At 67.0% G+C, this 455043-nt stretch carries 420 protein-coding genes, 5 tRNA genes, 1 other RNA gene, 2 pseudogenes and 1 riboswitch (2 of these 429 only partly in view); of the genes and pseudogenes, 199 read left to right on the plus strand and 229 right to left on the minus strand.

Translation table 11 applies throughout. The features are described from left to right. Window positions 1-309: the 5' portion of a peroxide stress protein YaaA gene (yaaA, locus tag DCN14_RS26595; protein ID WP_096507598.1), read on the minus strand. 474 nt of this gene lie to the left of the window's left edge; the window shows 309 of its 783 coding nt (coding positions 1-309); its start codon is at window positions 307-309; its stop codon lies beyond the left edge, outside the window. 57 nt (window positions 310-366) lie between these two features. Between yaaA and DCN14_RS26600 the strand changes: the two genes are divergently transcribed. After that, on the plus strand, window positions 367-864 hold the full coding sequence (locus DCN14_RS26600; RefSeq protein ID WP_096507599.1) for a putative toxin-antitoxin system toxin component, PIN family: 498 nt from the start codon (window positions 367-369) through the stop codon (window positions 862-864). Window positions 865-896: 32 nt separating this feature from the next. Further along, window positions 897-2069, plus strand: coding sequence for a pyridoxal phosphate-dependent aminotransferase (locus DCN14_RS26605; protein ID WP_096507600.1), 1173 nt, complete (start codon window positions 897-899; stop codon window positions 2067-2069). Between the two features lie 38 nt (window positions 2070-2107). Here DCN14_RS26605 and DCN14_RS26610 read toward each other — a convergent pair whose 3' ends face one another. Further along, window positions 2108-2764, minus strand: coding sequence for a glutathione S-transferase (locus DCN14_RS26610; RefSeq protein ID WP_096507692.1), 657 nt, complete (start codon window positions 2762-2764; stop codon window positions 2108-2110). A gap of 210 nt (window positions 2765-2974) precedes the next feature. Between DCN14_RS26610 and DCN14_RS26615 the strand changes: the two genes are divergently transcribed. After that, complete coding sequence (locus tag DCN14_RS26615) at window positions 2975-3766, plus strand: enoyl-CoA hydratase (RefSeq protein ID WP_096507601.1); 792 nt, start codon at window positions 2975-2977, stop codon at window positions 3764-3766. A gap of 173 nt (window positions 3767-3939) precedes the next feature. After that, window positions 3940-4632: a glutathione binding-like protein gene (locus DCN14_RS26620; protein ID WP_096507602.1), complete on the plus strand. Its 693-nt coding sequence runs from the start codon at window positions 3940-3942 to the stop codon at window positions 4630-4632. Window positions 4633-4683: 51 nt separating this feature from the next. On the opposite strand, the gene DCN14_RS26625 is transcribed toward DCN14_RS26620, so the two are convergent. The 28 genes from DCN14_RS26625 to DCN14_RS26765 all read right to left on the minus strand — a co-directional run bounded on the left by DCN14_RS26625 (window position 4684) and on the right by DCN14_RS26765 (window position 31426). Further along, window positions 4684-5160, minus strand: coding sequence for a MaoC family dehydratase (locus tag DCN14_RS26625; RefSeq protein WP_096507603.1), 477 nt, complete (start codon window positions 5158-5160; stop codon window positions 4684-4686). Beyond that, a complete protein-coding gene (locus DCN14_RS26630) occupies window positions 5157-5618 on the minus strand; it encodes a MaoC family dehydratase (RefSeq protein ID WP_096507604.1) in 462 nt (153 codons plus the stop codon). Before DCN14_RS26630 ends, DCN14_RS26625 begins: the two co-directional genes overlap by 4 nt. A 34-nt stretch (window positions 5619-5652) precedes the next feature. Next, entirely contained in the window at window positions 5653-6786 is a 1134-nt protein-coding gene (locus DCN14_RS26635; RefSeq protein ID WP_096507605.1) for an acyl-CoA dehydrogenase, read from the minus strand. Window positions 6787-6852: 66 nt separating this feature from the next. Then, window positions 6853-8049 (minus strand): acyl-CoA dehydrogenase family protein, encoded by a 1197-nt coding sequence (locus DCN14_RS26640; RefSeq protein ID WP_096507606.1) that lies wholly within the window; start codon window positions 8047-8049, stop codon window positions 6853-6855. Window positions 8050-8103: 54 nt separating this feature from the next. Further along, on the minus strand, window positions 8104-8526 hold the full coding sequence (locus DCN14_RS26645) for a DUF1178 family protein (RefSeq protein WP_096507607.1): 423 nt from the start codon (window positions 8524-8526) through the stop codon (window positions 8104-8106). Between the two features lie 135 nt (window positions 8527-8661). Beyond that, on the minus strand, window positions 8662-9252 hold the full coding sequence (locus tag DCN14_RS26650) for an NUDIX hydrolase (protein WP_096507608.1): 591 nt from the start codon (window positions 9250-9252) through the stop codon (window positions 8662-8664). 43 nt (window positions 9253-9295) lie between these two features. Further along, entirely contained in the window at window positions 9296-9592 is a 297-nt protein-coding gene (locus DCN14_RS26655; protein ID WP_096507609.1) for a DUF2818 family protein, read from the minus strand. Beyond that, the gene (gene nuoN, locus DCN14_RS26660) at window positions 9592-11046 is read right to left on the minus strand and encodes an NADH-quinone oxidoreductase subunit NuoN (protein WP_172441934.1); all 1455 of its coding nucleotides are present in this window, start codon (window positions 11044-11046) and stop codon (window positions 9592-9594) included. The genes DCN14_RS26655 and nuoN overlap by 1 nt, the downstream gene beginning before the upstream one ends. A gap of 36 nt (window positions 11047-11082) precedes the next feature. Then, the gene (locus DCN14_RS26665; protein ID WP_096507611.1) at window positions 11083-12573 is read right to left on the minus strand and encodes an NADH-quinone oxidoreductase subunit M; all 1491 of its coding nucleotides are present in this window, start codon (window positions 12571-12573) and stop codon (window positions 11083-11085) included. A 16-nt stretch (window positions 12574-12589) separates the two neighbouring features. Then, on the minus strand, window positions 12590-14644 hold the full coding sequence (gene nuoL / locus DCN14_RS26670) for an NADH-quinone oxidoreductase subunit L (protein ID WP_096507612.1): 2055 nt from the start codon (window positions 14642-14644) through the stop codon (window positions 12590-12592). 17 nt (window positions 14645-14661) lie between these two features. Then, window positions 14662-14967 (minus strand): NADH-quinone oxidoreductase subunit NuoK, encoded by a 306-nt coding sequence (gene nuoK / locus DCN14_RS26675; RefSeq protein WP_084904490.1) that lies wholly within the window; start codon window positions 14965-14967, stop codon window positions 14662-14664. A gap of 19 nt (window positions 14968-14986) precedes the next feature. Then, window positions 14987-15637, minus strand: coding sequence for an NADH-quinone oxidoreductase subunit J (locus tag DCN14_RS26680; protein WP_096507613.1), 651 nt, complete (start codon window positions 15635-15637; stop codon window positions 14987-14989). Window positions 15638-15741: 104 nt separating this feature from the next. Next, window positions 15742-16230 (minus strand): NADH-quinone oxidoreductase subunit NuoI, encoded by a 489-nt coding sequence (nuoI, locus tag DCN14_RS26685; RefSeq protein ID WP_006398806.1) that lies wholly within the window; start codon window positions 16228-16230, stop codon window positions 15742-15744. Window positions 16231-16245: 15 nt separating this feature from the next. Beyond that, window positions 16246-17313, minus strand: coding sequence for an NADH-quinone oxidoreductase subunit NuoH (gene nuoH, locus DCN14_RS26690; RefSeq protein ID WP_096507614.1), 1068 nt, complete (start codon window positions 17311-17313; stop codon window positions 16246-16248). Next, entirely contained in the window at window positions 17314-19644 is a 2331-nt protein-coding gene (gene nuoG, locus DCN14_RS26695) for an NADH-quinone oxidoreductase subunit NuoG (protein ID WP_096507615.1), read from the minus strand. It lies immediately after the preceding gene. 85 nt (window positions 19645-19729) lie between these two features. Beyond that, window positions 19730-21040, minus strand: a complete 1311-nt coding sequence (gene nuoF, locus DCN14_RS26700; RefSeq protein WP_096507616.1) for an NADH-quinone oxidoreductase subunit NuoF — start codon at window positions 21038-21040, stop codon at window positions 19730-19732. Further along, complete coding sequence (gene nuoE, locus DCN14_RS26705; RefSeq protein ID WP_096507617.1) at window positions 21037-21522, minus strand: NADH-quinone oxidoreductase subunit NuoE; 486 nt, start codon at window positions 21520-21522, stop codon at window positions 21037-21039. The genes nuoF and nuoE overlap by 4 nt, the downstream gene beginning before the upstream one ends. A 168-nt stretch (window positions 21523-21690) precedes the next feature. Further along, the gene (locus tag DCN14_RS26710; RefSeq protein ID WP_096507618.1) at window positions 21691-22944 is read right to left on the minus strand and encodes an NADH-quinone oxidoreductase subunit D; all 1254 of its coding nucleotides are present in this window, start codon (window positions 22942-22944) and stop codon (window positions 21691-21693) included. A gap of 9 nt (window positions 22945-22953) precedes the next feature. Further along, window positions 22954-23556 carry an NADH-quinone oxidoreductase subunit C gene (locus DCN14_RS26715; RefSeq protein ID WP_096507619.1) on the minus strand — a complete coding sequence of 201 codons (603 nt, stop codon included), beginning with the start codon at window positions 23554-23556 and terminating at the stop codon, window positions 22954-22956. 22 nt (window positions 23557-23578) lie between these two features. After that, window positions 23579-24058, minus strand: a complete 480-nt coding sequence (locus DCN14_RS26720; protein ID WP_004186402.1) for an NADH-quinone oxidoreductase subunit B — start codon at window positions 24056-24058, stop codon at window positions 23579-23581. Window positions 24059-24120: 62 nt separating this feature from the next. Continuing rightward, window positions 24121-24480, minus strand: coding sequence for an NADH-quinone oxidoreductase subunit A (locus tag DCN14_RS26725; RefSeq protein ID WP_096507621.1), 360 nt, complete (start codon window positions 24478-24480; stop codon window positions 24121-24123). 155 nt (window positions 24481-24635) lie between these two features. Further along, window positions 24636-24720, minus strand: a tRNA-Leu gene (locus DCN14_RS26730). Window positions 24721-24831: 111 nt separating this feature from the next. After that, a complete protein-coding gene (gene secG, locus DCN14_RS26735) occupies window positions 24832-25209 on the minus strand; it encodes a preprotein translocase subunit SecG (RefSeq protein WP_096507622.1) in 378 nt (125 codons plus the stop codon). A gap of 72 nt (window positions 25210-25281) precedes the next feature. Next, the gene (tpiA, locus tag DCN14_RS26740) at window positions 25282-26037 is read right to left on the minus strand and encodes a triose-phosphate isomerase (protein ID WP_096507623.1); all 756 of its coding nucleotides are present in this window, start codon (window positions 26035-26037) and stop codon (window positions 25282-25284) included. 140 nt (window positions 26038-26177) lie between these two features. Next, window positions 26178-27197 (minus strand): NAD(P)H-quinone oxidoreductase, encoded by a 1020-nt coding sequence (locus DCN14_RS26745; protein ID WP_096507624.1) that lies wholly within the window; start codon window positions 27195-27197, stop codon window positions 26178-26180. 143 nt (window positions 27198-27340) lie between these two features. Then, a complete protein-coding gene (gene pnp, locus DCN14_RS26750) occupies window positions 27341-29488 on the minus strand; it encodes a polyribonucleotide nucleotidyltransferase (protein WP_096507625.1) in 2148 nt (715 codons plus the stop codon). A gap of 290 nt (window positions 29489-29778) precedes the next feature. After that, complete coding sequence (gene rpsO, locus DCN14_RS26760) at window positions 29779-30048, minus strand: 30S ribosomal protein S15 (RefSeq protein WP_006398792.1); 270 nt, start codon at window positions 30046-30048, stop codon at window positions 29779-29781. Between the two features lie 118 nt (window positions 30049-30166). Continuing rightward, window positions 30167-31426, minus strand: coding sequence for a branched-chain amino acid ABC transporter substrate-binding protein (locus DCN14_RS26765; protein ID WP_096507626.1), 1260 nt, complete (start codon window positions 31424-31426; stop codon window positions 30167-30169). Window positions 31427-31606: 180 nt separating this feature from the next. Between DCN14_RS26765 and DCN14_RS26770 the strand changes: the two genes are divergently transcribed. The 3 genes from DCN14_RS26770 (at window position 31607) to DCN14_RS26780 (ending at window position 34723) form a co-directional block, all read left to right on the plus strand. Continuing rightward, window positions 31607-32119 carry a hypothetical protein gene (locus DCN14_RS26770; RefSeq protein WP_096507627.1) on the plus strand — a complete coding sequence of 171 codons (513 nt, stop codon included), beginning with the start codon at window positions 31607-31609 and terminating at the stop codon, window positions 32117-32119. Window positions 32120-32491: 372 nt separating this feature from the next. Further along, window positions 32492-33133: a carbonic anhydrase gene (locus DCN14_RS26775; protein WP_096507628.1), complete on the plus strand. Its 642-nt coding sequence runs from the start codon at window positions 32492-32494 to the stop codon at window positions 33131-33133. A gap of 39 nt (window positions 33134-33172) precedes the next feature. Continuing rightward, on the plus strand, window positions 33173-34723 hold the full coding sequence (locus tag DCN14_RS26780; RefSeq protein ID WP_096507629.1) for a SulP family inorganic anion transporter: 1551 nt from the start codon (window positions 33173-33175) through the stop codon (window positions 34721-34723). Window positions 34724-34799: 76 nt separating this feature from the next. Here the strand turns inward: DCN14_RS26780 and DCN14_RS26785 are convergent, their stop codons facing one another. The 7 genes from DCN14_RS26785 to DCN14_RS26825 form a co-directional block, all read right to left on the minus strand. Continuing rightward, a complete protein-coding gene (locus tag DCN14_RS26785; RefSeq protein WP_096507630.1) occupies window positions 34800-36344 on the minus strand; it encodes a 2-isopropylmalate synthase in 1545 nt (514 codons plus the stop codon). 320 nt (window positions 36345-36664) lie between these two features. After that, entirely contained in the window at window positions 36665-37537 is an 873-nt protein-coding gene (gene pssA / locus DCN14_RS26795; RefSeq protein ID WP_096507631.1) for a CDP-diacylglycerol--serine O-phosphatidyltransferase, read from the minus strand. 14 nt (window positions 37538-37551) lie between these two features. Further along, window positions 37552-38196, minus strand: a complete 645-nt coding sequence (locus tag DCN14_RS26800) for a phosphatidylserine decarboxylase (protein ID WP_096507632.1) — start codon at window positions 38194-38196, stop codon at window positions 37552-37554. A 116-nt stretch (window positions 38197-38312) separates the two neighbouring features. After that, on the minus strand, window positions 38313-40025 hold the full coding sequence (gene ltrA, locus DCN14_RS26805) for a group II intron reverse transcriptase/maturase (RefSeq protein WP_096507633.1): 1713 nt from the start codon (window positions 40023-40025) through the stop codon (window positions 38313-38315). A gap of 1179 nt (window positions 40026-41204) precedes the next feature. Then, window positions 41205-42221, minus strand: a complete 1017-nt coding sequence (gene ilvC, locus DCN14_RS26815) for a ketol-acid reductoisomerase (protein WP_006491032.1) — start codon at window positions 42219-42221, stop codon at window positions 41205-41207. Between the two features lie 95 nt (window positions 42222-42316). Further along, window positions 42317-42808, minus strand: coding sequence for an acetolactate synthase small subunit (ilvN, locus tag DCN14_RS26820; protein WP_006750445.1), 492 nt, complete (start codon window positions 42806-42808; stop codon window positions 42317-42319). A gap of 110 nt (window positions 42809-42918) precedes the next feature. Beyond that, the gene (locus DCN14_RS26825) at window positions 42919-44682 is read right to left on the minus strand and encodes an acetolactate synthase 3 catalytic subunit (RefSeq protein WP_096507634.1); all 1764 of its coding nucleotides are present in this window, start codon (window positions 44680-44682) and stop codon (window positions 42919-42921) included. A 351-nt stretch (window positions 44683-45033) separates the two neighbouring features. Here DCN14_RS26825 and DCN14_RS26830 point away from each other — a divergent pair, with 351 nt between their 5' ends. The 11 genes from DCN14_RS26830 to DCN14_RS26880 all read left to right on the plus strand — a co-directional run bounded on the left by DCN14_RS26830 (window position 45034) and on the right by DCN14_RS26880 (window position 54558). Continuing rightward, window positions 45034-45597 carry an RNA polymerase sigma factor gene (locus DCN14_RS26830; protein WP_027784998.1) on the plus strand — a complete coding sequence of 188 codons (564 nt, stop codon included), beginning with the start codon at window positions 45034-45036 and terminating at the stop codon, window positions 45595-45597. Then, window positions 45594-46019 (plus strand): DUF3619 family protein, encoded by a 426-nt coding sequence (locus tag DCN14_RS26835; RefSeq protein WP_096507635.1) that lies wholly within the window; start codon window positions 45594-45596, stop codon window positions 46017-46019. The genes DCN14_RS26830 and DCN14_RS26835 overlap by 4 nt, the downstream gene beginning before the upstream one ends. A gap of 26 nt (window positions 46020-46045) precedes the next feature. Further along, the gene (locus tag DCN14_RS26840) at window positions 46046-46813 is read left to right on the plus strand and encodes a DUF3106 domain-containing protein (RefSeq protein ID WP_096507636.1); all 768 of its coding nucleotides are present in this window, start codon (window positions 46046-46048) and stop codon (window positions 46811-46813) included. Between the two features lie 6 nt (window positions 46814-46819). After that, window positions 46820-47329: an RDD family protein gene (locus DCN14_RS26845; RefSeq protein ID WP_096507637.1), complete on the plus strand. Its 510-nt coding sequence runs from the start codon at window positions 46820-46822 to the stop codon at window positions 47327-47329. Window positions 47330-47599: 270 nt separating this feature from the next. After that, window positions 47600-48538: a UDP-2,3-diacylglucosamine diphosphatase gene (locus DCN14_RS26850; RefSeq protein WP_096507638.1), complete on the plus strand. Its 939-nt coding sequence runs from the start codon at window positions 47600-47602 to the stop codon at window positions 48536-48538. A 28-nt stretch (window positions 48539-48566) separates the two neighbouring features. Next, window positions 48567-49601, plus strand: coding sequence for a glycosyltransferase family 1 protein (locus tag DCN14_RS26855; protein ID WP_096507639.1), 1035 nt, complete (start codon window positions 48567-48569; stop codon window positions 49599-49601). Then, on the plus strand, window positions 49598-50134 hold the full coding sequence (locus tag DCN14_RS26860) for a diacylglycerol kinase (protein ID WP_096507640.1): 537 nt from the start codon (window positions 49598-49600) through the stop codon (window positions 50132-50134). The genes DCN14_RS26855 and DCN14_RS26860 overlap by 4 nt, the downstream gene beginning before the upstream one ends. Before the next feature lie 181 nt (window positions 50135-50315). Beyond that, window positions 50316-51071, plus strand: a complete 756-nt coding sequence (locus DCN14_RS26865; RefSeq protein WP_096507641.1) for a TetR/AcrR family transcriptional regulator — start codon at window positions 50316-50318, stop codon at window positions 51069-51071. Next, entirely contained in the window at window positions 51068-51649 is a 582-nt protein-coding gene (locus DCN14_RS26870) for a TIGR00730 family Rossman fold protein (protein ID WP_096507642.1), read from the plus strand. Before DCN14_RS26865 ends, DCN14_RS26870 begins: the two co-directional genes overlap by 4 nt. A 16-nt stretch (window positions 51650-51665) precedes the next feature. After that, window positions 51666-52427, plus strand: coding sequence for an SDR family oxidoreductase (locus DCN14_RS26875; RefSeq protein ID WP_096507643.1), 762 nt, complete (start codon window positions 51666-51668; stop codon window positions 52425-52427). 232 nt (window positions 52428-52659) lie between these two features. Then, window positions 52660-54558 (plus strand): glycosyl transferase, encoded by a 1899-nt coding sequence (locus DCN14_RS26880; protein ID WP_096507644.1) that lies wholly within the window; start codon window positions 52660-52662, stop codon window positions 54556-54558. Window positions 54559-54664: 106 nt separating this feature from the next. On the opposite strand, the gene DCN14_RS26885 is transcribed toward DCN14_RS26880, so the two are convergent. The 14 genes from DCN14_RS26885 to DCN14_RS26950 form a co-directional block, all read right to left on the minus strand. After that, a complete protein-coding gene (locus tag DCN14_RS26885; protein WP_096507645.1) occupies window positions 54665-55282 on the minus strand; it encodes a DUF924 family protein in 618 nt (205 codons plus the stop codon). Then, window positions 55279-56010, minus strand: coding sequence for an alanyl-tRNA editing protein (locus DCN14_RS26890; protein ID WP_096507646.1), 732 nt, complete (start codon window positions 56008-56010; stop codon window positions 55279-55281). The genes DCN14_RS26885 and DCN14_RS26890 overlap by 4 nt, the downstream gene beginning before the upstream one ends. Before the next feature lie 103 nt (window positions 56011-56113). Beyond that, window positions 56114-56524, minus strand: a complete 411-nt coding sequence (locus DCN14_RS26895; protein WP_096507647.1) for a group II truncated hemoglobin — start codon at window positions 56522-56524, stop codon at window positions 56114-56116. Between the two features lie 42 nt (window positions 56525-56566). Beyond that, on the minus strand, window positions 56567-59074 hold the full coding sequence (locus DCN14_RS26900) for an FtsX-like permease family protein (RefSeq protein ID WP_096507693.1): 2508 nt from the start codon (window positions 59072-59074) through the stop codon (window positions 56567-56569). 107 nt (window positions 59075-59181) lie between these two features. Then, a complete protein-coding gene (locus tag DCN14_RS26905; protein ID WP_096507648.1) occupies window positions 59182-59799 on the minus strand; it encodes a DUF4126 domain-containing protein in 618 nt (205 codons plus the stop codon). Window positions 59800-60021: 222 nt separating this feature from the next. Next, window positions 60022-60342: a quaternary ammonium compound efflux SMR transporter SugE gene (gene sugE / locus DCN14_RS26910; protein WP_096507649.1), complete on the minus strand. Its 321-nt coding sequence runs from the start codon at window positions 60340-60342 to the stop codon at window positions 60022-60024. Between the two features lie 201 nt (window positions 60343-60543). After that, on the minus strand, window positions 60544-60828 hold the full coding sequence (locus tag DCN14_RS26915) for a DUF333 domain-containing protein (RefSeq protein WP_096507694.1): 285 nt from the start codon (window positions 60826-60828) through the stop codon (window positions 60544-60546). Window positions 60829-60968: 140 nt separating this feature from the next. Further along, window positions 60969-61667 (minus strand): two-component system response regulator KdpE, encoded by a 699-nt coding sequence (gene kdpE / locus DCN14_RS26920; protein ID WP_096507650.1) that lies wholly within the window; start codon window positions 61665-61667, stop codon window positions 60969-60971. Further along, on the minus strand, window positions 61660-64509 hold the full coding sequence (locus tag DCN14_RS26925; protein WP_096507651.1) for a sensor histidine kinase KdpD: 2850 nt from the start codon (window positions 64507-64509) through the stop codon (window positions 61660-61662). The genes kdpE and DCN14_RS26925 overlap by 8 nt, the downstream gene beginning before the upstream one ends. Window positions 64510-64651: 142 nt before the next feature. Then, on the minus strand, window positions 64652-65233 hold the full coding sequence (gene kdpC, locus DCN14_RS26930; protein WP_096507652.1) for a potassium-transporting ATPase subunit KdpC: 582 nt from the start codon (window positions 65231-65233) through the stop codon (window positions 64652-64654). 27 nt (window positions 65234-65260) lie between these two features. Next, entirely contained in the window at window positions 65261-67345 is a 2085-nt protein-coding gene (gene kdpB / locus DCN14_RS26935) for a potassium-transporting ATPase subunit KdpB (protein WP_096507653.1), read from the minus strand. Between the two features lie 55 nt (window positions 67346-67400). Continuing rightward, on the minus strand, window positions 67401-69206 hold the full coding sequence (gene kdpA / locus DCN14_RS26940; protein ID WP_096507654.1) for a potassium-transporting ATPase subunit KdpA: 1806 nt from the start codon (window positions 69204-69206) through the stop codon (window positions 67401-67403). Beyond that, window positions 69203-69295, minus strand: coding sequence for a K(+)-transporting ATPase subunit F (gene kdpF, locus DCN14_RS26945; protein WP_096507655.1), 93 nt, complete (start codon window positions 69293-69295; stop codon window positions 69203-69205). Before kdpF ends, kdpA begins: the two co-directional genes overlap by 4 nt. Before the next feature lie 327 nt (window positions 69296-69622). Further along, complete coding sequence (locus DCN14_RS26950; protein ID WP_096507656.1) at window positions 69623-70597, minus strand: quinone oxidoreductase; 975 nt, start codon at window positions 70595-70597, stop codon at window positions 69623-69625. 407 nt (window positions 70598-71004) lie between these two features. Between DCN14_RS26950 and DCN14_RS26955 the strand changes: the two genes are divergently transcribed. Next, window positions 71005-71358 (plus strand): Rap1a/Tai family immunity protein, encoded by a 354-nt coding sequence (locus DCN14_RS26955; protein ID WP_096507657.1) that lies wholly within the window; start codon window positions 71005-71007, stop codon window positions 71356-71358. A gap of 1633 nt (window positions 71359-72991) precedes the next feature. Here the strand turns inward: DCN14_RS26955 and DCN14_RS26960 are convergent. Together DCN14_RS26960 and DCN14_RS26965 are read right to left on the minus strand one after the other, a co-directional pair. After that, window positions 72992-73384 carry a methylglyoxal synthase gene (locus DCN14_RS26960; RefSeq protein ID WP_096507658.1) on the minus strand — a complete coding sequence of 131 codons (393 nt, stop codon included), beginning with the start codon at window positions 73382-73384 and terminating at the stop codon, window positions 72992-72994. Between the two features lie 55 nt (window positions 73385-73439). Further along, window positions 73440-74219: an SDR family oxidoreductase gene (locus tag DCN14_RS26965; RefSeq protein ID WP_096507659.1), complete on the minus strand. Its 780-nt coding sequence runs from the start codon at window positions 74217-74219 to the stop codon at window positions 73440-73442. Window positions 74220-74430: 211 nt separating this feature from the next. On the opposite strand from DCN14_RS26965, the gene upp reads away from it, so the two are divergent. The 13 genes from upp to DCN14_RS27030 all read left to right on the plus strand — a co-directional run bounded on the left by upp (window position 74431) and on the right by DCN14_RS27030 (window position 86200). After that, on the plus strand, window positions 74431-75081 hold the full coding sequence (upp, locus tag DCN14_RS26970; protein ID WP_011352740.1) for a uracil phosphoribosyltransferase: 651 nt from the start codon (window positions 74431-74433) through the stop codon (window positions 75079-75081). A 219-nt stretch (window positions 75082-75300) separates the two neighbouring features. Then, entirely contained in the window at window positions 75301-76029 is a 729-nt protein-coding gene (locus tag DCN14_RS26975; protein WP_096507660.1) for a YebC/PmpR family DNA-binding transcriptional regulator, read from the plus strand. Between the two features lie 105 nt (window positions 76030-76134). After that, window positions 76135-77415: a phosphoribosylamine--glycine ligase gene (purD, locus tag DCN14_RS26980; RefSeq protein WP_096507661.1), complete on the plus strand. Its 1281-nt coding sequence runs from the start codon at window positions 76135-76137 to the stop codon at window positions 77413-77415. 129 nt (window positions 77416-77544) lie between these two features. After that, window positions 77545-78465 carry an oxygen-dependent coproporphyrinogen oxidase gene (gene hemF, locus DCN14_RS26985; protein ID WP_096507662.1) on the plus strand — a complete coding sequence of 307 codons (921 nt, stop codon included), beginning with the start codon at window positions 77545-77547 and terminating at the stop codon, window positions 78463-78465. 41 nt (window positions 78466-78506) lie between these two features. Beyond that, window positions 78507-79220: a nicotinate-nucleotide adenylyltransferase gene (locus DCN14_RS26990; protein ID WP_096507663.1), complete on the plus strand. Its 714-nt coding sequence runs from the start codon at window positions 78507-78509 to the stop codon at window positions 79218-79220. 4 nt (window positions 79221-79224) lie between these two features. Next, complete coding sequence (gene rsfS / locus DCN14_RS26995; RefSeq protein ID WP_096507664.1) at window positions 79225-79671, plus strand: ribosome silencing factor; 447 nt, start codon at window positions 79225-79227, stop codon at window positions 79669-79671. A 17-nt stretch (window positions 79672-79688) separates the two neighbouring features. Further along, on the plus strand, window positions 79689-80159 hold the full coding sequence (rlmH, locus tag DCN14_RS27000) for a 23S rRNA (pseudouridine(1915)-N(3))-methyltransferase RlmH (protein WP_096507665.1): 471 nt from the start codon (window positions 79689-79691) through the stop codon (window positions 80157-80159). Window positions 80160-80210: 51 nt separating this feature from the next. Continuing rightward, the gene (locus DCN14_RS27005; RefSeq protein ID WP_096507666.1) at window positions 80211-80843 is read left to right on the plus strand and encodes a Maf family protein; all 633 of its coding nucleotides are present in this window, start codon (window positions 80211-80213) and stop codon (window positions 80841-80843) included. Window positions 80844-80851: 8 nt separating this feature from the next. Next, a complete protein-coding gene (rng, locus tag DCN14_RS27010; RefSeq protein ID WP_096507667.1) occupies window positions 80852-82321 on the plus strand; it encodes a ribonuclease G in 1470 nt (489 codons plus the stop codon). 453 nt (window positions 82322-82774) lie between these two features. Next, on the plus strand, window positions 82775-83110 hold the full coding sequence (locus DCN14_RS27015; RefSeq protein WP_096507668.1) for a 50S ribosome-binding protein YggL: 336 nt from the start codon (window positions 82775-82777) through the stop codon (window positions 83108-83110). Window positions 83111-83366: 256 nt separating this feature from the next. Next, window positions 83367-84329 carry a PRC-barrel domain-containing protein gene (locus DCN14_RS27020; RefSeq protein ID WP_096507669.1) on the plus strand — a complete coding sequence of 321 codons (963 nt, stop codon included), beginning with the start codon at window positions 83367-83369 and terminating at the stop codon, window positions 84327-84329. Continuing rightward, window positions 84326-85594, plus strand: coding sequence for an MFS transporter (locus tag DCN14_RS27025; RefSeq protein ID WP_096507670.1), 1269 nt, complete (start codon window positions 84326-84328; stop codon window positions 85592-85594). Before DCN14_RS27020 ends, DCN14_RS27025 begins: the two co-directional genes overlap by 4 nt. A 39-nt stretch (window positions 85595-85633) precedes the next feature. Continuing rightward, a complete protein-coding gene (locus tag DCN14_RS27030; protein WP_096507671.1) occupies window positions 85634-86200 on the plus strand; it encodes an FUSC family protein in 567 nt (188 codons plus the stop codon). Window positions 86201-86252: 52 nt separating this feature from the next. Here DCN14_RS27030 and DCN14_RS27035 read toward each other — a convergent pair whose 3' ends face one another. Beyond that, entirely contained in the window at window positions 86253-86642 is a 390-nt protein-coding gene (locus tag DCN14_RS27035) for an RcnB family protein (RefSeq protein ID WP_096507672.1), read from the minus strand. Window positions 86643-86725: 83 nt separating this feature from the next. Continuing rightward, window positions 86726-88477 (minus strand): lipid A export permease/ATP-binding protein MsbA, encoded by a 1752-nt coding sequence (gene msbA / locus DCN14_RS27040; RefSeq protein ID WP_239007767.1) that lies wholly within the window; start codon window positions 88475-88477, stop codon window positions 86726-86728. Window positions 88478-88703: 226 nt separating this feature from the next. On the opposite strand from msbA, the gene DCN14_RS27045 reads away from it, so the two are divergent. The 3 genes from DCN14_RS27045 to DCN14_RS27055 all read left to right on the plus strand — a co-directional run bounded on the left by DCN14_RS27045 (window position 88704) and on the right by DCN14_RS27055 (window position 91857). Continuing rightward, entirely contained in the window at window positions 88704-89456 is a 753-nt protein-coding gene (locus tag DCN14_RS27045; RefSeq protein ID WP_096507674.1) for a glycosyltransferase family 2 protein, read from the plus strand. Window positions 89457-89602: 146 nt separating this feature from the next. Next, entirely contained in the window at window positions 89603-90445 is an 843-nt protein-coding gene (locus DCN14_RS27050; protein ID WP_096507675.1) for a glycosyltransferase, read from the plus strand. A gap of 131 nt (window positions 90446-90576) precedes the next feature. Further along, complete coding sequence (locus tag DCN14_RS27055) at window positions 90577-91857, plus strand: O-antigen ligase family protein (RefSeq protein ID WP_096507676.1); 1281 nt, start codon at window positions 90577-90579, stop codon at window positions 91855-91857. Window positions 91858-92054: 197 nt separating this feature from the next. Here the strand turns inward: DCN14_RS27055 and DCN14_RS27060 are convergent, their stop codons facing one another. Together DCN14_RS27060 and dnaE are read right to left on the minus strand one after the other, a co-directional pair. Then, complete coding sequence (locus DCN14_RS27060) at window positions 92055-93233, minus strand: glycosyltransferase family 9 protein (RefSeq protein WP_096507677.1); 1179 nt, start codon at window positions 93231-93233, stop codon at window positions 92055-92057. 313 nt (window positions 93234-93546) lie between these two features. Next, a complete protein-coding gene (dnaE, locus tag DCN14_RS27065) occupies window positions 93547-97080 on the minus strand; it encodes a DNA polymerase III subunit alpha (protein ID WP_096507678.1) in 3534 nt (1177 codons plus the stop codon). Between the two features lie 222 nt (window positions 97081-97302). On the opposite strand from dnaE, the gene DCN14_RS27070 reads away from it, so the two are divergent. Continuing rightward, the gene (locus tag DCN14_RS27070; protein WP_096507679.1) at window positions 97303-98157 is read left to right on the plus strand and encodes a sulfurtransferase; all 855 of its coding nucleotides are present in this window, start codon (window positions 97303-97305) and stop codon (window positions 98155-98157) included. Between the two features lie 22 nt (window positions 98158-98179). After that, window positions 98180-99073 (plus strand): tRNA glutamyl-Q(34) synthetase GluQRS, encoded by an 894-nt coding sequence (gene gluQRS / locus DCN14_RS27075; protein WP_096507680.1) that lies wholly within the window; start codon window positions 98180-98182, stop codon window positions 99071-99073. Window positions 99074-99321: 248 nt separating this feature from the next. Here gluQRS and DCN14_RS27080 read toward each other — a convergent pair whose 3' ends face one another. The 4 genes from DCN14_RS27080 to purT form a co-directional block, all read right to left on the minus strand. Further along, on the minus strand, window positions 99322-100872 hold the full coding sequence (locus tag DCN14_RS27080; RefSeq protein ID WP_096507681.1) for a DEAD/DEAH box helicase: 1551 nt from the start codon (window positions 100870-100872) through the stop codon (window positions 99322-99324). 415 nt (window positions 100873-101287) lie between these two features. Further along, window positions 101288-101668, minus strand: coding sequence for an MliC family protein (locus tag DCN14_RS27090; RefSeq protein ID WP_096507682.1), 381 nt, complete (start codon window positions 101666-101668; stop codon window positions 101288-101290). 93 nt (window positions 101669-101761) lie between these two features. After that, on the minus strand, window positions 101762-101965 hold the full coding sequence (locus tag DCN14_RS27095) for a DUF6726 family protein (protein ID WP_096507683.1): 204 nt from the start codon (window positions 101963-101965) through the stop codon (window positions 101762-101764). Window positions 101966-101987: 22 nt separating this feature from the next. After that, on the minus strand, window positions 101988-103202 hold the full coding sequence (gene purT, locus DCN14_RS27100) for a formate-dependent phosphoribosylglycinamide formyltransferase (protein WP_096507684.1): 1215 nt from the start codon (window positions 103200-103202) through the stop codon (window positions 101988-101990). Window positions 103203-103418: 216 nt separating this feature from the next. Between purT and DCN14_RS27105 the strand changes: the two genes are divergently transcribed. Beyond that, complete coding sequence (locus DCN14_RS27105) at window positions 103419-103964, plus strand: META domain-containing protein (protein WP_096507685.1); 546 nt, start codon at window positions 103419-103421, stop codon at window positions 103962-103964. Between the two features lie 256 nt (window positions 103965-104220). Here DCN14_RS27105 and DCN14_RS39050 read toward each other — a convergent pair whose 3' ends face one another. Beyond that, the gene (locus DCN14_RS39050; protein ID WP_275896832.1) at window positions 104221-104835 is read right to left on the minus strand and encodes a hypothetical protein; all 615 of its coding nucleotides are present in this window, start codon (window positions 104833-104835) and stop codon (window positions 104221-104223) included. Window positions 104836-105493: 658 nt separating this feature from the next. On the opposite strand from DCN14_RS39050, the gene DCN14_RS27110 reads away from it, so the two are divergent. Next, window positions 105494-108949 carry a DNA translocase FtsK gene (locus tag DCN14_RS27110; protein ID WP_275896831.1) on the plus strand — a complete coding sequence of 1152 codons (3456 nt, stop codon included), beginning with the start codon at window positions 105494-105496 and terminating at the stop codon, window positions 108947-108949. Window positions 108950-109043: 94 nt separating this feature from the next. Here the strand turns inward: DCN14_RS27110 and DCN14_RS27115 are convergent, their stop codons facing one another. Beyond that, complete coding sequence (locus DCN14_RS27115) at window positions 109044-110291, minus strand: lactonase family protein (RefSeq protein ID WP_096507687.1); 1248 nt, start codon at window positions 110289-110291, stop codon at window positions 109044-109046. A gap of 165 nt (window positions 110292-110456) precedes the next feature. Here DCN14_RS27115 and DCN14_RS27125 point away from each other — a divergent pair, with 165 nt between their 5' ends. Beyond that, entirely contained in the window at window positions 110457-112286 is a 1830-nt protein-coding gene (locus DCN14_RS27125) for a glycoside hydrolase family 15 protein (RefSeq protein WP_096507688.1), read from the plus strand. Between the two features lie 211 nt (window positions 112287-112497). Beyond that, window positions 112498-113991 carry a polyhydroxyalkanoate depolymerase gene (gene phaZ, locus DCN14_RS27135; RefSeq protein ID WP_096507690.1) on the plus strand — a complete coding sequence of 498 codons (1494 nt, stop codon included), beginning with the start codon at window positions 112498-112500 and terminating at the stop codon, window positions 113989-113991. A gap of 89 nt (window positions 113992-114080) precedes the next feature. On the opposite strand, the gene DCN14_RS27140 is transcribed toward phaZ, so the two are convergent. Next, window positions 114081-114713 carry a TetR family transcriptional regulator gene (locus DCN14_RS27140; protein ID WP_096507691.1) on the minus strand — a complete coding sequence of 211 codons (633 nt, stop codon included), beginning with the start codon at window positions 114711-114713 and terminating at the stop codon, window positions 114081-114083. Window positions 114714-114869: 156 nt separating this feature from the next. Between DCN14_RS27140 and rsxB the strand changes: the two genes are divergently transcribed. Both rsxB and nth read left to right on the plus strand, forming a co-directional pair. After that, the gene (gene rsxB / locus DCN14_RS27145) at window positions 114870-115829 is read left to right on the plus strand and encodes an electron transport complex subunit RsxB (RefSeq protein ID WP_115531453.1); all 960 of its coding nucleotides are present in this window, start codon (window positions 114870-114872) and stop codon (window positions 115827-115829) included. Continuing rightward, window positions 115826-116470, plus strand: coding sequence for an endonuclease III (gene nth, locus DCN14_RS27150; RefSeq protein WP_096502058.1), 645 nt, complete (start codon window positions 115826-115828; stop codon window positions 116468-116470). The genes rsxB and nth overlap by 4 nt, the downstream gene beginning before the upstream one ends. A gap of 104 nt (window positions 116471-116574) precedes the next feature. On the opposite strand, the gene DCN14_RS27155 is transcribed toward nth, so the two are convergent. Next, window positions 116575-117504 carry a DMT family transporter gene (locus DCN14_RS27155; RefSeq protein ID WP_096502061.1) on the minus strand — a complete coding sequence of 310 codons (930 nt, stop codon included), beginning with the start codon at window positions 117502-117504 and terminating at the stop codon, window positions 116575-116577. Between the two features lie 175 nt (window positions 117505-117679). Here DCN14_RS27155 and DCN14_RS27160 point away from each other — a divergent pair, with 175 nt between their 5' ends. Continuing rightward, the gene (locus tag DCN14_RS27160; RefSeq protein ID WP_096502063.1) at window positions 117680-118114 is read left to right on the plus strand and encodes a DUF1841 family protein; all 435 of its coding nucleotides are present in this window, start codon (window positions 117680-117682) and stop codon (window positions 118112-118114) included. 96 nt (window positions 118115-118210) lie between these two features. On the opposite strand, the gene DCN14_RS27165 is transcribed toward DCN14_RS27160, so the two are convergent. Both DCN14_RS27165 and DCN14_RS27170 read right to left on the minus strand, forming a co-directional pair. After that, window positions 118211-118567 (minus strand): c-type cytochrome, encoded by a 357-nt coding sequence (locus tag DCN14_RS27165; RefSeq protein ID WP_096502065.1) that lies wholly within the window; start codon window positions 118565-118567, stop codon window positions 118211-118213. Between the two features lie 40 nt (window positions 118568-118607). Beyond that, complete coding sequence (locus DCN14_RS27170; protein ID WP_096502067.1) at window positions 118608-118967, minus strand: c-type cytochrome; 360 nt, start codon at window positions 118965-118967, stop codon at window positions 118608-118610. A 244-nt stretch (window positions 118968-119211) separates the two neighbouring features. Here DCN14_RS27170 and DCN14_RS27175 point away from each other — a divergent pair, with 244 nt between their 5' ends. From DCN14_RS27175 to DCN14_RS27195, 5 genes are all read left to right on the plus strand, one after another. Continuing rightward, window positions 119212-120054: a MoxR family ATPase gene (locus tag DCN14_RS27175; protein ID WP_096502069.1), complete on the plus strand. Its 843-nt coding sequence runs from the start codon at window positions 119212-119214 to the stop codon at window positions 120052-120054. A 21-nt stretch (window positions 120055-120075) separates the two neighbouring features. Beyond that, entirely contained in the window at window positions 120076-121251 is a 1176-nt protein-coding gene (locus tag DCN14_RS27180) for a VWA domain-containing protein (protein WP_096502071.1), read from the plus strand. A gap of 61 nt (window positions 121252-121312) precedes the next feature. Beyond that, window positions 121313-122524, plus strand: coding sequence for a benzoate/H(+) symporter BenE family transporter (locus tag DCN14_RS27185; RefSeq protein WP_096502073.1), 1212 nt, complete (start codon window positions 121313-121315; stop codon window positions 122522-122524). 168 nt (window positions 122525-122692) lie between these two features. Continuing rightward, window positions 122693-123646, plus strand: a complete 954-nt coding sequence (gene tal, locus DCN14_RS27190; protein ID WP_096502075.1) for a transaldolase — start codon at window positions 122693-122695, stop codon at window positions 123644-123646. A gap of 248 nt (window positions 123647-123894) precedes the next feature. Next, window positions 123895-124350 (plus strand): VOC family protein, encoded by a 456-nt coding sequence (locus DCN14_RS27195; RefSeq protein ID WP_096502077.1) that lies wholly within the window; start codon window positions 123895-123897, stop codon window positions 124348-124350. 77 nt (window positions 124351-124427) lie between these two features. On the opposite strand, the gene DCN14_RS27200 is transcribed toward DCN14_RS27195, so the two are convergent. From DCN14_RS27200 to DCN14_RS27210, 3 genes are all read right to left on the minus strand, one after another. After that, a complete protein-coding gene (locus DCN14_RS27200; protein WP_096502079.1) occupies window positions 124428-125978 on the minus strand; it encodes a sodium:solute symporter family protein in 1551 nt (516 codons plus the stop codon). Continuing rightward, window positions 125975-126217 (minus strand): DUF3311 domain-containing protein, encoded by a 243-nt coding sequence (locus tag DCN14_RS27205; protein ID WP_096502081.1) that lies wholly within the window; start codon window positions 126215-126217, stop codon window positions 125975-125977. The genes DCN14_RS27200 and DCN14_RS27205 overlap by 4 nt, the downstream gene beginning before the upstream one ends. A 198-nt stretch (window positions 126218-126415) precedes the next feature. Next, window positions 126416-127333 carry a spermidine synthase gene (locus tag DCN14_RS27210; protein WP_096502083.1) on the minus strand — a complete coding sequence of 306 codons (918 nt, stop codon included), beginning with the start codon at window positions 127331-127333 and terminating at the stop codon, window positions 126416-126418. Window positions 127334-127699: 366 nt separating this feature from the next. Here DCN14_RS27210 and DCN14_RS27215 point away from each other — a divergent pair, with 366 nt between their 5' ends. Both DCN14_RS27215 and DCN14_RS27220 read left to right on the plus strand, forming a co-directional pair. Beyond that, entirely contained in the window at window positions 127700-128746 is a 1047-nt protein-coding gene (locus DCN14_RS27215; RefSeq protein ID WP_096502085.1) for a hypothetical protein, read from the plus strand. Between the two features lie 226 nt (window positions 128747-128972). Continuing rightward, window positions 128973-129227: a hypothetical protein gene (locus DCN14_RS27220; RefSeq protein ID WP_096502490.1), complete on the plus strand. Its 255-nt coding sequence runs from the start codon at window positions 128973-128975 to the stop codon at window positions 129225-129227. 44 nt (window positions 129228-129271) lie between these two features. Here the strand turns inward: DCN14_RS27220 and DCN14_RS27225 are convergent, their stop codons facing one another. From DCN14_RS27225 to DCN14_RS27240, 4 genes are all read right to left on the minus strand, one after another. Then, window positions 129272-129748, minus strand: a complete 477-nt coding sequence (locus tag DCN14_RS27225; protein ID WP_096502087.1) for a DNA-deoxyinosine glycosylase — start codon at window positions 129746-129748, stop codon at window positions 129272-129274. Continuing rightward, the gene (locus tag DCN14_RS27230; protein WP_096502089.1) at window positions 129748-130344 is read right to left on the minus strand and encodes a chorismate lyase; all 597 of its coding nucleotides are present in this window, start codon (window positions 130342-130344) and stop codon (window positions 129748-129750) included. Before DCN14_RS27230 ends, DCN14_RS27225 begins: the two co-directional genes overlap by 1 nt. An 8-nt stretch (window positions 130345-130352) precedes the next feature. Beyond that, window positions 130353-132251: a molecular chaperone HtpG gene (gene htpG, locus DCN14_RS27235; RefSeq protein ID WP_096502091.1), complete on the minus strand. Its 1899-nt coding sequence runs from the start codon at window positions 132249-132251 to the stop codon at window positions 130353-130355. A gap of 156 nt (window positions 132252-132407) precedes the next feature. Next, window positions 132408-133868, minus strand: a complete 1461-nt coding sequence (locus DCN14_RS27240) for a PLP-dependent aminotransferase family protein (protein ID WP_096502093.1) — start codon at window positions 133866-133868, stop codon at window positions 132408-132410. Between the two features lie 229 nt (window positions 133869-134097). Between DCN14_RS27240 and DCN14_RS27245 the strand changes: the two genes are divergently transcribed. From DCN14_RS27245 to DCN14_RS27280, 7 genes are all read left to right on the plus strand, one after another. Next, the gene (locus DCN14_RS27245) at window positions 134098-134790 is read left to right on the plus strand and encodes a VOC family protein (protein ID WP_096502095.1); all 693 of its coding nucleotides are present in this window, start codon (window positions 134098-134100) and stop codon (window positions 134788-134790) included. 66 nt (window positions 134791-134856) lie between these two features. Continuing rightward, window positions 134857-135765: a DMT family transporter gene (locus tag DCN14_RS27250; protein WP_096502097.1), complete on the plus strand. Its 909-nt coding sequence runs from the start codon at window positions 134857-134859 to the stop codon at window positions 135763-135765. 152 nt (window positions 135766-135917) lie between these two features. Beyond that, on the plus strand, window positions 135918-137099 hold the full coding sequence (locus DCN14_RS27255) for a PLP-dependent aminotransferase family protein (protein WP_096502099.1): 1182 nt from the start codon (window positions 135918-135920) through the stop codon (window positions 137097-137099). Between the two features lie 46 nt (window positions 137100-137145). Further along, window positions 137146-137604, plus strand: a complete 459-nt coding sequence (locus DCN14_RS27260; RefSeq protein ID WP_096502101.1) for a RidA family protein — start codon at window positions 137146-137148, stop codon at window positions 137602-137604. 40 nt (window positions 137605-137644) lie between these two features. Continuing rightward, window positions 137645-138526, plus strand: a complete 882-nt coding sequence (locus DCN14_RS27265) for a PhzF family phenazine biosynthesis protein (protein ID WP_096502103.1) — start codon at window positions 137645-137647, stop codon at window positions 138524-138526. A gap of 219 nt (window positions 138527-138745) precedes the next feature. After that, window positions 138746-141085, plus strand: a complete 2340-nt coding sequence (locus DCN14_RS27275) for an EAL domain-containing protein (protein ID WP_096502105.1) — start codon at window positions 138746-138748, stop codon at window positions 141083-141085. 211 nt (window positions 141086-141296) lie between these two features. Further along, window positions 141297-142505 (plus strand): chromate transporter, encoded by a 1209-nt coding sequence (locus tag DCN14_RS27280; protein ID WP_096502492.1) that lies wholly within the window; start codon window positions 141297-141299, stop codon window positions 142503-142505. A 39-nt stretch (window positions 142506-142544) separates the two neighbouring features. Here DCN14_RS27280 and DCN14_RS27285 read toward each other — a convergent pair whose 3' ends face one another. Beyond that, window positions 142545-142991, minus strand: a complete 447-nt coding sequence (locus tag DCN14_RS27285) for a multidrug/biocide efflux PACE transporter (RefSeq protein WP_096502107.1) — start codon at window positions 142989-142991, stop codon at window positions 142545-142547. A gap of 112 nt (window positions 142992-143103) precedes the next feature. On the opposite strand from DCN14_RS27285, the gene DCN14_RS27290 reads away from it, so the two are divergent. Then, window positions 143104-143988, plus strand: coding sequence for a LysR family transcriptional regulator (locus DCN14_RS27290; RefSeq protein ID WP_096502109.1), 885 nt, complete (start codon window positions 143104-143106; stop codon window positions 143986-143988). A gap of 49 nt (window positions 143989-144037) precedes the next feature. On the opposite strand, the gene DCN14_RS27295 is transcribed toward DCN14_RS27290, so the two are convergent. The 5 genes from DCN14_RS27295 to DCN14_RS27315 all read right to left on the minus strand — a co-directional run bounded on the left by DCN14_RS27295 (window position 144038) and on the right by DCN14_RS27315 (window position 151969). Beyond that, window positions 144038-144496 carry a CopD family protein gene (locus tag DCN14_RS27295; RefSeq protein ID WP_096502111.1) on the minus strand — a complete coding sequence of 153 codons (459 nt, stop codon included), beginning with the start codon at window positions 144494-144496 and terminating at the stop codon, window positions 144038-144040. Window positions 144497-144741: 245 nt separating this feature from the next. Next, a complete protein-coding gene (gene parC, locus DCN14_RS27300; RefSeq protein WP_096502113.1) occupies window positions 144742-147063 on the minus strand; it encodes a DNA topoisomerase IV subunit A in 2322 nt (773 codons plus the stop codon). 69 nt (window positions 147064-147132) lie between these two features. Then, on the minus strand, window positions 147133-149115 hold the full coding sequence (locus DCN14_RS27305) for a DNA topoisomerase IV subunit B (RefSeq protein ID WP_096502115.1): 1983 nt from the start codon (window positions 149113-149115) through the stop codon (window positions 147133-147135). A 269-nt stretch (window positions 149116-149384) separates the two neighbouring features. Then, window positions 149385-151370 carry an ATP-binding cassette domain-containing protein gene (locus DCN14_RS27310; protein WP_172441886.1) on the minus strand — a complete coding sequence of 662 codons (1986 nt, stop codon included), beginning with the start codon at window positions 151368-151370 and terminating at the stop codon, window positions 149385-149387. Between the two features lie 194 nt (window positions 151371-151564). Then, window positions 151565-151969 carry a DUF4399 domain-containing protein gene (locus DCN14_RS27315; RefSeq protein ID WP_096502119.1) on the minus strand — a complete coding sequence of 135 codons (405 nt, stop codon included), beginning with the start codon at window positions 151967-151969 and terminating at the stop codon, window positions 151565-151567. A gap of 197 nt (window positions 151970-152166) precedes the next feature. Between DCN14_RS27315 and DCN14_RS27320 the strand changes: the two genes are divergently transcribed. The 3 genes from DCN14_RS27320 (at window position 152167) to DCN14_RS27335 (ending at window position 153007) form a co-directional block, all read left to right on the plus strand. Further along, on the plus strand, window positions 152167-152349 hold the full coding sequence (locus DCN14_RS27320; protein WP_006478164.1) for a rubredoxin: 183 nt from the start codon (window positions 152167-152169) through the stop codon (window positions 152347-152349). 148 nt (window positions 152350-152497) lie between these two features. Continuing rightward, window positions 152498-152572, plus strand: a tRNA-Arg gene (locus tag DCN14_RS27325). 358 nt (window positions 152573-152930) lie between these two features. After that, window positions 152931-153007, plus strand: a tRNA-Met gene (locus DCN14_RS27335). 242 nt (window positions 153008-153249) lie between these two features. Here the strand turns inward: DCN14_RS27335 and DCN14_RS27340 are convergent. Both DCN14_RS27340 and eco read right to left on the minus strand, forming a co-directional pair. Next, complete coding sequence (locus DCN14_RS27340) at window positions 153250-154368, minus strand: right-handed parallel beta-helix repeat-containing protein (RefSeq protein ID WP_096502121.1); 1119 nt, start codon at window positions 154366-154368, stop codon at window positions 153250-153252. Between the two features lie 554 nt (window positions 154369-154922). Continuing rightward, window positions 154923-155423 (minus strand): serine protease inhibitor ecotin, encoded by a 501-nt coding sequence (gene eco / locus DCN14_RS27345; protein WP_096502123.1) that lies wholly within the window; start codon window positions 155421-155423, stop codon window positions 154923-154925. 143 nt (window positions 155424-155566) lie between these two features. Between eco and DCN14_RS27350 the strand changes: the two genes are divergently transcribed. Continuing rightward, window positions 155567-155863: a hypothetical protein gene (locus tag DCN14_RS27350; protein ID WP_096502125.1), complete on the plus strand. Its 297-nt coding sequence runs from the start codon at window positions 155567-155569 to the stop codon at window positions 155861-155863. Between the two features lie 193 nt (window positions 155864-156056). On the opposite strand, the gene DCN14_RS27355 is transcribed toward DCN14_RS27350, so the two are convergent. Then, the gene (locus DCN14_RS27355) at window positions 156057-156458 is read right to left on the minus strand and encodes a hypothetical protein (protein WP_096502127.1); all 402 of its coding nucleotides are present in this window, start codon (window positions 156456-156458) and stop codon (window positions 156057-156059) included. 117 nt (window positions 156459-156575) lie between these two features. Between DCN14_RS27355 and DCN14_RS27360 the strand changes: the two genes are divergently transcribed. Together DCN14_RS27360 and DCN14_RS27365 are read left to right on the plus strand one after the other, a co-directional pair. Beyond that, window positions 156576-156956 (plus strand): DUF5594 family protein, encoded by a 381-nt coding sequence (locus DCN14_RS27360; RefSeq protein WP_096502129.1) that lies wholly within the window; start codon window positions 156576-156578, stop codon window positions 156954-156956. Between the two features lie 188 nt (window positions 156957-157144). After that, entirely contained in the window at window positions 157145-158512 is a 1368-nt protein-coding gene (locus DCN14_RS27365; protein WP_096502131.1) for an MFS transporter, read from the plus strand. A gap of 25 nt (window positions 158513-158537) precedes the next feature. Here DCN14_RS27365 and DCN14_RS27370 read toward each other — a convergent pair whose 3' ends face one another. The 3 genes from DCN14_RS27370 to DCN14_RS27380 form a co-directional block, all read right to left on the minus strand. Next, window positions 158538-159119: an AAA family ATPase gene (locus DCN14_RS27370; protein WP_096502133.1), complete on the minus strand. Its 582-nt coding sequence runs from the start codon at window positions 159117-159119 to the stop codon at window positions 158538-158540. Further along, the gene (otsA, locus tag DCN14_RS27375; RefSeq protein WP_096502135.1) at window positions 159112-160533 is read right to left on the minus strand and encodes an alpha,alpha-trehalose-phosphate synthase (UDP-forming); all 1422 of its coding nucleotides are present in this window, start codon (window positions 160531-160533) and stop codon (window positions 159112-159114) included. The genes DCN14_RS27370 and otsA overlap by 8 nt, the downstream gene beginning before the upstream one ends. A 153-nt stretch (window positions 160534-160686) precedes the next feature. Then, on the minus strand, window positions 160687-160884 hold the full coding sequence (locus DCN14_RS27380) for a hypothetical protein (protein ID WP_096502137.1): 198 nt from the start codon (window positions 160882-160884) through the stop codon (window positions 160687-160689). A gap of 288 nt (window positions 160885-161172) precedes the next feature. On the opposite strand from DCN14_RS27380, the gene DCN14_RS27385 reads away from it, so the two are divergent. Beyond that, window positions 161173-161724, plus strand: coding sequence for a hypothetical protein (locus tag DCN14_RS27385; protein ID WP_096502139.1), 552 nt, complete (start codon window positions 161173-161175; stop codon window positions 161722-161724). After that, entirely contained in the window at window positions 161721-162215 is a 495-nt protein-coding gene (locus DCN14_RS27390; RefSeq protein ID WP_096502141.1) for a hypothetical protein, read from the plus strand. Before DCN14_RS27385 ends, DCN14_RS27390 begins: the two co-directional genes overlap by 4 nt. A 67-nt stretch (window positions 162216-162282) precedes the next feature. On the opposite strand, the gene DCN14_RS27395 is transcribed toward DCN14_RS27390, so the two are convergent. Together DCN14_RS27395 and DCN14_RS27400 are read right to left on the minus strand one after the other, a co-directional pair. Further along, entirely contained in the window at window positions 162283-163620 is a 1338-nt protein-coding gene (locus DCN14_RS27395; RefSeq protein ID WP_096502143.1) for a nitrate/sulfonate/bicarbonate ABC transporter ATP-binding protein, read from the minus strand. A 22-nt stretch (window positions 163621-163642) separates the two neighbouring features. After that, window positions 163643-165400, minus strand: a complete 1758-nt coding sequence (locus tag DCN14_RS27400; protein ID WP_096502145.1) for an ABC transporter permease subunit — start codon at window positions 165398-165400, stop codon at window positions 163643-163645. A 492-nt stretch (window positions 165401-165892) separates the two neighbouring features. Between DCN14_RS27400 and DCN14_RS27405 the strand changes: the two genes are divergently transcribed. Further along, window positions 165893-166159 (plus strand): hypothetical protein, encoded by a 267-nt coding sequence (locus DCN14_RS27405; protein WP_011885680.1) that lies wholly within the window; start codon window positions 165893-165895, stop codon window positions 166157-166159. Window positions 166160-166199: 40 nt separating this feature from the next. Here the strand turns inward: DCN14_RS27405 and DCN14_RS27410 are convergent, their stop codons facing one another. Further along, complete coding sequence (locus tag DCN14_RS27410; protein ID WP_096502147.1) at window positions 166200-167516, minus strand: ATP-binding protein; 1317 nt, start codon at window positions 167514-167516, stop codon at window positions 166200-166202. Continuing rightward, window positions 167500-168225: a response regulator gene (locus DCN14_RS27415; protein ID WP_009693256.1), complete on the minus strand. Its 726-nt coding sequence runs from the start codon at window positions 168223-168225 to the stop codon at window positions 167500-167502. Before DCN14_RS27415 ends, DCN14_RS27410 begins: the two co-directional genes overlap by 17 nt. Before the next feature lie 226 nt (window positions 168226-168451). Between DCN14_RS27415 and DCN14_RS27420 the strand changes: the two genes are divergently transcribed. Next, window positions 168452-169000, plus strand: coding sequence for a periplasmic heavy metal sensor (locus tag DCN14_RS27420; RefSeq protein WP_096502149.1), 549 nt, complete (start codon window positions 168452-168454; stop codon window positions 168998-169000). Between the two features lie 70 nt (window positions 169001-169070). Here the strand turns inward: DCN14_RS27420 and DCN14_RS27425 are convergent, their stop codons facing one another. Next, window positions 169071-169769 carry a pirin family protein gene (locus DCN14_RS27425; RefSeq protein ID WP_096502151.1) on the minus strand — a complete coding sequence of 233 codons (699 nt, stop codon included), beginning with the start codon at window positions 169767-169769 and terminating at the stop codon, window positions 169071-169073. Window positions 169770-170135: 366 nt separating this feature from the next. Here DCN14_RS27425 and DCN14_RS27430 point away from each other — a divergent pair, with 366 nt between their 5' ends. From DCN14_RS27430 to DCN14_RS27445, 4 genes are all read left to right on the plus strand, one after another. Next, a complete protein-coding gene (locus DCN14_RS27430) occupies window positions 170136-170912 on the plus strand; it encodes an ABC transporter substrate-binding protein (protein ID WP_143331648.1) in 777 nt (258 codons plus the stop codon). Window positions 170913-171139: 227 nt separating this feature from the next. Beyond that, window positions 171140-171829, plus strand: coding sequence for a histidine ABC transporter permease HisQ (gene hisQ, locus DCN14_RS27435; RefSeq protein WP_096502155.1), 690 nt, complete (start codon window positions 171140-171142; stop codon window positions 171827-171829). Beyond that, window positions 171826-172539 (plus strand): ABC transporter permease, encoded by a 714-nt coding sequence (locus DCN14_RS27440; protein WP_096502157.1) that lies wholly within the window; start codon window positions 171826-171828, stop codon window positions 172537-172539. Before hisQ ends, DCN14_RS27440 begins: the two co-directional genes overlap by 4 nt. An 18-nt stretch (window positions 172540-172557) precedes the next feature. Continuing rightward, window positions 172558-173337, plus strand: coding sequence for an ABC transporter ATP-binding protein (locus tag DCN14_RS27445; RefSeq protein ID WP_096502159.1), 780 nt, complete (start codon window positions 172558-172560; stop codon window positions 173335-173337). Between the two features lie 52 nt (window positions 173338-173389). On the opposite strand, the gene DCN14_RS27450 is transcribed toward DCN14_RS27445, so the two are convergent. Continuing rightward, window positions 173390-173887: a GNAT family N-acetyltransferase gene (locus DCN14_RS27450; RefSeq protein ID WP_096502161.1), complete on the minus strand. Its 498-nt coding sequence runs from the start codon at window positions 173885-173887 to the stop codon at window positions 173390-173392. Between the two features lie 89 nt (window positions 173888-173976). Between DCN14_RS27450 and DCN14_RS27455 the strand changes: the two genes are divergently transcribed. Together DCN14_RS27455 and DCN14_RS27460 are read left to right on the plus strand one after the other, a co-directional pair. Continuing rightward, the gene (locus tag DCN14_RS27455; protein ID WP_240327352.1) at window positions 173977-174948 is read left to right on the plus strand and encodes a LysR family transcriptional regulator; all 972 of its coding nucleotides are present in this window, start codon (window positions 173977-173979) and stop codon (window positions 174946-174948) included. Between the two features lie 572 nt (window positions 174949-175520). After that, on the plus strand, window positions 175521-176606 hold the full coding sequence (locus tag DCN14_RS27460) for a porin (RefSeq protein ID WP_096502163.1): 1086 nt from the start codon (window positions 175521-175523) through the stop codon (window positions 176604-176606). A gap of 138 nt (window positions 176607-176744) precedes the next feature. Here the strand turns inward: DCN14_RS27460 and DCN14_RS27465 are convergent, their stop codons facing one another. Further along, complete coding sequence (locus tag DCN14_RS27465) at window positions 176745-177083, minus strand: P-II family nitrogen regulator (protein WP_006398637.1); 339 nt, start codon at window positions 177081-177083, stop codon at window positions 176745-176747. Between the two features lie 80 nt (window positions 177084-177163). Further along, complete coding sequence (locus DCN14_RS27470) at window positions 177164-178906, minus strand: NAD+ synthase (protein WP_096502496.1); 1743 nt, start codon at window positions 178904-178906, stop codon at window positions 177164-177166. A gap of 109 nt (window positions 178907-179015) precedes the next feature. On the opposite strand from DCN14_RS27470, the gene DCN14_RS27475 reads away from it, so the two are divergent. Together DCN14_RS27475 and DCN14_RS27480 are read left to right on the plus strand one after the other, a co-directional pair. Next, complete coding sequence (locus DCN14_RS27475) at window positions 179016-180194, plus strand: GNAT family N-acetyltransferase (protein ID WP_096502165.1); 1179 nt, start codon at window positions 179016-179018, stop codon at window positions 180192-180194. A 307-nt stretch (window positions 180195-180501) separates the two neighbouring features. After that, complete coding sequence (locus tag DCN14_RS27480; RefSeq protein ID WP_096502167.1) at window positions 180502-181329, plus strand: GIY-YIG nuclease family protein; 828 nt, start codon at window positions 180502-180504, stop codon at window positions 181327-181329. 56 nt (window positions 181330-181385) lie between these two features. Here DCN14_RS27480 and ppa read toward each other — a convergent pair whose 3' ends face one another. After that, window positions 181386-181913, minus strand: coding sequence for an inorganic diphosphatase (gene ppa / locus DCN14_RS27485; protein ID WP_006753432.1), 528 nt, complete (start codon window positions 181911-181913; stop codon window positions 181386-181388). 332 nt (window positions 181914-182245) lie between these two features. Here ppa and DCN14_RS27490 point away from each other — a divergent pair, with 332 nt between their 5' ends. The 3 genes from DCN14_RS27490 to DCN14_RS27500 all read left to right on the plus strand — a co-directional run bounded on the left by DCN14_RS27490 (window position 182246) and on the right by DCN14_RS27500 (window position 185938). Further along, a complete protein-coding gene (locus DCN14_RS27490) occupies window positions 182246-183685 on the plus strand; it encodes an aldehyde dehydrogenase family protein (RefSeq protein ID WP_096502169.1) in 1440 nt (479 codons plus the stop codon). Between the two features lie 55 nt (window positions 183686-183740). Next, window positions 183741-184499 (plus strand): SDR family oxidoreductase, encoded by a 759-nt coding sequence (locus DCN14_RS27495; protein WP_096502171.1) that lies wholly within the window; start codon window positions 183741-183743, stop codon window positions 184497-184499. Window positions 184500-184633: 134 nt separating this feature from the next. After that, window positions 184634-185938 carry an MFS transporter gene (locus DCN14_RS27500; RefSeq protein WP_096502173.1) on the plus strand — a complete coding sequence of 435 codons (1305 nt, stop codon included), beginning with the start codon at window positions 184634-184636 and terminating at the stop codon, window positions 185936-185938. Window positions 185939-186042: 104 nt separating this feature from the next. Here DCN14_RS27500 and DCN14_RS27505 read toward each other — a convergent pair whose 3' ends face one another. The 3 genes from DCN14_RS27505 to hemC are packed head-to-tail and all read right to left on the minus strand — an operon-like array spanning window position 186043 to window position 190204. Further along, entirely contained in the window at window positions 186043-187230 is a 1188-nt protein-coding gene (locus DCN14_RS27505; protein ID WP_096502175.1) for a heme biosynthesis protein HemY, read from the minus strand. Window positions 187231-187232: 2 nt separating this feature from the next. After that, a complete protein-coding gene (gene hemDX, locus DCN14_RS27510) occupies window positions 187233-189203 on the minus strand; it encodes a fused uroporphyrinogen-III synthase HemD/membrane protein HemX (protein ID WP_096502177.1) in 1971 nt (656 codons plus the stop codon). Then, window positions 189203-190204, minus strand: a complete 1002-nt coding sequence (gene hemC, locus DCN14_RS27515; RefSeq protein WP_096502179.1) for a hydroxymethylbilane synthase — start codon at window positions 190202-190204, stop codon at window positions 189203-189205. Before hemC ends, hemDX begins: the two co-directional genes overlap by 1 nt. 217 nt (window positions 190205-190421) lie before the next feature. Between hemC and ppc the strand changes: the two genes are divergently transcribed. After that, on the plus strand, window positions 190422-193427 hold the full coding sequence (ppc, locus tag DCN14_RS27520; protein WP_096502181.1) for a phosphoenolpyruvate carboxylase: 3006 nt from the start codon (window positions 190422-190424) through the stop codon (window positions 193425-193427). Between the two features lie 128 nt (window positions 193428-193555). Here the strand turns inward: ppc and DCN14_RS27525 are convergent, their stop codons facing one another. After that, on the minus strand, window positions 193556-194308 hold the full coding sequence (locus DCN14_RS27525) for a class I SAM-dependent methyltransferase (RefSeq protein WP_096502183.1): 753 nt from the start codon (window positions 194306-194308) through the stop codon (window positions 193556-193558). Between the two features lie 176 nt (window positions 194309-194484). Here DCN14_RS27525 and DCN14_RS27535 point away from each other — a divergent pair, with 176 nt between their 5' ends. The 3 genes from DCN14_RS27535 to DCN14_RS27545 all read left to right on the plus strand — a co-directional run bounded on the left by DCN14_RS27535 (window position 194485) and on the right by DCN14_RS27545 (window position 197588). Further along, complete coding sequence (locus DCN14_RS27535; protein WP_096502187.1) at window positions 194485-195294, plus strand: helix-turn-helix transcriptional regulator; 810 nt, start codon at window positions 194485-194487, stop codon at window positions 195292-195294. Window positions 195295-195400: 106 nt separating this feature from the next. Further along, the gene (gene argH / locus DCN14_RS27540; RefSeq protein WP_096502189.1) at window positions 195401-196810 is read left to right on the plus strand and encodes an argininosuccinate lyase; all 1410 of its coding nucleotides are present in this window, start codon (window positions 195401-195403) and stop codon (window positions 196808-196810) included. Window positions 196811-196904: 94 nt separating this feature from the next. Continuing rightward, window positions 196905-197588, plus strand: coding sequence for an HAD family phosphatase (locus DCN14_RS27545; protein WP_096502191.1), 684 nt, complete (start codon window positions 196905-196907; stop codon window positions 197586-197588). A gap of 89 nt (window positions 197589-197677) precedes the next feature. Here the strand turns inward: DCN14_RS27545 and DCN14_RS27550 are convergent, their stop codons facing one another. From DCN14_RS27550 to apbC, 5 genes are all read right to left on the minus strand, one after another. Next, window positions 197678-198475 carry a lysozyme inhibitor LprI family protein gene (locus DCN14_RS27550; protein WP_096502193.1) on the minus strand — a complete coding sequence of 266 codons (798 nt, stop codon included), beginning with the start codon at window positions 198473-198475 and terminating at the stop codon, window positions 197678-197680. Then, entirely contained in the window at window positions 198475-200754 is a 2280-nt protein-coding gene (locus DCN14_RS27555; RefSeq protein ID WP_096502195.1) for an arginine/lysine/ornithine decarboxylase, read from the minus strand. Before DCN14_RS27555 ends, DCN14_RS27550 begins: the two co-directional genes overlap by 1 nt. 81 nt (window positions 200755-200835) lie before the next feature. Continuing rightward, entirely contained in the window at window positions 200836-201405 is a 570-nt protein-coding gene (gene dcd / locus DCN14_RS27560) for a dCTP deaminase (RefSeq protein WP_006398615.1), read from the minus strand. A gap of 267 nt (window positions 201406-201672) precedes the next feature. Further along, window positions 201673-202209 carry a superoxide dismutase [Cu-Zn] gene (gene sodC, locus DCN14_RS27565; protein WP_096502197.1) on the minus strand — a complete coding sequence of 179 codons (537 nt, stop codon included), beginning with the start codon at window positions 202207-202209 and terminating at the stop codon, window positions 201673-201675. 133 nt (window positions 202210-202342) lie between these two features. Continuing rightward, a complete protein-coding gene (gene apbC, locus DCN14_RS27570; RefSeq protein ID WP_096502199.1) occupies window positions 202343-203434 on the minus strand; it encodes an iron-sulfur cluster carrier protein ApbC in 1092 nt (363 codons plus the stop codon). 352 nt (window positions 203435-203786) lie between these two features. Here apbC and DCN14_RS27575 point away from each other — a divergent pair, with 352 nt between their 5' ends. The 4 genes from DCN14_RS27575 to DCN14_RS27595 all read left to right on the plus strand — a co-directional run bounded on the left by DCN14_RS27575 (window position 203787) and on the right by DCN14_RS27595 (window position 209519). After that, window positions 203787-204434, plus strand: coding sequence for an OmpA family protein (locus DCN14_RS27575; protein ID WP_096502201.1), 648 nt, complete (start codon window positions 203787-203789; stop codon window positions 204432-204434). A gap of 380 nt (window positions 204435-204814) precedes the next feature. Next, window positions 204815-206977 (plus strand): methionine--tRNA ligase, encoded by a 2163-nt coding sequence (gene metG / locus DCN14_RS27585; RefSeq protein ID WP_096502203.1) that lies wholly within the window; start codon window positions 204815-204817, stop codon window positions 206975-206977. A gap of 210 nt (window positions 206978-207187) precedes the next feature. Then, the gene (locus DCN14_RS27590; RefSeq protein WP_240327355.1) at window positions 207188-208396 is read left to right on the plus strand and encodes a hypothetical protein; all 1209 of its coding nucleotides are present in this window, start codon (window positions 207188-207190) and stop codon (window positions 208394-208396) included. Next, window positions 208380-209519 carry a DNA methyltransferase gene (locus DCN14_RS27595; protein WP_115531455.1) on the plus strand — a complete coding sequence of 380 codons (1140 nt, stop codon included), beginning with the start codon at window positions 208380-208382 and terminating at the stop codon, window positions 209517-209519. Before DCN14_RS27590 ends, DCN14_RS27595 begins: the two co-directional genes overlap by 17 nt. A gap of 96 nt (window positions 209520-209615) precedes the next feature. Here the strand turns inward: DCN14_RS27595 and DCN14_RS27600 are convergent, their stop codons facing one another. Both DCN14_RS27600 and DCN14_RS27605 read right to left on the minus strand, forming a co-directional pair. Continuing rightward, the gene (locus DCN14_RS27600) at window positions 209616-213659 is read right to left on the minus strand and encodes a translocation/assembly module TamB domain-containing protein (RefSeq protein ID WP_096502207.1); all 4044 of its coding nucleotides are present in this window, start codon (window positions 213657-213659) and stop codon (window positions 209616-209618) included. A gap of 27 nt (window positions 213660-213686) precedes the next feature. Beyond that, a complete protein-coding gene (locus tag DCN14_RS27605) occupies window positions 213687-215492 on the minus strand; it encodes an autotransporter assembly complex family protein (RefSeq protein WP_096502209.1) in 1806 nt (601 codons plus the stop codon). Between the two features lie 245 nt (window positions 215493-215737). Between DCN14_RS27605 and DCN14_RS27610 the strand changes: the two genes are divergently transcribed. The 4 genes from DCN14_RS27610 to panD all read left to right on the plus strand — a co-directional run bounded on the left by DCN14_RS27610 (window position 215738) and on the right by panD (window position 218293). Next, complete coding sequence (locus tag DCN14_RS27610) at window positions 215738-215926, plus strand: DUF3460 family protein (RefSeq protein ID WP_044849219.1); 189 nt, start codon at window positions 215738-215740, stop codon at window positions 215924-215926. 4 nt (window positions 215927-215930) lie between these two features. Beyond that, complete coding sequence (locus tag DCN14_RS27615; protein ID WP_096502211.1) at window positions 215931-216803, plus strand: ScpA family protein; 873 nt, start codon at window positions 215931-215933, stop codon at window positions 216801-216803. Between the two features lie 222 nt (window positions 216804-217025). Then, window positions 217026-217865, plus strand: coding sequence for a pantoate--beta-alanine ligase (gene panC / locus DCN14_RS27620; protein WP_096502213.1), 840 nt, complete (start codon window positions 217026-217028; stop codon window positions 217863-217865). A 41-nt stretch (window positions 217866-217906) separates the two neighbouring features. Next, window positions 217907-218293, plus strand: coding sequence for an aspartate 1-decarboxylase (gene panD, locus DCN14_RS27625; RefSeq protein WP_096502215.1), 387 nt, complete (start codon window positions 217907-217909; stop codon window positions 218291-218293). Between the two features lie 122 nt (window positions 218294-218415). On the opposite strand, the gene DCN14_RS27630 is transcribed toward panD, so the two are convergent. From DCN14_RS27630 to DCN14_RS27640, 4 genes are all read right to left on the minus strand, one after another. Then, window positions 218416-219075, minus strand: coding sequence for a ParA family protein (locus DCN14_RS27630; protein WP_096502217.1), 660 nt, complete (start codon window positions 219073-219075; stop codon window positions 218416-218418). A 126-nt stretch (window positions 219076-219201) separates the two neighbouring features. Continuing rightward, the gene (locus DCN14_RS27635; RefSeq protein ID WP_096502219.1) at window positions 219202-219615 is read right to left on the minus strand and encodes a DoxX family protein; all 414 of its coding nucleotides are present in this window, start codon (window positions 219613-219615) and stop codon (window positions 219202-219204) included. A 163-nt stretch (window positions 219616-219778) separates the two neighbouring features. Next, window positions 219779-219919: a hypothetical protein gene (locus tag DCN14_RS38480; protein ID WP_172441887.1), complete on the minus strand. Its 141-nt coding sequence runs from the start codon at window positions 219917-219919 to the stop codon at window positions 219779-219781. A gap of 82 nt (window positions 219920-220001) precedes the next feature. Further along, entirely contained in the window at window positions 220002-221504 is a 1503-nt protein-coding gene (locus DCN14_RS27640) for a cobyric acid synthase (protein ID WP_096502221.1), read from the minus strand. A 61-nt stretch (window positions 221505-221565) separates the two neighbouring features. Between DCN14_RS27640 and cobU the strand changes: the two genes are divergently transcribed. The 4 genes from cobU to DCN14_RS27660 are packed head-to-tail and all read left to right on the plus strand — an operon-like array spanning window position 221566 to window position 224990. Next, window positions 221566-222126: a bifunctional adenosylcobinamide kinase/adenosylcobinamide-phosphate guanylyltransferase gene (cobU, locus tag DCN14_RS27645; protein ID WP_096502500.1), complete on the plus strand. Its 561-nt coding sequence runs from the start codon at window positions 221566-221568 to the stop codon at window positions 222124-222126. After that, window positions 222120-223064, plus strand: coding sequence for an adenosylcobinamide-phosphate synthase CbiB (gene cbiB / locus DCN14_RS27650; RefSeq protein WP_096502223.1), 945 nt, complete (start codon window positions 222120-222122; stop codon window positions 223062-223064). The genes cobU and cbiB overlap by 7 nt, the downstream gene beginning before the upstream one ends. Continuing rightward, on the plus strand, window positions 223057-224076 hold the full coding sequence (gene cobD / locus DCN14_RS27655) for a threonine-phosphate decarboxylase CobD (protein ID WP_096502225.1): 1020 nt from the start codon (window positions 223057-223059) through the stop codon (window positions 224074-224076). The genes cbiB and cobD overlap by 8 nt, the downstream gene beginning before the upstream one ends. Further along, entirely contained in the window at window positions 224073-224990 is a 918-nt protein-coding gene (locus DCN14_RS27660; RefSeq protein ID WP_096502227.1) for a cobalamin-binding protein, read from the plus strand. Before cobD ends, DCN14_RS27660 begins: the two co-directional genes overlap by 4 nt. A 75-nt stretch (window positions 224991-225065) precedes the next feature. Here the strand turns inward: DCN14_RS27660 and cobC are convergent, their stop codons facing one another. The 6 genes from cobC to DCN14_RS27690 are packed head-to-tail and all read right to left on the minus strand — an operon-like array spanning window position 225066 to window position 229981. Continuing rightward, window positions 225066-225650, minus strand: a complete 585-nt coding sequence (gene cobC / locus DCN14_RS27665; protein ID WP_096502229.1) for an alpha-ribazole phosphatase — start codon at window positions 225648-225650, stop codon at window positions 225066-225068. Beyond that, on the minus strand, window positions 225635-226411 hold the full coding sequence (locus tag DCN14_RS27670; RefSeq protein ID WP_096502231.1) for an adenosylcobinamide-GDP ribazoletransferase: 777 nt from the start codon (window positions 226409-226411) through the stop codon (window positions 225635-225637). Before DCN14_RS27670 ends, cobC begins: the two co-directional genes overlap by 16 nt. Further along, entirely contained in the window at window positions 226401-227456 is a 1056-nt protein-coding gene (cobT, locus tag DCN14_RS27675; protein ID WP_096502233.1) for a nicotinate-nucleotide--dimethylbenzimidazole phosphoribosyltransferase, read from the minus strand. The genes DCN14_RS27670 and cobT overlap by 11 nt, the downstream gene beginning before the upstream one ends. A 52-nt stretch (window positions 227457-227508) precedes the next feature. Beyond that, window positions 227509-228321: an ABC transporter ATP-binding protein gene (locus DCN14_RS27680; protein ID WP_096502235.1), complete on the minus strand. Its 813-nt coding sequence runs from the start codon at window positions 228319-228321 to the stop codon at window positions 227509-227511. Further along, window positions 228318-229316 carry an iron ABC transporter permease gene (locus DCN14_RS27685; protein ID WP_096502502.1) on the minus strand — a complete coding sequence of 333 codons (999 nt, stop codon included), beginning with the start codon at window positions 229314-229316 and terminating at the stop codon, window positions 228318-228320. Before DCN14_RS27685 ends, DCN14_RS27680 begins: the two co-directional genes overlap by 4 nt. Then, window positions 229313-229981 (minus strand): hypothetical protein, encoded by a 669-nt coding sequence (locus tag DCN14_RS27690; RefSeq protein WP_143331649.1) that lies wholly within the window; start codon window positions 229979-229981, stop codon window positions 229313-229315. Before DCN14_RS27690 ends, DCN14_RS27685 begins: the two co-directional genes overlap by 4 nt. A 7-nt stretch (window positions 229982-229988) precedes the next feature. Beyond that, a riboswitch (cobalamin riboswitch) is annotated at window positions 229989-230243 on the minus strand. Window positions 230244-230409: 166 nt separating this feature from the next. On the opposite strand from DCN14_RS27690, the gene DCN14_RS27695 reads away from it, so the two are divergent. The 5 genes from DCN14_RS27695 to DCN14_RS27715 all read left to right on the plus strand — a co-directional run bounded on the left by DCN14_RS27695 (window position 230410) and on the right by DCN14_RS27715 (window position 232785). After that, window positions 230410-230760, plus strand: coding sequence for an ATPase (locus DCN14_RS27695; protein ID WP_096502237.1), 351 nt, complete (start codon window positions 230410-230412; stop codon window positions 230758-230760). Then, the gene (locus tag DCN14_RS27700; RefSeq protein ID WP_096502239.1) at window positions 230757-231071 is read left to right on the plus strand and encodes a cell division protein ZapA; all 315 of its coding nucleotides are present in this window, start codon (window positions 230757-230759) and stop codon (window positions 231069-231071) included. Before DCN14_RS27695 ends, DCN14_RS27700 begins: the two co-directional genes overlap by 4 nt. Before the next feature lie 80 nt (window positions 231072-231151). After that, window positions 231152-231333, plus strand: a non-coding RNA gene (ssrS, locus tag DCN14_RS27705) — 6S RNA. A gap of 69 nt (window positions 231334-231402) precedes the next feature. Then, a complete protein-coding gene (locus DCN14_RS27710; protein WP_096502241.1) occupies window positions 231403-231864 on the plus strand; it encodes an EVE domain-containing protein in 462 nt (153 codons plus the stop codon). 180 nt (window positions 231865-232044) lie between these two features. Further along, window positions 232045-232785 carry an SIMPL domain-containing protein gene (locus DCN14_RS27715; protein WP_096502243.1) on the plus strand — a complete coding sequence of 247 codons (741 nt, stop codon included), beginning with the start codon at window positions 232045-232047 and terminating at the stop codon, window positions 232783-232785. A 99-nt stretch (window positions 232786-232884) separates the two neighbouring features. On the opposite strand, the gene lgt is transcribed toward DCN14_RS27715, so the two are convergent. Together lgt and DCN14_RS27725 are read right to left on the minus strand one after the other, a co-directional pair. Further along, window positions 232885-233775 (minus strand): prolipoprotein diacylglyceryl transferase, encoded by an 891-nt coding sequence (gene lgt / locus DCN14_RS27720; RefSeq protein WP_096502245.1) that lies wholly within the window; start codon window positions 233773-233775, stop codon window positions 232885-232887. A gap of 78 nt (window positions 233776-233853) precedes the next feature. After that, window positions 233854-234780 (minus strand): LysR substrate-binding domain-containing protein, encoded by a 927-nt coding sequence (locus DCN14_RS27725; protein WP_096502247.1) that lies wholly within the window; start codon window positions 234778-234780, stop codon window positions 233854-233856. 135 nt (window positions 234781-234915) lie between these two features. Between DCN14_RS27725 and ilvD the strand changes: the two genes are divergently transcribed. Both ilvD and DCN14_RS27735 read left to right on the plus strand, forming a co-directional pair. Next, on the plus strand, window positions 234916-236589 hold the full coding sequence (gene ilvD / locus DCN14_RS27730) for a dihydroxy-acid dehydratase (RefSeq protein ID WP_096502249.1): 1674 nt from the start codon (window positions 234916-234918) through the stop codon (window positions 236587-236589). Window positions 236590-236716: 127 nt separating this feature from the next. Beyond that, window positions 236717-237046, plus strand: a complete 330-nt coding sequence (locus DCN14_RS27735) for a c-type cytochrome (RefSeq protein ID WP_096502251.1) — start codon at window positions 236717-236719, stop codon at window positions 237044-237046. Between the two features lie 102 nt (window positions 237047-237148). Here DCN14_RS27735 and DCN14_RS27740 read toward each other — a convergent pair whose 3' ends face one another. From DCN14_RS27740 to DCN14_RS27750, 3 genes are read right to left on the minus strand one after another with little or no spacing between them, the layout of a single operon-like run. Next, window positions 237149-237907: a DUF2486 family protein gene (locus DCN14_RS27740; protein ID WP_096502253.1), complete on the minus strand. Its 759-nt coding sequence runs from the start codon at window positions 237905-237907 to the stop codon at window positions 237149-237151. 25 nt (window positions 237908-237932) lie between these two features. Beyond that, entirely contained in the window at window positions 237933-238349 is a 417-nt protein-coding gene (locus tag DCN14_RS27745; RefSeq protein WP_057926038.1) for a DNA polymerase III subunit chi, read from the minus strand. 34 nt (window positions 238350-238383) lie between these two features. Beyond that, window positions 238384-239895 carry a leucyl aminopeptidase gene (locus DCN14_RS27750; protein WP_096502255.1) on the minus strand — a complete coding sequence of 504 codons (1512 nt, stop codon included), beginning with the start codon at window positions 239893-239895 and terminating at the stop codon, window positions 238384-238386. Between the two features lie 122 nt (window positions 239896-240017). Here DCN14_RS27750 and lptF point away from each other — a divergent pair, with 122 nt between their 5' ends. The 3 genes from lptF to DCN14_RS27765 are packed head-to-tail and all read left to right on the plus strand — an operon-like array spanning window position 240018 to window position 242670. Continuing rightward, window positions 240018-241109 (plus strand): LPS export ABC transporter permease LptF, encoded by a 1092-nt coding sequence (gene lptF / locus DCN14_RS27755; RefSeq protein ID WP_096502257.1) that lies wholly within the window; start codon window positions 240018-240020, stop codon window positions 241107-241109. Between the two features lie 3 nt (window positions 241110-241112). After that, the gene (lptG, locus tag DCN14_RS27760) at window positions 241113-242261 is read left to right on the plus strand and encodes an LPS export ABC transporter permease LptG (protein WP_096502259.1); all 1149 of its coding nucleotides are present in this window, start codon (window positions 241113-241115) and stop codon (window positions 242259-242261) included. Window positions 242262-242286: 25 nt separating this feature from the next. Then, the gene (locus DCN14_RS27765; protein WP_096502261.1) at window positions 242287-242670 is read left to right on the plus strand and encodes a CbiX/SirB N-terminal domain-containing protein; all 384 of its coding nucleotides are present in this window, start codon (window positions 242287-242289) and stop codon (window positions 242668-242670) included. Window positions 242671-242790: 120 nt separating this feature from the next. On the opposite strand, the gene cobA is transcribed toward DCN14_RS27765, so the two are convergent. The 6 genes from cobA to DCN14_RS27795 all read right to left on the minus strand — a co-directional run bounded on the left by cobA (window position 242791) and on the right by DCN14_RS27795 (window position 249000). Continuing rightward, entirely contained in the window at window positions 242791-243540 is a 750-nt protein-coding gene (cobA, locus tag DCN14_RS27770) for a uroporphyrinogen-III C-methyltransferase (RefSeq protein WP_096502263.1), read from the minus strand. Between the two features lie 86 nt (window positions 243541-243626). Next, window positions 243627-244943 (minus strand): sulfate adenylyltransferase subunit 1, encoded by a 1317-nt coding sequence (locus DCN14_RS27775; RefSeq protein ID WP_096502265.1) that lies wholly within the window; start codon window positions 244941-244943, stop codon window positions 243627-243629. 22 nt (window positions 244944-244965) lie between these two features. Then, window positions 244966-245928 (minus strand): sulfate adenylyltransferase subunit CysD, encoded by a 963-nt coding sequence (gene cysD, locus DCN14_RS27780; protein ID WP_096502267.1) that lies wholly within the window; start codon window positions 245926-245928, stop codon window positions 244966-244968. A gap of 75 nt (window positions 245929-246003) precedes the next feature. Continuing rightward, complete coding sequence (locus tag DCN14_RS27785) at window positions 246004-246756, minus strand: phosphoadenylyl-sulfate reductase (RefSeq protein WP_096502269.1); 753 nt, start codon at window positions 246754-246756, stop codon at window positions 246004-246006. Then, window positions 246753-247295 (minus strand): DUF934 domain-containing protein, encoded by a 543-nt coding sequence (locus DCN14_RS27790; protein ID WP_096502271.1) that lies wholly within the window; start codon window positions 247293-247295, stop codon window positions 246753-246755. Before DCN14_RS27790 ends, DCN14_RS27785 begins: the two co-directional genes overlap by 4 nt. A gap of 25 nt (window positions 247296-247320) precedes the next feature. Beyond that, window positions 247321-249000 (minus strand): nitrite/sulfite reductase, encoded by a 1680-nt coding sequence (locus DCN14_RS27795; protein ID WP_096502273.1) that lies wholly within the window; start codon window positions 248998-249000, stop codon window positions 247321-247323. Window positions 249001-249217: 217 nt separating this feature from the next. On the opposite strand from DCN14_RS27795, the gene DCN14_RS27800 reads away from it, so the two are divergent. From DCN14_RS27800 to DCN14_RS27810, 3 genes are all read left to right on the plus strand, one after another. Further along, window positions 249218-250159 carry a CysB family HTH-type transcriptional regulator gene (locus DCN14_RS27800; protein WP_096502275.1) on the plus strand — a complete coding sequence of 314 codons (942 nt, stop codon included), beginning with the start codon at window positions 249218-249220 and terminating at the stop codon, window positions 250157-250159. A gap of 64 nt (window positions 250160-250223) precedes the next feature. Continuing rightward, entirely contained in the window at window positions 250224-251381 is a 1158-nt protein-coding gene (locus DCN14_RS27805; protein WP_096502277.1) for an ABC transporter substrate-binding protein, read from the plus strand. A gap of 93 nt (window positions 251382-251474) precedes the next feature. Further along, window positions 251475-251559 (plus strand) — tRNA-Leu (locus DCN14_RS27810). A 519-nt stretch (window positions 251560-252078) separates the two neighbouring features. Here DCN14_RS27810 and DCN14_RS27820 read toward each other — a convergent pair. From DCN14_RS27820 to DCN14_RS27825, 3 genes and pseudogenes are all read right to left on the minus strand, one after another. Continuing rightward, entirely contained in the window at window positions 252079-252447 is a 369-nt protein-coding gene (locus DCN14_RS27820; RefSeq protein ID WP_096502279.1) for a DUF1493 family protein, read from the minus strand. Between the two features lies 1 nt (window position 252448). Continuing rightward, a pseudogene (locus DCN14_RS39185) lies at window positions 252449-252881 on the minus strand (STM2901 family protein). 364 nt (window positions 252882-253245) lie between these two features. Then, the gene (locus DCN14_RS27825) at window positions 253246-254148 is read right to left on the minus strand and encodes a LysR family transcriptional regulator (RefSeq protein ID WP_096502281.1); all 903 of its coding nucleotides are present in this window, start codon (window positions 254146-254148) and stop codon (window positions 253246-253248) included. 117 nt (window positions 254149-254265) lie between these two features. Here DCN14_RS27825 and DCN14_RS27830 point away from each other — a divergent pair, with 117 nt between their 5' ends. Beyond that, window positions 254266-255003 (plus strand): SDR family oxidoreductase, encoded by a 738-nt coding sequence (locus tag DCN14_RS27830; protein WP_096502283.1) that lies wholly within the window; start codon window positions 254266-254268, stop codon window positions 255001-255003. A gap of 149 nt (window positions 255004-255152) precedes the next feature. On the opposite strand, the gene DCN14_RS27835 is transcribed toward DCN14_RS27830, so the two are convergent. Beyond that, window positions 255153-256043 (minus strand): alpha/beta hydrolase, encoded by an 891-nt coding sequence (locus tag DCN14_RS27835; RefSeq protein ID WP_096502285.1) that lies wholly within the window; start codon window positions 256041-256043, stop codon window positions 255153-255155. A 105-nt stretch (window positions 256044-256148) separates the two neighbouring features. Here DCN14_RS27835 and DCN14_RS27840 point away from each other — a divergent pair, with 105 nt between their 5' ends. Continuing rightward, a complete protein-coding gene (locus DCN14_RS27840; RefSeq protein ID WP_096502287.1) occupies window positions 256149-257045 on the plus strand; it encodes a LysR family transcriptional regulator in 897 nt (298 codons plus the stop codon). Window positions 257046-257090: 45 nt separating this feature from the next. Here the strand turns inward: DCN14_RS27840 and DCN14_RS27845 are convergent, their stop codons facing one another. From DCN14_RS27845 to copC, 4 genes are all read right to left on the minus strand, one after another. Continuing rightward, window positions 257091-258020, minus strand: a complete 930-nt coding sequence (locus DCN14_RS27845) for a LysR family transcriptional regulator (protein ID WP_096502289.1) — start codon at window positions 258018-258020, stop codon at window positions 257091-257093. Window positions 258021-258217: 197 nt separating this feature from the next. Further along, window positions 258218-258991: an SDR family oxidoreductase gene (locus DCN14_RS27850; RefSeq protein ID WP_096502291.1), complete on the minus strand. Its 774-nt coding sequence runs from the start codon at window positions 258989-258991 to the stop codon at window positions 258218-258220. A gap of 181 nt (window positions 258992-259172) precedes the next feature. After that, window positions 259173-259673, minus strand: a complete 501-nt coding sequence (locus tag DCN14_RS27855) for a DinB family protein (protein WP_096502293.1) — start codon at window positions 259671-259673, stop codon at window positions 259173-259175. Between the two features lie 65 nt (window positions 259674-259738). After that, window positions 259739-260113 (minus strand): copper homeostasis periplasmic binding protein CopC, encoded by a 375-nt coding sequence (copC, locus tag DCN14_RS27860; protein WP_096502295.1) that lies wholly within the window; start codon window positions 260111-260113, stop codon window positions 259739-259741. A 114-nt stretch (window positions 260114-260227) separates the two neighbouring features. Between copC and DCN14_RS27865 the strand changes: the two genes are divergently transcribed. Together DCN14_RS27865 and DCN14_RS27870 are read left to right on the plus strand one after the other, a co-directional pair. Next, window positions 260228-260944, plus strand: a complete 717-nt coding sequence (locus DCN14_RS27865) for a 16S rRNA pseudouridine(516) synthase (RefSeq protein WP_096502297.1) — start codon at window positions 260228-260230, stop codon at window positions 260942-260944. A 104-nt stretch (window positions 260945-261048) separates the two neighbouring features. Then, a complete protein-coding gene (locus tag DCN14_RS27870) occupies window positions 261049-261237 on the plus strand; it encodes a hypothetical protein (protein WP_096502299.1) in 189 nt (62 codons plus the stop codon). On the opposite strand, the gene DCN14_RS27875 is transcribed toward DCN14_RS27870, so the two are convergent. Continuing rightward, entirely contained in the window at window positions 261220-262257 is a 1038-nt protein-coding gene (locus DCN14_RS27875; protein WP_096502301.1) for an NAD-dependent epimerase/dehydratase family protein, read from the minus strand. The two genes, DCN14_RS27870 and DCN14_RS27875, sit on opposite strands and share 18 nt — an antisense overlap. Window positions 262258-262363: 106 nt before the next feature. On the opposite strand from DCN14_RS27875, the gene DCN14_RS27880 reads away from it, so the two are divergent. The 3 genes from DCN14_RS27880 to DCN14_RS27890 all read left to right on the plus strand — a co-directional run bounded on the left by DCN14_RS27880 (window position 262364) and on the right by DCN14_RS27890 (window position 265341). Further along, on the plus strand, window positions 262364-263395 hold the full coding sequence (locus DCN14_RS27880; RefSeq protein WP_096502303.1) for a CDP-6-deoxy-delta-3,4-glucoseen reductase: 1032 nt from the start codon (window positions 262364-262366) through the stop codon (window positions 263393-263395). A gap of 292 nt (window positions 263396-263687) precedes the next feature. Beyond that, the gene (locus DCN14_RS27885; protein WP_096502305.1) at window positions 263688-264872 is read left to right on the plus strand and encodes an acetylornithine transaminase; all 1185 of its coding nucleotides are present in this window, start codon (window positions 263688-263690) and stop codon (window positions 264870-264872) included. A 13-nt stretch (window positions 264873-264885) separates the two neighbouring features. Further along, the gene (locus DCN14_RS27890; RefSeq protein ID WP_096502307.1) at window positions 264886-265341 is read left to right on the plus strand and encodes a GNAT family acetyltransferase; all 456 of its coding nucleotides are present in this window, start codon (window positions 264886-264888) and stop codon (window positions 265339-265341) included. A gap of 15 nt (window positions 265342-265356) precedes the next feature. Here the strand turns inward: DCN14_RS27890 and DCN14_RS27895 are convergent, their stop codons facing one another. From DCN14_RS27895 to DCN14_RS27930, 8 genes are all read right to left on the minus strand, one after another. Then, complete coding sequence (locus tag DCN14_RS27895; RefSeq protein WP_096502309.1) at window positions 265357-266031, minus strand: DUF2278 family protein; 675 nt, start codon at window positions 266029-266031, stop codon at window positions 265357-265359. 258 nt (window positions 266032-266289) lie between these two features. Then, the gene (locus tag DCN14_RS27900) at window positions 266290-267006 is read right to left on the minus strand and encodes an ABC transporter ATP-binding protein (protein ID WP_096502311.1); all 717 of its coding nucleotides are present in this window, start codon (window positions 267004-267006) and stop codon (window positions 266290-266292) included. Next, entirely contained in the window at window positions 267006-267782 is a 777-nt protein-coding gene (locus tag DCN14_RS27905) for an ABC transporter ATP-binding protein (RefSeq protein ID WP_027785192.1), read from the minus strand. Before DCN14_RS27905 ends, DCN14_RS27900 begins: the two co-directional genes overlap by 1 nt. A gap of 23 nt (window positions 267783-267805) precedes the next feature. Next, window positions 267806-268975, minus strand: coding sequence for an ABC transporter ATP-binding protein (locus tag DCN14_RS27910; protein ID WP_096502313.1), 1170 nt, complete (start codon window positions 268973-268975; stop codon window positions 267806-267808). Window positions 268976-268994: 19 nt separating this feature from the next. Further along, complete coding sequence (locus DCN14_RS27915; protein WP_096502315.1) at window positions 268995-269945, minus strand: branched-chain amino acid ABC transporter permease; 951 nt, start codon at window positions 269943-269945, stop codon at window positions 268995-268997. Window positions 269946-270156: 211 nt separating this feature from the next. Further along, window positions 270157-270993 (minus strand): branched-chain amino acid ABC transporter, encoded by an 837-nt coding sequence (locus tag DCN14_RS27920; RefSeq protein WP_096502506.1) that lies wholly within the window; start codon window positions 270991-270993, stop codon window positions 270157-270159. A gap of 271 nt (window positions 270994-271264) precedes the next feature. Beyond that, window positions 271265-272245: a 4-hydroxy-3-methylbut-2-enyl diphosphate reductase gene (gene ispH, locus DCN14_RS27925; RefSeq protein ID WP_096502317.1), complete on the minus strand. Its 981-nt coding sequence runs from the start codon at window positions 272243-272245 to the stop codon at window positions 271265-271267. Window positions 272246-272247: 2 nt separating this feature from the next. Further along, window positions 272248-272703, minus strand: coding sequence for a peptidylprolyl isomerase (locus DCN14_RS27930; RefSeq protein WP_014896285.1), 456 nt, complete (start codon window positions 272701-272703; stop codon window positions 272248-272250). A 136-nt stretch (window positions 272704-272839) separates the two neighbouring features. Between DCN14_RS27930 and radC the strand changes: the two genes are divergently transcribed. The 4 genes from radC to nadB all read left to right on the plus strand — a co-directional run bounded on the left by radC (window position 272840) and on the right by nadB (window position 276020). Continuing rightward, the gene (radC, locus tag DCN14_RS27935) at window positions 272840-273616 is read left to right on the plus strand and encodes a DNA repair protein RadC (protein WP_096502319.1); all 777 of its coding nucleotides are present in this window, start codon (window positions 272840-272842) and stop codon (window positions 273614-273616) included. Window positions 273617-273854: 238 nt separating this feature from the next. Continuing rightward, window positions 273855-274088, plus strand: a complete 234-nt coding sequence (rpmB, locus tag DCN14_RS27940) for a 50S ribosomal protein L28 (protein ID WP_004186391.1) — start codon at window positions 273855-273857, stop codon at window positions 274086-274088. A gap of 17 nt (window positions 274089-274105) precedes the next feature. Further along, on the plus strand, window positions 274106-274273 hold the full coding sequence (rpmG, locus tag DCN14_RS27945; RefSeq protein WP_006478046.1) for a 50S ribosomal protein L33: 168 nt from the start codon (window positions 274106-274108) through the stop codon (window positions 274271-274273). A 160-nt stretch (window positions 274274-274433) separates the two neighbouring features. Next, complete coding sequence (gene nadB / locus DCN14_RS27950) at window positions 274434-276020, plus strand: L-aspartate oxidase (RefSeq protein ID WP_096502321.1); 1587 nt, start codon at window positions 274434-274436, stop codon at window positions 276018-276020. A 93-nt stretch (window positions 276021-276113) separates the two neighbouring features. Here nadB and nadC read toward each other — a convergent pair whose 3' ends face one another. From nadC to purN, 6 genes are all read right to left on the minus strand, one after another. After that, window positions 276114-276995 carry a carboxylating nicotinate-nucleotide diphosphorylase gene (gene nadC, locus DCN14_RS27955; protein WP_096502323.1) on the minus strand — a complete coding sequence of 294 codons (882 nt, stop codon included), beginning with the start codon at window positions 276993-276995 and terminating at the stop codon, window positions 276114-276116. A gap of 83 nt (window positions 276996-277078) precedes the next feature. After that, the gene (gene nadA / locus DCN14_RS27960; RefSeq protein WP_096502508.1) at window positions 277079-278215 is read right to left on the minus strand and encodes a quinolinate synthase NadA; all 1137 of its coding nucleotides are present in this window, start codon (window positions 278213-278215) and stop codon (window positions 277079-277081) included. Window positions 278216-278522: 307 nt separating this feature from the next. Beyond that, window positions 278523-279719 carry an acyl-CoA desaturase gene (locus tag DCN14_RS27965; RefSeq protein ID WP_096502325.1) on the minus strand — a complete coding sequence of 399 codons (1197 nt, stop codon included), beginning with the start codon at window positions 279717-279719 and terminating at the stop codon, window positions 278523-278525. A 232-nt stretch (window positions 279720-279951) separates the two neighbouring features. After that, complete coding sequence (locus DCN14_RS27970) at window positions 279952-281328, minus strand: mechanosensitive ion channel domain-containing protein (protein WP_096502327.1); 1377 nt, start codon at window positions 281326-281328, stop codon at window positions 279952-279954. Window positions 281329-281343: 15 nt separating this feature from the next. After that, a complete protein-coding gene (locus DCN14_RS27975) occupies window positions 281344-282606 on the minus strand; it encodes an RsmB/NOP family class I SAM-dependent RNA methyltransferase (protein WP_096502329.1) in 1263 nt (420 codons plus the stop codon). Continuing rightward, window positions 282603-283265: a phosphoribosylglycinamide formyltransferase gene (gene purN, locus DCN14_RS27980; protein ID WP_096502331.1), complete on the minus strand. Its 663-nt coding sequence runs from the start codon at window positions 283263-283265 to the stop codon at window positions 282603-282605. The genes DCN14_RS27975 and purN overlap by 4 nt, the downstream gene beginning before the upstream one ends. Window positions 283266-283387: 122 nt before the next feature. On the opposite strand from purN, the gene DCN14_RS27985 reads away from it, so the two are divergent. The 5 genes from DCN14_RS27985 to dut all read left to right on the plus strand — a co-directional run bounded on the left by DCN14_RS27985 (window position 283388) and on the right by dut (window position 289604). Further along, window positions 283388-284380 carry a bifunctional riboflavin kinase/FAD synthetase gene (locus tag DCN14_RS27985; protein ID WP_096502333.1) on the plus strand — a complete coding sequence of 331 codons (993 nt, stop codon included), beginning with the start codon at window positions 283388-283390 and terminating at the stop codon, window positions 284378-284380. A 101-nt stretch (window positions 284381-284481) separates the two neighbouring features. Further along, window positions 284482-287319 (plus strand): isoleucine--tRNA ligase, encoded by a 2838-nt coding sequence (gene ileS / locus DCN14_RS27990; RefSeq protein WP_096502335.1) that lies wholly within the window; start codon window positions 284482-284484, stop codon window positions 287317-287319. Between the two features lie 3 nt (window positions 287320-287322). Continuing rightward, the gene (lspA, locus tag DCN14_RS27995) at window positions 287323-287823 is read left to right on the plus strand and encodes a signal peptidase II (protein ID WP_096502337.1); all 501 of its coding nucleotides are present in this window, start codon (window positions 287323-287325) and stop codon (window positions 287821-287823) included. A gap of 67 nt (window positions 287824-287890) precedes the next feature. Further along, on the plus strand, window positions 287891-289102 hold the full coding sequence (gene coaBC, locus DCN14_RS28000) for a bifunctional phosphopantothenoylcysteine decarboxylase/phosphopantothenate--cysteine ligase CoaBC (protein WP_096502339.1): 1212 nt from the start codon (window positions 287891-287893) through the stop codon (window positions 289100-289102). A 55-nt stretch (window positions 289103-289157) separates the two neighbouring features. After that, window positions 289158-289604 (plus strand): dUTP diphosphatase, encoded by a 447-nt coding sequence (gene dut, locus DCN14_RS28005; protein ID WP_096502341.1) that lies wholly within the window; start codon window positions 289158-289160, stop codon window positions 289602-289604. Window positions 289605-289656: 52 nt separating this feature from the next. On the opposite strand, the gene DCN14_RS28010 is transcribed toward dut, so the two are convergent. From DCN14_RS28010 to clpS, 4 genes are all read right to left on the minus strand, one after another. Continuing rightward, window positions 289657-290427 carry a hypothetical protein gene (locus DCN14_RS28010; RefSeq protein ID WP_096502343.1) on the minus strand — a complete coding sequence of 257 codons (771 nt, stop codon included), beginning with the start codon at window positions 290425-290427 and terminating at the stop codon, window positions 289657-289659. A gap of 134 nt (window positions 290428-290561) precedes the next feature. Further along, a complete protein-coding gene (locus DCN14_RS28015) occupies window positions 290562-291941 on the minus strand; it encodes an amino acid permease (RefSeq protein WP_096502345.1) in 1380 nt (459 codons plus the stop codon). 103 nt (window positions 291942-292044) lie between these two features. Beyond that, window positions 292045-294345: an ATP-dependent Clp protease ATP-binding subunit ClpA gene (clpA, locus tag DCN14_RS28020; RefSeq protein WP_096502347.1), complete on the minus strand. Its 2301-nt coding sequence runs from the start codon at window positions 294343-294345 to the stop codon at window positions 292045-292047. Next, window positions 294342-294656, minus strand: coding sequence for an ATP-dependent Clp protease adapter ClpS (clpS, locus tag DCN14_RS28025; protein WP_006398529.1), 315 nt, complete (start codon window positions 294654-294656; stop codon window positions 294342-294344). The genes clpA and clpS overlap by 4 nt, the downstream gene beginning before the upstream one ends. A 548-nt stretch (window positions 294657-295204) precedes the next feature. Between clpS and DCN14_RS28035 the strand changes: the two genes are divergently transcribed. Further along, window positions 295205-295408: a cold-shock protein gene (locus DCN14_RS28035; protein WP_004196460.1), complete on the plus strand. Its 204-nt coding sequence runs from the start codon at window positions 295205-295207 to the stop codon at window positions 295406-295408. A 181-nt stretch (window positions 295409-295589) separates the two neighbouring features. On the opposite strand, the gene DCN14_RS28040 is transcribed toward DCN14_RS28035, so the two are convergent. Continuing rightward, on the minus strand, window positions 295590-297188 hold the full coding sequence (locus tag DCN14_RS28040; protein WP_096502349.1) for a multicopper oxidase family protein: 1599 nt from the start codon (window positions 297186-297188) through the stop codon (window positions 295590-295592). 665 nt (window positions 297189-297853) lie between these two features. Here DCN14_RS28040 and DCN14_RS28045 point away from each other — a divergent pair. Then, on the plus strand, window positions 297854-298078 hold the full coding sequence (locus DCN14_RS28045) for a hypothetical protein (RefSeq protein WP_043190017.1): 225 nt from the start codon (window positions 297854-297856) through the stop codon (window positions 298076-298078). A gap of 129 nt (window positions 298079-298207) precedes the next feature. On the opposite strand, the gene DCN14_RS28050 is transcribed toward DCN14_RS28045, so the two are convergent. Then, a complete protein-coding gene (locus DCN14_RS28050) occupies window positions 298208-300436 on the minus strand; it encodes an NADP-dependent isocitrate dehydrogenase (protein WP_096502351.1) in 2229 nt (742 codons plus the stop codon). A 280-nt stretch (window positions 300437-300716) separates the two neighbouring features. Beyond that, window positions 300717-301973, minus strand: a complete 1257-nt coding sequence (gene icd / locus DCN14_RS28055; protein WP_096502353.1) for an NADP-dependent isocitrate dehydrogenase — start codon at window positions 301971-301973, stop codon at window positions 300717-300719. 278 nt (window positions 301974-302251) lie between these two features. Here icd and DCN14_RS28060 point away from each other — a divergent pair, with 278 nt between their 5' ends. The 5 genes from DCN14_RS28060 to DCN14_RS28080 all read left to right on the plus strand — a co-directional run bounded on the left by DCN14_RS28060 (window position 302252) and on the right by DCN14_RS28080 (window position 307504). Continuing rightward, the gene (locus DCN14_RS28060) at window positions 302252-302830 is read left to right on the plus strand and encodes a pseudouridine synthase (protein ID WP_096502355.1); all 579 of its coding nucleotides are present in this window, start codon (window positions 302252-302254) and stop codon (window positions 302828-302830) included. A gap of 291 nt (window positions 302831-303121) precedes the next feature. Then, entirely contained in the window at window positions 303122-303337 is a 216-nt protein-coding gene (locus DCN14_RS28065; RefSeq protein ID WP_096502357.1) for a hypothetical protein, read from the plus strand. 159 nt (window positions 303338-303496) lie between these two features. Beyond that, window positions 303497-303997 carry a DUF192 domain-containing protein gene (locus tag DCN14_RS28070; protein WP_096502359.1) on the plus strand — a complete coding sequence of 167 codons (501 nt, stop codon included), beginning with the start codon at window positions 303497-303499 and terminating at the stop codon, window positions 303995-303997. Between the two features lie 219 nt (window positions 303998-304216). Beyond that, a complete protein-coding gene (gene fusA, locus DCN14_RS28075) occupies window positions 304217-306328 on the plus strand; it encodes an elongation factor G (RefSeq protein WP_096502361.1) in 2112 nt (703 codons plus the stop codon). 165 nt (window positions 306329-306493) lie between these two features. Beyond that, on the plus strand, window positions 306494-307504 hold the full coding sequence (locus tag DCN14_RS28080) for a HoxN/HupN/NixA family nickel/cobalt transporter (protein ID WP_096502363.1): 1011 nt from the start codon (window positions 306494-306496) through the stop codon (window positions 307502-307504). Between the two features lie 17 nt (window positions 307505-307521). On the opposite strand, the gene DCN14_RS28085 is transcribed toward DCN14_RS28080, so the two are convergent. Beyond that, window positions 307522-308367, minus strand: a complete 846-nt coding sequence (locus DCN14_RS28085) for an aldo/keto reductase (protein WP_096502365.1) — start codon at window positions 308365-308367, stop codon at window positions 307522-307524. A 411-nt stretch (window positions 308368-308778) separates the two neighbouring features. Here DCN14_RS28085 and DCN14_RS28090 point away from each other — a divergent pair, with 411 nt between their 5' ends. Further along, window positions 308779-309525, plus strand: coding sequence for a GntR family transcriptional regulator (locus tag DCN14_RS28090; protein ID WP_057926215.1), 747 nt, complete (start codon window positions 308779-308781; stop codon window positions 309523-309525). A gap of 30 nt (window positions 309526-309555) precedes the next feature. Here the strand turns inward: DCN14_RS28090 and DCN14_RS28095 are convergent, their stop codons facing one another. Next, on the minus strand, window positions 309556-310947 hold the full coding sequence (locus DCN14_RS28095) for a CoA transferase (RefSeq protein WP_096502367.1): 1392 nt from the start codon (window positions 310945-310947) through the stop codon (window positions 309556-309558). A 139-nt stretch (window positions 310948-311086) separates the two neighbouring features. Here DCN14_RS28095 and DCN14_RS28100 point away from each other — a divergent pair, with 139 nt between their 5' ends. Then, window positions 311087-312319 (plus strand): citrate/2-methylcitrate synthase, encoded by a 1233-nt coding sequence (locus DCN14_RS28100; RefSeq protein WP_096502369.1) that lies wholly within the window; start codon window positions 311087-311089, stop codon window positions 312317-312319. On the opposite strand, the gene DCN14_RS28105 is transcribed toward DCN14_RS28100, so the two are convergent. After that, window positions 312292-312615, minus strand: coding sequence for a DUF2917 domain-containing protein (locus DCN14_RS28105; RefSeq protein WP_096502371.1), 324 nt, complete (start codon window positions 312613-312615; stop codon window positions 312292-312294). The genes DCN14_RS28100 and DCN14_RS28105 overlap by 28 nt on opposite strands. Window positions 312616-312848: 233 nt before the next feature. On the opposite strand from DCN14_RS28105, the gene mdtD reads away from it, so the two are divergent. Together mdtD and DCN14_RS28115 are read left to right on the plus strand one after the other, a co-directional pair. Then, on the plus strand, window positions 312849-314288 hold the full coding sequence (gene mdtD / locus DCN14_RS28110) for a multidrug transporter subunit MdtD (RefSeq protein ID WP_096502373.1): 1440 nt from the start codon (window positions 312849-312851) through the stop codon (window positions 314286-314288). Between the two features lie 180 nt (window positions 314289-314468). Beyond that, window positions 314469-315743 carry an EAL domain-containing protein gene (locus DCN14_RS28115; protein WP_096502375.1) on the plus strand — a complete coding sequence of 425 codons (1275 nt, stop codon included), beginning with the start codon at window positions 314469-314471 and terminating at the stop codon, window positions 315741-315743. A gap of 15 nt (window positions 315744-315758) precedes the next feature. Here the strand turns inward: DCN14_RS28115 and DCN14_RS28120 are convergent, their stop codons facing one another. From DCN14_RS28120 to DCN14_RS28130, 3 genes are all read right to left on the minus strand, one after another. Then, window positions 315759-316382 carry a methyltransferase domain-containing protein gene (locus tag DCN14_RS28120; RefSeq protein ID WP_096502377.1) on the minus strand — a complete coding sequence of 208 codons (624 nt, stop codon included), beginning with the start codon at window positions 316380-316382 and terminating at the stop codon, window positions 315759-315761. A 111-nt stretch (window positions 316383-316493) separates the two neighbouring features. Beyond that, entirely contained in the window at window positions 316494-317549 is a 1056-nt protein-coding gene (locus DCN14_RS28125) for a 2-dehydropantoate 2-reductase (RefSeq protein WP_096502379.1), read from the minus strand. Further along, window positions 317542-318066 carry an Mpo1-like protein gene (locus DCN14_RS28130; protein ID WP_096502381.1) on the minus strand — a complete coding sequence of 175 codons (525 nt, stop codon included), beginning with the start codon at window positions 318064-318066 and terminating at the stop codon, window positions 317542-317544. Before DCN14_RS28130 ends, DCN14_RS28125 begins: the two co-directional genes overlap by 8 nt. A gap of 81 nt (window positions 318067-318147) precedes the next feature. Here DCN14_RS28130 and DCN14_RS28135 point away from each other — a divergent pair, with 81 nt between their 5' ends. Both DCN14_RS28135 and chrA read left to right on the plus strand, forming a co-directional pair. Further along, window positions 318148-318855, plus strand: coding sequence for a Crp/Fnr family transcriptional regulator (locus DCN14_RS28135; protein ID WP_096502383.1), 708 nt, complete (start codon window positions 318148-318150; stop codon window positions 318853-318855). Between the two features lie 101 nt (window positions 318856-318956). Beyond that, on the plus strand, window positions 318957-320168 hold the full coding sequence (chrA, locus tag DCN14_RS28140) for a chromate efflux transporter (protein ID WP_096502385.1): 1212 nt from the start codon (window positions 318957-318959) through the stop codon (window positions 320166-320168). Window positions 320169-320276: 108 nt separating this feature from the next. Here chrA and sodB read toward each other — a convergent pair whose 3' ends face one another. Further along, the gene (gene sodB, locus DCN14_RS28145) at window positions 320277-320855 is read right to left on the minus strand and encodes a superoxide dismutase [Fe] (protein ID WP_011352986.1); all 579 of its coding nucleotides are present in this window, start codon (window positions 320853-320855) and stop codon (window positions 320277-320279) included. Window positions 320856-321088: 233 nt separating this feature from the next. Further along, the gene (gene xseA, locus DCN14_RS28150; protein ID WP_096502387.1) at window positions 321089-322471 is read right to left on the minus strand and encodes an exodeoxyribonuclease VII large subunit; all 1383 of its coding nucleotides are present in this window, start codon (window positions 322469-322471) and stop codon (window positions 321089-321091) included. Between the two features lie 450 nt (window positions 322472-322921). On the opposite strand from xseA, the gene lpxK reads away from it, so the two are divergent. The 5 genes from lpxK to DCN14_RS28175 all read left to right on the plus strand — a co-directional run bounded on the left by lpxK (window position 322922) and on the right by DCN14_RS28175 (window position 326864). Continuing rightward, a complete protein-coding gene (lpxK, locus tag DCN14_RS28155; RefSeq protein ID WP_096502389.1) occupies window positions 322922-323950 on the plus strand; it encodes a tetraacyldisaccharide 4'-kinase in 1029 nt (342 codons plus the stop codon). Then, window positions 323931-324134: a Trm112 family protein gene (locus DCN14_RS28160; protein WP_006750935.1), complete on the plus strand. Its 204-nt coding sequence runs from the start codon at window positions 323931-323933 to the stop codon at window positions 324132-324134. Before lpxK ends, DCN14_RS28160 begins: the two co-directional genes overlap by 20 nt. 119 nt (window positions 324135-324253) lie before the next feature. Further along, window positions 324254-325045, plus strand: coding sequence for a 3-deoxy-manno-octulosonate cytidylyltransferase (gene kdsB / locus DCN14_RS28165; protein WP_096502391.1), 792 nt, complete (start codon window positions 324254-324256; stop codon window positions 325043-325045). Between the two features lie 204 nt (window positions 325046-325249). Continuing rightward, entirely contained in the window at window positions 325250-325912 is a 663-nt protein-coding gene (gene adk / locus DCN14_RS28170; RefSeq protein ID WP_096502393.1) for an adenylate kinase, read from the plus strand. Between the two features lie 193 nt (window positions 325913-326105). Further along, the gene (locus tag DCN14_RS28175) at window positions 326106-326864 is read left to right on the plus strand and encodes a 3-hydroxyacyl-CoA dehydrogenase (protein WP_096502395.1); all 759 of its coding nucleotides are present in this window, start codon (window positions 326106-326108) and stop codon (window positions 326862-326864) included. An 82-nt stretch (window positions 326865-326946) separates the two neighbouring features. Here DCN14_RS28175 and DCN14_RS28180 read toward each other — a convergent pair whose 3' ends face one another. Both DCN14_RS28180 and murJ read right to left on the minus strand, forming a co-directional pair. Continuing rightward, window positions 326947-327789: a SirB1 family protein gene (locus DCN14_RS28180; RefSeq protein WP_096502510.1), complete on the minus strand. Its 843-nt coding sequence runs from the start codon at window positions 327787-327789 to the stop codon at window positions 326947-326949. A gap of 8 nt (window positions 327790-327797) precedes the next feature. Beyond that, the gene (murJ, locus tag DCN14_RS28185; RefSeq protein WP_341772069.1) at window positions 327798-329417 is read right to left on the minus strand and encodes a murein biosynthesis integral membrane protein MurJ; all 1620 of its coding nucleotides are present in this window, start codon (window positions 329415-329417) and stop codon (window positions 327798-327800) included. Between the two features lie 233 nt (window positions 329418-329650). Here murJ and rpsT point away from each other — a divergent pair, with 233 nt between their 5' ends. Then, window positions 329651-329923, plus strand: a complete 273-nt coding sequence (gene rpsT, locus DCN14_RS28190) for a 30S ribosomal protein S20 (protein ID WP_006482211.1) — start codon at window positions 329651-329653, stop codon at window positions 329921-329923. A 153-nt stretch (window positions 329924-330076) separates the two neighbouring features. On the opposite strand, the gene DCN14_RS28195 is transcribed toward rpsT, so the two are convergent. Then, window positions 330077-330397 carry a DUF3579 domain-containing protein gene (locus DCN14_RS28195; protein ID WP_096502399.1) on the minus strand — a complete coding sequence of 107 codons (321 nt, stop codon included), beginning with the start codon at window positions 330395-330397 and terminating at the stop codon, window positions 330077-330079. A gap of 425 nt (window positions 330398-330822) precedes the next feature. Here DCN14_RS28195 and argF point away from each other — a divergent pair, with 425 nt between their 5' ends. Further along, on the plus strand, window positions 330823-331752 hold the full coding sequence (gene argF, locus DCN14_RS28205; protein ID WP_096502401.1) for an ornithine carbamoyltransferase: 930 nt from the start codon (window positions 330823-330825) through the stop codon (window positions 331750-331752). 118 nt (window positions 331753-331870) lie between these two features. On the opposite strand, the gene murB is transcribed toward argF, so the two are convergent. Beyond that, entirely contained in the window at window positions 331871-332920 is a 1050-nt protein-coding gene (gene murB, locus DCN14_RS28210) for a UDP-N-acetylmuramate dehydrogenase (RefSeq protein ID WP_096502403.1), read from the minus strand. A gap of 136 nt (window positions 332921-333056) precedes the next feature. Here murB and DCN14_RS28215 point away from each other — a divergent pair, with 136 nt between their 5' ends. Continuing rightward, window positions 333057-333542, plus strand: a complete 486-nt coding sequence (locus tag DCN14_RS28215; protein WP_057926110.1) for a YajQ family cyclic di-GMP-binding protein — start codon at window positions 333057-333059, stop codon at window positions 333540-333542. A 75-nt stretch (window positions 333543-333617) separates the two neighbouring features. Here DCN14_RS28215 and plsY read toward each other — a convergent pair whose 3' ends face one another. Both plsY and ybaK read right to left on the minus strand, forming a co-directional pair. Further along, window positions 333618-334259 (minus strand): glycerol-3-phosphate 1-O-acyltransferase PlsY, encoded by a 642-nt coding sequence (gene plsY / locus DCN14_RS28220; protein WP_096502405.1) that lies wholly within the window; start codon window positions 334257-334259, stop codon window positions 333618-333620. Between the two features lie 182 nt (window positions 334260-334441). Further along, a complete protein-coding gene (ybaK, locus tag DCN14_RS28225; RefSeq protein WP_096502407.1) occupies window positions 334442-334933 on the minus strand; it encodes a Cys-tRNA(Pro) deacylase in 492 nt (163 codons plus the stop codon). Window positions 334934-335198: 265 nt separating this feature from the next. On the opposite strand from ybaK, the gene DCN14_RS28230 reads away from it, so the two are divergent. Next, window positions 335199-336761 carry an AMP-binding protein gene (locus tag DCN14_RS28230; protein WP_096502409.1) on the plus strand — a complete coding sequence of 521 codons (1563 nt, stop codon included), beginning with the start codon at window positions 335199-335201 and terminating at the stop codon, window positions 336759-336761. A gap of 45 nt (window positions 336762-336806) precedes the next feature. Here the strand turns inward: DCN14_RS28230 and xerD are convergent, their stop codons facing one another. The 3 genes from xerD to queG form a co-directional block, all read right to left on the minus strand. Beyond that, window positions 336807-337763 carry a site-specific tyrosine recombinase XerD gene (gene xerD, locus DCN14_RS28235; RefSeq protein ID WP_096502411.1) on the minus strand — a complete coding sequence of 319 codons (957 nt, stop codon included), beginning with the start codon at window positions 337761-337763 and terminating at the stop codon, window positions 336807-336809. Then, a complete protein-coding gene (locus tag DCN14_RS28240; protein WP_096502413.1) occupies window positions 337760-338230 on the minus strand; it encodes a methylated-DNA--[protein]-cysteine S-methyltransferase in 471 nt (156 codons plus the stop codon). The genes xerD and DCN14_RS28240 overlap by 4 nt, the downstream gene beginning before the upstream one ends. 63 nt (window positions 338231-338293) lie before the next feature. Then, window positions 338294-339529 carry a tRNA epoxyqueuosine(34) reductase QueG gene (gene queG, locus DCN14_RS28245; RefSeq protein WP_096502415.1) on the minus strand — a complete coding sequence of 412 codons (1236 nt, stop codon included), beginning with the start codon at window positions 339527-339529 and terminating at the stop codon, window positions 338294-338296. A gap of 17 nt (window positions 339530-339546) precedes the next feature. Between queG and tsaE the strand changes: the two genes are divergently transcribed. After that, a complete protein-coding gene (tsaE, locus tag DCN14_RS28250; protein ID WP_096502417.1) occupies window positions 339547-340098 on the plus strand; it encodes a tRNA (adenosine(37)-N6)-threonylcarbamoyltransferase complex ATPase subunit type 1 TsaE in 552 nt (183 codons plus the stop codon). Further along, window positions 340080-341615, plus strand: a complete 1536-nt coding sequence (locus DCN14_RS28255) for an N-acetylmuramoyl-L-alanine amidase (protein ID WP_096502419.1) — start codon at window positions 340080-340082, stop codon at window positions 341613-341615. Before tsaE ends, DCN14_RS28255 begins: the two co-directional genes overlap by 19 nt. A gap of 45 nt (window positions 341616-341660) precedes the next feature. Here the strand turns inward: DCN14_RS28255 and DCN14_RS28260 are convergent, their stop codons facing one another. After that, entirely contained in the window at window positions 341661-342539 is an 879-nt protein-coding gene (locus DCN14_RS28260; protein WP_172441888.1) for an EamA family transporter, read from the minus strand. 248 nt (window positions 342540-342787) lie between these two features. Here DCN14_RS28260 and DCN14_RS28265 point away from each other — a divergent pair, with 248 nt between their 5' ends. Beyond that, the gene (locus tag DCN14_RS28265) at window positions 342788-343669 is read left to right on the plus strand and encodes a pirin family protein (RefSeq protein ID WP_096502423.1); all 882 of its coding nucleotides are present in this window, start codon (window positions 342788-342790) and stop codon (window positions 343667-343669) included. 52 nt (window positions 343670-343721) lie between these two features. Then, window positions 343722-344570: a thioredoxin gene (gene trxA / locus DCN14_RS28270; protein WP_096502425.1), complete on the plus strand. Its 849-nt coding sequence runs from the start codon at window positions 343722-343724 to the stop codon at window positions 344568-344570. 108 nt (window positions 344571-344678) lie between these two features. On the opposite strand, the gene tcdA is transcribed toward trxA, so the two are convergent. Then, window positions 344679-345536 (minus strand): tRNA cyclic N6-threonylcarbamoyladenosine(37) synthase TcdA, encoded by an 858-nt coding sequence (gene tcdA, locus DCN14_RS28275; protein WP_096502427.1) that lies wholly within the window; start codon window positions 345534-345536, stop codon window positions 344679-344681. A gap of 128 nt (window positions 345537-345664) precedes the next feature. Between tcdA and pdxH the strand changes: the two genes are divergently transcribed. The 3 genes from pdxH to DCN14_RS28290 all read left to right on the plus strand — a co-directional run bounded on the left by pdxH (window position 345665) and on the right by DCN14_RS28290 (window position 348999). Next, window positions 345665-346309 (plus strand): pyridoxamine 5'-phosphate oxidase, encoded by a 645-nt coding sequence (gene pdxH / locus DCN14_RS28280; protein ID WP_115531457.1) that lies wholly within the window; start codon window positions 345665-345667, stop codon window positions 346307-346309. A 126-nt stretch (window positions 346310-346435) separates the two neighbouring features. Beyond that, complete coding sequence (locus tag DCN14_RS28285; protein ID WP_096502431.1) at window positions 346436-347656, plus strand: cyclopropane-fatty-acyl-phospholipid synthase family protein; 1221 nt, start codon at window positions 346436-346438, stop codon at window positions 347654-347656. Between the two features lie 23 nt (window positions 347657-347679). Continuing rightward, complete coding sequence (locus tag DCN14_RS28290) at window positions 347680-348999, plus strand: DUF72 domain-containing protein (RefSeq protein WP_096502433.1); 1320 nt, start codon at window positions 347680-347682, stop codon at window positions 348997-348999. A 161-nt stretch (window positions 349000-349160) separates the two neighbouring features. Here the strand turns inward: DCN14_RS28290 and msrA are convergent, their stop codons facing one another. Further along, window positions 349161-349724, minus strand: a complete 564-nt coding sequence (gene msrA / locus DCN14_RS28295; RefSeq protein WP_096502435.1) for a peptide-methionine (S)-S-oxide reductase MsrA — start codon at window positions 349722-349724, stop codon at window positions 349161-349163. 528 nt (window positions 349725-350252) lie between these two features. On the opposite strand from msrA, the gene DCN14_RS28305 reads away from it, so the two are divergent. The 3 genes from DCN14_RS28305 (at window position 350253) to DCN14_RS28315 (ending at window position 353124) form a co-directional block, all read left to right on the plus strand. Further along, the gene (locus tag DCN14_RS28305) at window positions 350253-351659 is read left to right on the plus strand and encodes a selenium-binding protein SBP56-related protein (protein WP_096502437.1); all 1407 of its coding nucleotides are present in this window, start codon (window positions 350253-350255) and stop codon (window positions 351657-351659) included. Then, on the plus strand, window positions 351656-352330 hold the full coding sequence (locus tag DCN14_RS28310; protein WP_096502439.1) for a hypothetical protein: 675 nt from the start codon (window positions 351656-351658) through the stop codon (window positions 352328-352330). Before DCN14_RS28305 ends, DCN14_RS28310 begins: the two co-directional genes overlap by 4 nt. Before the next feature lie 284 nt (window positions 352331-352614). Continuing rightward, window positions 352615-353124 carry a flavin reductase family protein gene (locus DCN14_RS28315; protein WP_096502441.1) on the plus strand — a complete coding sequence of 170 codons (510 nt, stop codon included), beginning with the start codon at window positions 352615-352617 and terminating at the stop codon, window positions 353122-353124. Here the strand turns inward: DCN14_RS28315 and DCN14_RS28320 are convergent. Further along, window positions 353111-353611, minus strand: a complete 501-nt coding sequence (locus tag DCN14_RS28320) for an Lrp/AsnC family transcriptional regulator (RefSeq protein ID WP_006477992.1) — start codon at window positions 353609-353611, stop codon at window positions 353111-353113. The two genes, DCN14_RS28315 and DCN14_RS28320, sit on opposite strands and share 14 nt — an antisense overlap. Before the next feature lie 130 nt (window positions 353612-353741). On the opposite strand from DCN14_RS28320, the gene kynB reads away from it, so the two are divergent. From kynB to kynA, 3 genes are all read left to right on the plus strand, one after another. Continuing rightward, window positions 353742-354383, plus strand: a complete 642-nt coding sequence (gene kynB, locus DCN14_RS28325; protein ID WP_096502442.1) for an arylformamidase — start codon at window positions 353742-353744, stop codon at window positions 354381-354383. Window positions 354384-354411: 28 nt separating this feature from the next. Beyond that, entirely contained in the window at window positions 354412-355662 is a 1251-nt protein-coding gene (kynU, locus tag DCN14_RS28330; RefSeq protein ID WP_096502512.1) for a kynureninase, read from the plus strand. A gap of 79 nt (window positions 355663-355741) precedes the next feature. After that, window positions 355742-356683, plus strand: coding sequence for a tryptophan 2,3-dioxygenase (gene kynA / locus DCN14_RS28335; RefSeq protein ID WP_096502444.1), 942 nt, complete (start codon window positions 355742-355744; stop codon window positions 356681-356683). Between the two features lie 21 nt (window positions 356684-356704). Here the strand turns inward: kynA and DCN14_RS28340 are convergent, their stop codons facing one another. The 4 genes from DCN14_RS28340 to mdlC all read right to left on the minus strand — a co-directional run bounded on the left by DCN14_RS28340 (window position 356705) and on the right by mdlC (window position 362409). Then, on the minus strand, window positions 356705-358102 hold the full coding sequence (locus tag DCN14_RS28340) for an MFS transporter (protein ID WP_096502514.1): 1398 nt from the start codon (window positions 358100-358102) through the stop codon (window positions 356705-356707). A gap of 260 nt (window positions 358103-358362) precedes the next feature. Next, the gene (locus tag DCN14_RS28345) at window positions 358363-359307 is read right to left on the minus strand and encodes a 2-dehydropantoate 2-reductase (RefSeq protein WP_096502446.1); all 945 of its coding nucleotides are present in this window, start codon (window positions 359305-359307) and stop codon (window positions 358363-358365) included. 13 nt (window positions 359308-359320) lie between these two features. Further along, complete coding sequence (locus tag DCN14_RS28350; protein ID WP_096502448.1) at window positions 359321-360772, minus strand: aldehyde dehydrogenase; 1452 nt, start codon at window positions 360770-360772, stop codon at window positions 359321-359323. Window positions 360773-360801: 29 nt separating this feature from the next. Then, entirely contained in the window at window positions 360802-362409 is a 1608-nt protein-coding gene (mdlC, locus tag DCN14_RS28355) for a benzoylformate decarboxylase (protein WP_096502450.1), read from the minus strand. A gap of 99 nt (window positions 362410-362508) precedes the next feature. Between mdlC and DCN14_RS28360 the strand changes: the two genes are divergently transcribed. From DCN14_RS28360 to DCN14_RS28375, 4 genes are all read left to right on the plus strand, one after another. Next, the gene (locus DCN14_RS28360) at window positions 362509-363423 is read left to right on the plus strand and encodes a LysR family transcriptional regulator (RefSeq protein WP_096502452.1); all 915 of its coding nucleotides are present in this window, start codon (window positions 362509-362511) and stop codon (window positions 363421-363423) included. A gap of 201 nt (window positions 363424-363624) precedes the next feature. After that, entirely contained in the window at window positions 363625-365019 is a 1395-nt protein-coding gene (dalD, locus tag DCN14_RS28365) for a D-arabinitol 4-dehydrogenase (protein WP_096502454.1), read from the plus strand. A 122-nt stretch (window positions 365020-365141) separates the two neighbouring features. Beyond that, window positions 365142-366623 carry a xylulokinase gene (xylB, locus tag DCN14_RS28370; RefSeq protein ID WP_096502456.1) on the plus strand — a complete coding sequence of 494 codons (1482 nt, stop codon included), beginning with the start codon at window positions 365142-365144 and terminating at the stop codon, window positions 366621-366623. 56 nt (window positions 366624-366679) lie between these two features. After that, window positions 366680-367702, plus strand: coding sequence for a sugar-binding transcriptional regulator (locus DCN14_RS28375; protein WP_096502458.1), 1023 nt, complete (start codon window positions 366680-366682; stop codon window positions 367700-367702). A gap of 13 nt (window positions 367703-367715) precedes the next feature. Here DCN14_RS28375 and DCN14_RS28380 read toward each other — a convergent pair whose 3' ends face one another. Both DCN14_RS28380 and DCN14_RS38125 read right to left on the minus strand, forming a co-directional pair. Continuing rightward, entirely contained in the window at window positions 367716-368966 is a 1251-nt protein-coding gene (locus DCN14_RS28380) for an MFS transporter (RefSeq protein ID WP_096502460.1), read from the minus strand. Beyond that, window positions 368963-369115 (minus strand): hypothetical protein, encoded by a 153-nt coding sequence (locus tag DCN14_RS38125; RefSeq protein WP_162826249.1) that lies wholly within the window; start codon window positions 369113-369115, stop codon window positions 368963-368965. Before DCN14_RS38125 ends, DCN14_RS28380 begins: the two co-directional genes overlap by 4 nt. 113 nt (window positions 369116-369228) lie before the next feature. Here DCN14_RS38125 and DCN14_RS28385 point away from each other — a divergent pair, with 113 nt between their 5' ends. After that, window positions 369229-370113: a LysR family transcriptional regulator gene (locus DCN14_RS28385; protein WP_096502462.1), complete on the plus strand. Its 885-nt coding sequence runs from the start codon at window positions 369229-369231 to the stop codon at window positions 370111-370113. A gap of 13 nt (window positions 370114-370126) precedes the next feature. Here DCN14_RS28385 and ugpC read toward each other — a convergent pair whose 3' ends face one another. From ugpC to DCN14_RS28425, 8 genes are all read right to left on the minus strand, one after another. Beyond that, window positions 370127-371236, minus strand: coding sequence for a sn-glycerol-3-phosphate ABC transporter ATP-binding protein UgpC (gene ugpC, locus DCN14_RS28390; protein WP_096502464.1), 1110 nt, complete (start codon window positions 371234-371236; stop codon window positions 370127-370129). Between the two features lie 66 nt (window positions 371237-371302). After that, window positions 371303-372001 (minus strand): HAD family phosphatase, encoded by a 699-nt coding sequence (locus DCN14_RS28395; RefSeq protein WP_096502466.1) that lies wholly within the window; start codon window positions 371999-372001, stop codon window positions 371303-371305. Next, window positions 371998-372849: a carbohydrate ABC transporter permease gene (locus DCN14_RS28400; protein WP_096502468.1), complete on the minus strand. Its 852-nt coding sequence runs from the start codon at window positions 372847-372849 to the stop codon at window positions 371998-372000. The genes DCN14_RS28395 and DCN14_RS28400 overlap by 4 nt, the downstream gene beginning before the upstream one ends. After that, window positions 372846-373793, minus strand: coding sequence for a sugar ABC transporter permease (locus tag DCN14_RS28405; RefSeq protein WP_096502470.1), 948 nt, complete (start codon window positions 373791-373793; stop codon window positions 372846-372848). The genes DCN14_RS28400 and DCN14_RS28405 overlap by 4 nt, the downstream gene beginning before the upstream one ends. Before the next feature lie 102 nt (window positions 373794-373895). Then, window positions 373896-375221, minus strand: a complete 1326-nt coding sequence (locus DCN14_RS28410; RefSeq protein ID WP_096502472.1) for a sugar ABC transporter substrate-binding protein — start codon at window positions 375219-375221, stop codon at window positions 373896-373898. 71 nt (window positions 375222-375292) lie between these two features. Then, entirely contained in the window at window positions 375293-376651 is a 1359-nt protein-coding gene (locus tag DCN14_RS28415) for a D-tagatose-bisphosphate aldolase, class II, non-catalytic subunit (RefSeq protein WP_096502474.1), read from the minus strand. Next, on the minus strand, window positions 376639-377595 hold the full coding sequence (locus DCN14_RS28420; RefSeq protein ID WP_096502516.1) for a sugar kinase: 957 nt from the start codon (window positions 377593-377595) through the stop codon (window positions 376639-376641). The genes DCN14_RS28415 and DCN14_RS28420 overlap by 13 nt, the downstream gene beginning before the upstream one ends. 50 nt (window positions 377596-377645) lie before the next feature. Continuing rightward, on the minus strand, window positions 377646-378422 hold the full coding sequence (locus tag DCN14_RS28425) for an L-iditol 2-dehydrogenase (RefSeq protein WP_096502476.1): 777 nt from the start codon (window positions 378420-378422) through the stop codon (window positions 377646-377648). On the opposite strand from DCN14_RS28425, the gene DCN14_RS28430 reads away from it, so the two are divergent. The 5 genes from DCN14_RS28430 (at window position 378406) to DCN14_RS28450 (ending at window position 381856) form a co-directional block, all read left to right on the plus strand. Beyond that, the gene (locus DCN14_RS28430) at window positions 378406-378642 is read left to right on the plus strand and encodes a hypothetical protein (protein WP_143331651.1); all 237 of its coding nucleotides are present in this window, start codon (window positions 378406-378408) and stop codon (window positions 378640-378642) included. The genes DCN14_RS28425 and DCN14_RS28430 overlap by 17 nt on opposite strands. A gap of 109 nt (window positions 378643-378751) precedes the next feature. Then, complete coding sequence (locus DCN14_RS28435; RefSeq protein ID WP_096502480.1) at window positions 378752-379213, plus strand: Fur family transcriptional regulator; 462 nt, start codon at window positions 378752-378754, stop codon at window positions 379211-379213. 49 nt (window positions 379214-379262) lie between these two features. Further along, a complete protein-coding gene (locus tag DCN14_RS28440) occupies window positions 379263-380177 on the plus strand; it encodes a metal ABC transporter solute-binding protein (RefSeq protein WP_096502482.1) in 915 nt (304 codons plus the stop codon). 13 nt (window positions 380178-380190) lie between these two features. Next, on the plus strand, window positions 380191-381081 hold the full coding sequence (locus DCN14_RS28445; protein ID WP_096502484.1) for an ABC transporter ATP-binding protein: 891 nt from the start codon (window positions 380191-380193) through the stop codon (window positions 381079-381081). Continuing rightward, the gene (locus DCN14_RS28450; protein ID WP_096502518.1) at window positions 381074-381856 is read left to right on the plus strand and encodes a metal ABC transporter permease; all 783 of its coding nucleotides are present in this window, start codon (window positions 381074-381076) and stop codon (window positions 381854-381856) included. Before DCN14_RS28445 ends, DCN14_RS28450 begins: the two co-directional genes overlap by 8 nt. Window positions 381857-381947: 91 nt before the next feature. Here DCN14_RS28450 and fghA read toward each other — a convergent pair whose 3' ends face one another. Together fghA and DCN14_RS28465 are read right to left on the minus strand one after the other, a co-directional pair. Then, complete coding sequence (gene fghA / locus DCN14_RS28455; protein WP_096502486.1) at window positions 381948-382796, minus strand: S-formylglutathione hydrolase; 849 nt, start codon at window positions 382794-382796, stop codon at window positions 381948-381950. A gap of 312 nt (window positions 382797-383108) precedes the next feature. After that, a complete protein-coding gene (locus DCN14_RS28465) occupies window positions 383109-384560 on the minus strand; it encodes an FGGY family carbohydrate kinase (RefSeq protein ID WP_115531458.1) in 1452 nt (483 codons plus the stop codon). Window positions 384561-385008: 448 nt separating this feature from the next. Here DCN14_RS28465 and DCN14_RS28470 point away from each other — a divergent pair, with 448 nt between their 5' ends. Next, entirely contained in the window at window positions 385009-386385 is a 1377-nt protein-coding gene (locus DCN14_RS28470) for a nucleobase:cation symporter-2 family protein (RefSeq protein ID WP_162826251.1), read from the plus strand. Between the two features lie 360 nt (window positions 386386-386745). Here DCN14_RS28470 and DCN14_RS28475 read toward each other — a convergent pair whose 3' ends face one another. From DCN14_RS28475 to DCN14_RS28485, 3 genes are read right to left on the minus strand one after another with little or no spacing between them, the layout of a single operon-like run. After that, entirely contained in the window at window positions 386746-388269 is a 1524-nt protein-coding gene (locus DCN14_RS28475) for an efflux transporter outer membrane subunit (protein ID WP_096507208.1), read from the minus strand. Further along, a complete protein-coding gene (bpeB, locus tag DCN14_RS28480; RefSeq protein ID WP_096507207.1) occupies window positions 388269-391469 on the minus strand; it encodes an efflux RND transporter permease BpeB in 3201 nt (1066 codons plus the stop codon). Before bpeB ends, DCN14_RS28475 begins: the two co-directional genes overlap by 1 nt. Before the next feature lie 15 nt (window positions 391470-391484). Continuing rightward, entirely contained in the window at window positions 391485-392741 is a 1257-nt protein-coding gene (locus DCN14_RS28485; RefSeq protein ID WP_096507206.1) for an efflux RND transporter periplasmic adaptor subunit, read from the minus strand. Window positions 392742-393139: 398 nt separating this feature from the next. Between DCN14_RS28485 and DCN14_RS28490 the strand changes: the two genes are divergently transcribed. Next, window positions 393140-393781 (plus strand): TetR family transcriptional regulator, encoded by a 642-nt coding sequence (locus tag DCN14_RS28490; protein ID WP_096507205.1) that lies wholly within the window; start codon window positions 393140-393142, stop codon window positions 393779-393781. Window positions 393782-393902: 121 nt separating this feature from the next. Here the strand turns inward: DCN14_RS28490 and DCN14_RS28495 are convergent, their stop codons facing one another. Beyond that, complete coding sequence (locus DCN14_RS28495; protein ID WP_096507214.1) at window positions 393903-394556, minus strand: cysteine hydrolase family protein; 654 nt, start codon at window positions 394554-394556, stop codon at window positions 393903-393905. A 152-nt stretch (window positions 394557-394708) separates the two neighbouring features. On the opposite strand from DCN14_RS28495, the gene DCN14_RS28500 reads away from it, so the two are divergent. After that, window positions 394709-395710, plus strand: a complete 1002-nt coding sequence (locus DCN14_RS28500; protein WP_096507204.1) for a helix-turn-helix domain-containing protein — start codon at window positions 394709-394711, stop codon at window positions 395708-395710. Window positions 395711-395755: 45 nt separating this feature from the next. Here DCN14_RS28500 and DCN14_RS28505 read toward each other — a convergent pair whose 3' ends face one another. The 6 genes from DCN14_RS28505 to DCN14_RS28530 all read right to left on the minus strand — a co-directional run bounded on the left by DCN14_RS28505 (window position 395756) and on the right by DCN14_RS28530 (window position 401115). Then, window positions 395756-396466: an SRPBCC domain-containing protein gene (locus DCN14_RS28505; RefSeq protein ID WP_096507203.1), complete on the minus strand. Its 711-nt coding sequence runs from the start codon at window positions 396464-396466 to the stop codon at window positions 395756-395758. A 28-nt stretch (window positions 396467-396494) separates the two neighbouring features. After that, window positions 396495-396848, minus strand: coding sequence for a DUF427 domain-containing protein (locus DCN14_RS28510; RefSeq protein WP_096507202.1), 354 nt, complete (start codon window positions 396846-396848; stop codon window positions 396495-396497). A gap of 134 nt (window positions 396849-396982) precedes the next feature. Next, window positions 396983-397420 (minus strand): carboxypeptidase-like regulatory domain-containing protein, encoded by a 438-nt coding sequence (locus DCN14_RS28515; RefSeq protein WP_096507201.1) that lies wholly within the window; start codon window positions 397418-397420, stop codon window positions 396983-396985. A gap of 94 nt (window positions 397421-397514) precedes the next feature. Continuing rightward, window positions 397515-398999, minus strand: a complete 1485-nt coding sequence (locus DCN14_RS28520) for a DegQ family serine endoprotease (protein WP_096507200.1) — start codon at window positions 398997-398999, stop codon at window positions 397515-397517. A 112-nt stretch (window positions 399000-399111) separates the two neighbouring features. Beyond that, window positions 399112-400449, minus strand: coding sequence for an ATP-binding protein (locus DCN14_RS28525; RefSeq protein ID WP_096507199.1), 1338 nt, complete (start codon window positions 400447-400449; stop codon window positions 399112-399114). Between the two features lie 3 nt (window positions 400450-400452). After that, window positions 400453-401115, minus strand: coding sequence for a response regulator (locus DCN14_RS28530; RefSeq protein WP_041490448.1), 663 nt, complete (start codon window positions 401113-401115; stop codon window positions 400453-400455). 183 nt (window positions 401116-401298) lie between these two features. On the opposite strand from DCN14_RS28530, the gene dacB reads away from it, so the two are divergent. The 3 genes from dacB (at window position 401299) to DCN14_RS28545 (ending at window position 405316) form a co-directional block, all read left to right on the plus strand. Next, window positions 401299-402834, plus strand: a complete 1536-nt coding sequence (gene dacB / locus DCN14_RS28535) for a D-alanyl-D-alanine carboxypeptidase/D-alanyl-D-alanine-endopeptidase (protein WP_096507198.1) — start codon at window positions 401299-401301, stop codon at window positions 402832-402834. A gap of 344 nt (window positions 402835-403178) precedes the next feature. Then, entirely contained in the window at window positions 403179-404093 is a 915-nt protein-coding gene (locus DCN14_RS28540) for a sterol desaturase family protein (protein WP_096507197.1), read from the plus strand. A gap of 83 nt (window positions 404094-404176) precedes the next feature. Beyond that, window positions 404177-405316 carry an SGNH/GDSL hydrolase family protein gene (locus DCN14_RS28545; RefSeq protein WP_096507196.1) on the plus strand — a complete coding sequence of 380 codons (1140 nt, stop codon included), beginning with the start codon at window positions 404177-404179 and terminating at the stop codon, window positions 405314-405316. Window positions 405317-405406: 90 nt separating this feature from the next. Here DCN14_RS28545 and DCN14_RS28550 read toward each other — a convergent pair whose 3' ends face one another. The 6 genes from DCN14_RS28550 to pyk form a co-directional block, all read right to left on the minus strand. Next, window positions 405407-406435, minus strand: a complete 1029-nt coding sequence (locus tag DCN14_RS28550; protein ID WP_096507195.1) for an L-threonylcarbamoyladenylate synthase — start codon at window positions 406433-406435, stop codon at window positions 405407-405409. 11 nt (window positions 406436-406446) lie between these two features. Then, the gene (locus DCN14_RS28555; RefSeq protein ID WP_096507194.1) at window positions 406447-407640 is read right to left on the minus strand and encodes a 5-(carboxyamino)imidazole ribonucleotide synthase; all 1194 of its coding nucleotides are present in this window, start codon (window positions 407638-407640) and stop codon (window positions 406447-406449) included. 85 nt (window positions 407641-407725) lie between these two features. Then, on the minus strand, window positions 407726-408247 hold the full coding sequence (gene purE, locus DCN14_RS28560) for a 5-(carboxyamino)imidazole ribonucleotide mutase (protein WP_096507193.1): 522 nt from the start codon (window positions 408245-408247) through the stop codon (window positions 407726-407728). Between the two features lie 17 nt (window positions 408248-408264). Continuing rightward, window positions 408265-409155 carry a phosphoribosylaminoimidazolesuccinocarboxamide synthase gene (locus DCN14_RS28565; RefSeq protein ID WP_096507192.1) on the minus strand — a complete coding sequence of 297 codons (891 nt, stop codon included), beginning with the start codon at window positions 409153-409155 and terminating at the stop codon, window positions 408265-408267. 243 nt (window positions 409156-409398) lie between these two features. Further along, complete coding sequence (gene fba, locus DCN14_RS28570; RefSeq protein ID WP_096507191.1) at window positions 409399-410463, minus strand: class II fructose-bisphosphate aldolase; 1065 nt, start codon at window positions 410461-410463, stop codon at window positions 409399-409401. Window positions 410464-410764: 301 nt separating this feature from the next. Beyond that, a complete protein-coding gene (gene pyk, locus DCN14_RS28575; protein ID WP_096507190.1) occupies window positions 410765-412201 on the minus strand; it encodes a pyruvate kinase in 1437 nt (478 codons plus the stop codon). Between pyk and DCN14_RS39055 the strand changes: the two genes are divergently transcribed. Beyond that, window positions 412200-412328 (plus strand): hypothetical protein, encoded by a 129-nt coding sequence (locus tag DCN14_RS39055; RefSeq protein WP_257785637.1) that lies wholly within the window; start codon window positions 412200-412202, stop codon window positions 412326-412328. The genes pyk and DCN14_RS39055 overlap by 2 nt on opposite strands. 157 nt (window positions 412329-412485) lie before the next feature. On the opposite strand, the gene DCN14_RS28580 is transcribed toward DCN14_RS39055, so the two are convergent. The 3 genes from DCN14_RS28580 to DCN14_RS28590 all read right to left on the minus strand — a co-directional run bounded on the left by DCN14_RS28580 (window position 412486) and on the right by DCN14_RS28590 (window position 415039). Further along, window positions 412486-413682, minus strand: a complete 1197-nt coding sequence (locus DCN14_RS28580) for a phosphoglycerate kinase (protein ID WP_096507189.1) — start codon at window positions 413680-413682, stop codon at window positions 412486-412488. 281 nt (window positions 413683-413963) lie between these two features. Then, entirely contained in the window at window positions 413964-414287 is a 324-nt protein-coding gene (locus DCN14_RS28585) for an AzlD domain-containing protein (protein WP_096507188.1), read from the minus strand. Continuing rightward, window positions 414284-415039, minus strand: a complete 756-nt coding sequence (locus DCN14_RS28590; protein WP_096507187.1) for an AzlC family ABC transporter permease — start codon at window positions 415037-415039, stop codon at window positions 414284-414286. Before DCN14_RS28590 ends, DCN14_RS28585 begins: the two co-directional genes overlap by 4 nt. A gap of 206 nt (window positions 415040-415245) precedes the next feature. Between DCN14_RS28590 and DCN14_RS28595 the strand changes: the two genes are divergently transcribed. The 6 genes from DCN14_RS28595 to DCN14_RS28620 all read left to right on the plus strand — a co-directional run bounded on the left by DCN14_RS28595 (window position 415246) and on the right by DCN14_RS28620 (window position 419812). Continuing rightward, window positions 415246-416169, plus strand: a complete 924-nt coding sequence (locus DCN14_RS28595; protein ID WP_096507186.1) for a branched-chain amino acid transaminase — start codon at window positions 415246-415248, stop codon at window positions 416167-416169. Window positions 416170-416220: 51 nt separating this feature from the next. Then, on the plus strand, window positions 416221-416415 hold the full coding sequence (locus DCN14_RS28600) for a zinc-finger domain-containing protein (protein WP_006482499.1): 195 nt from the start codon (window positions 416221-416223) through the stop codon (window positions 416413-416415). A gap of 140 nt (window positions 416416-416555) precedes the next feature. Further along, entirely contained in the window at window positions 416556-417593 is a 1038-nt protein-coding gene (gene waaF, locus DCN14_RS28605) for a lipopolysaccharide heptosyltransferase II (RefSeq protein WP_096507185.1), read from the plus strand. A gap of 115 nt (window positions 417594-417708) precedes the next feature. Further along, complete coding sequence (locus tag DCN14_RS28610) at window positions 417709-418155, plus strand: nuclear transport factor 2 family protein (protein ID WP_096507184.1); 447 nt, start codon at window positions 417709-417711, stop codon at window positions 418153-418155. A gap of 33 nt (window positions 418156-418188) precedes the next feature. After that, window positions 418189-419226, plus strand: coding sequence for a hydrolase (locus DCN14_RS28615; RefSeq protein ID WP_096507183.1), 1038 nt, complete (start codon window positions 418189-418191; stop codon window positions 419224-419226). After that, entirely contained in the window at window positions 419219-419812 is a 594-nt protein-coding gene (locus tag DCN14_RS28620; RefSeq protein WP_096507182.1) for a DUF2946 family protein, read from the plus strand. Before DCN14_RS28615 ends, DCN14_RS28620 begins: the two co-directional genes overlap by 8 nt. A gap of 43 nt (window positions 419813-419855) precedes the next feature. Here the strand turns inward: DCN14_RS28620 and DCN14_RS28625 are convergent, their stop codons facing one another. Then, a complete protein-coding gene (locus tag DCN14_RS28625; protein WP_096507181.1) occupies window positions 419856-421550 on the minus strand; it encodes a M48 family metalloprotease in 1695 nt (564 codons plus the stop codon). 241 nt (window positions 421551-421791) lie between these two features. On the opposite strand from DCN14_RS28625, the gene moaC reads away from it, so the two are divergent. The 5 genes and pseudogenes from moaC to DCN14_RS38820 all read left to right on the plus strand — a co-directional run. After that, on the plus strand, window positions 421792-422280 hold the full coding sequence (gene moaC, locus DCN14_RS28630; protein WP_096507180.1) for a cyclic pyranopterin monophosphate synthase MoaC: 489 nt from the start codon (window positions 421792-421794) through the stop codon (window positions 422278-422280). 115 nt (window positions 422281-422395) lie between these two features. Beyond that, window positions 422396-425083: a type VI secretion system tip protein VgrG gene (locus tag DCN14_RS28635; protein ID WP_096507179.1), complete on the plus strand. Its 2688-nt coding sequence runs from the start codon at window positions 422396-422398 to the stop codon at window positions 425081-425083. Beyond that, on the plus strand, window positions 425076-426023 hold the full coding sequence (locus DCN14_RS28640) for a hypothetical protein (protein ID WP_096507178.1): 948 nt from the start codon (window positions 425076-425078) through the stop codon (window positions 426021-426023). Before DCN14_RS28635 ends, DCN14_RS28640 begins: the two co-directional genes overlap by 8 nt. 79 nt (window positions 426024-426102) lie before the next feature. Further along, window positions 426103-427269: a glycosyl hydrolase gene (locus DCN14_RS28645; RefSeq protein ID WP_096507177.1), complete on the plus strand. Its 1167-nt coding sequence runs from the start codon at window positions 426103-426105 to the stop codon at window positions 427267-427269. A 2-nt stretch (window positions 427270-427271) separates the two neighbouring features. Then, window positions 427272-427519 (plus strand): annotated as a pseudogene (locus DCN14_RS38820) (hypothetical protein); the annotation flags it as partial. A 52-nt stretch (window positions 427520-427571) separates the two neighbouring features. Here DCN14_RS38820 and DCN14_RS28655 read toward each other — a convergent pair. The 9 genes from DCN14_RS28655 to recA form a co-directional block, all read right to left on the minus strand. Beyond that, window positions 427572-427922: a TonB family protein gene (locus DCN14_RS28655; RefSeq protein ID WP_096507176.1), complete on the minus strand. Its 351-nt coding sequence runs from the start codon at window positions 427920-427922 to the stop codon at window positions 427572-427574. A 420-nt stretch (window positions 427923-428342) separates the two neighbouring features. Then, a complete protein-coding gene (locus DCN14_RS28665) occupies window positions 428343-430121 on the minus strand; it encodes a Wzy polymerase domain-containing protein (RefSeq protein ID WP_096507213.1) in 1779 nt (592 codons plus the stop codon). A 164-nt stretch (window positions 430122-430285) separates the two neighbouring features. Continuing rightward, a complete protein-coding gene (locus tag DCN14_RS28670; RefSeq protein WP_096507175.1) occupies window positions 430286-430882 on the minus strand; it encodes a pilin in 597 nt (198 codons plus the stop codon). A 97-nt stretch (window positions 430883-430979) separates the two neighbouring features. Then, a complete protein-coding gene (locus tag DCN14_RS28675) occupies window positions 430980-431684 on the minus strand; it encodes a TerC family protein (protein WP_096507174.1) in 705 nt (234 codons plus the stop codon). A 159-nt stretch (window positions 431685-431843) separates the two neighbouring features. Then, the gene (gene sucD, locus DCN14_RS28680; protein WP_006477916.1) at window positions 431844-432725 is read right to left on the minus strand and encodes a succinate--CoA ligase subunit alpha; all 882 of its coding nucleotides are present in this window, start codon (window positions 432723-432725) and stop codon (window positions 431844-431846) included. A gap of 69 nt (window positions 432726-432794) precedes the next feature. Further along, window positions 432795-433961 carry an ADP-forming succinate--CoA ligase subunit beta gene (gene sucC / locus DCN14_RS28685; protein ID WP_006491644.1) on the minus strand — a complete coding sequence of 389 codons (1167 nt, stop codon included), beginning with the start codon at window positions 433959-433961 and terminating at the stop codon, window positions 432795-432797. Window positions 433962-434029: 68 nt separating this feature from the next. Continuing rightward, on the minus strand, window positions 434030-434638 hold the full coding sequence (locus DCN14_RS28690) for a DUF2889 domain-containing protein (RefSeq protein ID WP_096507173.1): 609 nt from the start codon (window positions 434636-434638) through the stop codon (window positions 434030-434032). A 146-nt stretch (window positions 434639-434784) separates the two neighbouring features. Beyond that, window positions 434785-435642, minus strand: coding sequence for a recombination regulator RecX (recX, locus tag DCN14_RS28695; protein WP_096507172.1), 858 nt, complete (start codon window positions 435640-435642; stop codon window positions 434785-434787). Then, window positions 435642-436712, minus strand: coding sequence for a recombinase RecA (recA, locus tag DCN14_RS28700; RefSeq protein WP_096507171.1), 1071 nt, complete (start codon window positions 436710-436712; stop codon window positions 435642-435644). The genes recX and recA overlap by 1 nt, the downstream gene beginning before the upstream one ends. A 190-nt stretch (window positions 436713-436902) precedes the next feature. On the opposite strand from recA, the gene DCN14_RS28705 reads away from it, so the two are divergent. From DCN14_RS28705 to DCN14_RS28725, 5 genes are all read left to right on the plus strand, one after another. Continuing rightward, window positions 436903-437631 (plus strand): response regulator transcription factor, encoded by a 729-nt coding sequence (locus DCN14_RS28705; RefSeq protein ID WP_096507170.1) that lies wholly within the window; start codon window positions 436903-436905, stop codon window positions 437629-437631. Window positions 437632-437648: 17 nt separating this feature from the next. Continuing rightward, window positions 437649-439202 carry a sensor histidine kinase gene (locus DCN14_RS28710; protein WP_096507169.1) on the plus strand — a complete coding sequence of 518 codons (1554 nt, stop codon included), beginning with the start codon at window positions 437649-437651 and terminating at the stop codon, window positions 439200-439202. A gap of 231 nt (window positions 439203-439433) precedes the next feature. Continuing rightward, on the plus strand, window positions 439434-441092 hold the full coding sequence (locus tag DCN14_RS28715) for an MFS transporter (protein WP_096507168.1): 1659 nt from the start codon (window positions 439434-439436) through the stop codon (window positions 441090-441092). 124 nt (window positions 441093-441216) lie between these two features. Then, window positions 441217-441293, plus strand: a tRNA-Met gene (locus DCN14_RS28720). A gap of 77 nt (window positions 441294-441370) precedes the next feature. Further along, window positions 441371-442831 (plus strand): site-specific integrase, encoded by a 1461-nt coding sequence (locus DCN14_RS28725; protein WP_096507167.1) that lies wholly within the window; start codon window positions 441371-441373, stop codon window positions 442829-442831. A 30-nt stretch (window positions 442832-442861) separates the two neighbouring features. Here the strand turns inward: DCN14_RS28725 and DCN14_RS28730 are convergent, their stop codons facing one another. Beyond that, complete coding sequence (locus DCN14_RS28730; RefSeq protein WP_096507166.1) at window positions 442862-443119, minus strand: helix-turn-helix transcriptional regulator; 258 nt, start codon at window positions 443117-443119, stop codon at window positions 442862-442864. Between the two features lie 78 nt (window positions 443120-443197). On the opposite strand from DCN14_RS28730, the gene DCN14_RS28735 reads away from it, so the two are divergent. The 3 genes from DCN14_RS28735 to DCN14_RS28745 are packed head-to-tail and all read left to right on the plus strand — an operon-like array spanning window position 443198 to window position 444935. Beyond that, a complete protein-coding gene (locus DCN14_RS28735; RefSeq protein ID WP_143331707.1) occupies window positions 443198-444094 on the plus strand; it encodes a hypothetical protein in 897 nt (298 codons plus the stop codon). 9 nt (window positions 444095-444103) lie between these two features. Further along, entirely contained in the window at window positions 444104-444400 is a 297-nt protein-coding gene (locus DCN14_RS28740) for a hypothetical protein (RefSeq protein ID WP_096507164.1), read from the plus strand. 10 nt (window positions 444401-444410) lie between these two features. Next, window positions 444411-444935, plus strand: coding sequence for a hypothetical protein (locus tag DCN14_RS28745; RefSeq protein WP_143331706.1), 525 nt, complete (start codon window positions 444411-444413; stop codon window positions 444933-444935). 142 nt (window positions 444936-445077) lie between these two features. Here the strand turns inward: DCN14_RS28745 and DCN14_RS28750 are convergent, their stop codons facing one another. The 5 genes from DCN14_RS28750 to DCN14_RS28770 form a co-directional block, all read right to left on the minus strand. Beyond that, window positions 445078-445815, minus strand: coding sequence for a hypothetical protein (locus tag DCN14_RS28750; protein WP_143331705.1), 738 nt, complete (start codon window positions 445813-445815; stop codon window positions 445078-445080). A gap of 95 nt (window positions 445816-445910) precedes the next feature. Further along, on the minus strand, window positions 445911-447266 hold the full coding sequence (locus DCN14_RS28755) for a relaxase/mobilization nuclease domain-containing protein (RefSeq protein ID WP_096507161.1): 1356 nt from the start codon (window positions 447264-447266) through the stop codon (window positions 445911-445913). Next, window positions 447263-447667, minus strand: coding sequence for a plasmid mobilization relaxosome protein MobC (locus DCN14_RS28760; RefSeq protein ID WP_096507160.1), 405 nt, complete (start codon window positions 447665-447667; stop codon window positions 447263-447265). The genes DCN14_RS28755 and DCN14_RS28760 overlap by 4 nt, the downstream gene beginning before the upstream one ends. 260 nt (window positions 447668-447927) lie before the next feature. After that, window positions 447928-449829 (minus strand): endonuclease NucS domain-containing protein, encoded by a 1902-nt coding sequence (locus tag DCN14_RS28765; protein WP_162826252.1) that lies wholly within the window; start codon window positions 449827-449829, stop codon window positions 447928-447930. Window positions 449830-449896: 67 nt separating this feature from the next. Next, window positions 449897-450700, minus strand: a complete 804-nt coding sequence (locus DCN14_RS28770; protein ID WP_096507158.1) for a hypothetical protein — start codon at window positions 450698-450700, stop codon at window positions 449897-449899. 137 nt (window positions 450701-450837) lie between these two features. On the opposite strand from DCN14_RS28770, the gene DCN14_RS28775 reads away from it, so the two are divergent. The 3 genes from DCN14_RS28775 to DCN14_RS28785 all read left to right on the plus strand — a co-directional run. Beyond that, a complete protein-coding gene (locus tag DCN14_RS28775; RefSeq protein WP_096507157.1) occupies window positions 450838-452124 on the plus strand; it encodes an MT-A70 family methyltransferase in 1287 nt (428 codons plus the stop codon). A 347-nt stretch (window positions 452125-452471) separates the two neighbouring features. After that, window positions 452472-453629 carry an SIR2 family protein gene (locus DCN14_RS28780; protein ID WP_096507156.1) on the plus strand — a complete coding sequence of 386 codons (1158 nt, stop codon included), beginning with the start codon at window positions 452472-452474 and terminating at the stop codon, window positions 453627-453629. A gap of 2 nt (window positions 453630-453631) precedes the next feature. After that, window positions 453632-455043 carry the 5' portion of an ATP-binding protein gene (locus DCN14_RS28785; RefSeq protein ID WP_096507155.1) on the plus strand. Its footprint extends 355 nt past the window's final position, so the window shows 1412 of its 1767 coding nt (coding positions 1-1412); its start codon is at window positions 453632-453634; its stop codon lies off the right edge, out of view.

Below are 455043 nucleotides of genomic sequence, written 5' to 3' on the forward strand. Positions count from 1 at the left end.
ATAGTCGAGATCAGTGGCCGACAGCGATTTCGCGTCGAACCCTTCGTACACGTCGCCATTGAATGCGAGCACCGCCTGCTTCGCATTGGCCGGCGTGAAGACCGGCGACCAGTCCGCGTAGCGCTGGAAGTTCAGGCGTGCGAGCGGATCGGAAATATCCATCAGCGTCGCGATATCCTGCGGCGACAGCTTGCGCAGGCCGTCGATCAATTCCGACGCGTCGTCGACGAATGCAGGCTTCGTGTAAGACGGCACGTGCGCGGGCGTATCGTAGTCGAGGGATTTGGCTGGAGAGAGAACGATTATCATAGAGGCTCGCTGGCACGCCGTGCCTTGCGGTCAGACGAAAACCACCGATTGTAACGAATGACCCGCTCCCTCGCCCCACACGCCGCACATCGCGTCGTACTCGACTCGAACGTCTGGATCGACATACTCGTATTCGACGACCCTGCCACACGCCCGATCCGGGCGGCACTCGAACGCGGCACGCTGGCCGCCGTGATCGACGGCCGCTGCCTGAACGAGCTCGAACTCGTGCTCGACTATCCGCAGTTCCAGTCGCGCGCAATCGACAAGGCCGCGGCGCTCGCGACCGTCGCCCGCCTGACGAGCCTCGTGGAGCCGCCGCCCGTCGACGCCGACGCGCCGCCGCTGCCGAAATGCAAGGATCGCGACGATCAGAAGTTTCTCGAGCTTGCCCGCGCCGCACAGGCCGAATGGCTCGTGTCGAAGGATCGCGCGCTGCTCAAGCTCGCAAAGCGCACCGCGCGCGACTTCGGCTTCCGGATCGCGCAACCCGCCCCGTTTACCGAGGCCTGCGCGCTCGACGCCGCGTCGGCCAACACCACCACGCCGGCCTGACGCGCCTGGCGCCACCGATTGCGACCGTATCGATGAACGCTCCTTCCGACATGCCTACGACTCCCGTTTTCCCCTCGCGCCTGCCGAACGTCGGCACGACGATCTTCACGGTCATGAGCGCGCTCGCCGCCGAGAAAGGCGCCGTGAACCTCGGCCAGGGCTTCCCCGATTTCGACTGCGATCCGCGCATCGTCGACGCGGTCGCGACCGCGATGCGCAACGGCCACAACCAGTATCCGCCGATGGCAGGGGTCGCACCGTTGCGCGACGCGATCGCCGACAAGATCGCGCAGATGTACGGCCGGCGCTACGATCCGGCCACCGAGATCACGGTGACGGCCGGCGCGACGCAGGCGCTGCTGACGGCAATCCTGTGCGCCGTGCATCCGGGCGACGAAGTGATCGTCGTCGAACCGACCTACGACAGCTACCTGCCGTCGATCGAACTCGCGGGCGGCAAACCGGTATTCGTCACGCTCGAAGCGCCCGACTATGTGATCCCGTTCGATCGGCTCGCCGCCGCGATCACGCCGAAGACACGGATGATCATGATCAACACGCCGCACAACCCCACCGGCACCGTGTGGCGCGAGGCCGACATGCGCAAGCTCGAGGAGATCGTGCGCGGCACCAACGTACTGATCCTGTCGGACGAGGTCTACGAGCACATGGTCTACGACGGCGCACGGCACGAGAGCGTCGCGCGCTACCCGGAACTGGCCGCGCGCAGCTTCATCGTGTCGAGCTTCGGGAAGACCTATCACGTGACGGGCTGGAAGGTCGGCTATGTCGCGGCGCCTGCCGCACTGACCGCGGCGTTTCGCAAGGTCCATCAGTTCAACGTGTTCACGGTGAACACGCCGATGCAGATCGGGCTCGCCGACTATCTGCGCGACCCGGCGCCGTACCTGACGCTGCCCGACTTCTACCAGAAGAAGCGCGACTTCTTCCGCGCCGGCCTCGAGCGCACGCGCTTCAAGCTGCTGCCGTGCCCGGGCACGTACTTCCAGTGTGTCGACTATTCGGCGATCAGCGACCTGCCGGAAGCCGAGTTCTCGAAGTGGCTCACGTCGGAGATCGGCGTGGCCGCGATTCCGGTGTCGGCGTTCTATCACGCGCCGCACGAATCGGGCGTCGTGCGCTTCTGCTTCGCCAAGCAGGAAAGCACGCTCGCGGCCGCACTCGAACGGCTCGCGCGCCTGTAAGTCAGGCGCGGCGCTGCGCCGCGCCCGGGCCGCGCTTACTACGAACGCGCGGCGGTCATCGCCTCCATATACGCCTTGCGATCGGCCGCCACGCGCTGCGCGGCCGGCCGCTCGCCGACCATCTTCGCGTGCACCTTCCAGTCGATCCCCGCGTCGACCAGGAAATCGCGGCCGTATATCGCCTTCGTCGCCATCCCGATCACCGGCAGATGAATCGACGCGGCGATGTCGGCGAGGCTGAACGAATCGCCGAGCACGTAAGGCGAGAACTGCGCCATCCGCTTGAACGCATCGATCGCGCGCGGCAAGCGCTTCTCGACATGCGCCTTCATGCCGTCGCTGACCTTGCCGCCGAAAAACGCCTCCGTATAAACCTCGCGCGCGGTCCATTCGAGATACAGCTCGAGCGTCTCGACGAGCTCACGCACCTTTGCGGCGGCAAACGGGCTCGGCGGGAAAATGGCTTTCTCGGGATAACGCGCGGCCAGGTACTCGACGATCACCTGCGATTCGAACAGCGCGCCCTCTTCGGTCTTCACGAACGGAATCTTGCCGAGCGGCGAATCGACGAGCAGTGCCGGATCGCTAATCGGCAGACCGCATGTCACTTCCTCGAACGGGATGTCGTGCTCGAGCAGAACGAACTTCACCTTGTTGTAGTAGTTGGACAACGGAATACCGCACAGCTGTAGCATCGGAGTCTCCTTCGTTGCGAAGCGCGGCCGCTGCGATACCGGCCGCATCGGGATGCGTCGCGCTGAAAAGCACGTTCGTGCTAGTCTAAAGCAGTTTCGCGTCCGTCATGACAACATTGCATCCGCTGCAGCAACACCTTCATGTGCATGCGCCGGCACGCGCGCAATGCACGGCACCGCAGCCGCACCATCCGATGGAGACACACTCGCATGAGCGCTGAACTGCTGGCTTCGCGTCCGCCCGAGAGCGAATCGACGCTCGTCCTCACGCTGTCCAATCCCGGTGCGCGCAACGCGCTGCATCCCGACATGTACGCGGCCGGCGTCGAAGCGCTCGCTACCGCCGAGCGCGATCCCGCGATTCGCGCCGTCGTGCTCACGGGGGCCGATCGTTTCTTTTGCGCGGGCGGCAACCTGAACCGGCTGCTCGACAACCGTTCGAAGGATCCGTCCTACCAGGCCGACAGCATCGACCAGCTCGCTGCGTGGATCAGCGCGATCCGCGCATCGACGAAACCCGTGATCGCGGCGGTCGAAGGCGCGGCCGCCGGCGCGGGCTTCTCGCTCGCACTCGCTTGCGACTTGATCGTTGCCGCGCATGACGCGAAGTTCGTGATGTCGTATGCGCGCGTCGGCCTCACGCCCGATGGCGGCGGTTCGTGGTTCCTCGCCCGTGCGTTGCCGCGCGCGCTTGCCGCCGAAATCCTGTTCGAAGGCAAACCGGTCGCGGCCGAACGCCTGCATGCGCTCGGCGTCGTCAATCGCCTCGCCATACCCGGCGCGGCGCTGTCCGACGCGCTCGCGTGGGCCGACTCGCTCGCCGGCATCTCGCCGAACGCACTCACGCGTATCAAGTCGCTGCTCGACGATGCAACCGCGCAGCCGCTCGAAGCGCATCTCGGCACCGAGCGCGATCACTTCGTCGCATCGCTGCATCATGCGGACGCGTTCGAAGGCATCACCGCATTTCTCGAGAAGCGTCAGCCTCGCTACAAACGCTGATCCGGCGCGTCGACGCCGTTCGAACAGCGTCGACGCTGCCGCAACGGCACGCAGGCGCAGCCACGCAGCCGCACGTTCCCGCCGTCTGCAGCCCGCGTCGATCCATGCTCTAATGACCGCCTGTCGCGGCGCCCCGTCGGCGCCGTTTTCGCGCATGCCATGAAGGAGTTGAGATGATCGACGTCTACAGCTGGGCGACCCCGAACGGCCACAAGGTACACATCATGCTCGAGGAAACCGGCCTCGCGTATCGTGCACACCCGGTCGATATCGGCGCCGGCGACCAGTTCAAGCCCGAATTCCTGAAAATCAGCCCGAACAACAAGATCCCCGCGATCGTCGATCCGGACGGGCCCGGCGGCAAGCCGATCTCGCTGTTCGAATCGGGCGCGATCCTCGTCTACCTCGCGGAAAAAACCGGCAAGTTCCTGCCGACCGATCCGGCCGCGCGCTACGCGACACTCGAATGGCTGATGTTCCAGATGGGCGGCGTCGGCCCGATGCTCGGACAAGCGCACCACTTCCGCCTGTACGCGCCGGAGAAGATCGAATATGCGGTCAATCGCTACACGAACGAAGCGAAGCGCCTGTACAACGTCATGGAAAAACGCCTTGGCGAATCCGAATATCTCGCCGGCGACGCGTATACGATCGCGGACATCGCGACGTTCCCGTGGACGCGTTCATGGCAGAACCAGGGCATCGTGCTCGACGAACTGCCGAACGTGAAGCGTTGGCACGAGGCGATCGCCGCGCGACCGGCCGTGCAGCGCGGCGTCGAAGTGCTCGCATCGCTGCGCAAGGCATTGCAGGACGACAAGGCGCGCGAGGTGCTGTTCGGCGCAACGCAATACGCGAAGCACTGAACGAACATGCGCCGGACGACGCAGCGGCATCCGTGGATGCCGCTGCGTGCGTCAGAAGTAATGCAGCGTGATGAACTCCGCCGCACAAACGAGCAGCGGTGCGTCGGGGCGCTCTGCCTGCACCGACACCGACCACGTCACCTGTACGCCGCCCTGCGCGGCTTCCGAGGTTTCCTTCACCGCGAACAACGCGCGCACGCGTGTGCCGACCGGCACCGGCTTCAGAAACCGCACGCGATTCAGTCCGTAGTTCACGCCCATCTTCTGCTCGAAGCGCATCGCGTCGACCATCAGCGCCGGAATCAGCGACAGCGTCAGGAACCCGTGCGCGATCGGACCGCCGAACGGCGACTCCTTGCGTGCGCGCTCGGGATCGACGTGAATCCACTGGTGATCGCCCGTTGCGTCGGCGAAGCGATCCACGCGCGGCTGGTCGATCTCGACCCAGCCGCTCGCGAGCGGCTCCGCACCGACCCGCGCATGCAGCGCCTCGGGTGACGCGATCAACGGCAATGTCACGTCCGTCATGCGTTCGCCCCTTCCGGATGACGCAACCCGAAGATCACCTTGGTATGCACGGTGATCACGGTCTCGCCGTCGCCGTTGATGCCGACCCACTCCGTCGACACGATGCCGCGATCGGGCTTGCTCGCCGACACGCGTTTGTCGTGGATCTTCTGGTACATCGTGATCGTATCGCCCGCGCGCACGGGTTTGAGCCAGCGAATCGAGTCGATGCCGGGCGACCCCATGCTGGTCGAGTCCGGCCCCAGCTTCTTGATGAGCAGGCTCATGAACACCGAACACGTATGCCAGCCGCTCGCGACCAGTCCGCCGAACGGCGATGCCTTGCCGGCTTCCTCGTCGAGGTGGAACGGCTGCGGATCGTAGCGTTGCGCGAACGCCTTGATGTCGTCGGCCTCGAACGTGTAGCGGCCGATCTCCGTGTTGCTGCCTACCGCCAGATCTTCGTAACTGATACCCACTGTATATCTCCTGTGGCGCGCTCGCGCGTCGCCGTCATGCCGCGTCGGCTTGCGCGAAATCCGGCAGTGCCGCAATGCGCGCAAGGTGATGATCGGTGTCGCCCAGTGTCGTTTCGATGATCGACAGCCGCTTGAACAGATGCGCGGCGGCAACGTCGTTGGTCACGCCCATGCCGCCGTGCAATTGCACCGCCTGCTGGCCGACGAAGCGCGCGGCTGCGCCGACGCGTGCCTTCGCGGCCGAAACCGCCTTGCGGCGTGCATCGGCGTCGCCGGCCGCGTAACGCACCGCGGCCAGGTAAGTCAGCGAACGCGCCTGCTCCGCATGGATCAGCATGTCGACCATCCGGTGCTGCAGCGCCTGGAAACGCGCGATCGGTACGCCGAACTGCTCGCGCGTCTTCGTGTATTCGACCGTCGCCCGGTTCAGTTCGTCGAGCGCGCCGACCGCTTCCGCGCACAGCAGGAAGGTCGCATAGTCGGCGATCTGCTCGAGTGCGGCCGCATCGCGCGCACCGCCCGCGAGCAGCCGCGCCGGCGTTTCGTTCAGTTCGATGGTCGCGGCGCGCTGCCCGTCGATCGTCCGGTAGTCGATCGCCTGCGCGCCCGCTGCATCGCGCTCGACGACGAACAGACCGATGCCGCCGCCATCGACGCGCGCGGGCACGATCCACGCATGCGCCTGTGCACCATGCTGAACGACCGACTTGGTGCCGGTCAACCGGTACGTGCCGCCCTGTTCATGTGCATGCGTATCGAGTTCGTACAGATCGTAGCGCGCCCGCGGTTCGTGGAATGCGACCGCCAGCCGCTTCTGCCCCTGCGCGACGGCCTCCAGCAACGCGGCATCGTCGCCCGTGCCGGAACCCGCGACACGCAGCGCCTCGATGCCGACCGCCGTCGCCCAGTACGGCTCGACGACGAGTGCGCGGCCGAGCGCCTGCATCGCGACCAGCATGTCGACCGGACCGCCGCCGAATCCGCCTTGCGCGTCCGGCACCGGCAACGCGGTCAACCCGAGTTCCGCAAACGCGCTCCATTGCGTGTCCGACACGCCCGCGTCGCTGCGCACGATGGCCTGGCGCGCGTCGAACCCGTATTGCTCGCCGAGATAACGACGCAGCGCGTCGGCGAATTGCTGCTGCTCATCGGTAAAGCTGAAATCCATCGTTGTCTCCTGTTGGCCAGAGCGGCGCTTTGGCGCCCGACTCTCGCCCCATGCGTCGCGGCCGGCTCACAGCCCCAGAATCATCTGCGCGATGATGTTCTTCTGAATCTCGTTCGAACCGCCGTAGATCGAGGTCTTCCGATAGTTGAAGTAGTACGCGGCGAGCGGCGCCGCATCGTCGTCGCCCGCGATGCCGTGCTCACGCTCGCCTTCGAGGAACGGCACGTCGAACGGTGCGGCAAGTGGACCGATCGCCTCGAACATCAGTTCGGTGAGCGCCTGCTGCACTTCGGTACCCTTGATCTTCAGCATCGACGCCTCGGGGCCCGGCCCCTTGCCGCTCGTCTCGCGGCTCACGACGCGCAGCACCGTCACCTCGAGCGCCATCAGCTCGACTTCGAGCGCCGCGACCTTCGCGGCGAACACGGGGTCGGCAAGCAACGGCTTGCCGTTCTTGCGCTGGTTCGACGCCACGCGCTTCAGGAACACGAGCTCGCGCTTGGACGCGCCGACGCGCGCGATGCCGGTACGCTCGTGGCCCAGCAGGTACTTCGCGTAGGTCCAGCCGCGGTTTTCGTCGCCGACGAGGTTCTCGACGGGCACCTTCACGTCCTCGAAGAACACCTCGTTGACCTCGTGGTCCTCGTCGAGCGTGATGATCGGGCGCACCGTGATGCCGGGCGTCTTCATGTCGATCAGCAGGAACGAGATGCCCTCCTGCTTCTTCGCCGCCGGGTCGGTACGCACGAGGCAGAACATCATGTCGGCATACTGGCCGAGCGTCGTCCAGGTCTTCTGACCGTTGACGACGTAGTGGTCGCCGTGGCGCTCGGCACGCGTGCGCAGCGACGCGAGATCCGACCCGGAGCCCGGCTCCGAGTAGCCCTGGCACCACCAGTCGGTACCGTCGAGAATGCGCGGCAGGTAATGGCGCTTCTGCGCTTCGCTGCCGTATTTCATCAGCACCGGTGCGACCATCGACACGCCGAACGGCAGCACGGTCGGCGCGCCGATGCGCGCGCACTCCTCGTCCCAGATGTGCCGCTGCGTCGCGTTCCAGCCCGGGCCGCCGTATTCGGTCGGCCAGGCAGGCGCGGACCAGCCGCGCTGGCCGAGAATGCGGTGCCAGCTCGCGAAGTCCTCGCGGCCGAGTCGTTTGTGATCGAGTACTTTGGCGCGCAGTGCGTGAGGCAGATTCGCCTCGAGCCAGGCGCGGACGTCAACGCGGAATGCGTCGTCGGCGGGGGAATAATCCAGATCCATGCGCAGTGTCTCCTGGCCGCGGCCGTCCGGCCCGGCGAGGACACGCTGCGTACGTCATTGCAGCGGTTCTTTCAGCGCGGCAGGAATCGGCAACGGCATCACTTCGATGCCTTCTTCGGCGAGGGACTGCGCATCCTCCGGCGTCGTGACGCCACGAATGCTGCGCGCGGGCGCCTCGTTGTAATGGATGCGCCGCGCTTCCTCGGCGAAGCGCTCGCCCACGTTCTCGGTCTTCTCCAGCACCTCACGCAGCGCACGCATCGCCTGCGCCTGGAGCGCACGCGGATCGGCCGGCTTGGCCTGCGTCGCGCCAGACAGGTTCAGGCGCGGCGCCGACGGCATCCGGTTGATCTCGGTCGTCCCGCACACCGGGCATTCGACCAGCTTGCGGGACAACTGCGCTTCGAACTCATCGGCGGAAGCGAACCAGCCTTCGAACCGATGACCGTGCGGGCACTGTAAATCGAGGACCTTCATGCTGAATCAGGGCGTGTGACGAGTGTAGCGCAAAAAGCGCTTTTGTGAACGATCGTGCTAAACCAGGATCGCGCGGCCGGAGGCGGCCGCGTCATACGATTGTAACGCGGCGCCCTGCCCGCCGCTGACGTGCCGTCAGGGCTTCTGAACCGGGCCGAGCGGCCACGTGCCTGACAGCACCTTGTCGAGCCACATCGTGCCGATGATCGTCTTCACGTCGGTGATCTGGCCCGTGCGCACCCATTCCTGCAGGTCGGCCTGCGTCGCCGTGAAGGTTTCGAGAAACTCGCCTTCGTCGAGCTTGCGCTCGCCGGCGGTCAGCCCGCGTGCAAGGTACAGGTCGATGAATTCGGTCGAGTAGGAAATGATCGGGTGGATCCGGGCCAGGAACACGTATTCGCGCGCCGTGTAGCCGGTTTCTTCGCGCAGCTCTCGCACCGCGCAGGCGAGCGCACCTTCGTTCGGGTCGAGCTTGCCGGCCGGAAATTCGGCCATGACCTTGCCGATCGGATAGCGATACTGGCTTTCCATCAGCACGCGGCCGTCGTCGAACAACGGGATCACCATCACGGCGCCCGGGTGCTGGACGTATTCGCGCGTGGCTTGCTTGCCGTCCGGCAGGCGGACGGTATCGCGCTTGAGCTTGAGGAACGAGCCTTCGAAAATCGCCTCGCTCTCGACGCAGGTTTCGGTCAGTGCGGCATCGTGATTGGGTAGTTCGGCCATCGGGCTGCTCCGGGGAAGTGGGCACGCGACGGCCGAAGGCCGGTCAGCGTCGTTTGACTAGATACTGGAACGTGAAGCCGGGGAACGCGAACACGACGAACAGACTGAACGTGATCGCGTAGAACTGCCAGCCTTGTTCGAAGCGGTTGCCGGCGCGCGACTCGAGCCAGAAGCCGAGTGCGCCGACGATGAAATACAGCACGATCAGCTCGCCGATCCGAACCCACGCGCTCTTCTTCGCCGCACCGATCGGCACGACGGCGAAGACGCGTTGGTTCAGGAACGGCACGTTGGCGCATACGAACGCCAACAGCACAATGAACCAGCCGGCTGCCGACATTACAGCGGCAGCGTGTGACGAATTGCCTGCAGGCAGGCCGTCAGCAGCGGGCTCGGGATCAGGCCGAGCACGACAACCGCGAGACCGTTCACCACGAGCAGCGTGCGCTTGCAGAAGTCGCCGGTGATCGGAGCCGTGTCCTGCGGCGCATCGAAGTACATCAGCTTGACGATACGCAGGTAGTAGAACGCGCCGAACAGCGACGTGATCACGGCCAGCACGGCCAGCCACGTCAGACCCGCGTTGACGGTCGCCTCGAGCACGGCGAGCTTCGCGTAGAAGCCGACGGTCGGCGGAATGCCGGCCAGCGAGAACATCATGACCATCATCACGAACGCGAACACCGGGCTGCGCTTGTTGAGACCCTTGAAGTCGTCGATCGTTTCCGCCTCGAAATCGCGGCGCGCGAGCAGCATCACCACGCCGAACGAACCCAGCGTCGTGATCAGATAGACGATCGCGTAGAACATCGCCGAGCTGTACGCACCCGCCGGTGCGGCCGCGTCGCCCTTCACGATGCCGGCGAGCAGGCCGAGCAGCACGAAGCCCATGTTCGAGATCGCCGAGTACGCGAGCATCCGCTTGATGTTGCGCTGGACGATACCGGTGATGTTACCGACGATCAGCGACAGCGCGGCGAGAATCACGAGCGCGGTCTGCCAGTTCTGCGCGAGCGGCAGCAGGCCCATCACCAGGAAGCGCAGGCCCCACGCGAACGCGGCAACCTTCGGGCCGCCGCCGACGAACAGCGTCATCGCGGTCGGTGCGCCCTGGTAGACGTCCGGCACCCACATGTGGAACGGCACGGCGCCGAGCTTGAACGCGATACCGGCGACGATGAAGATCACGCCGAACATCAGCACGGCAGCGTCGGTGTTGCCGCCGACCGCCTTGTACACCTCGCCCAGCTCGAGCGAGCCGGTCGCGCCGTAGAGCATCGAGATGCCGTACAGCACGAAGCCCGACGCGAGCGCGCCCAGCACGTAGTACTTCATCGCGGCTTCGCTCGACTGCGTGGCATCGGGGCGCAGCGCGATGATCGCGTACAGCGACAGCGACATCAGTTCGAGGCCGAGGTACAGCGTCAGGAAGTTGTTGCCCGACACCATCACCAGCTGACCGAGCAGCGAGAACATGCCGAGCAGGAACACGTCGCCGCGGAACATGTCGCGGTCTTCGAGGTACTTGCGCGAATAGACGAGCGTGACCGCGAAGCCGATCGACACGACGGCCTTCATCATGCTCGCGAACGAGTCGACGACGACCATCCGCGAGAAGAAGTAGTACTGCTGCGGATCCAGCGCCTGCACGGCGAACCATACGCCTGCGACGACCGACGAAACCACCGCGATCAGATAGGTGAGGCGGCGGCCGGCGGCACCCGTAAAGGTGTCGTTCAGCCATGCGACGACGATGGCGACCATCACCAGCGCGTCAGGCAACAGGACATTCATAGGAGCATTCATGATTTTGATTTCCTCCGCTCGCGATTACTGCGCCAGCGGCAGCTTGGACTGCGCGACGTGGGAGAGGAGGTTTTCCACGGAAACGTGCATCACGTCGGTGAAAGGCTTCGGATACAGGCCCATCAACAGCGTGAACGCGGCAAGCACGGCCAGCATCAGGAACTCGCGACGGCCGATGTCCTTCAGCTTGGCAACGTGATCGTTCGCAACCGCGCCGAAGTACACGCGCTTGTACATCCACAGCGTGTAGGCGGCGCCGAGGATCAGCGTGAACGCTGCGCCGAACGCGATCCAGAAGTTGTACTGGACGGCTGCGAGAATCACCATGAACTCGCCGACGAAACCCGAGGTGCCCGGCAGGCCGCAGTTGGCCATCGAGAACAGCATCGCGAACGCCGCGAACTTCGGCATCACGTTCACGACGCCGCCGTAGTCGGCGATCTGGCGCGAGTGCAGGCGGTCGTACAGCACACCGATACACAGGAACATCGCACCCGACACGAAGCCGTGCGAGATCATCTGGATGATCGCGCCTTCGACGCCGAGCTGGTTGAAGATGAAGAAACCGAGCGTGACGAAGCCCATGTGCGCGATCGACGAATACGCGACCAGCTTCTTCATGTCGGCCTGCACCATCGCGACGAGGCCGATGTAGATCACCGCGATCAGCGACAGCGTGATCACGACCGGCGCCAGGAAGTGGCTTGCGTCAGGCGTGATCGGCAGCGAGAAACGCAGGAAACCGTACGCGCCGAGCTTCAGCATGATCGCTGCCAGCACGACCGAGCCGCCCGTCGGCGCTTCCACGTGCGCGTCCGGCAGCCAGGTGTGCACCGGCCACATCGGCACCTTCACCGCGAACGCGAGGAAGAACGCGATGAACAGCAGGATCTGCGGCGTCATCGCGATCTTCGCGTCCTGCCACGTCGCGAGGTCGAACGAATGCGTCTGCGTGTACAGGTAGATCAGCGCGACCAGCATCAGCAGCGAACCGGCCAGCGTGTACAGGAAGAACTTGAATGCCGCATACACGCGATTCGGACCGCCCCACACACCGATGATGATGTACATCGGGATCAGGGTCGCTTCGAAGAACACGTAGAACAGCAGGCCGTCGGCCGACGAGAACACGCCGATCATGATCCCCGAGAGGATCAGGAACGCCGCGAGGTACTGCGCGACGTTCTCGGTGATCACTTCCCACGCGGCGATCACGACGATTACCGTGATCAGCGCGGTCAGCACCACGAACCACATCGACAGGCCGTCGACCCCCAGGTGATACGAGATGTCGAAGCGTTCGATCCAGGTCGAATGCTCGACGAACTGCAGCGCTGCCGTGCTCGAGTCGAAGCCCGTGATCAGCGGAATCGTGACCGCGAGCCCGAGCAGCGAACCGATCAGCGCGACCCAGCGGGCCGTCCCCGGCTTTCTGTCGTTACCCACCACGAGCACGAGGAGGCCGAAAACGATCGGCAGCCAGATCGCGGTACTGAGAATCGGAAAAGCGTGCATTAAGTTGTCCCCCGTCTTATTTGCCGCCCAGCGTCACAAACAGGGTCAGGAGCCCCAGCATGCCGATGATCATGGCGAACGCGTAGTGATAGATGTAACCGGATTGCAGGAAGCGGATCACGCTGGCGAACCAGCCGATGAACCGGGCGCTGCCGTTCACGAGGCCGTCGATCACCACGACGTCCCCCTCCTTCCACAGGCCTCGGCCGAGCGCCACCGAACCACGGGCGAACACCACCTCGTTGATCTTGTCCATGTAGTACTTGTTGTCGAGCAGCGTGTAGATCGGACCGCACGCGCGGCGGATCGACGCCGGCAGTTCCGGACGCTTCAGGTACAGGAACCACGCGACAACCACGCCGGCGAGCGCCAGCCACACCGGCAGGCCCGACACCGAGTGCAGGCCCATGCCCACCCAGCCGTGGAACTCCTCGGCCATTTCGGCCAGTGCCGGATGGTTCGCGCCGATGAAGATCACCTTGTCGAACGCGACGCCGTGCTGGAAGAAGTCGCCGAACAGCATCGGGCCGACCGCGATCGCACCGATGATCACCGACGGGATCGCCAGCAGGACCAGCGGCACCCACACGACCCACGGGGTCTCGTGCGGCTCGTGCGCGTGTTCGTCATGACCGTGGCCATGGCCGTGATCGTCGTGACCGTGTGCGGCCGCCATGCCCATCGGCGATTCCGGATGCTTCGGCTTGCGGAAACGCTCTTCGCCGTGGAACACCAGGAAGTACATGCGGAACGAGTACAGCGCCGTGACGAACACGCTCGCGACCACCGCGAAGTATGCGAAGCCCGAACCCGGCAGGTTCGACAGCTTCACGGCGTCGATGATCGAGTCCTTCGAGTAGAAGCCCGCGAAGAACGGCGTACCGATCAGCGCCAGCGAACCGACGAGCGACGTGATCCACGTGATCGGCATGTACTTGCGCAGGCCGCCCATGTTGCGCATATCCTGGTCGTGGTGCATGCCGATGATCACCGAACCGGCGCCGAGGAACAGCAGCGCCTTGAAGAACGCGTGCGTCATCAGGTGGAACACGGCGACCGGGTAAGCGGACACGCCGAGCGCAACCGTCATGTAGCCGAGCTGCGACAGCGTCGAGTACGCGACGACACGCTTGATGTCGTTCTGAATGATGCCGAGGAAGCCCATGAACAGCGCCGTGATCGCGCCGATCACCGTGATGAACGACAGCGCGGCGTCCGACAGCTCGAACAGCGGCGACATGCGCGCCACCATGAAGATGCCGGCCGTCACCATCGTCGCCGCGTGAATCAGCGCGGAAATCGGGGTCGGGCCTTCCATCGAGTCAGGCAGCCACACGTGCAGCGGGAATTGTGCCGACTTGCCCATCGCGCCGATGAACAGGCAGATACAGGCGACGGTCAGCAGGCCCCAGTCGGTGCCCGGGAAGTGCAGGCTCGCGAGCTCCGCGCGCTTCGCGAACACTTCGCCGTAGTTCATCGAACCCGCGAACGCGAGCAGCAGGCCGATGCCCAGCAGGAAGCCGAAGTCGCCCACGCGGTTCACGAGGAACGCCTTCATGTTCGCGTAGATCGCGCTTTCACGCGTGAAGTAGAAGCCGATCAGCAGGTACGACACCAGACCCACCGCTTCCCAGCCGAAGAACAGCTGCAGGAAGTTGTTGCTCATCACGAGCATCAGCATCGAGAACGTGAACAGCGAGATGTACGAGAAGAAGCGCTGGTAGCCGTCTTCTTCCGACATGTAGCCGATCGTGTAGATGTGCACCATCAGCGAGACGAAGGTCACGACGACCATCATCATCGCGGTCAGCGAATCGACGAGGAAACCGATTTCAAGTTTCAGCGAGCCGACGTTCATCCATTGATAGATGGTCGCGTTGAAGCTCGCGCCCCCCATCACGTCGAGGAAGACTTTCGCCGACAGCAGAAACGCGATCAATACGCCGAGGATCGTGATCCGGTGTGCGCCCTTACGCCCTACAGCGTTCCCGAACAGCCCCGCAATCAGCGAGCCGGCCAGCGGAGCGAGCGGAATCGCCAGCAGCAGGTTTTCATTGAGTGTCGTTGACATAACAGCGTTACCTGAAATTAGCCCTTGAGCTGATCGAGATCCTCGACATTGATCGTGTCGAGCTTACGGAACAGGGTCACCAGAATCGCGAGACCGATCGCCGCTTCCGCTGCTGCGACGGTCAACACGAAGAACACGAAGATCTGGCCGTGTATATCGCCGAGGTAGTGAGAAAACGCGACGAAGTTGGTGTTCACCGCCAGCAGCATCAGTTCGATCGCCATCAGGATGATGATGATGTTGCGGCGGTTGAGAAAGATCCCGACGATCGCGATCGCAAAGAGGATCGCGCCGAGCACGAGGTAGTGAGCAAGAGTCAACATGGTTTTCTTTTTCCTCCGCTTAGCCGTTGGTGCTCGTACCGGCTTCGCTCTGCGCCGTTTCCGGCTGCGGCTTTTCCGCTTCCATCTTCACGAGGCGCACGCGGTCGGCGCGACGCACCTTGACCTGATCCGACACGCGCTGGCGCTTGCTGTCCTTGCCCTTGCGCTCGGTCAGCCCGATCGCGGCGATGATCGCGACCAGCAGCACGAGGCCGGCGATTTCGAACGCGAAGATGTAGTCGGTGTAGATCACCTTGCCGATCAGTCGCGTGTTCGACCAGTCGGCCATCGCGCCCGTCGCCATCGCATGCGCCGAGTGCGTGTCGCCGTAGCCGCGCCACAGGATCAGCGCGGTCTCGACCACGATGATCGCGCCGACCACCGTTGCCATCGGCACGAAGCGCTTGAAGTCGCGACGCAGGTAATCGACGTTGATGTCCAGCATCATCACGACGAACAGGAACAGCACCATCACCGCGCCCACGTACACCAGCACCAGCAGGATCGCAAGGAACTCCGCTTCCAGCAGCATCCAGATCGCGGCGGCGTTGAAGAACGCCAGCACAAGGAAAAGCGCAGACGCCACCGGGTTGCGCGAAGTGATCACCTTCAACCCTGATACCACCAGGAGCAGCGCGAAGATGTAGAACAGTACGGTCGTGAATTCCATGATTACCGGTTCATCGTTAGGCCATAGTCAGGCGCGGCTTGCGGGACGCCCGCACCCGTCGCGGCGGCTGGCCCGTTGATGCCGGGCCGGCACTGCAAACACAATCAACGATACGGCGCGTCGGCAGCCTTCGCCGCTGCGATGTCCTTCTCGTAACGATCGCCCACTGCGAGCAGCATTTCCTTCGTGAAATACAGGTCGCCGCGCTTTTCGCCGTGGTACTCGAGAATCTGCGTCTCGACGATCGAATCGACCGGGCAGCTCTCTTCGCAGAAACCGCAGAAGATGCACTTCGTCAGGTCGATGTCGTAGCGCGTCGTGCGGCGCGTATTGTCCGCGCGCGTTTCCGATTCGATCGTGATCGCCAGTGCGGGGCACACGGCCTCGCAGAGCTTGCACGCGATGCAGCGCTCTTCGCCGTTCTCGTAGCGGCGCAGTGCATGCAGCCCGCGGAAACGCGGCGAAATCGGGGTCTTCTCTTCCGGGAACTGCACGGTGAACTTGCGCCGGAACGTGTAACGGCCGGTCAGCGCGAGCCCCTTCAGCAGCTCCGTCAGGAAGAAGGTCTTAAAGAAGTGTTGGATTGCCGTCATGATTTCGTCCGATCTTTACTTCACCCAGATGTTGAGCGGCGACATCATCCAGAAGCCGACCACGACCACCCAGATCACCGTGACGGGCAGGAACACCTTCCAGCCCAGGCGCATGATCTGGTCGTAACGGTAGCGCGGGAACGTCGCGCGAACCCAGATGAACACCGACAGCAGCGCGAATACCTTCAGCACCAGCCAGAAGATGCCCGGAATGAACGACAGGAATTCGAACGGCGCATCCCAGCCGCCGAGGAACAGCGTCGCGGCCAGCGCCGAGATCACGATCATGTTGATGTACTCGGCGAGGAAGAACAGCGCGAACGCCATACCCGAGTAATCGATCATGTGACCCGCGACGATTTCCGACTCGCCTTCCACCACGTCGAACGGGTGACGGTTCGTTTCGGCGATGCCCGACACGAAGTAGACGACGAACGCCGGCAGCAGCGGCAGCCAGTTCCACGACAGGAAGTTCACGCCGTGGCCGGCGAAGAAGCCGTGCTGTTGCGAGCCGACGATTTCCGACAGGTTCAGGCTGCCTGCCGTCATCAGCACGAGCACCAGTGCGAAGCCCATCGAGATTTCGTACGAAACCATCTGGGCTGCTGCGCGCATCGCACCGAGGAACGCGTACTTCGAGTTCGACGCCCAGCCGGCGAGAATCACCGCGTACACGCCGATCGACGAGATCGCCATCGCATACAGCAGGCCGGCGTTCACGTTCGCGAGCACGGCTTCGGCCTGGAACGGGATCACTGCCCACACGGCAAACGCCGGCACGACGGTCATGATCGGCGCGACCAGGTAGAGCCAGCGGCTAGCGGCGCTCGGCTGAATGACTTCCTTCAGCAGCAGCTTCAGCACGTCGGCGATCGGCTGCAACAAGCCGCCGGGGCCGACGCGGTTCGGGCCGAGACGCACGTGCATCCAGCCAATCAGCTTGCGTTCCCACAGAATCAGGTACGCGACGCACAGCAGGATGACGACGGCGACGACGAGGATGCGCACGAGTGCCCACACCGTCGGCCACGCGAAGCCGAGAAGCTGGGCCCCGCCCGCGTTGATCGTATCGAACAAGCTCATTTACGCCTTCTCCACCACCAGTTCACCGAACAGGCTGCCGAGCGCTGCGCCGGCAGGCGTTGCCGCCGACACGCGAACGACCGTCTCCGCAAGATTCGCGTCGCGCACGGCCGGCAACTGCACCGCACGCTCGCCCTGGCGCACGCGCACCGCGTCGCCTTCCTTCAAGCCCAGCTTGTCGAACAGCGCGGCCGGCAGGGCTGCGACGTTCGCCGCCTTCGCGGCAGCCGTCAGGTGCAGCGCACCCGCGCGGCGCACGAGTGCGTCGGCATGATAGATCGGCACATCGGCGAGACGCTCGAAGCTGCCGTTCGCGGCATTCGCCGCAACGCGCACCGGCGCGACCGACGTCTTGTTCGACAGGCTGCCCGCGACGCCGGCATCGCCGAGCGCGGCAAGACGCACTTCTTCGGCGGTCTCGTATTCGAAGTTCGGCAGGCCGAGGAGACTGCCAAGCACGCGCAGCACCTTCCACGCCGGACGCGTGTCGCCGAGCGGGCGCACGACGCCGTTGAAGCTCTGCACCGAGCCTTCGGCGTTCACGTACGTACCGGCCGTTTCCGTGAACGGAGCGATCGGCAGCACGACGTCCGCGTAATCGAGGCCGTGCTTGAACGGCGACATCACGACGACCATTTCAGCCTGGTTCAGCGCGGCAAGCGCCTGCGCCGGATCGGCCGTGTCGAATTCCGGCTCGACGTTCAGCAGCACGTAGCCCTTGCGCGGCTGCGCGAACGCTTCGCGTGCGTTCAGGCCGCCTTCGCCCGGCAGTGCGCCGACGACGTGCGCGCCGACCGTGTTCGCCGCTTCCGTCAGGAAGCCGAACGTGGCGCCGGTGTTCTCGGCGATCCACTGTGCAACGGCATGCAGCTTCGCGAACTCCGGATGACGGACGACCACGTTGCCGAGCAGCACCGCGCGGCGCTCGCCGTTCGCGAGCGACTGTGCGACAGCCTGGGCGGCCGGCGATGCCGTGACGCCCGCGAGCGTGTCGGGCAGCGCGACGCCGCGCAGTTGCGCGACGGCCGCAGCGATGCCAGCGAGTTCGTCGAGCCATGCCGACGGCGCGGCGACGATGCGCTTCGCGGTACGGATCAGCGAGTCGTCGGCGGTCGCATGCAGGAAATGCAGCTGCGCGCCGTTCTTCGCGGCCTGACGCAGGCGTGCGGCGAACAGCGGATGGTCGCGGCGCAGGAACGACCCGACGATGAACGCGGCATCCACGTTCGACAGGTCGGCGATCGGCATGCCGAGCCACGGTGCGCCCTGGACCGGCGCCGAGAAATCCTGCTGACGCAGACGGAAGTCGACGTTCGGCGTCTTCAGTTCGTTGGCGAGCTGCTTCACGAGGAACAGCTCTTCGGCGGTGCTGTGCGCGCTTGCGAGCATCGCCAGCGCGTTCGCGCCGTGATCCGCGGCGATACCCTTCAGCCCCTTCGCGACGTATTCGAGCGCGGTCTGCCAGTCGGTTTCGATCCACTGGCCGCCCTGCTTCAGCATCGGCTTGGTCAGGCGCTCTTCGCTGTTCAGGCCTTCGTACGAGAAACGATCCTTGTCCGAGATCCAGCATTCGTTGATCGCTTCGTTCTCGAACGGCAGCACGCGCATCACGCGGTTGTTCTTCACCTGCACGACGAGGTTCGCGCCGACGGAATCGTGCGCGCTCACCGACTTGCGGCGCGACAGTTCCCACGTACGGGCGCTGTAGCGGAACGGCTTGCTGGTCAGCGCGCCGACCGGGCACAGGTCGATCATGTTGCCCGACAGTTCGGAATCGACCGTCTTGCCGACGAACGTCGTGATTTCCGAGTGCTCGCCGCGGCCCAGCATGCCGAGCTCCATCACGCCGGCGATTTCCTGGCCGAAGCGGACGCAGCGCGTGCAGTGGATGCAACGCGACATTTCTTCCATCGAGATCAGCGGGCCGACGTTCTTGTGGAACACCACGCGCTTTTCTTCCGAGTAGCGCGACGACGACTTGCCGTAGCCGACCGCCAGATCCTGCAGCTGGCATTCACCGCCCTGATCGCAGATCGGGCAGTCGAGCGGGTGGTTGATGAGGAGGAATTCCATCACCGCCTGCTGACCCTTCACGGCCTTCTCGGACTGCGTGCGGACGATCATGCCGGCCGACACGGGCGTCGCGCAGGCAGGCACGGCCTTCGGCATCTTCTCGACTTCGACAAGACACATCCGGCAGTTGGCCGCAACCGACAGTTTCTTGTGATAGCAGAAGTGAGGAATGTACGTATCAGCCTTGTGTGCAGCCTGGATCACCATGCTGCCTTCGGGCACCTCGACCTTCTTGCCGTCTATTTCAAGTTCAACCATGATGGTGAATGGTCCTTAACCTATTTTCGCCCGCTCGCGCCTTGGCCCGACCGTGCGCTCAAATTCCGCAACCCGGTGCTTCGCTTCAGGCCGCTGCCGCGTGTGCGTGACCGCCGACCATGCAATGCTTGTGCTCGACGTGGTATGCGAATTCGTCCCAGTAGTGCTTGAGCATCCCGCGCACCGGCATCGCCGCTGCGTCGCCGAGCGCGCAGATCGTGCGGCCCATGATGTTCTCCGCAACCGAATTCAGCAGGTCCAGATCTTCCTGGCGACCTTCGCCGTGCTCGATACGATTCACGACGCGATACAGCCAGCCGGTGCCTTCACGGCACGGCGTGCACTGGCCGCACGATTCCTCGTAGTAGAAGTACGACAGACGCAGCAGCGAACGCACCATGCAGCGCGTCTCGTCCATCACGATCACCGCGCCGGAACCGAGCATCGAGCCCGCCTTCGCGATCGAGTCGTAATCGAGATCGGTCTGCATCATCATCTCGCCCGGAATCACCGGCGCCGACGAGCCGCCCGGAATCACGGCCTTGATCTTGCGACCGCCGCGCATCCCGCCGGCGAGCTCCATCAGCGTCGCGAACGGCGTGCCGAGCGGCACTTCGTAGTTGCCCGGACGCTCGACGTCGCCCGAGACCGAGAAAATCTTCGTGCCGCCGTTGTTCGGCTTGCCGATCTCGAGGTAATTCTGCGGCCCGATGGACAGCAGGAACGGCACCGCGGCAAACGTCTCGGTGTTGTTGATCGTGGTCGGCTTGCCGTACACGCCGAAGCTCGCCGGGAACGGCGGCTTGAAGCGCGGCTGGCCCTTCTTGCCTTCGAGCGACTCGAGCAGTGCCGTTTCCTCGCCGCAGATGTACGCGCCGTAACCGTGGTGCGCGTGCAGCTGGAACGAGAATTCCGAGCCCATGATGTTGTCGCCGAGGAAGCCCGCGGCGCGCGCTTCCTCGAGCGCTGCCTCGAAGCGTCGATACACTTCGAAGATTTCGCCGTGGATGTAGTTGTAGCCGACGGTGATGCCCATCGCGTACGCGCCGATGGCCATGCCTTCGATCAGCGCATGCGGGTTCCAGCGCAGGATGTCGCGATCCTTGAACGTGCCCGGCTCGCCTTCGTCCGAGTTGCAGACGAGATACTTCTGCCCCGGGAACTGACGCGGCATGAAGCTCCACTTCAGGCCGGTCGGGAAGCCCGCACCGCCACGGCCACGCAGGCCCGACGCCTTCACGTCGGCAATCACCTGCTCGGGCGTGATCTTTTCTTCGAGAATGCGGCGCAGCTGCTTGTAGCCGCCGCGCGCAACGTAGTCTTCGAGGTGCCAGTTCTCGCCGTTCAGACCAGCGAGGATCAGCGGTTTGATGTGACGGTCGTGGAGGGACGTCATTTCGAAAGCTCCTCAAGCAGCTGGTCGATCTTCTCGCGGCTCATGAAGCTGCACATTCTGTGATTGTTCACCAGCAGCACCGGCGCATCGCCGCACGAGCCCATGCATTCGCCTTCCTTCAGCGTGAACTTGCCATCGGGCGTGGTCTCGCCGAAGTCGATGCCCAGCTTCTGTTTCAGGTAGTCGGCCGTCGCTTCGGCGCCACCGTGCGGGCCCAGCTGGCACGGGAGGTTCGTGCAGAGCGTGATCTTGTGCTTGCCGACCGGTTTGAGCTCGTACATCGTGTAGAACGTCGCGACTTCCTGCACCGCGACGGCCGGCATGCCGAGATAGTTCGCGACGAACTGCATCAGTTCGGGCGACAGCCAGCCGTGCTCTTCCTGAGCAACGGCCAACGCCGACATCACGGCGGACTGTTTCTGATCGGCGGGATACTTCGTCAACGCTCGATCGATTTCTTTCAGGCCTTCAGCTGAGATCATTTTCAGACACGACTCTTTCAATTCCTACCGAACGAACAACCTGCCGCACTGCGGTGCATGCACGGCAGACCTGGCGCTCACTGTTGACAGCTTGCGAAGCCGCGCCGGTTCAGCGCGCATCGCGTGTGACTGACTGCTCGCCGCCCGCTCGCGCAGGCGGCGCAACCATTAGCGATCGATTTCGCCGAACACGATGTCCTGCGTACCGATGATCGTGACGGCGTCGGCAATCATGTGACCGCGCGCCATTTCGTCGAGCGACGCGAGATGCGCGAAGCCCGGTGCGCGAATCTTGAGGCGATACGGCTTGTTGGCACCATCCGACACGAGGTAGATGCCGAATTCGCCCTTCGGATGCTCGACTGCCGCGTACGCTTCGCCTTCCGGCACGTGAAAACCTTCAGTGAAGAGCTTGAAGTGGTGAATCAAGTCTTCCATGTTGGTCTTCATGCCGACGCGCGACGGCGGCGCAATCTTGTGATTGTCGGTCATCACCGGGCCCGGATTCTTGCGGAGCCACTCAATACACTGTTTCGCGATACGGACAGACTGGCGCATTTCTTCGACGCGCACCAGATAGCGGTCGTAGCAATCGCCGTTCACGCCGACCGGCACATCGAAATCCATGCGATCGTACACTTCGTACGGCTGCTTCTTGCGCAGATCCCACGCGATACCCGAGCCGCGCAGCATCGGGCCGGTCATGCCCATCTGCAGCGCACGTTCCGGGCTGACGACGCCGATCCCGACCAGACGCTGTTTCCAGATCCGGTTGTCGGTCAGCAGCGTTTCGTATTCGTCGATGCACTTCGGGAAGCGCGTGAAGAAGTCGTCGATGAAGTCGAGCACCGAGCCGCTGCGCGCTTCGTTCATCTTCGCGAGCGCCTTCTCGTTGCGAATCTTCGACGCCTTGTATTGCGGCATTGCGTCAGGCAGGTCGCGATAGACGCCGCCCGGACGGTAGTACGCCGCGTGCATCCGTGCGCCGGACACCGCTTCGTACACGTCCATCAGGTCTTCGCGCTCGCGGAATGCGTACAGGAACACCGCCATCGCGCCGACGTCGAGTCCGTGAGCGCCGATCCACATCAGGTGGTTCAGCACGCGCGTGATCTCGTCGAACAGCACGCGGATGTACTGCGCGCGCTCCGGCACTTCGATGCCGAGCAGACGTTCGATCGCGAGCACGTAACCGTGCTCGTTGATCATCATCGACACGTAGTCGAGACGATCCATGTACGGCACGGACTGGATGAAGGTCTTGTTTTCCGCGAGCTTTTCAGTCGCGCGGTGCAGCAGGCCGATGTGCGGATCGGCGCGCTGGATGACTTCGCCGTCGAGCTCGAGCACCAGGCGCAGCACGCCGTGCGCCGCCGGGTGTTGCGGGCCGAAGTTGAGGGTGTAGTTCTTGATTTCTGCCATGACGCCCCCTTAATGTTTCAGACCGCCATAGCGATCCTCGCGGATCACGCGCGGCGTGATTTCGCGCGGCTCGATCGTCACCGGCTGGTAGACCACCCGCTTCTCTTCCGGGTCGTAACGCATTTCGACGTAGCCCGACACCGGGAAGTCCTTGCGGAACGGGTGACCGATGAAGCCGTAGTCGGTAAGGATGCGGCGCAGATCGGGGTGCCCTTCGAACACCAGGCCGTACAGGTCGAACGCTTCGCGCTCGTACCAGTTTGCGGAGGTCCAGATGTCGACGACCGATGCCACGATCGGCAGATCGTCGTCCGGCGCGAATACGCGAAGGCGCAGGCGCCAATTGTTCGTGACCGACAGCAGCTGCGACACGGCGGCAAAACGCGGGCCGTCGTAGGCGCCGTCGCCGTAGGTCTGGTAGTCCACGCCGCAGAGGTCGATCAGCTGCTCGAAACGGAGCTTCGGATCGTCGCGCAGCGTCTTTGCGACTTCGAGGTAATCACTCGCCTTCACGACGAGCGTCAGTTCACCGATCGCTTCGGTGAGGCTCACCACGCGCGCGCCGAGCGCGGCTTCGAGGTTTGCCTTGAGGGTCTCGATTTTGCTTGCCATATTGAGGGGACGCTCGGGGGCTTTATTGACGGGCGATGGTGCTGGTGCGGCGGATCTTCGCCTGAAGCTGGATCACGCCGTAGACGAGCGCCTCGGCAGTGGGCGGACAACCCGGCACGTAGACGTCGACCGGCACGATCCGGTCACAGCCGCGGACCACCGAGTACGAGTAGTGGTAGTAGCCGCCGCCATTCGCGCACGACCCCATCGAGATCACCCAGCGCGGCTCGGCCATCTGGTCATACACGCGGCGCAGTGCCGGCGCCATCTTGTTGCAGAGCGTGCCGGCAACGATCATCACGTCGGACTGACGCGGGCTCGGACGGAACACGACACCGAACCGGTCCAGGTCATAACGGGCCGCGCCCGCATGCATCATCTCGACGGCGCAACACGCGAGCCCGAACGTCATCGGCCACAGCGAGCCGGTACGCGTCCAGTTGATCAGCTTGTCAGCCGTCGTGGTGACAAACCCTTCCTTCAAGACCCCTTCGATACTCATTTGCTTTCCACTCCAGACGGGCGACCCAGCGTGGCCGCCCATGCAAACCGGCGATTAGCCCATCACTCCCAGTCGAGGCCGCCCTTCTTCCAGATGTAGGCAAAGCCCAACAGGAATTCGAGCAGGAAAATCATCATTGCGATGAAACCGGGCCAGCCGATGTCCCGCAGCGCAACGCCCCACGGAAACAGAAATGCGGTTTCGAGATCGAAGATGATGAACAGGATGGCGACGAGGTAGTACCGGACGTCGAATTTCATCCGGGCGTCTTCAAAGGCTTCGAAGCCGCACTCGTACGGTGCGTTCTTCTCGACGTCCGGCTTGTTGGGACCAAGAAGCTTGCCGATGCTGATCAGCGCTATACCTAAACCAGTGCCCACGAGGAGGAACAACAAGACGGGGTAATAGGCTGCGAGGTTCAAGGCAATCCTCTATCGGTTAGTTCTGAGCGTCCGGAGAATACCACTTCCGGAGAAAGGAATCATTTCGGAGTGCCTGCAATCACAAGACAATCGCAAGACACACCCCAGAAATGAAAAATGCCAGCCACTCGGAAGCGGCTGGCATTGAGTAACTTTGGTGCCGACGGCGAGACTCGAACTCGCACAGCTTTCGCCACTACCCCCTCAAGATAGCGTGTCTACCAATTTCACCACGTCGGCACTGCATGCAACTCGGGTCGTACTGCCTGTTTCCCGCGAATCGCTTCAAGAATTAAATTCTAACCTGACTTTCAAAATTGTTCAACGCACAACGGCAAATATTTCAGTTTTTTATTTCGGAACATCCTGGCCCGGCGCGCTCGCGGCCGAAGCCGTCGCGGCGGACGCGGCAACAGCCGGCGCCGACGCAGCAGGCGCCGATGCGGGTGCGGTCGCAACCCCGCCCAGCACGCCCGCCGACGGCGTCGACTTGTACGAGCCGAGATACGTCAGCGTGAGCGTCGCAACGAAGAAGACCGTCGCGAGCACGGCCGTCGTGCGCGACAGGAAGTTCGCCGAGCCGGTCGCACCGAACAGGCTGCCCGACGCGCCGCTGCCGAATGCGGCGCCCATGTCGGCGCCCTTGCCGTGCTGCAGCAGCACGAGACCAATCACACCGAGTGCAGACAGTACCTGCACGACAATAATCAGCGTCTTGAATAACAGCATCACACCCACCCGATTGGATCAGGCGACCGGACCGACCGGCCGCCATCATGGTTCAATTCGATCCCGAGCCGCTCAACGTGCAGCCCGGCAGATCGCCAGGAAATCTTCCGCCTTCAGCGACGCGCCGCCGATCAGGCCGCCGTCGATGTCCGGCTGCGCGAACAGCTCTTCCGCGTTGTCCGGCTTCACGCTGCCGCCGTACAGCACGGACACGTCCGCAGCGCCCTTCGTCGCGAGACGCGCACGCAGGAATGCGTGCACGTCCTGCGCCTGCGCCGACGTCGCGCTCTTGCCCGTGCCGATCGCCCAGACCGGCTCGTACGCGACGACGATGCGCGCCGCTTCGTCAGCCGTCAGCACGGCCAGCACGGCGTCGAGCTGCGCACCGACCACCTGCTCGGTCGCGCCCGCTTCGCGCTCGTCGAGCGTTTCGCCGACGCACACGACGGGCGTAAGGCCTGCCGCGAGCGCGCGCTGCGTCTTCGCTGCAACCGTCTCGTTGCGCTCGCCGTGATACGCGCGACGCTCCGAGTGACCGACGATCGCATACTGCGCGCCGAACTCCGCAACCATGGCGGCCGCCACTTCGCCCGTGAACGCGCCCTGCTCGTGCGCGGACACGTCCTGCGCGCCGAACGCGACACGGCCATCGCCGAGCTGCGCCTGAACCTGCGCGAGGTAAGGGAACGGCACGCACACGCCGATCGACGTTTCAGCCGCCACCGCGCCCGCACCCTGCACCACTTCGTTCAGCAATGCCTGGTTGCCGGCCAGTCGGCCATGCATCTTCCAGTTGCCGATCACTCGCTTCGTTCTTTGTTTCGACATCGTGTCTGTCTCGTCACTATCTTGTCATCAACGCGCCGGTAACCGGCCGTCAGGTTGGATCTGGCGAAGCAAACCCGCGATTTTACTGCGCGCGACTTGAACCGGTCAAACCGCGCATGTCAAGCCCGCTGCGCGGACCCTCACGCGTTCGCGCCCCAATCGAGCACGATCTTGCCGATGTGCTCGCCGCTTTCCATCAGCGCATGCGCCTGCGCGGCCTCGCCGGCCGGCAGCACACGGTAGATGACCGGCTTGATGCGCCCCTCGGCGATCAGCGGCCACACGCGCGCCTTCAACTGCGCAGCGATGCGCGCCTTGAACTCGACCGGACGCGGGCGCAGCGTCGAGCCCGTCACCGTCAGCCGGCGGCGCAGGATCTCGTTGAGGTTCACCTCGGCCTTCGCGCCGCCGAGCAGCGCAATCAGCACGAGCCGGCCGCCGTCCGCAAGCGCGGACAATTCGCGCGGCACATACGAGCCCGCCACCATGTCGAGGATCACGTCGACGCCGCGATCGTGCGTCAGCGACTTCACGACCCCGACGAAATCCTCGGTCTTGTAGTCGATCGCACGTTCGGCGCCGAGCGCCTCGCATGCGCGGCATTTGTCGGCATTGCCGGCCGTCGCGAACACGCGAAAACCGAGCGCGTGCGCAATCTGGATCGCCGTCACGCCGATCCCGCTCGAGCCGCCCTGCACAAGCAGCGTTTCCTGCCCGCCGCCCTCGCCCGCACCCAGTTGCGCGCGATCGAACACGTTGCTCCACACCGTGAAGAACGTTTCGGGCAACGATGCGGCTTCGATGTCGGTGAGCTCGTCGGGCACCGGCAGGCATTGCGGCAGCGGCGCCACCGCATACTCGGCATAGCCGCCGCCCGCGAGCAGCGCACAGACGCGATCGCCGAGCTTCAGGCCGAACGGATTCGACGCGACATCCGACAAGTCGCCGCCGACGATCTCGCCCGCCACTTCGAGCCCCGGCAGGTCCGACGCACCCGGCGGCGGCGCATACGCGCCCTTGCGCTGGAATACGTCCGGCCGGTTCACGCCGGAAGCCGTCACCTTGATCAGCACCTCGCCGCGCTTCGGTTCGGGGCGCGGACGCTCCGCGAGCTTCAGCACGTCGGGGGCGCCGAATTCGGTGATTTCGATGGCTTTCATGGTGGTCGCTCCAGGATCGGAATCGGGGGACGGGCCCGTGCGCGGCACGGACAGCTCGCCGGCGCTGCTGCGCCGCACAACGATGCTACAGAAAAAACGGCCGGCACGCTTTCGCACTGCCGGCCGTTTTCACGCCTGTCCGCTTACTGCTGCGGCGGCGTATCCGACTGCGACGCGGCAGCTGCTTCGTTCAGCAGCGCCTTGGCCGACAGACGCACACGACCCTTCTCGTCCGTCTGGATCACCTTGACCTTGACCTGTTGACCTTCCTTCAGGTAGTCGTTGATGTCCTTCACGCGCTCGTTGACGATTTCCGAGATGTGCAGCAGGCCGTCCTTGCCCGGCAGCAGGTTCACGATCGCACCGAAATCGAGCAGCTTGAGCACCGTGCCTTCGTACACCTGGCCGACTTCGATCTCGGCCGTGATTTGCTCGATGCGCTTCTTCGCTTCGGCCATGCCTTCGCTGTTCGTGCTCGCGATCGTCACGACACCGTCATCCGAGATGTCGATGGTCGTGCCGGTTTCTTCGGTCAGCGCGCGGATCACCGAACCGCCCTTGCCGATCACGTCGCGGATCTTTTCCGGGTTGATCTTGACCGTGATCATGCGCGGCGCGAATTCCGACAGCTGCGTGTTCGCACCCGCGACCGCCGACGTCATCTTGCCGAGGATGTGCATGCGGCCTTCCTTCGCCTGCGCGAGCGCGACCTGCATGATTTCCTTCGTGATGCCCTGGATCTTGATGTCCATCTGCAGTGCCGTCACGCCTTGTTCCGTGCCGGCCACCTTGAAGTCCATGTCGCCGAGGTGATCTTCGTCGCCAAGGATGTCGGTCAGCACCGCGAACTTGTTGCCTTCGAGGATCAGGCCCATCGCGATACCCGCGACGTGCGCCTTCATCGGCACGCCGGCGTCCATCAGCGCGAGGCAGCCGCCGCACACCGAGGCCATCGACGACGAACCGTTCGATTCGGTGATTTCCGACACGACGCGGATCGAGTAGCCGAATTCGTCGGCGCTCGGCAGGCACTTGACCAGCGCGCGCTTCGCGAGGCGGCCGTGGCCGATTTCGCGGCGCTTCGGCGAGCCGACGCGGCCCGTTTCGCCGGTCGCGAACGGGGGCATGTTGTAGTGGAGCATGAAGCGCTCGCGGTATTCGCCTTCGAGTGCGTCGATGATCTGCTCGTCACCCTTCGTGCCGAGCGTCGCGACGACGAGCGCCTGCGTTTCGCCACGCGTGAACAGCGCCGAACCGTGGGTGCGCGGCAGCACGCCGGTGCGGATCTCGATCGGACGCACGGTGCGCGTGTCGCGACCGTCGATACGCGGCTCGCCGTTCAGGATCTGCGAACGGACGATCTTCGCTTCGATGTCGAACAGGACGTTGCCGACGGTGGCCTTGTCGGCCGCGACCGTGCCGGCCGCCAGCGCGTCTTCCTCGAGCTTCGCCGAGGTCGCCGCGTAGACTTCCTTCAGCTTCGTCGAACGCGCCTGCTTGTCGCGCAGCTGGTAAGCCGCGAGCAGGTCGTTCTGCGCCAGTTCCGTCACGCGTGCGATCAGCGCCTCGTTCTTCGGCGCCGGCTGCCAGTCCCACTCGGGCTTGCCGCCTTCGCGCACGAGTTCGTGGATCGCGTCGATCGCCGTCTGCATCTGCTCGTGACCGAACACGACCGCGCCGAGCATCACGTCTTCCGGCAGTTGATCGGCTTCCGATTCAACCATCAGCACCGCGCGCTCCGTACCGGCGACGACGAGGTCGAGGCTCGATGCCTTGATCTGGTCACGCGTCGGGTTCAGCACGTAGGCGTTGTCGATGTAGGCGACGCGCGCGGCACCGACCGGGCCGTTGAACGGCAGGCCCGACACGGCGAGCGCAGCCGATGCACCGATCAGCGCGGGGATGTCCGCCGGGATTTCCGGGTTCACGGACAGCACGTGGATCACGACCTGCACTTCGTTGTAGAAGCCTTCCGGGAACAGCGGACGCAGCGGACGGTCGATCAGGCGCGACGTCAGCGTCTCGTGCTCCGACGGACGGCCTTCGCGACGGAAGAAGCCGCCCGGGATCTTGCCGGCCGAGTAGGTCTTTTCGAGGTAGTCGACGGTCAGCGGGAAGAAATCCTGACCCGGCTTCGCCGACTTCGCGCCGACGACGGTTGCCAGCACGACGGTATCTTCCACGTCGACGATCACGGCACCGCTCGCCTGACGGGCGACTTCACCGGTTTCGAGGCGCACCTTGTGCTGGCCCCACTGGAATTCCTTCACGACCTTGTTGAACATGGACATGGTTGCTCCTTTGAATTCATTCATTTCATTCGCCGCCCGGGCCATCCCGCGCGGCGGCGTCCCGACTGAATCACCAGAGCAAGGTGTGTTTTTTATGCCATTCCAGTGCGTCGCTCGAAGAGCAGCGCGCTGGAATGACACAAATCCCGACCCCGGCATCAGCCGTTCCGGCAGCCCGGCATCCACGTGCCGAACGACCTGCGGTGCGCGTGACGCTACGCACCGCGCAAAAACAAAATGCCTGCATCAGCGGACTGACACAGGCATCTTGCTGGCGGCAATCGCCTCGATTACTTACGCAGACCCAGCTTCTCGATCAGTGCGCGGTAACGGTCGGCATCCTTGCCCTTGAGGTAGTCGAGCAGCTTGCGGCGGCGGCTCACCATGCGCAGCAGGCCGCGGCGGCTGTGGTGGTCCTTCGCGTGGGTCTTGAAGTGACCCGTCAGTTCGACGATACGTGCGGTCAGCAGTGCGACCTGGACTTCGGGCGAACCCGTGTCGTTGGTACCGCGGGCGAACTGAGCAACGACTTCCGACTTCTTGATATCTGCAACAGACATGTGATTTCCTTTGTTTCCTACTTGCTAGCTAACAGGCGGACACGGAAGAATGGCCGTGCCGTGACTTACAACCGGCGGGCATTGTAGCACAACTGCACGCCGTTCCTACCGCCCCCTGTCACGGGCGCGTCATCGAACAGGTCGACGGCATCTGCGTGCGCTGCGCGGGCACCGCGAGAACCGTCCGGAAACCGTAGCCGGAGCCCTCGTTGTCGAAGCGCACGCCGGGCGTGCCGACCTTGTCCATTTCCATCACGTAAAGGGGCTGGGTCAGCTGGTGATCCTGCGCGCGCATGGCGGACGCATGGAAACCGTCGTCGAACGACAGCCCCTCCAGCGCGCGCGCCACCGCGACGGGGTCGACCGAGCCGGCCCGATTCATCGCGGCCGCGAGCATCTCGACCATCAGGCTCATGCGGCGCACCGGGTAGTCGTCCTGCGGCGCCGGGAAACGGGTCCGGAACGCGCGGTAGAACGCGCCAGACTTCGCGCCGCCCGCGTTCGGATGCCAGTCCGCGACGGCCACCACCCGCCCGACGCCCGCGTCGCCGAGCGCGGCCGGCGCGCCGAGGCTGTTGCCGTAGAACGTATAGAACTTTGCGTTGAGCCCCTGCTCGCGCGCGGCCTTCACGAGCAGCGTGAGATCGTTGCCCCAGTTGCCGGTCACGACCGCGTCCGCGCCGCTCGCGCGGATCTTCGCGATATACGGCGAGAAATCCTTGATCCGGCCGATCGGATGAAATTCGTCGCCGGCGATCGTCACGTCGGGACGCCGCTCGGCCAGCGCCTGCCGCGCCAGCGCGCTGACGTCGTGGCCGAAGCTGTAGTCCTGGTTCAGCAGATAAACCTTGTGCAACGTACGATCGCGCGCCATCACGTCGGCCAGCGCGGCCATCCGCATCCCCGCGTGCGCGTCGAAACGGAAATGCCAGAAGCTGCAATGCGCGCCGGTCAGCGCCGGATCGTCGGCCGAATAGTTGAGGAACAGCATCCGGCTGTCGGGATTGCGCGCGTTCAGCTTGTCGAGCGCCGCGACGAGTGCCGCCGCGACCGCCGAACTGTTGCCCTGCGCGACGAATCCGATGTGCCGGTCCGCGGCCACGCGCAACTGGACGAGCGCTTCTTCCGGGCTGCCCTTGCTGTCGAGCACGACCAGCTCCAGCGGATGCGCGCCATCGCGCAGCTTCACGCCACCCGCCGCGTTGACCTGTTCGACGCCGAAGCGCAGGTTGCGCTCGACGGCCGCGCCCGCGTTCGCGAACGGGCCGGACATGCCTTCGATCAGCGCGATCCGCACCGGCTCGCCCGTCGCGTACGCGGACGACGCCAGCATCCACCCCGCGCTCAACGCGAGCGCACACCGCTTCCACAGCTGCATCGGCTACCTGCCCTTCAATCCGGTCGAGAAGCGCGGATCATAGGCCGCCGGCCCCGTCGCCCGCAAGCATGGCGAGACACGACACGCCGGCGGCGATCCCGCACCGATTTTTTCGGCGCGATGCGCCGGCGCGCGCCGTCCGTGATACAACTGAACTGTCAGAGAGTTCTGGAGGATCCCATGCGCATTCGCATTCCCGTGCGCCTGCCGGTGCTGGTCGCCAGTGCGGCGGCGCTGCTCGCCGGTTGCGCGCAACCGTGGCAGCAATACCAGGCCGGTCAGGACGAGTCGGCGATCGTCGCACGCATGGGCCCGCCGCGCGAGATCTACGATCTGCCCGGCGGCGGCAAGCGCCTGATGTGGCCGACCCAGCCGATGGGCGAGACCACCGTCGCGGCCGACGTCGACGCAGCCCACAAGATCGTCAACGTGCGCCAGGTCCTGCAGCCGAGCGAGTTCTATCGCGCGGAAATCGGCAAATGGACGAAGACCGACGTGCTCGTCAATTTCGGCCGGCCGGTCGAGACTTCCTACTTCCCGCTGATGAAGCGCGAAGTGTGGACCTACCGGTATCTGGAAGACAACGTCTGGTACATGATGTACAGCTTCTACTTCGATCCGCAGGGCATCCTGCGCATCACGCAGAAAACACCGGACCCGCTGCACGACCCCGACCGCCGCAATCTGTTCTGAACGATTGCGCAATTTCCGCGCAATTTCCCGATGGCCATTCACGAATAAAAACGTGAATGGCCATTTCATTTTTCCGCCCTATTCGGTTGATCCGGAAAAGAGATCGGCAATCCTTTCCGATCGACTCGCTGTCGCGATGTCGTCGAGCGGAATCCCTTACCGGAAGGGAAACCGGCATGCGCAATGCATGTCATGCGTTGCATGAGTGCATGCGGCGCACCTCGACATTCCTATTTGAAACAATTTGTATCTGTGGCACCGAGTGCTAGGGCATACCCCTAATATCGGTCGAAAGAGACCTTTCAATTCCGAAAGGATTCGGCAGCGCCATTTCGAGTGTGCGTTGTCTATCCCAATTTAAAAGGATTCCTCATGAATCGCCCCAAGAGCATGCTGGTCGCCAACATCGCCTGGGCCCGCGAGACGCGCGAACACACGCCCGGCTTCTTCGACGCACTCGCGCGCGGCCAGAATCCGCGCGTGCTGTGGATCGGCTGCGCCGACAGCCGCGTGCCGGCCGAAACGATCACGCACTGCGCGCCGGGCGAACTGTTCGTCCATCGCAACATCGCGAACCTGTTCCATCCCGACGACGACAACGCCGCAAGCGTGCTCGAGTACGCGGTGCGCGCGCTCGAGGTCGATCACGTGATCGTGTGCGGCCACTACGGCTGCGGCGGCGTACGCGCATCGCTGCTGCCGCCGCCGACCGACCTGCCGCACGTCGCCCGCCGCATCGCGCCGCTCCGCGCGCTTGCGCGGCGCCATCGAGACACGCTCGGCGGGCTCGACGACGCGGCGGCGGCCGACCGCCTCGCGGAGCTGAACGTGCTCGAACAAGTGAAGCTGCTGCGTGCGTCGCCGATCGTGCAGGGCCGCCCCCGACCGCCCCTCGTGCACGGCTGGATCTTCTCCGTCGCCGACGGCCGCCTGACGGAGCTCGATTCCGGCTACACGGCGCCGCCGGTCGCAGCCGAACCACAGCACACCGCCACGGCCGTCGCATTCGGCTGACCCGCGCCCTACCCCAACGCCCATGAAAACGCCCTAACCATGAAACTGAACGAGCGCCTGTCCACTCTGCCGCGCGACATCGTCGCCGGCATCGTCGTTTTCCTCGTCGCGCTGCCGCTGTGTCTCGGCATCGCCAATGCATCCGGCGTCGAGCCGTTCGCCGGGCTGGTGTCCGGCATCGTCGGCGGAATCGTCGTCGCGCTGCTGAGCGGCTCGTCGCTGTCCGTGAGCGGGCCGGCGGCCGGCCTCGTCGTGATCGTCGTCGAAGGGATCGCACAACTCGGCAGCTTCTCCGCATTCCTGCTCGCGGTACTGCTGTCCGGCGTCCTCCAGTTCGGCTTCGGCATGCTGCGCGCCGGCCGCTTCGCCGCCTACGTGCCGTCGCCCGTCATCAAGGGCATGCTTGCCGCGATCGGCCTGTTGCTGATCGTGAAGCAGATTCCGTTCGCATTCGGTATCGGCGGCGCGGCCGCGCAATCGTTTGCGTCATGGCCGGGCCTGCCGACCGCATGGGCGGCCACGGTCATCGCGCTCGTGTCCGTCGCGCTGCTCGCCGCATGGGACACGCCGGCGCTCAAGCGCTTCGCATGGGCCCGCGCGGTTCCCGCGCCGCTTGCGGTCGTCTTGTTCGGCATCGGCGCGACGCTGCTGCTCGGCGCGATCGCGCCGTCGGTCGCGCCGGGCGCCGCGCATCGCGTGACGCTGCCCGAACTCGAATCGTTCGCGGCGCTCGCCGCATCGCTCAAGCACGCGGAGCTCGGCCCGAACTTCGGGCAGCTCGTGAACCCGGACGTGTGGCGCGTCGCGATCACGCTTGCGGTGGTCGCGAGCCTCGAGACGCTGCTGAGCCTGGAAGCGGTCGAGCAGATCGACCCGAAGCGCCGGCCGACCCAGCCGGATCGCGAGCTGAAGGCACAGGGCGTCGGCAACCTCGTCGCGGGTGCGGTCGGCGGGCTGCCGATCACGTCGGTGATCGTGCGCAGCTCGGTCAACGTGAATGCGGGGGCGCAAAGCCGGATGTCGGCGATCGTGCACGGGGTGCTGCTGCTTGCCAGCGTGTTCGCGCTCACCGGCCTGATCAACCTGATCCCGCTCGCGAGCCTCGCGGCGATCCTGATCCACACCGGCTTCAAGCTCGCGAAACCGGCGCTGTTCCGCTCGGTGCTGAAGCAGGGTCCGGCCGCGTTCGTGCCGTTCGCCGCGACGATTGCGGGCGTGCTCGCGGTCGACCTGCTGTTCGGCATCGCAGTCGGCCTCGCGTGCAGCGTGCTGGCGGTCGCGGTCGCGAACCTGAAGAGCCCCGTCACGCTCGCACAGCATGACGATCACTTCCTGCTGTCGTTCCGCAAGGACGTCTCGTTCGTCGGCAAGGTGCAGGTCAAGCATCACCTGCGACACATTCCGGACCGTGCGGCCGTGATCATCGACGCGACGCGCGCCGACTACATCGATCACGACGTGCTGGAGCTGATCGACGCATTCGTCGCCGATGCGCCGCGGCGCGCCATCACGGTCGAGTTCCGCCGCCGCAGCCCGGCGCCGCGCCCGGCCGCGCGCCGCCGGCTGTTCCGCGCGCCGGCCGCGGAATGAGCGGCACATGAAAAAACGCCCCGGGCGGCGCAAGGCCGCACGGGGCGTTTCAGGCGTTCGGCGCCCGACGCGCAGGTTATGAACGCTGCGGGTTGAGCTTGTCGTCCTTCGAGTGCAGCTTGTTCAGTGCGGCGATGTACGCCTTCGCGGAAGCCGCGACGATGTCCGGATCGGTGCCGACGCCGTTGACGATCCGGCCGCTCTTCGACAGCCGGACGGTCACTTCGCCCTGCGCCTGCGTGCCGGTCGTGATCGCGTTCACCGAGTACAGCAGCAGTTCGGAACCGCTGCCGACTTCGCTCTCGATCGCGTTCAGCGTCGCATCGACCGGACCGTTGCCGCGTGCCTCGCCGGTCACTTCCTTGCCCTCGACCGCGAACACGACCTTCGCGTGCGGCTGCTCGCCGGTTTCCGAACGCTGCGACAGCGACACGAACTTGAAGTGCTCCTGCTCCTGCGCCAGCGCCGACTCTTCGGAGACGATCGCGATGATGTCCTCGTCGAAGATCTCGGCCTTGCGGTCGGCAAGATCCTTGAAGCGCATGAATGCGGCGTTCAGTTCGGCTTCGCTGTCGAGCGACACGCCGAGCTCCTGCAGGCGCTGCTTGAATGCGTTGCGGCCCGACAGCTTGCCGAGCACGATCTTGTTCGCGGTCCAGCCCACGTCTTCCGCGCGCATGATCTCGTAGGTGTCGCGCGCCTTCAGCACGCCGTCCTGGTGGATGCCCGACGCGTGTGCGAATGCGTTCGCACCGACCACGGCCTTGTTCGGCTGCACGACGAAACCGGTGATCTGCGACACGAGCTTCGACGTCGGCACGATCTGCGTCGTGTCGATGCCGACGTCGAGGCCGAAGTAGTCCTTGCGCGTCTTCACGGCCATCACGATTTCTTCGAGCGACGTATTGCCCGCGCGCTCGCCGAGACCGTTGATCGTGCACTCGATCTGGCGTGCGCCGCCGATCTTCACGCCGGCGAGCGAGTTCGCCACCGCCATCCCGAGGTCGTTGTGGCAATGCACGGAGAAGATCGCCTTGTCCGAGTTCGGAATGCGTTCGCGCAGCGTCTTCACGAGGTTGCCGTAGAGTTCCGGCACGCCGTAGCCGACCGTGTCTGCAATGTTGATCGTCGTCGCGCCTTCGGCGATCACCGCTTCCAGCACGCGGCACAGGAAGTCGAGATCCGAGCGGCTGCCGTCTTCGGGCGAGAATTCGACGTTGTCGGTGAACTTGCGCGCGAAGCGCACCGCGAGGCGCGCCTGCTCGAACACCTGGTCGGGCGTCATCCGCAGCTTCTTCTCCATGTGCAGCGGCGACGTCGCGATGAACGTGTGGATCCGGGAACTGTTGGCCGGCTTCAGCGCGTCGGCCGCGCGCTGGATGTCCTTGTCGTTGGCGCGCGCCAGCGAACAGATCGTGCTGTCCTTCACGAGACCGGCGATCGTGTGGATCGCGTCGAAGTCGCCGTTCGAGCTGGCCGCGAAGCCTGCCTCGATCACGTCGACCTTCATCCGCTCGAGATGCTTCGCGATGCGGATTTTCTCTTCCTTCGTCATCGACGCACCGGGCGATTGTTCGCCGTCACGCAACGTCGTATCGAAAATGATCAGCTTGTCTGTCATGGGGGGCTCCAGGGCTCTTTATACGGAAATCAAACGTAATGAGATCGCGCCACCGCTGGCGACGCTCAACAACAGACGAGGCTTGACGGAGGGCGAGAACGGTCAGCGCGGCAGGCGCGCCAAAGCTAGCGCGCGTAGCGGCGCACCGGCTAGAAGGAGGGAGAGGCGGGAAGATGCAGTCATGCCGAAGACTATAGCGACATTCCGCCGGGTGCGCAATCGGACGACACCCGGGATGCCGCGCTGCGTCATTCGAAAAAGGGGCAAATGAAAACGGCGGCCTCGAAACCGGGGCCGCCGCTGCGGGAGCAGGTTGCGCGTCAGTGATCGCGCTGCGACGATCGCGCGGGGTTCGCGCGCCCTCGCACGGCCATGTAGGCCCAGAACACGTAGCCGGACAGCCCGTACAGCACGAACAGGCAGAACAGCATCAACGGCGGATCGGACGATACGAGCACGAACGCGACGACGACCAGCAGGATCGCCGCGAACGGCACGCGATGCCGCACGTCGAGCGCCTTGCCGCTGTAGAACGGCGCGTTCGACACCATCGTCACGCCCGCATAGATCGTCAGCACGAACGCGACCCACGGCAGCCAGCCGAGCTTCATCGGCACGCGGTTGTCGGTCGCGAGCCACACGAAGCCGGCGATCAGCGCGGCGGCGGCCGGGCTCGGCAGCCCCTGGAAGAAGCGCTTGTCGACGACGCCGATGTTCGTATTGAAGCGCGCGAGGCGCAGCGCGGCGCCCGAGCAGTAGACGAACGCGGCAAGCCAGCCCCAGCGGCCGAGATCCTTCAGCACCCACTCGTACATCACGAGCGCGGGCGCGACGCCGAACGACACCATGTCCGACAGGCTGTCGAACTGCTCGCCGAACGCGCTTTGCGTATGCGTCATCCGCGCGACGCGCCCGTCCATTCCGTCGAGCACCATCGCAACGAAGATCGCGATCGCGGCGATCTCGAAACGCACGTTCATCGCCTGCACAACCGCGAAGAAACCGCAGAACAGCGCGGCGGTCGTGAACGCGTTCGGCAGCAGGTAGATGCCGCGCGTCTTCAGGAACCGCTGGCGCGCGGCACGGCGGCTTTCGCTGGGCAGCGGATCGGGCGCCATCACCTTGTTGCGGCGGAACGGGCGCGGAGTCTGGTTGGCGCCGTTGCGCGGCCGGCGCGGTTTGAATGCGGCCATCGTGCGTCCGCCGCTTACTGTTCGAGCTCGGCGAGGATCGTCGACGATGCGTAGACCTTCTCGCCGATCGACACCTTCGCGCGGCTGCCGAGCGGCAGGTACACGTCGACGCGCGAGCCGAAGCGGATGAAACCGTAGCGCTGGCCGCGCGACAGCGGTTCGCCCGCGCGCACGTAGCAGAGGATCCGGCGGGCAACGAGGCCGGCGATCTGCACGGCGGTGACGGTCTTGCCGCTCGCCGTCTGGATCACGACCGCATTGCGTTCGTTCTCGGTCGACGCCTTGTCGATCGCCGCGTTCAGGAACGCGCCCGGGAAGTACTCGACCTTGGAGATCGCGCCATCGACCGGCGAACGCTGCGAATGGACGTTGAAGACATTCATGAACACGCTGATCTTCAGCGCTTCGCGATTCGCGTACGGGTCCTGCGTGGTCTCGACCGCGACGATGCGGCCGTCCGCCGGGCACAGCACCGCGTTCGGCTGCGCCGGGATCGGGCGCTGCGGATCGCGGAAGAACTGGACGACGAAGACGAGCAGCAGCCAGAACGGCCACGCGAAGCCGAAGCCCCCGACGGCGTGGATCAACAACGCGAGGACGGCTGCGATCGCGATGAACGGCCAGCCTTCGCGCGCGATGATCGGATGAGGATAGTTCATGGGTTCGTTCGGTGTTCGGTGAATTGGTAGGGTAGCCCCCTCTCCTTGCGGAGAAGGGGCCCCCTAGGAACCGTACGTGCGAGTTTCCCCGCATACGGCTCGAGCCTACATGTCGATCAAAGTCCGACCTGGGGTCGGACCGGCTTAGTTACCGCAATTTTACCGGCGTGCACCTGCCGGTGACAGTCGGGGTGAAGCAAAACCCGGTTGGAGAGAGCATCGGTGCCGCCATGCATCCGGTATTCCAGATGATGGTCATGCCATCCGGTCTCGTCCGACAGGGCACAGCCACAGTGCGCACACAACCCGCCCTGCGACATGTACAGGCTCGCCCATTGTTTTCGGTAGCGCATGGTGTCTCCCATTCGCTCCTGCCGCAATAGCTCGCCGTACTGCTCCCACTCCGGATCAAAGGGGTTGTAGCCACCCTTGATCTTCTTGTGCCGTTTGATTTCCGTACCACTGAGGTGGTACAGCTCATTCAGCCCCTGACTACCGTCTTCGCGAACCGCTCGGACAGCGAATACCCAGTGTCGAGTTCCAACCGTGTGGAAATATTTCTTTCTCACCCAGTCAGCCCTCTTCTTCGGGTGCCGCCTCCTCGCCCACCGCCAGAGCCTCTGAAAGACCAAAGACTCCATGCGGCTGTACGCCTGCTTTGCCACCACGGGGCGGTGATACTGTGCCCACCCTCGTAGCATCGGACTCAGCAATCGAATCAGGTCCGACTGCTTTGCCGCCTTGTTGCCGCCGATCGTTTCCGCAACCTTGCGATAGAACGTCTGCACGTTCTTCTTGCTCGGTTTGATGAGCAGCGTTCCCGAGTACTTCCGGAAATTCCACCCAAGGAAATCGAAGCCTTCGTCAATGTGCACGATGCGCGTCTTCTCCTCGGAAAGTTGCAGTCCTCGCTGCGCAAGGAATGCCTCAACCCAAGGCTTGACCTCGCTCGCCAGTATCTCTTGCGAGTCACCGGTGATCACGAAGTCGTCTGCGTACCGCACTGCATTCACTTTCAACTTCTTGGCCTTCGCGATCCCGAATCTCGCACGCAAGTGCTCGATCAGTTCACGCTCCAACCCGTTCAGCGTCACGTTGGCCAGCGTCGGGGAAATGATGCCTCCCTGTGGCGTACCGGCCTCAGTCGCCTGTAGCTGCCCCTTGTAAATCAGGCCAGCCTTCAACCACTTCCGGAGGATCTCCTTGTCCATCGGGACATGGTTCACCAGCCAGTCATGGTTGATGTAGTCGAAGCAGCCTTTGATGTCCGCCTCTAAGACCCATTGGGCCGAAGCCTTCTGAGACAGAGAGACAAACAACTGCGACATAGCGTCAGCCGTCGAGCGGTTGATCCGAAACCCATATGAGTTCGGGTCGCCCGTCGATTCCGACACCGGCTCAAGAGCCAGCAAGTACAGGGCTTGCATCGCCCTGTCCCGCATGGTCGGTATGCCCAGAGGGCGTAACTTCCCATTGGCCTTGGGGATAAAGACTCTCCGTAATGGCAGAGGCTTGTATCCGCGCCGCTTCAACTTGCCGACAGCTTCCCATCGGCTCTCAGGCGTGTCCCACAGTTCGCGATCGACTCCAGCCGTTCGCGCACCTTGGTTTTGCGTAACACGTCGTACCGCGTACAACTTCGCGGACAACGTGCGGGTCAGCATCCGTTGCAGGGCTTTCACCCTGCGCCAGTCACCTTCCCGCGTTGCCTTCGCAATTCGAATCTGCATCCCTCTCACGTTCCGTTCCACGCGACGCCAATCGACGTCGTGCCAGTGATCCGGCGCGTGGGAGAGCGCAGACCCACCCTCACGGGCAGATACTCTCATGCTGCTCTCCTGCTCAAAGAAGTGAATCCCTTCGCGGAAAGCAACACGCCCCTTGCGGGAGCGTTTTGCTCCCACAAGGGAAAAGAACAACACTGATGACTAAGAAGCCACCAGCAATCACAATTTCAGCTTGAGGGTTAGTCAGCCGTCTTGCGACGGTAGACCAGACGGAAGTCTGCCCGCTTTCGCGTGAGGTGATGTTTCAACCTCTATCCGGACCATTACAGCCCGGCGTTCGCTTTCTCCGTCCTCCCATACCCGCACTGCCAACAGCGTTCCTCACGGTTCGCCTGCCAGCGCTCACGCGTTGGCAGCAATACGGGCTTACCACGTTCCCGGCATGTCACACGACCGATTTAGGTTCTGCCTCTCCCCCGGCGGTCCAGCGACGACGTAACCCGAGCTTTGAACGGGTTATCCGACCGCACACCTTTTGGTTCATGCCTGACAGCAGCTTAGGCACTTCCACTACTTACGAGGTTTATCAGCAGTTCACTTACGTTAACCATGTCGGTCAGCCTAGCTCCTTGACCCCATCGCTGCTGGGAGTCTCCACGCACGTGTCTCGCGACTCATGCATGCCCGAAACTTCCGGAGGCTACATTGTCAGAAGAGCTTCACACCCCACCGTTACCAGTGACGCATGTCTTCCTAGGCTACTGCTGGTCGTACAGCAGGTTCCCTTCACTCACCCTTACTGCTGGTGAGGCCGAACAATGACACACCGAGCTATCGCTCGTATCGCGCAACGAATCCGTAGCCCGAGGGCGCGGGATTTGCATACCCCACTCCGCTTGGTCAGCGGAGATGAAGCCGCTGACTGGGCGGAACCTGACGGTAATCAGGTCAATGCAATGCGAAGTCCGGCGTAGTTCAGCACACCGGACATCGCCTATGGCGATACCCGGCATACCCATACCGGGTTCGTCTCGTTACCAGAAGTGCAAAGGCTGCCGGGCTTCATGAGGCCCACATTGCACTTTTCGCGGCTGGTAAGGCTCGTACTGACGCCTCCTTAACACCGCTAGTCGATGTCCCTTACGTTGGGACTGCCCGGACACGAGCGTGCGTGTCGCACCAAAGCCCGTAGGATAGCAAAAGCCGCCCGGGGCACTGCTGCCTTCGGGCGGCTTTTTGATACCGACCCTCCACTCGAAGGGCCGGAACAGCTCGCGATGCTTAGTTCTTCGTCTGGTCGACGAGCTTGTTCTTCGCGATCCACGGCATCATCGCGCGCAGCTTCGCACCGACCTGCTCGATCTGGTGCTCGGCCGTCAGGCGGCGGCGCGACTGCAGCGTCGGGGCACCCGCCTTGTTCTCGAGGATGAAGCTCTTGGCGTACTCGCCCGTCTGGATGTCGGTCAGGCACTGCTTCATCGCCTTCTTCGTCTCTTCCGTGACGATGCGCGGGCCCGTCACGTACTCGCCGTACTCGGCGTTGTTCGAGATCGAGTAGTTCATGTTCGCGATGCCGCCTTCGTAGATCAGGTCGACGATCAGCTTCAGCTCGTGCAGGCACTCGAAGTACGCCATTTCCGGCGCGTAGCCCGCTTCGACCAGCGTCTCGAAACCAGCCTTGATCAGCTCGACGGTACCGCCGCACAGCACGGCCTGCTCGCCGAACAGGTCGGTTTCGGTCTCTTCACGGAAGTTCGTTTCGATGATGCCGGCACGGCCGCCGCCGTTCGCTGCCGCGTACGACAGCGCGATGTCGCGTGCCGCGCCCGACTTGTTCTGCGCAACCGCGATCAGGTGCGGCACGCCGCCACCTTGCGAGTACGTGCCGCGCACGGTGTGGCCCGGAGCCTTCGGCGCGATCATGATCACGTCGAGGTCGGCGCGCGGGATCACCGCACCGTAGTGGACGTTGAAGCCGTGTGCGAATGCCAGCGCCGCGCCCTGCTTGATGTTCGCGTGCACTTCCTTCGCGTACACGTCGGCGATCTGCTCGTCCGGCAGCAGCATCATGACGACGTCTGCGCCCTTCACCGCTTCCGCGACTTCCTTGACCGACAGGCCTGCGTTCTCGGCCTTGCTCCACGACGCGCCGCCCTTGCGAAGGCCGACCGTCACGTTCACGCCGCTGTCCTTCAGGTTCAGTGCGTGTGCATGGCCTTGCGAGCCGTAGCCGATGATCGTGACTTGCTTGCCCTTGATGAGGGAGAGGTCAGCGTCTTTGTCGTAGAAAACGTTCATGATGGTTCCTTCGCTAATTCAAAAATTCAACAATTCGTTCGGATTGGGTACTGCGGGCCGGGACATGACGGCGCACCCGGCGTGCCTTTTCGGCATCACACCTTCAGGATGCGCTCGCCGCGTCCGATGCCGGAGCTGCCGGTACGCACGGTCTCCAGGATCGCGCTCGCGTCCAGCCCCTGGATGAATGCGTCGAGCTTGTCGCTCGCGCCCGTCAATTCGATCGTGTAGGTCTTTTCGGTCACGTCGATGATGCGGCCGCGGAAAATATCCGACATCCGCTTCATTTCTTCGCGCTCCTTGCCCACTGCACGTACCTTGATCAGCATCAGCTCGCGTTCGATGTGTGCACCGTCGGTCAGGTCCACCACTTTCACCACCTCGATCAGGCGGTTCAGATGCTTCGTGATCTGTTCGATCACGTCGTCCGAGCCAATGGAAACGATGGTGAGCCGCGACAGCGATTGGTCTTCGGTCGGCGCCACCGTCAAGGTTTCGATGTTGTAGCCGCGTGCGGAAAACAGACCGACCACGCGCGACAGCGCGCCCGGTTCGTTTTCCAGCAGGACGGAAATGATGTGTCTCATGTTCGCTTCTTCCAGAATGTGCCGTGTCGATTCACTCGCGCCGCGCGCCGCCCGATGCCGCACCGCCCTTCGTGAAGGCGGCCGCGCGGGGCCGGGCGCGCGTCGCGCCGTTACAGATCTTCCGATCCGAGCAGCATCTCGGTGATGCCCTTGCCGGCCTGTACCATCGGCCAGACGTTTTCGGTCGGATCGGTCTGGAAGTCGAGAAACACGGTGCGGTCCTTCAGGCGCAGCGCTTCCTTCAGCGCCGGCTCCACATCCGAAGTCTTTTCGATCCGCAAGCCGACATGGCCGTACGCTTCGGCGAGCTTCACGAAGTCAGGCAGCGCATCCATGTACGAATGCGAATAGCGCTTGCTGTATTCGATCTGCTGCCACTGGCGAACCATGCCGAGATAGCGGTTGTTCAGCGAAATGATCTTCACGGGCGTGTCGTACTGCAGGCAGGTCGACAGTTCCTGGATGCACATCTGGATCGAGCCTTCGCCCGTGATGCACAGCACGTCGTCGTCCGGGTGCGCCATCTTGACGCCCATCGCTGCCGGCAGGCCGAAGCCCATCGTGCCGAGGCCGCCGGAGTTGATCCAGCGACGCGGCTTGTTGAAACGGTAGAACTGCGCCGCCCACATCTGGTGCTGGCCGACGTCCGAGCACACGAACGCATTGCCGTCCGTCAGCTCCCACGCCTTCTCGACCACGTACTGCGGCTTGATGATCTCGCTGTTGCGGTCGAACTTCAGGCAGTCCTTCGAGCGCCAGCCTTCGATGTCCTTCCACCATTGCGCGAGCGCCTCGGTGTCGGGGCCATGCTCGGCCGTCTGCAGTTGTTCGATCAGTTCCTTCAGCACTTCCTTCACGTCGCCGACGATCGGGATGTCGACCTTCACGCGCTTCGAGATCGACGACGGGTCGATGTCGATGTGGATGATCTTGCGCGGACGCGACGCGAAGTGCGCCGGATCGCCGATCACGCGGTCGTCGAAGCGTGCGCCGATCGCGATCAGCACGTCACAGTGCTGCATCGCCATGTTCGCTTCGTAGGTGCCGTGCATGCCGAGCATGCCGAGGAATTTCTTGTCCGACGCGCGATAGCCGCCGAGGCCCATCAGCGTGTTCGTGACCGGGTAGCCGAGCAGGTCGGCGAACTGGTTCAGTTCGCGTGCCGCGTCGGCGAGGATGATGCCGCCGCCCGTGTAGATGTACGGACGCTGCGCCGACAGCAGCAGCGACACGGCCTTGCGGATCTGGCCCGAATGACCTTTCGTGACCGGGTTGTACGAACGCAGCGACACGTTCTTGATCGGCTCGTACTGGCACGGCGTCTTGGAGATGTCTTTCGGGATGTCGATCAGCACCGGGCCGGGACGGCCGGTACGGGCGATGTAGAACGCTTTCTTGACGGTTTCCGCGAGGTCGCGCACGTCCTTCACGAGGAAGTTGTGCTTCACGCACGGACGCGTGATGCCGACCGTATCGCATTCCTGGAATGCGTCCTGGCCGATCGCGGCAGTCGGCACCTGGCCGCTGATCACGACCATCGGAATCGAATCCATATAGGCCGTCGCGATGCCGGTCACCGCATTGGTGACACCGGGGCCGGACGTCACGAGACAGACGCCGACGTTGCCGGTTGAGCGCGCATACGCATCGGCTGCGTGCACGGCCGCCTGTTCGTGGCGCACCAGCACGTGCTGAATCTTGTCCTGCTTGTAAAGCTCGTCGTAGATGTAGAGTACCGAGCCGCCGGGGTAGCCCCAGATGAATTCGACGTTCTCGTCGGCCAGTGCCTTCATGAGCACGGTGCCGCCAATGGAGTCGCTATCGGGAGGGGAAAGGGGTTCCGACGTGGAGAATTCCGCGCTGGGCATGTTCATTTTGACCTTTCGAATTTTCGGCAAAAAATTGATCGGGTGCTCTCTGCCGGGCTTGTGGCTCGGGTTCAAGCGGCGCGTCCAGTTGAAGGGCGGGCTTCTTGGGCCAGCCTCAAATGAGACCATCACTTCATGTTGCGAATCGCTGACGATAGCGGGTCATGATGGGGCCGTCAAGCAAAATATCCCGCAGCGCATCATGCGCGCCGCCGCACGGCCCGCGGACGCGGCTCGCGCGCAACGTAGCGCGCCGCCACCGGTGCCCAGTCACGCGAAAATTTGTTAGCATCCGCGGGTTTTACGAAATTTTTCGACCTTTCACACGCCGCAGTCCGCAGCGCATACCTTTACGGAATGGCATCAGACAAGGAACTCGCCGACTTTCTGGCGGGCGTCGAAAGGCGCGCGTTCAAGCAGGCTGCGTACGCCGTGCGTGACGACGATGCGTCGCTCGACATCGTCCAGGACGCGATGATCAAGCTGGCGGAGAAGTACGGCGACCGGCCGGCGGCCGAACTGCCGCTGCTGTTCCAGCGGATCCTGCAGAACGCGATCCACGACTGGTTCCGCCGGCAGAAGGTCCGCAATACCTGGGTCACGCTCTTCTCGTCGCTGAACAACACCGACGACGACGACTTCGATCCACTGGAAACGCTCGAATCCGCGGACGACAATGCAGGTGTCGAGAGCAGCGAGCACCGCCTCGAACGCGAGCAGGTTCTGGCCCTGATCGACGAAGAAATCCAGAAACTTCCGACGCGTCAACGGGAAGCGTTCCTGATGCGTTATTGGGAAGATATGGATGTCGCCGAGACTGCCGCCGCAATGGGGTGCTCCGAAGGCAGCGTCAAGACGCACTGCTCGCGAGCCACCCACACCCTGGCGCAAGCGCTCAAGGCCAAAGGAATCACGCTATGAGCTCCGCTCCCGTAAATCGAGAACATGAATTCGCGCTGAAGGTTCGCCGCGCGCTGGACGAACGTGCCGCGGCGCTGCCTGCCGCGACCACCGACCGTCTGGCCGCCGCGCGCCGGGCCGCGCTCGCGCGCAAGAAGCCCGAAGCCGCGACCGCGCCGGTGTTCGTGCCCGCCTTCGCCGGCACGGCCGGCGCATACGGCACGACGCCCGCGAGCCGCCCGCCGGCGTCGTTCACACGCCGCCTGCTGCGCGCATGGCCGCTCGCGGTGCTGCTCGCGGGGCTCGTCGGCATCGCATACTGGGAAGACATGCAACGGACCGCGGAACTCGCCGACATCGACGCGGCGATGCTCAGCGACGACCTGCCGCTGAACGCGTACCTCGATCACGGGTTCAACGCGTATCTTTCGCACACACGCTAACAGACAATAACGAGGGGATCGCACGGGTGAGTCAGAAGCGCGGCCTGGCCGTATTTTTCGGATGCGTGATCGCGATCGCCGTTTCCTACGTCGCCACCTATTCGCGATTCAACCCGCCCCCCGCGACGGTTTCCGCTGCGGCCAGCAGTGCGCCCGCGCCAACCTCGGCCGCTGCCGGGCTGACCCCCGAACTCCCGCAACTGCCCCTGCCGCTGCCGGCCGCCAACGGCCCGCTGTCGTGGGCGCGCCTGACGCCCGCGCAGCATGCGGCGCTCGCGCCGTTCGCCGATCAATGGGACGGCTTCAGCGACGCCCGCAAGCGGAAATGGCTGAAGATCGCATCGCGTTTCGCGAAATTGACGCCTGATGCACAAAAGCGACTGCAGGACCGGATGTCCGAGTGGGTGCGGATGACGCCCGAGCAGCGCCGCGTCGCGCGCGAGAACTACCAGAGCGCGAAGGAACTGTCCGCGCAGGCGCGCGAGCGTGCATGGAAGGCCTATCAGCAACTGCCAGAAGAACAGAAGGAACGCCTCGCGGCGGCCGAGCGCCGCCGCCGGCCGAGCGTCGTCAGTGCGCCGCCGACCGTCGCCGACCGCGACGTGCGCCGCCTCGTCAATTCGCACGAGCATCCGGCCAGCAATCCGGCACCCGCACCGGCGCCCGCACCCGCGTCGGCCGGTGCAGGCGCGTCGCCCGCCGCCGCGTCGTCCACGTCGGGGACTGCCCCGGCGCCGGCCGCCGTCACGCCCGTGTCGCCCGCCGACGCGCCGTCGCTCTTCAAGGGTTCCTGAGCGGCCGTGGCGAACACCCCCGCGCCCCAAGCCACGGCCGTCGCCACGCCGTCCGTGCGGCGGCGCCTCGCGGCGCTGCTGTACGAAGCCGTGCTGCTGTTCGGCGTCGTGTTCTTCGCGGGGCTCGCGTTCAGTCTCGCGACGCAGCAGCGCAACGGCCTCGTTCACCACAATCTCCTCGCCGCGTGGATCGCGCTCGTCGTCGGCGCGTATTTCGTCTGGTTCTGGACCCACGGCGGCCAGACGCTGCCGATGAAGACGTGGCGGCTGCGGCTCGAGTCGTCGAGCGGCAGGCCGCTGAACGCCGTTCACGCGCTCGTTCGCTATGTGCTCGGCTGGCTGTGGTTCCTGCCGCCGCTCGCGCTGCACCCGCTGCTCGGCCTGTCGGTGCCCGTCACGCTCGCGCTCACCGCCGCATGGATCGCCGTGTGGGCCAGCGCGGCCCGTCTGCACGGCGATCGCCAGTTCCCGCACGACCGTATCGCCCGTACGCGCATCGTCGCCATTCCGCGCTGAGCGGCTCACGCACCGACGCATCGCGCGGCCCGCGCCGCCGCAGCCGCCTGCGCGCATCCATCAGACGAAAATCCGCGAAGACGCTTGCGCGGCCGCTGCGCGCGACTTATCCGTCGAAGAAAAATCCGTCGGTTCGGCAGGTTACGCAACGCCGCCGCACTCGCCGCTAAACATGCCGCAACGGCGGTAATAAGAACGTCTCGTGACTGTCACGGCACAGTCACGCCCGCATGGCGCAATGCCTGTACTGTCAACCGGCGCGAGTCATGCATGGGCCAGAAAACGTCCGCGACCTCCCTGTTCCGTCAACCGCTCGGCGCCCGCGCCGCCACCGCCTTCCTGTCCGGGGCGGCCACAACCGACGCGCTGTCGTCGGATGAGCCCCCTGCCGCGCATGCGTCGCAGCGCGACGACTCCGACTCGTCCACCCATCGCTACCGCACCATCTGGCTGTCCGACATCCATCTCGGCTCGAGCGGCTGCCAGGCGCCGTACCTGCTCGACTTCCTGCGCCACAACGATTCCGAATACCTGTACCTGGTCGGCGACATCATCGACGGCTGGCAACTGAAGAAGGGCTGGTACTGGCCGCAGGCGCACAACGACGTCGTGCAGAAGATCCTGCGCAAGGCGCGCAAGGGCACCCAGGTCGTCTACATCCCCGGCAATCACGACGAAGGCGCGCGTCAGTTCTGCGACCTCGCGTTCGGCGACATCCAGGTGCGCGGCGAGGCATTTCACACGACGCTCGCGGGAAAACGTTTGTGGATCGTGCACGGCGACCTGTTCGACGGCGTGATCCAGCACGCGAAATGGCTCGCGTACCTCGGCGACACGCTCTATACGCTGATCCTCGTGCTGAACCGCTGGTTCAACCGGATCCGCAGCCGCCTCGGGTTTCAGTACTGGTCGCTGTCGCAGTACCTGAAGCACCAGGTGAAGAACGCGGTCAACTTCATCTCGCAGTTCGAGACCGTGATGACCGACGAAGCACGCCGCCGCGGCTGCGACGGCGTCGTATGCGGACACATCCACAAGGCGGAGATCCGCGACATCGACGGCGTGCTGTACTGCAACGACGGCGACTGGGTCGAAAGCCTGTCCGCGCTCGTCGAAACGACTGAAGGCGAACTGAAGATCGTCTACTGGACGGCGATGCGCACCGCGCCGACCGCAGCCCCGTCGCGCAAGGCCAAGGCCACCGCCTGACACAACCACTTACAGGACACATGCCGCGATGAAGATCATGATCGTCACCGACGCGTGGGAACCGCAGGTCAACGGCGTCGTACGCACGCTGAAGAGCACGACGCACGAACTCACCGCGCTCGGCCATCGGGTCGAAATGCTGACGCCGCTGGAATTTCGCACGCTGCCCTGCCCGACCTATCCCGAGATCCGCCTGTCGATCCTGCCGTACCGCAAGCTGCGCGCGCGGATCGACGCGTTCGCGCCCGATGCGCTGCACATCGCGACCGAAGGCCCGCTCGGCCTCGCCGCGCGACGCTATGCGCGCGCCCGCAAGCTGCCGTATACGACCGCGTATCACACGCGCTTTCCGGAATACGTGCAGGCGCGCTTCGGCATCCCGCTGGCGGCGACCTACCGCTTCCTGCACTGGTTCCACGGGCCGTCGCTCGCGGTGATGGCGCCGACCCCGGTCGTAAAGCAGGACCTCGAGAAATTCGGCTTCACGAACGTCGTGCTGTGGACGCGCGGCGTCGACCTCGACATCTTCCGGCCGATGGAGTCGAAGGTGCTCAATACCGCACGACCGATCTTCCTGTACGTCGGACGCGTCGCGATCGAAAAGAACGTCGAGGCATTCCTGCGGCTGGACCTGCCCGGCTCGAAATGGGTCGCGGGCGAAGGCCCCGCGCTCGCGGAACTGAAGTCGCGCTACCCGGAAGCAAACTATCTCGGCGTCCTGTCGCAAGCCGAGCTCGCCAAGGTGTATGCTGCGGCCGACGTGTTCGTGTTTCCGAGTCGCACCGACACGTTCGGCCTCGTGCTGCTCGAGGCCCTCGCATGCGGCACGCCGGTTGCCGCGTACCCCGTGACGGGCCCGATCGACGTGCTCGGCGGGGGCGACGCCGGCGCGATGCACGAGGATCTGCAGGAAGCCTGCCTCGAAGCGCTGAAGATCGAACGCGAAACCGCGCGCGCATGGGCGGAACGCTTCTCGTGGCGTGCGGCGTCCGAGCAATTCGCGTCGCATCTGAAGCCGCTGCCGAAGACTGCGTACTCGCCCGCCGAAGGTGCCGCCGTTTGAAACGAGACCTGAACGACAAGACCCCGCCCCCTGCCACCGCGGCGCAACCGCATCGGCCGTTCGACGAAGAAGAGCCGCACGCCGACGCGGACGTGCATCCGCACGAGCCGCTCGGCCCCGACGATCGTCTGGCGCCGCTCGCACCGAACCCGTACAAGCGCCACCGCGGCATCACCCGTGCGTGGTACGCGCTCAAGCATTCGCTGAACGGTTTTCGCGTCGCGATCCGCGAGGAAAGCGCGTTTCGCCAGGAGCTGACGCTCGCCGCGGTGATGCTGCCGATCGGCGCGTTTTCTCCGGTCCCGGCCGCATCGCGCGCGCTGCTGATCGGCTCGGTGCTGCTCGTGCTGATCGTCGAGCTGCTGAACTCGAGCGTCGAGGCCGCGATCGACCGCATCTCGCTCGAGCGCCACGAGTTGTCGAAGCGCGCGAAGGACCTCGGCAGCGCGGCGGTCACAGTCGCGCTGTTCGCGTGCGTGACGACGTGGGGCTTCGTGCTCGGCCCGGTGGTCGCGCACTGGCTCGGCTTCTAGCGGACGCCTGCATGCGGCGGCGCACCATGCGCCGCACGCATTGCGATGACGAAATGCGCCCGATGTAAGGAAACCGCGGTTTATAATCGTCCGCTAGACTTAGAACAGCAACCCGCGCCGGACGAATCTCGCAGCATCGATTGCAGCGCCCGCCAGTCCGGCACACACAGGGCCGGACGACATGGAAGCGAAACCTCCCCGCCGCACGCGCGAACGGATTCTCGAGTTGTCGTTGAAACTCTTCAACGAGATCGGCGAGCCGAACGTCACGACCACGACGATCGCCGAGGAAATGGAAATCAGTCCAGGCAACCTGTACTACCATTTCCGCAACAAGGACGACATCATCAACAGCATCTTCGCGCAGTTCGAGCAGCAGATCGAACGGCGGCTGCGCTTTCCCGAAGATCACCGTCCGACGATCGACGAGACCTGGTCGTACCTGCAGTACATGGCCGATTTCATGTGGACCTACCGGTTCCTGTATCGCGACCTCAACGACCTGCTGGCGCGCAACCGCACGCTCGAGACGCACTTCAAGCAGATCATCAGCCACAAGGTGCGCTTCGCGCACGACATGTGCGAGCTGCTCGTCTCCGACGCCGAAATGGTCGCGACGCCCGCCGAGATCGAAGTCATCGCCACCAACATGGCGGTGATCTCCACGTACTGGCTGTCGTATCAGTACGTGATGCATCCGCGCAAATACAACGACCAGGATGCGATCCGCGAAGAGCTGCACCAGGTGAGCATGCACGTGATCTCCGTCATGGCGCCCTACCTGCGCGGCCGCTCGCGCCAGCTGTTCGACGATCTCGTCTCCGGCAAGCTGCCCAAGCGCGAATTCACCGACTACCTGCCGCCGCGCGACGGTTCGCCGCGCGCCGCGGGCAGCCCGGTCGCCGCCAAGCCCGCCGCGAAGGACACGAAACAATGAAGGCAGTCTGCGTTTATTGCGGCTCGTCGTCCGGCGTGCGGCCGGTCTATGCGGACGCCGCGCGCGCGTTCGGCCGCGCACTCGTCGAAGCGGACCTCACGCTCGTCTACGGCGGCGGCCGCGTCGGCCTGATGGGCGTGATCGCCGATGAAGTGATGGCCGTCGGCGGCCGTGCCGTGGGCGTGATCCCCGAGTTGCTCGTCGACAAGGAAGTCGGTCATACGGGGCTGTCCGAACTGCACGTCGTGCCCGACATGCACCACCGCAAGAAGATGATGGCCGACCTCTCCGACGCGTTCGTCGCGATGCCCGGCGGTGCCGGCACGCTCGAGGAGCTGTTCGAGGTCTATACGTGGGCGCAGCTCGGCTATCACCGCAAGCCGGTCGCGGTGTACAACATCGATGGCTTCTACGATCCGCTGATCGCGCTGCTGCGCCATACGGTCGACGAAGGCTTCATGCGCCCGGCCTATTTCGACGCGCTGTGCGTCGAGTCCGAACCCGTCGCGCTGATCGACCGGCTGCGCCGCTATCAGCCACCCGCCCGCGACAAGTGGGCACCCGACGCAGCCAAGTAACGCTCATCGGAAGCCCATGACCGCCCCGTCCGATCGCAAGGCCGTCCTCATCACCGGCGCCAGCCGCGGCATCGGCCGCGCGACCGCCGTGCTCGCCGCCGAGCGCGGCTGGGACGTCGGCATCAACTACGCGCGCGACGCGGCCGCGGCCGAACTGACCGCGCAGGCCGTTCGCGACGCGGGTGCACGCGCCTGCATCGTGGCCGGCGACGTCGCGAACGAAGCGGACGTCATCGCGATGTTCGACACCGTCGCGGCGGCGTTCGGGCGCCTCGACGCGCTCGTCAACAATGCAGGTATCGTCGCGTCGTCGATGCCGCTCGCCGACATGCCGGCAGACCGGCTGCGGCGGATGTTCGACACCAACGTGCTCGGTGCGTATCTGTGCGCGCGCGAAGCCGCCCGCCGGTTGTCCACCAACCGCGGCGGCAGCGGCGGTGCGATCGTCAACGTGTCGTCGATCGCGTCCCGGCTCGGTTCGCCGAACGAATACGTCGACTACGCCGGCTCGAAAGGCGCGGTCGACTCGCTGACGATCGGCCTCGCGAAGGAACTCGGCCCCCACGGCGTGCGCGTCAACGCGGTGCGCCCCGGCCTGATCGAAACCGAAATCCATGCGAGCGGCGGCCAGCCGGGCCGGGCGGCCCGCCTCGGCGCCCAGACGCCGCTCGGCCGCGCGGGCGACGCGCGGGAGATCGCCGAAGCAGTCGTCTGGCTGCTCGGCGACGCGGCGTCCTACACGACGGGCGCCCTGCTCGACGTGGGCGGCGGCCGCTAACCGCGTCGACCGTGCAGGGCGGCAAAAACCGCCCACTGAAACAGTCCATCGTCACGACACCACAAATCTCCACAATATCGCGACAGTTTCAGTAAACATCGGTAACAATTCCGTGCTCTACTAGCGCCACATCAAACAGCCGGATCATCCAGCTGTCATTTCGCCTCGACGCGACCCGTATCGGTCCCGGCCCATGTCGCCGGACCGGCTTGACCCGACCGAGATCTTTTCCATGCCAGGTTCCGCAGCGCCCGGCCGGCGACGCACGTCCGTGCCCGCTTCGGCTCATCATGCCCGATCAGCCGCCGATCCCGACTTCGGCGCGACGCTCGATGCCGCCGCTACGCCGGCCGTGGCCGGCCCCGCCGCCGCAACGCATGCGGCGCGCGAGCGCGTCGCCCGGCTCGGCTGGCAGGCGTGGCTGCTGGTCGCCGCGCTGGTCTGCGCTTACACGCTGCCGGGCGTGCTCGGCCACGATCCGTGGAAGCAGGACGAGACCTATACGTTCGGCATCATCCAGCACATGCTCGAGACCGGCGACTTCGTCGTGCCGACCAATGCCGGCCAGCCGTTCATGGAAAAGCCGCCGCTCTACGCGTGGGTCGCGACGAGTCTCGCGTGGCTGCTGCAGCGCGTGATGCCGCTGCACGACGCGGCACGGCTCGCAAGCGCGCTGTTCGCGGCACTCGGGTTCGGTTTCATCGCGCGCGCGGCACGCAGCGCAAACCGCGCGGACAACTGGCTCGACCTGCGCGTGATCGGCCCCGTCGTGCTGAGCGCAGGCACGCTCGTCGTGATCAAGCACGTGCACGACATGATGACGGACGTCGCACTGTTCGCCGGCACCGCGATGGGTTTCTGCGGCATGCTGGAACTCGTGATGCGGCACCTCGCGCGCGCGCAGCACATGCGGCACGGGCTGCCGGTACGGCCGTCGGGCTGCTGGGCCGCGCCGATCTTGGGCGCAGGCGTCGGCATCGCGCTGATGGCGAAAGGACTGTTCGTGCCGCTCGTATTCGCGGCCACGCTTACGGGCGCGCTCGTGCTCTACCCGGCCTGCCGCACCCGCGCGTTCGCACGCTCGCTCGGCGTCGCCGCGCTCGTGTGCGCGCCGTTCGCGCTCATCTGGCCGACCGCGCTGTTCCTGCGCTCCGAGACGCTGTTCATGACGTGGTTCTGGGACAACAACGTCGGCCGTTTCTTCGGTTTCTCCGTGCCGCAACTCGGCGCGGAAAACGACAAGCCGTTCTTCATCCTGCGGGCGTTCCTGCTGGTCGGTTTCCCGGTCGCACCGCTCGCGATCGTCGCGCTGGCGCGCGGCGCCTGGCGCGACTGGCGCACGCCGCGCATCGCACTGCCCGTGCTGTTCACCGGTATCGGCCTCGCGGTGCTGCAAGTGTCCGCGACCTCGCGCCAGCTCTACATCCTGCCGTTCTTCGCGCCGCTCGCGCTGATCGCCGCACAGGCGATCGAGCGGCTGCCGCGCGGCCTGCATCTCGCGTGGGATTACCTGAGCCGCCTGCTGTTCGGCGTCGTCGTCGCACTCGCGTGGGGGATCTGGGCGGTGATGGCCGATCCGCGCGCATCGCACGCGAACCTCGCACTGCTCGGCCGCTGGCTGCCGCTCGACTGGACGATGCCGATCGTGCCCGGGTTCGTGATCGGCGCGCTCGTGCTGACGGTCGGCTGGCTGTGGCTGCTGCCGAAGCTGCGCACGACCGGCCGGTGGCGCGGCGCGCTGTCGTGGGGCGCGGGCGCGCTGGTCGCGTGGGGGCTCGTGTACACGCTGCTGCTGCCGTGGCTCGACGTCGCGAAGAGCTACCGGTCGGTGTTCGAAGACCTCAACGCGCATCTCGCGCTCGAATGGAACGACGGCGACTGCATGGCAAGCCTGCACGGGCTCGGCGAGTCGGAAGCGCCGATGCTGTACTACTTCTCGGGCATCCAGCACACGCCGATCAACGACGCGAAGGCGACGCGCTGCACGTGGATGATCGTCCAGGGCGTACGGGCAGTCGATCCCGCACCCGGCAGCGAGTGGAAATTGTTCTGGACCGGCGCGCGGCCGGGCGACGGCGAGGAACTGCTGCGTGTGTACGTGCGCACGCCGGAAGAGCGCGCGACACCGTAATGCAAGACGGCGCCCACGGGCGCCGTCGTCATTTTCGGCAGAGGCTTCACCCGCACTCGCCACGCGCACGCGGCTTCATGCCCGCCCCGCCCGCTGCCCCGACGCGTCAGAACGACGAGCCAGGCTCGCGCAGAAATGCCGTTTCCTCGTCGGTCGACGCACGGCCGAGAATCGCGTTCCGGTGCGGAAAGCGCCCGAAGCGCTCGACCACGGCCGCGTGCCGCAACGCGAAGTCGTGATAGCTCTCGCACCCCGCTTCATCACGAATGCCCGCACACAGACGCACGGCTTCGCGCTGGCTCTCGTGCGACTCGTCATGTTCGAACGGCAGATACGCGAACGCGCGGTGATGGCCGCTCGGCAATTGCGCGTCCCACCCGGCCGCGACGACGCGGCGCGCGAGCGCCAGCGCCTTCGGGTCGGCAGCGAACGCACGCGGCGTGCCGCGATGAATGTTGCGGGAAAACTGGTCGAGCACCACGATCAGCGCGAGTGCGCCCGACGGCGAGCCGGCCCAGCGGTCGCAGGCACCGTCGCATGCGGCGTCGAGCAATGCGCCGTAGCGCGTGCGCAGCACGTCGTCGAACGCCGCGCCGCCGTTGAACCATACCTTGCGTGCGTGCCCGAACTCGGCCGAATCCGGCGCGCCGAACCAGAAATCGAGAATCTCTCTCGCGCGCGGATCGAGCGCCGCGGCGCCATCCGTCAGGGTGTCGATCGTCATGCAAACTCCAGTACGAGGCGCCGCGTCCGCGCGCTCTTCTTTTCAAGTCTGGCGACCCGCAGGTCGCCGATTTCCGCCGTATTGCGCACGTGCGTGCCGCCGCACGGCTGCAGGTCGACGCCGACGATGCGCAGCAGCCGCACGCGGCCCAGCCCCATCGGCGGCTTCACGCTCATCGTGCGCACCAGTTCGGGCCGCTCGGCCATCTCCGCGTCGGTGATCCATTCGGTCGTGACCGGATGCGCACCGTGGACCAGCGCCGCGAGACGGCGTTCGACGTCCTGCCGGTCGATCGCGTCGGACGTCGCAAAATCGAGCCGCACGTAGTCGGCCGTCACGCTGCAGCCGTCGACCGGATACGGCAGCACCGCGCACATCAGGTGCGCGGCCGTGTGCAGCCGCATGTGACGGTAACGGCGCAGCCAGTCGATGTCCGCGACCACGCGCGCGCCGGTCGCAAGCGCCGCCAGGTGCGCCTCCTGTCCCGCTGCCGGCACGTGCACGGCGTCGTCGGGCGTCGCGCCGTCGAACTTCGCCTTGCGCGTGTCGGCGATCACGATCGTGCTGCCGTCGGACAGCGTCAGCGTGCCGCTGTCGCCGGCCTGCCCGCCGCCGAGCGGATAGAACACGGTACGGTCGAGCCGGATGCCGTCATCGCCGACGGCCGCGACGACGGCGTCGCATTGCGTGAGGTAGGCGTCTTCGCGAAACAGGGCCTGGGTCGTCATCGGGCGAACCTCGTATCGATGGGGAAACGGTCAGTGTCGCGCCGCATCGGACAGGCGCCCAGACGCAGATCGTCCGGCGCCCGGACAGCAGCGTACCGGTCGATCAACCGGGCCGGTTGCGCATCCAGTCGGCCGTATCGTAAAACGAATGCATGAGCCGCTCGCGCAGCGGCTCGGGCAACCCGACGTCCTCCATCGCCCACGCCATGCAGCGCAGCCACTGGTCGCGCTCGACCGATGCGATCGGAAACGGCAGGTGCCGCGCGCGCAGCCGCGGATGGCCGAACCGGCTGATGTAATGGTCGGGGCCGCCGAGCCAGCCGCACAGGAACCAGAACAGCTTGTCGCGCGAGCCATCGAGCGACGCCGGATGCAGCGCGCGAATCTCCGCGAACTCGGGCTCGAGGTCCATCAGGTCGTAGAAGCGGTCCACCATGTCGCGCACGCGGGCTTCGCCGCCCACGAGCTCGAACGCCGTCGGCTGCGACGGCGCATCATCATTCACATCGGTCATACGGATAATCGGAAACGGGATAGTCGGGGCCGCCGGCGACGCTCAGGCGTCGCGCAGCGACTGCAGCGCGGGGCGCCGCAACACATTATGCAGGCTCAGCCAGCCGGCCGCAGCGGCGCACGCGACGCCGGCCGCGATGCCGGCCGGCACGAGCCACGGATCGACCGCGAGCCGGAAATCGAACACGCGCGATGCGAGCACCCAGCCGACCGCGATGGCGCCCGCCGATGCCAGCGCGCCTGCCAGCGCACCGACGACGACGAATTCCGCGCGCTGCACCGCATTGACCTGCGCGCGCGACGCGCCGAGCGCACGCAGCAGCGCGGCCTCGCGCACGCGCTCGTCGCGCGAGCCGGCAAGCGCCGTGTACAGCACGAGCACGCCGGCCGCGAGCGTGAACGCGAACAGGAACTGTACGGCGCCCACCACCTGCAGCATCATCCGCTGCAGTTGCGCGAGGATCGGCGCAACGTCGATCGCGGTCAGGTTCGGGTAGCGCGCGATCAGCGGGTCGAGCAGCGCCGCCCGATCGGCCGGCAGATGGAAGCTCGTCAGGTAGACGGCCGGGAAATCCTTCAGCACCGGCGGCGGCATCAGCACGAAGAAGTTGACGCGGAACGTGCCCCAGTCGAGCTTGCGCACGCTGGTAATCGGCGCATCGACCGTCAGCCCGGTCACGTCGAAGCGCAGCACGTCGTCCGGCTTCACGTTCAGCGTCTTCGCGAGCCCGGCCTCGATCGAGATCTGCGGCGTGGCCGACGTGCCGAACCAGTCGCCGGCAACGATCCGGTTGTCGGACGGCAGCTCGGTCGTATACGACAGGTTGAATTCGCGATCGACGAGCCGGCGCGCTTCGTCGGACGGATACGCGTCCGGGTTCACGGGCTTGCCGTTGATCGCGACGAGCCGGCCGCGCACCATCGGCGCGGGCACCGCATCGCGCACGCCGTGCGCGGCCAGCCACGCTGCGACGTCGTCGCGCTGGTCGGGCTGGATGTCGATCAGGAACTGATTCGGCGCATCGGGCGGCGTCGACGCCCGCCAGCCGGCGACGAGGTCGTTGCGCGTGATCGCGATCAGCAGCAGGCACATCAGGCCCAGCGCGAGCGCGGTGATCTGCAGCGCGCTCGCCGTGCCGCGCCGGTGCAGCGATGCAAGCGCATAACGCCAGCCGATGCCCGCGGCCACGCGCGCGTTGCGCACCGCGCGCGCCGCCGCGTACAGCACGAGCCGGGCGATCAGCGCGAAGCCGACCAGCGCGCCGGCGAACCCGCCCGCGACGATCAGCCCGAGCTTCAGGTTGCCCGCGGCGACGATCAGCAGCCCGGCGAACAGCACGACGCCGATCGCATAAGCGGCCCACGCGGTGCGCGACGCGCCGCCCCAGTCGCGCCGCAGCACGCGCACCGGCGGCACGCGCGTGAGCGGCACGAGCGGCGGCAGCGCGAAGCCGAGCAGCAGCACGAGCGCGGCGCCGATGCCGACGAGCGCCGGCCACAGCGTCGGCGGCGGCAGCATGACGTCGATCAGGCCGCCGAGCGCCGCCAGCAGCGCCCAGTGGCCGCCATAGCCGAGCAGCGCGCCCGCGACGCCCGAGACGACGCCGATGCCGACGAATTCGAGCGCGAACAGCGCGCCGAGCGTGCGGCGGCTCACGCCGAGGCAGCGCATCGTCGCGCAGCCGTCGAGATGGCGCCGCATGTAGCGCTGCGCGGCCATCGCGATCGCGACCGCCGCGAGCAGCGCGGTCAAAAGCGCGACGAGCGTCAGGAAATGGCGCGCGCGATCGAGCGTCTGCCGCACCTGCGGCTGCCCTTCCTGCAGCGATTCGAGTCCGACGCCGCGCAGCTTGCCGCCGTCGACGCGCCCATGCGCATACGCCTCGAAGCGCGCAACTGCCTGCGGGTCGCCGGCGACCAGCAGCCGGTACGTGACGCGGCTGCCATAACCGACGAGCCCGGTCGCGGCGAGTTCGTCCGCGCGCATCATCAGCCGCGGCGAGAAATTGACGAACGAGAAACCGCGATCGAGCTCGCGGGAAATCGATGCGGCGACCGTGAACGTGCGCAGCCCGACGCGCACGGTGTCGCCTGCTCGCAGATGCAGCGCATCGAGCAGCGCGGGATCGGCCCACACGGTGCCGGGCGCCGGAATCGCGGTCGCCTTGTGCGCGGCGGCGGCGCCGGCCGGCACGATCTCGACCGCACCGCGCAACGGATACCCGGGCGACACGGCCTTCACGGCCGCGAGGCGCGTGGGCGCGGCACCGGCCGCCGGCCCACCACCCGCGGCCGCTGCGATCATGCTCGGGAAAATGGCGGTCGTCGCGGTACGCAGGCCGAGTGCGCGCGCGTCGCGATCGAACGACGGATCGACGGGATGATCGGCGCGCACGACGAAATCGGCGCCGAGCATCTGGCGCGCATCGCGCTCGAGCCCCTGACGCAGCCGGTCGGCGAGAAAACCGACGCTCGTCAGCGCCGCGACCGCGAGCACCAGCGCCAGCACGAGCAGCGTCAGCTCGCCGGCGCGCCAGTCGCGCGCGGTCATCCGCGCGGCCTGGCGGATCAGGTCGTGCCAGCCGAAGCGGCCGGCGTGGCCGCGCGGCCCGGGTGCGGACGAATCAGCGTGCTGCCGCTCGACGGACGACTGCGCCTTCAATCGCGCTTGCCTCCGATCGAGTTGAGCCGCGACACCATATGGTTCGCCATCCCGCGGAACCCGCCCGACACGCCGCGCCACAAGCGCGGCAGCGCCCACGCCGACGCGACGATGAACGCGGCGAGCAGCACGAGAAACGCCAGCGGAACGAAAAACGCCAGCGCGAGGCCGCCGAACACGAGACCGTCCTCGGTCGACGATGCGATCCAGTTCGAGATCGGTTCGGGAGACAGGTTGATCAGTGCGCGCGTGCCGGCCTTCGTGATGTGCGCGGCACCGGCGAGCGAACCGCCGGCCAGCCCGGCGACCGCGAGCACGGTCGGATCGGCATGGCCGAGCGCACCGGCGGCCAGCACCGCGCCGGCCGGGATGCGGATGAACGTATGCACGGCGTCCCACAGCGAATCGAACGCGGGAATCTTGTCGGCAAGGAATTCGGTAACGGCGAGCACGGCTGCGGCGCCGATGACCCACGGCGACGTGAGGACGGCGAGCGTATCGGGCAGATGAAGCCAGCCGGCCCGCGCGAGCACGCCGGCGATCAGCACCGTCAGGTACAGGCGCAGCCCGCTCGCCCACGCGAGCCCCGCGCCGAGCGAAATGGCTTCGATCATGGCCCTCTCCTTGCACTTTCCGTGCGCTTTTGCCGATTGATCGGATCGGGTCGCATGACCGGCCGCGCGGCGCGTGGCGACCGGCGCCGCCCGCCGGGGACGGCGAAACGGCATTCAGGCCCGAATGCGTTCCATTATAGACAGGCTATCGGGATGGCCGGCGCAATTCCGCAGTGCGTCACGGCCGGGCGACCGGGCGCGAGCGCGCCCGGCATGCCGGCCTCAGGCGGCCGACGACAGTTTCAGGCCGATCAGCCCGAGCACGATCAGCGATGCGCTCGCGACGCGGGCGACGGTCAGCGCCTCGCCCATCATCACGATACCGAACACGAACGCGCCGACCGCGCCGATGCCCGTCCACACCGCATACGCCGTGCCGAGCGGCAACTGGCGCATCGCGACCGCGAGCAGCCCGAAGCTGGCCAGCGCCGTCACGATCGTAAACACCGACGGTCCGAGCCGCGTGAAGCCCTCGGACGATTTCATGCCGGCCGCCCAGGCCACTTCCAGCAAACCGGCGATCAACAACAATCCCCACGCCATCTCGACGTACTCCGTATCGGATGGGGCCGTCCCCGTTGAAGCGAATGACCCGGGGTCGTCCCCGGGCGGCGCCGAGTATAACAAGATGCTTACGGGCGCGCCGGATGCTGCCGGCCACGCCCGCACGGGGAATCCGGCCGCGGCATCGCCCGGCGGGCGCCGGTGCGCCTGCCGCGCGCGGCGGTTCGGCGGTTCAACCGCTCAGTTCGACACGCGCTTGGCGGCCGCGCCGCCGACGCAGCGGTCGTCGCGATACAGCGCCCATTCGTCGCATACGCGGCCATCCTTGAACACGCACATCCCGACCTGTCCGCGCGGCAGGTTGCGGATCACGTGGCGGCCGCCGAGCTTCTCGCAGTTGACCGACGCGGGATTGGCGAGCGCGGGCTGCGACGACGACGGTTGCTGACCGGGAGGAAGCGGCTGCGCGAACGCGCCGGGCGCAGCAAGCGCCAGCGCACAGATGACGGCCAGACGGACGGACATTGCACGCTCCTCAGTTTCGTTCTCAGAACGGTCAGCATAGCGGGGAATCCGCAACCGGTGTGCGCGGCCGGCGCGCGCGCCGGCGATGTCGCGCCGATGCAACTTCGACACCGAGCGCGCTTGCTTTCCGGCCGCGAACGTCACGCGGCGCCGACGAGCCGATAGCCGACGCCCGTCTCGGTCACGATGTGCTCGGGCTGCGCGGGATCGCGTTCGAGCTTCTGGCGCAGATGCGCCATGTAGATGCGCAGATAGTGATGGCTCTCGACGTGCGACGGCCCCCATACGTCGCGCAGCAGCTGGCGGTGCGTGAGCACGCGCCCCGCGTGCCGCACGAGCGTCGCGAGCAGCCGGTATTCAAGCGGCGTCAGGTGCACGATCTCGCCGTCGCGCCAGACCTGGCGCAGCGCGAGATCGACGGTCACGCCGCCGAAGCTCACCTTCGGCGACTCGCTCGCACCGCCCTGGTTGCGCCGGCGCAGTTGCGCGCGCATCCGTGCACGCAACTCGGACACGCCGAACGGCTTGGTCAGGTAGTCGTCGGCGCCGGCGTCGAGCGCGGCAACCTTCTCCTCCTCCTGCGTGCGCGCGGACAGCACGATCACCGGCACCTCGGACCAGCCGCGCAGCTCGCGGATCACGTCGAGGCCGTCGGTGTCGGGCAGGCCGAGGTCGACGATCACCAGGTCGGGCTTGCGCGTCGCCGCGTCGATCAGCCCCTGCTTGCCCGTCTCCGCCTCGAATACGGCGATGTCCTCCTCTTCGAGCGCGGCGCGCACGAAGCGGCGGATCTGCTTTTCGTCCTCGATCAGGACGACGGTCAGGCTCGGTTCACTCATGGTCTGGCAAGGGCTCGGATGGGGACGATGCGCCGGGCGCGTCGATATCGTCGTCGGGTACGGCAGGCACGGCCGGCGGCGTATCGACCGGCAGCGTGAACCAGAAGCGCGCGCCCGTCACGCGGCCGTCGGGCCCGGTACGGTTGAGCGCGCCGATTCTACCGCCGTGCGCCTCGACGATCGCGCGGCAGATCGCGAGGCCGAGCCCGATGCCCGGCGTCGCCGATTCCTTCTCGCCGCGCGTGAACTTGTCGAAGATTCGCGCCTCCATCCCGGCCGGCAGGCCCGGGCCGTGATCGTCGACGTGCACGCGCACGTACGGTTGCCCGTCATCGGTCACACACTCCGCGCCGATGTCGAGCGGCGCGCCCGACGGCGTGTACTTCGCCGCGTTCTCGAACAGGTTCGTGAAGAGCCGCTCCATCAGCACCGCGTCCATCCGCAACAGCGGCAGGTCGGCCGGCAGCGACACGCGCGCGGGATGGTGCGCGAGCACGCGCTTGCATGCGGCCAGCGCCGCGCCGACGGTTTCCTCGAGCAGCGACCACTGGCGCTTGAGCTGCAGGCTGCCGGCCTGCAGCCGCGCCATGTCGAGCAGGTTCGTGACGATGCCGGTCATGCGCAGCGCCTCGTCGTGGATCGCATCGACGAGCTCGCCTTCGCGCTGCGCACCGCGCTCGGCCGCGGCGGCGTCGGTCTGCGTGCGCGGCGCGGCCGCGCGCGCGTTCGCGAGCATCGACGAGAAGCCGACGATCGTCGTGAGCGGCGTGCGCAGGTCGTGGGAAATCGCCGACAGCAGCGAGTTGCGCAGCCGCTCGGACTCCATGTTGACGAGCGCATCGCGCGCGATCTCGACGTAGTGCACACGCTCCAGCGCGAGCGCGATCTGCGCGGCGAACGCGTCGAGCATCCGCTGCTGCTCGGGCACCTCGAGTTCGCGCGGCTCGCGCGACGCCACCGCGAGCACGCCGCGCGTGCGCATCGGCGCCTTCAACGGCAGGTACAGCGCGGCGGTCGCGGGCAGCGTGTCGGTGCCGCGGCCGGCCGCCTTCTGCTGGTCGTACACCCATTGGCCGACGTCGCTGTCGAGCTCCGCGCCCGTCAGCATGACGGCCGCGTCGGGATCCTCGATCTTCTGCCGGACCTGGTCCGCGCTGTCGGGCAGCAGGAACGCGACGCGCGCGCGGAACACCTCGCCGACGTGGCGGCTGCCGATCTCGACGATCTGCTCGGTCGTCAGCGCGGCGCCCAGTTCGCGCGCCATCGCATAGATCGCGCCGGTGCGGCGTTCGCGGCGCTGTGCGACGCTCGCCTGGCGCGTGAGCGTCGACGTCAGGTGGCTGATCACGAGCGATGTCAGCAGCATCCCGAAGAAGGTCAGCAGGTATTGTGTATCGCTGACCGAGAACGACATGCGCGGCGGCACGAAGAAGAAGTCGAACGCGGCGACCGACAGGAACGACTGCAGCACGCCCGGGCCGCGCCCGAGCCGCACGGCCGAGAACACGACGCCGAGCAGGTACAGCATCACGAGGTTCGTGAGATCGAGCCGCTCGGACACGATGCTCGCAATGACGGTGATCGCCGCGCAGATCGCGGCCGCATACGCGTAGTGCCGCGGCGGCGAGCGGTGCGTGCCGAACTGCGCGAACGCATTGCGCCAGTCGCGCACGCGCGGGTCGAGCGGCGTCGCGCGCGCGTCGTCGCTCGCCGACGCGCGGATCAGCATCAGGTCGACGTCGCCCGCGCGTTCGGCCAGCTTCTCGCCGAACGGCCGCGCGAAGCGGCGCGCGAGCCCGACCTTCGGCGAGCCGCCGGCGACGACCTTCGACACGTTGCGCACCTTCGCATAGCCGATCAGCGCGGCGACCGCGTCGTCGCCGGCCAGCGTGGCCGTCTCCGCGCCGAGCTCGGCCGCGAGCTTCAGCGCATCGAGCGTGCGTTGCCGCTGCGCGTCGGGCAGCCGCTGCAGCCGCGGCGTCTCGACATACACGGCGATCCAGTCGGCCTTCACGCTCGCGGCGAGCCGTGCGGCCGCGCGCACGAGGGTCGGCGCCTCGGGGCCGGGCCCGACGCACACGAGCAGCCGCTCACGCGCCTGCCAGATGCGCTGGATCGAGCGGTCCGCGCGGTACTCGCGCATCTGCGCGTCGACGCGATCGGCCGTGCGCCGCAACGCCAGCTCGCGCAGCGCGATCAGGTTGCCCTTGCGGAAGAAGTTGCGCACCGCGCGTTCGGCCTGCTGCGCGAGATAGACCTTGCCGTCGCGCATCCGCTCAAGCAGCTCCTCGGCCGGCAGGTCGACCAGCGTAACCTCGTCGGCCGCGTCGAACACGCGGTCGGGCACGGTCTCCCACACGCGAATGCCGGTGATCGCGCCGACCACGTCGTTCAGGCTTTCGAGATGCTGGACGTTGACGGTCGTATACACGTCGATGCCCGCGTCGAGCAGTTCGTAGACGTCCTGCCAGCGCTTCAGGTGCCGCGCGCCCTGCACGTTCGAATGCGCGAGTTCGTCAACGAGGATCAATTGCGGCGCACGCGCGAGCGCGCCATCGAGATCGAACTCGGCGAGCGAGCGGCCGCGATAGTCGATGCGCGCGAGCGGCAGCACGTCCAGCCCGCCGAGCAGCGCGGCGGTTTCGCTGCGGCCGTGGGTCTCGACGATGCCGACGACGACGTCGACGCCGTCCTGCAGGCGCTGGCGCGCGGCCTGCAGCATCGCGTAGGTCTTGCCGACGCCGGCGGACGCGCCGAAGAAGATCTTGAGCTGGCCGCGCCGCTGCTTTTCTTCGTCTCGCTGCAGCTTGTCGAGGAGTTGGTCTGGATCGGGGCGGTTCATGCGTCGGGAAGGCGGTGCGCCGGATTACGCGCGAGTACAGGCATTGTTGTTCCAAATCGCCGCAAAGGCAAAGACGGCGCATGCGCCGTCGGTCACCAATCGGGCCCGGCGCGCAGCCAGCCGCGCCGGGCTGCCCCGGCGTTCAGTGCGCGGCCTGCGCCGCGTCGAGCGCGAGATTCAGCTTCAGCACGTTCACGCGCGGCTCGCCGAGCACGCCGAACTGGCGGCCTGACGTGTTCGCGGCGACGAGCCGCGCGACCGCGTCCGGCGTCAGGTTGCGCGCCTTCGCGACGCGCTCGACCTGATACGCGGCGGCGGCCGGCGTGATCTCCGGATCGAGACCGCTGGCGGACGCCGTCACGAGATCGACCGGCACCGGCTTCGACAGGTCGGTGCCCGCGTCGCGCAGCGCGGCGATGCGCCCCTTCACCTGGTCGGCGAGCGACGGGTTCAGCGGGCCGAGGTTCGAGCCGCCCGAGCCGGCCGCGTTGTACGGCATCGGCGACGTGGCCGACAGCCGGCCCCAGAAATACTTCGGCGCATCGAACGACTGGCCGATCAGCGCGGAGCCGACCACCTTGCCGTCCTTCTCGATCAGGCTGCCGTTGGCTTGCGACGGAAACACGGCCTGGCCGAACACGGTCATCACGGCCGGGTAAGCGAGCCCCGTCACGGCGGTCAGCACGACAAAGATCACGACGAGCGGGCGAATCAACGTTTTCATGATGGATCTTCCTTCAAATGCGGCGCATCAGGCCCAGCCGAGCGCGGCGAGCGTCATGTCGATCAGCTTGATGAACGGGAACGGCAGCAGCACGCCGCCCAGGCCGTACACCAGCAGGTTGCGGCGCAACAGCGACGCGGCGCCGAGCGGCCGGTACGTGACACCCTTCAGCGCGAGCGGGATCAGCGCGACGATGATCAGCGCGTTGAAGATCACCGCCGACAGGATCGCCGATGCCGGCGACGTGAGGTGCATGATGTCGAGCACGCGCAGTTGCGGGTATGTCGTCACGAACGCGGCCGGGATGATCGCGAAGTACTTCGCGATGTCGTTCGCGATCGAGAAGGTCGTCAGCGAGCCGCGCGTCATCAGCATCTGCTTGCCGATCTCGACGATCTCGATCAGCTTGGTCGGATTCGAGTCGAGGTCGACCATGTTGCCGGCTTCCTTCGCTGCCTGCGTGCCGGTGTTCATCGCCACCGCCACGTCGGCCTGCGCGAGCGCCGGCGCGTCGTTGGTGCCGTCGCCCGTCATCGCGACGAGCCGGCCGGCCGCCTGGTGCTCGCGGATCGTCGCGAGCTTGGTTTCCGGCGTCGCTTCCGCGAGGAAATCGTCGACGCCCGCTTCCGCCGCGATCGCCGCGGCCGTCAGCCGGTTGTCGCCCGTCACCATCACGGTCTTGATGCCCATCTTGCGCAGCTCCGCGAAGCGCTCCTTGATGCCGCCCTTCACGATGTCCTTCAGCTCGATCACGCCGAGCACGCGCGCCGCGCCGTCATGCAGGTCGGCCACGACGAGCGGCGTGCTGCCGCGCCGCGCGACCTCGTCGACCGCGCGACGCACCTCTTCCGGAAAGCGGCTGCCGTGCGTCTCGACATAGCGGCGGATCGCATCGGCCGCGCCCTTGCGGATCTCGCGACCCGGAAGATCGACGCCGCTCATCCGCGTCTGCGCGGAAAAGCCGAGGAACGTCGCGTGCAGTTGCGCCATGTCGCGCTGGCGGATGTTGAAACGTTCCTTGGCCAGCACCACGATGCTGCGGCCTTCCGGCGTTTCGTCGGCGAGCGACGACAGTTGCGCGGCGTCGGCCAGCGCTTCCTCGGTCACGCCCGGCGCGGGCACGAACGCCGACGCCTGACGGTTGCCGAGCGTGATCGTGCCGGTCTTGTCGAGCAGCAGCACGTCGACGTCGCCGGCCGCTTCCACCGCGCGGCCCGACGTCGCGATCACGTTCGCCTGCATCATCCGGCTCATCCCCGCCACGCCGATCGCCGACAGCAACCCGCCGATCGTCGTCGGGATCAGGCACACGAGCAGCGCGACGAGCGCGGTGATCGTCACCACATGGCCGGCCTTCATCGCTTCCACCGAGAACATCGAGAACGGCAGCAGCGTCGCGGTCGCGAGCAGCATCACGATCGTCAGCGCGACGAGCAGGATCGTCAGTGCGATTTCGTTCGGCGTCTTCTTGCGCTTCGCGCCTTCGACCATCGCGATCATCCGGTCGAGGAACGCCTCGCCGGGGTTCGCGGTGACCTTCACGACGATCCAGTCCGACAGCACGCGCGTGCCGCCCGTCACCGACGAGAAGTCGCCGCCCGATTCGCGGATCACCGGCGCGGATTCGCCGGTGATCGCCGATTCGTCGACCGATGCGACGCCGTCGACGACTTCGCCGTCGGCCGGGATCACGTCGCCGGCCTCGACCAGCACGACGTCACCGCGGCGCAGGTCGGACGCGGTCATGATGCGGATCGGCGACTTCGGATGCGGCTCGTTGAGCTTCTTCGCCATCACGTCCTTCTTCGCGCTGCGCAGCGATGCGGCCTGCGCCTTCGAGCGCCCTTCCGCGAGCGCTTCGGCGAAGTTCGCGAACAGCACCGTGAACCACAGCCACAGCGCGATCGCGAGGATGAAGCCCGCGGGCGCCTCGGCCTGGCCGGCGAGCGCCGCGATCCACAGGATCGTGGTGAGGATGCTGCCCACGTACACGCAGAACATCACCGGGTTGCGGAACTGCGTGCGCGGCGTGAGTTTCTTGAACGAATCCACGATCGCCGGACGCAGCAGCGCCGGATCGAACATGGACCGTGTTGCGGAATGTTGAGTCATTGCGATCTCTTCAATCTCTTCAGTCTTTTCAAGGTGTCGCCATGCGGGCGCGCGTTCACGCGCCCAGCCACATCATCAGATGCTCGACGCCGGGGCCGAGCGCCAGCGCCGGCACATAGGTCAGCGCGCCCACCAGCATCACGGTGCCGAGCAGCAGCACGACGAACAGCGGACCATGCGTGGGCAGCGTGCCGCTCGTCACGGCGATGCGCTTTTTCGCGGCGAGCGAGCCGGCGATCGCCAGCACCGGCACGATCGTGCCGAAGCGGCCGAACCACATCGCGATCGCGGTCATCCAGTTGTAGAACGGCGTGCCGACCGTCAGGCCCGCGAACGCGCTGCCGTTGTTGTTCGCGGCCGAGCTGAACGCGTACAGGATTTCCGAGAAGCCGTGCGGGCCCGGGTTCGCGATGCCGGCCTTGCCCGCGTCGGCGAGCACCGCGATCGACGTGCCGACCAGCACGAGCAGCGGCGTGAGCAACACGACGATCGACACCATCTTCATCTCGTACGACTCGATCTTCTTGCCGACGTATTCCGGCGTGCGGCCGATCATCAGGCCGGCGACGAACACCGCGAGCAGCGCGAACACGAGCATCCCGTAGAGACCGGAACCGACACCGCCGTAGATCACCTCGCCGAGCTGCATCAGCAGCATCGGCACGAGGCCGCCGAGCGGGGTCAGCGAATCGTGCATCGTGTCGACCGCGCCGCACGACGCGGCCGTGGTCGCGACCGTGAAGATGCCGGTCTGCGCGATCCCGAAGCGCGTTTCCTTGCCCTCCATGTTGCCGCCCGGCTGCAGCGCGCTTGCCGACTGGTCGACGTGCAGCGCGGCGAACGCCGGGTTGCCGGCCTGCTCGGCGCTCACCTCGACGCCGATCGCGACCGCGAACGCAACCGTCATCGCCGCGAGCACCGCGACGCCCTGCCGGCGGTCGCCGATCACGCGGCCGAACGCCAGGCACAGCGCGGCCGGGATGATCAGGATCGCGAAGATCTGGATGAAGTTCGAGAACGGCGTCGGGTTCTCGTACGGATGCGCGGAGTTCGCGTTGAAGAAACCGCCACCGTTGGTGCCGAGCATCTTGATCGCTTCCTGGGATGCCACCGGGCCCATCGCGAGCGTCTGCTTCGCGAGCGGCGTCGGCACCGTCACCGGGTTGCCCTTGTCGTCCTTCACCGGACTGCCCTGCGCGTCGAGCTTCGGCGCCGCGTAGGTGCTCGTCTGCAGCACCGGCACGTCCTGGTACGCCTGCATGTTCTGAATCACGCCCTGGCTCATCAGCAGCGCGGCGATCACCATCGCCATCGGCACGAGCACGTACATCGTCACGCGCGTGAGGTCGACCCAGAAGTTGCCGATCGTCTGCGCGGTGTGGCGCGCGAAGCCGCGGATCAGCGCGATCACGACGACGATGCCGGTGGCCGCCGACAGGAAGTTCTGCACGGTCAGGCCGAGCATCTGCGTCAGGTAGCTGACCGTTTGTTCGGGCGTGTAGTCCTGCCAGTTCGTGTTGGTGACGAAGCTCACCGCCGTGTTGAATGCGCCGTCGGCCGTCATCGCGCCGAATTGCTGCGGATTGCCCGGCAACAGGCCCTGCAGCCGCAGCAGGCCGTAAAGGAACAGCGCGCCGAGCGCGTTGAACGCGATCGTTGCGATCGCGTACTGCTTCCAGTTCATTTCGGTGCCGGCATCGACGCCGGCGATGCGGTACAGCGCGCGTTCGAGCGGCCCGAACACGCGTACCACGCGCGCGCTGCCGTCCATCACGTTCGTCAGGTAGCGCGCGCACGGCACGGCCGCCGCGAGCAGCACGACGATGAACAGCAGCGTCTGCAGCAGATTGTTCGCGTTCATTCGATGTCCTCCGCGCGCAACAGCGCAAAGACGAGATACACGAACAGCAGGGCCGTCGAGGCGCCCGCCAGCCAAAGCATCCAGGTCATGCGCGCCCTCCGCGGCCGTATTGCGAAAGCTGCTCGCAACCGCCAAGCAAACCGAGGATCAGCGCGGTGAAGAGCACCAGTGCGCCGATGAAAACCCCATCCATTTTTGTGTTCTCCGTCGTCGAAATCGGACGACTAGAACCTTATGGGAACGCGCGTAAAGGACAGGTCAAAGGTGCTCGGGCGGATATAAAAAACGTGTAAACGCGTAAAGCGGGAAACAGCGGACGGGACGTCGGGCGGGACAGGGGACCGGGGACAGGACGGGCGGCACGCCGGCGCCGCCCGGGGGGGCGTGCCGGCGTGAAGCCGGCACGAAGGGATGCGTCAGGGAACGAGGATCGTCGAACCGGTCGTCTTGCGCGACTCGAGGTCGGCGTGCGCGCGGGCGACTTCGGCGAGCGGATAACGCTGGTTGATGCTCGTCTTCACCTTGCCCGACAGGATCACGTCGAACAGCTCGGCGGCCGCGGCTTCGAGATCGGCGCGCTTCGCGATGTACGAGAACAGCGTCGGGCGCGTGAAGAACAGCGAGCCGCGCGACGAGAATTCTTTCGAGTCGATCGCCGGCAGCGGGCCCGACGCATTGCCGAAGCTCACGAAGTAGCCGAGCGGCGCGAGGCAGTCGAGCGAGCCGATGTACGTGTCCTTGCCGATCGAATCGTAGACGACCGGCACGCCCGCGCCGTTCGTGATCTCCTTCACGCGCTGCGTGAAGTTCTCGCGCGTATAGACGATCGGATGATCGCAGCCGTGCGCCTTGGCGAGCGCGGCCTTCTCGTCGGAGCCGACCGTGCCGATCACGGTCGCGCCGAGCGCCTTCGCCCACTGGCATACGAGCAGGCCGACGCCGCCGGCCGCCGCGTGGATCAGGATCGTGTCGCCGGCCTTCACCGGGTACGTGCGGCGCAGCAGGTAGTGCGCGGTCAGGCCCTGCAGCATCACCGATGCCGCGTCGTCGTAGCTGATTCCGTCCGGCAGCTTCACGAGCCGCTCGGCCGGCATTACGCGCTCCTGCGCGTAGGCGCCCGGCGGCTGCCCGACGTAGGCGACGCGATCGCCCGCCTTCAGCGTGCTCACACCTTCGCCGACGGCCGTCACCTCGCCCGCCGCTTCCATCCCGAGGCCGGCGGGCAGTTGTTGCGGATAGAGGCCCGTGCGGAAATACACGTCGATGTAGTTGAGCCCGACCGCGTGCTGCCGGATGCGGACTTCGCCCGTCTTCGGCTCGCCGACCTCGACATCGACCCACTTCATCACGTCCGGGCCGCCCGGCTGGTCGTATCGGATTGCTTTCGGCATCGTTTCGCTCCTTGTTTGTCTGGAAATCGGGTTCGGCAAACGCGTCGATGCCGCTCAAAAGCGATGCATGCAGACGCGGGGCTCAGCGCGTGATTCTCGCGCGTCGCGCATGGTCATGCAGCGCGTCGTCGAAATCCCTTCACGTCCGTAGGGTTTTCGCGGAAGACGGATGGCACGACGTCCAGCTGGTCGCCGTTATTGGTGCATGGCGCACATGCCAAGCGCAACACTTTGTCACCTTCAAGTCACGACCTGCAGGATGGGTGAAATGGCCGCCGGGTAAGCGCCGGCAAAGCGCTGTCGCTTGGCCGCCCCGTGTGCCGTGCCCCGCAGTGGCGCATCGAAGGAAATTGAAGGGAAGACGGCCGTGCTATTTTGCTTTTCGCCGAATCCACGAGCCCCATGCCATGAACGTCTTTGTCATCCGAAGTGTGTTTGTTTTCGCGTCGTTGTCGGCAAGCATCGGCATCGCACACGGTGCCGCGCTACCGCGTGTCGACGGCGTACGGCTGCTCGACGGCATGAACCGTACCGACAACAGTCCATACGCCGACGCTGAACGTCACGCGATGACCGGATATCTGGCCGGCGTCGCCGATGCGACCGAAGGCACAGCGTGGTGCGACAACGGGCGGGGCAAATCCGGAGAAATCGATTCGGAAGTGCTCGACGATCTCGGGAAACAGCCACGAGATGCGCTGAAGGCAAGTGCGGCAGTCTTGGTCACCCATGTCTTGCGACAAAAATACCCGTGCCGTTAGCAGCCCCTGAAACAGCGGACATAGCCTCTCACTTAAACTAACGGGTAGGTCGGCAACCTGATCATGACGTCTCGGAAGGTGGCGTTTTGGCGTTGAAGAGGCAGTTTGCATCACCGTTCGCACTTTCATTCATGATAGATGTTGCTTTGCCCCCTATGAATACTCTTCATTATTCTGGCACGGACACTGGAAAGCCTCTCTCAGTCTCCCCGCTACGTACTACCGATACAGCTTTTGCTGTGGCTGTCCCAGCGCTCCCACATGGCGCACGGCCAATTATCGACGATCAATCTGGCGCATGTGTGGGCTTCATTCACGAAGGCGCGAAAAACGTTTGGCACATTTTGGACGTATCTGGTCAATGCGTCGGGATCGAGGAAGCCCCTTTAGAATCGCCCCTCGTCGATCCATATGATTTGATTCTGATAGGTTCCGCGGCATTGAAGGTCATGCGCACCGGCTTCAACACCGCTGCCCGACTGGCGATCGGACGCACCGCGGTCTCTGCCACATCAAAGATTACGAGCAGGATATTGCCGCTTCTGCGCAGTAGATTGCAAAGCTTGTCAGTAGGACTGGTTGCTGTTTACCGAGACAACCGCTAGGCACATGGCAAACCCTGGGCGATTTGTACCTGTTCATATCCTTCACTTGGCGCTCAAGTATGGAAGGCGAATGCCCGACCCTCAGAGCGTAGCTGGTGTATTTCGATATGAAATCCAGATGTCTCGCTTCGTGAAAAGAGGAGCAACGTTTATTCGAGAACGTAAAACACTGGAAATTGTCGTTCGAGAGTCCGACTGGACAATCCTTCACTTTATGTACTATTGACCATGCTGATCATTGACACAGATGACTTTCGACTTCAAATGGAGCCCGTTGCTGTGCGACGCGAGGGGCCGGGAGGGCCGTATCTTGAATGGATTGATGTGCGAATCCAATTGACGGCACCGGGTATCCAGGCGGAAGGGCAATGGAGTGTTATGCCCGGCGAGTTGCGACAATTTCGGCAACAGATTCAATCCATTCAAACGCAGCTTCAATCCGGGCAACGAGCGGAGTTAACAGGCGTTGAGCCGGAGTTTGAACTGATATTGCGAACACTTGATCGAGGCGCAATCACAGGCGACTGGCGCTTTCAGCCAACCCCTCCTGATGGCGCGTGCATTACAGGACAGTGCGGGCTGGATCAGTCCTTCTTGCCCGAACTGCTACAAGGAGTTGAATCCCTTCTATCGTTCGTCGGAACGAGCAATTCACCATAATCAAGGCCCTCTCGCGCGAGGGTACGCGCCTTGGTCGACGCTGTAGCCTGTCAGCCGACGGCTTCGCCGAACGCGCAAGCGCGCTCGTCTGCTCGATTGCGTGCCGCGTCATCACGCCAAGAAGCCGTGCCGCCAAGAGCGGCGCGCTGAAGCCCCCGAACCCGGCCGTTGCGTGACAGCGCACCGACCGGCTCGCTCGACAGCGAAGCACCCGAGCACAATCCGTCCGAAACTCCGCGGCCGATCGGATACGAAACCCTTTTAGACAAAACCTCGACCGTTAAAGCGGGGCGTTCTTCAGCGGGGCGTTCTTCAGCGGGGCGTTCTTCAGCGGGGCGTTCTTCAGCGGGGCGTTCTTCAACTGCCCGCTAGCAAACGTCCTGCATGTTCCGCGCCAGATCGTCGAGCAGCATCCGCGCGGTCGCCACGTTGGTCGCCACCGGCACGTCGTGCACGTCGCATGCGCGCACCAGCGCGGTGATGTCCGGATCGTGCGGCTGCGCGGTCATCGGGTCGCGCAGGAACACGACGATGTCGACGCGGCCGTCGGCCAGCTCCGCACCGATCTGCAGGTCGCCGCCGAGCGGCCCCGACAGCTTGCGCTCGACCTCGAGCCCGTGCGCGGCAGCGATGCGCCCGCCGGTCGTGCCCGTCGCGACCAGCCGGCATTGCGCGAGCGTCGTCCGGTACTGGCCTGCGAGCGCGACGATCTCGTCCTTCTTCGCGTCGTGCGCAATCAATGCGATGCGGGGTTTGCTCATCTCCGGTTCCTTCGTGTTTCGATTGTTGTCGTGGGGTAAATGGCGGGCGCGTACGTCAGAACGTGCCCGGATACGCGCCGCCGTCGAGCAGCCAGTTCTGCCCGGTGATGTAGCCGGCGTGCACGCTGCAGAGGAACGCGCACGCCGCGCCGAATTCGGCGCGCGTGCCGAGGCGCCCGACCGGGATCTCCTTCGCGCGCCGCGCGCGCAGTTCATCCACCGTCACGCCCTGCGCTTTCGCCGACGAGGCGAGCGTCGTCGCGATCCGGTCGGTGTCGAACAGCCCCGGCAGCAGGTTGTTGATCGTCACGCCCTGCCCGGCCACCTTGCGCGACAGCCCGGCGACGAAGCCGGTCAGCCCCGAGCGCGCGCCGTTCGACAGCGCGAGCACGTCGATCGGCGCCTTCACCGCCGAACTCGTGATGTTGACGATCCGGCCGAAGCCGCGCGCGATCATCCCGTCGACGGTCGCGCGGATCAGCTCGATCGGCGTAAGCATGTTCGCCTCGAGCGCGCGAATCCAGTCGTCATGCGAGAAATCGCGGAAGTCGCCGGGCGGCGGGCCGCCGGCATTCGTCACGAGAATGTCGGGCTGCGGGCACGCAGCCAGCGCGGCCGCCCGCCCATCCGGCGTCGTGATGTCGCACGCGACCGCGGTGACCGACACGTTCGACTCGGCGCGGATCTCCTCGGCGGTTTCCTCGAGCGTGTCGCGCGTGCGCGCGACGATCACGATATTCACGCCCTCGGCGGCCAGCGCTTCCGCGCAGCCGCGCCCGAGTCCCTTGCTGGCCGCGCACACGAGCGCGGTCTTTCCTTCGATGCCGAGATCCATCGTCGATTCCTTTATGGCGACGCGCACCGCCGCAGCCCGGCCGTGTCGCCCAACGGGCGGCAACGGGCCCGCGCGGCGCGCGGATTGTCGTGAGACGTCGATAATATCCGGATCGCGTGGCGCGCCTTGGTAAAATTGCGGCCATAAGCGGCAGCCAGCCTCGCGCCCGCCGCCGCTCCCCGATCCCCTTTTGCCGCCAAGGCACCCCGTCATGAAACAGGACAGCCGTTTCCCGAATCTCTTCATCACCGATCACCCGCTGATCCAGCACAAGCTCACGCACATGCGCGACAAGGACACGTCGACGCGCACGTTCCGCGAGCTGCTGCGCGAGATCACGCTGCTGATGGGCTACGAAATCACCCGCAACCTGCCGATCACGACCAAACGGGTCGAAACCCCGCTGGTGGAAGTCGACGCGCCGGTGATCGCGGGCAAGAAACTGGCGATCGTGCCCGTGCTGCGTGCCGGCATCGGGATGTCGGACGGCCTGCTCGACCTGGTGCCGTCCGCGCGCGTCGGCCACATCGGCGTATACCGCGCCGACGACCACCGCCCGGTCGAATACCTGGTGCGCCTGCCCGATCTCGAGGATCGCATCTTCATCCTGTGCGATCCGATGGTCGCGACCGGCTATTCGGCCGTGCACGCGGTCGACGTGCTCAAGCGCCGCAACGTGCCGGCCGCGAACATCATGTTCGTCGCGCTGGTCGCCGCGCCCGAAGGCGTGCAGGTGTTCCAGGACGCGCACCCGGACGTGAAGCTGTTCGTCGCGTCGCTCGACTCGCACCTGAACGAGCACGCGTACATCGTGCCGGGCCTGGGCGACGCGGGCGACCGCCTGTTCGGCACCAAGAACTGACGCACCGGCACGGCCGGGCCGTACGGGCCCGGCGCGCCGCGACGGCCGCCCGGCCGTTCGGCCATGCGCGGCGGCCCCGAAACGGCGGTCGCCGCGTGATAAAATCTCGTTCCACTCGACACGCGCGGCCCCGCGGCATCACGCCCGCCAACCCGGCCGCCGATTCAACGACACATTGGCACAATCGCCCGCGCAGCGCGCCCGGGCACGGAGAAAGGTATGGCTGGTCATTCGAAATGGGCCAACATCAAGCACAAGAAGGCAGCAGCTGACGCGAAGCGCGGCAAGGTCTGGACCCGTCTGATCAAGGAAATCCAGGTCGCGGCCCGCCTCGGCGGCGGCGACGCGAGCTCGAACCCGCGCCTGCGCCTGGCAGTCGACAAGGCAGCCGACGCCAACATGCCGAAGGACAACGTCAAGCGCGCGATCGATCGCGGCGTCGGCGGCGCGGACGGCGCGAACTACGAAGAAATCCGTTACGAAGGCTACGGCATCAGCGGCGCGGCGATCATCGTCGACACGCTGACCGACAACCGCATCCGCACGGTCGCGGAAGTCCGTCACGCGTTCTCGAAGTTCGGCGGCAACATGGGCACCGACGGTTCGGTCGCGTTCATGTTCGATCACGTCGGCCAGTTCCTGTTCGCGCCCGGCACGTCGGAAGACGCGCTGATGGAAGCCGCGCTCGAAGCCGGCGCGGACGACGTCAGCACGAACGACGACGGCTCGATCGAAGTGCTGTGCGACTGGCAGACCTTCTCGGCGGTGAAGGACGCGCTCGAAGCCGCGGGCTTCAAGGCCGAACTCGCCGAAGTGACGATGAAGCCGCAGAACGAAGTCGAATTCACCGGCGACGATGCGGCGAAGATGCAGAAGCTCCTGGACGCGCTCGAGAACCTCGACGACGTGCAGGAGGTGTATACGAACGCCGTCATCGTCGAGGAATGACATGCGGGCCGCCGTGCGCAGCGTTGCGACGGCAGCCCGACCGAATTCGCGGCCGGCGCGCCTGAGCGTGCCGGCCGCCCTGTTTTCTAGTCTGCGGGGAATCCCATGAAACTACTCGTCGTCGGTTCCGGCGGCCGCGAACATGCGCTGGCGTGGAAGCTCGCGCAGTCGCCGCGCGTCCAGATGGTCTACGTCGCGCCGGGCAATGGCGGCACGGCGCAGGACGAGCGTCTGAAGAACGTCGACATCACGTCGCTCGACGCGCTCGCCGATTTCGCGGAAAGCGAAGGTGTTGCGTTTACGCTCGTCGGGCCGGAAGCGCCGCTCGCGGCCGGCATCGTCAACCTGTTCCGCGCGCGCGGCCTGAAGGTGTTCGGTCCGACCCGCGAAGCCGCGCAGCTCGAAAGCTCGAAGGATTTCGCGAAGGCGTTCATGAAGCGCCACGGCATTCCGACCGCCGACTACGAAACCTTCTCCGATGCGGCGGCGGCACACGCATACATCGACGCGAAGGGCGCGCCGATCGTCGTGAAGGCCGACGGCCTCGCGGCCGGCAAGGGCGTCGTCGTCGCGATGACGCTGGAAGAGGCGCATGCCGCGGTCGACATGATGCTGTCGGGCAACAAGCTCGGCGACGCCGGCGCGCGGGTCGTGATCGAGGAATTCCTCGACGGCGAGGAAGCGAGCTTCATCGTGATGGTCGACGGCAAGCACGCGCTGGCGCTGGCTTCGAGCCAGGACCACAAGCGCCTGCTCGACGAAGATCGCGGCCCGAACACGGGCGGCATGGGCGCCTACTCGCCCGCGCCGATCGTCACGCCGCAGATGCACGCACGCGTGATGCGCGAAATCATCATGCCGACGGTGCGCGGGATGGAGAAGGACGGCATCCGCTTCACGGGCTTCCTGTATGCGGGCCTGATGATCGACAAGGACGGCAATCCGCGCACGCTCGAGTTCAACTGCCGGATGGGCGACCCCGAGACGCAACCGATCATGGCGCGCCTGAAGAGCGATTTCTCGAAGGTCGTCGAACAGGCGATCGCGGGCACGCTCGACACGGTCGAGCTCGACTGGGACCGCCGCACCGCGCTCGGCGTCGTGCTGGCCGCGCACGGCTATCCGGACGCGCCGCGCAAGGGCGACCGCATCAACGGGATCCCGGCCGAGACCGAACAGGCGGTGACGTTCCATGCGGGCACGACGCTCGCCGAAGGCGACAAGCTGGTCACGTCGGGCGGGCGCGTGCTGTGCGTGGTCGGCCTCGCCGATTCGGTGCGCGAAGCGCAGCAGCATGCGTACGACACGATCAACCAGATCCATTTCGAAGGCATGCAGTACCGCCGCGACATCGGCTTTCGCGCACTGAACCGCAAGAGCGCCTGAGGCCCCGGTCGCTGCCCTGACCGCCGCCCTGCCCGCGCAGGCGGCGGCCTCCTCTGCCGGGTTCGATAGAATGCCCGGCAGATGCCTTTTTTACGGCCCCCGCTTCGCGCGGGGGCGCCCAGTCCAGACATGACCGATTCGACCTACGACGTGGCACGCGTGCGCACGTACCTCCAGGACCTGCAGACACGCATCGCCGACGCGCTCGGCGCGCTCGACGGCACGCCGCTCGCGACCGACGCGTGGCAGCGCGGGCCCGAAGAGCGCCTGCGCGGCGGCGGCTGCACGCGGATTCTCGAAGGCGGACGCGTGTTCGAGCGGGCGGGGATCGGCTTTTCCGACGTCGCGGGCGACGCGCTGCCGCCGTCGGCGAGCGCGGCACGCCCGCAGCTCGCGGGCCGCGGCTTCGAGGCGCTCGGCGTGTCACTCGTGCTGCACCCGCGCAATCCGTACTGCCCGACCGTGCACATGAACGTGCGGATGCTGATCGCGACGAAACCGGGCGAAGCGCCGATCTTCTGGTTCGGCGGCGGGATGGATCTGACACCGGTTTATCCGTTCGAGGACGACGCGCGGCATTTCCACCAGACCTGCAAGGACGCGCTCGATCCGTTCGGCGCCGAGCTCTACCCGCGTTTCAAGACGTGGTGCGACGAGTATTTCTTCCTGAAGCACCGCAACGAGACGCGCGGCATCGGCGGGATCTTCTTCGACGATTTCGCCGAGCCCGATTTCGAACGCGCGTTTGAGATGATGCAAAGCGTCGGCGACGCGTTCCTGAACGCGTACCTGCCGATCGTCGAGCGCCGTGTCGCGCTGCCGTACGGCGAGCGCGAACGCGACTTCCAGGCTTACCGGCGCGGCCGCTACGTCGAATTCAACCTGGTATTCGACCGCGGCACGCTGTTCGGCCTGCAAAGCGGCGGCCGGACCGAGTCGATCCTGATGTCGATGCCGCCGGTCGCGAACTGGCGCTACAACTGGCAGCCCGAGCCGGGCTCGCCGGAAGCGCGCCTGGCCGACTTCCTCGTACCGCGCGACTGGGTCTGAGCCCGCCGCGCACCGCCGTCTCAAGAACAGGACACGTTTTTCTGGACACCACCGCCCGCTCCGCCCCGCTGCCGCGCCCGCTGTTACGTCGTATCGGCCTGCTGGGCGGCACGTTCGACCCGATCCACGACGGCCACCTCGCACTCGCGCGCCGTTTCGCCGACGTGCTCGGCCTGACCGAGCTCGCGCTGCTGCCCGCCGGGCAGCCGTACCAGAAGCGCGACGTGTCGGCCGCCGAGCATCGGCTCGCGATGACGCGCGCCGCCGCCGGCGCGCTGACCCTGCCGGGCGTGACGGTCACCGTCGCGACCGACGAGATCGAGCACGAGGGTCCGACCTATACGGTCGAGACGCTCGCGCGCTGGCGCGAGCGCATCGGCCCCGACGCGTCGCTGTCGCTGCTGATCGGCGCGGACCAGCTGGTCCGCCTCGACACGTGGCGCGACTGGCGCGAGCTGTTCGACTATGCGCACATCTGCGCGTCGACGCGTCCGGGCTTCGAACTCGACGCGGCGCCGCCCGACGTCGCGCTGGAAATCGCGCGGCGGCAGGCCGGCGCCGACATACTGCAAGCCACGCCGAGCGGCCATCTGCTGATCGACCGGACGCTGGCGTTCGATATCGCCGCAACCGACATCCGTGCACACTTGCGCGAATGCATCGCGCGTCATGCGCAAATGCCCGATGCGTCGGCCGAACATGTGCCGGCCGCCGTCTGGGCCTATATTCTTCAACATCGTCTCTACCATTCCTGATTCCATGGATATCCGCAAACTGCAGCGCGTGATCGTCGACGCACTCGAAGACATCAAGGCGCAAGACATCAAGGTGTTCAACACCAGCCACCTGACCGAACTGTTCGACCGCGTGATCGTCGCGTCGGGCACGTCGAACCGCCAGACCAAGGCGCTCGCATCGAGCGTGCGCGACAAGGTCAAGGAAGCCGGCGGCGACATCGTCAGCTCCGAGGGCGAAGACACCGGCGAATGGGTGCTGGTCGACTGCGGCGACGCGGTCGTGCACATCCTGCAGCCGGCCCTGCGCCAGTACTACAACCTCGAGGAAATCTGGGGCGACAAGCCCGTGCGGATGAAGCTCGGCGGCGGCAAGACCCCGAACGGCTTCGCGACGGCCAGCGACGAAGAGGACGACGAGGAAGCGGCGCCGGCACGCCCGGCGCGCAAGACGGCGGCCCGCCGCCGCTGACGCGTCGCGACGTCCCGATGAAGCTTTTCATCCTCGCGGTCGGCCACAAGATGCCGGGCTGGATCGCCTCCGGCTTCGACGAATACACGAAGCGGATGCCACCCGAGCTGCGCATCGAGCTGCGCGAAATCAAGCCCGAACTGCGTTCGGGCGGCCGTAGCGCGGAAAGCGTGATGGCCGCCGAGCGGCAGAAGATCGAGGCCGCGCTGCCGAAGGGCGCGCGCATCGTCGCGCTCGACGAGCACGGCCGCGACTGGACCACGATGCAGCTCGCGCAGGCGCTGCCCGGCTGGCAGCAGGACGGCCGCGACGTCGCGTTCGTGATCGGCGGCGCCGACGGGCTCGATCCGGAGCTCAAGGCGCGCGCCGACCTGCTGCTGCGCATCTCGAGCATGACACTGCCGCACGGGATGGTGCGCGTATTGCTCGCCGAACAGCTTTACCGGGCGTGGAGCATCACGCAGAATCACCCCTATCACCGCGCATGACGCGTCGTCCTCGGGACGCGCGCCGCGCGCGCTCAACGAGATAACGACACCATGCCGTCCAGCACGCCCTCCCAGCTTTTTCCGACCCTTTACCTCGCTTCGCAAAGCCCGCGCCGCCAGGAGCTGCTGCTGCAGATCGGCGTGCGCTTCGAACTGCTGCTGCCGCGCCCCGACGAAGACGCCGAAGCGCTCGAAACCGAACTGCCCGGCGAAGCCGCCGATGCGTACGTGCAGCGCGTGACCGTCGCGAAGGCGGAAGCCGCGCGTGCGCGTCTCGTCGCGAGCGGCAAGCCGGCCGCGCCCGTGCTGGTGGCGGACACCACCGTGACGATCGACGGCGCGATCCTCGGCAAGCCGGCCGACGCCGACGACGCGCTCGCGATGCTGACCCGGCTCGCCGGCCGCGACCACGAAGTGCTGACCGCCGTCGCCGTGATCGGCGCCGACGGCGAATTGCTGCCGCCCGCGCTGTCGCGCTCGTCGGTACGCTTCGCCGCCGCGCCGCGCGACGCATTCGAGCGTTACGTCGAAACCCGCGAGCCGTTCGGCAAGGCGGGCGCGTACGCGATCCAGGGGCGCGCGGCCGAATTCATCGAGCGAATCGACGGTTCCCATTCGGGTATCATGGGTCTGCCCCTTTTTGAGACTGCCGCGTTGCTGCGCACCGCACGCGTCGCCTTCTGAATCGCACCATGAACGAAGAAATCCTGATCAACCTCACGCCGCAGGAAACGCGCGTCGCACTCGTGCAGCAAGGCGCGGTGCAGGAGCTTCACGTCGAGCGCACGCTGTCGCGCGGACGGGTCGGCAACATCTATCTCGGCAAGGTCGTGCGCGTGCTGCCCGGCATGCAGTCGGCATTCATCGACATCGGCCTCGAGCGCGCGGCGTTCCTGCACGTCGCCGACATCTGGCATCCGCGCCTCGCGGGCGAGCCGCAGTCGGGCGCACAGCACCAGCCGATCGAGAAAACCGTGTTCGAAGGCCAGACGCTGATGGTCCAGGTGATCAAGGACCCGATCGGCACGAAGGGCGCGCGGCTGTCGACGCAAGTCAGCATCGCGGGCCGCACGCTCGTCTACCTGCCGCAGGAGCCGCACATCGGCATCTCGCAGAAGATCGAGAGCGAGGCCGAGCGCGAGGCCGTGCGTGCGCGCCTGACCGCCGTGATCCCGCCGGACGAGAAAGGCGGCTACATCGTGCGCACGATCGCCGAGGACGCGACCTCCGACGAACTGGCCGGCGACGTCACCTACCTGCGCAAGACCTGGGCGACGATCGTGGCTCAGGCGCAGCGGCTGCCGGCAACGAGCCTGCTGTACCAGGATCTCGACCTCGCGCAGCGCGTGCTGCGCGATTTCGCGAACGACGACACGACGCGCATCCAGGTCGACTCGCGCGAGACGTACCAGCGCCTGTCGGAATTCGCCGGCGAGTTCACGCCGGCGGTGAGTCCGAAGCTGCATCACTACACCGGCGAGCGGCCGCTGTTCGACCTGTACAACATCGAGACGGAGATCCAGCGCGCGCTGTCGCGCCGCGTCGACCTGAAGTCGGGCGGCTACCTGATGATCGACCAGACCGAAGCGATGACCACCATCGACGTGAACACCGGCGGCTACGTCGGTGCGCGCAACTTCGACGACACGATCTTCAAGACCAACCTCGAGGCCGCGCATACGATCGCGCGGCAGTTGCGGCTGCGCAACCTCGGCGGGATCATCATCATCGACTTCATCGACATGGAGAACGCCGAGCATCGCGACGCGGTGCTGTCCGAGCTGAAGAAGGCGCTGTCGCGCGATCGTACGCGCGTGACGGTCAACAGCTTCTCGCAGCTCGGGCTCGTCGAGATGACGCGCAAGCGCACGCGCGAGTCGCTCGCGCACGTGCTGTGCGAGCCGTGCCCGACGTGCCAGGGCAAGGGCCAGGTGAAGACGTCGCGCACGGTGTGCTACGACATCCTGCGCGAGATCCTGCGCGAATCGCGCCAGTTCAACCCGCGCGAATTCCGCGTGATCGCCGCGCAGCAGGTGATCGACCTGTTCCTCGACGAGGAATCGCAGCATCTCGCGATGCTGATCGACTTCATCGGCAAGCCGGTGTCGCTGCAGGTCGAGTCGAATCTGAGTCAGGAACAGTACGACATCGTGCTGATGTAACGCTTCGTTCGACTGTGCGGTTGCGCGAATGCCGTCGTGTACGGCGGGAATTTCGCGCAACCGGCACGCATCGGCGAGCGGCTATTCCCGATGCACGGCCTGGTCCAGGGCGACGCGTTCGATCACTTCCGCATCCCATCGGCGACGGGGCGATTTCCCCGGCCCTCGCCATCGTCCGGATGGCTGCCGCCTCAGCAAAGCCGAAGCGGCTCGCCATCCCTGTATCATTCGGTCATGCGTGCAATCAGCCGCCGGGCCGGGCCACACCGCGAAAGCCAAGTCGAACCCATGTTTAACAATGGTTTCCTGATCAATCGTGCAACAGCACGATATCGCGACGGCGCGACGCTCGCGCGTTCAGCGACAAGGCCCGGACCGCGCGGCACGTCGAGATAGCGCCCGCCGCAGCCGCCGCACGCTCCTTTCCCACCTCTCATTCACTCGTCACACACCATGAGCCAACGCCACAACCGCCGCCAGCGCAAGAAACTCCACATCGCCGAATTCCAGGAACTCGCGTTCAACGCGACCGCGCAATACCGTAACGAGCTGTCCGACCTCGAACGCGGCCAGTTGATCGACGCGTTCATCGACTTCGTCGAAGCGAACGGCCTGCTGACCGTCGCGTCCGCGGACGAAGGGATCGGCGCCTACGTGATCTCCGGCGCGCCGCGCGGCACGACGACCGACGCCGACCGCGAAAGCGTGCGTGCATGGCTCGCCGCACGCTCCGAGCTGACCGACGTCCAGGTCAGCGAATTCAGCGACGCGTGGTATCCGGACGCCTGAGCGCCCGGCTTCCTCGCCTCCCGAGCAGTACTCGCTCCGGCCCGCCATGACGGCAGGCCGGGCCGCTTCTCCCGCCTGCACGCCCCCACTCTTCCGCCCTGTCCCGGGCACCCGCGCTGCTGCAAAAAGCCGCAGAAATCGGTCCTGAAAGGAAGACACGTTAAACTCTCACCTCGCGTGGTGCGCCGCCCGCACCCGCCATCCATCGCCAGCCGCGTGCCTTCGTGCGCGCCCCCGACCCATGGAGTGAGTGTCAATGAGCGGCGGACCTCCGTTTCCCGCATCCCGCATGTCGTCCCCGTCCTCGACGGTCCTGCTGATTCTCGCCGCTGCCGCGCTGCTGTCCGGCTGCGGGCTGCTGTCGACGCAGAATCCGCCCGCGCCGATCAGCGAGGCGCTCGTCGAGCCCATCGAGGAAGCCGCCGGCGAGCCGCTCACGATGCCGCCCGTGCCGCCGCCCGTGCAACCGGAAGAACCGGAAGCGCCGAAGAAGCCGCACCGCGAGGTGACGCGGCCGAAGCCGGTGCAGCGTCCCGAAACGCCGACCCCGCCGCCTCCGCCGCCGGCCCCGCTCATCGCGACGCGCCCGCTCGACCGCACCCAGATCCATGCGCTGCTCGATAGCGAAGTCGCGCGACGCAACGGCAAGGTGATCGGCCGCGCGGTCGACATGGTGACCGACGCGAGCGGCAAGCCGCGCGAGATGATCGTCAACCTGCAGGGCTTCATGGGCGTCGGCGACCGCAAGGTCAGCTTCCCGTGGAATGTGTTCCGCTTCACGCCGGGCGGCAAACAGGAGCCGATCGTGCTCGACGTGCCGTCGGGCGAGCTGCCCCCGGCCGCGCGGCCCAAGGCCGTGCCGCTGTCGGGTTCGGCCGCGGCGTCGCCCGCGACGCGGCTGCCGATGCTCGACAGCGACGTCGAGCGCCCGAACGGCACGAAGATCGGCCGCGTCGTCGACGTCCTGATCGACCGCGCCGCGCAGCCGCAGGCCGTCGTGCTCGACCTCGGCGGGCTCGTCAATACCGACCGCCGCTCGATCGCCGCGAGCTGGGGCGCGCTGCGCTTCGTCACGCGCGACAAGGCGCTGCATCCGCAGCTCGACCTGAACGACGCACAGATCAAGGCGTCGCCGCCCTACGCGGCCGACAAGCCGATCGTCGCGGTCTTCCCGCCCGTTGCCCCGGCACCGGCTTCGTCTGCGAGTGCGACCCGATGACGATCAAGCATTCCGTCACCGTTCGCAGTCTGCGGTCCCTCGACTGGCTCAACTTCTTCGTCGCAAACGTTCAAACCGGGTTCGGTCCGTTCATCGCGTCCTACCTCGCGTCGCACAAGTGGACGCAGGGCGAGATCGGCATGGTGCTGTCGATCGGCACGATCAGCGCGATGGTCAGCCAGGTGCCCGGCGGCGCGGCCGTCGATGCGCTGAAAAACAAGAAAGGCGCGGCCGCGTGGGCGATCGCGGCGATCATCCTGTCGGCGGTGCTGCTCGCGTCGAGCCCGACGATCGTGCCGGTGATCGCAGCCGAAGTGTTTCACGGCTTCGCGAGCTGCATGCTCGTGCCGGCGATGGCCGCGATCTCGTTCTCGCTGGTCGGGCGCGCGGATCTCGGCGACCGGCTCGGTCGCAACGCGCGCTGGGCGTCGATCGGCAGCGCGGTCGCCGCCGGCCTGATGGGGCTCACCGGCGAGTATTTCTCCGCACGCGCGGTGTTCTGGCTGACTGCCGTGCTCGCGTTGCCCGCGCTGTTCGCACTCGCGATGATCCAGCCGACGCACGAAGTGATCCCGCAGTCGTCGAAGCCCGACGATCACGGCCATCGCGACGAAGGCGAGCAACGCGAAACGCTGCTCGAGCTGCTGCGCGATCGCCGGATGCTGATCTTCGCGGCATGCGTGGTGCTGTTCCACCTGTCGAACGCGGCGATGCTCAACCTCGCGGCCGGCGAAGTAACGGCCGGGATGGGCGAGAACGTGCAGCTCGTGATCGCCGCCTGCATCATCGTGCCGCAGGCGATCGTCGCGATGCTGTCGCCGTGGGTCGGCCGCTCCGCGCAACGCTGGGGGCGCCGCCCGATCCTGCTGCTCGGCTTCTCGGCGCTGCCGGTACGCGCGTTGCTCTTCGCCGGCGTGAGCAGCCCGTACCTGCTGGTGCCGGTGCAGATGCTCGACGGCATCAGCGCCGCCGTGTTCGGCGTGATGCTGCCGCTGATCGCGGCCGACGTCGCGGGCGGCAAGGGCCGCTACAACCTGTGCATCGGGCTGTTCGGGCTCGCGGCCGGGATCGGCGCGACGCTCAGCACGGCCGTGGCCGGCTATGTCGCCGATCACTTCGGCAATGCGACCAGCTTCTTCGGGCTCGCCGGCGCCGGCGCGCTCGCAGTGCTGCTGGTCTGGCTCGCGATGCCGGAAACGCGCGTCGAGAACGGCGATGCGACCACGGACGAGCCGGCCGCCGCGTCGCCCGAACAGGCGCGCTGACGCAGTCGCCCCGACAACCGACTCTCGACCGACGAACCGATGGATACGATCAGGACCCTCAACGAAGCACGCCAGCAGATCCAGCAGTCGATCTTCGATCTGTTCAAGGGGCTCTCGTTCAGCGAACGGCTCGCGCAAGGCGCGCTGATGGCGCTGCAGGCCGTCTGCAGCGCGTGCCTCGCGTACGCGATCGGCCGCGCGCTGCACACCGAGCAGGCCGTATGGGCGGCCATCACCGCGATCGCCGTCACGCAGCACAACTACTCGGACACGATGTCGCTGTCGCGCGACCAGTTCATCGGCGCGATGATCGGCGGCTTGCTGGGCTTCGCCGGCGCGGCGCTCGGCGGCGATCGTCTCGTTGCTTACGCAATCACCGTCGCGATCGTGATCGTCAGTTGCTGGTGCCTGAACGTCGGCAGCGCGGCACGACTCGGCGGCGTGACCGCGACGATCGTGCTGCTGTTTCCGGGCAACGGCCCGCTATGGGACATTCCGCTGATGCGGCTCGGCGAGGTCGCGCTCGGTACCGTATGCGCGCTGGCCGTGTGCTGGGCGATGTCGCGAATCGAGCGACGCTGGTTCCGCCGGACGGCGGCCAAATGACGCGACGGCCGGGACACATACCCGGCCGCCGGATGAAGGATCGAACGACGCGTTACGGGCCGACCCGCAACACGATGCCCGAGCCGATCTGCACGAGCAGATAGTCGCCGCCGACACCGACCCACTGATAGCCGCGCGGCGGCGCGCTCAGGTGGTAGCCGCGCCAGTCGTCGACCACGTACTGGCGATCGCGGAATTCGTTGGGGAGCCGGTCGCCCTTGTGCCAGTCGCGGTGCGGCTGGTCGGCCCAGCGCTGCGGGACGTCGTCGCGATGCATCGCCTGGCCGGGCGGCATGTGCTGCGGGCCATGGCCGCGCTGCATGCCGGGGCCGCCGTGATTGTCGTGCTTGTTGTAGTTGCCGTGATCCTGCGCCATCGCGACCGGCGCTGCGAAACCCGCAGCGACCAGTGCGGCCAGCATCATTCCGTGCATTTTCTTCATTGTCCGTCCCTCCGAATTGTCACGTCGAACCAGAAACGACTGCACCTGCCCGATGAAGACTAGCACACACGCGTGAACCGACGTCACGCGGCCTGCTGCTGGTACTGGATCCGGTGCAGGTGCGCGTACAGCCCGCCGTGGCGCAGCAGTTCGTCGTGGCTGCCTTCCTCGACGATCTTGCCGGCCTCCAGCACGAGGATCCGGTCCGCGCGCTCGATGGTCGACAGCCGGTGCGCGATCACGAGCGTCGTGCGGCCTTCCATCAACCGTTCGAGCGCCGCCTGCACGTGGCGCTCCGATTCCGAATCGAGCGCCGAGGTCGCCTCGTCGAGGATCAGGATCGGCGCGTCCTTGTAGATCGCGCGCGCAATGGCGAGCCGCTGCCGCTGGCCGCCCGACAGACGCATCCCGTTGCCGCCGACCAGCGTGTCGAGCCCGTCGGGCATCGCGGCGACCGCGTCGGCGAGGTTCGCGGCCTCGAGCGCCGCCTGCACGCGCGCGCGGTCGGGCGTCTGCCCGTACGCGACGTTCGCGGCGATCGTGTCGTTGAACAGCACGACGTCCTGGCTGACCATCGCCATCTGGCCGCGCAGCGCGTGGATGTCGTAGTCGGCCACCGGCACGCCGTCGACGAGGATCGCGCCGCCCGTCGGGTCGAAAAAGCGCGGCAGCAGGTTCACGAGCGTCGTCTTGCCGCTGCCGGACGGCCCCGCGAGCGCGATCATCTCGCCCGGCGCGACCTTGAACGAAATGCGGTCGAGCGTCGGCCGCTCGGCCGCGCCGTAATCGAACGTCACGTCGCGGAATTCGATCTCGCCGCGCGCGTGCGGCAATGCACGGCCGCCGCCCTGCGGCTCGGCCGGCTCGTCGATCAGCCCGAAGATCAGCTCGGCGGCCGTCATCCCGCGCTGCAGCGGCTGGTTCACGTCGATCAGGTGCTTGAGCGGCGAAATCACGAGCAGCATCGACGTGACGAACGCGACGAAACCGCCGACCGTCGTCTGGTCGTTGCTCGACTGCATGACCGCGATCGTGATCACGACCGCGAGCGCGATCGACGCGAGGAACTGCGTCAGCGGCTGCGCGAGCCCGCCCGAGATCGTCATGCGCATCGCGTAGCCGCGCAGGCGCTTGCTCATCGCCGTGAAACGGTCCATCTCGTATGCTTCGCCGTTGTGCACCTTGACGACCTTGTAGCCGCCGACCGTCTCCTCGACGATGTACGACAGCTCGTTGGTCAGCGTCTGGTGCTCGCGGTTCAGGCGCCGCAGGCGGCGGTTGATCTTGCTGACGAGCCAGCCGATACCCGGCAGGATCACCGCGACGATCAGCGTGAGCCGCCAGTTCAGGTAGAACAGGTAGCCGAGCAGGAACACCACCGTCAGCGAGTCGCGCACGAGCGTGACCATCACGCCGGTCAGCACCGACAGGATCTGGTTGACCTCGAACACGATCGCGTTGATCACGGTGCTCGCGGTTTCGCGCTGGAAGAACGACGCGCCCGTGTGGAGCATCCGCTGGAACATCTCGAGCCGCAGCTGCAGCAGGATGCGGTTCGAAACGTAGTTGAGCAGGTAGTTCGACGCGTACTGCGATACGCCGCGCACGAGCGCGAGGCCGATCACCGCGATCGGCACGTACCATTTCGCGCGGTCGCTGCCGTGCGAGCCGAAACCGTGGTCGAGCAGCGGCTTGAGCAGCGCCGGAATCCCGGCTTCCGTGGCCGCGACGACGCCCATCGTCACCACGGCGAGCACCACGATGCCGATGAGCGGCCGGATGTACGGCCACAGGCGCTTGAGGACCGTGACCGGCGACGTACTCGTGCCGTCCATCGGTTTGCGAAGAGTGTTCTGGGTTTCCAAGGCAATCCTTCCTGAGCCGCGACGCGGCGCCCGGAACATGACTGTCCGGGGGTTCGCCCCCGTCCGGCGGGTGCCGAAAAAGGCCCAACATTATAGCCGTACCGCCTGCGCCGGCGCGGCCGCCGCCGAAGCGGCCGCCAGCCGGCGCGCGGGTATACTGCCGCTCACCGTTTTCTCCGCCTTTTCGACGATTTTCATGGCAGAACCCACTCTCGGCGTCGCCCTCATCGCCCTCAACGCGGCCGCGCGGCTCGCGCAGTGCCTCGATGCGCTGGCCTTCGCCGACGACGTCGTCGTGATCGACGGCGGCAGCACCGACGATACCGTCGCGATCGCCCGCGCGCACGGCGCCCGCGTGATCGTGGAGCGCGACTGGCCGGGCTTCGGCCCGCAGAAGAACCGCGCGCTCGACGCGCTCGACACCGACTGGATCCTGTCGCTCGACACCGACGAGGTGGTCAGCCCGGCGCTCGCGCAATCGATCCGCGACGCGATCCGCGCGCCGGCCGCGCAGGTCTACGCGGTCGACCGGCTGTCGAGCTTCTGCGGCCAGTGGATCCACCACAGCGGCTGGTATCCGGACTGGATCCCGCGCCTGTTCCGGCGCGGCACGGCCCGCTTCTCCGACGATCTGGTGCACGAACGCCTCGTGTTCGATACGCCCGCGCAACGGCTATCCGGCAAGCTGATGCACTATTCGTACGAGGATTTCGAAACGGTCGTGCGCAAGCTCGATGCGTATTCGACGGCCGGCGCGCGTCAGCGCCGCGCGGCCGGCCAGCGCGGCGGCTTCGGCAAGGCGCTCGCGCGCGGTGCGTGGGCGTTCGTGCGGACCTACGTGCTGCGGCGCGGGTTTCTCGACGGCCGCGCGGGCTTCATGATCGCCGTGTTCAACGCAGAGACCGTCTACTACCGGTTCCTGAAGCTCGGCCACGAACCGGCCCGCTGAACGCGCCCCGCGCTGCCCTTGCCCTGATGCCGCCGGCATGCGGCCGGCCCGGCGTTACAATGCCGGGCTGCCCGGCGCGCCATCCGCGCCCGCCCGCGGCGGCGCGCCACGCGCCGCCGACACGACGACCACCGAATTCGACCGCCATGTTCTCCATCATCATCCCGACCTGGAACAACCTGCCGTACCTCAAGCTCGTCGTCGACAGCCTGCGCCGCCATTCCGCGTACGATCACCAGATCATCGTGCACGTGAACGACGGCTCGGACGGCACGCTCGACTGGGTGCGCCACGAAGGCATCGAGCACACCGCTTCGCCGGCCAACATCGGCATCTGTCACGCGGTGAACCTGGCCGCCGCGCGCGCGACGCGCGACTACGTCGTCTACATGAACGACGACATGTACTGCTGCCCCGGCTGGGACGCGGCGCTCGTGCGGCGCATCGAGCAGATGCCGACCGACCTCTTCATGCTGTCCGGCACGATGGTCGAGCCGGTCGACACGCGCAACCCGTGCGTCGTCGTCAGCAATTTCGGCCGCGATGCCGAACAGTTCGACGCGGCGGGCCTCGTCGCGGCCACGCCGAAGCTTGCGCGCGCGGACTGGCTCGGCTCGACCTGGCCGCCGACGCTCGTGCATCGCGACTGGTGGAACCGTATCGGCGGCTACAGCAGCGAGCTGTCGCCCGGGATGAGCAGCGACAACGACTTCTCGATGAAATGCTGGGATGCCGGCTGCCGGATCTTTCTCGGCGTGGGCGACAGCCTCGTCTACCACTTCCAGCAGAAGAGCACGGGCAAGATCGTCAAGAACGACGGCCGCCGCCAGTTCCTCAACAAATGGGGCATGACGCAGGCCACGTTCGACCGCTATTACCTGCATCGCGGCGAGCCGGCCGGCTCGCGCATCGCGCTCGATACCCCGGCCGTCGAAGGGCGGCTCAAGCGCGCGCTGCTGCGCTCGCGGATCAAGCGCGCATTCGGCTGATCGGGCCCCGGAAACGGCGCGGAAACGCACGCTGCTTCGCGTATACTGCGCGCTTCGCCCCGGGTGCCGTCGGGGCGCGCGGCGCGCAGCACGGTGCCCGCATGCCGTATTCGTCCATTCGACAGGTCCCGATGCTTTCGTTTTCGTCTCACGCCACGCGGCGCCTGACCGCGGCCCGCACCTTCGCCGTCATCGCGCTCTGCATGGTGCCCGTCTCGACCGCGCTGACCAACGTGTTCTGCGCACTGTTCGCGGTCGCGCTCGTGATTTCCCCCGAATTCTGGCGCAACCTGCGCACGTTCGTCACCGAACCGGTGTCGCTCGCGGCACTGCTGATCCTCGCGGCGCTGGCCGCGAGCGTCGCGTACACGGTCGCCCCGCACCCGAAAGCATGGAACTGGGTCGCCAAGTACGACAAGCTGCTGCTGGTGCCGTTTGCCGTTCTCGCATTCCGCCATTCGAACTGGGCGCCGATCGTGCGGCGCTGCTGGTTCGGTACGCTGTGCGTGATCCTGTTGCTGTCGACCACCAACTATCTCGGACTGACCGCGATCGGGCCCGCGCATGCGACCGAGCTGCCGCTGTCGCGTGCATGGGTGTTCAAGAACCACATCGCGGGCGGCATGTTCGGCGCGCTGCTGTTCTACCAGGCGGCCGACCTCGCGCTGTCGGCCCGCACCGCGCTGTCGCGTGCCGCGTATGCCGGCGTCGCCGCGTGGTCGCTGATCAACGTGTTCGTGATGCTGCAAGGCCGCACCGGGCAGGTCATCGCGCTGCTGCTGATCCTCGTCGTCGCCGTGCGTTTCGTGCTGCTGCTGCGCCGCCAGTCCGCGCTGCGCGCAGGGCTCGCCGCCGGCGCGCTGGTGCTGGCCGGCGCCGCACTCGTCGCGGCCGCGTGCACGGTACACAACGGCCGGCTCGTGAAGGTCGTGTCAGAAGTGCAGCAGTATCGGCAGACCGATGCGGCCACGTCCACCGGGCTGCGTCTCGAGTGGTACAAGAAGGGGCTCGAGCTGTATCGCGCGCGCCCCGCGCTCGGCTATGGTGCGGGCGGCCTCGAGTTCGAGTTCCAGAAGCTCGCGGCGGGCAAGACGGCGGCGGAAGGCCAGCTCACGTCGAATCCGCATAACGAATACATGCTGATGGCCGTGCAGCTCGGCACGCTCGGCGTGCTGCTGTTCGTGAACCTGATCGTGCAGATCGCGCGCGGCAGCCTCGCGCTCGATCCGCGCTCGCGGCATCTGCTGCTCGGCTGGCTCGCGATCTTCGCGATCGGCAGTCTCGCGAATTCGCTGCTGCTCGATTTCGCCGAAGGGCACCTGCTGGTGCTGCTCGCGGGCATCCTGCTCGGCTGCGGCGAGCGCGGCGAAGCGCTCCCGCGCGAGACGTCGGCGATCCGGCGCAGCGCGTAACGCGTCCGCGCAACGCGACGCGCGGACAGGCAGCGGGCGGTAAGCGGTACGCGCGGTTGCCTCCTGTCTGCCGCCGAAGCAGCTTCAGTGGCGGAGCACCCGCGCCGTGATCGGACGAACGGGTACGCGCCTTCGACGCGTCACGCCCCGGCGTCACTTTCCTTTTTCAAATCAGGAAACCGCGACTCGCGCGCGCGTCAGTCCGGTCGCGCGCGGTGCAGCCGCGACGTGTCGACGACCGTGTCGGCCGCGCCGGGCGGATTCAGCCCGAGCAGCTCGGCGGCCGCGGCCTTCACGCGCTGCGTACCGAGATTGACGAGACAGTCGCTGCGGCTCTCGACATGACGCTCGCAGCCCTCATGCCGGCACGGCACGCAGTCGCCCTCGCCCTGCAGCAGCCACACGTTGCCGTGCCGCCCCGAGCCGCGCAGCGACCACGGATTCTCGGTCGCCGGCCAATGCTGCGGCCACGGCCCCCAGCGCACCGGATCGGACGGACCGAACAGCGCGATCGTGTCGGTGCCGGTTGCGGCCGCGACGTGCGTCGCGCCCGTATCGGGCCCGATGAACAGCTTCGCGCGCCGCACGAGCTCCGCGCTTTCGCCGAACGTGAGGCGGCCGACCAGGTTCAGCACGTCGCCGCCCGCCATCGCCGCGACCTGCTCCGCGTACTCGCGCTCACGATCGGCCGGGCCGCCCGACAGCGCGATCGCGAACCCTTGCGCGCGCAACCATTCGATCATCTCGACCCAGCCTTCGAGCCGCCATTGCTTGTAGCGGAACATCGGATACGGATGCAGCACGACGAGCGGCTTGCCGTCGCGGATCGCCGGCGACTCCGCGAGCCACGCGTCGAAGCGCGCGCGCCGCGCGGGATCGTCGCCGATGCCCGGCGCGACGACCTCCGACACCGGTTCGATGCCGATCACGGGCGCGAGCGCCAGCGTGCTGACGACCGTATGGGCGGATTCGTGGTGATTGATCGCGATCCCGTCGAGCATCATCCGCGTGAGCCACGTGACGCGATTCGGATCGACGAGGCCGACGCGCTTGCGGCCGGCGAACCAGCTGTAGAAGCGCGGACGGTCGGAACTCAGCGCCGCGCACGCGAGATCGTAGCGGCGCCACATCGACATCGCATCGCGCAGCCGCTCGCCGAACCCCGCGCGCTGCGCGACGACGATCACGCGCCGCACATCGGGGTTGTGCTCCAGCACGCCCTCGGTGCCGCGAAACACCAGCATGTCGATCTGCGCGTCGGGCCAGCGCGCCTTCAGCGAACGCACGAGCGGCGTCGTCAGCAGCACGTCGCCGATACGGCGCGGTGCGGCAACGAGGATGGTTCTGGGCGGGCGGGCGGAAGAAAACAGGGCCACGGCAATCGATCCGTCTAGCTGGCTGGACAAGGCTCGCAATGTACAGGATTTTGCGGCGGCCGGCGCAGCGCATCGAGCAGGCTCGCCGCAGCCGCCAGCCCGGCAACCGGCAACGGCGTGACGCACCGCCGGCATGCCGCCGCTCGGTCCGGCCACGAGATGGACCGCGGGCGGCGCGCGACGGATTGCATAGCGTCCGGATGACGGCCCCGAGCACCCGCACAAAACCCGCACACATGAAAACGGCCCGTCGCACCGCACGATGGCGATGCGACGGGCCGCGCAGTGCGACAGCCGTCCGGCGGGGGAGCGCCTAGTACGTGATTTCGACGATGCTGCCGTCGAACGTCGCACGCAGTTCCGCTAGCAGCGTGTCGCTCGGCTTCACGCGCCACGCGTCGCCGAGCCGCATTTCGCCCTGCGCGCGCGCGTTGCTGTAGTGGACCTGGACCGCGAGCCCGTTCGGCAGCGGCGCCTGCGGGCGACGGCCACCGTCGCGTCCGCCGCCACGCGGCGCGGGCGCCTCGACCACGTTCGCGGCCGCCGGATCGTCCTTCGACACGTGCGGCTCCAGCACGCGGCGCAGCGCCGCCGCATCGGCATTGCCGTTCATCGTCAGCCGCACCGCCTGCGCGTAGCGGCTGCGCGCGCGTTCGAGATCCATCACCGTGTCGGTCGTAAAACGGATGCCGCCCGTGAACGCATCATTGCGCGCCTGACCCTGCACGATCAGCAGTTCGTCTTCCTTGAACAGCGCCTTGTTCGCCTCGAACTGCTCGTTGAAGATCGTGATCTCGCACTGGCCCGACCCGTCGTCGAGCAACGCGATCAGCATCTTGCCGCGCTGGGTCATCTGCGTGCGCAGCGACGCGATGATGCCCGCGACGAGCTTGTCGCGCCCTTCCTTCAGGTCGCCGACCTTCTGCCGCACGAACCGGCGCACTTCGTCGCGATACGCGTCGAACAGGTGGCCGGACAGGTAGAAGCCGAGCGCGCCCTTCTCTTCCTGCAAACGCTTCTTGTCGTCCCACGCGGGTTCGTCGACGAGCGCATGCGCGTGCGGCGACTCGGCGCCCATGTCGAACAGGCCGGCCTGCATCGCGTTGGCCGCGGCCTGCTCGGCGGCTTCCATCGCGAGCGGCACCGACGCGAGCAACTGCGCGCGATTCGCGTTCAGCGAATCGAACGCACCGGCGCGGATCAGCGCCTCGACCGTGCGACGGTTGACGACGCGCCGGTCGATCCGTTCGCAGAAGTCGAACAGGTCGGTGAACGGCTTTTCCTCGCGCGCGCGCAGGATTTCCTCGATCGCGTTCTGGCCGCTGCCCTTCACCGCGCCGAGACCGTAGCGGATCGTGCGCGAGCGCTTGCCGTCGGCTTCGGCGACAGGCTCGAACCGGTAATGCGACTGGTTGATGTCCGGCGGCAGCACGGCGAGGTTGTTCACGACACAGTCGTCGAACAGGATCTTCACCTTGTCGGTGTCGTCCATCGCGAGCGTCATGTTGGCCGCCATGAATTCGGCCGGATGGTGCGCCTTCAGCCACGCGGTGTAATACGCGAGCAGCGCGTAGGCCGCCGCGTGCGACTTGTTGAAGCCGTAGCCCGCGAACTTCTCCATCAAGTCGAAGATCTCGTCGGACTTCTCGCGCGTGAGGCCGTTCTTCGCCGCACCCTCGGCGAAGATCTCGCGGTGCTTGGCCATCTCCTCGGGCTTTTTCTTGCCCATCGCGCGACGCAGCAAGTCGGCGCCGCCGAGCGAGTAGCCGCCGATGATCTGCGCCATCTGCATCACCTGCTCCTGATAGACCATGATGCCGTAGGTCTCTTTCAGGACGGGTTCGACGCGCGGATCCGGATAGTCGACCTTCTCGCGCCCGTGCTTCCGTGCGCAGAAGCTCGGGATCAGGTCCATCGGGCCCGGACGGTACAACGACACGAGCGCGATGATGTCCTCGAAGCGGTCGGGCTGCGCATCCTTCAGCATGCCCTGCATCCCGCGGCTTTCCAGCTGGAACACGGCGACCGTGTTGGCCTTCTTCAGGATCTGGAACGACGCAGGATCGTCGAGCGGCACCTGCGCGAGCGACCAGTCGGCCTTCGACGCATCGAGGCGGCGAATGTAGCGCTCGGCCCAGTCGAGGATCGTCAGGGTCGTCAGACCCAGAAAGTCGAACTTCACGAGGCCGACGGCTTCGACGTCGTCCTTGTCGTACTGGCTGACGACGCCGCCGTCGTCGCCCTGCGTGTACAGCGGGCAGAAATCGGTCAGCTTGCCAGGCGCGATCAGCACGCCGCCCGCGTGCATCCCGACGTTACGCGTCAGGCCCTCGACGCGCTGCGCGAGGTCGATCAGCTGGTGCACTTCGTCCTCGTGGTCGTAGCGCTCCTGCAGTTGCGGCTCTTCCTTCATCGCGTCGGCGATCGTCACGTGCTTGCCCGGCTTGAACGGGATCAGCTTCGCGATGCCATCGGTGAACATGTAGCCGAGATCGAGCACGCGGCCGATGTCGCGCACGGCCGCCTTCGCGGCCATCGTGCCGAAGGTGGCGATCTGCGACACGGCGTCCGCGCCGTATTTCTCCTTCACGTACTGGATCACGCGATCGCGGCCGTGCTGGCAGAAGTCGATGTCGAAGTCGGGCATCGACACGCGTTCCGGATTCAGGAATCGCTCGAACAGCAGGTTGTAGCGCAGCGGGTCCAGATCGGTAATGCCGAGCGCGTACGCGACCAGCGAACCGGCGCCCGAGCCCCGGCCCGGGCCGACCGGCACGCCGTTGTTCTTGGCCCAGTTGATGAAGTCGGCAACGATCAGGAAGTAGCCCGGGAAGCCCATCTTCGTGATGGTCCCGCACTCGAATTCGAGCCGCTTGTAGTACGTGTCGCGCTGCGCATCGCGCTCGGCGGCGTCCGGATACAGCTGTTCGAGGCGCTTCTCGAGCCCCTCCTTCGACAGCTGGACCAGGTAATCGTCGAGCGACATGCCGTCCGGCGTCGGGAACAGCGGCAGCTTCGGCTTGCCGAGCTCGAGCTTCAAGTTGCAGCGCTTCGCGACCTCGACCGTGTTCGCGACCGCCGACGGCAGGTCGGCGAACAGCGCGACCATGTCGTCCTGCGTGCGGAAATACTGATCGGTCGTGAAGCGCTTCTGGCGCCGCGGGTTCGCGAGCATGTCGCCTTCCGAGATGCACACGCGCGCTTCGTGCGCGGTGAAATCATCGTCGGTCATGAATTGCGTCGGATGCGTCGCGACGACCGGCAGCTTCAGCGACGCGGCGAGCGTCGCGGCCTGCTGGATATACGCCTCGGCGCCCGGCTGGCCGTAACGCTGCAGCTCGATGTAGAAGCCGCCCGGGAACACCTTCGCCCAGCGCTCGGCATGACGGCGCGCCGCCTCTTCGTTACCGGCGGCGAACGCGAGCCCGATGTCGCCCTGCTGCGCGCCCGACAGCGCGAGCAGCCCTTGCGACAGCTCGCCTTCGAGCCAGCTCGCGTCGAGCTCCGCGCGGCCGCGGTACTGGTTCGTGAGCCACGCCTTCGACAGCAGCTCGCACAGGTTCAGGTAGCCGACCTTGTCCTTCACCAGCAGCAGCAGGCGCGACGGTTTGTCGCGATCGTCCGGATTGGCGATCCAGACGTCGCAGCCGGCGATGGGCTTGATGCCCTTGTCGCGGGCTTCCTGGTAGAAACGGACGAGGCCGAATGCGTTGCCGAGATCGGTGAGGGCGAGCGCGCCCTGGCCGTCTGCGGCCGCCGCCTTGACGATGTCGTCGAGACGCACGATGCCGTCGGCAATCGAGAATTCGGAGTGAACGCGAAGATGGACGAAGCGGGGATCTGACATGGGCGTTATTGTAGCCGCGTCGTCGCGCAGGCTGCCCAAAAAATCCCCCTGCCCGGCCGTTCGGCCGATGCGCGCGACGTCGGCCGAACGGCCGGGTGCCGGTGCATGCCCGGTTTGCGGGATAATACGGGTTTTCGAATCTTCGCCCCGGCTTCGCACCCTTTTTTGCGGGGCCGCCGTGCGCCCGCCGCACGGCCGCGGCCGTTTTCCCGTCGGACCATCATGACCATCGTCAACCTCGCCGCCTACCACTTCGTGTCGCTCGACGCGACCGAGCAATGGCGTCCGCTCGTCACCGCCCGCTGCAACGAACTCGGCCTGCGCGGCACGATCCTGCTCGCGCCGGAAGGCATCAACCTGTTCATCGCCGGCCCGCGCGAAGCGGCCGACGCGTTCATCGACTACCTCCGCCACGATCCGCTGTTCGAAGGCAAGTTCGCGACGCTGCAGTTCAAGGAAAGCCTGTCCGACTCGCAGCCGTTTCGCCGGATGCTCGTGCGCCTGAAGCGCGAGATCATCACGATGAAGAAGCCGGCGATCAAGCCCGAGCTCGGCCGCGCGCCGTCGGTCGACGCGCGCACGCTGAAGGCGTGGCTCGACCGCGGCCACGACGATGCGGGCCGCCCGGTCGTGATGCTCGACACGCGCAACGCGTTCGAGATCGACGTCGGCACGTTCGACGACGCGCTCGACTACCGGATCGACAAGTTCAGCGAGTTCCCGGAAGTGATCGACGCGAACCGCGCCGACCTCGAGGGCAAGACGGTCGTGTCGTTCTGCACCGGCGGCATCCGCTGCGAGAAGGCCGCGATCCACATGAAGGAAATCGGCATCGAGAACGTGTACCAGCTCGAAGGCGGGATCCTCAAGTATTTCGAGGAAGTCGGCGGCGCGCACTATCACGGCGACTGCTTCGTGTTCGACTACCGCACCGCGCTGAACCCGCAACTTCAGCCGACCGAGAACGTCACGTGCTTCGCGTGCCGCGCGGTCGTCACGCCGGAAGCGCAGCAATCGCCGAGCTACGTGCCCGGCAAGTCGTGCCCGGCCTGCGCGCAGGCGGCCAGCGCCGCGTAAGCGCGCGCCGCCCCGCGCCCCGATGAACGGCTACCGCGGCCGCTTCGCGCCGTCGCCCACCGGCCCGCTGCATTTCGGCTCGCTGGTCGGCGCACTCGCGAGCTGGCTCGATGCGCGCGCACACGGCGGCGCGTGGCTCGTGCGCATCGAGGACATCGACGGCCCGCGCACGGTGCCGGGCGCCGCCGACGACATCCTCGCGACGCTCGCGCATTTCGGCATGACGCCCGACGAGCCGCCCGTGTGGCAAAGCACGCGCGATGCGCACTACGCGGCCGCGCTCGAGCAGCTCGTCGCCGCGGGGCGCGTGTATCCGTGCGGCTGCACGCGCAAGGAAATCGCCGATTCGCTGCGCGCGGCGCACGAGCGTCACACGACGCTCGCCTATCCGGGCACCTGCCGCACCGGCCTGCACGGCAAACCCGCGCGTGCGTGGCGGCTGCGCGTGCCGGACGGCGCCGACGCCATCGTCACATTCGACGACCGCTGGCAGCACATGCAATCGCAGAACCTTGCCACCGAAGTCGGCGATTTCGTGCTGAAGCGCGCGGACGGCCAGTGGGCCTATCAGCTCGCGGTCGTGGTCGACGACGCCGACGCGGGCATCACGCACGTCGTGCGCGGTGCCGACCTGCTCGATTCGACCGCACGCCAGATCTATCTGCAACGCTGTCTCGGCGTGCCGACACCCGACTACCTGCACGTTCCCGTCGTCGTCGACGCCAACGGCGAAAAGCTCAGCAAGCAAACGGGTGCGAGCGCACTCGAGCGCGACGATCCGCTGCCGGCGCTCCGGGCCGCCGCCGCGCATCTCGGCCTGACGGCCGATGGCGATCTATCGGGCCATACGCTGGATGCGTTCCATGCGGCCGCCACCGGCGCGTGGGCGCGCCGCTTCGGGCTGCGGGCCGGTTGAGCGGCTCGCCGGGCACCGGTTCGGTTTGCGGCAGCCGCCTCGGTGCCGAATCCGGTCGCATGAAAGCGTGACGGAGCCGGAACGCCGCGCTCGATGACGACGGCGCCGCAACACGTCGAAATCCTCGCTGCCGGCAATCACAGTCCCCTTCAAATCGTCTCGCCCAATGAAAAACGGGCACATGCTCATCGCATGCACCCGTTTCCTCGGCGGCACTCGCGCGCCGCCCCACCGCGTATTCCCGCCGCTTATGCCGACGGCTTGCGCGGCATCCCGAACCCGCCGAGCAGTGCGGCGACCTGACGCTTCGGCCCCTTTTTCTCCGGCTGCTGCTCGGACTGCGCGTCTTCCGGCTGCTTCGCCGACGCCGACGGTTCGTACGGTTTCAGGAAGAAATCGTCGACCGGCGGCTCATGGCGGCGGTGATGGCCGCGCTCGGAACCGCCCGGGCGGCGGCCCGACGCACCGCGATGCTCTTCACGCTCGCGGCGGCCGCCGCGTTCGCCGCCGCGCTCGCCACGTTCACCGCGCTCACCGCCGCGTTCGTCCTGACGATGACGCGCCGGCTTGGTCAGCGCGAGCGTTTGCACGTCGAGCGGACGCTTGATCAGCTTTTCGATATCGGCGAGCTGCTTGCGCTCGTTCGGGCTGCACAGCGACAGCGCATCGCCCGTCGCCCCCGCACGGCCCGTGCGGCCGATCCGGTGCACGTAGTCTTCCGCGCTGAACGGCAGGTCGAAGTTGATCACGGCCGGCAGTTCGGCGATGTCGAGGCCACGCGCGGCCACGTCGGTCGCGACCAGCGCCTCGATCTCGCCGCGCTTGAACGCGTCGAGCGCCTGCATCCGCTCGATCTGCGTCTTGTCGCCGTGGATCGCCGACGCGACCACGCCGTCGCGTTCGAGGTTGCGGGCGAGCCGGCTCGCGCCGATCTTGCTGTTGCAGAACACGATCACCTGCTTGAGCCCGCGCTCGCGCATCAGTTGCACGACGGCCGCCTGCTTGTCGCCTTCGGCGACGTCGTAGACGATCTGCGTGACGTTCGCGTTGGTCGAGTTGCTGCGCGCGACCTCGATCGTCTGCGGGTTGCGCAGGTAGGTCGAGGCGAGCTTCTTGATTTCGCCCGAGAACGTGGCCGAGAACAGCAGCGTCTGGCGGTCCTTCGGCAGCAGGTTCAGGATGCGCTGCAGGTCGGGCAGGAAGCCCATGTCGAGCATCCGGTCGGCTTCGTCGAGCACGAGGATCTGGACCTGGCCGAGATTCGCCGTCTTTTGCTGCACGTGGTCGAGCAGGCGGCCCGGCGTCGCGATCAGGATCTCGACGCCGCGGCGCAGTTCGGCCATCTGCGGGTTCATGTCGACGCCGCCGAACACCACCGCGCTGCGCAGCGGCGTGTGCTTCGCATACGCGTGCACGTTCGCGGCGACCTGGTCGGCAAGTTCGCGGGTCGGCGTGAGGATCAGCGCCCGCACCGGGTGGCGCGCCGGAGACGCGCTCGTATTGGCCTGCGGCAGCAGCCGCTGGATGATCGGCAGCGAGAAACTCGCGGTCTTGCCGGTACCCGTTTGCGCGGCGCCCATGACGTCGCGGCCGGCGAGCACGACCGGAATGGCCTGCGCCTGGATCGGCGTCGGCGTCGTATAGCCCTGCTCCGCAATGGCTTTCAGGATATCGGCGGCAAGGCCGAATTGATCGAAGGTTGCGTCGACGGGCTTGGCGACAGAATCGGACATGGTGGCGTTTCGCTCAAAAGGCGCGGCGGGGACATCGTGCGTCAGGCCGGCCGGGCCTGCGCTCATCACATTTCGGAAGTAGACGGAGCCGCGGCGCGCCGCGCGGCGCCGCTCTGGCGCTCGGAACCGGTTCAATTCGAACCTCGGCTCCCACAAGGCCGTGCGGACTCCGTTCGGCGCGAATGCCGGCGGAAGGGCCGTATTGTAGCACTGCGCGGCCATCTGTCCGTGACAACGCCGCGAACGGCCCCGGTGGCGGCTCACGGCGTACGCCGGCAGGCCGGGCGCGGGTCGATGCGAGCGGCGATCGGGCTATCCCGATCGGCCGGTTGGCGGAATTCGGGGTCGAATCCTCGCCATTTCAGTTGATCGGCCGGGCTGCGGGCACGCCGGAGCGTCGCTCCGCCCTACGACTCAACGCCGAACCGGCCGGCGCACCGCGTCCCGCGCATCCGCATACGCGTCCGATCGCGCGCGGCGATCAGCCCTTCTTCTTTTTCTTCTCGACCTGCACGCAGTCGCCGAGCAGCGGCGGCGACTTCGGATCCGCGATCTCGTCGCGCAGCGTCCCTTCCTTGCCCTTCGTCCACCACGTATAGCGCCCGGCCTGGTAGCGCACGCCCGACGCCGACACGGTGTCGACGAACAGCAGTTGCTGGCCGTTGACCGGCACCAGCGCGAAGCTCTGGGCGTTGCCCGCGTGCCAGTACGACACACGCACCGGCTGCTTCTGGTTCGCGCACTGGTACACGGCAATCTGGCGCGAATCGGCGTCGATTTCCTCGACGGTCAGTTGCGCGGCATGCGCGACGGAAACGGCGGTGCCGGCCAGCGCGAGCGCGGCGAAGGTTTGGCGAATCATGCAGGTCCTTTCACGAGACGGGTGGAAACGCGCCCTCGCGGGGCGCGCGGTTATCGTTGGTTACTCGTCGATGGTTCTTCGACAGGACTTCGCTCAGGGATCGATGACGTCGGCGCACGCGTCGGTCGGTGCGGCCGCGACATGGCCGACGAGCGGCACGATCTTCAGCCCGGCCGATGCGACCCGGCACGGCGCGGCCGCGAGACCGCAACCCGCGAGGCTCGCGACGAGCGCCAGTGCGGCACCCAGTCTGCCGATCCTTCGAATCGTTCCGATATGCAACCGCGTCGACGCCATCGCTTTCTCCTGGTTTTGCCGGTCAGCGCGTCGACACGGGCCGCACGGCCGCCGCCGCGCGCTTCGCGCGTTCGCGGGCTTCGTCGACGTTCGCGCCGGTCGCGAGCGCGACGCCCATGCGCCGCTTCGCGAAGCTCTCCGGCTTGCCGAACAGGCGCAGGTCGGCGCCCGGCACCGCCAGCGCGTCGCGCACGCCTTCGAACGCAATGCCGCGCTCGTCGAGCCCGCCGTAGATCACCGCCGACGCGGCCGGCGAGCCGAGCGTCGGATCGACCGGCAGCCCGAGAATCGCGCGAGCGTGCAGTTCGAATTCCGACTGGCGCTGCGACGCGAGCGTGACGAGTCCGGTGTCGTGCGGCCGCGGGCTCACCTCGGAGAACCAGACTTCGTCGCCGCGCACGAACAGCTCGACGCCGAACATCCCGCGCCCACCGAGCGCCTCGGTCACCTTGTGCGCGATCTCGCGCGACTTTTCCAGCGCGGCCGCACTCATTGGCTGCGGCTGCCACGATTCGACGTAGTCGCCCGCCACCTGCACGTGGCCGACCGGCTCGCAGAAGTAGGTGCGCGTCTCGAGCGTCGCCGGATCGATCGCGCGCACGGTCAGTTGCGTGATCTCGTACTCGAAATCGATGAAGCCCTCGACGATCACGCGGCCGTGGTTCACGCGGCCGCCGGCCATCGCGTAGTCCCACGCGGGCTGGATGTCGGCTTCGGTCCGCACGACCGACTGCCCCTTGCCCGACGACGACATCACCGGCTTCACGACGCACGGCATGCCGATCTTCGCGACGGCGGAGCTGAACGCGTCGAACGACTCCGCGAACGCATACGGCGACGTCGCCAGCCCGAGCTCCTCGGCCGCGAGCCGGCGGATGCCTTCGCGGTTCATCGTGAGCTGCGTCGCACGCGCGGTCGGGATCACCTCGGCAAGACCGGCCGCCTCGATCGCCGCGAGCGCGTCGGTCGCGATCGCCTCGATCTCCGGCACGATCAGGTGCGGACGCTCCGCCTCGACGATCGCGCGCAGCGCGGCGGCGTCCGTCATGTCGATCACGTGCGCGCGATGCGCGACCTGATGGCCCGGCGCGTCCGGGTAGCGGTCGACCGCAACGACTTCGACACCGAGCCGCTGCAACGCGATGATGACTTCCTTGCCGAGCTCGCCGGCGCCGAGCAGCATGACGCGCGTGGCCGACGGAGAAAGCGGCGTACCGAGCCGCTGACCGATCTGCATGTGATTTCCCGCTGGTTCTGTTGAAGGACGAAAACGGCTTCGATGTTAACACGCGCATCCGCGCCGGTTTGGGCGGTTTCGTCGCGCGGCCGCCACGCCGCGCGAGGCTCGCGGGCGGGATGCGAACGTTTTCACGTATGAAGTGTCGGCTCGCCTCGCGCGGGGCGGGTGCGTTACTCTTACACCTTGATCAGAATCCGATGAGGAACGAGGCTCATGTCCCACCTGTCCGCAGCCGCACGCGCACGCACCGGCCTGCTTCGCCCGTTGCGCGCGCCGCTCTGCGCGTTGACGCTTGCCACGCTTCTCGCCGCCTGCGCGATGCCGACCCACCCCGATTCCGCCGCCCCCGCACCCGACCCGTACAACCCCGCTGCCGTGCAACTGCTCGACGACACGAGCTGGGAGCTCACGAGCTGGCTGAACGCCGACGGCACGCCGCGCACGATTCCGCACGGCGACAACGGCGAGCCGATCAAGCTCGCGCTGTCCGCCCAATCGGGCATCCGGCAAGCAAGCGGCTTTTCGGGCTGCAATCGCTATATGGGAACCTACGCGCTGAAGAACGGCCTGCTGAGCTTCGGCCCGCTCGCCGGCACGCGCATGGCATGCCCGAACACGCTCGGCGGCGCACTCGAACACGCGTACCTCGACGCGCTCGCGCACGTCCAGAAGACCGGCGTGCAGATGCGCGACCCGCAGCAGTTGCAGATCGTGACCGAAGCCGGTGCAACGCTGACCTTCACGCGCCGGAGCCCCTGATAGCAACGCGCGGGCAAAGGCCGACCGGCCGCCTTTGCCGCGCGCGGATACCGGACGCATGCGTCCCGCGGCCGGAACGCGCATCCGCGCGTCGCTGCTGCCTTACTTAGAGTCCTGTTCGCCGGCCGGTTAAACTCGGCGGGTCGCGCACCGCGCTCCCCGCCCTCTTCCTGTTTCATCACAGCATGCATACGGTTGTCTTCGGCTGGTTCGGCATCTCCGCCGTCTGGTTCCTTCTTCTCTTCTGGCGTCTCGTTCAGGCGATGCTGCCCGGTGGCGGCGGACTCGCCGGCCGCGGCTCGATTCGCCTGTGGCTCGGCTTCGCGGCCGTGTTCGTCGCAAGCTGCACGCTGACGAGCCCGTTGTCGGGCCCCGACACGAACGGGCTCGGCCACGCGTTCTCGACCGGCTTCGCGCACGTGCTCGGCCCGATCGGCACACCGGTCTCGATGGTCGTGCTGCTGCTCGCGGGGCTGCCCTGGCTGACCGGCATCGGCTGGCGGCAGTTCGCCGCGTGGGTCGACACGTCGTTCGGCGTCAAGCTCGCGCGCGAGGTCGACGACGACGACGCGCGCGGCGTCGCCGACCTGCCGCGCAACGCACTGCACCGCGACGACGACATCGTGCAGCCGACCACCGCGCACACGGTCAATTCGATGGCGCCCCGGCAGAACGGCCGGTATTCGCGCCCGACGCTGTGGAAACCCGATCCGCAAGCCCGGCCGAAGCCGCGCAGCAACGCAGCGCCGCGTCCGCTCGCGGAACCCGTCGCGCCGTCCGGCTGGCTGAAGCCGACGCCGGCCAATCGCGTGCCGACGCCGCCCGTGCCGACCGCGACCAGCCCGCTGCCGCCGCCGACGACCGGCAGCACCGCGAGCCTCGCGCGCGCCGCGGCGAACGCACAAGTGCCGCGCCCGGATCCCGCACCGCTTCCGGCCGGGTTCGAACCGGTACGACCGCGGCCAACCGCCGTCCGGCCTGCGGCCGCCGCGCTGAAACAGCCGGCAGCGCCCCGTACTTCGGTCACGCCGCGGCCTGTCAGCGCGACGCCGCCGCGCACGCCTGCACGCCCGGCGACGGGAATGGGCGCGGCCGGCCAGCCGGCCGATGCGGCGCGACGCCGCCCCGCGCCGCCGACGCCCGCACGCGCGCCGCTCTACACGTGGGTGCAACAGCCGGCGGAGCCGGTCACGCCGTCGCCGAGCGTTCATGACACGCTGCGCTCGATCGAGGCAAGCACCGCGCAATGGGCGACGCTGGATAACACCCGCTCGACGAATGGACTGAACACGACGGCAACCGCCGCGACTGCAGCCGGAGCGATCGCGGCGGCAAGCAGCGGCGCCGCGCCGGCATCGACCGCGGTGCCGGGCGGGTTCGTTCCGGCAGCACCGCAGATCGCGCCGCGCGACACGGGTCGCCTGGACGAACACGAGCCTGTGCCGGCATACGACGACGCACCGATCGTGCTCGACGCGTTCATGCCCGCCGAGCCGAGCGCGCACGTGCATGCTGCCGCGCCGGATGCCATGGTGTCCGGCGACACCGCGCAACCCGAGGTGTCGGACCTCCGTGTCGCCCCCGAAACGCCGGCGCGCCACGCGAACGACGAGAGTCGACATGTCGCGGATGCGCCTGTCGCGCCGGCATTCCATGCCCCCATCGACGTTGCGCCGTGGGAAGACAGCGTCAGCCCGCCGTTTGCCGCTATCGATGCGCCGCAGAAGAGCCCGATTGCCGCTTCGCCGGCGGTTGGCGGTGAACCGGTCGCGGCCGGCCAGGCTTCGAGCGCCGTCACATCCGCAGCAAGCGGCATGGCTCGCAACTTCGATGCGAACGAAGCAGCGACCACCACCCGCATCGGCGCCCCGTTCGAATCGCAGCCCGCGCGCTCTGCCGATACCGCCGTATCGGCCGATTCGGCACACAACACGCGTGACGGCGTGAATGGCGTGAACGGTGCGAAGGCCGCCGAGCAAGTCGCGACGCCCTCTCCTCCCCCTGTTTCGCCTGTTGCGGAAACACCGGCGCGCACGCTTGCCGACGCGATGCCCGTTGCGGCGGCCGCGACCGCCCTCGTCGCGTCGAGCACGGCACCGGCCCACACCGTGACGGGAACCGTCTGGAAGAATGAAGCGGCCGTGAAAAACGTTGCAGAGCGCGTCGCGGACGCTGTCCCGCTGTCCACGAGCACGCAACGCCCCACGACGCCGGCAATGAGCGCCGCGCCCGCACCGTCGACTTCCTCGGTCGCCGAACCGGCCTCGGCTAACGCCGCGACCTCTGCGCAGTGGTCGAGCCCGTTGTCGGCCCGCCCCTTCGCTGCTGCGCCGACTTCCTCGACCGCCTCGACCGCCGGCACATCGTCACCCGTCGTCGCCCCCGTTCCGGCTACGCCCGCACAGGCCATCACGCCGAACCGCACGCCTGCCGCTACCGCGCCTTCGTTTGGCGGCGTGACCAGCGCGGCATCGGGTTCGCCGTCGCAATCGGCCGCACCGGCATCGGCCGTCGCATCGGTTGCGCCGTCGGCGCTGGCTGGCGCGACGAGCGCGGTGGATAGTTCCGGCCATCGCGTGTCGTCCGCTGCGTCGGCCATCGGGCCGGCAGCATCGTCGATGATCGGCGCCGCTGCCGGCCCGGTATCCGACCCGGTTACGCGCTCGCCTGCACCGGCGGCGGCCGCCGCCCCGACGCCTGCGGCAAACACCGCCGGCGTGTCCGCGGCGCAGCCTTCAACGCCCGCGCCGTCCGCATCGATCGACACGTCATTCAGCGCAACCGCATCGCAACCGGTCGCAAGCATCCCGACACCCACAGCAACCGCAATGCCTTCCGCATCGTCGGGCGCGACGCTTGCCGCCGCATCGGCCACCGGTTCGACGGCATCGTGGACCCGCGCAATCGATGCGCCCTCGAACAACGCAGCAGCCGTGCCGACCGAAGCGACACAGTCGGCAACCACGACTCCGCCTGCCGCTGCAATCGCGACGCCCCCATCGTCCGGCGCACCGGTCACGACCGGCACGAACGCGGCCGCTACGCCCGCCGCGTTCGGCACCACGCCTGTCACGACGGCCGGCACGCTGGCGTCCGTTGCCGCAACCGCTGCGCCGGCACTCTCGCCGTCGCCCGTCACCTCGGCGGTGTCGGTATTGCCGGTTGCCCTCGCACCGAGCACAACCTTCGGCGTCGCAACGCCCGCACCGTCGATCGCGCCGGCACCCTCGGCCCCGGCGCAGTCGTACACCACGCCGCCCGCCCCTGCTGCAACGCCGGCGAGCTGGTCCATGTCCGGCGCCGGCGCCACGCCCGCCCCGGCAGGCATCGCCGCATCGGTCGTCACTGCCGCACCGCTTGCAGCCGCAACGATCGCCGATGCGAGCCTGCCGCCGGCGGCCGACGCCGCAGCGGCAGAACCGGCCACCCCGGCCGCCGACGCATCGGCCCCGCCTGCCCGCCCGCCGCGGCCGAATGCGTTCGAATTCCACGCGCCCGCGTCGTTCAACGTCGAACTGCCGACGCTCGACCTGCTCGAGCCCGCATCGGACGACGTCCAGACGATCTCCGAAGAGCACCTCGCGCAGACGGGCCAAGTGATCGAGCAGCGGCTGCAGGAATTCAAGGTGCCGGTGACGGTCGTCGGCGCATCGGCCGGCCCGGTGATCACGCGCTTCGAGATCGAGCCCGCGCTCGGCGTGCGCGGCAGCCAGATCGTTGGCCTGATGAAGGATCTGTCGCGCGGCCTCGGCCTCACGTCGATCCGCGTCGTCGAGACGATCCCCGGCAAGACCTGCATGGGCCTCGAACTGCCGAATGCGAAACGCCAGATGATCCGCCTGTCGGAGATCCTCGAATCGCGCCAGTACCAGCACTCGACGTCGCAACTGACGATCGCGATGGGCAAGGACATCACCGGTCACCCGGTCGTCACCGATCTCGCGAAGGCGCCGCACATGCTGGTCGCGGGTACGACGGGTTCGGGCAAGTCGGTCGCGATCAACGCGATGATCCTGTCGCTGCTGTACAAGGCCACGCCCGAGGACGTGCGGCTCATCATGATCGACCCGAAGATGCTCGAGCTGTCGGTCTATGAAGGGATCCCGCACCTGCTCGCGCCGGTCGTCACCGACATGAAGCTGGCGGCGAACGCACTGAACTGGTGCGTCGGCGAAATGGAGAAGCGCTACCGGCTGATGTCGGCCGTCGGCGTGCGCAACCTCGCGGGTTTCAACCAGAAGATCCGCGACGCGCAGGCGAAGGAAAAGAAGATCGGCAACCCTTTCTCGCTGACGCCGGACGATCCGGAACCGCTGTCGACGCTGCCGCTGATCGTCGTGGTGATCGACGAACTGGCCGACCTGATGATGGTCGCCGGCAAGAAGATCGAAGAGCTGATCGCGCGCCTCGCGCAGAAGGCGCGTGCGGCCGGCATCCACCTGATCCTCGCGACCCAGCGGCCGTCCGTCGACGTGATCACGGGCCTGATCAAGGCGAACATCCCGACGCGCGTCGCGTTCCAGGTGTCGTCGAAGATCGACTCGCGCACGATTCTCGACCAGATGGGCGCCGAATCGCTGCTCGGCCAGGGCGACATGCTGTTCCTGCCGCCGGGCACCGGCTATCCGCAGCGCGTGCACGGCGCGTTCGTCGCCGACGAGGAAGTGCACCGGGTCGTCGAATACCTGAAGCAGTTCGGCGAGCCGCAGTACGAAGAAGGGATTCTGGACGGCCCGGCCACCGATGGCGCGGCGCAGGACCTGTTCGGCGAAGCGCCGGATGCGGAAGCCGATCCGCTGTACGACGAAGCCGTCGCGTTCGTCGTGCGCACGCGGCGCGCGTCGATTTCGTCGGTGCAGCGGCAGTTGCGCATCGGCTACAACCGCGCCGCGCGTCTCGTCGAGCAGATGGAAGCAGCCGGACTCGTGTCGCCGATGGGCATCAACGGCAGCCGCGAGGTGCTCGTGCCGGCCGCGGCCGACTGAGTGCGGCGGCCGGACGGCCGCCGCCGGGACGGGCGCGCCGCGCAAGCGGCCGCCCGGCATACGAAGGGCGCTGCGTCGGCAGCGCCTTTTTTATTTACTGCGCCACCGGCACCAGCTTGAAATCGACCGGACTGCCGACCGCGACCTTCTGCGGATTCGGGCCGAGCTGCCCCGTTTCGACGTCGCGGCTGAACACGTAGAACGTGTCGCTGTCCTGGTTGCCGACGATCAGCCACTTGCCGGTCGGGTCGATCAGGAACTCGCGCGGCGTCTTGCCGAGGCTCGACTGGCGTCCGACCGTCTTCAACCGGCCGTCGGCCTCGTTCACCGCGTAGATCACGATGTCGTTGACGTCGCCGCGATTGCTCACGTACAGGAAGCGGCCGTCCGGCGACAGGTGGATCGCGCCGCCGCCGACCTTGCCCTTGAAGCCGGGCACCGTCATCGGCACGATCTCGACCGGCGCCAGCTTGCCGTCGTGGTAGCCGAACACCTCGACCGACGCGCTGAGTTCGCTCGTCACGTACGCGAACCGGCCGTCGGCGCTGAACACCATGTGACGCGGGCCGGAGCCGGCCTTCACGGGCGTGTAGCGCGTATCGGTCGGGCTGATCAGCCCGCGGCTGCCGTCCACCGTGTAGCGATAGCCGTAGATCTTGTCCGTGCCGAGATCCTGCACGAACAGGTAACGGCCATCCGGCGAGAACACGGTCGAATGCACGTGCGCGCCGTCCTGGCGCCCCTTCACGGGCCCGGTGCCCTCATGATGCACCGTCAGCACGGCCTGGCCCACCGCGCCGCCGTCGCGGATCGGGAACACCGCGAAGCTGCCGCCCGGATCCGCCGCGACCGAGTAGTTGGCCGTGACGAGGTACTTGCCGTCCGGCGACAGCGCCAGATAGCAAGGATCGTTCCCTTCCGACGACACGCGGTCGATGAACGTGAGCGCGCCCGTCTTCGCATCGAAGCCGAACGCGCTGACGCCGCCGCGCTCGTTGGCCGGCCCGTTGTCGCCGGGCAACTCGTTGACCGCGTAGACGGTGCGACCGTCGCGGCTCGGCAACAGATAGGACGGGTTCACGGTCTTCGCCGACGACACGGGCGCGACGCTGCCCGTCTTGGTATCGAAGCGATACACGTAGATCCCGTCGCTGCCGTGGCCCGTATAGGTGCCGACCAGCAGGTTGTAGACGCCGTCGGCCGGTGCCGGCGATTGCTGCGCAAAGGCGTGGGTCGCGGACAGGGAAAGCACGATCGCGAAACCTTTCATCCAGTGAGCGAGCCTAAGCGGGAACCCTCGTGTCGAAGCGCGTGCGTCATGCTCGCGTAAACGGTTGGGCATTGAATCCTCCTTGCATCGAGTCGCTTCAAGTGTTGAGATAGGACGAAACGCCGGCCGATCATGCGCTCCGCCGCCCGGCCGAGTATACGGGGCGCGACGCCGGCACGTGAAGCCCGGGCGCCGCAGCCTGCATTGTGAACTCGACTATCCAAGGACCGCTTGCCCATGCCCGCCCTGATCGAAGACTACGCCCTCGTCGGCGACGGCCACACCGCCGCGCTGATTTCGAAAGACGGCTCCGTCGACTGGCTGTGCTGGCCCCGCTTCGATTCGGGCGCCTGTTTCGCGGCGCTGGTCGGCACGCCCGAACATGGCCGCTGGCTGCTCGCGCCGGCCTCCGACGCCGCGATCACGCACACGACACGCCGCTATCGCGGCGACACGCTGATCCTCGAAACCGACTACGAAAGCGCCGACGGCGCCGTCACCGTGATCGACTTCATGCCGCCCGGCAACGGCTGGTCGGAACTCGTGCGGATCGTCGTCGGCCGCCACGGCACGATGAAGATGCGCATGGAACTGGTGTTGCGCTTCGACTACGGTTTCTCGATCCCGTGGGTCACACAGCTGTCCCGCGAAAGCGGGATGAAAGCCATCGCCGGTCCCGATACGGTCGTGCTGCGCACGCCGGTGGCCCTCACCGGCAAGAACCTGCACACGCTCGCCGAATTCACGGTGAGCGCCGACGAGCGCATCCCGTTCTCGCTCGGCTATGCGGCGTCGCACCTGCGGCTGCCGCCCGCGCGCGATCCGCTGTCGATGCTCGCCCGCACCGAGAACTACTGGCTCGAATGGTCGGGGCGCTGCCAGGTGCAGGGCCGCTATGCGGCCGCCGTGCGCCGCTCGCTGATCACGCTGAAGGCGCTCGCCTACGAGCCGACCGGCGGCATCGTCGCCGCGCCCACCACGTCCTTGCCCGAGAAGATCGGCGGCAACCGGAACTGGGACTACCGCTATTGCTGGCTGCGCGATGCGACGATCACGCTGCTCGCGCTGATGCGCGGCGGCTACTACGACGAGGCGCGCGCGTGGCGCACCTGGCTCGGCCGCGTGATGGCCGGCTCGCCCGAGCAGATCCAGATCATGTACGGGATCGCGGGCGAGCGCCGGCTGCCGGAAATGGAGCTCGACTGGCTGCCCGGATACCAGGATTCGAAGCCGGTGCGCGTGGGCAACGGCGCGGCGAACCAGCTCCAGCTCGACGTGTTCGGCGAAGTGATGGCCGCGCTGCACCTCGCGCGCGTGGGCGGCCTGCAGGCCGACGACACCGTGTGGTCCGTGCAGTGCTCGCTGCTCGACCATCTCGAGAAGATCTGGCAGGAGCCCGACGAGGGCATCTGGGAAACGCGCGGCGGCCGCCGTCATTTCACGTTCTCGAAGGTGATGGCGTGGGTCGCGTTCGACCGCGCGATCAAGTCGGCCGAGATGTTTCGCCTGCCCGCGTCGCTCGACCGCTGGCGCGCGCTGCGCGACCGCATCCACGCGGACGTCTGCGACAACGCATGGCACGAAGGCAAACAGGCGTTTGCACAGAGCTACGGCAGCGACGAGCTCGACGCGAGCGTGCTGCTGATGCCGCTGCTCGGCTTCCTGCCGCCGGAAGACCCGCGCATCGTCGGCACGGTGGAGGCGATCGAGCGGGAATTGCTGCACGACGGGCTCGTGATGCGCTATCGCACCACCGAGTACGACGACGGCCTGCCGCCCGGCGAAGGCACGTTTCTCGCATGCAGCTTCTGGCTGGTCGACAACTACGCGCTGCTCGGCCGGATCGACGACGCGCACCGGCTGTTCAGCCGGCTGCTCGCGCTGTCGAACGACCTCGGGCTGCTCGCCGAGGAGTACGACCCGGTCGGTGGGCGGCTCGTCGGCAATTTCCCGCAGGCGTTCTCGCACGTCGCGCTCGTGCATACCGCAATGAACCTGATGCACCACGAAGAGGCAATGGCCCGCGCGGCCGGCCAGCCCGCGCCGGCCGTGGTGACGGGGCGCTGAGCGGCGTCGGGGCAGCTTCGTCAGAGAACGTCAATTCGCAAAAGTTTGATGAAAAATCGGGGAAATGTTGCATTGCAACACCGATCGTTGTCCGATATGATCGACGCGATTGTCCGGCCGCAGTGCAACATGGCCGGCCGCTGACCCCCACGGCACGCGGCGACGCCCCAAGCCGCCCTGCGCACCGTCCCCCCACGCGGGAGTAGTCTGCATGCTTTACCAACTGCACGAATTCCAGCGGGCCATGCTGAGCCCGCTCACGGCCTGGGCCCAGGCTGCCTCCAAGTCGTTCGCCAACCCGTCCAGCCCGTTCTCGCTGATGCCCGGCGCGCCGCGCATGGCCGCCGCGTACGAGCTGGTATACCGGCTCGGCAAGGACTACGAGAAGCCCGAATTCAACATTCACCAGATCGTCAAGGACGGCCACAACATCCCGATCGTCGAGCAGACGATCGTCGAGAAGCCGTTCTGCCGCCTGCTGCGTTTCAAACGCTATTCGGACGACGCCGACGCCGTCACGCAACTGAAGGACGAGCCGGTCGTGCTGGTCTGCGCGCCGCTGTCGGGCCACCACTCGACGCTGCTGCGCGACACCGTGCGCACGCTGCTGCAGGATCACAAGGTGTACATCACCGACTGGATCGATGCGCGGATGGTGCCGGTCGAAGTCGGCCCGTTCCACCTGCACGACTACATCGCGTACATCCAGGAATTCATCCGCCACATCGGCGCGCGCAACCTGCACGTGATCTCCGTGTGCCAGCCGACGGTGCCGGTGCTCGCGGCGATCTCGCTGATGGCGAGCCGCGGCGAGGACACGCCGCTCACGATGACGATGATGGGCGGCCCGATCGACGCGCGCCGCAGCCCGACGTCGGTGAACTCGCTCGCGACGCAGCACTCGACCGCGTGGTTCGAGAACAACGTGATCCATACGGTGCCCGCGAACTATCCGGGTGAAGGCCGCCAAGTGTATCCGGGCTTCCTGCAGCACACGGGCTTCGTCGCGATGAACCCGGAACGCCATGCGCAATCGCACTGGGACTTCTACCAGAGCCTGCTGCGCGGCGACGAAGAGGACGCCGAAGCGCACCGCCGCTTCTACGACGAGTACAACGCGGTGCTCGACATGGCCGCCGAGTATTACCTCGAGACGATTCGCGTCGTGTTCCAGGAATTCCGGCTCGCGGAAGGCACGTGGGACATCGAAGGCGAACGCGTGCGTCCGCAGGACATCAAGCACACCGCGCTGATGACGATCGAAGGCGAGCTCGACGACATCTCGGGCAGCGGCCAGACGCACGTCGCGCACGAGTTGTGCACGGGCATTCCGCAAGACGATCGCCGCAGCCTGACCGCCGAGAAGTGCGGTCACTACGGGATTTTCTCCGGTCGCCGCTGGCGCACGATCATCTATCCGCAACTGCGCGACTTCATCCGCGAGCATGCGCCGGAACCGAAGAGCGGCGCGACGAAGGCGCCCGCCGATGCACCGGTCGCAGCCCCCGTCGCCACGCTGCCGGCCAGCCAGCCGCAGGCCGAAACGGCAACGCGTGCCACCGTCACCGCTGCGAAGCGCACGCGCGCGAAGGCACCGGCCGCGACGGTCGCCCCCGCGAGGACGGCAACCGCGAAGACCGCACCCGCCGCGAAACGCGCAGGCAGCACGCGCGCCAAACCCGCTCGCGCACGCAAGGCCGCCTGACGCACCGCGTCCGGATAAAAAACGCCGCCGTTGCTTGCGCACGGCGGCGTTTTTTCATTCGGCGATCGCAGTTGGCGCAGTTCGGCGGTTCAGCGCCGCAGCAGATACGCGAGCAACACTTCGGTGTTCATCCTGACCATCTCCGCGCGCTCGTCGGCTTCGCTGAAGTCGCGGCCGAGCGTCGCGGCGAGCGTGAAGCGGTTCGACACGATGTAGTAGCCGAGCCCCGACAGCGTCACGTAGAAGCGCAGCGGATCGACGTCGCCGCGAAACAGCCCGGCCTTCTGGCCGCGCATCAGCACGTTGCCCAGCTTCGCGACGATCGGCGACATCATCTCGCGGATCCGCGTCGACTTGTGCAGGTAGCGCGCTTCGTGCAGGTTCTCGTTGTTGATGAGCCTCAGCAGTTCCGGATGGTCGCGGTAGTAATCCCACACGAAATGCGCGAGCCGCGTGACGGCCTCGACGGGCGCGACGCCATCGAGATCGAGCACGCGCTCGGCCTCGGTCAGTGCGGAGAACGCGTGTTCGAGCACGGCCGTAAACAGCTGCTCCTTGCTGCCGAAGTAGTAATAGAGCATCCGCTCGTTGGTTTCGGCCCGGCGGGCGATCTGGTCGACGCGCGCGCCGAACAGCCCTCCACTCGCGAACTCTTCGGCTGCCGCCATCAGGATGCGGCGGCGCGTACCTTCAGGATCTCTTTTGATTTTTGGCTGATTCATGGTGGCGTTTTGCTATGTGAGCCGCGTGATCCGGACCGGCACCCCCACCGCCTCGGCGCCGACTGCCGTGGAACGGGCGCGCCACGTGCGGCCGCCCTCCTGCTGAGCCCCTGCAAAAAAGCGGTTTGATTATGCGCACAGACGGCGTCCAGCGCAATGCGGGAAATCGGCGATAATCGAGCTTTGGCAAACCTTTCCGGCCGCGCCAGACGCGGCCGAGAGCCAGTCGGCGCCGCTGCGCCCGTTGTCACCGTGACCGATTCCAAAACCCTCGCGGATCGCATCGAAGATCTGCTTCCCCAGACGCAATGCACGAAGTGCGGCTATAACGGCTGTCGTCCGTACGCCGACGCCATCGCCGCCGGCGACGCGAACTACAACCAGTGCCCGCCCGGCGGCGCCGAAGGCATCGCACGCCTCGCCGGCCTGCTCGGCAAGCCCGTGATCCCGCTGAATCCCGTCAACGGCAGCGAACATCCGCGCGCCGTCGCGTTCATCGACGAGAGCCTGTGCATCGGCTGCACGCTGTGCATGCAGGCGTGCCCGGTCGACGCGATCGTCGGTGCACCGAAGCAAATGCACACGATCGTCGAGTCGCTGTGTACCGGCTGCGACCTGTGCGTGCCGCCGTGCCCGGTCGACTGCATCGCGATGGTGCCCGTGACCGGCGATCGCACCGGCTGGGACGCGTGGTCGCAGGAGCAGGCAGACGCCGCACGCGAACGCCACGACCGCCGGCTCGCGCGCCAGCGCCGCGAACGCGAAGCCGCCGAAGCGCGCGCTGCCGCACGTCGCGCGGCGAAGCCCGCGCCGGCAGCCGGGCAGCCCGACACGCAGCCGGCCGCGCCGAGCGCCGCCCCGGCCGACGACGCCGACGCGAAGAAACGCGCGATCATCGCCGCCGCGCTCGAACGCGCGCGCAAGAAGAAGGAAGAGCTGTCCGCGCAAGGCGCCGGGCCGAAAAACACCGAAAGCGTGAGCACGGCCGTGCAGGCCCAGATCGATGCGGCCGAAGCGCGCCGCAAGCGACTCGCCGAGCAGCAGGCACAGCGCGACGCCGAAGGCCACGACGACCAGCACAGCGCATCCACGCCGCCCGACCACGACACGCCATGAACGCCAGCAAACGACGCGCGATCTACGAAACGCTGCAAAGCCTCAACCCACATCCGACGACCGAGCTCGAATACACGACGCCGTTCGAACTGCTGATCGCGGTGATGCTGTCCGCCCAGGCGACCGACGTGTCGGTCAACAAGGCGATGCGGAAGATGTTTCCGGTTGCGAACACCCCGCGACAAATCGTCGCGCTCGGCGAAGAAGGCGTCACCGACTACATCAAGACGATCGGCCTGTACCGCACCAAGGCGAAGAACGTCGTCGCGACGTGCCGGATCCTGCTCGAGCGCTACGACGGCGAGGTGCCGGCCGATCGCGAAGCGCTCGAAAGCCTGCCGGGCGTCGGCCGCAAGACCGCGAACGTCGTGCTGAACACAGCGTTCGGCCACCCGACGATCGCGGTCGACACGCACATCTTTCGCGTCGCGAACCGCACGGGGCTCGCGCCGGGCAAGGACGTGAAGGCCGTCGAGACCGCGCTGGAGAAGTTCACGCCGAAAGAATTCCTGCAGGACGCGCATCACTGGCTGATCCTGCACGGCCGCTATGTGTGCAAGGCCCGCAAGCCCGAATGCTGGCATTGCGCAATCGAGCCGCTGTGCGAATTCAGGCCGAAGACGCCGCCGCCGAACGAGTGAACGCCGGCCACGGCTGACGCGCCGCACCGGCCGAGCCGCGTACGGTACGATCCGCAGGCCCCGTTGCGGCGCCTGCGGTGTTGCCCTTCCCCGCTCCTTTCCCGCTACGCGTTCGACGTCGCGGTCGCGTCGTCGGCTGCCGCGCCGCCCGCGCGCACGAGCGCCAGCACGGCCGCGAGAACCGCGACGCCGCCCGCCCACTGCAGCGGCGACAGCGCTTCGCCGAACAGCAGTGCCGCAAGCGCGACCGTCACGACCGGTTCGAGCGTCGACAGCATCGACGTGCGGGCCGCGCCCAGCCGCTCGAGCCCGGCGAAGAACGCGAGCATCGCCGCGACCGTCGACACCAGCGCGATCGCGAGCATCGCCGCCCAGCCGCCGGCCGTTTCCGGCCAGCGCGGCGGCGCGCCGAACAGCGTGGTCCGCACGAGCGCGATCGCGACGAGCGTCGCGGTCGCCGACAGGCAGACGATCGCGGTGGTCGCGCGCGGATCGACGCCGCGCGTCGCCTTCGTGCCGCCGACGATGTACAGCGAATAGATCACCGCGGCCGCCAGCGCGAGCGCGATGCCGAGCGGCTCGCCGTGGCCGCCGCCGACCATCAGCGCGGAACCGGCGACGCAGAGCACGAGCGCGACGGCCTTCGCGCGCGTGAGGCGCTCGCCGAGCCACCACGCGGCCAGCAGCGTGACGAAGGCCGGATACAGGTACAGCAGCAGCGCGACGAGGCTCGCCTGCGCATGCTGGAGCGCACTGAAGTAGCAGAACGACTGTCCGACGTAGCCGAGCGCCCCCATCGCGACGAGCGGCACGAGCGCGCGGCCGCGCGGCCATGCGACGCGGCGATGGCGGGCAATCGCGGCGAGCACCGCGCCGCCGATCGCGAAGCGCACGATCAGCAAGCCGAGCACGTCGACGCCTGCCGCATAGGCATAGCGGCCGAAGATCGCCATCGCGCCGAACGCGACGGCGGACAGCGCGACATAGAGCGCGCCTTGCAGCGCGGCGGACGGTGAGCGGGCGGTAGCGGACATGATGAAACGGCGCGAGCGCGTCGACGGATGTCGTCGGAGTGTACCGGCGCGGCGGCCGGCAGCCTAGTCGGCGCTTACCCGTCGCGCGGCGCGGCCGCCGCCAGCGCCGCGCGACGACCCGGCGTACAATGCCCGACGCGGCATGACGCCGCCCGAATCACGACGTTTCCCCACCATGTTCAATCCGAGTCGCGACGAAGTCCGCCGCTTTTTCACCGAAACCTGGCGCAAGCAGCGCGCCGGCGAGATCCTGACGCCGCTGGAAGCGATGGCGGCCGACTGGATCGTCGAGCACCCCGAATATCACGCCGACCTCGCGGACGCCGACGGCGCCGCCGCGCGCAACTACACGCCCGAGGAAGGCCGCACGAACCCGTTCCTGCACCTGTCGATGCACCTCGCGATCAGCGAGCAGCTGTCGATCGACCAGCCGCCCGGCATCCGCGCCGCGCACGACAAGCTGGCCGCGAAGCTCGATTCGACGCACGAAGCGCAGCACGTGATCATGGAATGCCTCGGCGAGACGATCTGGGACGCGCAGCGCACCGGCACGCCGCCCGATACGGACGCGTACCTGCAACGCATCCTGCGTCGCGCATCGCGCGACTGAGCGCCGCCGCGCCGGGCCGCCGACAAAAACGCGGACAAAAAAATACCCCGCCGCGCGGGGTATTTTTGCTGCGCGTGCCGGCAAGGCCCGCCGCGCTTACTTCTTGAACACGAGGTCGCCCTTGAGCGACTCGATGTAGGCCGCGATGTCCTTCATGTCGCTGACCGACAGGTTCTGGACCTGTGCCTGCATGATCGCGTTGTTGCGACCGAGCAGCGGGTTGGTCAGGCCCATCTGGTACTGGCGCATCGCCCAGACGAGGTAGTCGGCGTGCTGGCCCGCGAGGCGCGGATATTCGGCGTTGATCGGCTGGTTCAGCTGCGCGCCGTGGCAGGCCGCGCAGTTGTGCGATTCGACCAGATCCTTGCCCTTCGACGTGTCCGCCGCATGCGCGGTACCGATCGCGAGGCCGGCCGCCAGTACAACCGCCGCCGTCTTGAATGCGTTGTTCATGAATGCTCCTGTCCCGCCGGTGAGATCGGCGGCGCGCGCTTTACTTGTAGGGATTGTCCTTCGAGTCGACCTTCTGGGCGGCATAGTAGGCCGCCAGATCCGCGATGTCCTGATCCGTCAGCGAACCGGCGACCGCGTTCATCGACGGGAAGTGACGATCCTTCTTGCGGTAGGCCTTCAGCGCGTTCTCGAGGTATTGCTGGTTCTGGCCGCCGAGGACGGGTACCCGGTAGACCTCCGGATAGGCTGCGCGGTAATCCTGGATGCCGTGGCAACCGATGCACATGGCGGCCTTGCCCGCTCCGTCCTTCGGGTTGCCGACCACACCGGCCGCCTGCGCGCTGCCCGCGAGCGCCACGAGCGCTGCGACAACGACGTGTTTGCCGACGAATTTGTTCATAGCTCTTGTAACCTAGCTTGAGGGGAAACTGGCGCCGAAGCGGCAACGGCCCGCGCCGTTTTGCTGATCGGATCGCCACGCAGGCCAAAAAAAACGGCCAGATTGTACCGCGTCGGCGGGGAACGCGTCCATATGGCGCCCCGGTCCACCCCGCCGCAACCCCGCAACGATACGCGGGCCCGGCCGAACCGGACAGCCCTTCTGACTTATACTGGGTTTTTTTGCGATTAAGAAGAGCGCCGCCATGCGTTTCGAAGGATCCTCGCACTACGTCGCCACCGACGACCTCAAGCTCGCCGTCAACGCCGCGCTGACGCTGCAACGCCCGCTGCTCATCAAGGGCGAGCCCGGCACCGGCAAGACCATGCTCGCCGAGGAAGTGGCCGCCGCGCTCGACATGCCGCTGCTGCAGTGGCACATCAAGTCGACGACGAAGGCGCAGCAGGGCCTGTACGAATACGACGCGGTGTCGCGGCTGCGCGATTCGCAGCTCGGCGACGCGCGCGTGAAGGACATCGCGAACTACATCGTGAAGGGCGTGCTGTGGCAGGCGTTCGACGCCGAGCACCCGAGCGTGCTGCTGATCGACGAGATCGACAAGGCCGACATCGAATTCCCGAACGACCTGCTGCGCGAGCTCGACCGGATGGAATTCCACGTGTACGAGACGCGCGAGACCGTGCGCGCGAAGCACCGCCCGCTCGTGATCATCACGTCGAACAACGAGAAGGAGTTGCCCGACGCGTTCCTGCGCCGCTGCTTCTTCCACTACATCCAGTTTCCCGATCCGTCGACGATGCAGAAAATCGTCGGCGTGCACTTCCCGAACATCCGCGAGGAACTGCTGCGTGCGGCGCTCGAGAGCTTCTTCGAGCTGCGCAGCGTGTCGGGGCTGAAGAAGAAGCCGTCGACGTCCGAACTGCTCGACTGGCTCAAGCTGCTGCTCGCCGAGAACATCCCGGCCGACGCGCTGCGCGGCGCCGACGCGAAGCAGATCGTGCCGCCGCTCGCCGGCGCGCTGCTGAAGAACGAGCAGGATCTGAGCCTGCTCGAGCGGCTCGTCTACATGAACCGGCACAACCGGTAACCCACCCGCGAAGGCCCGGCCATGCTGCTCAATTTCTTCTACGCGCTGCGCGCAGCCAAGCTGCCCGTCTCGGTGAAGGAATACCTGACGCTGCTCGAATCGCTGAAGGCCGGGCTGATCTCGCCGTCGATCGACGCGTTCTACTTCCTCGCGCGGATGACGCTCGTCAAGGACGAGCAGTATTTCGACAAGTTCGACCAGGCGTTCGGCGCATATTTCCATGGCGTGTCCGCGCTGCCGTCCGAAGCGTTCGACATTCCGCTCGACTGGCTCGAGAAGCGCCTCGAGCGCGAGCTGTCGCCGGAGGAAAAAGCGCAGATCGACGCGATGGGCGGGCTCGACAAGCTGATGGAGCGCCTGAAGGAGCTGCTCGACGAGCAGAAGGAGCGCCACGAAGGCGGCAACAAGTGGATCGGCACCGGCGGCACGTCGCCGTTCGGGCACGGCGGCTACAACCCCGAAGGCATGCGCATCGGCGGCCCGTCGAACGGCAACCGCACCGCGGTCAAGGTGTGGGAGGCACGCGCATACCGCGACTACGACGATTCGGTCGAGATCGGCACGCGCAACATCAAGGTCGCGTTGCGGCGGCTGCGCCGCTTCGCGCGCGAAGGCGCGGCCGAAGAGCTCGACCTGCCCGGCACGATCCGCAGCACGGCCGCGAATGCCGGCTGGCTCGACCTGCGGATGGTGCCCGAGCGCCACAACAACGTGAAGGTGCTGATGCTGCTCGACGTCGGCGGCTCGATGGACGACCACATCAAGCGCACCGAGGAGCTGTTCTCCGCCGCGAAGGCCGAGTTCAAGCACCTGGAGTTCTACTACTTCCACAACTGCGTGTACGACCATCTGTGGAAGAACAACCGCCGCCGTCACTCGGAGCGCACCGCGACGTGGGACGTGCTGCACAAGTTCACGCCGGACTACAAGCTGATCTTCGTCGGCGACGCGACGATGAGCCCGTACGAGGTGCTGCAGCCCGGCGGCTCGGTCGAATACAACAATCCGGAAGCCGGCGCCGTGTGGCTGCGCCGCCTCGCCGACCAGTTCCCCCATCATGCATGGCTGAACCCCGAGCCCGAGCGGCTATGGGAATACCGGCAATCGGTCGCGGCGATCCGCGACCTGCTCGGCCAGCGCATGTATCCGCTTACGCTCGCGGGCCTCGAAACCGCGATGCGCGCGCTCAGCAAATAACAACGAACCCACCCTGCAGACACGAAGGCCGCGTCCGAGCGGCCTCCCCCCCGGAGATAGCATGAATTCCTCGCCCACCGCGAGCGCTGGCCGCGCCGGCGGCCGCCGCTTTTTCAACGATACGTCCGTGTCCGCGCTCGTCGCCGGCTTCGTCGCGATGATGACGGGCTACACGAGCTCGCTCGTGCTGATGTTCCAGGCCGGCCGCGCCGCGCACCTGAGCGACGCGCAGATCTCGTCGTGGATCTGGGCGCTGTCGATCGGCATGGCGCTGACGACGATCGGGCTGTCGCTGCGCTTTCGCGCGCCGGTGGTCGTCGCGTGGTCGACGCCCGGCGCCGCGCTGCTGATCGCGTCGCTGCCCGGCGTGCCCTACCCCGATGCAATCGGCGCGTTCGTCGTATGCGCGCTGCTGCTGACGGCCGTCGGCGTGAGCGGCCTGTTCGACACGCTGATGCGGCGGATTCCGGCCGGCATCGCAGCCGCGTTGCTCGCGGGCATCCTGTTCGAGATCGGCATCGAGATCTTCCGCGCCGCGCAGTTCCAGACGGCACTCGTGCTCGCGATGTTCTTCACGTACCTGATCGTCAAGCGGCTCGCGCCGCGCTATGCGATCGTCACGACGCTGATCGTCGGCACCGCGGTGGCCGGCGGCCTCGGCCTGCTCGACTTCAGCCGTTTCCACATCGCGCTCGCGCAGCCCGTGTTCACGATGCCCGCGTTCTCGGTCGCGTCGATCGTCAGCATCGGCATTCCGCTGTTCGTCGTCGCGATGGCGTCGCAGAACGTGCCGGGCATCGCGGTGCTGCGCGCGGACGGCTATCGGACGCCTTCGTCGCCGCTGATCGCGACCACCGGCCTCGCATCGCTGCTGCTCGCGCCGTTCGGCTCGCACGGCGTGAACCTCGCGGCGATCACGGCCGCGATCTGCACGGGCCCCGAAGCCCATGAAGATCACGCGAAGCGCTACACGGCCGCCGTGTGGTGCGGCACCTTCTATCTGATTGCCGGGATCTTCGGCGCGACGATCGCCGCGCTGTTCGCCGCGCTGCCGAAGGCGCTCGTCGTCTCGGTCGCCGCGCTCGCGCTGTTCGGCTCGATCATGAGCGGGCTCGCGAACGCGATGCAGGACGTGAAGCAGCGCGAAGCCGCGCTGGTCACGTTCATGGTCACGGCTTCGGGCCTCACGCTGCTGTCGATCGGCTCGGCGTTCTGGGGGCTCGTCGCGGGGATCGTCACGCAGGTGATCCTGAACGCGCGTCGTCCCGCCTAGCCCCGTACAGCGGAGGCCTGCCGCACCGGCGGCATGCCAAAACGTGCGCGACACGAATCGGGCCTAAAATGATGGATCGGAGGCGGTGCCCGGCGCCGCCTCGCTTCGCTGCCGCGCTCGCGCGGCCCGTGAGAACCCCGGCGCCCCGCGCCCTCCTCCCGAATCGCCATGACTACCGCACTCGACCAGCTGAAGCAGTACACGACCGTCGTCGCCGACACGGGCGATTTCCAGCAGCTTGCGCAATACAAGCCGCAGGACGCGACCACGAACCCGTCGCTGATCCTGAAGGCCGTCCAGAAGGATGCGTACAAGCCGATCCTCGAGAAAACCGTCCGCGATCACCGCAACGAAAGCACCGACTTCATCATCGACCGCCTGCTGATCGCATTCGGCACCGAGATCCTGAAGCTGATCCCGGGCCGCGTGTCGACCGAGGTCGACGCACGCCTGTCGTTCGACACGCCGCGCTCGATCGACAAGGGCCGCGAACTCATCAAGCTGTACGAAGCCGCCGGCATCGGCCGCGAGCGCATCCTGATCAAGCTCGCGTCGACGTGGGAAGGCATTCGCGCGGCCGAAGTGCTGCAGAAGGAAGGGATCAAGTGCAACATGACCCTGCTTTTCTCGCTGGTGCAGGCCGCCGCGTGCGCGGAAGCCGGCGCGCAGCTGATCTCGCCGTTCGTCGGCCGCATCTACGACTGGTACAAGAAGCAGGCCGGCGCCGACTGGGATGAAGCGAAGAACGGCGGCGCGAACGATCCGGGCGTGCAGTCGGTGCGCCGCATCTACACGTACTACAAGACGTTCGGCTACCACACCGAAGTGATGGGTGCGAGCTTCCGCACGACGAGCCAGATCACCGAACTCGCGGGCTGCGACCTGCTGACGATCAGCCCCGATTTGCTGCAGAAGCTGCAGGACAGCACCGACACGGTGGCGCGCAAGCTGTCGCCGGACGCGCTGCACGACAAGCCGGCCGAGCGCGTCGCGATCGACGAGGCATCGTTCCGCTTCCAGCTGAACGACGAAGCGATGGCGACGGAAAAACTTTCCGAAGGCATTCGCGTGTTCGCCGCCGACGCGGTGAAGCTCGAGAAGCTGATCGACGCGCTGCGCTGAATCGCGCAGCCCGCGCCTGCCGCTGTCAGTTGAGCTGTCAGCAGCACTGACAACAGGCGTCAGCAAGCATTGCCGACGGCCGCGAACCCTGTGTTCGCGGCCGTTTTATTTTTCATTCCAGCGTCAAGCGCGCGCACTACAATCCACGTCACGAGTGCGCCGGCCGCGTCCCGGTGCGCTCTTCCCGGTCAATCTTGGATATACCCGAGCCGGCGCCGACGCGCCTGCCCGGTCCACAGGAGACAACGATGCAAGTCCAACCGTATCTGACGTTCTACGGCCGCGCGGAAGAAGCCCTTCAGTTCTACGAAAAGGCGCTCGGCGCGAAGACGATGTTCAAGATGCACTTCAAGGATGCGCCGCCGAATCCCGATTACCCGATGTCGCCGGAGATGAGCGACAAGGTGATGCATGCGAGCTTCACGATCGGCGAGTCGATGATCATGTGCTCGGACGGCGACTGCAGCCAGCCGGACGGTGGCGCGCACGCGGGTTATTCGCTGTCGCTGAACCCGGCGACGGTCGACGAAGGCCGGAAGCTGTTCGATGCGCTCGCCGACGGCGGCGAAGTGACGATGCCGTTCGGCAAGACGTTCTGGGCGCTCGGCTTCGGGATGGCGAAGGACCGTTTCGGCGTGCACTGGATGGTCAACGTCGAAGACCTGTCGCAACGCGACGATCTCGCGAAGCGCGCGGGCCAGTAACACCCGCGCACCCAAGCAAAACGCCCGCGACTTGCGTCGCGGGCGTCGGGTCGAAACTGCCGCAGAAGGTAGGCCGATCAGCTCTCGACGACGTCGAGATAATCCTCCGGTCGCGTGCGGTCCTCGGCATGCGCCATGCCCATCACGCGCACCAGCACGCTCACCACCACCGACACCACCAGGTTCACGATCAGCGACCACACGGCCGCGTAGCCCGGAATCGCGAGGCCGAACAGGTGGATCGTGAAGATCGAGCCGGCCAGCTTCAGCGAGATCGCCATCCACGTGCCGCACACGATGCCCGCGGCCCAGCCGACCAGCAAGCCGCGATGGTCGAGCACGCGCGTATACAGGCCGAGCACGATCGCCGGCAGCGTCTGGATGATCCAGATCCCGCCGAGCAGCTGCAGCTGAATCGCATAGGTCAGCGGCAGCCCGAGGATGAACGCGACCGCGCCGACCTTCACGATCAGCGACACGAGCTTCGCCACGTGCGTCTCCTGCTCGTGCGTCATGTTGCGGTTCACGAACTCGCGGTGGATGTTGCGCGTGTACAGGTTCGCGGCCGCGATCGACATGATCGCCGCCGGCACCAGCGCGCCGATGCCGATCGCCGCGAACGCGACGCCGACGAACCACGACGGGAAGTAGTTGAGGAACAGCGCGGGCACCGCGAAGTTCGGGCCGAACGCCTTGAAGTACGGCGCGTACTGCGGCATGTCCTTCACGCCGGATGCGAGCGCCATGTAGCCGAGCAGCGCGAGCAGGCCGAGCACGAACGAATACGCGGGCAGCATCGCCATGTTGCGGCGGATCGTGTTGCCCGACGACGACGACAGGATCGCCGTGACCGAGTGCGGATACAGGAACAGCGCGAGCGCGGAGCCGATCGCGAGGGTCGCGTACGCACTGTAGCCGTTCAGGCTCATCGCATCAGGTGCCTTCAGCAGCAGCTTCGCCGGCGGCACCGTCGCGAAGATGTGCCCGAAGCCGCCGAGCTTCGCGGGGATCACGATGACCGCCGCGGCGATCGTGATGTAGATCAGGATGTCCTTCACGATCGCGATCATCGCCGGCGCGCGCAGCCCCGACGTGTACGTGTACGCGGCAAGAATCGCAAACGCGATGATGAGCGGCAGGTCGCCGACGAAGCCGGTCGTGTCGAAACCGAGCGCGCCGATCACCACTTCGATGCCGACGAGCTGCAGCGCGATGTACGGCATCGTCGCGACGATGCCCGTCACCGCGATCGCGAGCGCGAGCATCCGGCTGCCATAGCGTGCGTTGACGAAGTCGGCGGCCGTCACGTAGCCGTGACGCTTGGCGATGCTCCACAGTTTCGGGAACACGACGAACGCGAACGGGTAGATCAGGATCGTGTACGGCAATGCAAAGAAGCCCATCGCGCCGGCGCCGAACACGAGCGCGGGCACCGCGACGAACGTATAGGCCGTGTAGAGGTCGCCGCCGAGCAGGAACCACGTGACGATCGTACCGAAGCGGCGACCGCCGAGGCCCCATTCGTCGAGGTGGGCGAGATCGCCGCGCCGCCAGTTCGCGGCGAGAAAACCGAGGACCGTGACGCCGATGAACAGGAGAACGAAAACGAAGGTAGCGCCGAGATTCATCGCGCACCTCCTTGCGTGCCGTTCGCCTTCCACGCGTTCTTGGTCTTGTGATACACGAACGCGGTGATCACCGCGCTAATGAACACCCAGAGCAGCTGGTACCAATAGAAGAACGGAAAACCCAACCATTGCGGTTCGATCTTGCTGTACGACGGTACCCAGACCATCGCGATCAGCGGCACTACCAGCAGCCAGAGCCAGCGCTTGGCGGCCCGATTGGCGTCGGCATCGTGAGCCATGACGTCTCCTCATCTTTCCCGGTTATCGATCTTGTTGAGCGGGTACGGCGGCGAGAGGAGCGACAAAACGGGTAAGCTGCGGCTCCCCTGGCTTCGCGCCAGTATAGGAGCCGCGAGCGCGCGGTCAAGCGGGGGCGAACCCGAGGTGATCCGCCCCTAGTCACGCGGTTGCACCGGCATGCGGCCGGCGCATGGGCGTCAGATCGCGAACGAGGATTCGCGTGCGCCCGTCGTTTCTTTCAAAGCTTTCACCCACTTGCGCGCGGGCAGCTTCAGCGTGTCCTCGATCAGCTTCGCGCGGGCTTCCAGTTGCGCATACGACACGTCGAGCGCCGGGCCCGAGAACGCGATCGCGATCCGGTTGCCGTCGTGCACTTCCGGCAGCGCGATCACGCGGTGGTCGAACGCCGCGTTCAGGTGCTTCATGTTGCGCACGAAGCTCGGATGGTCGCCGAACAGGTTGATCGTCGCGATGCCCGCATCCGCGAGGCAGCCGCGCACCGCGCGGTAGAACGCGACGCTGTCGAGCACCGGGCCGCGCGCGGTCGCGTCGTACAGGTCGATCTGCAGCGCGCCCGTCGTGCCGCGGTTGGCCGCGTCGTTGACGAAGTCCCATGCGTCGGCTTCGTGCACGACGAGGCGTGCATCGTCGGGCGGCAGCGCGAACATCGTGCGCGCCGCGACGATCACGGCCGGGTTCAGTTCGACCGCCTCGACCTTCGCGTGCGGCAGAAAGCGGTGCGAGAACTTGGTCAGCGCACCGGTGCCGAGCCCGAGCTGGACGATCCGCTCGGGCGTTTCGAGGAACAGCAGCCACGCCATCATCTGCTGCGCGTACTCGAGTTCGATATGCAGCGGCTTGGAAATCCGCATCGCGCCCTGCACCCATTCGGTGCCGAAGTGCAGGAAGCGCACGCCGCGCTCTTCCGAGAACGTGACGGGCGCGAACCGCGGCTTGCGCGGCGCGTCGAGGACGGGCACGTCGTCGTGTTCGTCGATCTCCGGGCGGCGCTTCAAGCGCGGCGGCTGGAGTTTGTCGGAACCGTTGTACGCGGACGGCTTGCGTTGCTTGAACGCGCGCGCCTCGGCGGACGCGCGCTTGATCAGTCGGGTCATGTTGAATCTCGCTGGGTGATGCTGGATGAGCGGACGAGAGGATAGCATTGGTGGGGGATGGCGGCCGTGCGGCGCAGCACCTGCCCGCCGCGTCGACGCAATATTCGTTGCGGCGTCGTGCCGGAGGTCCGCTGCCCGATTGCGCCAACGCACGGCATCGCCGTGCCGCTGCTTGCTTCGCGCGCAACGATGCTTCCCCTGCCCCGCCGGCTCTGAAATACGCGGTAATCGAGACGCGCCGACAGCCGTGACGAATGCACCGAATGCCGCTCGTTTCTTCATTCGGGACAGGCTATGCTCCGGCGTCGGCCGCTCATCGCGGCGCGACATTTCTTACGTATAACTAACAAAAACGAGAGCACCCACATGACACAGAAAGAATCCGCGGCCCGTGCCCGCTACGCCGTCGCGTTGACCGGAACCCTGTTGCTGGCCGCGTGCGGCGGCGGTGACGGCGGCGACGGCACCGGATCGGGGACGCCCGCCAGCAATCTCAGCGCCGCACAACAGAATTATGAAAGCTTCGCGCTGGCCGCCAACGGCGGACTGCACTACCTGCATGGACAGCTTTCCATTTCCACGTCGGGCAGCGGAGCGGTCAGCGTCGGTCCGGACAGCAATTTCTATTCGGAAGATCAAAGCCTCGCGCAAAGCCCGGCCAACGGCCCGCAGATGGTGACGCAAGGCCTGTCGTCGCTTTCCGCGTCGCTGTCGGTACCGACGCTCGCGAGCCAGCGCTATGTCGTCAACGGTGCGGTCGTGACGAGCACGCAGGAACAGGTCAGCTACAGCGGCGCGAACGTACAGATCACGGACCTCGCAGCCGACGGTCATACGGCAACGATGACGCTTCTCGGCACGAACTATACAGTCGTGCCGTTGACCGGCACGATCGCCAGCTCGCCGTCCGAGCTGTTTACCGGCAGTGCACTCGGCATCGTGACCAACACGATCAACGGCACGTCGCTGTACAACAAGCAGGCGAGCTGGCAATCGGGCGCCGCTTACATGAAGATCACGCGCCAGACGGTGGGCGATACGGTGTTCACCGGCGACTGCGCCGCACCGCAGACGAACGGCTCGAACGTGACGCCGTGCAGCACGACGGCCGCGACACTGGAAGCGTTCTTTCCGTACACGAGCGCGTCGGACAACAGAACGTACAACCTGAGCGACGGACAGATCGTCACGCTCGCGGGTGTCCGCGCATGGGTGGCCAACACGGCACTCGGTACGCCGACGACCGAATATCGCGTTTTCTATCAGAACAACGGACAGATCGACGTCGGCGCCGTGATCCGCGACGGCACGACGATGGCGATCGCCCCAGCCGGCAGCACGACGCCGCAGGACTTCTACATCCTGATGAACAGCGCGGCCGTCCAGTCCGTGAAAGCCGCGATCACGTTCTGAGTGATCGGCGCGTTCGGATGCAACGATGAAAACGGCGGCGGACGACGTGCCGCCGTTCGCACACGCGATGCGGCGTTTTGCGAATCGGGAATCGGCGCACAATACAGTTCAGTTCCTCCGATTTCGCTCCGGAATCGGCGGTTCTTTCGCCACCAGGACGCGCGGCGTCCCCGCGAGCGTGCTTTCAATCGCCGGCGCGCAGCCGGTACGACGTTTCGGAGATGCCATGACGTCCCCCGACAAGAAGATCTGGTTCCCTGCGAAACGCTACGGCTGGGGATGGGGGTTGCCGGTCGCGTGGCAAGGGTGGGTGGTGCTGCTGCTGTTCGTGATCGGGATCATCGCGAGCGCGTGGCTGGTGCCACCGCACCGGTCGCCGGTCGCGTACGGCGCGTGCATCGTGGCGCTGGTCGCGCTATTGACCGTCGTGTGCTGGATCAAGGGTGAAAAGCCCCGGTGGCGATGGGGCAAGGACAAGTAGGTGAGCGTCGGCGGCAATCGGCGCTGCCGCCGCTCGATTCGGTGTCAATCGGGTATCGCCCGCCACTGCACGAGCTTCTGCTCGAACGACAACATCGCATTCGCCGGGCTCGACGACGGCAGCACGAGCGTGTCGTACCCGGCCTGCCCGATCACGTCGGCAAATCGCCCCGCCGTCTTCCCGTTGAAGCACACCTTCCTCAGCAGCGGCGCATGCTCGCGCAACGACGCGAAGTCGTTCGGCTTCGCATTGCGGATCGCGGAATCGAGACTGCCTTCGCGATGGCAGGCATCGAGCACATCCCAGATGCCGATGCCGTGCGACAGCACGCGCTCGAGCCGCGCGTCATACGCAAGCTCGTGCAGCCCCGGCGCGTCGAGCACCGCGCCCAACAGCCGCCAGAACTGGTTGCGCGGATGCGCGTAATACTGCGCGGCATCGAGCGACGCCTCGCCCGGGAAGCTGCCGAGAATCATCGTGTGCGTATTCGGCCCGACGACCGGCGCAAAGCCTTGCAGCATCACACGCCTCCGCGCGGCCCGGCGGATCGCGGGCCGTCGCCGTGCGCATCGAGATGACGCCACAGCGCGGGCAGCATGCATTCGGTGACCATCAACGGCTTGCCGTGCCGCTGAAACACCGAGCGCCGCGCGGCGAACGCATGCGGTGCACGCTCGCCGCCCAGTGCATGGCTCGCAAGCGTGTAGAGCGGATGCCCGGCGATCACGCGCCGGCTGACGAGCACCGAGCGCTCGACCTGCGGATCGCTGTACAGCAGCTCCGCGAGCGGCCGCGTGCGCAGCCGCCGCATCGCCTGCCATACGCCCTTGCTGGCCGCGAGCGGCGCGATGCTGTGCGCGGCGACGTACGGCGTGCCGTCGACCGACAGGATCACCTCGCGCACCCACATCGGCGCGCGCGGCGCACTGTCGAGCGCCGCCGGCTCGTCGAACCAAGGACAATCGACGGCCTCGCGCGTCACGCGCACCTTCACGCTGCCGAGCCGCGCGAGATGCGCGGTCAGCGAGCCGCCGCGCGTCAGCCAGTCGCGCTGGTCGAGCGCGCAGCCGGGCCGGGGCGTGTCGCGCCAGCCCGCCTGTGCGCCGTCGAATCGCATCCGCACGGTCACGCGGTGCGCGACAGCAGCAGCGCGTTGGTCCGTTTCACGAAGCTCGCCGGATCGTCGAGCATCCCGCCTTCGGCCAGCAACGCCTGATCGAACAGCAGATGGCACCAGTCGCCGAAATTCGCGCTGTCGGCGTTCAGCTGCTTCACGAGCGCGTGCTCGGGGTTGATCTCGAGGATCGGCTGCATCGCCGGCGCGTTCTGACCGGCCGCCTTCAGCATCCGCTGCAGGTAGCCGCTCATGTCGTTATCGTCCGCGACGAGACACGACGGCGAATCGGTCAGCCGGAACGTGACGCGCACTTCCTTCACCTTGTCGCCGAGCGCTTCCTTCATCTTCTCGACGACCGGCTTGATCGCCTCGCCCGCCTGCTCCTGCGCCTTCTTCTCGTCGTCGTTCAGCTCGCCGAGGTCGAGATCGCCGCGCGCGACGCTCGCGAGCGGCTTGCCGTCGAATTCATGCAGGAACGACAGCATCCATTCGTCGACGCGATCGGTCAGCAGCAGCACCTCGACGCCCTTCTTGCGGAACACTTCGAGATGCGGGCTGTTCTTCGCAGCCTGCCACGTATCGGCGGTCACGTAGTAGATCTTGCTCTGCTCGGGCTTCATGCGCGACACGTAGTCGGCAAGCGACACGTCCTGCGCGTCGGTGTCGCCGTGCGTCGACGCGAAGCGCAGCAGCTTCGCGATGCGCTCGCGGTTCGCGTGATCCTCGCCGAGGCCCTCCTTCAGCACCTGGCCGAAGGCGCTCCAGAACGTCCTGTACTTCTCCTTGCCGGCATCCTCTTCCGCGTTCGCGAGCTCTTCGAGCATCGACAGCGCACGCTTGGTCACGCCTTCGCGGATCGCCTTCACGTCGCGGCTTTCCTGCAGGATCTCACGCGACACGTTCAGCGGCAGGTCGGCCGAATCGACGACGCCCTTCACGAAACGCAGATATTGCGGCAGCAACTGCTCCGCGTCGTCCATGATGAACACGCGCTTCACGTACAGCTTCAGGCCGCCGCGATAGTCGCGGTTCCACAGGTCGAACGGCGCGTGTGCCGGCACGAACAGCAACTGCGTGTATTCGCTGCGGCCCTCGACGCGGTTGTGCGTCCACGTGAGCGGATCCTGGTGGTCGTGCGCGATGTGCTGGTAGAACTGCGTGTACTGCTCGTCGGTGACGTCGCTCTTTGAACGCGTCCACAGCGCGCTCGCCTGGTTGACGGTTTCGTCCTCGTCCTTCAGGACCATCTCGCCCTTTTCCTGATCCCACTCTTCCTTCTGCATCAGGATCGGCAGCGCGATGTGATCGGAATACTTCTGGATGATCGACTTCAGGCGGTGCGACGACAGCAGTTCGTCCTCGCCTTCGCGCAGGTGCAGCGTGATCGTCGTGCCGCGCTGCACGCGCTCGATCGCGTCGATCGTGAAATCGCCCTCGCCCGCGCTTTCCCAGCGCACCGCTTCGCTTGCCGGCAGGCCCGCACGGCGGGTCTCGACGGTGATCCGGTCGGCGACGATGAAACCCGAGTAGAAGCCGACGCCGAACTGGCCGATCAGCGCCGCGTCCTTCTGCTGGTCGCCGGACAGCTTCGTGAAGAATTCCTTGGTGCCCGAACGCGCGATCGTGCCGAGGTTCGCGATCGCCTCGTCGCGGCTCATGCCGATGCCGTTGTCCTCGATCGTGATCGTGCGCGCGGCCTTGTCGAAGCCGATGCGGATACGCAGGTTCGGATCGTTCTCGTACAGCGCGTTGTTCGCGAGCGCTTCGAAACGCAGCTTGTCGGCCGCGTCGGACGCGTTCGACACCAGTTCGCGCAGGAAGATTTCCTTGTTGCTGTAGAGCGAATGAATCATCAGGTGGAGGAGTTGCTTGACCTCTGCCTGAAAGCTCATCGTTTCGTGTGCCATGGATGCTGTTTCCTCTTACTTGAACTTGAATGGTGTGGCGCGGGCGCCCGGCGCGCGATGCCGGCGGGCCCGTCAAGGACAACCGCCTGGCGCAAGCGGTTTGCGCGGGTATCTGGGGCCGCTCGCCGCGATTTCAAGGGGCGGCGCGCCGCCGCGTCACGATGCGCGCCGCGCCGCCGATTCGATATAGCGCGCGAGAAACCCCGGCAGCGCCGGATCGCCGCAGTTCGCGACGTTAAAGCGCGTCCACGTCGACGGCGACTGCTGCGGCGAGAACAGGCTTCCCGGCGTCAGCAGGAATCCTGCCTCGTGCGCGGCGGCCGCGAGCGCGTCCGAATCGACGCCCGTATCGGCCCACAGGAACATCCCGGCCGCGGGCATCGTGAAGAGCTTCAGCCCGGTGCGCTCGAGCATCCGCGCGGTCTTGTCGCGCACGCCGTCGAGCCGCGCGCGCAGGCGCTCGACGTGGCGCCGGTAATGCCCTTCGGTCAGGATCTTGTAAAGCACGCGCTCGTTGAGCTCCGGCGTCGTCATTCCGACCAGCATTTTCTGGTCGGTGATCGCCTTCGCGATCTCCGGCGCGCATGCGACGTAGCCGACCCGCAGGTTCGCCGCGAGCGTCTTCGAGTAACTGCCGAGGTAGATCACGCGCTTCAACTGGTCGAGGCTCGCGAGCCGCGTGGCCGGATAGCTCGGCGGACACAGGTCGCCGTACACGTCGTCCTCGACGACGAGGAAGTCGTACGCCTCCGCGAGCTTCAGGATCCGGAACGCCTGCGCGGCCGACAGCGACGTGCCGGTCGGGTTCTGCAGCACCGAGTTGATCACGAGCATCTTCGGGCGCCACATCTGCACGAGCGTCTCGAGCGCGTCGAGATCGGGGCCGTCCGGCGTGTACGGCATCCCGACGAGCTGCGCGCCCTGCGACGCGAAACGGCCGAACATCTGGAACCACGCGGGGTCGCCGACGATCACCGCGTCGCCGGGCTGCACGTAGATCCGCGAGATCAGGTCGATCGCCTGCGTGATGCCCGACACCAGCACGAGCTGCTCGGGCTTCGCGCCGATCTCGACTTCCGCGAGCCGTGTCTGCAGTTGCTGGCGCAGCGGCAGGAAACCCTGCGGCGTGCCGAAGCCGAGCATCTGCGCGCCCGCCTGGCGCCCGAGCGCGCGCAGCGAGCCGGTGATCAGCTCGCCGTCGAGCCAGCGGCCCGGCAGGTAGCCCAGACCCGGCCCCTTTTCCGGACTGGCGGTATGCAGCATGTTGCGCAGCAGCCAGACGACGTCGATCGTGTTGTGTACCGGCGTGGCCTCCGCCACGCGCGCCACGCTGTCGACCGGCTGCGGGCCGACGGCCGTGCGCTCGCGCACGTAGAAACCGGAGCCCCGCCGCGAATCGAGATACCCCTGCGCGACGAGCCGTTCGTACGCCTCGACGACGGTGAAACGCGACACGCTCTTGTCGAGCGCGAGCTTGCGGATCGACGGCATGCGCATGCCGGGCCGGAACACGCGCTCGTCGATGCGGCGCCGCGCCCACTGGACGAGCTGGTCGACGAGCGTGAGCGTGGCCGTGTCGTGCGGCGCGGGAATCTGGGCGAGGGAAACGGTGGACATGGGCGGTGGCTCCAACTGTACCGAAGGCTATCGCAGCGATTGTACCGTTACTGTGCCGGTGCGGACGATTACAGTTGACCGGAATGGCGATCATGCGGCCGTCGCTGCGACCCTGCCGCACTGGCGCCGCGCCGGCGGGCCTGCAGCGCGGCCCGTGCGCCGGCCGGTTCCGCAACCGCCCGGCGCCTCGCCCGACTACCATGACACTTTCGCTTCCCGACCGACGTTCATGCCAGCCCGCTCCCTGACCCTCGACCATCTCGTGATCGCCGCGCGCACGCTCGACGAAGGCGTGCGCCACGTCGCCGACGCGCTCGGCATCGAACCGGCCGGCGGCGGCCGCCATCCGCTGATGCGCACCTATAACGCGCTGTTCGGCGCATGGGGCGGCCTGTACCTCGAAGTGATCGCGATCGATCCGGACGCGCCCGCCACGGGCGACGACGGCGCGCCGCCGCGCGCGCGGCTGTTCGGCCTCGACGATCCGGCGATGCGCGAACGGCTCGCGCAGGGGCCGTTCCTCGCGCACTGGGTCGCGCGCGTCGACCGCCCGCGCCAGCTCGCATTGTGGCAAAGCCAGTATCCGGCCCGGATCGCACCGATCGTCGCGATGCGGCGCGGCGACCTCGGCTGGGGCCTCACGGTGCCCGACGACGGCGCGTTTCCCGCATGGCAAGGCGCCGGCGACGGTCTGCTGCCGTCGCTGATCCAGTGGGACAGCCCGCGCCACCCGGCCGAATCGCTGCCGAGCGACGGCGTCGCGCTGAAGGCGCTCAAGGGCGCCCACCCGCGCGCGGATGCACTTCGCGAACAACTCGACTGGCTCGGTGCCGCCCACCTGCTCGATCTCGAGACCGCCGACGGCCCGCCCGCGCTCACCGCGGAATTCGACACGCCGCAGGGCGCGCGCACGCTGCGCTGACGCTGCACGCTCGGCCGCCCTCCCGTCACACCCGATGCACCTCACGAATACGGAGACACCCACGACATGAATTCGCGCGAAACCCGGGGCATGCTGCTCGGCCTCATCGGCGTGATGATCTTCAGCCTGACGCTGCCGATGACGCGTATCGTCGTCTCCGAACTCAATCCGCTGCTCAACGGGCTCGGCCGCGCGCTCGCCGCGTCGGTGCCGGCCGCTCTGCTGCTGTGGTGGCGCCGCGAACGGCTGCCCACCCGCGCGCAACTGAAAAGCCTCGCGGTCGTGTCGGCCGGCGTGATCATCGCGTATCCGGTGTTCTCCGCGTGGGCGATGAAAACCGTGCCGGCGTCGCACGGCGCCGTCGTCAACGGCCTGCAGCCGCTGTTCGTCGCGCTGTACGCGGCATGGCTGTCGCACGAACGGCCGTCGAAGGCGTTCTGGGCCAGCGCGCTGGCCGGCAGCGCGCTCGTGATCGCGTTCGCGTTGCGCGACGGTGGCGGCACCGTGCAGGCGGGCGACGCGCTGATGCTCGTCGCGGTCGGCATCGGCGCGCTCGGCTATGCCGAAGGCGCGCGCCTCGCACGCCAGATCGGCGGCTGGCAGGTGATCTGCTGGGCGCTCGTCGTGTCCGCGCCGTTCCTCGTGCTGCCGGTCGGCTGGCTCGCATGGATGCAGCACGCCGCGCACCCCGGCCCGCTCGCGCTGCGCACGTGGCTCGCGTTCGGCTATGTAACCCTCTTTTCGCAATTCATCGGCTTTTTCGCGTGGTATGCGGGGCTTGCGATGGGCGGCATCGCGCGCGTCGGCCAGGTGCAATTGCCGCAGATCTTCTTCACGATCGCCTTTTCCGCGGTGCTGTTCGGCGAGACGGTGACGTCGTCGACGTGGCTGTTCGCGGCCGCCGTGATCGCGACCGTCATGCTCGGGCGGCGCTCGTCGGTCGCCACGGCCCCGCGCCCCGCTCGCGCCGGTTGATGAGGTGCGCCATAATGTTCGTTTTGCCTGAACGGTTTTGCCTATCCAGCCGCGACGGCCCGATCGCGCTCCCGCATGCCCACCCGGCCGCGTCGACGCAATCCGCCTGACCGACCTTTCTTGACTGACCACGATATCCGAACGAGGAGACTATGAATCCGAGCGACCTGCATCCGCCGCACTGGCAGCTTTCCGAACGCGCACGCAAGCTGACGAGCTCGGCGATCCGCGAGATCCTGAAGATCACGGAACGCCCCGAGGTCATCTCGTTCGCCGGCGGCCTGCCCGCTCCCGCGACGTTCCCGGCCGAACGCATGCGCGCCGCGGCCGACCGCGTGCTGCGCGATTCGCCCGCCGCGGCACTCCAGTACAGCGCGACCGAAGGCTACCTGCCGCTGCGCGAATGGATCGCCGAACGCTACAGCGTGCGCGTGTCGCAAGTGCTGATCACGACCGGCTCGCAGCAGGCGCTCGACCTGCTCGGCAAGGCGCTGATCGATCCGGACAGCCCGATCCTCGTCGAAACGCCGACCTACCTCGGCGCGCTGCAGTCGTTCTCGCTGTACGAGCCGCGCTACGTGCAGGTGCCGACCGACGAGCAGGGCCTGTTGCCCGAAGGCCTCACGCCCGAACTGACGCAAGGCGCGCGCCTGCTGTACGCGCAGCCGAACTTTCAGAACCCGACCGGCCGCCGCCTGCCCGTCGAGCGCCGCCGCGCGCTCGCCGCGTTCGCGCAGTCGAGCCCGTTCCCGGTGCTGGAAGACGATCCGTACGGCGCGCTGAACTACCAGGGCGAGCCGCTGCCGACGATGCTGTCGATGGCGCCGGATCACGTCGTGCACCTCGGCACGTTCTCGAAGGTGCTCGCACCGGGCCTGCGGATCGGCTACATCATTGCCCCCGAAGAACTCCACTTCAAGCTCGTGCAGGCCAAGCAGGCCACCGACCTGCACACGCCGACGCTCACGCAGCGCATCGCGCACGAAGTCATCAAGGACGGCTTCCTCGACGAACACATCCCGACGATCCGCCAGCTGTACGGCGCGCAATGCGAGGCAATGCTCGCGTCGCTCGCGCGTCACATGCCGGAAGGCGTTACGTGGAACCGCCCGGACGGCGGGATGTTCATCTGGGTGAACCTGCCCGCGCAGATCGACAGCATGAAGCTGCTCGAAGCGGCGGTCGAGAACCACGTCGCGTTCGTGCCCGGCGCGCCGTTCTTCGCGAACGATCCGCAGCAGAACACGCTGCGCCTGTCGTTCGTGACGGTGCCGCCCGAAAAGATCGAGGAAGGCGTCGCGCGCCTCGGCAAGCTGCTGCGCGAGCGTCTCTGATCCCCTTTTTCCTGTCACGCACGACTCTCTACGAGGAATCGCACCCATGGCTAACGTCTACGACAAACTGAAGTCGCTCGGCATCGAGCTCCCGACCGCCGGCGCACCGGCCGCCGCCTACGTGATGAGCGCACAAAGCGGCAACACGGTCTACCTGTCGGGCCACATCGCGAAGAAGGACGGCAAGGTCTGGGCCGGCAAGCTCGGCGCCGATCTGCAGACGGAAGACGGCAAGGCGGCCGCGCGCTCGATCGCGATCGACCTGCTCGCGACGCTGCACGCGCACACCGGCGACCTGAACAAGGTCACGCGCATCGTGAAGCTGATGAGCCTCGTGAACTCGACGCTCGAGTTCACCGAACAGCACATCGTCACGAACGGCGCGTCGGAGCTGATCGCGGAAGTGTTCGGCGATGCGGGCAAGCATGCGCGCTCGGCGTTCGGCGTCGCGCAGATTCCGCTCGGCGCATGCGTCGAGATCGAACTGATCGCCGAAGTTGCGTAAAGCAGGTCACGCAGGTCAAGCAAGTCACGCAACCGTCACGATGACCGGCCGCCGCGTCCGCTTCAAGCAGGTCGACGTCTTCACGTCGGTGCCGTTCAAGGGCAATGCGCTTGCCGTGGTGTTCGACGCCGATTCGCTCGGCGACGACGACATGCTGGCGATCGCCCGCTGGACGAACCTGTCGGAAACGACGTTCGTATGCACGCCGACGGATCCGGAAGCCGACTACCGCGTCCGGATCTTCACGCCGGGCGGCGAGCTGCCGTTCGCCGGTCATCCGACACTCGGCACCGCGCACGCGTTCCTGGAAAGCGGCGCGCGGCCGCGCACGCCGGGCCGGCTGATCCAGCAATGCGGGGTCGGCCGGGTCGAACTGCGCGAACGGGCCGATGGCTGGGCATTTGCCGCACCGCCGGCACGGTTCACGCCGCTCGACCGCGCCGACTACCCGGCACTGGCAGCCGCATTGCGCAGCGATGCGATCGATCCGGATGCCGAACCGTGCGCGGTCGACAACGGCGCGCCGTGGCTCGTCGTGCGGTTGACGTCGGCCGACGCCTGCGTCGGCCTCGCCCCCGATCAGGCCGCATTAGAGGCAATCACCCACCGCTATGGCACGGACGGCCTTGCGGTCTACGCGCCGCACCCGGACGGCGGCCCCGCCACGTTCGAAATCCGCTGCCTGATGACGGGCGGCAGCTTCGGCGTCGGCGAGGATCCCGTCACCGGCAGCGCCAATGCGGCGCTGGCCGGCCTGCTGAGCCGCCAGCAACGCCGCCCCGGCCCTTCGTATACAGTGCGCCAGGGCACGGCAATCGGCCGCGACGGCCGCATCTTCGTCCACTATGGCGACGACGACACGATCTGGATCGGCGGCCACGTCGTGACGGTCGTGGACGGCACGTTCCAGGCGCCCGCCTGACGTTTCGCGATGCGCGACGGTGCCGGCCGGGCCGGCACCCTACGATTCACCCGTCTATCGCAAAAGCGTTCCAGCCAGTAATATCGGGCCTAATCCGTCGCTTCGGCGGGTCTGTCCATGGTTGCGCATCCCGCGAACGAACAGACGCCGGTGCGCCCCAACCATAGCCGGCCATCCCGACGGGGGATGGCTCACGCGAGCAGGACGCCGCCCTTTTCGATGAGCTCCGCCCGGTCTAACCACACGCCGCCGAATCGGCCGCTGCGCGCGCCGCGCAAATCGCGCCGGCGTGCGCTGTTCGCGATCCCGCTGCTCGGGATGCTGGCGCTCGCGCTGCTGTGGGCCGTGATCATCGCGCGACTGTCGGTCGAAAAGGACAGCGCGTACAAGGAAGCGGCGGCATCCGCTGCGATCCTGTCGTCCGCGCTCGAACAGCATACGGTCAAGGCGATCCATCAGGTCGACCAGATCACCCGCTTCGTCAAGTTCGAGTTCGAGAAGTCGCCCGCGCATTTCAACCTTGCGAGCGCGGTCGAAAAAGGCGTCGTGCCGAGCGACACGCTGATCCAGGTTTCGCTCGTCAACGCGAAGGGCATCCTGTTCGCGAACACCGCCGAACTCCATCCGAAGCCGATCAACCTGTCCGACCGCGAGCACTTCAAGGTGCATCTCGCGAACAACGACGACCGCCTGTACATCAGCAAGCCGGTGCTCGGCCGCGTGTCGAGCCACTGGACGCTGCAGATGACGCGGCGCCTGAACAACCCGGACGGCAGCTTCGCGGGCATCGTCGTCGTGTCGGAAGACCCGAGCTACTTCACGAACGACTTCTACAACAATGCGGCGATCGGCAAGGAAGGCGTGATCGCCGTCGTGTCCGACACGGGCGCCGTGCTCGCGCGCCGCACCGGCTCGGTGAGCAACGCGCCGGGCGCGTTCTCCGCATCGGGCGTCTACCCGATCGCCGAGCGCGTGACGGGCACCATCATCGACCCGCTCGACGGCGTGACGCGCATCGTGTCGTACCGCCACCTCGACGGCTACCCGCTCGCGGTGATGGTCGGGCTGTCGCAGACCGAGGAATTCGCGGACTACTACCACACGCGCAACGTCTACCTGCTGATGACGAGCTTCATCACGCTCGCGATGCTCGCGTTCTTCGGCGTCGCGACGGGGCTGATCGGCAAGCTGCTCGGCCGCGAGCGCGAGATGACCCAGCTCGCCGAATACGACCTGCTCACCGGCCTCGCGAACCGCTACGCGACGCTGCGCGGGCTGCGCAACGACGTGTCGATGCCGGCGAGCCTGTCGCGGCTCGGCCTGCTGTTCATCGATCTCGACAACTTCAAGACCGTCAACGACACGCTCGGCCACAACGCCGGCGACATCGTGCTGCAGATGACCGCGTCGCGCCTGTCCGATGCGGTCGGCGACGAAGGCTCGCTCGCGCGGATCGGCGGCGACGAGTTCGTGGTCGTGATGAAGGGCGACGACGTCGAACGGCGCGCGGTGCGGCTCGCGGAAGCGATCATCCGCCTGTTCAGCGAACCGTTCGACGTGCGCGGCAGCTCGTTCGTGCTGCATGCGAGCATCGGCATCGCGCTGCACACCGTCGCGAACGAAAGCGAAATCGACCTGCTGAAGAAGGCCGACCTCGCGATGTACAGCGCGAAGGACGCCGGCAAGAACTGCTATCAGTTCTACGCGCCGCACCTGTCGCACCGCGCGGATCACCTGATGCGCTGGGAACAGCAATTGCGCGTCGCGCTCGCCGAAGGGCAGCTGTTCCTCGCGTACCAGCCGAAGATCGACCTCACGCAGCGCACGATCACGGGCTTCGAGGCGCTCGCGCGTTGGGATCATCCGGAGCACGGCATCATCTCCGCGAACGAATTCATTTCGATCGCCGAATCGACCGGCCTGATCGTGCCGATCGGCGACTTCGTGATCCGCACCGCATGCGCGCAGATCGCGCGCTGGCGCGACGACGGCCACGACACGCTGACGCTCGCGGTCAACATCTCGCCCGTGCAGTTCTGGCGCGGCGACCTGATCGAGACGATCTCGCAAGCGCTGCTCGACACCGGCATCGACGCGAACCGGCTCGAGCTCGAGATCACCGAGACCGCGATGATGGAATATCCGGAACTCGTCTCCGAGAAGATCGTCGCGCTGAAGAAGCTCGGCATCCGGATCGCGCTCGACGATTTCGGCACCGGCTACTCGTCGCTGTCATACCTGCACCGCTTCTCCGTCGATACGCTGAAGGTCGACCGCTCGTTCGTGCAGGCGATCCCGAACGATCGCAGCGTGTGCGTGATGGTGTCGTCGATCGTGCATCTCGCGCGCTCGCTCGGCCTCACGGTCGTCGTCGAGGGCACCGAAACCGAGGAGCAGATCGCATGGCTGTCCGCGCTCGGCGAGATCGAAGCGCAGGGCTTCCTGTTTTCGCGGCCCGTACCAGCCGACGCGATTCCCGCGTTGATCGAACGCTTCGGCGTGCGCGGCGAGCAAGCGAACGTGATCGCGCATCGCGCGGCCGGCAACGCCGGCGCGTAAGCACACCGCACACCACACGCGGCACGCACGGCACGCGTCTTGCCACATGCCGATCATTTCGGTTTCCGATCCGATCGTTTAGTTCATTAACTAGCGTTTTCGCGCATGGCAGTGTCACGATGCGCGGCGGACAATCGGGAGGGCCATCGTGTCGGCAGGCCGCCGGCATGCCCCTATGCGCGAGATCGGGCCCTGCGCCAACAGCACAATCATGACAACCGTCGAAGTCGAAGCGGCCGAACGTGTCGAACGGGCACAGGCATCCCTGTGGGCCTTGTTCAAGGTCGTCGCCGGCATTTCCGCGGTGTCGTGGGGCGGGTTGTCGATGATGGCGCAGCTCGAACGTCACTATGTCGACCGCTTGCAGCGCATCGAGCCGCAGTTGTTCGCCGATCTCGTCGCGCTCGCATGGCTCGTGCCAGGTCCGGTCGGATGCAACGTCGCGGTGCAGGTCGGCCAGACGCTGCACGGGCGCGCCGGCGCATGGATCGCCGGCATCGCGAGCGTGCTGCCGTTCTTCGTGCTGATGACGCTGTTCGCGATCTTCTATCGCACGCCGCTCGTGCGCTCGCTCGCCGCGCCGATGCTGATCAATCACTTCGGGATGGTGCTCGCCGCGCTGATCGGCGTCACGTGGCTCAAGCAGTTGCGCTCGCTCGCGCGCACGCGGCTCGAACAGCTGATCGCCGCGTTGTCGACGATTCTGCTCGCTTTCGCGCATAGTCCGGCCGCATTCGTCGGCATTCTCTGCGCTGCGTTTGCAGCAGGCTGGCTGACGGGGCCGCCGCAACACGACGCGATCGATTTCACGTTGTCCACGCGCGATCGCAACCTGCTCGTGCTGCTCGCCGTCCTCGTCGCGCTGTTCGCGCTGCCGCTGCCGGGCGATTACCAGATGGCGCTGCTGTGGCCGCGGCTCGCGGGCGCCGGCATGACGCTGTTCGGCGGCGGCTTTTCCGCACTGCCCGTGCTCAAGACGCTGTTCGTGTCGCCGGCGACCGGCATCTCCGATCACGATTTCACGCTCGCCTTCGCGTTGTCGCCGGTGTCGCCGGGGCCGCTGCTGAACGTCGTGCCGTTTCTCGGCTACCTGACCGACGGCTGGATCGGCGCGCTGTTCGCGACCGCCGCGCTGTTCATTCCGTCGGGTTGCCTCGTCGTGTTCGCGAAGAACCACCTGTTCCGGCTCAAGCGGCATTCGCGCTTCGAGCACGGGATGCGCCTACTGCGCGCGGCGACGACGGGCTTTCTCGTGGTCGCCGTCGTGAAGATCCTGCATCGCGAACCGGCCGATCCCGTCTATTGGCTCACGGGCGCGTTCGCGACGCTGTGCTTCGCGCGCTTCAAGGTGCCCGTGTATGCCGTGTACGGCGTCGTCGCGATCGTGTGCGGCGTGTGGCTGTGGGCGGCCGCCCACTGACGGACGGCCGCGCCCGCCGGTTCGACTCCCCCGCCCTGCTCAGCCCGCCTGCATTGCGACGCGGCGTGCGACCCAGCGTGCGCGCAGCGCGTCGTACGCGAGGTTGAAGCAGAACGTGTAAGGCAGGAAGAACAGCACGAGGCCGAGGTCGAGCACCAACGCCTCGACGAGGCCCACGTTCAGCCACCATGCGGCAACCGGCACCACCATCGCGACAAGACCCAGTTCGAACGCGACCGCATGCGCGACCCGCATGCCGAGCGTGCGCGTCAGGCCCGCACGCCGTTCGAGGCGGTCGAACAGCGTGTTGAACGTCATGTTCCACGCCATCGCGATCAGCGACACCATCACCGTCAGCACGCCGACGTGCGACACCGGCATGTCGAGCAGCCATGCGCCGATCGGCGCGCACAGCGCGATCGCCACGAGTTCGAACGTCAGCGCATGCACGAGGCGTTCCGTCACCGTTTTATTCACCTGTTTCATGATTCCCTCCGGTTCGTCTATTCAGTTCTTGTGGCCATTTTGATCGGTGAAACCATGCCAATCCAGTTTGATATCATCGGTTTTACCGATATAACGCTGTGAGGAGCGCCGCATGCGTCACGCCCCCGAAGCCCTGCTCGCGTTTGCCGAAGCCGCGCTGCTCGGCTCGTTCACGGCCGCCGCACGCAAGCTCGGCAAACGCCAGTCGACGATTTCCGAGGCGATCGCGAACTTCGAGATCGACCTCGGCGTGCAGTTGTTCGATCGCTCGACACGCACCCCGACGCTGACCGACGCCGGACGCGCGCTGTTGCCGCAGGTGCAGCGCGCGCTGGAGGCCGGCGCGGCGATCGACCGCATGGCGGCGCGGCTCGCGCAAGGCGAGGAAGCGCGGCTCACGCTCGTCGTGTCCGACACGTACCAGTCGAAGCGTTACGAGGAAACGTTGATGGCGCTCGAACAGCGCTTTCCGGCGCTCGAGCTCGAATGCCAGATCGCCGAGCACGAGGACGTGCTCGACCTGATCCAGCAGGGCCGTGCGCAGCTCGGGCTGATGGCCGCGCACGCGGCCTACCCGCCCGATATCGGTGCGGCGACGGTGGCGGAGGAATCCGAGATCGGCCTGTTCGTCGGGCGCATGCACGCGCTGGCGCAATACGGCGATGCCGACGTGCCGCATGCGGCGCTGCGCGACGCGCGCGAGCTGCGGCTCAATACCTATGTGAAACCGGAGGATCGCAGCGCCGACGACCGGATCGTCGTCGGCACGCAGCGCTGGCTCGCGCCGAGCTATCTGATGCTGCTGGAGATGGCCGTGCTGGGGTTCGGCTGGGCCGAGCTGCCGCGCTGGATGGTGGAGCACTTCGCGCGCGATCGCCTGTGCGAGCTGCGCTCGCGCGGCTGGCCGCGCCGCGTGCGGGTGGATGCGGTATGGTCGCGCAACCGGCCGCTCGGGCCGGCCGGCTCATGGCTGCTCGACGCGATGCTGGCCGCGTAGCGGCGCGGCACCGCGCGGGCAATTCGCGCCGGAGGGCGCCGCCGCAGGCTCAGAAGCCGCGCGACAGCACCGCCGCGCCGATCGTCACGACGCCCAGCACGAGATTGACGACGACGAGCAGGCGCACCGTGTTCACCGCGCGCGCGCCGTCCGGCCAGTTCTGCGCCTGCACCGCACGGCGGATGCGCGGGAACAGCGCGAAACGGATATGACCGAAGATCAGCATCATCACGACGCCGAGCCCGGCCATCGCATGCAGCGTCCACGTCGCGTGCGCGCCGCCGAACGCCATGAGCAGGAAGCCGCCGGACAGCAGGATCACGATCACCGAGCCGGACACCCAGTTGAAGAAGCGGCCGAACACGCCCTCGATCAGCGGCAGCCGCAGCTGCGGCGTCAGGTCGGACAGCGCCGGGCGTAGGCAGAAGTTCGCGAAAACCATCCCGCCCACCCACACGGCAACGGCCAGCAGATGAAGAAACAACGCGACGGAAACAGCGTGGGACATGGCGGCGATCCTGTGATGGGTTGAGTGCAACGAACAGCCGCGTCACGCGCGGTATCAAGCGACGTTCGACCGGCGCACCGCCGCTCGGTTCAGACCCCTGGCAGCATTTCACAATATTTTGCAAGTTCCGCGCGACGGCGCCACGCTCGCTTACCTGAATACGGCGTCGCCGCAAAAGGAAAGGCCGCCCGCCGAAGCGGAGGTGCGGCCTTCGATGCCCGTCGAACCGGCGAGCGGATCGCGCGTCAGCCGAGCATCGGACGCAGCTCGTTGATGACCTTGAGCTTCGTGTCCGGCGCGCGGCCCTTGCGTGCTCGCTTGCCGATGTGCGGCGCGAGCCCCGCGTACGACAGCGTATCGTCCTGCGCCTTGCCGCCGCGGCCGGTGCCGATCAGCACGACGCCCGCCGGATCGATCGCGAGCGCCTGCACGAGCGTTTCCTTGTCCTCGAGCGCCATCAGGATCACGCCGCGCCCGCCGCCGGACAGCGTCTTCATTTCGTCCATCCCGAACACCAGCAGGCGGCCGCCGCTCGACAGGCACGCAACCTGCGTCGCGTTCGGCAGCACCGGCATCGGCGCGAGCGGCACCGCGCCCGCATCGATCGTCATGAACGCCTTGCCGGCCTTCACGCGGCTCACCATGTCGCCGACCTTCGCGAGGAAGCCGAAACCATTGCTCGACGCGAGCAGCAGTTGCTGGTCGGCCGGCGCCGCGTAGTAGTGCATCAGGTGTGAACCCGATTCGAGCTCGATCAGCGACGTGACCGGCACGCCGTCGCCACGCCCGCCCGGCAGCACCGACACGTCGACCGAGTACACGCGGCCGCTGCTGCCCCACGCGATCAGGCGATCGGGCGTGCGGCACTGGAACGCCGCGTACAGGTGGTCGCCGGCCTTGAACGTGAAACCGGCCGGATCGAGCCCGTGGCCTTTCAGCGCACGCACCCAGCCCTTTTGCGACACGACGACCGTCACCGGCTCGTCGACGACCTTCGCCTCGAACGTCGCGCGCTTTTCCTGCTGGATCAGCGTGCGGCGATCGTCGCCGTACTGCTTCGCATCGGCCTCGATCTCCTTGATCATCAGCCGCTTCATCGCGTTTTCGTTCGCGAGCAGCTCCTCGAGCTTCGCCTTCTCGTCGCGCAGCGCTTCGAGCTCCTTCTCGATCTTGATCTTCTCGAGCCGCGCGAGCTGGCGCAGGCGGATTTCGAGAATGTCCTCGGCCTGCCGCTCGCTGAGGCCGAACGCGCTCATCAGCGCGGCCTTCGGCTCGTCCGATTCGCGGATGATGCGGATCACCTCGTCGATGTTCAGGAAGACGATCATCCGCCCTTCGAGGATGTGGATGCGGTCGTCGACCTTCGCGAGACGGTGGCGGCAACGGCGCGTCATCGTCAGCTGGCGGAACTTCACCCATTCGTCGAGGATCGTCAGCAGGCCCTTCTGGCCCGGCCGGCCGTCGGCGCCGATCATCACGAGGTTCAGCGTCGCGTTCGATTCGAGGCTCGTGTACGCGAGCAGCGTGTTCACGAATTCCGTCTGGTCGATCGTGCGCGACTTCGGCTCGAACACGAGCCGCACCGCCGCTTCCTTGCCCGACTCGTCGCGCACCGCGTCGAGCAGGTCGAGCATCGCCTTCTTCGTGTTCAGCTGTTCGGGCGTGAGCGTCTTCTTGCCGAGCTTGAGCTTCGGGTTGGTCAGCTCCTCGATTTCCTCGAGCACCTTCTGGCCCGACGTGTTCGGCGGCAATTCGGTGACGACGAGCTGCCACTGGCCGCGCGCGAGATCCTCGATCTTCCATTTCGCGCGCACCTTCAGGCTGCCGCGGCCGGATTCGTATGCCGCCGAGATTTCGGCGTCGCTCGAGATGATCTGGCCGCCGCCCGGGAAATCCGGGCCGGGAATCAGGCTCATCAGCTCCGCGTGCGTGAGCTTCGGATTGCGGATCAATGCGACTGCCGCCGCCGCGACTTCGCGCAGGTTGTGCGACGGGATTTCCGTCGCGAGACCGACCGCGATGCCCGACGCGCCGTTCAGCAGCACGAACGGCATGCGGCCCGGCAGCGTCTTCGGCTCCTCGAACGAGCCGTCGTAGTTCGGCATGAAATCGACCGTGCCCTGGTCGATCTCGTCGAGCAGCAGTTTCGAAATCGGCGTGAGCCGCGCTTCGGTGTATCGCATCGCCGCCGCGCCGTCGCCGTCGCGCGAGCCGAAGTTGCCCTGCCCGTCGATCAGCGGGTAACGCAGCGAGAAGTCCTGCGCGAGACGCACGAGCGCGTCGTACGCCGACTGGTCGCCGTGCGGGTGGTATTTACCGAGCACGTCGCCGACCACGCGCGCCGATTTCACCGGCTTCGCGTCGGGGCCGAGGCCCATTTCGTTCATCGCGAACAGGATCCGGCGCTGCACCGGCTTCTGGCCGTCGCACACATCGGGCAGCGCGCGGCTCTTCACGACGCTGACCGCGTAGCTGAGATACGCCTGCTCCGCGTAGTTGCCAAGCGTCAGCGCATCGGCGTCCGGTGCGTCGGAGCCGGCGAAGAGATCGGAAGTATTGTCGTCCATCTGAATTCCGTATTCGTAAGTGGCGTGAGGCCGGGCCGGGCGTCATGCCCGGCCGCGCGGATGCGTCGCTTAAATATCCGCTTCGACGTCGTTGCCCTTTTCCTCGAGCCAGCCGCGCCGCGCGGCTGCCTCGCCCTTGCCCATCAGCATCGTCATGCGCGCGACGGTCGCCTCGTAGTCGAGCTCGCCGAGCTTCACCGGCATCAGGCGGCGCGTATCGGGGTTCATCGTCGTGTCCCACAGCTGCTCGGCGCTCATTTCGCCGAGACCCTTGAAGCGGCTGATGCTCCATTGCGTGTCGCGCACGCCGTCCTTGCGCAGCTTGTCGAGCGTCGCTTCGAGTTCGCCGTCATCGAGGGCATAGAGCTTCTGCGCGGGCTTCTTGCCGCGCGCGGGCGCATCGACGCGGAACAGCGGCGGCCGCGCGACGTGCACGTGTCCGCGCTCGATCAGCTGCGGGAAATGCTTGAAGAACAGCGTGAGCAGCAGCACCTGGATGTGCGAACCGTCGACGTCCGCGTCCGACAGGATGCAGATCTTGCCGTAGCGCAGGTTCGACAGGTCGACGGTGTCGTCGGGGCTGTGCGGATCGACGCCGATCGCAACCGAGATGTCGTGCACCTCGTTGTTCGCGAACAGACGATCGCGCTCGGTTTCCCACGTGTTCAACACCTTGCCGCGCAGCGGCAGGATCGCCTGATATTCCTTGTCGCGGCCCATCTTCGCGGAACCGCCCGCCGAGTCGCCCTCGACGAGGAACAGTTCGTTGCGCGCGATATCTTCCGTCTCGCAGTCGGTCAGCTTGCCCGGCAGCACCGCGACGCCCGAGCTCTTGCGCTTCTCGACCTTCTGGCCCGCGCGCGTGCGTGCCTGCGCCTGCTTGATCACGAGCTCCGCGAGCTTCTTGCCGTGCTCGACGTGCTGGTTCAGCCACAGTTCGAGCGCGGGACGCGAGAACGACGACACGAGCTTCACCGCGTCGCGGCTGTTCAGGCGCTCCTTGATCTGCCCCTGGAACTGCGGATCGAGCACCTTCGCGGACAGCACGAACGACACGCGCGCGAACACGTCTTCCGCGAGCAGCTTCACGCCCTTCGGCTGCAGGTTGTGCAGTTCGACGAAGCTTTTCACCGCCTGGTAGAGACCGTCGCGCAGGCCCGATTCGTGCGTGCCGCCGGCCGGCGTCGGAATCAGGTTCACGTACGACTCGCGCACGAGCGAGCCTTCCTCGCTCCATGCGACGACCCACGATGCACCCTCGCCCTCGGCGAACGTGTCGTCGGCCGAACGCGCATCGGCGAAGCGCTCGCCTTCGAACAGCGGGATCAGCAGTTCGCTGCCGTTCATCTCGTCGAGCAGGTAGCCGCGCAGGCCGTCCTCGTACTTCCACGCCTGGCGCTCGCCGGTCTTCTCGTTGACGAGCACGACCTCGACGCCCGGCAGCAGCACGGCCTTCGAGCGCAGCAGGCGCTGCAGCTCGCCGAGCGGCAGGTTCGGCGAATCGAAGTACTTCGGATTCGGCCACACCTGCACGCGCGTGCCGGATTTCTTCTCGCCGCGGCCCGCGCCTTGCGTCGCGAGCGGCTTGACGACATCGCCGTCGGCGAAACCGAGCTCGGCGATCTTGCCGTCGCGCCAGACCGTCACGTCGAGGCGCGTCGCGAGCGCGTTCGTCACCGACACGCCGACGCCGTGCAGGCCGCCCGAGAACGTGTACGCGCCGCCGGCGGCCTTGTCGAACTTGCCGCCTGCATGCAGGCGCGTGAACACGATCTCGACGACCGGCACGCCTTCCTCGGGATGCAGGCCGAACGGGATGCCGCGGCCGTCGTCCTCGACCGACACCGACTGATCGGCGTGCAGCGTGACCGTGATCTGCTTGCCGTAGCCGCCGAGTGCCTCGTCGGACGCGTTGTCGATGACTTCCTGAATGATGTGCAGCGGATTTTCGGTACGGGTGTACATGCCGGGCCGCTGCTTGACCGGCTCGAGGCCCTTGAGCACCTTGATCGATGCTTCGCTATAGGCCGCGCTGGGCTTCTTCGTTGACATAGGCGCTGAATTTCGTCGTTCATCGGGACGTTTTCCACATCTCGTGTGGATAACGTCGTGGACAAAGCGTTGAGTTCCGTAAAAAAGCGAATCGAAACAACGGTGTGCTTGGACTGCTCCGAAAGCGGGCGCGCGGCATGCGCTGCGCGGCCCGGGACGCGCGGTATTTTACTGGTTCCGCGTGGCACGCCACCGCAAGATCGTCACACCGCGCCACCGGCCGGCCACCGCGCGTGCGGCACCGGCCCGGCCGGCCCGCGTGCCGTGCGTCAAACCGGCTTGCGTTTCGCTTCGAGCGTCTCCCACCGCTCGAGCGCGGCGAGCAGTTCGTCGTCGATCGCCGCGAACCGCTCGGTCAGGCGCGTGCCCTCCTGCGGATCTTTCGCGAAGATCGAGCCGTCCTCGAGCTGCGCGTTGATCGTCTTCTGTTCCTCCTCGAGCGCGGCGATCTTCTCCGGCAGCGCATCGAGTTCGCGCTGCTCGTTGAACGACAGCTTCACCGAGCGCTGCGCGTTGCGGCCCGCCGCGCTTTTCGCCGCGTCTTCCTTGGCCGGCGCCGCGTCCTTCACGGCGCGCTTCGCCGCTTCCTGCTGCGCGAGCTGCTGCGACCGCTCGCTCTGGATCTGCCAGTCGGTGAAGCCGCCGACGTACTCGCGCCACTTGCCGTCGCCTTCGGCCGCGATCACCGACGTCACGACGTTGTCGAGGAATGCGCGGTCGTGGCTGACGAGCAGCACCGTGCCGTCGTAGTCGGCCAGCAGCTCTTCGAGCAGTTCGAGCGTCGGGATGTCGAGGTCGTTGGTCGGTTCGTCGAGCACCAGCACGTTGGCCGGGCGCGCGAACAGGCGCGCGAGCAGCAGCCGGTTGCGCTCGCCGCCCGACAGCGACTTCACCGGCGAACGCGCGCGTTCCGGCGCGAACAGGAAGTCGCCGAGATAGCTCATCACGTGCTTGCGCACGCCGCCGATCTCGACCCATTCGCTGCCCGGGCTGATCGTGTCGGCCAGGCTCTTGTCCTGGTCGAGCTGCGCGCGCATCTGGTCGAAGTACGCGACCTGCAGGTTCGTGCCGGTGCGCACCGTGCCCGCGTCGGGCTTCAGTTCACCGAGGATCAGCTTGAGCAGCGTCGTCTTGCCGGCGCCGTTCGGGCCGACGAAACCGATCTTGTCGCCGCGCATGACCGTCGTCGAGAAAGTGTCGACCACCGTGCGATCGCCGTAGCGTTTCGTCACGTCGGTCAGCTCCGCGACGATCTTGCCCGACTTCTCGCCCTGCGCGACGTCGAGCTTCACGTTGCCTTGCGCGTTGCGGCGCTCCGCGCGATCGTTGCGCATCTGCACGAGCCGCGCGATGCGCCCGACGCTGCGCGTGCGGCGCGCCTCGACGCCCTTGCGAATCCACACTTCTTCCTGCGCGAGCAGCTTGTCGAACTTCTCGTTTTCCACGCGCTCGACTTCCAGCTGCTGCGCCTTGCGCGTCTGGTACGCCGAGAAATTGCCCGGATACGACAGCAGACCGCCGCGATCGAGGTCGACGATGCGCGTCGCGACGCGGTCGAGGAACGCGCGATCGTGCGTGATGAACAGCAAGCCCGCGCGCTGCGCGACCAGCAGCTCTTCCAGCCAGCGGATGCCGTCGAAGTCGAGGTGGTTGGTCGGTTCGTCGAGCAGCAGCACGTCCGGCTGCAGCACCAGCGCGCGCGCCAGCGCGACACGCTTCTGCATCCCGCCCGACAATGAGTCGACCTGTGCGTCGCCGTCCGTCAGGCCGATCTGCGCGAGCGTCATCGACACGCGCGTGCGCCAGTTCCATGCATCGTGCGTATCGAGCGACGACTGCAGCGCGTTCATTCGCGCGAGCAGCGCGTCGTGCTCCGCGCCTTCCGGCGTCTCCGCAAGACGATGCGCGATCGAATCGTATTCTTCGAGGACTTCGCGCGTGTGCGTGAGCCCTGACGCCACCGCGTCGAACACCGTCGCGCCGGGTTCGAATTCGGGCTCCTGCGGCACGTAGACGGTCACGAGATCCTGCTGACGCGTGATCAATCCGTCATCGGGCTTCGCGAGCCCGGCGACGATCTTCAGCAGCGACGACTTGCCCGCGCCGTTGCGACCGATCAGGCCGACGCGCTCGCCGGCCTCCAGCGAGAAGTCCGCGTGGTCCAGCAGCGCGACGTGACCGAACGCGAGTTGCGCGCCGGTAATGGAATAAAGCGACATGGGGAGACGGCGAAGAGAGAAATCGGAAGCGCCCATTGTACCGGTGGCGGGCGCCCGCGCCGGGATGGCCGAACGGACTAGGCCGATGCGCGCTTCTATTTTGTGCTGTGGGTGCGTGACGGCGTGTGTCCGACGGACGGGGCCGCATGCGACGCCTCAGTGTTGCGCGAGGCCTGCGGCGGACATCCGGCCGCAATTCCCGGCCGGGCGTCCGCATGCGGGCGGTGCGTTTACTGCACGTTGACCGTGATCGTCGAGCTCATTTCGGGGCCGTACGAACGGTGTGCGCCGTCGCCGAATTGCAGCGTCAGCGTGTGCTGGCCGGGCGGCAGCTTCAAGTCGGTTTCGGTCTGGCCCTTGCCGAAGTGCAGCGAATGGTCGGTGGCCGGGATCACGTCGCCCTTCGGCACCGGCTTGCCGTCGATCAGCAGGTGATGGTGGCCCGTGTCCGGCGTCATGTCGCCGGCCGGCTTGAGTTCCATCCCTTCGAGGCCGAATTTCACGTGCACGGGGCTCGATACCGTCGCGCCGTCCTTCGGCTCGACGAAGAACACGCGCGCCTCGGCACGCGCGAGCGTCGACATGGCCAATGCCGCGACACAAATCGCGCCCGCGATCCATTTCCTGTTGAGCATCGTTTCCTCCTTCAGATTGAAAGGCTCACGAAGCATACACTGCGTGCCCGACCCGCGCGACGACGGCGGTTGTTCGCGATGCGTACGTTTAAAACGACGTTGCCGAGGCGTTCGGCGAAATTCCGGTACCATTGCGCCTTTCGTCCGCCGGCCGTGCCGCGAACGGCATCACCGACTTTCATCATCCCGAGCGCTACATGAGCGAAGTAACCGAATACCAGAGCTGGGTCTGCCTGATTTGCGGGTGGGTCTACAACGAAGCGGAAGGTCTGCCCGACGAAGGCATCCCCGCCGGCACCCGTTTCGCCGACATTCCCGCCGACTGGCGCTGCCCGCTGTGCGACGTGGGCAAGGAAGATTTCGTCGTCGTCGATTTCTGATTCGCGATTCCCGACCACGCTTGAACGCGCGAACCGCGCATCGGCACGCATTCCGTCCGCCGATGCGCCGCGCGTTTGCTATACTCTGCGCGCTGTCCACACCGCCGTCCCGTTCGCGTCTTCAGCACGCGATACCGCGGACATGGCTCTCCCCGTAGTTCAATGGATAGAACAAGCGCCTCCTAAGCGCTAGATACAGGTTCGATTCCTGTCGGGGGGACCAAAGATCCTCCAAAGTTTCACCAGCTTCGCGACAAGAACCCCGTCATGCTGCGCTGTTGTATGCCCTGTATCGGACGGGCTACGAATCACGCATGACATGGACAAGGGCTCCGCGGGACCCCGCTGCAACTACGCTGCTTGAACCAGAATACAGCCGCGACGTCGTCGAGCGTCAGACCGCACACGCTGAACGCAACCCGGTCACGTCAGCCTACGCTCACGCCGAGTCGCTCGAACGCCTGCTGGTCAAGCCCCTCGAAACGCCAGAGACAGAGCCAGCTCGCCATACCGAACAGGCATCGTAAAGAGATTGCCCCATTCGTTTGACACGGAGGTAGCACTCCGCGTACACTTCGCGCCGCGGGGTGGAGCAGTCTGGCAGCTCGTCGGGCTCATAACCCGAAGGTCATAGGTTCAAATCCTATCCCCGCAACCAAATTCGAAGCCCGCTCTGCGTCAGCAAGCGGGCTTTTCTCATTCGCCCGGGCGGTTGCCGTTGGATCGACACGCGCAGAATGCTCGGCGTCTTCGACGGCTGTTGTAGCCCGGGCGCAGTAGGCGTAACGGTCGCAACTCAACGTTCGACCGACCTATATCCGTTCGGTTTATGAAGGCAGTGCGAAAAACGCGCTTGCGGAAAAGCACCGCTGTGGCGCCCCGCAAACAGCCATCCCCCCATCACTGCATCAACCCCGTCCTGACCTGCGGCATCAAGCTCACGCTCGCCCCGGCCACCGCCAACGCCCCCGCCAACGACGCCCCGGCCGGCAGCGCCAGCGCGGTGCCATCGCCGAGCAGGTTCGCATCGACGACGATCTGGCTCGCCGCGCAGCCGTTCGTCAGCAACTGCACCGGCGAACCGACGATCGAAGCGAACGTATTCCCCGTCACACTGAACGAACACACGTTCCCGTACGCCCGAAACCCCGAATACCCGACGCCCGACACCCGGTTATCAGCCACCACGACATCCGACACCGTCCCCAACCACGTATCCAGCTCGATCGCGGCCTGCTGCGTCGGCTGAAGCCCGTTGTTCACGGTCGAGTTCTGGATGTTGGTGACGGCATTGCCCTTGATGACGACATTCGACACCCCGTATGTCTGCCAGCTGTCTTCCTGCGCGACGAGGATCCCCGCCGCCTTCTGAACGCCGTCGACCGTGTTGTTCGAGATCGTCACGCCCTGCCCGCCGACGACTGAAATGCCGCGCCCCCAAGGGTTGCCCGACACCGCGTTACGGTCGATCAGCACGTTGCTGCTCAGACGGCCGTCGTCGATATAGCTGACCACGGCGATCATATCGTCGCCGGTGCCGGTCACCGTGTTGTTCTGCACCAGCACGTTGGTCGAGCCGTAGGTCATATGGATGCCGTCGGCGAGCGTCGCCCGCACGGTGTTGCCCACGATCGCGACGCCGCTGCCGCCGAACACGAAGATCCCGGCGCTCGCACCGCCCTGGATCGTCACGCCGAGCACCTGAACGTCCGTGCCCTTCACCTCGACCTTGGTCGACTCGGGCGTCGTGAGGCGCGTCGTGCCGGTGCCGGCGAGCGTTACGCCGACGAGCGTCGAGCCGGCGCCGCTCATCACGATCGTCTGGTCGGCCGGATTCGTGGCGGCCAGCGTCGCGCCGTATCCGGAAATCACCGCCTGCGGCACCGTCACCGCGAGCGAATGCCCGACGACGTACCGCCCCGGTGCGATGATCAGGCGCTGGCCGGCCCGCAGGCTGTCGATCGCCTTCTGAAGCGCATCGGCCTGATCGCTGCCGTCCGCGGCCGGAGCAATCGTCATGTCCGCAATGACAACCGGCTTGGCGCCGTCGACGGGCTGAAGTGTCGCGCCGGAAGTGCCGGAAGTGCCGGAAGTCGGCGCGGCGCTGCCGGAATTCGTCGGTGAAGAGGAAGTGGCCGATGAAGCCGATGCGCCGGATGCCGCGCCCGCAGGGTCGGCCGGCGATGTCGATGTGCTCGCAACGGTCTGCGGTGCTGGCCCGGCGTTGTCGTCACCGCCACCGCATGCGGCAAGACCAAGACAGAGCGCGGCAAGCGTTGCCCGATCGACTGTACGCATACGATGTTCCACTAGCCCAAGGTGGCCTCATCGTAAGTACGTCAAGTTACTTTGTAAATAAATAATGCGGCGTGCTTCGCATCAACCGTTCGGTGTCCTCTGTCATTCATCGAAGCGTCATCACGACGACATGCAACACGCGCTAGCGCTTCTGCGTGACAGGCGAAAAGGGGATATGGATTCAGGCAAGCGACGGCGCGAGCCGTCGTGATCGGGAAGTATCGCGCAAACCGCATGCAGCCATGCGGCGACAGGCGGCCCGCGCCAATACCGCTTTACTGCGTCACTGCATGCTGCACGTCCTTCGACGCATGCCACACACGGTAGCGCACGTCGAAACCGTCCGGCACGTACACGACGAGCGGCAGACGACTGTTGTAGCGCAGCAGCTGACCGTCGCCGCGCACCTGGACGAACCGCTGCTGCGGCGCCTGGCCCGGGCACGCCATCAGCGTCGACGCCGGCCCCTTCACGTCGGTCAGCCGATAGTACGTATAGCCCCAGCCCTTCACATCCTCGGCGGTCAGTTCGCCGCCGAACCACTGCTGGTTGCAGTCGGTCTGCAGCGTCTTGCCGATCATCAGCTCGACGCGAGCGTCGCCCTCGTTCTCGAGCGCGGGCAGCGCGATCACCGCACGCTGCTGCCCGGCCGCCGGCTGCGGGAACATCTTGATCGACTCGGCCGACACGGCGGGCGCCGATGCGGGCCCGGCCGCGCACGCGGCGGCGGTCGTGACGCAAATGGCGGCCAGAACAGCCCGGATCGCGAATTTCATCGATATGCTCCTCATAAACAAAATAGGCTCGGATGCTAACACTTTCGTCGCAACAGCTTACGAAGCTGTAATTTGAAGACACAATTGCAAACAGCCCGCAATCTCCGCGCGCGGTACTTATAGGGGAACCAAGGGAGAACATCATGCTGAAGCTCATTGCTGCCGCCGGCGTCGCCACGTTGCTGGCCGGCTGCGTCGTCGGTCCGGAGGCCGGATACGGCTACGGACAGCCCTACTATTCCGATCCCGGCTATGCGTACGGCCCGTCACCGGTCTACGGCACGGTCAATATCTGGGGCGGTGGCGGCGGACGCGACTGGGACCGCGGACGTCGCGACTACCATCGAGGCAGCTGGGGTCACGGCGGCGGACGTCGCGGCGACTGGAACGAAGGCGGCGGCGGACGCGGTCATGGCGACGGCGGCGGCCATCGCCACTGATCCAGCCGGTCCAATTGCAACCGTTTGTATCCGCACGCCGCCCCGCGCGGCGTGCCGCGTAGCGCACGAGAATTGACATTCGCGAAATGACAAAGGCCCTCGCATCATGCGAGGGCCTTGCTTTTTGTCGTCCTGCGTACCGGCGGTTCGATCTGCGCGTACCACGCCGCGCCGAATCCGGTCATTCGCCCGCTTACCAGCCGGCCGGCTGCGCATAGCCGCCCGACACGGGCGCACCGCACACGTACGCGCGCTGATAGCGATCGTAGCAATAGTTCGGGCCGCCGCCCTGATACTGCGCCTGCTGATAGGTCGGATAGTCCGGCTGCTGATACGCCGGTGCCTGGTAGTAGGTCGGCGGCTGATAGGCCGGCGCCTGATACACAGGCGCCTGGTACGCGACGGGCGGATTGATCGCGGACGTCACGATCGCGCCGAGCACCGCGCCGCCGATCAGCGCGCCGATGACGGCGCCGCCGTCGCGGCCGTGTGCGGACGCCGGACCCGCCGCGACGAGCGAACCGGCGAGGACACATACTGCGGCAATTTTTTTCATGATGGACTCCCACGCGAAGTGGTACTGGATGCGATGCATTGTGGCGGCACCCGGCCGTAATAGATGCAGCAAGTGGTAACGCGCCATTACGGGTATCACGCACACCGAAACGCGGCACCGCCGTGCTACGATTTTCGGCATACAGGAGACGCCTTCATGCAGCCCGAAACCACCCGCCGTTTCGATACCGAATTCGCACCGCGCATCGCGCAGGCAATCGCCGCTTTCTTCGCCGATCACGTCCAGGCCGACGTCGTCCCGTACGGCGGACACGGGCAACCGACGCGCGTGCGGATCCGCAGCGCGCCGCACGAGCACGTGAGCGGCTACGTGCATCCGCTGAACCTCGAGCTGACCTGGGACGGCGACGAGATAGAACGGCTGATGGAGCCCGACGGTCCCGCGCGCTTCGAGCACTACCTGGGCGCGCTGCCGAGGAAGCTGAGCGCGTGGGAAGGCGCACGCGACATCGATCTGGCGTCGCGCACGCAGGCCGACCCGCTGGTGCGGCTCGGCGGCCTCGACTTCGAAGGCTGAATGCACGTGCCGGCCGGCAGCCGCGCGCGTCGGCGTCGGCCAATGCGAGCCGGTGATACACTCGACCGGTCCCGCTTCGGCGCAGATGTTGTGCCGGCCTGGCCATTCACCGCCGCCTCCACCCGTGGGCATGGTTGCGCACGCAACCGGCATCCGGGCGCGCGGACAACCACGCTTTCGCTCCCGTCATGAACGCCGATATCGGCCTGCCGCTTCCGCAACGCTACTGGGCGATCGTCTGCGTCGCACTGGGCATCACGCTCGCCGTGCTCGATGGCGCGATCGCTAACGTTGCGCTGCCCACGATCGCGCGCGACCTGCACGCGTCCGACGCCGCATCGATCTGGATCGTCAACGCGTACCAGCTCGCCGTCACGATCACGCTGCTGCCGCTCGCCTCGCTCGGCGAGCGCATCGGCTACCGCCGCATCTACATCGCCGGGCTCGCGCTCTTCACGGCGGCATCGCTCGGCTGCGCACTCGCCGGTTCGCTGCCGATACTCGCGGTGATGCGCGTGATCCAGGGGTTCGGCGCGGCCGGCATCATGAGCGTGAATGCGGCGCTCGTGCGGATGATCTACCCGTCGGCGATGCTCGGGCGCGGGCTGTCGATCAACGCGATGGTGGTCGCGCTGTCGTCGGCAATCGGCCCGACGGTCGCGTCGGCGATCCTGTCGTTCGCATCGTGGCCGTGGCTGTTCGCGGTCAACGTGCCGATCGGCATCGCCGCGGTATTCGGCAGCCTCCGCGCGCTGCCGACCAACCCGCTGCACAACGCGCCGTACGACTTCCCGAGCGCGCTGATGAACGCCTGCGTGTTCGGCTTGCTGATCATGGCCGTCGACGGATTCGGCCACGGCGAAAGCCGCGCATACGTCGTGATCGAGCTGGCCGTCGCGTTCGGCATCGGCTACTTCTTCGTGAAACGTCAGCTATCGCAGCCGGCGCCGCTGCTGCCGGTCGACCTGATGCGCATTCCGATGTTCGCGCTGTCGATCTGCACGTCGGTGGCATCGTTCACATCGCAGATGCTCGCGTTCGTCGCGCTGCCGTTCTGGCTGCAGAATTCGCTCGGCTTCTCGCAGGTCGAAACCGGCCTCTACATGACCCCATGGCCGCTCGTGATCGTGTTCGCCGCGCCGCTCGCGGGCGTGCTGTCGGACCGCTACTCGGCCGGCGTGCTCGGCGGGATCGGGCTCGCGCTGTTCGCGCTCGGATTGCTGTCGCTCGCGACGATCGGCGCACACCCGGGCACCGTCGACATCGTGTGGCGAATGGCGCTGTGCGGCGCGGGCTTCGGGCTGTTCCAGTCGCCGAACAACCGCGCGATGCTGTCGTCGGCGCCGCGCGAGCGCAGTGGCGGCGCGGGCGGGATGTTGAGCACGGCCCGGCTCACCGGCCAGACGCTCGGCGCCGCGCTCGTCGCATTGATTTTCGGGCTTGCGCCCGATCGCGGGCCGACCATCGCGCTCTATCTCGCGACGGCGTTCGCGGCGGTCGCAGCGGTGGTGAGCATGCTGCGCATCGCGTCGCCAAAGCCCGACGCGGCAACCTGAAATCGACGCGTGCAACGCGCGCACGTCACGCCGCGTCGAGCGTATCCATCACGAAGCGCACGCGGGCCTTCACGCTCGCGCGCGGCAGCTCGATCAGCCGATAGCCGTACGACGTATAGCAGTCGACCATCGCGTCGTAGGTCCGCACGGCTTCCGCGAAATCCTGCCGGCGTTCGGTATCCTGCGCGTAGATCTCGGGCCATGGCGGCGCGATGAACACGCGCCGGTGATAGCGAAAGCGCCGCGCCGCCGCTTCCGCATGCGCGGGCACCGCAAGGCCCGTCAACCGCAGGTAGCCGATCACGTCCGGCACGCCGCGATCGAAGAACACCGGCCCGCGCGCGCATCGCGCCAGATGGTACGAGCGCATCTCCCAACTCAGCATCAGTTCCGCGAAGGCGGCCCGGTCGCGCCACGGCAGCGCCTGGCCGTCGATCGCCGTCTGGTCGCGGATCACGCCGCGCCCGGCCTCCTGCGAGCGCGCGAAACCGGCGCGCTCGAGCGCATCGAGCAGCGTGCTCTTGCCCGAGCCCGGGCCGCCCGTGACGACGTGGAAACGGCCGGCCGCATCGTCGTCGGCACCGGCCGCTTCCGCGCGCTCAGACATGAGCGATCCGCCGGCCTGCCCGCTGCGTGACCGACGCGGCGGCCGCGACGCTGCGCAGGTCGGCGACGAAGGTATCGCGCCATACCGACAGGTCGTTCTCGCGCAGCCGCGCGAGGTTCTGTTCATGACGCGCCTGCCGCTCCGCGAGCGGCATCGACAGCGCGCGCTCGAGCGCGTCGGCCATCTGCGACAGGTCGTACGGATTGACGAGCAGCGCGCCGGTCAGCTCGGCTGCCGCGCCCGCGAACTCCGACAGCACGAGCACGCCCGGATCGGCCGGATCCTGCGACGCGACGTATTCCTTCGCAACGAGGTTCATCCCGTCGCGCAACGGCGTCACGTAGCCGACCTGCGACATCCGGAAGAACGCCATCAGCAGGTTGCGTTCGTACTTGCGGTTCAGGTACTGGATCGGCGTCCAGTCGAGCTGCGAGAAGCGGCCGTTGATGCGGCCGGCCTCGCCTTCGAGCGTTTCCCGAATGTGCTGGTAGGTCTGCACGTCGGAGCGCGTCGGCGGCGCGATCTGCACGAGCGACACGCGCCCCTGCCAGCCCGGCGCGTTCGCGAGCATCCGCTCGAACGACTGGAAGCGCTCGACCAGCCCCTTCGAATAGTCGAGACGGTCGACGCTCATCACGAGCTTGCGGCCGTCGAGTGCGTCGCGCAGCATCTTCACCGGCTTGCGCGAACCGTACTGGACGGCCGCCTCGGCGATCGCATCCGGATGCACGCCGATCGGATAGGCGGCGACCTTCACGACACGGCCGTGCGCATGCAGCATCCCGTCGTCGCTCGCCGTGCCAATCCCGCGCCGCTCGATGTAGTCGGCGAACGCCTGCTTGTCGGCGTCGGTCTGGAAGCCCGCGACGTCGTACGCGCACATGAACTTCACGAGTTCCTCGTGCGGCGGCACGAGGCGCAGCATCTCCGGCGACGGAAACGGAATGTGCAGGAAAAAGCCGATCGGGTTCTTCACGCCGAGCTCGCGCAGGAAATGCGCGAACGGCAGCAGGTGGTAGTCGTGTACCCAGATCAGGTCGTCGGGCCGCAGCAGCGCGGCGAGCTGCTTCGCGAGCATCGCGTTCACGCGCAGATAGCCCGCGTACTCCTGCCGGTCGAAGCGGGCGAGATCGCCGCGGTAATGGAACACCGGCCACAGCGTCGCGTTCGAGAAGCCGCGGTAGTACTGATCGTAGTCGCGCCGGGTCAGCCCGACCGTCGCGTACGTGACGTTGCCGTCCCGCTGAATCGCGGGCTCGGCGTCGGGCGTACCGACGATCTCGCCGTTCCAGCCGAACCAGACGCCGCCGGTTTCCTTCAGCGCGTCCATCACGCCGACCGCGAGACCACCCGCGCTCGGACGTGTGTCCTCGCCTGCGGCGACACGATTCGATACCACGATCAATCTGCTCATGCAGCTTCCCCTCCTCGATTCGATTGGATGGACGCGCGGTGCGCGCCAAGACAGGCGCGGCGGCCCGAAGGCGGCCACGCGGCGAGATTCAGATGCGAGCGATGCAACAAAGAGCGCAGTGAAATGCGGCAGCGGAATGCAACGGCGACGGCGTCAAGCGTCCTGCTCCTGGCCGAGATCGCGTTGATAGTCGAGCCCTTCCGGGCGTGCGCCGCCCTGGTTGTGATCGCCGTCGGACGGCGTCTCGTCGGGCGCTCCCGCTGGCGGCGCAACAGGCGTGTCGCGCTGCGGAACGGGTCGGCCGGCGCCCGCCTCGGGCGGACGCGGTGAAAGGCGTTTCGAACGGCGCATGGCTGAGTGCCTCATATGCAGCGCGGCTCGGGGCCGTCGTTGAAACATTCCATAACAAAACAGTCTAGGTCGCTTGCGTGCAGGCGATGGTAACAATTATCTTCAATTTGTAACGTTTCGACCCTTCACCCATCATCTGTCCGACAATGGCGCCGCGCGTATGCGCGCGAGCCGCCGCCCGGCGATTTGTCAAAGCTTTGCAGTTTTCCTATGACAATTGCGAAACAATGACGCGGCAAGGGGGCGCGCACGCGTCGCCGCTCACCCAGACAGGACTTGCACTCAGGGATGAACATTCGCTTCGAATCGCCGCGTCGGGCCATGCCGGCGCGCATCGTGCTGGCCGCGATCGCCACGGCCTCACTGCTGTCCGGCTGCAACTCGCTGTACAGCGAAGGCGCAACCGCCGGCGCCGGTATCGCGGGCGCCGCGATCGCATCCAAGGTCACCAACAACGCCGCCGTCGCGACGGGCATCGGCCTGGGCGCCGTCGCCGGCGCCCGCGCGGGTGTCCAGTACACGCAGCGCGTCGCTCACCGCTATACACAGGAACAGATCGCGAAGGCGGCCGGCCCGCTCGATGTCGGCGGCGTCGCGCCGTGGTCGACGCACCATTCGTTTCCGATCGAGGACGACGAACAGGGCCGCGTGACGGTGAGCCGGATAATCAGCGTCGGCCCGCTCGACTGCAAGGAAATCGTGTTCGCGGTCGATGCGCCCGCCAAGGGCGACAAGGCCGCGCAATCGGCGTTCTACGTCGCCACGATCTGCCGCGAAGGCCCGGTGTGGAAATGGGCGTCGGCCGAGCCCGCGACCGAACGCTGGGGCGCGCTGCAATGAGCGTCGCGATCCGTATCGCGGCGATCGGCGCGCTGTGCGCGGCCACCGCCGCGCTGTCTGGCTGCGGCTCGGTCGGCGCGGCAAGCGGCGCGCTCGCCGGCGCAGCGACGGGCCTCGTCACCGCGAACCCGGCCGTGGGCGTCGGCGTCGGCATTGCCGTGCAGGCGGCGACCGACGAGGCTGTCAACCGCACGATGAAGCAGCTCCATCAGAACCAGCAGGACGCGATCGCGAAGGTGGCCGGCACGTTGGCCGTCGGCGAAGTGAAACCGTGGAAGGTAAAGAACACGCTGCCGCTGGAAAACGGCGAAGGCGAAGTGCGCGTCGCGCGCGCGTATTCGACGGCGCTCGCGCTGTGCAAGGAATTCGCGTTCTCGGTGAAGGACGGCGACAAGGCCGACTGGTATTTCGCCAGTGCGTGCCAGCAAGGCACGCACTGGAAGTGGGCGTCGGCGGAGCCGGCGGTCGATCGGTGGGGGAATTTGCAGTAACGACACGAAGCGTCGCGCGTAACGCGTGCGACGCAAGAAGCCGGGCCGCATGGCCCGGCGCACGCGCTCAGGACTCGACGTCCTCGAGACTGAAGATTTCGGTCTGGTCGTTGTACGAGAAGATCTCGCCGTAACGGCCCCAGTCGATCACCGCGTCGAGCGTTTCCTCGGCCGCGCCGTCGGACAGAAAATCCTCCAGCTCCTGCTCGAAGCGCACGCGCGGCGCGCGGTGGCCCGGGCGCTCGTTGAGCACCTTCTTGATCCGCGCGGCCAGCGGCACATGCTTGAGCAGATGATCCGCGAACATCAGCTTGCGCTCCTGCGTGCCGAACTCCGCGAACACGCGCCCCGGCGGCGTCAGGAACACGTCCCCTTCCCGCACGTCCGCGAAACCCAGGTGCTGCAGCACTTCGGCGATCGGGAACAGGTCGTCCACTTCGAGATGCAGCGTGCGCGCGATTTCCGGCATGTCCGCTCGGCCGTGGTACGGCGCCATCGCGAGCGTTTCGATCAGGCCGGCCATCAGGTTGGTCGACACCTGCGGCAGCCAGCTGCCGAGTTCGAGCCCCTTCTTCGTCGCTTCGCCGGTCTGGCGCGCGGTCATCTTCGCGTAGATGTCGTCGACGAGCTTGCGGAATGCCGGGTCGAGACGGTTGCGCGGATGCTTGAACGGCACCTTGATCTCGGCGATCACGCGGCCCGGGTTCGACGACAGCACCAGAATCCGGTCGCACATGAACACCGCTTCCTCGATGTTGTGCGTGACGATCAGCACCGACTTGATCGGCATCCGGCCTTGCGTCCACAGGTCCAGCAAGTCGGTACGCAGCGTTTCCGCGGTCAGCACGTCGAGTGCGGAGAACGGCTCGTCCATCAGCAGGATCGTCGGATCGACGACGAGCGCGCGCGCAAAGCCCACGCGCTGGCGCATCCCGCCCGACAGCTCGCGCGGATACGCGTTCTCGAAACCGTCGAGACCGATCAGGTCGATCGCCGCGAGCGCGCGTTCGCGCCGCTCGCGAGCGCCGACGCCGAGCGCTTCCAGCCCGGCTTCCACGTTCTGCAGCACGGTCAGCCACGGGAACAGCGCGAAGGTCTGGAACACCATCGCGACGCCTTCGGCCGGGCCGCGCAGCGGCTTGCCCAGATAGGTCACGTCGCCGCCGGTCGGCTCGATCAGGCCGGCGATGATGCGCAACAACGTGGATTTGCCCGACCCGGAACGGCCGAGCAGCCCGACGATCTCGCCTTCGCGCAGCGACAGGTTCGCATCGTCGAGCACGAGCAATTCGCCCTGCGTCTTGTTGAAGCCACGGTTCACGTGGTCGACGCGCAGGATTTCCTCGCCGAGGCGCGGCGGCTGGGACGTCTGGACGGGGGCGTTTACAGCATTCGGATTGTGCATCGCGTTTCGCTCTCAATCGGTCTCAGTCGAGCCGCAGCTTCGCTTCGGCGAAGGCATACAGCGGGCGCCACAGCAGGCGGTTGAACAGGGTGACGAACAGGGACATCACGGCGATGCCCAGGATGATCTTCGGGAAGTCGCCGGCGGCGGTGGTCTGCGCGATGTACGCGCCGAGGCCGTGCGCCTCGATCTTGGTATTGCCCCACTGTACGGCTTCCGACACGATGCTCGCGTTCCACGCGCCGCCCGATGCGGTGATCGCGCCCGTCACGTAGTACGGGAAGATGCCCGGCAGGATCGCTTGCCGCCACCACTGCCAGCCGCGGATGCGGAAGTTCGTCGCCGCTTCGCGATAGTCGTTCGGATACGACGTCGCGCCGGCGATCACGTTGAACAGGATATACCACTGCGTGCCGAGCACGATCAGCGGCGACAGCCAGATGTCCGGGTTCAGATGGAAGCGCGCGATCACGATCACGAACGCCGGGAACAGCAGGTTGGCCGGGAACGCGGCGAGGAACTGCGCGAGCGGCTGCAGCTTTTCGGCCAGCTTCGGCCGCAGCCCGACCCACACGCCGATCGGCACCCAGATCACGGACGCGATCGCGATCAGCACGACCACGCGCAGCAGCGTGATGAGCCCGAGCACGAGCACGTGACCGACTTCGGCCATCGTCACGCCGGTCGAGACGAAGCTGATGACGCGCCACACGATATAGGCCGTACCGATCAGCACGAGGATCGCCCACGCGATGTCGACCGTGCGCGAGGCCTTCTTCTCGACTTTCGGCAGCGAGAAGCGCATCGCACCCGACAGCGGCAGGCGCAGCGGGATTCGCGCGGCTTTCGCGAAGAACCAGCCGGCCGGCACGAGCAGCTGATGGATCAGGCGCGTGCGGCGCACGAGGTCGAGCAGCCAGGATTGCGGCGCATCGCCCGACGCGGTGTTCTCCATCCGGAACTTGTCGGCCCACGCGATCAGCGGGCGGAACAGGAACTGGTCGTACGCGAGGATCACGACGGTCATCGTGAGGATCACCCAGCCGATCGCGCCGAGATTCTTGTCCGAGATCGCCTGCGCGAGATACGCGCCGATGCCCGGCAGCGTGATGGTCTGGTTGCCGACGGTGATGGCCTCCGACGCAACGACGAAGAACCAGCCGCCCGACATCGACATCATCATGTTCCAGATCAGGCCCGGCATCGAGAACGGCACCTCGAGCTTCCAGAAACGCTGCCACGACGTCAGGTGGAAGCCGCGCGACACTTCGTCCAGGTCGCGCGGCACGGTGCGCAGCGACTGGTAGAAGCTGAACGTCATGTTCCACGCCTGGCTCGTGAAGATCGCGAAGATCGCCGCGAGCTCGGCGCCGAGCACGCGGCTCGGGAACAGCGCGAGGAAGAACGTGACCGTAAACGAGATGAAGCCGAGCACCGGCACCGACTGCAGAATGTCGAGGATCGGGATCAACACCATGCCCGCGCGCCGGCTTTTCGCGGCCAGCGTGCCGTAGACGAGCGTAAACACGAGCGACGCGATCATCGCGGCGAGCATCCGCAGCGTGGTGCGCAACGCGTATTCGGGCAGGTTCGACGGATCGAGCGAGATCTTCTGCGTCTGCAGCACGCCGATCGGCGCCATCGTTTCATGGAAACCGACGACCGCCATCGCGATCAGGCAGATGATCAGCGGAAACGCGATGAAATCCCACCGGTTCGGCAGGACGCGCCACGCAGACGCGTTGGCGGTCCGGTTCGGATTGAAGAATCCGACGTCCATCAGGCGCCCTCCCCGGTAAGGCCGAACGAAGCCGGCAAACGATGTTGATTCATGGCAAAGCGCTCGGGCGCGGTAATTCGACGCGGTAATTCGATGGATTCACGATTTCACGCCGGCGCGACGCGCCGTGCGTGCAAGCTGCGCCCCGGCGGCCGAGTCGGGCCGCGACGGCACGACACTACACCAACCTGTATTTCAGCGACAACCGTCCGGGGACGGTGCGACGCGCGGCCCGCCGCACGGTTCGTGCCCGGCGCGCGGGCAGGCTGCGGCGCGCGGTGCGGAGCAATCCGGCCGCAGTCGGTCGGCCGGCATGCAGGCCCCGAATTATGCCGTGATCCGGGCCGGCCGTGAACCCGCCCGGCACACGCGAACGCAAACCATGCCGCACGTCAGCGGACGAATGCGGTGAAGCAGGTATGATCGGGGCTAGCCCTTAGAGTCTGCCAACAGACAGCCCCTAGGGATCGTTCGACCAGCGGGAGGAAGGGAATGGCAGGAAATTTGGTGATCGTCTGCCGCGATCAGGATGCCGACGCGTTCTACGAGCTGATGCAGGAATACGGGTCGTTCCAGACGCGGTTGTCGTCGACGGCGTGGTACCTGAACATGAACGTCGTGCCGGAATCGCTGCAGGAGGAAATCCTGGAGCGCCTCGGCCGCTATACGACCGTCTATATCTTCGAGGCCACGAGCGTGACCTACAACACCATCGACAGCAACGCCGCCGAGACGCTCGGCTCGCTGTTCGGCGAATGACGCCGCGCGGCGCCTGCCCGGCAGGCGCCGCATGCACCGCTTACGCGGCCTGTGCGTGAAGTTCGTCCTTCGGCACCACGTCGAACGGGAACGTCATCGCCACGCGCAGGCCGCCCTCGGGACGGTTGCCGATCTCGCACGCCCCGCCCAGCCTGACGACCAGCCGCTCGACGATCGCGAGCCCAAGCCCGCTGTGGCCGTTCCCGCCGCGTGCGGGGTCGAGCCGCACGAACGGCCGCGTCGCGGCCGCGAGGTCGCGCGGCGCGATCCCGCCGCCGCTGTCGCTGACCGACAGGACATAGCCGGCCGACGTGCGCACCGTCTCGACGAGCACGGGCGGCGCGCCATATGCGTGCGCGTTGTCGAGCAGGTTCGACAGGATCCGGTCGAGCGTCGCGGTCGGCAGACGGAAGCCCGGATCGGCCGCGAGATGCGTCTGGACCGTCGGCGCATTCGGCGCGACCGCCCGATAGGTGCGCGCGATCCGCTCGCAGGTCTGGTCGACCGGCACGGGCTCGCTGCGGTCCGCCCCGCCGTGCGCGAACACGAGGAACTGGTCGACGATGTGCGACATCGAGTCGACATCCCGCACGACACCGTCGCGCAAACGCGCGTCATCCATCATTTCCGCCCGCAGGCGCATCCGCGCGAGCGGCGTGCGCAGGTCGTGCGCGACGCCAGCCAGCATGACCGCGCGGTCGCTCTCGGCCTGCGACACCTGCTCCACCATCTGGTTGAAGCCGTGCGTGAGCTGGCGCAGCTCGCGCGGGCCGCGCTCGCGCAGCGGCGGCACCGGCTGGCCGCGGCCGAAGCGCGCGACGGCGCGCGCGAGCGAGCGCAGCGGCTGCTGAAGCTGCCACGCCGCGAACAGCGCGGCAATCACACCGGCCGAGAAAATCGTACCGAGCCACAACAGCATCCGGTCGAGCGAGCGCGGCGGGCGCAACGGCTGCACCGGCACCACGATCCAGTTGCGGTCGGTCGGCTCCTTGACCCACAGCACCGGCGGATGGCCCGGCTGGCCAATCTCGACCTGGGTGCCCGCGGGCATTCGCTCGCTGACGTCGTCACGGAAACGCTTGAGCGGCGCCGGCATGTTCGAGTCGCCGCTCTTCGGCACGTCGGGGCTGCCCGGCGACACGAGCCGCACGCGCGACGGCAGCGGCTGATCGGGCGTGCGCTCGACGTGCTGGCGCACCGCGTCGACGAGGAACGCGGCCTCTTCGACCGCATAGCGCGTCTGCATCTGGCTGCGCTCGAGCCGCATCGCGAAAAACCACGCGAAATGCGACAGGAGCAGAACGCCGACGACCAGCAGCGCCAGCCGCCCGAACAGTGAATCAATGGGTTTGCGCATGGGCCTCGCCGTCGGGCACGAACACGTAGCCGCGCCCGCGGACCGTCTGGATGAAACGCGGCGTCGACGGATCCGTTTCCAGGATACGGCGCAGACGCCACACCTGGACGTCGATGCCGCGGTCGGTGCCGTCGTACTCGGGCCCGTGCAGCAGCTCGAGCAGCCGCTCGCGCGTGAGCGTGCGCAGCGCGTGGTTCACGAAGATCTTCAGCAGCGCGAATTCGCTGCTCGACAGGGTTGCGGGCTTGCCGTCGACCGACAGCGTGCGCGCCTGGAAGTCGAGCACGAAGCGGCCGAAGGCGAACGGCTCGCGCTGCTCGGGCGCCGCCGCCGACGGCGTCGCGCGGCGGCGGCGCAGCACGGCCTGCACGCGCGCCAGCAATTCGCGCGGGTTGAACGGCTTGCCGAGGTAGTCGTCGGCGCCGAGCTCCAGCCCGACGATGCGGTCGACGTCGTCCGCACGGGCGGTCAGCATGATCACGGGGATGTCGTCGCCGGCCGCGCGCAACTGGCGCAGCGCGGTCAGGCCGTCGACGCCCGGCATCATCAGGTCCAGCACGATCAGGTCGGGCCGCTCGCGCTCGAGGCGCTTCTCGAGCGTCGCCGCGTCGTGCAGCACGGACACTTCCATCCCCTGGCGCACGAGATAGTCGCGCAGCAGGTCTCGGAGTTCTTGGTCGTCGTCGACGATGAGGATCTGGGTAGTCATGGCTTGAAGTTTACCGCGCGAGCGCGGGGTCAAAGAACGAAACAAAGGGACGAAAGGGTTACTGCGGGTTACGGCGCAAGGCAACTGTAATGCGCTGTAACCCGGCAGGCTTCCCGCGTAACACCCGCCGGGGTTTGCGCCGCTAACCTGCGTCTTACCGGATGCGGCACGCGGGCCACCCCGCGCACCGCATCGCCGGACCCTTTGAATACAAGGAGTTTCTGAAATGTATAAGAAGACTTCCCGCGTGGCCATCGCGGCCGCTACCGTGCTCGCTCTCGCATTCGGCACCGCGCAAGCCGCGCAGCCCAACACCATGCCCCCGCAGGGCGGCCCCGGCATGCATCACATGCACGGCCACGACGGCGGCCCGTTCGGCGTGATCATGAAGCTGCACGATCAGTTGAAGCTGAACGCGTCGCAGGAACAGCAATGGCAGACGGCCGTCAACACGATGAAGCAGAACCACGAGGCGATGCGCAAGAGCCACGAGCAGATGCGCGAGCAGTTCAAGGCTCAGCAGAACCAGCCGATCCTCGACCTGAGCGCGATGCACACGGCCCGCCAGCAGGCCGAACAGCAGAATGCGCAGCTGCGCGAGCAGAGCTCGGCCGCGTGGCTCGCGTTCTACAACGGGCTGAACGACCAGCAGAAGACCACCGTCAGCACCGCGCTGAAGCAGCAGTTCGCGCGGATGGAGCAGCGCCACGAGAAGATGAAGGAGCGCTGGCAGCAGCACCGCGCGGCCAAGGCCGCATCGGCGCCGGCGCAGTAAGCCGGCAGGCCGCCCTCGCGGGCGGCACCGACGGGGACGCGGGCACCCTGCCCGCGTCCCCGGTTTCATTTCAGGCGACGTCGAACAGCAGCACCTCGGCCGCCCGGCCACGCGCGAACGCGACCGCGTCCACCCCGGCGATCCGCACGCCGTCACCCGTGCCCAGCGCGTGCCCGTTGACTTCCACGTCGCCGCGCGCCACGTGCACATAGGTACTGCGCCCGGCCCGCACGCCGAACGCCGCCTCCTCGTCCCCGTCGATCAGCCCCGCGAAGATCCGCGCGTCGGCGCGCATCGACAACGCGCCGTCGTCGCCGTCCGGCGACGCCACCAGCCGCAGCCGGCCACGCTTCTCGTCGTCGGCGAAGCGCCGTTCCGCGTAACCCGGCCGCCCGCCCCGCTCGGCCGGCTGCAGCCAGATCTGCAGCAGATGCAGCGCGCGGCGGCACGATGCGTTGGTCTCGCTGTGCACGAGCCCCGTGCCCGCGCTCATCCGCTGAATCCCGCCGGCCCGCACGATCGCGCCGTTGCCGAGGCTGTCGCGATGCGCGAGCGCGCCGTCCAGCACATAGGTGACGATTTCGAGGTCGCGGCGCGGCTGCATGCCGAAGCCGCGGGTCGGCGCGATCCGGTCCTCGCTCAGCACGCGCAGCGCACCAAACGGCGGATGCGTGGCCCCGGCGTGGCCGGCAAGCGGAAAGCTGTGGCTCGATTCGAGCCAGCCCTGGCGCGTGTGGCAGCGGTCGGCGGCGCGGCGGATCTGGAACATGGGGCGGGCACTCCGGCAGGCAGATGTTCTTTTTCGGGTTTACCTGCACTGTAGGGGCGGCCCGGCCACGCCACAATCCGCTTTCCGCGCACCGCATCGTTGCACTCACGAACCCAATCAGCTCAATACTCGTTGCGAATACCACGATTGTCGCAACGGCCGAATCAAAGAATCCACCGGCCGGCCGGATTGCCGTTTTCCGGGTATCGCGTTCGGGTAAAATACCGCCCTTTTGGCGTTCGCCCGTCCGGCGGGCGCCGTTGCCAGCGCGCCGAAACACGAATTTTGGCCGTCTAGAATACGCCGCGGCGCCCGGCCCGACCGGCCGCGAGCGCCCTCCCGGAAGTGAGCGACAAAAGGATGGAAATGAAGAAGGCCGCCCTGTGCGCCGCCCTCGCCCTCGTGGCGGGCAGCGCCTTCGCGAAGGAGTGGAAGACCGTGCGGATCGGTGTCGATGCCAGCTATCCGCCGTTCGAGTCGACCGCGCCGAGCGGCGAGATCGTCGGTTTCGACGTCGATCTCACCAAGGAAATCTGCAAGCGGATCAACGTGAAGTGCGTGTGGGTCTCGCAGGATCTCGACGGGATCATCCCCGCGTTGAAGGCGAAGAAGTACGACATCATCGTGTCGTCGCTGACCGTCACGGACAAGCGTCGCGAACAGATCGACTTCTCCGACAAGGTGTACGACGCACCGGCACGGATGATCGCGAAGACCGGCTCGCCGCTGCTGCCGACGGTCGCGTCGCTCAAGGGCAAACGTGTCGGCGTCGAGCAGGGCTCGACGCAGGAATCGTACGCGAAGGCGTACTGGGAACCGCAGGGCGTGACGATCGTTCCTTACCAGAACCAGGATCAGGTCTACGCCGATCTCGGCTCGGGCCGCCTCGACGCGACGCTGCAGGACGAACTGCAGGCCGACTACGGCTTCCTGCGCACGCCGCGCGGCAAGGGCTTCGCGTTCGCCGGGCCGGAAGTGAAGGATCCGAAGACGATCGGCGATGGCACCGCGATCGGCCTGCGCAAGGACGATACGGACCTGAAGCTCAAGATCAACAAGGCGCTGGCCGATATGCACAAGGACGGCACGTACGACCGGCTGTCGCACAAGTATTTCGCGTTCAGCGTCTACTCGGCCCGCTGAGCGCCGACAATGAAGGAGAACGGATGCGGGGGCGGCCCCGCGTCCGGGCAGTACAGGCAGTCAACCACGCGCCGCCCGCCCCCTCGCCCGCGCTCGCGCGACGGGCTTGCCCGGCACCGTTGCCGGGGCGGACGGCATGATACGCACGGGGCGTTCCGCGCAGCTTGGCGGGCGCGTATTTCGCGGCGCACCGCGTGCGCCCTCAGGGACCACACCAGGGACCACACATGTTTCTACAAGGTTACGGCCCGCTGATCCTCGCAGGCACCTGGCAAACCGTCAAACTGGCGGTGCTTTCGCTCGCGCTTTCGTTCCTGCTGGGGCTGCTCGGCGCGGGCGCGAAGCTGTCGCGCAACCGCTTCACGAACGGCGCCGGCACTGTCTACACGACGCTGATCCGCGGCGTGCCCGACCTCGTGCTGATGCTGCTGCTGTTCTACAGCCTGCAGATCTGGCTGAACATGGCGACCGACGCGCTCGGCTGGGATCAGATCGACATCGACCCGTTCCTCGCCGGCGTGCTCGTGCTCGGCTTCATCTACGGCGCGTACTTCACCGAGACCTTCCGCGGCGCATTCCTGTCGGTGCCGCGCGGCCAGCTCGAGGCCGGCAGCGCGTACGGGATGACCAGTTGGCAGGTGTTCACGCGGATCATGTTCCCGCAGATGATGCGCTTCGCGCTGCCCGGCATCGGCAACAACTGGCAGGTGCTCGTGAAGTCGACCGCGCTCGTGTCGATCATCGGCCTCGCGGACGTCGTGAAGGCGTCGCAGGACGCCGGCAAGGGCACGCTGCGGTTCTTCTTCTTCACGCTGATCGCAGGTGCGGTCTACCTCGCCATCACCACGATCTCGAACTTCGTGCTGATGTGGCTCGAAAAGCGCTACTCGACCGGTGTCCGCAAGGCTGACCTATGATCGAACTCATCCAAGAATACTGGCGCAACTATCTGTACACCGACGGTTTCCGGATCACCGGTGTCGCGATCACGCTGTGGCTGCTGGTCGTGTCGATCGGCCTCGGCTTCTGCCTGTCGGTGCCGCTCGCGGTGGCCCGCGTGTCGAAGAAGAAATGGCTGTCGGGCGCGGTGTGGCTCTACACGTACGTGTTCCGCGGCACGCCGCTCTACGTGCAGCTGCTGCTCTGCTACACAGGCCTCTACAGCCTGCAGTTCGTGCGCGGCACGCCGCTGCTCGACTCGTTCTTCCGCGACGGGATGCACTGCACGCTGCTCGCGTTCACGCTGAACACCTGCGCGTACACCACCGAGATCTTCGCCGGCGCGATCAAGTCGACGTCGTACGGCGAGATCGAGGCCGCGCGCGCGTACGGGATGTCGACGTTCACGATGTATCGCCGCGTGATCCTGCCGTCCGCGCTGCGCCGCTCGCTGCCGCTCTACAGCAACGAAGTGATCCTGATGCTGCACGCAACCACGGTGGCCTTCACCGCGACCGTGCCGGACATCCTGAAGATCGCCCGCGACGTGAACTCGGCGACCTACATGTCGTTCCATGCATTCGGCATCGCCGCCCTGCTCTATCTCGTGATCTCGTTTACGCTCGTGTGGCTGTTCCGCCAGGCCGAGCGTCGCTGGCTCGCGTATCTGCGCCCGCAAGGCAAGTAAGTTTTCGCAGGACTATTGATGAACTCCCAGACCCAGAAGCTTTTCGTCGACGATCTGCACAAGCGGTACGGCGACAACGAGGTACTCAAAGGCGTGTCGCTGAAGGCGAACTCGGGCGACGTGATCAGCGTGATCGGCTCGTCCGGTTCCGGCAAGAGCACGATGCTGCGCTGTATCAATTTCCTCGAGCAGCCGAACGCGGGCCGCATCGTCGTCGACGGCGAGGAAGTGCGTACCACGAAGGACAAGACGGGCGCGCTGCGCGCCGCCGATCCGAAGCAGCTGCAGCGCGTGCGCACCAAGCTGTCGATGGTGTTCCAGCACTTCAATCTCTGGTCGCACATGAACGTGATCGAGAACGTGATGGAAGCGCCGGTGAACGTGCTCGGCATCCCGAAGAAGGAAGCCGAGGATCGCGCGCGCGAATATCTCGAGAAGGTCGGCCTCGCGCCGCGCGTCGAGAAGCAGTATCCGTCGCACCTGTCGGGCGGCCAGCAACAGCGCGTGGCGATCGCGCGCGCGCTGGCGATGCATCCCGACGTGATGCTGTTCGACGAGCCGACGTCGGCGCTCGATCCCGAACTGGTCGGCGAAGTGCTGAAGGTGATGCAGAAGCTCGCCGAGGAAGGCCGCACGATGATCGTCGTCACGCACGAGATGGGCTTCGCGCGCAACGTGTCGAATCACGTGATGTTCCTGCACCAGGGGCGCGTCGAGGAAGAAGGCGTGCCGTCGGAGGTGTTCGCCAACCCGAAGAGCGAGCGCCTGCGCGGGTTCCTGTCGGGCAGCCTCAAGTAAACGCACGCATCGCGATACGCAAAACGGGCGCCGGGCGGCGCCCGTTTTGCGTTTACGCGGCGTCGACCGGCGTGCCGTCGGCGAACGTGCGCAGCGTGTCGCCCGCGAGCCGGTAGCGCACCCACTCGTCCTGCGGCGCGGCGCCGACGCTTTCATAGAAGCGGATCGCCGGCTCGTTCCAGTCGAGCACGCTCCATTCGAAACGCCCGCAGCCCGTATCCACCGCGATCCGCGCGAGCGCCTTCAGCAGCCGCAGCCCGGCGCCCGCGCCGCGAAAGCGCGGCGACACGTACAGATCCTCGAGATACAGCCCCTGGCGGGCGAGCCACGTCGAGTACGAGAAGAAATACACGGCGAAGCCGGCCGGCTCGCCGTCGACCTCGCAGATCAGCGCGCGCGCCGGCGAGCCTTCGCCGAACAGGCTGTGCTCGAGCGACGCGGGCGTCGCGACCACCTCATGCTCGGCCTTCTCGTAGATGGCCAGCTCGGTGATGAAACGCAGGATTTGCGGCACGTCGGCGACGGTGGCGGGACGGATATCGATTTGCACGGTGTGAGCCCTCCTTCGGCTCTGGCTGGAAACGGGATGCGACGCCCGCGCAATCGCGCTGGCGCAGGTCAGACCGACATGCTACGTTCATGGCACTACTGCAGGAAGTGCAGTTTCTTCATCAGAACATGAAAACCATGCATCCCGATCTGCGCCGCCTCGACCTGAACCTGCTGCTCGCCTTCGACGCGCTGTACCGTCACCGGTCGGTCACCGCTGCCGCGCACGAGCTGGCGATGAGTCCGTCCGCGCTGAGCCATGCGCTCGCACGGCTGCGCGACGCGATCGGCGATGCGCTGTTCGTGCGGCTCGGCAACGAAATGCAGCCGACCGTGCGCGCGGACGACATCGCCACGTGGGCCGGCGACGCGCTCGACACGATGTCGAAGGGGCTCGCCCGCGCGCGCCGCTTCGATCCCGCACAAAGCGACCGCACGTTCGTGTTCGCCGCGAGCGACTACACGGCGTTCGCGGTGCTGCCGGCGTTCCTCGCGCGCATCGAACGCATCGCGCCGCGCCTGCACATCAGGGTCGTCCATTCCGAGCGCAAGATAGCCGTCGACGAGCTCGCGGCCGGCCGCATCGATTTCGCGCTCGGCTATCACGAGGAATCGACGGCCGACGCGCCGGGTATCGAGGATTTCGACTGGTTCTCGGACGACTACGTGGTCATCGCGAGCGCCCGGCATCCGGACATTCACCGGCGGCTGACGCTCGACCAGTATCTCGCGGCCCGCCACGCGGTCGTCACGCCGTGGAACGAGTCGCGCGGCGTCGTCGACTACGTGCTCGACCGGCTCGGCGTCGAGCGGCAGGTGGCCGTGCAGTTGCCGAGCGTGCTGGCCGCGCCGTTCGTGATCGCGGAATCGTCGCTGCTGATGACCGTACCGAACCGCGCCGCGCAGGCGCTGCGCCACGCGGCGCCGATCCGCATCTTCCCCGCGCCGTTCGAGATCCCCCGCTACACGGTGAAGGTCTATTCGCACGCGAAGCACGCGCGCACCGATGCGCATCGCTGGATTCGCGCGCAGCTGCTCGACGCGCGTCCGGCACCCGGTTAATCTGGACGCGCTGTCCGGCCGGCGGCGTGCCGCTGCCTGCCGGGCGTTTCGGGCACCGTGCGGCGACGCCGGGCCGCCTTCAATTTATTACGAAATACTTACCAATTTCATCTCTCCGGCATCTACGCCGGTGCCCCGCCGACGTCAATAGTGGCAATCCTTGACCCACGGCCACCGAATCCGTGTCTCCCTTGTCTGACAAGGGTTTTCCGGTAATCGACGGGCCCGGCGGCCTCCTCCGCCCCCTCTGTTGCATGGCAATTTGGCGACAGGTGTTAGTCAAACAACGATTTCCATCGCCACAAAATTGTATTTTTGCTAAATTAGTAACCAAAGTAGCAAAACGAAGTTCGTGAAATGTAGTTTAGCTTCACGACACTACAAGGAGACCCCGCAAGCCGACCCGGCTGCGCGGGACCGCTCAACGGTTTTCCGTCCGCTTGCCCGCGTGCCGCGCTTACCGGCCCTGCACGAGGTCTCCCTGGTTATCCCGCTTTTCGCTTTTGCCCGGCGTTCGTCGCGCCGGGCATCTCGTGCAGTCTGGGTTGACTTTTTGACAGGGTATGGAGGAGATGATGAAGAAAGCTTTGGTCGCGGCCGCGCTGATGGCTGCCGGGGTGGTGACGGCGCACGCGCAGAGCAGCGTCACGCTGTATGGCCGCCTGGATGCGGGCCTCGAGTACATGAACGGCCTGCAGAACGGCCATCAATTCCGCGCGGAAAGCGGCGACTGGGGCACGAGCCTGTGGGGCTTGAAGGGCACCGAGGATATCGGCGGCGGCAACAAGATCCTGTTCCACCTCGAAGGCGCGTTCAACACGATGAACGGCGGCCTCGGCTCGAGCGGCACGATCTGGGATCGTTACGCGACGGTCGGGATCTCGAACGATCGCTACGGTACGCTGCTGCTGGGTCGCGAACTCGCGATCGCCAACGGCGTGTGGGACTTCGACCCGTTCGGCCAGTCGAACTGGTCGACTGCGTCGCTCGTGCGCGGCCGTAACTGGAACAAGACCAGCAACAACGTGTCGTACCAGTCGCCGTCGCTCTACGGCCTCGACTTCTACGGCCAGTTCGCGTTCTCGAACTCGACGAGCTTCAACGGCAACACGACGGCCGGCCAGCCGGGTCGTGCAGCCGGTGCGCAGATCACGTACACGAACTCGCTGTTCCAGTTGCGCGGCATCTACGACGAAACGCGCGACAGCAACGGCCGCTTCTCGGACGTGTTCAACTACTCGCGCGAATACTTCGCGGGCGTGAACGTGTTCCTCGGCCAGTTCAAGCTGCAGGCGGCTTACCAGGCATCGCGCGCGGACGGTAGCGGCGGCCCGGCAGTCAACGCCGGCGTGACGGGCACCCAGCAGGTGTGGGGCGGCGTGACGTGGCAGGCAACGCCGGCGGCAGCGCTGATCGCGGCCGTGTATCACGTGAATGCGAACCACGGCGGCGGCAACGCGAACATCTATACGGTCGGCGGTTCGTACAACATCTCGAAGCGCACGCTGTTCGACCTGCAGGTTGCAACCGTGCGCAACAGCTCGACGGCCAACTTCGGCCTGAACGCGAACGGCGCGGGCACGGCCGTGTCGACGGGCAACCCGAACCCGGGCGGCAGCCAGACCGGCGTCTACGCCGGCATCCAGCACCTGTTCTGATCAGGGCCGTTCAAGGAACGATTCGACAACACTTTCCACGCTGCTGCGAGAGGCGCGTATCGGTGCGGTACCCAACCGGGTATCGCACCGTTTTTTATTGGCGGGCCGGTTTTGCGCAGCCCTTGCCGGATGCGGCGCTCAGACCGCCGCTTCGTTCTCTTCGCCGGTGCGGATGCGGATCACGCGCTCGACGTCCGACACGAAGATCTTGCCGTCGCCGATCTTGCCCGTGCGCGCCGCGCCGATCACCGCATCGATCACCTGGTCGACCTGCGCTTCCGCGACGACCACCTCGATCTTCATCTTCGGCAGGAAGTCGACGACGTACTCGGCGCCGCGATACAGCTCGGTGTGCCCTTTCTGGCGGCCGAAGCCCTTCACTTCCGTCACGGTCAGGCCGGTGAGGCCGACTTCGGCGAGCGCTTCACGGACTTCGTCCAGCTTGAACGGCTTGATGATGGCGGTGATGCGTTTCATGATGGTTGTCCCTCAATGCTCGTTTGGATGAAAAATCGCGATCCCGATTGTAAGCCGTAAGCCGGTCAGCGGCGTGCGGCTCAGTCGAGACGTTCGGTAAAGCGCGACGTGACCGGATAGCGCCAGTCGCGCCCGAAGGCGCGGTGCGTGACGCGAATGCCGATCGGCGCCTGACGGCGCTTGTATTCGTTGACCTTGATGAGCCGCGTCACGCGCGCGACGTCGGCCTCCGCATAGCCGGCCGCGACGATTTCCGCGAGCGGCCGGTCCTCTTCCATGTACATCCGCATGATCGCGTCGAGCACGTCGTACGGCGGCAGGCTGTCCTGGTCCGTCTGGTTCTCGCGCAGCTCGGCCGACGGCGCGCGCGTCAGGATCCGTTCGGGAATCACGTCGCGCGGCCCGAAGTCGGCGCTCGCGTTGCGATAGCGGCAGAGCCGGTAGACCAGCGTTTTCGCGATGTCCTTGATCACCGCAAAGCCGCCGGCCATGTCGCCGTACAGCGTGCAGTAGCCGACCGCCATCTCGCTCTTGTTGCCGGTCGTCAGCACGATCGAGCCGAACTTGTTCGACAGCGCCATCAGCAGCGTGCCGCGGATGCGCGCCTGGATGTTCTCTTCCGTCGCGTCTTCCGCGCGGCCCGCGAATTCGTTCGCGAGCGCCGCGCGAAACGCATCGAACATCGGCGCGATCGCGATCTCGTCGTAGCGCACGCCGACGCGCCGCGCCATCTCCGCCGCATCGGTGGTCGAGATGCCGGCCGTATAGCGCGACGGCATCATCACCGCGCGCACGCGCTCGGGCCCGAGCGCGTCGCATGCGATGGCGAGCACCAGCGCCGAATCGACGCCGCCCGACAGCCCGATCAGCGCGCCGGGAAAACCGTTCTTGCCGATGTAGTCGCGCACGCCGGTCACGAGCGCGCGATAGACCTGCGCATCGACCGGCAGATCGGGCGCGATCGCGCCGGGCAGCGGCCGCGGGCCGTCGAATTCGACGATCGCATGCCCTTCGTCGAACTGCGGCATCTTCGCGACGAGCGCGCCCTGCGCGTCGAGCACGAACGAGCCGCCGTCGAACACGAGTTCGTCCTGGCCGCCGACGAGGTTCACGTACACCATCGGCAGCCCGGTCTCGCGAATCCGCGCGCGCAGGATGTCGATGCGCAGCGCTTCCTTGTCCATGTGATACGGCGAACCGTTCGGGATCAGCAGCACCTGCGCGCCGGCCGCCTTCGCGATCTGCGCGGCCGACGCATGCCACGCGTCCTCGCAGATGATCACGCCGTATCTGACGCCGTTCAGCTCGAACACGAACGGCTCGGTGTCCGTCGCGAAATAGCGTTTCTCGTCGAACACGTCGGCGTTCGGCAGATCCTGCTTGCGATAGGTGCCGACGATCTCGCCGCCGACGATCAGCGACACCGCGTTGTAGGTGTCGGTCGGCGGCACGCCGCGCTCGATCGGACGGTTTGCATTACCATCGACGGCTGGCGCGCAGGCATCGTCGCCGGCGCGGCTGCCCGCACCGCTGCCCGGCCCCCTGCCCGGACCGCGCAACGGATGGCCGACCAGCACCGCGAGCCCGTCGACCGCGCGCAGCGCATCGGCGAGCGTATCGAGCGCGGCGGCCGCCGCCGCGTAGAACGCCGGCCGCAGCAGCAAGTCCTCCGGCGGATAGCCGGACACCGCGAGTTCGGGTGCGACCATCAGTTGCGCACCATCGTTGTGCGCGGCGCGCGCGGCCGCGACGATCCGCGCGACGTTGCCGGCGAAGTCGCCGACGGTGACGTTGATCTGGGCGAGAGCGAGTCGGGTCTTCATGACGGGATCGGCGCAGCCCGGCGGCGCGCCCTGAATGGCTGACGAAATCGTCCCGGACGCGGGCCACGGCGGCACGCATCCGGCGGCATCCAACAGTACGGATTCACGCTTGAAACACGAACGCATCGATTATCGCACGGGCATCCTGTCGTCCCCCTCGGAGGTCCCGGCCGACGAATGGAACGCGCTGCTCGAGTGCGACGCGCAGCCGACACCGTTCCTGCGCCACGAATTCCTCGACGCGCTGCACGTCGCGCGCTGCGCGGTCGACGACACCGGCTGGTCGCCGCATTTCGTCACGCTGACCGACGCGCGCACGGGGCGGCTCGCGGCCGCCGCGCCCGTCTATGCGAAGCAGCATTCGTATGGCGAATACGTGTTCGACTGGGCATGGGCCGACGCGTACCAGCGCAACGGGCTGCCCTACTACCCGAAGCTGCTGTGCGCGGTGCCGTTCACGCCGGTCCAGGGCACCCGCCTCCTCGCCGCCGACGACGATGCACGCCGCCGGCTCGCGGCCACGCTGCTCGCGTTCGCGGAGCAGAGCGACGTGTCGTCGCTGCACGTGCTGTTCCCGACCGGCGACGAGGCGCAACTGTTCGAATCGATGGGGATGATGCTGCGCGAAGGCGTGCAGTTTCACTGGATCAACGACGGCTACCGCAATTTCGACGACTTCCTCGGCACGCTCGAGCAGAAAAAACGCAAGAACATCCGCGCGGAACGCCGCAAGGTGCACGATGCGGGCGTGACGTTCCGCCGGCTCACCGGCGACATGATCACCGATGCCGACTGGCGCTTCTTCTCGCGCTGCTACCGGCAGACCTACCGCGAACACTATTCGAGCCCGTACCTGAATCTCGACTTCTTCCGCGCGATCGGCGCGACGATGCCCGAGAACCTGCTGCTCGTGATCGCGCAGGCCGACGGCAAGCCGATCGCGAGTTCGCTCGCCGTCTACCGGCGCGGCGCGAACGGCGGCGGCACGCTATACGGCCGCTACTGGGGCGCGCTCGAGCACGTGCCCTGCCTGCATTTCGAAACGGCCTACTACCAGTTGCTCGAGTTCTGCATCGAGGCCGGGCTCGACACGTTCGAGGGCGGCGCGCAGGGCGAACACAAGCTCGCGCGCGGCTTCCTGCCGACCGTCACGCACTCCGCGCACTGGCTCGCGCACCCGGCATTCTCGGATGCCGTCGCGCGCTTTCTCGAACGCGAGACCGAGCATATTCACGCATACGTCGACGAGTTGCGCGAACACGATCCGTTCCGGCGCAGCGCGGAGTAGCCGCCATGCACCGGCGGCCGCTGCGCCATTCGGCTCGCGCCGCATCGCGCACGCTACGATGCGTCGCGGTTCGCGGCGAGATGCGCTGAAAGGCGCCTGCAACCGTGTGCGCTCCAAAGCCGAAACCGTTCATGCGCCTGCACGGGGTTGCGAGCCGCATGCGTCGCCGCGCGCACCGTCATCCCGGCCGATGATCGAGGCCCGCACGCGCCCCCGCCGCGCCGGTCGATATGCTGCTGCCGCAAAATCCGGCGGTTCGCCCGATCTTTTCTGAGACACTGGCGGCTTCGCATCCCGCCGCTCCTCCATGTCCTGGTTTCTGTATCTGATCGAATGCGCCGACGACAGCGTCTACACGGGCATCACGACCGACGTCGCCGCGCGCTTCGACGAGCACGCGTCCGGCAAGGGCGCGCGCTACACGCGCTCGCGCAAGCCGCGTGCGGTGCTCGCGTCGTTCCCGCTGCCCGACCGGTCGATCGCATCGCGCGCGGAGTACTGGGTGAAGCGGCTCACGGCCGCGCAGAAACGCGAACTCGCCGCAGGAATCCGGACGCTCGGGTCGGTGTTGCCGGCCGGGATGTCGATCGACGGGCACGTCGATGCGGCCGTTGTGGCGGCCAGCACGCGCGGGCGGAAGACAGCGAATGCGAAGAACGCCGGCGAGGCGGCGGAATCGGCTGAAACCAGGAAGGTCTCGAAGAAGACGGCGAAGGCCGAAAAACCGGCGAAGGCCGTGCAAACCGGAAAGACACCAAAGAAGGCAAAGGCCGCACCCGCTGCGAAGCGGGCGAAAACCGGCGACGATGCGCCGACGAAAAAGACCTCGACGCGCGGCACGCCGGACAAAGCGGACAAAGCAGCTAAATCCGGGAAGCCGATCAAACCGGCCGCGAAATCGCCGCCCGCCGGGAAAGCATCCGGCGGCAAGCCCGCCACCAACGGACGCGACGACACCGCTCGCGCACCGGCGCGCAGCCGTGCGTCGACAGCGAAGGCCTCCGCCCCCGCAGCCACGCCGCGCCGCGCGACCCCGGCAAAACGTGCGAAGGATGCCCCGCCTTCCGCCGCCGCGCCCGCTGCCGTGCACAAGAAGCGCCCCGCGCGCAAAAAACAAAACCGCGCGGCCTCCTGAGGAGACACGCGCGGTTTGCGTGGCAGCGAACCGGCCGTCGGGCCGGCAAGCCGGCCTTACTTCTTGTAGTTCGCGGCGCCGTCGGTGATTTCCTTGTGCGCGGCATCGATGCCGGCCCAGCCTTCGACCTTCACCCACTTGCCCTTCTCGAGCGCCTTGTATTGCTCGAAGAAGTGCTTGATCTGGTCCTTCAGGTACTCGGGCACGTCGTCGATCGACTTCAGGTTGGCCGTCATCGGGCAGACCTTGTCGTGCGGCACCGCGACCAGCTTCGCGTCGACGCCCGATTCGTCGGTCATCTGCAGCATGCCGAGCACGCGCGAGCGCACGATCGAACCGGCCAGCAGCGGGAACGGCGTGATCACCAGCACGTCGACCGGATCGCCGTCGCCCGACAGCGTCTGCGGGATGTAGCCGTAGTTCACCGGGTAACGCATGCCGGTACCGATGAAGCGATCGACGACGAGGAGACCCAGCTCCTTGTCCGCCTCGTACTTCACCGGGTCGCTTTGCGCCGGGATCTCGATGATCACGTTGAAATCGTGCGGCAGGTCCTTGCCGGCCGGAACATGGTTGAAGCTCATGAGCGCTCTCTGTTGGTCGATGGAATTCGGGACAGGGCGCCGCGGCCGATGCACCGCCGCGGGCGTCCCCGCAAGGAATGCGCCATTATAGCCAATCGACCGGTGGCGTCCGGATGACGATCGGCGCGATAATCGTTCCCGATGTCCGGCCATTCGACCACTGGCCCCGTTGTACGTCGAGCGCAAGGCATGGAATCCAGGTAAGCGTTAAAGCGCCGACTCGGGTCGACCGCCGTGGGGATGGAGTAAGCGCTGAAGCGCCGACTCCATCCAGCCACGCCATGGGACCCGAGTAAGCGCTGAAGCGCCAACTCGGGTCGACAGGAGAACGCATGGAAGAAGCGAAGCACTTCATCGCGGGCGAATGGACGTTGCCCGCGCAACTGGAAACGATCCCCGTCGTCGATCCCTCCGACGGCCAGCCGTTCGCGACGATCGCGCGCGGCACGGCACCCGACATCGAGCGCGCGGTCGCCGCGGCCCGCGACGCGTTCGCGGGCCCGTGGGGCGCGACGAGCGCCGCCGAACGCGGCCGCGTGCTGATGCGGCTGTCCGCACGCGTCGCCGACCACCTCGAGGAACTCGCCGCGATCGAGGCGCGCGACACCGGCAAGCCGCTGAAGCAGGCACGCGCCGACGCGGCCGCGCTCGCGCGCTACTTCGAGTTCTATGCGGGCGCCGCCGACAAACTCCACGGCGAAACACTGCCCTATCACGCCGGCTACACGGTGCTCACCGTGCGCGAGCCGCACGGCGTCACCGGCCACATCGTGCCGTGGAACTACCCGATGCAGATCTTCGGGCGCAGCGTCGGCGCGGCGCTCGCGGCCGGCAACGCGTGCGTCGTGAAGCCGGCCGAGGACGCATGCCTGTCGGTGCTGCGCGTCGCCGAGCTGGCCGCCGAAGCCGGGTTGCCGGCCGGCGCGCTGAACGTCGTCACCGGCTACGGCCATGAAGCCGGCGCCGCGCTCGCGCGCCACCCCGGCATCGACCACATCTCGTTTACCGGCTCGCCCGCGACCGGCAAGCTGGTCACGCAGATGGCCGCCGAAAACCACGTCCCCGTCACGCTCGAACTCGGCGGCAAGTCGCCGCAGATCGTGTTCGCCGACGCCGATCTCGAAGCGGCGCTGCCCGTGCTGGTATCGGCGATCGTGCAGAACGGCGGGCAGACCTGCTCGGCCGGCAGCCGCGTGCTGATCGAGCGCGCGATCTACGAGCCGCTCGTCGAACGACTCGCGACCGCATTCAACGGGCTGCGTGTCGGCCCGAGCCGCGCCGACCTCGACTGCGGCCCGCTGATCAACGCGAAGCAGCAGCAGCGCGTGTGGGACTTCCTGTCCGATGCGCAGCACGACGGCATTCCGATGGCCGCGCACGGCCAGGTCGTCGCCGATGCGCCCGAAAGCGGCTTCTACCAGGCACCCGCGCTGTTGCGCGACGTGCCGTCGTCGCACCGGCTCGCGCAGGAAGAAGTATTCGGCCCGGTGCTCGCCGCGATGCGCTTCGCCGACGAAGACGAAGCGGTCGCGCTCGCGAACGGCACGCCGTACGGCCTCGTCGCGGGCATCTGGACGCGCGACGGTGCGCGCCAGATGCGTCTCGCGCGGCGGCTGCGCGCGGGCCAGGTGTTCGTCAACAACTACGGTGCAGGCGGCGGCGTCGAATTGCCGTTCGGCGGCGTCGGCCACTCGGGGCACGGCCGCGAGAAAGGCTTCGAGGCGCTGTACGGCTTCACCACGCTGAAGACGATCGCGATCCGGCACGGCTGAACACAGCCGGCAACGACCGGCACACCATGCACTCATCCAACCCAGGAGACACACCATGCGGTTGAGCAGCAAGACGGCCATCGTCACGGGCGGCGGCTCGGGTTTCGGCGAAGGCATCGCGAAGACGTATGCGCGCGAAGGCGCGAACGTCGTCGTCAACGACCTGAACGGCGCGGCGGCCGAGCGCGTCGCGAGCGAGATCGCGCTGGCGGGCGGCAAGGCGATCGCGGTCGCGGGCGACGTGTCGCGGGACGAAGACTGGCGCGCGTTGCTGCAGGCCGCGCTCGACGATTTCCATTCGGTGCAGATCGTCGTGAACAACGCCGGCACCACGCACCGCAACAAGCCGGTGCTCGACGTGACGGAAGCGGAGTTCGACCGCGTGTACGCCGTCAACATGAAAAGCCTGTTCTGGAGCGTGCAGACCTTCGTTCCGTACTTTCGCACGCAGGGCGGCGGCGTGTTCGTGAACGTCGCGTCGACGGCCGGCGTGCGGCCGCGCCCGGGCCTCGTCTGGTACAACAGCACGAAGGGCGCGATGATCACCGCGAGCAAGTCGCTCGCGGCCGAGCTCGGCGCCGACCGGATCCGCGTGAACTGCATCAATCCCGTGCTCGGCGAAACGGGCCTGATGACCGAGTTCATGGGCTGCGAGGACACACCCGAGAATCGCCGCCGGTTCCTGGCGACGATTCCGCTCGGCCGCTTCTCGACGCCGCAGGACATCGCGAACGCGGCCCTTTACCTCGCATCCGACGAAGCCGAGTTCATCACCGGCGTCTGTCTCGAAGTCGACGGCGGGCGCTGCATCTAGCCGCACGTCCGTGATTGCGCCGCGCCGGCAATGCCGGCCGGCGCCGCATCTCCGCACGAGCATTGCCTCGCACGACCCCGGATCGGGCGCCGCCGCGCCGGTTCCGGCCACCACAAGAAAGGACAGGAGACAACATGGCAACATCGACGCAGTCGCTGCCGGGCTCGTCCGGCGCATTCGAGGAAGCAACCTACCGCAAGGTGTCGTGGCGACTCACCCCGCTCCTGCTGCTGTGCTACGTGGTCGCGTATCTCGACCGCGTGAACGTCGGCTTCGCGAAGCTGCAGATGGCGAGCGACCTGAATCTCAGCGACACCGTCTACGGGCTCGGCGCCGGGATCTTCTTCTTCGGCTACTTTCTGTTCGAAGTCCCGAGCAACATCATCCTGCACAAGGTCGGCGCGCGCGTGTGGATCGCGCGCATCATGGCGACGTGGGGCGTGATCTCGATCCTGACGATGTTCGTCACGACGCCCGCGATGTTCTACGTGATGCGCTTCCTGCTCGGCGTCGCCGAGGCCGGCTTCTTCCCCGGCGTGATCCTGTACCTCACCTACTGGTATCCCGCGCACCGCCGCGGCCGGATGACGACGTTCTTCATGACGGCCGTCGCGTTGTCGGGCGTGATCGGCGGGCCGATCTCCGGCTTCATCCTGAAGGCGTTCAACGGCGTGAGCGGCTGGCACGGCTGGCAATGGCTGTTCCTGCTCGAAGGGATTCCGTCGGTGCTGGCCGGCGTGCTCATCTTCTTCGCGCTCGACGACCGGATCTCGAAGGCGAAATGGCTCACCGACGACGAAAAGGCGCTGCTCGCGCGCAACGTCGAAGCGGAGGAAGCGACCAAGGAAGACCTGCCGCTCGGCACGGTGATGTCGAGCCCGCGCGTGTGGCTGATGGCGCTCATCTACTTCTCGTTCGTGATGGGCCTCTATGGCGTCGGCTTCTGGCTGCCGACGATCATCAAGGCGACCGGCGTCGTCGACACGTTCATGATCGGCCTGCTGTCGGCGATTCCGTATGCGGTGGCGGTAGTCGCGATGATCCTGATCGCGCGCAGTGCGGACAAGCGCCGCGAACGACGCTGGCACCTGGCGATTCCGGCTGCGTTCGGCGCGCTCGGGCTCGTGCTGTCGGTGATCTGGGCGCACCAGACGGCACTCGCGATGCTCGGCCTCACGCTCGCGACGATGGGCATCCTGACCACGCTGCCGCTGTTCTGGAGCCTGCCGACCGCATTCCTCGGCGGCGCGGCCGCCGCCGCCGGCATCGCGATGATCAACTCGATCGGCAACCTCGCGGGTTTCCTGAGCCCTTACATGATGGGCTGGCTCAAGCAGGCGACCGGCGCGAACGACGCGGGCATGTACATGCTCGCCGGGTTCCTCGTGCTCGGCGGGCTGCTCGCGCTGTCGGTGCCGAAACGGCTGGTCGACAAGTGATGCTGCGCAAGCCCGGCGCGTAACGCGTTCGGGCCGGCTCGCAACGGACGAAAAAAAGCCCCGGACGCCGATCGGCGTTCGGGGCTTTTTTACGCAGCGGCGCGTCAGACCACGGTGATCGCGAGCGCGCTTTCGCGGTAGTGTATGGCGGCCTTGTCGGTTTCGCCGAGATGCTCGAACAGGCGCGCGAGCGCACGGTGCGCACGCACCTTCAGCGCCTCGTTGTCGGCCTGCTTCAGCGACGCCTCGAGGAACGACTGCGCCTTGCCCCACAGCTGCTGCTGCTGGCAGAGACGGCCCAGCGCGAACAGCAGGTCGGCATCGTCCGGGTGATCCTTCTTCCACCCTTCGGCCTTCTGGATCAGCGGCAGCGCATCGCCGCCGGCGGTGTCCGGATAGCGGCGCAGCAGACGTGCATCCCAGTTGTGCGCGAGCGCGTCCTCGACGATGCGGCGCGCTTCGGTGCGGCGCTCGAGCGGTACCAGCAGGTCGGCCGCGAGATCGGCGAGACGCGGCGACTGGCGCTCGAGCGGCGACAGCGACTGCCACACTTCGAGCAGCGCATCCGGATCGTGCCGGCGTTCGCGCAGCAGGTTTTCCGCGGCCTGCTGGCGCAGCCGCACGGCCGCGGCCGGATGCAGCGCCTCGCGCTTCTCCAGCGCCTTCGCGAGCTTGAGCACCTCGGCCCAGTTCTTCAACTGCTGTTGCGCGCGCAGCGCGACCTGTTGCGCATGAATGCGCTTGCCGCCCGCCTGCATGTCGGCCAGCGCGGCGAGCGCGCCGTCCGCATCGCGTGCGTCGGCGCGCATGTCGGCCGACGCGAGCAGCCGTGCGTCCTGCCACTCCGGTGCATCGACCTTCGACAGCCAGTCGTCGCGACGCGTGTACTCGTGCATCCGGTGCGCGGCCGTCGCGGCGACGAGGCTCGCGGCGCCCTGGTTCGCATCGACCGAGAGCGCATCGCGCGCGGCCTTCTCGGCACGCGAGAAGCGGCCCGCATACAGGTTCGCGATCGCATCGCGCAGCGACGCCTGGGCCTTCTCGTTACGCGAACGCGCGCGATACGCGGCGACCCGCTGCGGCATGCGCCAGATGTTGCGCACGATGCGCAGCAGCGCATACACGGCGATGAACAGCACGACGATGGCGATCACGAACAGGTTCAGCGACACGTCGACCCGGTACGGCGGATAGACGAACAGCACCTGCCCCGCATCGAAATGGCCGACGGTGGCGAGTGCCACGGCGATCGCGAACAGGATCGCGAGCCAGACGATTCCTCGAAGCGTCATCGTTACCCCCGGCTCTTGAACTGCTGAACGGCGTTCAGGCTCGTGTTCAGGTTCGGCACCGCGACCGTCAGCGATGCGCCGTCGACCTGCTTGAGCAGATCCTCGACCGATTGCGTGTCCTTCGATGCCTGGTCGAAATACTTGCCGAGCGACGCCTGCGCGGCGTGCAGGTCGGCCTTCATCGCGCTGTCGTTGCGTGCGAGCAGCGACAGTCGCGCGGTGAGCAGGCGCAGCTTCACGTTCTCGCGCACGAAGTAGCCTTGGTCGGGCGACGCGAGCATCGCATCGGCGTTGTCGATCCGGCGCACCTGCACGAGGCCCTTCAATTGCTGGCCGAGGCCGGCGGAGAAGTCATGCCACCACACCTTCCAGCGCGGCGTGTCGGCGGCGACCGACGACGCGGCGTCGGCCGGCGCGGCCTGCGGCGCCGCGTGCGGGACGATCGCCTCGCCCGACAGCGGCAGCGTGTCGATCTTCGCGATCGCGTCGTCGAGCTTGATCGCGAGGCCCGTGAGGTCGGCCGACGGCGCGGCCTTCAGCTTCTCGATGTCCAGCGCGAGCGCCTTGCGCACCGTGACGGCCTGCGCGCTCTGCGACGTCGCAAGGCGTGCATCGGCATTCTGCAGCGCGATCAACGCGAGCTGCGTGTTGCCCGTCAGCTGCAGCTGCTGGCTCGCGCTCGACAGCATCTGGTCGACTTCCTCGAGCATCCATGCATCGCGGTTGCGCGACAGGTCCTGGTACTGCTGTTGCAGCGCCTGCTGCGCGCTCTGCGCATCGGCGAGCTTGCCGTCGAGCTGCGCGAGCTGCGTGTCGACCTGATGCGTGCTCGCAAGCGCCTGCTCGGTCTTCATGCGGGTCTCGGCCGTCTGCGCATCGAGCGCCTTCTGGCGCGCGACGAACGCATCGCCGAGGCGGTCGACCTTGCGGTTCAACGCGTAGCCGCCGACACCGGCCGCGCAGCCGAGCACGACGATGACGAACCACAGCGCCGCGCTGCCGCCGCGGCGCGCATGCGGCTCGGACGCGAGATAAGGGGGACTGGGCGGCGGCGCGGATGCAGCGGCCGGCTGGGAAGCGACGCTTTTGGAATCGTTGGTATCTGTCATGCGTTTAGTCACCGGTGCGGCTGTCGCCGGTTGGACGGCCTCGTCGGCCATCGTTCGAAACGCGCGGACGATGCGCTCATCGCCCGCGCCGGTCAGCGTAATCCTATCAAAACCCAGTGCACGCGCGGTCTGCTCGATGCGCGGGTGCGGCGTCACGAGCGGCGCATGCTTCAGCGCATCGATCTCCGCGTCGTTCAGGTGCGTGCGGGCAAGTTCGCGCAGGTTGCGCACGCCTTCCGAGCTCGTGACGAGCCACGCATGCGGCGCGCCGGCGAGCAGCGCATGCACGCGCTCCCACACGGCCACGCGCGGCTCCGGCACGACGCGCCGGTAGGCCGCGACGAGCGTGACGTCCGCGCCGGCTTCGCGCAGGCGCTCGGCAAGCCATTCGCGCCCGCCGTCGCCGCGCACGATCAGCACGCGTTTGCCGGCGAGCGCCTGCGCACCGCCGAACGCGGCCTCGATGCTCGCGAACAGGCTTTCGGAATCGTAATGCGGGACGCCGCCGTCGGCAGGCGCCTGCGGTGCGATCACGCGATGCGCGGGCGCCGCGATGCCGTGGCGCTCGAGCGCGGCGACGCTGCCGGGCCCGACGACGCCGACCGGCAGCGCATTCGGCCAGATCGCGCCGTACTGCGCGAGCGCGCGCTCGATCGCGTTCGGCGACACGAAGATCACGAGCGCGTAGTCGGCAAGCGCGGCGAGTGCCGCATCGAGCGGCGCCGGATCGTCGACCGGCGCGATGTCGATCAGCGGAAATTCGAGCACGTCGCAGCCGGCTTCGGCCAGCTGTGACGCGAGTGTGGCCGACTGGCCGTCCGGGCGGGTCAGGACGGCGGTGAACGCGCGCGCGCCGCCCGCCATCAGGCGTCGCCCTTGCCGGCCTGCGACGCGGCGAGCAGTGCGTTGACGATGTCGAGCGCGCCCTGCGCCTCGAGCTCGTCGGACACCGCGCGGCCGAGCGCGAGCGCATCGGCGACCGTCACGACGGCCCCGCACGCGTCGGCCGTCAGCACGCGCTGGCCGTCGGTCGTCGACACGCGGCCCGTCAGGTACAGCTCGCCCGCGCGCCACACCGCATGCGCGGCAAGCGGCACTTCGCAGCTGCCGCCGAGCGCACGCGACACCATCCGCTCGGCCTCGACCGCGAGCGCGGTCTGGCGGTCGTGCAGCGGCGCCAGCCACGCCGCGACGTCGGCGCGGTGCGCGGCGATCTCGATGCCGAGCGCACCCTGGCCGGCGGCCGGCGGGCTGTCCTCGACGTCGATCAGCGCGCGGATCCGCGCTTCGAGGCCGAGGCGCTTCAGGCCCGCGGCCGCGAGAATGATCGCCGCGTAATCGCCGCGATCGAGTTTGGACAGGCGCGTGTCGAGGTTGCCGCGCAGCGGCAGCACGTCGAGGTGCGGATAGCGCGCGCGCAGCATCGCCTCGCGACGCAGGCTCGACGTGCCGACGACCGCGCCGGCCGGCAGCGCGTCGAGCGACGCGTAGTCGTTCGACACGAACGCGTCGCGCGGGTCCTCGCGCACCATGATCGCCGTCAGCGCGAAACCGTCGGGCAGCGCCATCGGCACGTCCTTCAGCGAATGCACGGCCAGATCGGCACGACCGTCGGCGAGCGCATTCTCCAGCTCCTTCACGAACAGGCCCTTGCCGCCGACCTTCGACAGCGTACGATCGAGAATCTGATCGCCACGGGTCGTCATCCCGAGGATTTTCACGTCACAAGCTGGATATAATTTGCGCAGCGCATCACGCACATGTTCGGCTTGCCACATCGCCAGGCGGCTCTCACGCGAAGCAATCGTCAGCGTCGCGGGCGGCGGCGTCTGTCGCGGCCCTGCCGCAGGAATCTCGGAATTCATTGCTGGAACATCGAAGGACGGGATGGAAGATCGAACAATGGTAGCACGCACGCCCCAGCCCGCCCGGGCCCGGAGCCTGCGCCCGCCGCGCTTCGGCGCGGGCGGCGACACCGATGCGCGAATGTGCCGCACGTAGCTGGTTGCTTGACCGCAGTTCCCGTAGTTTCCGCAGTCCCCGCAGTCCCTTTTGACTCGAGCTTTCCCAAGGAAACCCATCGTGAAGTCTTCCGGATCGGCGCGTACGGCGCGCCGCAATGCTGCCCTGCCCTCCTCCGACGCCCAGACAGGCACCGTCGCCACTGCCGCGAACGGCCGTGCGAAAACGGCAACGAAACCGAAAGACCCGATACATCAGACAAAAAGCGCCATCAAGGCCAGCGGTCCGGCGGCTCGCACGGCCCGCGCATCGAAGCCGGGCGCCCGCACGCGCGAGGACAAGGACGGCCCGCTGTTCGAAGACATCCGCTTTCTCGGCCGCCTGCTCGGCGACGTGGTGCGCGAGCAGGAAGGCGACACGGTGTTCGACGTCGTCGAAGCCATTCGCCAGACGGCGGTGAAGTTTCGCCGCGAGGACGACAGCGAGGCCGCGCAGACGCTCGAGAAGAAGCTGCGCAAGCTGACGCCGGAGCAGACGGTGAGCGTCGTGCGCGCGTTCAGCTATTTCTCGCACCTCGCGAACATCGCGGAAGACCGCCATCACAACCGCCGCCGCCGCATCCACGCGCTGGCCGGCTCCGCATCGCAGCCCGGCACCGTCGCATACGCGCTCGAACAGCTGAAGACCACCGGCAACGCATCCAAGCGCCTGCTGCAGCGCTTCTTCGACGATGCGCTGATCGTCCCGGTGCTGACCGCGCACCCGACCGAAGTGCAGCGCAAGAGCATCCTCGATGCGCAGCACGACATCGCACGCCTGCTCGCCGAGCGCGACCAGCCGCTCACCGCGCGCGAACGCGCGTACAACGAATCGATGCTGCGCGCGCGCGTCACCGCGCTGTGGCAGACCCGCATGCTGCGCGATGCGCGCCTGACGGTCGGCGACGAGATCGAGAACGCGCTGTCGTACTACCGCGCGACGTTCCTCGACGAACTGCCGGCGCTGTACGGCGACATCGAGGCCGCGCTCGCCGAGCACGGCCTGCAAGCGCGCGTGCCCGCGTTCTTCCAGATGGGCAGCTGGATCGGCGGCGACCGCGACGGCAACCCGAACGTGACGGCCCCGACGCTCGACGAAGCGATCACCCGCCAGGCCGCGGTGATCCTCGAACACTATCTGGAACAGGTGCACAAGCTCGGCGCCGAGTTGTCGGTATCGAACCTGCTGGTCGGCGCGAACGACGCGGTGAAGGCGCTCGCGGCCGCCTCGCCCGACCAGTCGCCGCATCGCGTCGACGAACCGTACCGCCGCGCGCTGATCGGCATCTACACGCGACTCGCCGCGAGCGCGCGCGTGCGTCTCGGCGAAGGCACGGTGCCGGTGCGCAGCGCGGGCCGCGGTGCGCCGCCGGTGCGCGCCGTGCCGTACGCGGATTCCGAAGCGTTCGTCGCCGACCTGAAGGTGCTGACCGCATCGCTCGACGAGCATCACGGCACGCCGCTCGCCGCACCGCGGCTCGCGCCGCTCATGCGCGCGGCCGAAGTGTTCGGCTTCCACCTCGCGAGCATCGACCTGCGCCAGAGCTCCGACATCCACGAATCCGTGGTCGCCGAGCTGTTTGCGCGCGCGGGCGTCGAAGCCGACTACGCGGCGCTCGCCGAGGAAGACAAGCTGCGCGTGCTGCTCGCCGCGCTCGCCGATCCGCGTCCGCTGCGCTCGCCGTACCTCGAATACTCGGCGCTCGCGCAAAGCGAGCTCGGCGTGTTCGAGAAGGCGCGCGACGTGCGCGCGCAGTTCGGCCCGCGCGCGGTACGCAACTACATCATTTCGCACACGGAAACCGTCAGCGACCTCGTCGAGGTGCTGCTGCTGCAGAAGGAGACGGGCCTGCTCGACGGCACGCTCGGCGGCAATGCGAAGAGCGGCCTGATGGTGATCCCGCTGTTCGAGACGATCCCCGACCTGCGCGACGCCGCGCGCATCATGCGCGAGTACTTCGCACTGCCGGGCGTCGACGCGCTGATCGCGCACCAGGGCGCCGAACAGGAAGTGATGCTCGGCTACTCGGACTCCAACAAGGACGGCGGTTTCCTCACGTCGAACTGGGAGCTGTATCGCGCGGAACTCGCGCTCGTCGACCTGTTCCGCGAACGCAAGATCACGCTGCGCCTGTTCCACGGCCGCGGCGGCACGGTCGGCCGCGGAGGCGGCCCGACCTACCAGGCGATCCTGTCGCAGCCGCCGGGCACCGTGAACGGCCAGATCCGCCTGACCGAACAGGGCGAGGTGATCGCGAGCAAGTTCGCGAACCCCGAGATCGGCCGGCGCAACCTCGAAACGGTCGTGGCGGCCACGCTGGAGGCATCGCTGCTGCCGCAGTCGAACGCGCCCGCGCAACTGCCCGCGTTCGAAGCCGCGATGCAGACGCTGTCCGACGCCGCGATGGCGTCGTATCGCGCGCTCGTCTATGAAACGCCGGGCTTCACCGACTACTTCTTCTCGTCGACGCCGATCACCGAGATCGCCGAACTGAACATCGGCAGCCGTCCGGCGTCGCGCAAGCTGCAGGATCCGAAGCACCGCAAGATCGAGGATCTGCGCGCGATTCCGTGGGGCTTCTCGTGGGGTCAGTGCCGGCTGCTGCTGACGGGCTGGTACGGCTTCGGCAGCGCGGTGAGCGCGTATCTCGACGGCGCGCAGGACGCGGCCGAACGCGCGAAGCGCGTCACGCTGCTCAAGAAGATGAACAAGACCTGGCCGTTCTTCGCGAACCTGCTGTCGAACATGGACATGGTGCTCGCGAAGACCGATCTCGCGGTCGCGTCGCGCTACGCGCAGCTCGTTGCCGATCGCAAGCTGCGCAAGCACGTGTTCGAGCGGATCGTCGCGGAATGGGAGCGCACGTCGCAGGCGCTCGCGGAAATCACGGGGCACGAAGGCCGCCTCGCGACCAACCCGCTGCTCGCGCGTTCGATCAAGAACCGCTTCCCGTATCTCGATCCGCTGAACCACCTGCAGGTGGAGCTGATCAAGCGTCACCGCGCGGGCGACACGAACGCGCGGCTGCGTCGCGGGATTCACCTGACCATCAACGGGATCGCGGCCGGCCTGCGCAATACGGGCTGATCCGCGTGCGGCGCGGGTTCGCCCCGCGCCGGCCGGCGGTGCAAATCGAAAGCCTCGATACGCGGCCTGCGCGTATCGAGGCTTTTTTCATCGGGCAGCGCGACGGTGCGAGCCGCCGCGCCGCATACTCATTGCGCGTCGATCAGCAACGCGTCGTGCTCGAACGATCCGTCCGCCTGCACCGCGTAGTAGCCGCGCACCTCGTCGGGCGCGTGCGCCCACAGCGCGCGAATACCCGCGACGCTGTCGGCCGGCGTGCGGATGCGCTCGACCCACGTATCGAAATCGATCGGCAGGCGCCAGCGGCTCTCCACGTGTGCATCGAACCCGGCGCCGCGGAACATCGCGAGCCACTCGTCGGCACGGTAATCGCGCACGTGGGACGCGTCGCGCAACACTTCCGCGGCCTGCAGATACGTGTCGAGCAGCGGATGGTCGTTGCCCGCGATGTCGATCATCAGCACGCGGCCGCCCGGCTTGAGCACGCGGCGCACCTCGGCGAGCGCCGCGCGCACGTCGTGCCAGTGGTGCGCGCTCATCCGGCTCACCGCCCAGTCGAAGGTTCCCGCGTCGAACGGCAACCGCTCGGCCGGGCCCTGCTGCGTGCGGACGTTCGCGAGCCCGCGTTCGCGCGCGGCGCCGTCGACGGTCGCGAGCATCGGCGCGGCGAGATCGTAAGCGACCACGTCGCGCACGTGCGGCGCGACCGCGAAGCTCGCGTGGCCCGCGCCGCAGCCGAGATCGAGCACCGCGGCATCGGGCGTCGCGCGCACGGCGTCGGCCAGCGCCTGCAGATCCGCGCCCGTCGCGTGGACCGTGCTCGTCAGATAGGCGGCGGCCGTCGTGCCGAATGCGTCGGCGACCTGATCGTGGTGTTTCATCGTTCGCTCCTTCTTGTGGTGGGGCGCTCGCTGCTTGCCAGCGCGCGAATCGCTACAATAGGGCCGCGCTTGTACCAGTACAAGTTAAGCAGTTATTCTGGTATTCGTTACACCTGCCTGATGCTTGCCGCACCCAGCGCCTTTTTTCCCTTTTTCGTCGTTTCAGCCGTTTTCGCATGAACCCGTCGTCCTCCGCTCCCAACCCGCCACTCGACGCGACGCCCGCCCGCGCGCTCGGCGAATTCATCCGCGCGCACCGCGAACGGCTGTCGCCGCAGGCCGTCGGCCTGCCGCCCGGCCCGCGCCGCCGCACGCCGGGCCTGCGGCGCGAGGAAGTCGCGCAGCTCTGCGGCGTCAGCCCGACCTGGTACACGTGGATCGAGCAGGGCCGCCCGGTGTCGGCGTCGGCCGACGCGCTCGCGCGGATCGCCGTCGCATTGCAGCTGTCGAAGGCCGAGCGCGCGTACCTGTTCGAGCTCGCCGCGCAGCGCGACCCGGCCGAGCCCGACGTCGCGGCCGGCGACCTGCCGCCGACGCTCGCGGCGACCGTCGCCGCGATCGCCACGCCCGCCTACGTGCTCGACCGCCAATGGAACGCGCTCGCGTGGAATACGCCGGCCGCGGCGCTGTTTACCGGCTGGCTCGACGGCGAGCACGACCGCAACCTGCTGCGCTTCACGTTCATGTCGCCGGCCGCGCGCACGCTGATCGTCGACTGGGACACCCGGGCGCGGCGCCTCGCGGCCGAATTCCGCGCCGACTCGATCCGCCATCTGGCCGACGCGCCGACCCGCGCGCTGATCGACGCGCTGATGGCCGGCAGCGACGCGTTCGCGCAGTACTGGGCGTCGCAGGACGTGTTCGAGCGCGAAGGCGGCCTGCGCGAGTTCGACCACCCGGCCGACGGCCGCCTCGTGTACCAGCAGATCACGCTGAAGCCCGCGCACCGGGAAGACCTGAAGCTCGTGGTCCTCGTGCGCGACTGAGCGAGCGGCCCGCGCCGGCAAAGGCCGGCGGGCCGCCCCGCGAATGTTAGAATTGCGGGATTCCCTCGGCGGCGCACGCCGCCCAACTCCCCTTCGAAGAATCGCCATGACGTCCCAACTGCACAAAAAGGGCGAGGCCTGGTCGGCCCGCTTCTCGGAACCGATGTCGGAGCTGGTCAAGCGCTACACGTCGTCGGTGTTTTTCGACAAGCGCCTCGCGCTCGTCGACATCGCCGGCTCGCTCGCGCACGCGAGCATGCTCGCGGCGCAGAAGATCATCAGCGCCGACGACCTCGCCGCGATCGAACGCGGGATGGCACAGATCAAGGGCGAGATCGAGCGCGGCGAATTCGAATGGCAGCTCGACCTGGAAGACGTCCACCTGAACATCGAGGCGCGCCTGACCGCACTGATCGGCGACGCCGGCAAGCGCCTGCACACGGGCCGCTCGCGCAACGACCAGGTCGCGACCGACATCCGTCTGTGGCTGCGCGGCGAGATCGACCGCATCGGCGGCCTGCTGACCGACCTGCGCGGCGCACTGATCGACCTCGCCGAGACGAACGCGGACACGATCATGCCGGGCTTCACGCACCTGCAGGTCGCGCAGCCCGTCACGTTCGGCCATCACCTGCTCGCCTACGTGGAAATGTTCACGCGCGACGCGGAACGCATGCGCGACTGCCGCACCCGCGTGAACCGCCTGCCGCTCGGCGCGGCCGCGCTGGCGGGCACCAGCTACCCGATCGACCGTCACGCGGTCGCGAAGACGCTCGGCTTCGACGGCATCTGCGCGAACTCGCTCGACGCGGTGTCGGATCGCGATTTCGCGATCGAATTCACGGCGGCATCCGCGCTCGTGATGACGCACGTGTCGCGCTTCTCCGAGGAACTCGTGCTGTGGATGAGCCCGCGCGTCGGCTTCATCGACATCGCCGACCGCTTCTGCACCGGCAGCTCGATCATGCCGCAGAAGAAGAACCCGGACGTGCCCGAGCTCGCGCGCGGCAAGACCGGCCGCGTGAACGGCCACCTGATGGCGCTCCTCACGCTGATGAAGGGCCAGCCGCTCGCGTACAACAAGGACAACCAGGAAGACAAGGAACCGCTGTTCGACACGGTCGACACCGTCGCCGACACGCTGCGGATCTTCGCGGAAATGGTCGCGGGCATCACCGTGAAGCCGGACGCGATGCGCGCGGCCGCGCTGCAGGGCTTCTCGACCGCCACCGACCTCGCCGACTACCTCGTGAAGCGCGGCCTGCCGTTCCGTGACGCGCACGAAGCCGTCGCGCACGCGGTGAAGATCTGCGACGACCGCGGGATCGATCTCGCCGACCTGACGCTCGACGAGATGAAGCAGGAGCTGCCGAACGTCGCGCACCTGATCGGCGACGACGTGTTCGGCTATCTGACGCTCGAAGGGTCGGTCGCGAGCCGCAATCACCCGGGCGGCACCGCGCCCGACCAGGTGCGTGCGGCGGTCAAGGCCGCCCGCGCCGCGCTCGGCAAGTAAGCCTGCTGTCACGAACGGACGCCTTCGGCGTCCGTTTTTCATCCGGGCGGCCGTCGCGCCGCCCGTCGCCTTCCCCGCTTCCCGGATACCGCCGATGATTTTCTCCGCCGCGCTCTTCGACATGGACGGCCTGCTCGTCGATTCCGAGCGGACCATCATGAACACGTGGATCGACGTGTCGAACGCCCACGGCGTCGTGCTGACCGAGATCGACTACCTGCAGATCGTCGGCCGCTCGTTCGCCGAAGGCCAGGTGATCCTCGCGCGGCTGATCGGCAACCCCGACACGTTCGACGCCGTGCGCACCCGCGTACGCGAGCAGCTCGCCGCGCCCGAACCTCATCCGAAGTTTCCGCTGAAGTCCGGCGCACTCGCGCTGCTCGAGACGCTCGCGCAGGCCGGCATTCCGTGCGCGGTCGCATCGTCGTCCGCACGCGACGTGATCCGCGCGCGCCTCGATGCGGTCGGCGTGCTGCCGTTCTTCCGCGCGATCGCGGGCGGCGACGAAGTCTCGCGCGGCAAGCCCGACCCGGCCGTCTACCGGCTCGCGGCCGAACGCCTCGGCGTGCCGGCGCACGCATGCGTCGCCTTCGAGGACAGCGACTTCGGCGCGCAGTCGGCGGCCGGCGCCGGCGCATCGGTCGTCACCGTGCCGGACCTGAAGGCGCCCACGCCCGAGATCGTCGCGCTGAGCCTGCACGTGCTCGCCTCGCTCGACGACGCGGTCACGCTCGTGCCGTCGTGGTTCGGCCGCCTCGATACGCAGCAGCCCGCGTAAACACGTCACGCAGCGCCCCGAATGCAAAACGGGCACCCGAGGGTGCCCGTTTTGCGTTGTCGCGCACGATCGCCGTCGCGGCCCGCGCGTTACTTGTTGCCGGCCGTCTCCGACAGCCGTTTCATCGTCGCGATGCGCGCGCCGATCAGGTCGACCCGCCCGTCCTCGCCGACGAGCGGCGCCGTCGCATCGCGGAACGCCACCCACGCGCGCTGCGCGCGCACGAGCGTCGTGGCCGAATGCGCGGGCATCTTGCGGCGCAGCTTCTGGTAATAGCGGTTCAGGTCGAATACCGCGTGCTCGCACGCGGCATCCTGCACGCACGGCCGCACGCGCTGGATCGCCGGGTCGCGCGCGCCATTCGCCGGCTTGCCGCCGGCGGCAGCGCCTTGCGCCGCGCTCGCGCCGCTCGTCGCCGCGGCAGGCGGCGCATAACGGTCGGCCGCCGCGCGCAGCGCGAGCGCGCGATCGCGCACCGGCTGCAGCTGCATGTCGGCGCTCGACATCGTGTACGCGGTCCCGCGCGTCGTGTCGTACACCGCCTTCAGCAAATGCAGTTCATCCTTGCGCCACGTGACCCAGCGGCGCTGACTGTCCTGCCAGCCGCGCTTCGCATCGGCCGGCGCATCCTTCGACAGGCGCTGGTACGCGCCATCCATCACCGCCTGCCACTGCTGCTGCGCTTCGCCCATGCACTGGATCTGGCCGGCCGTCGACGACCGGTCGCGTCGCGCGAGACACTGCCGCATCGCGACGTCGATCGGGTCGGCAGCGGCAACTTCCGCGTGCGCCGCATTCAACCCGGTCGGCCCCGCCAGCCACGTCGCCCAGACGACGAGCGCGGCCAGCGCCGCGCGCATCGCCCGGATTCGTCCATGCGTCGCCATCAGTCGCGCACGCAGTCGACGAAGTACTCGACGCGACCGTTCAGGTCTTCCGCGACGAGGCCGTGGATGTCGGTGTGGAAGCCCGGGAAGCGCTCGTTGAAGTCGCGCGCGAACCGCAGGTAGTTCACGATCGTCTTGTTGAAGCGCTCGCCCGGGATCAGCAGCGGAATGCCCGGCGGGTACGGCGTGAGCAGGATGCTCGTCACGCGGCCTTCGAGCTCGTCGAGCGGCACCCGGTCGATCTTGCGGTGCGCGAGCTTCGCGAACGCGTCCGACGGCTTCATCGCCGGCTCCATGTCCGACAGGTACATCTCCGTCGTCAGGCGCGCGATGTCGTTCGCACGGTACACGTCGTGGATCTGCGTGCACAGGTCGCGCAGGCCGACACGCTCGTAGCGCGGATGCTGCGCGACGAATTCCGGCAGCACGCGCCACAGCGGCTGGTTGTTGTCGTAGTCGTCCTTGAACTGCTGCAGCTCGGTCACCATCGAGTTCCAGCGGCCCTTCGTGATGCCGATCGTGAACATGATGAAGAACGAGTACAGGCCGGTCTTCTCGACGATGATCCCGTGCTCGGCCAGGTACTTCGTGACGATCGCGGCCGGGATGCCCGTCTCGCCGAACTCGCCGTCGACGTCGAGCCCCGGCGTGATGATCGTCGCCTTGATCGGGTCGAGCATGTTGAAGCCGTCCGCGAGCGGGCCGAAGCCGTGCCAGTGGTCGTTCGGCTTCAGCATCCAGTCTTCGCGCGAGCCGATGCCCTCTTCGGACAGGTCGTCCGGGCCCCACACGCTGAAGAACCAGTCGTCGCCGTATTCGGCGTCGACCTTGCGCATCGCGCGGCGGAAGTCGATCGCCTCGGCGATCGATTCCTCGACGAGCGCGGTGCCGCCCGGCGGCTCCATCATCGCCGCCGCGACGTCGCACGACGCGATGATCGCGTACTGCGGGCTCGTCGACGTGTGCATCAGGTACGCCTCGTTGAAGCGGTGCTTGTCGAACGTGCGGTTCTCGGAATCCTGCACGACGATCTGCGACGCCTGCGAAATGCCCGCGAGCAGCTTGTGCGTCGAGTGCGTCGCGAACACGAGCGCGCCCGTGCGCGGACGGCCGTCGCCGATCGCGTGCATGTCGCGGTAGAAATCGTGGAACGTCGCGTGCGGCAGCCACGCTTCGTCGAAGTGCAGCGTGTCGAGCAGGTCGCCGAGCAGATCCTTGATCATCTCGACGTTGTAGACGACACCGTCGTACGTGCTCTGCGTGATCGTCAGGATGCGCGGCTTCATCTCCGGATTCTGGCGCATCGCCTCGCGCGCGAACGGGTTCGCGTCGATCTTCTTGCGGATGTTCTCCGGCTTGAATTCGTCGCGCGGGATCGGCCCGATGATGCCGAAGTGGTTGCGCGTCGGCGTGAGGAACACCGGAATCGCGCCCGTCATCGTGATCGCGTGCAGGATCGACTTGTGGCAGTTGCGGTCGACCAGCACGATGTCGCCGGGTGCGACCGTCGCGTGCCAGACGATCTTGTTCGACGTCGACGTGCCGTTGGTCACGAAGAACAGGTGGTCCGCGCTGAAGATGCGCGCCGCGTTGCGCTCGGACGCCGCGACCGGGCCCGTGTGATCGAGCAGCTGGCCGAGTTCGTCGACGGCGTTGCACACGTCCGCGCGCAGCATGTTCTCGCCGAAGAACTGGTGGAACATCTGGCCGAGCGGGTTCTTCAGGAACGCAACGCCGCCCGAGTGGCCCGGGCAGTGCCACGAGTACGAGCCTTCGTCCGCGTATTTCACCAGTTCCTTGAAGAACGGCGGCGCGAGCGAGTCCAGATAGACCTTCGCCTCGCGGATGATGTGGCGCGCGACGAATTCCGGCGTGTCCTCGAACATGTGGATGAAGCCGTGCAGTTCGCGCAGGATGTCGTTCGGCAGATGGCGCGACGTGCGCGTCTCGCCGTACAGGAAGATCGGAATGTCCGCGTTGCGGCGGCGCACTTCGGTCACGAACGCACGCAGCTCGATGATCGCGGTCGCCAGTTCCGGCAGTTCGCCGTCCGGGCCCGTCTCGCCGAGCATGAGTTCGTCGTCGTCGATCGACAGGATGAAGCACGACGCGCGGCTCGACTGCTGCGCGAACGACGTCAGATCGCCGTAGCTCGTGAGGCCGAGGACTTCGACGCCCTCCTTCTCGATCGCTTCGGCCAACGCCCGGATGCCGGAGCCCGAGATGTTCTCGGAGCGGAAATCTTCGTCGATGATGACGACGGGGAAACGAAACTTCATGGGCGATTCTCCAAAAAGAACGACCGCGGCGCGTCACGCGCAGCGGTCACCCGGAAACTGGTGAGACGTTATGCAACCAGATCAGGTTTTCGGCAGCGTGACACCGCGCTGACCCTGATACTTGCCGCCGCGATCGGCGTACGACACGTCGCACACTTCGTCGCTTTCGAAGAACAGCACCTGCGCGACACCTTCGTTCGCGTAGATCTTCGCCGGCAGCGGCGTGGTATTCGAGAATTCCAGCGTGACGTAGCCTTCCCACTCGGGCTCGAACGGTGTCACGTTGACGATGATCCCGCAGCGCGCGTACGTCGACTTGCCGAGGCAGACGGTCAGCACGGTGCGCGGGATGCGGAAATATTCGACGGTGCGGGCCAGCGCGAACGAGTTCGGCGGGATGATGCACACGTCGCCCTTGAAATCGACAAACGAACCCTCGTCGAAGTTCTTCGGATCGACGATCGTCGAGTTGATGTTCGTGAAGATCTTGAATTCGTCCGCGCAGCGGATGTCGTAGCCGTAGCTCGACGTGCCGTAGCTGACGATCCTGCGACCGTCCTCGGACGCGCGAACCTGATCGGGCACGAACGGCTCGATCATCTTGTGCTCTTCGGCCATGCGCCGAATCCACTTGTCGGACTTGATACTCATGCCGACCTCCGCCGGGCCGTCCCAAGGGCGTAGCAGGGCATTCGCAGAGCATCGCTCTGCGCCTGCGCAGCCGGCCGGCTTTGCAAAGCCGGCCGTGGGCGGCTGGCCGTCCCCTCGGGGGACAGCGAACGAAGTGAGCGTTGGGGTCGTTTCATATCGGGGCGCCTGGAAACGCTGCGTGACAGTCGGTAAGGGCCACTGGCGCGAAGCAGCGACCCGGAAAGGCGCACATTTTACGCGATCATCGGCTCGCGCACGCAGCGGCCGTCAACGGATCACGCCGCACGCGAGCGCGGGCCCCGCGCCGTGCTGCGGAAACGCGGGATCGCTGGAATCGCGGTGGACCAGCACCGCGCGGTTCAGCGCGGAGCGCACGCCGTCGAGGGCCAGATCGGGAGCGACGATGAAACCGGCCGCGACGCCATTCGCGTCCGCATGGATGTTGCCGAGATCGCCGGCGACGCGCGCGCCCGCGCGCAGCCGGTCGGCGGCCGGCGCGAACACCTGGCCGGCGCTCGAACCGTCGCCCGCGTTGCAGTCGCCGCGTTCGTGCACCTGCAGCGCGTGATCGCTGTTCGGCGGCAGGCCGGCCAGGTTGTAGGTGACCTGGACGCCGTCCGGGCGCTCGACGAACGTCACCGCGCCGCGCGTCTGCGAGCCGACGGTCGGCTGCAACTGCGCGTCGGCGCGCTTTTCGTGCGACGAGGAAAAAGAGGTACAGCCGGCCAGCAGGCCCAGCGCGGCGGCGGCCAGCAGCGCGCGCCGCGCGCGGCCGGCGCGCACGCCGTGATGTCGTTGGTTCATTCGATCCTCATGCCGGCTGGCGGCCGTTCGACACGGCGGCCATGCCGGGCGGGTAAAGGGACCCGGGAAAAGTCGCCATGATACCGCGCCTCGCGGCGCCGTAAACAGCGTGAGGCCCCGCCCCGCAAGGGTTTTACGTATTTTGAACAACGATCGACGGGAACTTCGACGTCATGTCGCGCGAACGCTCGGCAATTGCCAGCGCCACGCCGCGCGCGATGTCGCGGTAGCGGCGCGCCAGCGCGCCGTCCGGTTCGGCCGCGACCGTCGGCGTCCCGCTGTCCGCGCGCTCGCGGATCGCGATGTCGAGCGGCAGGCTGCCGAGCACGTTCACGTCGTAATCTTTCGCCATCCGCTCGGCCCCGCCGGCGCCGAAGATGTGCTCTTCGTGGCCGCAGTTCGAGCAGACGTGGATGCTCATGTTCTCGACGATACCGAGAATCGGAATCCCGACCTTCTCGAACATCTTCAGGCCCTTCTTCGCGTCGAGCAACGCGATGTCCTGCGGCGTCGTCACGATCACGGCGCCCGTCACCGGCACGCGCTGCGCGAGCGTGAGCTGGATGTCGCCCGTGCCCGGCGGCATGTCGACGATCAGGTAGTCGAGCTCGCGCCAGTTGGTCTGGCGCAGCAGTTGCTCGAGCGCGGACGTCGCCATCGGGCCGCGCCACACCATCGGGTTGTCTTCCTCGATCAGAAAACCGATCGAGTTCGCCTGCAGGCCGTGGCCGACCAGCGGGTTCATCGACTGATTGTCGGGCGACTCCGGGCGCTGGCCGTGAATGCCGAGCATCGTCGGCAGCGACGGGCCGTAGATATCGGCGTCGAGAATGCCGACCGATGCGCCTTCCGCGGCGAGCGCGAGCGCCAGGTTCACGGCCGTCGTGCTCTTGCCGACGCCGCCCTTGCCCGATGCGACCGCGACGATGTTCTTCACGTTGGGCAGCAGCTTCACGCCGCGCTGTACCGTGTGCGCGACGATCTCCTGCGACACGGCGACGCGTGCGTCGCGCACGCCCGCCACGCCCTTCAGCGCATCGGCGATGCGCGCGCGCACGTCGTCGTGCTGGCTGCGCGCCGGATAGCCGAGCACCACGTCGACCGCCACGACGTCGCCGTCGATCGCGACGTTGCGCACGCCCTTGTTCGCCGCGTACGGACGGCCGGTATTGGGGTCGACGACAGCCGCCAGTGCGGCGTCGACTTGTGCCCGGTCAATGCTCATCGAAACTCCGTGAAAACGTTTTTTTCGCGCACGAACGTCAAGAAATATCAAATAACGCTGCGAAAAACGGGAAAAGTGAAAGAATCTGTTGCACGCCATTGCGCGAACGCGCGCGGCGGAGCAATCTTCGCGTGCGGCACGCTATGGGGCCAAATCGGCCGCCAACCGCCTATATTGTAGAGGCTGACGCGTCACCCTGTCCGAACAGCCACGCTGGCGAACAGGGCATGCGGCCGCCTCCGCGGCTGCCGCGAGCGCGGGCCCGCCCTCCTTTTTCGGGCGGCCCGCGTAGGGAGCCGTAACTGTTGTTTGTCGTCGTTGTCGACTCGTTCAACCAAGAGAGGAATCCAAGATGAACATGAAAATCGCGACTCGCCTGTCCGTCTTCGCACTCGCCGGCGCACTGCTGGCAGGCTGCGCCACGCAGCAAGGCACCAACACGGCCGTCGGCACCGGCTCGGGTGCGGCGCTGGGCGCGGGCATCGGCGCACTGGCCGGCGGCGGTAAGGGCGCGGCGATCGGCGCGGGCGTCGGCGCACTGGTGGGTGGCGTGACGGGTTACAACTGGCAAGCGATCAAGAACAAGCTCGCGCCGTCGGCAGCACAGACGGGCACGCAAGTGACCGAGCAGCCGGACGGCTCGCTGAAGCTGAACGTGCCGAGCTCGGTGACGTTCGCGACGAACCAGTACGCGATCACGCCGGCCTTCACGCCGCTCCTGAACGACCTGGCGACGACGCTGAACCAGAACCCGCAAGTGACGGCCTCGATCGTCGGCTACACGGACAGCACGGGTTCGGCGCAGCTGAACCAGACGCTGTCGCAGAACCGTGCGCAGAGCGTCGTGAACGCGCTCGTGCAGCGCGGCGTCGCCGGCGGCCGCCTGTCGGCCCAGGGCATGGGCGCGTCGAACCCGATCGCGGACAACGCGACCGAAGCCGGCCGCGCGCAAAACCGCCGCGTCGAGATCTACCTGCGCGCACCGCAGCAGCACCAGTAAGCAGCGTAGCGAGAGGAAACGGGGGCGCGCGCCGGGCGCTCGGCCCCGTCACACAAGGCTCGCCGCGGGACCGTCAACAAATCGAAAAAAATTTCGAACTTCTGTCGTAACCCGCGGTCTGTCTTTACGGTACGCGGCTGGCGCTGCCGGCGCGTCACCATTCTCCTCTTGTCGTTGTTGCTCCGGGGCTGTATCCGCCCCGGTTTTTTTTGCCCGGAAAATGCGTGCTGCGCCGCAACATAACGCCGCCACGCCCGTCCGCCCGACGCTCCCGCCTCCTTGCGCCGCCCTGCCTGCGGCACCGCCCCTGACTGACCTGCGCGCGCCCCTGCTAGAATCGCAGTTTCCTCCGTCGTTTCCGCTGTTCTTCTACAGACCCTATGTCCGCATCCGACCTCACTTCCGTGCAGGCTGCGGCGCCGCAAGGCAGCCGCCAGATCCTCGTTACGTCCGCACTGCCCTATGCCAACGGGCAGATCCACATCGGCCACCTGGTCGAGTACATCCAGACCGACATCTGGGTGCGGACGCTGCGAATGCATGGCCACGAGGTCTACTACATCGGCGCCGACGATACGCACGGCACGCCGGTCATGCTGCGTGCGGAGAAGGAAGGCCTCACGCCGAAGCAGCTGATCGATCGCGTATGGGCCGAGCACAAGCGCGACTTCGACAGCTTCGGTGTGTCGTTCGACAACTTCTACTCGACCGATTCGGACGAGAACCGCGTGCTGAGCGAGAAGATCTATCTCGCGCTGAAGGAAAACGACCTGATCGCCGAGCGCGAGATCGAGCAGGCGTACGACCCCGTCAAGGAAATGTTCCTGCCGGACCGCTTCATCAAGGGCGAGTGCCCGAAGTGCCACGCGAAGGACCAGTACGGCGACAACTGCGAAGTGTGCGGCTCGACCTACCTGCCGACCGAACTGCTGAACCCGTACTCGGTCGTGTCCGGCGCGACGCCGGTGCGCAAGAAGTCGACGCACTACTTCTTCCGCCTGTCCGACCCGCGCTGCGAGTCGTTCCTGCGCGAATGGGTCAGCGGCCTCGCGCAGCCCGAAGCCACCAACAAGATGCGCGAATGGCTCGGCGATGCCGGCGAAGCCAAGCTCGCCGACTGGGACATCTCGCGCGACGCGCCGTACTTCGGCTTCGAGATCCCGGGCGCGCCCGGCAAGTACTTCTACGTGTGGCTCGACGCGCCGGTCGGCTACTACGCGAGCTTCAAGAACCTGTGCGACCGCAAGGGCATCGACTTCGACGCATGGATCCGCTCGGGCTCGACCGCCGAGCAGTACCACTTCATCGGCAAGGACATCCTGTATTTCCACACGCTGTTCTGGCCGGCGATGCTCGAATTCTCGGGCCATCGCACGCCGACCAACGTGTTCGCGCACGGCTTCCTGACGGTCGACGGCGCGAAGATGTCGAAGTCGCGCGGCACGTTCATCACAGCGCAGAGCTACATCGACACGGGCCTGAACCCCGAATGGCTGCGCTACTACTTCGCCGCGAAGCTGAACGCGACGATGGAAGACCTCGACCTGAACCTCGAAGACTTCCAGGCCCGCGTGAACAGCGACCTCGTCGGCAAGTACGTGAACATCGCGAGCCGCGCGGCGGGCTTCCTGATCAAGCGTTTCGACGGCCGCGTGCAAGACAGCGCGATGAATCATCCGCTCGTCGCGAAGCTGCGCGACGCGATTGAGCACATCGCCGCGAACTACGAAGCGCGTGAATACGGCCGCGCGCTGCGCCACACGATGGAGCTCGCGGACGAAGTGAACGCGTACGTCGACGGCGCGAAGCCGTGGGAACTCGCAAAGGATCCGGCCAACGCGGTTGCGCTGCACGAAACCTGCAGCGTGAGCCTCGAGGCGTTCCGCCTGCTGTCGCTCGCGCTGAAGCCGGTGATGCCGCGTGTCGCCGAATCCGTCGAGGCGTTCTTCGGAATCGCGCCGCTCACGTGGGCCGATGCCGCGAAGCCGCTGTCGTCGGCACAGCCGATCAAGGCGTACCAGCACCTGATGACGCGCGTCGACCCGAAGCAGATCGATGCGCTGCTCGCCGCGAACCGCGATTCGCTGCAGGCCGACGCCGCCGGCGCCGCAGCCGCGGGCGCCAACGCCGCCAAGGAGTCGAAGGGCGCGAAGAACGCCAAGGCAAGCGCGCAGCCGGCCGCCGCGAACGGCGCCGACGACGGCCCGATCTCGATCGACGATTTCGCGAAGGTCGACCTGCGCATCGCGAAAATTGTCGCGTGCCAGGCCGTCGAAGGGTCGGACAAGCTGCTGCAGCTCACGCTCGACATCGGCGAGGAAAAGACCCGCAACGTGTTCTCGGGCATCAAGTCCGCGTACCAGCCCGAGCAGCTCGTCGGCAAGCTGACGGTGATGGTCGCGAACCTCGCGCCGCGCAAGATGAAGTTCGGGCTCTCCGAAGGGATGGTGCTCGCCGCGTCGGCAGCCGACGAGAAGGCGGAACCGGGCCTGTACATCCTCGAGCCGCACAGCGGCGCGAAGCCCGGCATGCGCGTGAAGTAAGCGACACGCAACACCGCTTGCGCAAAAAAGCCCCGCACGTTTCGTGCGGGGCTTTTTTCATGCCGCGGCGCGAAGATGCCCTGCCCCGCGTGGCGCGCGGCCGCGTTCCGTTACCATAGCGGCTGCATCGGACCCGCCGGATTCCGAAGACCGCATCGATCGAGCGGTCGACCCAGGCCGTGGCGGCGGGCTCCTCGTCACAACAACGATATGACAAACGCACCCGACGCCCCGTCCACCGAACGGACGCGCGCTTTGCCGCGCACGCGCGATGCGCGCGCGCCGATGACGATTCCGCTCGTGCCGATTGCCGACGCGAACGCCGTCGCGCCGCTCGTCGCGCGCAGCCGCGCGTTCGACACGCTCGCGCAGCGCTTCGCGTGGCTCGCCTTGCGCGAACCGCCCGCCGCCGACGCCGGCCGATGGCATGTCCACACCATTGCCGACCGCACGCTGCGCTTCGCGCAGCCGCTCACGTTCACGCCGTACGCGGCCGCGCGGCCCTGCTCCGCACGCTGCCGGTTCTGCTCGGAAACGCTCGTCGACGACACCGCGGCGGGGCCGATGGCGGCAAGCCTGCGGCCGCCGGCCGACTATTTCGACACGCTTCGCCGTGCGCTGCGGGCGCTGCGCGGCGTGCCGCTGTCGTATTCGCTGTCGGGGCTCGAGAACACGGACGATCCGCACTGGCTGCTGTCGCTCGTCGCGACGCTGCGCGCAGCCGGCGACGACGGTCCGGACGCGAACGGCAGCGTGCTGTACACGAACGGCGCCGGCCTCGTCGAGCATCGCGACGCACTGCTGCCCGCGCTCGCGGGCTTCGGGCTGTCGTGGCTCGAATGGTCCCGTCATCACGACCGCGACGACGTGAACCAGTCGATCATGCGCTTTCGGCCCGGCCAGCGCATCATGCACCAGCCCGCGTTCGAGGCGGCCTTCGCCGCCGCGCGCGCGCACTTCCCGGTCAAGCTCGTCTGCATCGTGCAGCGCGGCGGCATCGAGACGCCGGCGGACGTGCTGCGCTATGTCGCCCACGCCCGCGCGCTCGGCGCCCGCTCGGTGATCTTCCGCGAATTCTCGGCGCTGCCCGATACCTACCGGCACAATGCGACGCGGCGCCATATCGACCGCGCGCGCGTTCCGATCGACGCATTGCTGCTCGCGTGCGCGGCCGACCGCGCGTTTTCCGCGCAATACGAGCCGATCGAGCTGACGGGCGGCTACTACTTCTGGAACGCGCGCTGGGCGCATCGGGACGGCCTCGACGTCGTGTTCGAAACCTCCGACTACGGCGCGATGCGCGAACACGAATTGCGCGACGCGGTGTACAAGCTCGTGTTTCACCCGAACGGCAACCTGTGCGCGGGCTGGCAGCCGACGCGCGACATTCTCTGGAGCAGCGATGCCCCCCGTGACTAGCTGGTTGCGCCTGACCGACGAGGCCGCCGACACCACCCTGCCCGCCGATCTGCGTGCCCGCGATTCGTTCGACGCGCGCGATTGCGGCTGGGTCGAGCAGATGGTGCCGTTCATCGGCAGCCACGCGACGCCGGGCGGCTGGATCGTCGATCCGTTCGGCGGCTTCGGCACGACGCTCGTCGCCGCAGCACGCTGCGGCGTGCCGGCGCTCGGCGTCGAAATCGATCCGCAGCGCGTCGCATTCGCACGCGAACGGCTCGCGCGCGCCGGCGCCGCATCTCCCCGCTATCCGGTGCTGGCCGGCGACCTGTCGGGCGACGCGACGCAGGCTGCCGCGCGCGACGCGGGCGGCCCGTTCACGCTATGCCTGACGAGCGTGCCGTACTTCGGCTGCAGCGGGCTGCCCGGCCGCCCGAGCGACGGACAACTGTACGGCGTCGACTATTACGCGCCGTATCTCGAACGGATGCGCAACGTGTTCGCCGGCGTGCACGCGCTGCTCGAACCGGGCGGCTGGTGCATCGCGATGGCGCAGAACCTGCGCATCGGCGGCCGCTTCGTGCCGCTCGCGTGGGATGTCGCGCGGCTACTCGGCGAGCGCTTCGTGCTGCACGAGGAACGCGTGCTGATCTACGAACGGGCGGACGGCCCCGCACCGCACGGCGCCGGGGCCACCGATCGCACGCATGAATACGCGCTCGTGTGCCGCAAGGCGCCGCTCGCGAGCGACGCCGACGCGGCCCGCGCGCTGGTTGCCGCGCTGACGCGCGACGGCTTCGCATTCACGGTGATCGGCGGCTTCGCGCGGCGTCTGGCCGGTAACGCGGACGCTATCGGCACCGATGCGCCGCTGAACGACGTCGACCTCGTCGTCGCGCCCGACGATGCGGGCGTGTCGCGGCTGCTGCAATGGCTCGAGGCCGACGGCTTCGCGATCGAATCGTGGAATGCGCGCATCGCGCCGCCGGTGGCGGCTGCCGCGCTGCGCTACCGTCATTACTTCCGCGCGCGGCGCATCGACGCGCACGGCCGGCTGTTGCAGGTCGATGTGACGGTGGCCGAAACGCAGGAAGGGTTCGAGTCTTGTCTGCGCGCCGATCCGACACCGGGCGCGGCGGCCTGAGCCGGAAAAAACGCGGCCGCACGCGCCGCGCCGACAGCGCCGCGCAAACGCGCACGCCGCCCGTCACCGCAGGCGCCGGCGCGCGCCGCCCCTTCGTCAGCGCCGCGAGAACCAGCGATCGAAACGCCGCGTGTAGTTGAGATCGACGCCCTGGAACGTGCCGCCATACGCGGACACCGACCAGAAGCGCGTCAGGTTGATCGTCGCCTTGAACGCGTTGCTCGCCGATTGCAGGCCCTGCTCGAAGCCGAGCACGAAACGCTCGTTGATCGCCTTCGACATCTGGATCACCTGCGGATCGGTCAGCCCGACGTCGCTGCGGCCGATCGAGAACTCGTCGAGGCCGAACGTCTGCGCGACGCGCTTGCCGGTCACGCTGCCGAGCAGCGCGAGCGCGGCCGTCATCGTGCCCTGCTGGCCGACGTTGTTGCCCTGGTCGGTGCCGTGCCCGAACAGCAGCCACGACAGCTTTTCGTTGTCCGTGACGTTCGGCTCCGACACCAGCTTGACCGTCAGCGACTGGATCGTGCCGGTGACCTGTACCCCAGCCTCGACCTCCTGGTTGCGCCGCATCGCGAGAATGTTCACGCCCGGGTTCGACACCGGGCCGTTGAATGTGAAGAAGCCGTTCTCGATCGCGAGCTTGCGGCCGAACGACGTATAGGTCGACCCTTCCGTCACGCGCACGTTGCCGACCGCGCGCAACGGCACGCCGGGCGCGCTCATCACGGTGATCGTGCCGCGCAGCCCGAGATCCGCGCCGTGGCCCTTGAAGCGAAAGTTGTTGCCGAGGCCGATGTCGATGTTCGCGCGCGGCGCGAGCGACGGCGCCGGCTTGTCCGTCACCTTCTGCGGCTTGGCGACCGCCGTGCCTGTCGGCGTCTCGCCGCGCACCGTGCCGTCCGGCCGCACGATCACGACATCGTCGGACAGGTGCGGCGCCGCGTCCTCCGGCAGGTCGAACAGCGCGTGATCGACGACGAACTTGCCGTCGATCGACAGCGCGCCGCGCGGCCCGTCGTTCGCGACGGTCGCCTTGCCCGACAGCGACAGCTTGCGATCGGGCGCCGCGAATAGCTCGAGCTTGTCGGCGACGATGCTCGCGGTCAGATCGGGCGCTTCGCCGTCGAGCCGCACGCGGCCGATCGCGCGCAGCGTCCCGTCGCCGCCGTGGAACTCGACCTGCTGGAATTCGACGAGGTTGTCCGAGAGCTTCACGCGCACGATGCCGTCCTTCAGTTGCACGCCCTGGTCGACCAGCGTCGCCGACAGATCGTCGCCCGTCAGCATCCCCGACACGTTCGGCTTCGCCGGCGTGCCGGCGACCGTCAGTTTCAGCGCCGCGCGCCCGCCGAGCAGGTAGCTCGGCCCGAACAGGTTGCCGGTCGCCTTCAGCGACGGAAGGTCGGCATCGATGCGGCCCGACAGCGGGCCGTCGTCGGCGACGCCGAACACGCCGTCGCGCAACGCGAACGGCACCATCACGTTTGCGTCGAGCGTGCCGATCCGGTTCGCCTTCGCAAGCGCCACCAGGTTGAGCCGGTTGCCGGGCGCGAAGCTCGCGCGCGCGGACAGGTCGGTCAGCCCGAGCGACGCGATGCCGCGCCCGCTCTCGATCGTCACATCGCCGCCGCGCCGCTTCACCTGCACGTAACCCGTCGCGTTCGCACCGAGCGAGAAGTCCCAGTCCGCATCGAGCACGACGTCGGTACGCACCGGAGGCCGCTGGCCCGTCAACTCCTGGCGAACCTCGAGGAAACGCGCGACCGACGCCCCGCTCACGGAGCCCGCCGAACGCATCTGGCCGTGATCGAACACGAACGACTTCAGGTCGATCGCCGCGCCTTCGAGCGTGAGCCGCGTCGCGCCGAGCGTCACGCGGCCGGCGCCGGCCGACACGGCGAGCGGCGACTGCAGCGCGAGCGCCGGCGTGCCGCGGTTCGCGAGGCGCGTGACGGTGCCGTCCCAGCGCATCCCGTCGCGGTTCTCGACCACGCCGCCGTTCGCGGCAAGCGTCAGGTCGATCACGCGGCCGCCGGCCACCCCGATCGCCGACGCATCGAGCGTGTGCTTCGCGCGGGTGCCGCCGAGGTTCGCGCGCAGCGATTTCAGTTGCAGGGAGCCGAGCGCGATGTCGGTCGCGTCGGCCGTGAACACGAGCGCGCCGTTCGCGCCATCGCGGATGTCGGCGTGGCCCTGCGCGGCGCCGATCCGGTTCGATCCGATCACGACGTGCTCGGCCTTGTAGGTGGCCGTCACGTTCGGATGCGCGAAGCTGCCGGTCAGGTCGCCCTGCGCCTGCACGAGCCCCTGGAAGCCGAAGCCGAGCCGGTCGAGCTGCGGCGCATCGACGACGAAGCGCAACCGGTCGCCGGGCGCGCCGAAGCTGCCGCGCAGGTCGACGTGGTTGCCGGCGATCGACAGGTTCGCGTTGCTCGGCAGGATCCGCGTGCCGGCCAGTTGCAGCACGCCCGCGCCGGTCAACGGCACGCCGTCGTACAGGCTGTCGCCGAGCTTGAACGTCGCCTTCGTCGACACCTGCGGCGCGAACGCGCCGGAGGCCGTCAACGTGCCCGATACGCGCGTCTCGCCGCGCTGTGCCGGCGCCTTGGCGACCTTCGCGGCCGGCTTGCCGCCGGACGCCTTCGGTGCGCTCATCGCGGCGAGCAGCAGCGGATCGAACGCGGTCAGCGTCGCCTTCGCGTCATAGCTCGCGTGCGCGTCGTGCCGGAACACGCCGGTCAGGTCGATCCGGCCCTTGCCTGCCGTCACGCGCGCGTCGGTCAGCACCGTCTGCTGCGACGTCAGCGCGACCTTCGCGCGGGCGCCGAGCGCGAGCTTCGGGTCGTTCAGGTTGAAATCGACGGTCGTCACGTCGCCCGCGAGCGTCACGCCGAGCGGGCCGCCCAGGCGCATCGGCCGCAATTCGGCGACGAAGGCATTGAGGTCGAGATTCGCGGCCTTCAGGTCGAAACGGCCCTTGCCGCCCGTCAGCGTGCCGCTGCCGGTCACGCTGCCGTCGCGGATCAGCTTCAGCGCGAGGTCATCGATCCGTTGCGCATGCGCGTCGAGATGCACGGTCGCGTGCGCGTCGACGACCGGCAGCAGATGGTCGCCGAGCGTGCCGGGCTTCGCGTTGACGATCGACACCGGGCCCGTCACCGCGAAGCCCTTCGCCGCCGCGGCGCCGGCCGGCGCGGTCACGGGCGCGAGTTCGGCGCGCACCGCGAGATCGGCGGCCGGCGCCCCTGGCGAAATCGCCTGCGGATTCACGTGATCGAACACGAGCGAGGCGCGCGTAAGCGGCACCGCGCCGAACGGCGCGGCCTCGACGTGCGCGCGCCCGTTCAGCTTCATCCCGCTCGCGGTCACGTCCGCGACGAGCGCTTCGAGCGAACCCGACACGTTCGCGCTCGCGTTGACCGGTTCGTTGGAGAATTTGCCCGCATAGGTCGCATCGCCCGTCAGCGCGAACGGCTTCACGCCGTCGAGCTTCACGCGCGCGGTCAGCGCGCCGTACGGCGTGTCGACGCCATCGAGCAGGAGTTCATGGTGACGGCCGTCGCTGCGGCCGTTCAGCGCCAGGCGATCGAGCTGCGTCGTCGAGCCGCCTTCGTGGATCGCCAGGCGATCGACGCGCAGGTCGTCGATCCGCAACTGCAGCGGCAGGCTCAGGTCCTGCGGCGTCGTGGCCGGTGTCGGCGGCCCCGGCACGATCCGCACGTCGACGGTGCCCGCGCGCAGGTACGCGACCGACAGCCGCCACGGCGCGCGGGTCAGCGCCCAGCGTCCGTCGAGCCGGTCGATCCGCACTTCGGTGCCGGCGCCGCCCGGGCTCGTCCACGCGAAGCCGCGCAGCCGCACGCCGGTCGCGAGCGAGCCGCCGTCGAGCGTCCCCGTCAGCCGCCCGCCCAGCACCCGCACGGCCGTCTGCCATGCGAGCCGCGTGCCGCGCTCGGTCGTCGCCGCGGCCAGCACGAGCCCGGCCGCCAGCGCGACGAGCAGCACGATCGTCGCGAGCGTCCACGCGACGACGCGGCCGGCACGCACGCGGCGCGGCGCGCGCGGCGGCGCGTCAGACGCGCGCTCGGGCGAGTCCGGATCGTGGGGCGGCGGCGTGTCGTTCGAATCCTTCGTCATGCGGTTCGTCGTGGGTCGGGCAACAGGTCAGAAAGCGATGCCGAGCGTCAGGTACGGGCGCACGCTGTGGTTGCGCAGCCCGTATGCGACATCGACGTTGATCGGGCCGACGGGGCTGCGCCAGCGCGCGCCGATGCCGACGCCCGGGTAGAACACCCGCTCGCCCCACGCATCGGTCGCGGTGCCGATGTCGAAGAACGTCGCGGCGCCCCAGTCGCGGTTGAACCAGTGCTGGTATTCGGCCGTGCCCGTCATCAGATACTTGGTCGGCAGCACGGAGCCGTCCACGCTGTTGCCGATGCTCTGGTAACCGTAGCCGCGCACCGAGTTCGAGCCGCCCGCGCGGAACAGCAGCGACGCCGGCACGCCGGCCGAGCTGCCGCTCGTGAATACGCCGCCGAGCTCCGCGCGGAACACGAACAGGTCGCGTCGCCCGATCGGCACGTATTGCTGGCCGCGCGCGTAACCGCGAACGAAGGTCTGGTCGGTCAGCACGCCCTTGATCGCGAAGCCGGCCTCCGCGTGGATCAGGTTGCCCGAGCGCGGGAACAGCGGATCGTCGACGTTGCGGCGCGTCCACGCCCATTGCGGCACGAGCGCGCGGCTCGTGGTAGGGCCGGCGCCGTTCTGGTCGAGCCGGTCCTGGTAGTACATCAGCGAGTACGCGTAGTCGATGAACTGGCCGGTGCGCGTGCGCTGCACGCCGACCCGCGCGCTGTAGATGCGCGTGTCCGACACGTTGGTGTTCGTGTACGACGCGAGCACGCTGTTGGTCCAGCCTTTCTCGCCCGGCGGCATCGACAGCTGGACCTGGCCGTACTGCTGGATCTGGTCGAGCCGGCCCGACACAGTGAGCGGCCACGCGGCGCCGAACGTGTCGAGGTACGTGTACGAGCCCTGCACGTGCGGGCCCGTATCGGTCGCGTAACCCACGCCACCGCGAATGCTGTTGTACGGGAACTCGCTGACCTTCACATGCACGGGCGTGCGCTCGGGCTTCGACGTGTCGTCGCCGACGTCGATCGCGACGCTCGCGTAGTACGGCGTGTTCTGCAGCTGCCGCTGCAGTTCGGTGATCCGCTGCACGTCGTAGATCTCGCCTTCCGACAGCGGATTGACGTTCGTGACGATCTTCTCGGGATAGCGGCGCACGCCGTCGACGTCGACCTTGCCGATCGTAAACGTCGGGCCGCTGTCGAACGTGACGGCCAGTGTCGCGCGCTGCGTGCGCGGATCGATGCGCGCCTCCGACGACGCGATCTTCGCGCCCAGATAGCGGCGCGACTGCAGTTGCTTGAGCGCCGCGCCCTTCGCGCCGTCCCAGTCGGACTGCGTAAACGGGTCGCCGGGCTTCAGCGAGAACGCAAACCGGGTCGCGGCCTCCTGCTTCGGATCCTCGGCGGCCACCGGCCCGTTGAACGTCAGGTCGACCGTCGACACGACGGTCTGCGGCCCCGGATCGACGGCGACGCGCACGTCGCGCTTGCCGTCGTGCGTGCGCACGTCGGTGCGCACGATCGGCGAGAAATAGCCGGCCGTCGCGGTCAGGTCGCGAACCTGCTGCGGCGTGGCGGTCACGAGGAAATCGAACTGGTCGTCGCTGATGTCGTCGCGCTTCGCGAAGCGGGCAATATCGAGATGGGCCTTCAGCAGCTTGCGGATCGAGCGCGGCGCGTCGATGTCGACGTCGTACTTCGCGCAGGCCGGCAGCGCGACGAACGCGGCGAGACAGCCGACGAGGGCTGCCCGGGCCGCGGCCGCGGCGCGCCGGCGGGCCGTGCGCCGCCCTGCGTCACGCGCCGTGTGTGCTTGCTGGTTCGCCTGACCCGCCAAATATGACCTCGCCCTCGGTTGTCGTGTTTTCGTGGAAAACCCTGTATTTGACCACAGGGCGGCGGCCGCGCCAGCGCCGGCGCCGCTTTGACGCGTGCGCGCAACGACCGGCGCCCGGGCGAGCGTCGGGCGCCGGCCAGCGGATTCGACGCGCGATTGGCGCCGGCTGTTCCCCGCGATGCGGTAAAATCCCGAATTCGCAGAATCCGGCGCCTCCTGCGCCGCCCGAAACGGAAAGCCAAGCCATGCCGTATCAGTCCGACGTCACGCAATTCCTGAACCAGCTCAAGCAACAGAAGCCGACGCTCGAAGAAGAGCAGCGCAAGGGCCGCTCCCTGCTGTGGGACAAGCAGCCGATCGACCTCGACGAGCGCGCCGAGCAGCAGGAATCGCGCGTGAAGCAAACGTCCTACGTCTACTACCAGAACTTCTGACGACGTGAGCGCCGCCGACGAGGCCAGCGCCGCCCGGCAGGACGACGCGATTGCCGCGCCCGCGGGCGCCGATTCGACGCCCGACACGGTCGACGGTGTCGCGGCGTTCGCTCGCCTGTACGGCGAGCCGCTCTTCAAGCTGCCGCAGGATCTGTACATCCCGCCCGATGCGCTCGAGGTGTTTCTCGAGACGTTCGAAGGCCCGCTCGACCTGCTGCTGTACCTGATCCGCAAGCAGAACTTCAACGTGCTCGACATCCCGATGGCGCAGGTCACCGCGCAGTATCTCGGCTATGTCGACCAGATCCGCACGTCGAACCTCGAACTGGCAGCCGAATACCTGCTGATGGCCGCGATGCTCATCGAGATCAAGTCGCGGATGCTGCTGCCGGTCAAGAAGGCCGACACCGGCGAGGAAGCCGAGGATCCGCGCGCGGAACTCGTGCGCCGCCTGCTCGAATACGAGCAGATGAAGCTCGCCGCGCAGCGCCTCGACCAGCTGCCGCAGCTCGGGCGCGACTTCCTGCGCGCCGAGGTGTACATCGAGCAGAGCATCACGCCGCGCTTTCCCGACGTCGACTCCGACGACCTGCGCGCCGCGTGGGCCGACGTGCTCAAGCGCGCGAAGCTCGTCCAGCACCACAAGATCTCCCGCGAGGAGCTGTCGGTGCGCGAGCACATGAGCCTGATCCTGCGCAAGCTGCAGAACGCGCGCTTCATGGAGTTCGCCGACCTGTTCGACACGTCGCGCGGCGTGCCGGTCGTCGTCGTGAACTTCATCGCGATGCTCGAACTCGCGCGCGAATCGCTCGTCGAGATCACGCAGCCCGAGCCGTTCGCGCCGATCTACGTGCGCCTCGCGTACCTGCCCGCTTAAAGCCCCGCCACGCTACGTGATGCCGCCGCATGCGCGTGCCGCCAGCGGTGCGCCCGGCTCAAAAATGAACGATCGTTCTTTTTTCGATGCGTCCGGCGGCCAAATCCTCTACAATCCGCCGACGCCCGATGCGCCGCCCGCGCGCCGGCGTTCTCCGCTTCGACCCCGACGCCGCTGCTGCGGCGCCAACGCGCGCATGCGCGAGGAACCCGCTACCCGATCATGAAAGTCATCAGCTCGATCCAGGAACTGCGCGACCAACTGCGCGGACAGAACCGCACGGCGTTCGTGCCGACGATGGGCAACCTGCACGAAGGCCACCTGTCGCTGATGCGCCTCGCGCGCCAGCACGGCGATCCGGTCGTGGCGAGCATCTTCGTCAACCGGCTGCAGTTCGGCCCGAACGAGGATTTCGACAAATATCCGCGCACGCTGCAGGACGATATCGAGAAGCTGCAGAAGGACAATGTCTACGTGCTGTTCGCGCCGACCGAGCGCGACATGTATCCGGAGCCGCAGGAGTACCGCGTGCTGCCGCCGGACGATCTCGGCGGGATTCTCGAGGGCGAGTTCCGCCCCGGCTTCTTCACCGGCGTGTGCACGGTCGTCACGAAGCTGATGTCGTGCGTGCAGCCGCGCGTCGCCGTGTTCGGCAAGAAGGACTACCAGCAATTGATGATCGTGCGCCGCATGTGCCAACAGCTCGCGCTGCCGGTCGAGATCATCGCGGCCGAGACGGTGCGCGACGAGGACGGCCTCGCGCTGTCGTCGCGCAACCGCTACCTGACGACCGACGAGCGCCGGGAAGCGCCCGAACTCGCGAGGACGCTGCAGCGCGTGCGCGACAGCGTGCTCGGCGGCGAACGCGACCTCGGCAAGCTCGAGCAGCACGCGCGCACGCACCTGGCCGAGCGCGGCTGGGTGCCCGATTACATCTCGATCCGCCGCCGCGCGAACCTGATCGCGCCAAGCGCCGCCGAGCTCGAAGCCGGCGAGCCGCTCGTCGTGCTCGCCGCGGCCAAGCTCGGCGCGACGCGCCTCATCGACAACCTGGAAATCTGACGGCCGCCCGGCCTCGCCTCTCACGCATCACGGAGACACCCATGCAGCGCCACATGCTCAAATCGAAGATCCACCGCGCGGCCGTCACGCACTGCGAGCTGCATTACGAAGGCTCGTGCGCGATCGACGAAGATCTGCTCGAAGCGGCGGGCCTCATCGAGAACGAACGGATCGACATCTGGAACATCAACAACGGCGAGCGCTTCTCGACGTATGCGATCAAGGGCGAGCGCGGCAGCGGGATGATCTCGCTGAACGGCTCGGCCGCGCGCCGTGCGCAACTCGGCGATCTCGTGATCATCGCGGCGTTCGCGATGGTCGACGAAGCCGAGCTGCAGGCCGGCTGGAAACCGAAGCTCGTGTTCATCGACGAAGGCAACAGGATCAAGGGCCACCGCGATCACGTGCCGACGCAGAACTGGACGTAATGCGCATGGCCGCCGGCGCGCCGCGGCACGCCGGTAGCCGTCCGCCGCAGACGTACGAAGGGCCTGGTCCGGCACGACGCCGGATCAGGCCCTTTTCGTATTGCCGCAGCCGCGCCGCGCGCTCAGGACGCCTTGGCGGCCTTCTCCGCTTTCGGCGCGCGCCGCTCGGCCCACTCGACGATCGGCCGCCATTGCTCGAGATCCTTGTCGACGCGGCTCTTCGCGACGTCCCACAGCGTCAGGCCGTGCGCGGCGATCTGCACGTAGTTCTGCGTGTCGCGCACGTAGCCGAGCACCGGCAGGCCGAGCCCTTCGACGAACCGGTGCAGCTGGTCGGACGAACGCGTGCGCGCATCGACGCGCATCCCGACGATCCCGACCTCGACGCTGCCCTTGCGCACCGCCTTCTCGCTGGCGAGACGCTCCAGAAACTGCTGGGTCGCGAGAATATCGAACATCGACGGCTGCAGCGGCACGATCACCTTGTCGGCAAGCTGCAGCGCGACGTTCAGCCGGTTGCCGTGCAGCCCGGCCGGCGTGTCGATGACCGCATATTCGAGGCCGCGCGGCGGCTTCGACGGCGCATCCGGATCGAGATCCCACGCCTCGATCGCCGGAAGTCCGGCCGGACGCAGATCGAGCCACGCATGCGCGGACTGCTGCCGGTCGAGATCGGCGAGCGCGACCCATGCGCCCTGCGCCGCGAAATAGCCGGCAAGATTGGTGGACAGCGTGCTCTTCCCCACGCCGCCCTTCGGATTCGCCACCACGATAACCGTCATGAATTCCCCCCGAAAAAGCCGCGCGGCGCGCGCCGTGTGGCACGCGCCGCTCGAATGCGGATACAGGGAGCGATGATATCGGCAAACGGGGTGTCACCGGAACGGGTTGCGCCGATGTCGCGCCGTTTATGCGGTGCGCGTCGCGGCCCGCGGCGCGCCGAGCGTGAACGCGCCACCGCCCAGCAGCGCCTGCACGGCCAGCGTGACGGCCCAGAACGCCGGGTATTCCCAGCCGCCGTTCGGCGACGCGAAGCTCCAGCCGTTCGGCAGATGCGCGGACACCGCGCCGAGCATGAACGGCAGCAGCACGAGCGCCGCGATGCGCACGCGGAAGCCCGCGAGCAGCGCGAGGCCGCCGGCCAGTTCGACGAAGGTCGTCACGTACGCGAGCCAGCCCGGCAGGCCGATCGACGCGAAGAACTGCGCAGTGCCGGGCAACGTGAAGACGAACACCTTCTGCGCGACGTGCGCGAGGTACAGCACACCGAGGGCAACGCGCAGCAGCGTCGCGCCAAGATCGTTCAGGCGATTGGGGGTCATGGCGAATTCCTTCGTGAGTGGATGAGCATGGATCGCACTTTATTCGAACCAATTCGACCAATAAACAAGCCATCAGGCTTTAACTGATTCCCATCAGGAACGAATTCGGCAATAAAAAGGGCATGACCGATCATGCCCCGCCAGCCGATACCTGAAGCGAACCTCAGCCGCCGCTTTTGCCTTGTGTCGCGTCGCCCGAGCCGGCCGGGCCACTGCCCGGGCCGTAGCCGTCGCAAGCGTGCGCCATCGCCGACGCGCCCAGCAGCGCCGCGAGCAGCATGCTCAACCACCATCGAACCTTCATCGTCGCGCTCCTCCGGGCGGACCTCCGCCCACCTGAGTTGTATGCGATCCGGCGGAAAAAGCCAGGCCGCGGCGTCCGCGCGTCAGCGGAATTCCGCGTACAGCGCGCGCAGGTCGAGATGCTCGGCGAACGAATCGGCCAGACGCTCCAGCGACGCCTCGCGCAGCGCCGGGTAGTCGATGCGCTCCGCGCCGTCGAGCCCGGCCCACGCGAGCAGTGCCGCGCACGCGTCGGGCGCGTCGAACAGCCCGTGCACGTAGGTCGCGAGAATCCGCCCGTCGGCCGACACCGCGCCGTCCGTGCGCACGCCGCCCGGCGCGTCGCCGTCCGCCAGCTCCAGCGCGGGCGCCGCCAGCGCGGGCCCGCGCGTGTCGCCCATGTGGATCTCGTAGCCGTGCACGGCGGCCGCGCCCGGCAGCGCGAGACGCCCGGTCACGTTCTTCAGCGTCTTGTCCGGTTGCAGCGTCGTGTCGAAGTCGAGCAGCCCGAGCCCCGGCACGCTGCCCGGCGCGCCTTCGAGGCCGAGCGGATCGTCCAGCGTGCGGCCGAGCATCTGCATCCCGCCGCAGATGCCGATCACCTTGCCGCCATAGCGCAGGTGCCGGCGGATCACCGGGTCCCAGCCGGCCTCGCGCAGCCACGCGAGATCGCGCTGCACGCTTTTCGAGCCGGGCAGGATCAGCAGGTCGGCATCCGGCACCGGCCCGCTCTTCCAGTACGTGAATTCGACCTGCGGATGCGCGCGCAGCGGATCGAAATCGGTGTGATTGCTGATGCGCGGCAGCGCGGGCACCACCACGCGCAGCACGCCGGCGTCGCCGCGCGCGGCGGCGCTGCGCGCCTGCGACGGCAGCATGTCCTCGGCATCGAGCAGCAGCCCGTGCAGGTACGGCAACACGCCGAACACCGGCTTGCCCGTCTGCGCGCGCAGCCAGTCGAGGCCCGGTTCGAGCAGCTTGAAATCGCCGCGAAAGCGATTGATCACGAAGCCGCGCACGCGCGCGCGCTCGCTGTCCGACAGGCATGCGAGCGTGCCGACGAGGTGCGCGAACACGCCGCCGCGGTCGATGTCGGCCACGAGCACGACCGGGCAATCCACCCGCTCGGCGAAGCCCATGTTCGCGATGTCGCCTTCGCGCAGGTTGATCTCGGCCGGGCTGCCCGCGCCTTCGACGAGCACCGTGTCGTAGCCGGCGCGCAGCCGCGCGTACGACTCCAGCACCGCGTCGAACGCGACCGGCTTGTAGTCGTGATACGCCCGCGCATCGAGGTTCGCGCGCGCCTTGCCGTGAATGATCACCTGCGCGCCGCGATCGCTCGTCGGCTTCAGCAGCACCGGGTTGAAATCGGTGTGCGGCGCGACGCCCGCGGCAAGCGCCTGCAGCGCCTGCGCGCGGCCGATCTCGCCGCCGTCGGCCGTCACCGCGCTGTTGAGCGCCATGTTCTGCGGCTTGAACGGCGCGACACGCGCGCCCGCGCGGCGCGCGAGGCGGCACAGGCCGGCGACGAGCGTGCTCTTGCCCGCGTCGGACGTCGTGCCCTGGATCATCAACGTGCCGCGCGGCCGCGGTTCGGGTGCGTTCATCGTATGCAAAGTCGTGGCGAAGCGAAGGCCGCATTATCGCGCGCGCCGTTACAATCACGCGATGATTCCGCACGACCTCACCTTCGTCCTCGGCGGCGCACGCTCGGGCAAGAGCGCGCATGCCGAGCGGCTCGCCGCCGACAGCGGCCGCCCCGTCACCTATATCGCCACCGCGACCGCGACGGCCTCTGACGCCGAATTCGAACAGCGCATCGCGCATCATCGCGCGCGCCGGCCGGCCGACTGGGGCTTCGCCGACGCGCCCGTCGATCTCGCCGGCACGCTCGCGCGACTCGACGATCCGCGCGCGTGCCTGCTCGTCGACTGCCTCACGCTGTGGCTCACGAACCTGCTTTGCCCGCTCGACGGCGAACCGCTCGACGATGCGCGGTACGCGGCGCAGGTCGCGCAGCTCGAACACGCGTTGCGCAGCGCCCGCGCGAAAGTGATCGTCGTCAGCAACGAAATCGGGCTCGGCGTGGTGCCGCTCGGTTCGGTCACGCGCCGCTACGTCGACGAGCTCGGACGCCTGAACCAGCGCGTCGCCGCACTCGCGACGCGCGTGACGCTGCTGGTCGCCGGACTGCCGCTCGAACTCAAGGCCGGAGCGCCGTCATGCTGATGCTGTCGCTGCCGATCGTCGCGATGCTTGCGGTCGCGGCCGCGATCGTCGATCGCATGTTCGGCGAACCGGCCGGCTGGCATCCGCTCGTCGCGTTCGGCCGGTTCGCCGCGCGCATCGAAGGCGCCATGAACACGGGCCGGCGCGGCCGCGTGGTCGGCGTCGCCGCGTGGAGCGCGGCCGTACTGCCGCCGGTGGCCGTCGCGGCGTGGCTCGCGGCCGTGCTGCCCTGGCCGCTCGCAGCGGCGCTGCACGTCGCGCTGCTGTGGTTCGCGCTCGGTGCGAAAAGCCTCGCCGACCACGTCGCGCCGATCGCCGCCGCGCTGCTGCGGCACGATCTCGACGCCGCGCGCGCGCTGACCGCGCGCATCGTCTCGCGCGACACGAGCGAAGCCGACGAAGGCGCGCTGTCGCGCGCGGCCGTCGAATCGGCGCTGGAGAACGGCAACGATGCGATCTTCGGCGCGCTCTTCTGGTTCGTCGTCGCGGGCGGCCCCGGTGCGTTGCTGTTCCGGCTCGCGAACACGCTCGATGCGATGTGGGGCTATCGCACGCCGCGCTTCCTGACCTTCGGCTGGGCCGCCGCACGCCTGGACGACGCCCTGAACTGGATTCCCGCGCGCCTCACCGCCGCGAGCTATGCGCTGCTCGGCGACACCGCTGCCGCGTGGCGCTGCTGGCGCACGCAGGCGCGTCACTGGGACAGCCCGAATGCCGGCCCCGTGATGGCCGCGGGCGCCGGCAGCCTGAACGTGCAGCTCGGCGGCCCGGCCGTCTATCACGGCGCAATCGAGGATCGTCCCGCGCTCGGCACCGGCGCGCCCGCGACGGCCGCGCACGTCGTCGCCGCGCTGTCGCTCGTCACGCGCACGCTCGCGCTGTGGCTCGCGCTGCTCGTCGCGAGCGGCGCCCTCATCCTCGCTACCCATCATGTCTGACGCACGCATCCCGCACGGCGGCAACCTGCACGAAGCCGCACGCCGCCACGGCATTCCGTACGACGCGTGGCTCGACCTGTCGACCGGCATCAATCCGGTCGGCTATCCGGTGCCGCCCGTGCCGGCCGACGCATGGCGCCGGCTCCCCGACGACGGCGACGCGCTCGCCGCATGCGCGGCCCGCTACTACGGCGCGCCCGATGCCGCGCACGTGCTGCCGGTTGCCGGCAGCCAGGCCGCGATCCGCGCATTGCCCGCGCTGCTGCCGGCCGGCGACGCCGGCGTCGCGGCGCTCGCGTATGGCGAATACGCGCCGGCATTCGCGCGTCACGGCCATCGCGTCGTGCCGCTCGACATCGGCGTGGACGTGCTGCCCGCGACGCTGCGTCACGTCATCGTCGGGAATCCGAATAATCCGACGGCCGATTTCGTTCCGGCCGAACGCCTGCTCGGCTGGCATGCGCAGCTGTCGGCACGCGGCGGCACGCTGATCGTCGACGAAGCGTTCGCGGATACCGGCGCCACGCCGTCGCTCGCGCAATACGCGGACCGCGCGGGCCTCGTCGTGCTGCGCTCGGTCGGCAAGTTCTTCGGTCTCGCCGGCATCCGCGCGGGCTTCGTGCTCGCATGCGAGGCGCGCATCGCCGTATTGCGCGACACGCTCGGCGCATGGACCGTAAGCGGCCCCGCACGTCATGCGGTCGTCGCCGCGTTCGGCGATCGTGCGTGGCAGGCCGCCGCGCGTGAACGGCTCGCCGCGGACGGTGAACGGCTCGCCGCGCTGTTGCGCGCGCACGGCTTCACGGTGCGCGCGACACCGCTCTTCAGCTGGACCGACGACCCGCGCGCGGCCGCGCTGCATGCGGCGCTCGCCGCGCACGGGATCTGGACGCGGCACTTCCCGCAACCGTCGAGCGTGCGCATCGGCCTGCCGGGCTGCGAAGCCGAATGGCAGCGCGTGATCGAGGCGCTCGCGCAGTGCGTCCCGACGCTACGACGGGAATCCGCATGAACGCCCGCACGCTCCGCCGGCTGCAGCCGCTCGCGATGATGGTCGCGCTCGCGCACGTATCCTTCGCTCACGCCGACGTCACGACCCGCGACGATGCCGGCAATACCGTCACGCTGCCGGCGCCCGCGCAGCGCGTGATCAGTCTCGCGCCGCACGCGACCGAGCTGGTCTACGCGGCCGGCGGCGGCGCGAAGCTCGTCGGCACCGTCACGTACAGCGACTATCCGCCCGCCGCGCAGGCCGTGCCGCGCGTCGGCGACAACAAGGCGCTCGACCTCGAGCGGATCGCCGTGCTGAAGCCGGACCTGATCGTCGTCTGGCGGCACGGCAACGCCGAACGGCAGATCGACGCGCTGCGTGCGTTGCACATCCCGCTGTTCTTCAGCGAACCGAAGCATCTCGACGACGTGGCGTCGTCGCTGCGCCGGCTCGGTACGTTGCTCGGCACGGAGCCGGCGGCCGATGCCGCCGCCGCATCGTTCTCGCGCGACATCGCGGCGCTGCGCGCGCGTTACGCGACGCGTCCGCCCGTCACGATGTTCTTCCAGGTCTGGGACCGGCCGCTGATGACGCTCAACGGCGATCATCTGATCAACGACGTGATCGCGCTGTGCGGCGGCCGTAACGTGTTCGCCGCGCTGAAGCCGCTCGTGCCGACCGTCACCGACGAAGCCGTGCTGGCCGCGAATCCGGAAGCGATCGTGACGACGAGCGCCGGCGCGACGCCCTCGGACGCGCCGCTGCCGAGCCTCGCGCGCTGGCGCGCATGGCCCGCGATGACGGCCGTGGCGCGCAACAACCTGTTCGCGATCGACGGCGATCTGCTGACGCGACCGTCGCCGCGGATCGCTCAGGGCGCGGCTGCGCTGTGCGAGGATCTCGACACCGCACGAACACGGCGGCCGGCACGCTGATTCGGGTGACGGCATGCCTTTGCGCTGCCGAAGCACGCACGATCGCGAGCCGGCGGCACACCGGTGCGCGATCGCCTACGCATCCCAGTGCACGACTTCCCAGGTTCGCGCCGCATCGTCCGCACGCAACCAGACGACACCGCCCGTCGGCACCGGTCGCGACAGCAGCGTATCGAGCGGCACGCGCAAAGCGTGCGACGCGAACGCGCGAATCACGCCCGCATGCGTGAGCGCCCAGTGCGGCGCGTCGGCCTGCGTGAGCGCATCGGCCACTCGCGCGACACGCGCGGCGAACCGCGCGACGCTCTCGCCGCCGTGCGCGCACGCATGCATCAGATCAGCCGCCCACGCATCGAGCGCCGCGCGGTCGATAGCGTCCCAGCGCCGCATTTCCCACGTGCCGAAGTCCATTTCCTGCCAGCCCGCATCGCACCGCAGCGGCACGTCGAACGCCTGCGCAAGCCGGCCGGCAACCGATGCGCAGCGCATCAGCGGGCTCGTCCAGACCTGTGCGGGCGCCGGCGCCCCAAGCGCCAGCAGATGGCCGCGCACGGCAAGCGCACCCGGCTCGGCCGGTGCGGCGAGCGGCACGTCGCTGCGTCCGTAACAGACGCCGGGCTCGACGGCGACGGCCGGATGGCGAATCAGGACGACATCCATCCGAGCACCACCAGATAGATTGCAAGCTCGCTCAGTTGCTGGGCGAAGCCGAGACAGTCGCCCGTATACCCGCCGATCCGCTTCACGAAATAGCGGGCCGCCCATGCGCGCACGAGCACGAGCGCGACGAACGCGGCGAGGCCCGCGCGCCAGTCCGGCCAGAACAGCCACGGCAGCCCGAACACGGCCGCGACCCATGCCGAGCGCGCGCCCATGCGCTGCGCAACCGGCTTCGCCTTGCCCTCCGGACGAACGTAGTCGAGCGATATCAGCAGGCTCACCGCCGCCGCACGGCTCGCCGCATGCGCGGCGATCATCGTCCAGGCGGCGCGCAGCGGCGGCATCGCGGCAAGCGCCTGCCATTTCAGCCCAAGCGCGATCACGAGCGCGACCGCGCCGAACGTGCCGATCCGCGAATCGTGCATGATCCGCAGCACGTCGTCGCGCGCGTAACCGCCGCCGAACGCATCGCAGCTGTCGGCGAGACCGTCCTCGTGAAACGCGCCGGTCGCGAGCAGCGTCGCGGCCATCGACAGTCCGACCGCGATCGACGCCGGCAGCACGCGCAGCGCGGCGAGATAGACGAGCGCGCCCCACGCGCCGACGCAGGCGCCGATCAGCGGGAAATAGCGCGCTGCCTGGTCGAGATCGCCCGCCTCGTAGCCGATCGCGCGCGGCACCGGCACGCGCGTGAAATAGCCGAGCGCGACGAAGAAATAGCGCAGTTCGGCGCGTACGCCGCGCGCGCGCTCAGGCGTCACGGTTGTCGACGCCGGCGGACTCGAAGCTCGCCATCTCGGCGAGGAACGCGGCCGCCGCGCGCACGAGCGGCAGCGCGAGTGCCGCGCCCGTGCCTTCGCCGAGCCGCAGGTCGAGCGCGAGCAGCGGCTTCGCGCCGAAATGCTCGAGCATGCGCCGGTGCCCGGCCTCGTGCGACGCATGCGAGAACACGCAGTAGTCGCGCACGCCGGGCGCGATGCGTTCCGCGACGAGCAACGCGGACGTCGCGATGAAGCCGTCGACGAGGATCGTCATCCGCTCGCTCGCGGCCGCGAGATACGCTCCCGTCATCATCGCGATCTCGAAGCCGCCGAACGTCGCGAGCACGTCGATCGGCGCGATCGCGTGCGAATGCCTGACGAGCGCGCGGCCGAGCACCGCGCGCTTGTGCGCGAGCCCCTGGTCGTCGAGCCCCGTGCCGCGCCCGACGCACGCATCGATCGGCACGTCGAGCAGCCGGCTCATCAGGCACGCGGCCGACGACGTGTTCGCGATCCCCATTTCGCCGAAGCCGATCACGTTCGTGCCGAGCGATGCATGCAGGCGTACGCGTGCGGCGCCGGCCGCGAGCGCGGTGTTCGCCTCGTCGCGCGTCATCGCGGGCTCGACCGCGAAGTTGCGCGTGCCGCGCGCGACCGGCAGCGACACCAGCCGGTCGGATACCGGCAGCGGCGACGCGACGCCGGCATCGACGATCTCGAGCGCACTCTGCGCGACGCCGGAGAACGCGTTGATCGCCGCGCCGCCCGCCAGGAAGTTCGCCACCATCTGCGCGGTGACCGACTGCGGATACGGGCTCACGCCTTCTGCCGCGATCCCGTGGTCGCCTGCGAACACGATCGTCACGGGACGCTGCACATGCGGCCGCTCGGTGCGCTGGATCAGCCCGATCTGCAACGCGATCGCCTCCAGTTGGCCGAGGCTGCCGGGCGGCTTGGTCTTGTGATCGATCACATGCTGCAGGCGCTTGCGCAGCGTGTCGTCGAGCGGTGCGATCGCGGGCGGGAAGTCGGTCGGGTTCGTCATCGGAAGGTTGCCTCGTTGGCGCGGCCGGTGCCGCGCATCGAAAGAAGGAAGATCATCGCCGCTCGGGCCACGCAGGCAGCAGCGCATCGCGGCCGTTCTCGCGGATCAGCACGAGCGGATAGCCGAAGGCCTCGCTCGCTCGCGCCGGCGTCAGCACGTCGTGCACGGGGCCGGCCCACGCACGGCCGCGGCCGTCGAGCAACAGCGCGTGCGTCGCGAAACGCCGCGCGAGATTCAGGTCGTGGCACGAGAACAGCACCGTGCGCGGGCCCGCGTCGAGCCATGCGGTCAGCGCGCCCAGGCAATCGATCTGGTGATGCAGGTCGAGATGCGCGAGCGGCTCGTCGAGCAGCATCAGCGGCGCATCCTGGCACAGCGTCGCGGCCAGCGCGACGCGCTGGCGCTCGCCGCCGGACAGCGACAGCACGTCGCGCGATGCGAGCGCGGTCAGCCCGAACGTCGCGAGCGCATCGCGCGCCGCCGCGCGGTCGCCGTCACGCTCCCACCCCCAGCCGCCGAGATACGGAAAGCGGTTCAGCAGCACCGTATCGAATACCGTCGCGCTGAACGCGTCGTGCAGTTGCTGCGGCATCAACGCACGGCGCTGCGCGAGCTGTTCGGGCGGCCATGCGGCAAGCGGCCGGCTGTCGATCTCGACCTGGCCGCCGGCCGGCGGCTGCAGCCCCGCGAGCGTCGCGAGCAGCGTCGTCTTGCCGGCGCCGTTCGGCCCGGCGACACACCAGATCTCGCCCGGCCGGAACGTCTGCGTGAAACCGTCGAGCAGCGTCCGGTCGCCGGCCTTCAGCGTCACGCCGGCCGCCGTGTACGTCATGTCGCCCACGGTGCGCGGTGCGGTGAGCGTCATCGCATCGGCCTCCTCAGCAACATCCACAGGAACACCGGCACGCCGATCAACGCGGTCATCACGCCGACGGGCAATTGCGCGGGTGCAATCGCGGTGCGCGCGAGCAGATCGGCCGCCATCACGCCGCCGCCGCCCGCGAGCATCGCCGCAGGCAGCAGCATGCGCTGGTCGTTGCCGAACGCAAGCCGTAGCGCATGCGGAACGACGAGACCGACGAAGCCGATCGTGCCGGCCGTCGTCACCGCCGCTGCGGCCGCCAGCGACGCGACGAGGTAGATCCGCACCCGCAGTCGCGCGACCGGCACGCCGAGCGCGAGCGCGGTCGCGTCGCCGCGCAGCAGCACGTTCAGTTGCGGCGCGGCAGGCAGTGCGATGCACGCGGCCAGCAGCAGCGCCCCCCATGCGAACCACGGCGCCGTCACGCCGTTCAGGTCGCCCGTCAGCCAGAAGAGGATGCCGCGCAGCCGGCCGTCGGGCGCGAGCGACAGCAGCAGCGTGACGAGCGCGCCCCATCCCGCCGCAATCACGACCCCGGTGAGCAGCAGCCGCGGCGACGCATCGCGCGAATCGCCGCGCCACAGCTCGCGGCGAGCCAGCCCGAGCACCAGCGCGACCGACACGAGCGAGCCGGCGAACGCCGACGCATCGACGAGCCACCATGCGGCACCCGCGATCATCGCGACGAGCGCGAAGCCGGCCGCGCCGCCGGACACGCCGAGCACGTACGGCTCCGCGAGCGGATTGCGCAGCAGCACCTGCAGCAGCGCACCGGCCAGCGCGAGCAGCGCGCCGCATGCGAAGCCGGCGAGTGCGCGCGGCAGCCGCAACGTGCGCACGATGTCGGCGAACAGCGCATCGCCACCATGCGGGACGAGCGACGCGAGCGCTTGCCACGGCGACATCGGCACGCTGCCGATCGACAGCGACGCGACGAACAGCAACGCGACCGCGACCGCCAGCGCGCCCCAGATCGTGGCGGCCCGAGCGGCGCTCATGCGCTGTGCGGCATCGCGCACGACGCACGACGCATCCGCTGAGCGCCGTTGCCGGCCGAACGCGGCACGGTCGCGGCGCTTTCGCGTGTTGTGGGGGTACGCAAGCTCGTCATCCTTATGGAACAAGGGGTTGTTGAAGCGTTCGCGGGCGTATCGCGACGCGGCAATGTCATCGCGCACCGCGACGTCGCCCATCCCGTGGCCGCCGAGCCGCATCCCGCGACCTCGCGCCCCGCCGCGCGTCGGCCGTACCGGCTTGATGCCGCGACGCTCCGGCGGGCCGCGGCACCTGCGTGCAGCCGACGTTCTGCGCAATATAGTGGAAGCCGCCGTATCGGGTCGATGTCCGCACGCGCGGCGAGATCCGGCGTATCGAATCCGGTGCACTGCGCGGCCGCATCCGCGAGCGCGCGCGGCACGCGCGATACGATCGTCGCCGGCCACGATACATCGACGATCGCGGCGCTCGAGGCGGCACGCACGGCCGCCATCACGGCGCACGTCGCCGCGAATCTCGCCGAATCGGCGTGCGCGGCAATCCGCGCGACGTCGGCGAGCGACAATCCGCGCTGCGCGCCGAGCGCCGTGCGGACGATTGGGGTCAGCATCGAAGACAAGTCCCGTGAAGCACTGCGCGCCCCGCTTCCCCGCAGGCCGCGCGTCACGAAGCCCGTGCGGGCCCCTCGCCTCGGCCGGTATCCGGGCTGCAGCGTACCGGCTCGCCTTCCCGCGCATGTCGCGCGCAGTGGCCCGTGCCCGCGTGCGCAACCTGCACGTCGGACACGCCCGAGCCGGCCTGCGTCGTACGACGCGGCCGCTTACCGTTGCGGGGGCAGCGCAGGTTGGCGCTTTCCTGGCGGAGTACGCGCCCTGCTTCCCGTTTAACCGCGCGACGCACGCGCGAGCACCGAGGCGGCGCCAGTTTAGGAGCGGGCCGCACGAGCGTCAAGAAAGCGGCCGCGCGCGCGTTTCGGAGCACGCTCGACGCGCGTATTCGAGGCAAGAAGCGGGGGTGTTACGACTGGAAACGTTACAGATGTCGGAATGCGCGTTATTCCGCGCTAAAATGCTGGGTCTTTAGAGGACGCAGCAGATGCTCAACGAACTCGAAACCTTATCTCAAAATATTGGCCGTCTGATTTCGCTGAACAAGCGCTATCACACGGAACGGCTCGCGCTCGAGGAGCAAGTCGCGCAATTGCGCGCGGAAGCGGACTCGGTCCGCGCGGAACTCGCGCAACTGCGCGAGGAACGCAATGCGCTCGCGGCCGAGCGCGACACCCTGTCGGCAAAGATCGACGACGCCCAGGTCAAACTGAACGCGATTCTCGAAAAACTGCCGCGCTCGAAGAGCGCGGAGCAGGCCGACAACCAGCTCGATCTGCTCGACGCGCAGGCGCGTACGGATAGCGATGACGCGGCCAGCCACGGAGAACATGCATGAGCACCAAGCAGATCGAAGTCTCGATTCTCGGTCAGCCCTATCGGCTCGCCTGTTCGGCCGAGACCGAAGCGGCGCTGCTCGAGGCCGTCGCGCGCGTCGACGCCGAAATGTCGAAGATCCGCGCAAACAGTTCGGTGCGCGGCATCGATCGCATCGCGGTGATGGCTGCATTGTCGCTGGCGTCCGAATTGCTGCGACTGCAAACCAGCGTGCGGCACGGTGAAGCATTTCCGGCGGAGGAAATCCGTCGTACAATGCACCAGATGAACGAACAGCTCGGCGCGGTGCTCGCACAGCACGAGACGCAGTAACGTTTGATCGATGCGTCGATTCCCCTTGATCTCGGCGATCAACGGTGGTCAAATTGGCGCAACGAAACACAGTTCAGTCAGCTTCCCTGCCTGGTTCGCCAAGGTCATATATTCCTTGAACCAATGCCATGTGCACGGTTGCGGAAATTTGTAGCACGGGCGCGCGCGTCACTCTGTCTGATGTACCCGAAGTGCTGCTAACTGCGACCAATTCTGAACCCCAGGTTCAGGATGCCGGCCTAGCGGCCAAGGCGGGGGCCTATCCAACGGCATCGGGAACTCCCGATGCCGTTTCCTTTTGCAGCAGCCCTTTCTGCGTCGATCACGATCCATGCAATACTGGCTGATGAAGTCCGAACCGGACGAAGCAAGCATCGACGATCTCGCGAACGCACCGCAGCGCTCGCTGCCGTGGACTGGCGTGCGCAATTATCAGGCGCGCAATTTCATGCGCGACACGATGAAGATCGGCGACGGCGTGCTGTTCTATCACTCGAGCTGCCCCGAGCCGGGCATCGCGGGCCTTGCCGAAGTGTCGTCGACGCCCTACCCCGATCCCACCCAGTTCGATCCGGAAAGCCCGTATTACGACCCGAAGTCGACGCAGGAAACGCCGCGCTGGCTGCTCGTCGACGTGCGCTTCGTGAAGAAGTCACCGCTCGTGCCGCTCGCGGCGCTGCGCGAACATGACGCGCTCGCCGACATGCGCGTGCTCGCGCGCGGCAACCGGTTGTCGATCACGCCCGTCACGCGTGCGGAATGGCGTTTCATCACCGAAAAGCTGATGAAGTAGGCGTGCGCGAAAGGTCAAATCCGGTCAGCGCGCGCCACTGCCGCGGAACTCGCGGCGCGTTCGCGCAGCCTAAGCAACCGCCGTCCGCCGATCTGGCCGACGGCGGTTTTTCCGTCGCGCGGTACGCCCGCGTCGCGCACGCGTGATCCGCGTGCGCGCCCTCGCACAAGGAGTCCAACAATGACCAAGAAATCCGCACTCGCGCTGTCGCTCGCCCTCGCCGCTGCCGTGCCCGTCGCGCTGACGCTCGCGTCGCCCGCCGCGCACGCACAAACCGCGAACCCGCACTTTCCCGAGCCGGCGGGCGTGTTGTCGCTGTCGTCGCAGGCCAGCGCCGACGTGCCGCAGGACATCATCCACATCACGCTGTTCTACGAGCAGCAGGCAAAGGATCCGGGCAGCCTCACGTCCGCGCTGAACCAGCGCGCCGACGCAGCGCTTGCGCAGGCGAAGGGCGTGTCGGGCGTCACCGCGCACACCGGCGCGTTCTCCGTGTATCCGAGCACCGATCGCGACGGGAAGATTTCCGCATGGCGCGGCCGCACCGAAGTCGTGCTCGAATCGCGCGATTTCGCGGCGGCGTCGAAACTCGCGGGCCAGTTGTCGAACCAGATGCAGGTCGCGAACGTCGAATTCTCGCTGTCGCCCGACGCGCAGCGCGCAGCCGAGCAGAAGCTCACCACCGAGGCGATCAAGTCGTTCCGCGCGCGCGCGGACGAAGCCGCGAAGGCCTTCGGCTACAGCAGCTACTCGATCCGCGACGTAAACGTCGGCGGCGGCCGCAACGTTCAGCCGTATCCGCGCATGATGGCGATGGCCGCGGCACCGATGGACAGCGCGAAGATGAGCGCGCCGATCGCGGTCGAAGGCGGCAAGGCGACCGTCTCGGTAACGGTCAACGGCTCCGTGCAGATGAAGTAACGCGCATCGCGCCGCCGCAGGCGGATGCGAAAACGCCGGCCCGAGGGCCGGCGTTTTTCATGGGTGATCTTGCGTGCGATGCATCACCTGCATCGACGGTTACGCAGCCGCATGCTTCGCGTGGCGGCGATACGCCCACACCATCAGCGCGATGCCCGCGATGATCATCGGCAGCGACAGCCACTGCCCCATCGACAGGCCGAGTGCGAGCAGGCCGAGGAAATCGTCCGGTTCGCGCGCGAATTCGACGGTGAAGCGCGCGAGGCCGTAACCGATCAGGAACAGCGCGGACACGGCGCCCATCGGCCGCGACTTGCGCGAGAAGAAGAACAGCACGAAGAACAGCGTAATGCCCTCGAGCGCGATTTCATAGAGCTGCGAAGGATGACGCGGCAGCATCTGGTACTGCATGAACACGTCGGCGAGATGCCACTTCTCGACGAGCGCCGGATGCTTCGGCAGCCATGCGGCGTCGTCGCGCATCGCGCCCGGGAACATCATCGCCCACGGCGCGTGCGGATCCGTCACGCGGCCCCACAGCTCGCCGTTGATGAAGTTGCCGAGCCGCCCGGCCGCGAGCCCCGTCGGCACCATCGGCGCGACGAAATCGGTGACCTGCAGCCAGTGGCGCTTGCGCTGCCACGCGAACAGCACCATCGCGAGCGTCACGCCGAGAAAGCCGCCGTGAAACGACATCCCGCCTTCCCACACCTTGAAGACGTCGAGCGGATGCGCGAAGTAGAAGTCGGCCTTGTAGAACAGCACATAGCCGAGCCGGCCGCCGAGCACGGTGCCGAGCACGCCGTAGAACATCATGTCGTCGATGTCCTTCGCGGTCCAGCCCTGCGCCGCGACGTGCGGCAGCTTCAGGCGGATCCGGCCGACGACGATCGCCGCGATGAAGCCGACGAGATACATGAGACCGTACCAGCGCACGGCGAGCGGCCCGAGATGGATCGCTACGGGGTCGAAATTCGGGTGAATGATCATGGGTTAGCGATGAAGTTTTCGAATGCGGTACGGCGCTCGCACCGCGCATTGGACGACGCCGGCGCGTCAACGTTCGCGTCACGTGGCGAGACCGTGCGCACGCACGACGTCGATGAAGCCGGCGAGCACCGGACTCACGTCGCCCGTGCGCCACACGAGGCCCGTCTCGACGACGGGCGCATCGCCGGCGAGCGGCCGGTAGACCACGCCGGTGCGCCGCAGGTTACGCAACGACTGCGGCACCAGTGCGACGCCCATCCCGGCCGACACGAGGCTGACGATCGTCTGCATCTGGATCGCCTCCTGGCCGATGCGCGGGGTTTCCCCCGCCGCGCCGTAGCAGCCCGTAATGATGTCATAAAAGCCGGGCGCCAAACGACGCGGGAAGATCACCAGCGGCAGCGCGGCCACCTCGGCCAGATGCACGGGTTCGTCCTCGGCGGCCTCCGGCGCCCTAGAGGCCACCGACGCCGGCATCGCGACCACCAGCGGCTCGCGCACGACCGGCAGGTACGACAGCCCGGCCGCGTGGCGCGGCGGCACCGGCGGAATCACGAGCCCGGCGTCGATACGGCCCGCGACGAGTTCGTCGATCTGCACGTCGCTCGTCGCTTCCGCGAGCTGCAGCCGCACCTGCGGATAGCGCGCGCCGAACGCGCGCAGCAGCGCCGGCAGCAGCCCGTAATCGGCGGTCGACACGAACGCGAGCGACAACGAGCCGGCCTCGCCGCGCGCGAGACGCCGCGCGAGCGGCGGCAGCGCATCGGCCGACGCGAGCAGCCTGTGCACGTCGGGCAGCAGCGCGGCGCCGACCGCGGTCAGCGCGACCGAACGCTTGGTGCGCACGAACAGCGCAACGCCGAGCGCATCCTCCAGCGAGCGGATCGCCTGCGACAGCGGCGGCTGCGTCATCGACAGCCGCTCGGCCGCGCGGCCGAAATGGCGCTCGTCGGCAACGGTTGCGAAATAGCGCCACTGGCGCAGGTCGGGCGTCGGATCGGCCATGCTTCACTCATTCGTAAAACGACTTAATAAGCGACAAATAATATATTGGACATCCCAAACCGGAAACTCCATTCTTGCTTCATCCGAACCGGCACACCGCTCGCGGGCGTCGCCAATACAACGATGGAGTCCCCCATGTCGTACAACCGCCGCTCGAAGCACATCACGCAAGGCGTGGCCCGTTCGCCAAATCGCTCGATGTATTACGCCCTCGGCTACCAGAAGGACGATTTCGACAAGCCGATGATCGGCATCGCGAACGGTCACTCGACGATCACGCCGTGCAACTCGGGCCTGCAGCGCCTGTCGGACGCCGCTGTCGCGGCGGTGAAGGCGGCCGACGCGAATCCGCAGATCTTCGGCACGCCGACGATCTCGGACGGCATGTCGATGGGCACGGAGGGGATGAAGTACTCGCTCGTGTCGCGCGAAGTGATCGCCGACTGCATCGAAACCTGTGTGCAGGGCCAGTGGATGGACGGCGTGGTGGTGGTCGGCGGCTGCGACAAGAACATGCCGGGCGGCATGATCGCGCTCGCGCGCCTGAACGTGCCGGGCATCTACGTGTACGGCGGCACGATCCGCCCCGGCCACTGGAAGGGGCGCGACCTGACGATCGTGTCGTCGTTCGAGGCGGTCGGCGAATTCACCGCGGGCCGGATGTCGCAGGAGGATTTCGACGGCGTCGAGAAAAACGCGTGTCCGACGTCGGGCTCGTGCGGCGGCATGTACACCGCGAACACGATGAGCTCGTCGTTCGAGGCGCTCGGCATGTCGCTGATGTATTCGTCGACGATGGCCAACCCCGACCAGGAAAAGGTCGATTCGGCCGCCGAATCGGCGCGCGTGCTGGTCGAGGCCGTGAAGCGCGACCTGAAGCCGCGCGACATCATCACGAAGGCGTCGATCGAGAATGCCGTGTCGCTGATCATGGCGACCGGCGGCTCGACCAACGCGGTGCTGCACTATCTCGCGATCGCGCACGCGGCCGAGATCGACTGGACGATCGACGATTTCGAGCGCATCCGCAAACGCGTGCCGGTGATCTGCGACCTGAAGCCGTCGGGCCAGTACGTCGCGACCGACCTGCACAAGGCGGGCGGCATCCCGCAGGTGCTGCGGATCCTGCTCGATGCGGGGCTGCTGCACGGCGACTGCATCACGATCACCGGCCGCACGATCGCCGAGGAACTGAAAGACGTGCCGGGCGTGCCGCGCGCGGACCAGCACGTGATCTTCCCGATCGATCGCGCGCTGTACAAGGAAGGCCATCTCGCGATCCTGAAGGGCAATCTCGCGGAAGACGGCGCGGTCGCGAAGATCACCGGCCTGAAGAACCCGGTAATCACTGGCCCGGCGCGCGTGTTCGACGACGAGCAGAGCGCGATGGATGCCATCCTCGGCGACCGGATCCGCGCGGGCGACGTGCTCGTGCTGCGCTATCTCGGCCCGCAAGGCGGCCCCGGCATGCCGGAAATGCTCGCGCCGACGTCGGCGATCGTCGGCAAGGGGCTCGGCGAGTCGGTCGGCTTCATCACGGACGGCCGCTTCTCCGGCGGTACCTGGGGCATGGTGGTCGGCCATGTCGCGCCCGAGGCGTTCGTCGGCGGCACGATCGCGCTCGTGCAGGAAGGCGACTCGATCACGATCGATGCGCACCGGCTGGTGCTGCAACTGAACGTCGACGACGCGGAGCTCGCGCGCCGGCGCGCCGCCTGGACGCAGCCGGCGCCGCGCTACACGCGCGGCGTGCTGGCCAAGTACGCGGCCCTCGCCCGCCCGGCGAACAAGGGGGCCGTCACCGGCTGACGCGCGCCGGGCGTCATGCGACCCCATTGCAGACGGCCGCCGGGGAAACGCGTAAAACACGCGTTCCCTTTACTCTTATAATGCACGCGGACCGTGAAGCCGGCCGTCCCCGCCGGCGGAGAACCGCATGAAACAGACGATATTGCGCGCGCTGCTCGTGATGCTGCTGACCGGCAGCGCGGCAGCCGCGCACGCCGACCCGGGCGCCGACGGGCTCGCGCTCGCGCAGCGCAAGAACTGCCTGGCCTGCCACGCGATCGGCAAGCCGTTGATGGGTCCGTCGTTCCGCGACATTGCCGGCCGGTACGCCGCACGCGCGAACGCCGCCGATTATCTCGCGCAGTCGATCGTGAACGGCAGTGTGGGCGTGTGGAGCAACGTGCCGATGCCCGCCAATACGCAGTTGACGAGCGCCGAAGCGCACACGCTCGCGCAGTGGGTGCTGTCGCTGCACTGAAGCCGCATTGAAGAGAATGATCCGGCGCGCGCAAGCGCTGGCAGGTTCGCCGGTGGCGACCGGAACCGCGCCCGCGGCTCCTGCACCGAAACGAATGCGCGGTCAGCCCGAATGACCGGTCCGGCGGCGGGCGATCTCGTCATCGACCGCGTCGCGAACCCAATCCATCACTTCCGTTTCGAGCGCCAGCGCCACTTCGCGCGTAACCTGGCCGACGAGCCAGGCCGTATGGTCGTGCAGCGCGTCGCGGCAACGCGCCTCGATCGCCTCACGCCCTGCCCCGGTCAGATAATTCATCAGACGGTTGCGCAGACGCTCGGCGATGCGCTGCGCGTCCTCCGCCGTCAGCGCGGCGGCCGCATTCGCATCCGGCTGCGGTGCGCCGGCGAGGTGATCCGGAACCGGCGCGTCAGCAGCCGGTACGAGCGCCTCGGGCAATGCTGCTTCATCGGTGTGCCCCGCCGGCTCGTGCGGCACGGCAGCGAGAGCGTGCTGCTGCGAATCGTCGGCGGCGAGCGCCGAACGAAGCGGCGCTGGCATCGCCGCGGATTCCTCCGCGACGACGCGCTCCGCGGCGCCGGGTTCGGCCGGCGCATCGCTGTCGCCCGGCAGTTCGACGGCCGGTACGTACGGCGTCGGCACCGGCTCGACCACCACGGATTCGGGGTCGGTTTCCGCGCGTTGCGGCGCGCCGGGCACTTCGGCGGCACGATCCGGCGCAACCACGTCGGTCAGCACCGGAATGGCGGCATCGTCGTGCGGCGACGGCACATCGGCCGCGGACGCACGCGCCGGCACCGGCTTGCCCGGCACCAGCACGTCGGTCAGCGTCGGGATCGAGGATGAGTCGGCTTGTGTCACGGGAACGCTCCGTCGACGGGTTCGGCTAGCTGCCCTGCTTGTAGTTGTTCAGCGCGTATCCGCGATCGCGGTAAAAGCGGTAGCGGTCGCGGCCCGCGGCGAGTTCGTCCGGCGCATTGCCGACCACTTCGAGCAGACGCTCGAAGCGGGCAAACTGCGCGGGCACGGCGGCACCGAGGTTCAGCAGCACGTGATGATGCGGCGCCTGGTCGAGATCGGCGGTCAGCACGATCGGCGTGCCGGCCGCGTGCGCGCTGTCGACGCCGCAATGCGGGATGAAATCGAGCGGCGAGAAGGTCCAGAGCCGCTCGTCGAGCGCGCGCAGGCGCGCGGGCTCGGCGAGCACGACGACCGGCTGCCCGGCCTGATAGGCCTTGCGCAGCAGCCGGCACGCGTACGCGAGCGAATCGCCGACGTTCGAATGGAAATCGATTCGCGTCATTGCCCGCGTACCTGCATCGTCGTGTGCGCCGCCATTACTGGCCGGCGCGGTCGATCAGGAACTGCGCGAGCAGCGGCACCGGACGACCGGTCGCCCCCTTCGCCGCGCCGCTCTTCCATGCGGTGCCCGCGATGTCGAGGTGCGCCCACGGATAGCTTTCGGTGAAGCGCGACAGGAAGCACGCAGCCGTCACGGCACCGGCCGGACGTCCGCCGATGTTCGCGATGTCCGCGAAATTCGACTTCAGTTGATCCTGGTACTCGTCGTCGAGCGGCATGCGCCATGCCGGGTCGTTCGCCTCGCGCGACGCGTCGAGCAGTTCGCCCGCGAGCGCATCGTCCTTCGAGAACAGGCCGCTGTTGTGGCCGCCGAGCGCGATCACGCATGCGCCCGTCAGCGTCGCCACGTCGATCACCGCGGCCGGCTTGAAGCGCTCCGCGTAGGTCAGCGCGTCGCACAGGATCAGGCGGCCCTCGGCGTCGGTGTTCAGCACTTCGATCGTCAGTCCCTTCATGCTGGTGACGATGTCGCCCGGCTTCGTCGCGTTGCCGCCCGGCATGTTCTCGCAGGTCGGCACGATCGCGACGACGTTGATCTTCAGGCCCATCTCGGCGATCGCACGCATCGTGCCGAGCACGGAGCCCGCGCCGCACATGTCGTACTTCATCTCGTCCATGCCCTCGCCCGGCTTCAGCGAGATGCCGCCGGTGTCGAACGTGATGCCCTTGCCGACCAGCACGACCGGCGCGGCCTTCGCGGCGGCGCCCTGGTAGTGCAGCACGATGAACTGCGGCGGTTCGACCGACGCGCGCGCGACCGACAGGAACGAGCCCATCTTGAGCGCCTGGATCTGCTTCAGGCCGAGCACCTCGGCCTTCAGGCCCCAATCCTTCGCGATCTTCTTCGCGGTGTTGCCGAGATAGGTCGGCGTGCACACGTTGCCGGGCAGGTTGCCCAGATCGCGGGTCAGATCCATCCCGTTGGCGAGCGCGACGGCCTGCTTGATCGCCAGCTTCGCCGCCTTTTCGTCGGACGGATCGACGCTGAACACGACGCGCTTGAGCGTGTGCGATGCCGGCTCCGGCTTGCTCTTCATCTGCGTGAAGCGGTACGTCTCGTTGCGCAGCGCGAGAATCGCCGCACGCACGCCCCAGTCGGAGCCGCGCTCGTCGACCGGCGGTTGCGCGAGCGAGAACGTGACCTGCACGACCTTCGTCGCCAGCAGCGCGCGCCATGCGGCCGTCACTGCGTCGTTGTAGGCTTTCTGATTGAAAGCATCCTGCTTGCCGAGGCCGACGAGCAGCACGCGCGACGCGCCGATGCCCGATACTTCGTGCAGGAACAGCGTCCGGCCGCGCTTGCCGTCCATGTCGCCGGCCTTCACCACGCGCGAGATCAGCCCGTTGGTGGCCGTGTCGATGTCGAGTGCCGCGCCAGACAGGGTCTGCGCCTCGAAGATGCCGAGCACGATGCAGTCGGACTTCCCGGTCAGGAACCCCTTGGCCTCGCCTTTGCTCCAATCACAGCCTTTTATGCTAAAGTCCATCGCGCTTGTCCTCGGATAAAATCTGGGCTAAGGATGAAAGCCGCAATTATCCGCTATTTTTCCCGTGGCGGCGCGAGCGCTCCACCACGCGTGCGCAGCCTCCCGCCCTCTTCTCATCAAGAATGATCTTCGAACGCTCCCTCCAGCGCGAGCTTGCGTATACGGCTGGCGCCGTGTTCATGGTGCTGCTCACGATCATGCTCACGACGATGATGATCCGCATCGTCGGCTACGCCGCGTCCGGCGAAATCGATCCGCGGGACGTGCTCGTGCTGATCGGCCTGACCGTGATCGGCTATCTCGCCGTGATGCTCGTCGTCACGTTGTTCGTGTCGATCCTGTTCGTGCTGACCCGGTGGTACCGGGACTCCGAAATGGTGGTGTGGCTCGCGTCCGGCGTGAGCCTCACGCGCCTGATCAAGCCGATCGGCGTGTTCGCGACGCCGATCATCGTGCTGATCGCGTTCTTCGCGTTCGTCGGCTGGCCGTGGTCGAACCAGCAGAGCAAGATGATCAAGGCGCGCTTTCAGCAGCGCGACGAAATCTCGCTGCTCGCGCCCGGCCAGTTCCGTGAATCGGCGACGAACCATCGCGTGTTCTTCATCGAGAAGATGTCGCCGGACCAGAGCAAGGTGCAGAACGTCTTCGTCACGTCGACGGAGAACGGCAAGGTCAACGTCGTCGTGTCGCAGACGGGTCATACCGAAACGAAGGACGGCGATCGCTTCGTCGTGCTGGAAAACGGCCGCCGCTACGACGGCACGCCCGGCCAGCCGAACTTCAAGATCATGGAGTTCCAGCGCTACGGCGTGAAGATCACGAGCACTCCGGTCACCAACGTGCCGACCACCAACAGCACGCCGACGCTGGACCTGCTGCGCAACCCGACGCGCGACAACCTCGCGGAATTCGCGTGGCGCGCGGGGCTGCCGTTGATCGCGATCAACCTGCTGGTGCTCGGCATCCCGCTGTCGTACCAGAACCCGCGCCGCAGCCGCACGATCAACCTCGTGATGGCCGTGCTGATCTACCTCACGTACTCGAACCTGCTGAACGTCGTCCAGTCGCAGATCGAACAGGGCAAGATGTCGTTCGGTGTCGGCCTCGTCGGGCTGCATGCGATCGTCGCGGTGATCGTCGCGTTCATCTTCTGGTTGCGCGTGCGCAATCGTCCGCTGTTTACACGCGCGCTGTTCGGCCGCTCGGGAGCATGATCGATGCGGCTCTATGAAAAATACTTCGCACGGCAGATCTACGTCACGTTCGTCTTCATCCTGTTCGCGTTCTCGGGTCTGTTCTTCTTCTTCGACCTGATCAGCGAACTGAACTCGGTCGGGCACGGCAACTACAAGTTCGGCTATGCGGTGCTGCGCGTCGCGCTGCAGACGCCGTCGCGCTTCTACGAAATCATCCCGGTCGCCGCACTGATCAGCGCGATCTACGTGTTCGCGCAGATGGCCGCGAACTCGGAATTCACGATCTTCCGCGTGTCGGGCCTCGCGACCAACCAGGCGCTGCGCTCGCTGCTGAAGATCGGCATTCCGCTCGTGATCGTCACCTACCTGATCGGCGAATTCGTCGGCCCGTATGCCGACCAGCTGTCCGAACGCGTGCGGCTGCAGGCGCTCGGCGCATCGGTGTCGTCGAACTTCCAGTCGGGCGTGTGGGTGAAGGACACGCTCGCGGCGCGCGAGAACGGCGAGCAGGTCACGCGCTTCGTCAACGTCGGCAGCCTGTCGCCGGACTCGACGATCAGCAACGTGCGCATCTACGAGTTCGACTCGAAATTCCAGCTGCAGAACGTGCGGATCGCGCAGACGGGCCGCTACGAGCCGCCCGGCCACTGGCTGCTCAAGGGTGTCACGGAAACGGTCCTGACGCCGATCAAGCCGATCAGCGGCCAGCCGGCCGACGCGCTGAACCCCGTGTACCGGTCGCAGCAGGTCACGCTGCCCGAATACCGGCTGCGCTCGGACCTGACGCCGCAGATCCTGTCGGTGCTGCTCGTGTCGCCGGAACGCATGTCGATCATCAACCTGTTCCGCTACATCCAGCACTTGCGCGAGAACCAGCAGGACACGCAGCGCTACGACATCGCGCTGTGGCGCAAGCTGCTGTACCCGTTCGCGGTGTTCGTGATGCTCGTGCTGTCGCTGCCGTTCGCGTACCTGCATACGCGTGCGGGCGTGGTCGGCGTGAAGGTGTTCGGCGGCATCATGCTCGGCATGAGCTTCCAGCTGCTCAACACGCTGTTCTCGCACATCGGCACGCTGAATACGTGGCCCGCGCCGCTGACCGCGGCGACACCGGGCCTCATCTATCTCGCGCTCGGCCTGTTCGCGCTGAAGTGGGTCGACCGGCACTGAACGCCGTCACGACGGAGGCTTCGACATGAGTTCGCAAGGCATCGTCCTGTTCGGTCACGGCGCACGCGATCCGCGCTGGGCCGAGCCGTTCGAGCGGCTGGCCGCGCGGCTGCGCGGCGCCGGCGAATCCGCGCCGCACGTGTCGCTCGCATTCCTCGAATTGATGACGCCGCCGCTCGATGCGGCCGTCGCCGCGCAGGTCGCGGCCGGCTGCACGCGCGTCACCGTGGTGCCGGTGTTCTTCGGCCAGGGCGGCCATGTGCGCCGCGACCTGCCGCAACTCGTCGACGCATGCCGCGCCGCGCATCCGGGCGTCGAGATCCGCTGCGCGACGGCCGTCGGAGAAGACGACGGCGTGCTCGATGCGATCGCGCGCTACTGCGTCGACCAGCTCGGCAGCGACGCGTAGCGGCTTCCGCGGCTCCAAAGAAAAAAGCGCTGGCTTCTTCTGCCAGCGCTTTTTTTATGCGGTTCGCCCGCTACCGGGCAGCAGGAGACGAGCGCCGTACGTGCGCACCGCCGCGTCGACTCACGCGGCGTCCCGCAATGCATCGCCCGCTTTCACGAGCCGCGCACGCTCGGCGAACGCATCGCCGATCATCAGCAGGCTCGGTTCCGCCGGATCGAGCCACGCCTGCGCATCGCCCGCCGCCATCTGCGCGAGCGTCAGCGTCAGCGTGCGTTCGCGCGCGGTGCTGCATGCCTCGACGATCGCCACCGGCGTCGCGGGCGCACGGCCTGCGTCGATCAGTTCCTGCGCGATGCCGGGCGCGCTGTCGCGGCCCATGTAGTAGACGATCGAATCGGCACGCGCCGCTTCGCGAATCTCGTCGCTGCCCGGCGCGCGACTGTGCGTCGCGAACGCGACGCTGCGCGACACACCCCGCAACGTCAGCGAGCGCTTCAGCGTCGCGGCACCCGCGAGCGCCGCGGTAATGCCCGGCACGACCTCGTAGTCGATGCCCGCCGCCTCGAGCGCGCGCATTTCCTCTTCCGCGCGGCCGAACAGCATCGGATCGCCACCCTTCAGCCGCACGACGCACGCATGCTCGCGCGCCGCATCGACGATCTGCTTGTTGATGAAGTGCTGCGCGGTCGAGCGCTGCCCGCAGCGCTTGCCGACCGCGATCTTCCGCGCGTTCGGCGCGTAATCCAGCATCGCCGGCTCGACCAGCGCGTCGTGCAGCACGACGTCGGCTTGCGCGAGCAACCGCGCGCCACGCACCGTGACGAGGTCTGCTGCGCCCGGCCCTGCTCCGATCAGATACACCTTGCCCATATTTGTCGCTTCGCTTGTCCTGCCCGTGCGGACGGCGAGCCGGCGCGCGCCGCCGCGACGGCGGCGCCAAACACCGGTCATGCCGGTTATGCCGAGAACGCCCGGATCATGCCGGCGGCAACCGTGTGATGCGTCGCCTCGTCGATCAGCACGAATGCGCCCGTGCCCGGATGCGCGTCGTACGTATCGCAGACGATCGGCTTTTGCAGCGTCAGCGCCACTCGACCGATGTCGTTCATCTTCAGTTCCTGACGGTCGGTGGCGTGCGACAGCGTATGCACGTCGAGCACTTCCTTGACCGCACCGATCTTCGCGAACACCGTGCTCGTGGTCTGCTTCAGCAGATACTTGCGCTGCGGCGACAGCGGCGTCTCGTCGAACCAGCACAGGTCGGCCTCGAGCTTCTTCGCCGGCGCGACCGGCTCGGCGGTCGTGACGAACATGTCGCCGCGCGACACGTCGACGTCCTGTTCGAGGCGAATGGTCACCGTCTGGCCCGCGAACGCGTGCGGGACGGACGCCGTGCCGCCCGGCACCGGTGCGACGATCTCGGCGACCGTCGCGGTGCGGTTCGACGGCAGCACGACGATTTCATCGCCGACCTTCACCTCGCCCGACTCGATCCGGCCCATGTAGCCGCGGAAGTCGTCGGCCGAGCTGCCGTCCTGGCGTGCGACCCACTGCACCGGGAAGCGCAGCGCGTCATGCGCCTGCGTCTCGACCGGCAGCGATTCGAGCACGTCGAGCAGCGGCTCGCCCGCATACCACGGCATGCGCTCGCTCGCGCCGACGATGTTGTCGCCCTTGAGCGCCGACACCGGCACGAAGCGTACGTCGTTCAGGCCGAGCTGCTTCGCGAGGGCGACGTACGCATCGCGGATCTCGTTGAAGCGCGCTTCGCTGTAGTCGACGAGGTCCATCTTGTTGATCGCGACGATCACGTGCTGCAGCGCGAGCAGCTTCACGATCGCGCTGTGGCGCTTGGTTTGCGGCAGCAGTTGTGCGACGCCGTTCTCGATCGTCACGCGCGTGGCGTCGACCAGGATGATCGCCGCATGCGCGGTCGATGCGCCCGTCACCATGTTGCGCGTGTACTGCTCGTGACCCGGCGTGTCGGCGATGATGAACTTGCGCTTGGCGGTCGCGAAATAGCGGTATGCGACGTCGATCGTGATGCCCTGCTCGCGCTCGGCTTCGAGGCCGTCCGTCAGCAGCGCGAGGTCGAGCTCGTCGCCGACCGTGCGCTTGTTCTTCGCGCGCGACAGCGCGGACAGCTGGTCGGACAGCACGGCCTTGCTGTCGTACAGCAGGCGGCCGATCAGCGTGCTCTTGCCGTCGTCGACGCTGCCCGCGGTGATGAAGCGCAACACGCCGAGGTCTTCGGTGTTCTCGATGATGCTCATGATGTGAATGTCCTCGTGTGCTTCAGAAATAACCTTGCTTCTTGCGCTGTTCCATCGCGGCTTCGGAGGCCTGGTCGTCCATCCGGGTCGCGCCGCGTTCGGTGATCTCGGTCACCGCCGTCTCGGCGATGATCTTCTCGACGTCGTCCGCGTCGCTTTCGACCGGGCACGTGCAGCTGATGTCACCGACCGTGCGGAAGCGCACCTGCGCGAGCTCGCTCGTCTCGCCGTCACGCATCGGCGTGAGCGGCGTGACGGGCACCAGCAGCCCGTTGCGGCGCACAATCTCGCGCTGGTGCGCGTAATAGATCGACGGCAGTTCGAGGTTTTCGCGTGCGATGTACTGCCACACGTCGAGTTCGGTCCAGTTCGAGATCGGGAACACGCGCAGGTGCTCACCCTTGTGCAGGCGCGCGTTGTACAGGCTCCACAGTTCCGGGCGCTGCGCCTTCGGATCCCACTGGCCGAATTCGTCGCGAAACGAGAAGATCCGTTCCTTCGCACGCGCCTTCTCTTCGTCGCGGCGCGCGCCGCCGATCAGCGCCGTGTAGCCGTGCTGCTCGATCGTCTCGAGCAGCGTGACGGCCTGCGCGGCGTTGCGCGAATCGGTTTCGCGGCGCAGCACGACGGTGCCGCGCTTGATCGAATCCTCGACGTGGCCGACCACCAGCTCGGCGCCGAGCTCTTTCGCGCGGCGATCGCGGAAGTCGATCACTTCTTCGTAGTTGTGGCCCGTATCGATGTGCACGAGCGGGAACGGCAGCGTCGTCTTGCGGTTTCCGCCGAGGCCGAATGCCTTCAGCGCGAGGTGCAGCACGACGACCGAATCCTTGCCGCCCGAGAACAACAGCGCCGGCTTGCTGCACTCGGCGACCAGTTCGCGCAGGATGTGGATCGACTCGGCTTCGAGCCAGTCGAGGTGGCCCATGCGGTTGTCGGCACCGGTGGGCGGGGCAAAGGCGGATTGCTCGAGCGTCGTGCTCATGATTTCAGTCCTTCTCTTCTGGGTTCGTGCCGCCCGCTGTCGCAGGCGGCGCAATATTCAGTTTCTTGTCGGCTTTCAGTGCGCGGCGCCGGCAACGGCGGCCACCGGAATCGGCGTGATCGTGGTGATGTGCAGCCCGCATTCCTTCGTATCGCGCGACTCCCACCACCAGCGGCCGGCCCGGCTGTCCTCGCCGGGGCGGATCGCACGCGTACAAGGCTCGCAGCCGATGCTCGGGTAGCCGCGGGCGTGCAGCGGGTTGACCGGTACGTCAAACGCCTTAAGGTACGCCCACACGTCGGCTTCCGTCCAGTCGGCGAGCGGGTTGTACTTCGCGATCCCGCGCGCTTCGTCCTGCTCTTCCTCGTGCAGCTCCGCACGCGTGACCGACTGCTCGCGGCGCTGGCCCGTGACCCACGCGCCGACGTCGGCCAGCGCGCGGTTCAGCGGCTCGACCTTGCGGATGTGGCAGCACGACTTGCGCAGCTCGACGCTTTCGTAGAACGCGTTCAGGCCGTGCTCGGCGACGTACTGGTCGACCGCGTCCTGCTGCGGGTGAAACTGCTCGATCTCGTAGCCGTAGCGCTCGCGCACGCGGTCGATCATGCCCAGCGTTTCCGCATGCAGACGGCCGGTGTTCAGCGAGAAGATGCCGATCGACGCGCCCTTCGACAGGATCGCGTGCGTGAGCAGCATGTCTTCCGCGGCGAGGCTGCTCGCGAACTTCACCTTCGCGTGGCGCTCGCCGATCTGCGCGAGCAGCGCGTCGAGGCGCTCGACCTTCGCAGCCAGTTCCGGCGTCAGCGCGGTGGCGGTCGCGGTGCTCATGCGCTCACCTTCGTATCGGCCGCGCCCGCGCGACGGCGAAACAGCGGCGCCGGCTCGTCGAACGCGCCCTGATAACGCTGCGTGAATTCGCCGAACGCGTTCAGCGCGTCGTGGATGTCCTTGTCGGCACGCACCGCGAAGGCGTCGAAGCCGCAACGCGACATGTACAGCAGCTGGTCGCGCAGCACGTCGCCGATCGCGCGCAGCTCGCCCGTCCAGCCGTGGCGCTCGCGCAACAGGCGGCCGATGCTGTAGCCGCGGCCGTCCGCGAAGCGCGGGAATTCGACCGCGATCAGCGAGATCGCGCCGAAGTCGGCCACAAGATCGGCCGGCTCGCTGTCCGGCGCCAGCCACACGCCCAGTTCGTCCTTCGTCTTCGCGGCGACGAGCGCTGCGCGCTCGGCCTGCCACAGTGCGAACGGCACCAGCACCTTGCCGGCCGGCAATGCGTCGACCGCGGGCAGCGCACCGTCTTCCGCCGCGCGCACGACCTGCCATGCATCGTCGATCACTGCGCGGTTCTTGATAATCGAAGCCATCTGCAAATTCCTTCTACCCGGTTGGTTACGCGTTCACTGCCTGGCGCGCCGCATACACGCGCTCCTTGAACGGCGCGATGCCGATGCGGTCGTACGTGTCGACGAAGCGCTCGCCGTCGACGCGCGTCTCGACGAACGTGTCGATCAGCTTCGAGATCACGTCCGGCACTTCTTCCGCCGAGAACGAGGGCCCGATCACGCGGCCGAGGCGCGCGCCGTTCCGGCCCGTGCCCTGCTCGCCGCCGAGCGACACCTGGTACCACTCGGCACCGTCCTTGTCGACGCCGAGGATGCCGATGTTGCCGACGTGGTGGTGACCGCACGAGTTCATGCAACCGGAAATGTTCAGCGACAGGTCGCCGAGGTCGTACACGTAGTCCAGATCGTCGAAACGCTGCTGGATCGCCAGCGCGATCGGGATCGACTTCGCGTTCGCGAGCGAGCAGAAGTCGCCGCCCGGGCACGCGATGATGTCGGTCAACAGGCCGATGTTCGGCGTCGCGAAACCGGCCGCCTTCGCCTTTTCCCACACCGCGAACAGGTCGTACTTCTTCACGTTCGCGAGAATCAGGTTCTGCTCGTGCGACACGCGCAGCTCGCCGAACGAGTAGGCGTCGGCCCAGTCGGCCACCAGATCCATCTGCGCGTCGGTCGCGTCGCCCGGCGCCACACGGTGGTCCTTCAGCGACAGCGTGACGGCCGCATAGCCCGGCACCTTGTGCGGTGCGACGTTACGCTCGACCCAGCGCGCGAACGCCTTGTTCTCGAGCAGATGCTGTTCGAACGATGCGTCGGTGTCGGCCAGCTTCTCGTAGACGGGCGGCTGGAAGTACTGCGACACACGGTCGAGCTCGGCCTGCGTGAGCGTCGACGGGCCGTCCTTCAGATGCTGCCACTCTTCCTCGACCTGCTGCGCGAACTTCGCCGGCGACAGCGCCTTCACGAGGATCTTGATCCGCGCCTTGTACAGGTTGTCGCGGCGGCCGTAGCGGTTGTATACACGCAGCACGGCTTCGCAGTAGGTGATCAGGTGCTGCCACGGCAGGTCTTCCTTGATCACCGCGCCGACGATCGGCGTACGGCCGAGGCCGCCGCCTGCGAGGATGCTCGCGATCACTTCGCCCTGCGCATTCTTCTTCAGGTACACGCCGAGGTCATGGATCTGCACGGCCGCGCGGTCGTCCTTCGAGCCGGACACCGCGATCTTGAACTTGCGCGGCAGCCATGCGAATTCGGGATGGAACGTCGACCACTGGCGCAGGATCTCGGCCCACGGACGCGGATCGATCTCTTCGTCTTGGGCCACGCCGGCGAACTGGTCGGCCGTGATGTTGCGAATGCAGTTGCCCGACGTCTGGATCGCGTGCATCTGCACCGATGCGAGCTTCGCGAGGATCTCGGGCGTGTCTTCCAGCTCGATCCAGTTGAACTGGATGTTCGAACGGGTCGAGAAGTGGCCGTAGCCGCGGTCATGCTCGCGGGCGATGCGCGCCAGCATGCGGAGCTGCTCGCTGCGCAGGTTGCCGTACGGAATCGCGATGCGGTGCATGTACGCGTGGCGCTGCATGTACAGGCCGTTCTGCAGGCGCAGCGGACGGAACTCGTCTTCGCTCAACTCGCCCGACAGGCGGCGGCGCACCTGATCGCGGTACTGTGCGACTCGCTCGTCGACGATCGTCTGGTCGTACTGGTCGTACTGATACATTCGGGGACCCCAGGGGTTTTCGTGGTGACCGCGCGACGTCCTAGCCACGTCGCGCCCGAATCTCCGTTCCGCCGCCATCGCCGGCCTTGCGCTGCCTGGCTGGATTGCTAATGACGAAAACAGATATCCATATTTGAAAAACTCCGGTGAATCGTAATAAACTCGCCTTATATTTCAAACGACTAAAAAATTCTGTTGATATGCGGAAGGGTTATAAATGAACCTGCACCAATTTCGCTTCGTGCGCGAGGCCGTCCGGCAGAATTTCAACCTCACCGAGGCCGCCAAGGCGCTGTACACGTCGCAACCGGGGGTATCGAAGGCGATCATCGAGCTCGAGGACGAGCTCGGCGTGGAGATCTTCACGCGGCACGGCAAGCGCGTGCGCTCGCTCACCGAGCCGGGGCGGATCATCCTCGCGTCGGTCGAGCGGATCCTGCAGGAAGTGGAAAGCCTTAAAAGGGTCGGGAAAGATTATGCGGCGCAGGATCAGGGCAACCTGACGATCGCCGCGACCCACACGCAGGCGCGCTACTCGCTGCCGGCCGCGATCGCGGAGTTCAAGAAGCGCTTCCCGAAGGTGCATTTGTCGATCCTGCAGGGCAGCCCGACGCAGGTCGCCGAGATGGTGATCCACGACCAGGCCGATCTCGCGATCGCGACCGAGGCGATCGCCGACTACAAGGAACTCGTGTCGCTGCCCTGCTTCCAGTGGCATCACGCGGCCGTGGTGCCGGCCGACCACCCGTTGCTCGACCGCAAGCCGGTTACGCTCGACGATCTCGCGCAGTACCCGCTGATCACGTACGACGACGCGTTCGCGGGCCGCAAGAAGATCAACCACGCGTTCGCACTGCGCGGGCTGTCGCCGGACATCGTGCTCGAGGCGATCGACGCCGACGTGATTAAGACTTACGTCGAGCTCGGCCTCGGCGTCGGGATCATGGCCGACATCGCGTTCAATCCCGAGCGCGACCGCAACCTGCGGCTGATTCCGGTCGGCCACCTGTTCGGCAGCAACGTGACGCGTGTCGCGCTCAAGCAGGGCGCTTATCTGCGCAGCTATGTGTATACGCTCGTCGAACTGCTGTCGCCGACGCTGAACCGCAAGCTGATCGAGCAGGCGCTCAAGGGCGAATCCGAATCGTACGAGCTTTGACCGACGTGTATAAACGAGGGGCGCATATCGCGCCCCTTTTTCGTTGCCCGACGGAGATTCCCGCATGACGCTTCCCGCCCTGTTGCGCCGCGCCACCGGCGCCGCCCTCGTGCTCGCATGCGCGGCCGCGCATGCCGACCTGAAGGTCGGCGTCGACCTGTCGTCGACCGGCCCGGCTGCCGCGATCGGCATCACCAGCAAGAACGCGATCCTGATGTGGCCGAAGACGATCGCCGGGCAGCCGCTGCAGGTGACGGTGCTCGACGACGCGTCCGACCCGGGCGCCGCCGTGCGCAACATCCGCAAGCTGGTGGACGAGGATCACGTCGACGTCGTGGTCGGGCCGAACATCACGCCCGCCGCGCTCGCGGCGCTCGACGCGGTGGCGGCCGCCCAGACGCCGATGATCACGCTGGTCGGCTCGGGCGCGATCGTCGAGCCGCAGGAAGGCGCGCGGACCTGGGCGTTCAAGATGGCGCAGAGCGACAGCGCGATGGCCGACGTGATGACGCGCTACATGGCCAACCACGGCGTGAAGACGGTCGGGTTCATCGGCTTCGCGGACAGCTACGGCGACAGCTGGCTCAACGAATTCACGCGCTTCGCCGAAGTGCGCAAGATCCGCGTCGTCGCGACGGAGCGCTTCAACCGTACCGACGCGAGCGTCACGGGCCAGGCGCTGAAGCTGATGGCCGCGAAGCCCGACGCGATCCTGATCGCGGGCTCGGGCACGCCGGCCGTGCTGCCGCAGCGCACGCTGATCGAGCGCGGCTACAAGGGCGCGATCTATCAGACACACGGGATCGCGACGCCCGAATTCATCAAGCTCGGCGGCAAGGATGTCGAGGGGACGCTGTTCCCGACCCAGCCGGTGGTCGTCGCGCGCACGCTGCCCGCCGACCATCCGGCCCGCAAGGCCGCGCTGGCGTTCGTCGACGCGTATGAAGCGAAATACGGTGCCGGCACGGTCACGCAATTCGCAGGCGACGCGGCGGGCGTGTACCCGCGCCTCGCGGACGCGGTCGGCCGCGCGCTGAAGACCGCGCAGCCCGGTACGCCGGCGTTTCGCACGGCGCTGCGGCGCGAACTCGAACGCGCGCACGAGCTGGTCGTGCCGAACGGCGTGGTCAATACGAGCGAGAAGGACCATGTGGGGCTCGATCAACGTGCGAGCGTGATGGGGATCGTGAGGCACGGCCAGTTCGTCTATCTGAGCCAGTAACGCTGGCCGGTATCGGGCAGCTTGCCCGGTGCCCCGTTTTCCGCCATAATCCTCGTTTCGCCGCGCGCAATCGCATGCGCGGCCAGGATCAAAGCCCAGGTGGTGAAATTGGTAGACGCAGGGGACTCAAAATCCCCCGCCGCAAGGCGTGCCGGTTCGATTCCGGCCCTGGGCACCAGCTACTCGTCCGACAACGTTCGGCACAGTCCACAAACCCGCGACAGCGCAAGGCTTCGCGGGTTTTTTCATTCCGGCGAAGTCCGGCGACATCCGGGGGCGATATCCGGGGGCGATATCCGGGGGCGATATTTGGGGGCAGCCAACCCGAAACTGCCTTACTCCTCAGGAGTTGTCCCCGTGCCACTAACCGATACAGCCATCCGGAACCCCAAGACAGCGATTCAGGTACGCGCAGCAATCGCTGTGGCGCAGCACACGCACCCCAAGAAGAGCGAAGGCGGAAAGAGCGACGCGAAGGCCGAAGCGGCCAAGGCAGCGGCGTCGAAGGTCGGCGGGCCACCGCCTCCCCCGCGTCTCGTTGTGAACAAGAAATAGAGGGGTGTTATGAGTGCCCCACAGAAAAACCCGCGCAGTCCGTGACTCGTTCGGAAGAGCTATGCTCTTCTACCTCTGCTGGGGCGCAGGCAGAACGGGCCGCCGGAGCAATCCGCGCGGCCCGTTTTTCATTTGTACGCAGCTATTCGATACGGGCGGCGCGCTCAATCGCTTCCGTGTCCCATCGACCAAGGCGCATTGCCTCTTCCAACATCCGGAGCGTAAGAGGGACCAACGCCGGATCGCGATACCTGGAAGAGAACAGCCCGAGGATCGACCGAACCACGTCAAGGGTATCGGGACCGAAGTAGCGCTTGTACGGGAAGTTCGTCACGTCGACGCCGAAGGTCTCTGCCCACTTGTCGATGAACTCGATCGCGTCGATTCCGGTAATGCGAAGGTCCTCTTCCATCCGGCTATCGCGCATTAACTTCAGCGGACCACCCAACATCGGCCGTCCCAGCTCTTCACGGGCGAACGCCTCAAGCTGCGCCCATGTCGTGTCTGTCATGTCACAGCACCCGATCTTCCGGCTTCACGATGCCGTTATAGGCCTGCATCGTATTCCACATAACGATTGCCGCATCGGTCGCCAGCATGACGGTTCCGACCACCGGCACCGAGCGCCCCACAAACGCTCCCGGATTGCGCGTCATCGCGATCCGCAGTCCACCTACGCCAGCCTTTGTGATGGTCGGTAGCCGCATACCGATATTGAACGGCAAGAGGTTTTCGCGCGGCCATTGAAACGACTGACGTACCGGCAACCGCGCCGCGCAGTTTGCCCGGCACCGGCACATCGTTTTGCCCTAGCAGGATGCCAGCAGCGGCAGCGAGATCGCTGAAGCCAAACCGCTTGCAAAGTTGGTCGACCGCGACCCAGAAAAACAAATCGGCAGGCTGAAGATCGGTATGCCCGTTATAGGAATAGCGATTGTCCACCATACGGCCCTCAATATTGTTCGAATGTGGCCGAGATTACCAGAATCGCAACAACCGACTTACCCTGTATGGCCCGCCGCCTTGCTATCACGAGCGACTTCCGACGCACACGAGGCAAACGACATCCGGGCAGGGCGCTATGACACCTATTTAATTCCGGCCCTCATCAGCATTTCGCAGCGTCACGCGCTGCGCTCGAAACCCGCGCAAGCACATCGCTTCGCGGGTTTCTTGTTTTTCGCCGCGCTCGCCGCAACACGCGCCTCCCCCTCCCGACGCCCGGCCGGCCCGGACCGCATGCACCCCATCCGTTTCCGGACGATATCCGCGTCGCACCGCATGACCGGCCGCCTTGCGCCGCACCGGCTCAGCCCGTCAGCTCCCGCACGAAGTCGAGAAACACGCGCACCTTTGCCGAAACGAGATTCGACGCGTGGTGATAGGCGTAGAGCGGGAATGTCTCGTCCGCCCACTCCGGCAGCAACTGCACCAGCCGCCCGTCGGCAAGGATGTCCCTCGCATAGAGCTCCAGCAACTGCGCGACGCCCTCGCCGCCGACACATGCGCCGAGCAGCGCGCCCGTATCGTTGACGGTCAGCCGGCCGGTCGCGTCGAATGGCACCACCTCGTTGCCGCGATGGAATTCCCACCCATACGGCCGGCCTGTCACCGGATCGCGGATCAGCACGCAGCGGTGCCCGTCCGCAAGATCCCGCGGATGCCGCGGCTCGCCGTGACGCACGACATAGGCCGCCGATGCACAGGTGAGCACGTGCGTCTCCAGCAGCAGTCGCGCACGGTATGACGACGGTTCCGGAATGCCGAAACGCACCGCCACGTCGAACCCGTCGGCGACGAGGTCGCCCATTCGGTCGCGCACGCTGATCTCGACGGACAGCTCGGGGAAGCGGTCGAGGAATTCCGCCATCCTCGGCGCCAGCACGTAGTGGCCGAAGGTGCCGTCCACGTTGACCCGCAACCGCCCCCGGACGCGCGCCCGGGAACGACCGGCATCGACCGCCGCCTCCTCGATGCCGGCCAGGAGCGGCGCGACGGCTTCGTAGAAGCGCCGCCCTTCGTCGGTCAGCGTGATCGCGCGCGCCGTCCGGTTGAAGATCCGGATGCCGACCCGTTCTTCCAGCCGCGCGACCGCGCGGCTCACCGCCGGCTGCGTCAACCCCATCGCCTCGCCCGCGCGCGCGAAGGTCCCGGCTTCGATCACCGCCGAAAGCACGCCGATTCCGCTCAGAAGCCTGCTGTCGAATGCCATGAGACGTACTTTCAGTCATTATTAACCTGATCATTATTCATTATTTTTATTGATCAAGGGCGCCTACAGTAGTCCTGTCGCCGGATCGGCCGGCACTCACAAACCAGGGAGCAGGACATGAACGCATCGAAACGGGTTGCCCTCGTCACGGGCTCATCGCGCGGCATCGGCGCGGAAATCGCCCGCCGCCTCGCCCGGGACGGCTTCCGGGTCGTCGTGAACTACGCCGGCGGCGCCGGCCCGGCCCGGGACGTGGTCGACGCGATCGTCGCCGACGGCGGCGAGGCCATCGCAATACAGGCGGACGTCGCCGACCCGGCGGCGGTGGGCGCGCTGTTCGATGCGGCCGAGCGTGCCTTCGGGCACATCGACGTGGTCGTCAACAGCGCGGGCGTCATGAAACTCGCCGCGCTCGCCGAGTTCGACGACGCGGCTTTCGACCAGACCGTCGCGATCAACCTGAAAGGCACGTTCAACGTCAGCCGCGAGGCGGCGAAACGGGTGCGCGACGGCGGCCGCATCGTGAACCTGACGTCGAGCGTGATCGGCATGCGCCTGCCGACCTACGGCGTGTACATCGCGACCAAGGCAGCCGTCGAAGGGATGACGCAGGTACTCGCGCAGGAGATGCGCGGCCGCGGCATCAGCGTGAACGCCGTCGCGCCCGGGCCGGTCGCGACCGAGCTGTTCCTGCAGGGCAAGCACCCCGAACTCGTCGAACGGATGGCGAAGATGAACCCGCTCGAGCGGCTGGGCCAGCCCGAGGACATCGCCCGCGTCGTCGCTTTCCTCGCCGGCCCCGACGGCGCATGGGTCAACGGCCAGATCCTGCGCGCCAACGGCGGCATGTGCTGACCGACGCCGGGAATCGCGCACACCGCATACGGGCCGGCCGCTTGCGGGAGATCGATCACGAAGGAAGTGGTTGTCGCGCGCCGGCCATACGGTCTGCGCGTCGACATGCGAAAGCGCCGGCCGCAACGCGCCGGGCCGGCCGGCGCGCCTCAGCCCCGTTCGCAGAACCCGAGGATTGCCTCCGCGACCGTCGCCGGCGCCTCGCGCTGCGGAAAATGTCCCACCCCGTCCAGCACCTGCCGCGCGTAGCGCCCGGCGAAAAAGCGCTCGCGCCCGGCCGAACCGTCCGGATGATTGCAGGTGTCGATGCCGCCATGCAGCACGAGCGTCGGCACCGACAGCACCGGCGCCGGGTTCAGCCGCGCATCGTCGTCCGCATAGGCCGGCGTGCCGGGCGCGAAGCCCCAGCGCTGCCGGTACGAATGCAGCACGACGTCGATCCAGTCCGGTCCGTCGAACGCGTCGGCTGCCGCGTCGAATTCCGCATCGCCATACCAGCCCGGCGGCGACCACGTATCCCACATCAGGCGCGCGAACGCGCGACGGTCGTCGCGCAATGCCTGCTCGCCGCGCGGCGTCGCCATGAACCAGTGATACCAGTAGTTGCGCGCCTGCTGCAGCGACAGCGGCTGGGCCGGGTCGTTGGTGCCGTAGCCGACCGACAGCATCACGAGATGCGACGCGGCCCCGTCGCGCAGGCCGCACGCGTTCGCGACCGCACGGGCGCCCCAGTCGTGCCCGACCAGCACGGGCTGCTCGATGCCGAGCACGTCGACGAAGTCGAGCAGGTCGCGACCGAGCGCCGCCAGCTGGCCGCTGCGCGGCACCGCCGGATCGCGAAAGCGGGTCGGCGCGAAGCCGCGCAGCGCGGGCGCGAGCACGCGATAGCCGCGTGCGGCGAGCGTTTGCGCGACCGCTTCCCAGCCGACCGGGCTGTCCGGCCAGCCGTGCAGCAGCACGGCCACGCGTTCGCCGCGCGGATTCCATTCGAGATAGGCGACGTCGAGCGACGCGGTCGTCGCAAATCGATAAGCGGTCATCGTGTACTCCGGTAAGTGAACCCGAAGGCCGATGGTAGATCCACGTCTCATCACGATTCGCGGAGTATCATCACTTATTCTTCGAATATTGCGTTGAATCGATCGATGGAACCGCTCACCGACCCCGCGTCGACCGCACTCGACATCGCGCTGCTGCGCACCTTCCTCGAAGTCGTCGACAGCCGCGGTTTCGCGCCGGCCGCCGAACGCCTCGCGCTGACGCCGTCCGCGGTCAGCGGCCACATCAAGCGGCTCGAGCAGGCAGCCGGCACGGTGCTGCTCGCACGCACGACGCGCCGCGTCGCACTGACGCCGGCCGGCGACACCCTCTATGCGTACGCCCGCAACATCGTCGACATGGAGCGCGAAGTGCGGGCGCGGCTGCGCGGTGCGCCGGCACACGGCCCGCTGCGGGTCGGCGCGTCGGAGGATTTCGCGGGCACATGGTTGCCGCAGGTATTGCGTACGTTCCGCGACAGCCATCCGCGCTCGTCGATCGAGCTGAAGGTCGGCGTCACCGCATCGCTGCTGCGCGAGCAAACGCTGGGCCGGCTCGACGTCGTGTTCGGCAAGCAATGCCGGCAGGTCGACTCGGCCGGGGAACTGCTGTGGGAGGAGCCGCTCGTGTGGGCATTCGCGTCGGACACCGCACTCGACGCCGAAGGCGACGTGCCGCTCGCGCTGTTTCCGGAGCCCTGCGTGTACCGGGAAGCAGCCGTGTCCGCGCTCGCCGCCGCGCTGCGGCCGTTTCGCGTGCAGTTCGAAAGCGGCAGCATGGCCGGTTGCATGTCGGCCGCGCTCGCGGGCTTCGCGGTCACGGCGCTCGCGCGCAGCCAGTTGCGCGACGGCCTGCGCGCGTGCGGGCCGGATGACGGGCTGCCGGCATTGCCGGCCGCGCGCTTTTACGCGTTCGCGTCGAAGCCCGACGGGGCCTGTGCCGCGCTGATCGAGGCGGTACGCGCCACGGGGCGCACCCGGCGGTTCGCCGCGCAGGCGGGCTGATCCTCCGCCACCCTGCCCCCGGCCGCGGCTCGCGCCCGACGCCTGTCAGTCGCCGCCCGCAGCCGCGCCCGTGTCGTTCAACGCATCCGCCATCAGTTCCCCGAACCACTCGATGAACGCGTTGAGCCGCCGCGACCGGTGGCGACGATGCGGATAGACCGCCGACACATCCATCGGCTCGGCCCGATGACCGGGCATCACCTCGACGAGCGCGCCGCTGTCGAGCAGATGGGCGACGTCGAAGCGCGGAATCTGGATCAGCCCCATCCCGGCGATGCAGCTCGCGATATAGGTTTCGGCGTTGTTGACGATCACGCGGCTCGGCAACGCCAGCGTGTGCCGCCCGCCGTCCGCGCAGTATTCCCAGTCGAGTTCGCGCCCGGTCGTCGGCGACGCATAGCCGATCGCCCAGTGCCCATGTGCAAGCGCGTCCGGGTGCTCGGGCACGCCGCATTCGCGCAGGTAGTCGGGGCTCGCGCAGTTGATCAGCACGAACTGCCCGAGCGGCCGCACGACGAGGCTGCTGTCCGCAAGCCGCCCGACCCGGATCGCGCAGTCGACGCCCTCCTGCACCAGATCGATCGAGCGGTCCGTCGAGCCGAGCGACAGTTGCAGCTTCGGGTGGCGGCGAAACAGCGACGGCAGCGCGGGCGCAATCACGCGGCGCGCGATCCGGCTCGGCGCATCGACGTTCAGCCGCCCGACCACGTCGCGATCGCGCCGCCGGAACAGCCGGTCGAGCTCGTCGGCTTCCGCGAGCAGGCGCCGGCCGCGCTCGAGCAGCAGCGCGCCGTCGGCGGTCAGTTGAACTTGCCGCGTCGTGCGATGCAACAGCCGCGTGCCGAGCGCCGTCTCGAGCTGCTGGACGGCCGCCGACACGGTCGCGCGCGGCACGTCGAGCGCGTGCGCGGCCTTGATGAAGCTGCCCATCTCGGCAACCTGAAGGAAGATCCTGACCTGATCCAGCTTGTCCATCGGCGGAAAACGTAGGTTCGGGCAACGGTCACCGGCCGCCGTCGTGCACAGCGGCCGGTTCCGGCGACCCAGAAGAAACGGGCGCGCGGCCTCGTGCCCGCGCGCCCGTCCATTGTCCATGCAAACGCGCCATTGCGGTGCGCCGCTCGCCCGCGGCGACCGCAGGCGGCGACCGCAGGCGAGCGTGACGTCGTTGATTACTTCGTCGTATAGCCGCCGTTGATCAGGATCGTCTGGCCGGTGATCCACCAGCCGTCGGTCACCAGATGGCGGATGAACGGCACGACGTCCTCGATGTCGGTCAGGCCCGTCTTGCTGAACGGCGACAGCGCGGCCGCGGTCTTGTGATACGCGACCGCGTCGGCACCTTCTGCCGGGTAGAAGAACGGCGTGTCCATCGGGCCCGGCCCGACCGCCGTCACCGAGATCCCGCGCGCGCCGTACTCCTTCGACGCCGCGCGCGTGAAGTGCTCGACCGGCGCCTTCGATCCTTCGTAGGCGGCGTAGAACGGCGTGAACGCGCCGAGCAGCGACGTCACGAGCGTGACGAGCTTGCCGTGATCCTCGAGGTGCCGCCCCGCTTCCTTGATGAAGAAGAACGCCGACTTGCTGTTGACCGCGAACATCTCGTCGTATTCGGCCTCGGTGATTTCGGTGAACGGCTTCTTCAGCACCTTGCCGACGGTATTGATCGCGATGTCGATCTTGCCGAAGTGCTGCTTCGCGTCGTCGAACAGTTTCTCGACCGCGGCGGCCGTCGTCAGGTCGGCCTGGAACGTCGCGGCCTGCGCACCGACCGCGCGCACGGCCGCAGCCGTTTCCTCGGCCTGCGCCTGCGACGCCGCGCTGTTGTAGTGAATCGCCACCGCCTTCGCGCCGTGGCTCGCCAGGTCCCGGGCGATCAGGCCGCCGAGATTCTTGGCGCCACCTGCGATCAGGACGATCTTGTCTGCGAGCGTGTGAATGGCCACGGTTGACTCCTTTTTGCGTTGAATGAAGCTAGGAGTGTAGGCACGCGCGACGCACCGGTCAGCCAGGCGCGGCTGGATGGATTATCCAGAAAAAAGATCCAATCGGAATGCGGGAACGGTGCCCTGCCCCACCGACAACCGCATCGGAATCCGCACGAAGCGATGCGGGTGGCCGCGCAAGTCAGCGCGCATGCAGCGTTGCATCGATCTTGCCGAGCAGCCATTGCATGCCGGCCAGATGCTGCTGATCGTGGCTGCACAGGTAATGCACGAGGCCACGCACGGTCAGCGGGCCGTAGCCTTCGAACTCGCCGGTGCGCGCGAACTGTTCCGGGGTGAGGCGCGCGAGCAGATCGAGCGTGTCGCGCCGCGCATCGCGAATCGCCGCGAGCACGTCGGACGCGTAGGCGGCGTCGTAGCGGCGCTCGGTCGCAAGCGCGTCGCCGTCGATCGACACCAGCAGCGGACGATCCTCGTCGAGCATGCGCCGCAGCCGCACGTGATAGCCGTCGATCTCGATGTCGCGCACATGGCAGAGCTGCCCGAGCGGCGAGAAGTGCTCGCTCGGGATCCCGCGCCAGTCGTCGGGCGTCCAGCGCGCATAGCCGTCCGGCACGGCGGCGAAATGGGCTTCGAGCAGGCGGGGAAAATCGGCGAGTGCGTCGAGCGTCGTCGGATTCATGCGGCAGGCTCCGTGTCGGATGGAAACGACGGCGGCCCCGGCACGTGCCTGCCACCGTCATGGCGCTACTTCACGCTGAAGCCGTATGCCCCTTGCGTGCGATGCCCGTCGGTCGCAACCGCCACCCATTTCACCGTATAGGCGCCCGTGCCGAGCGCGGCGAGCGGCACCGTCATTCGCCTGGCGGCCGCGGCGTCGATGTTCGCGCGGCCGTTCGAAACGGTCTTGCCTTCGCCGTCGACGACGACGATCGAGCTGAACGCCGGCTCCAGCGGCTCGGTGAAATCGATCGTGACGGCAGCGGGCGCGGCGGCCAGCGCCGCGTTCGCGGCCGGATCGCTGTTCGCGACGTGCGCGTGCGCGAACGCCGTCGACGAGACCATGGCGGTCAGCACGACGGCGGCGGCTTTGCGGCCGAACAGCAGCGGGTCGAATTGCATGGACTTTCCGTGAAGAATGAACGAGCGTCGCGCTCGGCGCGACGTCCCGGCAGCTTACCAGCGCGCACCGATTCACGCCGATGCCCGCGCACCGCTTGATAGAATGCGCGCGCTATGGATCTCGAAAGCATTCTCTACACGCAGGGCTTCGGCTCGCGCCGCCAGTGCCGCGGCCTGATCGAATCGGGCCGCGTCGCCGTCGCGGGCGCGAGCTCGATCAACCCCAACGCATCGTTCGACACCGACGGTCTGGTGTTCACGGTCGACGACGCCGCATGGCCGTTTCACGCGCACGCGTATCTCGCGCTCAACAAGCCGGCCGGCTACGAGTGTTCGCGCGACCCGCAGCACCACGCGAGCGTGTTCAGCCTGCTGCCGGCGCCGCTCGTCGCGCGCGGCGTGCAGTGCGTCGGGCGCCTCGACCAGGACACGACGGGCCTGCTGCTGCTGTCCGACGACGGCCAGTTCGTGCATGCGTACACGTCGCCCAAACGCAAGGTGCCGAAGACCTACGTCGCCACCGTGCGCCACCCGCTCGACGACGCGCAGCTCGCGGCGCTGCGCGCCGGCGTGCAACTGCACGGCGAGCCGAAGCCGATCGCGGCGGTCGCCGCCGACGCGCGCGACACGCACGCGCTCGCGCTGACGGTCCTCGAAGGCAAATATCATCAGGTGAAACGCATGGTCGCCGCGGCCAGCAATCGCGTCGAGGCGCTGCACCGCGAAAGCATCGGCGGCTTCACGCTGCCGGACGACCTCGCGCCGGGCGCATGGCGCTGGCTCGGCGAAGCGGACCTTTCAGCACTGCGCAATCCCGTCAAAACCCTGTAAGGGAAAATCCGCACGATCGTTCGACGTCCGGCCGCATCGCGGCCGTGCCTTCCCCCGCTATACTGAAATCACAAGCTGTACGAGCAGCGACGCAGGGGGACATCATGAACATCGACCATTCGTTCGAACTTTCGTACATGACGATCGCGTTCGCGGTCGTGGGCGCCATCGTGATCGGCGGGCTGCTGGCCACGATGCACATGAAGCACAAATATCATCCGAACCTGATTGGCGCGCTGATCGGTGCGCTGCTGTGCTTCCTGCTGATCGAAGCGTTACCCGCGCTCACCTGATGCGCCGCCCGGCGCGAGCGTTTGAAGGAATTCGTCTACGGTCGGATAGCGCAGCGTCACGCACAATTCGGCCTTGAGCCGGGTATTGGACAAGCGCCGCGATTCACGCATGAACGACAGGAGCGTCGGCTCGAGTTGACGCTCGGCGTCCGCGCGGCTGATGCGCGGCGGCGGCGGCAGGCCGAACGCCTGCGCGACCCGGTCGAAATACTCTCCCATCCGCAGTTCGCTGTCGTCCGACGCATGCACCGCGCGCGCCGGCCTGCCGCGCACGGCTGCCCGGCGCAGGATCGTCGCGAGGTCGTCCGCATGGATGTGGTTCGTGTACACGTCGTCGGCCGCGTCGAGCGCCGGCGTGCCGCGCTCGAGCCGCGCGAGCGGCAGCCGGTTCGCCGCGTAGATGCCGGGAATGCGCACGATGCGCGCGGACAGCACGCCGCGCACCGTCGCCGCCCGCAGTTGGCGCTCGGCCGACACGCGCCGGAACGCACGCGGATTCGCCGGGCGCAGCGGCCGGGTTTCGTCGATTCGCGCGCCGCCGCAGTCGCCGTATACGCCCGTCGTGCTGGCGTAGACGAGCGTCGGCGCACGAAGGGCGTCGGGTACAATACGCGCTGCCCGAACCGGCGCGCCAGCCTGTCGGGCAGCGGCGCGCAGCGTGCGAAGCCGGCCGACCGACGACACCGCCGGTACGAACGGCCGCCGCGCGGGCACGGACAATGCGGCGATCAGCGCACGCGTGCGCAGGTCGTCGCGACCGTCGGATTGCGGCGGCGCAAGATGCAGGATCGTACGGGCGAGCCCCGCGAGACGTCCGAGCGTCGCCCGGCGATCGAGGTTGCCGACGATCGGCGTCGCGCCCGCCGCGCGCAATGTGTCGCAGCGGCCCGGATGGCTCGTCAGCGCGACGATGCGCAGGTTGCGGCGCGCGTCGCGCCATTGTGCGACGCAGCGCAGCCCGACGTCGCCGCAGCCGACGATCAGCACGCGCGGCCGGCGCAGGATTCGAGTCGCGATCATGTTGGTTGCGAAATCAGTAGCCACCGTTGCGCAGCGCGCAACGGGTTTGCATTGTAGCTGCCGTGCGCGACAGGCACGGTCCCCACATTTTGTTCTATTTGGTTCTATGGCATTCAACGTTACTCTCAAGCAAAGCGGCCGGCAGTTCCAGGTCGAGTCGGACGAAACCGTGCTGGCGGCAGCGCTGCGCCAGAACGTCCATCTGCCGTACGGGTGCAAGAACGGCGCGTGCGGCTCCTGCAAGGGCCAGATCGTGTCGGGCCAGATCGAACAGGGCCCGCACGCCGCGTCGGCACTGTCCAACGACGAACGCACGCGCGGTCTCGCGCTGCTGTGCTGCTCGAAGGCGCAGTGCGACCTCGAGATCGACGTGCGTGAAATCGCCGGCGTCGACGGCGTGCAGGTGAAGAAGCTGCCGTGCCGGATCGCCGCGCTCGAGCGCCGCGCCGACGACGTGATGGTCGTGAAGCTGCAGCTGCCCGCCAACGAACGCCTGCAGTACCTCGCGGGCCAGTACGTCGAGTTCATCCTGAAGGACGGTTCGCGCCGCAGCTACTCGATGGCGAACGCGCCGCACGAGGAAGGCCCGATCGAGCTGCACATCCGCCACATGCCGGGCGGCAAGTTCACCGATCACGTGTTCGGCGCGATGAAGGAGCGCGACATCCTGCGCTTCGAAGGCCCGCTCGGCACGTTCTTCCTGCGCGAGGATTCCGACAAGCCGATCGTGCTGCTCGCTTCGGGCACGGGCTTCGCGCCGATCAAGGCGATCATCGAGCACGTCAGGCATTCGGGCATCACGCGCCCGATGACGCTCTACTGGGGCGCACGCCGCAAGAAGGACATCTACCTCGGCGAGCTCGCCGAGCAGTGGGCGCGCGAGATCCCGAACTTCAAGTACGTGCCGGTGCTGTCCGAACCGGAAGACGCCGACCAGTGGACCGGCCGCACCGGCTTCGTCCACCGCGCGGTGATCGAGGACCTGCCCGATCTGTCCGGTCACCAGGTGTACGCATGCGGCGCGCCGGTGATGGTCGAATCCGCGCAGCGCGACTTCACGCAGCACCACGCGCTGCCGGCCGACGAGTTCTACGCGGACTCGTTCACGAGCGCCGCCGATCTCGCGCATCCGGTCTGAGTCCCGGGCACCCGCGCGCCCGCTGCGCGCCGCCGTGTCACATCCGTGGCATCGCGGCGGTTTACAGTGGGGCGCGGGATGCCTTATGCTTGCGCACATGAACCGCTTCCTGTCCGCTCTCCGACGTCGCCGCTCGCCGCTCCGCCCGGATGCCGCCGGCTCGTCACGGACTCGCGCGTAACCCCCACACTGCTTCACCGGTTACGCACAAGCTGTTCGATCCACCAGCCACGGCATTCCGTGGCTTTTTTATTGCCCGTTTCCCTTTCAACGTCCGCTGGAGTCTGCTGCCATGCCCTTGAACGATTATCCGATCGACTCGCTGATGTACATCACGAACCGCCCCGACATCGTGTTTACGCACGGCAAGGGTTCGTGGCTCTACGATCACACGGGCAAGCGCTATCTGGACTTCATCCAGGGATGGGCCGTCAACAGCCTCGGCCACTGCAACGAAGGCATCGTCGAAGCGCTGAAAACGCAGGCCGAAAAGCTGCTGAACCCGTCGCCCGCGTTCTACAACGAACCGATGGCGAAGCTCGCCGGCCTGCTCACGCAGCACAGCGTGTTCGACAAGGTGTTCTTCACGAACAGCGGCGCGGAAGCGAACGAAGGCGCGATCAAGCTCGCGCGCAAGTGGGGCCGCAAGTTCAAGAACGGTGCGTACGAAATCATCACGTTCGACCACAGCTTCCACGGCCGCACGCTCGCGACGATGTCGGCCAGCGGCAAGCCGGGCTGGGACACGATCTACGCGCCGCAGGTGCCGGGCTTCCCGAAAGCCGAGCTGAACGACATCAACTCGGTCGAGAAGCTGATCACCGACAAGACCGTCGCGGTGATGCTCGAGCCGATCCAGGGCGAAGGCGGCGTGATTCCGGCGACGCGTGAATTCATGCAGGCGCTGCGCGCACTGACGAAGCAGCACAACCTGCTGCTGATCGTCGACGAAGTGCAAAGCGGCTGCGGCCGCGCGGGCACGCTGTTCGCGTACGAGCTGTCGGGCATCGAGCCGGACGTCATGACGCTCGCGAAAGGCATCGGCGGCGGCGCCCCGCTCGGCGCGCTGCTGTCGAAGGCCGAGGTCGCGGTGTTCGAGGCCGGCGACCAGGGCGGCACGTACAACGGCAACCCGCTGATGACGGCGGTCGGCTATTCGGTGATCTCGCAGCTCGTCGCCCCCGGCTTCCTCGAAGGCGTGCGTGCGCGCAGCGAGTATCTCAAGCGCAAGCTGCTCGAACTGTCGGAAGAGCGCGGCTTCGAAGGCGAACGCGGTGAAGGCCTGCTGCGCGCGCTGCTGCTCGGCAAGGACATCGGCCCGCAGATCGTCGAGAAGGCGCGCGACATGCAGCCCGACGGCCTGCTGCTCAACGCGGCGCGCCCGAACCTGCTGCGCTTCATGCCCGCGCTGAACGTGACGACCGAAGAGATCGACCAGATGATGGCGATGCTGCGGTCGGTCCTCGACACACTGTAAGGAGACCGCCGCGATGGATGCCGCCGCCGATGCTGTCGCTATCCGCCCGTTCGAACGCGCCGACACCGATGCCGTGCTCACGGTCTGGCGCAACGCGTTCCCGCAGTACGACGAAACCGGCGCGCCGCCGCACCGCGATCCGCTGCGATCGATCGAGTTGAAGCTCGCGACGCAGCCGGAGCTGTTCTTCGTCGCGACCTGCGGCGCGCGGGTCGTCGGCACGCTGATGGCGGGTTTCGACGGACATCGCGGCTGGCTCTACTCGTTCGGCGTGTCGAACGATGCACGGCGACTCGGCATCGGCCGCACGCTGATCGCGCATGCGGAAAGTGCGCTCGCCGCGCGCGGCTGCCTGAAGATCAATCTGCAGGTACTGCCCGGCAACGACGATGCGTGCCGCTTCTATGCGGCGCTCGGCTATCGCGTCGAGGAACGCATCTCGTTCGGCAAGACGCTGCCGGCCGCCTGACGGCCGGCAGCCCCCTCATCCGCGCGTGATCGGCCCCGCGCCCGGCAACGGATTGCCGAGCGCGTCGGTCGGCACGGCCTGCTGCTCGAACGCCGCGAAATACGCGGCCCACTGCGACTCGCTCACGCGCACGATCAGTGCGCCGTCCTGCCACACGTCGTTGTGATCGTTGTGGTCGTCGCCCGCGCGATGCAGGTAGTTCGAGCCCGTCGAACCCTGGTTCATGTGCGTGTCGTGAATGCCGTTGCCTTGCCGATACGTGCGGCCGAACACGACGACGTCGAGCCCCTGCGACTGCGCGGCATTGACGAGCCGCAACAGCGACGGGATCGGCTCCGGATTCTCGGTGCCGTCCATCACCGCGCTGGCGCGCCACGCGCCCGTCTCGTTCAGGATGTCGCTGCGCAGATAGTCGAGCGCCGGCAGCGCGGCCTGCCCGGTGAGATCCGTATAGCCTTCGGCCGCGGCCGCGAGCGTCGCGGTGACCGGATGATGGAAATCGTAGACGAGCTTGTAGTTCAGCAAGTCGTCCGCGTCGCTGGTGCCGACGTTGATCGCGACGTCCCAGTTGCCGCCCGGTAACGCCAGCGTCAGGTGGATGTGATACTGGATCTCGCTGCCGTGCGGCGAGCCCTTCAGCTTCGCCACCGACGTCACCTTCGCCTTCACGAAACCGTAGTCCAGACTCATGCATGCTCTCCGTGTTCCGACGGGCCGCCGATGCTGCACGGTCCGTGTGTCGGTTTGCAGGCGACCACCGTGGGCGGCCGCGCCATCGTTCCCGCGCCGCGGGCGCGGCGCAACAGTCGAATGGAGTCCCGCCCGCATGCACAAGTTCGGCTCGAATCGCGCGACGCGAAAAAAAAGCTGTCACGGCATCCCGTGACAGCTTTTCGAAAGCCCGTGTGCGACGCGCCCGGATCCGCCGCCGCGCGCCGCCGGGCCTGCTCATTCACCCAGATACGCGGCCCGCACCTTCGGATCGTCGAGCATCTGCTTCGCGTCGCCTTCCATCGTGACCGTGCCCGAGTCCATGACGTAACCGCGGTCGGCGGCCTGCAGCGCGAGGCGTGCGTTCTGCTCGACCAGCAGCACCGTGATGCCCTCCTTCGAGATCTCGCGCACCACTTCGAAGATCTTCTCGACCATGATCGGCGACAGGCCCATCGACGGCTCGTCGAGCAGCAGCAGCTTCGGCTTGGAGAGAATCGCGCGCGACATCGCCAGCATCTGCTGCTCGCCGCCCGACAGCGTGCCCGCGAGCTGCGACGCCCGCTCCTTCAGGCGCGGAAAGAAGCCGAACATCCGCTCGACGTCCTTCTTGATCTGATCGTTGTCGTTGCGCAGATACGCGCCCATCTGCATGTTCTCGATGATCGACATCCGCGCGAAGATCCCGCGGCCTTCCGGCACCATCGCGAGGCCGCGCTTCAGAAGCTCGTGCGACGGCACGCCCTTGATCGACTTGCCGTCGTACTCGATGTCGCCCGCCGAATACGCCTTGAGACCCGTGATCGCCTTCATCGTCGTGGTCTTGCCGGCACCGTTCGCGCCGATCAGCGTCACGAGCTCGCCCTGACGGACTTCCATGTCAACGCCCTTGACGGCCTGGATGCCGCCGTAGTTGACCTGCAAGCCCTTGATTTTCAACATTGCCGCTGCCATCAGTGCACCCCTGCGCCGAGATATGCCTCAATCACCTTCGGATTCTTCTGCACGTCCTGCGGCAGACCCTCGGCGATCACCTTGCCGTAATCGAGCACCGTCATCCGGTTGCACAGTCCCATCACGAGCTTCACGTCGTGCTCGATCAGGAGAATCGTGCGGCCGTCCGATCGGATCTTGTCGAGCAGGCGCGTGAGTTCGACCTTCTCGGTCGCGTTCATCCCGGCCGCCGGCTCGTCGAGCGCGAGCAGCTTCGGGTCGGTGGCCAGCGCGCGCGCGATTTCGAGACGGCGCTGGTGGCCGTACGACAGGTTGCGCGACGTGTAGTCGGCGTACTGCAGCACGCCGACGTACTCGAGTAGCTCGATCGCACGTTCCTTGATCTCGCGTTCTTCCTGGCGTTCGGCCGGCGTCTGGAACACCGCGCCGAGCAGCCCGTGCTTGGTGCGCACGTGGCGGCCCACCATCACGTTTTCCAGCGCGGTCATCCCGCCGAACAGGCGAATGTTCTGGAACGTACGTGCGATGCCCGCCTTCGCGACCTGGTGCACGGCCGTCGGCGTGTAGTTCGTGCCGTCCAGCTTGAAGTCGCCGGAGTCCGGCGTGTAGAGGCCCGTGATCACGTTGAAGAACGTGGTCTTGCCGGCGCCGTTCGGGCCGATCAGCCCGTAGATCTCGCCTTCGCGGATCTGCAGGCCGACGTCGGACAGCGCCTGCAGCCCGCCGAAGCGCTTGTTCACGCCCTGCACGGACAGTCGGATTTGCTTGTCGCTCATGTGTCTATCCCCTTATCCGTTGGTTAAGCGCGCACCGGCTTCTTGCTGTTGCGCTTCGCCAGTTTCGCGATCTTGTCCTCATGCTTCGGCGCGGGCCACAGGCCTTCCGAGCGGTACAGCATGATGACCACCATCGCGAGGCCGTACAGCGCCTGACGGATCACTTCGGTATCGACGATGTCGTGACCGAACAGCGCGTGCTGCAGCGGGCTCATCGTCGAGCGCAGGAATTCCGGGAAGATCGCGAGCAGCACCGCGCCGAGGATCACGCCCGGGATGTGGCCCATGCCGCCGAGCACCACGCAGGCCAGCACGACGATCGATTCCCAGAACGTGAACGACTCGGGCGACACGAAGCCCTGGAACGCGCCGAACATCGCGCCCGACAGGCCGCCGAACGACGCGCCCATCGCGAACGCGAGCAGCTTCACGTTACGGGTGTTGATGCCCATCGCCTTCGCGGCGATTTCGTCTTCGCGGATCGCCGCCCAGGCACGGCCGATACGCGAGTGCTGCAGACGCGTACAGACCCAGATCACCAGCAGCGAGCACAGCACGAACAGGTAGTAGTACAGGTAGACCGACGGCAGCTGGAAGCCGAACAGCGTATGCGTCTGCGCGAGGCTGAAGCCGCCGATGTGCACCGGATCGATGCCCGTGATCCCCTTCGGGCCGTTGGTGATGTTCACCGGACGGTCGAGGTTGTTCATGAAGATCCGGACGATTTCACCGAAGCCGAGCGTGACGATCGCCAGGTAGTCGCCGCGCAGGCGCAGCGTCGGCGCGCCGAGCAGGATCCCGAAGGTCGCCGCCAGCGCCATCGCGATCGGCACGATGATCAGGAACGGCAGATGCAATCCGCCGGGCGCGAGGTTCGCGATCCACTCGAACTGCGTGGTCAGGTGCGGCGAGCTCAGCAATGCCGCGGTGTACGCGCCCACCGCGTAGAACGCGATGTAGCCCAGGTCGAGCAGGCCGGCGAAGCCGACCACCACGTTCAGGCCCAGCGCGAGCATCACGTACAGCATCGCGAAGTCGAGCACGCGGACCCAGTAGTTGCCGCCAGCCGAGCCGATCACGATCGGTGCCGCGATCACGAGGGCCGCGGTCAGGATGCCGATGGCGACGGTCTTGGCCGTGTTGCGCTGTTCGACGAGCGACGTCGACGATTCGATCGGTTGAATGGATGTCATGTTGTTTGCTCCCCTTCCGTTACGCGCGGTCCGCGACACGTTCGCCCAGCAGGCCCGACGGACGGAACACCAGCACGATGATCAGCACGATGAATGCAAACACGTCCTGGTAGTTACTGCCGAACACGCCGCCCGTGAGGTTGCCGATGTAGCCCGCACCGAGCTGCTCGATCAGGCCGAGCAGCACGCCGCCGACCATGGCGCCGCCAAGGTTGCCGATCCCGCCGAGCACCGCTGCCGTGAACGCCTTCATGCCGGGGATGAAACCCATGTAGAAGTGCACGTTGCCGTATTCGGACGCGATCATCACGCCGGCCAGCGCGGCGAGCGCGGAGCCGATCATGAACGTCGCCGAGATCACGAAGTTCGGGTTCACGCCCATCAGGCTCGCGGTATTCGGGCTTTCCGCGATCGCGCGCATCGCGCGGCCGAGCTTGGTCTTGTGCACGAGCAGCAGGAGGCCCGCCATCACGATGAACGCCACCGCGATGATCACGATTTCGGTCACCGAGATCACGGCGCCCGGCGTCGTGTCGGTGGCCTTGATCACGTTGATCGGATCGGTCGGCAGCAGTTGCGGGAACGGCAGCGGGTTGCGCGACCAGATGATCATCGCGGCCGTCTGCAGCAGGATCGACACGCCGATCGCGGTGATCAGCGGCGCGAGGCGCGGCGCGCGGCGCAGCGGCCGGTATGCGACCTTTTCGATCGCGAAGCCGAGGAATGCGCAGACGACTGCGGCGATGCCGAGACCGATCGTCAGCGTCGCGACGTTGCCGAGTTCGGGGAAGTGGTTCTGCAGCACGGTGATCGCGGAGAGCGCGACCATCGCACCGATCATCAGCACGTCGCCGTGTGCGAAGTTGATGATGCCGAGAATGCCGTACACCATCGTGTAGCCCAACGCGATGATGGCGTACACACTGCCGAGCACCAGCCCGTTGAGGATCTGCTGGACGAAGATATCCATTTAAAGCTCCTTGGCCCGTGCTGCCGGAGGACGTTGCGCCCCGCGGGTAAGCGAGGAATCGCGCCTTCTCGGCGACACTGCGGGTACTAGTCGATACCGGTAAGGGTGGATCGTCCCGGCGCGCGCCGCCCGGCCTGTACGGCCGGACCTGCCGCCGGAGCGGATACAAAAACGGCACCGCACTGTTCCGGTGCCATCATGAGTCCCGTCGCTAAATCGTCACGACATCGAGGACGGTGTACTGGGCCTCCTTGAAGTCGTAGGGCTGCGTGCCGAAACGGCCGTCGTCCGGTTTCCCGAAGTCCGTGCCTTTTTCCGTCCGGGCCGCGATGCAACCCGCAACCGGGCAGATCAGGTTCCGCGCCGCGTCGTCCGCGGGCTCGACCACCTTGGCGGCGCACATGCCATTGCCGCCAAGGGTTTGCGCTCCGATGCCGGACGCCTGCGCCTGCTTCGCAAGCGCGCCGTCCGCCGCCCGCGCGACGCCGTTACCGGCACCGCGAAGACGGCACCCGACTTTCGTCAGGAGTCCATCGGAATCCGTCGAGTGAAACAGCGCGCCTGCCGCAACGCGACGGGACGCGGCGACATGCTGTTTCGTCGAATCGAAATGAATGGGGATCAGCGACATCTGCACGTTGCCTGCGTTGCCCCGAAACCCGGGCGTCCGTCGACCGACGTGCCCCGCCGCGGCCGCATCACGGCCGGCAGCGCATTGTCGGGCCACTCGCGTGCCCGTTACCCGGCTGGCCGCGGCGTCGCCGGCGAGTACTGCGTGCCGTGCCGCCTGCATGCCGAACTTCGGGCCTTGCGCGTTGAATTCCTCGATCGCCAAACGTGCCCCGTTATCCTTGTCTCTGTCCGATTGCGCAATGCGGCACGCCGACAGCACCGCACCACCGGTCGTGGCAGCGCGCACGTCGCTGGCCGCCGGTTCTGCGTGTGCCGCAGTCTCCCTGCCCGCCCCGTCGTCGCTCTTTTTGCTGCAACCGGCAAGCATTGCAACCGGTGCGGCGACGGACATGGCGTAAGCCAACTTCACATGCATCGAGTAGGTCTCCCGCGCCTTGCCAAAACCCGATTTCAAAGCCATTCCGGCTTGAAAACGGGCGCATTGTAACTCCATTTATAGGACGCCAATAATCCTGATTCGATGGGGTTTTCCTGCATTGCAACCAATTTTGAGAGACGCTTGAGCAACGGCATAGCAACCGGGTTGCACCATTAATGTGAATAATGGTTGCGACAGGAGCGATGCGGCGCAAAAAAAAGCGCGCCGGGAGGCGCGCTTCTGGTGTGTCGCAGGTGCGATGCGGCAATCAGGCAGCAGGCGGCAGGTTCAACCCGCGCGGCAGCGGAAACGACACGTTTTCCTCGATCCCGTCGAGTGCGCGGACATGGTGCACGCCGAGTTCGCGCAGCCGCGCGATCACGGCCTGGGCGAGCACTTCGGGCGCCGATGCGCCTGCCGTCACGCCGATGCGGCGCTTGCCGGCAACCCATGCCGGGTCGATCTGGTCGGGTGCGTCGACCATGTACGCGGGCACGCCGCGCTTTTCGGCCACTTCGCGCAGGCGGCTCGAATTCGAGCTGTTCGGGCTGCCGACGACGATCACGACGTCGCACTGCGGCGCCATGAACTTCACCGCGTCCTGGCGGTTCTGCGTCGCATAGCAGATGTCCTGCTTCTTCGGCTCGCGAATCTTCGGATACTTCGCCTTCAGCGCGCCGATGATCTCCGCCGCATCGTCGACGGACAGCGTCGTCTGCGTGACGAGCGCGATACGCTCCGGGTCCGCGAGCTGCAGCTTCTGCACGTCTTCGACGCTTTCGACGAGATGCATGCCGCGCTCGACCTGCCCCATCGTGCCTTCGACTTCCGGGTGGCCTTTGTGGCCGATCATCACGATGTCGACGCCGTCCTGGCGCATCTTCGCCACTTCGACGTGCACCTTCGTGACGAGCGGGCAGGTTGCGTCGTAAATGCGCAGCCCGCGCACGTCGGCCTCGTCGCGCACGGCCTTCGACACGCCGTGTGCGCTGAAGATCACGGTATTGCCTGCCGGCACTTCCTCGAGTTCCTCGACGAAGATGGCGCCCTTCTTCTTCAGATCCTCGACCACGTACTTGTTGTGGACGATCTCGTGACGGACGTAGATCGGCGCACCGTGCATCGCGATCGCGCGCTCGACGATCTCGATCGCGCGGTCGACCCCCGCGCAGAAACCGCGCGGCTGGGCCAGCAGGATTTCGGCATCGGCGGCGACGGACTGTCCGGACAGCGTATCGGTGGGGCTCATGATTACAGGATTCCGATGATTTTCACTTCGAACGTGAGCGCTTGGCCCGCGAGCGGATGATTGAAGTCGAACAGCGCCGAGGTTTCGCTGACTTCCTTCAGCACACCTGCATAGCGGCCGCCGTCCGGCGCGTTGAACTCGATCAGCTCGCCCGGCGTGAAATCGTCGCCGACCATCCCGTTCTCGCGCAGCGTCGACAGCGTCACGCGCTGGAGCATGTCGGGATTGCGAGGGCCGAACCCTTGTTCGGGCGTTAGCTGAAAAGTCGAGTGGTCGCCGACCCGGAGCCCGATCAGAATCTGTTCCAGCGACGGCGCCAGTTGCCCCGCGCCGAGCAGCAGCGTGGCGGGCTTGTCGGAAAACGTGTTGACGATATCGGCGCCGTCGGCCAGTGCAAGCCGGTAATGCAGCGTGACATGGGAACCGGGCTTCACTTCGGATAGATCGATGAGGCTCATGAATTACTCGTGTTCGTCGGCGCCCGAGATGGGCCGAAAGGCCCGGCGCAAAGCCAATATTGTAAGTCACCTGAGCGCGCAGGGCTGAAAGTGCGACGAGGTCGCGCGCACGCCCCGCCGCCAATGGAGTTCGAGCATGCCGTCATCCTGCCTCGCCGTCGCGGCGACCGAATGTCGCGATACCGCCGATGCCCCGGCCGCTGCGGCCCGCCGCACGGCCCCCGTCCGGCCGCGCAAGCGCCGCCCGCGCAACTGGCAACCGAACCTGCCGCGCGAGCGGCTGCTGGAACGCGGGCCGGCCGCGCTGACCGATGCGGAGCTGATCGCGCTGCTGCTCGGCACCGGCGGCGGCGGCCTCGACGTATTCGACAGCGCGCGCGCACTGCTCGCGCGGTTCGGCAACTCGCTACGCGACATGCTCGACGCGGAGCCCGACGTGTTCGCCACGCACCCCGGCATCGGCGCAGCGCGCTCGGCGCTGCTGATCGCCGTGACCGAGATCACGCGGCGCGCGCTGGCCGAAAAGGCGCGCGTGCGGGTGCAGATCGATTCGCCGGGCGCGGTCGAGGACTATCTGCGACTGACGATCGGCACGCGTCCGTACGAAGTATTCGTGACGCTGTATCTGGATGCCCGTCACGGCCTCATCGACGTGGAAGAAAGCGCACGCGGCTCGCTGACGCGGATGGCCGTCTATCCGCGCGAGATCGTGCGCCGCGCGCTGACGCTGAATGCCGCCGCGCTGGTCATCGCGCACAACCATCCGTCCGGCGCGGTGCAGCCGAGCGCGGAGGATCGCCGGCTCACGCGCGCCCTGCATGAAGCGCTCCAGCTCGTCGACGCGAAGCTGCTCGATCACGTCGTCGTCGGCACCGCCGATACATTTTCGTTCGCACGCGCCGGTTGGCTGTAGACTGTGGCCCGGCGACCCGCCCCGGGGCCGCCGCAACGACGATGCGAAATTGGGTTTGATTTTTCTGAACTTTTTCTGCTAGAATCGTCGTCTGTCTTTTTTCCAACCAGTTCTAGCCATCGAAGGGCCTTGTCTGTAAGGGCTTCGGCGTTCTGAGTGCAGCCATGGATCACGTGGCGGTACGATGGAACCTTCATCGGCGATCGAACCCCGAATTTAGCGTATTAGGAGTGCTCTCATGGCACGCGTATGCCAAGTAACTGGGAAAGCGCCGATGAGCGGCAACAACGTTTCCCACGCAAACAACAAGACGAAGCGCCGCTTCCTCCCGAACCTGCAAAACCGCCGGTTCTGGGTTGAGAGCGAAAACCGCTGGGTGCGCCTGCGCGTTTCGAACGCCGGCCTGCGCCTGATCGACAAGAACGGCATCGATTCCGTGCTCGCTGACCTGCGCGCACGCGGCGAAGCCTAAGCCCAAGGAGCACAATCATGGCAAAAGGCGCACGCGACAAGATCAAGCTCGAGTCGACCGCTGGTACGGGTCACTTCTACACGACCACGAAGAACAAGCGCAACATGCCGGAAAAGATGGCGATCAAGAAGTTCGATCCCGTCGTCCGCAAGCATGTGGAATACAAAGAAACCAAGATCAAGTAATCTCCGGTTTCTGCCAGCCTGACGGCGACCAAAAAGCCCCGCACATGCGGGGCTTTTTGTTTTGCGCGCACGTATGGGCCCGACGCGGTATGCTCTCCCCTTTCCGCGGCCACGGCCGACGGAACGCACAAGATCTAAAGCGTAACGATGGAGATGCAGCATGAAATTCGACGTGGCGATCGTCGGCAGCGGCCTGGCAGGGCTGTCGGTCGCACTCAACCTGGCCAGCACGCGACGTGTCGCGCTGATCGCGAAACGTTCGATGATGGAGGGCGCGAGCGATAACGCGCAGGGGGGCATCGCAGCCGTCCTCGACTCCGCGGACAGCATCGAGAACCACGTCGACGACACGCTGGTCGCCGGTGGCGGACTCTGCGACGAAGGCGCGACGCGCTACATCGTCGAACACGGTCGCGAAGCGATCGAATGGCTGATCTCGCAGGGCGTGCCGTTCACGAAGGACGATGCGGCCGAACTCGGCTTCCACCTGACACGCGAAGGCGGCCACAGTCACCGCCGGATCATTCACGCGGCCGACGCAACCGGCCATGCGGTGCTCGCGACGCTGTCCGAGCGCGCGCGCCAGCATCCGAACATCACCTTCTTCGAAAACCACCACGCGATCGACCTGATCACGTCGGACCGGCTCGGCCTGCCCGGCCGCCGCTGTCACGGCCTGTATGCGCTCGACGTCGACAACGACCGCACGATCACGATCGAGGCGCCGCACACGGTGCTCGCGACCGGCGGCGCGGGCAAGGTCTACCTGTACACCACCAACCCCGACACGGCGACCGGCGACGGCATCGCGATGGCGTGGCGCGCGGGTTGCCGCGTGTCGAACATGGAATTCATCCAGTTCCACCCGACCTGCCTGTTCCACCCGTACGCGAAGTCGTTCCTGATTTCGGAGGCCGTGCGCGGCGAAGGCGGCCTGCTGAAGCTGCCCGACGGCACGCGCTTCATGCCGGCGCACGATCCGCGCGCCGAACTCGCGCCGCGCGACATCGTCGCGCGCGCGATCGACTTCGAGATCAAGAAGCGCGGGATCGACTGCGTGTATCTCGACATCAGCCATCAGCCGGAAGCGTTCCTGCGTGAACATTTCCCGACGATCCATGCGCGCTGCCTCGAATTCGGCATCGACATCGCGAAGCAGCCGATTCCCGTGGTGCCGGCCGCGCACTACACGTGCGGCGGCGTCGTCACCGATCTCGCGGGGCGCACCGATCTCACGGGCCTGTATGCGGTCGGCGAAACGTCGTACACGGGGCTGCACGGCGCGAACCGGCTCGCGAGCAACTCGCTGCTCGAATGCCTCGTGATCGGCCGCGCGGCGGCCGAGGCGATCGAGGCGGCCGGCTACGATGCCGACACGCCGGCCACACTGCCCGCCTGGGACGAAAGCCGCGTGTCGGATGCGGACGAGGAAGTCGTCGTCGCGCACAACTGGGACGAACTGCGCCGCCTGATGTGGAACTACGTCGGCATCGTGCGCACCGACAAGCGCCTCGAACGCGCGAAGCACCGACTGTCGCTCTTGCGCGACGAGATCCACGAGTACTACGCGAACTTCCGCGTGACGCGCGACCTGCTCGAACTGCGCAATCTCGTCGACGTCGCGACGCTGATCGTGAAGAGCGCGTATTCGCGCCGCGAAAGCCGCGGGCTGCACTATAGCCGCGACTGGCCGCATACGCTGCCGAAGGCGCTGCCGAGCGTGCTCACGCCGCGCGCGCGACGCTGATCGGGCACGCCCGTCTCCGGGCTGCCGTACCCGAAAAAAAGCCGCTGGCGTTTCGCGCCAGCGGCTTTTTTCGTCAGACGGCATGACTTGCGATCAGTTGACGATCCGCATCGAGTAGTCGGTCGCGCGCACGTCCTTCGTCAGCGCGCCGATAGAGATGCGGTCGACGCCCGTCTCCGCGAACGCGCGCACCGTATCAAAATTGACGCCGCCCGATACTTCGAGCACGGCCTTGCCGGCCGCCACGCGCACCGCTTCGCGCATCATGTCGAGCGTGAAGTTGTCGATCAGCACCGACTGCGCGCCGTGTGCGAGCGCCGTGTCGAGCTGCGCGAGCGTCTCGACTTCGACCTGCACGGGCACGCCCGACTCGAGCGCGAACGCCGCGTCGAGCGCCTCGCCGACGCCGCCCGCTGCCGCGATGTGGTTTTCCTTGATCAGGATGCCGTCGTACAGCGCGAGACGCTGGTTCTCGCCGCCGCCGACCCGCACCGCGTACTTCTGCGCGAGCCGCAGGCCCGGCAGCGTCTTGCGCGTATCGAGAATCTTCGCGCGCGTCCCTTCGACACGATCGACGTAACGGCGCGTCGCGCTCGCCACGCCGGACAGCAGTTGCAGGAAGTTCAGCCCGTTGCGCTCGGCCGTCAGCAGTGCGCGCGCCGGCCCTTCGAGTTCGCAGACGGTCGAATCCGGCGACATCCGGTCGCCTTCACGATAGCGCCATTGCACGACGATCGACGGATCGATCCGTGCGATGACGGCCTCGAACCACGGCACGCCGCACAACACCGCTTCTTCGCGCACGATGATGCGCGCATGGCGACACTCGCCGGCCGGCACGAGCCGCCCGGTCTGGTCGCCAGTGCCGACGTCTTCGGCGATCGCATCGGCGACGTTGCGCGCGATCGCTTCGTCGAAGGCCGCGCCGTATTGCGCACGAACGCTGTCGAACAGCGGCGAGACTGCCGTGGTCATGCCGCCTTCCGCCGGGCCGCCTCCAAGGACGGTGGCCGCCCCCTCGAGGAGCAGCGAACGAACGTGAGCGTGGGGGCTGTTCATTATGCCGCCCCCACGTTCGCAAACAGTTGCTGGTCGCGCTGCAGATCGCCGCTCGCCTGCACGCGTTTCTTGTGCGCGGCCGCGAAATCGAGCATCCGGTCGATCGGCAGACGTGCACGTTCGCCGATCGCGGGATCGACGAAGATCTCGTTGTGACCGCGCTCAAGCACGTCGGCGAGATTCGCGAGGCCGTTCATCGCCATCCACGGGCAATGCGCGCAGCTCTTGCAGGTCGCACTGTTGCCGGCCGTCGGCGCGGCGATGAAGGTCTTGCCTGGCGCCGCGAGCTGCATCTTGTGCAGGATGCCGAGATCGGTCGCGACGATGAAGTGCTTCGCGTCGAACTTCACGGCTGCGTCGATCAGCTGCGTCGTCGAGCCGACGACGTCCGCCTGCGCGACGACGTTTTCCGGCGACTCGGGGTGAACCAGCACCTTCGCGTCCGGATATTCGGCGCGCAGCAGGTCCAGCTCGATGCCCTTGAATTCGTCGTGCACGAGGCACGAACCCTGCCAGAGCAGCATGTCCGCGCCGGTTTTCTTCTGGATGTAGCTGCCGAGATGGCGGTCGGGAGCCCAGATGATCTTCTCGCCGCGCGCATGCAGGTCGGCGACGATCTCGAGGCCGATCGACGACGTGACCATCCAGTCGGCGCGCGCCTTAACCGCGGCGCTGGTGTTCGCGTAGACGACGACGGTTCGGTCGGGATGCGCATCGCAGAACGCGGAGAATTCATCGACCGGACAACCGAGGTCGAGCGAGCAGGTCGCATCGAGATCGGGCATCAGCACGCGCTTGCCCGGGCTCAGGATCTTCGAGGTTTCGCCCATGAAGCGCACGCCGGCGACGACGAGCGTCTGCGCATCGTGATCGCGGCCGAAGCGGGCCATTTCGAGCGAATCGGCGACACAGCCGCCGGTTTCGTCGGCCAGTTCCTGCAATTCGGCGTCGACGTAGTAATGGGCGACCAGCACGGCTTTTTCACGCACGAGCAGCGCCTTGATGCGCGCCTTCAGTGCGGCGCGTTCTTCGGCGGACGGTGCATCCGGCACTTTGGCCCATGCCTGCCCGACGCCACAAACGGTCCCTGCCGAGACCGGCCGGTCGTACTCGACGGATTTGATCGTCGATTGCATCTCCATATCTCCTGTCGACCGGAGTTAGCGCTTCAGCGCTTACTTCGGTCCCATGCTTCGCGGTCGACCCGAGTCAGCCCTTCAGCGCTTACTCCGGTCCCATGCTTCGCGGTCGACCCGAGTCAGCGCTTCAGCACCTACTTCGGCCCTATCCCCTACGCTCGCCCCCGGGGTGCCACGTCGGTGCTGCCCCAAGCCTCATACGAATTCCGGCACGTCCGGTCGTCCCGTGAAAACCGGCCGCCCAAAAGAAAAAACCCCGCCAACGCGGGGTTTGTGACGTCCTGAGATTCTAATCGATTTCGAATCAGGCGTAGCGACGCAGGCGTGTCGCGAATTCCTGCAGCGACTTGATGCCGCTTTGTTCCGCGCGATGGCACCAATCCTGCAATTGCGCGAGCAGCTGTTCGCGCGACGCGGTCGAGCGATCCCAGATCGCGGCCAGATCCTGGCGCAGCTGGAAGTACGTATGCAGCTTCTGGCTGTTCGCGAAGATCTCCGGCAGCAGCTTCTTCTGCGGCTCGTCGAGGCCGTCGGCATCCTTGTGGAACCACTTGCGCGCGCCGCGCATCAGTTGGTACTTCTCGCTCGAACCGAGCTCCTTCAGGTGCGCGAGCTCCTGGCGGTAGGCACGCTTCACGGCCTTGCCGTAGCGCGCCATCACTTCGTAGCGGTTCGACAGCACGGCCTGCAGCGTTTCCTGGTCGAGCACCGTCTTCGGCTTGTTCAGGCGCGGCGTCGGCGCGACCTTCTTCACCTTCGCGAGACCGAAAGCCGACATGATGCGGATGTACATCCAGCCGATGTCGAACTCGTACCACTTGTTCGACAGCTTCGCCGACGTCGCGAACGTGTGGTGGTTGTTGTGCAGCTCTTCGCCGCCGATCACGATGCCCCACGGGAACAGGTTCGTGCTCGCATCGGCCGAGTTGAAGTTGCGATAGCCCCAGAAGTGACCGAAGCCGTTGACAACGCCAGCCGCCCAGAACGGAATCCAGACCATCTGCACGGCCCACACGGTGAGGCCGATCACGCCGAACAGCGCGACGTCGATCACCATCATCATGCTGATGCCGAGAATCGGATACTTCGAGTAGAGATTGCGTTCGAGCCAGTCGTTCGGCGTGCCGTGACCAAACTTGCGCATCGTCTCTTCGTTCTTCGCTTCCGCGCGATACAGCTCCGCGCCTTCGAGGAACACCTTCCAGATGCCGCGCGTCTGCGGGCTGTGTGGATCTTCCTCGGTCTCGCACTTCGCATGGTGCTTGCGGTGAATCGCGGCCCACTGACCCGTCAGCATGCCGGTCGTCATCCACAGCCACAGGCGGAAGAAGTGGCTCGCGATCGGATGCAGTTCCAGCGCGCGGTGCGCCTGGCAGCGGTGCAGATAGACCGTCACGCCGATAATCGTCACGTGCGTGACGGCCAGCGCGAACAGCGCGACCTGCCACCACGAAAAACGCAGGAGCCCGTGGGAAAGAAAATCGAGCAGGGAATTCAACAAGGCAGTTACCTGTGATGAGAGCGACGCCGGCTCGCGCAAGCGTCAGAAAAATGAAAGCATACCGCGTGTAGACCGGAATTTTACTTCAACCGTTCCAAGTCTTTGTAAAAAATGAATATTTTCTTGTCATGAAGCAACGCGGACAGTCCATCGACGGACCCGGAAAGCCCCGCGATCCGGTTCTGGCCGCCCGACGGCGCCGATTCGGCCCGTTCGCGCCGGCGCGACGCGCCTAAGCGGTCGACGCCTGCCCGTCGGCCAGGCCGCTGCCGGCCACGGGTACGCCGTCGGCCACCGCGCCGGTCGCGGCAAACTCCCCCGGCAGGCCGACCACGCGCACTTCGCGCTGCGGGAACGGAATCGAGATCCCGTGCTCGCCGAAGAGCCGCCAGATGTTGCGGTTCACCGCCGAGCGCACGCCCGACGTGCCCTTCGCCGCATCCTCGATCCAGAAGCCGAGCTCCAGGTCGATCCCGTCCGCGCCGAAGCTGACCAGGTACGGCGCCGGCGCCGGCTCGGCGAGCACGCGCGGCACGCCCTTCGCGGCCTCGGCGAGCACCGTGAGCGCGTGTTCGACGTCGCTCGTATAGGCGACCTGCACGGCGACCTTCGCGTAACCGCGCGTCAGGTACGACGACTGGTTCTGCACGACGTCGGTGATCAGCTTCTCGTTCGGGATCAGCGTCTCGTTGCCGTCGAGGCCGCGCACGACCGTGTAGCGCGTGCGGATCTGCGTGACGATGCCCTGCAGCCCGCCGACGCTGATCGCGTCGCCGAGCCGCAGCGAGCGGTCGAGCAGGATGATGAAGCCCGATACGTAGTTGCTCGCGATCTTCTGCAGCCCGAAGCCGAGACCGACGCCGAGCGCACCGCCGAACACGCCGAGCACCGTCACGTCGATGCCGACGAGCGACAGCCCGATCAGGATCGCCGCGAACACCAGCAGCGCGCGGCCGACCCGCGACAGCACGACCTTCAGGTTCGCATCCAGCGTGCTCGAGCGCGCGAGGCGTTCCTCGAGCACCGAGCCGAGCCACATGGCGACCATCAGCGTCACGCACACCCACAGCGCGCCGGAAATCACCGACAGCAGCGTGAGGTGCGCATTCGCGACGCGAAACTGCACGCTGTCGAGCCACGCGATCACGTCGGACTGGATCCCGAGCACGGTAAACACCATCGCCGCCCACACGATCACCGACACGATCTTCTCGACGACCGACAACCACGCATGCGTGTGGCCGTCGCGCGCGAACACGCGCCGCGCGAAGAAGAACAGCACGTAGATGAGCCCGATGCCGAACAGCGGCACGAGCGCGAGCGACAGCAGCGACGTCGACATGAACGGGTCGAACGCGAGCTGGGCCGCCAGCACGAACAGCCCGCCGAACAACGGGAACAGCGCGCGCTTCAGGCTCTGCGCGCCGGCGCCCGGCACGCGGCCGGCAACCCGCCGGCGTGCGTCGATGCGGCCGTGCACGAAGCGCGCGGCCACCCACGCGAAACACAGCGCGCCGACCAGGATCGCCGCCTGCCAGATCATCACCGGCTGGTTGAAGTCGCGGATGACCGACGCGAGCCGGTGCGACAGCAGACGATTCTGCATCATCCGTGCGCGCTGCCGTTACTGCGGGCGCCGTTCCAGCACCGCGGCGAAGAAGCCGTCGGTGGCGTGGCGGTGCGGCCACAGCGACAGGTAGTCGCCGGTTTCGATTTCGATGCGCTGGTCGGCCAGCACCTTCTGCGCGGGGACCAGCACGAACTCCGGATGGTCGGCCAGGAACTGCTCGACGATGGCTTCGTTCTCCGCGTCGAGCACGCTGCAGGTCGCGTAGACGAGGCGGCCGCCCTTCTTCACGAGACGCGCCGCGCTCGCGAGGATCGACGCCTGCTTCGGCGCGAGCTCGTCGATCGACGTGCGCGTCTGGCGCCACTTGAGGTCGGGATTGCGGCGCAGCGTGCCGAGGCCGCTGCATGGCGCGTCGACCAGCACGCGGTCGATCTTGCCGGCGAGCCGCTTGATCTTCGCATCGTGCTCGCTGTCGATCAGCACCGGATTCACGTTCGACAGACCGCTGCGCGCAAGGCGCGGCTTCAGCTTCGTGAGACGCTTTTCCGATACGTCGAACGCGTACAGGCGCCCGGTCGAGCGCATCATCGCGCCGAGCGCGAGCGTCTTGCCGCCGGCGCCCGCACAGAAATCGACGACCATCTCGCCGCGACGCGGCGCGACGAGCGAGCACAGCAGCTGGCTGCCTTCGTCCTGCACCTCGATCTGGCCTTCCTCGAACAGCTTCAGGCGCGTGAGCGCCGGCTTGCCGACGACCCGCACGCCGTACGGCGCGAACGGCGTCGCGCCCGCGTCGATGCCGTTCGCGCGCAGCGCGTCGATCACCTGGTCGCGCGTCGCCTTCTGCGCATTGGCGCGCAGGTCCAGCGGCGCCGGGTAGTTCAGCGCGGCGGCGAGCTGCCCGAGCTCGTCGGCGTCGAAACGGGCCGACAGCGCCTGGTAGATCCAGTCCGGCAGGTTCGTGCGCACGCGCACCGGCAGGCTCGCCGGATCGATCTTCGACACGTGCTCGAGCCACGCGGCCTCGGTGTCGGACACGAACGGCTTCAGCGCGTTGCGGCCGAGCGTCTGCATCAGGCCGAGCAGCGTGAGGCGCCGCGCGGGGCTGCCCGTGCCGCTCTCGGCGAGATGCGAAAACTCCATCTTGCGGCGCAGTACCGCGAACACCGCCTCGGCGATCACGCCGCGCTCGGCGTGGCCGAGTTTCGGATGCGCGCGGAAGAACCGGCTCGTCGTCGCGTCGGCCGGGCCGGCGAATTTCAGCACCTCGGCCAGCAAGGTCTCGGTCTGGCCAATCAGGAATCCGTGCAGCTTCATACGCCCTCGCTCGTTTCGGTATGCGGTTGATCCGCGAAAATCCAGCGCGCCTCTTCCGGCGCCACCACTGCCCGCCCGTTCTCGAGGCGCAGGCGCCCCTCGACGAACCAGCGCACCGCACGCGGATACAGCACGTGCTCGACCGTCAGCACACGCCGCGCGAGCGCGGCCGCGTCGTCGCCCGCGCGCACGGGCACCGCGCCCTGCGCGACGATCGCGCCGCTGTCGAGTTCGGGAATGACGAAATGCACGCTCGCGCCGTGCAGCGCGACGCCGGCATCCAGCGCCTGCTGGTGCGTGTGGATGCCCTTGAAGCTCGGCAGCAGCGACGGATGGACGTTCAGCAGCCGGCCCTCGTATCGTCTGACGAAAGCGGGCGTCAGGATACGCATGAAGCCGGCCAGCACGACGAGATCGGGGGCGAAACGGTCGATTTCGGCGGCGAGTGCCGCATCGAAGCTGTCGCGGCCGTCGAACGACCGATGGTCGACCACCGCGGTCGCCACCCCGTGCGACGCGGCAAAAGCCAGGCCGGCCGCATCGGGCCGGTTGGCAATCACGGCGGCAATCTCGGCCGGCCAGCGTTCCTGCGCGCACGCGCGGACGATGGCCTCCATGTTGCTGCCGCGACCGGAAATCAGTATCACGAGTTTTTTCATCCGCGAATTTTACCATTCGCCCTCGCGTTTCCCCCCTTCTCGGCCGCCGGGCCGCCCGAACGTTTATAATCTTCTGCTTTGCGGCATCCCACCGCCCATTCCCCGACGCTGCATCCGCTATCGTGAAAGTCTTCCGCGGCCTGCCCAACGCCGAAAGCCGCGCGCCTTGCGCGCTGACGATCGGCAACTTCGACGGTGTCCATCGCGGCCACCAGGCCCTGCTCGCGCGCGTGCGCGCGGCAGCGGACGCGCGCGGCCTGCCCGTGTGCGTGATGACGTTCGAGCCGCACCCGCGCGAATTCTTCAATCCGGCCGGCGCGCCGCCGCGCATCGCGATGCTGCGCGACAAGCTCGAAGCGCTGCGCGATCACGGCGTCGACCGCGTCGTCGTCGAACACTTCAACCATACGTTCGCGAGCCAGTCGCCGCAGGCGTTCGTCGAACGCACGCTGGTCGGCGGGCTGCACACGCGCTGGATGATGGTCGGCGACGATTTCTGCTACGGCGCGAAGCGCGCGGGCACCTTCGACACGCTGAAGGCCGCCGGCGAACAGTACGGCTTCGAGGTCGAGCAGATGGGCACGGTCGCCGGCAGCGACGGCACGCGCATCTCCAGCTCGGGCGTGCGCGCCGCGCTCGGCGCGGGCGATCTCGATGCGGCCGCGCAGGCGCTCGGCCACGGCTACGCGATCAGCGGCCACGTCGCGCACGGGCTCAAGCTCGGCCGCGACCTCGGCTTCCCGACGCTGAACCTGCCGATCGCGCACAAGCGGCCGGCGCTCGCGGGCATCTTCGTCGTGCAGGTGCACGGCCTCGGCCCCGCGCCGCTGCCGGGCGTCGCTAGCCTCGGGCTGCGCCCGACCGTCGACGATTCGGGCCGCGTGCTGCTCGAGGTTCACCTGCTCGACTGGCACGGCGACGCGTACGGCAAGCTGATCCGCGTCGAATTCCTGAAGAAGCTGCGCGACGAGGCGAAGTTCGACGATCTCGAGGCGCTGTCGCGCGCGATCGCGCTGGACGTCGCCAATGCGCGCGCGTACTTCATCGAGCGCGACCGCGCGCCGGGCAGCCGTGCAACCGGCTTCTCGACGTCCGCGACCGACCGAATTAGCTGATCCGGCCGGCGGCGCCCCGCGCCGCCCTCCTCGCGCCGCCGACCGCGCGCATCCCCGATTCACGACGCACGAGCGTCCCCCGATTTGATAGCGATCCCATCATGAGCAACAAGAAAGCCGATTCGAAACCGCAGGCCAAGTATCCGGTCAACCTGCTCGACACGCCGTTCCCGATGCGCGGCGACCTGCCCAAGCGCGAGCCGCAGTGGGTCAAGGAGTGGGAAGAGCGCGGCATCTACGAGAAGATCCGCGCGGCGAGCAAGGGCCGGCCGAAGTTCATCCTGCACGACGGCCCTCCGTATGCGAACGGCGACATCCACCTCGGTCACGCGGTCAACAAGATCCTGAAGGACATCGTCGTCAAGTCGCGCAACATGGCCGGCTTCGACGCGCCTTACGTGCCGGGCTGGGATTGCCACGGGATGCCGATCGAGATCCAGATCGAGAAGCAGTTCGGCAAGTCGCTGCCGGCGGCCGAAGTGATGAGCAAGGCGCGCGCGTACGCGACCGAGCAGATCGAAAAGCAGAAGGTCGGCTTCAAGCGCCTCGGCGTGCTCGGCGACTGGGCGAACCCGTACAAGACGATGAACTTCGTCAACGAGGCGGAAGAAATCCGCGCGCTCGGCAAGATCATCGAGAAGGGCTACGTGTATCGCGGGCTGAAGCCGGTGAACTGGTGCTTCGACTGCGGCTCGGCGCTCGCCGAGGCGGAAGTCGAATACAAGGACCGCACCGACCCGACGATCGACGTGATGTTCGCGTTCGCGGAACCGGAAAAGACCGCGCACGCATTCGGCCTGCCGGCGCTGCCGCGCGCCGAGGGCGGCATCGTGATCTGGACCACCACGCCGTGGACGATTCCCGCCAACCAGGCGCTGAACCTCCATCCGGAAATCGTCTATGCGCTGGTCGACACCGAGCGCGGGCTGCTGATCATCGCGGAAGAACGCGTCGAAGCCTGCATGACCGACTTCAAGCTGACCGGCCGCGTCGTCGCGACCGCGCCGGGCGTGAAGCTCGCGAACCTGCGCTTCCACCACCCGCTCGCGTCGGCCCACCCCGGCTACAAGCGCACCGCGCCCGTCTACCTCGGCGACTACGTGACGACCGACACCGGCACCGGCGTCGTGCACTCGTCGCCCGCCTACGGCATCGAAGACTTCATGTCGTGCAAGGCGCACGGAATGACCGATTCGGACTTCATCAACCCGGTGATGGGCGACGGCCGCTACATCGAATCGCTGCCGCTGTTCGGCGGCCTGTCGATCTGGGACGCGAACCCGAAGATCGTCGAGGCGCTGAACGCGGCCGGCTCGCTGCTGCGCAGCGAGAAGTACACGCACAGCTACATGCACTGCTGGCGCCACAAGACGCCGATCATCTACCGCGCGACGTCGCAGTGGTTCGCCGGCATGGACGTGACGCCGCGCGACGGCGGCAAGACGCTGCGCGAAACGGCGCTCGAAGGTGTCGATGCGACCGCGTTCTACCCGTCGTGGGGCAAGCAGCGCCTGTTCAGCATGATCGCGAACCGTCCCGACTGGACGCTGTCGCGCCAGCGCCAGTGGGGCGTGCCGATGGCGTTCTTCGTGCACAAGGAAACCGGCGAGCTGCATCCGCGCACGCTGGAGTTGCTCGAGGAAATCGCGAAGCGCGTCGAGCAGTCGGGCATCGAGGCGTGGCAGTCGCTCGACCCGCGCGAGCTGATCGGCGACGACGCGAACCTGTACGAGAAGAACCGCGACACGCTCGACGTATGGTTCGACTCGGGTACGACGCACTGGCACGTGCTGCGCGGCTCGCACAAGGATCAGTTGCAGTTCCCGGCCGACCTGTACCTCGAAGGCTCGGACCAGCACCGCGGCTGGTTTCACTCGTCGCTCCTGACCGCATCGATGATCGACGGCCGCGCGCCGTACAAGGGCCTGCTCACGCACGGCTTCACCGTCGACGGCGAAGGCCGCAAGATGAGCAAGTCGCTCGGCAACGGCGTCGACCCGCATGAAGTCGCGAACCGTCTCGGCGCGGAAATCATCCGCCTGTGGATCGCATCGACCGACTACTCGGGCGAGCTCGCGATCTCCGAGGAAATCCTGAAGCGCGTGACGGAAGGCTATCGCCGCATCCGCAACACGCTGCGCTTCCTGCTCGCGAACCTGTCGGATTTCGACTTCGCGCAGCACGCGGTGCCGGTGGAAGAATGGCTCGAGATCGACCGTTACGCGGTCGCCTTCTCCGCGCAACTCCAGACGGAACTGCTCGGCCACTACGAGAAGTACGAATTCCACCCGGTCGTCGCGAAGCTGCAGACGTACTGCTCGGAGGATCTCGGCGGCTTCTATCTCGACGTGCTGAAGGATCGCCTGTACACGAGCGCGCCCGATTCGCGTGCGCGCCGCTCCGCGCAGACCGCGCTGTACCACCTGGCACATGGCCTGCTGCGCGTGCTCGCGCCGTTCCTGTCGTTCACGGCGGAAGAAGCGTGGAAGGTGTTCCAGCCGGCGAGCGACACCGTGTTCACGGAAACGTACTACGCGTATCCGGAAGTCGCCGGCTCGGCCGCGCTGATCGAGAAGTGGGCGCTGCTGCGCGACGTGCGCGGCAACGTGACGAAGGCGCTCGAGGAAGCCCGCACCGCGAACCGCATCGGTTCGTCGCTGCAGGCCGAAGTGGCCGTGCATGCGAGCGGCGCGCGCTACGACGCGCTCACGAGCCTCGGCGACGACCTGAAGTTCGTGCTGATCACGTCGGCGGCGACGGTCGTGAAGGTCGACGACGACGCGCAGGAAAGCATCGACGTGGCGGCTTCGAAGTACCAGAAATGCGAACGCTGCTGGCATTACCGCGAAGACGTCGGCGCGCACGCCGACCATCCGACGCTGTGCGGCCGCTGCTTCTCGAACCTGTTTGAAAACGGCGAAATCCGGAGCGCTGCTTAAACCATGGCAAAAACCGTGTCGAAACCGGCCAGCGGCGCGCTCGCGCCCTGGCTCGGCATTTCGCTGATCGTGATCCTGTTCGACCAGCTGTCGAAGATCGCGATCCTGAAAACGTTCGCGTACGGCGCGCAGCACGCGCTGACGTCGTTCTTCAACCTCGTGCTGGTGTACAACCGCGGCGCCGCGTTCGGCTTCCTGTCGACCGCGAGCGGCTGGCAGCGCTGGGCGTTCACCGCGCTCGGCATCGGCGCGACGCTCGTGATCTGCTTCCTGCTGCGCCGCCACGGCCAGCAGCGACTGTTCAGCCTGTCGCTCGCGATGATCCTCGGCGGCGCGCTCGGCAACGTGATCGACCGGCTCATCTACGGTCACGTGATCGACTTTCTCGACTTCCACCTCGGTGCGTGGCACTTCCCGGCGTTCAATCTCGCCGACTCCGCGATCACGGTCGGCGCAGTGCTGCTGATCTACGACGAGTTGCGTCGCGTGCGCGGCACGCGCTGAGCGCGCATACTCCGTGTCGACGGCCGGCTTCGCGCCGGCCGTTCCGTTTGATCCTTGGAGGCCTGAGTTGGCACACGCAGAACTCGCAGGAAAGCACCTCGTTCTCGGCCTGACGGGCGGCATCGCCTGCTACAAGATCGCCGAGCTCACCCGGCTGCTCGTGAAGGCAGGCGCGACCGTGCAGGTCGCGATGACGGAAGCCGCGACCCAGTTCATCACGCCCGTCACGATGCAGGCGCTGTCCGGCCGGCCCGTGTACACGAGCCAGTGGGACGCGCGCATCGACAACAACATGGCGCACATCGACCTGTCGCGCGAAGCCGACGCGATCGTGATCGCGCCCGCGTCGACCGACTTCCTCGCGAAGCTCGCGCACGGGTTCGCGGACGATCTGCTGTCGACGCTGTGCGTCGCGCGCGACTGTCCGCTGCTCGTCGTGCCCGCGATGAACCGCCAGATGTGGCAGAACCCGGCCACGCAACGCAATGCCGCACAGTTGCGTGCCGACGGCGTGTCGGTGCTCGGCCCCGATTCCGGCGCGCAGGCATGCGGCGAAGTCGGCGACGGCCGCATGCTCGAGCCCGAAGCGATCTACGAAGCGATCGTCGCGCACTTCGCGCCGAAGGTGCTCGCGCACCGCCGCGTGCTGATCACGGCCGGCCCGACGTTCGAGCCGCTCGATCCGGTGCGCGGCCTGACCAACCGCTCGAGCGGCAAGATGGGCTTCGCGCTCGCGCGTGCCGCGCAGCAGGCCGGTGCCGACGTACACCTCGTCGCGGGGCCGGTCGCGCTCGACACGCCGTGGGGCGTCTATCGCCAGGACGTGCAGACCGCCCAGCAGATGTACGACGCCGTCATGCATGCCGTAAACGACGCCGACATCTTCATCGCGGTGGCCGCGGTCGCCGACTGGCGCGTCGCCCAGCCCGCCGAGCACAAGATGAAGAAGACGGCCGACCGCAAGATGCCCGAGCTCGCGTTCGTCGAGAACCCCGACATCCTCGCGTCGGTCGCGGCACTGCCCGCTCCGCCGTTCTGCGTCGGCTTCGCGGCCGAAAGCGGCGACCTCGACGTGCACGGCGACGAGAAACGCAAGCGCAAGAACGTGCCGCTGCTGGTTGGCAACCTCGGCCCGCTGACGTTCGGTCGCGACGACAACGAAGTCGTGCTGTTCGAAGCGGGCGGCCTCACGCGCCTGCCGCGCGCGCCGAAAGACGAGCTCGCGCACACGCTCGTGGCCGAAATCGCGAAGCGCCTGCCCGACAACCGCCTGATCTGATCTCCCGCGCGGCGGCCGTCGCTGCCGCGCCCTTCCCGACTCATCCGACGACCGCATGAAACTCGACCTGAAGATTCTCGACGCGCGCATGCGCGACTACCTGCCTGCCTACGCGACCACCGGCAGCGCGGGCCTCGACCTGCGTGCGTGCCTCGACGCGCCGCTGACGCTGAAGCCGGGCGAAACGGCGCTCGTGCCGACCGGCCTCGCGATCCATCTCGCGGATCCCGGCTATGCGGCGCTGATCCTGCCGCGCTCGGGCCTCGGCCACAAGCACGGGATCGTGCTCGGCAACCTCGTCGGCCTGATCGATTCCGACTACCAGGGCCAGTTGATGATCTCGACGTGGAACCGCGGCCAGACCGAGTTCGTGCTGAACCCGTTCGAGCGCCTCGCGCAGCTCGTGATCGTGCCGGTGATGCAGGCGCAGTTCAACATCGTCGACGACTTCGCCGAAAGCGAGCGTGGCGAGGGCGGCTTCGGCAGCACCGGCCGTCACTGAACGCACGGCGCAATAAACAAAGGGGCCGCGCGGCCCCTTTGTTCGTTTCCGCTCAACGGTCTGCCGTCTGCGCGATCCGTATGGGCATCCGTTCGCGTCGCCGCGCCTGCGCGATGCTCGCATAAATCACCATCGCAACCAGCACGCCGAGCAGCACCGCCGACGAACCGATCGTGCCGAGCGCGAGACCGCCCTTCGCCACCGGCTTCGTCAGCAGGTCGCCGACCGTCGCGCCGAACGGACGCGTGAGCACGAACGCTGCCCAGAACAGCAGCACACCCGAGATCCGCGTGAAATAGTGCGCGAGCACGATCAGCACGAGCAGCCCGCCGATCAGCAGCGCGCCGCCGCCAAAGCCGAGGCCCGAGCTGTCCGCGAGGAAATCGCCGAGCGCGGTGCCGAGCGTGTTCGAGAACAGGATCGCGATCCAGTACAGCAGTTCGACCTTGCGCGTGCGGATCAGGTCGACCGACAGCGATTCGCCGCTCAGGCGCCACACCGCGAAGATCGCCAGCAGGATCGCGACGAGGATCGACGAGCCGGCCGCGTAACCGAGGCCGAGCGTGCGGTCCATGAAATCGGACATCGTCGTGCCGGCCGTGCTGGTCGCGACGATCACGGCCCAGTAGATCGCCGGGCGATAGCCGGTCGCCCTGAGCTGCGCGCCGAGCGTGACGAGAAAGAAACCGAACAGCAGGATCGAGCTCACCGCGTAGCCGACGTTCAGCGTCATCGACAGCAGGTCGCCACCGGTTTCGCCGAGCGTCGTCGCGCAGATCTTCATGATCCAGAACGCGAGCGTGATTTCGGGAAGTTTGTTCATTCGAACCCCTTGGCAGGAAAGCGGCGCGCCGGCACGGGCCGGCGCGCATCGCGGACAGGTTCGAATGTAGCGGCTGCCGGCTTAACGGAACCTTAGCAACCTTGCTGCGCAACCTGCAGCGCCGAAGGCACGCGTCAGCGCGCGTGGCGGTGCCGGTAGTGCAGCGCGTATGCGAGCGTCAGCAGCACGACGAACACGACGCCGACCATCATCGTCATCCGGAATTCACGCGTGAACGCGGTCGTGAACAGGATCGCCGCGACGAGGCCCGCGCCGAGCAGGCTGCCGAACGGGTGCCCCCACATCCGGAACGCGAGCGCCGGGCCGCGATACTGCGCGCGAAAGCGCAGATGCGTGACGAAGATCATCAGCCACGTGAACAGCGCGCCGAACATCGCGATCGCCATCATCACGGTAAACGCGGTGTCGGGGGACAGCGCGACGAGCACCGCCGCGACCGCGACGCCGCTCGTCGAGATCCACAGCGCCGCACGCGGCACGCCGTTCGCGCCGAGCCGGCCGAACACCGCCGGCGCGAGCCGCGCGCGCGACAGGCTGAACATCATGCGCGTCGTCACGTAGAGCTGGCTGTTCATCGCCGACAGCGCCGCGATCAGCAGCACGAAGTTGATCACGCCTGCGGCATACGGCACGTGCGTCGCGGCCATCACCTTCACGAACGGGCTTTCGTCGGTGCCGGCCTGCGTCCACGGCACGATCGCGAGCATCAGCGACAGCGTCAGCAGATAGAACAGCACGAGCCGGAACACCGTCGAGCGGAACGCGCGCGTGACCGCGTGCTGCGGATCGCGCGCCTCGCCGGCCGCGATCGCGACCGCCTCGATGCTCATGTAGCTGAAGATCGCGACGATCACCGCGACCCACGTTCCCCACGGCCCTTTCGGCATGAAGCCGCCGTGCGCGGTGTAGTTCGCGAAACCGATGCCCGACGCCGCCGGCGCCGACCACACGAGATATGCGCCGAGCACGATGAACACGATGATCGCCGCGATCTTCAGCAGCGAGAATGCATATTCGACGGAACCGTACAGCGTGACGCTCGCGAGGTTCACCGCGATCAGCAGCGCGGAGAAGCCGATTACCCAATACCAGCCGGGCACGGCTGGAAACCAGTACTTCATGAACACGGCGATCGCGCTGATTTCGGTGCCGATCGCGAACACGACCGCGAACCAGTACGCGTAGCGCACGAGAAAGCCCGCGAGCGGGCCGACGTAGTGCTCGGCATACGCGCCGAACGAGCCGGCCGTCGGATGCGCGACCGTCATTTCCGCGAGCGCGCCCATCAGCAGCAGCGCGATCAGCGCGCCGATCGCATACGAAACGAGCACGCTCGGGCCGGCGAGCCCGATCGCGAAGCCGCTGCCGAGGAACAGGCCCGTGCCGATCGCTCCGCCGATCGCGATCATCGCCATCTGCCCGGACGTCAGCGCATGGCGCAACCCTTGTTCGCGCGCGACGATGTTGTCGAACGACCGTTGTTGTTGTGTCACTGCGTTACCACTCCCCTGCACCACCACGGCGCCACCGGCGCCAGATAAAACGAAACGGCGCGGAGAACTTCCCGCGCCGTTCGCATGAACAACGAATTATCGCTTACTCGACCTCGACCGTCTCTTCGTTCGGCTTGTGCGGCGGATTCGCCAGCTTGTCGAACGACAACTGCACCTTGTCGCTTTCGTCGACGTCGACCGTCACGTGGCCGCCGTTGACGAGCTTACCGAACAGCAGCTCGTCGGCCAGCGCGCGACGGATCGTGTCCTGGATCAGCCGCTGCATCGGCCGCGCGCCCATCAGCGGGTCGAAGCCGTGCTTCGCGAGATGCTTGCGCAGCGCGTCGGTAAAGAGCGCGTCGACCTTCTTCTCGTGCAGCTGTTCCTCCAGCTGGATCAGGAACTTGTCGACCACGCGCATGATGATTTCCTCATCGAGCGAGCGGAAGCTGATGATCGAGTCCAGGCGGTTGCGGAACTCCGGCGTGAACAGGCGCTTGATGTCGGTCATCTCGTCGCCCGTTTCGCGGCGCGTCGTGAAGCCGATCGTCGCCTTCTGCATCGACTCGGCGCCCGCGTTCGTCGTCATGATGATGATGACGTTGCGGAAATCCGCCTTGCGGCCGTTGTTGTCCGTCAGCGTGCCATGATCCATCACCTGCAGCAGCACGTTGAAGATGTCCGGATGCGCCTTCTCGATTTCGTCGAGCAGCAGCACGCAATGCGGCTTCTTCGTGACGGCTTCCGTCAGCAGGCCGCCCTGGTCGAACCCGACGTAGCCCGGCGGCGCGCCGATCAGCCGGCTCACCGCGTGACGCTCCATGTATTCCGACATGTCGAAGCGGATCAGCTCGATGCCGAGCGTGAACGCGAGCTGGCGCGCCACTTCGGTCTTGCCGACGCCCGTCGGGCCGGAGAACAGGAATGCGCCGATCGGCTTGTCCATCTTGCCGAGGCCCGCGCGCGCCATCTTGATCGATGCGGCAAGCGCGTCGATCGCCGGATCCTGGCCGAACACGACGCTCTTCAGGTCGCGATCGAGCGTCTGCAGCTTGCTGCGATCGTCCTGCGACACGCTCTGCGCCGGCACGCGCGCGATCTTCGAGATGATTTCCTCGATCTCGCTCTTGCCGATCGTCTTCTTCTGCTTCGACTTCGGCAGGATGCGCTGCGCGGCGCCCGCTTCGTCGATCACGTCGATCGCCTTGTCCGGCAGGTGACGGTCGGTGATGAAGCGTGCCGACAGCTCGGCCGCGGCCGACAGTGCGCCCGACGAATACTTGACGCCGTGGTGCTCCTCGAAGCGCGACTTCAGGCCGCGCAGGATCGCGACCGTCTGCTCGACGGTCGGCTCCGTCACGTCGACCTTCTGGAAGCGCCGCGACAGCGCCGCATCCTTCTCGAAGATGCCGCGATATTCGGTGAAGGTGGTCGCGCCGATGCACTTGAGCGTGCCCGACGACAGCGCCGGCTTCAGCAGGTTCGACGCGTCGAGCGTGCCGCCCGATGCGGCGCCCGCGCCGATCAGCGTATGGATCTCGTCGATGAACAGGATCGCGTGCGGACGCTCCTTCAACTCCTTCAGCACCGTCTTCAGACGCTGCTCGAAGTCGCCGCGGTACTTGGTGCCCGCGAGCAGCGCGCCCATGTCGAGCGAGTAGACCTGCGCGTTCGCGAGGATGTCCGGCACTTCGCCGCGCGTGATGCGATAGGCGAGCCCTTCCGCGATCGCGGTCTTGCCGACGCCGGCTTCGCCGACGAGCAGCGGATTGTTCTTGCGGCGACGGCACAGCACCTGCACGACGCGCTCGACCTCGGGCTCGCGCCCGATCAGCGGATCGATGCGGCCGTCCTTCGCCATCTGGTTCAGGTTCTGCGTGAACTGCGCGAGCGGCGTTTCCTTCTGCGCATTCGCGTCGTCGCTTTCCGCGCTCGCATCGGTCGACTTCGCGGCTTCGCCGCCGTTCGTCTTCGCGATGCCGTGCGAAATGAAGTTCACGACGTCCAGGCGCGTCACGCCCTGCTGCTGCAGATAGTAGACCGCGTGCGAATCCTTCTCGCCGAAGATCGCCACCAGCACGTTCGCGCCGGTGACTTCCTTCTTGCCGTTCGACGTCGACTGGACGTGCATGATCGCGCGCTGGATCACGCGCTGGAAACCGAGCGTCGGCTGGGTATCGACATCGTCGGTGCCCGGGACGGTCGGCGTGTTGTCGTGGATGAAATTGCGCAGGTTCTGACGCAAGTCCTCGATGTTTGCCGCGCACGCGCGCAACACCTCGGCTGCCGTCGGATTATCCAGCAGGGCCAGCAGCAGATGCTCGACCGTAATGAACTCATGGCGCGCCTGGCGTGCTTCCATGAACGCCATGTGCAGGCTGACTTCCAATTCCTGGGCAATCATGCTTCCTCCATCACGCACTGCAGCGGATGCCCGGCCTGCCGCGCATGGGTAACGACTTGCTCAACCTTGGTCGACGCGATGTCCCGCGTATAGACCCCACAAACCCCTCGCCCTTCGCGATGAACCTTCAGCATGATCTGCGTGGCCGTCTCGCGATCCTTCTTGAAATACTCCTGTACGACCATCACGACGAACTCCATCGGCGTGAAGTCGTCGTTCAGCAGCACCACCTTGTACATCGAAGGCGGCTTGAGCTTCTGCTGCTTGCGTTCCAGGACGGTGCTGTCCTGCTTGTCCGGGATAATCGCCATACACCCATTCTAAACAACTCGGACAGGCCCGCAATCCTGCCATTACCCGACCGACCGGCCGGCGCCCTCCCTGGTTCCCGACGACACGCAATCGTCTTCGTGCCATACGAAAGCCGGCTGCGGTGCCGGCTTTCACGCATGGCGCGGAACACGAACCGTCAGGGGGGAAACCGCACCGGACCATTGCATCCGTGTCCAGTATCCCACAAGCCGGGACGACTCGATCGCGTGTCACTCGAGCCTGGTATATGAGCCGATTATGCGACTTTTCAAGTCCGCGCGCTTGGCGGCATGCTGCAAAGCAAAGCCGGAAAAACCCTGAAAATGGGTTCTTTACAACGTCCCTCCAACCGTCTAAAAATTCCTCTTGACACTTAAATAAAGAGCGCCAACAATCAAGCTGGCACTTTTTTCAATTCGCCAGCCGGTGAAATGAAAGAGGCCGAAGGTGAGCTTGTGAGGGGGGAACGGCTGCATTTTCCGGTCGTTTAGCTTTTCGAGCGTGCTCGTGGTAAGTAGCAGCGACTGTGTGACAGGGGAAGTAGGAAATGGCAACTGGTATCGTTAAATGGTTCAACGACGCGAAGGGCTTCGGTTTCATCACTCCCGACGAGGGCGGTGAGGATCTGTTTGCGCACTTCTCGGCCATCAACATGCAGGGCTTCAAGACCCTGAAGGAAGGCCAGAAGGTGAGCTTCGAGGTCGTTCAAGGCCCGAAGGGCAAGCAAGCGTCGAACATCCAGGCCGCATAAAGGCACCGGATATCGGACGAAGAAACCCGGCATTGCGCCGGGTTTCTTTTTTTTCAGGCCGGCCATTCGTTAATTCGATTGGCCGGCCTTTTCGTTCAATCCCGATAATTGAACACATATTGTCTTGTTACACGCCCGGATCGAATGCCTGTCATTCGCGTGAAACATATTCGACGTCTCGTTACACGACCTTCAGCGTGCCCATCATGCCGAGATCCTCGTGTTCGAGAATGTGGCAGTGAAACATGCGCTCGCCGGACATGTCCTGCGACACGCGTATCGTCACGGTTTCGCCGCTGCGCACGTTCACGGTATCGCGCCACGCGCGGAACGGTTCGCTCGTGCGCACCCCATCCGATGCACGCTCGATCACCTGGAATTGCGTGCCATGCAAATGGAACGGGTGATCCATGTCGGTCGCGTTGCGGATGTCCCAGCGCTCGATGTCGCCGCGGCGGCTCGTCAACGTCGCGCGATGCGGCGCGTAAGTCGCACCGTTGATCGTGAAGCGCATGCCTGCCGGGCGGCCGTGCGCCGGGCCGCTCATCATCGCGTCCATGTCCATCTCTTCGCCGAACTCGACCGTCTTGCGCGCGACCGGCTCGCCTAGGGCCGGCACCGCGCGCAGCGTCGCGGGCAGCGCGCGGGCGGCCGCCGGCGCAAAGGTGACGTCGGCGAGTGCCAACACCGGGTCGGGCGGCAGGCTGCCGTGGCCGTCGTCGTGCGACATCGCCATCTTGCGGCGGTCGTATTCGGCCGCCTGCAGCACCGCGCGCGACGCACGGTCGCCGGCACGCACCAGCAGCTCCGCGCGCTCGCCGGGCGCAAGCAACAGCGACGTGACGTGGCGCGGGGCATCGATCAGCCCGCCGTCGGTGCCCGCATGCTCGAACGTGCGGCCGTCGTCGAATGCGACGCGCAGATAGCGCGCGCTGCAGGCATTCCACACGCGCCAGCGCTCGTCGCCGGCCACGTCGATCCGCGGCCGGCGCGCGCCGTTCACCAGCACGAACTGGCCCTCGCGGCCGTTCATCCAGTCCATCATGTCGTTCGGCGGAATCGTGCCGTCACGGGCGAGCTTCAGATCGGACACGAACAGGTTGCGCTCGGGCCAGCCGGCGAGCGGGTCGTCGGCAGCGCGCACGACGAACGGGCCGGCCAGCCCGCGGAACACCTGCTCGGCCGTCATCATGTGCGGATGCGGGTGATACCAGTAAGTGCCGGCGCTGCCCTTCGGCAGCGTGAAGCGGTACACGCGCGATGCGCCCGGCGCCACGGGATCGGACGGATTGCCGTCCTGATCCGGCGGCACGGGCAGCCCGTGCCAGTGGATGGTCGACGGCTGCGGCAGCTTGTTCACGAAGCGGATTTCGACGGTGTCGCCCTCGCGCACGTCGATCAGCGGGCCGACGACCGGCCCCTGCGTGCCCGTGCCGAACTGCCAGAACGTCGTCGGCCGCGCGCCGTGCAGCATCGAACGCGCGACCGGCTGCGCGACCAGCGTGGCGCGGAACGTGCCGGCTTCGCGGCTTTCGTTCGCGAGCGTGCGCAACGATGCGAGCGGCGCACCGGCCGGCAGCGCGTCGGGCGCCGCGAGCGCGGCCGGCGCCGGCTTGCCGTGCTGCGCGTGGCCCGCCATGCCCGACATCCCGGGCATGTCGTCCATCTGATCCATGCCGGCCATGCCCGCGTGACCGGCATGCTGCGCCCACGCGGTGCGCGTGAACAGCGATGCGGCCGCGATGCCGATGGCGTGCGACAGGAAGGTTCTCCGTATCATCAATCGTTCCTCGTTGTTCATTATGGGTACTGCGTCGCGCGGCCGCCGCGACGCGAAACCCGATGCCCGCGTCATCATAACCGCAGCCCCCGGGCGAAACGCCGCGACACCGGACGAGCGGCGATACGCCGCAGCACGCAGGCTCGTCGGACCAACCGGGTGCGGTCGCGCGACGCCGTCGAGCGCCTGCGCGCGCCGCTATTTGCATGCGCTGTATCGCCATGCGCCGAACCCGTCAGCCCACCGCCCCTGCCCGCCTTCCAACCCCTTGCCCGGGCCCGTCAGCCCCCATCGCTCGCCCCGCGATCCGCACGCCACATTCGGTCGATTCGCGAATCCGTCTATTTTTCACGATGTGGAACAAGTCTCTGCCTTATAAAAATTCGTGGTGCGAGGCACAAATTTGCCGTTTCGCGATGCCAAAAATCATTCCGCAATACAAAACGAATGAAATAACACACTGTTTTTAAATGGAAATTTTTGTTTCGAGAAAGCGTTCTACGCGCACCATCGGATACGGCCGCGGACGTAGACTTTGTTCCATGCACTGACGCTTCGCCACCCGGTTCGATACGGAACCGGCGCAAGCAGCCAGTCGGGCCATAGCCGGATGAGCCGGCGGGCGGCACAACAGAATCGCTTGTGATCAGAAAGGGAGAACGGAAATGAAGGGATTTCGCTTTGGTTCAGCGCTCGGGTCGTTCTACATCCTGCCGGGTAACGGCGGCTGGGAAGCGACGTTCGGCAACGCACTGCTCGGCGCGTTCTCGTGCCCGGAAGTGGCGGCCGACCACATCTCTCGCGGCGACTGCGAACAGCCGTCCGAACTGGACACGGCCACGCTGGAAGTGCCGCACGAAATCGCCGAATGGGAAATCGTTCACGTCTGAATGACGCGCCTGCAACGAAAAACGCCCCGGGCGACCGGGGCGTTTTCATGTTCGGCGGGACGGCGAGCCGCGAGGCCCGCCGTGTCGGCTGTCGCCGTTGCCGTGGCACGCGCGACTGCGCGGCCGGCGTCAGGCGACTGCGTCGACGATGCCGTTCAGCGTTGCGCTCGGGCGCATCGCCTGGCTCGTCAGCTCGACGTTCGGACGGTAGTAGCCGCCGATCGCCTGTGCCGTGCCCTGCGCGGCCGACAGTTCTTCCAGAATGCGCGCTTCGCTGTCGGACAGCGACTTGGCGACGCCTTCGAACTGCGCCTTCAGCGCCGCATCTTCGGTCTGCTCGGCCAGCGCCTGCGCCCAGTACAGGCACAGGTAGAAATGGCTGCCGCGGTTGTCGAGACCGCCGACCTTGCGTGCCGGCGACTTGTTCTCGTCCAGGAACTTGCCGGTCGCCTGGTCGAGCGTCTTCGCAAGCACGAGCGCCTTCGGGTTCTGGTAAGCGTGGCCAAGGTGTTCGAGCGACGCGGCGAGCGCGAGGAATTCGCCGAGCGAATCCCAGCGCAGGAAGCCTTCCTCGACGAACTGCTGCACGTGCTTCGGCGCCGAACCGCCCGCACCCGTTTCGAACATCCCGCCGCCTGCCATCAGCGGCACGATCGACAGCATCTTCGCGCTGGTGCCGAGTTCCATGATCGGGAACAGGTCGGTCAGGTAGTCGCGCAGCACGTTACCCGTGACCGAGATCGTGTCCTTGCCCGCGCGGATGCGCTCGAGCGAGAAACGCGTCGCGTCGACCGGCGTCATGATGCGGATGTCGAGGCCGTTCGTGTCGTGATCCTTCAGGTAGCGTTCGACCTTCGCGATGACCTGCGCGTCGTGCGCACGCACCGGATCGAGCCAGAACACGGCCGGCACGCCGGTCGCGCGTGCGCGGTTCACCGCGAGCTTGACCCAGTCCTGCACCGGTGCGTCCTTCGTCTGGCACATGCGCCAGATGTCGCCCGACTCGACCGCGTGCTCGAGCAGCACGTTGCCCGCTTCGTCGGTGACGCGCACGACGCCGTCGGCCGGGATCAGGAACGTCTTGTCGTGCGAACCGTATTCTTCAGCCGCCTGCGCCATCAGGCCGACGTTCGGCACGCTGCCCATCGTGACCGGGTCGAACGCGCCGTGCTGCTTGCAGTCTTCGATCACGGCCTGGTAGACGCCCGCGTAGCAACGGTCCGGGATCACGGCCTTCGCGTCGTACAGTTCGCCGTCCGGGCCCCACATGCAGCCCGACTCGCGGATCATCGCCGGCATCGATGCGTCGACGATCACGTCGCTCGGCACGTGCAGGTTGGTAATGCCCTTGTCCGAGTTGACCATCGCGAGGCTCGGGCGCAGCGCGTATTCGGCCTTGATGTCGGCTTCGATCGCTTCGCGCGTGTCGGCCGGCAGTTCCTTCAGGCGTGCGTACAGGTCGCCGATACCATTGTTCGGGTTGAAGCCGGCCTGCGCCAGCACGTCCGCGTGCTTCGCGAGCGCGTCGCGGTAGAACACCGACACGAAGTGACCGAACATGATCGGGTCGGAGACCTTCATCATGGTCGCCTTCAGGTGCACCGAGAACAGCACGTCCTGCGCCTTCGCGTCGGCGATCTGCGCTTCGATGAAGCTGCGCAGCGCCTTGCGGCTCATCACCGATGCGTCGATGAGTTCACCGGCCTTCACGGCCGTCTTTTGCTTCAGCACCTTCTTCACGCCGTCGGTGGTCGTGAGTTCGATCTTCACGCTGCCGGCATCGGCGATCAGCGCCGACTTTTCGCTGCCGTAGAAGTCGCCTTCGCTCATGTGCGAGACGTGCGCCTTCGACGTCGACTTCCATGCGCCCATCTTGTGCGGGTGCTTGCGTGCGTAGTTCTTGACCGACAGCGGCGCGCGGCGGTCGGAATTGCCTTCGCGCAGCACCGGGTTCACCGCGCTGCCCTTGATCTTGTCGTAACGGGCCTTGACGGCCTTCTCTTCGTCGGTCGACGGATCTTCCGGATACGCCGGCAGCGAGTAGCCCTGCGCCTGCAGTTCGGCGATCGCGGCCTTGAGCTGCGGCACCGATGCGCTGATGTTCGGCAGCTTGACGATGTTCGCTTCAGGCTTCAGCGTGAGCTGGCCCAGTTCGGCCAGATCGTCGGAACCCTTCTGCTCCGGCGGCAGGACGTCGGCGAACGCCGCGATGATACGGCCGGCGAGCGAGATGTCGCGCGTTTCGACGGCGACGCCGGACGAGCGCGTGAAGGCCTTGACGATCGGCAGCAGCGAATAGGTCGCGAGCGCGGGCGCTTCGTCGGTGAGGGTGTAGATGATCTTGGGCGAAGTGGACATGGTCGATGCGTTGCTACGTGAAAATGGGGACTGGAGAGCGCCGGCGGTAACCGGCGGGGAGCGACCGGGTGGGCCGCGAAAGGAGCGCGCCGGCTCAACCGGGCGGTGATGTTGCGAGGGCCGTCATGTTCTACCTTGCAGGGCATCCGGGCCGCATCGCGGCGCCGCGGCCCGCATGCCGGACCGCCCTGCCAACAAACCTGCCATCCATGAAACGCTCCGGCGCCGGCAGTCAGCGCCGGGGCGGCCGGCCATCGGCCGGCCCACCCCGGAAGGGGTCTTACATGTTCTCGATCAGCACTTCGCCGAAGCCGGAGCACGACACCTGCGTCGCGCCTTCCATCAGGCGCGCGAAGTCGTACGTGACGCGCTTCTGCAGGATGGACTTCTCCATCGCGGCGATGATCGTGTCGGCTGCTTCCGTCCAGCCGAGGTGGCGCAGCATCATTTCCGCCGACAGGATTTCCGAACCGGGGTTCACGTAATCCTTGCCCGCGTACTTCGGCGCCGTGCCGTGGGTCGCCTCGAACATCGCGACCGAATCCGACAGGTTCGCGCCCGGCGCGATCCCGATGCCGCCGACCTGCGCGGCCAGTGCGTCGGAGATGTAGTCGCCGTTCAGGTTCAGCGTCGCGATCACGTCGTATTCGGCCGGGCGCAGCAGGATCTGCTGCAGGAACGCGTCGGCGATCGAATCCTTGATGACGATCTCGTTGCCCGTCTTCGGGTTCTTCACGCGCATCCACGGGCCGCCGTCGATCAGCTCGCCGCCGAACTCCTTCTGCGCGAGCGCGTAGCCGGCGTCACGGAACAGGCCTTCCGTGAACTTCATGATGTTGCCCTTGTGCACCAGCGTGACCGACTTGCGATCGTTGTCGATCGCGTACTGGATCGCCTTGCGCACGAGACGCTCGGTGCCTTCGGTCGACACGGGCTTCACGCCGATCCCCGAGGTTTCCGGGAAGCGGATCTTCTTCACGCCCATCTCGTCCTGCAGGAACTTGATGACCTTCTTCGCCTGCTCGGAACCCGCGGCCCATTCGATGCCCGCGTAGATGTCTTCCGAGTTCTCGCGGAAGATCACCATGTCGATCTTTTGCGGCTCGCGCACCGGCGACGGCACGCCCTTGAAATACTGGACCGGGCGCAGACACACGTACAGGTCGAGTTCCTGGCGCAGCGCGACGTTCAGCGAACGGATCCCGCCGCCGACCGGGGTCGTGAGCGGCCCCTTGATCGACACCACGTATTCCTTCAGCACCTGCAGCGTTTCGTCCGGCAGCCACACGTCCGGGCCGTACACCTTCGTCGCCTTCTCGCCCGCGAAGATCTCCATCCAGTGGATCTTGCGCTTGCCCTTGTACGCGTGCGCGACCGCCGCGTCGACGACCTTGATCATGACCGGCGTGATATCGAAGCCGGTGCCGTCGCCTTCGATATAGGGAATGATCGGCTGATCGGAAACGTTGAGCGTAAAGTCCTTGTTGACGGTGATCTTGTCACCGCCCTCCGGTACCTTGATGTGCTGATACGGCATGATCGACTCCAGTGACGTGGCTGAGCAGGTGATGCTGGTCGAAACTGCGCACGCGGCGAGGCGGCCTTGCCACCCCGCGACGGCAACAGCGAGCCGCTATTCTAGCGCCCCAACCGGGGCCGGCGGCACGAAGCGCGGCGCTGCGTATCAAGTTTCCCCCTTATGTCTTATATAAGACAGAGGACTTGCCGTTCCGTATTATGCATTAAGATTCCGCCATTTGCCATAGACCGCCCGCCCCGCTTCCCCTTGCGGCACGCCGGGCACGCCGCCTCGCCATGACCCTGATCGCCCTCAACAAGCCGTTCGGCACGATTTGCCAGTTTTCCGCGCACGAGACGCGGCCGTCGCTCGGCGACTGGGTAAAAACGCCCGGCGTCTACCCGGCCGGCCGGCTCGATGCGGACAGCGAGGGCCTGCTGCTGCTCACCGACGACGGCGCATTGCAGGCGCGCATCGCGGAACCGCGCCACAAGCTCGTCAAGCGCTACTGGGCGCAGGTGGACGGCGCGCCGGGCCCGGCCGACCTGAAGGCGCTCGCGCGCGGCGTCGATCTCGGCGACTACGTGACGCGCCCGTGCCGCGCCGAATTCATCGAGCCGCCCGGCGCGCTGTGGCCGCGCAATCCGCCGATCCGCTACCGCGCCGCGATCCCGACCACGTGGATCGAGCTCGCGATCACCGAAGGCAAGAACCGGCAGGTGCGCCGGATGACGGCCGCGATCGGCTTCCCGACGTTGCGTCTCGTGCGCGTCGGCATCGGCGCGCTCGACATATTCGCGCTCGGCATTGCACCGGGCGAAACAATTGTGCTGCCGCCACGGGCGCCGTGGGACGGTTTCGCGCACGGTTCGTAACCGCGCCGGCAACTTTCGATTTTTTTCGTCATCTTTTTCGTCAACCGCCGGCGAAGATCGCGCGTTAAACCACGCAGATGCCACCCTTAGCTATCCGGCATTGGCAGCCGAACCGGTATTGGCGTGTTTGCGTCACGAAAGCGACGCTTTCTTCGAATACGATTCGGCGCCCGCAGCGCACAGAGAAATTTCTCGAAGCGTCTGTCAACCGAAAGGTGGATGGCACCGTTAGACGACATGACTCCTATTGCCGGGTCATTTGGTTAATTAACTAAAGCTGAGGAACACAACATGAACAAACTGATCGCCGCTCTGGTCGCTGGCCTCTTCGCAACGGCTGCTTTCGCACAAGCATCGGCTCCGGAAGCTGCTCCGGCTGCTGCTGAAGCTGCTTCGGCACCGGCAAAGCACGCTGCCAAGAAGCACGCTCACAAGAAGGCACACCACAAGGCAGCGAAGAAGGCTGCAGCAAGCGACGCAGCAGCTCCGGCAGCTGCTTCGAACTAAGCAAGCTTGCTGTAATAACGCAGTCAAGAACACGCAGTCTTGCCGTTCTTACGGCGTTGAAAGGCAGATCACCGCAAGGCGATCTGCCTTTTTCTTTTTGTGCCCGCCCGCGCGCTTCGCGTACCATGCGGGTCTCGTTTTCCCGATAGGAGCCTTGCTGTGCGATTCTCCCTGCGCTCGTCGCTCGGCCGCCTTGCGCGCGCCGCCGTGTTTCCCGCCGCGCTCGCCGTGCTCGCACTCGGCATGCAGGCCGCCAGCGCGCAAATGCCGCCCGGCGCCAAGCAGCCGAGCGAATTCCCGCGCGTGAAACTGCGCGCCGGCATGTACGTGATCGACGCGGCCGTCGCCGCGAACGACGCCGACCGCGAACAGGGGCTGATGTACCGGTCGCAGCTCGCGCCGAACGAAGGCATGCTGTTCGTGTTCAACGAAAACGCCGTGCACTGCTTCTGGATGAAGAACACGCTGATCCCGTTGTCGATCGCGTTCGTCCGCGCGGACGGCACGATCACCGACATCGACGAAATGCAGGCCGAAACGACCGACAACCACTGCCCGCGCAACAACGGCGTCTATGCGCTCGAAATGAGCAAGGGCTGGTTCGCGGCGAAAGGCATCAAGCCGGGCATGAAGCTCGACGGCCTGCCGAAGTCCCAGTAACGGCCTTCGCGGCGGCACCGCCGCGCGTCGACCGAAGCCGGCCGCCCGTTGCGCGCCGGCTTTTTTTTCGCCTGCGGGCGGCCGCGCCCGCCTTGATTCGGCAAACGCTGCCCGCATCTGCAAAAGCCACGGACAAGCGCTATGCTTTAAATCTCGCTTGTTTCCAGTCCGGGCCGGCGCAGTCGGCCCGCTTACGATCCGAACCACCAGGAGGTTCACGTGCCCCGCAAAACCCCCATCGAGCGCTATCGCAACATCGGGATCAGCGCTCACATCGATGCCGGCAAAACCACGACGACCGAGCGCATCCTGTTTTACACCGGTGTGAGCCACAAGATCGGTGAAGTGCACGACGGCGCGGCCACGATGGACTGGATGGAGCAGGAGCAGGAACGCGGCATCACGATCACGTCGGCCGCGACCACGGCCTTCTGGAAGGGCATGGCCGGCAACTATCCGGAACACCGCATCAACATCATCGACACCCCCGGGCACGTCGACTTCACGATCGAGGTCGAGCGCTCGATGCGCGTGCTCGACGGCGCGTGCATGGTCTACGACTCGGTCGGCGGCGTGCAGCCGCAGTCCGAAACCGTGTGGCGCCAGGCGAACAAGTACAAGGTGCCGCGCATCGCGTTCGTCAACAAGATGGACCGCATCGGCGCGGACTTCTTCCGCGTGCAGCGTCAGATCGGCGAGCGCCTGAAGGGCGTCGCGGTGCCGATCCAGATCCCGATCGGCGCGGAGGATCATTTCCAGGGCGTCGTCGATCTCGTGAAAATGAAGGCGATCGTCTGGGACGACGAAAGCCAGGGCGTGAAGTTCACGTACGAAGACATCCCGGCGAATCTCGTCGAGCTCGCGAACGAATGGCGCGAAAAGATGGTCGAGGCCGCGGCCGAAGCCAGCGAGGAGCTGCTCGAGAAGTATCTGCACGACCATGAATCGCTGACCGAGGACGAGATCAAGGCCGCGCTGCGCCAGCGCACGATCGCCAACGAGATCGTGCCGATGCTGTGCGGCAGCGCATTCAAGAACAAGGGCGTGCAGGCGATGCTCGACGCGGTGATCGACTATCTGCCGTCGCCGGTCGACGTGCCGGCGATTCTCGGCCACGACTTCGCGGATCCGGAAAAACCGGCGGAACGTCATCCGAGCGACGACGAGCCGTTCTCCGCGCTCGCGTTCAAGATCATGACCGACCCGTTCGTCGGCCAGTTGATCTTCTTCCGCGTGTATTCGGGCGTCGTCGAATCCGGCGACACGGTGCTGAACGCGACGAAGGACAAGAAGGAACGGCTCGGCCGGATCCTGCAGATGCACGCGAACGAGCGCAAGGAAATCAAGGAAGTGCGCGCGGGCGACATCGCGGCGGCGGTGGGTCTCAAGGAAGCGACGACGGGCGACACGCTGTGCGATCCGGCCAAGCCGATCATCCTCGAGAAGATGGAATTCCCGGAGCCGGTGATCTCGCAGGCCGTCGAGCCGAAGACGAAGGCCGACCAGGAAAAGATGGGCCTCGCGCTGAACCGCCTCGCGCAGGAAGATCCGTCGTTCCGCGTGCAGACCGACGAGGAATCCGGCCAGACGATCATTTCGGGGATGGGCGAGCTGCACCTCGAAATCCTGGTCGACCGGATGAAGCGCGAGTTCGGCGTCGAGGCGACGGTCGGCAAGCCGCAGGTCGCGTATCGCGAAACGGTGCGCACGACGGCGTCCGACGTCGAAGGCAAGTTCGTCAAGCAGTCGGGCGGGCGCGGCCAGTACGGGCATGCCGTGATCACGCTGGAGCCGAACCCCGGCAAGGGCTACGAGTTCCTCGACGAGATCAAGGGCGGCGTGATTCCGCGCGAATTCATCCCGGCCGTCGACAAGGGCATCACCGAAACGCTGAAGAGCGGCGTGCTCGCGGGCTACCCGGTCGTCGACGTGAAGGTGCACCTGACGTTCGGTTCGTACCACGACGTCGACTCGAACGAAAACGCGTTCCGGATGGCCGGCTCGATGGCGTTCAAGGAAGCGATGCGCCGCGCGAAACCGGTGCTGCTCGAACCGATGATGGCGGTCGAAGTCGAGACGCCCGAAGAGTTCATGGGCAACGTGATGGGCGACCTGTCGAGCCGGCGCGGCATCGTGCAGGGGATGGAGGACATCGCGGGCGGCGGCGGCAAGCTCGTGCGCGCCGAAGTGCCGCTCGCCGAAATGTTCGGCTATTCGACGTCGCTGCGCTCGGCGACGCAGGGTCGCGCGACGTACACGATGGAGTTCAAGCAGTATGCGGAAACGCCGGCGAACGTGTCGGAAGGCGTGATCAACGCAAAAGTGAAGTAAGCGCGCCGCTGCCGCGGCACATCGAAGCCCGTCCGGTTCCGGACGGGCTTTTTTTCGTCCGCCGAACGAATCGACGCACGCTGCCGGCATCGCGCCCGATCGGCACGCCTGGCATTTTTTTCGCATGCCACAATACATCGCGATTCGTCCGATGGAACCGTCCCGATGCCCCCGACCCCTGCCCTGCGCCGCCTGCTGATGCTGTATGCCGGCCTGATCGCCGCGAACGTCGCCGTGTGGCTATGGGCGCTCGCGGTGCTGCACGACCATCCGCTGCTGCTCGGCACCGCGGCGATCGCATACGGCCTCGGGCTGCGCCACGCGGTGGACGCCGATCACATCGCGGCGATCGACGTCGCGACGCGCAAGCTGATGCAGGACGGCCAGCGTCCGGTGAGCGTCGGGCTGTTCTTCTCGCTCGGCCATTCGACGATCGTGATCGCCGCCACGCTCGGCGTCGCGGCGACCGCGTTCGCGCTGCGCGACCGGTTCGATGCATTCCGCGACATCGGCGGCACGATCGGCACGGCGGTGTCGGCAACGTTCCTGCTGCTGCTCGCGTGCCTGAACCTGATGATCCTGCGCGATGTGTGGCGGCGCTATCGCGGCGCGGCGGAGCATGCGCACGATGCCGCGCACGCGCATCGCCCGGCCGGCCTCGTGTCGCGGCTGCTGCGGCCGCTGTTTCGCTTCGTGTCGAAGAGCTGGCACATGTATCCGGTCGGCGTGCTGTTCGGGCTCGGCTTCGATACCGCCACCGAAATCGGCCTGCTCGCGATCGCCGCCGCGCAGGCGAGCCAGGGGCTGCCGATCTACGCGGTCATGCTGTTTCCCGCGTTGTTTACGGCCGGCATGACGCTGATCGATTCGACCGACAACGTGCTGATGATTCATGCATATGGGTGGGCGATGGACGACCCGCATCGCAAGCTGCTCTACAACGCGAGCATCACGCTGGTGTCGGCCATCGTCGCGCTGGCGATCGGCGGGATCGAGGCCGCCGGCCTGCTTGCCGACAAACTGTCGCTGACCGGCCCCGTGCGCGATGCGCTCGACGCGCTCGGCGAGCGCTTCGGCACGATCGGCTACGGCATCGTCGCGCTGTTTCTCGTCTGCTGGATCGCGTCGATCCTGTTCCATCGCTGGCAGCGCGCGGCCGACGCGCCGGCGCGCTGACCGGCGCTCAGCATCGTTCAGAGCATTTCGAGCGCGCGCTTGCTGCGCGGCGGACGGAAATACGCGTCGAGCTGCGCGCGTTCGTCGCCGCTCAGCACGAGATCGAGCGCCGCGCGGTTGTCGCGCACGTGCTCGATCCGCGACGCCTTCGGGATCGCGAACACGCCCGGCTGCGCGAGCACCCACGCAAGCGCGACGCGCATCACCGACACGCCGCGCTGCCGCGCGATCTCATCGAGCGGCGAGTGCTTCGGCAGCCGCCCGTGATCGACCGGGCTGTAGGCCATCGCCAGCATCCGACGCTCGGCGAGCCACGGCAGCAAGTCGAATTCCGGGCCGCGCCGCGCGATGTTGTAGAGGATCTGGTTGGTCGCGCACGCGCCGCCGCCCGCCTCGTCGACGAGCTCGGCCATGTCGGACGTATCGAAGTTGCTCACGCCCCAGTGGCGGATCTTGCCCGCGCGCCGCAGCGCCTCGAAACCTTCGACCGTCTCCTCGAGCGGCACCGAGCCGCGCCAGTGCAGCAGGTACAAATCGAGGCGATCGGTACGCAGCCGCTTCAGGCTCGCGTCGCACGCGGCGGCGACACCGCGCCGGCCCGCGTGATGCGGGTACACCTTGCTGACGAGAAACACGTCGTCGCGCAGGCCGCTCAACGCTTCGCCGACGAGTTCCTCGGTCGCGCCTTCGCCGTACATCTCGGCGGTGTCGACCAGCGTCATCCCGAGATCGATACCTTCTCGCAATGCGGCGATCTCGTCCGCGCGGCGGCCCGGCCGCTCGCCCATTTCCCAGGTGCCCAGGCCAAGCTTCGGGATCGTCTCGCCGTCCGGCAAGACGACCGTGGCGGTCGTGTCTGTCATGCGCTCCTCGTTGCGGGTTCGTGGCCGCATCGCGGCCGAAGCATCGAATACGACGCCGGGTTCTCTCTATCGATGTCACGCGCGGACGAATGCGCGAAACCGCTCGCCGTCGAACGGGATCGGCGACGTACCGCGCCGCCATGCGCGGCGATTTCGGGCAGGGCCGCGGCCGGCGTTCAAAACCGGCGTTGCCACGACAACCCGCTACGCGCGCCACGCGGCGGCCGGCCGCTCTCGTGGCAACGCCTGCGCGTTGCGTGGGGAAACAGCACCCCAGGGCCTCGTCACGCCAATAACGTGCCCTAGTGTAGTCAATCGGCGCGCGGCCCACCTGTTACACGGCAAAAACCGGCTATTAACGGCGCAGCATGATGACTTAGAATGGCCGGCAACCTGATCGATACGCATCCCATGAAGGCACCCACGGACGACCGCTGGCAGGACCTGCGCCCCGACCCCGACAACGACACGCCGCTCTACCTGCAGCTCACCCGCAAGCTCGGCGACGCGATCCACGACAATCGCTGGGCAGCCGGCGAAGCGCTGCCGTCCGAACGCGTGCTGTCCGAAGCGCTCGGCGTGTCGCGCATCACCGCGCGCAAGGCGATCGCGCTGCTCGTCGAGCAGGGGCTGATTCGCCGCACGCAGGGCGCGGGCAATTTCATCCAGCCTCGCTACGAGGATCCGCTGTCGCGGCTGTCGAGCTTCAGCGAAATGCTCGAGCGCCGCGGCTTCAAACCGAGCTCGCAATGGCTCGAGCGTGAAATCCAGCCGGCCAACCGCGACGAAGTGATCCAGCTCGGCCTGTCGCCGGCCGCGTCGGTCACGCGGCTCAAGCGCCTGCGCCTGGCCGACGGCATCGTGATGGCCGTCGAGAACTCGACGTTCCCCGCCACGCTGATTCCCGATCCGCAAGCGATCGGCGGTTCGCTGTACAGCTATCTCGAAGCGCGCGGCACGCCGATCGTGCGCGCGCTGCAGCACTTTCGCGCCGTCAACGCGACCGACGAGATCGCTCAGCAGATGGGCATCGCGCCGCACGACGCGCTGCTGCTGATCACGCGGATCGGCTATACGGCCGACCAGCGCGCGATCGAGCTGACCGATACCTACTGCCGCAACGACTACTACGACTTCGTCGTCGAGCTGCGCAAGTAACGACCGTCATGCCGGCTGCATCGCCGGCGCTCACAGCCAGCGAGCTTCGTCCGTGCCGAGCGGCACCGGCGGCCGCGCAAATCGCGGCGGCGTCGCCGACAGATGCTCGGCAGGACGCACAGCATCGAGCGTGCCGAACGGAGACGCCGTCCTGTCCAGCCGGTCGCGTACGTCGTCCAGCGTCAGATCCGGCGCGCGCAGGCCGTCCGGTACCGCGCCGAGCGATTGCAGCCAGCGGCCCGTCTGCGCGAGCGACAGCCGCACGTGCCAGCTTCCTCCTTCCGTCGCACGGCGCGCGAGCGCGATCATCGCGCCGAACGCCGCGAGATAACCCGTCGCATGATCGAGCGCCTGGCACGGCAGGTGGCGCGGCCCGTTCTCGCGCGCGGCGTGCTGCTCCTGCCATGCGATGCCGCTCGCCGACTGCACGAGGCTGTCGAAGCCGCGCCGCTTCGACCACGGCCCCGCATGACCGTACGCCGACACCGACACGCAGACGATGCCGGGCCGCAACTCGGCCAGCGCCTGCGGCGAGAACCCGCGCGCCGCGAGCGCGCCCGGGCGATAGGCTTGCAGGAATACGTCGGCGTCGCGTGCGAGATCGCGCAGCGCGGCGACGCCCGCCGTCTCGCGCAAGTCGATCCACGTCGAGCGCTTGCCGCGCCCGTTGTCGATCACGAGCGATGCGATGTTCGGCAGGTGCGGGCCGTTGACGAGCAGCGTCTGTGCGCCGTGCGACGCGAGCGTGCGGCCCGCGACCGGCCCCGCGATGATGCGCGTGAGGTCGAGCACGCATACGCCCGCGAGCGGTTGATCGGGCGCGCCGCGACCGATCGCCTCGACCGGCGCATCGCCGATCCGTTCGATCTCGAACAGCGGCAACGACGCGATCGCGCGCGCCTGGTCGTGCGCCACCCATTCCTCAGGTGTTCTGATCAATGCCGCGCAGAGGCCGGCCTCGGCCAGCGCGGTATCGAGCGCCGCGCCGTCCCGCGTGCGGATCGCCGCGGCGACATCGTCGCGCTGCGGGCCGCAGCCGAGCACGTCGAGAATCCCGTGCAGATGATGCGGAAAGTTCGCGTGCAGCTGGATCCAGCGACCGTCGCGCGTGTCGTAGAAACCCGTCACCGGATGACGCGGATCCGGCGCCGGGCCGTCGTCCACGCGCAGATAGCGTTCGCTGCGAAACGCGACGAGCGCGTCGCGCACCGACACGTCGACGCGCTGCGCGACGCCCGTGCGCAGCCGGTGGCATTCGGCCGCCGCGAGCCCGACCGCCGCGATCGTCGATGCGGCCAGCGTGCCGACCTGGAACGTCGACGGCAACGTCGGGTCCTGCCCTGTCACGGTCGCGCGGGCAAGCGCGCCAGGCTCGCCGTGCGCGAGTTGCCACAGATGGGTCAATGCGAGTTCGGGTGTCATGGTGCAAGCGGGCCGTTGAGGAGACGGAATCGAGTCTAGAATTCGCAACAGGTGCGATCAATCTTGATAGCGCGAATCAATACATAACGAATAGTTGTAACCGGGCCGCGCTTCATGCGCCCCGACAGGAGCGATCGGCATGACGTCCCTCAGCGCGCCCGAAGCGGCCGGCATCCTCGGTGTCAGCGTGAGTACCCTCTACGCGTATGTGAGCCGCGGCCTGCTGCGCTCGCTGCCCGACGGCGCGAGCAAGCGCCGCCGCTACGACGCCGACGAAGTGCGCCTGCTCGCGCGCCGCCGCGCCGATGCGAAGCGCGCGGGCGGCGTGGCCGAACGCTCGCTCGACTGGGGAGTGCCGGTGCTCGAATCGCGGATCACGCAGATCGCCGACGGCTGCCTGCGCTATCGCGGCGCCGATGCGATCGCGCTCGCCCGCGACGCGACGCTCGAGGAAACGGCCGCGCGGTTATGGGATTGCCCGCCTGCGCGGCTTGCAGCCGCATCGCTGGCGACGGCAGGTTTCGATACCGTGCAGTGGGACGAGTGGGCACGCCGCTGGGCACATCTCGCGCCGCTCGAGCGCACGCTCGTGCTGCTTCCGGCCGCGGCCGCATCGCTGCCGCGCCTGTGGGCGCAGGGGCGCGACGCGCAGATCGAAGCGGCCTCGCTGCTGCTGCGCATCGCGACGGCCGCGCTGGCCGGCATCGCGCCGCACGACGCGCCCGTGCATCGACAACTCGCGAGCGCGTGGCGCATCCGGCGGCGCGACGAAGCCGACCTGCTGCGCCGCGCGCTCGTGCTGTGCGCCGATCACGAGCTGAATCCGTCGACCTTCGCGGTGCGCTGCATCGCGTCCACCGGCACGCACCTGTTCGGCGCGATCGCGGGCGGGCTCGCCGCGCTGTCCGGCCCGCGCCACGGCGGCGAGACGTTCCGCGCGGGCGCACTGCTCGACGAAGCGGCGCGCGCCGCCGATCTCGACCGCTACCTTGCGCTGCGCCTCGCACACGACGAGCGCGCGGATGGCTCGCGCACGATGCTGTCCGGTTTCGGCCATCCGCTCTATCCCGACGGCGATCCGCGCGCGTGCGCGTTGCTCGACGCCCTGCATGCCACGGCGCCCGAGCGACCGGCGTTGCGCGCGGCCCGTGCGCTCGCCGCGCGCGTCGAAGCGGCGACCGGCTTGCGGCCGGCGATCGATTTCGCGCTCGCGGTACTGGAGCGCACGCTCGCGCTGCCGGGCGGCGCCGCCTTCACGCTGTTCGCGGCCGGCCGCACCGCGGGCTGGATCGCGCACGCGCTCGAACAGTATGCGGACGGCAAGCTGATCCGGCCCCGTGCGCGCTACGTCGGCAGCGACGCGCCGGCCTGAGCCCGGCCGCCGCGCCAGGCGGCGAACGCGCGCCGCCATCCAGGCGCCGCCTGCACGGCCGGCGCCGGCTGCGGCCCGAACGAAAACACCGCCCCGCCCGCCGCCGCACTGATCCACACGCGCATGCCGGGCAGCAGTGCCAGCGATTCGCCGGCGTGCAGCCAGTGATCGTCGAGGCGACCTTCGACCGTCACCCACAGGCCGCCGTCCGCGACCGCCAGCGCGGTGCGATCGACGATGCGCCACCGCCCGGCCGGCTCGTTGCCGTCCATCTCGTAGAGTCGCAGTTCGCGCATGGCCGCCTCCGGATCGCGTGGGTTCGATGGCACCAGTATTTCGGACGGCGGCAGCACACGGACAGGTACGCATGCAGACAGTTTCGGCTGAACTGTACTGGTCTGTCGGCGAACCAGTATCCGGCCGAAGCGGCGGTCGGGCGATCGGGCGCGCCCCGCGATGGGGGCCGATCCTGCGTGCCGCGGCGGCTTTGCCTACAATGTCGGCTGTCCCGCGCCACCGGTCCGTCCCCATGTTCCAACGCCCGCCCGTCGCCGCTCCCGGCGAAAAGAACCTCACCGTGATGCTCTGGCTCGTTGCAACGGGCTTCTTCATGCAAACGCTCGATGCGACGATCGTCAATACGGCGCTGCCGTCGATGGCAGTGAGTCTCGGCGAATCGCCGCTGCGGATGCAGTCGGTCGTGATCGCGTACTCGCTGACGATGGCGGTGATGATTCCCGTATCGGGCTGGCTCGCGGACACGTTCGGCACGCGGCGCGTGTTCTTCAGCGCGATCCTGGTGTTCTCGCTCGGTTCGCTGCTGTGCGCGAACGCGCATACGCTGCAGCAGCTCGTCGTGTTCCGCGTCGTCCAGGGTGTCGGCGGCGCGATGCTGCTGCCGGTCGGGCGGCTCGCGGTGCTGCGCACGTTCCCGGCCGAACGCTACCTGCCCGCGCTGTCGTTCGTCGCGATTCCCGGGCTGATCGGCCCGCTGATCGGGCCGACGCTCGGCGGCTGGCTCGTGAAGATCGCGTCGTGGCACTGGATCTTCCTGATCAACGTGCCGGTCGGCATCGTCGGCTGCATCGCGACCTTCTACTCGATGCCCGATTCGCGCAACCCGGCCGTCGGCCGCTTCGACCTGAAGGGCTATCTGCTGCTGACGATCGGGATGGTCGCGATCTCGCTGTCGCTCGACGGGCTGGCCGATCTCGGGATGCAGCACGCGGCCGTGCTGGTGCTGCTGATCCTGAGCCTCGCGTGCTTCGTCGCATACGGGCTGTACGCGGTACGTGCGCCGCAGCCGATCTTCTCGCTCGAACTGTTCAAGATCCATACGTTCAGCGTCGGCCTGCTCGGCAACCTGTTCGCGCGGATCGGCAGCGGCGCGATGCCGTACCTGATTCCGCTGCTGCTGCAGGTGAGCCTCGGCTATTCGGCGTTCGAGGCCGGGCTGATGATGCTGCCGGTCGCGGCAGCCGGGATGTTCTCGAAGCAGCTCATCACGCGGCTGATCACGCAGCACGGCTACCGCAAGGTGCTGCTCGTGAACACGATCATGGTCGGCGTGATGATGGCGAGCTTTGCGTTGATGCGCGACACCGTGCCGGTATGGGTGAAGGTCGTCCATCTCGCGCTGTTCGGCGGCTTCAACTCGATGCAGTTCACCGCGATGAACACGCTGACGCTGAAGGATCTCGGCACCGGCGGCGCAAGCAGCGGCAACAGCCTGTTCTCGCTCGTGCAGATGCTGTCGATGAGCCTCGGCGTCACGGTCGCGGGCGCGCTGCTCGCGACCTTCACCGGCATGCTGCGCACGGTGACGCCGAGCAACACGCTGCCCGCGTTCCATGCGACGTTCATCTGCGTCGGGATCATCACGGCCGCATCCGCGTGGATCTTCGCGCAGCTCGCGCCGGAAATCCGCGGCCGCGCACACAAAAAGACCGACCCGTCCGAACGCGCATGATGCACGGCGCGCACCGCGGCAAACGCCACGCCGGCGCGCCACGCACCACGGCGGTGCAGCACGCCGGCCGCGCGCAGCCGCCGGCGGCCGCGACGGGCCGCCGCACGGGGCCCGATGTCGCGCATGCTTCTTGCTCGCCTATTCTGTAGGTAAACTGGCAGTCTTCCTTCGGCCGACATCATGAGCATGATCGACATCGATCCCCCCGGCTTCCAGCCGCCCCGCCCCGTCGCCGGCGACGACGGCAAGCGGCGCACCGTGCTGTACGGCGCGTACACCGTGTTCAGCGTGTTCCAGCCCGTTTTCTCGGTATCGCACCGCCGCGCGATCGGCTATCACGCGTCGCTGCGCGCGCACGACGAGGAAAGCCGCCAGGTCGCGTCGCACGAGGTATTCACGCAGGCGGCGCGGCGCGGCGACCTGCTGGAGCTCGGCCGGCTCGCCGAATCGCTGCATCTGGGCAATTTCCACGCGTTCGACAGCCATGACGAATGGCTCTTCCTGAGCCTGCATCCGGCTGCGCTGATGGACACGATCTACGGCGACGCGCTGCTCGCGAACCTGAAGGCGCTCGGCCTGCCGCCGCACCGCGTGGTGCTCGAAGTGCCCGAACAGGCGGGCGGCGAGACGCCGCGCTATGCGGCGATCGTCGACGGGCTGCGCAAGGCCGGCTTCCTGATCGCGCTCGGCGGCTTCGGCGCGAAGCATTCGAACATCGACCGAGTGTGGCACCTGCATCCCGACATCGTCTCGCTCGACCGCGGGATCCTCGCGCAGGCGAGCGAACACTCGCACCTCGAGCGCGTGCTGCCCGGGCTCGTGTCGCTGCTGCACGAATCCGGCCAGCTCGTGCTGATGGGCGGGCTCGCGACCGAGCGCGACGCGTTGATCGCGCTCGAATGCGACGTGGATTTCGTGCAAGGGCAGTATTTCGCCGGGCCGAGCGTCGACCCGGTACAACCGCAGGCCGCGGCCGGCTGCATGGATACGCTGTCGGCCGCGTTGCGGCTGCGCGTCGCGCAGCGCGAGCGCACGCAGGCGGAACGCCTGGCGCCATACATCGCCGCGCTGGAGGAAGCGAGCCGCAAGCTTGCCGCGGGCGAGCCGCTGCTCGACGCCGCCGCGGCGGTGCTCGGGCTGCCCGAAACCGCACGCTGCTTTCTGCTCGACGCGTCCGGCCGCCAGATCGGCGACAACGTGCTCGCGCGCGGCAGCGTCTCGCAGCGGGCCAAACGCTTCCGGCCGCTGCTGCATTCGGAAGGCGCGAGCTGGGAGCGCCGCCCGTACTTCATCCACGCGATGCGCGCGCCAGGCCGCGTGCACGTAACGCCGCCGTACCTGTCGATCAACGAGGCGCACCTGTGCGTGACCGGCTCGGTCGCCGCGCCGGCCGCGACCGGCATGCAGGTGCTCTGCGCCGACATCAACTGGGAAGCGGCGCTCAACCGCGAATGAAGGTGCGCGCCGCGCTCATTCGGCGCCATCGGCAGCGGGGCTGCCATTGGCCCTGCGCGCGATCAGCCGGTGCACGCGCTTGCCGGACGACGCACTGACTACCTCGTGCTCGTCGATCACCCGCATGCCGGCGCCGAGCGCCGCATGCATCCGCGCCGAATCGAGCGGCGTGTACAGACGGCCGCGCTCGTCGCGCAGCGCGCCGTTTCCGGCCACCCGCCAACTGAGATACAGCGTGCCGCCGGGCCCCAGCAGCGCGGCCAGCCGTGCAGCGGCCGCGGCCGCATCCGCCTGTTCGAGGTGCATCACGACCGTTTCGCACAGCACGTTGCGAAACACGCCGGACGGCACACCGGCCAGCGCCGGCAGCGCGGCGAGTGCGAATGTCAGATCGGGATGGCGCCGGCGCGCCTCGTCGAGCAGCGCGGCGCTTGCGTCGTAGCCGCGCACATCGAATCCGCACGAAGCGAGCCACGCGGTGTCGCGCCCGGCGCCGCAGCCGACGTCCGCGGTCAGCCCCGGCGAGAAATGCTGCTCGAGCAGCGCGTACATGTCGTCGGGCGCGGCCTGGTCGAGCCAGTCCTGCGCATATTGCGCGGCATGGGCTTCGTAGGCATCGAGAGTCGGGCGATCCACCATGGCGATTGCTCCGCGTACGCGTCCGGTCTGGTGACGCACTCCGCATCTTAGCCGTTGCGCATCGTGCGCGGCATGCGCGGGCGCGGGCCCTCCGGGAACGTGCCCGCGCCGTTACGCCGCCCGCACCGTGCTCACGTGCGGCGCATGCGCGGACAGCTCCGCCCACAGCGCTTCGCCATGCCAGGCCGGGCGCGCTGCCGCCGCTTCGGCGGCGTGAACGAGCGCGCACAGCCGCGCATTGACCGGCGCCTGCGCGCCGAAGCGCGCGGCCAGCCGGACGATCTCGCCGTTGATCCACTCGACTTCGGTGGCGCGGCGCGCGGCGAGATCGTCGGACATCGACGAGCGCGCGAGCGGATCGATCGCGAGCATCCGGCCGCAGAGCGCGCGAAACACGGGATCGGGCAGCGCCAGCACCGCGGGGAGCCACCCGGTCGGCAACGGCGTCAGCCGTGCCGGCCGGATCGCGGCATGCGCGAGCCAGTGCAGGGCTTCGCGCTGCGCAAGCGCGACGCAGCGCCGGTACGCGCGTTGCGAGAGTTCGTCGCGCAACGGCAGGTTCGCCAGCGCATTGACGGCGTTGTTCAGGTTCAGCAGCAGCTTCGCCCATTGCACCGCGCGCATGTCGCGGTGCAGCGCGAGCGGCAGGCCCGTGCGGGCAAATACGCGTGCAAACGGCTGCAGCGCGGGCGACGCATCGGCCGCGAGCATGCCGGCCGAGCCCTGGTGAAATGCGCCGGGCCCGCGCTCGATCACGTTGAACGGCACCATGCCGGTCAGCACGGTGGCTTGCGGCAGCGCGTCGCGCAGCACGTCGGCGTTGTGCAGGCCGTTCTGGAAACTGATCACGACCGTGCCGGGCCGCAGCACGCCGGCCAGTTGCACCGCCGCGTCCCGCGTCGCGGCCGACTTCACCGCGACCAGCACGAGCCGCGCCGCCGCCGCCGCGGCCGGATCGGTCGAAAACGCGACGTCCGCCGGCGCGAGCTGCGCGCGATAGCCGCGCCGGTCGGTCAGGGTCAGCCCGTGCGCGCGAATCGCGTCGGCGATCCGCGCACGACCGACGAACGTCACGCGCGTGCCCACCGCCGCAAGCCGGCCGCCGAGATAGCAGCCGATCGCCCCCGCGCCGAACACGCAGACCGCCGCGGCCGACGCGTCAGACATGCGAGTGCGCGCCGCCGTGCACGGGCCCCGAGCGCCGCTCGACTTCACGGCGCACCTCGTTGCGCAGCCCCGCGAAGAACGCGACTTCGGCGACGACGAACAGCGGCCCGACCATCAGGCCGACGAGATCGTCGACGAATGCGGGCTTGCGCCCTTCGAACCAGTGCCCAACGAACTGCACGATCCAGCCGACCACGAACGCGCCGATGCCGACGCCGAGCCACTGCGCGGTCGGCAGCAACGCGAGCGTCCGCGCGGCCCACAGTCCGAGCGCGAACAGCGCGGTCATGACGACCCCGAAGCGCAGGTCGAGGCGCAGGTAGAACACCGCGAACGCCACGGCGAGCAGCAACGCCGGCGACAGCGCGACGCCGGCTAGCATCCCGAACGCCGGCCGCGACAGCAGTACCTCGACCGCGAACACGATCATCGGAATGCCGACCAGGTGCGTCGCGATGTTGCGCGCGTCGCGGTGGTAGGCCGCATACTGGGAAAGGTGGTCTTCGAGCGTCTTCATGGTGTCTCCAGAACGATCATTGAGCGCTATGATGCGCGTCACGCCCGAGAACCTCTGTCAGCTACCCGACATCGCGTGCCCATGCCCTCGTCGCTCGCCCCCTACCTGCCGCAGATCGAAGCGCACCCGTGGTTCGCCGCGCTGCCGCCCGAATTGCGCGCGCAGTTGCTCGAGCACGCCGCATTGCGGCGCCTGCCGGCCGGCCATGCGCTGTTCCGGCGCGGCGACCCGCCGTGCGGGCTGTATGCGGTACTGGCCGGTTCCCTCACGATAGGCGCGGTGGATTCGCACGGCAAGGAGGCGCTGCTGACGGTCGCCGAGCCGGTCACGTGGTTCGGCGAGATCGCCCTGTTCGACGGCCAGCCGCGCACGCACGATGCGATCGCGCTCGACGACACGCTGCTGCTGCACGTCCCGCAAGCCGCCCTGCTCGGGATCCTCGACGCGACGCCGCAATACTGGCGGCAATTCGCGCTGCTGATGGCGCAAAAACTCCGGCTGAGCTTCCTGACCGTCGAGGCGATGAGCGTGATGCCGGCCGCGCAGCGGCTCGCGACGCGGCTGCTGATGATCGCCAACGGCTACGGCGGGATCAGCGCCGGCCGCACGCGCATCCGGCTGTCGCAGGAAAAGCTCGCGTCGATGCTGTCGCTGACGCGGCAGACCACCAACCAGTTGCTGAAGGCGCTGCAGGCCGACGGCATCGTGCGGCTGCATGTCGGCGAGATCGAACTGGTCGACGTCGACGCGCTGCGCCGCGCGAGCGGGCTGCCCGACGGCATGGCCTGACGCCCGCGCAATCGCCGCAACGCCGCAACGTCGCATTCCCGGCGTCACGCCGTTGCGCTATCGTGGCGGCTCGCTCGCCCTTGCTCGTCCCCACTGCCCCCTTGAACACGTCGACCGTCTCCGCTCCTTCCCGCCACGTATGGCCCGTGTTCGTCGCGTTCCTGCGGCTCGGCCTCACGTCGTTCGGCGGCCCCGTCGCGCATCTCGGCTACTTCCGCGACGCATTCGTCACGCGGCGCGGCTGGCTGACCGAGCGCGCCTACGCGGATCTCGTCGGGCTGTGCCAGTTCCTGCCGGGGCCGGCCAGCAGCCAGGTCGGAATGGCGATCGGGCTGTCGCGCGCGGGCTATGCGGGGATGTTCGCCGCGTGGCTCGGCTTCACGCTGCCGTCGGCGCTGCTGATGATGCTGTTCGCGCTAGGCGTGCATGCGACGGGCATGCCGGTTACGGCCGGCGCGCTGCACGGGCTGCGCATCGTGTCGGTCGCGGTGATCGCGCAGGCGGTGTGGGGCATGGCGCGCACGCTGTGCCCGGATGCGCGCCGCGTCACGCTGATGGCGGCCGCGGCCTGCATCGCGCTGCTCGTGCCGGCCGCCTGGCTGCAGGTCGCGGTGATCGTCGCGGCGGGCGCGGCCGGCCTCGTGCTGTTGCCGCAACCCGAGCGCGGCGCGCACGATCCGTTGCCGCTGCATGTGTCGCATCGCGCGGGCGTGCTATGGCTCGTGCTGTTCGCCGCGCTGCTCGTCGTGCTGCCGTTCATGGCTCGCGCACTCGATTCGCGCACGCTCGCGGTCGTCGACGCGTTCTTTCGCACCGGCGCGCTGGTGTTCGGTGGCGGGCACGTCGTGCTGCCGCTGCTGCAGGCGGCCGTGGTCGCGCCGGGCTGGGTCGGCGATTCGGCTTTCCTCGCCGGCTACGGCGCCGCGCAGGCCGTGCCGGGGCCGCTTTTCACGTTCTCGGCGTTCCTCGGCGCGTCGCTGCGCGACGCACCGAACGGCTGGCTCGGCGGGGCGATCGCACTCGTGTCGATCTTCGCGCCGTCGTTCCTGCTCGTCGCGGGCACCGCGCCGTTCTGGGAGCGCCTGCGCCGCAGCACGCGGATGCAGGCCGCGCTCGCGGGCGTGAATGCGGCCGTGGTCGGGCTGCTGGTCGCCGCGCTCTATCACCCGGTGTGGAACGACACGATCGGGTCGCCGCGCGATTTCGCGGCCGCGCTCGTCGCGTTCGTCGCGCTCGTGTTCTGGCGCGTGCCGCCGTGGGCCGTCGTGATCGCGAGTGCCGCGCTCGGCTGGGCGTCGGGGATGATTGCGTGATCCGCTGGATGCCGCCGATTCATCGGCATCCGGCAGAAACAAAAAAGCCCTCGTGACGAGGGCTTTTTGCAGTGTCGCGCGCCGCGATGGCGCGCGGACGCCGGGAGCTTACGCGAAGTTCTTCGCCGCGAAGTCCCAGTTCACGATGTTCCAGAACGCTTCGACGAACTTCGGACGCGCGTTGCGGTAGTCGATGTAGTACGCGTGTTCCCACACGTCGATCGTCAGCAGCGCCTTGTCGGCGGTCGTCAGCGGCGTCGCGGCGTTGCTCGTCGACACGATGTCGAGCGAACCGTCGGCCTTCTTCACGAGCCATGCCCAGCCCGAACCGAACGTGCCGACTGCGGCCTTCGTGAACGCTTCCTTGAACGCGTCGTACGAACCCCACTTCGCGTTGATCGCGTCGCCCAGCGCGCCCGTCGGTGCGCCGCCGCCGTTCGGCGACAGGCTGTTCCAGAAGAACGTGTGGTTCCAGATTTGCGCGGCGTTGTTGAAGATGCCGCCCGACGACTTCTTGACGATCTCTTCCAGCGACAGGTTTTCGAATTCCGTGCCCGGAATCAGATTGTTCAGGTTCGTCACATAAGCCTGGTGGTGCTTGCCGTAGTGGTACTGGATCGTCTCGAGCGAGATGGTCGGCGCGAGTGCGTCTTCAGCGTACGGGAGCGGCGGGAGCGTATGAGCCATGGCGATTCCTTCGTTGAGTATGTGGGGAGGCTGTGTTGAATGCTGCCGAGCGTCCGATTGTAGGCGAGTCCGAATATCCCCGCAAACTCACGGGCATTTATCCGCGGTATGCCGAAAATCGACGCTGGCGCTTCGTCCGGCAGGACGAGACGACGTCGCGCAGCATGCGTTCCCGCGCCGGATGCGGCGGGCGCACCCGGCAGGCAACCTTCGTTTCGCTTACGCGGTGGCCGTCAGATCGTGTCGGCGAGTCGCGGTTGCACGTCGGCGAGCGACACGTCGGCCGAGCCTTCGGCGAGATGCACGGTCAGGCGGCGCTGCGGCTTCAACGCGCTCGGCGCACGCACCGCGCGGCCGGTCTGCGCGTCGATCAGCGCCGCATAGCCGCGCTCCAGCGTGCGCTGCGGGCTCAGCACCTCGAGCCGCGCCGCACATGCCGACACCCGCGCGGCATCACGCTCGTAACGACGCTGCAGCGCGACCGCGAGACGTTGCGACAGCCCCGCGAGCGCGTGACGCGCGAGCGCCGGATCGGGCCGCGCGCGCTGCCAGCGCAGCTGCGCGAGCGCGAACCGCGCCCGTGCGTCGCGCACCGGCCGCGACGCCGCCGACGCAAGCCGCACGGCAAGCTGCTCGACATGCGTGCGCTGCCGCTTCAACCGTTCGGCCGGACTGACGAGCCGCCGCGCGAGCCAGTCGAGCTGCTGCGCGCGTTGCTCGAGCCCGCGCTCGAGGCTGCGCGCCAGCGCGCGTTGACGGTCGGCGACCTCGCGCAGCAGCAATGCGCGCTGCGGACTCGCGAGCTCGGCCGCGCCGGTCGGCGTCGGCGCGCGCAGGTCGGCCGCGAAGTCCGCGATCGTGAAATCGGTTTCGTGGCCGACGCCGCTGACGACCGGCAACTCGCTCGCGGCAATCGCACGCGCGAGCGCTTCGTCGTTGAACGACCACAGATCCTCGATCGAGCCGCCGCCGCGGCAGACGAGCAGCACGTCGACCTCGCGCCGCGCGTTCGCCGCCTGCACGGCAGCCACGAGCTTCTCGGCCGAGCCCGCGCCCTGCACGGGCGCCGGATAGACGATCACCGGAATGTGCGGCGCGCGGCGCGCGAGCGTGGTCAGCACGTCGCGCAAGGCGGCTGCCTGCAGCGACGTGACGATGCCGATCGCGCGAGGATGGGTCGGCAACTGACGCTTGCGCTCCGGCGCGAACAGCCCTTCGGCTTCGAGCTGGGCCTTCAGGCGCAGGAACGCCTCGTACAGGCGCCCCTGCCCGGTGCGCCGCACCGCCTCGACGTTGAGCTGCACCTCGCCGCGCGGCTCGTACATCGTGACGACCGCGCGCACCTCGATCCGGTCGCCTTCGCGCGGCGTGAATTCCGCGTACTGCGCGCGGCCGCGGAACATCACGCAGCGCATCTGCGCCTGCTGGTCCTTGATCGAGAAATACCAGTGGCCGCTCGCGGCGCGCGTGAAGTTCGACACTTCGCCCGAAATCCACAGCAGCGGGAACGAGCGCTCGAGCATCGTCGAAATTGCACGGTTGAGCGCCGAAACGGGAATCACTTCGTCGCCGCCGCGAGTCGCGCCGGGAGCGGAAAAAGGAGAGTCGAAAGACATGGGCGGTCGGATGAATGCTGGCGGCGACACGATAGTCCGACACGCGCGCGACGTCCAGCACCGGCCGTCTGCGCCGCGCGGCGCGGAATGTGTCCACACTCTGGCAATCGTCCACTCAAAACGCTTAAAAACCGCGCCAAAAAACAGACGATTTGATGTAACACATTGATTTTTATGAATTTTTAAACCTTACGGAAAGATACGCATCCGATTCGATGCCCGCCGGGCGGGCGTTTGACGCGAACGGGCGGGGAGTTTTTCACAGAGTTATCCACAAGCCGTGCCGATCCGGCCCCATCGAGGCCACCGCCCGGCCGCGCTTGCCGCGCCCGCGTGCGACGCGCTAGAGTGCCGCCTTCCGAAGACCTCGCGGCATGCGCCGCCCAACGGAGAATCCGCCTTGACGAATCCGTCCCACGCCGCGGCGCACGACGCGCCGCGCCCGGCCCGATGAGCGCGCCCGGCGGCCCGCTCGCGCGGCTCGAAGCGCACCTGACACGCGAATGGCAGCGACGCGGTGCGCTCGCCTGGGCGCTCACGCCGTTCGCATGCGTATTCGGTCTGTGCGCGGCGCTGCGGCGCACCGCCTATGCGCAGGGCTGGAAACAGCCGGTCGACGTCGGCGTGCCCGTCGTCGTGGTCGGCAACGTGACCGTCGGCGGCACCGGCAAGACGCCGACCGTGATCGCGCTCGTCGATGCGCTGCGCGCGGCCGGCTTCACGCCAGGCGTCGTGTCGCGCGGCTACGGCGCGAACGTGAAGGCGCCGACCGCCGTCACGCCCGCGTCGCGCCCGGGCGCGGCCGGCGACGAACCGCTGCTGATCGCGCGCCGCACCGGCGCGCCGGTCTGGGTCTGCCCCGACCGCGTCGCGGCCGCGCAGGCGCTGCGCGCCGCGCACCCGGACGTCGACGTGATCGTCAGCGACGACGGCCTGCAGCACTATCGCCTCGCCCGCACGGTCGAGCTCGTCGTGTTCGACCACCGGCTCGGCGGCAACGGCTTCCTGCTGCCGGCCGGCCCGCTGCGCGAGCCGCTGTCGCGCCGCCGCGACGCGACGCTCGTCAACGATCCGTACAGCGGCGCGCTGCCGCCGTGGCCCGACACGTATGCGCTCGCGCTGACGCCGGGCGCCGCGTGGCACCTCGACCAGCCGGCGCGGCGCCGCCCGCTGTCGCAGTTCGCGAACGAGCGCGTGCTCGCCGCGGCCGGCATCGGCGCGCCCGAGCGCTTCTTCGCGACCTTGCGCGCGGCCGGCCTCGCGCCGGCGACGCGCGCGCTGCCCGACCATTACGCGTTCGCCGACAATCCATTCGTCGACGACGCGGTCGACGCGATCCTGATCACCGAGAAGGATGCAGTAAAATTGGGCGCTTCCTGGCGCGACGCTCGGCTGTGGGTCGTCCCCGTCGAAGCCGCGCTCGATCCTCGCCTCATTGCCCTCGTTGTGGAGAAACTCCGTGGACGCTCGCCTGCTTGAAATTCTTGTGTGCCCTATCTGCAAAGGCCCGCTCCACTATGACCGCGCCGCGCAGGAGCTGATCTGCAACGCGGACAAGCTCGCCTACCCGATCCGCGACGGCATCCCCGTGATGCTCGTCGACGAAGCGCGCCAGACCGTCGAGGGCACGCCGGTCGATCCGGCCGGCCCCGCCGGCAGCTAAGCCGCCGCGCCGCTGAACCGGCGCACGATCGCGGCCCGTCCGCGGCCGCGCGCCGGGCTTTTCCGGGCGGCCCGCTTCCCACGCGCCGCCCGCCCCGCCCTTCTCACCGCTGAACCCCGATGACTCATCCGCAGCCCTTCATCGCCGTCATTCCTGCCCGGCTCGCGTCGACGCGCCTGCCGAACAAGCCGCTCGCCGATCTCGGCGGCAAGCCGATGGTCGTGCGCGTCGCCGAGCGCGCGCGCGAAGCCGGCGCGCAGCAGGTGCTCGTCGCATCCGACGCGCAGGGCGTGCTCGACGCGGCCCGCGATCACGGCTTCGAAGCGGTGCTGACGCGCGCCGATCACCCGTCGGGCACCGACCGGCTCGCGGAAGTCGCGGCGGCGTTCGGCTGGAGCGACGACACCGTCATCGTCAACGTACAGGGCGACGAGCCGCTGATCGACCCGGCGCTGGTGCGCGACGTAGCGTCGCACCTCGCCGCTCATGCGGACTGCGCGATCGCGACCGCGGCCCATCCGATCCACGACGCAGCCGACGTGTTCAACCCGAACGTCGTGAAGGTCGCGCTCGACGCGCGCAACGTCGCGATGTACTTCTCGCGCGCGCCGATTCCGTGGAGCCGCGATGCGTACGCGTCGCACTGGCCGGACGTCGCGGCCATGCCGGCACCGGCCTTCCCGGTCTATCGCCACATCGGCCTGTATGCGTATCGCGCGCGTTTCCTGCGCACGTATCCGTCGCTCGCGCAGGCGCCGATCGAGCAGGCCGAGCAGCTCGAACAGCTGCGCGCGATGTGGCACGGCGAGCGCATCGCCGTGCTCATCACCGATCAGGCGCCCGCCGCCGGAGTCGACACGCCGGCCGATCTCGCGCGCGTGCAGGCCCTTTTTCAGCCGACTTCAAAATAACCCATGGCATAATCAGGCGATTGTGCGAGCCGTCCGCGACCCGCGCGCCTTCGCTTGCCCCCGCCGCGGTCCTTTCCGGCAGCCACGCGTCGCCATCGACGACGCGTCGCATCAGACCGGTTCACCGCGCGCCAGGCAAGCCCCGCGCACGTCGTCGACGCTTTTGCGTCTCGCCACACGAATCTACATACCGGAGATATCACCATGCGTTTGATCCTGTTGGGCGCGCCCGGCGCGGGAAAGGGCACCCAGGCAAACTTCATCAAGGAAAAGTTCGGCATCCCGCAAATCTCGACGGGTGACATGCTGCGCGCAGCCGTCAAGGCCGGCTCGCCGCTCGGCGTCGAGGCGAAGGGCTACATGGACGCCGGCAAGCTCGTGCCGGACGCGCTGATCATCGGCCTCGTGAAAGAGCGCCTGAAGGAATCGGATTGCGCGAACGGCTACCTGTTCGACGGCTTCCCGCGCACGATCGCGCAGGCTGACGCGATGAAGGAAGCGGGCGTCGCGATCGACTACGTGCTCGAGATCGACGTGCCGTTCTCGGAAATCGTCGAGCGCATGAGCGGCCGCCGCACGCACCCGGCATCGGGCCGCACGTATCACGTGAAGTTCAACCCGCCGAAGGTCGAGGGCAAGGACGACGTGACGGGCGAACCGCTGATCCAGCGCGACGACGACAAGGAAGAAACCGTCCAGAAGCGTCTCGAAGTGTACGAAGCGCAAACCAAGCCGCTGATCACGTACTACGGCGACTGGGCGCAACGCGGCGAGGAAAACGGCCTGAAGGCGCCGCAGTATCGCAAGATCTCGGGCCTCGGCAGCGTCGACGAAATCCGCGCGCGCGCATTCGACGCACTGAAGTAAGCGCTGCGTCGCGCCCGCAAGCCGCCCTTCCCGGGCGGCTTTTTTTTCGTCCGGCCGCGATTCGCACGACCGTGCTTGTCCGGCCGCCGTGCGATGACGCCCCGTACAATCGTCCGGATACGTGCGCGCTGGACAGCGGCGCGCACCGGCTTTCAGCCGATCGACCGGCATCGGCCCCACCAAGGAGACAGTCATGGAGATTCGCGGCAACGTCTTTCTGATCACCGGCGGCGCATCGGGCCTCGGCGCGGGAACGGCCCGCATGCTCGCGCAGGCAGGCGGCAAGGTCGTGCTCGCCGACCTGAACGAGACGGCCGGCACGGCGCTCGCGAACGAACTGGGCGGCGTCTTCGTGCGCTGCGACGTGTCGAGCGAGACCGACGCGCAGGCGGCCGTCGACGCCGCGACGCGCGCGGGCACGCTGCGTGGCCTCGTGAACTGCGCGGGCATCGCGCCCGCCGCGAAAACCGTCGGCAAGGACGGCCCGCATCCGCTCGACGTGTTCGCGAAGACGATCAGCGTGAATCTGGTCGGCACCTTCAACATGATCCGGCTCGCGGCCGCCGCGATGGCCGCGACCGCGCCGAACGACGCAGGCGAGCGCGGCGTGATCGTCAGCACCGCATCGGTCGCCGCGTACGACGGGCAGATCGGCCAGGCTGCGTATGCCGCATCGAAGGCCGGCGTCGCGGGCATGACGCTGCCGATCGCGCGCGACCTGTCGCGCAGCGGCATCCGCGTGATGACGATCGCGCCGGGGCTGTTCGAGACGCCGATGCTGCTCGGCATGCCCAAGGACGTGCAGGACGCGCTCGGCGCGATGGTGCCGTTCCCGCCGCGGCTCGGCAAGCCGGACGAATACGCGATGCTGGTGCGTCAGATCATCGAGAATCCGATGCTCAACGGTGAAGTGATCCGCCTCGACGGCGCGATCCGGATGCAGCCGAAGTAAGCGCTGGACGACGCAAATGCAAAACGCCCGCATTGCGGGCGTTTTCCTTCCGGTTGCCGGTTGCGGCACGGCCGCGGGCGGCTCAGTCCTCGTCGTCGCGCTGCATCCGCTGGCGCAGCTCCGACACCTGCGATTCGACGACGGTTGCGTCGTCCGCATCGGGCCGTTCGCCGAGATACTGCTCGAGATCCTCGAGCGCGGGGCGCAGGTAGTCGAGCCGCGCATACGCGAAACCGCGATCGCGCACTTCGTCGAGCTGCTCGGGCAGCAGGATCACGAGCCGCTGCTGCACCGCGAGCAGCCGCTGCCAGCGTTCCGTCTGCAGATAGATCGTTTTCAGGTTGCGCAGCATCCGCGCGATGATCTCGCGGCTCGTGGCCGGCTGCAGCAGCGCGCGCAACGCGCTGTCGACCGCGCCGGCCGCACGCGCGACGTACGGCTCGAGCATCTCGACCATCTCGGCTTCGGACAGCGAATGGCCGTTGGTCGGGTCGATGATCAGGTCGCCGTCCGGCAGCGTCACGCGCAGCAGGAAATGACCGGGGAACGATACGCCGCGCGCCGGCACGCCGACCTGCTCGGCGAGCTCCAGATACAGCACCGACAGCGAGATCGGAATCCCGCGCCGCCGCTTCAGCACCGCGTTCAGGTGGCTGTTATCGGGGTCGTAGTAATCGTTGTGATTGCACGCGAAGCCGAGTTCGCGAAAGAAGAACTCGTTGAGCGCGGCGACGCGGTCCTTCAGGTCCGCGTCGTCGGCGAGCCGGCGGCGCAGCCGCGCGGCCAGCATGTCGATTTCGGCCAGCGTGCCCTGCAGGTCGAGGTCGGGATACGCGTCCTGCGCGAGCGACAGCGCGGTTTCCGTGACGGGCAGACTGTCGTCGTCCGCCACGAGCGTGCTGAAGTAGTCGAGGACGCGGGTCATTGCGGTCGTCACTTGGCGCGCCTTCTGAAGTAAGCGTATTTGAAGCCCATTACCCACAACATACCGAAATATAGTGCAGCGAACAGCACGAGGCACGCGGCCATCAGCGCGATCCGGTCGAGCGGCTGCGCGCGCATGCCGGTCCAGTCGAAGCTGATCGCGCACCAGTGCATCAGGCCCGCGAGCACGAGCGTCGCGCCGATCAGTTGCACGAAGAAGCGCAGCCAGCCCGGCGACGGCTGGTAGATGCCGCGCTTGCGCAGCCCGATGAACAGCAGCAGCGAGTTCAGGCACGCGCCGACGCCGATGCTCAGCGTGAGGCCCGCATGGCCGATCAGCGGCACGAACACGTAGTTCGAGATCTGCGTGACGATCAGCACGCCGATCGCGATCTTTACCGGCGTCTTGATGTCCTGCTTCGCGTAGAAGCCCGGCGCGAGGATCTTGATCAGGATGATGCCGACGAGGCCGATCCCGTAAGTCGCGAGCGCGCGCGCGACCATCGTGACGGTATGCGCGTCGAACTTGCCGTAGTTGAACAGGGTCGCGGTGAGCGGCGTCGCGAAGAAGAACAGCGCGAGCGCGCTCGGCGCCGCGAGCAGGAACGTGACGCGCAGCCCCCAGTCGAGCAGCGCCGAGTATTCGTGCGTATCGGCGTCGACGTGCGCCTTCGACAGGCTCGGCAGCAGGATCGTGCCGAGCGCGACGCCGAGCAGCGCCGTCGGGAATTCCATCAGGCGGTCGGCGTAGTTGATCCACGACACCGCGCCCTGCCCGAGCCGCGACGCGATGTTGGTGTTGATGATCAGCGACAGTTGCGCGACCGACACCGCGAACGTCGCGGGCACCATCTTCGCGAGCACGCGCTTCACGCCGCGGTGACGCAGCGCACGCACCGGGTTGAGCCCGATCAGCGGCACCATGTCGATCTTCTTCAGGGCCGGCAGCTGCACGAGGAACTGCAGCACGCCGCCCACGATCACGGCCCACGCGAGCGCGAAGACGGGCACCTTCATGTGCGGCGCGACGAACACGGCGGCGGCGATGAACGCGACGTTCAGCAGCACCGGCGCGAAAGCCGGCAGCGAGAAGCTCTTGTAGGTGTTCAGCACGCCGGACGCGAGCGTCGTCAGCGAAATGAACACGATGTACGGGAACATGATCCGCGTCATCGTGACCGCGAGCGGGAACGCCTGCCCGTCGGTGTGCAGGCCGGACGCGACCGCGAACACGACCCACGACGCACCGGCGATCCCGAGGACCGACAGCACGGCGAGCGCCCATGCGAGCACGGTCGACATCGCATCGACGAGCGCCTTGGTCGCATCGTGCCCTTGCTGGTTCTTGAACTCGGCAAGGATCGGCACGAACGCTTGCGAGAACGCGCCTTCGGCGGACAGGCGGCGCAGCAGGTTCGGAATGCGGAAGGCGACGTAGAACGCGTCGGTGTATTGACTGGCGCCGAACGCACGGGCGATCAGCGTTTCGCGGGCCAGTCCGGTCACGCGCGACAGCAGCGTGAAGCCGCTGACCGTCAGCAGGGCTCGGAATAGATTCATGGGGCGCTTATTATACGGACGTTGCGTGACCCGGCACGGACGGATGCCGAAAAGCACGCGTGCCGCCAGCGCCCCGTCCGGCCGATGTCACGTTGAACTTGCCACGTGCTTGATTCTGTTGCTATAATTGCCGGTTTCTGAGCCTGTACATGCACGGCGCCTGTCGTTTTCATGTCTCGGCCTCGGTTAAAATCACCGTTTTTTATGCGCCCCTGGGCAATCGTTCTCAGGGGACGGATCGAAAAGCAGCGCTTGGCCGTCAGGCTCCAAGCTCTGGAAACAGGACAGGATAAGGAACCGTCATGGCTAACTCCGCACAAGCACGCAAGCGCGCCCGCCAAGCCGCGAAGGCAAATTCGCACAACTCGGCGCTGCGCTCGAAATTCCGTACCGCGATCAAGTCGGTTCGCAAGGCTGTTGAAGCCGGCGACCAGGCAAAGGCTGCCGAGCTGTTCAAGGCTGCCGTGAAGACGATCGACACGATCGCCGACAAGAAGATCGTTCACAAGAACAAGGCCGCTCGCAGCAAGAGCCGCCTGGCCGCAGCCGTCAAGGGTCTGCAGGCAGCAGCGTAAATCCGGTGCGCCCCGCTTCGGCGGGCGCTCCTGTTTCCTGCGATCGCAAAAAAGCCCGCCTAGGCGGGCTTTTTTGCTGCGCGTCGTCCGAACATCATGCCGGCCGGGCATCGGGCGCGCGCCGCACGCGCGAAGCACCCTCGCCCATCGCACTCACTTCTTTTCGCCGTGGTCCGGCAGTTCGCACGCCTCGGTGACGACGAGGTTGTTGTCCTTCGCGAAATTCAGCACGAAATCGAATGCCATCGGCTCGATGTCGCGCAGCCGGGAATCGAGGATCACGCATTTCAGGTCGCCGATCATCGTCGGGCGCACGTACAGCGAATATTTCAGGCGCGCATTCCGCCCGCTCGCACCGGGCCCGAAGCAGGCCATCACGCCGGCCAGACGCTCCGACCAGTCGCTCGGGCGAAATTTTTTCCCGTCTTTCGTGATGCCCTGGATGAAGAATTCGGTCGGAGGGGTTTCAGCCATGTGGTTACCCAAGTGACGGCCCGGCGATGCCCAGGCGACGGCGCCTGGATACGCGAACACAAAGCTGGAGTGGACGGCGGCACAAGCGCTCCGACGCCCTGAAAAACAGGCCTTCGATGCGCGCCACCGGCGCGCCGCACCGGTTTTGTGCAGCGCATGGCTTGTGTCCGGCAGCGCGCGAAACGGCTTGCCTGCCGGGCTGGAGAAAACTTTTGAATTATACCGCAGTGCGCCATCGCGCGCCGTCTCGCGGGCCCTCTTCCGACACCCTCCGGCACCCGACCGGGCCCCGCTTCGATCGCGCCCCGGCTTTCGTCGTGGCTCGTCAAAGCACAGAAAATCCTTTATGCTGCTTTGAGTTATCCACACCCGACGGCGGCGCCGTCCGGCCTCGCTGCCGGGTGAGACCCGCCGTATTTCGTTTCATGACCGCCAAAACCATTCGTCACTACCTGCAGTTCAAGGATTTCTCGCTGGAAGACTACGAGTACGTGCTCGAACGCACGGGTATCCTGAAACGCAAGTTCAAGAACTACGAGACCTATCACCCGCTGCACGACCGCACGCTCGCGATGATCTTCGAGAAGAGCTCGACGCGCACGCGGCTGTCGTTCGAAGCCGGCATCTTCCAGCTCGGCGGCCACGCGGTCTTCATGAGCACACGCGACACGCAGCTCGGCCGCGGCGAGCCCGTCGAGGATTCCGCGCAGGTCATCTCGCGGATGGTCGACATCATCATGATCCGCACGTTCGAGCAGGACGTGATCACGCGCTTCGCGCAGAACTCCCGCGTGCCGGTGATCAACGGCCTGACCAACGAATACCATCCGTGCCAGGTACTCGCCGACATCTTCACGTACTACGAGCACCGCGGCCCGATCGCCGGCAAGACGGTCGCGTGGGTCGGCGACGCGAACAACATGCTGTACACGTGGATCGAAGCCGCGCAGATCCTCGGCTTCAAGCTGCGCCTGTCGACGCCGCCGGGCTATGCGCTCGACATGAAGCTCGTGTCGCCGGACAGCGCGCCGTTCTACGAAGTGTTCGACGATCCGAACGAAGCATGCAAGGGCGCCGATCTCGTGACGACCGACGTGTGGACGAGCATGGGTTTCGAAGCCGAGAACGAAGCACGCAAGCAGGCGTTTGCCGACTGGTGCGTCGACGAGGAAATGATGGGCCATGCGAACGCCGATGCGCTCTTCATGCATTGCCTGCCCGCGCATCGCGGCGAGGAAGTGACGGCCGGCGTGATCGACGGCCCGCAAAGCGTCGTGTGGGACGAAGCGGAAAACCGCCTGCACGTGCAGAAGGCGCTGATGGAGTTCCTGCTGCTCGGCCGCCTCAAGCACTGAGCGCAGCACGCGCGCGCCGCCGCAATCCGGCGGCAAGCAACAAAAAGCGCCGATCGTCGATCGGCGCTTTTTGTTTGTGCCGGCGAAACGGAATTGAAAGCCGGGAACGCGCGCCGCGTTACAGGCAGACCGGTTCCGGTTCGAGCTCGACGCCGAAGCGCGTGCGCACGTCGTCCTGGATCGCGCGCGCCAGCGCGAGCACGTCGGCGCCCGTCGCGCCGCCGCGGTTGACCAGCACGAGCGCCTGCCGGTCGTGCACGGCCGCGGCGCCGAGCGCGCGCCCTTTCCAGCCGCAGCGATCGATCAGCCAGCCGGCCGCGAGCTTCACGTGCCCGTCCGGCTGCGGATACGACACGACGTCCGGCGCGCGCGCGCGCAGCGCATCGAACTGCGCGGCGTCGATCACCGGATTCTTGAAGAAGCTGCCCGCGTTGCCGAGCACGAGCGGATCGGGCAGCTTCGCGCGGCGGATCGCGACGACCGCGTCGAACACGTCGCGCGGCGTCGCCGCATCGGCCGCGATGCCGCGCGCGTCGAGCTCGCGCGTGACGTCCGCATAGCCGAGCCGCGGCGTCCAGCGCTTGGGCAGCCGGAACGTCACCGCCACGATCGCAAAGCGCCCGCGCCCTTCCCGCTTGAAGAAGCTGTCCCGATAACCGAATGCGCAGCGCGCGGCGTCGAAGCGCTCGCTGCGCCCCGTCGCGAGTTCGACGGCGACCAGCGAGTCGAAATACGTCTTCATCTCGAGGCCGTACGCGCCGATGTTCTGGATCGGCGCGGCGCCGACGGTGCCCGGAATCAGCGCGAGGTTCTCGAGGCCCGGCATCCCGTGCTCGAGCGTCCATGCGACGAACGCGTGCCACGTCTCGCCGCCGCCGGCCTCGACGTACCATGCGTCGTCGTCTTCGCGCACGACGCGGCGGCCGGCGATCTCGTCGAGCAGCACGACGCCGTCGAAATCGCGCGTGAACACGACGTTGCTGCCGCCGCCGAGCACGAGTTGCGGCAGGTTCGCGATGCGCGGGTCGCGATGCAGCGCCGCGAACTGCGCCGCATCCGTGATACGGGCGGCGAAGCGCGCGCGCGCGCCGATGCCGAAGGTGTTGTGCGCGGCGAGCGGATGGTCGGGGAGCAGCGACAGGGCGGAATCGTCAGGAGGCATCGGCATTCGCGGTCACGTCCGCCCGGCAGGCGCACGGCCGGCCTTGGGCAAACGAAGGGGCATCGGTAAAATGGCAAACAGTCCGCAATTATAGCGAGTGCCCGCGCGCGAGCCGGGCGCCCGCATCTCAAGGGAGAATGCCATGCCATCGTTCGACGTCGTTTCCGAAGCGAACATGATCGAAGTGAAGAACGCCATCGAGCAGTCGAACAAGGAAATTTCGACGCGCTTCGACTTCAAGGGCTCCGACGCACGCGTCGAGCAGAAGGAGCGCGAGCTCACGCTGTTCGCCGACGACGATTTCAAGCTCGGCCAGGTCAAGGACGTGCTGATCAACAAGCTGGCCAAGCGCAACGTCGACGTGCGCTTCCTCGACTACGGCAAGGTCGAGAAGATCGGCGGCGACAAGGTCAAGCAGATCGTCACCGTGAAGAAAGGCGTGACGGGCGATCTCGCGAAGAAGATCGTCAGGCTCGTGAAAGACAGCAAGATCAAGGTGCAGGCGAGCATCCAGGGCGACGCGGTGCGCGTGGCCGGCACGAAGCGCGACGATCTGCAAAACGTGATCGCGATGCTGCGCAAGGACGTGACCGACACCCCGCTCGACTTCAACAACTTCCGCGACTGATCGACGCCGTCGGCCAGTGATGCCGCGCCGCCGGGCCCCGCGCGCCCCGGCGGGCGGCCGCAGTCACGCCTTCCTTCAGGCTTTCCCGCCGTCCTGCGCGCCGCCGTCGGCCGCTGCCTTCTTCTTGTCGCCGATCCGGCTTTCCTGCCCCGCCAGCAGCTTCGAGATGTTGCCGCGGTGACGCCACACGAGCAGCACGCTCATCGCGAGCACGGCCCATGCGACCGGGTTATGGCCCGGCATGCCGAACAGGAACACGTCGAACAGCGGCGCGAACACGGCCGCCACCAGCGCCGCGAGCGACGAATAGCGGAAGAAGAACGCGATGATCAGCCAGGTCAGCGCGGTCGCGAGCCCGAGCGCCGGGTGCACGGCGAGCAGCACGCCGGCCGCGGTCGCGACGCCCTTGCCGCCCTGGAAGCGGAAGAACACCGGATACAGGTGGCCGAGGAACACGGCGATCGCGACCCAGGCGACCGCGACGTCGGGCAGCCCGAAGCGCCGCGCGAGCCAGACGGCGATCCAGCCCTTGAACGCGTCGCCGACGAGCGTCAGGATTGCGGCCTTCTTGTTGCCGCTGCGCAGCACGTTGGTCGCGCCGGGATTCTTCGACCCGTACGAACGGGGATCGGCCAGGCCCATTGCGGCGCTGACGACGACGGCGAACGACACCGAACCGATCAGGTAGGCAACAAGTGCGGCGAGCAGGATCTGCATGCGGAGAACTCTTCTTTCAACGTATCGGTGAAGGGACGGCCGGGCACGGCGTGCCGGCCGGTTACGGCAGGCGCCGTCGCGACGAACCGCCGGCAGGCCGTGGCGGCCGGCCACGCGGGCCGACCAGCCGAAACGGCGCCCATTCTACCGAACGAGCACGGCCTGCCACGAAGGTGAAACCCTCAGTCGACGCTCGCGCACTGCACGGGCGTCGCGCCGAGCAGCGTCGTGAGCACCGCGGGCGCGAGGCTCACGAGATAGCCGCGGCGGCCGCCGTTCAGGTAGATCGTCGGCAATTCGAGGATCGTCGATTCGACGTATACGGGCATCGTCTTGCGCGTGCCGAACGGCGACGTGCCGCCGACCAAGTAGCCGGAGTGGCGGTTCGCGACATCGGGCTTGCACGGCTCGATGCGCTTCGCGCCGATCTGCCGCGCGAGGTTCTTGGTCGACACCGTGCGGTCGCCGTGCATCAGCACGATCAGCGGCTTCGCGTGCTCGTCCTCCATCACGAGCGTCTTCACGACGCTGTGTTCGTCGACGCCGAGCTGGCGCGCCGATTCGCCGGTGCCGCCGTGCTCGACATATTCGTACGGATGCTCGCCGAACGCGACGGCGTGGCGGCGCAGCAGCTGGGTCGCGGGTGTCTCGGATACGTGTCTGGATTTGCTCATGGCCGCATTTTAATGGCGAACGACCGGCCGGCGGGCGCCATTGCACGATCGTCCGTCACAGGCTTGCGCGAATGCGCGCCGCGCCGGCGGTATACTCGCGCGCCCCCTCGGGCACCGGCCGAAACCATCGCCCCGCGACGCGCCATCATTGCGGCGCGTGCGAAGCGTTATTGCCCGATTGGCCGATTGTGGCGCATGCGCCGCCATGGCACGATCGTTCGCAAATATCGCCGCGCCGCCGCCCGGCCCTTTCACAGGAGACGCCATGACCTCGTCTGACCGCTCATCCGCGCCGCTCGACGTCGCGGCCCTGCTCGCCGCGTTGCCCGATCGTATCGCCGACGTGCCCGCCCGCTGGGCCGCGCGCGCGCCCGCGCACCCGGCGTTGATCGAGGACGCGCGCCGCCTGTCGTACGGCGAGCTGGCACGCGCCGTCGACGCGGCCGCCGAGCGGCTCGCGAGCCTCGGCGTGCGCGGCGGCGACCGCGTGATGATCGTGGCCGAAAACAGCGTCGCGCAGATCGTGCTGCTGTTCGCGGTCGCGCGCGTCGACGCCTGGGCGCTGATGACGAACGCGCGGCTGTCGGCCGGCGAACTCGATGCGATCGCCGCGCACGCGCGGCCGAAACTGATCGCCTTCGCGACGGAGGCGTCGCCCGATGCGCGCACGCACGCGGCGCGCCACGACGCGACGCCGGCCGGCGCGCTGCCGGTCGACATCGGCGCGTGGTCGCATCGGCTCGACGCGAACGCCCCCGACGAACCCGTCGCGGCCGACGGCGCCGCCCAATGCGCGGCGCTGATCTACACGACCGGCACCACCGGCGCACCGAAAGGCGTGATGCTGTCGCATCGCAACCTGCTGTTCATCGCAGCAACCTCGAGCACGCTGCGCCGCGTGTCGCCCGACGACGTGGTGTACACGGTGCTGCCCGTGTCGCACGTGTACGGGCTCGCGTCGGTCTGCCTCGGCAGCCTGTATGCCGGCGCGACGCTGCGGCTCGCGCCGCGCTTCTCGCCGGAGGCCGTGCGCGTCGCGCTGGCCGACGAAGGCGTGACGATCTTCCAGGGCGTGCCCGCGATGCACGCGAAGCTGCTCGAGCACCTGCATACGCACGCTCACGCGTGGCACGCGCCGCGGCTGCGCTTCGCGTATTCGGGCGGCTCGCCGCTCGATGCCGACCTGAAGGCGCGCGTCGAGCGCCGCTACGGCGTGCCGCTGCACAACGGCTACGGGATGACCGAAAGCAGCCCGACGATCACGCAGACGCCGCTCGACGCGCCGCGCACCGATTGCTCGGTCGGCGTGCCGATTCCCGGCGTCGAGATGCGGATCGTCGCACCCGACGGCACCGGCGTGCCGCCCGGCGAAGTCGGCGAAATCCGCGTGCGCGGGCCGAACGTGATGCTCGGCTACTACCGCAACGCGGACGCCACGCGTGCCGCCGTGTCGCCCGACGGCTGGCTGAGCACCGGCGATCTTGCGCGGCAGGAAGCGGACGGCGCGGTGACGATCGCGGGCCGCAGCAAGGAGTTGATCATCCGTTCGGGCTTCAACGTGTATCCGGTCGAAGTCGAACAGGTGCTGAACGCGCATCCGGACGTCGTGCAGGCGGCGGTCATCGGCCGCGCGGTCGAGGGCAACGAGGAAGTGCTCGCGTTCGTCGAACTGATGCCGGGCGCGGCAGCGACCGAGGCCGCGCTGCACGCATGGTGCGCGGAACGGCTCGCGCCTTACAAGCGCCCTGCGCACATTCGCGTGCTCGATGCGCTGCCGGCCGCATCGACCGGCAAGGTGCTCAAGCACAGGCTGCGCGAACTCGCGTAACGCGCAGCCGCGTGCCGGCGCGTGAACCGCCCGGTACGCGCCGAATCAGCCGCGCGGATGGTGTTGCGCGTGCAACGTCTTCAGCCGCTCGCGCGCGACGTGCGTGTAGATCTGCGTGGTCGAGATGTCGCTGTGGCCGAGCAGCAGCTGCACGACACGCAGGTCGGCGCCGTGGTTCAGCAGGTGCGTCGCGAACGCGTGCCGCAGCGTGTGCGGCGACAGGTGCGCGCGCACGTCGGCGTGCTGTGCGTGGCGCTTGATGATGTTCCAGAACTGTTGGCGCGTCATCCCGTCGCCGCGCGCGGTCACGAACAGCGCGTCGGCCGCGCGCGCGCCGAGCAGCGCCGGCCGCGCCTCGCGCAGATAGCGCTCGATCCAGCCGTGCGCGACTTCGCCGAACGGCACGAGCCGCTCCTTCGAGCCCTTGCCCATCACGCGCACGACGCCTTCGTTGAGCCCGACCTCGACCGTCTTCAGCGTGACGAGCTCGCTCACGCGCAGCCCGCTCGCGTACATCAGCTCGAGCATCGTGCGATCGCGCAGGCCGAGCGGCGTGTCGATGTCGGGCGCGCCGAGCAGCGCCTCGACCTGCGCCTCGGACAACGTCGACGGAAAGCGCGCGGCCTGCTTCGCCGACGTGATCCGCAGCGTCGGATCGGCGCTCGCGCGATGTTCGCGCACGGCCCAGCCGTAATAGCGCCGGAACACCGACAGACGGCGGTTCGACGACGTCGCCTTGCCGTCGCTGCGCGCGGAGATATAGCCCGTCACCATCGCTTCGTCGGCCGCGTCGAGCGGCGCGTCGTGCGTTGCGGCGAGCCATTGGGAAAACAGCACCAGATCACGCCGGTATGCGTCGAGCGTATTGCGCGCGAGCCCGTGCTCGAGCCACAGCGCATCGCAGAACACGTCGATCGACGTACGGCTCGCGCGCAGCGCGGGCGATGCCGCGGCCGCGTCGTCGCCGGATCCTGCGTCGGGGGAAAGCAGCGGTTCGCTCATCGGTACGGCACGCCTTCGTGCGTGAGCAGCCAGCGCTTCACTTGCTGGTAATAGCCGTTGTCGTCGTGATTCGCGAAGCCGCCGAGGCCGCCCGCCGCGACGACGCGGTGGCACGGAATCACGAGCGGAAAATAGTTCGCGCCGCACGCCTGGCCGACCGCGCGCGGCGCGCTGCCGATGCGCTTCGCGACCTGCCCGTAGGTCAGCACCGTGCCCGGCGGAATGTCGCTGATCACGTTCCACACGCGATGCTGGAACGCGCTGCCGACTTCCGCGAGCGGCAGATCGAAGCGCGCCGACGCACGCTCGAAGTAACGTTCGATCTGCTTGACCGCGCGCTTCGCGAGCGGCGAGTCCGGGTCGACCGACTTCATCGACTCGGGCAGATAGACGATCTCGCGCACCACCGCGGCATCGGTACGAATGCCGACCTTGCCGAACGGTGCGTCGATGACTGCGTTGAACATGACCCTCTCCTCACCTGTGACACGCGCGGCGCCCTCGCGCGCCGACGACACTTTACGCCGCCTTCATGCGGCACGCAGCGCCCATTCGACATGCTCGCGCACGACGGGCGACGGATCGTCGGCACGGGCCCGCAGCGCGGCGACGATCGCGTCGCGCGCATGCGATGCGAGCCGATCCGCCGGCGCGCGCAACGCATTGCCGAGCCCGACCGCGAGATTGCGCAGCCAGCTTTCATAACCGATACGCCGGATTGCGCTGCCTTGCATCCGCGTATCGAAGGTATCGGCATCCCAGCCGAACAGGTCGACGAGCGTCGCGCGATCGAGGCCGTGCCGCACGTCGAAATCGGCGACGGGCGCGGCCTGCGCGAACTTGTTCCACGGACACACGAGCTGGCAGTCGTCGCAGCCGTACACGCGATTGCCGATCAGCGGCCGCAACGGCTCGGGAATGCTGCCTTTCAATTCGATCGTCAGGTACGAGATGCAGCGGCGCGCGTCGACGCGATACGGCTCGACGATCGCACCGGTCGGGCATGCGCCGATGCAGCGCGTGCAACTGCCGCAGTGCGCGCCGGGCGTCTCGGGCGCGGTGTCGGGCGACACTTGCGCGTCGGTCGGCAATGCAACGTCGACGTAGATCTCGCCGAGGAAGAACAGCGAACCGGCGTCGCGCTGCAGCAACAGCGTGTGCTTGCCGCGCCAGCCGACGCCGGCCTTCTGCGCGAGCTCGACCTCGAGCACCGGCGCCGAATCGGTGAACACGCGATAGCCGAACGCGCCGATCTCGCGCTCGATGCGCTCCGCGAGCGTCTGCAGCCGGTTGCGCAGTACCTTGTGATAGTCGCGGCCGCGCGCATAGATCGACACGACGGCCGCCTGCGGATCGTCGAGCCGCGCGCGCTCGCGTGCGCGCCAGTCGCGCGGCGCGAGGGTGCCGGACGACACATCGGGCGGGTCGGCGGCGAGCGTTTCGGCCGGCAGATAGGCGAGCCGCACGGAGATCACGCGTCGCGTACCGGCCACAAGTTCGGCCGGACGTGCACGTTTCATCCCGTGTTTCGCCATATAATCCATTTCGCCGTGGTACCCGGCTTCCAGCCAGGCGGCGAGGCCTGCTTCGGCATCCGAGAGATCGGTATCGCTGATGCCGATCGCCCCGAAACCCAATTCGCGCCCCCACGCCCTGATGCGAGCGGCGAGCGCAGTCAACGTCGCATCATCGAGCGCGCACGGCGCCGCGCCTTCGGCACGAGTCGAAGGCCTGTCGGATGCGGCGAGTTCCGGTAATCGGTTCATCGCACTATTTTACGAGAATGCCAGCCACGTCCCATACGCCTCATGCAGACACGCTGCCCGCCCCGCTCGCGGAGCGCGTGATCGCACTCGCCGACGAAGCGGCGACCGAGGCCTTCGGCGCCCGCTTCGCGCACGCACTCGACGCGGCACGCAGCGAACTCGCCCGCGCCCATGCGTTCGACGGGCTGCAGATCCAGCTGATCGGCGACCTCGGCGCGGGCAAGACGACCCTCGTGCGCGCGCTCCTGCGCGGCCTCGGCCACACCGGACGCGTACGCAGCCCGACCTACACGCTCGTCGAACCGTACGCATTCGCACGCGACGATGGGGAACTTGAGGTCTATCACTTCGATCTGTATCGATTCAACGATCCGGCCGAATGGTCCGACGCAGGCTTTCGCGAATATTTCAATTCCAGCGCGATCTGTCTCGTCGAATGGCCGCAACAGGCGGGCACCCTGCTTGGCGTGCCCGATCTGGTTTTCTCGCTCGACGTGGATGGCGACGGCCGCGTCCTCACCGTCCGGGCGTTCAGCGCTTCAGGAAAGGCATGTCTCGAAAGATGTTGATCAAACCGTTCCGCTCGATCGAATCGGCGGCCACCGCGACGCACAACTGGCGCCGTCGCCAGATCCTGTGCGCGGGCGCGTCGACGCTGGTGCTCGGTCTCGTCGCCCCGCGGCTCGCGCATGCGTCGTCGGTGCTCGGCGTGCGTGTGTGGCCCGCGCGCGATTACACGCGCGTCACGATCGAATCCGATCAGCCGCTGCAGAATACCCAACAGCTGTTGCAGGGTCCCGACCGGCTCGTCGTCGACCTGAGCGGCCTCGATCTCGACCAGGCGCTGCGCGACCTCGTGTCGAAGATCGCGCCGAACGATCCGCAGATCCAGTCGGTGCGCGTCGGCCAGTATCAGCCGCACGTCGTGCGGATGGTGTTCGACCTGAAAGGTTCGGTGAAGCCGCAGGTGTTCACGCTGCCGCCGGTGGGCACCTACAAGTACCGGCTCGTGTTCGACCTGTATCCGGCCGTCGCCCCCGATCCGCTGACCGACCTGATCGCGCAGACCGAACGCAAGGAACAGGCGCTCAACGACGCCGCGCGTGCGCAGCAGATGCAGCCGCCGACCGCGCTGAACGGCCCGGGCGCGCCCCCGCCGCCGCCCATGGCCGGCAACGACAACAGCGACGCGTTCTTCCAGCGTTTCGCGCAGAACACGCCGGCCACGCCGCGCACGCCGCCGGCCGCCGCCGCGCCTTCGGCGCCCGCGAAGCCGGCCGTCAAGCCGCCGCCCGTCATCGCGCGCCGCGACGACAGCGACGACGACGGCGACACCTACAAGTTCACCGCACCGAAATCCGGCAAGGGCGGCACCGTGCGCCTGCTCACGGTCGCGATCGATCCGGGCCACGGCGGCGAGGATCCGGGCGCGATCGGCGGCGGCGGCACATACGAGAAGCACATCGCGCTCGACATCGCGAAGAAGCTGCGCGCGAAGATCGACGGTGCGCCGAACATGCGCGCGATGATGACGCGCGACGCCGACTTCTTCGTACCGCTGAACGTGCGCGTGCAGAAGGCGCGTCGCGTCGGCGCGGACCTGTTCGTGTCGATCCACGCGGATGCGTTCACGACGCCGTCCGCGCGCGGCTCGTCGGTGTTCGCGCTGTCCGACCACGGCGCGACGAGCGCCGCGGCCCGCTGGATGGCGAACAAGGAAAACTCGTCGGACCTGATCGGCGGCATCAACATCAAGACGCAGGACGCGGCCGTGAACCGCGCGCTGTTCGACATGTCGACGACCGCGCAGATCCGCGATTCGCTGCGCTACGGCGGCTACGTGCTGAAGGAAGTCGGCGGCATCAACAAGCTGCACAAGGGCTCGGTCGAGCAGGCCGGGTTCGCGGTGCTGAAGGCGCCGGACATTCCGTCGATCCTCGTCGAAACCGCATTCATCAGTAACCCGGACGAAGAGCGCAGGCTCAACGACGACAGCTATCGCGACGAGATGGCCGACGCGATCTTCCGCGGCATCAAGCGCTACTTTGCCGCGAATCCGCCGCTCGCGAAGAGCCGGATGGCCTGACGGCCGCGCTTCCTCCGCCGCCGGCACGCGCTGCGTGCCGGCGCGTCACGGCGCCGCGAAACGGCGCATCAGCTTCCCGCCGAACACGTTCACCGCGAGCCCGCCCATCACGAGCGCGGCGCCGATCAGTTGCGCGCGCGTCAGGTGCTCGTCGAGAAACAGCGCCGACGACGCGAGCCCGACGATCGGCACCAGCAGCGAGAATTGCGCGACCTGCGCGGCCGGATAGCGCGACATCAGGCGGCTCCACAAGCCGTAGCCGATGAGCGTCGCGACGAACGCGAGATAAACGACCGCGAAGATCGACGCGCCGGTCAGGCCGACGAGCGCGGCTTCGATCCGCTGCGGCCCCTCGAAACACAGCGACAGCAGGAAGAACGGCACGGGCGGCACGAGGCTGGCCCACACGACGAGCGACACGAGGTTCGCGCGGCCGACCTTCTTCGTGACGATATTGCCAAATGCCCACATCGCGGCCGAGCAGATGGTCAGCAGGAAGCCCGCGAGCGTCATCGCGCCACCGCCCTGCACCGCAATCACGACGAGGCCGGCCGCGGCGATCGCGAGGCCGATCAGGTTCTGCACGCGCAGCCGCTCGCCGAGGAACAGCATCGCGAACACGAGCGTGAAGAACGCCTGCGACTGCAGCACGAGCGACGCAAGGCCGGCCGGCATGCCGACGTACATGCCGGTGAACAGGAACACGAACTGGCCGAGCTGGATCGTCGCGCCGTACAGGATCAGCATGCGCCATGGAATCTGCGGGCGGCGCACGAAGAACACCGCGGGCACCGCGGCGAGCGTGAAGCGCAGCGCGCCGAGCAGCATCGGCGGCATGCCGTGCAGGCCGACCTTGATCACGACGAAGTTCACGCCCCACGCCAGGATCACGATCAGCGCGAGCAGCAAGTCCTTCGGGGCCATCATCGGCGTCTCCTCGATTGTCGAATGATTGTTCTGAAGCCGGTCAGTCTACCGGGTTTCGCCGCGCGGCCCGCCCGATACCTGCGCCGCGCGCATGGAATCGGCGGCACGCGCGGCAGTGCCGCGACCCGACGATCACGCCGCGCGGGCCGGGCTCGCCGGCCCACGCGCGCACCGCACCGTTGCGCGCGTCGTTGCCGCTCGGCCAGTACAATGACCGGCATCCCCGCCGCCCTCACGAGACCGCCATGACCGATCCGATCAAAGCCCTGTTGAAGCCGCACATCCGCGACATCGGCAACCTGCAGGTGCGCCGCACGCTGCCCGCGCTCGCCGCGCGCCTCGTCGGCCCGTTCATCTTCTTCGATCACATGGGCCCCGCGACGCTGCCGGCCGGTACCGGCCTCGACGTGCGCCCGCATCCGCATATCGGGCTCGCCACCGTCACCTACCTGTTCGACGGCGCGATCCTGCATCGCGACAGCCTCGGCTCGCTGCAGGAAATCGTGCCGGGCGACGTGAACTGGATGACGGCCGGCCGCGGCATCGTCCACTCGGAGCGCACGCCCGACGCGCAGCGCGCCAGCGGCCACACGGTGCACGGGATCCAGACCTGGGTCGCGCTGCCGGTCGCCCACGAGACCACCGAGCCGTCGTTCGAACACCATGCGGCCGACACGCTGCCCAAGCGCGACGAGAACGGCGTGGCGCTGACGGTGATCGCCGGCGACGCGTTCGGCCTGCGCTCGCCCGTCACGACGTTCTCGCGCACGCTGTATGTCGCCGCCGAGTTCGCGGCCGGCGGCCGCGTCGAGCTCGACGCGTCGCACGAGGAGCGCGCGGTCTACGTGGTCGACGGCGGCCTGACGATCGACGGCACGCCGGTGCCGGCCGAGCAGATGGCCGTGCTCGCGCCCGGCGCGTCGATCACGCTCGCGAGCGGCAACGGCGCACGCGCGATGCTGCTCGGCGGCGACAAGATCGACGGCGAACGCTTCATCGAATGGAATTTCGTCGCCAGCAGCCGCGACGCGATCGAGCGCGCGAAACAGGCGTGGACGAACCAGGAAATGGGCAAGGTGCCGGGCGAAACCGAGTGGATTCCGCTGCCCGAATCGAAGCCGCGTTGAAAAAGGGGCGTGCCGCCCCCATCCTGACGACATTCGAACGGAAGAGAACGACATGGACACCACGCTTGCCACTTTCGAGAAAGACGTCATCGAGGCGTCGCTGGACACGCCCGTGCTGGTCGACTTCTGGGCGCCGTGGTGCGGCCCCTGCAAGACGCTCGGCCCGCTGCTCGAGAAGCTCGAAGCCGACTACGAAGGCCGCTGGAAGCTCGTGAAGGTGAACGTCGACGAGAACCAGGAGCTCGCCGCGCACTTCCAGACGCGCAGCATCCCGCACGTGATCGCGTTCGCCGACGGGCGCCCGGTCGACCAGTTCGTCGGCGTGCTGCCGGAAGGCCAGTTGCGCGCATTCCTCGACCGGCTGCTGCCGGCGCCCGACGAAGCCGAACGCCGCGCCGCACAATACGCGATCGCCGAGTCGCGCTACGACGATGCGGTCACGCACCTCGAAGCGGCGCTCGCGCTGAACCCCGGCTTCGACGACGCACGGCTCGACCTGATCGAGCTGCTGCTCGCGAACAACCAGGTGGACCTCGCGCGTGCCGAAACCGAACGCCTGTCGCCGCAGACCGTGCAGGGCGGCGATCCGCGCTACCAGGCGGTCAAGACCCGTTTCGATGCGCTCGACGCGACGGCCGACCTGCCGCCGACCGACGCGCTCGAAGCACGCATCGCCGCGAACCCCGCCGATCTCGATGCGCGCTTCGACCTCGCGCAGAGCCTGATCGCACGGCGGGCGTACGAAGGCGCACTCGAGCAATTGCTGGAAATCGTGATGCGCGACCGCGCGTACGGCGACGATCTCGGCCGCCGCACGATGATTTCGGTGTTCGAACTGGCGGGCGATCACCCCGAGCTCGTCGCGGCATGGCGACGCAAGCTGAGCATGGCGCTCAACTGACACGCGACCGGCCGGGCTGCAATGGCCCGGCTAACGCTTCGCATCGCTCGCGGCGCGCGTGACGCGCCGCAGCATTCCTCCGCGTCGAACGATTCGACGCTCAGCCGCTCAGCCGGCGGCCCGCGCGGCGATCGCGCGCAGCGCATGCGCGGCGGCCGCGAAGCCGAAGCTCGCGGTCACGCACACGCTCGAACCGAACCCCGCGCAGTTGAGCCCCGCGACATGCGCGGCCGCGGACGGCTCCGCACCGTCCTCGATGTCGCACGCGGCGGCTTCCGGATAGATCAGCGGCTCGTCGGAATACACGGCGCTCACCTTGAAGCGCGCCTTCGGCCCGCGCGGAAAGCCGTGCTGCTTGCGCAACTGCGCGCGCACCTTCGACAGCAGCGGATCCTGGATCGTCAGTGCGAGATCGTCGATGCGGATGCGCGTCGGGTCGAGCTGGCCGCCCGCGCCGCCGACCGTGACGAGCGGCTGCCCTTTCGCGACGCACCATGCGATCAGCGCGACCTTCGTGCGCACGCTGTCGATCGCGTCGATCACGTAGTCGAAACCGCCGCCGAGCAGCGCATCGAAGTTGTCGGGTTCCGCGAAATCCTCGATCCGGTTCACGCGGCAGGCGGGATCGATCAGCGCGATCCGCTCGGCCATCGCGTCGACCTTCGGCTTGCCGTAATTGCCGTCGAGCGCGTGGATCTGCCGGTTCGTATTGCTTTCCGCGACGTTGTCGAGATCGACCAGCGTCAGCGTGCCGATCGCGCTGCGGGCGAGCGCTTCGGCCGTCCACGAACCGACGCCGCCGATCCCGATCACGGCGACGTGCGCGCGCTCGAACGCGGCGAGCGCGGGCGCGCCGTACAGCCGCGCGATGCCGCCGAAACGGCGGTCACGATCCACGTCAAGCTGGATTGTCGGGGTCGGGGTAAGATCAGAAGAACTGGGCGGGGCAGCGTCGGCAGCGGACATGGCAGCAAGGAAAACGTAAGTCGTGCAGCCCTCTATTTTGCCTGATATCCCCGTTCGTACGCGCCACTGTGCACGCACGATTCTTCAGCGTTCGCTATACTGACCCCGGATTGAAGCGTTTGCATAACATGACGACTCTCGCTGATCTTCGCATCAACTATTCGCGTGCTTCGCTCGACGAAGCCGATGCCGCCCCCGACCCCTTCGCCCAGTTCGATCGCTGGTTCAAGGAGGCGCTCGCCGCCAAACTTCCCGAGCCCAACACGATGACGCTCGCCACCGTCGGCGCCGACGGCCGGCCGTCGGCCCGGATCGTGCTCATCAAGGGCGTCGACGAACGCGGGTTCGTCTTCTTTACCAATTACGAAAGCCGCAAAGGCCGCGAACTCGCCGCGCATCCGCAGGCGGCGCTGCTGTTCTACTGGATCGAGCTCGAGCGCCAGGTGCGCATCGAAGGCCGCATCGAGAAAACCAGCGCCGACGAAAGCGACCGCTATTTCGCATCGCGCCCGCTCGGCTCGCGCATCGGTGCGTGGGCCTCCGAGCAGAGCGCCGTGATCGACAGCCGCGCGACGCTCGAAGCGCGCGAGAAGGACGTGGCCGAACGCTACGGCGAGAACCCGCCGCGCCCGCCGCACTGGGGCGGCTATCGGGTCGTGCCCGACGCGATCGAATTCTGGCAGGGCCGCCCGTCTCGGCTGCACGACCGGTTGCTCTATACCCGCGACGCCACGGCGGCGCCGGGCTGGACGATCTCGCGCCTGTCGCCGTAAAGGCGCCGCAGCGCCGGCACGGGCCGGTCGTATCTCGTATTGCATCCGGGCGCCCGCCTCGCGAAGGGCGGGCGCCGGTCAAGATACTTGGCTGTATTCGATTCAACGAACAAACGGAGAATCCAAATGTTCTGGGAAAAGAAGCTGGCACAGTGGGCGGACGAAGTACGGGCAAAGGCGAACATCCCCGCGCGCCTGGTGCTGTGGAACGGCGAACAACTCGATTTCGGCACCTTCAGCGCGCCGCAGGTCACGCTGAAGGTCAACAGCGCGTCGGCGTTGCCGCTCTTGCTCGAACCAAGCCTCGACAATCTCGGCGAGGCGTACGTGAAGGGCAAGATCGACATCGAAGGCAGGCTGTCGGACATCATCAACATCAGCTATTCGCTGGCGCGCAGCACGGTCACCAGCGCCAGCAAGCTCGCGCGCGTGAAGCGCTACTTCAATCATACGAAGAACACCGACAAGAAAGCGATCCAGTATCACTACGACGTGTCGAACGAGTTCTACCAGCTGTGGCTCGACGAGAACATGGTGTACTCGTGTGCTTACTTCGAGAACGGCGACGAAGATCTCGCGACCGCGCAGATCAAGAAGATCGACCACATCCTGACCAAGATCCAGCTCCAGCCCGGCCAGCGCCTGCTCGACATCGGCTGCGGCTGGGGCGCGCTCGTGCTGCGCGCCGCGCAGAAGTTCGGCGCGACGTGTCTGGGCGTGACGCTGTCGCAGAACCAGTTCGATCTCGCCACCGCGCGCGTGAAGGCCGCCGGGCTCGAGGACAAGATCGAGATCCGGCTGCAGGACTACCGCGAGATCGAGGGCCAGTTCGACCGGATCACGAGCGTCGGGATGTTCGAGCACGTCGGCCGCAAGAACCTGCCGCTCTATTTCTCGCGCGTGCACGACCTGCTGACCGACGACGGCATCGCGATGAACCACGGGATCACGTCGACCGACGCGGAAAGCGGCGAAACGGCGCTCGGCGGCGGCGAGTTCATCGACCGCTACGTGTTCCCGGACGGCGAGCTGCCGCACATCAGCCTCGCGCTCGAATCGGCGCAGCGCGGCGGGCTCGAGGCGATTGACATCGAGAGCCTGCGGCGACACTATGCGCGCACGCTCGAGATCTGGACCGAGAACTTCGAGGCGAAGGCGGACCAGGCGCGCGCGCTCGTCGACGACGAAAAATTCCGCATCTGGCGCGTGTATCTTGCCGGCTGCGCGTATGCGTTCGAGCACGACGACGTGTCGATCTTCCAGATCGTGTGCCGCAAGGCCGGCCGCAGCGCGAAAACGCTGCCGTGGTCGCGGCGCTACATGTACGAAAATCCGCTGCCACGCTAGGCGGCACTTGACGCTGGGCATGCATGGGTGACGGCAGGACGCGGCGCAACACGCCGCCGCAACGACAGCAGCGCGACGACACGGACGGGCCGCACGCCGAAGGGCAATTCGACCTGTTCGGCACGCCGCCCGGCGACGCGCGCGCGGTTGCGCCCGACGACGACGCTGCAAGCCGCGGCGAACCCATGACGCCCAACGAAGGCGACGACGGGCCATCGCCAGCCCGCGCCCGCCGCGCATCGCCCCGCCCGTCCGCCCCGGACGAAGAAACCGCCCCCGCCTCCGGCATGCTGTGGGACGAACCGTCCCCGCCGGCCGCGCCGCCGAAGAAAGGCCGGCGCCCGCGCGGCGTGGCGCCCGCGCCGGTCTCCGCGGAAGTCGCCGACGCGGCGGCCGCGCTGCCGCCGAACGTGCGGCTCGGTACGTCGTCGTGGTATTTCCCCGGCTGGGACGGCATCGTCTACGACGGCGACTTCGCGCAGACGAAGCTGTCGCGCGAAGGGCTCGCGGCGTACGGCGCGCATCCGCTGCTGAGAAGCGTGAGCCTGGACCGGTCGTTCTACGGCCCGCTGTCGGTGGCCGACTACCTGCGCTACGCGCAGCAGGTGCCGGACGATTTCCGCTTCGTCGTGAAGGCGCCGGCATCCGTGACCGACGCGGTGGTGCGGGGTCGGCGCGGCGAGCCGTCCGGGCCGAACCCGACCTTTCTCGACGCGCGGCTTGCAACGGCGGAGTTCGTGCAGCCGTGCCTCGACGGGCTCGGCAAGAAGGCCGGCGTGCTCGTGTTCCAGTTCTCGCCGATGCCCGATCAGCTGCTCGCCGACCCGGCCGCGCTGATCGACCGGCTGTCGGCGTTCTTCGCGGCGCTGCCGCCGCTGGCAACGGAGGCCGACGGCACGCGCTACGCGATCGAGATTCGCGACGCGAGCCTGCTGACGCCGCGCTTCATCCGCGCGCTCGCGGCGCTCGGGGTGCGCTACTGCGTCGGCCTGCATGCGCGGATGCCCGACCCGCTGCGCCAGGCGGCCGCGCTCGCGCTGCTCGACGGCGATGCGCCGGGGCCGCTGATCGTGCGCTGGAGCCTGCACGGCGGGTTCAAGTACGAACAGGCGAAGGCGAAGTACGAGCCGTTCGACAAGCTCGTCGACGAGGATCCGGCCACGCGCTCGGCGCTCGCCGAACTGGCCGCGCGCTACGCGCTGGCCGGGCAGCCGGTGATCATCACGATCAACAACAAGGCGGAAGGCTCCGCGCCGCTGTCGTGCATCGCGCTCGCGCGCGAGATCGCCGCCGCGTGCGCGCACTGGCGCAACGACGCGGCGCAGGCATCAGGCGCCGCTTAGCGGACGCTAGCCGCTCGGTGGCCGCTTGGTGGCCGCTTGGTGGCCGCTTGGTGGCCGCTTGGTGGCCGCTTGGTGGCCGCTTGGTGGCCGCTTGGTGGCCGCTTGGTGGCCGCTTGGTGGCCGCTTGGTGGCCGTTTAGCCGCCGCTCACCGGCCGGCCGCTCACGCACCGCGCAGCGACTTCAGCCGGTGCGAGAATTTCTGACGGAATTTCGCGAGCTTCGGCCCGATCACGACCGAGCAGTAGCCCTGCCCCGGATTGCGCGCGTAATAGTTCTGATGATAGTCCTCGGCCGGCCAGTAGTTGTTGTCGTCGAGCGGCACGACCTGCGTGACGATCGGCTGCCCGAATACCTGTTCGCGCTCCAGTTCGCGGATCACGTCGAGTGCGGTGTCGCGCTGCGCATCCGAATGCGTGAACACGACCGAACGGTACTGCGTGCCGACGTCGTTGCCCTGCCGGTTCAGCTGGGTCGGATCGTGCGTCGCGAAGAAGATCTCGAGGATCTCGCGATAGCCGATGCGGGCCGGATCGAACGTCACGTTCACGACTTCCGCGTGCCCGGTGTCGCCTTCGCACACGTCGCGATAGCCGGGGTTGCGCGTATGGCCGCCCGCATAGCCCGACTGAACGGCCGTCACGCCGTCGACGTCGAGAAACACGGCCTCCGTGCACCAGAAGCACCCGCCGCCCACAGTCGCGGTTTCAAGCATGTCGTTCACCATGAAATCAGTCCCTCGTTGATGACAGCGGCGGCCCGCACGCGTGCATGCGTACCGCCGCCCGTTCGTCTCGCCGCCGCCCGTTTGCGCGGGCGAAGCGGCACGCGTTCAAGTATCTCACTCGCGTGCGAATCCGGCAGAACCGCATGCACGCCGCACACCACCCGCCGCGCGTTTCTCGTCTACACTTAGGCACGCTTCGCCGCGACGGCACACCGTCCGGCTGCACGCAGCGTCCGATGCATGCCCGCTCCTGATGTACCCATCATCCGCCGGAACATCGATATGCACGCCTTAGCAGATATCGCCCGCAGCGCGGGCCCGACCACCGGCGCACCGCGCGCCGCCGCTTCACCGGCATCCTCGCGCCGCCGTGCGCAGCGATCCGGGCCCGCGCACCCGCCCGCTTTCCCGACCTGATGCACGGCATCGCGCGTTGCGCCGACACGCGCGCCGCGCAACGCCTTCGCCCGCACCCCGCAGCGAACGGCCGTACGCCAACGATCCGATACAACCGAGAGAGGCACCCCGATGAGCATGCGGCCCGACCCGACCTTTCACGCTTCGCCGGAACTTGCAATGCAGGCGCCGGCGGAAGCGTTTGCCTATACGTTGTTGCTGAGCCCCGATTTTTCCAGACCCGACGCGCTCGCCGTGATCGACGTGAAACCCGGCTCCGCGACCTACGGAAAAATCGTCCATACGGTGACGATGCCGAACACCGGCGACGAGTTTCATCACTTCGGCTGGAATGCGTGTTCGTCGTCGCTGTCGCCGCTCACCGGTCACGCCTTTCTCGAGCGACGCTTCCTGATCATCCCCGGCCTGCGCTCGTCACGTATCTACGTGATCGACACGAAGCCGCATCCGACGCAGGCGCGCATCCACAAGATCATCGAGCCCGACGAGATCTTCGCGAAGACCGGCTATTCGCGGCCGCACACGGTCCACTGCGGCCCCGAGGGCATCTACGTGAGCACGCTCGGCGGCGCGGGCAAGGACGGCACCGACGGCGCGCCCGGCATCTTCATCATGGACTGCGAGACCTTCGACGTGCTCGGCCGCTGGGAAATCGATCGCGGCCCGCAGGACAAGCATTACGACTTCTGGTGGAACCTGCCGCGCGACTACATGGTGTCGAGCGAATGGGCGCTGCCGCCGCAATTCGAACACGGCATCGTGCCGGACGACCTGCTCGCGAACCGGTACGGTCACCGTCTGCATTTCTGGGACCTGCGCGCGCGGCGCAACGTGCAGACGATCGATCTCGGCGCGCACCACCAGATGGCGCTGGAAGTGCGGCCTGCCCACGATCCGGTGCGCGAATACGGGTTCGTCGGCGTCGTGGTCGACACGACCAATCTCGAAGGGTCGATCTGGACCTGGTGGCGCGAAGGCGGCGAGTTCCATGTGAAGAAGACCGCGACGATCCCGGCCGAGCCGGCCGCGGCCGACGAGCTGCCGCCGCTGCTCAAGGGGTTCGGCGTGGTGCCGCCGCTCGTGACCGACATCGACCTGTCGCTCGACGACCGCTTCCTGTACGTATCGTGCTGGGGCACCGGCGAGATGCGCCAGTACGACGTGTCGGATCCGCATCGGCCGGTGCTCGCGGGGTCGGTCCGGATCGGCGGGATCGTGCGCCGGGCGCCGCACACGAACGGCCGCGCGTTCGCGGGCGGTCCGCAGATGGTGGAAATCAGCCGCGACGGCCGGCGCGTGTACTGGACCAACTCGCTGTACTCGACGTGGGACGACCAGTTCTACCCGGACGGCGTGCCGGCCGCGCAGGTGCTCGCGCATGCAGGGCCGGACGGCGGGCTCACGCTCGCCGACGACTACTGGGTCGACTTCCCCGAAGGCTATCGCGCGCACCAGATCCGGCTGGAAGGCGGCGACTGCTCGACCGACTCGTTCTGCTATCCGTCGGTCAAGCGTTGAACACGGGGCTCTCCGCGCCGCTCGCGCTGTGGGCGGCCGTGCTCGCGAGCGGCGTCTATCACGGGCTCAATCCGGCGATGGGCTGGCCGCTGGCCGTGTCGAACGCGCTGATGACGCGCCGCGGCGGCGCGCTCGTCGCGGCGCTCGGCTATCTCGCGCTCGGCCACGCGCTCGCGGTGTTCATGGTGATGCTGCCGTTCGGGCTGCTCGCCGCGCTGCTCGCGTGGCAGTCGGCGATCCGGATCGGCGCGAGCGCGCTCGTGATCGGCTTCGGCGCGCTGTTGCTGATCCGCCGCCGCCACCCGCGAGCGCTCGCGCGGATCGCGCCGGCGCGGCTCGGGCTGTGGTCGTTCGCGGTCGCGATCGCGCACGGCGCCGGGCTGATGCTGGTGCCGATCTACCTCGGCCTCTGCGGGCTCGAAGGGAACGCCGGGGACGCCGGCCATCGCGCGGCCGCGACGCTCATCGATGCGCATCTCGGCATGGCGCTCGTCGTCGCGGCCGCGCATGCGGCCGCGATGATCGCGACGGGCGGCGTACTCGCGTGGCTCGTCTATCGGTATCTCGGGCTGAAATTCGTCGCGCGGAGCTGGTTCAACCTCGATGCCGTGTGGGCATCGAGCCTGATCGTGACGGGTGCGCTGTCGCTCGGGCTGGCGGCGGCACGGTAGCAACGCGGCGCGGCCCCCTCGCAACAGCGCTGCCTGCCGCGCGCAATAAAACGCGGCGGAACAGGCATTCGAACGCGATTTCGGCGCCGCGCGGCAGTGTTCGCTACCTCACGCTCGCGCCGCAATGCGCCGCCCGCACGGGCCCGGCGGCCTTGATTCCGCTAAAATCCGGGCATGCGCACCACTTCCCAATCGACCGCCCCGGCCTTGCCGCCTCTCGTCCGCCGCGCCCCCCGGATTCGCCGTGCGCCGCGCCCGCCCGTTTCGTCCCGGATGGCCGCCCGATGAACCACCCCACTCCGCCGGATTTCGACTCGGCCGCATTTCGCCAGGCGCTCGGCCAGTTCGCGACCGGCGTCACGGTCATCACGACGCGCGCGCCGTCCGGACAGCTGATCGGCATCACCGCGAGCTCGTTCAACTCGGTGTCGCTCGATCCGCCGCTCGTGCTGTGGAGCCTCGCGCACAAATCGGCGTCGACGCCGGTGTTTCGCAGCAACAGCCATTACGTGGTAAACGTGCTCGCGGCGTCGCAACTCGACCTGTGCAAGCGTTTCTCGACCTACAAGGGCGATCGTTTCGAAGGGATTGCGCACGCGGCCGGCAACTCGGGCATGCCGGTGCTCGACGGCGCGCTCGCGTGGTTCGAATGCCATAACCGCAGCCGCTACGACGAAGGCGACCACGTGATCTTCGTCGGCGAAGTGGAGCGCTGCGGCGTGCGGGCCGCAACCGACGGCGCGCCGCCGCTCGTGTTCCACGGCGGCGGCTTCCACGGCCTCACACCGCTTTGATCGCCCCGGTGCGCGCCAGCCCGACCGGCGCGCCCGCCTCGTCCTTCAGCGTCTGCAGCACGATGTTCGAACGGATGTCCATCACGCCCGGCGCCTTGTAGAGCCGGTTCAGCACGAAATCCGAATAGTGCTTGAGGTTGTGCGCGAGCACGCGCAGCAGATAGTGGCTCTCGCCGGTCACGACGAACGCGCCGACCACCTCCGGCCACTCGCGCAGCGCTTCCGCGAAGCGCTCGTGCCACTGGTTTTCCTCGTTGCGCATCGATACCTGCACGAATGCCTCGAGCTCGAAGCCAAGCTTCTCGCGGCTCAGGCATGCGCGGTAGTGCTCGATCACGCCCTGCTCCTCCAGCAGGCGCATCCGGCGCAAACAGGCGGACGGCGACAGCGAGATCCGCTCCGCCAGATCGAGATTGCTGATTCTGCCCTCTTCCTGCAGAACTGCCAGAATCCGGCAGTCGGTGGCATCGAGCGTGATCGCGTGCATTTTTGGTCCCCGTTTTCCCTCTGATTCGAATTATCTGCCAATCGGGCGGATTGTCCATGTTTATTTCGCAAGCACTTTCTGCGAGCGTCCACCTATCATTCGAAGGATCGATTCACCGATTCGTCATGCCATGGACACACTCTGGGACATTTCGCCGCCGATCAGCCCCGCCACCCCCGTGTGGCCGGGCGACACGCCGGTTTCCGTCGAACGCGTGTGGCGGATGGAGGCCGGCTCGCCGGTCAACGTCGCCCGCCTGACGCTGTCGCCGCATACCGGCGCGCACTGCGACGCGCCGCTGCACTACGACGCGAACGGCGCGCCGATCGGCGTGGTGCCGCTCGACACCTACCTCGGCCCGTGCCGCGTGATCCACTGCATCGGTGCAGCGCCGGTCGTGCAGCCGGCCGACATCGCGGCCGCGCTCGACGGCGTGCCGCCGCGCGTGCTGCTGCGCACCTATGCACGCGCGAGCGTCGAACACTGGGACAGCGGCTTCTGCGCGGTCGCGCCCGCCACCGTCGACCTGCTCGCCGCGCACGGCGTGAAGCTGATCGGCATCGACACGCCGTCGCTCGACCCGCAGGAATCGAAGACGATGGATGCGCATCACCGCGTGCGGGCGCACCGGATGGCGATCCTCGAAGGGATCGTGCTCGACGACGTGCCGCCCGGCGACTACGAACTGATCGCGCTGCCGCTGAAGTTCGCGACGCTCGACGCGAGCCCGGTGCGCGCGGTGCTGCGCGCGCTGCCCGGCCGCGCCTCCTGATTACCCGAACCCTCTACCCGACATCATGATCAAGACCCGTGAAGACGCGCTCGTCCTCGACCGCGACGACCCGCTCGCCGCGCTGCGCGACCAGTTCGCGCTGCCCGACGGCGTGATCTACCTCGACGGCAACTCGCTCGGCGCGCAGCCGCGCGCATCGGCCGCCCGCGCGCAACAGGTGATCGGCGCCGAATGGGGCGAAGGCCTGATCCGCAGCTGGAACACCGCCGGCTGGTTCGCGCTGCCGCGCCGCCTCGGCGACAAGCTCGCGACGCTGATCGGCGGCGCACCCGGCGAAACCGTCGTGACCGACACCATTTCGATCAACCTGTTCAAGCTGCTGTCGGCGATGCTGCGCCATCAGGCCGAGCGCGCGCCGGAGCGCCGCGTGATCGTGTCGGAGCGCTCGAACTTCCCGACCGACCTGTACATCGCGCAAGGGCTGATCGAGCAGCTCGGCGGCGGCTACGAGCTGCGCCTGATCGACGATCCGGCAGACCTGCCCGCCGCGCTCGGTGCGGACACGGCCGTCGCGATGATCACGCACGTGAACTACCGCACCGGCTACATGCACGACATGCCGGCCGTCACGCAGCTCGTGCACGACGCGGGCGCGCTGATGCTGTGGGATCTCGCGCACTCGGCCGGCGCGGTGCCGGTCGACCTGAACGGCGCGCATGCGGACGGCGCGGTCGGCTGCACGTACAAGTACCTGAACGGCGGCCCCGGTTCGCCGGCGTTCGTGTGGGTGCCGCAACGCCATCTCCCGCATTTCTCGCAGCCGCTGTCGGGCTGGTGGGGCCACCGCGCGCCGTTCGCGATGCAGCCGGGCTTCGCGCCCGATCCGGGCATCGCGCGCTTCCTGTGCGGCACGCAGCCGATCGTGTCGATGTCGATGGTCGAATGCGGGCTCGACGTGTTCCTGCAGACCGACATGCAGACGATCCGCCGCAAGTCGCTCGCGCTGACCGACGCGTTCATCGCGCTCGTCGAAGCGCGCTGCGCCGGCCTGTCGCTGAAGCTCGTCACGCCGCGCGCGCATCACCAGCGCGGCTCGCAGGCAAGCTTCGAGCATCCGCACGGCTACGAGGTGATGCAGGCGCTGATCGCGCGCGGCGTGATCGGCGACTATCGCGAGCCGTACGTGCTGCGCTTCGGCTTCACGCCGCTCTACACGCGCTTCGCCGACGTGTGGGATGCGGTCGAGACGCTGCGCGACATCCTCGCCACCGAAGCGTGGAAGGCACCCGAGTTCGCCGAGCGCGGCGCGGTGACCTGATCGGCGTCGCCCGGCGCGCGCAGGCCGCGCGCCGCGCCCCCGTCATTCAATCCTGGAGAAAGTCGTGAATTCTGGTCATATGCAGCCACCCGGCGACGATGCGCCGGCGGGCTGCCCGTTCTCGGGCGCACGCGCCGCGCAATCGCCGCAAGCCGCTCAGGCCCACGAAGCGCCGCACGTGCCCGGCGATGCCGCCGCGCAAGCCGGCTGGCACGACGCGCAGCTCGATTTTTCGAAGTCGATGAGCTACGGCGACTACCTGTCGCTGAATTCGATCCTCGATGCGCAGCATCCGCTGTCGCCCGATCACAACGAGATGCTGTTCATCATCCAGCATCAGACGAGCGAGCTGTGGATGAAGCTCGCGCTGTTCGAGCTGCGCGGTGCGCTCGATGCCGTGCGCGACGATGCGCTGCCGCCCGCGTTCAAGATGCTCGCGCGCGTGTCGCGCATTCTCGAGCAGCTCGTGCAGGCATGGAACGTACTGTCGACGATGACGCCGTCCGAATATTCGGCAATGCGGCCGTATCTCGGCCAGTCGTCGGGCTTTCAGTCGTACCAGTATCGTCAGCTCGAATTCCTGCTCGGCAACAAGAACGCGCAGATGCTGCAGCCGCATGCACACCGGCCCGACATCCTCGAACAGGTGCGCGCGACGCTCGAGGCGCCGTCGTTCTACGACGAGGTCGTGCGCCTGCTCGCGCGCCGCGGCTTCGCGATCGCGCCCGGGCGGCTCGAACGCGACTGGACGCAGCCGATGCGTCACGACGAAACGGTCGAGGCCGCATGGCTCGAGGTCTATCGTCATCCGCAGCAGCACTGGGAGCTGTACGAAATGGCCGAGGAGCTCGTCGATCTCGAGGATGCGTTCCGCCAGTGGCGTTTCCGTCACGTGACGACCGTCGAGCGCATCATCGGCTTCAAGCAAGGCACGGGCGGCACGAGCGGCGCGCCGTATCTGCGCAAGATGCTCGACGTCGTGCTGTTCCCCGAGCTGTGGCACGTCCGGACCACGCTGTAACGCACGCCATGCGCCCGCGCGTCACGACGACGTGCGGGCCAGTTCCTCTCCTTCGCGCGGCAACGCCCGTTCGCGCGTCAATCGCGGAATGTGCCGCCGCATCGCGAGCAGCGCGACGCAGACCACGCCCATCGCGGCGGCCAGCATCGCCAGGTACGCATTCGCGCCGCCCGTGGTGATCACGATCGCGCCGGCGAACGCGCTGAGGATCGCGCCGAGCCGGCCGAACGCGAGCGCGCTCGCGGTGCCGGTCGCGCGCACCGCCGTCGGATAGATGTACGCGCAGAGCGCATACATCGTCGACTGCACCGCGTTGACGAACAGGCCGTGCAGGCCGAGCCCGGCGATCAGCCAGCCCGTGTGACGCCCCGCATCGACGCCCATCAGCCAGGCCGCGCTCGCGGCGCCGCCGATGCTGCACAGCGCGAGCGGCCAGCGCGAACCGGCATGCGCGATCGCCCACGCGCACAGCAGCGCGCCGATCACGCCGCCGAGGTTGTACGCGGTGAGCCCCGCGCCCGCGACCGCCACGCTGAGCCCGCTCGCGGCCAGCATCGTCGGCAGCCAGCTGAATGCCGCGTACACCGCGAGCAGACACATGAAGAACGCACACCACAGCGCGATCGTGTCGCGCGCCTGGCCGCCGGCGAACAGCGCGCCGAAGCCGCCCCGCGCACCGGGCGCACGCGCATCGCGCAAATCGGTGAACACGGTGCCGGGCGCGACCGGCCGCTGCATGCGTGCGAGCAGCGCGCCGAGTTCCGGCCAGCGCGCGGGGCGGCGCGCCAGATAGCGCGGCGATTCGGGCAGCGCGCGCACGAGCACGAAGCCGAGCACGAGCGGCAGCGCGCCGCCCGCGAAGAACAGCCCGCGCCAGCCGTAGCGCGGCAGCACCTCGTGCGCGAACAACCCGGCCAGCATGCCGCCGAGCGGCACGCACACGATCGTCGCCGTGACCATCATCGTGCGGCGCCGCGCGGGCGTGTATTCGGCCGTCATCGTCGTGGCCGTCGGCAGCGCGCCGCCGATCCCGAGCCCCGCGCAGAAGCGCAGCATCGCGATCGCGGCGACGTTCGGCGCGAAGCCGATCGCGCAGGTCGCGACGCCGAACAGGAACACGCTGCCGATCACGGCCTGGCGGCGGCCGAAGCGGTCCGCGACGAGCCCCGCGCACGCGCTGCCGATGCCCATGCCGATCAGTCCGGCCGCCACCGCGGGCGCGAATGCGCCGCGCGTGATTCCCCATTCGCGGATCAGCACCGGAATCGCGAAGCCGATCAACTGGCCGTCGAAACCGTCGAGCACGATCGCGAGCGCGGCGAGCAGCACCACGCCGCGCTGCATCGCCGTAAACGGCCCGTCGTCGAGTGTCGCGCCGATGTCGACCGACGGCGGCGGCAATCCGTCGCGCGTGCTCATGCGGCCTCCCGTGTGCCGCGCGGCGGCGGCGATGTGCGCGAACGGCGCGCGGCAAGACAACGGCATTCGATGACTTTCATGGCGTCTCCAGTTGCCCGGGCTGGCGCGCAGGCGCGTGCCCGAATCTCGTGCTGCGCGGCCGGCGTCGATGCGCCGGCTCGTTCAGCTTTCCTGTCCAGTCCGTGTCGGCCGCGCGCCGTCCGCCCGCGTGCGGCGCATCCGTGCTGCCGCGCGCCGCGAACCCGCGACCGGCCCGATGCTCAGTCGCTCCGCGCGTCGATCAGCCTGACCAGCGCGAGCAGCGTGTCGGTATGCGGGACCGCGACGCCCGTCTCGCGCGCGGCCGCGACGACCCTGCCGCTGATCGCGTCGATCTCCGTGCGGCGGCCCGCGAGCACGTCCTGCAGCATCGACGGCCGGTGGCCGCGATGTTCGCGGATCGCATGCCCGACGTTGCGCGCGATGCGCTCGCCGTCGACGCCGATGCCTTTCGCACGCGCGACGGCGGCCGTCTCGGCCGCGATCGCCAGCGCGAGCCGCAGCCCGTCGTCATGGCGGCCGAGCTGGTCGACCGTGCAGCGCGTCGTCGCGCACAGCGTGTTGAGCGCGGCGTTGAACGCGACCTTCTCCCAGATTGCGGCCCACACGTCGGCATCGAGCGAGCAGGCGAGCCCGGCATCCGACAATGCGGCGGCCACCGTCGCCGCGAACGGGCGCGCCGCACCGTCGGCCGTCATCATGCGGATCGTGCCGGCACCGTGCGAGCGCACATGCCCGGGGCCGGCGACGTCGGCCGGCCACGTCGTGACGCCGACCAGAATGCGTTCGAGCGGCACGAACGCGTTCAGCGTCTCGACGTTGCCGAGCCCGTTCTGCAGCGTCAGCACGGACGTCTGCGGGCCCAGCAACGCGCGCACGCCGTCGAGCGCCGCGCGCGTATGCGTCGATTTGGTGAAAACGATCAGCAGATCGAACGGCGTGTCGGGCGATGCAAGCGCCGCCGCATGCGCGGCTTCGGGTCGCACGGCATGCAGCGTGCGGATGCGGCGTTCGCCGCGATCGTCGTCGATGCGCAAACCGTCGCGACGAATCGCGTCGAGATGCGCGTCGTTCACGTCGATCAACGTGACGGCCTCGCCCCGCTCGGCCAGCAAGCCGCCGAACAGCGAGCCCATCGCGCCCGCGCCGAGAATCGCAATCTTCATCGTCGGCGGCCTCTCAGAACGGATAGTGACGCGGCGCGGTCTGCACGGTGATCCAGCGCAGGTCCGTGAACGCGGCGATCCCGGCCTTGCCGCCGAAATGGCCGAAGCCGCTGTCCTTCACGCCGCCGAACGGCATCTGCGCCTCGTCGTGCACGGTCGGGCCGTTCACGTGGCAGATGCCCGATTCGATGCGTGCCGCGACGCGCATCGCACGCGCGATGTCGCGGCTGAACACGGCCGACGACAGCCCGAACGCGTTGTCGTTCGCGCAGCGGATCGCCGCCTCTTCGCCGTCGACGCGCACGATGCCCTTTACCGGCCCGAACGATTCCTCCGCATAGATCCGCATCGCGGGCGTCACGCGATCGATGAGCGTCGCCGGGAACAGCGTGCTGCCGGACTTGCCGCCGCACGCGAGCGTCGCGCCGTGCGCGAGCGCATCGTCGATCAGCGCGTTGCAGCGCTCGACGGCCTTCATGTCGATCAGCGAGCCGAGCACGACGGGCCCGTGGCGCGGGTCGCCGAGCGGCAGCGAGGCCGCCTTGTCGGCGAGCTTCGCGACGAACGCATCGGCGATCGATGCGTCGACGACGAACCGTTCGGTCGACATGCAGATCTGCCCGGAATTCGCGAACGCGCCGAATGCGGCCGCTGCCACCGCCGCGTCGAGATCGGCATCGTCGAGCACGACGAACGGCGCCTTGCCGCCGAGTTCGAGCACCGCCGGTTTCAGGTGGCGCGCGCACGCTTCGGCGACGATCCGCCCGACGCGCGTCGATCCGGTGAAGTTCACGCGGCGCACGGCCGGATGCGCGATCAATGCATCGACGACGGCACCCGCATCGTCGGGCGCGTTCGTCACGAAGTTCACGACACCCGGCGGCAAACCGGCCTCCTGCAACGCCTCGACGATCAGCCCGTGCGTGACCGGACACAGTTCCGAGCCCTTCAGCACGACCGTGTTGCCGCACGCGAGCGGCAGCGCGAGCGCGCGCGTCGCGAGGATCACCGGCGCGTTCCACGGCGCGATGCCGAGCACGACGCCGGCCGGCTGCCGCACGCCCATCGCGAGCGAGCCGGGCACGTCGGACGGAATCAGCTCGCCGCCGATCTGCGTGGTCAGCGACGCGGCCTCGACGAGCCCGCTCGCGGCAAGGTGCACGTTGAAGCCGGCCCACAGCGCCGACGCGCCGGTTTCGGCCGCCATCGCGGCGACAAACTGGTCGTGCTTCGCTTCGAGTGCGGCGGCGGCCTTGAGCAGCAGCGCGCGGCGCGCGCCGGGACCAAGTGCCGCCCAGTCGGGAAACGCACGAGCCGCCGCGTCGGCCGCCGCGCGTGCATCGTCGACCGTGCACGCGGGTGCGGTCGACGCAATTTCGCCGTCGAGCGGGTTGCGGCGCACGAACGTCGCGCCGCTGGACGAATCGCGGCGTACGCCGCCGATCAGCATCGATACGGTTTGCATGGAGTCTCCGGAACGACGCGCGCTGCGCGTCAGGCCACTTCGATTTCGACGACGACGGGCGCGGCGGCGCGCAGCGCGTCGGTCAACGTGTCGTGCAGGCGCGCGGCGTCGGCCACGCGAATGCCGCGGCAGCCCATCCCTTGCGCCAGCGCGACGAAATTCAGGTCGGGCAGATCGGTGCCCTGCACCGGATCGTCGGGGCCGAAGCCGAACACCGGCGCGAAATCCTGCAGCGCCGCATAGCGACGATTGTTCAGGATCACGAACGTGATCGGCAACTTCAGCTGCGCGGCGCTCCACAACGCCTGGATCGAATACAGGCTCGACCCATCGCCGATCAGCGCGATCACGCGCTGCCCCGGCCGCGCGAGCGCGACGCCGACCGCCGCCGGCATCCCGTAGCCGAGCCCGCCGCTGTCCATCGTGTAGAACGTGCCGCTGCGCGTGAACGGCAGATGCGCCTGCATCACGGGCCGCGCGCTCGGCGCCTCCTCGACGACGATGTCGTGTGCGTCGCGTACGTCGGCGAGCGTCTGCAGCGCGAACGCCACCGACATCCGTTCGCCGGCGGGCGGCATGGCGACGCGCGGGCGCGCCGGACTCGGCGCCGGCATCGGCCGCTCCGGCGGCGCCGGTCGCGCCAGCAGGTCGCGCGCCGCGAGCCGCAGGTTGCCGACCACCGCGTCGCCCGACGGCGTCCACGCCGCGATGCCGGGATCGTCGACGAGCTGCACGAGCGCGGCGCCCGGCGGCACGTGCGGGCCGAATCCCTCGATGTGATAGGTGAACGCGGGCGCGCCGAACGCGAACACGAGGTCGTGCCCGTCGAGCCGCGCGACGATCTTCTCGCGGATCGCGGGCAGGAAGCCGGCGAACAGCGGATGGTCCTCGGGAAAGCTGCAGCGCCCCGACATCGGCGCGACGTACACGCGCGCACGGTGCCGCTCGGCGAGCCGCACGACGTCGTCCCACGCGCCGGCGCGATCGACGGCCGCGCCGACCACCAGCGCGGGACGCCGCGCGGCATCGAGCGCGTCGGCGAGCCGCGCGAGCGCGTCGGGATCGGGCCGCACGATGCTGCTCACGGCGCGGGGCGGCAGCAACGCGGCCGGCTGGTCCCAGTCGTCGACCGGAATCGACACGAACACCGGCCCGCGCGGCTCCTGCATCGCGATCCGGTACGCACGCGCGATCGCCGCCGGCACGTCCTGCGCCCGGGCGGGCTCGATGCTCCACTTCACGTACGGCTTCGGCAGCTCGGCGGCCTGCGTCGCGCCGAGAAACGGATCGAACGGCAGGATCGCGCGCGCCTGTTGGCCGGCGGTGACGATCAGCGGCGTACGGTTCTTGAACGCGGTGAACAGGTTGCCCATCGCGTTGCCGACACCGGCCGCCGAATGCAGGTTCACGACGGCCGCGTTGCCGGTGGCCTGCGCATGGCCGTCCGCCATCCCGACCACGACGGCCTCCTGCAGGCCGAGCACGTAGCTGAAATCGGCGGGGAAATCGCGGAACATCGGCAGCTCGGTCGAGCCGGGATTGCCGAACACGCGGTCGATGCCGAACTGGCGGAACAGGTCGATGACGGCGTCGCGGACGGTGATCGGTGCGGCGGAATGGGACGGGGTGCCGGACATGCTCGGGCGTCTCCTCGGTGGCTTGGCGGTTTCCACAGTATCGAAGCGCTGGTCATTCGCGGATACTGTATTTTTTGCGAAAAGCCATTACGTTTCGGCATGACTTTCGATCTCCGACAATTGCGGGCATTCACGACCATCGTCGCGTGCGGCAGCCTCGGCCGCGCGGCCGACGCGCTGCACGTCACGCAGCCGGCGCTGAGCCGGATCCTGAAGCGGCTCGAGGACCAGGTCGGCGCGCCGCTGTTCGAGCGCCATTCGAAAGGCGTGCAGCTCACCGCGTTCGGCGACGCGCTGCTGCCGCACGCGACGCTGCTGCAGCACGAGGCCGAGCACGCGCGCGAGGAGCTCGACGCGATGCGCGGCTTCGCGAAGGGCACGATCAAGGTCGGCGCGGTGGGCAGCATCGCGAGCCTCGTGCTGCCGGTCGCGGTCGGCCGCGTGCTCGACCGCTGGCCGAACCTGCGCGTCGAGATCCTCGAAGGCGTATGGGACCGGCTCGCGGAAGGGCTGCACAAGCACGAGATCGATCTCGCGCTGTCCGCGCACGGGCCCGACACCGACGAGATCGTCGCGATTCCCGAGTGCCGCTGGGAAGATCGCAGCCATATCGTTGCGGCGCCGCACCATCCGCTGCGCGCGCTCGGCCGCGCGCCGACGCTCACCGACACGCTGCACGCGCGCTGGGCGATTCCGCCGCGCGGCACCGCGCCGTTCGACCACATGCGCGCGACCTTCGACGCGCACGGGCTGGCGCTGCCCGACATCGCGGTCGAGACGCGCTCGGTCACGACGCTGAAGAGCCTCGTCGCGCATGCGGACTTCCTGAGCTGGATGGCCGAGCCGATGTACGGCGCCGAACGGCGCGCCGGCACGATCGACACGCTGCCCGTGCGCGAAGTCGTCGCGGTACGCACGCTCACCGCATTCCGCCGCCGCCACGGCATCCTGCCCGGCCCGGCCGGCAAGCTGCTCGACGAACTCGTCGCATTGACGCGCGCCGACGGGCGCTGACGCCCACCCCGCTGCTGCCGCGCGGCGCCCGCGCATCGCCGGCCGCCGCAGCGCACCATCGAAATGCCACGCCGTTGCCTTGACTTTCGCTTGCCCGAATACGATCATTCGCTCACATGAAGAGCAAATGATCGTATTCGTCAGCATGGATCGCGGCGGCAGCCAGGCCGAGCGCGATCCGCTCGCGACAGGAGACACCTGATGACCGCATCGCCCTCCGCCCGCACGCCCGTGCTGCTGCACATCGGTGCCGGCTCGTTCCACCGCGCGCACCAGGCGTGGTATCTGCACCGCGTGAACGCGGCCGTGCCGGCCGACGAACGCTGGTCGCTGACCGTCGGCAACATCCGCGACGACATGCGCGCGACGATGGATGCGCTCGCCGCGCAACACGGCGAATACACGCTGGAAACCGTCACGCCGCAAGGCGAGCGCGCGTACGAGACGATCCGCGCGATCTCGTGCGTGCTGCCGTGGTCGATCGACCTCGCCGCACTGGTCGACGCCGGCGCCGACCCGGCGTGCCGGATCGTGTCGTTCACCGTCACCGAGGGCGGCTACTACCTCGACGAACACAACCGGCTCGACCTCGCGAACGCGGATCTCGCGGCCGATCTGCAGGGCGCGCGCACGACGCTGTACGGCGCGCTCGCGGCGCTGCTCGCCGAACGCGTGAAGCGCGACGCGGGCCCGCTCACGCTGCAAAGCTGCGACAACCTGCGCAACAACGGCGCGCGCTTTCGCGCGGGCATGCGCGAATTCCTCGAACGGCGTGGCCAGACCGACCTGCTCGCATGGTTCGACGCCCATGTCGCGACGCCGAGCGCGATGGTCGACCGCATCACGCCGCGCCCGACCGACGACGTGCGCGAACGCGTGCGCGCGGCAACCGGCGTCGACGATGCGTGCCCGGTGATGGGCGAATCGTTCATCCAGTGGGTGATCGAGGACCGCTTCGCGGCCGGCCGGCCGCGCTGGGAGCTGGCCGGCGCGGAACTGGTCGACGACGTGCATCCGTACGAGGAAGCGAAGATCCGCATCCTCAACGCGACGCACAGCTGCATCGCATGGGCCGGCACGCTCGCCGGCCACACGTATATCCACGAAGGCACGCACGACGCGGCGATCCGCCACTTCGCGCACGACTACGTGACGCAGGACGTGATCCCGTGCCTCACCCCGAGCCCGCTCGACCTCGAACGCTATCGCGACGTCGTGCTCGAACGCTTCGGCAACCCGTACGTGCTCGACACGAACCAGCGCGTCGCGGCCGACGGCTTCTCGAAGATTCCCGGCTTCATCGCGCCGACGCTCGTCGAGTCGTTCGCGCGCGGCGCGGCGCCGGTCGCCACCGCCGTATTGCCGGCGCTGTTCCTGCGCTTTCTCGAACGCCGGGCACGCGGCCTCTTGCCGTATGCCTACCAGGACGGCGTAATGGACGAAGGCGCCGCGCGCGCGATCGTGGAAGCCGACGACCCGGTCGTCGCGCTGTGCGCGAGCCGCGCGCTGTGGGGCTCGCTCGCCGGCAACGCCGCGCTGTTCGACGCGCTGCGCGCGGGGCTCGCACGCGTGGACGCATGGCTCGCGCAGCGCTGACGCGGCCCGATACCCGGCAGCCGGCCGCTGGCAAGCGGCCGCGCATCCGGGCGAACCTGCGTTGGCATGCACGCGTGCGTGCGGCTAAAGTAGCGGCTCCTCACTGACGGAACGGATCGCTCATGTATCTCGGCATCGACCTCGGCACCTCGGAAGTGAAGGTGCTGCTGCTGGCCCCCGACGGCACGGTGGTCGGCACCGCGGGCACGCCGTTCAGCGTGTCGCGGCCGCATCCGCGCTGGGCGGAACAGCATCCGGACGACTGGTGGCAGGGCACGCTCGCCGCGCTCGCGGCGCTGCGCGAACGGCATCCTCACGCATTCGCGCAGGTGCGCGGGATCGGCCTGTCGGGCCAGATGCACGGCGCGGTGCTGCTCGGCCGCGACGACCGCGTGCTGCGCCCGGCGATCCTGTGGAACGACATGCGCAGCGCCGACGAATGCGCGCTGCTCACCGAACGCGCGCCCGATCTGCACGCGCTGGCCGGCAACCTGGCGATGCCCGGCTTCACCGCGCCGAAGCTGCTGTGGGTCGCGAAGCACGAACCCGACGTGTTCGCCGCCACCGCGTGCGTGCTGATGCCGAAGGATTACCTGCGCTTCCGGCTCACGGGCGCGAAGGTGTCCGACCCGTCCGACGCGGCCGGCACGCTGTGGCTCGACGTCGCGCGCCGCGACTGGTCCGACGCGCTGCTCGCCGCATGCGACATGACGCGCGACCAGATGCCGCGCATCGTCGAAGGCAACGCGCCGTCCGGCACGCTGCGCGCGGATGTCGCGCGCGAACTCGGGCTGTCGGAGGCCGTCGTCGTGGCGGGCGGCGGCGGCGACAACGCGACGAGCGCGCTCGGCATCGGCGCGATCCATGCGGGCGACGGCTTCGTGTCGCTCGGCACGTCGGGCGTGCTGAGCGTGGTCGGCGACCGCTTCATGCCGAATCCGGCGTCGGCCGTGCATGCGTTCTGTCACGCGATTCCCGATCGCTGGCAATTGATGAGCGTCGTGCTGTCGGCCGCGAGCTGCCTGCGCTGGGTCTGCAAGCTGACCGGCACCGACGAGCCCGCGCTGCTCGCCGAAATCGAAGCGCTCGACGCCGATGCGCTCGCGACGGCGCCGCTGTTCCTGCCCTACCTGTCGGGCGAGCGCACGCCGCACAACGATCCGTACGCGCAGGGCGTGTTCTTCGGGATGACGCATGCGACCGAACGCGCGCATCTCGGCTACGCGGTGCTCGAAGGCGTGACGCTCGGCCTCGCCGACGGCCTCGATGCGCTGCATACGGCCGGCGTGGAAACCGACCGGCTGTCGCTGATCGGCGGCGGCGCACGCAGCGCGTTCTGGGCGCAACTGATCGCCGATGCGCTGAACGTGCATACGCGCCAGCACGGCGGCGGCGAAACGGGCGCGGCGCTCGGTGCGGCACGACTCGGCTGGCTCGCCGTCGGCGGCGATCCGCATGCGGTGCTGACCAAGCCGCCGGTGCGCGCCGAATACGCGCCCGACGCCGCGCGTCACGTGCTGCTGCGCGAGCGCCTCGACGCATTCCGCGCGCTGTACCGTCACGTGCGCCCGCTTTACGAACCGTCGCGCGCGCGGCTCGCGTAAGCGCCGCCGCGACGCGCAGCGGCCCTCGGCCGCGCGCCCGACATACGTTACAGTGGATGCCGTTGCGCCGCCCGACGGCCGGCCCGCGGGGGCGGCCCCCAGATCCGAACCGAACCGCTATCGTGTCCAAGTCCTCAGAAAAACTCGATCTCGCCACGCGTGCCGCGTGGCTCTACTACGTCGCGGGCGACACGCAGAACGAAATCGCCGAGAAGCTGCAGGTGTCGCGCCCGGTCGCGCAGCGCCTCGTCGCGTTCGCGGTCGAGAAGAATTTGATCCGCGTGCGCGTCGATCATCAGCTCGCCGACTGTCTCGACCTCGGCGCGCAGTTGTCGAAACGCTATGGCCTCGCGATGTGCGAAGTCGTGCCCGTCGATGCCGACGCGCCCGAAGCGATCGACCGCAAGCTCGCGGTCGCCGGCGCGCAGGTGATGGAGCGCTACCTGAACGAGACGCGGCCGATGGTGATCGCCGTGAGCAGCGGCCGGACGCTGAAGGCCGCAGTCGCACAGATCGCGCAGATCGACCGGCCGCAGCACCGCCTCGTATCGATGGTCGGCGCGATCGCGGCCGACGGCTCGTCGAACCGCTACGACGTCGCGCAGTACATCTCCGAAAAAACCGGCAGCAAGCACTTCCTGCTGCCCGCGCCGCTGTTCGCCGACAGCGCCGCCGAGCGCGCGCAATGGTGCAATCACCGGCTGTACCGGATCGTCGATGCGCTGTCGGGCCAGGCCGACGTCGCGTTCGTCGGGGTCGGCAACATCGGCCCGCACTGCCCGCTCTACGAAGACGGCTTCATCACCGAGCAGGAGCGCGACGAGATGACCGCGCTCGGCGCGGTGGCCGAACTGCTCGGCGTGCCGATCGATGCGCAGGGCAAGCGGATCGACGTCTCGACGAGCGGACGCGTGACGAGCGTCGCGCTCGGCACGCCGCCCAGGCGCCCGACGATCGCATTCGCCGGCGGCCCGAAGAAGCGCGACGCGGTGATCGCCGCGCTGCGCGGCGGCTGGCTGTCGGGGCTCGTCACCGACGAAACCTGCGCACGCGCGGCGCTCGAAGCGAAGGCGGCCTGACGCCGCCGCAGGCTCACGCGGCAACGGCCGCGCGCGGTGCCGGAAACGCATGCCGGTGCGCGCGCCATGCGCCGAGCCACGCCGCCGCCAGCAGCGCGACGAGCACCCACGGAATCGACCCCGCGCCCGTCGCGCCGAGCAGCATGCCGCCCGCGATGCCGCCGCCCGCGATCGCGAGGTTCCACACCGTCACCAGCATCGACTGCGCGACATCGGCCGCGTCGCCGGCCGCGTTCGCGGTGGCCGTCTGGAACAGCGTCGGCGCGCCGCCGAACGCGAGCCCCCACAACGCGACACCCGCATAGACGATCGTCATCCCGGCACCCGCACCGAGCATCGCCGCAGCAAGCGCGAACAGCGCGATGCTCGCGAGCGTCAGCCGCCGCTGCGCGGCGCCGATCCATGCGCCCGTCAGGGCGATGCCGACCAGCGACGCGACGCCGAACACGAACAGCACCGCATCGACTTGCGCGCCCATCCGCACGCCCGCGAGAAACGGTGCGATGTACGTGTACAGCATGTTGTGCGCGAGCACGTACGCGAACATCACGACCAGCACCGGCCGCACGCCCGGCAGCGTGAGCGCGCCGAGCACCGGCTCGCGTGTGCCGGCCTGCTGCCCCGGATAGTCGGGCACGCGCAGCCGGATCCAGCCGATCAGCGCGAGCGCCGCGACCGTGATGCCCGCGAACGCGATGCGCCAGCCGAACATCGCGCCGAGCGCGGTCCCGGCCGGGATGCCGATCGACATCGCGACCGGCGCACCGAGCATCGCGACCGCGATCGCGCGGCCGCGCGCCGACGCGTCGACCATCCGGCTCGCATAGCCGGCCAGCAGCGCCCACAGCAGCCCGGCCGACATGCCCGCGACGAAGCGCGCGGCAAGCGTGAGCGCGTAGTACGGCGACGCGGCCGTCAGCGCATTCGACACGACGAAGCCGGCCAGCGCCGCGATCAGCAGCGGGCGCCGGCGCATCGCGCGCGTCGCGGCGACGAGCGGAATCGCCGCGACGATCGAGCCGAGCGCATAGACGGTCACGAGCTGGCCGATCAGCGCCTCGGTCACGTGCAGGTCGACGCTCATCAACGGCAGCAGGCCGGCCGGCAACGCTTCGGTGAGGATCGTGATGAAGCCGGCGGTCGCCAGCGCCAGCAGGTTCGCGACCGGCAGGCGCGCGCGCACCGGGGCAGACGAACCCGATGCCGGATCGGCCGCCCGGTCGGAGACGGACGCGGAGTCGGAAACGGATACGCATTCGCTCATGCCGCGCTCCGGTCGTCGACGCGATGCCCCGCATCGCGCACGTCGGCGACGGCGCGCCCGTGCATTCCTTCGTACCGCATCTCGGCCCGCGCGCGATCGGGCGCGGCGTCCGGTTCGCCGCGATGGGCAGTGACAAGCAGGGATGACATGGCGTGACCTTGAACGATGAAGGAACGCCCATCGTAGGGAGCCGGCGCGGGAAGAAAAACCGGGTTAGAGTTCCGGACACTCCGGACATCGGTGTCCGCAATCGGGAACCTCCATGGAAAATCTTGGCGGCTTCGTCGTGTTCGTCCAGGTCGCGGAAACGCGCAGCTTCGTTGCGGCCGGCCGCGCGCTCGGGCTGTCGGCGTCCGCGATCGGCAAGCGCATCGCGCGGCTCGAGGCCCGGCTGAACGTGCGGCTCTTTCACCGCAGCACGCGCAGCATCACGCTGACCGCGGAAGGCGCGCGCTTTCTCGAACGATGCCGGCGCGTGATCGCGGAGATCGATGCGGCCGAGCAGGAATTGACGCACAGCGCCGAAGCGCCGCGCGGGCGACTGCGCATGAGCCTGCCGACGATCGGCACGCTGCTGCTGCCGGTGCTCGCCGATTTCATGGCCGCGTATCCGGAGATCGAGCTCGACATCGACTTCAACGACCGGATCGTCGACGTGGTCGACGAAGGCTTCGACGTGGTGCTGCGCACCGGCCGGCCGACGGATTCGCGGCTGTCGTCGCGGCTGCTCGGCTACTTCCGCCAGCACCTCGTCGCGTCGCCCGACTACCTCGAGCGGCACGGCACGCCGCGCACGCCGGCCGATCTCGCGCAGCACCGCTGCCTGCACTTCCGCTTCCCGAGCAGCGGCAAGCTCGAGATCTGGCCGTTGCGCGCGCCGCGCGCCGGCACGCCGCCGGAGGTGCCGGTATCGATGGTCAGCAACAACGCGGAAACACGCCTGTGCTTCACGCTGCGCGGGCTCGGCATCGCGTGTCTGCCCGAGTTCTTCGTGCGCGACGCGCTCGACGACGGCACGCTGCGCGCGGTGCTCGCCGAGCACGTCGCGAGCCGCACGCCGGTCTACGTGCTGTGGCCGTCAGGCCGCCATCCGACGCCGAAGCTGCGCGCGTTCGTCGACCACCTGGCCGCGCACCTGCGCCTCTGACCGGCGCGCGCCCTCACGCCGCCTTCGCGTGCACGCTGAGCCGCCGGAACGCCTGCCCGTTTTCGTCGAACAGGTGGCAGTGCTCGGCCTGCGCATGCACGTGCAGCGCCTCGCCGGTGCGGTACGTGTCGAGCGGCGGAATCCGCGCGATCAGTCCGTCCGGTGCGACGGCCGACTCCGCGTACAGATACGCGGCATCGCCGAGCGATTCGACGGCCATCGTCCGCGCGGCCACACCGGTCGCGGCCTGCCCCACGATCAGGTGCTCGGGCCGCACGCCGACCGTCACCGCCGCACCGCGCTGCAGCCCCGCCGCTTCGACCGCGACGCGCTGCGTCTCGCCGCTGCCGAAGCGCACCAGCACGCCCGTCGCATCGGCCGACTCGACCGTGCCCTTCAGGAAATTCATCTTCGGCGAGCCGATGAAGCCCGCGACGAACTGGTTCGCCGGCGCGTGATACAGCGCGTTCGGCGTGCCGACCTGCTGCACCGCGCCGCCCGACAGCACGACGATCTTGTCCGCGAGCGTCATCGCCTCGACCTGGTCGTGCGTCACGTAGATCATCGTCGTCTTCAGCTCGTCGTGCAGCCGCGCGAACTCCAGCCGCATCTTCACGCGCAGCGCGGCGTCGAGGTTCGACAGCGGTTCGTCGAACAGGAACACCTTCGGCTTGCGCGTGATCGCGCGGCCGATCGCGACGCGCTGCCGCTGGCCGCCCGACAGCTGCTTCGGCTTGCGGTCGAGCAGATGATCGATGTGCAGGATCTTCGCGGCCTGCTTCACCGCCTGGTCGATCTCGGGCTTCTTCGCGCCGGCGAGCTTCAGGCCGAACGCCATGTTGTCGTACAGCGTCATGTGCGGATACAGCGCATACGACTGGAACACCATCGCGATGCCGCGCTTCGCGCTCGGCACGTCGTTGACCTTCGCGCCGTCGATCAGCAGGTCGCCGCTCGAGATGTCCTCGAGCCCGGCGATCATTCGCATCAACGTGGATTTGCCGCAGCCGCTCGGCCCGACGAACACGACGAATTCGCCGTCGGCGATGTCGAGGTTCACGTTGCGCAGCACTTCGGTGTCGTCGTAGCGCTTCGCGATGTTGCGCAGGAGCACGCTTGCCATGGTCTGTCTCCGTTCGTTCGTGATGCGCCGCGTCGTTCGAGCGCGGCGCGCAATCGTTCGTGGTTGCTAGTTCGGCAGCACCGCGCCCGTCGCCTGCCAGCGCGCGACGTAGCCGGGCAGCTCGTGCATGTCGTCGAATACGTGACGCGCGCCGATCCCGCGCAGCGCGTCGATCTGCGCGGCCGACGCATGCCCGCCGCCGACGAAGCCGAGCACGGTCATGCCGGCCGCGGCGGCCGCGGTGATGCCGGTCGCGCTGTCCTCGACGACGAGGCATTGCGCGGGCACGACGCCGAGCGCGTGCGCGGCCGCGAGATACACGTCGGGCGCCGGCTTCGGGCGCGCGACGGCGTCCGCGCAGAACAGCCGGTCGCCGAAGAAGCGCGCGAGGCCGGTGCGCGCGAGCGCCGCCTCGACGTATGCGCGGTAGCTGTTGCTCGCGCATGCCGTGGTCAGCCGGATCGCGGCCAGCGCCGCGTCGATGCCGTCGACCATCGGCGCATTGACGGCCGCCGCCTCGACCGCGCGGCGAATCGCGTCGACGTCGTCGGCCGACAGCGCGCGTCCGGCCGCTTCGCCCGCGCCGGCCAGCACGCGCTCGATGCGCAGCCCGAGCAGCGGCATCACCGCCGGCCGCGCATCGACACCCGGCCAGCGCGCATCGAGCTCGCGCACGATCACGTCGGCGGCCACGGCCTCGCTGTCGATCAGCACGCCGTCGCAGTCGCAGATCAGCACGTTCGTCCCTTCGCCGGCCGCGCTCATTTGACCGCTCCGAACGTGAGACCGCGCACGAGCTGCTTCTGCGACAGCCAGCCGACGATCAGGATCGGCGCGACCGCGAGCAGGGAAGCTGCGGACAGCTTCGCCCAGAACAGGCCCTCGGGGCTCGAGTACGACGCGATGAACACGGTCAGCGGCGCGGCGTTCGAGCTCGACAGGTTGATGCTCCAGAACGCCTCGTTCCACGACAGGATCACGAGCAGCAGCGCGGTGGACGCAAGCCCCGGCAGCGCCATCGGCATCAGCAGGTAGACGATCTCCTGCCACGTCGATGCGCCGTCGATGCGGCCGGCTTCGAGGATGTCCTTCGGGATCTCGTTGAAGTACGTGAAGGTCATCCACACCGCGATCGGCAGGTTGATCAGCGTGTAGACGATCACGAGGCCCGACACGGTATCGAGCAGCCCCGCGTTCTTCCACAGCAGGTAGATCGGCACCAGCACGCCGACCGACGGCATCATCTTGGTCGACAGCATCCACAGCAGCACCTTCTGCGTGCGGTGGTTCGGGAAGAACGCCATCGCGTAGGCGGCCGGCACCGCGAGCAGCAGCGAGATCACCGTGACGCCCGCCGAGATCAGCACCGAATTCCACGCGAACGCGAAGTAGTTGCTGCGTGCGAACACCTCGCGGAAGCTGTCGAGCGTCGGCACGAAGAACAGCGTCGATGCATACGCCTGCTGCTCGGTCTTGAATGCGGTGATCGCCATCCAGAAGATCGGGAAGAACAGCAGCAGCGCGATGAGCCAAGCGAGCGCGCCGGGCAGCGCACGCCGCACGAGGTCGAACGCGGCCGGCGTGCGCCGGCCTTCGAAAGTGAGGTCGCTCATTTCTCGTACTCTCCCTTCAGGTTGCGCGCGAGCATCCGCACGAGGAAGAACGACACGACGTTCGCAACCACGACGGCGATGATCCCGCCCGCGGACGCGAGGCCGACGTCGAACTGCTGCAGGCCGAGCGCATAGATCAGGTACGACAGGTTGGTGGTCGCGTCGCCCGGGCCGCCGCCCGTCGTCGTGTAGATCTCCGCGAAGATCGACAGCAGGAAGATGGTCTCCATCATCACGACCACGGCGATCGCGCGCTTCAGGTGCGGCAGCGTGATGTAGAAGAACATCGCGATCGGGCCGGCGCCGTCGATGCGCGCGGCTTCCTTCTGCTCCTGGTCGAGCGACTGGATCGCGGTGAACAGGATCAGGAACGCGAACGGCAGCCACTGCCACGCGACGATCATGATCACGGCGGTGAGCGGGTAATCGGCGAACCAGTCGATCGGGGTCATCCCGAGCGCGCGCATCGCGGTCGCGACGAGCCCGTACACCGGATGCAGGATCATGTTCTTCCAGATCAGCGCGGCCACCGTCGGCATCACGAAGAACGGCGCGATCGCGAGCAGGCGCGCGATGCCCTGCCCGTAGAACTTGCGGTCGAACAGCACGGCCATCAGCACGCCGCCGACCACCGTGATCGCGAGCACCGCGCCGATCAGCACGAGCGTGTGCCAGATCGCCGGCAGGAACGACGGATCGGTCGCGAGGAAGCGGTAGTTGTCGAGCCCGGCGAAACCCTTCACGTCCGGGTTCAGCAGGTTGTAGCGCGAGAACGAATACCAGATCGTCATCGCGAGCGGAATCGACATCCACAGCAGCAGCACCGCGACGGACGGCGAGACGAGCCAGCGTGCGCCGCCGCGCGCGCGGCGCGGTGCGCCCGGCGGCGACGCCGCATCGCCGACCGACGGCGCGTGGCTCAGGGGAAGACGTAAATGACGCATGATCGGAGTCCCTCCGGTTGAGGCGCGGGTGCGAACGGCCTGCCCGCCTTTCTGCTGGCGCGACCCGCACCGCGCGCGACGACGCGCACGGTGCGGGACGCGTTACTTCTTGTAGCCGGCCTGGCGCACCGCGCGGTCCGCCGCGGCCTGTCCGGCGGCGAGCGCCTGGTCGACCGTCATCTGGCCGGCCACCGCACCGGCGATCGCCTGGCCGACCACCGTGCCGAACGACTGGAATTCAGGAATCCCGACGTACTGCACGCCCGTGTACGGCACCTTCTTCAGCGACGGATCGTTCGGATCGGCCGTCTCGATCGCCTTCAGCACGAAGTCCGAGAACGGCGCGGCGGCCTTGTACTCGGGGCGCTGGTAGGTCGACGTGCGCGTGCCCGGCGGCACCGACGCCCAGCCTTCGTCCTTGCCGACCATCTCGACGTACTGCTTGGAGGTCGCCCACGCGATGAACTTGCGCGCGGCGTCCTGCTGCTTCGACGTCTTCGGCACGGCCAGCGCCCACGCCCACAGCCAGTGCGAGCCCTTCGGCGTGACGGCGACCGGCGCGGCCGCGAAGCCGATCTTGTCGGCAACCTGCGACTGTTGTTTGTTATAGAGCATCCCGGCCGCGACCGTCGCGTCGATCCACATCGCGCACTTGCCCGATGCGGTCAGCGTCAGGTTTTCGTTGAAGCCGTTCGAGCTCGCTCCCGGCGGGCCGTCTTTCTTCAGCAGATTCACGTAGAACGTGATCGCCTTCTTCCACTCGGGCGACGTGAGCTGCGCGTTCCAGTTCTCGTCGAACCAGCGCCCGCCGAACGTGTTCACGACCGTCGACACGTACGCCATGTTCTCGCCCCAGCCGGCCTTGCCGCGCAGGCAGATGCCGTAGGTGCCCTTCGCCTTGTCGGTGAGCTTGTCCGCGAATTCGGCGATCTGGTCGTAGGTCGGCTGGTCGGGCATCTTGAGCCCCTTCGCCGCGAACAGGTCTTTCCGGTAGAACGTCATCGAGCTTTCGACGTAGAACGGCAGCGCGTAGAGCTGGCCGTTGTACGACAGGCTGTCGCGCGCGGTCTTCACGATGTCGTTCAGGTCGTAATCGGCGGGCAGCCCCGTCATCGGCGCGAGCCAGCCGCGCTTGCCCCACTGCGGCGTCTCGTAGGTGCCGATCGCCATCACGTCGAACTGGCCGCTGCCGGTCGTGATGTCGGTGGTCGCGCGCTGGCGCAGCACGTTCTCCTCGAGGATCACCCAGTTCAGCTTGATGTCGGGGTTCGCCTTCTCGAACGCCGGCGACAGCTTCTTCAGCTCGATCATGTCGGGGTTGTTCAGCGTCGCGATCGTCAGCGTGCCGGCGGATGCGGCGCAGGCGGCCGTCGCGAACGCGGCGCCGGCGAAGCAGCGTACGGCGGCGTCGAGCATCTTTCGTTGCATGGCATGTCTCCTGTGATTGTTCGAACTGCGTCGTTATTGCATCGTTATTGCGTCGTTTCCTTCGCGGCCCGTCACGCCGGCCGCTGCATTCCGCACGCGCGCGCATAGTGCGCGATCACGTCGCGTATCCGGTGGCGCACCCATGTGCGCGGCGCTTTCGCGAGGCCGCCCGCGCGGCACGCCGCGTACACGTCCGGCAGCCACTGCGCGACGAGCGTTTCGGGCACCGGTTGCCGCGCGAGGTTGTCGAACAGCTGCTCGACCGCCGCCGCGACGGCCGGCTGCAGCCAGTAGTAACGGATCCGGTCGCTGTAGCTGAACTGGCGCGCGAGCCGCTGCTCGGTCTCGTCGCCGCGGTAGTACGGCGCCCAGTGCTCGGGCTGCGCGCGCATCGCGGCGTCGACCACGTCGCGCAGCCGCGAGCGCTGCGCGGCGTCGTCGATCAGCGCATCCTCGATGAAGGTCAGCGCGAACAGCGCCTCGCGCAGCGCGAAGGTCAGCGCGGGGCCGACCTTCAGCACCGCGAAGTGGTCGCGCACGAGCGCGGCGAGCGCGCCTTCGGTCTGGTAGTCGGTCGAATGCGCTTCGAACACGAGGCGCGGCGTACGCAGGATGCTCGCGCCGAGCGATGCGGCCTTCGTGCTGTCGTAGTCGAGCACGTGGCGATCGTCGAAGTCGACGCCCGGCTGCGCGACGATCGCGACCACGCGCGTCCATGCGTCGTCGAGCCCGGCCGCGGCGAAGGCGCTGCGGTGCGCGTCGAGCGTCGCGGCGATGCTGTCGCTGCGCGTGACCGCGATGTGCGCCATCGCCGCGCCGCCCGCGCCGCCGTCGCCCGCCACTTCGCCGCCCGGCGTCGGCACCTCGGTGCCGATCACGTAGACGGGCGCGGTGCCGGCGCGCGCGGCTGCCGCTTCCGCCGCGCGGCACAGCTCGGCCGCGCGCGCGGCGATCGTGCGATCGTCGAGCCGCGCGGGATCGTCCGCGCAGGCCATGCTCGCGTCGAGGTGGATCTTTTCGAAACCGGCTTCGACGTAGGCCTCGACCATCGCGGCCGCTTCGCGCATCGCATCGGCCGCGCGGCGGTGCCGCCACGGGTTCGGCCCCAGATGATCGCCGCCGAGCACGAGGGCCGACGGCGCGAGCCCGCAGCGCTGCGCGATCGCATCGACGTCGCGCCGGAAGTCGGCGGGCGTCATGCCCGTATAGCCGCCGAGATGATTCACCTGGTTGCAGGTGGCCTCGATCAGCAGCGGCGAGCCGTCCGCGCGCGCGGCTTCGCATGCGGCTTCCAGCACGAGCCGGTGCGCGCTGCAGATCGAATAGATGCCGCGCTGCGCATCCGCGCGATTCGCGTCGAAGATCATCCGCAGCACGGCGTCGGCATGCGCGGTGCGCGTGCGCTCGGCGGTGGGAGTCAGGCCGGACATGCGATACCTCGTTCGGTCAGGAAACGGTCGATCTCGGCGGCGCCGCTGTTGCCCTCCATCGGACCGCGCCGCGTGACCGCGATCGCGCCGGCCGCGTTCGCACGGCGCAATGCCACGTCGATCGGCAGGCCGGCGACGAGACTCGCGACCAGCGTGCCGCCGAAGCAGTCGCCGGCGCCCGTCGGATCGAGTTCGTCGACCGCGCAGGCCTGCGCCTCGACACGGCTCGCGCGATCGAACGCGACGCTGCCGGCCGCGCCGCGCTTGAGCACGACGCGCTCGAGCAACGGATGCGTCGCGAGCAGGCCCGCGATCGCGCGTTCGGCCGGCTGCGGCCCGCAAAAGAACGGCAGGTCGGCCTCGCTCGGCAGGAACAGGTGGCACGCGGCGAGCATCGCGTCGAGCGCCGCGCGCATCGGGCGGAAGCTCAGCATCTCGGGCCGCACGTTCGGATCGAACGACACCTTCGCGCCGACGCGCGCCGCCTCGAACACGCCGCGCTGCACCGCCGCGATCGCCGATTCGCTCGTCAGCGACGAGCCCATCACGTGGAAGTAGCGGCAGCCGTCGAACATCGCGGCATCGACGTCGGATGCATCGACGCAGGCGGCCGCGCTGGTGGACAGCGCAAACACGAAGCTGCGCGACCCGTCGTCGCGATACGCGACGAACGCGGTGCCGGTCGGGCGGGCCACGCGGCGGATGCGCGCCACGTCGACGCCGTCGCGTTCGAGCCGTGCGACGATCGCGTCACCGAACGCATCGCGACCGACGCAGCCCGCGTACGCGACGCGCGCGCCCAGCCGCGCGGCCTGATCGGCGAAGATCGCCGGCGCGCCGCTCGGGAACGGCCCGGCGAACAGGCCCGGCGTGTCGAAACCCTGGCCGCGTTCGGCGGCGACGAATTCGGCCAGCAGTTCGCCGGCGACGACGATCTCGGCCATCATGCGTGCCCTCGTGGTTCGGCGGTTGCGCGTGCGAGCGGCGCCATGTCTCAGCTCATCCAGTTGCCGCCGTCGACGTTCAGCGTCTGGGCGGTAATGTAGTCGGCGTCGGCCGACGCGAGGAACAGCGCGGCACCCGTCAGGTCGCCGGGCACGCCCATGCGGCCGAGCGGCACGGCTTCGCCGACAAGCCGCTTCTTCTCGCCGAGCGGCCGGTTCTCGTAGCGCGCGAACAGCGCATCGACCTGCTCCCACATCGGCGTGTCGACCACGCCCGGCGCGATGCCGTTCACGTTGATCCGGTGCGGCGCGAGCGCGAGCGCGGCCGACTGCGTGTAACTGATCACCGCGGCCTTGGTCGCGCAGTAGTGCGAAACGAGTGCCTCGCCGCGACGCCCGGCCTGCGACGACATGTTGACGATCTTGCCGCCGCGGCCCTGCTCGACCATCCGCTGCGCGACGGCCTGCATCAGAAAGAACAGCCCTTTCACGTTGACCGAGAACAGCCGGTCGAACACGTCCCACGATTCGTCGAGGAGCGGGCGCATGTCGAACAGCGCCGCGTTGTTGAACAGGATGTCGACGCCGCCGAAACGCTCGACGGCCGTGGCGACGATCCGTTCGATGTCGTCGCGGCGCGTGACGTCCGCGGTGACCGCCACAGCGCGGCCGGGATTCGCTTCGATCAGCCGCGCGAGCGACCCGCTCGGCGGTTTCACGTCGACCAGCACGCAGCGCGCGCCCTCGTCCAGATAGCGTTGCGCGACCGCTTCGCCGATGCCGCTTGCCGCGCCCGTCAGGATCGCGACCTTGTTGTCCAGTCTCACTGGTTGTCTCCGGTTCGTTCTGCTGCACGAAGGCCGCGAGGTGAGCGAACGCTCGCTGACCGATCAATTGCTCTATCGTTGGTCGAATGATCGGATACGCGATTCGCGCTGTCAAGGCGGCACGGCGGCTTTCGATGATGCGCTGCGGCACGGCGGCATGAGCCGCGGGCCGGGGACGCACGCCCGGCAACGCGCGGCGCGCTGGGTGCGGCGCGGCTGAAACGGCGATGAAGGGGACGGAGTACAGGCGGAACCGAGAATTCGGGCTGCACGGGGAATAGATACGTTATATCATCGCGATACTTCGTTTCATTCGCGTGCTTCACGCCATGGCTACCTCATCGTCCATTGACGCCCGGCTGTCCCGGGCCGACGCATTCGCCGCCGAGCATGGGCTCGCGTGGACGCCGCTGCGCCGGCAGGTCTACGAACGCGTGCTCGCCGCGCAGCGCCCGATCGGCGCATACGACCTGCTCGCCGAGCTCGAACCGCAACGCGGCCGCGTGCCGCCCACGACCGTCTATCGCGCGCTGGATTTCCTCGTCGAACACGGCTTCATCCACCGGATCGAATCCAGAAACGCGTTCTTCGCGTGCTGCGAGATCGGCGTGCCGCATGAAGGTCAGTTCCTGATCTGCGATTCGTGCGGCGATACCGTCGAGATCCCGGGCAGCGACCTCGCGAAGCAGTTGTCCGCGAGCGAGCCCGCGCACGGTTTCGAAGTCCACCATCAGGTGGTCGAGCTCAACGGCCTGTGCGGGCACTGCAAGGGTAAGCCCGCGCAGCGCTGACGCCGCGTCGCACGGCGCCGTGCCGGCGCCCTTTCCAAAGAGGAGTTTCATGTCCATTGCCCTGAAGCGCGCGCCGCGGCGCGCCTTGTCGCTTGCACGCCTGTTCGCCGCCACGGCCGCCGCGCTGTCGTTCGCGGCGCCCGGCTTCGCGCAGGCCGCGACCGTCAACGTCGTCGCCGCGGAGAATTTCTATGGCGACGTCGCGTCGCAGATCGGCGGTCACCACGTCGCGGTAACCAGCATCCTCAGCAATCCCGACCAGGATCCGCACCTGTTCGAAGCGAGCCCGAAAACCGCGCGCGCGCTGCAGCACGCGCAGGTCGTGATCTACAACGGCGCCGACTACGATCCGTGGATGGGCAAGCTGCTGTCCGCATCGAAGCAGGCCCGGCGCGCGACGATCGTCGTCGCCGACCTGGTCGGCAAGAAGCCGGGCGACAATCCGCACCTGTGGTACGACCCGGCCACGATGCCGGCCGCCGCACGCGCGATCGCCACCGAGCTCGGCCGCGCCGACCCCGCGAACAAGGCCGAGTACGATGCGAACCTGCAGAAGTTCGTCGCGTCGCTGAAGCCCGTCGACGACAAGGTCGCCGCGCTGCGCGCGCAGTACAAGGGCGTGCCGGTGACGGCCACCGAGCCCGTGTTCGGCTACATGTCGGATGCGATCGGCCTCGACATGCGCAACCAGCGCTTCCAGCTCGCGACGATGAACGACACCGAAGCCAGCGCGCAGGACGTCGCCGCGTTCGAGAACGATCTGCGCAAGAAGCAGGTGCGCGTGCTGATCTACAACAGCCAGGCCGAAGAACCGATGACGAAGCGGATGCTGAAGATCGCGCGCGACGCCGGCGTGCCGAGCTTCAGCGTCACCGAGACGCAGCCGGCCGGCAAGACCTTCCAGCAATGGATGGCCGGCCAGCTCGACGCGCTCGCCGCCGCGCTGGCCGCCGGCAAGAAATGACCACTGCAACGACATGACCGACACTCCCCACGCACTCGCCGTCGATCGCGTCACGCTCGAACTGGGCGGACGCACGATCCTGCGCGACGTCAGCTTCTCGATCGAACCCGGTGAATTCGTCGGCGTGCTCGGGCCGAACGGCGCGGGCAAGACGACGCTGATGCGCGCGGTGCTCGGCCTCGTTCCCGTGTCGGGCGGCACGCTGTCGGTCGGCGGCGTGCCGGTCGTGCGCGGCAACGCGTCGATCGGCTACATGCCGCAGATCCGCAGCGGCCTCGCGAATCGCCGGATGCGCGGCTACGACTTCGTCGCGATGGCCGCCGACGGGCACCGCTGGGGGCTGCCGCACACGAACGCCGCGACGCGGCGCGACGTCGACCGCGTGCTCGATCTCGTCGGCGGCCCGACGCTCGCGCGCCGGCCGCTGTCGGAACTGTCGGGCGGCGAGCGCCAGCGCCTGCTGCTCGCGCAATGCCTGCTCGGCAGCCCGAAGCTGCTGCTGCTCGACGAACCGCTGATCAGCCTCGATCCGAACCATCAGCGCGGCGTCGTCGAACTCGTGCGCAACGTGCAGCGCGAGCTCGGCATCACCGTGCTGTTCTCCGCGCACGAGCTGAACCCGCTCCTGAACGCGCTCGACCGCGTGCTGTATCTGGGTAACGGCGTCGCCGCGCTCGGCACCGTCGACGAGGTGATCACCCGGCCCGTGCTGTCGCGGCTCTACGGCTCGCCGATCGACGTGATGCGCGTGAACGGCAAGATCTTCGTGATGTCCGGCGACGTCGAAATCGAAAAGCACGATCACGAACACGAGGACGACGACGGTCACTCGCACGGCGGTGGCGGCAGCCACGGCCATCACCACCACGGACACGCTCATCCCGGGCAATCGCACGATGTTTGAATACGACTTCATGATCAACGCGTTCGCCGCGTCGGGGATCGTCGCGGTGCTCGCGGGCATCGTCGGCTACTTCCTGGTGCTGCGCGGACAAACCTTCGCCGGCCACGCGCTGTCGCACGTCGGCTTCACCGGCGCGACGGGCGCGGTGCTGCTCGGCATCTCGCCGATCTGGGGGATGGTCGGCTTCACGCTCGCGGCCGGGATCGGGATGGGCGCGCTCGGCGAACGGCTCGCGGGCCGCGACGTCGCGATCGGCGTGATCCTGTCGGGCGCGCTCGGCTTCGGGCTGTTGTTCCTGCATTTCTATACGTCGTTCGCGACGCAGGTCACCGCGCTGCTGTTCGGCAACGTGCTCGCGGTCAGCCACGACACGCTCGCGGTGCTGGCCGGCATCGGCGCGGTGAGCCTCATCGCGCTCGCGCTGATCGCGCGGCCGCTGCTGTTCGCGTCGCTGCAGCCCGAACTCGCCGAGGCCAAGGGCGTGTCGCTGCGCACGGTGTCGGTGCTGTTCCTCGCGGTGTGCGCGCTTGCGGTCGCCGCGGCCACGCAGATCGTCGGCGTGCTGCTGGTGTTCACGCTGCTGGTCGGGCCGGCCGCGGCCGCGCAGAACGTGGCGACGCGACTGTCGACGGGCGTGCTGCTCGCTGCGCTGTTCGCCCTGTTCGAAGCGTGGGTCGGGATCGCGCTCGCGTATCACACCGACTGGCCGACGAGCTTCTGGATCACCGCGCTGTCGGCGCTGGTGTATGGCGCGAGTCTGTTGCGCCACCACTGATCGTCCCGCCGTCTAGCCGCGCAAACGAAAACGCCGGCGTGCCCGAAGGCAGCGCCGGCGTTTTTCATGCGCGCGATGCAGCGCGCCGTGCTCACCGCGCCAGCACGCGCGCGTGATGCGCGATGTGATCGGCGACGAACGTCGAGATGAAGTAATACCCGTGGTCGTAGCCCGCATGACGGCGCAGCGTCAGCGGCTGCCCGGCCTGCGCGCACGCGGCTTCGAACACGTCGGGGTTCAGCTGGTTCGGGAGGAACTGGTCGGCGAGGCCCTGGTCGACGAGGATGCCGTCCGCGAACTTCGGCGCATCCGCGCGCGCGACGAGTTCGCTCGCATCGTGCTGCTTCCACGCTTCGCGGTCGGCGCCGAGATAACCGGAGAACGCCTTTTCGCCCCACGGGCAGCGCGTCGGCGCGGCGATCGGCGCGAACGCCGACACCGACCGGTACAGGCCCGGGTGACGCAGCGCGAGCGTCAGCGCGCCATGCCCGCCCATCGAGTGACCGAAGATTCCGAGCCGCGCGCCGTCGATCGGCAGCTCGGCCGCGACGAGCTCGCGCAGTTCGCCCGTCACGTACGACTCCATCCGGTAATGCGTCGACCACGGCGCTTGCGTCGCGTCGATGTAGAAGCCCGCGCCGACGCCGAAATCCCACGCATCGGTCTCGCCCGCCACACCCGCGCCGCGCGGGCTCGTATCGGGCATCACGAGCGCGATGCCGTGCTGCGCCGCGTATTGCTGCGCGCCGCCCTTGATCGCGAACGTCTCGTCGGTGCACGTGAGCCCCGCGAGATAGAACAGCGCCGGCACGCGGCCGTGCGCGGCCTGCGGCGGCAGGTACACCGAGAACTTCATCGGCAGGCCGATCGCCTTCGAGTCGTGGCGATAGAAGCGTTGCTCGCCGCCGTGGCAAGCATGCGAAGAAACGAGTTCGAGCATGGGGTTTCCCTTCCGTTCAATACAGCACGATCGAGCGAAACGATTCGCTCCCGTTCATCAGGTCGCGGCCGCCGTCGATCTTCCCGGGCGGCAGCGCGCGTGTAATCAGATCATCGACTTGCGTCCGCGTCGCGAAGCCAGCGCCCGGTGCTGCCCCGAGCGACCGGCCCCTTGTCGAGCCAAACCGCCCGGCACATGCGGCCCCTATCGTGCCGGGCATGATCGTCGATCCCGGCACGCATCGTGTGCCGGAAACGGCCGTCGGCTTGCCACGATACGTCATCGCTGACGCAACCGGACAAGTGCCCGAGTTTAAACACCCGCCGTGAACCATGCATCCGTTCGCGCATACAGGTCGACGAAACGTGCGTGACGTGCGGCCAGCGCACGATCGTCGCGCGGCGCGGCGACCGGCGATGCGGCCGGCGCCAGCGTGTGCAACGCGTCTTCGCGCCAGTGCCCGATTGCGACACCCGCGAGCAGCCCGGCACCGCGCGTCGCGGCATTCGGGCAGTCGACCGCGTCGAGCGACGCGCCGAGCGCGTCCGCGAGCAACTGTCGCCAGCGCGGATCGACCGAGCCGCCGCCCGCGAGGCGCAGCGTCGTCACCGGATCGGCATGGTTCGCATCGCGAATCGCATCGAGCCCCGCGCGCAAAGCGAACGCGACGCCTTCGAATGCCGCGCGCATCATCGCGCCGCGCGTGTCGCCAAGCCCGAGACCGAGCCAGCCGCCGCGCGCATCGGGGTTCATCCAGGGCGAGCGCTCGCCCGTCAGATACGGCAGAAAACACACCCGCCCGGACGCCGGCTGCGCGAACGCGTCGTCGTATGCATCGGGCCAGTTCGCATAGCCGAGCCAGCCGCGCACGGCTTCGAGCGCAAGCCCGACGTTCTGCATCGCGGCCATCGTGTAATAGCCGCCGCCCGCCGCCGTGCGATAGCGATGCAGCCCGCGCCGCGCAGGCGGCAACGTATCCGCGAGCACGACGATCTGGCCGCCGCTGCCGGTGGTCAGCAGGGCGTCGCCAGCCGCGACGAGCCCGCTGCCGAGCGCCGCGCATGCGGTATCGGCGGCGCCCGTCGCGAGCGGCACGCCGGCCGGCAACCCGAGTGCCGCGGCGGCCTGCGCACCGAGCGCGCCGCAGCGCATGCCCGACGCGCGCACCGGCGCGAAGCGGTCGGCCGGCAGGCCGAGCGCGGCGATCCGCGGCGTGTCCCACGCGCCGTCCGGCGTCGCGAGCGCGGTCGCGCACGCGTCGCTCGGATCGGCCGCGACGTCGCCGCCCAGCGCGATGCGCAGCCAGTCCTTCGGCTGCACGGCCCAGCGCGCGGCACGCAATGCCTGCGGCTCGTGTTCGGCCAGCCAGCGCAGCAGCGGCCCCGCCATGCCGGGCGCGACGGGGTTCGGTGCGACGGGCAAACCGGCGACGGGCCGGCCGGCCGCATCGGCTTCGCGCACCGCGCGCGTATCGGGCCACAGCAGCGCGGGCCGCACCGGCTGCCCGGCCGCGTCGATCAGCACGACGCCATGCATCTGGCCGGAGAAACCGATCGCGACGACCTGCTCGCGCTCGCCGTCCGGCAATTTCGCGGCGGCGCGCACCAGCGCATCCCACCAGACGTGCGGCGAGATTTCCGCCCAGCCCGGCTGCGGCGACGACAACGAATAGGGTTCGCTCGCGACCGCACGCTCGATGCCGTCGGCATCGAGCGTGACGAGTTTGACGGAGCCGGTGCCGAGGTCGATTCCGAGCAGGCGCATGACGGGGGGCGATATTCGAATGAACGGATATCGATGATAGCGGGATCGCGATACGCGCCCCGATTTACGCGGCGGATTTCCGCATCGACGACGCCAAAACGCGGCCGCGACCGGCCGGTGGCACCCGGGTGCACCTTGACGGCAAAAACGGCTGCTCGCGGGTTAACCCGGCACGATTTTTCGCAGGTCGTTTTTGCCACTATGCCGCACGCGCGATACACACCATAAAGCCGCCTATATTTGACTCGGGGGTCCGCGCTATTTTGGAGGGCTATAAAACCGGGGAACCTCACTCCTGCGGCAGTTTCCCGATGATCGACACCCCGTTTCATGCCGAAATGGCATATCGAACCAGCAAAGAACGGAATAGAACCCAGCGCTCTTGTTGCGATGGTGCATTCCGCATAACTTCGTATCACCCCGAAAACAAGATCATGGAGTGAGACAGATGCAATCGAACACGGTCCATCCGTGCGATGAGGTGCTGCCGACCGGCAAGCTTGTAACGCTTGGTCTCCAGCACGTCCTCGTCATGTACGCCGGCGCTGTCGCCGTGCCGCTCATCATCGGCGGCGCGCTGAAGCTGCCGAAAGACCAGATCGCGTTTCTGATCAGCGCCGATCTGTTTTCGTGCGGCATCGCAACGCTGATCCAGACGCTCGGCCTGTGGATCTTCGGGATCCGCCTGCCCGTCATCATGGGCTGCACGTTCGCGGCAGTCGGCCCGATGATCGCGATCGGCACCAACCCCGGCCTCGGCATTCTCGACATCTTCGGTTCAACGATCGCGGCCGGCATCATCGGCATCGTGCTCGCGCCGATGATCGGCAAGCTGTTGCGGTTCTTCCCGCCCGTCGTCGTCGGCACCGTGATCGCGGTGATCGGGCTGTCGCTGATGGAAGTCGGCATCAACTGGGCGGCCGGCGGCGTCGGCAACCCCGAGTACGGCAGCCCCGTCTACCTCGGCCTGTCGCTGCTCGTGCTTACGCTGATCCTGCTGATCAACAAGTACGGCCGCGGTTTCCTCGCGAACATCTCGGTGCTGCTCGGCATCGTCGCCGGCTTCGTGATCGCGTTCGCCATCGGCCGCGTGAATATCGACGGCGTGGCGCACGCCGCCTGGGTCGGCATCGTGATGCCGTTCCACTTCGGCTGGCCGCACTTCGACCCGCTGTCGATCGCGACGATGGTCACGGTGATGTTCGTGACGTTCATCGAATCGACCGGGATGTTCCTCGCCGTCGGCGACATGGTCGACCGTCCGGTCAACCAGGAGCGTCTCGTGCGCGGCCTGCGCGTCGACGGTCTCGGCACGCTGATCGGCGGCATCTTCAACTCGTTCCCGCATACGTCGTTCTCGCAGAACGTCGGCCTGATCGGCGTGACGGGCGTGAAGAGCCGGTTCGTCTGCGCGACGGGCGGCGTGATCCTGGTGCTGCTCGGCCTGTTCCCGAAGATGGCGCAGGTCGTCGCATCGGTGCCGCCGTTCGTGCTGGGCGGCGCGGGCATCGTGATGTTCGGGATGGTGGCCGCGAACGGCATCAAGGTGCTGTCGAAGGTCGACTTCGTGAACAACACGCACAACCTGTTCATCGTCGCCGTGAGCATCGGCATGGGCCTCGTGCCGGTCGTGTCGCCGCACTTCTTCTCGAAGCTGCCGCCGGCACTCGCACCGATCCTGCATAGCGGCATCCTGCTGGCGTCGGTGACCTCGGTGATCCTGAACGTCGTGTTCAACGGCGTGAAAGGCGAGAAGGACGCACGTTGCGACATCCGCCGCGCCGGACACGACTTCGACGGACGCCCGGCCGACGTGCATCACTGATCGGCCCGACCCGGACGCGCCGGATCGCGGCGCGACGCGGTAAAGGAAAAACGCCACGGCATGCCGTGGCGTTTTGCTTTGTGCGGGGCGCAGAGGCGGGGGTGGCTGCGAGGGCGGGAGCGTTCTGGCGATGGGGAGCTGGCGGCTGGCGGCTGGCGACAGCGTGCCATGCAACGTCGCTCGGCTCCACCGCTCAACGCAACGACAGCACGCGCGCCCCCCGCCCCGCCTTCCCCGCCCTCACCGCAAACCCGCCGCCCAAAAAGAAAACGCCACGGACGAGCGTCCGTGGCGTTTTGCATGTACGGTCCAGCGCTTCGGCGAACCGGAGCGGTCGCCCGCCCCTGCCCGCCGTCGTACTTACCCGTTCGTCGTCGCTGCCGACGCAGGCGCCGGTGCGGCTGCCTTGTCGTAGTCTTCCGTCTGGTCGGGTGCGCGCGGCGTGTCGCCGGCACGCTGGATCCAGCCGCCGCCCAGTGCGCGATACAACGTGACAAGGTTCGTCCAGCGTGCCAGACGTGCGCTGATCAGCGTCTGCTGCGCGGTGTACAGATCGGTTTGCGCGGTCAGCACCGACAGGTAGCTGTCGACACCGTTCTTGTAACGCAGGTCCGACAGATCGAAGCGGCGCTGCTGCGCGTGCTCGTTGCGCTCGAGCGCGGCGATCTGCTGGTCGTACGTGCCGCGTGCGGCCAGCCCGTCCGACACTTCGCGGAAGGCCGACTGAATCGCCTTCTCGTAGTTGGCGATCTCGATGCGCTTCTGCACGTTCGCGAGGTTCAGGTTCGCGATGTTCTGACCGCCTTCGAAGATCGGCATCGTGATCTGCGGCGCGAACGACCACGCCGCCGTGCCGGCCTTGAAGAGGCTGCCGAGCGTCGGGCTGCCGGTGCCGAACGCGCCCGTCAGCGAAATGCGCGGGAAGAACGCCGCGCGTGCCGCACCGATGTTCGCGTTCGCGGCCAGCAGCGTCTGCTCGGCCTGCATCACGTCCGGACGACGCGTCAGCAGGTCGGACGGCAGGCCCGCCGGCACGTCCGTCAGCAGGTTCTGCGCGTCGAGCGGCATGCCCGCCGGCAGATCGTCCGGCAGCGGTTCGCCGATCAGCAGCACCAGGTAGTTCAGTGCCTGCGCACGATCACGCGCCTGCTGCTGCTGGTTCGCGAGCGCCTGCTCGACGACCGTCTGCGCCTGACGCAGGTCGAGCTCGGAGCCCGTGCCGTTGTCGAACTGCAGCTTCGTCAGGTCGTACTGCGCCTGAGCGGACTTCAGCGTGTTTTCCGTGACCTGCAGCAGGTCGTCGGTCGACAACAGCGTCAGGTACTGATCCGCCACTTGCGACACCAGCGAGATCTCGAATGCCTGCCGCGCGTACGCGGTCGACAGGTACTGCGCGAGCGCCTGGTCCTTCAGGCTCTGCACGCGGCCGAACAGGTCGAGCTCCCACGACGCCGAGAGCCCGACGTTGTAGGCGCGCGAGATGTACGGCGCGCCCGTCGTCGACAGGCCCTGCGGCACGCGCTGGATATTGCCCGTGCCCGTGCCGTCGAGCGTCGGGAACAGGCCCGCGCGCGTGATCTGGTACTGCGCGCGCGCCGCCTCGATGTTCAGCACCGACACGCGCAGGTCGCGATTGTTCTTCAGCGCGATCTCGATCAGCCGCTGCAGGCGCGGATCGACGAAGAATTCGCGCCAGCCGATGGCGGTGGCCGCCTGGCCGTTCGCGCTGCGTGCACCGGAAGCACCCGGCTGCGTCGCATAGACGCCTTCGGCCGGGTACGCCTGCGCGACGGGCGCGTCGGGCCGCTTGTAATGCGGCGCCATCGTGCAGCCCGTGGCAAAGAGCGCGACCGCGATTGCAGTCAAAGCGTGTTTTTGCATCATCACTGTCCCTTGTTGCCTTCGTCGCCGTTGCCCGGCTTCTCTTCGTGGTGCGAGTGCTCCTGAGCCAGGCGCAGCGCCTCGTCGACGTCTTCCTTCTCGCCGCTGAAGATCGAACGAATCTTCACGAAGAACATCGGGATCATGAAGATCGCGAGGAACGTCGCCGTGATCATCCCGCCGATCACGCCTGTACCGATCGCGTGCTGGCTCGCCGAACCCGCGCCGTTGCTGATCGCGAGCGGCAGCACGCCGAGAATGAACGCGAGCGACGTCATCAGGATCGGACGCAGCCGCAGGCGCGCCGCTTCCAGCGCGGCCTCGATCGGCCCCATCTTCTCCGTCTGCTGCAACTCGCGCGCGAACTCGACGATCAGGATCGCGTTCTTCGCGGACAAGCCCACCGTGGTCAACAGGCCGACCTGGAAGAACACGTCGTTCTCGAGGCCGCGCATCGTCGCCGCGAGCAGTGCGCCGATCACGCCGAGCGGCACCACCATGATCACCGAGAACGGAATCGACCAGCTTTCATACAGTGCCGCGAGACACAGGAACACGACCAGGATCGAGATCGCGTACAGGATCGGCGCCTGCGAGCCCGACTGGATTTCCTGGAACGACAGGCCGGTCCACGAATAGCCGATACCCACCGGCAGTTTCTTCGCGATCCCTTCCATCGCCGTCATCGCCTGACCGGTCGACTTGCCCGGTGCGGCCTGACCCTGGATTTCCATCGCCGACACGCCGTTGTAACGCTCGAGCTTCGGCGAACCGTACGTCCAGTGACCGGTCGCGAACGCGCTGAACGGCACCATCCCGCCCGACCCGTTGCGCACGTACCAGATGTTCATGTCCTCCGGCGTCATCCGGAACGGTGCGTCCGACTGCACGTACACCTTCTTGATCCGGCCGTCGGTGTCGAGGAAGTTGTTCACGTACTTCGACGCCCACGCGATCGAGAACGTCTGGTCGATCGCATCCGCCGTCACGCCGAGCGCGTTCGCCTTCTCGCGATCGATGTCGACCTTGTACTGCGGCGTATCGTTCAGCCCGTTCGGACGCACGCCCTGCAGCGTCGGATCCTTCGAGGCCATCCCGAGCAGCTGGTTACGCGCGGCCATCAGCGCGTCGTGGCCGAGACCCGCGTTGTCCGTCAGCTCGAAGTCGAAGCCGGCGGCGGTGCCGAGTTCCGGAATCGACGGCGGGTTGAACGGAATCACGACCGCGTCCTTGTAGCCCGCGTAGCGACCGAACATCCGGCCGATCAGCGCCTGGACCTTCTCGTTCGCATGCTGACGCTCCGAGAAGTCCTTCAGCTTCACGAACACGAGACCCGAGTTCTGGCCGCGGCCGGCGAAGCTGAAGCCGTTGACCGTGAACGTCGATTCGACGATGTTCTTCTCGTCCTTCAGCAGGTAGTCGGAAATGTTCGCGAGCGTCTTCGCGGTCGTTTCCTGCGTCGACCCCGACGGCGTCTGCACGATCACGAACATCAGGCCCTGGTCTTCATCGGGCAGGAACGACTTCGGCAGGCGCACGAACAGCAGCCCGACCGCGACGATCACGACCAGATAGATGATGAGCCAGCGGCCCGAGCGCTTGATCACGTGGTGCACGCCGACGTGGTACTTGTCGCGGCTGTTGTTGAACGTGCGGTTGAACCAGCCGAAGAAGCCCTTCTTCTCTTCGTGATGGCCTTCCGGGATCGGCTTGAGGATCGTCGCGCACAATGCGGGCGTCAGAATCAGCGCGACCAGCACGGACAGCACCATCGCCGACACGATCGTCAGCGAGAACTGGCGATAGATCGCGCCGACCGAACCGCCGGAGAACGCGACCGGCACGAACACCGCCGACAGCACGAGCGCCACGCCGACGAGCGCGCCGGTGATCTGGCCCATCGCCTTGCGGGTCGCCTCCCTTGGAGACAGCCCCTCTTCCGCCATCACGCGCTCGACGTTCTCCACCACCACGATCGCATCGTCCACCAGCAGGCCGATCGCGAGCACGAGGCCGAACATCGACAGCGTGTTGATCGAGAAGCCCACCATCGACATGATCGCGAACGTGCCGAGCAGCACCACCGGCACCGCGATCGTCGGGATGATCGTCGCCCGCAGGTTCTGCAGGAACAGATACATCACGAGGAACACGAGCACGATCCCTTCGAGCAGCGTCTTGACCACTTCCTCGATCGACAGCTTCACGAACGGCGTCGTGTCGTACGGATACTTCACGACGAGGCCGTGCGGGAAGAACGGTGCGAGCTCGTCGATCTTCGCGCGCACGGCCTTCGCGGTCGCGAGCGCGTTCGCGTTGGTCGCGAGCTGGATACCGAGGCCGGCCGTCGGCTGACCGTTGTACTTCGTGTCGAAGTTGTAGTTCTCACCGCCGAGGCCGATCTGCGCGACGTCCTTCAGGCGAACCTGCGAGCCGTCCTGGTTGACCTTCAGCAGGATGTTGCCGAACTGCTCGGGCGTCTGCAGCAGCGTCGATTCGGTGATCGTCGCCTGCAGCACGGTGCCCGGCTTGGCCGGCGTGCCGCCGATCTGGCCGCCCGCGATCTGCACGTTCTGCGCTGTGATCGCCGAGCTGACGTCGACCGGCGTGAGGCCGTAGTTCGTCAGGCGGTTCGGGTCGAGCCAGATCCGCATCGCGTACTGCGAGCCGAACAGCGTGACGGTACCGACGCCGTTCAACCGGCTGATCGGATCCTGCACGTGCGACGCCACGAAGTTCGCGAGGTCGTACTTGTTCATGCTGCCGTCTTCGGAGTTGAAGGCGAGCACCAGCAGGAAGCTGCTGCTCGACTTCGTCACCTTGAGGCCGAGCTGCTGCACGACCTGCGGCAGAATCGGCGTCGCGAGCGACAGCTTGTTCTGGACCTGAACCTGTGCGATGTCGGCGTTGGTGCCCGGTGCGAACGTCAGCGTGATCGTGGCGTTGCCCGAGTCGTCACTCGTCGACGACATGTACAGGAAGTTGTCGAGACCGCTCATCTGCTGCTCGATCACCTGCGTCACCGTGTCTTCCACCGTCTTCGCGGAAGCGCCCGGGTAGTTCGCGGTGATCTGGATCGATGGCGGCGCGATCGTCGGATACTGCGAGATCGGCAGCGTGAAGATCGCCGCAACCCCGGCCAGCATCAGGATGATGGCGATCACCCACGCGAAGATCGGGCGATCGATAAAAAACTTTGCCATGAAACAGGCTCCCTGTTATTGCGCGCTCGACGCAGCGGCGGCGCTCGCCGGTGCAGCGCCCGATGCGGCGGCGGCACCGGAACCGGCGGCGGCCGGCGCGGCGGATGCGGCAGCACCCGATGCTGCGTCCGGTGCCGGCAACTGCGCCGGCACGGCCTTCACGGCCGCACCCGGACGCACCTTGTCGATACCCTGCACGATCACGCGGTCGCCCGCTTCCAGACCGCCTTCGACGATCCAGTTCTGACCCTGCATGCCGCTCGTCTTCAGCGGATGCGACTCGACCTTGTCGCTCGCGTTCACGACCATCGCGATCGCCTGGCCCTTCTGGTCATGCGTGACGCCGATCTGCGGCACCAGGAACGCGTTCTCGTTCACGCCTTCCTCGATCCGTGCCCGCACGAACATCCCCGGCAGCAGCACGCGGCCCGGGTTCGGGAACACCGCGCGGATGGTCACCGAACCGGTGGTCTGGTCGACCGTCACGTCCGAGAACTGCAGCTTGCCGGCTTCCGAATACGTCTTGCCGTCTTCCAGGATCAGCGACACCTTCGCCGCGCCCGGGCCGCTCGTCTTCAGCTTGCCGCTCTGCACGTCCTGGCGCAGCTTCAGCCCGTCGAGGCTCGACTGCGTCAGGTCGACATATACCGGGTCGAGCTGCTGCACCGTCGACATCAGCGTCGCCTGGCTCGCCTGCACGTAGGCGCCCGGCGTGACCTGCGAAATGCCGACGCGGCCGGTGATCGGCGACACGACATCCGTATAGCCGAGGTTGATCTGCGCGGTGTCGACCGCCGCCTTGCCGGCCGCGACGTCCGCTGCGGCCTGGCCCTGCGTGGCCACCGCGTTGTCGTAGTCCTGCTTGCTGACCGCGTTCGCGGCCACCAGCACCTTGTAGCGCGCGACCAGCGCGTTCTGCGTGACGAGGTTCGCCTGCGCCTTCGCCAGCGTCGCCTTCGCGCTGTTCAGCGCGGCGATGTACGGGGCCGGATCGATCTTGTAGAGGCGCTGGCCGGCCTTCACGTCGCTGCCTTCGGTGAATTCACGGCGCAGCACGATGCCGTCGACCCGCGCGCGAACCTGCGCGACGAGGAATGCGCTGGTGCGGCCCGGCAGTTCGGTGAAGACCGGTACGTTTTGCGGCTGGACTGTGACGACGCCGACTTCCGGCGTTTGCGGCGGCGGTGCCGATTCTTTTTTCCCGCACGCGGCCAGGAAAACGGCGGCCGTCGCGACAGTGAGTAAGCGGTATGGAACCCGTTCGACGCGCATGGAGCGACCTCTGTGTATAACCATTGGAATAAGTGCGGCGCCCGAGCGGAACGCCACACGGATGCGCCTTGCGGCGCAGATCGAACACCTGAATTACTGGACTGCTGGATACAGCACGTCGGCACGAAACCTCCATGCCGACGAGATGCCGCGAACTGCGGACGGTTACTTGGGCGGGAATCAGCAGAGTGGGATATTAACTGATTGCCACTTGGGTCATTCGATCGTAGGGTGGTATTGTATATACATTCACGAATGTATGTAAAAAGCCCGCTCGCCCGCCGCCAACTGCGCAGTCTTACGAACTATTACCAGTCGCAAGCATAGCCGCTCCACGCAATAGCGACGAGGGTTGCAGACCCTATATTCACCTACGATCGACCCATTCAGGCCTGCACATGGTCAGACGCACCAAGGAGGAGGCACTCGAGACGCGCAACCGCATTCTCGATGCCGCCGAACACGTGTTCTTCGAGAAAGGCGTGTCGCACACGTCGCTCGCGGACATCGCCCATCACGCCGGCGTGACGCGCGGCGCGATCTACTGGCATTTCGCGAACAAGAGCGAACTGTTCGACGCGATGTTCGACCGCGTGTTTCTGCCGATCGACGAACTGAAGACGATGCCGCTCGACGCGCCCGGCGGCAACCCGCTCGACAAGATCCGCAAGATCCTGATCTGGTGCCTGCTCGGCGTGCAGCGCGACTCGCAGCTGCGGCGCGTGTTCAGCATCCTGTTCATGAAGTGCGAGTACGTCGCCGATATGGAACCATTATTGCAGCGCAACCGCGCGGGGATGAGCGAGGCGCTGCATGCGATCGACGCCGATCTCGCCGTGGCCGTGCGGCTCAAGCTGCTGCCCGAGCGGCTCGACACGTGGCGCGCGACGCTGATGCTGCACACGCTCGTGAGCGGCTTCGTGCGCGACATGCTGATGCTGCCCGACGAGATCGATGCCGAGCAGCATGCGGAAAAGCTCGTCGACGGCTGCTTCGACATGCTGCGCTACAGCCCCGCGATGCTGAAAATGGGCGACTGACGCCCGCCCGCCGACGGCGCGATGCGCGCCGTTTCATCGTCATCGGCGGCCGATCGTCCCGGCCGCGCACGGGCGGGGGCACCGCGCCGCCCGTTCGCTTCCCCTGCCCTCCCCGATTCGCTCAGGCCGCCTTCACGCGTTGCGCGCGGGCCCGCCGGTTCGACGCGGCCACCGAATCGCGCCCGGGCATCGCCGCACCGGCGAGTCCGGCGATCCACGCATCGGTCGACATCACCGCCGCGAAATTCGACTGGAACACCACCGTGTACGCGCGGTGTATCTCCTCGGCGCTCACCGTGCCCGCTTCATTCCCGTAAGGCAACGCGCCGGTTGCGTCCGCCAGATACTCGACGTTCAACCCCGCGTGCGCCGCGTGATAGACGGTCGATGCGTTGCAGTTGTGCGTCATGTAGCCGGCCACCGCGAGCGTGTCGACGCCGTGCGCCGCGAGCCACGCGGCGAGGTCGGTGCCGGCGAACGCGCTGGCCTGCGCCTTCTCGATCAGGTGCGCGTACGGCCGCCCGGCGACGACCGGGTGCAGCGCGACGCCGTCCGTGCCGGGCGCGAAGATCGGCGCGCCGGCCGGCGCGACGTGCCGGACCACGATCACGGGCACGCCGGCCGCATGCGCGGCGTCGATCGCGCGGCCGATGTTCGCGAGCGATACGTCGACGGGCGGATACTCGATCGGCAGGTTGCCCGTCACGTATTCGTTCTGGACATCGATCACGACAAGGGCACGGCGGGAAGCGGAAGACGACGCGGCATTCGACATGGCTGGCTCCAGGTTCGGCGGCACCGCCCCGCTCCGGAACGGAGCGGCCGGCGGCGCGATGCGATGCATTGTCGGATCGTGCCGCGCACGCGGACAGTGGCCCGATTGCCATTCTTCGATAGAATCGGGCCATCACCCTCCCGGAGCCCGCCATGAGCGCCGTTGCGTCGCCCGTTGCCCCTGCCCCGACCGTCGTCGCCGTGATCGCGTACGACGGCATCAGCCCGTTCCACCTGTCGGTGCCGTCCGTCGTGTTCGGCAAGGAACGCGATGCGGCCGCGACGCCCGCGTTCGAGTTTCGCGTGTGCTCGGCCGAGCGCGGGCCGCTGTCGACGACTGGCGGCTTCACGATCACCGCGCCGTACGGGCTCGATGCGCTCGACGACGCGGACATCGTGATCGTGCCGGCATGGCGCGACCCGGACGAAGCGCCGCCCGACGCGATGCTGGACGCGGTGCGTGCAGCCGCCGCGCGCGGCGCGCAGCTCGTCGGCCTGTGCCTCGGCGCGTACGTGCTCGCCGCGGCCGGGCTGCTCGACGGGCGGCCGGCCACGACGCACTGGGCGTGGGCCGACGATTTCGCGCAGCGCTTTCCGCGCGTGAAGCTCGATCCCGACGTGTTGTACGTCGACGACGGCAACCTGATGACGTCGGCCGGCACGGCCGCGGGGCTCGACTGCTGCCTGCACGTCGTGCGCCGCCGCTTCGGCTCGGACGCGGCGAACCAGATCGCCCGCCGCCTCGTGATCCCGCCGCACCGCCAGGGCGGGCAGGCGCAATACGTGCCGCAGCCGGTCGCCGCGCATCCGCGCGACGCGCGGCTCGCGGCGCTGCTCGACTGGGTGCGCGCGCATCTGGACGTCGCGCACAGCGTCGATTCGCTCGCCGACCGCGCGCTGATGAGCCGGCGCACGTTCACGCGCCATTTCCGCCAGGCCACCGGCACGACCGTCACCGCGTGGCTGCAGGCGGAGCGGCTCACGCGCGCGCAGCATCTGCTGGAAACCACCGGACAATCGATCGATGCGATCGCGCAGGCGGCCGGGTACGGGTCGAGCGTGTCGCTGCGCCAGCATTTCGCCGGCGCGCTCGGCACGTCGCCGTCGGCCTATCGGAAGGAATTTCGCGGCGCCGGGACCGACGCGCGACGGTAGCGGCCGCCGCGGCAACCGCCGGCGGCCGGCCACCAGCCTGCGCGTTCAGGCGCCGTTGATCCAGCGCGCCGCGTAAAGCAGCAGCGCGACGAACACGATGATCGCCGCCCATACCCACACGGGCAACGGGCCGGATTCGCGATGATGGAGCGCACTGGCGGCGCGACCGCTCAGCGCGCCGCCCACGTGCGGCGGCAGCGGACGCTTCGTCGCGGCCATGATCGACGCGGGCCGCAGGAACACGTGCTGGCGACGCTGCGGGCCCGGGCGCGCACGGTTCGGCACGAGTCCGTGCTTCGCCTGCACGACCGCGCAGAATTCGCGGAAGAAATCGTCGGTCCATTCGCGCAGCGCGTTCTCGATCTGCCGCGCCGGCAATTCGGCGAGCGGCCCGCTCGCGGTCGCCCACACCACGTAGTCGATGCGCGTCGCATCGGCGTCATCGTCGTCCGGCAGCAGCATGAGCTCGACCTGACCGCGCAGCGCCCCGAGGCCGTCGGCCCGCGCCTTGAAGTTGAGCACGCGGCGCGGCCGCCCTTCCGCATCGCCCTGCTCGCCGGCCGAATGCGCGCGCACGTCGTAGCGCGCGCGCAGCGGACCGAGCGGCACCGTGATCGTCAGCGCGAACTCGCCGTGCGGCAGCTTCACGAACGATTCGCAATGGTCGAAGCTCGCCCGCAGCAGCGCGAGATCCTCGAGCGCGTCCCGCACGATCGCCGGCGCGAGCGGTACGCGTAACGTGTCGTTCAGTTCCATGATGCCTCCCCGATGAACGCGTGCCGCATCAGGATGTCTCGACGAGACTGTCGATCCGTGCGGCGTCGAAGGCAACGTAGTGCGCAAGCGCGGACGCGGCCTCCCGCGGTTCCTCGTAACTCCATGCGGCGTTCTCGATCACGCCGTCTTCGGTCTGCAAATCGAAATGCACGGCCTCACCCTTCAACGGACAGGCCGTCGTGACGCCCGACTTCACCAGCCGGCGCATATTGACGTCGTCGCGCGGCAGATAGTGAATGTCCGGCAAACCCGCTTCGCGCACCGTCAGCGCACCCTGCGAATCGGCATACGTGATGCCGCGATGAATCACCCGCACGCGATGGCGGTTCGGCACGATTTCGAGGCGAGGGGAATCGGACATCGTTTCTCCTTCGGGCGGCCCCGGCGGGCAGGCCGGGCGCTGGAAACGAAAAAGCCACGGCACGCAGCCGTGGCTTTCATTATGGGCGAAACTTCGTCCGATTGCGCGACCCCGGACGGGGCCGCGCCGACAATTTACTGGGCGCTCCACTGGAACGCCGCTTTCGCGCCGCCCTTCGAACCGACCGTGACCGCGCGCGACTCGTCGCTGCCCTGGTACGACGCATGGACGGTGTAGTGCCCCGGCGGCAGCTTCACGAGCATGTACGGCCCGCGTGCGTCCGTCTTCAGCACTTCGTTGCTCTTGCCGTCGACGATCCGCACGTGGACGTCGGCCAGATATTCACCGCCCTTGCCGGTGAAGCGCAGCGCGAGCGGCCACGCCGCCTCGTTGCGCTCGAATGCCGTCGATTGATCCTTGCCGATGCCGCCTGACACGTAGCTCACATCGCCCTGCTGGCTCGCTGCGGGCAAGCCGTCCGACTGCGCGTACGCGCCGGTCGCGGCGGCTGCGAGGCCCGCGGCCAGCGCCGCGGCGACGGCAAATCGGGACACGTTGCGTAGATATTGCATGGCTCTCTCCTTTTGGGTCGGAACACAGCACCACGGGGCCGAACGACGGCGGCGCCCGCCGGGGCCGGCCAGGCCGGCCCGCAACGGCCGCCGGTCAGCTCAGGTCGACCGGCACGAAGATCTGTGCATTATCGCGCTGAATCAACAGAGCAAGACTGTTGCCTGCTCCCTTGACCGCATCGCGCAACTGCTCGGGGCTCGTGACCGGGCGGCCGTTGACCGCGAGGATCACGTCGCCGGGCTGGATGCCCGCGCTGGCAGCCGGACCGCCGGCCTGCTGCACGATCAGCCCGTGCGACAGGTTGTCGGCGCTGCGCTCCTGCGGCGTGAGCGGACGCACCGCGACGCCGAGGCGCCCCTGTTCGACCGGGCTGCCGTCGTTCGACGCCAGCTTCGCGTCGGTCATCGCGCCGAGCGTCACGGCGATCGACTTCTTCGCCTTGTCGCGCCACACCTGCAGGTCGGCCTTCGAGCCGGGCTTCAGGTTCGCGATCTGCGCGGGCAGCGACGTGGAATCGGCAACCGGCGAGCCGTTCACCGCCAGGATCACGTCGCCCGGCTGCAGGCCGGCCTTCGCGGCCGGGCCGTTCGGATCGACCGAGCTGACGAGCGCGCCGTCCGGCTTCTGCAGCCCGAACGAGCTCGCGAGCGTCTGGTTGAGGCCCTGCACGGCGACGCCGAGGCGGCCGCGGCTCACGTGGCCCGTCTTCACGAGCTCGTCCTTGACCTTGATCGCCTCATTGATCGGGATCGCGAACGACAGGCCCTGGAAGCCGCCCGTCTGCGAGTAGATCATCGAGTTGATGCCGATCACCTCGCCCTGCAGGTTGAACAGCGGGCCGCCCGAGTTGCCGGGATTCACCGGCACGTCGGTCTGGATGAACGGCGTGTAGTTCTCGTCGGGCAGCGCGCGCGACTTCGCGCTGATGATGCCCGACGTGACCGTGTTGTCGAAGCCGTACGGCGAACCGATCGCGACGACCCACTGGCCGACCTTGCTCTGCGCCGGGTCGCCGATCTTCACGATCGGCAGGCCGCTCGCGTCGATCTTCAGCACCGCGACGTCGGACTGCTTGTCGGAGCCGACGACCTTCGCCTTGTACTCGCGCTTGTCGGTCAGCTTGACCGTCACGACGTTCGCGCCGTCGATCACGTGCGCGTTGGTGAGGATGTACCCGTCGGGGCTGATGATGAAGCCCGAGCCGAGGCTCGCGCTCGGCTGGTCGTCCGGCTGTGCGTCGCCGCCCATGCCCGGCACCTGGCCGTAGAAGTGCTTGAAGAACTGGTAGAACGGGTCGCTCGGATCCATCGGCAGCTGCGGCTGCTGCACGCGTCGCGACACCTGCTTCACGACATGCTTCGCGCTGATGTTCACGACGGCCGGACCGTAGGTTTCGACCAGCCCGGAGAAATCGGGAATGCCGGTCTTCGCCGCAGCCTCGGCCGGCATCAGCGCGGCCGCCTGCGCGGGCGTGATGATCTGCGGATCGGCACGGCGGGTGCCTGCGACATAGCCGGCGGACAGGGCGGCCGCCACGGCGACCGCGACGGCACCGCGCGCAAGGAATCGGGTATTCATCGTAGGACCTCCTCTTTGTTAGGACGCAGCGTAACGACCCTGACTTAAAGGAGGCTTAATCGGCCTCAAGCGGGGCTTAAGCCGGTCGGCGCCGGACCACCGGCGCCGTTCTTCAGACGGATTCGGGCGCCGGCGCCGGGATCCCGGCGTCGCGGAACACGACGCTCACGAGCAGGCCGCCCGCGGCCGCGTCGCCGAGCGACACCGTCGCGCCTTGCTGTGCCGCCACGCGCTTGACGATCGCGAGCCCGAGCCCGCTGCCCGACACGTCGGCGCGCGAGCGCGCCGAGCTGTCGCGGTAGAACCGGTCGAACACGCGCTCGCGCTCGTCGGCCGGGATGCCGGGCCCGCTGTCGCCGATCTGCACGCAGGTGCGGCCGGCCGCGTCGCGCATCAGCGAAACATCGATGCGGCCGCCGTCGGGCGTGTACTTCACCGCGTTGTCGAGCAGGTTGCCGAACATCACGCGCAGCGCGCCGACGTCCGCGACGACGGTCGCCGCGCGCGTCTCCTCGAAGCCGAGATCGATGTCGTGCCGCTGCGCGAGCGGCGCATGCGCGGCCACGCATTCGGCAAGCAGCGCCTGCAGGTCGACCGGCTCGCGCATCGTGGCGCCGTCGGGTTCGGCGCGCGCCAGCGCGAGCAACTGCTCCGCGAGACGCGTCGCACGCGTGACGCCGTCCTGCAGATCGGCGACCGCCTCGCGGCGCGACGCGTCGTCCTTCGCACGCGCGACGAGCTGCGCCTGGATCTGCACGGCCGCGAGCGGCGTGCGCAGTTCGTGCGCGGCATCGGCGACGAATGCCTTCTGCGTGTCGAGCGCCGCCGACAGCCGCGCGAGCAGCCCGTTCAACGCGCGCACGAGCGGCTGCACCTCGAGCGGCAGGCGCGCGTCGGGCAACGGATCGAGCGCCTCCGGCCGGCGCGCCTCGACCGCGCGCGTCACGCGGGCGAGCGGCGCGAGCCCGCGCCCGACGATCATCCAGACGGCCGCGCCGAGGAACGGCAGCAGCACGATCAGCGGCCACAGCGTACGCAGCGCGACGTTCGCCGCGAGCCGGTTGCGCACCGACAGCGGCTGCGCGAGCTGCACGACGTTGTCGCCGACGATCGCACCGTACACGCGCCATTCGCCGCGATCGGTGCGCTCGGTCGAGAAGCCCAGCTCCGCGCGCGGCGCGATCGGCGCGCGCGGATGCGAGAAGTACATCAGCACGCCGTTGCGATTCCAGATCTGGATCACGATGCCTTCGTCGCCGTTGGTGCGCGAGCCGAACACCTGCGAGAACGGCTCGGACGGCAGCGCCGCCGCGATTTCCTGCAGCTGGTAGTCGAACAGCTCGTTCGCTTCGGCGAGCGCCTGCCGATAGATCAGCCAGCCCGCGATGCCCACGCCCGCGACGACGATCGCGAGCAGCCAGATCAGCAATTGATGACGAATCGACCGCACGCGTCAGCTTTCCTTGACGACCATGTAGCCGAGCCCGCGCACGTTGCGGATCAGGTCCGAACCGAGCTTCTTGCGCAGCGCGTGGATGTAGACCTCGACCGTGTTGCTGCCGATCTCCTCGCCCCAGCCGTACATCTTCTCCTCGAGCTGGCTCTTCGACAGCACCGCGCCGGGCCGCGCGAGCAGCGCCTCGAGCAGCGCGAACTCGCGCGCGGACAGCGCGACGGGCGCGCCGTCGAGCGTCACCTGGTGCGACGCGGGATCGAGCGTGAGCGCGCCGTGGCGGATCAGCGACTCGCTGCGCCCCGCCTGGCGACGGATCAGCGCACGCATGCGCGCGCCGAGCTCGTCGAGATCGAACGGCTTGACGAGGTAATCGTCGGCGCCGGCGTCGAGCCCCTTCACGCGATCGGCGACCGCGTCACGCGCGGTAACGATCAGCACCGGCAGCGACAGCCCGCGCGCGCGCAGCGTGCGCAGCACATCGATGCCGTCGCGCTTGGGCAGGCCGAGATCGAGCAGCAGCAGGTCGTACGTCTCGCCGCCGAGCGCGGTGAGCGCCGCGTCGCCGTCCTGCACCCAGTCGACCGCGAAGCCGTCGGAGCGCAGCGCCTTGCGCACGCCCTCCGCGATCATCCGGTCGTCTTCGACAAGCAGAATGCGCATCGGAACAGGAGTCCATGGGACGAGTGAAACATGGCGTCCATTGTAGCGCCGCGAATTGCCGGCGCTCTTTGCAATGCAACAGAAAGGCGGATTGCAAGGGACGTGTGCGGACTTGTCTCTACAATGTGCGCTCCGGCGCCGCGCGCGCCCCGCCCGAGTTTCGTGCTTTTCCCGTATTCGCCCATGCCGATTTCCGATCTTTCCGCCCGGCTCGCGCCCCGCGCCCGCCTCTGCCTGCGCACCGCTGCCGTCGTCGCCACCTGCGCGGCCCTTGCCTTCGCACCGTCCGCGCAAGCCCGCAAGAAGTCACACAAGGACGCCCACAAGAGCGTCGTCGTGTCGCCGGCCGCGCGCGCGGCCGGCCTGCCGGCGTCCGTGCTCGTCGCGCTGCAGCGCGCGAAGGTGCCGGCGTCCGCGATGAGCGTCGTCGTCGAGCAGGTCGGCAACCCCGAGCCGCTGATCGCGTGGAACGCCAGCCGGCCGATGCTGCCGGCGTCGACGATGAAGCTCGTCACGACCTTCTCCGGCCTGTCGATCCTCGGCCCCGACTTCCGCTGGCGCACCACCGCGTATGCGGACGGCCCGGTCGATCCGGACGGCACGCTGCAGGGCAACCTGTACATCAAGGGCACCGGCGATCCGAAGCTCGTGCCCGAGGAGCTGATCGACCTCGTCGACAAGATCCGCAAGGCCGGCATCAAGCGCGTGGCCGGCGGCCTCGTACTCGACAAGAGCTATTTCGCGGCGTCGACGCGCGACCTGCCGTCTTTCGACGACGACGTGAGCGCGCCGTACAACGTCGGCCCCGATCCGCTGCTGTATGCGTTCAAGGCCGTGTCGTTCACGGTCACGCCGGGCGACGACGGCAAGGTGGCCGTCGACGTGCTGCCGCCGCTCGCGGACCTGTCGATCGACAACCAGTTGCACGAAGGCAAGGGCTCGTGCGATGCGGCCGCCGACGCCGCGCGCCCGACGCTGTCGACCGGCACCGGCGGGATCATGACGGCATCGTTCGCCGGCGACTATCCGCTGCGCTGCGGCGCGCATACGACCAACCTCGCGATCCTCGATCACACGACGTTCTTCGCGCGCGGCTTCCTCGCGCTGTGGCAGCAGGACGGCGGCACGATCGCGGGGCCGGTCAGCGAAGGCAAGGTGCCGGGCAACGCGCGTCCGCTCGCCGTGCATCAAAGCCCCGTGCTCGGCAACATCGTCTACGACATCAACAAGTTCAGCAACAACGTGATGGCGCGCAACCTGTTCCTGACGATCGGCGCGGTCGCCGGCAGGCCGCCCGCGACGCCGGAACAGTCGAGCCGCGTGGTGCACGCGTTCCTGCAGAAGAACGGCATCGCGATGCCCGACCTCGAGCTCCGGAACGGCTCGGGCCTGTCGCGCGACGAGCACGTGAGCGCGCTGTCGCTCGCCGCGCTGCTGCAGGCCGCGAACGCGAGCCCCGTCGCGCAGGCGTTCGTCGATTCGCTGCCGATCGCCGGCATCGACGGCACGATGAAGAACCGCCTGACCAACGCCGGCGTGCTCGGCAACGCGCACATCAAGACCGGCACGCTGCGCGACGTGCGCGCGATCGCGGGCTACGTGGCAGGCGCCGACGGCCAGAGCTACATCGTCGTCAGCTTCATCAACGACGATCACGCCGAAGCCGCGCGCGCCGCACACGACACGCTGCTCGAATGGATCTACGCAGGCGCGCACTGACGCCGCATCATCGGCTCGCGCCGGCGACGGCGCGGCACCTCACCCCGGGGCCCGGCAGGCAATCAGCCGCCGCCCCGCCCCCCCCGAATCGCCGCGCGCGGTTTGAAACGGCCGCCGTCGCCGATGCGCCGCAGCCCCCGCGCAGGCCCTGCGCACAAAACGGGGCCACACCGCCCGCGCCCGTGCCGCGCGGCTTCCGTAGAAACCCTGTCCTCAGAGGGAACCCTCTACGCTGCCCCCTCGCCTAGCGCGTGGCGATTGCGTAGGCTGTTGGCCTGACCGATATCTACAACGGGCCATGCGCCCGGCCTCACGGCTTGCAGGGGAAAGGAGGAGACACGTCCATGCGATTCGACGTCGAATTGCTTCTGCTCGCGCTGGCGCCCGTCTTCCTGCTTTGCATCGGCTGGGAAGCCCGGCACCTCGCCCGCACACGTGCGCAGGACCCTGTCTATGCGTGGCGCGACACGCTGTGCAACGCGGCGCTCGCGCTGATGCACCAGGGCGCCGACAAGCTCGCGTGGCTGTTCGTGATCCCCGTTTATGCGTACTGCTACACGCATTTCCGGCTGTTCACGTGGCACGACGGCTGGCTGTCGTTCGCCGTGCTGTTCGTCGGGCAGGACCTGCTCTACTACGTGTTCCATCGCGCGAGCCATCGCGTGCGCTGGCTGTGGGCCGCGCACGTCGTGCACCACTCGTCCGAGCGAATGAATTTCTCGACCGCGTTCCGGCAGAGCCTGATGTATCCCGTCGCCGGCATGTGGGTGTTCTGGCTGCCGCTGGCGCTGCTCGGCTTTCCGCCGCAGCAGATCGTCGGCGTCGTGCTGATCAATCTCGCGTTCCAGTTCTTCGTGCACACGCAGGCGATCGGCAAGCTCGGCTGGCTCGAATACGTGCTCAACACGCCGTCGATCCATCGCGCGCATCACGCGCGCAATCCGCGCTACATCGACCGCAATTACGCAGGTGTACTCGTGATCTGGGATCGCCTGTTCGGCAGCTACGTCGAGGAATCGCCCGACGACCCGCCGCAATACGGAATCGTCGAGCCGCTGGGCTCGAACAACCCGCTCGTCGCGACGTTTCACGAGTGGGTGTCGATGGCGGCCGACGCATTGCACGTCGAAGGATGGCGCAACAAGCTGCGCGCGATTTTCGGCCCGCCCGAATGGGCGAGCGCTTATCATGCGCAGATCGCCGAGGCCGCAAACCACGATCCGCGCACCACGCCGCTTGCGGCCGTGCGCGACCAATAAACCGCTTCAGCCAACGGCCGCCGCGCAGCCTTTACCCGAGGAGACACGCGGCAGATGGGCCATATCTACGAGGAGATCCATCGATGCAATCACAACAACGCACCCCGTCGCGCAACCGGCAACGCCTGCTGCGCACCGCGCAGGTCGCGATCGCGGGCGCCGCGCTCGCATTGCTCGCCGCATGCGGCGGCGGCGACGACGACAACAACAGCAGCGCATCGAACACGCCGCCGTCCGGCGTACAGATGCAGATCGTCTCGTTCGGCGACAGCCTGTCGGACACCGGCACCTACTCGCAAATCAAGCTCGGCTTCGGCGGCGGCCGCTTCACGACCAACCCCGGCCAGGTATGGACGCAGGACGTCGCGCAGTACTACGGCGACACGCTGCAGCCCGCGAACCAGGGCGGCTTCGGCATTCCGCTGCAGGCCACGGGCGGCCTCGGCTATGCACAGGGCGGCTCGCGCGTGACGCTGCAGCCGGGCATCGGCCACGCGGATGCGAGCGTGCCGAACGCGGACTACGCGCAGGCCACCACGACGCCGATCGCCGACCAGGTCAAGCAATACCTGTCGCAGCACGGCAGCTTCAACGCAGGCCAGATCGTGCTGATCAACGGCGGCGCGAACGACATCTTCTATCAGGCGCAAGTCGCGCAGGCGCAAGGCAACACGCCGGCCGCGCAGCTCGCGGCCGCCCAGGCGATCGGGCTGGCCGCGCAGCAGCTCGCCGCCCTCGTCCAGCAGATCGTCGCGTCCGGCGCGACGCACGTGTTCGTCGCGAACGTGCCGGACATCGGCGGCACGCCGCTCGCACTGCAGGGCGGCACGCAGGCCGCGTTCACGCAACTGTCGGGGCTGTTCAACCAGACGCTGGTTGGCACGCTGGCCGCGCTGAAGGTCGACGCGACGAAGTATGCGGTGGTCGATTCGTTCACGTGGCAGGACGGCATCGCGGCCAACTACCAGGCGAACGGCTTCACCGTGTCGAACACCGACACCGCGTGCAACCTGAAGGCGATGGTCGCGGCGGCAACGCAATACGGCGTCGCGGACGCGAGCGCTTTCGGCTCGTCGCTGTTCTGCTCGCCGCAGACCTACACGACCGCCAACGCGGACCAGACCTACATGTTCGCCGATACGGTCCACCCGACGACGCACCTGCACGCGCTGTTCGCGCAGTACGTCGAGAAGCAGATCGCGGCATCGGGCGTCGGCAAGTAAGCGACCCGCCGCGCGCGCAAACGAAAACGCCCGACCGGTTCGTGAACCGGTCGGGCGTTTTTTGTTCGTGGCCGGTCGAGGCCGGCTGCGTCAGTCGCGCGCTTCGAATGCCGCGGCCGCACGGCCGAGGCGATCGTTGACGGCGATCCACTCGACGGTCTCGGGCAGCTTCTCGACGAGAATGCGCGCGACCTGCGCACGATCGAGCGCACGCAGCATGCCGTACAGATCGCGCGCATAGGCCCGCGGATCTTCCGGCGCCGCGACGAAATGCACGCCGTCGGCCTGCGCCCAATGCCCCGCGCGCGATGCGCGTGCGACCAGCGCGACGCGTTCGCCATCGGTCTGCGCGGCCGCGAGCAGCGCCTCGAGCGCGTCGAACGGCAGCAGCGCGAGCGGCGTGCGCGGCGCGTAATGCGCCTTCAGCGTGCCGGACGCGCGCGGTGCGGTCGCGTCGCTGCCGTCGGGCAGTTGCGGCGCGCGGCCGAGCACGTCGGCAATCTGCTGCGGCGTCACGTGGCCCGGGCGCAGCAGCGCCGGGAAGCCGCGCGACAGATCGAGAATCGTCGACTCGATGCCGACTTCGGATGCGCCGCCGTCGAGCACGTGCACCGTGTCGCCGAATTCGTCGCGCACGTGCTGCGCCGTGGTCGGGCTCACATGCCCGAACCGGTTCGCGGACGGCGCGGCCACACCGCCGTGGCCGCCGCGCCGCGCGCTGAACGCGGCCAGCAGCGCCTGCGCGACCGGATGCGACGGGCAGCGCAACCCGACCGAATCCTGCCCGCCGCTCACGGCGTCCGGAATGCGCGCATGGCGCTTCAGGATCAGCGTCAGCGGGCCCGGCCAGAACGCAGCGATCAGCGCCCGCGCATCGGCGGGCAGGTCGGCGGCCCAGTAGCCCGGATCGCCGCCGGGCGGCAGATGCACGATCACCGGATGGTTCGCGGGGCGCCCTTTCGCCGCGTAGATGCGCGCGACGGCCTCGGGGTTCGCCGCATCGCCGCCGAGCCCGTAGACGGTTTCGGTCGGGAACGCGACGAGTTGCCCCGCGTCGAGCAGCGCGGCGGCCGCGTCGATCTGTGCAGGCGTCACGCCATTCGGGAGATCGATGGACATCGGCCGGCGCCTCAGTCGAGCGGCACGCGCAGCAGCTGCGCGCACGCGGTGGCCGCGGCGGCGGCTTCGTCGCGCGTCTCGGCCGTGAAGTTCACGTGGCCCATCTTGCGGCCGACGCGCGCGTCTTCCTTGCCGTACAGATGCAGGTGCGCGGCCGGCATCGCGGCGACGGTGTCCCACGGCGGCGTGACGGCCTCGGCAGCACCGTTCGGGAACCACACGTCGCCGAGGATGTTCAGCATCGCGGCCGGCGAATGCTGGCGCGGATTACCGAGCGGCATGCGGGTCATCGCGCGCACCTGCTGCTCGAACTGGCTCGTTGCGCACGCATCGACCGTGTAGTGGCCGGAATTGTGCGGGCGCGGCGCCATCTCGTTCGCGACGAACGAGCCGTCTTCCAGCACGAAGAATTCGACGCACAGCACGCCGACGTAGCCGAGCGTATCGGCGATCCGCACGGCGGCCTGCTGCGCTTCTGCGACGCGCGCGGCATCGGCGGCCGGCGCCGGCACGATCGTCAGCGCGAGGATGCCGTTGTGGTGCACGTTCTGCGCGAGCGGGAACGCTGCCGAGCGGCCGTCAGCGCCACGCGCGATCAGCGCCGACACTTCGTATTTCAGCGGCAGGCGTTTTTCGAGCACGCATGCCACGCCGCCGAACGCTGCATGCGCATCGCGCGCTTCCTGCGCGGTGCTCACGCGCACCTGGCCCTTGCCGTCGTAGCCGAGCCGTGCCGTCTTCAGGATGCCCGGCAGCACCGCGTCGAGCGCGGCATCGTCGAGTGCGGCGAGCGCCGCGGCCGATTCGATCACGACGTGCGGTGCGACCGGCACGCCCGAGGCTTCGATGAACCGCTTCTCCGCGATCCGGTCCTGCGCGACCGCGACGCAGCGGCCCGCCGGCGCGACGAACGTCGTGCGCGCGAGGAAATCGAGGCTCGCGGCCGGCACGTTCTCGAATTCCGTCGACACGGCATCGCACAGTTCCGCCAGCTCGGCGAGTGCGGCTTCGTCGTCGTAGGCTGCGCGCAGGTGACGGTCGGCGACCGCGCCGGCCGGGCTCGTCGGATCGGGATCGAGCACGGCGACGCGATAGCCCATCGACTGGGCGGCAAAGCAGAACATGCGGCCGAGCTGGCCACCGCCGACCATGCCAAGCCACGCGCCGGGCAGGATCGGGGAAACGGAATCAGGAGTTGCGGTCATGTCAGTGATCGGTCGCGGCGGGCGCTGCCCGCCGCAGTAGGAGGGTCAGACGGCCGCTGGAATGGCAGGGCGGCCGCCGGTGCCGTCATGCCAGCGGCGGCAGCACCATCGCGTGCGCGGCTTCGTTCTGGCGCACGCGGAACGCGGCAAGCCGGTTCGCGTAGTCGACCGACGTGACGGACAGGATCGACACCGCGAACAGCGCTGCATTCGCCGCGCCGGCCTCGCCGATCGCGAACGTCGCGACCGGCACGCCCTTCGGCATCTGAACGATCGAGTGCAGCGAATCGACGCCCTTCAGGTACTTGCTCGCGACCGGCACGCCGAGCACCGGCACCGTGGTCTTCGCGGCCAGCATGCCGGGCAGGTGCGCGGCGCCGCCGGCACCCGCGATGATCGCGCGCAGCCCGCGCTCGCGCGCCTTCTCCGCGTAGTCGAACATCTCGTCGGGCATCCGGTGCGCGGACACGACCTTCGCTTCGTACGGCACGCCGAATTCCTGCAGGATCGCGACCGCGTTCTTCATCACGTCCCAGTCGGAGCTCGAGCCCATCAGCACGCCGACGAGCGGCGCGCTGTGCGTGTGGGCGGTCTGGACTTCACTCATTTCGTACGTTCCTTCTGTCAGGCAAGCGGCTGGCCGGTGATGCGCTCGAGCGCTTCCTGATACTTCGCGGCCGTCTTCTCGACGACGTCGGCCGGCAGCGCCGGCGCCGGCGCGGTCTTGCCCCACGGCTGCGCTTCGAGCCAGTCGCGCACGAACTGCTTGTCGAACGACGGCGGATTGGTGCCGACTTCGTACTGGTCGGCCGGCCAGAAGCGCGACGAATCGGCCGTCAGCACTTCGTCCATCAGGTACAGCTTGCCGTGGTTGTCGAGACCGAATTCGAACTTCGTGTCGGCGATGATGATGCCGCGCGTCGCCGCGTAGTCGGCCGCTTCCTTGTACAGCTTGATCGAGATGTCGCGGATCGTCGCGGCCAGCTCGGTGCCGATGCGGCGCTCGGTTTCCTCGAACGTGATGTTCTCGTCATGCTCGCCGAGCTCGGCCTTCGCGGCCGGCGTGAAGATCGGCTCCGGCAGCTTCTGCGCGTTCTGCAGCCCTGCCGGCAGTTGCACGCCGCACACCGAGCCCGACGCCTGGTATTCCTTCCAGCCGCTGCCGGCCAGGTAGCCGCGCACGACCGCTTCGATCATGATCGGCTCGAGGCGCTTGACGACCGCCGCGCGGCCCTTGACCTGCTCGACCTCGTCGGCCGCAACGACCGCTTCCGGCGCGTCGCCCGTCAGGTGGTTCGGCACGATGTGCGCGAGCTTGTCGAACCAGAAGTTCGCCATCTGGTTCAGCACGCGGCCCTTGTTCGGAATCGGCTCGCCCATGATCACGTCGAATGCCGACAGACGGTCGGTCGTGACGATCAGGAGCTTGTCGTTGCCGACCGCGTAGTTGTCGCGGACCTTGCCGCGACCGAGGAGCGGCAGCGAGCGGAGCGTGGATTCGTAGAGGGTAGACATCGTCTTTTCGCAGATAAGGAGCCAAACAAAAAGGGAAACGCCGTTCCCCGCGGCAGGCGGGAACGGCGGTCTTGCAATACGTCGGCGAACCGGCCGGGACGGCGCCCGGGCGGTTGCCGGCCGGCCCTCGTTCGGCCGGACGGAACGGCTGCCCGGGGCCGGATCGGATCCGGCAACCGGGCTGCCCGCCCCTGCCCGATGACGGAACCGGGCAGCATCGGGCGGGGCAATCGTACTACAGTCTCAGCGCACGACCTGCGCGAGCGCGCCGGACTTGTACTGTTCGGCGATCTTGTCGAGCGACACCGGCTTGATCTTGCCGGCCTGGCCTTCGCAACCGAACGCGAGGTAGCGGTCGACGCAAACCTGCTTCGCCGCTTCGCGCGCGGGCTTCAGGTAGTCGCGCGGATCGAACTTGCCCGGGTTCTCGAACATGTAGCGGCGGATCGCACCGGTGATCGCGAGACGCAGGTCGGTGTCGATGTTGATCTTGCGCACGCCGTGCTTGATGCCTTCCTGGATTTCCTCGACCGGCACGCCGTAGGTTTCCTTCATGTCGCCGCCGAATTCGCGGATCTCGGCCAGCAGTTCCTGCGGCACCGACGACGAACCGTGCATCACCAGGTGCGTGTTCGGGATGCGCGCGTGGATTTCCTTGATGCGCTGGATCGACAGGATGTCGCCCGTCGGCTTCTTCGAGAACTTGTACGCGCCGTGCGACGTACCGATCGCGATCGCGAGCGCATCGCACTGCGTGAGCTTCACGAAGTCGGCGGCCTGCTCCGGATCGGTCAGCAGCTGCTCGCGGGTCATCGTGCCTTCCGCGCCGTGGCCGTCTTCCTTGTCGCCCTTCATCGTCTCGAGCGAGCCGAGCACGCCGAGTTCGGCTTCGACCGTCACGCCGATCGAGTGCGCCATTTCGACGACCTTGCGCGACACGTCGACGTTGTACTCGTACGACGCGACCGTCTTGCCGTCGGCTTCGAGCGAGCCGTCCATCATCACGCTCGTGAAGCCGCTGCGGATCGCGCCCATGCAGACCGCCGGCGACTGGCCGTGATCCTGGTGCATCACGACCGGGATGTGCGGATACGACTCGACCGCCGCTTCGATCAGGTGGCGCAGGAACGGCTCGCCCGCGTACTTACGCGCGCCGGCCGATGCCTGCATGATCACGGGCGCGCCGACCTGGTCCGCCGCCGCCATGATCGCCTGGACTTGCTCCAGGTTGTTCACGTTGAAGGCCGGCAGGCCGTAACCGTGCTCTGCCGCGTGGTCCAGCAATTGACGCATTGATACGAGAGGCATTGTGGAACTCCTTGGAATGAAAACCGGTGCGCCCTGACGCCGGCGCGGCGCTCGCTCCCGGCAAAACCGGGGTGGCGCGGCGCGGCTGAGCGTCGAATAGCCGCATTTTATCGCGAAGCGCCTCCGATTCCGACCGCCAGGCGGCGCGTGCTCGCAATTTGTTACCTTCGCACGGCACAATCCGGGCAAAAAACAGAAAAAAAGCCGCGCGGGGCATCGTACCCCGCGCGGCTTTCGTCAAAAACGGTGCCCGATCAGTTCGGGCGGCCGACCGATCGACCGGCCGGTGGCACGCCGACGCTCAATAATGCTCGCCGACGCGCACGATCTTCAGCGTGTTGGTGCCGCCCGCCTGCCCCATCGGCTCGCCGACGGTCAGCACGACCATGTCGCCGTGCTGGACGTAGCCCTGCTTGACGACGATCTCGAGCGCGGCCTGCAGCGCCGAGTCGCGGTCGCTGTTGAAGTCGACGTGCAGCGGCGTCACGTTGCGGTACAGCGCCATCGTGCGCTCGCTGCCGACGCGCGGCGTCAGCGCGAAGATCGGCACGTGCGTGTAGTGACGCGACATCCACAGCGCGGTCGCGCCCGATTCGGTCAGCGCGATGATTGCCTTCGCGCCCAGGTGGTAGGCGGTGAACAGCGCGCCCATCGCGATCGACTGGTCGATCCGCGTGAACGTGCGGTCGAGGAAATCCTTGTCCAGCTCGACCTCTTCGGATTTTTCCGCCTCGACGCACACGGCCGCCATCGTTTCGATCGTGACGACCGGGTACTTGCCGGCGGCCGTCTCGGCCGACAGCATCACCGCGTCGGTGCCGTCGAGCACCGCGTTCGCGACGTCCGACACTTCCGCGCGGGTCGGCACGGGCGCGTGGATCATCGATTCCATCATCTGCGTCGCGGTGATCACGAGCTTGTTCGACTCGCGCGCCATCCGGATCATCCGCTTCTGCAGCGCCGGCACCGCCGCGTTGCCCACTTCCACCGCGAGGTCGCCGCGCGCGACCATGATGCCGTCGGACGCGTCGAGAATGCTCTGCAGCGCCGGAATCGCTTCCGCGCGCTCGATCTTCGCGATCATCTTCGGCTTGATGCCGTACGGCGCGCCCGCGATGTTCGCGAGCTGGCGCGCCATTTCCATGTCCGTCGCGTTCTTCGGGAACGACACCGCGACCAGATCCGCGCCGAGCGACATCGCCGTGCGGATGTCTTCCATGTCCTTCGCGGTCAGCGCGGGCGCCGACAGGCCGCCGCCCTGGCGGTTGATCCCCTTGTTGTTCGACAGCTCGCCGCCCACCTTGACGATCGTATGGATCTCTTCGCCGAGCACGCGCTCGACGGTCAGCACGATCAGGCCGTCGTTCAGCAGCAGCAGGTCGCCCGGCTTCAGGTCACGAGGCAGCTCCTTGTAGTCGAGGCCGACCCGCTCGTCGTTGCCGAGCTCGCAGCCCGCGTCGAGGATGAAGGCCTGGCCCGGCACGAGCGTCGTCTTGCCGTTCTCGAACTTGCCGACGCGAATCTTCGGGCCCTGGAGGTCGGCCATGATCGCGATCTCGCGGCCGACCTTGCGGGCGGCCTCGCGCACCATGTCGGCGCGCTGGCGGTGATCGTCGGCCGTGCCGTGCGAAAAATTGAGCCGCACGACGTCGAGGCCCGCCTGCATCATCTGCAGCAGAATCTCCGGCGAACTGGAAGCCGGGCCGATCGTGGCGACTATCTTGGTGGCGCGCTGCATGAAACTCCTCATCTGGATCAAGGTGGATGCGCTGGGTGAAACGCTGCGAGAGCCGGAGTCGGCAGGCCCAGCGGCGGCCGTTCCGGGGGGCGTGCCGGTACTTGCGTCCGGCATCGCTTTGTTCTGAATCTCGTGGTGCTGCACGGCCGCGTCGCCGGCGGCCGCCGGTGCGCGCGGGGCTGAGTTCGCCCGCGCGGGCGCGCGTTTGCGCTTGCCCGCGCCGGCCGGCTGCTCCGCTTTCGCGGAGCGCGCGGCCTTGGTCAACCCTGCGCGCGCCGCCACGCTCAGGCCGCCCGCGTTTCGAGCACTTCCACCGCCGGCAGCTTCTTCCCCTCGAGGAACTCGAGGAAGGCGCCGCCGCCCGTCGAGATGTAGCTGACCTGGTCGTGGATGCCGTACTTCGCAATGGCCGCGAGCGTGTCGCCGCCGCCCGCGATCGAGAACGCGGACGATTTGGCGATCGCTTCGGCGAGCGTCTTGGTGCCGTTGCCGAACTGGTCGAATTCGAATACGCCGACCGGACCGTTCCACACGATCGTGCCGGCCTTCTCGAGCTGGCTGGCGAGCGCCTTGGCCGTATCCGGGCCGATGTCGAGGATCATGTCGTCCGCTTCGATGTCGGCGACCTGCTTCACCGTGGCCGCGGCCGTCGGCGAGAATTCCTTGGCCGTCACGACGTCGGTCGGGATCGGCACCGACGCGCCGCGCTCGCGCGCTTCGTCGATGATCGCCTTCGCCTCGGCGACGAGATCGGCTTCCGCGAGCGACTTGCCGATCGGCAGGCCGGCCGCGAGCATGAACGTGTTGGCGATGCCGCCGCCGACGATCAGCTGGTCGACCTTCCCGGCCAGCGACTTGAGGATGGTCAGCTTGGTCGACACCTTCGAACCCGCGACGATCGCGACCAGCGGACGCGCCGGGTTGCCGAGCGCCTTGCCGAGCGCGTCGAGTTCGGCGGCCAGCAGCGGGCCCGCGCATGCGACCGGCGCGTACTTCGCGATCCCGTGGGTGGTCGCTTCCGCGCGGTGCGCGGTGCCGAACGCGTCGTTCACGTACACGTCGCAGAGCTTCGCCATCTTCTGCGCGAGCTCGTCGGAATTCTTCTTCTCGCCCTTGTTCACGCGGCAGTTCTCGAGCAGCACGACCTGGCCCGGCGCGACGTTCACGCCGTTCTCGACCCAGTTGGAAACGAGCGGCACATCGCGGCCGAGCAGTTCGGCGAGGCGCTTCGCGACCGGCGCGAGCGAGTCTTCCGGCTTGAATTCGCCTTCGGTCGGACGACCGAGGTGCGACGTGACCATCACGGCCGCGCCGGCGTCGAGCGCGGCCTGGATGGCCGGCACGGACGCGCGCACGCGCGTGTCTTCGGTGATGTTGCCGTGATCGTCCTGCGGGACGTTCAGGTCGGCGCGGATGAACACCCGCTTGCCGGCAAGCTGGCCGGCGGCGATCAGGTCGGTAAGACGCTTGACTTGGCTCATGTTGAACAGATTGAAGTAGTGGATGGGGAAAGGGGGTTCACGCTGAAACGTGCGCGGGCTGCCGCGAAAGGGCGCCGGATGCGGCCGTGGCTGGCGGTTCGCATGACGCGCACGGGTAAAAAATCTCGAACGGGCATTCTAGCCGATCCACCCGGCAGACTGACCCGCGCGGCGGCGAATTCCGCCTATTTGGGATCGTGTGCGATGTCCGACACATTGCCGCAACGCAACAATGCAGGCATCCGGGCGGCCCGCGCACGGCGGGCCGGCACGGCGAAGCGTCAGAAGATCAACCGCAGTACGGTGAAGACGAGCATCCCGATGATGATCGTGCCGAGCATGCTGCGCCGCCACAAAAACCATCCGAGGCCGGCGAGCGCCGCATAGAACGGATGGTTGGACAGCGCGAACGAGATTCCGGCGGGCGTTTCGAGCACGTCCGGCAGCACGACCGCGACGAGCGCGGCGGCCGGCGCATAGCGCAGCGCGCGTTGCGCGCGCTCGGGCAGCACGGTGCGTTCGCCGCCGATCAGGAACAGCGCGCGCGTGACCGCCGTGACGATCGTCATCCCGACGATGACGATCCAGATCTCGGTCGCGCTCATTCGATTTCCTTTTCGTGCACGGTTTCGGTGCGGATGCGCCGCCAGTCGGCGCGTTCGACGAAGAAATCGGCCGTGCATCCGGCGGCGAGCGCGGCGAGCACCGCGAGCGGCAGCGCGAGCCGGTACGGCAGGTCGAACGCGATCAGTGACACAATGCCCGCGACCGCGACGGCCGCGAGCGTCGAGCGGTTCGCGACCGCCGCCACCATGATCGGAATCAGCGCGAGCGTGCCGGCCAGCTCCAGCCCCCAGCTCGCGGGAAAGAAGCTCGCGAGGAGGATGCCGGCGAGCGACGACACCTGCCACGACACCCAGCTCGCGAGCGCCATCCCCCAGAAGTAAGCTTCCTTGCCCGGCACGCGGCCGTATGCGAAGCCCTGTTTCTGGAACAGCAGATAGATCACGTCGCCGTTGAAATAGCCGATCGCGAGGCGCCGCCACAGCGGCAGGTAGGAAAAATGGGGAGCAAGCCCGGCGCTGAAGATCACGAACCGCATGTTGACCATCGCGGCCGTGAGCAGGACCGTCCAGATCGGCAGCTTCGCGACGAGGAGCGGCAGCACCGCGAGTTGCGACGAGCCCGCGTAGACGAAGATCGACATCGCGCTCGCCTGGCCGAGCGTCATCACCGATTTGCTCATCGCGATGCCGGTGACGAGCCCCCAGGACAGGATCGCCATCAACGTCGGGGAATAGTCGCGCGCGCCCTGGATCAGCGCGAAGCGGTCGGTGGCGGACAATCGAGCGAGCATGGGAAAGCGGGCCGCAGCGGGCGGTTCGTCCGGGCTCCGGCGTCTCCTGCCGGCACGGCCCTTCGTTATTGGAATCGGTGCCGGACGATTATAGCGCCGGCCCCGCGCCGACCGACCGGCTCACCCCCAAATGACGCTAAAATAAGCGTCTTTCCGGCTCAACGCCGCACACCACCCGCAGCACCCACTGCTTCCAGGAGAATCCTATGTCAATGGCCGACCGCGACGGCAAGATCTGGATGGACGGCAAGCTGATCGACTGGCGCGACGCCAAGATCCACGTCCTGACCCATACGCTGCACTACGGCATGGGCGTCTTCGAAGGCGTGCGTGCATACAAGACGGCCGACGGCGCCACCGCGATCTTCCGCCTGCCCGAGCACACGAAACGTCTGCAGAATTCGGCGAAGATCTTCCAGATGGACGTGCCGTTCGATCGCGAGACGCTCGAAGCCGCGCAGCTCGAAGTCGTGCGCGAGAACAAGCTCGAGTCGTGCTACCTGCGCCCGATCATCTGGGTCGGCTCGGAAAAGCTCGGCGTGTCGGCGAAGGGCAACACGATCCACGTCGCGATCGCCGCATGGCCGTGGGGCGCGTACCTCGGCGAGGACGGCCTCGCGAAAGGCATCCGCGTGAAGACGTCGTCGTTCACGCGCCACCACGTGAACGTGTCGATGGTGCGCGCGAAGGCGTCGGGCTGGTACGTGAACTCGATCCTCGCGAACCAGGAAGCGACCGCCGACGGCTACGACGAAGCACTGCTGCTCGACGTCGACGGCTACGTGTCGGAAGGCTCGGGCGAGAACTTCTTCCTGGTCAACAACGGCAAGCTGTACACGCCCGACCTGGCGTCGTGCCTCGACGGCATCACGCGCGACACGGTCATCACGCTCGCGAAGGACGCCGGCATCGAGGTGATCGAGAAGCGCATCACGCGCGACGAGGTCTACACGGCCGACGAAGCGTTCTTCACGGGCACGGCCGCCGAAGTCACGCCGATCCGCGAACTCGACAACCGCACGATCGGCAGCGGCGCACGCGGCCCGGTCACCGAAAAGCTCCAGTCGGCATTCTTCGATATCGTGTCGGGCAAGAACGCGAAATACGCGCACTGGCTGACGAAGGTCTGAGCGCGCTACCGCACCGACCGCCCCCACAAAAGAGTGATAAGAGAACGTCTCATGAGTGAAATCAAGGAAATGCCGCTGGTCGAGCTGACGGCCAAGGATCTTCCCGCCTACTGCCCGAACCCGGCCATGACGCGCTGGAACGCACACCCGCGCGTGTTCATCGACGTCTCGCACGGCGAAGCGCGCTGCCCGTATTGCGGCACGCGCTACAAGCTGCGCGACGGCGAGGTGGTCAAGGGCCACTGAGCCCGGTCGGCCGGGCCTGCGGGCCCGCCGCTCGCGAGGCGGCGCCGCCGGACATCCGGCGCGCCGCCCTTTTCCTGTTCTGACAACCCGAACGCGGCGCCCGCGCGCCGTGCTTCATTACGACATCGGAAGTCGACCTGATGCGTCGAGCGCTGGTTATCGCACCGAACTGGATCGGTGACGCATTGATGGCGCAGCCGCTTTTTGCGCTGCTGAAAAAGCTCCATCCCCGTATCGCGATCGATGCCGTCGCGCCCACCTGGGTCGCGCCCGTACTCGAGCGGATGCCCGAGATCCACGATGTCTACGCGACCGATCTCGCGCACGGCAAGCTGCAGTTGCTGCGTCGCTGGCAGCTCGCGAGCGACCTGCGCGACGTCGGCTACGACGCGGCGTACGTGCTGCCGAATTCGCTGAAGTCGGCGGTGATCCCGTGGCTCGCGAACATTCCGCTGCGGATCGGCTACACGGGCGAGCACCGCTACGGACTGTTGAACGTGCGGCACGCGAACCCCGACAAGTCGGGCGAGCGTCCGCCGATGACGACCCACTACGCGGCGCTCGCATACGCGCCGGGCGCGAAGCTGCCCGAGTCGATGAAGACGCTGCCGCCGCCGCGCCTCGACGCCGACCTGAACGAGACGGCGCGCGTCTCCGCGCGCTTCAATCTCGATACGCGCAAGCCGCTCGTCGTGTTCTGCCCCGGCGCGGAATACGGCCCGGCCAAGCGCTGGCCGCCCGAGCACTTCGCGACGCTCGCGACGATCGTCCACCAGTCGTTCCCGTACACGCAGATCGTCGCGCTCGGCTCGCCGAAGGATTCGGCCGCCGCGCAGGCGATCGCCGACCACGCGCCGAACGTGCGGAACCTGTGCGGGCAGACGTCGCTGTCCGAGGCCTGCGCGCTGATCGCGCGTGCGAACGGAGTCGTCACCAACGATTCGGGGCTGATGCACGTCGCCGCCGCGCTGCGCCGGCCGCTCGTCGCGTTGTACGGATCGACCGATCCGCGCCACACCCCTCCGCTGTCGGAGCTGGCGAAGGTACAATGGCTGCATCTCGAATGCAGTCCCTGCTTCGAACGCGAGTGCCCGCTCGGCCATCTGAACTGCCTGCGCGAACTCGGTCCCGAGCAGGTATTCGGCGATTTGCGCGGCATGCTCGTCGGGCAGCGCTGACCCTAGCCGGCAGCGTCGCACGACGCGCCGGGCAATCCGATTCACCGGTGTACGGCGGCCTCACGCGGGCCGCCGTGCTGAATACGGCGCGCGACGCGCGCGAGAGATAACCCCGATGCCACGTTTTGCCCGCCTCTTCGAAGCCGCTGCCGATACGCTGAACGCCTACTACCAGGCCGTCGCCGATGCCAATCTCGACGCGCTGCTGGGGTTGTGGATCGACGAGGATTTCGCCAGCTGCGTCTGGGCCGACGGCGAGCATCTGCACGGCCTCGACCAGATCCGCAGCGGGCTGGCCAACCGGCTCGCGACGCGTCCGGTGACGATCGAACCGCTCGACATCCGCGTGTACGACAGCCTCGGCACCGTCGTCTACACGATCGCCGAAGCGCATCAGCAGGCCGACCTGACGGCCGACCCCGACATGGTTTTCGCCACGTACGTGATGATCCACGAACGCGGCGAGTGGCGCATCGCGCACATCCACGCGAGCCCGATTCCCGAACAAGCGGCCGGACAATTCGCCGCGAAGATCCGTCACGGGCAGGGTCCGCTGCACTGACGAAGAACGAAGCAACGCATTAGCGGGGCGATCATGAGTACGGCTTCTCCGCCCACCTCGCCGCTGACCGGGGCCCCGGCCCCCGACGACGATTCACTGCGCTATCGCGCACCACGCTGGCTGCCGAACAGCCATGCGCAAACCATCGTGCCCGCCCTGTTCGCGCGGCGCCCGGCCGTCGCATACCGGCGCGAGCGCTGGGAAACGCCCGACCACGACTTCATCGATCTCGATTGGGTCGCGCATCTCGACAGCGCGGCACCGCCGCCCGATGCGCCGCTGTTCGTGCTGTTCCACGGCCTCGAAGGCAGTTCCGGCTCGCACTACGCGCTTGCGATGATGGCCGCCGCGCGCGCGAAGGGCTGGCATGCGGTCGTCCCGCACTTTCGCAGCTGCAGCGGCGAGATCAACCGGCAGCCGCGGTTCTACCATCTCGCCGACAGCGCCGAAGTCGACTGGATCCTGCGCCGGCTTGCCGCGCAGCATCGCGGGCCGATCGTCGCGGCCGGCGTGTCGCTCGGCGGCAACGTGCTGCTGCGCTGGCTCGGCGAGCACCGCAGCGACACGTCGATCGTGCACGCCGCCGCCGCGATCTCGACGCCGATCGACGTGCATGCGGGCGGCCGCGCGCTGTCGCAAGGGTTCGCGATGGTCTATACGCGCAGCTTCCTGAAGACGCTCAAGCGCAAGGCGCTCACGAAACTCGATCAGTATCCGGGGCTGTTCGATCGCGACGCGATGCTGCGCGCCGTGACGATGCGCGACTTCGACGAAGTCGTGACTGCGCCGCTGCACGGCTTCGCGGATGCAGACGATTACTGGACGCAGGCGACGACCCGCCCGCTGCTGCCCGCGATCGACGTCCCGACGCTGATTCTCAACGCCCGCAACGATCCGTTCCTGCCCGAATCCGCGCTGCCGAGCACCGCCGACGTCTCGCCGGCCGTCGAACTCGACCAGCCCGCGCACGGCGGCCATGCGGGATTCATGACCGGGCCGTTCCCCGGCCGCCTCGACTGGCTGTCGGCGCGGGTGTTCGGCTATTGCTCGAAATTCGTCGACCATGGATGACATCGTCAGGCAGTCACTCGCCAAATGGCCGAACGTGCCGCACTGCACCGGCTGGTTGCTGCTCGACCGGCGCGGCGAATGGCGGCTGCGCGACGACGCCGCGCAGGCCGCCGGCGAACTCGGCTCGCCGATCCGGCACGCGGCGCTGAACGCGTTCATCGGACGCAATTACGAATGCGATGCGCACGGCCAGTGGTTCTTCCAGAACGGGCCGCAGCGCGTGTACGTCGAGCTCGCCTATACGCCGTGGGTCGTGCGCCTCGCCGAACGCGACGGACAGCTCACGCTCGCCGACCAGACGGGTACGCCGTTCGAACCGGACGCCGCGTGGCTCGACGATGCGGGCGGCGTGCTGTTTCGCGACGCGGGCACGCCGCCGCGCGTCGCGGCACTGCACGACCATGACCTCGGCCTGTTCGCCGATCATGCGGACTTCGACGCGACACCGCCCGTGCTGCGCTGGCGCGACGGGCGCACGCTGCCGCTCGGCAGTCTCGCGTGCGCCGACGTGCCTGCGGCGTTCGGCTTCGTCGCGAGTCCCGCGCAGCGGGCGCGCGACGCAGCCGATGGCGGCAGCGAAAGCTGAAGCGCGCCCCGCCCTGCCACCGCCACCGCCCGCCTGATGGCCGCTACCCGCGGCCGTTCTTCTCGTCCTCGCGCTCTTCCTTGTAGCGCGCCTCGAATTCCAGCAGCCGCGCGCCGATGATCGACTGGTCGTAGAACGACACGTCCTTCGCGTCGCGCGCTTCCTTCAGCTGCCGGATCGCCGACGGCCACGCACCGTCGAGCGCCAGTTTCTCCGCAAGCGCGCGGCGCCGCGCGAGCACGTCGCCCTTGCCGTCGCTCGCCTTCGCGAGGTAGTTCCACCAGTCCGGCTGCTCCGGGTCCGCTTTCGCCTGCGTGCGCGCGAGCGCCTGCGCTTCGGCGAAGCGGCGGGCGGCCAGCAGCGCCTGCAGATGCGCGACGATCGCCGCGTGCGACGCCGGCCAGCGGCGCTGCGCGAGCGCCGCGAGCCGCACCGCGTCGTCGGTCCGGCCCGCGCCGCGGGCGATGTCGGCGGCCAGCACGTCGAGGCTCGGTGAACTCGCGTCCGGATCGTCCTCGCGCCGCTCGCGCGCATCGAACGCACTGCGTGCCGATGCGAGCGCCTTGTCGGCCGTGTCGTACTGGCCGAGCAGCGTGTTCGCGAGCGCGATGCCGTACTCGTTCGCCGCGACGTTCGGCGCGGTGCGCTCGTCGATCTCGAGCTGCATCCGGTGCGCCTCGGCCGCGATGTCGGTCGGCGCGCGGTTCTGCAGGATCCGCAGCCGCGCCCGCACGAAGCCGTATTCGGCCGACTGGCGCGGCTGCCGGTACGGCGCGCGGCGCGCGCGATCCTCCATGTCGGCGATCCGTTCGCCCGTCAGCGGGTGCGTGCGGGCATAGGCCGGCACCCCCGCGTCGCCCATCGACGCGCGATCGAGCCGCTCGAAGAAGCCCGGCATGCCGTACGGGTCGTAGCCTGCGCCCGCGAGCAGCTGGAAGCCGACGCGATCGGCCTCGCGCTCGGCCGAACGCGAAAAACGCAGCTGGTTGTCGACCGCATACGCCTGCCCGCCCACCGCGATCGCGCTGCCGAGATCGCCGCTTCTCGCGAGCACACCCGCCAGCACGCCGAGCAGCATCGTCGCGAGCGCGGTGTAGCCGGTCTTCTCGTTCGCGCCGATCATTCGGGCGATGTGCCGCTGCAGCACGTGCCCCATCTCGTGGCCGACCACCGATGCGAGCTCCGACTCCGTCTGCGTCGTCACCACCAGCCCGCTGTTGATCCCGATGAAGCCGCCCGGCATCGAGAATGCGTTGATCTGCGGATCGCGCACCGGGAACAGTTCGAAGTCCGGCGTGTAGCCGCCGATGAAGCGCGCCGCGGCCGCGGCCGCGAGCCGCGCCGCCATCGCGTTCAGGTAGTCGCGCACCAGCCAGTCGTCCAGATAGTCCGGGTCGCGCCGCACCTCGCGCATCACGCGCTCGCCGAGACGGCGCTCGGCCTGCGGCGTCAGCGAACCGCCGGAGCCGTCGCCGAGATCGGGCAGCTCCAGCGCGCGCAGCGGTGCACGCAGGTTCGCGGCGGGCGCGGATGTGCCGCCGGCGCCCGAGAAACGACTTTCCGCGCCGCCGTACGTGCCGAATACGCCGGTCGCGATGCCGGACGGCACCGTGGAAATCGACGGCGCCGCGTCGGTCGCCGGCTCGAGCGGTGGCGCGGACGCGCGCTGTGCATGGCTGCTCGGCGGTAGCACGAGCGCCGCCGACAGCAACACGGCAAGCAACGGTTTGACACGCATGGCAGGTTGAAAACGACGCCGTCCCGCGCGCCCGGCACGCTTCACGGCGTTTGGTCTGAAGATTCCGGTCATTGTAACGGTGCGATCACGACTGTTTCGTGCGGCGGATGGGTGTTCTGCGCCCCCGGCGTCACGCATGCCGCTGCTATGATAGGCGCCCGTTGAAACGTTGCATGCGACCGCGGCACGGCGCCGGATGCGGTGGATCGATCGGCCGCGACGCATGAGATCGGAGCAAGACATGTCAGGACTCACCCATTTCGACGCCGCCGGCCACGCGCACATGGTCGACGTCGGCGGCAAGCAGGAAACCCGACGCATCGCGATCGCGCGCGGCACGATCAGGATGCTGCCCGCGACGTTCGCGCTGATCCGCGACGGCAAGGCGAAGAAAGGCGACGTGCTCGGCGTCGCGCGCATCGCCGCGATTCAGGGCGCCAAGCGCACCGCCGACCTCATTCCGCTGTGTCACCCGCTCGCGCTGACGCGCGTGGCTGTCGACTTCGAGCTCGACGACGCGCTGCCCGGCGTGCACTGCGTCGTGCAGGTCGAGACGTTCGGCCGGACCGGTGTCGAGATGGAGGCGCTGACCGCGGTGCAGGTCGGGTTGTTGACCGTGTACGACATGTGCAAGGCGGTCGACCGGGGGATGGTGATCACCGACGTGAGCGTGCGGGAGAAGCGCGGCGGGAAGTCGGGGGACTGGAAGGCGGAGGACCCCGCCGGCTGACCGGCCGGAACGCCGCCGGCCCGCAAATTCGGGATAGCGCGCGGTTATCTCATACAATGACCGGATTCCGCACGAGAGAGCGTGCGACCAGCACAAAAAAGAGTGAGCACTGGTGATGAATTCGCAAGCGTTAAGAAGCGCATTGCTGGCCGGCCCGGTTCAGCATGAGCGCCTAGTCAAACTGGATACGCCGCTCGGCCCCGACGTCCTCCTGCCGCACCGCGTCGCGGGACGGTCACGACTCGGCCGTCATTTCGAGTTCACGGTCGACGCCGTTTCGGTATCCGACAACCTCGAACTCAAGAAGCTGATCGCACAGCCGGTGACGCTGTGGATCCAGCAGGCCGACCTGTCGTACGCGCCCCACCACGGCTACGTGCATTCGGCCCGCCGGCTCGGCTCGGACAGCGGTGTCACGCACTACCAGATCGTCTTCGCTTCGTTCCTGCACTTCCTGAAGTTCCGCCGCGACCAGCGCATCTGGCAGGACCGGTCCGCGGACGACATCATCTCCGACGTGCTGAACCAGCATCCGCAGGCCAAGGGGCGCTTCACCTTCACACTCTCCCGGCCGCTGCCGTCCCGCTCGTTTTGCATGCAATACGAGGACGACTGGAATTTCGTCCACCGCCTGATGGAATCCGAAGGCCTGTATGGCTTCTGGCAGCAGGACCAGGACGGCAAGTCGCACCGGCTCGTCGTCGTCGATCGCATCGACGCGTTGCCCGCGCTGGCGCCGCGAACGGTGCGCTTTCATCATGCGGGTACCGGCGACGAGGCCGACACGCTCGTCCAGTTCTCCGGTACGCGCACGCTGCGAAGCGTCGCGCACGCCACCCGCACGTTCGACTACAAGCAGCCGCCGACCGCGTCGAATCCGAAAGCCACCCATACGCCGACGATCGCGAATCAGGGCGACCTGCCGCAGCAGCTCGAAGTCTACGAATACACCGGTGCGTACACGTACCTCGAGCAGTCCCGCGGCGACCATCTGTCGAAGACGTGGATGGAGGAACAGGAGTCGCACGCGAAGCGCTTTCATGGCGTCGGCGGCGTGCGGCGCATGGATGCCGGACGCACGTTCGAGCTGGCGGATCACCCCGAGCACGACAAGGACGATGCCGCGCAGCGCGAATTCGCCGTGATCGAGACGGCGTGGGTCATCGTCAACAACCTGCCGGTGGCCGACGAGCCGGCCGTTTTCCCGCACAGCCTGCAAGCCGAGATCGGCGGCATCGTGCAGGCAGCCGATACGGACCTGTCGCGCGTGCGTCATCCCGACGGCAGCGAGGGCTTCTTTCAGATCCGCGTCGAAGCGCAGCGCACGACGGTGCCGTTCCGCAGCCCGTTCGAGCATGCGAAACCGCCGATGCACCTGCAATCGGCGATCGTCGTCGCCCCGCAGGGCGAAGAGGTCCACACGGACGAGCTCAACCGGGTCAAGGTCCGCTTCCACTGGGACCGCCTGAACGACGGCGACGAAACGGCGTCGTGCTGGCTGCGTGCCACCGCGTCCGATTCGGGCAACGGCTATGGCGCCGTTCACCCGCACCGCAGCGGCGAGGAAGTGCTGGTCGACTTCCTCGGCGGCGACTGCGATCGTCCGATCATCGTCGGCAAGGTCTACAACGGCGCGACGAGTCCGCAATGGCATAGCAACGGAATCCTGTCCGGATACCGGTCGAAGGAATATGCGGGCGCCGGCTACAACCAATTGGTACTCGACGACGCGACGTCGCAGAACCGCGTGCACCTGTACAGCAGCCAGACCCATGCGCACCTGCACCTCGGCTACCTGATCGATCACACCGGCAACAATCGCGGCAGCTATCTCGGCAGCGGTTTCGACCTGCGCTCGGATGCCTACGGCGCCGTGCGCGCGAACCGCGGGCTGTACGTCACGACGCACCCGAAGCAGCCGGCCAGCCAGCCGCTCGACGTTCAGGAAACGCAACAGCAGCTCGTCCGCGCGGAAGGCCTGATGGAGGCCATGTCGGATGTCGGCACGCAGCATCAGGCCGAATCGCTCGATACCGGCCATGCGGCGCTGAAACAGTTCACCGATGCGACGCAGAACAGCGTGAGCGGCAGCGCGCCGGGCGGCCGGACCGCCGGCGGCGGAACCGGCAGCGCCAATGCGTTCAAGGAGCCCGTGATGCTGTTCGGCAGCCCGGCCGGCATCGGGATGTCGACGCAACAGTCCGCGCATCTCACCGCGGACCAGCACGTCAACCTCGTCAGCGGGCAGAGCACGCACGTCGCGGCCGGGAAGTCGCTGATCGCGAGTGTCCTCGACCGGATCAGCCTGTTCGCGCAGAACGCGGGGATGAAGCTGTTCGCCGGCAAGGGCAAGGTCGAGATCCAGGCGCACGCGGACAACATCGAACTGACCGCGCAGAAGGCGTTGAAGCTGGTGGCGGTCACGCAGTCGATCGAAGGCGCCGCCGCGAAGGAAATTCTGCTGACGTCCGGCGGTGCGTACATCCGCATCGCGGACGGCAACATCGAAGTACACGCACCCGGCAAGATCGACATCAAGGGTGCGCAGCACGCGTTCAACGGCCCCACGCACCTGTCGCAAACGATGCCGACGCTGCCGAACTCCAGCGGCAACTACGATCAGGCATTCATTGCGCACTGGGCCGGCACGGACATTCCGGTCGCGAACACGCGCTACCAGATGTTCTCGAACGGCACGCTGCTCTCGGAAGGCGTCACCAATGCGGCAGGCGAGACGGGGCTCACGCAGAGCCACGTGCCGCACGACGTCGTCGTCAAGTTTCTGGGGAAATCGAATGGCTGACGGACAACAGGACAAGAACGTACTGGGCGCCGGCTCGGGGATGCTGACGCCGACGGGGTACAAGGATCGGCCGAAGGTGGATATCCATATCTGCGACAAGTACGCGCCGCCGGCCGCCGATTCCATCGTCGGCACCTGCCCGTTCTACTATCAGCCGCTGCACGGCGAGTACTGGGAGACGGTCGAGAAAGTCAGCACGTCGAGCACATGGGAGACCGTCAAGAAGTTCGCGACGTCATGGGATCCGTGGAAAGACAAGGAAGTCGCTCGCCGCCTGCTGCATCGGCGGGAGAAGCTGATCGAACTGGGAAGCAAGGATTCCGACTGGTCGCGCCACGGCAATTTCATGATGCGTCATATCGGGTGCGGGCACAAACCGCCCGATTACTACGTGAGTTACGGCTATTACTATTGTTCGGACTACGGCCAGAATCTTTATCCCACGCTCACGGCAAAAGGGAAGAAATGGCTGGAAAACGCCCGGTGGTGGCTTCAGCGGTACATCGAGATCGGGTTGCAGCAGAACATGCAGGGAGACCAGATCGCATTCAATAGTGCGAAGCCCGGAAATGGCAATCTTTCGATGCAGGTGGAGCGATACGAGCTGGAGGTGGACCAGAATGGTGAAACGTTCAAGACCTTCGCCTTCGTCACACACCCGCTCGCCTATCTGGATGGAGGGCTGGCCGGTCTGCCGGTCCAGGACCTCGTGAAGATTGGCAGGCGGCCAAACATGCAGGAATGGGGCGATGGACGGACGATCAAGCAAGCGTGGGATGCGGGTATCCCTGTCGCCAAGCAAAAAGCGCACGACTGGAGCGCGGAAGCGGTCGATCAGGTCCACAAGTGGGGCTCGGACGCGGCCGACAAGGCACGCGAATGGGGTTCGGACACGGCCGACGAAGTCAGCCGCGCACTGGATCGCTTGCTGAAAAAGTGACATGCAAAAACACAAGCGCTGGAAATGGATCGCCGGGGGTCTCGTTGCCCTGGCCATTGGAACATACGGGTACGTAAACATGGCGACGGGCTGGGAAACGATTTCGACAAACTTCATGCGGAACGACACGCCGTATGGCGGCGGCAACTTCCGCATCAAGGGCAACGACGTGATGAGCGTCAAGCTCGCCAATCCCGAGGTGACGTTCAAGCCCACGGCGGAATCGAACGAACCGCAGCGGCCCGAGCCGACCGAAGCATGGATGAACGACACCGGCGAGCTGCTGAACCGCATGACGATCAGCTTCTTCCGCGGAACCATCGACGGCGGGATGAAGCGCCAGTTCCAGCAGGTCGGCCAGAATGCCGCGTGGTGGTATTCGCCGGACTGGTCGGTTCAGTTCCTCAGCACGTCATGGATGAACTACAAGGCCCCCGAGGCACGCGGCGGGGATGCGCCGCAAACGACGAAGCTGTGGAAGTCGCTCAACGGCGGCCAAACGTGGTCGCAGCTGCAATGGCCCGACAGCCAGAACATCGGCCAATTGCTCTTCCTCGATCCGCAGCGCGGCTACGCGATCGGCTGGGGGCCTCGCGTATGGCGAACGGCGGACGGCGGAACCACATGGCAGGCAATCGACGTGCCGGCCGATGCGCACGTCGCCGGCAAGACGCGCAAGAATTTCAATGCGGTCAGTCTCGGCCCTGACGGTGTGCTGCGCATCGCCTACTCCGTTGCGCCGACGGCGGAAACGCCGGCGCGCAGCGTGATCGACCGGCTCGACTGGGAACAACACGCATTCGCGACCGATACCGAGCTGCCGGGCCAGGTCGTCACCGCGCTCGATACGACGCCGGGACCGGCGGCACGCTATTCGCTGTACGCGCTGTCGCGTCTCGACAAGCCGCAGAACGGCGAGGTGCGCGACAACGGCCGCCGCACGGGCGCCATTTCGACGTGGACGAACGACCATCCCGAGTCTGTGCATCAACTGCGCACGTTCGACGAGACGCTCAGGCTCGACAGCCTGAGCGTCGGTCGCGGCGGTCTCCTGCTCGTCTACGCAACCGACCCGAACTCGGGAGGCCGCGGCGGCGCGCCGATCGACCTGACGTTCAGCAGCACCGACGCCGGCAAGTCGTGGGATCAGGCGACCGACAAGGTCGCACAAGGCGGCTACTTCGACGCACAGACCAACACGCTGTACTGGCTGCACGCATTCACGCTGAAGAAGCGGACCTTCTGATCGCACGCAGGGCGTTCAACGCGGAAAGCAACGCGCCCGAGATCGGTTTCGCCTACGGCCCGGTGCGCGGTTGCTCGGACAGCAAGAACCGCTTCCAGGTCGAACTGAACCTGACGGGCAAGGACGGAAATGCGGTCGCGCGGCGCTACGTGCTGATTCGACAGCAACACAACGGATTCACGATGCTCGGGCTGCGCAATGCAGCCGAGCCGACGTGTCACACGGCGCGAACCCGATGCCGCAGCACTGAGGTTCGTTCGAAACAAGGGCGATGCGGCCTGATTGTCCGCACCGCCCTCGCATCAATCGGTGTGTCGCGGTTCGAATACGAACGGCTGGGTCAGCAGGAACGGATTCGCGGTAGCGCCCGTCTGCACGCAGGTCGCATGCGTCATCGCATCGACGGCGGCGCGGTCGGCCGCCGCATTGCGGCTGCTCGTCGTCACGGTGACGTTCTGCGCTTCGCCCGACGTCGTCATCAGCGCGCGCACCAGCACCGTCACCGGGCGCGTGAGCGGCTTCGCGGCATCCGGGTAGACGGCACGCGGGATGTGGCAGGTGAGCTTGCTTTCCTGCGACGACGACAGCATCGCGCAGCCGGAAAACAGCACCGCGACGGCAGGCAGGATCAGGTAGGTAGAGCGGAGAGCCATGGTCGAATATCGTTCTTCAGCACTGTTGCGGACGAATGCCGCGCCGGCGGGCCGCACTTGGCCGCATCGCCTGCATCGCCCTGCGCCGCGGCCATCGGACCGGCGCCCCGTTACGGCCGCACGACCGATGGTTGCATCGGTCGCGATCCTGCTCGGCGGGTTCCCCTGATATGTCTCGGGGCTGCTTTCGCGTCGGCGGCCCGCAACGGGCAACCATGCACGCGACCGCTTTCGCGCATTGTGCACGCACCGCCCCGCCCATGGCGGCGATTTGACAATGGTTGACGCGAATCAGGCCAGTTCCGGCCCGCATCCATTCGCGGCGGGAAGCAATCGCCGCATCGCTTCGGCGCGTCACCGCTTCCCTGCTTCATCGCGAGACGAAACACGCCGGGATGCCCCGCCCGGCGCCGACCTGCTTCAGTCGGAATCGTCGTCCGAGTCGTCGTCGTCCGCGTCGGGCGGCACTTCCCCGTACTTCGCGACGACGGCGGCCTTGAACGCGCTCAACGACGGCTGCTGATCGCACAGCTTGTACAGCGACGCGAGTTGCTGCGGCCAGTCCTTCAGTTCCTTCGCGAACACGTGCAGGCGCGCGACCGTGTCGAGCGCGTCGGCTTCGCGACCGGCCATCGCCTGCAGCACTGCATAGCGACGCAGCACCGTCTCGCCGGGCAGCAGTGCGATCGCACGCTCGTGCGCGACAAGCTTGAGCGGCAGGTTGTCCGGCGAAATGGGCAGCAGCGTCGCCGCTCCGTAGTCGCCCCACGCGCCGAACAGCCGCGACGGCGCGTCGCGGTACTGCGCGGCCGGATCGTTGCCGTAATACAGCACTTCCGCACGCTGGTAGTCGCGCAGGACGGGCACCGCCGCCAGCACGCCGCCGACCGACAGCACCGCGAACAGCCCGAACGCCGCGCGGCCCGGCACGATCCGCAGCGGCTTCGCTTCGAGCAGACCGATCACGAACATCGCGGGCAGCAGGAAGAACATGTATTGCTGCGGGTACTCGACGAGCGCATGCATCAGCAGGACACCGATCAGCGCGAGGCCGAACACGCGCGTGCTCGACTGCGGCGCGCGCACCGCACGCACGAACCACGTCACGAGCGCGACGACGAGCACGCCGAGGCCGACGACCCCGGACTTCGCGAGCAGGTCGATGAAGATGTCGTGCGAGTTGTTCGCGATCTCGACGCCGCCGAGCGTGCGCACGAGCGCGAACTGGTACGACGGGAACTCGCCCCAGCCGACGCCGAGCAGCGGGTGCTCGCGGAACATCGCGAGACCGTACTTCCACAGCGCGAGGCGCGGCGCGATCTGCCCGGCGTCGCGCATCCGGTCGGCCGCCGACTCGGCGAGCCCCAGATGAAAATGCACGTTGGCCCAGCGCACCGCGACGTTCACCGCGACGAACGCCACCGCGAGCACGACCGGCATCAGCCATGCGCGCCGGTTGCCCGGCTCGCGACGCGATTCGAGCCACGCCATCCAGAAACCCGCGACCACCATCACCGCGACCTGCAGCCACGGCCCGCGCGACACGGTCAGCGCGAGACCGACCGACAGTACGATCGACAACGCAAGCCACGCCCAGACGGCAAGCCGGCGCGTCTGTACCAGATACAGCGCCCCCGCCAGCGCGAACGCGATGTAGGTCGCCAGGTGGTTCGCCTGCGCCATGTTGCCGTACGGGCGGCGATCGACCGTGATGTTGTACGAGACGACGAACGGTGCCACCACGGACTCGAGATGGAACAACTGCACGATCTGGCTGGCGACGGCGAACACCCCGCCGATCAGCAGCGCGCCGGCCATCATCCGCGCGACGGCTTCCGCGAGCCCCTCGCGCGCGAGCGTGTAGCCGGCCTGCATCGCGACCAGCGCCGCGGCGAGATAGCCGACCGCCAGCCAGTTCATCGACGGCACCTTCAGCGGCATCAGCGCAACCTGCGCGATCAGCACCGCCGCAAACCCGAGCGGCGCGACGAAAGCAGCCGGCGCGGCAAACGGCTGGGCCGGGCGGCCCGTGCCCGCGAGCAGCACGACGGAGACGCCCACCAGCATATACAGCACCAGCGCGGCAAACTCTGAATAGAAGGTCGGGATCGGATACGTGTGATTCGTGATCGCGTACGGCACGATCAGGGCGACAGCCAGTGCAACGAGCGGCAACGAACGGGAAAAAGTAGTGGGCATGAGCGAACCGGATGTCAGCAACCGGCGCACTATACAAAACTTTCCCTGCTCTGTGCGGGCCTGTCGCGCCATCGCACGACAGGCACACGACCCGCGCGGCCGACAGGCGCGGCAAAGGCCGCACCATGCCCGCCGGGCTGCGCCGGCCCGCATCGCCGCCGATGCTACGCGCGGCACTCCGCCGGCGCATATTTCGCGGGCAACGTCGCAGCCTCCGCAGGCAACGGGCCGGCACCCGGCGCCGGCAGCGACGACGCGTCCTTTCCGGCGGCAAAACATTCCCATGCGATCGCGCCGGCCTGCATCGCGCCCTTTTTAAGCGGCACGCGCGCGGTCGGCGTATCGGCCTTGTCGGGCGCGGACGGCACCAGCACCAGCGTATTCACACCGGCCGCGGCGACGCGCGTCGTGAATGCCACCGTGATCTGGCCCGTCTCGCCGTCGATGACGACGGATTCGACGTTGCGGGTGGCCGCTGGCGGGCTGTAGCCGCCGTCGAGGCTCGCGCCGCTCGCGGCGTTGTCGGCGACCGCGAGCCGCGCGGACGACGCGAGCGCGAGCCCTTCGCCGACACGCGAACGCGCCAGGTAATCCTGGTACGCGGGAATCGCATAGGCCGCGATCACGCCGACGATCGCAAGCACGATCATCAGTTCGATCAGCGTGAAGCCGGCCGGCCGCCAGCGCGGCACCGTCCGATGGGCGCGCCGCAGATCGGCGGCAAGACGACGAAACAGGGAAACGGAAAAGGCTTCGAACATGACAGGCTCCGGAAACGAAAAACGCCTGCCGATCCAGGCAGGCGTTTCGATCGTAGCCAGCGGGCTGCGAATCCGGCACTCGGCCGGACGGCCAACGTCAGTGCGCGTGCGGAACGCCGCGACGGCGCCTGAGCGCGTAACCGGTCGCCACGACGAACAATGCGCCGGCGACACTCGCGCCGTAGATCGCGGCCGGCGTATCGAGGACGGGCCAGCGATCGGCCACCGGGTCGTGCACGATCAGCCCGCCCGCGATCCAGCCGAGCAACCCCGCGCCGAACGTGACGACGATCGGAAAGCGGTCGAGCAGCTTCAGCACCAGCGTGCTGCCCCACACGATGATCGGCACGCTGACGACGAGCCCGAAGATCACGAGCGCAAGCCGGTGCGACGGATCGGCCTGTTCGGCCGCGCCCGCGATCGCGACGACGTTGTCGAGGCTCATCACCGCATCGGCGATCACGATCGTCTTCACCGCGTCCCACAGCCGGTCGGCCGGCTTCACGTTGTCGTGCGCATCGGCGTTCGGCACCATCAGCTTGATGCCGATCCACAGCAGCAGCAGGCCGCCGCCGAATTTCAGGAACGGGACGTCGAGCAGCACGACCGCGAATGCGATCAGCGCGACACGCAGCAGGATCGCGCCGGCCGTACCCCACACGATGCCGCGCAGCCGCTGGCTGGCCGGCAGGTTGCGGCACGCGAGCGCGATCACGACCGCGTTGTCGCCGCCGAGCAGAATGTCGATGATGACGATCTGAAGCACGGCGCCCCAGTGCAGCGACGTCAGGAATTCAAGCATGAGCGGTATCCGGTGCGGGGCAACGACTGTCGGACAGGCGACCCGGTTCATCGCCGAGACACGCATCGAGCCTGCCCGGTCCTTACAAAATCATTTCGTCGAGCATAACAAAAAACGCCGGCATGGCCGGCGTTTTCTGCGGGGTGAACCAGACGGAAATTACAGCGCCTTCTTCAGCAGACGGCCCATTTCCGACGGGTTGCGCGTGACGGTGATGCCGCACGCTTCCATGATTTCCAGCTTCGCTTCGGCCGTATCCGCACCGCCCGAGATCAGCGCGCCGGCGTGGCCCATGCGCTTGCCCGGAGGCGCCGTGACACCCGCGATGAAGCCGACGACCGGCTTCTTCATGTTGTCCTTGATCCACTCGGCGGCGTTGGCTTCGTCCGGACCGCCGATTTCGCCGATCATCACGACCGCGTCCGTATCCGGATCGTCGTTGAACATCTTCATCACGTCGATGTGCTTCAGACCGTTGATCGGGTCGCCGCCGATACCGACTGCCGACGACTGGCCGAGGCCCAGCGCCGTCAGCTGTGCAACGGCTTCATACGTCAGCGTGCCCGAACGCGACACGACGCCGATGCGGCCCTTGCGGTGGATGTGACCCGGCATGATGCCGATCTTCAGTTCGTCCGGCGTAATCGTGCCCGGGCAGTTCGGTCCGAGCAGCAGCGTCTTGCGGCCTTCGCGACGCATGCGGTCCTTCACTTCGATCATGTCACGGACGGGAATGCCTTCCGTGATGCAGATCGCGAGATCCAGGTCGGCTTCGACCGCTTCCCAGATCGCAGCCGCTGCGCCTGCCGGCGGAACGTAGATGACCGACACGGTTGCGCCGGTTTCTGCCTTCGCTTCCTTGACGCTTGCGTAGATCGGAATGCCTTCGAAATCTTCGCCGGCCTTCTTCGGGTTCACGCCCGCGACGAATGCTTCGCGGCCGTTTGCGTATTCACGGCAGGCGCGCGTATGGAACTGACCGGTTTTGCCGGTAATGCCCTGCGTGATGACCTTCGTGTCCTTGTTGATCAGAATCGACATGTATTTTGACCTCTGTTCGATTGGCGTCGCGTGCAAACCGCGCCGCCATGCGTGTTCATTAGCGCCCGCTTACTTACCTGCGGCAGCCGCGACAACCTTCTGCGCAGCCTCTTCCATGCTGTCCGCCGAAATGATCGGCAGGCCCGAATCGGCCAGCATCTTCTTGCCGAGGTCCTCGTTCGTGCCCTTCATGCGCACGACGAGCGGCACGTTCAGGTTCACGGCCTTCGAACCGGCGATCACGCCTTCGGCGATCACGTCGCAGCGCATGATGCCGCCGAAGATGTTCACGAGGATTGCCTTCAGGCCCGGGTTCTTCAGCATCAGCTTGAACGCTTCCGTGACCTTCTCGGTCGTCGCGCCACCGCCGACGTCCAGGAAGTTCGCCGGCTCGCCGCCGAACAGCTTGATGGTGTCCATCGTCGCCATTGCGAGGCCGGCGCCGTTCACGAGACAGCCGATGTTGCCGTCGAGCGAGATGTACGCGAGGTCGAACTTCGACGCTTCGATTTCAGCCGGATCTTCTTCGTCCAGATCGCGGTACGCGACGATTTCCGGATGGCGGAACAGCGCGTTCGAGTCGAAGTTGAACTTCGCGTCGAGTGCGGTGACCTTGCCGTCGCCGGAAACGTTCAGCGGGTTGATTTCAGCCAGCGACGCGTCGGTTTCCCAGAATGCCTTGTACAGGCCTTGCAGGATCGCGCGCGCTTGCGGGATCGAAGCAGCCGGCACGCCGATCTTCGCGGCGAGGTCGTCGGCTTGCGCGTCGAGCAGGCCGGTCGACGGTTCCACGATGACCTTGTGGATCAGTTCCGGGTGCTTTTCGGCGACTTCTTCGATGTCCATGCCGCCTTCGCTCGAACCCATCAGAACGATCTTCTGCGACACGCGATCGACGACGAGGCTGACATACAGTTCCTGCTTGATGTCGGCGCCTTCTTCGATCATCAGACGGTTGACCTTCTGGCCTTCCGGACCGGTCTGGTGCGTGACGAGTTGCATGCCGAGAATCTGGTTCGCGTATTCGCGAACCTGCTCGATCGACTTCGCCACCTTCACGCCGCCGCCCTTGCCACGGCCACCCGCGTGAATCTGAGCCTTCACGACCCATACCGGGCCGCCGAGCTCTTCTGCCACCTTGACGGCCTCGTCAACCGAGAACGCCGGCTTGCCGCGCGGTACCGCGACGCCGAATTTCCGCAGGATTTCCTTACCCTGGTACTCGTGAATCTTCATGCGTGATTCCCTTCAGTCTGAGAGTTGGATGAAATGTCGCTTAAGACGCTTCTTCGAATGATTTCCGTTCATTCCTTCGTGCTGCCATCACCGGGCACGTCCGGCCGGCCCGCGCCATACCAGCGCGGGTAGTACTGCCGCACGACCTCGCCGTCGAACCGCAACGCCCGGCAGCGGCCGAGCTGGAAAGGCGGTTCGGCGTGCGCGGCGTCGTGATCCGGCCCTTCGCCGCCCTCTTCGCGCACGTTCCATACGTCACCGGCGAACGCCTGGATCGCTGCGGTCGGCAGCACGGCGCACAGTTCGGTGAGATGGGAGCAGCCTGCGACGCCGGCGAGCAGCCGGTTCGCGTTGCGGCGGAAATTGCGGAAGAGATTGAGCCCGATGAGGGCCCGATAGGCAGGCGGGGCGGATTGACAGTGACCGGGATAGGGAACCCATTCCGAAGACGCTTCGGCGTCGACGACATTGAGGTCACGATCGATAGTCACGCGCAGCCAGAGTTCGTGGATCGGCAGGCCCTGGGGCCGGATGCCCGACGCAAGCGCGACATCGCGCGGCTTGTGGTCGGTCAGGCAGGCTTCGATGTCCCACAAGCCGTCGCCGCGCTCGTAAGCTTCCGCTCGGATTGCGCGTCGATGTCGCAACTGACGGGGCACGGGCTCGGATAGCGGCATGCTGGAGGTTGAGGCCGAAGAGGAAAACCCATGGATTTTAGCATATTGGGTATTTGAGGCAGCCTGCCGCGACGGCGGGTATTCCCCGCTGTCCATCGATGGTTGCATTGCAGCAAAATCGCGCGCCGCGCGCGTGACTGAACCGGTCAGTCGTCGATCGGGAAATCGTCGCCGACTTTCAGCAATTTCACGATGGTCGCGCTCGAGAAGCCGCGCGCGGCAAGAAAGCGCGCCTGCTTCGCACGCTCGGCCGGCGTTTGCGGCAGTGCACCGAATTTCTTGCGCCAGACGGCCTGCGCGCGTGTCAACTCGGTCTCGCGCAATTGTGCATTCACTTCCTCGACGAGACTGTCGCCGACCGCATGGCGCTTCAGTTCGCTGACGATGCGCGCGACCCCGACACGCGATGCACGGCGATGCACGAGGCTCTCGGCAAAGCGCGCATCGGACAACCAGCCATCCTTTTCCAGCGCATCGAGCACCGGTTCGACCGATTCGTCCTCGCCGACGTACGGCGCGAGCTTGCGTGCGAGCTCGGCGCGGCTGTACTCGCGCCGGGACAGATAGCCGAGTGCACGGCCCTTCAGCGAACGCGGCGGCTTCGACGACTTGCGCGCGCTCGCGCCCGGCTCGTCGCCGGAAGAAGCACCGGACGCGCGGCGCGTGCGGCGGGGATGCTGGCTGCTGCGGGTATAGACGTCTTCCGCAACCGGCGCCGCGGCACTGGCTGCGCGCTCACCCGGGAAGCTGACGCCGGACACGCGACGGCGCGGCCGGTCGTGCGCGTCGAACGATTCGTCGTCGTCGAACGGATCGACCGGCGCGGCAATCTGAAACGAAACGAGGGCATCGTCGGATGCCCTCGTCGCGGTGCGGTTCGCGGCCTGACTGCCCGCGACCCGCCGGTGGGTGCCCGAGGACCCGGTTCGCCGGCCGGAACGGCCCGCCGTTTCGGGCGCGTCGCTCTGCTCCGGTTCGCCAGCCTGACCTCGGCGCCCGACCATCACTCTTCTTCGTCCATCGCCTCGGCTTCGTTGCCTGCGCCATCCGGCATTGCGACGACGCCGAGCGATTCACGAATGCGGTTTTCGATCTCGCGGGCGATTTCCGGATTCTCGCGCAGGAATTCACGCGCGTTGTCCTTGCCCTGACCGATCTTCTCGCCGTTGTAGCTGTACCAGGCGCCTGCCTTGTCGACGATCTTCGCCTGCACGCCGAGATCGATGATCTCGCCCTGACGCGAAATGCCTTCACCGTACAGGATGTCGAAGATCGCTTCGCGGAACGGCGGCGACACCTTGTTCTTGACGACCTTCACGCGGGTTTCGTTGCCGATCACCTCGTCGTTCTTCTTGATCGAGCCGATCCGGCGGATATCGAGACGCACCGACGCATAGAATTTCAGCGCGTTGCCGCCCGTCGTGGTTTCCGGGTTGCCGAACATCACGCCGATCTTCATCCGGATCTGGTTGATGAAGATCACGAGGCAGTTCGTGCGCTTGATCGTACCCGTCAGCTTGCGCAGCGCCTGCGACATCAGGCGAGCCTGCAGGCCCGGCAGCGAATCGCCCATCTCGCCTTCGATTTCGGCCTTCGGCACGAGCGCCGCGACCGAGTCGATGACGATCATGTCGATCGAGCCCGAGCGCACCAGCGCATCGGTGATTTCGAGCGCCTGCTCGCCGGTGTCCGGCTGCGAGATCAGCAGCTCCGGCACGTTCACGCCGAGCTTCGACGCGTACTGGACGTCGAGCGCGTGCTCGGCGTCGATGAAGGCTGCCGTTCCGCCCAGCTTCTGCAGTTCGGCGATGACCTGCAGCGTGAGCGTGGTTTTACCCGACGATTCCGGACCGTAGATCTCGACCACCCGGCCGCGCGGCAGGCCGCCGACGCCGAGCGCGATGTCGAGACCCAGCGAGCCCGTGGAGACGACCTGGATGTCTTCGGTCGCTTCGCCGTCGCCCATCCGCATGATCGACCCTTTGCCGAACTGCTTCTCGATCTGCGCGAGTGCGGCCGCCAGCGCCTTGCTCTTCTCGGCGGTCATCCCGGAGCCCTTCTTGCTATCTTCCATGAATCGTCCTTTGCTATGATGAGCAGCGTCTGTTAGAGGCGCGCCCGCTTTCAAGCGCCGCCCACGAATGCAGACACTGTATAAAAAAACAGTGTTTTATGCAAGCCCGCAATGCGGGTTGCGTCGTACACGAATAACTTCGGAGACAGCCGCGCCGGCGCGAACGCCCCGCCGGCCACCGGTCAGCAACATGCGAATTCTCATCGCCGAAGACGACAGCATACTCGCGGACGGCCTCACCCGGTCACTCCGCCAATCGGGCTATGCGGTCGACCACGTGAAGAGCGGCGTCGACGCCGATACCGCGCTGTCGATGCAGGCTTTCGACCTGCTGATCCTCGATCTCGGGCTGCCCAAAATGTCCGGGCTCGACGTGCTGAGGCGCCTGCGCGCGCGCAATTCCAACCTCCCCGTGCTGATCCTCACCGCCGCCGACAGCGTCGACGAGCGCGTGAAGGGGCTCGATCTCGGCGCGGACGATTACATGGCCAAGCCGTTCGCGCTCAACGAGCTCGAGGCGCGCGTGCGCGCGCTGACCCGGCGCGGCGCGGGCGGCGGCCCGACCGTCGTGCGCCACGGCTCGCTCGCGTTCGACCAGGTCGGCCGCATCGCGTATGCGAACGAGCGCGTGCTCGACCTGTCCGCGCGCGAACTCGGCCTGCTCGAAGTGCTGCTGCAGCGCATCGGCCGGCTCGTGTCGAAGGAGCAGCTCGTCGACCATCTGTGCGAATGGGGCGAGGAAGTCAGCAACAACGCGATCGAAGTGTACGTGCACCGGCTGCGCAAGAAGATCGAGCCGAGCGGCGTGCGGATCTCCACCGTGCGCGGCCTCGGCTACTGCCTCGAGAAAGTCGCACCCGCGGCGCCGGCCGACACGGCAGCGCCCCAGCCCACGGCGGCCGGCACGCCGCTGCGCTGACCCCGGCCGTCGCCGCGATGGCCACGCCGTCCCATTCCCGTCATCCGAGCGGCGAGCAGCCGTCCGCCGCCGACGTGGCGCGCGACGCGCGCTACGAGAACCCGTTCGCGCCACCCGACGAAATCGACACGCCCGAAGCCGCGCGCCCCCGCTCGCTGTTCGGCGAAATCCTCGACTGGATGCTCGCGCCGCTCCTGCTGCTGTGGCCGATGAGCATCGCCGTCACCTATCTCGTCGCGAAGACGATCGCGAACGGCCCGTTCGACCGCGCGCTCGAAACCAATGCATATGTGCTCGCGCGGCAGATCCATCCGGTCAACGGCGTCGCCGAGCTGACGCTGCCGCAGCAGACACGCGACTTCCTGCGCGCGGACAACGTCGACAGCGTCTACTTCCAGGTACTCGGCACGCGCGGCGAACTGGTCGCGGGCGAAGCCGACATGCCGCTGCCGCGCGACGAGGATCGCCCGCCGCCGGGCGTCGTCGTGTTCCGCGACGACCTGCTGCGCGGCAACGACGTGCGCGTCGCGTATACGACCGTCGCGCTGCCGCAGTCGAGCGACACGCAACCGGTGCTCGTGCAGGTCGGCGAGACGCTCGACAAGCGCAATGCACTCGCGAACGACATCATCAAGGGCGTGATCCTGCCGCAGTTCGTGATCCTGCCGCTCGCGATCCTGCTCGTGTGGTTCGGGCTGTCGCGCGGGCTCGCGCCGCTCAACGCGCTGCAGGCGCACATCCGCGCGCGGCGGCCCGACGACCTGTCGCCCGTCGAGGCGCAGCGCGCGCCGCCCGAGATCGAGCCGCTCGTCACGTCGTTCAACGACCTGCTTGCGCGCCTCGAACAGAACATGGCGCTGCAAAAGCGCTTCATCGCCGACGCCGCGCACCAGATGAAGACGCCGCTCGCCGGCTTGCGCACGCAGGCCGAATTCGCGCTGCGCCACCCCGTGCCGCCCGACGTGCAGCGCTCGCTCGAGCAGATCGCGACGAGCTCCGAGCAGGCCGCACGGCTCGTCACGCAACTGCTTGCGCTCGCACGCGCCGAGAACCGTGCGAGCGGGCTGACGTTCGAGCCGGTCGAGATCGGCTCGCTCGCGCGGCGCACGGTGCGCGACTGGGTGCAGGCCGCGCTCGCGAAACGGATGGACCTCGGCTACGAAAGCCCCGAGGACGACGCGCCGCTCGACGTCGACGGCCATCCCGTGATGCTGCGCGAGATGCTCGGCAACCTCGTCGACAACGCGATCCGCTACACGCCCGAAGGCGGTCAAATCACCGTGCGCGTGCGCGCCGACCATGCGGCGCGGCGCGTGCATCTCGAAGTCGAGGATACCGGGCCCGGCATCCCGGCCGGCGAACGCGAGCGCGTCGTCGAGCGCTTCTACCGGATCCTCGGCCGCGAAGGCGACGGCAGCGGGCTGGGGCTCGCGATCGTGCGCGAAATCGCCGCGCAGCATGGCGGCACGCTGACGCTCGACGATCACGTCTATCAGCACGCGCCGCGCCTCGCCGGCACGCTCGTGCGCATCAGCCTGCCGCTGTCGGGCGCCGCGCCCGATCCATCCTGACACGCGCGCCGGGCCCATCCCGCCCGGCCGGCGCGATCGCTTCGAAACCGCCGTTTTATCGCCCGTTCGCGACACGATCGGGACGCGAAGCAGCCGGTTCTTCGCGGGTTAACGCGCAGTCGTTTTGCATGCGCGAGTCAGTGCGCCGTAAGTTTCCCTGCCAATAATCGTCGACAGGCCCGCCCACCCAAGGCGGCCGCATATCTATATCAAGGGACTTGGAGACGATTCATGGCAACGTTAGGCGGGCAAATTTCGCACTCGCCGATGACGGGCGAAGAAAAGAAGGTGATCTTCGCATCGTCGCTCGGCACCGTGTTCGAGTGGTACGACTTTTACCTGGCCGGCTCGCTCGCGGCCTACATCAGCAAGAGCTTCTTCTCCGGGGTCAATCCGACCGCCGCGTTCATCTTCACGCTGCTCGGCTTCGCGGCCGGCTTCGCCGTACGACCGTTCGGCGCGATCGTGTTCGGCCGGCTCGGCGACCTCGTCGGCCGCAAGCACACGTTCCTCGTGACGATCGTGATCATGGGCATCTCGACGTTCGTGGTCGGCTTCCTGCCCGGCTACACGTCGATCGGCATCGCCGCTCCGGTGATCTTCATCGCGATGCGGCTGCTGCAGGGCCTCGCGCTCGGCGGCGAGTACGGCGGCGCAGCGACCTACGTCGCCGAACATGCACCGGCGAACCGGCGCGGCTTCTACACCGCGTGGATCCAGACGACCGCGACGCTCGGCCTGTTCCTGTCGCTGCTCGTGATCCTCGGCGTGCGCACCTTCATCGGCGAGGAAGCGTTCGGCAACTGGGGCTGGCGCGTGCCGTTCATCGCGTCGATCCTGCTGCTCGCGGTGTCGGTGTGGATCCGGATGCAACTGAACGAATCGCCGGTGTTCCTGCGCATCAAGGCGGAAGGCAAGACGTCGAAGGCGCCGCTGACCGAAGCATTCGGCCAGTGGAAGAACCTGAAGATCGTGATCCTCGCGCTCGTCGGCCTGACCGCCGGCCAGGCCGTCGTCTGGTACACGGGCCAGTTCTACGCGCTGTTCTTCCTCACGCAGACGCTGAAGGTCGACGGCTCCAGCGCGAACATCCTGATCGCGCTCGCGCTCCTGATCGGCACGCCGTTCTTCCTGTTTTTCGGCTCGCTGTCGGACCGGATCGGCCGCAAGCCGATCATTCTCGCCGGCTGCCTGATCGCGGCGCTCACCTACTTCCCGCTGTTCAAGGCGCTCACGCACTACGCGAACCCGCAGCTCGAGCTCGCGACGCAGAAGTCGCCGATCACGGTCGTCGCCGACCCGGCCACCTGCTCGTTCCAGTTCAACCCGGTGGGCACGTCGAAGTTCACGAACTCGTGCGACATCGCGAAAGGCGCGCTTGCGAAGGCCGGCCTGAACTACGAGAACGTCGCGGCGCCGGCGGGCGCGACCGCCGAGATCAAGGTGGGCGACACGGTGATCCCGGCCTATGACGGCAAGGCGGCCGATGCGAAGACGCAGGGCGCGGCGTTCGACAAGACACTCGCGTCGACGCTGAAGGCGGCGGGCTATCCGGCCAAGGCCGACCCGGCGCAGCTCAACTGGCCGATGACGATCGTGATCCTGACGATCCTCGTGATCTACGTGACGATGGTCTACGGCCCGATCGCCGCGATGCTGGTCGAGATGTTCCCGACGCGGATCCGCTATACGTCGATGTCGCTGCCGTACCACATCGGCAACGGCTGGTTCGGCGGTTTCCTGCCGGCGACCGCGTTCGCGATCGTCGCGGCGAAGGGCGACATCTACTCGGGGCTCTGGTATCCGATCGTGATCGCGCTGGTCACGTTCGTGATCGGCCTGCTGTTCGTCAAGGAGACGAAGGACTCCAATATCTACGCGCAGGACTGAGGCAGGATAGCGGGCGGCACCCCGCCCGCTATCCTGGCCCGAACGGGCCGCCGGCACTTTTTTTCAGGGAAGATGGAAAAAGGTGTTGACAGCCGGGCGGCACATCTACATAATTCAAGTCTTCGGCGAATTAGCTCAGTCGGTTAGAGCGACGGAATCATAATCCGCAGGTCCGGGGTTCGAGTCCCTGATTCGCCACCAGTTGCAAAAATCCCCATGTAATCAATCGGTTACATGGGGATTTTCTCATTCGGTGGGTCACTTGGTGGGTCATTCCCATGCACAAGTTGCCCCGTCTCTACCGCTCGCGTCACGGCGTCTATTACCTTCGCGTCATCCATAACAAGCAGAAAATCCGCCGTTCTCTCGGAACCAAGGACTTCCGCCAAGCTAGAATTTCGGCTCTGTCACTGAATCTTCAGCTTGCGATGTCCAACCCTTTCGATCTCAACGACAAAGACCTGCGGAAGCTCGATCTGAACATCAGCCCGACCGGCGAAGTCAGCTTCAAGGACATCAAGCCTGGCGATGTCGGGATCGTGAAGGACATTCTGCAAAACATGGGTTTCAAATCAGAAGCCCAGTTCGATGCCGCACTTGACGAGAAGAAAGCTGCCTTTGAGGCCGCCAATCCCGGACTCACTGCCGAAGCGATGGGTGCGCAGATGGGGAAAATCGTGCGGGCGAGCATGGCGCTTCCGGTGGCGGAACAGGCTGCCTATATCAAACGCGAAAAGGCCGCCTTCATCCAGCAGCACCAGCAACAGTCCCAAGCGCCGAAGCAAATCAGCGAGAAGTTCAGTGCCGTGGTCACGCTCTACCTGAACGAGAAAAAACTCGATAACGTTCCCAAAACGCTCTATGACAAAGAGCGCATCTATAACGAATTCCAGAGCTTCTTTGGCGATCGGGACATCAACGCCTACACGCCTCAGGAAGCCATCGCCTACAAGAACCGGCTGCTCGGCAAAGCAGTGTCGGCGAGCTCAATCAATTCCCGTTGCTCGTTCATGCGATCGCTTTTCGAGTATGCGGTCGATAACAATCTCTACTTCACAACCAATCCATTTGAAAGGGTGAAGATCTCGAACAAGGCGAAGCTGAAGCAACAGGTAAAGTCTTACCAGCCGTTCACCGAGGAAGAGCTTGCCGTCGTCTTCGAGGAAAGCGCATACCGTGCCTTCATGGATAAGCCGGATTACTACTGGTTGCCATTCATCGCCCTCTACACGGGTGCTCGCCTGGAAGAACTGACGAGCCTGCCACTGGATCGCATTTTCAAAGCCGATGGCGTGTGGGTGTTCGACATACAAGAGGATGTCGCCAAGAACGTCAATTCCGTCCGGAAGATTCCCATCCCTGAAGTGGTGCTTCGGTCTGGCTTTTTCGCCTACATCGATAGCGTTAAAGCAAGCGGCGGCACGCAGCTTTTCCCTCACCTGACGAAAGGCAAGAACGGTTACTCAAAGAACACGTCTCGCCGGTTCGGACAGTATCTGGACACACGCGGGATCACCGACGAGCGCAAGGTATTCCATTCGTTCCGCTCGAATTTCATCAACGCCGTCACGAACGAGAACATTCATCCAGCCATCATCATGGGATTGGTTGGGCACTATGAGCAAAGCAAGATCGATTTCTCAAGCCCGCATTTCACGCATTATCAGAAGAAAAAACCACTTGAAATCTTGAAGGACGCAATCGACAAAGCATCCTTCCCGATCAACTTGTTTTGGTAGACCGGACAGCCGACTGTCCACACGCAGCCCTTACGGCTTCGGCCACTGAAGCAGATTTGCCGCTGGCACGTCGAGCGCAGCAGCCAGTTTTTCAATGTTATCCAGCGATACATTGATTCGAGCTCGCTCGACCTGGCTTACAAATGTCCGATCAAGGCCCGCAGTAAACCCAAGTTGTTCCTGCGACAACAGCCTCTTCACCCGATAAGCGCGCACGTTATAAGCCAGCACGTCTCTGAGCGAGGCGAGTTTTTGCGATGGATCGGGACCCTTCAGACTTGCTGACATGGCCCGAATAATTCCGGTATGATGCGTTCGCATCCACGGCTTTTGCATCACATATGGACAACCTCGCCCTGATACGTGATGCAAAACCATCATATTGCGCCGGAAACGACTATGCGTAGACACCTGTGTTTCATCCTGCTGGCCCCAATTTTTGTAGCTGCCTGTGGTGGTGGCGGCGGAAGCGATAACAACGGTAATAGTGGGGGCAGTGGCAACAACCAAACCAGTTCGCCGAGCGGTGGCGCATCGTCACCGGTTGTCCCGTCCGACTCTCAAATCCTGGCTGACATCGCCACCAGCCAGAGCACGACGAGCAACACGCCGATTTGGGATACCTCGCAGGCATACGGCGCGATCGGCAATCCCTACAAAGGCAGTGTGGACGGTGCTCATTCCTATCGCTGGAACATCGAGCGCGATGGACTGATTCCGATTCTGGATACCAGTGGCAGGCCCGAACTGACGACGGCACTCAACAATCTGGAAGCGGCGGTTGGTAAGACCTTGTTCAACCGGCTGCCGGCGACAACGAATCCGACATCGGTGACTCGGGGTATCGTCTTCAACAACGACACACCCCCGACCCAAGGTTCCAGTGAGCCGAACAACTGCGGTGAGGTCTACGCCAACAAACAAAGCATGTTTGGGCTGTGGGTTGATCCGACCTATTCCATCGATCCGCCTCTCTCCTCTGACTGGCAAGCCGAAGTGGATTCCAGTCCGCTTATCGATCCGCGTGCGACGTTCAATGTCGATGTCGATTTCAGCAATGGGAACTGCCAGCCGTTTGAACCGCTGGTTGAGCACGAACTGTTGCACGCACTTGGGCTGACCAATCACTTTGACGGCTTCGGTGAAGGCAGTGGTGGCAACTGCAACGGGGCACTCTGCACCGACCGAGCCTATCCGGTTCTCAAGACCCTGTATGCGAATCCGCCGATGACTGCCATCGCGAGTATGACCATCGCACGATAAGGAACGACCATGCCTTTCGAGAAAAAGCAGATTTCGCGCAACGACCGGATTGTCGAAACGCTCGACATCACGGATGCAGGTGAATGGCTTGGGAAAGCAGTGGTCGATTACCCGCTGGCAGTCGCATGGCTGTTGCTTCGTCTGTTTCCCTTCGTCATCCCGATGTGGCTGATCGATCGATATGCAGGCGATCTCGGCTATCTGCGACTCGGTTCATGGCTCTACTTCGCCATGCTATTTGCCAGCCTGCCGTGGTTCATCTGGCAGTGCATTCGCCTTCTTCGCAAGCGTTCACGAAACCAATAACGGGAATTCTATGGAAAGCACCATCACCTTCAAACGGGCTTGTCTGGTGACGCCCCAACCGGACGGAACTGTCGCCATCACGTTCCGTCAACGGCGCATCAACTTCGCGGCCGCCGACCTGCTGATTGCTCTGCCTGCCGGCATCCTGCTCATTGTTGGCCTTTTTGCCTCGCTCTATTTCGGCGTCAACCATGGCTTTATCGCAGGCTTGCTGGCGCTTTTCGTCGTGTTCTTCCTGCCGATCATCGTCTTCTATCGCTTGAACTGGACGATGGCAACGATCACGGTTGAACGTAACGGCATCCGGTGGGGACGGCATGCCATGAACTACAGCGATTTCAATGAGATCGGCTGGAAGGGCACGATTCGCAAGGCAAACCGTGGCCCGTTCAGCACGACAGATTCCTACGTCTATATCGAGGCGAAGGGCAGGGAAATCGCCGTCACGAAGGAAATCAAAGGCGAAGGCGCACGCGACATCGCCGAAGCACTGGAACAGGCTGCCGTGAACAAGGTGAATCAGTTGTCGCGATAGATTCGCCATAGTCCATTCTGAACGGCTTATCCACGGTTTTCGAAGCGACCGCCTCTATCGGTCACGGGCTAGAAAACGGTGGGTAAGCCGTTCTGTCTATGCTACTCGTTGCATCAGGTATCCATGGCTGCGCCTTATAGCTTTACTTCCCTCCTACATGCCGATCGGCAGGAGCGATGTCTTTTGGCACAGTGTCGAGATCTCGATCCGCCAGAGAATAATCATGGGTGGCCCCATTTAAATACAAAACAACCCGATCCTTTGTTTCCGCCAGCTTGAATCCCTGAGTAATTGGTACCCCGCCCTTGCTCAGGGCGAAACACATATCTTTTGAAGTGATGCACCCTTTGTCGAAGCTGGACTGATCTTGGCGTGCAACCTGTCGGCCGACGCTTTCGCCAATTGCACCCGGGATCGAGAAAAACATGCCGAATCCGATGATCCCCCAGAGGGCCATGACCAGACATAGGGAAAAAATGCATGTGGAAAATGCGAGATTTGAGAGAGTTGGATACGACTTGACAATCTTCTTGGGCCTCTCCAGAAATTTCCTTTCCTTGAATTTAGCAGCAACGAGGTAGATTCCTCGCCAGAACGAAAAATATAGGATGACGAACGGAAATATCTTCCAATGCGCCGTGGACCACTCGAGCAACGCATTTCCCGCGTGCAAGAACGCTATCGCACCGTAGATCATGGACGTGTCCCGATCCAATGGAAATGCTTGGCTATCGATGTGAAAGTGCTCTAGATACGCACCATAGTAGGACTGCCCCATGAAGTAATCTGTACCCGTAAGTACGACTCCTATCGTTCCGATAATTGCTGCCCACAGCCAATCCGGCAGCTTCGATAGATAATTCTTGTCTGCTTCTTCCATGTCAAACTCTTCTCTTGTATGCATATCTGAATGTCCCAAGAGCACTGTCTTCTTCAAACAGAGAAGGACATGTCTCGGGTAGGGGTTCGACTTGGTTACTTGCCTAGACCGGAGGGCAGACGGACGATTCCGTTTGTCATGTTGAGCTGCCGTTGTCTGGCCTGGGCAAGCTGCAATTCTAGTCGTCGCTTGCGTTCCATCAGGGCGGTCAATTTCCGTTCGGCATTGGCTTTCTGCTCGGGACTTCTCGCGCTGTTCATCTCTGAGACAGCAGAATTGATACTGGACTCAAGGTCAGACAGGCTTGCCATGAGACCAGCGATACCAAAATCGCTCGTCATATTGGCCCGGTCGCCCATGACAGCCTGATCGCGCATCATCTTGATCGTCCGAATCACGTTTGGCTTGTTCTCGCATTTGATGGGTGACGAATCGACGGTCTGCTCGCGGGTGATGGCTTGGAGTGGATTCTTCTCTTTCATGGCACTCTCCTTTGTTGTTATGGTTGGTTGGAACACGGACTGCAATTGCGCCTCTCGGCGTTGCTGCAATCGTTCGGATCGCAACACACGAGGCATCAGGTAGGCACGGACATTGAACTGCCTGCGTGCCTCAACAAGTTGTTGCAGAGTGTCTCGTGTCTGCCGGTATTCGGTAGGCGACAAGCGATGTTCCTGCCGGTCATCGCGAGCCTGTATGACGATCTGCTGGTAATCGGCATCAGCACGATAGAGCGGGCCGCGAAAGCGTTTAGCTTTCTCTGCCCCCGGGAACTTCATCGACAGATAGTCCTTGCCCTTGCGGGTGATCTCGACGCCGTATTCGCTCGACAGGAAATAGCATAACTGGTCTCGGTCGGCTATCTGCCCCGTTCGGATAGCTTTGGTCAACCGCCGATGCAGGTATAGCTTGTTGCTGCGATCCCTCCTACCGTCTGCCGTGTATCGTTCAAAATCACTGAGGGCGAGCTTGAGTGGATCAGGCACGACCTGGGCATAGCCGAGCCGGTGATTCGTCACCTGGGTAAAGGCTTCGTAGAGCCGGATGTTCTGTTGACCGAGTGGATGAATGTTCATACGTCTGCCGGTCTGCATCTCGGTCATCGGCACGACGAAATGGATTTCGGTGTTGCCCTTGTCGCGATGCAGGACGAACAGGGCATTGACATTGCGTGAGCCGAGGCCGGGGCAGACGGTCTGCTTGAACGACTGGATAACCTCGCGCATCTGCTCACGGGTCGGCTGCTCGTTGTCGCGAAAGGCAATCGCGCCCGATACATACTTGTGCTTTCTCTGAATGCCGTTGATCACTGCAACGGTCAGGTCGGGATTGCCGTCCATAACCTCGGGGGCAACCGAACGAGGCTGGCCGGTGTGATCACGGTCGCCCATCAGATAGTTGATCGGGGACTCGCCGCGCGAAATCCCCGCGTTGAATACACGGACGATCATGCGTTGCCCGTGCCTCTCCCCTGCTTTACTTCTCTCCAGACATATTCGGCACACTCCTGAAGCTGGAGCAGGGCGACCAGCATGTCATCGTCGGGCTGCTGACGATCTCGTAGCAGGGTGGCGATTTCGGCCACATTGTTGCCGATGAAATTGATGGCCTGCAGCCATGCGATATGTGTGTCGGATAACGAGGCAGGGCCTACGAGTGCAGTTTCGCGAAGGTATTGGGCTAGGTTGCCGTAGCCGGCTTCGAGAGCACGTTGACCGATCTTCTCTCGTTCGACCGGGCTGACGCGAACATCAATGTGTCGGTCACGACGATGGATGTTGCCGTCGATGCCGGACTGTCCGGCCTGCTTCTTGATGAGTGAGGCAAACGCCTCATGCTGTTGCTGTTCCATATCGGCTCCTTGTTATGGTTGTTATTGAGCCGAATACGTACATCGTGTCCCGTCTGTTGGTGCTGCCTTTCGGGGACTGGGGCGAAGCCCCAGAGATATCGTTTAACACGGCATGTCGGTGTTAAACGTTGACCTTGTTTAGGTTTCTGTTTTTCGACTCTCTATACAAATACCGGAATCTCTCCGAAAGTCCAGTCCTCATCCGACGAGCGGCGAGGATACCGCTCAAGCGGTATCCCCACGACCAACACTTTTTCGTTTTACTGAAGAAAGCCACCTACCAGTAACCAACCGTTTTCGTCACGGAGGTACAACTGCCCTTTTCCCGGCCCAATAGCTCCGCCACCGAATACGAAGCAGGCTGCGCACATACATCCCCAAGGGCTACCATTTCCCGCTACCGCCCCATCAATCATATATTTCTCGTCCTCGAGAGAATCGCCGCAAACATCACAGTCGTCGGGGGCGCCATAGAAGTACCGTTTCGATTCTTCACCTCTTGCTATATCTGCAATGTCGTCCAGTACGGTATTGGGTGAAGTTCCATCCCAGAGACCTCCAATAGATCGTTCGGATATTCTACGAACGACGAGGCGCACAAATTTTTCGTTATCCTCGACGTATTTTTCAAATAGTTCCAATGGATTGGCTTGATCGCATGAACGCCAGCGATCATCGCGAAAAATATAAAAATCTTGAGCAGTACCCGTAGTGATATCGGATCGAAACGATCGATACGCAAGCCCCATGTCTTCGATGATGTCGGCATCCCTTGATTCTCGACCACCCCATGTCATTGTAAAGAGAAGAAGAGAAATATCCCCTTCATAGTATTTTTTCAAAATCTCCCGATATTCCTGTGGTCTGCCCATGGCTTCTAGGCAACCGTAATACATACGAACGGCTTCGGGATTCCGAACGATAATATGGTACGACGGAAGATACAAAATCCCATCGTCGCGGGACATTGCAAAATATAATGTTAGAAGTGCGGTGGATGGATTAAATATGGAGATTTCCATTTCCCCATCTGGAAATTCGACTTCGATCTCACTTATCTCTCGGGCGAGATGGCTTTGCCATACTGGGTTTTGGTCAAGGCAATTATTTATGTCGGCTCGTGCAGCAGACATGTGTGCTTTATTTGAGATCGACACAATCCGCTTGAAGCGCTGGCCCGTCGACCCATCCTCCCCTCTAAGTTCGGCGAGAATGGATTCGTCGCTCAGCAGAGTGTTCCGTTCAAAGACTCCGTGACGAATGACGCTATTTACATTACATCCCAGATCGTTCAAGAACTTCGAGAATTTTGCCGGATAACCGATCTCGTAATGGTCTTGGTCTGGAGTGGGCTCTACGGTTGAGACCGATTCATATAAATACCCCAGTGATTCGCTCGCGTCCATGTCTGCGATGGTTTCTCTTACTTCATCTAGCTGGTCTGCATCACGCTCGAGAATACGAAGACATTCATCGTGATTCAATTGCATCGCAAAATAGGCAATGAATTCGTAGACAGGTAAAGATGGGCCTTCGCCATCGCTCGTTGCCACTCCTATAGCATTCCACATGTTGGCTTGATGATCGGAGTGAATCGGTCCGGATGGTTGCAAAATGGCAATTACGTAATTTGCAATGCCTTTCTCCTTACACGAACGCTCAATTGATGCCAGCCCTTTCCTTAATGAACTCTCATCAAGATACCAATTTACATCATGCCAAGGAGCGATGAATCGACCTTGGTTGATCGGCAGCAATGAAATCGGAGAAGAACTTATCCGAAATGGTGAATCTTCAACTTCGAGTTTCAATCCCAATATGGTGAGCGTGCTGTCTGATACGAAGCGAGAAAATGAAACCAGCAATTCAGCCCATTCGGTCGAGGCGATAATAATACGGATTTCCTCGTCGCGAACGCCAAGATGGCGCTTAACGCCCTCTGCATATTTCTGAACTTCATGAATTGCCTCTCGCGAAGCGGGATTACTTCGTTTTAGCTCGATCAGAACATGATGTCCCTGGGCATCTCTCGCATATAAATCGATAAATCCTCTTGTCCCCAAATCGTTGGGGATATATTTTTCCTTATCAAGAAGAGTGAGTCCGGACTCAAGAATTTCTATGTTTTCGGCGATATAATCACGTAGTTCGGCTTCGGTCACGATTTCCTCTACTTGCTCGCTTAAATTTTTAGTGAGACATCGGAAAATCTTGCTGCAAGCTTACCGCTCAAGCGGTAGGCTTGGGATCGGATTCGGCAAATGCCAAATCCGCATAACGTGCTTCTCGTTCACGTTCGGCTTCGAGCAGAGTGAATGCCGACAGAATGCCCGCTCGAGCATGCTCCTTGAAGTGCTCGTAGATTCCGAACGGCTCCAGCAGTTGTTGAGCGACTATGCCGTGCAGCCCAAGCATCAGATAGTTCGTGACGGGCACTTCGCTGTTAATCTCAAGGCTCAATCGCCAAAGTGCTACGGCCGATGTCAGCATCGCGAGTGATACCTTCAATTCCTGCACCTTGATTGCAGCGATGACGATGTGATCATCGTCAGTCATCCAGTTCCGTGCGATGCCTTCCCACATCATTTCGCGGTTGAGGCCAAACCGATCGAAAACTGCCGTGATGACATCGGAAAACGGTTTACTGCGTGCGAACAGCGAAGCAATGCCTGGCGGGTCGATCTGGAGGATGGCATCTCGCAGTTCCGGACCTTTCCCTCCGAGTGCGAGCCACAAGGGCGAGTGCTGAGCTTCCGGTGTCTCCCGTGGCCCAACGCGGAACGTTCCGAGCGTGCCGGGCAGAAATTCCTCAACCTCATCAAGCGTGTCATCACTGGGCTTGGTCTGCCCATTTGCATACTGCTTGAACTCTCTTGGCGAGAGTGGCGCGTCTTCCTTGAACTGAAGACGAAGGGCACGTTGCGCATAGCGATTAGCCAGCGCGGTTAGCCCTTTTGCCCCAGTAAGCCGCTGCGCCTCACGCAACCACGCGATGGTTCTCATCTGCGTGATCGGGCTTTCCTTCCCTGCCATAAATTTCCCCGAAATTCGTGGCAAAGGGACTGCACGGCAAGCAGTCGTCGTTCTATCAGGCCATCAACGCCGCACGGAAGTGATCACCGGATCGGCGTGGTGCCGATCCGATTGTCTTAACTACAAGGAGCATTCATATGAAGACTATCGAATATACTAAATACCAAATCCACAGTGCCGCAGCACTGTTCCCGCCGATGTCTGACGGTGAGTTCGCGGAACTCATGGCGGACATCGGAACGAACGGCCAGCAGATGCCGATCCTGGTGTACCGCAACAAGATCGTGGATGGCCGTGAACGGCTGCGGGCTTGCCATAAACTCGGAATTGAGCCGGTATACAAGGATGTGGGCAAACTGGATGTGCCGACTTCGGCATTCATCGTCAGCCAGAACCTGCATCGTCGTCATCTGAGCGATAGCCAGCGGGCGATGATTGCCGCGAAGCTGTCCAATACGAAGAAGGGTACCAATCAGCATACCGCTGAAGCGGTATCCCAGAAGCAGGCGGCCAGTGCCTGCAATGTTTCGGTCGATTCGCTGCAACGGGCATCCAAGGTGCTCGAATCCGGACACGAAGACCTGATCCAGTCGGTCGAGTCCGGCGAACTCGATGTCAGCAACGCGGCCACACTGATTACCCTGCCCCGGGAGGAACTGGACGATCTGGTGCAGAGGTCAGCCAAGGAAATGATCGCCCGTGCCAAAAAGGAGCGCGACGAGGCGCGTGACGAATTGCGCAAGCGCAAACTCGAACAGATTGATAAGACACGCAAGAACAGTCAGCCGTTTGATCACGGTGTCGGGCCGTTCAATGTGATCTATGCCGATCCGCCCTGGGATTACATTCCCGAAGTGCAGCTTGGTTATCCGGCCATGAAGCTGGATGCCATCTGTGATCTGCTTCGCGGCAGTAAGGCGGTGTCCCCAGATGCCGTGCTGTTTCTCTGGGTTCCGGCTTCGCTGATCGCTGAAGGGTTGAAAGTGATCGAGGCCTGGGGATTCCGCTATATCACCCATGCGATTTGGCACAAAGGGGAAAGTGGCATGGGGTCATATTTCCGGATGGCCCATGAGGTGCTGATGTTTGCGACCCGCGGCAGCACGGCGATTCCCGAGGTGCCGACCGGGGCACGGCCTGGATCGGTATTCAGCTACAGACGTGGTATGCACAGCCAGAAGCCGGAGGAATTGTATTGGGTGATTGAACGGATGTACCCGGAACTCCCGAAGATGGAACTGTTTCGCCGTGGTGTTTCCCGTGACGGCTGGTATTCCTGGGGTAACGAAGTGCAGCATGGCCCGGCGACTCCGCTCGGGCAACAGATCGTCGATGCGATGGCGGTCGAGCCGGTGGCTGGCGAACTGACGGAAATGGTCGAAGCAGGTGATGCGGTCAACGATCTGGAGCCGCAGGCAGCATAGTGGTAAAAAGACCTCTGCACATGAGCACATCGCAGAACGGTTGAAGCAGGCAGTTTGATGATTGATGCAGTACACAAGAATGGTCGAAATGTGCTTCGGCCATTTTTTATTTGTGTTTGCCCTTCGGGCTGGTGTTTCCTTCCCGTTGTCCTGTTCGGGACTTCGATTTCCCTCTGATCCGCATGCCGCTCGTGCGGTATCCTGGCGTTGGCGGTGCGCAGATGCGATCCGAGCACACGGGCTAATTACCTGACCGGGGCCGTGCCGGTCGAAAAACACCAACTTTCATCTGGTAATCATGCGAAGTGGTGTAATCTTGACCGCACATCTGCCTGAGGTGCGTAAAGATGGCCGAGCATGATCCCTTGCGTTTTGCTACAGGTCTGAGTGCCAAGTTGGCAACACGATCTCGTCACGTATGCACTGTGTTTGGTGCAGGCACATCGAAGGCGTGCGGATTGCCGGACATCGCTGAGTTGCAACAGCGAATTCTTGCCGCTCTCCCTGAGGCTCAACGCACTGCATTGACCGGCCAACTCAATGGAAGAAATCTCGAAGAAGGCTTGAGTAGGCTGAGGCGTATCTCTGCGCTTTTGACTGGCGATCAGACAATCGATGGGCTAACGGCAGCCGGTGCGACAGAGCTAGATCGAGCGATTTGTCGAGCAATCATTTCGGAAGTCGACATAAGCGGAGCCGACCGTACCGCGACGCGCCATTTCGCCGCGTGGCTGGCACGAGCAAACTATCATTTCCCCGTAGAAATATTCACGGTGAACTACGACCTGCTGTTCGAGACGGCTCTCGAAGAATTTCAGGTACCTTACTTTGACGGATTCATAGGAAACCTTCGAGCAAGATTTCAAACTGATCTAGTCGAGACTGCTCCAGGATCCGAGCAGGATTCGGTGCCCGCTTTCTTTACGCGCCTTTGGAAGCTGCATGGGTCGGTGAATTGGGAATGGGATGATCGGCAGGTGGTTCGCGTCGGCCAAGCGGTGCGTGAAGAGGTCGCGGCAGCAATATATCCGTCAGACACGAAATACGAAGAGTCGCGGCGTGTTCCTTTTCTCGTGCTGCAAGACCGTATGCGCAGGGCGTTGCACCAGCCGGAAACCCTTGTGATTGTTGCCGGGTATTCGTTCGGGGACGCACACCTCAATGAATTGCTATTCGATGCCGCTGTCCGCCGAGAACGCACGGAAATAGCGGTCTTCTGCTATTCGGACATCCCAGAGTTACTAGCTGAGCGAGCGCAACTCACTCCAAACATACAGGTTGTTGGGGATCACGAAGCAATTATCGGAGGCGTAAGGGCCCCCTGGGCGCAGCCGGAAAATGACATAGGCGGCATATTTGAGCGTGGCAGTTTTCGGCTTGGTGATTTCGGGCGATTGGCGCAATTTTTGGCGAAAAGCGCCTCAAGGGAGCCCGAGGTTGACACCCGCCTGCGCCAATTGCTTGATGTCATAGTGCCAAATCTCCCGATCAACGGAGAAGCATAGAGATGAGGGATCTTGATCCGACTTGCGTAGGCAAGGTCCGTCACGTCCTTGGGTCGACCGTTACCGTTGCCTTAAATCCCGATTTGGCTGGTGTAGCGCCGATCTATAAAGGTCAGTTGCAACCTATCGGGCAGATCGGATCCTTGGTGAGGATCCCACAAGGTCTCATTGACCTCATCGCAACAGTCACATTAGTAGGAATCTCCGAGCTTGCCGACAAAGTAGCTCCGTTTGACGCGGTTCAGCGAGACGAACGATGGCTTCAAGTTCAACTTCTCGGAGAAATTGATCGTGCGACAGGGCAGTTCCAGCGTGGGGTCGGTACGTTTCCGGGCCTTGATGACCCGGTTCATTTTGCCACCCCTGACGAGCTGGCGGCCATATTTCCACGTGCGGATGAAACACATCTTCGATTGGGGCGTTTAGCTGCGGCCGAGGATGTGCCTATTTGTGTGAACGTATCGAAATTCGTGATGCGTCACGCTGCGGTTGTGGGATCGACTGGATCTGGGAAGACAAGCGTTGTCGCGTCGCTGATGCAGAACTTTGTACGCGGCGGGTGGGGGGCGGCAAACATAATCGTTGTCGATCCGCATGGTGAATATGCGCGGGCGCTTGTCGATAGTGCGTCGGTTCGCAGCGTATTGGCGGGCGGGGCCGGGAACCGATTGCGGGTCCCTTATTGGGCGCTTCCCGCCGTAGACATAATTCGCATCTTTACAGGCACGTCAGGCGGTGCGAGCTTCGTCAATAGATTCAACGAGCTGGTCGCTCAAGCACGGCGAGAATTCGTAGCGGCAGCAGAGTGGCTGAACTTGGATCCGACGGCGGTCACTGCCGATACTCCAGTTCCATTCGACATCCGACCTGTATGGCACAGACTCGACTCCGAGAACCGCGAAACCCGTCGTGAGAAGGGAAATCCGGCTACGTCATGTCGAGAAGAGGATGGCGATCCGGCCACGCTTCGGCCCGCCAGATTCACGCCATATGGGCAAGGTGGACAACCTCCGCATCAGGCACCGACCTACAGCATGTATGGTTCCATGCCTGAGTTGTTACGTCTTGGATTGCTAGATCAGCGACTCAGATTCTTTCAAGAGCCGATGGGCAACCATGTGGGACCTGATCCGCTCGTGGAAGTTATGCAGGAATGGCTCGGCGGCGATCGGCCCGTTTCAGTGCTTGATTTCAGCGGCGTACCCGCCGTGGCGGCTGATCTCGCTATCGGCGTAGTTCTCAATATGCTGTTCGAAGTCGCGCTTCGAAGTGAACCGAGGGGACCTGGCATCGGAAGGCCAAGTCCGGTCTTGGTTGTCCTTGAAGAGGCTCACCGCTACTTGGGTGAATCAGCAAACGCAACGACTCGCGATTCGGCCAATCGTATCGCGCGTGAAGGCCGTAAATATGGGGT

This window comes from Burkholderia sp. IDO3 (genome assembly GCF_003366075.1).
Taxonomy (GTDB): Bacteria; Pseudomonadota; Gammaproteobacteria; order Burkholderiales; family Burkholderiaceae; genus Burkholderia; species Burkholderia anthina.

Bases quoted from the DNA above. Each gene is read 5' to 3' on its own strand.
- DCN14_RS26600 (WP_096507599.1), top strand. From the start codon at position 367: ATGACCCGCTCCCTCGCCCCACACGCCGCACATCGCGTCGTACTCGAC.
- DCN14_RS26605 (WP_096507600.1), top strand. From the start codon at position 897: ATGAACGCTCCTTCCGACATGCCTACGACTCCCGTTTTCCCCTCGCGC.
- DCN14_RS26610 (WP_096507692.1), bottom strand. From the start codon at position 2,764: ATGCTACAGCTGTGCGGTATTCCGTTGTCCAACTACTACAACAAGGTG.
- DCN14_RS26615 (WP_096507601.1), top strand. From the start codon at position 2,975: ATGAGCGCTGAACTGCTGGCTTCGCGTCCGCCCGAGAGCGAATCGACG.
- DCN14_RS26620 (WP_096507602.1), top strand. From the start codon at position 3,940: ATGATCGACGTCTACAGCTGGGCGACCCCGAACGGCCACAAGGTACAC.
- DCN14_RS26625 (WP_096507603.1), bottom strand. From the start codon at position 5,160: ATGACGGACGTGACATTGCCGTTGATCGCGTCACCCGAGGCGCTGCAT.
- DCN14_RS26635 (WP_096507605.1), bottom strand. From the start codon at position 6,786: ATGGATTTCAGCTTTACCGATGAGCAGCAGCAATTCGCCGACGCGCTG.
- DCN14_RS26640 (WP_096507606.1), bottom strand. From the start codon at position 8,049: ATGGATCTGGATTATTCCCCCGCCGACGACGCATTCCGCGTTGACGTC.
- DCN14_RS26645 (WP_096507607.1), bottom strand. From the start codon at position 8,526: ATGAAGGTCCTCGATTTACAGTGCCCGCACGGTCATCGGTTCGAAGGC.
- DCN14_RS26650 (WP_096507608.1), bottom strand. From the start codon at position 9,252: ATGGCCGAACTACCCAATCACGATGCCGCACTGACCGAAACCTGCGTC.
- DCN14_RS26655 (WP_096507609.1), bottom strand. From the start codon at position 9,592: ATGTCGGCAGCCGGCTGGTTCATTGTGCTGTTGGCGTTCGTATGCGCC.
- nuoN (WP_172441934.1), bottom strand. From the start codon at position 11,046: ATGAATGTCCTGTTGCCTGACGCGCTGGTGATGGTCGCCATCGTCGTC.
- DCN14_RS26665 (WP_096507611.1), bottom strand. From the start codon at position 12,573: ATGCACGCTTTTCCGATTCTCAGTACCGCGATCTGGCTGCCGATCGTT.
- nuoL (WP_096507612.1), bottom strand. From the start codon at position 14,644: ATGTCAACGACACTCAATGAAAACCTGCTGCTGGCGATTCCGCTCGCT.
- nuoK (WP_084904490.1), bottom strand. From the start codon at position 14,967: ATGTTGACTCTTGCTCACTACCTCGTGCTCGGCGCGATCCTCTTTGCG.
- DCN14_RS26680 (WP_096507613.1), bottom strand. From the start codon at position 15,637: ATGGAATTCACGACCGTACTGTTCTACATCTTCGCGCTGCTCCTGGTG.
- nuoI (WP_006398806.1), bottom strand. From the start codon at position 16,230: ATGACGGCAATCCAACACTTCTTTAAGACCTTCTTCCTGACGGAGCTG.
- nuoH (WP_096507614.1), bottom strand. From the start codon at position 17,313: ATGAGCTTGTTCGATACGATCAACGCGGGCGGGGCCCAGCTTCTCGGC.
- nuoG (WP_096507615.1), bottom strand. From the start codon at position 19,644: ATGGTTGAACTTGAAATAGACGGCAAGAAGGTCGAGGTGCCCGAAGGC.
- nuoF (WP_096507616.1), bottom strand. From the start codon at position 21,040: ATGACGTCCCTCCACGACCGTCACATCAAACCGCTGATCCTCGCTGGT.
- nuoE (WP_096507617.1), bottom strand. From the start codon at position 21,522: ATGATCTCAGCTGAAGGCCTGAAAGAAATCGATCGAGCGTTGACGAAG.
- DCN14_RS26710 (WP_096507618.1), bottom strand. From the start codon at position 22,944: ATGGCAGAAATCAAGAACTACACCCTCAACTTCGGCCCGCAACACCCG.
- DCN14_RS26715 (WP_096507619.1), bottom strand. From the start codon at position 23,556: ATGGCAAGCAAAATCGAGACCCTCAAGGCAAACCTCGAAGCCGCGCTC.
- DCN14_RS26720 (WP_004186402.1), bottom strand. From the start codon at position 24,058: ATGAGTATCGAAGGGGTCTTGAAGGAAGGGTTTGTCACCACGACGGCT.
- secG (WP_096507622.1), bottom strand. From the start codon at position 25,209: ATGCTGTTATTCAAGACGCTGATTATTGTCGTGCAGGTACTGTCTGCA.
- tpiA (WP_096507623.1), bottom strand. From the start codon at position 26,037: ATGTCGAAACAAAGAACGAAGCGAGTGATCGGCAACTGGAAGATGCAT.
- DCN14_RS26745 (WP_096507624.1), bottom strand. From the start codon at position 27,197: ATGAAAGCCATCGAAATCACCGAATTCGGCGCCCCCGACGTGCTGAAG.
- pnp (WP_096507625.1), bottom strand. From the start codon at position 29,488: ATGTCCATGTTCAACAAGGTCGTGAAGGAATTCCAGTGGGGCCAGCAC.
- rpsO (WP_006398792.1), bottom strand. From the start codon at position 30,048: ATGTCTGTTGCAGATATCAAGAAGTCGGAAGTCGTTGCTCAGTTCGCC.
- DCN14_RS26765 (WP_096507626.1), bottom strand. From the start codon at position 31,426: ATGCAGCTGTGGAAGCGGTGTGCGCTCGCGTTGAGCGCGGGGTGGATG.
- DCN14_RS26770 (WP_096507627.1), top strand. From the start codon at position 31,607: ATGCGCATTCGCATTCCCGTGCGCCTGCCGGTGCTGGTCGCCAGTGCG.
- DCN14_RS26775 (WP_096507628.1), top strand. From the start codon at position 32,492: ATGAATCGCCCCAAGAGCATGCTGGTCGCCAACATCGCCTGGGCCCGC.
- DCN14_RS26780 (WP_096507629.1), top strand. From the start codon at position 33,173: ATGAAACTGAACGAGCGCCTGTCCACTCTGCCGCGCGACATCGTCGCC.
- DCN14_RS26785 (WP_096507630.1), bottom strand. From the start codon at position 36,344: ATGACAGACAAGCTGATCATTTTCGATACGACGTTGCGTGACGGCGAA.
- pssA (WP_096507631.1), bottom strand. From the start codon at position 37,537: ATGGCCGCATTCAAACCGCGCCGGCCGCGCAACGGCGCCAACCAGACT.
- DCN14_RS26800 (WP_096507632.1), bottom strand. From the start codon at position 38,196: ATGAACTATCCTCATCCGATCATCGCGCGCGAAGGCTGGCCGTTCATC.
- ltrA (WP_096507633.1), bottom strand. From the start codon at position 40,025: ATGAGAGTATCTGCCCGTGAGGGTGGGTCTGCGCTCTCCCACGCGCCG.
- ilvC (WP_006491032.1), bottom strand. From the start codon at position 42,221: ATGAACGTTTTCTACGACAAAGACGCTGACCTCTCCCTCATCAAGGGC.
- ilvN (WP_006750445.1), bottom strand. From the start codon at position 42,808: ATGAGACACATCATTTCCGTCCTGCTGGAAAACGAACCGGGCGCGCTG.
- DCN14_RS26825 (WP_096507634.1), bottom strand. From the start codon at position 44,682: ATGAACATGCCCAGCGCGGAATTCTCCACGTCGGAACCCCTTTCCCCT.
- DCN14_RS26830 (WP_027784998.1), top strand. From the start codon at position 45,034: ATGGCATCAGACAAGGAACTCGCCGACTTTCTGGCGGGCGTCGAAAGG.
- DCN14_RS26835 (WP_096507635.1), top strand. From the start codon at position 45,594: ATGAGCTCCGCTCCCGTAAATCGAGAACATGAATTCGCGCTGAAGGTT.
- DCN14_RS26850 (WP_096507638.1), top strand. From the start codon at position 47,600: ATGGGCCAGAAAACGTCCGCGACCTCCCTGTTCCGTCAACCGCTCGGC.
- DCN14_RS26855 (WP_096507639.1), top strand. From the start codon at position 48,567: ATGAAGATCATGATCGTCACCGACGCGTGGGAACCGCAGGTCAACGGC.
- DCN14_RS26865 (WP_096507641.1), top strand. From the start codon at position 50,316: ATGGAAGCGAAACCTCCCCGCCGCACGCGCGAACGGATTCTCGAGTTG.
- DCN14_RS26870 (WP_096507642.1), top strand. From the start codon at position 51,068: ATGAAGGCAGTCTGCGTTTATTGCGGCTCGTCGTCCGGCGTGCGGCCG.
- DCN14_RS26875 (WP_096507643.1), top strand. From the start codon at position 51,666: ATGACCGCCCCGTCCGATCGCAAGGCCGTCCTCATCACCGGCGCCAGC.
- DCN14_RS26880 (WP_096507644.1), top strand. From the start codon at position 52,660: ATGCCAGGTTCCGCAGCGCCCGGCCGGCGACGCACGTCCGTGCCCGCT.
- DCN14_RS26885 (WP_096507645.1), bottom strand. From the start codon at position 55,282: ATGACGATCGACACCCTGACGGATGGCGCCGCGGCGCTCGATCCGCGC.
- DCN14_RS26890 (WP_096507646.1), bottom strand. From the start codon at position 56,010: ATGACGACCCAGGCCCTGTTTCGCGAAGACGCCTACCTCACGCAATGC.
- DCN14_RS26895 (WP_096507647.1), bottom strand. From the start codon at position 56,524: ATGACCGATGTGAATGATGATGCGCCGTCGCAGCCGACGGCGTTCGAG.
- DCN14_RS26900 (WP_096507693.1), bottom strand. From the start codon at position 59,074: ATGACCGCGCGCGACTGGCGCGCCGGCGAGCTGACGCTGCTCGTGCTG.
- DCN14_RS26905 (WP_096507648.1), bottom strand. From the start codon at position 59,799: ATGATCGAAGCCATTTCGCTCGGCGCGGGGCTCGCGTGGGCGAGCGGG.
- sugE (WP_096507649.1), bottom strand. From the start codon at position 60,342: ATGGCGTGGGGATTGTTGTTGATCGCCGGTTTGCTGGAAGTGGCCTGG.
- DCN14_RS26915 (WP_096507694.1), bottom strand. From the start codon at position 60,828: ATGTCCGTCCGTCTGGCCGTCATCTGTGCGCTGGCGCTTGCTGCGCCC.
- kdpE (WP_096507650.1), bottom strand. From the start codon at position 61,667: ATGAGTGAACCGAGCCTGACCGTCGTCCTGATCGAGGACGAAAAGCAG.
- DCN14_RS26925 (WP_096507651.1), bottom strand. From the start codon at position 64,509: ATGAACCGCCCCGATCCAGACCAACTCCTCGACAAGCTGCAGCGAGAC.
- kdpC (WP_096507652.1), bottom strand. From the start codon at position 65,233: ATGAAAACGTTGATTCGCCCGCTCGTCGTGATCTTTGTCGTGCTGACC.
- kdpB (WP_096507653.1), bottom strand. From the start codon at position 67,345: ATGACTCAACATTCCGCAACACGGTCCATGTTCGATCCGGCGCTGCTG.
- kdpA (WP_096507654.1), bottom strand. From the start codon at position 69,206: ATGAACGCGAACAATCTGCTGCAGACGCTGCTGTTCATCGTCGTGCTG.
- kdpF (WP_096507655.1), bottom strand. From the start codon at position 69,295: ATGACCTGGATGCTTTGGCTGGCGGGCGCCTCGACGGCCCTGCTGTTC.
- DCN14_RS26950 (WP_096507656.1), bottom strand. From the start codon at position 70,597: ATGCCGAAAGCAATCCGATACGACCAGCCGGGCGGCCCGGACGTGATG.
- DCN14_RS26955 (WP_096507657.1), top strand. From the start codon at position 71,005: ATGAACGTCTTTGTCATCCGAAGTGTGTTTGTTTTCGCGTCGTTGTCG.
- DCN14_RS26960 (WP_096507658.1), bottom strand. From the start codon at position 73,384: ATGAGCAAACCCCGCATCGCATTGATTGCGCACGACGCGAAGAAGGAC.
- DCN14_RS26965 (WP_096507659.1), bottom strand. From the start codon at position 74,219: ATGGATCTCGGCATCGAAGGAAAGACCGCGCTCGTGTGCGCGGCCAGC.
- upp (WP_011352740.1), top strand. From the start codon at position 74,431: ATGAAACAGGACAGCCGTTTCCCGAATCTCTTCATCACCGATCACCCG.
- DCN14_RS26975 (WP_096507660.1), top strand. From the start codon at position 75,301: ATGGCTGGTCATTCGAAATGGGCCAACATCAAGCACAAGAAGGCAGCA.
- purD (WP_096507661.1), top strand. From the start codon at position 76,135: ATGAAACTACTCGTCGTCGGTTCCGGCGGCCGCGAACATGCGCTGGCG.
- hemF (WP_096507662.1), top strand. From the start codon at position 77,545: ATGACCGATTCGACCTACGACGTGGCACGCGTGCGCACGTACCTCCAG.
- rsfS (WP_096507664.1), top strand. From the start codon at position 79,225: ATGGATATCCGCAAACTGCAGCGCGTGATCGTCGACGCACTCGAAGAC.
- rlmH (WP_096507665.1), top strand. From the start codon at position 79,689: ATGAAGCTTTTCATCCTCGCGGTCGGCCACAAGATGCCGGGCTGGATC.
- DCN14_RS27005 (WP_096507666.1), top strand. From the start codon at position 80,211: ATGCCGTCCAGCACGCCCTCCCAGCTTTTTCCGACCCTTTACCTCGCT.
- rng (WP_096507667.1), top strand. From the start codon at position 80,852: ATGAACGAAGAAATCCTGATCAACCTCACGCCGCAGGAAACGCGCGTC.
- DCN14_RS27015 (WP_096507668.1), top strand. From the start codon at position 82,775: ATGAGCCAACGCCACAACCGCCGCCAGCGCAAGAAACTCCACATCGCC.
- DCN14_RS27020 (WP_096507669.1), top strand. From the start codon at position 83,367: ATGAGCGGCGGACCTCCGTTTCCCGCATCCCGCATGTCGTCCCCGTCC.
- DCN14_RS27025 (WP_096507670.1), top strand. From the start codon at position 84,326: ATGACGATCAAGCATTCCGTCACCGTTCGCAGTCTGCGGTCCCTCGAC.
- DCN14_RS27030 (WP_096507671.1), top strand. From the start codon at position 85,634: ATGGATACGATCAGGACCCTCAACGAAGCACGCCAGCAGATCCAGCAG.
- DCN14_RS27035 (WP_096507672.1), bottom strand. From the start codon at position 86,642: ATGAAGAAAATGCACGGAATGATGCTGGCCGCACTGGTCGCTGCGGGT.
- msbA (WP_239007767.1), bottom strand. From the start codon at position 88,477: ATGGACGGCACGAGTACGTCGCCGGTCACGGTCCTCAAGCGCCTGTGG.
- DCN14_RS27045 (WP_096507674.1), top strand. From the start codon at position 88,704: ATGGCAGAACCCACTCTCGGCGTCGCCCTCATCGCCCTCAACGCGGCC.
- DCN14_RS27050 (WP_096507675.1), top strand. From the start codon at position 89,603: ATGTTCTCCATCATCATCCCGACCTGGAACAACCTGCCGTACCTCAAG.
- DCN14_RS27055 (WP_096507676.1), top strand. From the start codon at position 90,577: ATGCTTTCGTTTTCGTCTCACGCCACGCGGCGCCTGACCGCGGCCCGC.
- dnaE (WP_096507678.1), bottom strand. From the start codon at position 97,080: ATGTCAGATCCCCGCTTCGTCCATCTTCGCGTTCACTCCGAATTCTCG.
- DCN14_RS27070 (WP_096507679.1), top strand. From the start codon at position 97,303: ATGACCATCGTCAACCTCGCCGCCTACCACTTCGTGTCGCTCGACGCG.
- gluQRS (WP_096507680.1), top strand. From the start codon at position 98,180: ATGAACGGCTACCGCGGCCGCTTCGCGCCGTCGCCCACCGGCCCGCTG.
- DCN14_RS27080 (WP_096507681.1), bottom strand. From the start codon at position 100,872: ATGAGCGCAGGCCCGGCCGGCCTGACGCACGATGTCCCCGCCGCGCCT.
- DCN14_RS27090 (WP_096507682.1), bottom strand. From the start codon at position 101,668: ATGATTCGCCAAACCTTCGCCGCGCTCGCGCTGGCCGGCACCGCCGTT.
- DCN14_RS27095 (WP_096507683.1), bottom strand. From the start codon at position 101,965: ATGGCGTCGACGCGGTTGCATATCGGAACGATTCGAAGGATCGGCAGA.
- purT (WP_096507684.1), bottom strand. From the start codon at position 103,202: ATGCAGATCGGTCAGCGGCTCGGTACGCCGCTTTCTCCGTCGGCCACG.
- DCN14_RS27105 (WP_096507685.1), top strand. From the start codon at position 103,419: ATGTCCCACCTGTCCGCAGCCGCACGCGCACGCACCGGCCTGCTTCGC.
- DCN14_RS27110 (WP_275896831.1), top strand. From the start codon at position 105,494: ATGGTGTCCGGCGACACCGCGCAACCCGAGGTGTCGGACCTCCGTGTC.
- DCN14_RS27115 (WP_096507687.1), bottom strand. From the start codon at position 110,291: ATGCCCAACCGTTTACGCGAGCATGACGCACGCGCTTCGACACGAGGG.
- DCN14_RS27125 (WP_096507688.1), top strand. From the start codon at position 110,457: ATGCCCGCCCTGATCGAAGACTACGCCCTCGTCGGCGACGGCCACACC.
- phaZ (WP_096507690.1), top strand. From the start codon at position 112,498: ATGCTTTACCAACTGCACGAATTCCAGCGGGCCATGCTGAGCCCGCTC.
- DCN14_RS27140 (WP_096507691.1), bottom strand. From the start codon at position 114,713: ATGAATCAGCCAAAAATCAAAAGAGATCCTGAAGGTACGCGCCGCCGC.
- rsxB (WP_115531453.1), top strand. From the start codon at position 114,870: ATGCGGGAAATCGGCGATAATCGAGCTTTGGCAAACCTTTCCGGCCGC.
- nth (WP_096502058.1), top strand. From the start codon at position 115,826: ATGAACGCCAGCAAACGACGCGCGATCTACGAAACGCTGCAAAGCCTC.
- DCN14_RS27155 (WP_096502061.1), bottom strand. From the start codon at position 117,504: ATGTCCGCTACCGCCCGCTCACCGTCCGCCGCGCTGCAAGGCGCGCTC.
- DCN14_RS27160 (WP_096502063.1), top strand. From the start codon at position 117,680: ATGTTCAATCCGAGTCGCGACGAAGTCCGCCGCTTTTTCACCGAAACC.
- DCN14_RS27165 (WP_096502065.1), bottom strand. From the start codon at position 118,567: ATGAACAACGCATTCAAGACGGCGGCGGTTGTACTGGCGGCCGGCCTC.
- DCN14_RS27170 (WP_096502067.1), bottom strand. From the start codon at position 118,967: ATGAACAAATTCGTCGGCAAACACGTCGTTGTCGCAGCGCTCGTGGCG.
- DCN14_RS27175 (WP_096502069.1), top strand. From the start codon at position 119,212: ATGCGTTTCGAAGGATCCTCGCACTACGTCGCCACCGACGACCTCAAG.
- DCN14_RS27180 (WP_096502071.1), top strand. From the start codon at position 120,076: ATGCTGCTCAATTTCTTCTACGCGCTGCGCGCAGCCAAGCTGCCCGTC.
- DCN14_RS27185 (WP_096502073.1), top strand. From the start codon at position 121,313: ATGAATTCCTCGCCCACCGCGAGCGCTGGCCGCGCCGGCGGCCGCCGC.
- tal (WP_096502075.1), top strand. From the start codon at position 122,693: ATGACTACCGCACTCGACCAGCTGAAGCAGTACACGACCGTCGTCGCC.
- DCN14_RS27195 (WP_096502077.1), top strand. From the start codon at position 123,895: ATGCAAGTCCAACCGTATCTGACGTTCTACGGCCGCGCGGAAGAAGCC.
- DCN14_RS27200 (WP_096502079.1), bottom strand. From the start codon at position 125,978: ATGAATCTCGGCGCTACCTTCGTTTTCGTTCTCCTGTTCATCGGCGTC.
- DCN14_RS27205 (WP_096502081.1), bottom strand. From the start codon at position 126,217: ATGGCTCACGATGCCGACGCCAATCGGGCCGCCAAGCGCTGGCTCTGG.
- DCN14_RS27210 (WP_096502083.1), bottom strand. From the start codon at position 127,333: ATGACCCGACTGATCAAGCGCGCGTCCGCCGAGGCGCGCGCGTTCAAG.
- DCN14_RS27215 (WP_096502085.1), top strand. From the start codon at position 127,700: ATGACACAGAAAGAATCCGCGGCCCGTGCCCGCTACGCCGTCGCGTTG.
- DCN14_RS27220 (WP_096502490.1), top strand. From the start codon at position 128,973: ATGACGTCCCCCGACAAGAAGATCTGGTTCCCTGCGAAACGCTACGGC.
- DCN14_RS27225 (WP_096502087.1), bottom strand. From the start codon at position 129,748: ATGCTGCAAGGCTTTGCGCCGGTCGTCGGGCCGAATACGCACACGATG.
- DCN14_RS27230 (WP_096502089.1), bottom strand. From the start codon at position 130,344: ATGCGATTCGACGGCGCACAGGCGGGCTGGCGCGACACGCCCCGGCCC.
- htpG (WP_096502091.1), bottom strand. From the start codon at position 132,251: ATGGCACACGAAACGATGAGCTTTCAGGCAGAGGTCAAGCAACTCCTC.
- DCN14_RS27240 (WP_096502093.1), bottom strand. From the start codon at position 133,868: ATGTCCACCGTTTCCCTCGCCCAGATTCCCGCGCCGCACGACACGGCC.
- DCN14_RS27245 (WP_096502095.1), top strand. From the start codon at position 134,098: ATGCCAGCCCGCTCCCTGACCCTCGACCATCTCGTGATCGCCGCGCGC.
- DCN14_RS27250 (WP_096502097.1), top strand. From the start codon at position 134,857: ATGAATTCGCGCGAAACCCGGGGCATGCTGCTCGGCCTCATCGGCGTG.
- DCN14_RS27255 (WP_096502099.1), top strand. From the start codon at position 135,918: ATGAATCCGAGCGACCTGCATCCGCCGCACTGGCAGCTTTCCGAACGC.
- DCN14_RS27260 (WP_096502101.1), top strand. From the start codon at position 137,146: ATGGCTAACGTCTACGACAAACTGAAGTCGCTCGGCATCGAGCTCCCG.
- DCN14_RS27265 (WP_096502103.1), top strand. From the start codon at position 137,645: ATGACCGGCCGCCGCGTCCGCTTCAAGCAGGTCGACGTCTTCACGTCG.
- DCN14_RS27275 (WP_096502105.1), top strand. From the start codon at position 138,746: ATGAGCTCCGCCCGGTCTAACCACACGCCGCCGAATCGGCCGCTGCGC.
- DCN14_RS27280 (WP_096502492.1), top strand. From the start codon at position 141,297: ATGACAACCGTCGAAGTCGAAGCGGCCGAACGTGTCGAACGGGCACAG.
- DCN14_RS27285 (WP_096502107.1), bottom strand. From the start codon at position 142,991: ATGAAACAGGTGAATAAAACGGTGACGGAACGCCTCGTGCATGCGCTG.
- DCN14_RS27290 (WP_096502109.1), top strand. From the start codon at position 143,104: ATGCGTCACGCCCCCGAAGCCCTGCTCGCGTTTGCCGAAGCCGCGCTG.
- DCN14_RS27295 (WP_096502111.1), bottom strand. From the start codon at position 144,496: ATGTCCCACGCTGTTTCCGTCGCGTTGTTTCTTCATCTGCTGGCCGTT.
- parC (WP_096502113.1), bottom strand. From the start codon at position 147,063: ATGGACGACAATACTTCCGATCTCTTCGCCGGCTCCGACGCACCGGAC.
- DCN14_RS27305 (WP_096502115.1), bottom strand. From the start codon at position 149,115: ATGTCAACGAAGAAGCCCAGCGCGGCCTATAGCGAAGCATCGATCAAG.
- DCN14_RS27310 (WP_172441886.1), bottom strand. From the start codon at position 151,370: ATGGGCGCTTCCGATTTCTCTCTTCGCCGTCTCCCCATGTCGCTTTAT.
- DCN14_RS27315 (WP_096502119.1), bottom strand. From the start codon at position 151,969: ATGCTCAACAGGAAATGGATCGCGGGCGCGATTTGTGTCGCGGCATTG.
- DCN14_RS27320 (WP_006478164.1), top strand. From the start codon at position 152,167: ATGAGCGAAGTAACCGAATACCAGAGCTGGGTCTGCCTGATTTGCGGG.
- DCN14_RS27340 (WP_096502121.1), bottom strand. From the start codon at position 154,368: ATGACGATTGCTCCGGCCGCGGACGGCAGCGATCAGGCCGATGCGCTT.
- eco (WP_096502123.1), bottom strand. From the start codon at position 155,423: ATGAAATTCGCGATCCGGGCTGTTCTGGCCGCCATTTGCGTCACGACC.
- DCN14_RS27350 (WP_096502125.1), top strand. From the start codon at position 155,567: ATGCTGAAGCTCATTGCTGCCGCCGGCGTCGCCACGTTGCTGGCCGGC.
- DCN14_RS27355 (WP_096502127.1), bottom strand. From the start codon at position 156,458: ATGCATCGCATCCAGTACCACTTCGCGTGGGAGTCCATCATGAAAAAA.
- DCN14_RS27360 (WP_096502129.1), top strand. From the start codon at position 156,576: ATGCAGCCCGAAACCACCCGCCGTTTCGATACCGAATTCGCACCGCGC.
- DCN14_RS27365 (WP_096502131.1), top strand. From the start codon at position 157,145: ATGAACGCCGATATCGGCCTGCCGCTTCCGCAACGCTACTGGGCGATC.
- DCN14_RS27370 (WP_096502133.1), bottom strand. From the start codon at position 159,119: ATGTCTGAGCGCGCGGAAGCGGCCGGTGCCGACGACGATGCGGCCGGC.
- otsA (WP_096502135.1), bottom strand. From the start codon at position 160,533: ATGAGCAGATTGATCGTGGTATCGAATCGTGTCGCCGCAGGCGAGGAC.
- DCN14_RS27380 (WP_096502137.1), bottom strand. From the start codon at position 160,884: ATGCGCCGTTCGAAACGCCTTTCACCGCGTCCGCCCGAGGCGGGCGCC.
- DCN14_RS27385 (WP_096502139.1), top strand. From the start codon at position 161,173: ATGAACATTCGCTTCGAATCGCCGCGTCGGGCCATGCCGGCGCGCATC.
- DCN14_RS27390 (WP_096502141.1), top strand. From the start codon at position 161,721: ATGAGCGTCGCGATCCGTATCGCGGCGATCGGCGCGCTGTGCGCGGCC.
- DCN14_RS27395 (WP_096502143.1), bottom strand. From the start codon at position 163,620: ATGCACAATCCGAATGCTGTAAACGCCCCCGTCCAGACGTCCCAGCCG.
- DCN14_RS27400 (WP_096502145.1), bottom strand. From the start codon at position 165,400: ATGGACGTCGGATTCTTCAATCCGAACCGGACCGCCAACGCGTCTGCG.
- DCN14_RS27405 (WP_011885680.1), top strand. From the start codon at position 165,893: ATGGCAGGAAATTTGGTGATCGTCTGCCGCGATCAGGATGCCGACGCG.
- DCN14_RS27410 (WP_096502147.1), bottom strand. From the start codon at position 167,516: ATGCGCAAACCCATTGATTCACTGTTCGGGCGGCTGGCGCTGCTGGTC.
- DCN14_RS27415 (WP_009693256.1), bottom strand. From the start codon at position 168,225: ATGACTACCCAGATCCTCATCGTCGACGACGACCAAGAACTCCGAGAC.
- DCN14_RS27420 (WP_096502149.1), top strand. From the start codon at position 168,452: ATGTATAAGAAGACTTCCCGCGTGGCCATCGCGGCCGCTACCGTGCTC.
- DCN14_RS27425 (WP_096502151.1), bottom strand. From the start codon at position 169,769: ATGTTCCAGATCCGCCGCGCCGCCGACCGCTGCCACACGCGCCAGGGC.
- DCN14_RS27430 (WP_143331648.1), top strand. From the start codon at position 170,136: ATGAAGAAGGCCGCCCTGTGCGCCGCCCTCGCCCTCGTGGCGGGCAGC.
- hisQ (WP_096502155.1), top strand. From the start codon at position 171,140: ATGTTTCTACAAGGTTACGGCCCGCTGATCCTCGCAGGCACCTGGCAA.
- DCN14_RS27440 (WP_096502157.1), top strand. From the start codon at position 171,826: ATGATCGAACTCATCCAAGAATACTGGCGCAACTATCTGTACACCGAC.
- DCN14_RS27445 (WP_096502159.1), top strand. From the start codon at position 172,558: ATGAACTCCCAGACCCAGAAGCTTTTCGTCGACGATCTGCACAAGCGG.
- DCN14_RS27455 (WP_240327352.1), top strand. From the start codon at position 173,977: ATGGCACTACTGCAGGAAGTGCAGTTTCTTCATCAGAACATGAAAACC.
- DCN14_RS27460 (WP_096502163.1), top strand. From the start codon at position 175,521: ATGATGAAGAAAGCTTTGGTCGCGGCCGCGCTGATGGCTGCCGGGGTG.
- DCN14_RS27465 (WP_006398637.1), bottom strand. From the start codon at position 177,083: ATGAAACGCATCACCGCCATCATCAAGCCGTTCAAGCTGGACGAAGTC.
- DCN14_RS27470 (WP_096502496.1), bottom strand. From the start codon at position 178,906: ATGAAGACCCGACTCGCTCTCGCCCAGATCAACGTCACCGTCGGCGAC.
- DCN14_RS27480 (WP_096502167.1), top strand. From the start codon at position 180,502: ATGTCCTGGTTTCTGTATCTGATCGAATGCGCCGACGACAGCGTCTAC.
- ppa (WP_006753432.1), bottom strand. From the start codon at position 181,913: ATGAGCTTCAACCATGTTCCGGCCGGCAAGGACCTGCCGCACGATTTC.
- DCN14_RS27490 (WP_096502169.1), top strand. From the start codon at position 182,246: ATGGAAGAAGCGAAGCACTTCATCGCGGGCGAATGGACGTTGCCCGCG.
- DCN14_RS27495 (WP_096502171.1), top strand. From the start codon at position 183,741: ATGCGGTTGAGCAGCAAGACGGCCATCGTCACGGGCGGCGGCTCGGGT.
- DCN14_RS27500 (WP_096502173.1), top strand. From the start codon at position 184,634: ATGGCAACATCGACGCAGTCGCTGCCGGGCTCGTCCGGCGCATTCGAG.
- DCN14_RS27505 (WP_096502175.1), bottom strand. From the start codon at position 187,230: ATGACGCTTCGAGGAATCGTCTGGCTCGCGATCCTGTTCGCGATCGCC.
- hemDX (WP_096502177.1), bottom strand. From the start codon at position 189,203: ATGGCGGGCGGCGCGCGCGCGTTCACCGCCGTCCTGACCCGCCCGGAC.
- hemC (WP_096502179.1), bottom strand. From the start codon at position 190,204: ATGAATTCCGAGATTCCTGCGGCAGGGCCGCGACAGACGCCGCCGCCC.
- DCN14_RS27525 (WP_096502183.1), bottom strand. From the start codon at position 194,308: ATGAAACACCACGATCAGGTCGCCGACGCATTCGGCACGACGGCCGCC.
- DCN14_RS27535 (WP_096502187.1), top strand. From the start codon at position 194,485: ATGAACCCGTCGTCCTCCGCTCCCAACCCGCCACTCGACGCGACGCCC.
- argH (WP_096502189.1), top strand. From the start codon at position 195,401: ATGACGTCCCAACTGCACAAAAAGGGCGAGGCCTGGTCGGCCCGCTTC.
- DCN14_RS27545 (WP_096502191.1), top strand. From the start codon at position 196,905: ATGATTTTCTCCGCCGCGCTCTTCGACATGGACGGCCTGCTCGTCGAT.
- DCN14_RS27550 (WP_096502193.1), bottom strand. From the start codon at position 198,475: ATGGCGACGCATGGACGAATCCGGGCGATGCGCGCGGCGCTGGCCGCG.
- DCN14_RS27555 (WP_096502195.1), bottom strand. From the start codon at position 200,754: ATGAAGTTTCGTTTCCCCGTCGTCATCATCGACGAAGATTTCCGCTCC.
- dcd (WP_006398615.1), bottom strand. From the start codon at position 201,405: ATGAGTATCAAGTCCGACAAGTGGATTCGGCGCATGGCCGAAGAGCAC.
- sodC (WP_096502197.1), bottom strand. From the start codon at position 202,209: ATGAACCAACGACATCACGGCGTGCGCGCCGGCCGCGCGCGGCGCGCG.
- apbC (WP_096502199.1), bottom strand. From the start codon at position 203,434: ATGAGCATTGACCGGGCACAAGTCGACGCCGCACTGGCGGCTGTCGTC.
- DCN14_RS27575 (WP_096502201.1), top strand. From the start codon at position 203,787: ATGAACATGAAAATCGCGACTCGCCTGTCCGTCTTCGCACTCGCCGGC.
- metG (WP_096502203.1), top strand. From the start codon at position 204,815: ATGTCCGCATCCGACCTCACTTCCGTGCAGGCTGCGGCGCCGCAAGGC.
- DCN14_RS27590 (WP_240327355.1), top strand. From the start codon at position 207,188: ATGACAAACGCACCCGACGCCCCGTCCACCGAACGGACGCGCGCTTTG.
- DCN14_RS27595 (WP_115531455.1), top strand. From the start codon at position 208,380: ATGCCCCCCGTGACTAGCTGGTTGCGCCTGACCGACGAGGCCGCCGAC.
- DCN14_RS27600 (WP_096502207.1), bottom strand. From the start codon at position 213,659: ATGACGAAGGATTCGAACGACACGCCGCCGCCCCACGATCCGGACTCG.
- DCN14_RS27610 (WP_044849219.1), top strand. From the start codon at position 215,738: ATGCCGTATCAGTCCGACGTCACGCAATTCCTGAACCAGCTCAAGCAA.
- panC (WP_096502213.1), top strand. From the start codon at position 217,026: ATGAAAGTCATCAGCTCGATCCAGGAACTGCGCGACCAACTGCGCGGA.
- panD (WP_096502215.1), top strand. From the start codon at position 217,907: ATGCAGCGCCACATGCTCAAATCGAAGATCCACCGCGCGGCCGTCACG.
- DCN14_RS27630 (WP_096502217.1), bottom strand. From the start codon at position 219,075: ATGACGGTTATCGTGGTGGCGAATCCGAAGGGCGGCGTGGGGAAGAGC.
- DCN14_RS27635 (WP_096502219.1), bottom strand. From the start codon at position 219,615: ATGACCCCCAATCGCCTGAACGATCTTGGCGCGACGCTGCTGCGCGTT.
- DCN14_RS38480 (WP_172441887.1), bottom strand. From the start codon at position 219,919: ATGAAGGTTCGATGGTGGTTGAGCATGCTGCTCGCGGCGCTGCTGGGC.
- DCN14_RS27640 (WP_096502221.1), bottom strand. From the start codon at position 221,504: ATGAACGCACCCGAACCGCGGCCGCGCGGCACGTTGATGATCCAGGGC.
- cobU (WP_096502500.1), top strand. From the start codon at position 221,566: ATGATTCCGCACGACCTCACCTTCGTCCTCGGCGGCGCACGCTCGGGC.
- cbiB (WP_096502223.1), top strand. From the start codon at position 222,120: ATGCTGATGCTGTCGCTGCCGATCGTCGCGATGCTTGCGGTCGCGGCC.
- cobD (WP_096502225.1), top strand. From the start codon at position 223,057: ATGTCTGACGCACGCATCCCGCACGGCGGCAACCTGCACGAAGCCGCA.
- DCN14_RS27660 (WP_096502227.1), top strand. From the start codon at position 224,073: ATGAACGCCCGCACGCTCCGCCGGCTGCAGCCGCTCGCGATGATGGTC.
- cobC (WP_096502229.1), bottom strand. From the start codon at position 225,650: ATGGATGTCGTCCTGATTCGCCATCCGGCCGTCGCCGTCGAGCCCGGC.
- cobT (WP_096502233.1), bottom strand. From the start codon at position 227,456: ATGACGAACCCGACCGACTTCCCGCCCGCGATCGCACCGCTCGACGAC.
- DCN14_RS27680 (WP_096502235.1), bottom strand. From the start codon at position 228,321: ATGACGCTCACCGCACCGCGCACCGTGGGCGACATGACGTACACGGCG.
- DCN14_RS27685 (WP_096502502.1), bottom strand. From the start codon at position 229,316: ATGAGCGCCGCTCGGGCCGCCACGATCTGGGGCGCGCTGGCGGTCGCG.
- DCN14_RS27695 (WP_096502237.1), top strand. From the start codon at position 230,410: ATGCTCAACGAACTCGAAACCTTATCTCAAAATATTGGCCGTCTGATT.
- DCN14_RS27700 (WP_096502239.1), top strand. From the start codon at position 230,757: ATGAGCACCAAGCAGATCGAAGTCTCGATTCTCGGTCAGCCCTATCGG.
- DCN14_RS27710 (WP_096502241.1), top strand. From the start codon at position 231,403: ATGCAATACTGGCTGATGAAGTCCGAACCGGACGAAGCAAGCATCGAC.
- DCN14_RS27715 (WP_096502243.1), top strand. From the start codon at position 232,045: ATGACCAAGAAATCCGCACTCGCGCTGTCGCTCGCCCTCGCCGCTGCC.
- lgt (WP_096502245.1), bottom strand. From the start codon at position 233,775: ATGATCATTCACCCGAATTTCGACCCCGTAGCGATCCATCTCGGGCCG.
- DCN14_RS27725 (WP_096502247.1), bottom strand. From the start codon at position 234,780: ATGGCCGATCCGACGCCCGACCTGCGCCAGTGGCGCTATTTCGCAACC.
- ilvD (WP_096502249.1), top strand. From the start codon at position 234,916: ATGTCGTACAACCGCCGCTCGAAGCACATCACGCAAGGCGTGGCCCGT.
- DCN14_RS27735 (WP_096502251.1), top strand. From the start codon at position 236,717: ATGAAACAGACGATATTGCGCGCGCTGCTCGTGATGCTGCTGACCGGC.
- DCN14_RS27745 (WP_057926038.1), bottom strand. From the start codon at position 238,349: ATGACGCGAATCGATTTCCATTCGAACGTCGGCGATTCGCTCGCGTAC.
- DCN14_RS27750 (WP_096502255.1), bottom strand. From the start codon at position 239,895: ATGGACTTTAGCATAAAAGGCTGTGATTGGAGCAAAGGCGAGGCCAAG.
- lptF (WP_096502257.1), top strand. From the start codon at position 240,018: ATGATCTTCGAACGCTCCCTCCAGCGCGAGCTTGCGTATACGGCTGGC.
- lptG (WP_096502259.1), top strand. From the start codon at position 241,113: ATGCGGCTCTATGAAAAATACTTCGCACGGCAGATCTACGTCACGTTC.
- DCN14_RS27765 (WP_096502261.1), top strand. From the start codon at position 242,287: ATGAGTTCGCAAGGCATCGTCCTGTTCGGTCACGGCGCACGCGATCCG.
- cobA (WP_096502263.1), bottom strand. From the start codon at position 243,540: ATGGGCAAGGTGTATCTGATCGGAGCAGGGCCGGGCGCAGCAGACCTC.
- DCN14_RS27775 (WP_096502265.1), bottom strand. From the start codon at position 244,943: ATGAGCATCATCGAGAACACCGAAGACCTCGGCGTGTTGCGCTTCATC.
- cysD (WP_096502267.1), bottom strand. From the start codon at position 245,928: ATGAGCACGACGCTCGAGCAATCCGCCTTTGCCCCGCCCACCGGTGCC.
- DCN14_RS27785 (WP_096502269.1), bottom strand. From the start codon at position 246,756: ATGAGCACCGCGACCGCCACCGCGCTGACGCCGGAACTGGCTGCGAAG.
- DCN14_RS27790 (WP_096502271.1), bottom strand. From the start codon at position 247,295: ATGGCTTCGATTATCAAGAACCGCGCAGTGATCGACGATGCATGGCAG.
- DCN14_RS27795 (WP_096502273.1), bottom strand. From the start codon at position 249,000: ATGTATCAGTACGACCAGTACGACCAGACGATCGTCGACGAGCGAGTC.
- DCN14_RS27800 (WP_096502275.1), top strand. From the start codon at position 249,218: ATGAACCTGCACCAATTTCGCTTCGTGCGCGAGGCCGTCCGGCAGAAT.
- DCN14_RS27805 (WP_096502277.1), top strand. From the start codon at position 250,224: ATGACGCTTCCCGCCCTGTTGCGCCGCGCCACCGGCGCCGCCCTCGTG.
- DCN14_RS27820 (WP_096502279.1), bottom strand. From the start codon at position 252,447: ATGACAGACACGACATGGGCGCAGCTTGAGGCGTTCGCCCGTGAAGAG.
- DCN14_RS27825 (WP_096502281.1), bottom strand. From the start codon at position 254,148: ATGGCATTCGACAGCAGGCTTCTGAGCGGAATCGGCGTGCTTTCGGCG.
- DCN14_RS27830 (WP_096502283.1), top strand. From the start codon at position 254,266: ATGAACGCATCGAAACGGGTTGCCCTCGTCACGGGCTCATCGCGCGGC.
- DCN14_RS27835 (WP_096502285.1), bottom strand. From the start codon at position 256,043: ATGACCGCTTATCGATTTGCGACGACCGCGTCGCTCGACGTCGCCTAT.
- DCN14_RS27840 (WP_096502287.1), top strand. From the start codon at position 256,149: ATGGAACCGCTCACCGACCCCGCGTCGACCGCACTCGACATCGCGCTG.
- DCN14_RS27845 (WP_096502289.1), bottom strand. From the start codon at position 258,020: ATGGACAAGCTGGATCAGGTCAGGATCTTCCTTCAGGTTGCCGAGATG.
- DCN14_RS27855 (WP_096502293.1), bottom strand. From the start codon at position 259,673: ATGAATCCGACGACGCTCGACGCACTCGCCGATTTTCCCCGCCTGCTC.
- copC (WP_096502295.1), bottom strand. From the start codon at position 260,113: ATGCAATTCGACCCGCTGCTGTTCGGCCGCAAAGCCGCCGCCGTCGTG.
- DCN14_RS27865 (WP_096502297.1), top strand. From the start codon at position 260,228: ATGGATCTCGAAAGCATTCTCTACACGCAGGGCTTCGGCTCGCGCCGC.
- DCN14_RS27870 (WP_096502299.1), top strand. From the start codon at position 261,049: ATGAACATCGACCATTCGTTCGAACTTTCGTACATGACGATCGCGTTC.
- DCN14_RS27875 (WP_096502301.1), bottom strand. From the start codon at position 262,257: ATGATCGCGACTCGAATCCTGCGCCGGCCGCGCGTGCTGATCGTCGGC.
- DCN14_RS27880 (WP_096502303.1), top strand. From the start codon at position 262,364: ATGGCATTCAACGTTACTCTCAAGCAAAGCGGCCGGCAGTTCCAGGTC.
- DCN14_RS27885 (WP_096502305.1), top strand. From the start codon at position 263,688: ATGCCCTTGAACGATTATCCGATCGACTCGCTGATGTACATCACGAAC.
- DCN14_RS27890 (WP_096502307.1), top strand. From the start codon at position 264,886: ATGGATGCCGCCGCCGATGCTGTCGCTATCCGCCCGTTCGAACGCGCC.
- DCN14_RS27895 (WP_096502309.1), bottom strand. From the start codon at position 266,031: ATGAGTCTGGACTACGGTTTCGTGAAGGCGAAGGTGACGTCGGTGGCG.
- DCN14_RS27900 (WP_096502311.1), bottom strand. From the start codon at position 267,006: ATGGCAGCGGCAATGTTGAAAATCAAGGGCTTGCAGGTCAACTACGGC.
- DCN14_RS27905 (WP_027785192.1), bottom strand. From the start codon at position 267,782: ATGAGCGACAAGCAAATCCGACTGTCCGTGCAGGGCGTGAACAAGCGC.
- DCN14_RS27910 (WP_096502313.1), bottom strand. From the start codon at position 268,975: ATGACATCCATTCAACCGATCGAATCGTCGACGTCGCTCGTCGAACAG.
- DCN14_RS27915 (WP_096502315.1), bottom strand. From the start codon at position 269,945: ATGGATATCTTCGTCCAGCAGATCCTCAACGGGCTGGTGCTCGGCAGT.
- DCN14_RS27920 (WP_096502506.1), bottom strand. From the start codon at position 270,993: ATGCATGTGAAGTTGGCTTACGCCATGTCCGTCGCCGCACCGGTTGCA.
- ispH (WP_096502317.1), bottom strand. From the start codon at position 272,245: ATGAGCCCCACCGATACGCTGTCCGGACAGTCCGTCGCCGCCGATGCC.
- DCN14_RS27930 (WP_014896285.1), bottom strand. From the start codon at position 272,703: ATGAGCCTCATCGATCTATCCGAAGTGAAGCCCGGTTCCCATGTCACG.
- radC (WP_096502319.1), top strand. From the start codon at position 272,840: ATGCCGTCATCCTGCCTCGCCGTCGCGGCGACCGAATGTCGCGATACC.
- rpmB (WP_004186391.1), top strand. From the start codon at position 273,855: ATGGCACGCGTATGCCAAGTAACTGGGAAAGCGCCGATGAGCGGCAAC.
- rpmG (WP_006478046.1), top strand. From the start codon at position 274,106: ATGGCAAAAGGCGCACGCGACAAGATCAAGCTCGAGTCGACCGCTGGT.
- nadB (WP_096502321.1), top strand. From the start codon at position 274,434: ATGAAATTCGACGTGGCGATCGTCGGCAGCGGCCTGGCAGGGCTGTCG.
- nadC (WP_096502323.1), bottom strand. From the start codon at position 276,995: ATGACCACGGCAGTCTCGCCGCTGTTCGACAGCGTTCGTGCGCAATAC.
- nadA (WP_096502508.1), bottom strand. From the start codon at position 278,215: ATGCAATCGACGATCAAATCCGTCGAGTACGACCGGCCGGTCTCGGCA.
- DCN14_RS27970 (WP_096502327.1), bottom strand. From the start codon at position 281,328: ATGATGCAGAATCGTCTGCTGTCGCACCGGCTCGCGTCGGTCATCCGC.
- DCN14_RS27975 (WP_096502329.1), bottom strand. From the start codon at position 282,606: ATGAAGCTGCACGGATTCCTGATTGGCCAGACCGAGACCTTGCTGGCC.
- purN (WP_096502331.1), bottom strand. From the start codon at position 283,265: ATGAAAAAACTCGTGATACTGATTTCCGGTCGCGGCAGCAACATGGAG.
- ileS (WP_096502335.1), top strand. From the start codon at position 284,482: ATGAGCAACAAGAAAGCCGATTCGAAACCGCAGGCCAAGTATCCGGTC.
- lspA (WP_096502337.1), top strand. From the start codon at position 287,323: ATGGCAAAAACCGTGTCGAAACCGGCCAGCGGCGCGCTCGCGCCCTGG.
- dut (WP_096502341.1), top strand. From the start codon at position 289,158: ATGAAACTCGACCTGAAGATTCTCGACGCGCGCATGCGCGACTACCTG.
- DCN14_RS28010 (WP_096502343.1), bottom strand. From the start codon at position 290,427: ATGAACAAACTTCCCGAAATCACGCTCGCGTTCTGGATCATGAAGATC.
- clpA (WP_096502347.1), bottom strand. From the start codon at position 294,345: ATGATTGCCCAGGAATTGGAAGTCAGCCTGCACATGGCGTTCATGGAA.
- clpS (WP_006398529.1), bottom strand. From the start codon at position 294,656: ATGGCGATTATCCCGGACAAGCAGGACAGCACCGTCCTGGAACGCAAG.
- DCN14_RS28035 (WP_004196460.1), top strand. From the start codon at position 295,205: ATGGCAACTGGTATCGTTAAATGGTTCAACGACGCGAAGGGCTTCGGT.
- DCN14_RS28040 (WP_096502349.1), bottom strand. From the start codon at position 297,188: ATGATACGGAGAACCTTCCTGTCGCACGCCATCGGCATCGCGGCCGCA.
- DCN14_RS28045 (WP_043190017.1), top strand. From the start codon at position 297,854: ATGAAGGGATTTCGCTTTGGTTCAGCGCTCGGGTCGTTCTACATCCTG.
- DCN14_RS28050 (WP_096502351.1), bottom strand. From the start codon at position 300,436: ATGTCCACTTCGCCCAAGATCATCTACACCCTCACCGACGAAGCGCCC.
- icd (WP_096502353.1), bottom strand. From the start codon at position 301,973: ATGCCGTATCAGCACATCAAGGTACCGGAGGGCGGTGACAAGATCACC.
- DCN14_RS28060 (WP_096502355.1), top strand. From the start codon at position 302,252: ATGACCCTGATCGCCCTCAACAAGCCGTTCGGCACGATTTGCCAGTTT.
- DCN14_RS28065 (WP_096502357.1), top strand. From the start codon at position 303,122: ATGAACAAACTGATCGCCGCTCTGGTCGCTGGCCTCTTCGCAACGGCT.
- DCN14_RS28080 (WP_096502363.1), top strand. From the start codon at position 306,494: ATGCCCCCGACCCCTGCCCTGCGCCGCCTGCTGATGCTGTATGCCGGC.
- DCN14_RS28085 (WP_096502365.1), bottom strand. From the start codon at position 308,367: ATGACAGACACGACCGCCACGGTCGTCTTGCCGGACGGCGAGACGATC.
- DCN14_RS28090 (WP_057926215.1), top strand. From the start codon at position 308,779: ATGAAGGCACCCACGGACGACCGCTGGCAGGACCTGCGCCCCGACCCC.
- DCN14_RS28095 (WP_096502367.1), bottom strand. From the start codon at position 310,947: ATGACACCCGAACTCGCATTGACCCATCTGTGGCAACTCGCGCACGGC.
- DCN14_RS28100 (WP_096502369.1), top strand. From the start codon at position 311,087: ATGACGTCCCTCAGCGCGCCCGAAGCGGCCGGCATCCTCGGTGTCAGC.
- DCN14_RS28105 (WP_096502371.1), bottom strand. From the start codon at position 312,615: ATGCGCGAACTGCGACTCTACGAGATGGACGGCAACGAGCCGGCCGGG.
- mdtD (WP_096502373.1), top strand. From the start codon at position 312,849: ATGTTCCAACGCCCGCCCGTCGCCGCTCCCGGCGAAAAGAACCTCACC.
- DCN14_RS28115 (WP_096502375.1), top strand. From the start codon at position 314,469: ATGAGCATGATCGACATCGATCCCCCCGGCTTCCAGCCGCCCCGCCCC.
- DCN14_RS28120 (WP_096502377.1), bottom strand. From the start codon at position 316,382: ATGGTGGATCGCCCGACTCTCGATGCCTACGAAGCCCATGCCGCGCAA.
- DCN14_RS28125 (WP_096502379.1), bottom strand. From the start codon at position 317,549: ATGTCTGACGCGTCGGCCGCGGCGGTCTGCGTGTTCGGCGCGGGGGCG.
- DCN14_RS28130 (WP_096502381.1), bottom strand. From the start codon at position 318,066: ATGAAGACGCTCGAAGACCACCTTTCCCAGTATGCGGCCTACCACCGC.
- DCN14_RS28135 (WP_096502383.1), top strand. From the start codon at position 318,148: ATGCCCTCGTCGCTCGCCCCCTACCTGCCGCAGATCGAAGCGCACCCG.
- sodB (WP_011352986.1), bottom strand. From the start codon at position 320,855: ATGGCTCATACGCTCCCGCCGCTCCCGTACGCTGAAGACGCACTCGCG.
- xseA (WP_096502387.1), bottom strand. From the start codon at position 322,471: ATGTCTTTCGACTCTCCTTTTTCCGCTCCCGGCGCGACTCGCGGCGGC.
- lpxK (WP_096502389.1), top strand. From the start codon at position 322,922: ATGAGCGCGCCCGGCGGCCCGCTCGCGCGGCTCGAAGCGCACCTGACA.
- kdsB (WP_096502391.1), top strand. From the start codon at position 324,254: ATGACTCATCCGCAGCCCTTCATCGCCGTCATTCCTGCCCGGCTCGCG.
- adk (WP_096502393.1), top strand. From the start codon at position 325,250: ATGCGTTTGATCCTGTTGGGCGCGCCCGGCGCGGGAAAGGGCACCCAG.
- DCN14_RS28175 (WP_096502395.1), top strand. From the start codon at position 326,106: ATGGAGATTCGCGGCAACGTCTTTCTGATCACCGGCGGCGCATCGGGC.
- DCN14_RS28180 (WP_096502510.1), bottom strand. From the start codon at position 327,789: ATGACCCGCGTCCTCGACTACTTCAGCACGCTCGTGGCGGACGACGAC.
- rpsT (WP_006482211.1), top strand. From the start codon at position 329,651: ATGGCTAACTCCGCACAAGCACGCAAGCGCGCCCGCCAAGCCGCGAAG.
- DCN14_RS28195 (WP_096502399.1), bottom strand. From the start codon at position 330,397: ATGGCTGAAACCCCTCCGACCGAATTCTTCATCCAGGGCATCACGAAA.
- argF (WP_096502401.1), top strand. From the start codon at position 330,823: ATGACCGCCAAAACCATTCGTCACTACCTGCAGTTCAAGGATTTCTCG.
- murB (WP_096502403.1), bottom strand. From the start codon at position 332,920: ATGCCGATGCCTCCTGACGATTCCGCCCTGTCGCTGCTCCCCGACCAT.
- DCN14_RS28215 (WP_057926110.1), top strand. From the start codon at position 333,057: ATGCCATCGTTCGACGTCGTTTCCGAAGCGAACATGATCGAAGTGAAG.
- plsY (WP_096502405.1), bottom strand. From the start codon at position 334,259: ATGCAGATCCTGCTCGCCGCACTTGTTGCCTACCTGATCGGTTCGGTG.
- ybaK (WP_096502407.1), bottom strand. From the start codon at position 334,933: ATGAGCAAATCCAGACACGTATCCGAGACACCCGCGACCCAGCTGCTG.
- DCN14_RS28230 (WP_096502409.1), top strand. From the start codon at position 335,199: ATGACCTCGTCTGACCGCTCATCCGCGCCGCTCGACGTCGCGGCCCTG.
- xerD (WP_096502411.1), bottom strand. From the start codon at position 337,763: ATGAGCGAACCGCTGCTTTCCCCCGACGCAGGATCCGGCGACGACGCG.
- DCN14_RS28240 (WP_096502413.1), bottom strand. From the start codon at position 338,230: ATGTTCAACGCAGTCATCGACGCACCGTTCGGCAAGGTCGGCATTCGT.
- queG (WP_096502415.1), bottom strand. From the start codon at position 339,529: ATGAACCGATTACCGGAACTCGCCGCATCCGACAGGCCTTCGACTCGT.
- tsaE (WP_096502417.1), top strand. From the start codon at position 339,547: ATGCCAGCCACGTCCCATACGCCTCATGCAGACACGCTGCCCGCCCCG.
- DCN14_RS28255 (WP_096502419.1), top strand. From the start codon at position 340,080: ATGTCTCGAAAGATGTTGATCAAACCGTTCCGCTCGATCGAATCGGCG.
- DCN14_RS28260 (WP_172441888.1), bottom strand. From the start codon at position 342,539: ATGGCCCCGAAGGACTTGCTGCTCGCGCTGATCGTGATCCTGGCGTGG.
- DCN14_RS28265 (WP_096502423.1), top strand. From the start codon at position 342,788: ATGACCGATCCGATCAAAGCCCTGTTGAAGCCGCACATCCGCGACATC.
- trxA (WP_096502425.1), top strand. From the start codon at position 343,722: ATGGACACCACGCTTGCCACTTTCGAGAAAGACGTCATCGAGGCGTCG.
- tcdA (WP_096502427.1), bottom strand. From the start codon at position 345,536: ATGTCCGCTGCCGACGCTGCCCCGCCCAGTTCTTCTGATCTTACCCCG.
- pdxH (WP_115531457.1), top strand. From the start codon at position 345,665: ATGACGACTCTCGCTGATCTTCGCATCAACTATTCGCGTGCTTCGCTC.
- DCN14_RS28285 (WP_096502431.1), top strand. From the start codon at position 346,436: ATGTTCTGGGAAAAGAAGCTGGCACAGTGGGCGGACGAAGTACGGGCA.
- DCN14_RS28290 (WP_096502433.1), top strand. From the start codon at position 347,680: ATGGGTGACGGCAGGACGCGGCGCAACACGCCGCCGCAACGACAGCAG.
- msrA (WP_096502435.1), bottom strand. From the start codon at position 349,724: ATGGTGAACGACATGCTTGAAACCGCGACTGTGGGCGGCGGGTGCTTC.
- DCN14_RS28305 (WP_096502437.1), top strand. From the start codon at position 350,253: ATGAGCATGCGGCCCGACCCGACCTTTCACGCTTCGCCGGAACTTGCA.
- DCN14_RS28315 (WP_096502441.1), top strand. From the start codon at position 352,615: ATGAACCACCCCACTCCGCCGGATTTCGACTCGGCCGCATTTCGCCAG.
- DCN14_RS28320 (WP_006477992.1), bottom strand. From the start codon at position 353,611: ATGCACGCGATCACGCTCGATGCCACCGACTGCCGGATTCTGGCAGTT.
- kynB (WP_096502442.1), top strand. From the start codon at position 353,742: ATGGACACACTCTGGGACATTTCGCCGCCGATCAGCCCCGCCACCCCC.
- kynA (WP_096502444.1), top strand. From the start codon at position 355,742: ATGCAGCCACCCGGCGACGATGCGCCGGCGGGCTGCCCGTTCTCGGGC.
- DCN14_RS28340 (WP_096502514.1), bottom strand. From the start codon at position 358,102: ATGAGCACGCGCGACGGATTGCCGCCGCCGTCGGTCGACATCGGCGCG.
- DCN14_RS28345 (WP_096502446.1), bottom strand. From the start codon at position 359,307: ATGAAGATTGCGATTCTCGGCGCGGGCGCGATGGGCTCGCTGTTCGGC.
- DCN14_RS28350 (WP_096502448.1), bottom strand. From the start codon at position 360,772: ATGCAAACCGTATCGATGCTGATCGGCGGCGTACGCCGCGATTCGTCC.
- mdlC (WP_096502450.1), bottom strand. From the start codon at position 362,409: ATGTCCGGCACCCCGTCCCATTCCGCCGCACCGATCACCGTCCGCGAC.
- DCN14_RS28360 (WP_096502452.1), top strand. From the start codon at position 362,509: ATGACTTTCGATCTCCGACAATTGCGGGCATTCACGACCATCGTCGCG.
- dalD (WP_096502454.1), top strand. From the start codon at position 363,625: ATGACCGCATCGCCCTCCGCCCGCACGCCCGTGCTGCTGCACATCGGT.
- xylB (WP_096502456.1), top strand. From the start codon at position 365,142: ATGTATCTCGGCATCGACCTCGGCACCTCGGAAGTGAAGGTGCTGCTG.
- DCN14_RS28375 (WP_096502458.1), top strand. From the start codon at position 366,680: ATGCCGTTGCGCCGCCCGACGGCCGGCCCGCGGGGGCGGCCCCCAGAT.
- DCN14_RS28380 (WP_096502460.1), bottom strand. From the start codon at position 368,966: ATGAGCGAATGCGTATCCGTTTCCGACTCCGCGTCCGTCTCCGACCGG.
- DCN14_RS38125 (WP_162826249.1), bottom strand. From the start codon at position 369,115: ATGTCATCCCTGCTTGTCACTGCCCATCGCGGCGAACCGGACGCCGCG.
- DCN14_RS28385 (WP_096502462.1), top strand. From the start codon at position 369,229: ATGGAAAATCTTGGCGGCTTCGTCGTGTTCGTCCAGGTCGCGGAAACG.
- ugpC (WP_096502464.1), bottom strand. From the start codon at position 371,236: ATGGCAAGCGTGCTCCTGCGCAACATCGCGAAGCGCTACGACGACACC.
- DCN14_RS28395 (WP_096502466.1), bottom strand. From the start codon at position 372,001: ATGAGCGCGGCCGGCGAAGGGACGAACGTGCTGATCTGCGACTGCGAC.
- DCN14_RS28400 (WP_096502468.1), bottom strand. From the start codon at position 372,849: ATGAGCGACCTCACTTTCGAAGGCCGGCGCACGCCGGCCGCGTTCGAC.
- DCN14_RS28405 (WP_096502470.1), bottom strand. From the start codon at position 373,793: ATGCGTCATTTACGTCTTCCCCTGAGCCACGCGCCGTCGGTCGGCGAT.
- DCN14_RS28410 (WP_096502472.1), bottom strand. From the start codon at position 375,221: ATGCAACGAAAGATGCTCGACGCCGCCGTACGCTGCTTCGCCGGCGCC.
- DCN14_RS28415 (WP_096502474.1), bottom strand. From the start codon at position 376,651: ATGTCCGGCCTGACTCCCACCGCCGAGCGCACGCGCACCGCGCATGCC.
- DCN14_RS28420 (WP_096502516.1), bottom strand. From the start codon at position 377,595: ATGGCCGAGATCGTCGTCGCCGGCGAACTGCTGGCCGAATTCGTCGCC.
- DCN14_RS28435 (WP_096502480.1), top strand. From the start codon at position 378,752: ATGGCTACCTCATCGTCCATTGACGCCCGGCTGTCCCGGGCCGACGCA.
- DCN14_RS28440 (WP_096502482.1), top strand. From the start codon at position 379,263: ATGTCCATTGCCCTGAAGCGCGCGCCGCGGCGCGCCTTGTCGCTTGCA.
- DCN14_RS28445 (WP_096502484.1), top strand. From the start codon at position 380,191: ATGACCGACACTCCCCACGCACTCGCCGTCGATCGCGTCACGCTCGAA.
- DCN14_RS28450 (WP_096502518.1), top strand. From the start codon at position 381,074: ATGTTTGAATACGACTTCATGATCAACGCGTTCGCCGCGTCGGGGATC.
- fghA (WP_096502486.1), bottom strand. From the start codon at position 382,796: ATGCTCGAACTCGTTTCTTCGCATGCTTGCCACGGCGGCGAGCAACGC.
- DCN14_RS28465 (WP_115531458.1), bottom strand. From the start codon at position 384,560: ATGCGCCTGCTCGGAATCGACCTCGGCACCGGCTCCGTCAAACTCGTC.
- DCN14_RS28470 (WP_162826251.1), top strand. From the start codon at position 385,009: ATGCAATCGAACACGGTCCATCCGTGCGATGAGGTGCTGCCGACCGGC.
- DCN14_RS28475 (WP_096507208.1), bottom strand. From the start codon at position 388,269: ATGATGCAAAAACACGCTTTGACTGCAATCGCGGTCGCGCTCTTTGCC.
- bpeB (WP_096507207.1), bottom strand. From the start codon at position 391,469: ATGGCAAAGTTTTTTATCGATCGCCCGATCTTCGCGTGGGTGATCGCC.
- DCN14_RS28485 (WP_096507206.1), bottom strand. From the start codon at position 392,741: ATGCGCGTCGAACGGGTTCCATACCGCTTACTCACTGTCGCGACGGCC.
- DCN14_RS28490 (WP_096507205.1), top strand. From the start codon at position 393,140: ATGGTCAGACGCACCAAGGAGGAGGCACTCGAGACGCGCAACCGCATT.
- DCN14_RS28495 (WP_096507214.1), bottom strand. From the start codon at position 394,556: ATGTCGAATGCCGCGTCGTCTTCCGCTTCCCGCCGTGCCCTTGTCGTG.
- DCN14_RS28500 (WP_096507204.1), top strand. From the start codon at position 394,709: ATGAGCGCCGTTGCGTCGCCCGTTGCCCCTGCCCCGACCGTCGTCGCC.
- DCN14_RS28505 (WP_096507203.1), bottom strand. From the start codon at position 396,466: ATGGAACTGAACGACACGTTACGCGTACCGCTCGCGCCGGCGATCGTG.
- DCN14_RS28510 (WP_096507202.1), bottom strand. From the start codon at position 396,848: ATGTCCGATTCCCCTCGCCTCGAAATCGTGCCGAACCGCCATCGCGTG.
- DCN14_RS28515 (WP_096507201.1), bottom strand. From the start codon at position 397,420: ATGCAATATCTACGCAACGTGTCCCGATTTGCCGTCGCCGCGGCGCTG.
- DCN14_RS28520 (WP_096507200.1), bottom strand. From the start codon at position 398,999: ATGAATACCCGATTCCTTGCGCGCGGTGCCGTCGCGGTCGCCGTGGCG.
- DCN14_RS28530 (WP_041490448.1), bottom strand. From the start codon at position 401,115: ATGCGCATTCTGCTTGTCGAAGACGACCGGATGATCGCGGAGGGCGTG.
- dacB (WP_096507198.1), top strand. From the start codon at position 401,299: ATGCCGATTTCCGATCTTTCCGCCCGGCTCGCGCCCCGCGCCCGCCTC.
- DCN14_RS28540 (WP_096507197.1), top strand. From the start codon at position 403,179: ATGCGATTCGACGTCGAATTGCTTCTGCTCGCGCTGGCGCCCGTCTTC.
- DCN14_RS28545 (WP_096507196.1), top strand. From the start codon at position 404,177: ATGCAATCACAACAACGCACCCCGTCGCGCAACCGGCAACGCCTGCTG.
- DCN14_RS28550 (WP_096507195.1), bottom strand. From the start codon at position 406,435: ATGTCCATCGATCTCCCGAATGGCGTGACGCCTGCACAGATCGACGCG.
- DCN14_RS28555 (WP_096507194.1), bottom strand. From the start codon at position 407,640: ATGACCGCAACTCCTGATTCCGTTTCCCCGATCCTGCCCGGCGCGTGG.
- purE (WP_096507193.1), bottom strand. From the start codon at position 408,247: ATGAGTGAAGTCCAGACCGCCCACACGCACAGCGCGCCGCTCGTCGGC.
- DCN14_RS28565 (WP_096507192.1), bottom strand. From the start codon at position 409,155: ATGTCTACCCTCTACGAATCCACGCTCCGCTCGCTGCCGCTCCTCGGT.
- fba (WP_096507191.1), bottom strand. From the start codon at position 410,463: ATGCCTCTCGTATCAATGCGTCAATTGCTGGACCACGCGGCAGAGCAC.
- DCN14_RS39055 (WP_257785637.1), top strand. From the start codon at position 412,200: ATGAAACTCCTCATCTGGATCAAGGTGGATGCGCTGGGTGAAACGCTG.
- pyk (WP_096507190.1), bottom strand. From the start codon at position 412,201: ATGCAGCGCGCCACCAAGATAGTCGCCACGATCGGCCCGGCTTCCAGT.
- DCN14_RS28580 (WP_096507189.1), bottom strand. From the start codon at position 413,682: ATGAGCCAAGTCAAGCGTCTTACCGACCTGATCGCCGCCGGCCAGCTT.
- DCN14_RS28585 (WP_096507188.1), bottom strand. From the start codon at position 414,287: ATGAGCGCGACCGAGATCTGGATCGTCATCGTCGGGATGACGATCGTC.
- DCN14_RS28590 (WP_096507187.1), bottom strand. From the start codon at position 415,039: ATGCTCGCTCGATTGTCCGCCACCGACCGCTTCGCGCTGATCCAGGGC.
- DCN14_RS28595 (WP_096507186.1), top strand. From the start codon at position 415,246: ATGTCAATGGCCGACCGCGACGGCAAGATCTGGATGGACGGCAAGCTG.
- DCN14_RS28600 (WP_006482499.1), top strand. From the start codon at position 416,221: ATGAGTGAAATCAAGGAAATGCCGCTGGTCGAGCTGACGGCCAAGGAT.
- waaF (WP_096507185.1), top strand. From the start codon at position 416,556: ATGCGTCGAGCGCTGGTTATCGCACCGAACTGGATCGGTGACGCATTG.
- DCN14_RS28610 (WP_096507184.1), top strand. From the start codon at position 417,709: ATGCCACGTTTTGCCCGCCTCTTCGAAGCCGCTGCCGATACGCTGAAC.
- DCN14_RS28615 (WP_096507183.1), top strand. From the start codon at position 418,189: ATGAGTACGGCTTCTCCGCCCACCTCGCCGCTGACCGGGGCCCCGGCC.
- DCN14_RS28620 (WP_096507182.1), top strand. From the start codon at position 419,219: ATGGATGACATCGTCAGGCAGTCACTCGCCAAATGGCCGAACGTGCCG.
- DCN14_RS28625 (WP_096507181.1), bottom strand. From the start codon at position 421,550: ATGCGTGTCAAACCGTTGCTTGCCGTGTTGCTGTCGGCGGCGCTCGTG.
- moaC (WP_096507180.1), top strand. From the start codon at position 421,792: ATGTCAGGACTCACCCATTTCGACGCCGCCGGCCACGCGCACATGGTC.
- DCN14_RS28635 (WP_096507179.1), top strand. From the start codon at position 422,396: ATGAATTCGCAAGCGTTAAGAAGCGCATTGCTGGCCGGCCCGGTTCAG.
- DCN14_RS28640 (WP_096507178.1), top strand. From the start codon at position 425,076: ATGGCTGACGGACAACAGGACAAGAACGTACTGGGCGCCGGCTCGGGG.
- DCN14_RS28645 (WP_096507177.1), top strand. From the start codon at position 426,103: ATGGCGACGGGCTGGGAAACGATTTCGACAAACTTCATGCGGAACGAC.
- DCN14_RS28655 (WP_096507176.1), bottom strand. From the start codon at position 427,922: ATGGCTCTCCGCTCTACCTACCTGATCCTGCCTGCCGTCGCGGTGCTG.
- DCN14_RS28665 (WP_096507213.1), bottom strand. From the start codon at position 430,121: ATGCCCACTACTTTTTCCCGTTCGTTGCCGCTCGTTGCACTGGCTGTC.
- DCN14_RS28670 (WP_096507175.1), bottom strand. From the start codon at position 430,882: ATGTTCGAAGCCTTTTCCGTTTCCCTGTTTCGTCGTCTTGCCGCCGAT.
- DCN14_RS28675 (WP_096507174.1), bottom strand. From the start codon at position 431,684: ATGCTTGAATTCCTGACGTCGCTGCACTGGGGCGCCGTGCTTCAGATC.
- sucD (WP_006477916.1), bottom strand. From the start codon at position 432,725: ATGTCGATTCTGATCAACAAGGACACGAAGGTCATCACGCAGGGCATT.
- sucC (WP_006491644.1), bottom strand. From the start codon at position 433,961: ATGAAGATTCACGAGTACCAGGGTAAGGAAATCCTGCGGAAATTCGGC.
- DCN14_RS28690 (WP_096507173.1), bottom strand. From the start codon at position 434,638: ATGCCGCTATCCGAGCCCGTGCCCCGTCAGTTGCGACATCGACGCGCA.
- recX (WP_096507172.1), bottom strand. From the start codon at position 435,642: ATGGTCGGGCGCCGAGGTCAGGCTGGCGAACCGGAGCAGAGCGACGCG.
- recA (WP_096507171.1), bottom strand. From the start codon at position 436,712: ATGGAAGATAGCAAGAAGGGCTCCGGGATGACCGCCGAGAAGAGCAAG.
- DCN14_RS28705 (WP_096507170.1), top strand. From the start codon at position 436,903: ATGCGAATTCTCATCGCCGAAGACGACAGCATACTCGCGGACGGCCTC.
- DCN14_RS28710 (WP_096507169.1), top strand. From the start codon at position 437,649: ATGGCCACGCCGTCCCATTCCCGTCATCCGAGCGGCGAGCAGCCGTCC.
- DCN14_RS28715 (WP_096507168.1), top strand. From the start codon at position 439,434: ATGGCAACGTTAGGCGGGCAAATTTCGCACTCGCCGATGACGGGCGAA.
- DCN14_RS28725 (WP_096507167.1), top strand. From the start codon at position 441,371: ATGCACAAGTTGCCCCGTCTCTACCGCTCGCGTCACGGCGTCTATTAC.
- DCN14_RS28730 (WP_096507166.1), bottom strand. From the start codon at position 443,119: ATGTCAGCAAGTCTGAAGGGTCCCGATCCATCGCAAAAACTCGCCTCG.
- DCN14_RS28735 (WP_143331707.1), top strand. From the start codon at position 443,198: ATGCAAAACCATCATATTGCGCCGGAAACGACTATGCGTAGACACCTG.
- DCN14_RS28740 (WP_096507164.1), top strand. From the start codon at position 444,104: ATGCCTTTCGAGAAAAAGCAGATTTCGCGCAACGACCGGATTGTCGAA.
- DCN14_RS28745 (WP_143331706.1), top strand. From the start codon at position 444,411: ATGGAAAGCACCATCACCTTCAAACGGGCTTGTCTGGTGACGCCCCAA.
- DCN14_RS28750 (WP_143331705.1), bottom strand. From the start codon at position 445,815: ATGGAAGAAGCAGACAAGAATTATCTATCGAAGCTGCCGGATTGGCTG.
- DCN14_RS28755 (WP_096507161.1), bottom strand. From the start codon at position 447,266: ATGATCGTCCGTGTATTCAACGCGGGGATTTCGCGCGGCGAGTCCCCG.
- DCN14_RS28760 (WP_096507160.1), bottom strand. From the start codon at position 447,667: ATGGAACAGCAACAGCATGAGGCGTTTGCCTCACTCATCAAGAAGCAG.
- DCN14_RS28770 (WP_096507158.1), bottom strand. From the start codon at position 450,700: ATGGCAGGGAAGGAAAGCCCGATCACGCAGATGAGAACCATCGCGTGG.
- DCN14_RS28775 (WP_096507157.1), top strand. From the start codon at position 450,838: ATGAAGACTATCGAATATACTAAATACCAAATCCACAGTGCCGCAGCA.
- DCN14_RS28780 (WP_096507156.1), top strand. From the start codon at position 452,472: ATGGCCGAGCATGATCCCTTGCGTTTTGCTACAGGTCTGAGTGCCAAG.